Below are 461,373 nucleotides of genomic sequence, written 5' to 3'. Positions count from 1 at the left end.
GGCCGGTGGCATCAGCGCTATGAATAATGCGCCTGTGACTGTGCCCCCCCTCTTTAGTGAGGTGGTAGCCCTGCTCCTCGCGGGTGAAGTCCACACCCTGATCGATTAACCAGCTGATCGCAGCAGTGCTCTCCTCTACGGTAAAGCGCACTGAAGCGGGGTGGCAGAGTCCTGCACCCGCGTCTAATGTGTCTGCAATATGCGACTCAACCGAATCCATCTCATCCAGCACTGCAGCGATGCCTCCCTGGGCGAACCAGGTAGAGCCATCTTGCAATCTCTGTTTGGAGAGCAGGGCCACGCGATACTGGGAGGCGAGATGCAGGGCCAGTGTAAGGCCTGCTGCACCGCTTCCAATTACGAGAACGTCGTAGTTTGCCTGGGCATTCATAGATTTCAATTATGTTTAAGGGTCGCGTAGTATAGCGCCTCCTGATTATTCGTCGATTTGACGTGGAACTTATGTCCTATTGTCATTGTCATCAACACAGTAAAAGAAACGCCTGCGCCGGTGGCCCCGCAGTTAAATTTTGTGGCGCCCGCAGTGTGGCTGGATATGGGAGTTGGGGATGACAGCGCATCAGGCGTCAACGAGTGACCGTGAGCTGGTAGAACGGGTACAAAAAGGGGACAAACGCGCTTTTGATCTTCTTGTACTCAAGTACCAGCACAAAATTGTTGCTGTAGTGAGTCGGTTCATTAAGGACCACAGTGAAGTACAGGATGTAACCCAAGAAGCTTTTATTAAGGCTTATCGTGCTCTTGCCAATTTTCGCGGCGAGAGTGCTTTTTACACCTGGATGTATCGGATTGCGATCAATACCGCCAAGAATCACCTGGTTTCCCGCAGTCGTCGGCCGCCATCTTCCGATGTTGAACTGGAAGATGCTGAGTTTTACTCGGGCGCTGACCTGCTGCGTGACAACGAGACACCTGAAAGTCAGATGTTTCGCGACCAGTTGGAAGCGGCGGTGCATCGCGCTATTCGCGCACTGCCAGAGGATCTGCGCTCAGCGGTAACGCTGAGAGAGCTTGAGGGACTGAGCTACGAGGAAATCGCCGAGGTTATGGGATGCCCGGTGGGAACTGTGCGCTCTAGAATATTTCGCGCACGGGAGGCGATAGACCGGACAGTCCAGGCCGTGATGGCCGGCGAGCCGGAAACACTGGGTGACAGGGGTTAAAATTGCGGAAAATTTTCCCAGTCGGGGAAACCAACCGCTCAGACTCCGGTCATAACATGTAACCAAATATGGTGCTTGTGGGCACCGAATAAATGATTGCACAAGAGGGTTAACCCCTATGTCCCACGGGAATCATCAGGAACGTCTTAACGAGTCGCTCTCGGCGCTCATGGATGGCGAAGTCAGCGAACTGGAGCTGCAACGGCTTCTGAAGGCCAGCGCGGCCTCTGAAGAGTTCGGTGAGCGCTGGTCGCGTTACCAACTTGCGGCGAGTGTTATGCGCCGCGAACAGGTCGCGCCGGTCGACATCGGCCTTGCAGCGAGTATTTCTGCCGCCATCGATGAGGAAGAGCCTCTGTCGCAAAACGGCAATGGGGGATCTGCGGTTGCTGGCAATTTGGTCAACAATCGCTGGTGGCGTCCGCTGTCCCGTGGTGCTGTTGCTGCGACGGTGGCCTTTGCTGCCATTTTGGGTGTGCAGCAAATGACAGATTCTCCACAGAGCGCTATTCAGGGGGCAAACCAGCCGGTAGCTTCGGTAGAACGGGAGGCTCAGCCGGTCGTTCAGTCTGCACCACAGCCTTCCGGTTTCTATGTGCCCGCCCCTTCCACGCGCTCAGTGAGTACTGCGACTCCCCGCTTTGTGCCGGAACAACGCACCGGTGTTGTGGGGCAGGCCGTAATTCAGCAGGCCCCGACTCCCGAGTTGATGCGCCATCTGAATCGCGTAATGATTCAGCACTCAGAACAAGCCGCTCATGTGGGCAGTCAGGGCATGGTTCCCTTTGCTCGCGCCACTTACGGCGAACAGGTTGGAATGTAGTGTGACGAAAGTCGAAACCAGGGGGCGCCGAATTTTCAGCGGGATTCTCAAGGCCAACGGTCTACTGTTGGCCTCCTCGTTGTTGGCACCCATGTCATTTGCCCAGGTTGACACTGGGGTTGAACCCAGTGCCCCCACCACCATCAATCTCGATATGAGTACTGCTCCCGCAGCAGCCCCAGCTGTAGTGGAAGTTGCTATGACAGACGGGGGCTCGGCTGAGATGGAAAGTCCTGCCGCAGTACCGGCTGATCCAGCAACTGCAGCCCCGGAAGGCGCTGTTGGTTCCGTGCCGGCGCAAGAGGCGGTGACATCTGGTGTAGTTAATCTCAACCCTGCAGCGCAGAGCGGCCTGGTAAGCCCGGGTGTAGTGAGTAGCAACGAGGTTGAGCATTGGCTAGCCAAGCTGGCAAAAGCAGTAACTGAGCTTGAATACAGTGGTCTGGTGACCTTTGAGCATGCGGGCCTCCTGGAGACCTTGCAGGTGGTTCACGCGGTTCGAGAAGGTGAGCAGGTAGAGCGCGTGCGCTACCTCAGTGGTGAGCCTAGAGAGTTGATCAGCCACGGCAGTGCCGGAAATTGCGATGTCAGTGCTTCGCCAAGAAATCGTGCTACAGCATGGAACTCGGCGGGCCAACAACAGGCTCAGCGCGCCTACCAATTTATCTTGCGGGGTGAGGAGCGAATCGCGGATCGCGATGCTGTTGTGATTGAGGCGCGACCGAGGGATCGCTATCGCCTGGGCTTGGTAGTGAGTCTCGATAAACAGACTGGGCTGCCGTTGAAGACCATGCTGGTTAGCACCCAGGGCCGCGTACTGGAGCGTTACCAGTTTGTACAACTGGATCTCTCCCCTGTAGAGGATGCCGCACTACAGGCGGTCTCCAATAATGCCCGGCGCATCGATAATCGGAATGAGTGTACGGCTTCACAGAGCCGCTGGCAGGTGGGCTGGTTGCCCGATGGTTTCCGGGTAGTGTCCGTCAAGCCCTTATCTGATGGCGATATGATGGTGTTTAGCGACGGGCTGGGAGTGTTCTCTGTATTTGTCCAGCGCCTCGGTCCAGAACTTGAGGGTTTTAAAGGCCGCGCAATCCGCGGAGCCACAACAGCCTATATGGACCGCTTGGAAATTGAAGGTGTTGCTTACACTGTAACAGTGGTGGGTGAAATCCCCGAAACTACAGCGCGCCGTGTCGCCAGCTCAATTACCGCAAAGAGCTAAGTGAGCATATAGGTGCTTCAAGAGCGTGGTCGGGTGGTGGCCATAGAGTCCGATGCTATCTGGGTGGAGACCACCCAGAGTAGCGCCTGTAATGGCTGTTCTACCAAGTCCAGCTGTGGGACCGGATTGCTGGGCGATCTGTTTTCTTCTTCGACCCGCGTTAAAGTAGCTCTCAACGGTTTTTCTGCTGATAAAATCCACCTCGATGATGTGGCGGTAATTGGTATTACCGAGAATGCCCTGACCAGTAGTGCTTTGCTGGTTTACCTCGTCCCCTTGATGTCCCTGGTGCTAGTTGCACTGATTGGGGATTCGCTCTTCGCTGAGCCCGGTGCTGTAATCGGGGCCTTGATCGGTCTGGTCTTAGGTGCTTTGGGAGTTCGCTGGTACAGTAGGTCCCAGTCGCAAAACCCCACCTACACCCCAGTACTTCTGCAGATTGAGCCCTCCCAAAAGAAATAGCCCGCCGCCTCCGCCTTCGCCAGTTAGCCCTAGTCTCCCTGACCTAAACTGAGAGTTCCATTTATTGCCTGGAGGCTCTGCCAATGAGGGCTCGCTGTTTTGATGAGCGCTGGCCTCTACGTACTGCATTTGTCATCTCTCGTGGCGCGCGCACTGAGGCTCAGGTTGTGGTGGTGGAGCTTAGTGATGGTGAAGTCTCTGGCGTCGGTGAGTGCACGCCTTATGCTCGCTATGGAGAAAGTGCTGCCTCTGTTTTGCACCAGCTGCAGCCAATGCTCAAAGAGGTGAGCGATGGGTTGACCCGAGAGCAGTTACAGCTGCGTATGCCTGCCGGAGCGGCGCGAAATGCATTGGATTGTGCGCTGGCAGATTGGGAGGCTAGAAAAGCGGGGCGTCCACACCCGGCTCCGGATTTTCTCCCTACCGTACAGACATTAGTTGTTGATAGTCCCGAGGCAATGGCAAGTGCTGCGAAAATTGCTGTGACGGCGGGAGCTGATGTTCTCAAGTTGAAACTTGATGACCAATATGTGCAAGAAAGGGTGTCGGCAGTACGCTCTGCAGCACCGGATGCCAGGTTGGTGATTGATGCCAATGAGGCATGGCGAAAAGAGACCTTGTTACAGAGATGTCATGATTTAAGCGAGCTGGGGGTGGCGATGCTTGAGCAGCCACTTCCTGCGAGTGAAGATGAATTTTTGGAGAGCTTTGAGCACCCGCTGACGATTTGTGCGGACGAGAGTTGCCATACTCGGGAAGATCTGCCGAAGTTGCTCAAACGCTATGAGATGGTCAATATCAAGTTGGACAAAACTGGCGGGATTACCGAGGCCCTGGCACTGGCAGATGAAGCGACTGATCTCGGCCTGGAAATTATGTTGGGATGTATGCTTTGTACCTCTCGGGCTATCCGAGCAGCCTGGACCTTGGGAAGTCGAGCGAGCTTTCTGGACCTGGATGGGCCCACCTGGCTGGCCAGCGATGTGGAGCCCCCTCTGCTTTTCAAGGCGGGTAGAGTTTATTGGTCGTAAGTCAGCAGATCGATTAGCGCTTGCAGATAGTCTTCACTTGCCGCATCAGCTGATATTGGGGGGAATTCAAGGGTAATGCAGGGCAGTGTTTGTTCTGCGCACCAGGTGCCGAATGATCCTGGGGTCTGGTAACCCACATCTCCAACCAGAGGCAGCTTGAAATCACTGGCAAGCTGCATGCCCAGAGGGCTGTTGCTGGGGTCCTCGACACAGGCAAGGGGCTCGTGAATGGAAACGGTCCAGGTCGGTCCCAGCTTTGCAAACAGCTGGCAAAGTGCAGAGGTCTCGGGTTCAGAGGCGGCGCTATCACCTGTACTTAACCGAACATCGCGTTTTTCCGCAGCACTGTTCCACCGGTAGACATTGCCACTGCCATCCCAATTTGCAGTGGCAAAGTTGCGGTTGAGATCCACGCCGCGTGCGTTGGCCCTGGTGCCCAGCTGGCAGCCATCCGGATTGACAGCGAGGATTACGTGGTGTCTCAATGAATTGGCGGCGAGGGCCCGCAACGCGCAGGATAGAGCGACGACTGCGGCGACTTCATCTCCGTGGGTGCCGGCCATTATGAGGCCGTGGTGGGTGCCGGTTTGCGCGGGAAAATAGAGTAGAGGGGCGCCCAAAACACTTTGGCCGTAGAGCTCGGTGGGCAGGTGAAACTGACCGCGTTCTGGGCGCGGGCGCATTTCGGACATCGTTAACTCTTTACACAGTTTTACAGTCTGTTGTAGAACTTTGGTGACTAGATCGCCACTAAGTCGTTACTGAGAGTCCCTAAGGGGCTGGACAAGCCAAGGCTCGCCCTTGAAAGGACTCGAAAATCCAATGGTTTCATATTAGAAGGGATCACTAGGGGTAACAAACCTATGGTTAAACGTTGTACACAATATCTACTGGTTCTTTGTCTGTTGGTTTCCGGGGCTGCCAGTGCCCGCGGACTACCCGAGCTTACGGAGTTAATCGAAGATAACTCTCCGGCAGTCGTCAAAATCAACACGGTTGATCGCAACCGCACTAGTCGCAGCAGCCAGCCGCAGCTTCAACAGGAAATTCCCGATATCTTCCGCCACCTTTTCGAGCCGCGCCAGCGCCAGCAGCGCCCGGTAGCGAGTATGGGGTCCGGCTTTATCATCTCTGAAGATGGTTATATCGTAACCAATAATCACGTGGTCGATGGTGCAGACCAGGTAACCGTTACATTGACTGATCGTCGCGAGTACGAGGCGCAGGTTATTGGCAAGGATGTGCGCTCCGACCTGGCCCTGTTAAAGATCGACGCGGAAGACCTGTCGTCAGTACGCTGGGGGGATTCCGAAGAACTGCAGGTGGGAGAATGGGTTGTCGCTATTGGCTCTCCCTTCGGCTTGGACTACTCCGCAAGCGCCGGGATCGTCAGTGCGATGGGGCGCAGTATCCCCAATGAGAGCCGCGAGAATTACGTTCCTTTTATCCAGACAGATGTCGCAATTAACCCCGGAAATTCCGGAGGCCCGCTGTTTAACCTGGATGGCGAAGTAGTGGGTATCAACTCTCAGATCTATACCCGCAGTGGCGGTTCTATCGGACTCTCTTTCGCTATTCCCGCAAGCCTTGCCCAGGATGTGGTTGCCCAGTTAAAGGAAAAAGGGCGGGTGGATCGAGGATGGCTCGGAGTAGGAATCAGTAATGTCGACCGCAATATGGCGGAAGCCATGGGCCTTGGTAAGCCCGCCGGCGCCCTGATCGATCAGGTGAGCCCTGGGTCGCCCGCAGCTCAAGCGGGAATTATGCCCGGTGATATCATTTTGCGATTCCATGGTCAGAAGATAGGGGTTTTTGGCGACCTGCCGCACGTTGTAGGGCAGATTCGACCGGGTACACAGGCCCAGGTGGAGTTGATCCGCAATCGTAAACCCGAGCGTCTGAGTGTTACTGTCGGCACCCTGCCGGGTTCTGAAGATGAAGCGAGGCAAGTGGCAGCCAATCCCAGCTCTGGAGTGGGTGGGCGCCTGGGTGTCGTGGTTGAGGAAATTCCCGATATCCTGAAGCAGCGCTGGAATGTGGAAACTGGGGTGCTGGTGAAACAAGTGATTCCAGGCAAGCCCGGTGCCAAAGCAGGTTTGCGCAGTGGCGATATCATCGCGCAACTTGGTTTTGAAGAAGTTGGCGACATTAGTGACTACAAAACTGTCGTCAAGGATCTGCCGGAGGATGAGCTATTGCCGATTCGCTTCTTCCGGGCCGGGCAGTCCACTTTCCGTACAATTAAGATCGAAAGCTAGCCGCTTTCCAGCGATTGGTGGCCCATTGGGCCACCTAGCTCTCACCTCTGTCCATGAGTTCTGTTAGACTTGCGCCACACAGTTGGCACTATAGCCAGCTAATCATTTGATTTTGCAAGGGTTTTTATTCCGCAGTGGCCACAGATCTCTCTCATATCCGCAATTTCTCCATTATTGCCCATATCGACCACGGGAAATCTACCCTGGCTGACCGCTTTATCCAGGACTGTGGTGGCCTCTCCGATCGGGAGATGGCTGAACAGGTGCTGGACAGCATGGAGCTCGAGCGCGAGCGTGGGATTACCATCAAGGCGCAGAGTGTGACGCTCGACTATGAAGCGCGCGATGGTAAGACCTATCAACTGAACTTTATTGATACCCCCGGGCACGTGGATTTCTCCTATGAGGTGTCCCGTTCTCTGGCAGCTTGTGAAGGCGCGCTACTGGTGGTAGATGCCGCCCAGGGCGTTGAGGCCCAGTCGGTTGCCAACTGCTATACAGCCATTGAGCAGGGGTTGGAAGTTATCCCTGTCTTGAACAAGATGGACTTGCCCCAGGCAGACCCTGAAAAGGTTGCCGAAGAAATTGAAGATATTATCGGTATCGATGCCGCCGAAGCGACTCGTTGCAGTGCTAAGTCTGGCCTCGGTGTTGAGGATGTACTGGAAGATCTGGTGCGCTTGGTACCACCGCCGGAAGGCGATGTCGATGCTCCTCTACAGGCGCTGATTATCGACTCATGGTTTGACAGCTACCTGGGCGTTGTTTCCTTGGTGCGTGTTGTCCAGGGCACCCTGAAAACCAAAGAAAAGATTGTCACCAAATCTATCGGTCGTGCCCATGTTGTGGACAGCGTGGGAATCTTTACACCCAAGCGCCACGAAACCGGTGTACTTCGCGCAGGTGAAGTGGGCTTTGTGGTGGCAGGGATCAAGGATATTCATGGCGCTCCTGTGGGCGATACACTGACCCATGCTAAGGGCGCCGATGACATTGATATGCTGCCGGGCTTCCAGAAGGTTAAGCCCCAGGTTTATGCAGGCTTGTTCCCGGTTAGTTCAGATGATTATGAGGCTTTCCGGGATGCGCTGGAGAAGCTGTCGCTGAACGATGCCTCCCTGTTCTACGAGCCAGAAACATCCGATGCGCTGGGCTTTGGTTTCCGTTGTGGCTTCCTCGGCATGCTGCATATGGAAATTATCCAGGAGCGTCTGGAGCGGGAATACGACCTGGATCTGATTACCACAGCGCCGACCGTGGTTTATGAAGTAGAGCAGTCAGACGGTGAGATAGTGATGGTAGATAATCCATCGCGCTTACCCGATGTAGGCTCCATCGAAGAGATGAGGGAGCCGATTGCCGAGGTAAATATTCTTGTACCTCAGGAGTATTTGGGCAACGTCATCACTTTGTGTGTGGAAAAACGCGGTATTCAAAAGGACATGCAATACGTAGGTTCACAAGTGTCCCTGCGCTATGAACTGCCGATGAGCGAAGTGGTTATGGACTTCTTCGACCGCCTCAAATCCGTAAGCCGCGGCTTTGCCTCTTTGGATTACAGCTTTGTCCGTTTTGAAGCGGCTAAGTTGGTGCGGCTGGATATCCTGATTAATGGTGACCGAGTGGATGCTCTGGCGCTGATTGTCCACCGCGATAATGCGCAGCAGAAAGGCCGCGCAATGGCGGAAAAGATGAAAGAGCTGATTCCCCGTCAGATGTTTGATGTGGCAATCCAGGCGGCTATTGGTGGTCAGGTAGTTTCGAGAACCACGGTGAAGGCGCTGCGCAAAAACGTGACGGCCAAATGTTACGGTGGTGATGTTACTCGTAAGAAAAAGCTGCTGGAGAAGCAGAAAGCGGGTAAGCGCAGAATGAAGCAGTTGGGCCGTGTTGAAGTGCCGCAGGAGGCATTCCTGGCGGTATTGAAGGTGGATCAGTAGGGCTTCGGCCCTGCGCCACGACGAAAAATAAGGGATAGTAGAGAAAAGTAATGGATATAAATTTACCTCTGATTCTGCTGTGGTTGGTTGTGATTAGTGGCGGAATCTGGTTAGTTGACAGTCTGTTTTTCGCCCGTCAACGCAAGAAGAATGTCGGGGACCAGCAAGAAGATCCGATCGTTGTCGAGTACGCGAAGTCTTTCTTCCCGATTCTGGCGATCGTATTTGTTCTGCGCTCTTTTATTGTCGAGCCCTTCCAGATTCCTTCAGGTTCAATGATTCCAACATTGGAAGTCGGGGATTTTATTCTGGTCAACAAGTATGCCTACGGTGTGCGCTTGCCAGTGTCCCGAACCAAGGTAATGGATGTGGGTGAGCCCAAGCGCGGCGATGTCATGGTGTTCTTTCCGCCCCACAAAAACGATACTTACTACATCAAACGGGTGATTGGATTACCCGGTGACAAGATAGAGCTGAAGAACAATGTGCTTTATGTCAACGGTGAGATGGCTCGCCAAGAACTGATCCGGGCTATCCCGCCGAGTAACCCGCAAACAGAAGTTATGTGGGAAGATCTCGATGGCTATCGCCACGAAATGCAAAAAAGTGTCCGCCCTCGGCAGTACAGTAACTTTAGTGGCGTAGTGCCGGAAGGGCATTACTTTATGATGGGCGATAACCGCGATAACAGCCTCGATAGCCGGGAGTGGGGCTTTGTCCCAGAGAAGGATATCGTCGGCAAAGCTTTCGCCATTTGGATGCACTGGGACAAATTGCTCAGTTTGCCCAGCTTTAAGCGTGTAGGCTCAATCCAATAAAGAAACCAGCCGGGCGTTAGCCCGGTTATTTATAAAGGATAGAGGGCTAAATAATGAATAATCAGTACGATTCTTCCCTGCATCAACAGCGTGGTATGAGTTACTGGGGATTATTATTGGTTATTGCGATGGGTGGTTTTGTCTTAACCTGCATTTCCAAGATGGCACCGGCTTATATGGATGCTCGGTACGTTAGCGAGGGATTAAAATCCCTTGGTGATAATCCAAACCTGGAAACTATGACTGCTGGCCAAATCAAAAAAGAGCTGGACCGTTTTTTTATAGTCAACAATGTACGTGGAGAGCCTACCAAGTCGGTAAAGGTGGTTCGAGGGACAAAAGGTTCTGTGGTGAGTATCAACTACGAACTGCGCCAGCCATTGATATACAACGTTGATGTTGTAATGAAGTTTAATAAACAGTTGGATACTGCGAAACCTGAGCTTTGCTGTGATCCGCTAATCGATCTGGAGCAATTCCGCAAACGTGACTGATCTTTTATTGGAACGCCTTTGCAAGCGCCTCGGCCATGATTTTGATCAAGCCGAGCTGCTTGAGTTGGCTCTTACTCACCGATCCCACGGGAGTCGTAATAATGAGCGCCTGGAGTTTCTCGGCGACTCGATACTCGGGTTCACTATCGGCGCGGCACTTTACGAGCAGTTCCCCAACGGGCGCGAGGGGCAGTTGAGCCGCTTGAGGGCACAATTGGTTAGCGGTGAAACCCTGGCAAAACTTGCGCGGGAGTTGGAAATTGGCGATTGCCTGCGCCTCGGTGAAGGTGAAATGAAAAGTGGCGGCTTTCGTCGGGCATCGATTCTGGCCGATGCCGTAGAGGCTCTTATTGGGGCCATCTATCTGGATGCCGGTTTGGAGGCTGCGCGCGCCCGGGTACTTGAGTGGTTTGCATTGCGCTTGCAGGGCCTATCATTGGAGACTGTGAAGGATCCCAAAACTCGCTTGCAGGAGTGGCTGCAGGCTCGAAAAAAACCTCTGCCGGAATATAAAGTCGTAGATGTTTCTGGCGCTGAACACGCACAGCATTTTGTAGTGGAGTGCCGTGTCAGTGGCCTTACGCAGCCCGTAAAAGGCGAAGCCAGCAGTCGCCGTAATGCTGAAAAGACTGCGGCGGTGGAAGCTTATAAGCTCCTCACTGGGCAGGACTAACCTTACAATAGAAATGACGCGCCGGATCCATTTCCTGCATCGTAATGATAGCCCCTTTTATCACTGGGGGCGCTTCTGGCTCCGGGGCTTCCCGGAGACCTCAAACTCTTTCGGAGAAATTTCTTGAGCGAACAACCTTCTCGCTGTGGCTATGTCGCGATTGTCGGCCGCCCCAATGTGGGAAAATCCACACTGTTGAACCACCTGCTGGGGCAGAAACTCGCGATTACTTCGCGCAAGCCGCAGACCACCCGCCACAATATGCTCGGTATTAAAACCGAAGGTCCAAACCAGATTATTTTTGTCGATACACCGGGTCTGCACTCCGATCAAGAAAAAGCGATTAACCGCTATATGAATCGAGCTGCCGCCAGTGCTGCGCGGGATGTGGATGTAGTGGTGTTTGTTGTAGAGCGCACTCGTTGGAGTGAGGCAGACCAGTTGGTGGCAGATAAGCTGCGCGGTATTAAATGCCCATTAATTATCGCCGTGAACAAGGTGGATCAGCTCGAGGATAAAGCTGATCTACTGCCCCAGCTACAAGCCCTGGCTGAGGAGCATCCAAAAGCTGAAATTGTTCCCATATCAGCCTTGCGCAACGTAAATCTGGATACTTTGGAAGAGGTTATTCTGAAGCACTTGCCTGAGGGGCAGCATTTCTTCCCCGAAGATCAAGTGACTGACCGCAGCTCGCGCTTTCTCGCAGCAGAAATTGTTCGCGAAAAGATTATGCGTCAATTGGGTGCCGAGGTTCCCTACCAAGTTACTGTGGAGGTAGAGGAGTTTGCCCAAGAGGGTAAGGTCTTGCATATCAGCGCTGCTATTTTGGTTGAGCGGGCGGGCCAAAAACGTATCATCATTGGAAATAAGGGCGAGCGAATCAAACAGATTGGCAGCCAGGCTAGAGAAGATATGGAGCGCTTGTTTGATAGCAAGATAATGCTCAATTTGTGGGTGAAGGTGAAATCTGGCTGGTCTGATGATGAGCGGGCTCTGCGCAGTCTCGGTTACAGAGACGAGTAATCATCAGGGCAATTTCCCCTGGACCTATGAAAACGCCTCAACCGCCTCAACCCGCATATATCCTCCATTCGCGGCCCTATAAAGACTCCAGTTTGATCCTGGAGCTTTTCACTCCCGATTACGGCCGGCTGGGCTGTGTCGCCCGTGGGGCCCGCCGTGACAAGCAGCGCCGCCAACAAGCGTTGCAGCCTTTCACCCCGTTGCTTGTCACATTGATGGGAGCGGGTTCACTTAAAACGCTCGGTCCGGTCGAAAATGTTGGTGTACCACTATGGCTCAAGAGCCGAGCGGTTTATGCGGGCCTTTATGCCAATGAACTGATGGTAAGGCTCCTTCCCGAGGGCGAGGCGCATTACACGCTGTTTGCAGCTTATCAGAGCCTGCTGGAATCTCTGTCTCAGCTGGAGGGGCTCTCCAACCCTGAGCTGGAAGGTCCGCTTCGTCGCTTTGAGTTACAGCTGCTCCTGGAGCTCGGTACCTGCCCGTCCCTCAATATTTGCGGCCCGCAAGGAGACCCTGTAAGTGAAGATGGGGTTTATCGCCTGGATGATGAGTGGGGTCTAATTCCTGTACACCGCTCCAATGATGAGAGTCTGGGAGAGTGTTTTTTTTCAGGCGCCGAACTATCGGGGATGGACAGCGCTATGAATGGGGGTGGCTGGTCAGGTGAGGCTTTAGCACCTGCAAAGCGCCTTACACGATTATTGTTGAGGAAAGTATTGGGGGATAAGCCTTTGCAGAGCAGAGAGCTTTTTCGACAGGTTTACGGAAAAAAATGATTGTTAGTATTGGCACTGATATTTGTAACTACGGCCGTATCGAGGTGGCGTGGCAGCGCTTTGGTGATCGCTTTGTTGAGCGTGTTCTTAGCAGTGCGGAAAGGAAGGACTTTTATGCTATGGCTGAGCCCATCCGCGCTGCATATCTGTGCAAGCGATTTGCGGCGAAGGAGGCTGTAGCCAAGGCCTTGGGCACAGGGATTGGTGAAGGGGTTTCCTGGCAAGACATCGATGTCCGTCGCCGCAAGGGCGCTGCACCGCAGGTGGTACTGGCGGGCGCAGCTGAGGAGAGGGCCGAAAAACTTGGTGTGGACAGAATCCACCTCAGCCTGTCTGATGAAAAAGACTCGGCCCTGGCATTTGTCGTATTTGAATCCTGCTAGGCAACTACCTCCAGGCCAAAGAGTGCATCCAAGTCTTGTTCAGAAGCCCACTCGCGCAGGGCCCGGATCTCCCTGAGAACAGCATTGAGTTTGCGCTGGTCAAAGGCTTGGGCATCGGAGCCTTGGATAGTGCGCAATGCCTCTTGTAACACGCATGTTGATTCTCTCAAGCGTGAAACTCCGCAATAGCAGCAGCCACCATGCATGCGATGAGTGAGTTCGAACATGCCCTTGTAATCCCCAAGGTTGTACAACCTTTCCAGTTCTCTCTCATCTGAACTGAGGCCGTCGATCAACATGCGCAGCATGTCCCTGGCCAGCTTGGCATCGCCGTTGGCGAGGGTCAGGCATTCGCCAATGTCTACCAGGCGCATCTCCTCAATCTTCACTTTTTCTGCGGCCTGGGGAGTGATGATCTTAAGCCAGCGCTTGATCATATGGGAGAGCTGGGCCTCGCTAACAGGCTTGCTTAAGTAGTCGTCCAGTCCCGCAGACAGCAGGCGTGCTTTTTCTTCGGCGCCGGCGTGGGCGGTGAGGGCAATGATTGGAGTACGGCGGCCGGTCTCCTGCTCACGAATCAGGCGTGTAGCTTCGATACCATCCATTTCGGGCATTTGAATATCCATAAACACCAGGTCGAAAGCTCCCTGCTGCCAGAGTTGTAGAGCTTCTTCGCCGCTTGCTGCAATAACGACTTCTACATCTTGTGCTCGCAGAAGTTCGCCGACCAGTCGGCGGTTTGCCGCGTGGTCATCCACTGCCAGCACACGCGGAGGTGCAGGCCACGGTAGCGCCTGTACCCCGCCACTAACCCGCTGTTGCCCTTGCTGTGGTACTGCTCGTTTCAGGGATCGCAGCAAATTGTCTCTGGTGACGGGTTTGCTAAGGAAAGTGAGAGTGCGGGTGCGCAGTTGGTCGTAGCAGCGACGCAATTCAGCGGGTGGGCCCAGTACGATCACGCGGCACTGATAGGTATCAACCAGCGACTGCACTTTGCTACTGAAATTATCAAAATCACCTTTGGCAGTAGCTGTATCGATAATAACCGCATCCGGTAAGGCATCGTGCCGCCACATTTGCTCGATTGCCGGTTGCAGAGTATCGGTATCGCCGAGTTCTATGGGCTCCACTTGCCATTGGCTGAGTAGCTGAGCTACCTGGGTCCGTGTAACTGGGTTGGGGTCTGCAAGTAAAATTCGGCAGCCAGGATATTGAATACGCGGATACATGCCTCGATTGCGTTCAGCCTGGAGGGAAATTTGCACCCAACAGGTGCTGCCGTCATTGGCTGTTTCTTCAATACCTGTGCAGCCGCTCATCCTCTCAACTAGGCTGCGGGCTATAGACATCCCTAAACCATTTGCGCTGATTTGTTGGGTGAGCTGTGGGGACTTGCTGGTGAGGATGTTTTCAATTTCACGGCGACCAGCCTCGTCAAGACGGTTACCCAGGCCGGTAACCGAAATACGGAGTACAAGTTCTGAGTTATTAATGCTATGTACTGACAAGCGCACGGGGATATTGCCATTTGCCGAGCTGCGCACCGCGTTACCCACCAAGTTTGTAAGTATTTGCTTTATTCGCAACGGGTCTCCGATTAAAGTGGGAGGGAGTTGAGAATCGATCAAGGGCACCAGTTCCAGATGGTGCTCATAGGCGTTTGGGGCCAGTATTTGCAGGGTCTCTTCAAGTAGTAAGCCAAGGTCCATAGGGATATGGTCAAGGACCAGGTTGCCGGACTCAATGCGGGAAAAGTCCAGGATGTCGTTGATGGTAGTCAACAGGTTTTCCGATGAACGTAAAATAGTTTGCAGGTAATCCTGCTGTAGCTCATCAATTCCAGTTTTTAATAACAGGTTGGTAAAACCGATAATGCCATTTAAAGGTGTGCGAATCTCGTGACTGGTATTGGCTAGGAACGTCGATTTAATCCTGCTTGCTTCCTGCGCCCTTTTACGTGCTAAGTCCAGCTCAATATTTTGTTCTTCCATACTGTCCAGGGATTGGCGCAGGTCATCCATAGACTGGAGCAAGTTGGCTTTGTATTCCTGTTGGTAACTGGACAGGTTTTCAGCCATCTCGTTAATTTGGTTTCCCAGTTGAGCGAGTTCTCGATTCTCCGTTTCATGGGTGCGTCGATCAAACTCACCTCTGCCAATCGCCTCCAGAGTATGCCCCATTCTAATCAGGCTGTGAGCAAAGCGCTCAGACATGATGACCGACCAGGCCAGCGCGGCTAGGGTACAGAGAATCAACCCTACCAAGCCTACGAGTAAAACTTGGTAAGTTCCCACCAGGAAATAGGGGCGATGTAGCTCAATACTTATCCAGCAGGTGGTGATATCGCCTTTCAATGGTTGTAAAACCTGAAGGGTCTCATCATCTTCAAAAATAAAGGGTTCGCGCTTGTTAAGGGTGTCCCTGCTAATGGGGGTGCGTGGACGCGGCCCGACACTGGCCAGCAAGCTGAGTCCGGTGCTGGGGTTGAGGGCTAGCTTAGGGCTGGGTTCGGTGGAGTAGACATGAACAGATCTGACCATATCCTTTTCTAGCATAAGCGCCAGCAAACTTTTACGCAGCCATTCCATTCTAAGTTCAGCTGGATGGCCCCCGCTCATCTCAATTAGTTCAGCTAGCTGTTCGGCGCTGGCTCGACCGTGGCTTAATAGTAATTGGCGACGATCGTGCATTTGCTGCAGGGTGAAAACGAGAGCGAGGAGCAAGGACAGTATTAGTGCGGGTGCTACAGTAAGGCGAAATACCAGGGTTCGTAAGGATCGAGGTTGCTCTGGTTCCTCGATTGAGAGAATAGGGTTGCCTGGGGCCATGTTAAGAGGGGCCTTGTACGATTATTTTTCCCTTATTTTACCGTTATGTACATCTGAGCGCACTCATTCACTTATCAGAAAATGCTTCTTTTTTGTCACAACATGCGCGTTTTAGAGGCTTAAAGATTCACTTTGCCAAGATTAGATAGCGCGGCATAGCCATCTGAATGATCCTACCCACCAACAACGGACACACCACTAAGCGACTAGTTGTTCCTCAAACGCCTCAGGGCTGAGATAGCCATTGGCGCTGTGTAAGCGATTTCGATTGTAGTCTATTTCTATATACTCAAATACGGTTTCCCGCATGAGGCACCTTGTAGGAAAGCGGTTACCATGGATTACTTCTACCTTAAGTGAGTGGAAGAACGTTTCTGCGCAGGCGTTATCATAGCAGTTACCTTTGGCGCTCATGCTGCACCGCAGATCATAAGCTGTAATTAAAGATTGATAATCTGTAGAGCAATATTGGCTTCCCCTGTCAGTATGCACGATAACATTTGTAGGTTTCTTACGTCGCCATAAAGCCATTTGAAGGGCGTCACAGACCAATGTAGCTGTCATCGTTTCTGACATCGCCCAACCAATAACCAGCCGACTATATAGGTCTATCACTACAGCCAGATATAACCAACCCTCTTCTGTTCGTAGGTAGGTAATATCCCCGACCCATTTCTGATTCGGCGCTTCAGTATTGAAGTTCTGCTCGAGCAGATTTGGGGCCACTGGCAGACCATGTTTTGAGTAGGTTGTGGCTTTATATCTCTTGGCGGCTTTAGCCCGTAGGCCCTGTCGACGCATGCTGGCAGCAACTGTTTTTTGATTATATTTACTCCCCTCACTGGCCAATTCCCTCGTCAGGCGAGGGGCGCCACTACGTTCTTTACTGGCTATAAAGCGCTGCTGTACCAAACCATCAAGCTCCATTTGGTACTGCTGGCGCTTGGATTGATCGGCCGATCTTGACACCCAATCGTAAAACCCACTGCGAGATACGCTCAATACCTTAGCCATCGCTTTGATGCTGAACTTATGCCTGTGCTTTAGCATGAAGGCGTACCTCATTTCAGGCTCTTTGCAAAGTACGCTGCGGCCTTTTTTAAGATCGCCAGCTCCTCTGCCTGCTCAGCCAGCTGCCGCTTAAGGCGAGCATTCTCTGTGGCCAGCTCTCTCTCGGCATCCCCTCGGCTCTGATGTAACTTAGCCTTGCTTCGCCATCCGTAAATCTGGGAAGGATGTAACCCAAGCTGTTTAGCGGCAACGCTTACCCCTACCTTGACCGCCAGTGCTAGGGCATCTTTTCTATATTCCTCTGAGTATTTTTTACGAGTGGTTTTGGTTGATTTACTTGATCGTGTCATAGGGCACCTCTGCTGCGTAGTTTATCGCTTAAGAGAGTGTCCGTCTTTGGTGGGTAGGATCAGAATAATACCGCTTCAGGTATATCTCCCTTAATAACCTGGGTAGGGAGTAGACCAAAATAGACGGTATTTAGTGCATAGTACCGCTTACTGTACACTTGGACTCCGCGAGATTTTTCTGGAATTTATTGCATTATGGATTATCCAACAATTGCTGACTGCGTAGGCAATACCCCGCTGGTTAAACTACAGCGCCTGCCAGGTGATACCAGTAATACTGTTTTGCTCAAGCTGGAAGGCAATAACCCTGCGGGTTCGGTAAAAGACCGCCCGGCACTTTCAATGATCAACCATGCGGAAGCTGCAGGATATATTTCTCCAGGAGATACCCTGATTGAAGCGACCAGCGGTAATACGGGAATTGCCCTGGCAATGGCTGCAGCGATTAAGGGCTATCAAATGATATTGATTATGCCCGACAGTGCTACCGAGGAGCGCAAGGCTTCAATGACAGCTTATGGCGCTGAGTTGATATTGGTTAGCGCTGAAGAAGGTATGGAGGGTGCGCGGGACTTAGCTTTGCAAATGCAAGAGGATAAAAAAGGATTGGTACTGAACCAGTTTGCCAATAGCGATAATCCCCTGGCTCACTATGAGGGAACCGGTCCGGAGATTTGGCAGCAGACCTCTGGAACGGTGACTCACTTTGTCTCCTCAATGGGTACAACCGGTACCATTATGGGATGCGGGCGTTACTTGAAGGAGCAAAACCCCGATATTCAAATCGTTGGATTGCAGCCAACTGAAGGCTCCAGTATTCCGGGGATTCGCCGTTGGCCGGAGGCATACTTACCTAAGATTTTTGTTCCTGAGCAAGTGGATATGGTCATGGATATGGACCAGCGAGAAGCTGAGGATATGACTCGCAGGCTAGCGAAAGAAGAGGGTATTTTTTGTGGCGTTTCCTCTGGAGGGGCGGTAGCCGGTGCTTTAAGGCTGTCTGCGCAGCTAGAAAATGCGACGATTGTTGCAATTGTCTGTGATCGTGGAGATCGTTATTTATCTTCAGGACTTTTTGCCTCCCCAAAATAGTTCTTACTTTTATTCTCTAATTTATCTTATTTTATTGATCAATGCTGGAAATAAAGTGCTTTAACTCCAGCATTGTGCCTGATATCTACTAGCAAAAATTTTGTGAGATTCGCAGCTTTGTAAAGTGATTCGCCAATCAATTTACAATCATCTCTTTTGCCCCTTTTTTTGGGGGGAGCCTCTAATCCTCCTGCTATATGTGCATTGCCAGTTAAAAAAAGCAATAACTAAGCCGATAAATACAAAAAACTGATAGTTTGTAAAGTTCGGTAAAGCCTTGTTTTGTGTTCATGTAGAGGTGGAGAAATTCACTTTTAAGTAACAAATGCAACCTGTTCACTTCTCTCGATATTCCCCAATATCACAATTTTAGTTTTCTATAGGCATTGGTTTTGCAGGTTTGCTGTTGGTTAAAAGGTCAACAAGCTGGACAAGACTTATACCCTCCCACTCAAATTGGTACGAAAAACTGCTGAATTTCGCGCAGCTTATTGAAATGTATACAGAAAATCATGGACTTTGGTGAGTTCAAACCTATGATAGAGAAGCGCTTAATCCAGCATGAGCACTGAGTAAATGTGCTGCTAAGCCAGGTAACGACAAAATTATGCCAATAACACAAATGACTCTTGTTAAAAGATGGTTCAAGTAAGAAAGCATCATTCCTTTGGTGGAGAAGGTGAACTCGACCTTGAATCCTGGTTGCGCCATGTACAGAAGCTCGCGGGCCTGGATGGTTCTGCGATAGTAACTTTGCGGCGCGCAGCTGAGGTGAGTGCCGAAGCAGAACAGCGAGCAATTGAGGCGGAAAATATCTGGGCTGAGGGCGCTAGCAGTTTTGCCACAGGCCTTGAGATGGCTGAGATTCTCGCCGACTTACAAATAGACTCAGAAGCACTTGTCGCGGCGGTGCTGTACCGTGCCGTACGTGAAAAACGCCTGCCACTGCAAGCTGTGGAAAAAGAATTTGGTGAGCGAGTTGCCAAGTTGATTCGTGGTGTTTTGCGTATGGCTGCGATTCGCAGTCGCAGCGCAGATACCGGAGAAGAAAGCCCGAGTGGTGCGGTAGAGGAACATTCAGAGAATATCCGTCGTATGCTGGTAGCATTGGTCGACGACGTGCGAGTTGCTTTGATCAAACTCGCTGAGCGTACCTGTGCTATTCGTGCTGCAAAAAACTCAGAGCCGGCTAAACGCCAAAGAGTTGCTCGTGAAGTGGCCGATGTTTATGCACCCCTTGCCCACCGCCTGGGAATTGGTCATATCAAATGGGAATTAGAAGATCTATCTTTTCGCTATCTTGAGCCGGAAGATTACAAGCAGATTGCTCGCTTGCTGGATGAGAAAAGACTGGCTCGGCAGCAGTATATCGATGAGGTATTGGAGCTATTGCGCTCTGAACTCGAGCGCGCCCATATTGAAGGTGATGTCTACGGGCGGGCAAAGCATATCTATAGTATCTGGCGGAAAATGCGCCGGAAAAATATCGGCTTCTCCCAGGTTTATGATATTCGCGCAGTGCGTATTCTTGTCCCAACTGTAAGGGATTGCTATGCGGTTCTGGGTATAGTGCACAACCTCTGGCGCAACATACCGAATGAATTCGATGATTATATCGCCTCCCCCAAAGAAAACGGTTATCGCTCTCTGCACACGGCTGTAATTGGCCCCGAGCGAAAGGTGCTCGAGGTTCAGATCCGAACTTTTGCTATGCATGAAGAGGCGGAATACGGTGTTTGTGCTCACTGGCGTTACAAGGGCACTGATCTTAAGAGCGAGAGTAAAGATAGCTACGAGCAAAAAATATCCTGGTTGCGTCAGGTGCTCGACTGGCATGAAGAGGTGGGAGGTAACCCACTACAAGATGATTTGCGCTCCAGTGAGGCAGATTCACGTATTTATGTATTTACCCCCGGCGGTCATGTTGTAGACCTGCCTCGGGGTGCAACACCATTAGATTTTGCCTACAAGATCCATACAGAAATTGGTCATCGTTGCCGCGGGGCTAAAGTAGATGGCCGAATCGTGCCGCTCAACCACCGGTTGGAGACAGCCAATCAGGTTGAAATCCTCACAGGAAAACTCGAAGCTCCGAGTCGCGATTGGCTCTCTTCGGGCATGGCCTATATCACTACCTCCCGTGCGCGAGCCAAGATTATTCACTGGTTTAAGCAGCAGGCTCGGGATCAGAATATCGCCGATGGCCGCAGTATTCTCGACCGGGAATTTAAGCAGCTGGCGCTGAGTGATTTCGATTTCGATAAGTTGGCAGCCAAGCTCAACATGCATTCCCTAGAGGACCTCTATGCGGCAGTGGGTGCCGGTGATATAGGCGTGGGTCAGGTTCTCAACGCAGCCCAGCGAATGGTGAAGGTCGACAATGTGCCTCGGGTACCATCGCTGACGGCTCCAGTTGCCCGGGGAGAAGGCAAGGCAGATGTTTATATCGACGGAGTGGGTAATTTGCTCACCCACATTGCCGGCTGTTGTAACCCCGTTCCAGGCGATGAAATTATGGGATATATCACCCTTGGGCGCGGGGTTTCAATACATCGTAAAGACTGCGCAAATATGCTGCGTATGCAGGTTGAGGAGTCTGAAAGGGTACTCCAGGTAAGTTGGGCGGAAAAACCCCGCGAACTTTACGCCGTTGAAATTATGATCGAAGCCTACGATCGCCAGGGCCTGTTGCGGGATGTCACAGTGATGCTGGACAGTCAGAAAATTAATATTACCGCTATGCAAACCCGCTCTAATAAGAACAAGCATACGGTAGAAATGATCGTGACTGCTGAGATCCACAACTTTGAAGAGTTGAGCCAGGTTTTACATCGGATCAATCAACTGCCCAATGTGGCAGCGGCAAAGCGACGAATTCTGCGCTGAACGCTGAGTAAGGAATAACGTGGAAAATAATTATTCTGTGGAGGACCTCCTCCACTTGATGGCTCAGCTTCGCAGCCCTGAGGGCGGTTGCCCTTGGGACCTGAAACAGGACTTTGCCAGTATTGTCCCCTCTACCATTGAAGAGGCCTATGAGGTAGCAGAGGCTATTGAGCAGGAAGACTTTGAGCACCTGCACGAAGAGCTCGGAGATCTGCTCTTCCAAGTCATTTTTTATGCCCAGTTAGGGCGTGAGAAAGACCACTTTGATTTCCCCCAGATTGTTGACACTTTGGTAAGCAAACTAGTGCGCAGGCATCCCCATGTCTTTCCAAGTGGAACCCTCTACGGCGACCGCTCTGCCGAAGCTCTTGATGAAGCTGAAGTAAAGAGGAATTGGGAGGCGATTAAAGAGGCCGAACGCACTGCTAAAGGGGATGCAGGAACCCTGGCAGGAGTGGCTGTGGGGCTGCCGGCTTTGACGCGTGCGGCCAAATTACAGAAGCGCGCCTCCCGTGTCGGTTTTGACTGGCCCAATATTGATGGTGTCCTTGATAAGATTGAGGAAGAAGTTGCAGAGCTGCGAGAGGCTGTGACAAATGGGGATATGGAGCATGCAAAGGAGGAGCTGGGGGATCTGCTTTTCTCTTGTGTGAATGCATCCCGCCACCTGAAGGTTGATCCTGAGGCAGCTTTGCGGGGGTGTAGTAGGAAATTTGAGCGGCGTTTTGGTTATGTTGAGTCCAGTTTACACAGTGAAGGTCGGCAAGTATCAGAGGCAACGCTGGAGGAACTGGACAGACTTTGGGACAAGGCCAAAGTTCAGCGGGAGCCCGGTGCTGATAGCTAGGGATCTTAACAGGCTTACATAGAGCGGAGCTTTAAGCCCCTTTTAGTACTCTGTGGTTTGTATGGATTGTGGGGGTATCGGTAGCAATCTTGCCCAATCTGAGGTGTGAGTGTAAGGTAGCGCTCTTTTAGCGCGGCGGCTTTTGGTTCGTCGATAGTATTGGAGGCTTACTGAACATGCGAATTATTCTCTTGGGCGCGCCGGGAGCCGGCAAGGGCACTCAGGCTCAATTCATAACAGAGAAGTTCGGCATTCCGCAGATCTCCACCGGCGATATGCTTCGCGCTGCGGTGAAGGCGGGTACCCCTCTTGGCCTACAGGCCAAGGATGTTATGGACGCGGGAAAATTGGTTTCTGACGACCTGATCATTGCGTTAGTTAAAGAGCGCATTGCCCAGGAAGACTGCGCTAAAGGGTTCCTGTTCGATGGTTTCCCTCGCACCATTCCCCAGGCTGAAGCCCTTCTGGAAGCCGATGTACATATCGATCATGTTCTGGAGATCGCTGTTGACGATGAAGAAATCGTAAAGCGTCTCTCGGGCCGCCGGGTTCATGAAAACTCTGGTCGCGTCTATCACATCGTATACAACCCGCCCAAGGCTGAGGGTGTCGATGATGTGACTGGCGAGGCACTGATCCAGCGTACAGATGATACTGAAGAAACTGTTCGCAACCGTTTGGCGGTTTATCACGAGCAGACGGCACCACTGGTAGGCTTCTACCGCGAGCTGGAAGCACGCTCTCCTGAAGCGGCTCCCAAGTACAGCAAGGTAATGGGTGTTGGCGGTATGGATGAGATTCGCGAGAAAGTGTTGGAAGCGCTCAGCTGAGATCATCGCTAACATTTTTTAAAAGCCCCCACTTGGGGGCTTTTTTGTATCTCCAGAAGTGATATTGAGCGAGTTGATCACGGCGGTATTGGCCTGGCAGTATGCGCTCTTCCCTGCCTGATAACTGGCAGGATTTCTTGAAGGGATAAGATTTCTAACGGGGCGGTTTATGTCTACGGCAATAATTTTGATGAATTTGGGTACTCCAGCTGAGCCCACACCTACAGCAGTAAGAAGTTTTTTGCGGGAATTCCTTTCAGATCCGAGGGTTGTCGAGATACCGCGGCCAATCTGGCTGACCATATTGAACTGCTTGGTACTGCCTTTTCGTCCACAACGTATTGCTCCTGCCTATGCGGAAATATGGAATAGCAGTGCAGATGAAACAAAAGTGGAAGGATCGCCGCTTCTCTACTATACGCAGAAGCAAGCAGAGCTGTTGCAGCAGCGTTTAAAAGCAAAAGGTTGCGATGTCGCTGTTGAATATGCCATGACTTATGGTGAGCCCCGCCTCGACAACACCATAGAAACTCTGCGCGAGAAAGGTTTTGAGTCTTTTATAGTGCTTCCCCTATATCCCCAATATTCGGCTACCACAACTGCAGCAATTTATGATCAGGTGGCGCAAATTTTTCGCAATAGTCGCGATATTCCGGATATTTCTCTGATTCGAGATTATTACCAAAATCCGCTCTACATAAAATCCCTGGCCAATTCAGTAAAAGAACACTGGGAAAAAGCAGGGCCAGCGGAAAAATTGTTACTTTCATTTCACGGTATCCCAAAAGCCAATGTTGATAAGGGGGACCCCTATTATCGCCATTGCATGGAAACCGCACGGTTATTAGCGGATGAACTAGAAATCAGTGAGGATAAGTGGCAAGTCACATTTCAATCGCGCTTTGGTAAGGCAGAGTGGCTACAGCCATACACCGATAAGACCCTTATTGAATGGGGTAAAGCAGGAGTTAGTAGTGTCGATGTAATTTGCCCGGCTTTTTCTGCGGATTGCCTGGAAACATTGGAAGAAATTTCGGTAGAGAATCGCGCTAATTTTATTGATGCTGGGGGCAGTGACTACCGATATATTCCTGCATTAAATTTGCGTGAGGATCATATAGAGGCGCTTGCGGGAATTGTGCAAACTAAGCTCAATGGGACAAAATAATTTCTACCAAAGTGCTAAAACGGGACCCAAAAGTGAAAATTGATAAGAAAAATATACTTTTTTTATAAAAAGTTTCTCATTTTTCGCTTTTTTACTTGCAATGCCGGGTATTTTTATTAACTTTGATAAAGTTGTATCGAAATAGGCGGTGCGGCGCTCTGCATAAGTAATAAAAACGGCCGATTCCAGTTTTTATTCGATAGCTAAAAGGCAATGCTGCCGGCACACTTTTGGATGTACTTCTTCTTTCAGTGAGGAGACAAGGGATGGCAAGAGTAGTAAAAAAAGGTACACGCGCGAAACGAGCAACTAGTGCGACCGCAGCGTCGCCAGCGGTCGTGAAAGCGCAGAAGGCGGTAGATTCAGCGACCAAATCGCTGGATGCGCAAATGGACCGTGTTGCTAAGGCTAAGGCTCGAGCGCAGAAAAGTAATGCGGCAACAGCGAAAACTTCGCTGGCCAGTGCCAATAGTAAGGCAAAGGATTTGCGCGCCAAGCTGGCAGCGGCAAAGATGGATCTTGCCAAAGCTAAGGCTATGGATGCCGTACATATGGCTGAAGCTGCTGCAAAAGAAAAGGTGGAAAGTCTCTCTAAGAGCCTCTCCAGCAAAGCAGATAAAGAGTTAGCTGCCGCACTCAAGGCATTTGAAACACGCTGGGTAAAAACCAAAGAAAAGGCTCATGCCAAGAAATTGAAGGCTGCTGAGAAGAAGGCTGAAGCTAAGGTTAAAGCAGCTGCAAAGAAAGCTGCCGCTAAAGTTAAAGAGTTAGAGAAGAAGGCTAAAGCCAAATTAAAAGCCGAAACTCAAAAGGCCAAGAAGAAACCTGCAGCCAAGGCCACAGCAGCGAAAAAGCCCGGACGCCCCAAGAAGGCCGCTACAGCGACGGCGAAAAAAGCCGGCCGTCCAAAGAAGGCAACTTCAGCGGCTAAGCCAGCAAAAAGAGTCGGACGACCCAAGAAAGCGACTGCGACAGCAGCTGCTAAGAAGGCTCCAGCCCGTCGCGGCCGTCCACCGAAGGCTGGTGCTGCCCGTCGAGGCCGGCCACCGAAAAAGGCCGCCTAGGGTCATATATATGGGCTCAACGATGTGAACTTTGGCAGGCTCCTCATAAACCCCGGTTAGTCCGGGGTTTTTTAGTTGCGGGTTGCGATATTGGGCATGACTCCCCTCCGCTCCCGTGCCACAATTCCCTCCCTTTTTTATGACCAGGATTAAGAACGCTGTGAAAATACTTGCCCTGGATACAACGTCGGGCGCCTGTTCTGTTGCTCTCATATCTGATGGCCAGCTGATTGAGCGTTTTGTACAGGCAGAGCGCGATCACACTCGTCGCCTTTTGCCAATGGTGGATGACGTTCTCGCAGAAGCCGGCATAAAGCTGGCAGGCCTGGATGCTCTTGCTGTCAGCCGCGGGCCGGGGTCATTTACCGGTCTCCGTATAGCAATTAGTAGTGTGCAGGGGTTGGCTTATGCTGCAGATCTACCAGTGGTTCCGGTTTCCAGCCTCGCAGCCCTAGCACTTGGAGCTCGGCGATCGCACCCGGACTGGGGACAGTCACCGGTCGTGGCAATGCTGGATGCTCGCATGCAACAAGTATATTGGGGGGTTTACTCCAGTGACTCTCCCTGCGATAGCTTGATCCCGGAGGCGGTACAGAACCCGGAGGAGGTTCTGCTGTCTTTAGAGAAATCGGAGATTTGTACTCCGATCTATGGGGCGGGCCCGGGATTACATTATGAGGCTTTTGAAGGGGCGTTATTGGCTGCCGTTGATCAAGCCAGTCTCATTCACGCTCGGGATATAGCGCAGCTGGCAGTACCACTATGGGAGCAGGGTCATACAGTGACCGCTGAAGAGCTTGAGCCTGTTTATTTGCGCAATGAAGTGACTTGGAAGAAAAGACAAAAAATCCGATCTTAATAACACATGGAAACATTTCAGATTGTAATTTTGGCCCTGATACAGGGGCTGACAGAGTTTCTGCCCATCTCCAGTTCTGCGCACTTGATTTTACCTTCTGAGGTATTGGGTTGGCAGGACCAGGGGCTGGCCTTCGATGTCGCTGTTCATTTTGGCTCTTTACTGGCAGTAGTTTTCTATTTCCGCAAAGATATTTGGGTGCTGATTAGGGATGGTTTAGGAGGATTTACGGATAAACAATTTTCCGATGAGGGGCGGCTGGCCTGGTTAATTGTTCTCGCTACTATACCTGTGGGACTGATAGGCCTGGTATTCAAAGGGTTCATAGAAACTCACCTGCGTTCAGCCGGTGTTATCGCTGCTACGACTATTGGCTTTGGTATTTTACTCTGGTGGGCTGATGCAAAGGGGCGCAGGGTCGAATCTCTAGCCCAGTTAAATTGGAAAAAAGCACTTCTGATTGGCTTATCACAGGTGTTGGCCCTAATCCCTGGCACCTCCCGCTCTGGTATCACAATGACTGCTGGTTTGATGCTTGGCATGAAGAGAGAGGCTGCAGCGCGCTTTTCGTTCCTGATGTCTATTCCTGTTATTGCCCTCAGCGCTATTTTGCTAACGATTGAACTACTTGCGCTGGAAAGTGTTCCATGGAATGACTTGCTGCTTGGTACCGTTTTATCTTGTATTAGTGCTTATTTGTGTATTCATTTTTTCCTTCAATTTATTAGCCGCATTGGGATGGCTCCATTCGCGATTTATCGCTTGGTTCTCGGTGTAATACTTATTTGGATGGTATGGGGGTAGAGGAAATGGCAACAGTTGCATTTATTGGCTTGGGGGTGATGGGATATCCCATGGCGGGGCATCTTTCTAATGCTGGTCACATGGTGCGAATTTACAATCGCACTGTTAGTCGTGCGGATCAATGGCTACAAGAATATGATGGAGAGAGCTTTGCAACGCCCGCTGAAGCCGCAAAGGGCGCGGAGGTTGTTTTTGCCTGTGTAGGCAATGATAACGATCTCCGCCAAGTGGTGACAGGAGAGCAGGGGGCATTCACGAGTATGGATGACGGGGCTTTGTTTGTAGATCATACAACAGCCTCTGCCGATGTTGCTCGAGAATTGGCAGCTGCAGCTGGCGAAAAGGGAATTGGTTTTCTGGATGCACCTGTCTCTGGAGGCCAGGCCGGTGCTGAGAATGGTGCTTTAACGGTTATGTTTGGGGGAGATAAGGCAGACTTTGATAAGGTGCAACCTCTTATCGACTGTTATGCGCGGGCGAGCAACCTGATGGGGCCAGTAGGTAGCGGCCAGCTGTGTAAAATGGTCAATCAAATTTGTATCGCGGGTGTCGTTCAGGGGCTTGCTGAAGGTTTACATTTTGCCAAGGCAGCTGGCCTCGATGGAGAGCAGGTTGTTGATGTGATATCCAAGGGGGCGGCACAGAGCTGGCAAATGGAAAACCGCTCAAAAACTATGTTAGCAGGGGAGTATGACCACGGTTTTGCTGTGGATTGGATGCGTAAGGATTTGGCTATAGTCCTTCAAGAGGCACAACATAACGGAGCTTTACTGCCCGTAACTGCCCTGGTAGACCAGTTTTATAGTGAGGTACAAGCTATTGGTGGTGCTCGCTGGGATACTTCCAGCTTGTTTGCACGATTAATGAATGTGCGCTCTTTCGATTAATCCCTCCGATTAATAGCTACCGGGGTTGAGTTTGATCCCGGTGCCGCTTCTTCTTGTTACTATTTAATGAAAGTTTTATTACTCTCCGCTTATGATGCGGACAGTCACAAGCGTTGGCGTAAAGGGCTGGTAGCGGCATTTTCTGATTGGCAATGGACCGTACTAACCTTACCACCGCGATACTTTAGTTGGCGAATCCGCGGTAATAGCCTTTCCTGGGGCCGAGGGGAAACCGCGCAAATATTGAAGCAGCGTTGGGACCTTATTGTTACAACCTCAATGACCGATCTAAGTGCCTTGCGCGGTTTAGCTCCTGAAATCGTTAGGGTGCCTACAGTTGTATATTTTCATGAGAATCAATTTGCTTACCCAGTGAGCTCTGATGCGTTTCGATCGGTAGAACCCCAGTTGTTGAATATTTACACTGCCTTGTCCGGTGATCTGGTCTTGTTCAACTCTGAATACAACCGCAGTACCTTGTTAGGAGGAGTAAAGAAATTACTCAAGCGCTTTCCTGATTGTGTTCCTCCCGGAATTTGTGAGGAGATTGAGGAAAAGTCGAGAGTTCTTCCTGTGCCAATAGAAGACATCGTTTTTGATAGTGCGAAAACTGAAGAGGCCTTTTCCTGGAACTCCTGCGCAGAGAGCATTTATGGGGGCGAGATAGGTCAAGATACTTTGATTATCAGTTGGGCGGCCCGTTGGGAATATGACAAAGGCGCGGACCGATTGCTGGATATCCTTCGGGGCTTGAAAGCCAGAAATGTTAAGTTTCTTGTTAATCTAATGGGGCAGTCATTTCGTAATAGCCCTGCTGAGTTTGCTCAAATACAAGAAGAGTTTGCCGACCATTTATTGGTACTCGGGTATCTCGAAAGCGCTAAAGACTATCGTCAAGTACTGCGACATAGCCATATATTCCTTTCTACGGCTTACCATGAATTCCAAGGGTTGGCGGTGATGGAAGCAGCTATTCTCGGTGCGACTCCACTGGTGCCAGATGAACAGTGCTACCCAGAGTTCTATTCCGAAAACTTCTGTTATTCAGACTGTAATGATGCAGTAAAAAAGCTGGAATCAATGTTTTTGTCAATTCTATCGGGTTCAAAATTAAAAAAAATTGATTTAAGTAATTTCTCAGGGAAAGTGATTTGGGCAGAATATAGGAAGCAGTTCTTAAATCTGGTTCAGAGTTAGGCCGGCTTCTATAGAAGTCGGGTTTATAAAGGCTCCCAAAGTTATTGGTGAGTAAAAGCAGCGCCCTGAAAATTTCTAATCAGGGCCTGTTAAGCGAAATCCTAGCTAATTGGATACATGATCTATTGCTTTCAATAGCCCTTTATCTGGGATGTTACTGGGAAGAATACAAGAAGGAATATCTGAATGGCTAAGATTTTTACCATAAAGTAAGTTGCAAGCCATAATCTTGTGGCCCTCGGTTGTAGGGTGTACCGGGTCTCCAGTTGGGACAATATTTCCTTGGTCTGCTAAGAAAATATTTTTGGTATTGGAGGCCTCTGATAGTGACTTCCTGATTTTTTGATTATAAAAGTCCGTACAGTAATTTTTCGGATCTTGTCCGTCTAAATCACTTCGACGAGGGATAGTTGAAATTACGAATGCAATTTTCTCACTTGGAATATCTATGCTCTCAAAGTAATTTTGTATTCTATCTGTTATTGATATGCCTTGAATATTATTGGGTGATGATATTATCTTACTAACGATCATATTTAGCTTCTGGGCGGATTCACTATTTTCTTCTATAGGAAGGCTACAATCAATCGCATTATTCATGCTAAGGAAGGTGATGTCGTTAGTCCCGAGCTGTATAGGTATGACAACGCTATCCTCAGAGGTTATATCCCGCGTTAAATTGCAGGCTTGATTAGTGAGCCAGCCAGCACTAGTTTCGCCCTCCCTGCACATTTCGCTGAGAAATTGATTGAAGTTCTTGATGGAATTGAGGCAGTTGGTGAAATTGTAGCCAGGGGTGATTTGATGGCCTATCGGATCAAGGTAGCAAAGTAAATCGCTGGTTGTAGCTCCAGGTATCCCAGAGTGCCAGTAATTCTTGGTCTGTTGAGACATATCATCAGGGCCTGTTGGTCCAGTGATAGTGCCAATCGTTTCTAGTTGTTTTCCATTGTATTTTAGAATTAGCTGCTCACTGGTAGATTCTTGATCTATAGGAAAGATTGAGTTGCCATCGGCTGCTTTGGCAAGATAGTCCCAGATCTGGCTACGAAATCCGTTTGAATTATAAGGGAGTGTTGTCATGCCGTAAGTAATCGAATCACCAATAAACCATAGCTTAATACTGCTACTATCTGAATGTTCATTGGGCTGATTGGGGGGCTGATTAGGTTGTGAAGGTTCTGTTGTGAGTGTACCCGTGCAGTTGCCAATTATAATTGGTGGGGTGTTTTCTCCAGAGTAATTTGCATTAAACCCAAAAGCTCGGGCCTCTCCTGCCGGAATAGATGATTCACTAGTAACAGTTATAGTTCCGTTACTTTCTGCGACTTGTGCATTCCAGAAGTGTGTGATTGATTGGTTACCTTGCCAGTTCCACTGTAGCTGCCATTTATCGAGAGAAGTCTTTCCTTTATTATAAATAACCACATTTGCCATAAAGCCACTTCCCCAATCGTTTTGCACTGCATATTCCACATTACACTGGCCTGAAGGTTCACTGGGTTCTTCCGGTATAGTAGGGGGAGTGTCAGGTTTGGGCTGTTGTGGTGGGATTTTCGATGATTCAAACCATTTTAAGGCATAGGTTCGAAATTCACTTTCTGACGGAAGGGAGGAGTTTTCCATATAATAGTTATCTAAGAATGCTCTCGCGTCCTTATAGTACTCTTGGTGAGTCTTATAAATCTCCTTTTTATTACCATCCTTGTCAATCAGCCAGTAGCCAGCGAATTCATTGATCCAGCTATCATACTCATTGTCATACATTTGCCAGTACAAAATAAATGGAGCACCCCATTGGAGAGCCGTTTTTATTACATTGCGTGATAGCATATCCTGGGCTTCGCCAGAGCGGGCTCCCCAATCCTTAAACCAGGACTCTCCGTAACCATATTCGCCAATGAAAACCCGCTTTTCAAATGGCAGCCCAGATTTTTTGGGAAGATTTGAGTTGATAAATTCCAGAGCTGAGGTCAACTCACTATGTAGAGTGGCAAAATCTGAATGCTTTTCTTTGGTAGTGAGATCGTAAGCTGAATAAGACACCAAATCTACATTAGTATGGGGAAGTATGGCATTGGTTATTCGTTCTTTGCCCTGCATTGCAGATTCAACCCTATTGACCTCAATATAGTGATATAAGTTAACGTCAGAGTGGGTGATATTTGCTTTGGCATCGTCAATGGCTTCTTGTCGAATATTGACCCAGTCAATTAGACCCTGTAAACGCTTAGGAGGGATAGTTTCCTGACTGTCATCTCTAGTACCATCAGTTTTTTGAACCAGGTTCCAATCGCCTTCCCAGTGCCCAATCATAAATGTCTTACCGGAGCCGTTATATTCAGTTAGTAAATATTCAGCCAACGAATAAATTTTGTCATATTGCCACTTTAGCTCTTCTTCACTCATTCCTTTGTTATCCATCCAGGAACCGGAGTCCTCGACCCAAAACATGTAGATGGAGAAATCCATCCCCAAGACTTGCTGAAATTCTGGTATTTCTTCCAGCATTCGCTTGAATTGATAGTCGAGTCCAGAGTTACTTAGCTCGCTATATAGGCTCGGAGAAAGGGCAATCTTGAGTAAGTTAGAGCCCATTGAGTAAATGGCTTCAGCACTTTCAACAAGTGATCCCTTATCTGTAAATGTATACCTAGGGTTTATCGTTTGAGTGCCTAAAATTAAATTGTATTGTGAAAGGGGGTCTAACAGGTCTCGTGAAGGTGGGGTCGGATCTGGTTTATTGATGGTGTTGTTGCAACTAGCGTTAATATGAGCAGGCGTCTTTTCACCACCCGAGTAGCGAATATTAAAACCAAAAGATTGGGCTTGGCCAACGGGTACTCTTACATAGCCTTGTTTTCCAACTACAGAGATCAGGTTTTCATCCTGGGCTGAAGTAGCATTCCATATATGTGTGACTTCTTGGTCTGAGGGCCATTGCCATGAAAGTTCCCAATCACTTATTGGCTCGGTACCTGTATTACGTACAACCACTGAAGCCATATATCCGCCTTCCCATTCGCTCTGTATCGTCATTTGTACATCGCACTTTTGACCGGCCAGGGATGGTAGGGATAAGAAGGTCAATATAGAAAAAACTGAGAGGGTGAGAAGTTTAGCGTGCATTATTTATGTATCTATATGGATTACTGCAGAGGAGTCAGATATTGATAGCTACATAAAGTTCACATATTTATAGTCAGGGGCGTCAAATGCTAAAAGGGCCGATTATCAATGTTATTCAACTTCCACCTTATTTCCTGTCAAGACAACTTTGAATGTTAAGTACAGGTATTTGCCTAATTAATTGCTAATTTAATTGTTTTGTGAACAAGAGGTCAAACCATGGAATATAATTGGAAACTGATTGAGTGCTAATTTTGAATGGCGAAAGTTTTTTACATTTCCTCTCTAAACGTAATTCAAATCCCCTAATCTATCCTTTCTTTACACTCATTTTTAGATTGTACTTGCTTGATTTGTAAATATTTAGGTTTGCTGTAGTTCAGAAAACCTTCGCATATTTAAAATTATTTTACTTTCGACTCTAAATTAACGGATTTATGGCGGGTAATTACTCTGCGGGTACTACCAAATACAGCCAGTTAGGGTATTCTGAACATGCGTACTAGAGCTGTACTCTCAGTTCCAGTGTGCTGACAGCAGGGAGGTTATGGCTACTATGTGTATTTTTAAAATAATAAAGCCGCTTTTCAGGATGAGATAATAAAAGTCAAGATTACATTGGCTAACTATCTAGAGAGCCGCGTTCGAGTTGATCGGAAGTAGCTTATTCAGATATCAACTTTCAACGAAAAGGATACGCCTTCACTTCTGTGAACTGGCGAATATACTCCTGCGTGTATAGATTCTGGAGAAAAAATGAAAATAATTAATGGTTACGTCATTGCTTTAATAGTATTTATTGGAGCTTCTTCCACTGTTAAAGCATCTGACTGGCGTGTTGGTGTTGGTAAGTATGATATAACTGGCCCGGCAGCAGATGTTGGAATGGTAGGATATGGAGAAACGGGGCAGACAACCAAGGGAATTCATACCCGTTTATGGTCCCGCGCATTCATAATTTCTGATAGCTCTGAAAATGAGCGTTTGGTATTCGTATCAGCAGATTTGCAAGGTATTCCGCAGGGCGTGAAGCAGGGTGTCGTAGATAAATTAAAAAATCTCTATGGTAATAGTAAGTACACCGAAAAGAATGTAATGCTGACTGCTACACATACCCATGTAGGTCCCGGGGGGTATGATCATTATGTCATGTTGAATATGAGTGCTCTCGGGTATGCGGAAGATAACTATGACGCTATTGTTGATGGTATTTTTCAGTCAATCGTTGAGGCGGACAGTGGACTAACTACAGGTGACATCTTTATTGAGCAGGGGATCTTGCTTGATACCAGTATCAATCGAAACCCAGACCCTTATTCAGAAAATACTGATGCAAGCGACTATCAATACGATACCAATAAAACCATGACCCAACTCAAGTTGGTCGATGCCAACAACAAAGCACTGGGAGTTATTAATTGGTTTGCAGTACACAATGTCTCTTTAGGAACAGGGCAGCGGCAACTTAGCGGGGATAATAAGGGGGCGGCGAGTCAGTTGCTCGAGTCTTGGGCTGCCGAGCAGGGTGCTGCAAGTCAATTTATTGCGGCATTTGCTAATAGTAATTTAGGTGATGCGTCTCCGAATATTTGTGGCCCTAGGGATGGATGCGGAAATTCTGAGTATGAAAGTTTACTTTTAGCTGCTGAAAAGCAAGTTGCAAAAGCCCAGTCTCTTTACCAATCATCTACTGTGAAACTTGAAGGTGGATTAGATTATCGACATCAACATATCTATTTCCCTGGCTATACCGTAGCAGGTGAATTTACCGGTGAGGGGCAAATAGATATTTGTGAAGGTGCTGTCGGCTGGTCATTTACTGCAGGATCAAGTTGGGACGGTCCCAGCAACATTGATGGTATTTTTGAGGGAATGTCTGTTGAAAATGAGGGGGTGGATTGGGATAGAGATGTGGGACTATTCGAATCGGCGATTAATGGTTATCCACTTTTTGGCCTGATGAGTGCATTCTCTGCAGCCGCTGTATATGAGGATACTCAGGATGACCCCTGCCAGTACCCCAAACCTACATTTGTAGAGCGTGAGGTAATAGGCCAAGCACTTTATACCCCTTACCTACCTTTCCAAATGTTTCGCATAGGCTCACTTGCTTTGGTCGCCGCGCCGGGTGAAATGACGACCATGGCAGGCCGACGTCTTGAAGCTGAAGTCTTGTCAGCTTTTGAAGGAAGCGGTGTAAACACTGTGGTGATTGCCGGCTTGGCAAATGCTTATTCCGGTTACATAACTACCCCTGAAGAGTTTGATAGGCAGCACTATGAGGGAGCACATACCATATACGGCCCCAATACCCTTGCAGCCTATAGACAGATTTATACCGAAATGACACACGCTATGGTCAATGGCGTAGATATTACTGCAGGGCCTACTCCGAAAGATCTGTCTGATGACCAAATCATTAATGTAATTGGAGTTGTTTATGATGATAAACGCCTGTGGGAGTCTTTTGGTCAAGTCTGGGGTGATGTAGGTACCAGCTACAGTGCTGGCGATACTGTATCAGTCACTTTCCGTTCTGGCCATCCCCGAAATGACCTGAAGACTGAGAGTACATTCATTGAGGTACAGCGTAAAGTTAACGGTAGTTGGGAAACTTATCTTACCGATGATGATTTGGATACACGCTTTATTTGGACACGAGATACGGCTATTGATTGTATGGCCTGTTCATTTGCTGAAGGACAGTGGATCATCGGAGAGGATGCGCCATCAGGCACCTACCGAATAAAGCACTTTGGCAACTGGAAGAGTGGTTGGACTGGGAAAATTTCCAGCTATTCAGGTAAGTCGAGCAGTTTTACTGTTAGCAATTAGTGCTCATCACAAATCGGCTGGGTAATCTAGCCGATTTGTATGTCGATTCTTGTAATAGACGTGATATGTTCTACTGCTGGATAGTTATTGGGTGTTAATTATACATTTGAGCGAATACTATAAATTACGGCAACAATTTAATAGAATTCAAGTGTTCTATTTGAGATTAGTTTACCATCCATAACTTCGAACTATATTTAGTGCCGCTAAATGGTACTTTTTTGTCAGAATATGCTGCTATATATCGCTTAGCTACGTTTTTCTTTCTTTGACCCTAGTCAAATTTACTTGCGCTATATGCGGTGTACTCTCCTGTAATCGTTTTCTCCTTTCGCAACAATAAAAATTAAGTTAGCTTTCACCTAATTTCTAGCTACTCCAGAAGATGGTGGTATGTTAGGTATCTTGGAGGATTGGCTTAGTAACTATTAGATAGGGATTATAACTATTTAGTTTGGATCATTTGAGACGTCTTTAAATGTGAATGAATTATGGTATTCCTATTGGTATAGCTTTTGATGTTGCTATTTTGACTTTTAGTATTTTGCTTGTGATAGTGAAGACTTGAATGTGAATCGAGAGCTTATTGTTCCCGGCCTTGAAACACGCATCACTAAACTTCGCACTCATTGTCAAAATTTTAGACATAGAAACTGTTCTTAGTTCAGCCGATTTTTTAAATACCGATGTAAGAAGGCTGAAATGTGTTTCTTTGTCTTTTGAAAGAAAAATCGTCCCAGTAGAAATGGTTATGTCGAAGATGGGCACCTGGTTTAGGTGCCTCGAATGGATTCGTTTTTTGATGACCGTAGAATTGTCGGTCAGCGGTTGACAGGATTTAACTTTTGATACAGCTCTATATCGAAAACTCTCAGGGCTCTCGTTATGCGGTGAGGCCTGGATGGATATGCCAAACAGGTCCCTCTAGAAAGATTGATGCTGCTGAATTATTGAGGATGTTCGATACTAACACTCTTCAGTTAGTATATGACCAGTACCTTGGCTTATACACAACCTTTGCGCCAGGTATAGACCCTGAGCAAGAGCGTCCCCCATCTCAATCGCGATTAAGTAATGTGCCTGGCTATCTTAATGAGCGGGATAAAGCCATTTATCTGGCATTGACTCAGGATCAACTGATTATTGAAGAGGCCCCACTGCCATATTCGGCATTGGGGGATCTACAAACAGAGTTGGTTGCTAAGATTCGTATGGGCTTGCAGCAAATTATTACGCAGGAAGTTGCAGATAAGGCTTTTATTAGCCAGCAAACTGATTGGAGTTGGGTGAAGCGTGTAACAACTGTAAAAAAGAAAGTAAAAGAAACTGACAGCTCTGTGTGGCGCTTATCGATTTGGTCAAAGAGTGCTGTTGATGTTGAGAAGATAGTAAGTCCAGCACGTCAATCATTTGAGTTTAGCTCTGCAGCAATCAATTATGTCTTATATGAAGAAACTCCAGAAGAAGAAGCTGATGAATGTGTAACCTCCCTGTATCGAGGTGTGATTGATGTACTAGGCTTTAATCCCAGTTCTGTTTCAAAAAAGCAGCTCCGCTTGAGTTTCAACATAGCTGAGGTTATTTATAGTGACCCAACTCTTCGGGGGGCAGTTTTTCATTTTGCCCAGGACTACATCAAAACACAACATAGCTTGCAGCACACAAACATAGCTGCAAGTGGTACTTTTGAGATCATTTTGACTATAGCACTTGCGGCATTGACTGAGGGAGATGTAGCTACAACATCCTTAACTAAGAATAAGCGCTTAGTGAAAGCTTTACGTAATATTGGCGATTTAATGTTTGATTTTGCTAGGACAAAAAAGCAAAGGAAAATACTTGCTAAAAATTCAGGATATCGGACAGTAGGCAAAAGCACTGCTGTATCCGGAAAGAAAATCCCCAAAATAGCTGCACCCAGAAAAAATAGTCGAAATTTAGTGCAAATCAAAGTGGGTAACGAGTTGCGAGAAAATAAAAGGGGTAGTGAACAAGTTCTCACAGTGCCCCATGATGTAAAGTCTGAATTTTCTAAGATAAATTGTGTCAGGGATTATTCATATGATACTGATAACCACATTAGCGAAGTAGGTGAAAATTATAACTCCGATATATGTCAGAGCGATAATGTTACTGGTGAAGTAACTAGGTCTGTAAATCTAAAAACTGGAGAGGTTCAGTTTACTTTAGAAGATTTGGTATTGGAGGGGGCACTACCCTTATCGGTAACTCGTACCTATCGCAGTAGTAATTCAAGAAATTTTGGATTGGGTTGTGGCTGGACTCATACATTTAGCGAGCGCTTGGTTTGGCGTCCAGGCAAACCCATACTCTTCTTTGATTCTGAAGGTAGAATAATTAGCTTGCCAGTTCCCGGAAATAGCTCGCGCAGTCATAATATTTATGAGAGATTAACTCTCACGCGAGTAAACGATGAGCATTGGATCATTACGACATATGGAATTTCCAACGGAGTACAAAGACATTTTAAAGCTACTGGTGAAACTGGTGCGTTAAAGCTCGCTGAGATTCGGGATGATAACGATAATTTTTATTTATTCAACTACTCAGGGGAGTATTTAAGATCGGTCGAGAGTAGTTCCGGTGAAATTTTATACATTAGCTCGCTTGATGAATCTCCTGAAAGTCACCTTATAAATACTTTGACAAAAGAAAATAATTCGGGAAGTTCTGAAGTAGTAGCTCAATATGTCTTTGATAGTGAAAATAATCTGACTGAAGCTGTAGACAGCGTTGGCAATAATGAAAAGTATGTTTATCACAAAGGCCTTATTAAACAAAGAACTTTAAAAACTGGTTATAGTTTCTATTTTCAGTGGGATGCTGAGGGTAGTTCAGCGCACTGTATACGGCAGTGGGGGGACCCTATTGGCGAAAAAGCTGCTTACAGTTATCAATTTATCTGGGAGGAAAGTGGTCACGGAGCAACGATGTGTGACACGAGAGGGGGGCGGCAACGTTTTCACTTCAATAATCGCGGATTACTCATGTTCCATCAAGATGCCGAGGGTGGAGAAACGTGGTATGAATACAGCGATCTAGGTCACGTTACTAAAGTACGGCTACCCAGTACTGATGGCACTATACGTGAGGAGTTATTCCGATATGACAATCAGGGTCGCTTAACCGGGAAGATAGATGTGGCCGGAAATAATTATCAAATTGAATATAACAATGAAGGTCTCGCCACAAAGTACACTGACCCATCAGATAGCAGTTGGCAGTATAGTTACAATAAAAAAAGACAGCTGGTGGTAGCTGAAGACCCGCTCGGCAACCAATTGAAATATGACTATACCACTGCTGGCATGATTAATTCTATTAGTGACTCATTAGGTAATGTTACTAGCTATCTATGGGGAAGCAACAATAAGCTATTAAGAATAAGTTGCCCCTTCGGACGATCTATTAATTGTAGATATGATGTTGATAGTCACACGGAATTGTTAAAGCCTGCTGAGACGAAAGAGGGTTCTTACAAGAATGAGGATCAGGGTCGGATCAATGTTAAGGTTGCTCAAAAAGATACAGATATTCAGTGCAGATTTAACCAGCATGGATTAGTTTCAGAAATATTAGATAAGGATGGGAATTATACGCGTTATTCTTATAACGCACTCCATCAAATAAAGAGCAGGACTAGTTCCAGTGGCAGTCAATTAGAATATCATTATGATGGAGGGGGCAATCTAATTTGCCTTATAAATGAAAAGGGTGAGTGTTATCGGCTGAAATATGATCTCAATAACCGATTAATAGAAGAGGAGGATTTCTATGGTCATGTTACCCACTATGCATATAATGTCGCTGGCCACTTAGTAAATTCTACGGAAGTAATTGCTTCTCAATCAGGCATTGGTACCGATATCTACTTTGAACGTGATTTGCTGGGCCAGTTAATAAAAGAAACTACGCTAGAGGGCGTTAATAACTTTAGATATAATTGCCTAGGGCAACTGATCGAAGCTAAAAATAATTACTGTAGTCTGAAGTGGGAATATGATGCTAGTGGTCGTATTGTAGCGGAATGGCAAGATGATAGTAAGCTCAGTTATAAGTATGATATTTTAGGTAATCTTACGGCAACTTCACTATCCAGAAAAGAAGATGTTAAATTTATCTTTGATCATTCTGTGGAATCTGAGAATTCACCCTTCTCCTCAGTTAACGGAAATTTCAATTCTTTGTTGATAAAAACAACCGAAGGGTTGAAGCCTCTGGACAATTATGATCCTCAGGTTTATGTGCAAGGCTTTATTGTCAGTAAGTTTGAAAGGCCAATTGATACAGTTACAAATATTTTGAATTTATTGCCGAATAGTAGCTGTTCACTTACCAGAGTTAATCATTCCGGCAAGGTTAATAAAAATATCTTTAATGTTCATAACTTTTGTAAAAGTGATTCAGATCAGTTTCTTGCCTTCTTAATTTATGACCCCGCTGATAGTCTCCTAGGTAAGCTTAACTCGACGAGTAAGCTTGATAGTCAGATTCCTGGCAATGAAGTTATTGAGAATAGAATCGTTGATAATGGCAATATATCCCGTGGTTATACCTCTTCTACAGGTCGTGTTGAAGAAGTTGGAGGGGAGGGGTCACAGAGGATTCGATACCATTATAATAGTCAGCAAAAGTTGATAAAAATAGAAAATCTAAAAGTAGAAAAAGGTGTAGAGAAATTTCAGGATGTGATTCGGTATCAATACGATCCCTTGGGGCGATGTGTAAGAAAGGAAAATTATGACGGCTGTGTCAGATTCTTTTGGTCTGGTGAAACGCTTATTCAACAGCTTAAGAATGACGATCCAAGCAAATGAAGTATTATTTCGTAAAGGCTTATAAGTTGTCTGTGATATAGGGGGTTAACTCGAAAGCTTGAATATGTTGATTTGCGTAAGTTTTTACAGCAGTATTGCATTTTGAGATAAATCATATTCAGTGCTTCTTTACATGAAGACAAGTTGCTGTCCTTTTTAGCTTATATAATTCTATGCGGGTTAAATTGCTAGATAGGGCTTTTGGCAATATAAAGGGCAATAGCTTTAGTGTGTTATTTTTTATAATTAATGAAAGCTCACTTTCTGAAGTCTTGGCTATCCTGCCAAGGTTGTCGGTAGTCATTGCTTAACCACCCTGGAAGTAGCAGATTACCATGCATAGCCTGAAACCTATCTATATTTAATAACTCTCGAAAATCCTATCTATGGAGTTCAGTACCCAACCGACTGTAACAATATGTTAGAGAGCTTACTAAGCCTGAGGTTTTTTGAGTCAATAAGTTACTTAAATTTCTATGAGATTCTATTTATTGGATATAAAAATCTCGCTCCCTTTATGGTAGTTATAATTGGGCGGCAGGAGTATGCTTTAACAAAAAGTACATATAACTTGAATTGTTAGGAGATCAGCAATATTTTGATGCTCATATGAGCGAATAAGCAAGTGGTACGGCGGTGCGCTTCTTGTGGAGTTTTAGGTCGTTATACGATAGAGCGAAGGCTTTAGACGATAAATGTGAGTTTCTTTTGTTTCTTGCCTTGAATCAATTCATATTAGCTGAGATGAATAGGACTTTAGATATTTACAGCTCCTTTTATTAGGAATGATTATCTTTTTCCTTTAATGGCGTCAGGTCTTTGAGGTGCTCTTCTGTTGATATGGCTGGGTAGTGTTTCTTTGTTGTAATTATTGGCTGCAATCAAAGTTTATTTGGCAGGATGCAGGGCTGTTTCATATACGACTATATATTCCGAAAAAAAATATCGTTATTACTTTACAGAATAGAAAAAGCTGGTACCTTAGGGTCAGGATTGCTTAATTATACAGGATTAACAGTTTGTGATATTGGTTCTGAAGGTGCCTTATTAAATAGCATTTTTATGTATATGGATGATGAGAGTATGGATGATGAGAGTATGGATGATGAGAGTATGGATGATGGATAGTGTGTTTGCCTGTAGTCTCTAATTGGGGTAAGAATCATCGTGTGATCAATTCTCACTATTGGGTAGTAGCCACCTGGTATATTACTCAGATCAAGTGAAGAATTAACTTATTAGTAGTGTTTCCAGTTAATCTGGATTTTATTTAGTTTTATTCAGCTTCCGCTATGGCGTTTTTTCACCTTCCTCTGAGGTGGTTGGGCTACCCAAGATAGTATTCCTGAAGTTTCTTTTAATAAGTTAGTAATCCGCACAGTGATTTTTTAGTTTGGTATATAGTTTTACGCTTTTTCTGCAATTTAAAATGAACTGTAAAAAGAAAGTATCTATCGTATTTTACCCTGGGGCACACTCATTAGATGTAATGGGGCCCGCAGAAGTGTTTTCACTGGCAAATCAGCAGCTAAAGGATAGGGGCTTTAGTTGTGATGATCAGTATGAGGTTGAATTCTTAGCCGAAGATGGAGATACCAAGGAAGTCTCATCAGGTTTAAGGATATGCTCAGATAGATGTTTTACTGATTCAAGAGGAATTCATACTCTCCTTGTGAGCGGTAACCTTAATGCTGCTGATGATTTGAATATCAGTGAATGTTTGAGTAGATGGCTTTCTCTTCAGACTGGTTTAGTTAAGCGTATAGGCTCTATTGGCAATGGAGCTCTGATTCTCGCAAAAGTAGGCTTGCTAAATGGTCGGCGTGCCACTACCCATTGGAGATATATTGATCAGCTGAAGAGATTCCCAGAAGTGGATGTCGATTCAGAATCTGTATTTGTCAAAGATGATCATATATATACTTCTGCAGGTGTTAGTGCGGGGGTTGATATGGCTTTGGCAATGCTAGAGGATGATTTTGGTCGGGGTATTGCTTTAGCTGTTGCTCAATTAATGGTCTTATATCTCAAGAGAGATGGAGATCATAAACAGAGTAGCACTTATCTTATGAGCCAGTTAAAGAGTGATCGTTTTTTAGAGCTGGTGCAATGGATTCATAGTAACTTGGATAAAACTTTATGCGTTAATAGTCTCGCGGAAAAGACATCTATGAGTCCGAGAAACTTTGCTCGCTGCTTTACTCGGGATATGGGAGTAACTCCAGGTCGATTCGTTGAGAAAATTCGCATTGAAAAGGTTTGCCAGCTTTTAGCAACTCAAGCGTTAACTCAGGAGCGTATTGCTACTATCTGTGGTTTTAAGTCTCAAGAGCAGCTTAGAAGGGCATTTCGCCGAAATAAGGGTATGTTGCCGAGGGAATACCGTCGAAAGTTGTCGTGAGATAATTTATGGGACAGTCTATTCGGTGGGGCTGTCTCATTTTCAGAAAAGATATTTTTATCCTTAGTTACAATATATAGATAACATTTTTATTAGAAACTTCTGTTCTTCTTGCCTTGCCTTGCCTTGCCTTGCCTTGCCTTGCCTTGCCTTGCCTTGCCTTGCCTTGCCTTGCCTTGCCTTGCCTTGCCTTGCCTTGCCTTGCCTTGCCTTGTGCAGGTGCCTCCACTAGATTTGCATCTGAGTAAAAAATTTTTAGCTGGCTTTTATTCTTACATGATAATTTACACAGCTTGGTTCTCTCCATTATATATCCTTACTAGGGCTGACCGAGTCGGTCCCATGAATAGGAATTAAGGACCCTCTGATCAACGAAGCATTTTTCTAGAATTAAGCTGAACTGCTTGAAAAATTCACTTTATTACGCTCAAGCGCGTAATTTTCGCGTAATAGTCCGCTAATTTTTCATCTGAAACCCTAAATAGGCGGGTTTCAGGCGAACCACCCCTAGGTGGCCAAATATTTTCTCCCTATTAGTAAGTTGGTAAAGCCTGCTATCAAGCACAGCCGCTCAGTATTTTTTAACAGTCCCCGATAGCGGACCTTGTCATAACCAAATACCCGTTTAATGTAGTGAAAGGGGTGTTCAACCTTCGCTCTTATCTGTGCCTTGATCTTTTCCGCCTTACGGAGTGCATCACGCCCTGGAAGAGTTTTTAGCTTGCTCGGCTTCATTGCTATGTACCAATCCACCTCCCGCTCCTTCAACTCTTCACGCTTCTCCGCACCAATGTACCCAGAGTCACCCCAGACTCTTCCTTCCTCCCCATGGAGGACTCGCTCTGTGGCTGTGACATCATGCGAATTGGCTGCTGTTGTATCTACGCTATGTATTACTCCGAGCACATCATCAACCCCGATATGCATCTTCATTCCAAAGTGCCACTGATTGCCTTTCTTTGTTTGATGCATTTCTGGATCACGTTCTTTCTTTTTATTCTTAGTTGAAGTTGGCGCAGAGATAATAGTGGCATCTACAATCGTGCCTTCACGCAGTACCATGCCATTCTCAGCAAGATGCTTGTTGATTTCATCAAAAAGAGCTGCACCTAGCTGATTGAGCTCCAGTAAGTGGCGAAAGTTAAGAATCGTTGTTTCATCGGGAATTGGGCTACTCAAAGTCAATCCAGCAAAACTACGCATGGATTCAATTTCATACAGTGCATCCTCCATAGCGGGATCACTGAGATTGTAAAATAGCTGCATGCAATGAATACGGAGCATGACACTCAATGGATATGGCTGTCGGCCACGTTTGCCTTGTGGATAGCAAGGAGTGATCTGAGCTTCTAGTCGCTGCCATGGGATAAGGGCTTCCATTTGAGAAAGAAACTTCTCTCGGCGAGTTATACGGCGCTTTAGCTTATATTCTGCTTCGGCAAAGGTGACTTGGTGCATGATTCATCGTAGTCTTGATGGGTAGGTGAATATTACCAAATTGGCTCAGAATTATTCAGAGGTTCCCTAAATTTTTGTGTTAACTAGAAGCTCTAATCTTCGCGGGTAGAGTTTGAGCTTCTCGATCTCTATTAGGACCAGGCCGGTAGCAATTGGTAAGTGATATAGCCATAAAATTATATCCCGATATCTATATAGGTGTGACGAAAAAATAGTGATAGATTTGTGGCTAAATAAAATTAGACTCATGAAAAGGAGTCCTTTAGTGGTGTAGATATTCTGGGAGTCCAATATTGTTGGTGCGCTGTGGACTTGCCACGATACCCTTTGTAGTATTAAATTTCTGAAAAATGTTTAATACTCCTTTAATTATGGTGGACTTATTGTGATAATTATATGTATTAGTAATGGGTAAAGTAAGTGCCGCAGTGAGAAATATGGTCAGAATACAATCTAAGATTTTCTGGTCTGATAATTTTCGATATCTATTCTCCAATATTAATTGACATATAACTAAGTACTCAATCTAAATTTTTTTGTGAAAGATTGCATGGGTAAATTTTTTGAACATCAAAAACAATCTTTCAGGGTGCTAGTGGCGATTTTCATTAAGTATGTCTTTCAGCTTGCAGATATAGTTACTTTGACTGTTAATGGATATGCTCTTAAGGAATACTAGTTATTAGTTCTAGCCCTATGAGTCACTGTCGCTTATGAGCCAAACTTTCTCTGGGATATTTCTGCGCTTGGAATAGCCCATGTCAATAAAACTGATAGATCTGAGTATCCTGGACTACCGGAAGTTGATATATAGTGGCCTAAATAGCTTAAGACCGCCCATATAGAGTGGCGGTTCGATGTATAGGATGGAGAGGTAAGATGGACTATCAATCTTCTAAAAGCCCAGTACTTAATCTTTGGGGGCGATTTGGCGGCTCGGCATTGGGCCGCTGGCTGGTGTCTAAATTAGTGGCACTTAAGGCGCCGTATTTTCGTTCAATCAAGCCACGTTTCCTGGAATTATCACCGGGTAAGGTGGAGGTTTTACTGAATAAGCGTTGGAGCGTGACAAATCATATCGGTACTGTACATGCTATCGCTATGTGTAACGCCGCTGAATTAGCTGGCGGTGTTTGTTTGGATGTGTCTTTGGATCGACGCTTTCGCTGGATACCAGTAGGGATGGAAGTCAAGTACTTAAAGATGGCGAAGACTAATCTGCGAGCCGTTTGTGAATATCCAGGGTTTAAAACCATTGAGGCTGGCGATGTTGTTATGCCTGTGAGCGTTATTGATACTAATGGAGAGGAAGTATTTCATGCCGATATTACCATGCGTGTATCAGAGCGCCCCAACGCGAAGTAGTAGAGTTGTCATTTGAGGTCAACTCTTGGTGTATTTTCAAGGGGAATTGCTTTACTTTGAGCTTGAATATGGAGAAGAGTATGCAGGCTGGGAGGGGATGAAGTGTGCTCTACTCATAAATCTCGTAGAATATTTCTTTGTTCAGTCTTGATGTATTTGGAGGGTTTATGAGATTGGCTTGGCAGATAGAAAAGTCGACATGCCTCTTTGGTGGTGAAAATAAAGCTGCTACGGAGCATGAGTTACACCGATCGGAAAGTACTGTCTTGGCTACTGATGATATTTATCAGGACCTTTCCGAGGTATTACAGCTCGCAATTTCCAAGCTTGATGAAAATGTAAGTGATACTTCTCTGTACTTCCTGATTAGTTGGGAGTCTGTATCTGCTTCTATGACGGTATCTGTAGTTGATGATAGCCGAAGCAATGACTCTAAAGTAGTTGTGCACTGTCACTTTGCTGGACTGGCTTCCCAATATGATGCTGGGCCGAAGAGGCAGGAGGCTTTGGTTAAATGGTCGGATGAACTTAGGTTTTGGTGTAAAGAGTATCTATCTACTGATCAAGGTTTTTCACAGTTTTCTCTGGTTGCATTGTTCGCGGCAGGCTCCAGAGATACTGCTGTGATTCTTTAAAATGTAGCTGAAAACGATGCTTATATAGTGTGAGCAACTAGGGCGGGGAGACGAGGCTTAAAATGCCCTCCCTGTACAAATAACATAGGAAATGGAGATTTCTATGAATGTTTACTATTTGTGTATTGGGCTCTTAGCGGCATTATCCCTTTTGCTCGGCGCCTTGGTTACTGTTGGGCGGGGTAAGTATGAGGTTTTAGTTGGGCATTCTTTCGACCCCGATAATACCCTACACAAATGGGTAAGGGCCCATGCAAATACAGCAGAATATGCTCCCCTTTTGATGGTACTTATTTACTTAGTGAGCTTAGGGTAGTCTTCTACCTGGGTTTGGTGGTTTGTTATTCTGCTGACCGCCTGTCGATTTCTTTTTGTTGCAGGCATCTTATTTCCCTCCACTATGGCAAAGCCTAACCCAATGCGCTTCTTGGGTGCTGTAGGCACTTATATCTTTGGATTGGGGCTTTGCTTGGCACTGGTGCAGCAAGCCCTGAGGTTTTGAGTTGGTTACAAGCGCTATCAAACCTTATATTGGTTGGTGCTTAAACTGATCAAAATCGATTGGTCTATCGATAGCTTTCAACTTTTTGCCAGTCGGCAAAAGCTGCTTACGGTCCTGGCTGTATAAAAAATAACCTAACAAGTTTCCCTGTAGGGCGGTTGACCGAATGCGACACTTGTCGCACACTAGCCCTGACTGTCACATGGGAAGATAAAATGAAAAAGGTAAAACCGTCCCCATCAGAACTTGCGCTGTTGAAAGCCCTTTGGAGGCGAGAACCGCTGAGTGCCAGAGAGTTGCATGACCGGGTGGGACCTGAATTGGGTTGGTCATACTCCTCTACTCGAAAGACACTAGACCGGATGCGGGATAAATCATTTGTGACTCAATCTGAGATCCATGGAATCCATGTTTATAGCCCTGCGATTGAAAAGGTGGAAACTCTGGCGTCATATGCAAAAGATTTCGCTGAAAGAGTATTAGAGCTTGATGGCCCCCTTCCTGTGTCGATGTTTGCCGGCAGTAAGTTAATGAGTGATAAGGATATCGAGGAGCTTCAGGCAGTGCTCGATTCCTGGCCTGACTCTGAGCTGGTCAACAAGGATGGTGAATAGGCTATGGCCGAGATAGTCTCTACAGTTCTACCATTTGCACTGGATTTTCTAGCTACTTCTTTCTTCTCAATATTGTGGGCGGGGTTGGTTTTTATTGTTATTTGGCTGGCAACAGCTAGAAATAAAGACAGCTTTAATGCGATATACCATTGGCGAAGTTTCTGGTTGTGTTCAATGGTCGCTGCCGGTTCCCCATTTTTTCTTGCACAATTGAGCGACCAGTTAACGTTGGGTATTGCTCCGGATCTGAATTTTGAATTACCGCCAGCTTATGAGGCTACCTCTATACCACCAATTAACGTAGTTCTGCATGAGTATGTGTCTACCTCTTTGAGTTCTGTTGAATTACTGGCTTTTCTTTGGTTGCTTATATATCTGTGCGGGGTGTTTTTTACCTTATCTAAAGTGGTAGTGAGTCAGTTTTTCTATGGAAAGAAATTGAGCTTAATAGCAAATAATAAGCTTTCTGTTGTTAAATTTGACCAGTTCTTTACTTCATCTCAAAGTGATTTTCTAATCAGAAGTAAAACTCAGGTGTTTATAACGCACTCAACGATTACACCATTTGTGATGCAGCTATTCAGTCGTAAATTGGTGCTTCCCTCCTATATTTTATCAATGAATGAAACGGAGCGTCATCTAATCATTGAGCATGAGATTATGCACTTGAAAAGGCTTGACCCCTTGTTGATTCTGATTGTGCATATATTTACTTGCATCCTATGGTTCAATCCCTTCTTAGGTTGGATGAAGTCTCGATTCAGCTGGGCGATAGAGTTGGGGTGCGATCGCGAAGTTCTAAAGTCATGTAAGCGAGAATTGCACCGTGTTTATGCACAAGCAATGATTGACACTCTTCGACGGAACTCTTCAAAAAGAACAAGTGACTGGGTTGTAGCTTTCTCTTTCTCTGGTGGTACGAGTCAGGCTCCTTTTTTCCGACGCAGACTTTTGAATATTATGGAAGCCTCAAGGGCGGGGGCTAATAATGGCGAATTAGGTGTCTATTTACGCGCTATGTTGTTCTGCAGTTTTTCAACCATTTTAATACTCGGAGGGCTACTGTTAAAACCGGGATTAACAATGGCTTCAGTGGAGATTACCAAATTGACAGTCCCGGTTGAGAGTGCCCGTATTAGTAGCCCTTTTGGTGATTTCAGTAAAATTCGCAAAAAACCCCATGAAGGTACTGACTTTGCGGCACCGATTGGTACTCCGGTGGTTTCAGCTGAAAGTGGTGTTGTAATAGTCTCTACTGATGATTATAAGCATAAAAATTATGGGAAAATCATAATTATTGATCATGGTAATAATACGAAAACTCTGTACTCCCATTTAAATGAGCGGGAGGTTGAGGCAGGGCAGTCAGTACGTGCCGGCCAGGCGATAGGAACTGTGGGTATATCAGGGCGTGTAACAGGGCCACATCTTCACTTTGAACTTATCAAAGAAGGCAAGCGAATCAACCCAGACACTTTGCTTGCGAAGTAAGGGGGGAGTGTGATTTATTACTTAAGAAAAGTAGGGTTACCTGTGAGGCGATTAACTATTTTCTTTCTGATCGATATCTGGAGGATGGCTTTGTTGCTGGTTCTTTTGTCGATTCAATCACTGGCGATAGCAGGGCCGTTATTGGAAAACCATTCCAATGTTAAATCGGTGCAATATGATTTATCTTTTACATTGCCCCTACTCAATGATCTATCCTTGGTACATCAAGATGAAGGGATGCAGCGTAGGGAGGTGGCCCCTCCATATAGAATTGAGGAAGAATATCTAGAGCGCATAAAAAAAGTTCAACTAGCTAAAAACCAAGGGGTTTTATCACTATTGGTGGATAGTGGAGTCGATCGTGCAGAAGCGTATAAAATAATTCAGGCTTTGTCGGAACATGTCAATGTCAGCATCCTACCAGTTGGTAAGGAATTTAACTTAACAATAGATACCACTGGAAAGCTTAATAAGCTTACCTTGGTTATTGGCTTTGCAGAGAGTTTGGAGTTGGTTAGACATGGAGACTATTATAGAGCTAATCAATTTGAATCTCCTGTCGATGCCAGGAAATACTACGTTAAAGGTGAAATTTCGGGCAGTTTATACCAAAGTGGAAAAGAGTCTGGCCTATCTAATTCTGTGCTCACAAAACTAAATGAAATATTTAGTTATTCCGTAGATTTTCAACGGCAGATTCGAGCAGGTGATCAATTCTCTGTTTTCTATGATACCTTGTTCAATAGCCAAACTGGAAAGGAAAAACTAAATAGAATTTTATTTGCTGAGCTTATTCTTAGTGGAGAAAAGATAAGTTTATATCGGTTTTCTACTGAGGGACCTCAGGGGGTGGATTATTTTTACCCTGATGGCCAAGGCTCTAGAGGGTTTCTAATGCGTACTCCGTTAGAGAATGCAAGGTTGTCATCTTATTTTGGGCGCCGCAAGCACCCAGTCCTAGGGTATACCCGAGTACATAAAGGTTTGGACTTTGGAGCCCCTTTGGGCACGCCGATATTGGCTGCAGGTGATGGTATTATTGAGCGAGCTTCTTATTTTGGTAGCTTCGGCAACTATATTCGTATTCGCCATGGCTCCGGGATAAAGACTATTTATGCGCACCTTAAGGGGTACGCGAAAGGAATTATTAAAGGGGGAAGAGTAAAACAGGGGCAGGTAATCGGTTACCTTGGCGCTACAGGTCGTGTGCAGGGGCGTCACTTGCACTATGAGATTCATAAAAATGGTACGGCTGTTGATCCATTAAAGCTTGACCTCCCTATTAGTAAGGGGCTGGTAGGAGATTCTTTAAATCAATTTTCTCAACAGGTTCAAAAGATTCAAGATGAATTGATAAAGTACGCTCAACCAAATCAGTTTGATTCATAATTAAGCTTTTCTTTATCTTTTTTATTTCTCTCTCACCTTATTATATTCAGGGTTTAACTGACTTACATTTTGTTGGTGGCAAATTTTTTCTTAAAGCAATATTGAGTATAAAATTAAACTAGGTTAAATATGATTAGAGCTATTCTGCTGATAGCCATTCTGGTGCTGTCTAATTCACTAATTGCAAAGCCCCTTATTACCAAGGTTTCTGAATCTTTTGAGTTAAGTGGATCTAAAATATACACAGTTGACTCTGATATTCTCAAACGCAAATACGACTTGTACGTGAAGTTACCATCAGGTTACTCGAACGATGACAATAAAAATAAGACCTACCCGATAATTTACCTTAATGATGGGCCTCATACATTTAAGGTTGCCTCGGGTGTTACACACTTTAAGGATATGGATAAAGCCATCGTAGTTGCTATTTCATTCGCTCACGGAGAAAACGGGCAGTATAGTCGAGTTCGAGATCTCACGCCCGTAGTCGATAGTGGGTGGAAGCGTTATACAACTGGTGGAGCCAGTAAGTACTTACAGTTTATTGAAAAAGAAGTAATGCCCTTTATTGAGGGGAGCTTTAGGGGGGATCCCACACGTAGGATTCTTTCAGGTCATTCACTGGGTGGATCTTTTGGTGCTTGGGTATTACTTACCAATCCACAGTTGTTTTCCACTTATATCCTGACAAGTCCTTCTCTTTGGTTTAAGGGTGAAATGATCTTTGATTTGGAGAATAAATATGCAAGCCATAACAACACACTGCCTGTAAACGTCTATATTGCCACTGGCGCTTTGGAGACAATACAAAAGAGCCACATGCGTAATGATATGGTAGATGGGCATAAGAGATTTCTTGCTAAATTACAGTCGCGTAATTATCGTGGATTAAAGCTTAGTGGAGAGGTGGTGAGCGGTACGGACCACTATTCCACTTTCCCGGTGGGGTTGGCAAAAGGTTTAAGGTGGGTATATCAGGATTTGTGGGCAATATAATAATTCTCGCGGTAAAAGAAGAGCTATAGCTGCCCGTGACAAATGGTAGATCTGTTATGCTATTGGAATTATGCGCGTTTGCCACTTTGTCCGGTCATTACTGCCGCGCCAATCATATGGGCTAAACGTAGAGCTTCAGGGACATACCCAGTGTCAGTGGTTTGCTCTAACACCTGGGCGGCAATCTCCGGTTTACATCCCTGCACTTGAAAATGGAAGTTATTGTAGTTATGGATACTCCCAGCTTTCATCAGGGTTTCTTTACGCAGTAGATAGTCAGGAAAATTTTGCAGCGCTTTATCAATGGCTTGAATGTCTGGTGGTTTTCGCATTAACGCGATACAAGGGCGCTGTAAGATATCGGCCAGCTTGGGTAGATCAATAATATTGAAACCACCTACTGCTACTCCATCGGTCAATACGGCATTTACCTGGCTGTAGAATTTACTTTCTTTCAGCAGTGTGGCAAGTGTTTCTGTAGCTTCCATCCCATCTTTGCTTACCTGCCCCCAAAGCATTCCCTCAAAGCGAGTTTTGGTGCAGACAATACCGCTTACTTTTACCGGCGCGCCCCTTCGTTTTTCAAAAGGGGCGTCATCAAAACCGATAACTCGGATCTGCTTCCTTAATCGTAATAATTCTGCCAGAGGCTTCATTATTTCTTGTTGCCCTGAAGAAATAAGTAGGGAAATAACTTTAGTTTTTCCTCATGGCTTAATGATTCCATACGACGGATATTATTTTCTGGAATACTCTCTGGATCTGGATATAGATCAATCATTTTTTCCAGGTTTTCTTCTCTCAGCAGGTGTAAGATAGGATAGGGTGCGCGATTAGTTAGGTTTTCTGCATCGGCGGCTGCAGTGCCAGCAAATTGATAATCTGGGTGGAAGCTGGCTAATTGATAGGTGCCTACATAGTCGTTGCGTTCCAGTAACCACTCTGCTAAATCCAGGAACTGGTTGTAGTCGCTGAATTTCCCTAGGTGATTAGGGATAATCAATAAGGTGGTAAGCAATTCAGATTCCGAAGTGGTATCGAGCCGACGTAATTCCGACAATAGATCACTGAGTAGCGCCTCGTCTCCTGTGGCAGGACTCACCTTGAGTCGAATTTGCCCTGCACGCAGAGGTTTGCGTGCGAAAGGGCAGAGGTTGAGACCGACAACCACATCAGTAAGCCATTGTTCTACCGCCTGAGTAACAGCTTTTTCCATTTGACTGCTTACCACATAAGATCATCGGGGATCTGAAAGTCTGCATAGGGATCATCTTCATCTACCACTGCTGAACTTTCAGCAGGCCTGATTACGATATCGCTATTGCGCTCCGCAATTTTCTCGGCAATAACCCGTGGAACCAACTCAAATTGTTCTCCCTGGGCAACAATCATCAGGCGCCCCGCAATCAAGTGATCCCTTAATTCTTCGCTGACATAGATGGTTTTGATTTTTTTGTCGAAAGTGAAGTTATAAGTAATTTCACCAGAATAAGGTTGGCGATTTTTTTCCACCAATTGCTTGATTTGCGCGGCAATAGCTTTCTGCTGTGCAGCCGCATCGCGCTCAGCATTGAGGGCGCGATCACGAGCGGCTTTCTCTGCTTGAGCCTTTTGTGCTGCTAGCTTTGTTTCATCAATCTGGGGTTGTGAAGACTTCTTCGCAACTTTCTGTTGCTTCCGTTTATCTTTGCTGATTTGTTTGGCTTTCTTTTTATCGACAAGTCCTGCTTGGAGTAGTTGGTCTTGCAATGAGGCCATAGTCTCTTCCCCGTGAAAGTCTAAAGTTTCGGCAGCCTTTACAGGTATGCCTGATCAAATTTTCACCAACCATATGGGTTGATAGTTTGTGAGGGTATTTTACCTGAAGATGGTCCAACTACCGCTAAAGATTTTTATGGTGTCCAAGGCTTACCGGAGGTAGCAGTTGCGATGATTTCATCGGGTTCCTTGCCGTCACTCAGCATTTGAGCGCCCCCTGGAATTACCAGGGCTGAGCCAGTAGCAATAGCCACCCGCTTGCCACTGGGAGTATCAATGTTGCAAGAGGATACCCTCAGCTGCCGGCCGCGGTGGAGTACCTGCGCCTCCAGAATCAAGTCGCCACTGTTGAGCTTGGCTGGGCGAGCAAAGCGGATATGCATGTCCAGAGTAGCGAATATAGATCCTGCAGGCAGTGTGGAGTAGACCGCGCCTCCCATGGTGAAATCTGCGGCCCATGCCAAAAGTCCACCATATATAGAAAGGGTCCCATTGGAGAACCAGGGAGAGGAGGGCATAGTCGAGATACAGCGACCATTTTCAACCTCTATTGCGCGGTAACCTGTGAGCATCCAGATAGGGTGAGTTCGCCCCTCACTAATCGTGGTTCTCTGCAATTCGATAGGGACTTGCTCCGGTAAGTGTGCCATGTCGCAAAAGAACGTTTTTGGAGGAGGGCGAAGATAAGGGTCAGGTGTATCTGTTGGTCCTAGGTCGGGAATTGGAAGCTCCTGATCTGGGTTGACTGGAAAGTCGGCAATAAGACAGCGAGTGCTACCGAAAGCGAGGGTTCTCCCCTCCTGATCGTTAATCTGAATACTTGAGAGCCCCACCTGGTTGCCTGAATGAACGGTCGTAGCTCTACCAACAATATTTTGTGTACTGCTAGTGATGGGTCGAATAAAGCACATATTTAATTCTGATGTGCTCAAGACTTTACCAGCGGGTAAGGTTGTCCATATTGCGGAGGCCAAGGGGGCGTCTGCAAACATGGCATAGATCCCCCCCCAATAGATCCCGGTCCCATCAGCTAGCCACGGCGTAATAGGCATAGAATAGGTGGCCTTACCAAGGCCGGCCTCGGTGGGAGTCATACCCGTTAGTCGCCAAAAAGGGGGCCCGGGTAAGCTGCCGCGAATGTAACGTTTAAAGGTGTCGAGACCAGGTTGCTGCAACGCCCTGAGGTCACAGATGGCACCACGATGGACTTCGTCGGTGATATTGGTCATCCCCCAGCCTCCAGTTGCTTCTAGGACAAGGGTAATGTGAGGGTTTGTTGGATGCGAAAAAGGGAGAAAGCTGCGGAAGAGTCTTTTACCCTAACAGCGCAGCTATCGATCGGCGGATACTGGTTATGGAGCTAAGTTGGGTAGTTTGGCTACGATATGGGTATTCGGGATAGGCTGCCCTTCCATAAATAGGTTTATCGCATCCTGGACTTCAGGGGAAGCCATTAATAAATTATGCCCTGCATTTTCGACTGTTATTTTAGTGGCGTTTTTGAACCCTGAAATGGCTTCATATTGACCTTCCAGGTAAGTTCTTCCGTCCAAGGTCCCGCTAAATAGTAATACCGGAATATTGCTGACTGGCTTTTCCCGAAATTTATCCCCAAGATCCAACTCTGGCGCTAAATTATCGTAGTGCAGAGAGAAATTTAGGTAGTCTTTCAGTAGAGATTTTTGTGCCTGCTCTACAACCTGTGCTTTACGCTTCATATCAATTCCAGAGGCTATATCCATCGCCGTAGGCATCGGGCGCAGGGATATGGGTATGCCTGGTTGCAGAAATTCATCGGGGAAGTAACGTCTGGGCACCTTGTCGAAACTAAATGTAGCTCCTTGGTCCAAATCGCGATAAAACCTGAGTAGATGGCTGACACTTTTAGGGTCCGCAATGAATGCCGAGGCTAGTTGTTGCATATCCCTACGCTGTAGGAGGGATTCGACTTCCCTGCCATCCCGTTGAGGGATTTTAATTTTCAATGGTTGTGACTCAAGTTTTTTATGGACTCGGCTTATAAGTGCTTTAATATCTGGATAGGCTTTTTTTGCTGCGGGTTGCTGATTGATTGCCTGTTGTAGACGGTTTAGATAGTAATCTGTTCGGGCGGGCAGCTTGATGGTTTGGTCCAAACCCTCTGCACTGGATAAAATTAGCTTATCAATAGAACCTTCGATCTCCTTTACCGCTGCCAAAGAGAGATGGCTTCCATAAGATGTTCCCCACAATACTATTTTCTCTGCACCCAAATGGCTCCGTATGGCATCAAGATCTCGGGCATTTTCGAGAGTATTATAGGCATTTAGGTTTACACCAGTAAGCTCCCAAAAATGTAAGCACTCTTTTAGGGCTTTGCGGTGGTAGTTGATATACTGGGTATCGGTGATTGGTTCAAGGGAAGGTACAATTTGCTTGGATTCACAATTGGGAAGGTCATTGGAGCGGCCGCTACCACGTTGATCTAATGCGATAACATCACCAAATTGTCGCAACGCCATAAACATATCAAAGCGATAGTTAACGGCCGTAATTCCTGAGCCACCAGGGCCACCTGCCAGGTAGATTATTGGTGGGCCCACTTTCTTTCCTGTTGCAGGAAACCTTACATATTGGAGGGTGATATTACGGCTATCTTTCTTAGTGCGATCTTCTGGTACCTCAATAAAGCCTTGATAGCCCTCTGCAGTTTGTTTGCTCCATGTAGTAAAGGTGTGCGGTTTTTCATTGTTAATGGACTTTGCTGATCCGCTGACAGGGCTCAGTGATAGCATTATTATTAGCGGAGCGAAAAGATGTGCTTTTTTGGCATTATTTTTCATTGTTTCGATACTTCCTTATTGTCGAACTTAGGCGAATGTTATTGTTTTAGATTGGGCTCTTATTTTCAAGTGGATAAAAAGTTTATTCGAGAGCTCATGGGGCTTTTCTCGATATAGATACCCCGTGAATATCGGTAATATAAGCTATTAACCTCTCACTAGGGATTTCGGTTTAATTAGGCTGTCAGACAGAAGTCCGAAAAATAGTAGGTGGATGTTTAAACCCCAGTACTAATGGGTTTATGGGGCCCGTGCAAGGTTATAATTATTGATAGGCAACATTGCTACTCTATGAAAGCTAGCTTTCCTTAAATTCACTATATAGCAATTAAGCTCTTGCTCTAAAATAACTAAAAAATGGTTCTACGCCTGGGGTGGCAAGTGTTCAGGTATTATGGGTTGTTATATAAAATCATTATGCTCAGATTCATGGGGCGCCTCTGATGTAGATATTTTACCTGAAGTAGGGGGTCTGAGAGCGAATCGTATGGCGATTTGAAATTCATCATCCCTAGATAATAGCTTTGGTAAAGTGAGGTTATAGTGTCAATGAAAAAATGCCAGCTATAACAATAAAGATAGCCTTTTTATCTTTGGTTTGTTCATCACGCCTATGAGATTTTTATAAATTTTAGTGGTTGTATATCGTTGATATAAAAGACCTTTGTATTGATAAAACTGTCATCTAGTAGCTCATATTTTTATTGCTCTTACATTCTCGTTATGTATAGCAAGCCAAGTCCTAAATGGCAGTAGTTGGGAATGAAGTGCCATGATTTGCTTCTGGAATAATGAGCAGTCGGGAGCTTACCTCTAGCCTTCTTCAATGATTAATTTTCTTTAGGGCTGCCTCGCTCCCCTTACCATGTCGTTGCGAGTTTGGCTTTTTTCTGGAGATTCTATGGCACCAACTCCAATAAACACCTTTCGGTGATTAAAGCTGGGAGTAGCTTTCACATTAAGGATTCTTGCACGATCGTACCGCACTGATATCCTGCTGAGGATATAGTTATCAAAGCCGCTTAGCCTGGTAAGCAACATATATGTGCCAAATAGCCCGCCTAGAGAGTGCTCTATGAAGGTGTGTCCAATGTCAGATAGGCGATGTGATCTTGCTAGGAGGGGCAAAATGACGTCATGAATAAAAGTGGCATGCTCATAGGCCTTGCCAGTTAAATATTTCCAGTTTTTATCGCTGATGGGGGTAAAGTCCCGAATACGGCTGGCATGATTTTTGACCCTTTTGAGTAAGATAGTCCAACTAAAATGACTTCCTGCAGTTTGCCAAAATCCATCGGCACTTGAGTTGTACCTGAAGTGGCCTGAAAGGCTGAGTCTGCATCTGTCATAAGCACTAAAGGATATCGTTAGTCGAGGGTACTTTCGTAACTCTTAGGTAACTTAACGTAAAGTGAATAGGACCTAGTACTGATAGGATCTTTAACTCCAGGCTGCTGCTTCGAGGAATTTGGAACGGTGAGATGTCTGCGTTCACTGAAAGTGGAGGGGCTGAACAAAGGCTGAGGGTGCAAAACAAGGTTGCTTAGGACCCTATCAGGGCTTTAGCACGGATAAAACGCTTGTACTTTTTGTATAGTGGCTTGACAGGCGCCATAAACGAAAGTGCCATTTTCTTTCTCAGTTACGACCATATTGGCGCGAACAAAAAGTCAGGAAAGTACTCTATCATATAGAAAGGGTGGCATGTTGAAAACGGCTTGTATAAGTTTTATTCAAAAGATAGCAATTTTTTTTGCAATAAGATAAAGAGTATGAAGCTCTCAATGTTTCTGTGGAAGTGTAAAAATCTACTTTACTACTACAAAAATGGAAGAAGTAAGTAATTCTATTTTTATATTTCGTAATGTAGCTTTTTAATATTTGCAATTATTCAAGTACTTGTTCCATTTTCCCCTCTTTTATTTTCCCTCCTTTTGAAGGTTAATAGTCTACGATTTGATTAGCCTTTAGGCGCTGAAGTTCATAGTAATTTCTCTCTATGCTTCTAATTTAGGCGTTACTTTTTTCCAGTCACTGGAGGTGGTCGTTTATCGTATGTTTTTTGTCTACTCTCTATGTTTTTAGGGGGGTAACTTTAGTAAAGCTAAAGATTTATATCGATTTAGCTAGTTGATACTCGATTTTGAAAAGAAGGCTGGTTTTGTACTACAAAAATAATTTGACCAAAAAATAATTGATCGATGGTTTGTTTTGTTCATTGTCTCTAGAGAGCCTCTGTAAGTTGTACTAATTATTGCAAAATTCTCCAGAAGCTCAGGGAAACCGATCGGTCACACGAGATGGTTTACTAGAAAAATGGAAAACTTTTATCAGGATGATGTGACGCAGTGGGTTGGTGAGTATGGATTGGATTTGAAACGTTACTTTTCTTCCCGAGTTAATCTATCTGATGTTGATGATCTAGTCCAGGAGGTTTTTATTCAGTTATATATTCGTATCAAAAAGTATGGAGGGCAAATCGAAAACCCAAGAATTTACATCTATGCCATGGCAAGAAATCTTTTGATTAGTCATGGTAGGCGTCAAAAGTCTAGGTGTGGAGGGTTACATGACTCTATTGATCACAAAGTCGACATCCCTTACATGATTAGTCCGGAACGGACGGTGATGGGAATACAGGCTTATACCCGAGTGCTGGAAGCTATTTTAGGGTTGCCGCCAAGAGCTGGTACAGCTTTTCGCTATCATCGCTTTGAGGGAATGACTTATCAAGCAATTGCGGAGCAAATGGGAATCTCTAAGGATTCGGTTAAAGAGTTAATACAGCGTGCTTTGACCAAGGTTAGGCAGGTGGCAGAGGAAGCTCCTTGATGGCGCAAAATAGATCATATTGTACTGTAGGTTGTGACCTTTTTTCGAGTAGATGTCTAACGGAACAATAAGCTCAACTAGAAATTTTTTGGTGAGTGATTCTGCTGACGCTACGCCAGAGGTTTGGCTTTTTAGTTCTAACTGTCGCAGCTTTCGAAATATTTAGTTAATAATTCTGCTTTAGCCCCCAGAAAATCAAGTTTATTTTTTATCCCCCCTTTTTTTTAGCTCTCGCGTCTTAAATGTTGTTGAACCTGAAATAGGTTTATATCAGGTAAATAACCCAATAATACCGACAATAAAGAGAGACGTAGTGTGATGATGAAACCTGTCAAAAAGAAAACATTGATTGCACAAGCGATTTATCAATCTGGACATTCATGCCAAATTACTCCCTGGTACAGCTCCATTGTTGCCTCTTTGGCATTTGCAGTTGTTCCTACCATTTCCAGTGCCCAGGAGAGTGAAGAAGGTAAACACCCAAGACAGGTGATTGAGGAGATCACGGTTACTGCGCAGAAGATTGAAGAGAGTATTCAAGATGTGCCCATTGCAGTATCTGCACTCAGTGGTGACAGTATGGATGACCTTAAAATTGAGCGGGGGGAAGAGTTGCTACGAGCTGTCCCAAATGCCAATTTTTCTAAATCCAACTTCAGCACCTATAACTTCTCTATTCGCGGTATAGGCACTAAAGCTGTTTCTGCTGCTTCGGACCCGGCGGTTGCTGTGAGCTTCAACAATACTCCTTTAATTCGCAATCGATTATTTGAGCAAGAATTCTTTGATGTGCAACGGGTTGAAGTCTTGCGTGGCCCCCAAGGTACACTTTATGGCCGCAACGCGACAGCTGGCGTAGTTAATATGTTGCCAATTATGCCTGGAGATGAGTTTGCCTCTGAGATCAAGGCGGAGGTGGGCAGTTATAATACCAAGCGCGCCAGCGGAATGTTTAATATGCCATTGGGGGAGACCATGGCGTTGCGTTTCTCCGGGGCCATGACTAAGCGTGATGGTTTTGATTACAACACTTATACCGGTAACGATGTTAATGACCGCGATCTATATTCTACTCGTGCAATTTTTGAGTGGGAACCCAGTGAATCCTTTAGTGCCAATTTAATATGGCAGCACTTTGAAGAAGATGATCGGCGCTCACGCACGGGCAAGCAACTTTGTACAAAAGATCCAGGCCGAACACATATTGGTGATACTGAACTAACAGGCTTTACGCCAGTGTTTTTTAGTCAGGGTTGTCTGCCTAGCTCGATTTATAGTGATGACGCTTACAGCGCACCCAATGCTCAGGGTTTTGCGAGCGTTTTGGCTACCGGGTTAATTGTCACGAGCTATGGCCAGGTTATTGACTGGTTTACTGACCCTTATGCGAATTCAACGCAGTCACGTGATCTTCGTAAAATTGAAACCAGTTATGATCCGGTATTTCGCGCAGAGAATGACTTAGTGCAACTGAACTTCGAATGGGGCCTGACAGACTCTCTTACATTTTACTCTCAGTCGACTTATGCTAAGGACGATTACTATTCATCCCAAGATTATAATCGTTATGTTTCAGATCCCATCTTTAATGATGGGGGTAATTTAGAACCTACACCGGGGGGAGTTTTTACTGATCCACAGTTGGGACCCTCTGAAGGACTGTTGGCGGTTGATATTAGTCGATCAGATAATAAACAGTGGAGCCAGGAATTCCGATTGCAGACATCTTTCGATGGCCCTTGGAATTTTTCAGTGGGCACAAACTATTTAGACTTTAAAACCCAAGATGACTATTTTGTATTCAATAATATATTTAGTATGGTGGCGCAATATCTATATAATGCCGACCGCGATGAAAATTTCAACTTAGTATTTCAAAACTGTACTGATCCAGAAGTAAATGTTGGTTCAGATTGTATTTATGTTGACCCTAATTCGATAGAAAACATTGATGAGGAAGGACATAACTATTTCTTGAGTCGAAATTTGGTGGAAGTTAATTCTTGGGCATTATTTGGTGAAACTTATTGGCAAATTAATGATGATGTAAAGCTAACTACCGGCCTTCGCTATACAAATGATCGCAAGCGCTCTACTCCAGTACCCAGTCAGCTGTTGTTAGGTACTTTTTATGATCCGGTAACGGGGGAAGTCTCCTCCGGTGAAGTCTCCGGGGGGCTTATCCATCGAGGCTATCCGGAAGGTGATCCGGCTACTCAGAACTGGAAGGAGTACACCGGGCGTGCAGTTTTGGACTGGAGAACGGATCTGCCCTTTACGGATGAAACTATGCTCTATATGTCCTTTGCGCACGGCTATAAAGGTGGTGGTACTAACCCTCCCCGAGCCGAGGTTGATCCAGCAATAGTACAGTTTCAGCCCCTGGAAGATTCTTTTGAGCCGGAGTTTGTCAACGCAATTGAGTTTGGTAGTAAGAACATTCTTTTCGATGGTAGCTTATCGCTTAATGCTAGTGCCTTTTACTACGATTATACCGACTATCAAGTCTCTCAAATTGTTGACAGAATTTCTCTCAATGAGAATTTTGATGCGGAAACTATGGGGCTTGAGCTTGAGCTGGCTTGGCAGCTTACAGATGCAACACGAATAGATATGAATTTAGGGTACCTAAAAACCCGAATTGCAGACGGAGAGGAATCTGTTGACGTGATGGATCGTACTCAGGGCAATGAAGATTGGGTACTGGTTCGTCCTAGCATCCAGGTGCCGTCTAACTGTATTGCACCTGTGGATTTAGTTGAAACGGTTATGGCAGCGCCTAATATTTTCGCTATTTGGTCGCTTTGTGCGGGTTCCGCCCAGTATGGTTCATTCTCTCCAGAAATCGAGGTCTCGGATGCATTGCGCCATGATATCAATTATGGAGTTGATTCCTACAACCCGCTAACCGATGCACCTAATGGGGGGCGTGGTTTTGCTGCTGATTTAAGTGGAAATGAGTTACCCAACGCACCACGTTTCACCGTTAATTTCGGAGTGGAACATACGATTCCTATTGAGAATTGGGATTTAACTCTACGAGCAGATTACTACCGTCAGTCGGAAAGTTATGCTCGTGTATATAATACTGAGTATGATCGTTTGAAGGCTTGGAGTAATCTCAATGCTTCAGTTAGCCTCAGCAATCCTGACTCTGATCTATATATGCAGCTCTACGTGAAGAATATTTTTGATGATGCGCCTATCACTGATATGTTCACTAATAGTGATGATTCAGGTCTTACTACTAATGTGTTTACATTAGAGCCTCGTATTGTTGGCTTAAGTGTTAGTAAAGGGTTTTGATTAATCCGGCGAAATCTGTGATTCATTGTTTAGATTTGATTGAATGAATATGTAGGTTGGTGAGAGGATTTCTTGCCAACCTGTTTTTGCATTTTTATAGATGCCTTCTGAAGTCTAGCGGTCTTGGCTTTAGGGGCGCTGCCAGTTTTCGTACTGCATATGAGTTTTGGGTTAAAAAAATAGTCATTGATTATTGTTGGCAGGTATATAAATTAACTGTTTCCGTAATGCTAGTGTTGTTAGCATCTAGGGCTATTAATTAAGGCGGGATAGACTTAGAGGCTGTATAGGTGAAATGAGAGCTTGTTGAAATTACACTATTAATTTTCCTCTAGCTGTCTGAACCTGCGCTGGGAGTTTTGGCGCTGTTGAAGGTAGTTTTTCCATTTGGCTGATTCAATAATCTTATGAGGTCTCCAGCATATTCACCGGCTATCGTCTTAATAAGTCTATTTTTAATGAACATGGTATTGCTCATGCACTTATAGGATAAATCGTGAGGTTCCATCTTGCTGAAAAAAAACAATTTATTTTCATCATTTACTTCTTGCTTTCAGTAAGGTTAAGAGCTTTTATTTTGCGCTTTGCTGTAGTGAAGCGAATGTTGAAATTCCAGTATCGAGGTATCTGCGATAAATCCTGGAAGGCCAAATAATGGATTGATTGTATTTTATGGTTTATTTTATTGTTGGCTTTCATTTGTTAGTAAGCTCAGTTAAGTAGGGTGTCCAAGGTCATCCCTCTCAGTCAAATTTCCAAAGAATATGAGTTTTACTTTATTAAAATTCACATGCCTTGATTTAGTTAAAAATTCAATTTAATCGATAAAATGAATTTATAGGCAGATTAAGTAGTTGTGATGGAGGATTATGGGTTAGTAATGATAGTGCCACTTACGGTACATGGGGAAACCGGCTGCATTATCGTTAGGAAACTCAGCCTCATCGGAAGCGATTTCCCCAATTAGCGTATTGGGCGGATATGTCCTTGCTCTTACAGTTCGTTATCAGCTTTTCTTATAAAGCATCATAGACTTGAAATAACTTATGGAGCTCTGGTGTCGGGGCAATTGAATTGCCGGTTGGCACCAAAAGATAAGATGCGCCAGGTCGGGAGTATTTGCCCATAGCGGACCACCTGCTATCGGCTTCTACACCTTGTAGGCTGTATTTGCTGCCCTCTGAGCAATTTTGTTTGGTTTTTGCTCTCCCTGCTCCAGATTCATATTGCTATACTCCGCGCCCTTGAAAGCCCCCTGTCTTTATATGGAGAACTTGATGTCTGATTCACAGTGCGATATTGGCTTTATCGGCGCCGGTGTGATGGGTAAGAACCTGATCCTGAACCTGGCCGACAATGGCTATAGGGTCTGTGCCTTTGATTTGGATCACAACCGGCTGAATGCGCTGCTGGAGCAGGACAAGAAAGAGCGTGGAGACCTGCCTGCGCGTGTTGAAGCCTGCAACTCTTACACAGAGCTGTTGGCGAAGGTTAAAGCCCCGCACTTGATTATTCTCTCGGTTCCGGCTGGAGCCCCCGTTGATGACGTATGCAGCAAGCTGCTCGATGCGGGCTTGAAGGCTGACGACATCGTTGTTGATACTGGTAACAGCCTGTGGACCGACTCTGTAGAGCGGGCTAAACGGTATGAAGGCAAATTGATTTTCTTCACCACCGCAGTATCCGGTGGCGAAGTGGGTGCTCGTTTTGGGCCATCCCTCATGCCCAGCGGCGACCGTTATGCCTGGAGTCGTATTGAGCCAGTTTGGCATGCTATTGCCGCCAAAGTGGATAAAGCCAGCGGCCAGCCGATTGAGCGCTTTGAGCCTGGCAACCCGGTTCGCGAAGGTGAGCCCTGTGCGGCTTATATCGGCCCGATAGGCTCAGGCCACTATGTGAAGATGGTGCATAACGGTATTGAATATGCCGATATGCAGATGATCTGTGAGGCCTACCATGTGATGCGCACGGCGCTGGGTATGGCCCCAGAGGAAATTGCAGAAGTATTCCGCGAGTGGAACCGAGGCCCGCTGAACAGCTATCTGATCAATATCAGTGCGGAAGTGCTCTCTACCTTGGACTCCGTGACAGAACAACCGCTGGTAGACGTTATCCTCGACCGAGCAGGGCAAAAAGGCACTGGTCTCTGGACAGCCATGAGCAGCCTGGAAGTGGGCTGTCCGGCCCCGAGTATTGCCGAAGCGGTTTACGCCCGTTCATTATCTACCCGGAAGGTATTGCGTACCCGCGCAGCGAAGAAACTGCAAGGGCCTGAGTTGACACCAGTGGCTCCAGAGCAACGGGAAGAAGTGATTGCACAGCTGCACGACGCTCTCTACTGCGCAAAGATCTGTGTTTACGCTCAGGGCTTCGATTTGATGAAGCTGGCTGCGCGGGAGCAGGGATGGCAGTTGAACTTCTCTGAAATTGCCAGAATTTGGCGTGCAGGTTGCATCATTCGAGCAGTGTTCCTGCAATCTATCAGCGATGCTTACGATCGAGATTCCAAGCTTTCCAACTTGCTACTGGATGATTTCTTCACTCAGCAGATTGCCGATCACCAGGCCAACTGGCGCCAAGCGGTGGCGAGCGCCACTCTGAATGGTATTCCGGTACCGGCTCTGTCATCGGCGCTCAATTACTACGATGCCTTCCGCACTGAGTCGCTGCCGGCGAACCTGCTACAAGGACAGCGTGATTTCTTTGGAGCCCATACCTTTGCGCGTGTGGACCAGCCTGAGCAGCGCAAGTACCACGTTCAGTGGACCGAACCTGGCCGCCCAATGGTTGAGATCTGATTAATGGGGTAGGGGGGAGGTGATACGTGCTTTTCAGGTACGTATCACTATCTGAGCTCCCTAAAGAACGACCTCTTCTACCTCTTTGGCCAGGGCCTCCGCCTCTTGGCGGCTGGCTTTGGCCACCAGTTCCTCAACGCTAGCCGACTCGGTGTTGACGCCACCGAAGGCGGAGAGCAAGTCTTTGGTCAGGGCTGAGATCTCCAGAGTCATCACCGCAAAATCTGCATCAAATCGCTGGGCTGCACTTTCTGCATCGGCGCTATCGGCTTTCTCCAGAAGCTCGTCACTGAACTTGATACGCTTTAGGGACAGCTGATCATCTACCAGGAATTCAACGCCCCCACGCCAGGTCAGCCCCAGTTTGTGCACTTGTAGTCCGGCCACCAAGTGATTGTGAATTTCCTCGGCACAAAGGTCCTGGTTTTTACAGCGGATAACACTGCCGCTGTCTTTGGGATCGCGCAACTCGCATTCGTGGCCAAAATCGAATTGAAGCGGTGCTTCAGGGGCACTGAGCCAATGGGTCATCGTTTGCTGTGGCAGGTTCTTAGCGGAGAGTGGTACCACGGCAAGGCTACTGATAGCCTCGCGGAGGTTCTCCAGCAGTTCCTCGGCGGCGGAGGCAGAAGAGGCGTCAACCACTACCCAGCCATCCTGAGGTGCAATGTAGGCATATTGCAGACGGGACCGAGCGAATGCCTTGGGACGCATTTCAAGGAGAATCTCGTCTTTAAGGTTTTGCCGCTCCTTGCGACCTACCTGCCTGGCTTCTTTTTCAGAAATAGCTTGTGCCAGCTCTTCAACTTTCTCATTGACTACCGCAGCGGGAATCACTTTTTCTTGCTTCTTAGCACAGACCATTAGGTAGCCATTAGTTGCGTGCACCAACTGGCTGCCGTGGCGCCCTAGTGGAGGCACCCACCCATAGCGAGTGCTGTCCTGACTGCCACAGGGAACAAATGCATGGGGCTCCAGCAATTCGTTCAATTTTTCAGCATCCAGGGAAAATTCTTTCGTCAAACGATAAATACGGAGGTTTTTAAACCACATACATCAGGCCATCTGTTTTCAGTTGCGAGTGCGGCCTGCATTATGCGGAAACCGGCGCGGGGCAGCTAGAGCCTGTTAACACTTAATTGATGGGTGTAGTGGTCAACTCTTTTGACCGCTGAACTCCGAGCATTCCAATATTTTTCTTTAGCTACATTTGCTGGCAATCCATCATTGTTTTGGTGAAGGCGTATTTGGCTGTAATAGCTGATGATGTAGCTGGTGATTCCCTGTTGTGCCAAGGGGAATGGTTTGTAGCCGGTTTCCGGCATCCATTCTGTTTTTAAACTTCTGAAGAAGCACTCAGTCGGTGCGTTGTCCCAGCAATTTCCGCGACGACACAAGCTCTGTGTCATTCGATGGCGCCACAGTAACAGCCGGAACCCGAGGCTTGTGCACTGGCATCCATGGTCGGAGTGGAACATGCCCCCTCTGGTTGGCCTCGCGATTCGTAAGCTATCAAAAGTGCCTTTTTGAGCAGCACCGTGTTTGGAGATAACGATAATGCCCATCCAGCAGGTTTACGTGCAAAAAGGTCGATAACTAGTACAAGATACGCCCATCGGGCTCCCGTCCAGATGTACATTACATCACCGGCCCAAGCCTTGTTTGGTGTTGCTAGATCGAACTCTCGGTCTAAGTAATTTGGTACATTAATGTGCATCTCTTCGGCCCTCTTGTATTGATGACTCCGAAGCTGGGTACTCTCAAGTCCGAGCAGTTTCATTCGCCGTGCAGCGAGGTATCGACTAAGTTGTGTACCGCCCTGGGTTATTATCTTTGAGGTTCCTGGATACGCAATTGATTGGGCGTGATAGCAACGCCCTCTGGAGCTTTACCCACTCGCAGCATTCGAGCCCATGACTCCAAGGTGGATTTACTATCCCCCCCCAAGGCTTTACAAGCCTCTTTCAGCTTGTAATTCTGATCAACTACAAGTTGCGCCACCTCAAACAGGAACTTGGGGTCAAAATGTAACTTTGATGGCTTGGTTATTGTTTCACCTGATCTCATTGAGCGTGATAATATCACTCAAAGTCAGGTGGCCAAATTCAGTGTGCCACTACACTCCCTTATCAGTTGCACTTATTATCTGAAACCAAGAACTTTTTAGTGGCTAATTTATGAAGGTTAGACTTTTTGTTGTGTGGGAGCGGAAGTAAACGTGAGCTTCACTTTGGTATTCCTGGGTTAAGAGTTTTTGTGAATGTAATGTCGGAAACCTTTATGGCTTCTGTACTTGAGAAGGTTGATTTTACATGTTTAATTTGAGGGGCATTTCTATTTGTCAGTTTTTAAATGCTTCACTGAAACATATCTTGAGTGGTGGGGTTAATGCCGGTAAAGGCTTTGGCTCAGGAATGAAGGCTAATTACACTCTTTTAGAGTGGTAATTAATTTTCTGCGTAAGCATGATTTGTATGATCTGAAATTTAATTGATGAGGATCAGGGTGTTTAATTAACGAGTTTTTTCGTTGATTTTTATGAATGTTTTGGGTGGCTAAATAGAGCTTCTCAATCTGAACGATGGTTTCAATTGGAGTATAAAGACAGTTTGTGCATTTTAGTAAGGCGCATAATTTCCCTTTGAAAAGCTTATGCGATAGACTCCGCGACCTGTTTTTGAGGTGGAAACCTCGTGGTTAATTACATCGGAGTTCAGTGTGTCCAGGGATTGGAAGGCTATTTTTAGCATTTTTACATTTGTATTTTTTTACTTTTCTTTCTCTGGTCTTGCCTTGGCCGGAGTCATATCCGGAACAACCAATAGTTCCACGGGAACTGTCAAGCTTACTTACTCTAAGATTTCTCCTGCCTCAAAGGCTGAGTTTAGAATTTATAAGAGTGGTTCGCTCTATCGAACCTATAGCGTAAGTCCTAGCGGAGGAACAAAGACTTATAACTTAGGGACTGGAACTTATCGTTTTGATTTGTGGGCTGGGAATGAATGTCTACAATGGGGTCGCAATGGGCACTGCTATGAACCGGGTTTTTTCTTTAAAAGAGGTAGCCATACGGTCAAGGTTAGTATTGCTGGACCAGGCGCTGTTACTTTACCTAAAACTAGCAAAACTGGCGGGTTTAAGGTTAGTTGGGGTAAAGCATCAAAAACTCCAGGTAAGTACATATTGTGGGAGCGAAAGAACGGAGGAGCCTGGAGTGATATTTACTCCGGTGGGGGGCTTACAAAGACATTGGCTGGTCGATCAACGGGTAAATATGAATATAGAGTGCAAGCATGCTTTACTGCGTGTAGCAGCTATGTGTACTCACAGGCAATAACCGTTGCTAAAACACCGACCTCGGTTACTGTCCCCTCTAAAAGTACAAATGGGAGTGTTGCAATCTCATGGAATGCGGGTTCTGGTGCGTCAAAATATATACTGCAAGAGAAGAAAAACAGCGGCTCATGGGTCGAAGTATATAAGGGAAATCTCACTAAAAAGACGCTGACAGGTAGGGGAACCGGTATCTATAGCTATCGGGTTGCCGTGATTCAAGGGAGTTTGACAAGCTCGTATAAAACTTCATCAAATGTCACTGTTTCCCGGGCTCCAGGTATTCCGAAGAACCTTGTTGTTCCCGGTAATGATTCTAATGGAGTTTACAAGATCAGCTGGGACTCGGTGTCTGGCGCCTCTAGGTATAAAGTTGAACAGACGGGTGATGCTACAGGGAACTGGAGCCAAACAGGATTAAGTAAAACATTCACTAAAACAAAAAACGGTAGTTATTCCTATCGTGTGAGGGCATGTAAAACATATAATAAGGTTGAGTCCTGTAGTGGATGGACAAGCAAAAAGACAATTAATCTAAAGTTACCCAACATTGCATTGCAATCAGTATCCAAGTCTGGAAAGGTAACTTTAGTTTTTAACACTAATTGGCCAAGTGCCGAGCGTTGTGAGTTAAAGCGTGATAATGTTACTGTAAGTAGTGCTAAATTTAGTTCTGGGTCAATATTTTCTGAGATTTTGAGTGCTAGTGGGACCTACAGCTATCGATATTCATGCCAAACGTGTTTATTAGGTAGCTTTCCTAACTGCCCGGAGCCTGATTTTGCAGGCTATGCATCCGTTTCTGCTACGGTAGTCATTGTTCCCAATAAGGCTACTCTCTCGATAAAAAATAATAAATCTTACAATGGTAATGCCAGTTTAAAATCCCATAGTACTGGGCCGATCAGCTCCGTACGTTGGCAGAAGCGAAAAAAAGGCACTGCTTGGCCCTCTGATAGCTCTTACAGCACAGCTGGAGCAGTAGATTTTACTGCTACAGGTTTAACAGATGGAAGCTGGGAGTTCCGTAGTAAAAACTGTAACTCTTCAGGTTGCAGCGCTAGTTGGAGCGCAACAGCAGGCATTACTGTTTGGAATCAGCCTCTTCCGTCTGCCCCCGTTTTGGACTCTATAGTCAATAGCTCTAGCGGTAGTATAAGCTTGAATTGGAGTGATCGCTCCAATGAGTTTGTATATCAGTACAAAATTTATGAAGGCGGTAAATTTTTAAAAACTGTTTCTACTAGTTCCACTTCTCCATCCAAGGTTACAGGTACACAATTGAAGCGGAATGATGGTGTTTATAAATATCATCTTGTAGCTTGTAACTTGAGGGGGTGTTCGGGAACGGGTAACTCTAAGTCTGTTATTGTGGCTAAAAAGCCGGGTAAGCCTAGTGGTTTAAATTTATCTCCGCTTTTCTCCCGAACCGGAAGTGTTGACCTGAATTGGGGAAGTAGCAGTGGCAACTTGGTTCGTTATGAAATCTTTTCAGGTACAGCCACTTCTGTGGATGGAACTGTTTCTTGGAATAACTCTACAGTAATCAAACATACAAACCTGGATAATCTGTCTAAGTCTTTTAGTCTTGATGGTGGATTCTTTGCTTATAAAATCCGTGCTTGTAATCAGGTTTCCAGTTTTTCTAGTTGCTCTGCTACAGCAGTAACAGAAGTTGTGCAGGTAGAGCTTTCATCTCCTCCTGTTTCCGTAGATATACCACCACACAAGGCTACTGCCCTAGCGAATACTGATCCCGCAGTATTGGCCTCAGATCGTGTAGGTATATTGCCTGGAGAGTTTCGTGTCAGTGAGTCTGGTGCGGCCACCTATAGCCTACCGATTCCAGTTGGCCCCTCATCGGGCAGTAGTGTGCCCAGTGTTAGTGTTAGCTATAGTAGTTCTGGGGGGCATGGTCCATTGGGTGTTGGTTGGGGCATTAGTGGGCTCTCAGCAATAACCGCCTGTCGAAAATCTTTTGAAGAAGATGGAGTGAATGGCAGCCAGTTTGATCGATTCTGTCTCGATGGTCTGCGCCTAAAATTAGTCTCATCTGGCCAATACGGTGGTATTGGCACCCAATATAGAACATCCCTGGATTCTTTTCTCAGGGTCAAGGTGGTATCGACCGGCGTCGGTAGTAAAAAAGGCTTTGAGGTCTATCGTAAGGATGGGTCCATTTCTTACTATGGCCTAACAGATGATTCTCAGAGTACCAATGCCTGGTATATCAACAAGCAAGCAGACAGTGTCGGCAATCGAATTGAATACTCCTATCTTAAAGATAGTAATGTTGGCGAACACCTCATTGAGTACATAGATTATTCGGGTGGAAGTAATGATATTCTCGTTAATCGAATAGAGTTTAACTACGATACTAATCGTTCAGATAAACGCTATGGCTATCGTTTTGGACAAAAGTCCGCTTCGACGAGACGATTGACCTCAATTATCTCTACGGCGGAGTCCGAGGAAATACGGCGCTATAAGTTTTCCTATAAAAAGAGTGGGACAGGTCGATTATTGCTCGAAGAAGTAGAGGAATGTGTAAAGAGTAATTGTCGTAAACCAACGGTATTTACCTATTCAAAGTCTGATGGTGCTGGCCTGGTTAAAGGGCTTGCTAATCCCAATATTTTTCACTCTGGCTTTGAAGGGGGTAAATATGGCGATGTAAATGGTGATGGACTTACAGACTTTGTATTTATTCGCTACGACGGTAGTCATGGAAAACGCTATATTCGAGTTGCTTTAGGTACGAAGCAAGGGTCGCTTGCCATTCAGCCCGGGCAAATGCGAATTCGTTCCAATGAGCGTGAGGAATGGCACCTCTTAGACTACAACAACGATGGTAAAGATGATTTACTGCATGCGCCAATTTCTGACAGTTCTACATATTGGGAAGTCAATTACTCTAATGGATCTGGGTTTAGTGTAACTGATACTCCTACAGCAATTACTTTCCAAAAAGGTCAGTTGGGTAAAATGCATGATTTTAATGCAGATGGTTTGCCCGACTATATCTATTTTACTGGGGGTAACGCTGATCATTTCAGGAGTCAATCACCTAACCTTAAAATCAGGGAGCTGCAGCGCAGCAGCTCGGGTAAGTTATCATTCAAAAATAGTGAAGTAGTAAGAAGTTTGTCTCTTCCCAGTTCTACCCCGCCTGGGGGAAGAACTGGCTTATATATAAATCGAACTAATGTGAATGTGCGCGATAAAGATATCGTGGCTGATTTCAATGGTGACGGAATTGCAGACTTAACTGCGATTGTGTCAACTAACTGGCGTTGTACCGAGCCATCTATCGATTGTTATAATGATATTACTTCAAAAACCGATTATCATTTTGTTGTGTTGATGTCCAATGTTAATGGTGGGCATTCTACTGTCTTTTCACGTCAATTATTTAACAGTGGCGGGTCCACTGAGCACATGGTGAGTGATCTCAATGGTGATGGCTTACCTGATTTACTCTTTAGGGTCAGCAATAAAAGTGCCTGGAGTATTTATCACTTTAATGGGGTTAAATTTATAACCTCAAAAGCTCTACCAGCCATTGTAGATGACAATATTCAGTTATATGACTGGGATATGGATGGTCTGGTCGACATTCTTTACCCGAACGCTAACGATAAAATAAATAACGAATACCAGTATTTATATGTGCTCCCCAATAAATCAAATGGCTTTGGTACAGGAGTCAAGACTGGGTTAATACTTGGCGTAGATAAGAGTGACCACAGTCACTATATCATGGATGTGACTGGGGATGGTCGCCCTGAAATCGTTGAAAAGTGCGCTAACCGTGATGAAAAAGAAAACCACTGCGATGATATGCGCACCCGCTCAGGGTTCTTTAGTGGTTCTGGTTTTACAGATAAGTATGTGCGTATCCTCAAACCTAAGCATGGTAATAAACCAGTTGACATTCTTGAATCTGTTGAGAATGGTTTCGGCGTTAGAACAGAAATTCAATATGCACGCCTAAATGACGACAGTGCTAATATTTATAATCGCAAGAAGGGCTCCTTCAAGCTAAATTATGGGCGCGGCTCACCCGTGTTTGACTTGTATTCACCGATGTACGTGGTGAAGAAAGTGATTTCTGATGCGCCGGCGGCGAATGACAATAACAATACTGTAGAGGCTCATTACCACTATGCAGGTGCGCGTATGCAGAGTGGTGGGCGCGGTTTCCTCGGTTTTGAGTCGGTTACCACTTATGACCCTCAAAACAAGGTGAAGATAACAACCCGGTATCGCCAAGACTACCCTTACATAGGGATGCCTTCACAAACGGCTAAGGTAATAGAGCCCAATGTCAGCAATATCAAAACTCCGGCTTCCTGTAGTGAATCCAGCCTTAAGCTGATTAGCTGTTCTATTAATACGCTTAAATCAGTTGAGCCGGTATCCGGTAAAACAGTAATGCCCTATATCAGTCAAGCGCAGGATAAGTCTTATAGCTTGAATGGACATTATCTGGGTAAAGTGGTGACTACCACTAATTACACGGCTGCTGATGATATCAAGTATGGCAATGTCAGCTCTGTGGTGGTTAAAAATTATGATGCTTCAAATAACCTTGTTCAGAGCAAAACCACAAGTAACAAATATAATAATGTGGTTAGCAGCAGCCGCTGGCATTTGGCGCGACTGAGTGAGAGCAGCGTCACTACTCAGAGGCAAGGTAGCTTGGCTGCACCACAGATCAAGCGCACTGTACATTTTGGTTATGACGGCCAGACCGGCCTTTTAACTGATGAATGGGTAGCCAAAGGTAGCGTAGAAGAATTGCACACCCGTTACGAACACGATCGCTTTGGTAATCGTATTGCAGCTACTGTGACCGATGCGCTTGGTGAAAGCCGTACTAGTCATACGGGTTATGACAGCTATGGGCGCTTTCCGACCAGTAAGACTAATGCGCTTAGTCAAACGGTAGAGCAGTATTTGGGAATGGATGCCTTTGGCCAACCAGGTAAAGTATTTGATATTAGTGGGGTGGCCACCAATTATGCCTACTCTCAATTTGGTACTCGCTACTTTGAGCATCATGAGACAGGTAGTCATAGCACGACCCTGAGTACATTCTGCGCTGACAGTGGTGGCTGCCCTACGGTCGCTGGTGTACCGGCGCATTTTAAGGTGACTACTACCGGTATCGATAAAACAAAAACGGTAATGTACCACGATCGTCTGGGCCGGGAGATCCGCAAACAAACTCAGGACTTTCATGGTAAATCTGTATTTGTAGATACCCAGTACGATGTGCAGTCCCGTGTTAAAAAGATTTCCGATCCCTATAAAAGCGGGAGTTCTCCGCGTTGGACCTCTTACTCCTACGATATTCTAGGACGCACCACCAAAGTGGATGCACCCAGTGGCCAATGTGATAGCACCATTACCTACATTGGTCTGAGAGAAACTACTAAAAATTGTGCACAGCAAACTAAGGTTACCCAGAAAAATGTGCTCGGTGAACTGGCCCAAGTCACTGATAACATCGGAGGAAAACTTAAGTATGAATATTTTGCTGATGGCAACCTCCGACATGTTCGTGTATTGAATAGCGGAGGCGGCGAAACTTCAGTAACCAGTATTGAATACGATAATTTGGGTCGTAAGAAACGCTTGGTAGATCCGGATAAGGGCACATGGACTTACGGCTATAACGGTTTTGGCGAGTTGGCTTGGCAGAAGGATGCCAAGGGGCAGGGTACCACCATGACCTATGATGCCCTTGGCCGTATGGTGACTCGAGCCGATTACACTAGTTTCAATTCCAGTAGCCAAACAGGCAAGCTACAGAACTTTAGCCGTTGGTACTACGACCAGGATCCCGGCTGTAATTCCAAATACCGATTCGATGGCAAACTGGTGGCCGTGGCCCAAGCTTCCGTAGTTATTAACGGTAGCTGCAATACAAATATGGAGGACATTAGCTTCCTTAAGTTAATGCACTACGATATCTACGGTCGCCTGGGTGAAACTACGACGGTGCTGGGTGTACTTGATGGCGAAGGAGATTTTTATGAGAAGGTCACCTATGACAAATACAGCCGTGTCAAGCGTAGCTTTGACGCCAGTAATCAGCAGGTAGCTCGCCAACAAAATTACCTATATGGCATGGAAACTGTTTATAACAGCTATGGGTATAAGGTGGGTGTGCGGGATGTGAAGGCTCCTGCCGGGCAGGGTTACTACTACCGTGTGAAGCGCATGAACCTGCGCGGACAGGTAGAAGAAGTATTATTGGGTAATGGCCTCACAACCACTTATGAGTATCACCCACAGCACTATCGCCTCACCAGTATCCTCACAGATATTAATCCTGGGATAGGTCAAGTGCAGAATCTGCATTACGACTGGAATGCTATTGGCAACCTTTTGTCTAAAACCGATCTCAGTGGCGATGGTAGTTACAGCAAGGATCTACAGGAAAGCTTTGAGTACGATGGCCTGAACCGCCTGCGCTATGCACGGCTCTATCAGGCCGGCAGCCAAACTGCTACCCAGGAGGTTCGCTACGATGATGCTGGTAATATCACCTATAAAACAGGTGTTGGTAGTTATGAGTACAATGGCCCACGCCCTCATGCGGTAACCAAAGCCGGTAATACCAGCTATCACTACGACAACAACGGCAACATGAGTAGCGATTCGGGCAGCCGTACGCTGGACTACACCGTCTTTGATAAACCCAGCCTGGTCACTAAGGGCAGCCATGATACGCGCTTCACCTACGGCCCGGACCGCGGCCGCTTCAAGCGCGTGGACGATAATGGCAAAGGCACAGTGACCACCTTGCAGATCGGCAGCGTTGAGAAAGTGATTGAGCGCAGTGCCTCCGGTGCTCATATCAAGAGCTTCTATCGCCGCAATATCGCAGGCGTTGCTATTGAGCGTGTCGAGCTGAAGGCATCGGATGAAATCGTCAGTACCAACACCCAGTATTTACATAAAGACTTACAGGGTTCCCTGGATGTTATTACCGATAGCAAGGGTCAGGTTGCCAAAGATACTGCTGGCAACAAGCTGGTTTACAGTTTTGACGCTTGGGGCAAGCGCCGCAACGCCCTAAGCTGGGAAAAGATTGCCGGCGCGCCTGCGAATACGGTTAGCGCCCTCAATGTGGGAGCCTTTAATCACCTGAGTAGTAACCGCGGTTATACCGGCCATGAAATGCTGGATGAAGTGGGCCTGATCCATATGAATGGACGGGTCTACGATCCGACCCTGGCCCGTTTTGTCTCTGCGGATCCAATGATTGATGGGATCACCTCGGTCCAGGGCTACAACCGCTACGCCTATGTGCACAATAATCCGCTGACTTATACGGATCCATCTGGGTACAGTTCCTGGAATAAGTTTAGAGATGCTTTCATTAATAGCCGCGATATTCATCGCTATATGGGAGGTAAGCCATTTTTGAATGCAATTGCACAAGTTGCCATTTGTGTAGCCTCTAATGCTGGTTGTCCGGCGGCATTAGCCATGTACAACGCAAATCAAACCTATCAACTAACAGGAGATATAGGGTTAGCTTTCCGAAATGGTGTACTCGCTGCTGCTTCTGCGTCAGCCTTTTCCGCCATGCCTCGTGGGTGGAGTCCGACCAATATTGCAATCCGTGGGGTAACCGGAGGTATATTATCAAAACTGGGTGGTGGAAAATTTGCCCACGGTTTTGTCTCGGCGGGAGTTGGTGGTGGTTTTGGTAAAGGCACCCATGTAGCTGTTAAGATGGTGGTTTCAGGACTGGTTTCTGAAGCCACTGGTGGTAAGTTTATTAACGGAGCCGCGACTGCTGCTTTCATTCATTTTCTTACTTATTCCCGGAAGGATTTAAGTTTTATGGACTCGGAATTTGTTGATTGTGAACCAGGTGTGTGCAAGACACGAATAGATGGGGAAATTAATGATAGCGAAATATCGGGGAGGTTTTGGGCTGAACGTGATGCGGTCAAAGAAGCGAGAGAATTAGAAAAGGCATTAGCAGAAGCTCTTGCTCATGACTGTACAAAAATAGATTGCAGAACAAATTTCCAGAAAAGAAATGATGCGAGAGCTCAAGTTGAGAAAGATATTGCACGTAAAAAACAAGAATTGTTAGAAATTGCCACTCAAAAAACAAATGCCAAGTATAAAACTAACGAGGCCTCGTTAATTCGTATGAGGTACACTTCAGAAATCATTGCCGAGCATGGAGATACCATATTAAACGCCTTATTTGAAGCGCAAAATGTGGAATCCATATGGGATCTTTATCGACAGTCAGAATATGATCGAATTGATAAGATGTATCCCTTGGAAGATTAAGGTTGTGTCACCATGAGGAGTAAGTTAATTCACTTTTGCTATTTATTGCTAGCCTCTTGTGCTTCACGAGATGTAATGCCAGTCGGTGAAAGGCCGAATGTACAAATTCTGAATGGGGGAGTTGAGTGGAGTGTTCGAAGAACTATTTCACCGAAAATGCTTTACCCTAAAAGTGAGTTTGATAAAGGCCAAGAAGGTTGGGTGCTTGTCCGAGGGGATATAAGTAAGCAGGGAGATACGAGTAATCTCAAAGTGATAGATTTTAGTCCGAACGCTGCATTTAGTTCAGCTGCAATAAATTATCTAAGAGGCTCGAAGTTTGAACCCTACAAGCAAAAAGGTGAAATCATGCCCCTTAAAAACTATTACTTCCTAATAATTTTTGAGTTGGGGGAGAGGTATCCTAGTTATAAGGGATGAAAGGGTGGAGTAGATTAAGTGCTCGGCGCTAAATAAACCTTTATATTTGATGGGGGCAGCTGTTAAATAATTCCGGTAAAGTATTTGTCGGGGTTCTGCATTTAATGTGTGCTGCCCTTTTTGAATTTTTTGGTGGGTTTTGAGTTTTATGTAAGGTGAGAGTTAACGTGACAACCAATCCGGTGAGCGCTAAGTATGTTTGTCATCTTAAGGAAAGGAAAATGCTGTGGATGAGTAACTCAGGACACCCAAAGATTGGGTAGAAGCGCAAGCAATAACGCAGATGTTTTCCCTGGCGGCTATTTTTCTTGACTTGATGCTAGACAGTAATGAATGAGTCAAGAATTCAGCTTTGGATTCAAAAATTGTGATTTTAGGGAAAGCTGGGAGGAATGATGGTGCTGAGGGATGGAATTAGTAGGGTGTTACAGAAAGGTAGCGTTGACAGTCGCTTATGCCGTGTACCCAGTGTTTACCTAGCTGGCTGCAAGCGTGTCGTACGGCCTCTGCAGACCCTACTAACCCTTTAAGCCGGCTTTCAAAATTTCGGCTGAAATAGAGCCAGTGCTTTGGTGAGATTCCCAGTCGCTCGAGAATAGGAGGAATGTTGTCAGGAATGGCACCGCACTTTTTAGGATCTAAATGTCGACCACTCCAGTCCACTAATTCTAAATAGTGATCCAGCCGAAAGGGAAGACCTTTAGGCATATTCAGTCGCTCACCGCCTACAAGTGGCAGTAGCTCTTTGGGCTGCTCGCCTGAGATTGCAGCATAAATACGCTGTTGAATGGAGGTGTGATCAGAGTCTTCTGGGGTTTTTGCCATATTGGAGCGGATGGGGTTGAGATCGACATAGGCCATACAGGCAGCTAGGGCCTTTTCATCCAATAAAGCTTGGGATTTAAAGCGGCCTTCCCAGAAGCGGTCTGTACAATTGTCTTCCGCATTAGCCTGACGAGCAATAGATTCATTTAAGCAGCGCATAAACCAGCTGATATCCGTTAATCGTTCTCGCCATAGGCTGAGCAATTCTCTTAGTTTTTCCTTTTCACTGTGGTCAAGCGAGAGGCCCAGAATGAAACGCTGAGCGAGAATAGGGATTCTAAATAGCTCTTTCCAGCGGAAAATGACCTCGGAATCCGGCCAACTCAAAGCCGCCTCTTTATCGATAAAGAGTACGATGTGGTAGTGATTGCTCATTACTGCATAGGCAGCGATATCCCGCGCAAATATTCCAACCAGCTTATGCATCCGAGACTTAATCCACTCGCGGCGATACTCATAGTCAATACCAGATTTTATATCTCTACCGCACAGAAATGCCCTGCGTACACAGCGGGTGACACAATGGTTATAGGGTGTGGCATCCAGAGAAACCTGGGCTTTACGCGGTATGGTCATTGCTGGTTGTTGTCTGTATTTATATACAGTATTTGATATCGGTATCTTAATTGTGTCAATATCCTTGGCGTTTATTACTACGGCTTTTATGGGTGTCCAGAATATATCAGAGCCTGTTAACACTAAATTGATGGGTTCTTTAAGTTGTTATCAAGCTCCAGAATAATACTGGTCCAAGGCGGTGAAAATTTGTTCAGTCGAACTTGTCAGGCCTGGCTGAACAAAGGTTTATTTGAGAATACTGTCTATTGCTTTGCCACTATCCTGCGAGAACTCTTCTGACTTATGGCCGAGCAGTTGTAGTGCGGTTGCGGCTATCTGATCCTGAAAAATGGCTTCTCCCCTGGATACTTCTCCCAAGGCCTTAATGTCTGGGCCCAGTGCGGCAATCCAGATTTCATTGGAGCCGGGTATACCCGCTTTGTGGGGGTGGTCTTCTTTACCGAAGTATTGGGTCAGTGCAGGGCCACTGGCGTGGTGGGGCCAGGATTCAGCGGTGTTGCCACGCCCGTGGTCAACGGTAATGAGTAGGTTGGTATTGTCTCGGTATTGATCAAGAGATTGCAGTGTCTGCCAGAGTTTGGCGAGTATCATGTCGCTCCGATGTGCGGAGTGGAGATACTGGTGATATTCCTCATCGTGGGCAAAATCGTCAGTTTCACCCAGGGCAATGTACATTACCTTGGGCTTTTTGCTAATTAAGTACTCTTTTGCAAATCCATAGGTAAATGCATCGGGTCGCACGTTTTCCCAGAAAACCGGCAGTTGCCCCTGCAACTCATTGAGAAACCCTGCTCTTTGGCTCAATTCTGGCCAATCGGCAGCTTCCAGGCCCGCGTTAATGTAAATACCACTGCGATCACGATTAAGTATCGAGGAGAATACCCCCCAGCTACCGAATGCAGCGATTTGGCCTTTGTACTCAGATTTGCTGTTTAGCCACTCGAGAAAGGTAGTATTGGCATTGGGAGTTGGGTCATTACTATTGATTTTGGGGTCGGCGGAGCCGGTTAAAATCTCATTGTAACCGGGATAGGAAAACCACCAGCTATTGGTAACTTGTGCTTTAGACCCCTTGTCGCGATTGCCAATTAAAACCCCTTCTTTAGCCACTGTTTGCCAGATAAAAGGCAATAATTTTTGACGTTTTTCGATGAGTGAATCGCCGTGAAAGTGATTGATAAGGTCTTGTTTATTTTCAGTGAACTCTGTGTGGTTGAGAAGTTCAGGGTCATAACCGGAGAACACTTCCTGCCAGCGCAAGCCGTCGATAGTAACTAATACGAGGTTGTCTGCGGCAAGGGATTGAGTAGAAAGAAACAGGGTCAGGATTGCTGTAGTCAATCTGTTCATTGAAAGAGCTCTTTGCATATTTTTGGATTATTTATATTTGTCGCAAATAATCAAAATTATTTTTCGACTATATTTATTATTTATTGCACTTTATTTTTGAATCTACTGCTTGACTAAACATACGCACAATCGGCTGGCATTTCCAGCCGATTGTGCGGCTGCCAAAAAAATCTTAGAAATCAATAGTTGCAGAGAGTGAGGCTGTCCGTGGAGCACCTATCCAGGCACCGCCAGAAACGACAGTTCCTAAGTAATCCTCATCCAGTAAATTATTTATCACTAAATTTAGGTTGGCTCCCCGTAGTGCCGGGCTAAATTCTCCCAGATTCATGCCCAGGTAGGCATCGACAACTACATAGGAGTCAGCTGTCCAGCTATTGTCTAAGTCGACAAAGCGATCTCCGGTAAACTTACTGGAGATGCCACCGTAAAATATTTCAGAATTCCAATCCAGGCCAATCACATAGAATTGATCAGCTATTCCGACTACGTCATTCCCTGGCGTTATTCCTTGAGTTTCATCTACTGCTGAGTTTCCTGAGCCAATATAAGTAGTGTCCAGCAGGGTATAGGATGTATAGAGATTTAGAGTTTCTGATAAATCGTAGTCCAGGAAAAGTTCCAGACCATCAGATTCGATTCCGCCGGCATTAAAATAGGTCCCATTGGTACCTATCAAATAGCTATTACCTGCGGAAGTATTGTTATCCAGGAAAATGATCCGGTTTTCAAAATCATTTTGAAAGTAGGTGGCAGTTGCCGAGAAATTATCGGCGGTATAGCGAAGCCCTAGCTCTTTGGTCTCTGAGGTTTCCGGTTCGATATTGTCGAGATCTGAATCGGGCCGCTCTAATACGCTGTCTCCAATCGCCTTAAAGTTTTCAGCGTAGCCTGCGAACAGCTCTGCACCTTCCAGGGGTGTTTCCCAAATCAAACCGGCGGAGAGCAGGGTATCTGAATCAGAGTCAACACTTGCATCGGAAGACTCCTGAAACAGATCTTCCCTTTCAACATCGACAAAGAACTGCTTGGCGCCCAGTGTCAAAGTGAGAGTGTCGATGGTCAGGGAGTTCTGTAAATACCACTTTGTGCTGGTTGAAGGATAACTGCGGTCGTATTGCACCCAGTAGGGTGTTGAATTGAAACTGGCACCCTGAGCTGCATCAGTGATTTTGTGCCAATCGCGGTGTTCGTCACGGGTGGAGTCTTCATACCAGAGGCCGCCTCGTAGCTCATTGTCCAACCCGGCGATGGTGGTAGCGTATGTAAAGTCTAGAGTCAGTCCGGCACGCTCTTTCTCATAATGAGTGTGCCGATAAGACATCGCGGGTATGGCGCCCTCTGCATAGCAATCTGGATTGTAGGCCGGTCCTGAATCGCCATAGATATTGGTGACTGACGCTGTACATGTTTCATCGTAAGTAAGGGCATTGCCATTGGCGTCAACAAAATAAATGATGCCCGACTGGCTACCGCCATAGGCAGTTGAGCTGCCGAGGAACTCGGACTCGCCTTGTTCGCTGTCATCTGTAATATCAACCAGGTAAGGGGGCACCCAGTCCCCGCGGCCTTCGTTGCTGTGGTAATAGAGTCCGGCCTGTAGATTGAATGAATCTGTCAGGTCAAAATCGAACTGGGTGTAGGCCAGCAGGTTCTCACGCAAGGTAGACCAGCCACGGCGATAAAGTTGATCGATATAAGGAATACCGGACCAGTTGCCGGTAAGGAAATCGTTTTCAGGGTACTCTTCAAATTGGGCGTCCGAATAGACTCGTTGATAGTTATCTTCGTGGATATTGTCGTAAGATATGTAGGCCTTGATGGTACCAGCTTCCAGGTTGGTCACTAGTTTTGCTGCGATGTGCTCTCGTTCATTCTCAGCGGTTTCAGTAATCCAGTCGGTCGCTTCCTGGTTAGAGTATGAGATCCAGGCTTTGCTGTTCCCGGCAAAAATACCAGTGTCATAGCGAAAATAAACTCTCTGTGCATCAAACTCGCCTGCGGACAGTTCTATTCGACTGCGCTGTGTGTCCAAAGGATCATCAGTGCGATAATCAATAGTGCCTCCCAGGGCTTCGTGGGAACGTGAAGCGATATCTGAAGTACCCTGTGATACTTCTATTGAACCGATATTACCCGGATCAACAAAGCGGTTTGCTTTTGAGCCTCCACCGTAATTCGAACCGCCATTGGGAATACCATCGATGGTGGTGCCAATTTGCTGTTCATCTAAGCTGTTAGTAAATCCGCGAATACTGATATTGGTTGACCAGTCGTCAAAGCCGTAAGTATCTCCTTCATTGACTGAGACACCGGGGAGGTTATCGATCAATGCATTAACGCTGGTGATAGAGGACTGTTGCTTGCGCATTGCCTCAGATACTTCGCTGCTGTTAAAAGTGCTACCGGAGCCCAGAACCATTACTTCTTCAATTTGTGCGTTGCTGAGGTCTTCAGCGGTCACGGGACTGGCACTCATTATTGTGGCCACTGAAATGGCGGCTGCCAGGTAGGTCTTTTTAGTATTCATCGGGATACCCCAGTTTGTAGTGATTCAGCAAGTGTTAACCAGCCTGGTTAGTGGCTTGGGTTATTTGCGCGCGTACATTGACGCGTCTTGATGAATAATTCTTTACAGGGGGGTTAAACTCTTTTTACCCGTTGGTGAATGCTCAATAAATCCTGAGAGCCAGAAACATGAGCTGTTTCAGACTGACTGAATAGTGTCCTTAGTAGTGGGGGTGATCCGGTGAGTAATCTTGATTGAGTGTAGGGGGGAGGGCTGAGTTACCCCAGCCCAATTTAAACAGAAATCAGATAGCAGCTTTCAAGGAAATGCCGGTGCAAGCTTCAATTGTTCCCCAAAGAACTCCCAGAACTGCATTCCAGACTTTCTCAATGGTGACTAACAGGAGTCCACGTAAAGTGTTGGCGAAGTTCTTGGCCATATCCTCCAGGGAGTCGAGAAAGTAATCTTGCAGGTCGCCAGATATTTCATCAGATGCAATTGCTTTAGCAATCATTTTTGTTTGCTGAGCCATTGCGGATAACTGGCGCTCGGAAAATCCCCTGAGTTCAGAAATATCACTGTTGATTACCGCAGAAGCTGCCCCTTTGATATCGGCAACGAGTTGGTTAACGTCAATAGACATAGTAATTTCCTCAGCGATTCAGAAAAGACTCATAGGTGAGTGCTTGGTCCATGGAAACAACAATTTCATTTTTGAATAGAGAAACAGCGGTTGCGTTTAGGCCCTTATCTTCATCTACCGTGCGCATCATGTTCAAACTCTCTGAAATTTTCTCCAGTGACGCAACACTGGGGGGTTCCCGCTCAAAGCTAATATTCCTGCCAGAAGATTCCAAATAGTTGTTAATCTTTTTGAGTAGTTTACTTTCAGGCGCAGGGCGGGTTTTCGATTGCATAGCCAGCGCATCTACTTTGCCGATCAATGCATGGTATCTCTCATCTCTTTTTGAGTAAGAATCTTTGTTAGTTCCACTGGAAACTGAAGAGAAAAATTCCATTATCTCTACATTGACAGTGGTTAAATCTGAGTATAGCGCGGCATCATAGCGCGGCGCCATTTGTGAGCATCCGCTAACTAGAATGGTAAGAAAGGCTAAAACTGCAAAGATTGCTATTGGCTGCCTTATCATGACAACTCCCCCTTTAATTTTCATTTTAATAGTTCAATTCGGCTCTTTTCAGCCGCCTAAAGGGTGGCTGAGAGATATACAGTTCTTTCCAATTTTTTCGTCTGGGTACCCATTTATACCGGTTCCAAAATCTCATGCGAGGTCGGCGAAATACTGGGATCATTTTCCTTTTCAAAGTAAGTCAGCAGTAAGCGAACAGCCTCCTGATTATCGAAATATCGGGAGTGAACTCGAGCTGCCAGTTTGTCCGGAAAAGTACCGTAAGACCCGATAATTCTCTCATAACAGTGGTGACGTGCTGGGACCGCAGAACCACTGGCAAACCAGTCTGAGTGAGACTTGATATCAATCCACTCGATTAGATCTTTTCTTTGTGACAGTTGCTCTACTTCATTCTGCAGCCAAGGAGCTTGCTTACCCAGAACTTCGATTAGGGACCCCATTGTTAGGATACGGATTGGTTTACCGATTGGCGGAAGATCGGCAAAAAGGTCTACAGTAACGACACTGCCAAAACTATGTCCGACAATAGTTACGGAATCGTAGTCGTATAGTTTAATACTGTTTTCGAGCTGTTCTCTGACCCGTCGGATAATCTCAAAGCGGACTGCAGGCTTGCCCTTGGCCGCCGGCTCATTGGTGAGATAGCGCTTACAAAAGTCAGAAATATCTACTAGTAAGGCAACCGGCATAACGGCAACAACGGCAGTAGCAATCAGCCAGATCCGCCAGCCTCCTATATACTCAACACCTTGCTTGAGCTGTTGTACTGCGGGATAAAACGGACTGTCGCTGGAGGGCTCAACAGCTTCGACAAATAAGATAATGGTACCTATGTACCAAACAATAAAGGCTAATGCTGAAAGGGTTAGACCAAATGTCAGGTACTTTCGTTTAAGCACTCCTTTCCAAATATGGAGGTTGGCCAGCCAGAACCAGATTAGGGAGAAGCCTCGGGCTAAGCGGACTTTCAGGCTCTGCTGCGTGATACTGGGAACCAAGTCGTTCCAGTAAGCTTCAACCAGGTCAAGCTCCTGTTTATCGTTGACCCTCAGGCGGTTGATGCCGGCAGGGACGGTAGGATCAGAAATCTGAGTGAGAGGCATACGCTCACTGGCTGCGATCATTCCCTCGGTGAACTCTGACAGTTGGGCGGTGCTGGTGACTCGTGTCAATCCAGGCACCAGCATAATTAAGCTTCTTCTCATTGTTATTCCAATTGGCTCTATTCTGGAGATATAACCTTCTGCCAAGGTTTGCTCCTGCCTTTGTTTTTTCTGTGTGAAAATCGTTTCAGTAAGTGAGTATTTCCATATATAAGTACGCTAGCCAGTAGCTAGCTGCGGTGTATCTCAGTGGTGAAATTTTGTGCGATGGCCAGCTCTATACTAACCGAAGGACATTGGATATAGGTGCATGTCAACTGAATGTTACTCGATTTATATGTGATACAAAACGAGATGTAAATATAGAAAAGAAAAAGATTTATTGATTGGGAGAGCAAAAGCCGCTTCGTGGTTCTTTTCTTAAATTACTTGTCGGAAGTTATTTCATCGTGGTTAAGGGGGTAGACTAGCGAAGGTGAAGATCTGTTGCTGCTTACACCGCACTCTATGGGAGTATCAGAAGCGACAGGTTAAAATTTACTCTACGGTTTCTTTTTGTAGTTCAACTAAAATAAATTCGTTGCCGTAGAGATCTTCAAAGTGGGCAAACTCTGCACCCCCTTCAGAAGTAGGTGGCTTGCTGAAGTGAACGCCATTTTTTGCAAGTTTTTTATACTCTCTGTCAAAATTATCTGTATAAATAACGGCACAAGGCTGCCCTGCAGTTTGTGCTCCCACTTTCTTTTGCTGGTTTTCAGAAGTTGCCTGAAGAAGCCATATACCCATATCTTTTTGTGCCGGAAGTCGAATATGAACAAATCGATGCGGTGCTGCTTGAGAGTCAATAAATACTTCAAACCCCAATTTGTCACGATAAAAGGCAATAGCTTCTTCATAGTTGTTGACTAGGATTACCAGTCTGCCAATTGAGTTCATTAGGGGCTCCGTGATTGGCCTTATTGCTACTTCGATAAGAGGGATTATTTCTTTTTGGTTAATAGGTGTACAGTTTTCAAATAGTTTTTATTTGAGTAGCCTATACCAAAATGAATACTTTTAGCGTGAAGTTGGTTAGCTGTAAAAGTTTACTGAAGTTACAAGATATTTGAACTGTACTTGTTGAAAGCGGTGTCAGTTTCTGGACCTTTACGCCAAGGTTGCCAAGTATTGGAATGAAAGACAGTCTCACCATTGTTGGCCATCTATGATGGAAACCGGACTTTCTATTGTTTATAGCCGATTATAGTGACTGTAAACGATCAGTATATTAATTAATGATTTCGAGGGATGGTTGGCAAAGTGAAAAGGATTTCATTTTTTTCTAAAGCTATAAACTCCGTTATGGTTTTTGTTGTTGTAGTGCTGTGCCTACTCGAGCCCAGGTCTTCGATTGCTTGTACCCGAATACTCTATGAAACTGGTGATAAGACCTATATTACTGCCCGTAGCATGGACTGGAGTGATACCGATGCAGCTATGGCATTTTGGGTTTTCCCTCAGGGGATGGAGCGCAATGGTGGCTTGGGCCCAAAATCTATTACTTGGACTTCGAAGTTTGGCTCAATTGTTATCAGTATTTACGATGCGGCTACAACTGATGGGCTCAATGAAAAGGGCCTCGTAGGCAACCTTTTATACTTGGCTGAGGCAGATTATGGGAGTGCTGCCGATAGGGATAAGCCGACTATCTCTGTTGGGGCCTGGTTGCAATACATCTTGGATAACTACGCAACGGTTGATGCTGCGGTAAAGGGGTTAAAGAGTGACCCATTCACTGTGGTTGGCGCAGATCTTCCCAATGGGAGACCGGCAAGTACACATATTGCAATTTCAGACCCCAGTGGTGATTCCGCTATTTTTGAATATCTTGATGGTGTGCTAAAGATCCATCACGGTAAGCAGTTTACGGTAATGACTAATTCTCCTCCTTATGATCAGCAACTGGCAATCAATTCCTATTGGAATTCAATTGGAGGCCAAAACTTTCTACCGGGTACAATTAGTGCGGCGGACAGGTTTGTACGGGCGAGTTATGCTTTAAAAACATCACCAGAATATAAAAAGTATCGCGATGCATTAGCATCCGCATTCTCCCAAATTCGTGCTGTCAGCGTGCCGCTGGGAATGGATGATCCAGATAAACCCAATATAGCCTCAACATTGTGGCGGTCGGTTATTGATCAAAAAAGTAGCCGCTACTATTTCGACTCTGTTATTAATCCATCAGTAATTTGGCTGGATATGGATAGTGTTGCTATTGAGCCGGGATCTAAAGTAATGACAATGAAATTAGATACTCCAATGGATACTGGTGGGGAAGTGGCATCTAAGTTGAGTCCTTCAGAACCCTTTAAGTTCCTCGCTCCAGGTAGCTGAATAAATACGATAACGAGAAGAGTCTAAGTCAATGCATGAATCATTTACTGTTCGGGAGATGACACGTAAAGAAGTGGATTTACTGGTTGACTGGGCTGCACTTGAAGGCTGGAATCCGGGGTTGCACGATGCAGAAATTTTCTGGAAAACAGATCCAGAAGCTTACATTGCGGCGGAAGTTCGGGGTGACTTGATCGGAGGAGGGGCAATTACTGCGTACGGTGATGATTTCGGTTTTATGGGATTCTTTATCGTTAGGCCTGAATTCAGAGGTCATGGGTTTGGTAACAGGCTTTGGTATATCCGACGGGACCGCTTAAAAACCCGGTTGAGGCCTGATGCAAGCATCGGTATGGATGGAGTATTTGCGATGCAGGATTACTATGCCCGCGGCGGTTTTAACTTCTCCCATCGGAATCTCCGTTATCGAGTCGAACTTTCTGCTTTTGAGGGTGTGAGTGCTCAATGTCCTGATGAAATTATCCCGCTTAGTGAAGTTTCTTTGGATCAAATAATTGCTTACGACAGGACCTGCTTTCCCGCAAGTAGACGGGTATTTCTGAAAGCATGGATTTCCCAGCCAGAGGCTCTGAGTTTGGGCTATGTCCAATTTGGAAGTCTTTGTGGCTATGGTGTAATCAGGCGTTGCCGCAATGGATGTAAAGTCGGTCCTCTGTTTGCAAATAGCTATAAAGTGGCAGATACGTTGCTGAAGCGATTGGTCTCATTTGCAGATGATGGACCTATCTTTCTGGATGTGCCGGAAAATAATCCTGCGGCTATGTCGCTGGCCAAGCACTATGGAATGGAGGAGGTTTTTGGCTGCGCAAGAATGTACCTGGGACCAATGCCGGATATTGCGCGGGATCGAATTTTTGGTGTAACGACATTTGAGCTGGGTTGATGCACAAGAGAAATCTGGAGGGTTACGCTGGGCGTCCGCCTCATCCCCGCTGGCCTGATCAGGCCCGCATTGCAATTCAGTTTGTCTTGAATTTAGAGGAGGGGTCAGAATCTACCAAGCTAAACGGCGATACCCAATCTGAATCATACCTGCATGAACTTCCTGGCAGGCCCACACGGGTTGGGGGGCGGGATTTCAGTGTAGAGAGTATGTATGAGTATGGTTCGCGCGCTGGTGTCTGGCGGCTTCTCGATATCTTTAATACTTGCAGCGTGCCTTTAACAGTTTTTGCTACCGGTCAGGCGTTAGAGCTTAATCCGAATTTAGCGCTGGCCCTGGTCGAACTGGGGCATGAGATTGCTGGCCATGGATACCGGTGGATTGATTATAAAGATACTCCTAAGAGTCGAGAAAAACATGATATTCAGCTCACTGTTAAGATAATCGAGCAGTTAACTGCTAGGCCTCCGTTTGGGTGGTATACAGGTCGGGTAAGCTCCCATACTAGATCATTGGTACGGGAAATTGATGGATTACTGTATACGTCAGATTCCTACAGTGATGATTTACCATTTTGGGAACAGAAATCAGATTCATTGTTGGTGATTCCCTACACCTTGGTGAATAACGATATTCAGTACCTGCTGCCCAGCGGGTGCACGACTGCCGATGATTTCTTTTTATTGCTAAAAGGTGCTTTCGATCAGCTTTGGCGGGAAGGGAGCGTGAGTCCTAAGTTGATGAGTGTCGGACTGCATGGGCGAGTCAGCGGCCACCCTGCCAGGGCAGCTGGAGTTTATCGTTTCTTAAAATATATCCAGCGATTTGAACCCATTTGGCTTTGTCGCCGCAATGAGGTAGCACAGCATTGGATCTCCAATTTCTCTATCGCTAGATAACTTGGGCGGTACCTTTCCAGATTGCTTGTGTGCGGAAAATTTAGGCCTTCTGTATCCCCGTAAGTTTTCTTCTTTTATAGCAGCCGTTTCTGCTCTGAGGTTTTTGCAACTTCCCCCGACCACCTGCGGAGTTAAGAAATATTAAAATAGCCCAGTGGCTTTCTAACAATAGCTAGAAAGCAGTTTTTAGTGTGATTGATACGTTGGGTGTAGTAATTGGAGGGTGGAGAGGGAAGGCAAAGTGTGGGGCCTTGGAGCAACCCGAGGCCCGGTCGGGCGGTTAGTCGCGAGTGGGAATTGCCTGGACCACTTTAATAAAGTAATCCCAGAAATTGGCGACACTCTGGATATGAACCTTCTCTTCAGGAGAGTGAGCGCGGCGAATGGTTGGGCCAAAGGAAACCATATCCCAGTTGGGGTAGGGTTTGGCCAGCAATCCGCATTCCAGGCCGGCGTGAATGACTTTTACTTCAGCTTCCTCGCCAGTCATATCTTTATAGACATCCTTCATCATCGCCAGCAGCGGCGAATCGGGATTTGGTGTCCAGCCAGGGTAGTCGTTGTCCAGTGTTGTTTCTGCACCTGCCAGCTGGAAGGTGGCGGCGACATTGAGGCCGTGTTGGTCGCGGGCAGTATCAGAGAGGCTGCGTACAAGACATTGGATTTTTACTCGATGCTCACCGTTTTCCTCCATTGTTACAACACGGGCCAGATTGTTGGATGATTCAGCAATGCCTTCGAGAGCAGTGCTCATTCGCTCAACACCATTGGGACAGCAGCGGATTGCGCGAATAAGGGTCAATTGGCTATCTGCGTCTAGGGTGTTGGCTGGAGTTTCGGTAGCTTCCAGGGTGATGTCCAGTGCCGCTTCATTGTCCAGTTCACGGGCAATTTGAGCGCTTTCGCTTTTTACAATTTCCTGTACTTTATCGACCGCTACTGAAGGCACGACCAGGGTTGTGAAGGATTCGCGGGGAATCGCATTGCGCAGGCTGCCGCCATCCAGGTTGGCAATACGCAGCTCGGGGACCTGGGCTAGAACGGCGTGGATAATGCGGTTTGTGATCTTGTTGGCATTGCCTCGGCCTTTGTCGATATCCAAGCCTGAATGCCCGCCACGGAGGCCGCGAACAGAGAGTTTTACTGCTTCGGCACCGGGCAGGACCGCTTCTGGCGTATAGGGCAGGCTGACATTGACGTCGACACCGCCGGCACAGCCGATATACAGCTCGCCTTCATCTTCAGTATCCAGGTTGAGGAGCAGGTCAGCTTCAAAATAGCCAGGCTTAAGATTCTTGGCGCCGGTCATGCCCGCTTCTTCGTCAATTGTCAGCAGAGCTTCCAAGGCGGGGTGGGGGATATCAGTAGATTCCATCAGGGCCAGGATTGCGGCAACACCAATACCATTGTCTGCGCCGAGCGTGGTGCCTTCCGCAGTTACCCAGTCACCATCCACGTAGGGTTTGATTGAGTCGGTGAGAAAGTCATGCTCAGTGTCGGCATTCTTCTGCGGCACCATATCCACATGGCTCTGCAGGGCCAGTGTCTTACGGTTTTCCATACCTGGAGTGGCCGGCTTCTTGATAACAATATTGCCGATTTCATCCAGCTGAACGCCTAGGCCGCGTGCTTTAGCGAAGTTAACGATATGCTCCACTACGCGGTCTTCATGCTTGGATGGGCGTGGAATTTCACAGAGCTTGGAAAAGTGTGCCCACAGTGGAGTTGGGTTCAATTCAGCAATATTGCTCATGAGTGGCCTCGATTTATTCTATTGTTGCCGGAGCTATAAGCTAGCTGGCCGATCAAAGGCGGTGGGCTTTGGCCCCCGGCAGGAAAGCCCGGCGAGCGCCGGGCTTGGGTAAATGTGCAGGAGTTTATTTTTGAGCCGCGTCGGCAGCCTCAGATTTTTCAGCGTTCAGTTCAAAGGCGATGCGTCGTTTGTCTACATCGACAGACGCTACTTTAACTGAAACTTCCTGTTCTAGGTGGAAGCGTTTTTCATTGTGCGTAAGAACCAGGTGCTTGCCATCGAAGGCGGGCAGATTCTTCTTATCGCCATTCATGCGCACAAAGCCGTCAATACCAAAGTCGTCGAGTCGCACGCCGATGCCTGCGCCGTTTACCAGGGTAATTTTCCCTGTAAATTCCTGGCCAACTTTCTTCTCGATAAATTGAGCGTAGAGCCATTGCTCCAGGGCTCGGTTGGCCTGGCGACCGCGAATCAGGCTTTCCTGCAGGGATTCAATTTTATCATCGGCCAGTGTGGAGGCTTTCTCTCCCTGCGCAGCAGCGCGCAGAACGCGGTGGTTGTGCAGGTCGTTGTACTTGCGAATTGGAGAGGTGACGGTGGCGTAGGCCTCGAGGCCCAGTCCCAGGTGAGCCCCTACCTTGTTATCGAGCTGGCCCGGGCGCAGCATACGCTTGAGCACGGCGAGCAGGTTGTTCATCTGCGGCTCTTCATGGTTTTCCAGGTACTTAACCAGTGCAAGGTAATGCTCCAGTTGCCCCAGATCGGCCTCTGCATGCTCAGGCAGCAGTTCTTTCAGCAGGCTGCGAACTTCCCCCATGCGCTCTTCGCGGAAGCCCAAGTGAACAGAGAAGCAGCCCTGCTCAATCTCGGCGAGTTTGCCACCCATGCTGATATTGGTAGCGAGCATGGCTTCCTCGACCATTCGCTGAGCGATATTGCGTTCCTGTTTTTCGATACGCTCGATCTTGCGCTGATCGTTCAAGCGGATTTCATAGTCCGGGCGATCTTCCATTGCCAGTGAGTGGCTGGCACGGTATGCGGCCCGCGCTTCGTAGATCGTCGCCAAATTACGCAGACTGTCCTGTTGCTCCTGGGGCACGGCGGAGTCGTCACCCTCAATAAAGCGGCTGACTTGTTCATAGCTCAGTTTGTGCTGGGAGCGAATAGCGGCAAATTCATAGCGGCTATTGCCAATGGTGCCATCGCTATCGATATCGACATGGATAACCAGGGCGGGGCGCAGCTCGCCGGGAACCAGGGAGAACAGGTTCTCACACAGGTTGCGCGGCAACATGGGTAGGGTTTCGCCCGGTAAATACTGGCTGTGGGCCCGATTAAACGCCTCTTTATCCAGGGGGCTGTTCTCATCAATTAGGGATGATGGGTCTGCTATAGCAATGTGCAGGGTCCAGCCCCCGTCACGGCTGCTTACGGCCAGAGCGTCGTCCATATCGCGAGTGGTTTCTGCATCGATAGTTGCGAAGCCCAGCTCGGAAAGTTCGGTGCGCTCACCGGTAACTGTTGTCAGTTTCTCCGCAATTGTGTCCGCCTGCTTTTGTGCAGCGGCACCAAATTGCTCAGGCAGCTTGAATTGGGCGACAACATAGGCGTGTTCGATACCGGGCATATCGGGCTTGCCGATAACGGTCTCCACCTTGGCCTGGGCTCTGCCGTCTTTAAATGGATGGCGGTTTACTTTGCAGGCAATAAACTCTCCCGGCTGGGCCTTGCCGCGAGCCTTGGGAGGGAGAAAAATCCAGCGGGACAGGCCATTTTGCGTGGGCTGGATAAAGTGGCCCTGGCCGCGCTGTACATACTGGCCAACAAGGTAGTCGAGCTGGCTGTCGATCAATGCATCGAGTTCTGCTGCGAGTTTACCCTTGTTCTCTTCGGAGAGACTTACTCGAACCCGGTCACCGGGAAATACACGCTCCATTTCATTGGGAGGCAGGAAGGCTTCCCTCCCGTCATCCAACTCAACGAAGCCAAACTTGCCGTTACTGCCGCGAACCCGGCCTTCGGCAAACTCCTTACTGGAGCGAATATCTGTTTTCAGTTGCGAAAGTTGTTTTAGAGCGTCGGCATTCAGCATCGAGTTTATCTCTATGGGTCGATTTGGGCGCGGATTCTACCAGACCATGCGCAGAGGATGTAACGCGCTTAGGCGGTGGAAATGATCTTAGTTGTCAGTGTTGTGAGGTTTTCAAAAATTTTTGAAAAAGTGGGCATATTAAGGAAGGCTTCAAAAGGAGGTTCTTTGCCAGAAGATTTATACAGGAATCGTGTTCTCTTGAGGGGCAGTTATAGGAAATTTATAAGAGAGCCGCCAGCGGTAGGAGAGGGCCCGGTATTCAATGCCAATTAATGGAGAAATAAGAGCGTAGAGCTAGCCGCCTAGATTAATGACTGGGCGGCCCAAGTTATTCTGGGGCAAACGAATATCCTAAAAATGATATTTTGGTGTGATGTTTTAGCTATTCTAATGCTCATGTGTGCAAAATATGCAAACTTTGTCTGTGGGAGCTGGATATAATCTTATTCCAGATAAAAACAGATAAGGGCTGTGGTTGTTCCCCAGCTGTAGAACCGGCCTTCCGGAGAGGAACAGTTAATGAGTATTTTTTCCCATTCCGCCTACGATAAACACGAACAAGTGGCGTTTTACCAAGATGCAAAGAGTGGCTTGAAGGCCATTATCGCGGTACACAATACGAATTTGGGTCCCTCACTGGGTGGCTGCCGTATGTGGCCCTACGCCGACGATGGCGAGGCCCTGAATGATGTTCTCCGTCTTTCCCGGGGTATGACTTACAAGTCCGCAATGGCCGGCCTCAAGCTGGGCGGTGGCAAGTCCGTAATTATTGGTGACCCGCGCAAGGAAAAGACTCCTGAGTTACTGCGCGCTATGGGTGAATTTATTAATACCTTGGGCGGCCGTTATATCACTGCTGAAGATTCTGGCACTAGCGTGGCGGATATGAGTGTTATCGGTGAGACAACCGAGTTTGTCTCCGGCCTGTTCGCGGGCTCCGAGTATGGTGGTGATCCTTCCCCTTCGACTGCTTACGGTGTGTTTGTTGGCCTGAAAGCTGCGGTAGAACACCGCTGGGGCAAGACTGACCTGACCGGCTTAAAAGTCTCTATTCAAGGCGTGGGCAACGTCGGTTTCCGCCTGGGTAAACTATTGAAGGATGCCGGTGCGGAACTGTTTGTCACCGATATTTTCCAAGACAATATCGATCGTGCAGTTACAGAGCTTGGTGCCATAGCCGTAACTGCCGACGAAATCTTTGACCTGGACGTAGATCTGTTTGCCCCCTGTGCGATGGGTGCAATTCTCAACGATGACACCATCAGCCGTTTGAAGGTTCAGGCGATCGCTGGCGCGGCCAATAACCAGTTGGCGGAAGAGCGCCATGCTGAAGTGCTTCGCGAGAAAGGTATTTTGTACGCACCGGACTATGTCATTAATGCTGGCGGTATTATCGATGTTTATTACCAGCAGAAAGGCGATTACGACGCTGCAGAAGTGCGCGCTCATATCGAAGAGATTGGCAACACTATGAAAGAAGTGTTCGAGCGTGCCGATGAAACCGGCCAGACCACCGCTCACGTAGCGGACCGGGTTGCCGAGGAGCGCTTTGGTCACCATACGGTTGTAGGCGAGGCCGAAGACAAGTCTGGTACTGTGGCAGCGTAATGTTTTCAGCGCAGGAGTAGAGCTGGTGACCTGATTCCTTGGGCGATTGTCATCTCGCTTCTCTCTGTGATGTATTGATTTGGGCACTTCGGTGCCCATTTTTTTGCCTGGAATATTTGCTAAATTGCGGTTGGTAAAAGGTTTTGCTGACACTCTGGAGGAAAGCTGGCCTAAACTTGCCATCCTGAAATTGCGGTTTTTTAAAAGGGAGTGACAATATGGACTTGCGTCCGCTACTTATCAGCGTTGCCATCGCTATTACTGGCCTTACCGCTTGCGGAAAGTCTACCGATGATACGCCTCATGCGCTTTCGGTGGATAAGGAAGCAGCAGCCAGTAGTAAGGCTGCTGCATCCGATAAAGAGGCGTATGTCCCGCCACCCAAGTTGGAGATTCCTTTCCATAAGGAAGTATTGCCCAATGGCCTGACGGTGATTGTGCATGAAGACCACAAAGCCCCCGTTGTATCTACCAATCTTTGGTACAAAGTAGGCTCTAAGGACGAGCCGCCAGGTAAAACCGGATTTGCTCATTTATTTGAGCACTTGATGTTTAACGGTAGCGAAAACTTCCCAGGGGAATATTTCGAACCCTTCCAGCGCTCTGGGGCCACCGATATGAATGGCACCACCAGCAATGACCGCACCAATTATTTTGTCACCGTGCCCAAAGGCGCCCTGGATATGGCGCTGTGGATGGAGTCCGACCGAATGGGGCATTTTAAAGGTGCAATTACCCAGGAGGTTTTGGATGAGCAGCGCGGTGTTGTAAAAAATGAAAAGCGCCAGGGGGAGAATGCACCTTATGGCAAAGCGTTCGATATTATTGCCAAGAGCACCTTCCCCAAAGGACACCCCTATTCGTGGACGCCAATTGGCTCGATGGAGGACCTGGACAACGCCAGTCTTGAAGATGTCAAAAAATGGTTTGAGGACCATTATCAGCCCGCTAATGCAGTTTTGGTAATTGCGGGTGATGTTACGGTCAAAGATGCGATGGCCAAGGTGCGCAAATATTTTGGTGATATCCCGAGCACAGGGGTGCAACCGCGCATTAAGAATTGGGAACTACCTACCCAGGTGAAAAAGAGGGAGGTGGTTTACGACCAGGTGCCCCAAACGCGAATTTACAAGGTTTGGAATGTGCCCGCAGTGGGAAGCGAAGTGGAAGACGCGCTGGAATTAATGACTTCCCTTCTCGCCAATAGAAAAAACTCTCTTCTCTATCGTCGTTTGGTTCGTGATGAGCAAGTGGCTACCAGCGTCAGCGCTTTTTATTACGGTCGTCAGCTTGCAGGGCAGTTGATGATTATCGTCGACGTGAAACCGGGGCAGTCTGTAGAAAAAGTTGAAGACTTACTGAATAAAGAGTTAAAGCAATTCGCAAAAAATGGTGTGAATGCGGATGAGCTGCGCCGGGTTAAACAGAGTGAGTTTGCCGGGCTGGTAAAGGGGTTGGAAAAAACCGGTGGTTTTGGTGGTAAGAGTGACATCCTTGCCCAGTCGGAATTTTATTTTGGTGATCCCGGAGCCTTGATAGAAGGCGTGGAGGATTATGCAAAAGTATCCGCTCTCGAAGTTCAGGAAGTGGCTGAGCAGTGGTTGAAAGAGGACTCCTACACATTAATAATGGAGCCGAAGCAGAAGTATACGGCAGCGGCGGAAGGTGCTGACCGCAGCAAACTCCCCGAGGTGGATAAAAATGTAGAGCTGGAACTGCCAAAACAAAAAGAATTTACTCTCAAAAATGGATTAAAAGTTGTTCTGGCTGAACGCCATGACACTCCCGTGGTACTGATGAATCTGCAATTTCGCAGTGGCGCCTCCGCAGATAAAAATAAGCCGGGTCTGGCTTCAGTTGCGGCGCAAATGCTGAACGAAGGTGCGGGTGATCTGGATAGCCTGGAATTTAGCTCTCGCTCAGAAGAGCTTGGTGTAAATATTGGTGGTGGTAGCGGCCTTGATTATAACAATATCAGCATGAGTGCCCTTAAGACGCAGCTGGAGCCATCGCTTGAGCTATTTGAAAAGGTGGTTACTGAACCTCGTTTCCCCGAGTCCGACCTGGAGCGGGTTAAGTCCAATCGCCTGGATGCAATAGCCCAGGAAAAAGCCCAGCCTCAGGGCTTGGCTATGCGTGAACTGCCGCCGCTGCTATTTGGAGAAAACCACCCTTATGGCTCTCCCTTGACGGGATCGGGTACTCCCGAGGGAATTAAGTCCATAACCCGTGAGGATCTGGTTAATTTCCAAAAGACCTGGGTGCGTCCGGATAATGCAACCCTGACGATCGTGGGGGATGTTACTGAAAAAGAAATAGAGCCTCTGCTGAATGAAACACTCGGAAAGTGGACTGCTCCTAAATCAGAGCTTCCCAAAATTGAAGTTGCCAAGGTGCCCCGTCCGGAAAAGGCTCGAGTTTATTTGCTTGACCGCCCCGGCGCACAACAGAGTTATATCATGGCGGGTTTGCTGATGCCGCCTTGGCAGCCGCAGGGAGCTGAAGCTTTTGATGCGATGACGAATATTATTGCCGGAAAGTTCACTTCCCGGGTCAATATGAATCTTCGTGAGAACAAGCATTGGTCCTATGGTGCCCGCGCGGTTTCCCTCGATACAGAAGGTCAGCGTCCTTATATCCTCTTTGCTCCTGTGCAAACTGATAAAACAGCTCCAGCGATTAAGGAATTAGTAAAAGAGTATGAGGAATACTTAGGAGAGCGTCCTATTACTGCAAAAGAGCTTGAGGACTACCAAAATGACGAAGTCCTGAAGCAAAGTGCTCGATTCCAGACCAAAGGGCAATTACTTTCCAGTATTAATTGGCAGGTGGAGAAGGGGCTTCCAGAGGAATATATTGCCGAATATCCACAGCGGGTTTCAGCACTGAATAAGGAAAAAGTGGAGGCCTCCGCGAAGGAGTATCTTGCGCCAGATCAATTCACCTGGGTGATTGTTGGGGATCTGAGTAAGATTAAAGGCGAGGTTGAAGCCTTGGATATTGGCCCCGTTGAGGTGCTTCCTGCAAAGGACTGATTGGAATTATTTCCCCGCCCTGATTGGGCGGGGAAATAGGGTTTAAGCTTTAAAACTGGGGCGCTCTTTAAGTTGTTCACGCCACCTGATTAGGTGAGAGTGCTTGGACGGATCGGGTCGAAGGTTTTGCACTTTGCCAAAATCCAGTCCGCAAACCATGCTGATATCGGCCACTGAAAAATAGTCACCAACCAGGTATTCATGGTCTGAAAAGTGGTTGTCGAGGGTATCCATAAACTTCAAGGCTCGCTTGCCTGAATCCTCACCAAAATCGGGGTAAACATTCATCCGGTCCTTAAAGAAACCGGAAACGTGCTGGAAACACATCCCGACAGGAAACATAAGGTTAAAGTCGGCACGGCGATTCCACATTTCCACCAGTGCTTTTTCCTTGGGGGTGCGGCCGAAGAGTGGTGGCTCTGGGTGTAGCTCCTCAAAATAACGCTGAATGGCCACTGATTCCGCAATGTAAGTGCCGTCATCCAGCTCCATTACGGGTACTTTTTTATTGATATCTTTGCTTCGAAACTCTGAGCTAAGATTTTCCCCTTTTGTAATATCTATTCCGACATATTCTGCATCTAACCCCTTTTCTGCCATAAACATGCGAACACGTCGACAGTTTGGTGCTGCTGCGAACTCATAGATTTTCATAGAGGCTTCCTCTCGCCTGGGTAATTGCGTAGATTGTGCGATCTTGGTAAAGGACGTTAAGAATCTAAAAGAGATCTACTGGGGACGACAATGACAACAAAGACCAACCGAAGCTACTTTGTCAACCGCGCAGCCGCCGTGGCTTTGTCGGTATTTGCTGGGCTTTTTAGTTTACAGGCTGGGGCCGAGAGCATCGCAATTTACGCTGGCAAATTATTTGATAGCAGTAATGGAAAATTATTGGAAGACCGCACCATTCATATTGTCGATGGGCGAGTTGAGTCAGTACAGAAGGGGTTTGCCAAGCGCGATCGAGAGCGCTTGGTCGACTTGAGAGAATATACGGTATTGCCAGGTTTGATGGATATGCACAGCCATCTCACTTACGAGTTTGGGCCGCGTGCTTATATGGAGTCTTTCAGCTGGAATACTGCCGATTTTACCTTGCGCGGCGTGGATGCTGCTCATCGCACTCTACAGGCTGGATTTACCACGATTCGAAATCTTGGTGATCACGACAATGTGACTGTGAGTTTACGTAATGCAATCAACAAAGGCCTGGTGGAAGGTCCGCGTATTTATACGGCGGCAAAGACAATCGCAACTACCGGTGGGCACGCTGACCCCACCAATGGGCTCAGGCAGGACTTGATGGGGAACCCTGGCCCGGTGGATGGTGTTATTGATGGGCCTATCAGCGCGCGCAAAGCGATTCGTCAACGCTATAAGGACGGCGCTGACCTGATCAAGATCACCGCGACTGGTGGAGTCTTGAGTGTGGCAAAGAGCGGCCAGAACCCTCAATTTATGCAGGATGAGTTGGAGGCAATTGTTGAGGCTGCTAAGGACTATGGTTTCACAGTTGCAGTACATGCCCACGGTAAGGAGGGAATGATTCGCGCAATTCGTGCTGGGGTGGACTCCATTGAGCACGGCACCTATATGGATAATGAAGTGATGGACCTGATGCGCCGTAACAACACCTGGTTTGTGCCGACTCTAATGGCTGGCGAGTGGGTGACAGAAAAATCGGCGATTGAAGGTTTCCTGCCGGACCTGGTGCGCCCGAAAGCCGCGACTATGGGGCCTTTAATGCAGGATACTTTTAGCCGCGCTCACAAGCGTGGAGTAAAAATTGCATTTGGAACCGATACCGGTGTTACCCGTCACGGCGATAATGCTCGTGAATTTTTACTGATGGTGCAGGGTGGAATGAGCCCGGCCGATGCACTGCGTTCAGCGACTTGGAACGCGGCCCAACTACTGCAAGTACAGGATGAACTGGGCAGCATTAGCGAGGGCAAGATAGCCGATATTATCGCTGTGGCTGGAAATCCCCTGGAAGATATTTCGGAAATGCAACGGGTTCTGTTTGTGATGAAAGAAGGCGTTATTTACAAAGAATCCAGCGAGCTGCCAAGCGATGTGTTTCTTGAGCAAGATATCAGCGGTTAGCCGGTAGGGAAGAACGGCAGTGAAACAGCAAGGCGTTGGTGCTGTTTCACTGCTGACAAGACATTAGCTATTACGGGGCAGCAGGGAAGAATCGAAATGCAATATGAATATATTCAAGTTCCGAATGGCCCCAAGCGCCGTGTATCCTTCCTGCCTTCGTATGTGAGTAGCTATTGCTCCGTATTAGTCCTCGAGTTCGTATACCAGATCCAGATTGACGGTAAGTGTGGTTTCTCCCGGTGAAATGGGGGTGGAAGCACTGTCTTTCATGGCCGCCATTTCAGTGCGGTACATGGGGCGTGGCATACCGCCGTTGCCATTTTCTGAAATACTGACAATGCGACGTACTTTTGTACCCAGCGCTTTGGCGTACATTTCTGCACGTTCCTGGGCGTCTTCAAGGGCTTTTTCCCGGGCTTTGGCTTGAACTGGAGCAGGTTCACCAATTTCGAAGCTCGGACCGTTGATCTGGTTGGCGCCAGCGGCAGTAAGATTGTCCAAGACCTTGCCGAGTTCATCCAATTTGCGAACCTTCACGCTGACGGTATTTCGCGCGGTGTAACCAGTGATTCGGGGTTTTTTGTTTTGCTGGTACTGGTAGCGCGGAGACAGGTTAACGCCTGTGGTTTGAATATCTTTCTTGTTGATACCCGACTTTTTGATGGCGGCCATTAAAGACTCCATCTGATTGGCGTTATCGCGCATTGCCTGTTTGCTGTCCTCTGACTCGGTTACCACTCCGACAGAAATTTTTGCGATATCGGGAACCTGACTTGCCTCCCCCCGTGCAGCGATGGATACCATGGTCCCCCGGTCTTCTGGAGCCCGCTCGTTACCACAGGCGGTGGCGAGCAGGGCGAGAAGGGAAATTACTGAAATTTTTACTGCTTTCATAACGCTTCCTTATCCATTGAGTGCTGATTGTTGCGACGAAAATGGCGCCATTATTTTATAGATTGAATCCTGAACCGCAGCTGAGCGGGTGTGCCTTTTAGGTGTTAAATATGCTCTAGCGGCGGTGGTAAAAATCACTCTGTCCTCTTAGCTCTGAAGCTTTAAGAGTTAAAAACCTGCTGGTAAGTTTCATCCTTATCGTGATAGATGGCGAATCCCAGCCTGAGAAACTGTTGTCGGCGATCACACAGAACTGCTCGAGCCTTGAGTTCTTCCTGAACTCTCTGTGAAATTTCTGGTTGTGAGCAGTTAAATGTGAAAAAGTGGCCGTGACCTTCTTCCAGATCATGACAAATCAAGTTGTTGCGATTCAAGATGGGATGGTCTGAGTTATCCATGCTATTCAGGAATCGGGTTTGCGCATTGAGAACATAGCTGTGTATTTTCTCGATGGTAATGCCTTCGCGATGGAATAAATCGAAAATAGCCAGGGCTTTGTAGAGTGTTGAATAGTCCATGGTCGCCCCGGCAAAGCGCAGCCAATTGTCGCTATATCCGACTTCTCCCGAGCGATTCTCCAGCTCAGCCATTTCTGCGAACCAGCCGGTATTTACAGGGCGCAGTGTACAGTTCGCAGGAGTTGTCATAAAACACAGGCCTTCACCGGCGCCTAGGTACTTATATGATCCTGCCGTAAAGAAAACCTTGTCTGCAACGGTTGAAAGATCGATTGGGCGAGCAAAAAAACCGTGATATCCATCGATAACGAATTGTGTGTCATGCGGTTTCTGTGCCGCAACCTCCAGCAGCCGGGGAAACACCACACCGGAGTCAAAAAATACCAGGCTGGCATAGGCCAGATGGTATTCATTTTTATGTAGTTCGGTTTCAAATCTTTCCGCCAGGGTGGCGTAGGGTTCTTTGGCAACTCTCGTTACCTCTACTTGAGGAAGCTCTTCCAGACGTTGTAATTGGCGAGTAAAACTGTAGAACTCTCCGTCTGTAGTGAGAATGCGCAATGGTTTACTGGGATCGAATGAACTCAGTAGCCGATACACTAGTTCATGGGTATTTGGAGCTATAGCGATCAAGTCTGCCCTGGGTAGGTTGAGGGATTTTGCGATCGCCGCTTGCCATGAGGGTATCTTCTCCTCAAAAATTGGCCCCCATTTTTCATCGGCCAGAAGTGCTGAATCGCGCCAGTACTGCTGTACTGCATCAAGGGTAACATCGGGCCAGTAGTGGTGGGAGTGGCAAGCCATGTGCAGCATGGAAGAGGGGCTGCCACTGGGCGCCTGAAGGAACTCGCGATAGAATTTTTTATACATATGCGTTTAGCTTTAAAAAGCCGATTTATTTGTTATGGGCTGATTGTAGAGCTTGGCAACAAGAAGGAGTAGAGGGTGAAGTACTTACACACCATGGTTCGCGTAACCAATCTGGATGAATCTCTGGCGTTTTACTGTGAAAAGCTGGGCCTGCAGGTCGTTAGTCGAAATGATTATGATAAAGGGCGTTTCACGCTAGTGTATCTCGCAGCTCCCGAGGATCTTGAAGCGGCCAGGGAGAATAAGGCCCCGACATTGGAACTCACTTACAATTGGGACCCGGAAAGCTACACTGGCGGGCGGAATTTCGGACACCTGGCATATCGGGTAAATGATATTTACGGGGTGTGCCAACGCATGATGGATCAGGGGGTGGTCATCAATAGGCCTCCGAGAGACGGCCATATGGCATTTCTTCGCTCCCCAGATGGGATTTCCATTGAGTTGCTGCAAAGTGGAGAGCCCCTCCCACCCCAGGAGCCCTGGATGTCTATGGAAAATCAGGGTGAGTGGTAGTCCGGGATAGTTGAAACCTGAGATAAATTCTGACGGCCAAGAAAAAGAGAAAGTGAGTGAAAAATACCAGTTGTATTCTACTGGCCGGAGAGACGGCTGCGCGGCGCATATGTGAAGAGGGATTGTCCCAGAGGCAATTTTCGACGCTGGTCGGCGCTTCCGGCGGTCCCAAGTGGCTGGTGATTAGCCAGTTGGATCGGGTATTGATGGGGGAGTTCTTCAAGGAGCGGAGCGAGCCAATTGTCACCTTGGGATCATCTATCGGTAGTTTTCGCAACATGTGTTACGCAATGGCAGAGCCGCTATCAGCACTTGAACGATTAGAGCATCACTACATCTACCAAGCCTATTCTGACAAGCCCTCCCCTGAAGAGATTACTGCCGGCGGTCGCAAGATGCTGCAGGCAGTGTTGGGTGCTGAAGGTGCGCGCGAGGTAGTGGAAAATCCCATTTGGCACAGCCACTTTGTGGCGGTCAGGGGCAGGGGGCCACTGGCCAGTGAAAACAAGGCGCTGTTGGCGCCGGCATTACTCGCCTCGGCACTGGCAAATGCTGTATCTCGCAACAGCCTGAGCGCTTTTTGGGAGCGGGTGGTTTTTCATTCGCAAGAGTCGGCAGGCATCCACTTCCAGAACCTGAGCACCGAAAATATTCCGCTGACTGAGCAGAATACCTGTGCTGCTGTACTGGCCAGTGGCTGTATCCCTTTGGTAATGACAGGGGTGCAGACACCGGAGGGAGCTCCACAGGGTAATTATCGCGATGGCGGTATCACCGATTACCACTTTGATCTGCGCTTCCGCCACCCCCAGGGCCTAGTGCTCTACCCGCACTTTTTCCCCTATATGGTGCCCGGCTGGTTTGATAAAGGGCTCTCTTGGCGACGGGTTCGCGGAGATGCCATGCAATCCACTCTGGTTGTGGCTCCTTCGTCCAAATTTGTTGCCTCCTTGCCCTATGGAAAAATTCCAGACCGCAATGATTTCTACAAGCTCGACCGTGAAGACCGTTTGAAGTACTGGGGGCGGGTGGTTGATCTCAGTCGCCGGGTGGCAGATGATTTTTATGAAATTTGGCAAAGTGGCCGGGCGGCTGAACATTTAATTGAGGTGGGTGCGGAGGATGTCCCTCATATGTTGGAGCAGGTCAGGGCAGCATAGGTATGGTGCAGGAATTTAACAGTCCCCAGGAAGAGTACCGCACAACCCAGGAGAGGGTTTATTTTCAGGTGCGGGATGCCATTCTGCGGGGAAAGTTTTTGCCGGGTAGGGCGATTACTATCCGGGGTCTGGCCTCGGAGCTTAATTGCAGTCCAATGCCGGTTCGCGAAGCGTTGCGTCGCCTGACCTCGGAGCGGGCCTTGGAGCTGTCAGATACCCGCCGGGTCAGGGTGCCGACAATGACCCCGGAAAAACTGGCAGAGATTTGTGCCGCTCGTGTGGCCCTGGAGTGTCAGGCCGCTGAACAGGCCCTGCCATTGGTCGGGGATGCAGAATTAGCGCAACTTCGGGAGCTGGATGAGCGTGTAACAGAAGCTCTCGCTCAGAAAGACATCGAGCGCTATGTAACCACTAATCTGGAATTTCACTTTACCCTTTATCGCCTGGGGCAGCCCCATATCATCCTATCCCTTATCGAGAGCCTGTGGCTACAGACAGCTCCCCTCCAGCACTTGGTTTTCCAGCGCTTTGGCGTGCAGGAGTTGCCAGACCGGCATCAAGATCTGCTCGAAGCTATTGCCAGTAAAGATGAGTTGAAGGTGCGCAAAGCCATTCAGCAGGATATTGAAGAGGGGCTCGGCTCTATCTCTGCAGAGGAGCTGCTGTAGCGGCTCCTTCCCCCCCCCAGTTGACTATTTAGTTCCCTTTTTTCTCCTCGCACTGGCGCGATTCGACCTTATGTTTTCGGTAAGGGCAGATAGACCTTGCGCTTCTGTCGATGGCCCCACTAGAATGTGATCACAAATTAGTGGTAACGATTTGGCCTTTTGAGCCCGATTGGTGGGCGCTGAGCAAGGCCTGTGAAAGCCAGGAGAGAAATATGAACAAGACTGAGCTGCAGCAACACGACCGTGAGCACCTGCTACACCCATTTACTGACTTCCATGACTTGGGCCAGCAGGGGACCCGTGTGATTACCAGCGCCGAGGGCGCTTACATCACCGATATTGATGGCAACAAAATGCTTGATGGCATGTCAGGCCTCTGGTGTTGCAACCTCGGCTACAGCCGCAAAGAAATCAGCAATGCGATCTACGAGCAGCTGAATACCCTGCCTTTCTATAACAGCTTCTTCCAGTGCACTACGGTGCCCTCGATTGAACTGGCCGACGCCCTGGCTGAAGTGACCCCGGCGCATATGAACAATGTGTTCTTCACGGGTTCCGGTTCCGAGGCAAATGATACTAACCTGCGCCTGATCCGCCGTTTCTGGGATATCCAGGAAAAGCCGGAGAAGCGCATCGTTATTTCCCGTAAGAATGGCTATCACGGCTCTACCATTGCCGGTGCCAGCCTGGGTGGTATGAGTGGTATGCACAAGCAATTCCAGCCGCTCGACTACATTGAGTACGTACAGCAGCCCTACTGGTTTGGTGAGGGCGGCGATATGTCTCCAGAGGAGTTTGGTATCCAAGCGGCTCGCAGCTTGGATGAGAAAATCCAGGAGTTGGGCCCGGATAATGTTGCGGCGTTTATCGCTGAGCCAATCCAGGGTGCTGGCGGCGTAATTATCCCGCCGGAAACCTACTGGCCGGAAGTCAAGAAGGTGCTGGACCAGTACGACATCCTACTGGTGATGGATGAAGTGATTTTTGGTTTCGGTCGTACCGGTGAGTGGTTCGGTGCCGACTATTACGGCATGAAGCCCGACCTGATGACTTTCGCCAAAGCAGTAACCAATGGTTACTTCCCCCTGGGCGGTACCATGGTGAGTGATCGTGTCGCTGAGGTGATCAAAACCAAAGGTGGCGAGTTTACCCACGGTTACACCTACTCCGCGCATCCGGCTGCCTGTATGGCAGGTTTGGCAACTATCAATATTCTGCGCAACGAGAAGATTATCGAGAATGTCCGCGATGTAACCGGCCCCTACCTGTCCAAGCGTTGGGCTGAACTGGCGGAGCATCCGATCGTTGGCGAAACCCGCAGTTTGGGTATGGTCGGTGCCTTGGAGCTGGTAAAAGATAAGGCCAGCCGCGCTCGTTTTGATGATGACTGCACCGCTGGTGCGGTATGTCGTGACCTGAGTATCAAGCACGGTTTGGTGATGCGCGCCGTTGGCGATGCCATGGTTATCGCACCACCGCTGATTATGACCACTGAACAGGTCGATGAGCTGGTAGAAAAAGCGCACCGCGCCCTGGACGACACTGCTAAAGCACTGGCGTAACATAGCGGCAAGATACTCTGTTGCAGAGGCGGTCTGATACCCCGTTTTCCATAGTTTGAATGGAAAAGCGGTGTTGGGCCGCCTCTGCGTTTAGATTGGATCACCCCAGGCACCTTATGTCTCAAGAAAAAGAATTCACTGCCCAGCCCGATCTGCTGGAGCAGTCGCAAAAATTCCTGGCAGAGCACTCGGACCTAAAGTGGATCGAAGGCTTTATGTTCGATATCAATGGCGTGCCGCGAGGGAAGTGGTTGCCGGCAGAAGCTGCGGAGAAATTGCTCAAGGGCAGTCTGCAAATGCCGCGTAGCGCGGTCAGTCTCGATATCTGGGGGCGGGATATCGAAGACAGCCCGCTGGTATTTGCCAGTGGAGACAGCGATGGCGTTTGTCTGCCGGTTTCGCCTATTAGCCTGGCGCCCTGGCATCGCGAGTCCACTGCCCAGCTGCATATGCAGTTGCATGAGGCAGATGGCTCCTCTCTCTATGCCGATCCCCGCAGCCAGTTGCAACGCGTGGTAGAGCGTCTCGGCAAACTGGGTTATACCGCCGTGTGTGCGACCGAGCTGGAATTCTATCTGCTCCGCGATGAGGTGGATCATCTGGCGCGTCCGCGCCCGGTTAGCGATAACGACGCCGAGCTGGTGCCTTCCACCGACGTTTACGATCTGTCCGAGCTCAATGCACAGCGACACTTCTTTGCCGATGTGCGAGCTGCTTGCGAGGCGCAGGGTATTCCCGCAGATTCAGTATTGTCGGAGTGTGCGCCGGGACAGTTTGAAATCAACCTGTTGCACAGTGCCGATCCCGTTAAAGTAGCAGACCAAACATTACTGTTTAAGCGCTTGTTAAAAGGGGTGGCGCGCAGTCACGGCTTCCGCGTGAGTACCATGGCCAAGCCTTTCGGGGATCAGGCGGGTAACGGAATGCACGTGCATATGAGTTTGATCGACGCCAATGGAAAGAACGTTTTTGATGACGGTTCTGACACTGGCTCTGATTTACTGCGTTATGCCGCAGCAGGAATGCTGGCGACTGCCAACGATGCGATGGCGTTTTTCGCACCTCACAGCAACTCCTATCGTCGCTTCCAAGAGAGCTCTCACGCACCGCTGAATCTCTGCTGGGGCTACGATAATCGCACTACAACTTTGCGTGTGCCCGCCAGTGATCCTGTGGCGCGGCGTATCGAGCACCGTATTGCCGGGGCGGATGTAAACCCCTATCTGGTGTTAGCTGCGATTCTCACTGGTGTGTGTCATGGCATTGAGAACCAGATGGAAGCGCCTGCACCCGTGGAAGGCGATGCCTATCAGGTGGAGAGTGAGAAGTTGATCAATACCTGGAGTGGTGCACTGGAGCGCTTTGAGCAGAGCCCTTTGTGGCGCGAGTATCTTGATCCGCGCTTTGTGGAATTGTTCTCTCTGTTGAAAAGACAGGAGCAAGCAGAGATAGCTGCCCGCGTTACCGATGTTGAATACCAGAGTTATCTGCATCGGGTATAAACATTGGCGGTGTGCTTTAGCGCCGATTGCCGTTTTAGTGAACGGCTTTCACGACAGGAGAGTTAGTGGGGGTATTTCCTCTGCTATACCTAAATTTAAGTGCGTAATGTGCTTGAAACTCTCCTCCTGAAAGTGTGTTCGAGAAATCTGGCCCGCCTTTTGGCGGGCATTTTTTTTATTCTCGATTGACTTATTTCCACTTCCTGTTCGTATTAATCCCTTCTTTTAAAGTCGCCATGGCTTGAGTGTATCGAATGACACGGTGTGCGGTTGCTGGGCTTTTGTTGCTATTTTGGCTTGCGAGCACACATCCTTGGGCCAGGATACCAAGAGTGTGGACCGCTTCCGCCTAGCAGTCATTTCTCCGCCAGTGTATTCTTCCGCTTTACCAGCGAGACACCCCAGACGGTCGGCTCTTAGACGTTGGCATTCGCAGAATGTCTGTGCGAGAGCGGATAATGTTATGGGGTATAAGAATATTGCAGATGGGGAAACTATGACCGCCTTGGGAAATTGTGCAGACGGTCCAACGGCTAGCGAGACGCAGCCACTAAAAATATGCCTTTTGGGGTATCGCAGCAATCCACACAGTGGTGGTCAGGGCATCTACCTGCGCTACCTGAGTAAAGCACTGGTTGATGCTGGTCACTCCGTGGATGTTATTTCTGGCCAGCCCTACCCAGAACTCGATGAGCGTGTAAAACTCATCAAAATGCCAGGGTTGAACCTCTATGAAGTTGAGCGTCCAGCGCGGGCCTTGAAACCTCGCCACCTGCTCTCGTGGGCGGATTTTTTTGAATGGTGGAGTAAGCTTACCGGCGGTTTTGCCGAGCCTTATACCTTTGGCCGTCGGGTAAATAAATACCTGCGCAAGCACGGCAAACAATACGACATTGTTCACGATAACCAATCACTGTGTTACGGCTTGCTGGATATCGAGAAAAATGGATTGCCTGTTGTCGCGACAATTCATCACCCCATTACCCGGGATCGTCAACTGGCATTAGATGCCGCCCCCGATTGGCGTTTTCGTTTGCTGGTACGTCGCTGGCATAATTTTTTGAATATGCAGATTAAGGTATCGCGGAAGCTTCGCCATATCGTGACAGTTTCCAAGCAATCTGAGCGGGATATTATCGAGCAGTTTGGTGTAGCTCCCGAACAGATTCACCTGATTTACAACGGCATTGATACCGAATTATTCAGCCCAGGGGCAGAAAATAAGCGCCTGCCCCTACGAATTATGACCACCGCATCAGCAGACCAGCCGCTTAAAGGTCTGCGCTTTTTATTACAGGCGTTGGCGGAATTGCGCCAGGAATATGAAAACATAGAGTTGTTGGTGGTTGGCAAATTACGCGAAGGTGGCGCCACGGAACACTTGCTTCACGATCTGGACCTTCAGGATAGGGTTCAGTTTGTCTCCGGTATTTCTAACGAAGAACTGGTCGATAATTACCGTAAGGCTACAGCGGTAGTTTGCCCATCGCTCTACGAAGGATTTGGTTTACCTGCCGGAGAGGCAATGGCATGTGGTGCTCCGGTAGTATCCAGTGACGGGGGTGCTTTGCCTGAGGTGGTTGGGGGTGCAGGAATCGTGGTCCCTGCAGGAAATCACGAAGCTTTGGCCAATGCCCTGCGCCAGGTTTTATCCAGCGAAGCGCTGCAAAAAGAACTCAGTGAGAAAGGTTGCCAGCGCATTGAAAATAAATTTTCCTGGAAAATCGCTGCAGAGAGTTTGGTGAAATATTACCGGGAAATTCTCGGACATACATTGGCGGAACAACCCAGTAGTCATGAAATAGAAACTCCGAATATGCGCAGTGCGGAGGCGGCTTGATGATTACTGTAGATCCCCAGCATTTAAATCTTCGCCCTGGCCAAAAAGTCCTCGACTTGGGGTGCGGTGAAGGGCGCCATTCCATTCACTTGATGATCACCGATGAGGTTGATGTTTACGGCATTGACCTGTGTTTTGATGATGTGCGCACTGCCAGTGAGCGAGCGGAACCTTTTCGCTCTCCCGAGCATTCAAAGGGTCGCTTGCAGCTCGGAGTTGCCAATGGCTTGCAACTACCATTTGCCGATGGGAGTTTTGATGTGGTTATCTGCTCAGAGGTACTTGAGCATATCCCCGATTACAAGTCTGTCCTGGCTGAGATTAACCGGGTATTAAAACCCTCTGGTATTTTTGCCGCGACAGTACCGGCATTTTTTCCTGAGTGGGTGTGTTGGAAACTCAGCGATGAATACCACCAGGTTGAGGGTGGGCATATCCGAATATTCCGCGAGCGCGAGCTGCGAGAGGATATTGAAAAACTGGGACACCACTATTTTGCCCGGCATAAGGCCCATGCGTTACATGCACCTTATTGGTGGTTAAAGTGTTTGTTTTGGGACAAGCCCGATTCCCGTTTGGTCTCTGCCTATCACCGCCTGTTGGTGTGGGATCTGATGAAGAAACCAGCCTTTACCCGGATTCTCGAAAAACTATTGAACCCGCTGTTGGGGAAAAGTATCGCTCTCTATTTTGTGAAACCTGCTGGTTCGACACAACGAGTAGATACGCCTCTCTCCCTGCCTGAGGGAGCTGAAGCATGAGTAAAGTTTCTGTGCCGGCAAAAGCTTCTGGTCTTTTCCCTGAAGGATTTATCCAGGATAGCGCCGCCTATATTCTCTCCCAGCAGCTCCCCGATGGTTCAATTCCCTGGTTTAAAGGGGGCTATGCCGACCCCTGGGATCATGTTGAGGCCGCTATGGGGCTCGCCATTGCCGGAGAGTTCAGTGCTGCTGAAAACGCCTATTGCTGGTTGGCTGAGATTCAGCTGGAAGACGGCAGCTGGTGGGCCGCTTATAAAGATGGCGATATTGACAACCGTGAGCGCCGTGAAACCAATTTTGTTGCGTATGTGGCAACAGGAATTTGGCAATACTTTCTGATTAGTAGAGACGCACTGTTTTTACAGCGCTATTGGCCGATGGTGGAGCGTGCAATCGAGTTTGTATTGCGCTTGCAAACGGAATTTGGCGAAATTCATTGGGCGGTAGATTCAGAGGGCGCCCCTATGGAAGATGCCCTGATCACTGGTTGCTCCTCCATTTATAAAAGTCTGGAATGCGCAATTAATATTGCCCACCAGCTAGGGGTAGCTCGCCCCCAATGGTTACTTGCCCGGGAAGCTTTGGGCGATGCGCTGCGCAATAAACCGGAGCGCTTTGATCGCACCTGGGAAAGCAAGGCGCGCTTTTCAATGGACTGGTTTTATCCCGTATTAACCGGTGCCTTTTCTGGTGAGGCAGCGCAGTTGCGTCTTCAGCAGCGCTGGGATGAATTTGTCGTGGCTGGTTTGGGTTGTCGTTGCGTCAGCGATGAGCCCTGGGTGACGGTGGCTGAATCTTGCGAACTCACCATGTCCCTAATCGCTGCTGGCCAGCGTTCGCGGGCGGAAATTTTGTATCGCGGTTTGCACCGTTGGCAGGATAAAGATGGGGGCTACTGGACCGGTTATGTCTACCGGGATGAGGCCATCTGGCCGGAGGAAAAAACCACCTGGACTGTAGGGGCCATGCTTCTGGCTGCCGATGCGCTCGCCGGATTAACGCCAGCGAGCGAGCTGTTTACATCGGTGCGCCTGCCCCTAAATGCGGCGCAGGATTCCCAGGGTGTCGACAGTTTCGACGAGCTCGAATTGAGCGGAAGCCAGGGCTAGCTTATAAATATCGTAGGGCGCCTGGCCGCCATCGGCGGGGTCCGGGAAAATGTCGTGGATAGCCAGGTAGCCGCCGGGCACGATATGGCGGGACCAGCTGCGATAGTCGGTCATGGCCGCTTCCAGGGAGTGGCCGCCGTCAATAAATACGAGACCCAAAGGGGTATTCCAGCAGCGTGCAGCTGTTGCGGAGGGGGCGACGACGGGAACAACCCAGTCATCCAATTCAGCCGTGCGAATATTCGCGCGGAAAGTGCGAAAACTGTCCATTAAATTGGCCTGGCCATCAAACAGTTCGGGATCGTGATACTCCTCTCCGGGCTGGTGCTCTTCAGATCCTCGATGGTGGTCCACGGCGAACAGGACGTTATCGGTCAGCTTACAGGCACTGGCCAGGTAAATTGATGATTTGCCGCAGTAGCTGCCCACTTCAAGACAGGGACCCAGTGAGCTGACTTCAGCTGCCAGGTGGTAGAGAGCTTCCCCTTCATGGGCGGCAAGGAAACCTTTAATTGCTCGAATATCAATAGGTAGATTTAGGGACATGGGTAAACGCTTGCTATTTTTCGTGGCCGAAACACTAAACTGCCACTAATACAAAAGCAATTGGGTTTTTACTCAGGGCTCCGTAAATCCCATAAAATATAAGTAGAAATTAAAATATGCGTAAGGATCACAGGCCCTATTGGCTCAAGCGACTGCAGCTGCGTTGGCGAAAATGGCGAACAGAGTATTTCCTTCTGCCACAATTCGATGCGGTTGGGGTTGAGCCGGAAGTAATGGACCCGGGTTCTGTCCATGTTTTTGGCGGAAATGTTCGGCTCGGAAATTATCCTCACTTAATCTCCAACAACGAGAAGTGTATTCGCTTTACCACTTTTGGGCACAAGGGGGGAGAGGCATTTATTACTATTGGGGATTTCGTATTGATCTCTCCAGGGGTACGTATTTCTGCGGCTCAATCTATTGAGATTGGCGATGCCTGTATGATCGCAGCCAATGTGTATATTTCCGATTCTGATTGGCATGGGCTCTACAATCGCACGCGGCCCTTCCGTTGTACCTCCCCGGTGCGCCTGGGTAACAATGTTTGGATTGGAGATAGTGCAACCATCTGCAAAGGTGTCACCATCGGTGATAATTCTGTAGTGGGAGCCGGCAGTATCGTCACCAAGGATGTCCCCGCAAATACGGTTGTTGCAGGCAATCCGGCAAAACCCATTAAATCAATTAATCCCAGGCGGCGAATGATTACCCGCGAGGCATTATTTGCCGATGCCTTTCGCCAAGCGCATAATCTGGATGAATTGGATAAGATGATGTTGGGTGGGAACACCTTATTGGGCTGGTTGCGCTCGGTATTCTTTCCCCGCCGTAGCGATTGAATGTGCAAGTATTAATAAAATGAAAAAAAGAAAGAGTATTGTCCTGATTGGAATGCCCGGCGCCGGTAAAAGTACGCTGGGGGTGTTGTTGGCAAAGGAGTTAGCACTGGGGTTTACAGATACTGATGTTCTGATCCAGTCCAGAGAGGGCAAGACTTTGCAGCAAATTATGGCTGAAAGTGACTATCTTAATCTCCGTGCCATTGAAGGGGAGGTATTAGCTGAGGCCACCCTCCCCAGTGATGTTATTGCCACTGGAGGAAGCGCCGTCTACAGCGAAGAGGGCATGGCGAATCTACGCAGTCAGGGTGTGGTAGTGTTTCTTCAGTGTTCAGCTAAGGAGTTACGCCGGCGTATCCATAATTATGAAAGCCGTGGCATTGCGAAGGCGCCAGGGCAGTCTTTTGCGGACTTATTTGAAGAGCGACAGGCCCTTTACCGGCAATATGCAGAAATAACGGTGGATTGTGACAGAAAGTCACTGCAGGAAACGCTTGATCATTTACTTAATGCGCTGCGGGAGATGGCAGAGTAACCGAAATTTTCTCAGTAAGCCCCATGCGTTAAAACAAGGGGCTTTACTTTTCACACTTTTGGCTTAAAGTGGCAGCTGGGTAGTGTACTTCACCTGCTTTAGGGCAAAGGTGGAGTTGACTGAGGCCACGTTTGGCAGGTGTACCAGGGAGCGCTTCAGTAATTGCTCATAGTGCTCCACGCTATCTACTACAACACGCAGGACATAGTCTTTGTCTCCGCTGGTGGAGTAGCACTCGACCACCTCCTGGACATCCTGAACTGCTGATTCAAAGTTGTTCAGGGATTCCTCATCGTGATTGTGGATGGTAACGTAGCAGTATACGGTGACACCCAGATCCAGTTTGCGTGGGTCCAGCAGGGTAACACGGCCACGGATAATGCCTTCGGCTTCCAATCGCTTGATTCTGCGCCAGCAGGGGGTGTGCGAAAGGCCGACTTTATCGCCCAGCTCTGCCATGGAGTAATCTGCGTTCTCCTGCAGCGCTCGCAGAATCTTACGGTCAAAATCATCCAGGTCTGTCGAACGCTTCATAAAGACTCCTATCCTATAAAAATTATCTAAATCGAAACTTCTATCACAAATTTACGCATATTTGCGTGAATAAAGCAATGCTCTATTGCGCTTAACGAACTAGTATGACCTGACTAAACCGTTTCGGGATAGGTGCAGTGTGCCCTCAGCCGCTCTGGGACTTTGCGGCAAATATAAAAACAGGCGCATCTAACCACAGAAAACGGACTATTCGGAAGAATAATGACTAATAACTCGAACCGGGTTTCGAGAAGAATAATTAACCGGAAGTAGGTGTATGACTGATAAAGTAACCAGTCCTCAAAGTACGGCGGATTCCCAAGTAAAAAAACAGGTTTCATTGGACGACCGCTACACCATGCTCAAGGGCCGTGTGCTCCTTTCAGGTATTCAGGCCCTTGTGCGCTTACCCATAGACCAGATGCGAATGGACCGGGATCGCGACCTCAATACCGCGACTTTTATCTCCGGTTATCGGGGGTCGCCCTTAGGTGGCTACGACCTGCAGTTATCCAGGGCGAAAAAACTGCTGGGAGAGTACAACATCCGTTTCCAGCCTGGCGTCAATGAAGAGTTGGCGGCTACGGCAGTTTGGGGTTCCCAGCAGGTGGGCTTGTTCCAGGGTGCAGAAGTGGATGGCGTCTGCGGGATTTGGTATGGCAAGACACCGGGTGTTGACCGCTCCTGCGATGCATTTCGCCATGCCAACGCCGCTGGCTCCTCTCCCAAAGGTGGCGCACTGATCGTTGCCGGCGATGACCACGGCTGTAAGTCATCCTCCTATCCAGGGCAGTCTGAATTTGCCTTTGTGGATATGCATATTCCAGTACTTAACCCCGCCACCGTGCAGGAAGTGTTGGATTATGGTCACTACGGGCTGGAGCTGTCTCGCTTTAGCGGCTGCTGGGTGGCAATGATAACCCTGGCAGAAAATATGGATAGCTCTGCGACTGTGGAAGTGGACCCTGAGCGGGTTAAATTCCACTACCCGGATATTGAACGTCCCGAGGGCGGCCTGAATATTCGCAAGCAGGATAACCCTCTCGAGCAGGAAGAGCGCCTGTGGCGCTACAAGCGCCCTGCTGCGCTGGCTTTTGCTCGCGCCAATAAACTCAACAAGGTTGTATTGGAAAACCCAGAGGCGAGCCTCGGCATCGTCACCACCGGTAAGGCCCATCTGGACTTGATGCAGGCCTTCGAAGACATGGGTATCGATGAGCAGAAGGCCAAGCAGCTCGGTATTCGAATCCTTAAAGTGGGTATGACCTACCCGTTGGATGTGCCGGGCATCCAAGAGTTTGCCCGTGGCTTGGATACGCTGCTGGTGCTTGAGGAAAAACGCAGTTTAATGGAAGTACAGCTGAAAGAGGAGCTGTACAACGTCCACGTGAAGGACCCGAATTTCCCGCGTATTCTCGGTAAAGTGGACGATAGTGATCAGCCGCTGATGCCCGCTTATGGCGAGCTGTCGCCAGCGATTATTGCCCAGGTATTGGGTTTTGTTTTGGGTGAGGACAAGTTGGATGAAAGCGGCAAGCACCGCTTGATGCGCCTCAATGCCCTGGCTGAACGTATTTCCCAGCAGACGGGCTCAAGCGTGTCTCGCTTGCCTATGTTCTGTGCCGGCTGCCCCCACAACCGTTCCACCAAGGTGCCAGAAGGAAGCCGAGCCTTAGCAGGTATTGGTTGTCACTATATGGCCCAGTGGTTGGATAGGGAGACTTATACCTTCACCCAAATGGGTGCCGAAGGGGTCAACTGGGTAGGGCAGGCGCCGTTTACTACTGAAAAGCATGTCTTTGTAAACCTGGGTGATGGTACCTATTTCCACTCCGGTATTTTGGCGATTCGCGCTGCCGTGGCTGCCAAGGTCAATATCACTTACAAGATCCTGTTTAACGATGCAGTCGCCATGACAGGCGGCCAGCCCCACGATGGTGAGTTGGCTCCGGATATGATCTGTCGCCAAGTCTTGGCGGAAGGGGTGCAGAAAGTTGTTCTTGTGATGGATAACCCGGATAAATATAAGGGTGCGCTGTCCTTCCCCAGTGAAGTTGAAATTCATCACCGGGATTACTTGCCCGTTGTAATGGATGAGCTGCGTGAGGTTGAAGGTTGTACTGTTATTATTTACGACCAGACCTGTGCCACCGAACTGCGCCGCAAGCGCAAGCGCGGGCTACTTCCTAAAGCCGAGGGGCGCCCCTTCATCAACGAGCTGGTGTGTGAAGGCTGTGGGGACTGCGTCCAGCAGTCGAGCTGTATCGCTGTTGAGAAAGTGGAAACGGCGCTGGGTGATAAACGCAGGGTGAACCAAACCGGCTGCAACCAGGATATGTCCTGCGTTAACGGCTTTTGCCCCTCATTTGTCACGGTGAAAGGAGGCAATATTGCCAAGGGCGCCGGGGTAGGCGACGTTTTGCGAACTGAAGCGGCCAAGTTGCCCTCGCCGCAGCTTCCGGGCTTACAGCAGCCCTATAACTTCCTGGTTACCGGCGTTGGTGGTACGGGTGTGGTGACTATTGGTGCCTTGCTAGCGATGGCGGCACATATCGAGGACAAAGCGTGCAGCACCCTTGATCAGACGGGATTGGCTCAGAAGGGCGGAGCGGTTTACTCCCATATTCGCTTTGCGGCTGCGCCTGAGGCTTTGCAGGCGGTACGTATTTCTGACGGTCGTGCCGATGCCCTGATGGCCTGTGACCTGATTGCAGCCGGCAATGTGGCAGCTTGTTTGGTTAAACTGGATAAATCGCACAGTCGCGCGGTAGTGAATACCCACTTGAGCCCTACAGCGGCAACGGTTCTCGGGCGTGAGGATGTCCACTCACCGCAAGCGGTATTGGATACGGTGAGTGGCGCGGTTAATGAGCTCAGCTCTGTGGAAGCGCATCGCCTGACCAAAGCAGCTCTGGGTGATACGCTCGCCGCCAACATTTTCATGCTCGGCTACGCCTGGCAGAAAGGGTTGATTCCGCTAACTGAAGCCTCCCTGCTGGAAGCGATCCGCTTAAACGGTGTAGCTGTGGAAGGAAATCTGCAGGGATTTGCTGCAGGGCGGTTGGCGGCAGAAAATCGCAACGCTCTGGACAAACTGTTAACCCACGAAAAAGTTGCAGTAGAGGTACCACAAACTCTTGAGGCGATTGTAGCTCACCGGGTGGAGCACCTCACCGGTTATCAAAATGCAGACCTCGCCGAGCGTTACCGCAGTTTGGTCGATACGGTGAAATCTGCTGAGATTTTAAAAGTGCCCGGGAATGTCCAGTTGGCCGAGGTGGTTGCGCGCAATTACGCAAAATTGCTTGCCTATAAGGATGAGTACGAGGTGGCCCGCCTATACACCGATAGCCGCTTTACCGAATCGCTAAAAGAAAACTTCAGTGGTGACTTTACCCTGGAGTTCAATTTGGCTCCCCCATTACTGGCGCGCTTCGATAAAGGCTTGGGGCGTCCCCGCAAAATGAAATTTGGCGGTTGGATGTACAAGGCATTTGGTGTTTTGGCGAAGCTGAAATTCCTGCGCGGATCGGCGCTTGATATTTTTGGCTATACAGCTGAGCGAAAAATGGAGAGGGCACTGATTAGCGAATATGAAGAATTGGTTAAGAAAGTTCTGGGCCAATTAAATTCGCAGAATCACGCCGCTGCAGTTGAGCTACTTCAATATCCGGATATTATCCGGGGCTACGGCCCGGTGAAGGAGGCCAATATTGAGAAAGCGAAAGAACAGCGAAATATCGCATTAAATCGATTTGAAAACCCGGTTCGGGATATAAAACTATCAGCGGAGGTTGAGGTTTTTGACCCAGCTAAGGCACAGCAAGTAGGTTAATTGCCCGTTTGATAAAGTGGCTCTAGGACTGTCTTGAGCCACTTTATAATCCCCTACCAAACCCCTTGTAGTCGTATGGCGAATTGGTTGGTTTTGTCTCCAGTAAAATCGTTGTCGCCTAGGGTGATGTTCATCATTACCCGAACTTTGGGGTTGAAGTAATAGTTTACCCCTAACGTGAGATTACTTGCTCGCAGCTGGTGGAAATTGCGGTTTTCTATAGTTTGGTATCTTGCGGCAACTTCCCATGCGCCTTCTGGGGGGGATGGTTTAATTGACTTAAAAACCCCTTTCTTGTCGTCATATGGCTTGTGCTGCCCGGTAATTGCCCAGCTTCCCAAAATGTACCAGGAGTGGACATCCTGCCCGCCAATAAAGCACCCGGTTATAGGGTCACAGAAAAAATTCGGAGGCAAACCGAAAAAGTCTTCATAGACCAATTCTGAGAGATATATTTTTCCTGAAAAGTGCCCGTAGGCGTATTCCGCCTGACCAAATAAGGGACCGTAGGTTGCAGCCAGCTCGAAACCGGTAATATTGACCCGCCCCCCACCGTCGCCGAGAAAAAATTCATCGTCACCAAAATCGCCAAAAAAATTAACTGATCCACCAGGTGAGATGGCTATAAGTTGCTCTGGCCCCCGCCGGCCCGCATAGGCGACCTCAGCAATAATATCAGGTGTATCTTGGTTAGCTTTTTCGTAACTACGGGATACGCCCAGGTGAACGGTTGATATGGAGTCGCTGATTGGAGCCCAGGTTAATCGAGTTGCGGCGCCAAACCCCGAATTACGAGGGTCACCGGGGTTTCGCAAGTTGAACAGGGTAAAGCCGAAGGTATGGCAGCACCATTGTTTATCCCACTTGATCCCCTGTAAGTAGCCTCGTCCGTCGTAAATACCTGCAGAGCTGGTAAATGCTCGCTCCATAAGTACGAGGTCGTTTGAGCTGGTTAGTTGACTCATTGATCGACTGGGTTTGAAATTGCCAATAGTCAACTTTCCTGTATAGAACTTTGTACTTAAATAAACGTCACGCAACCCAGCGGTTCCACTGGTGGCAAAGTCTCTCTGAAGTTTGTATTCCCATTCCCAGATTTTGCCCCTCATTGTCAACCTAACCCGACGGAAGTCTGTTGTATTGACCGGATCTTCTAGGTCTTTGTCAAAAGTGTATGTATCGAAGTGAATCCTTCCGCCGAGTTGTGCGGAGAAATCCCCATCGTCAGAGACAATTTTCAGTCCGCCTTTTGTCTCGGCTTCATCAGCAATAGCCGGGAAGCTAAATAAAAGAATTGATATGGCACAGTATGCTCCCCAGCATTTCATCGGACGCCTCTAGTTGAGAGTTGTCATTGGTCACGGGAAAAGTGCTATTCGAGTTTAGCAATAGAAAAGACTTTGGACGGGGAGGGGGGATGGGACGGCGCAGAAAATCTGCGCCGAGGGTTACTGGACAGTTGATTAAAGGCGTTCTAATTTGTAACCAGTGTCGCCTAGAAACTCGATAACACTGCGTTCGCCCACCAAGTGGCCAGCGCCGACAATGACAAACAGAGACTGGTAATTTGGCCCTTTAAGGGCAATTTTCTCAGCCATCCTTTCATTGCGATTAAAAAAAAGTGTGTCATAGAGCGGCTTATATTCAGGGTTTTCAGTTAGGCCGTCGAGGATAATAAGGCGATTCAAAGCTTCTTCATCTCCTCGCTTCCATGCGCTGGTAAGTTTGGGTAAAAAGGTTGAAATATCCCCAATTTGCTCAAGGGTTTGCTGGAAGAGGAGCGCAGGGTTGTCCAGGTCATTTAACATCTTGAATTGTTGCAAGACACCTTCTAGCTCCAGAACGGATTTCCCATCCTTTTTTGCTTTTTGTAAAAAGTGCCTATCAATGCCTAGTTCTGGGTTGAGGCCGTGGGCCTGCATCTCAATCATACTCATAGAGATCATGGCTATGGCGGGACGCTGCCGGATAAACATAGCCTCGGGCATACTACGTTTTCGCATCCACGACTTCAGTTGGCTGTATATCGCGGGTGGAAGTTCGTCTTTTAAAGTTCGTTCACCTTGGTAGATAGACTCCATCATGATTCGCTGCTGTAACAGGCTGTCGCCTTCTGCAGCGAGAATGTCAGCCTCGACGGCAATGGCATCACTATTGGAGTAGGCCTGTTCAATTTTTGGTCTAAGAGGGTAAAAGTCCTCAGTTGCCAAGTGAACCGAGCCTAATAAGTAAACGGTTTTATCATTTTTAGTTGCTTTCCAGAAGATGCCTTTATCGCTCTCAGCGGCTGAAGCTCCTATTGTTAGTAGAAGCAGTGTAAAGGCGAGAAAGTAACTTATTTGTCGCTGAAGCATTGTCGGGTCCCTGAGTAATTTGCCTTTGCAAATACTATCACTAACACCTTCAGGTACCAGAGGGGCTTTTTGGCATCAAGTCACTGACTTGTAAATTAGTGATGATTTACTGGGAAATTATCTTATTGGAAGTCAAAATAGACCTTTTGGTCTGTTTCACGGAAGTCAAATTGAAAGTTGTACAGTTTTTGCCCAGTCTAGAGCCTGGGATCACAGCAACTCTTGCGCTTGAGTTTGCAAATGAACTGGTCAAAAAAGGCCACGAATCCCTGGTAATTTCTACTGGTGGACCATTGGAGGCGCGGTTTCGTTTGCACGGTAGTGACTTTATTAGCTTTCCAAAAATCAGTGAGTCAATTTGGTCTTTGCGGCACAAATCCCGCCTGCGTAAGATTCTCGCAAGGTTGCAACCGGATATTGTCCATACCTATGGTCGCTCAACGGCTTTTCTAGCTTGGCGCGCCTTAAAGAGTGAGTCAGCTACAAGTCGCCCTAAGCTGGTGCCCCTCGTGGATCAAGATTTCCCCGACAGTTATTTTAATAAAGGTATGCTGTCAGGAGATGGAATTATCGCAAGCTCCCGAGGGGTTGCAGAGAAACTTAAGAAGTCCTCCCCCAAAATTGCAGAAGACTCGATAGAGGTTATTTATCACGGTATCAATATTCGCGAGTTTGATCGTGAAAAACCGGTAGCGAGCCAGTGGCAACTGAAGCTTTTAAATAGCTATCCCCAGCTGGAAGGGAAAAACTGGTGGTTAATGCCTAGCGAAATCTCTGCAAATGGCGGGCAGGAAGAATTTCTACATATGTTGGCCCAGGCTGCGGTACAAAGAGATGATATTCACGGAGTGATTGTAGGAACTTTAGTCGAAAATGATTTGCGCTATCTGAAAAAGCTGGAAGGGCTCGCGCAAGAATTGGATCTCGGTGGCAAGGTAACTTTTCTCGGTGAACGCCGCGATATGCGTGAGTTATATGCAACTTCCCAGTTAGTTTTTCAGCTCGCCAGCGAGAAGGATGAGAATGCAAAGTATTCCAAGGAAGCAATGGCGATGGGGCGCCCGGTAGTCGCTTATTCTGGAGGCTGCACGGGTGAGGTTTTGCAGAATTATTTTCCTGAAGGATTGGTGGAGCGAGGTGATATTAAATCTTTAATAGAAACAAGTTTGAATTTGGCGAACAAGCCAAACAACTCGAACCCTCAAGAGTTTAGTTATGCAGCTTCAGCAGGAAAAACCATAGACTTTTTTCAGGGCCTGCTTAATTAAATTTAAAGCAATCTTACTCGTTAGCAATCTGGAAAGTATTGAAAGATTACACCTCTAAAAGTTAAGGTGCCCGTTCAAAGAGGCGAAATCAAAACCGGGGTTGGGTGTATTGGTTCTAGCGTTCGAAAAATGACTGTACCTTAAAGATAGGACATGGCCTCTGGAAAAACGGTACCCAAGAGCAAAGTGCAGGGCAAAATTTAGTTTGGTGCTCAATCCGATATCACCGAAGTTCTTTTGGCTTAAGTAGGATGCCCCTGCACCTGCCTCAGCAAATCCACCCTGCAAATCACTCCGGGGGTACCAGCGCAAAATAGGTTTAATTTCGAAAATATTTTGCTGCTGTTTCTCACTTTGATGCTCAATTCGCATATGGGAGTAACTGCCTTGTCCCCACCATTGAAGTGAATTATTGCCGAGACTAAATGAAAGCAGTAAATGGGAGTAGCTAAATCCAGCCATTTCTGAGGCTGAGATAGAGCGATACTGCATCAACTCATTCCCAAGTCCTTTACCTGCACTTGCAATGAATTCGGATTCTGCATGGGTGGGCGGAGTAAGGAAGAGTCCGCCGGCAAAAAAATAGGCACAGTATTTAAAAACACTGCACTTATCGTTAAAAACTACTGGTTTACGCATAGCTTCGCGGTACTAACTGATAGAGCTGTTTTAAAGACTAGTGGGAAAGAAGTCGATGGCAAGCTCTCTCGGGAGGCTTGCCATCGACTTCTTCCTTTCCTAGCGCCATTGCCGCTTTAATTGTCGAAGTGCGTCGGAGTGCAGTTGCCGGGCACGCTCTTGGCTAAGCCCCAATTGTTCGCCAATCACTCGAAAAGAGCAGTCTTTGTCAGAAATTAATCCATACCTCAGGTTGAGAACTGTCCTTTGTCGAGCAGGAAGGCGGGCAACAGCTTCGCGGAGACGTTGAGCCAACTCCTGACTGGTTACTAGCTCATCTGTATTGTAAAGTTCGTCAGCAGGCGCATAGTCTAGTCTTGTACTGCTCTGATCGTCAGCTACTGGGTCATCTAGAGATCCAGTCGGTCCCGGTAGTTTTAACAAACTCTGAATTCGCTCAATATCCAGTCCTGTATGGCGGGCTAGATTTTCATCGGATGCGGGTTGTCCTTGGGCGCGGACTTCACCAATGGCCCTGTAAATTGCCCTTAAATCGTCTTGCACGTTGGCAGGCTGCCGGACGAGATCTTCATTGCGCCTCAAGGCCAGCTGAATTTCCTGCTGGATCCACCAATAGGCATAGGTGGAAAAGCGGTATCCCATTTGCGGCTTGAACCGCTCAATAGCTTTCATTAATCCAACATTGCCTTCTTGAATTAAATCGATAAAGGGAACTGATGGATTGCGAAAGCGTTTTGCAATGGCAATAACTAGGCGCAGATTACATTGGATTAGTTTTTTCCGTTGTTTTTGAAAGCGCTGTAGTAGCCCGTTCAGTTTGCTGCGGCCGCGCCTGTCCAAGTACTCGCTGGCGAGAAGGATTTCGGTGTGGGCAATTATCAATCCGTGATCATAGGCTCCTGTGCTTCCTCGTTGCTCGACTCCCTCGCTACGCAGTTGGACCAATTGGGTGCCACTTTCCTGGAGGTTGGAAATGAGCTTTTCTTCCAGGTCGCGTAATAGACAGGTGGTACTGTGCTCTTCCTCCGGAGTTAATAGCTCAAGCCTGTAGAGGTGCTTGAGATAGCTTTGCATTGGGGTGGTGCCGCTCTCGGAGAGGGTATCACCCGCTGCATGAATCTCTTCCGCGTCAGGGTCTCGCTCGACTTGAGGGTCGGGCTCGCTGGCACCCTGACAGGAGTCAGAGAGTGGTTCGCCTGTATCCTTCAGCCATTCTTCATCCCTTGAGTAAAAATGTTCTCGGGACAAGTGCTTAAACCTTTGTTGGCTGTGTAAGTACTACACGCTGTTTAGTCTCTCAAGGCGCTTTTGGCGCCTATTCCTTTCTCACTATAGAAGAGTGTCTATGAAAGTGCCTAGGATGGTTGTAAATAAACTCTTGGCGGTGAGTGAAGATACCCACAGTGAGGTGCTCAAAATGTTATTTGACACGTTTGACGCGTAGTTTTCGCCCGCCATCGACAGGTTTCATAAAAAAGGAGCCGAGAAGGGCCCTCTCAACTATGACTTGATCGCCGACCTTCCAGCTCACTCCTTTTGAGTCATTTTGTTTCCACATTTGGCCATTATCTAGGGAAATAAGACGCTTCTCGTGGGCTGACATTTGGATGGCAATTATCTTTGCCTCAATTTGCTTGGGAGCATCATCATCTACTCCCCTTTTTTCTTGACCAAACTCCTTAACCGCATAGTCATCGAGAGAGTTGGCTATCTGGTCATAGCATATAAGTCGATTCTCCTGAGATTTTATCTCAGAACAAGATTTGACTTGGCTCTTTAGGGGGGCAGCGATTACTAGCGAAGGTGAAAGTACTAGCAGGGCAAAAATGGTAGGAGTTTTCATGATTCAGAGTATCGACTTATTTGCTAATTATGACTTTTATTCTGCCTGACATAGGCAGTATGAACAAACTGATTTGTGAATAAGTTCACACTTTTCAACTTGCCAACATGAAAGAATTTGAAAGGTAGTGCAGCTAGCTTGAGAGTCACGCTGAGCGGTCAAATTATTTAGGGGGTGCGAAAGGAGTGATGTTTGGGAGGTGAGCTATCAAGCTGCAGGCTTCAAGAGCTATATCTTAAGAAAAAATGATAAAACTTTACTATCTGCGAGGGGCGAAATAATGAAAGGGTTGTTAACACCTACAGCACTATTCGCTGTTGTAATTGGGTGTGTGTCTTTTGAGGGAGTAAATCTCACGGTGTCTGATCGATCTGTGGCCTTAGCTGGAGTTGTTACTCTTAGTGAGCGTGATGACCAGTCTGTTGATTACAGTCAATATTCGGGAGATGCTCAAGATATAGAGTTGTTTGATGACTCCAGCATGCTGGAATTTGAAGGTGATGTATTTGCCGATGCTCCAGAGCATATGCCCCCAGCGGGAGAGGGCTCAGGTGCTAAGGAAGGTGATAACAAAGGCTTTGGTGAATAGCTGTTATGGACAAGCCTCGAGCTTGAGACTCAGATTCTTGTCCATAGGCCAAACTTTCTATTTTTTCTGGGCGCTAAAACGCTTCCCACTAACTCCGTTACTATCTCTGCCCATTAAATAGAGGTAGGTGGGCATAATATCCTCTGCAGAGGTTACCGACTGAGGGTTTTCTGCTGGGTAGGCAGTTGCTCGCATTGTGGTACGGGTTGCCCCTGGGTTTAGGGAGTTGACCCGGGTATTGGAAACCCCTTCCAGTTCATCGGCGAGTACCTGCATCAATCCTTCAGTGGCAAACTTCGATACTGAATAGGCCCCCCAATAGGCTCTCCCTTTAACCCCAACGCTGGAGCTTGTAAAGACAACAGAGCCTGCTTCTGATTCCTCTAGCAGAGGCAGCATTGCTTTTGTTAGCCCAAACGCTGCATTAACATTCACCTGCATTACTTGTTGCCAAGTGTTGAAATTGTAATTGCCTATAGGGGTGCGTTGCCCGAGTAGGCCGGCATTGTGCAGGAGTCCATCCAGGCGGCCAAACTCGTTGCGAATAGCTTCTGCGAGGCTCTCGAAATCCTCTATTTTTGCCGCACCCAGGTCCATGGGGAAAATAGCCGGCTGTGGTCCGCCGGCAGTCTCGATTTCGTCATAGACCGCTTCTAGCTTGGGGGTTGTACGGCCTAGCAAAATTACTGTCGCCCCGTGAGCAGCAAAAGTCTTTGCTGCAGTTTTACCTATGCCATCTCCGGCACCGGTGATAAGAATAATTTTGCTCTTTAATAGGTCGGAGGGCGCTTGATAGTCGCCAACAAAGTCTGACATGAAATATCCCGATACTGTCACCGGGCTTGGGTGCCCGGTATTACTTCAAGTTTCAAAAATAGTGTTGTTCTAGAAGGGGCCAAATTTCATTGGCGGAATTTACCAGGTGGTCTGCCCCCCAATTGGCGGGGTTATCTGTAGAGTCAATATAACCATACCCGCAAGCGATAGTCGGCATACCAGCCTTTTGTCCGGCGATGATATCGCGCTTGTGGTCGCCGATATAAATTGCTTCAGCGGGCGCGCAACCAATCTGGCTGCAGGCTAAAAATAGGGGCTCGGGGTCCGGCTTGGATTTGCTGACGTGGTCAGGGCAAACAATTGCAGAGGCTGGCGGTAGATGGGTAAAGGCTTCCATCAGAGGAGTGGTGTAGGCCTCCGGTTTATTGGTGACAATCCCCCAGGGAAGGTTTTTTTCAACCAGGTTGTCGAGCAGGTTGTCGATACCGGGGAAAGTGGTCGTCTTCTCTGCAAGATGTGCCAGGTAGAGGTCCAGTAACCTTTGCAGTAATCCTGGGAAGGCGGGGTCACCTTCTTCTTTGTTAAACCCCAATGTGACCAGCGCCCTGGAACCATTGGATACAGTTCCCCGGATCGTCTCGTCAGGCAGTGGAGGTAACTGTTCCTGTTGGCGCAGTTGATTTAATACAACAATAAAATCTGGCGCTGTATCAAGCAGGGTACCATCCAGGTCAAATAAAACGGCTTTCATTTTGCAGTTCACTTATTCTGGTTTGCTGGCATACATCAAATAATTGACGTCGACATCCCGGGGGGTCAATTTGTAGCTTCGGGTAACCGGGTTATAAGTCATACCGGTTATATCGTGCGCTTCCAGGGACTCATCGCGCAGCCAGGCGCCCATTTCTGAGGGGCGGATAAACTTACTGTATTCATGAGTGCCCTTGGGCAGTAAGCGTAGGACATATTCTGCTCCGACTACGGCAAACAGCCACCCTTTGGGGGTGCGGTTGATCGTAGAGAAAAATAGCTTGCCGCCAGGTTTTACAAGTTTCGCGCAGGCGCGAATGACAGAGGACGGGTCTGGTACATGCTCAAGCATCTCCAGGCAGGTAACAATATCAAAGCTCTCGGGCGCTTCTTCTGCCAGTTCCTCTACTGCCACTTTGCGATAATTGACGCTGACGCCACTTTCTAGGGCGTGGAGTTTGGCGACATTGAGTGGGGCTTCCCCTAGATCGATACCAGTGACATCGGCTCCCCTCTGCGCCATGGCTTCAGCCAGGATGCCGCCACCGCAGCCCACATCGAGGAGCTTCTTACCGGCAACCGGAGCATACCCGTCAATGTAATTTGCACGCAGTGGATTGATTTCGTGTAGTGGTTTGAACTCGCCTTCCTTGTCCCACCAGCGGCTGGCAAGTTGCTCAAATTTGGCGATTTCTGAGGGATCTACATTGCTCATGAACTTCTCTGCAAACTCCGTCGCTCGTAACCGGCATTTTTCAGTGATTGGGCCGGAATCAGTTATCTAGCGTAAATTTCCGCTGATTCTATCACGCCATATTTGCGCCCGCTGGATAACCTCAGTTTCGTTTAAGGTTTGTAGCTGGCGCTCCTTTAAAAGTTGTCGCCCGGCGACCCAGACATCGCTGACATTGTGTCCTCCGTTGGCATAAATCAACTGGGACACTGGGTCATGCAAAGGCTGCTGTTCTAGACCGCCGAGATTGATAGCTGCAATGTCTGCGCTTTTACCTACCTCCAGGCTTCCGGTTATATCTTCAATTCCCAGTGCTTTGGCTCCGTTGATGGTCGCCATGCTCAGTGTCTGATGCGCGGGTAGGGCTGTTGCGTTCCCGCTAACAGCTTTTGCCAGTAGTGCGGCTGTGTTGGCTTCGGAGAACAGGTCTTGGGTGTTATTGCTCGCAGCGCCATCGGTGCCAAGGGATACGTTGATGCCGGCTTCCAGCATGTCATAGGCTGGGCAAAAGCCTGAGGCGAGCTTGAGATTAGATGATGGGCAGTGAGAAACATGGGCGCCACTTGAACTCACTAGCTCAATGTCTCGTTGATTAGTGGCCACCATATGTACACAAAGTGTCTGCGGCCCCAGCAGCCCAAGGCGGAATAGCCGTTCGGTGGGCCGCTCTCCATTAGCGTTCAGGGCGCTTTCAACTTCAGCGTGGGTCTCGTGGAGGTGCATCTGCATGGGGATCTGCGCTTCGGCAGAGCAGACTGCAATTTTCTCCAGTGTTTTATCCCCCACGGTGTAGGGGGCGTGGGGTGCAAATACCACCTCAATTCGATCGTGCGCACGGTAATCATCGCGTAACGCCAATCCTTTGTGTAGGGCCTCGTCGCTATTGCGGCTCCAGGGGGTTGGGGCATCCAGCACGGGGAAGGCGATATGGGCCCTGATTCCGCTCTCCCGCGCAGCAATGGCGACGGCTTCCGGGAAGAAGTACTGATCAGAAAAAGTAGTAGTACCTGAGCGCAGCATCTCGGCAATCGCTTGCCGGCTGCCGTCAGCTACAAATTGCGGACCGACCCAGCGTTGCTCTGTCGGCCAGATGTGCTGCTCCAGCCATTCTTTAAGGGGGCGGTCATCAGCGTAGCCGCGTAATAGCGTCATGGGCGCATGGTTGTGAGTATTAATTAACCCTGGAATTAGTGCGTGTTGCCCCAGGTCGACTTCATCTGTTGCCTGAAAACGAATTGAGGCCTCAGCTGTGGGTACCAGGGCAGAGATTTTGCCCTTTTCTATTGCGAGCGAACAATTTTCGTACACTTTTTTCTCGGGTACGACGGGTATGATCCAGCGTGCGTGGATCAGGGTATCGACAGCTTGTTGCATGAGGACTTATCTGGTGGCTGCTGTGGGGGTGTTTTACTGTAGCCGCAGTCAATGGGGGCGACAACTGTGGTTTGTGCCGCAGTTGGATATCTCCGAGTCCTGCGGCTCCAAACATCTCAAACTATGGTAGAATCGCCCGCTTATCCCGGGCACAGTACGTACGCCCGCGCTATAAAAGGAACGCCGTAAGCCATGGGCGAATTAGCCAAAGAAATCTCTCCGATTAATATCGAAGAAGAACTCAAGCAGTCTTATCTCGACTATGCCATGAGCGTGATTGTCGGGCGCGCACTGCCGGATGTACGCGATGGCCTCAAGCCGGTACACCGCCGCGTGCTTTACGCGATGAGCGAGCTTAAAAACGACTGGAATAAACCTTACAAGAAATCAGCGCGTGTCGTTGGTGATGTAATCGGTAAGTATCACCCGCACGGAGACACTGCGGTCTACGACACTATTGTGCGTATGGCGCAGCCGTTTTCTATGCGTTACACCTTGGTAGATGGCCAGGGTAACTTCGGTTCTATCGATGGTGACAGTCCAGCTGCCATGCGATACACCGAAATTCGTATGGATAAGTTGGCCCACGAGCTGCTGTCCGATCTCGATAAAGAAACTGTTAATTTTGTCGATAACTACGATGGTTCCGAGCAAATGCCGGAGGTGTTGCCTTCGCGTGTGCCGAACCTCTTGGTCAATGGTTCCTCCGGTATTGCGGTGGGCATGGCCACCAATATCCCTCCCCATAACCTGGGTGAGGTGATCAAGGCTTGTCTGGCTCTGATCAATAATTCCGAGTTGACCGTCGACGACCTGATGGAGTACATCCCCGGGCCGGACTTCCCCACGGGCGCCATCATCAATGGCCGCGCCGGTATTCTCCTTGCTTACCGCACTGGCCGTGGGCGCATTTATGTCCGTGCCAAAGCAGATGTGATCCGCGATGACAAGACCAATCGCGAAACCATCATCATTACTGAGATCCCCTTCCAGTTGAATAAAGCGCGCTTGATCGAGCGTATTGCCGAACTGGTGAAAGAGAAAAAGATCGAGGGTATCTCTGAGCTGCGCGACGAGTCCGACAAAGACGGCTTGCGCGTAGTGATTGAGCTTAAGCGGGGAGAGCTGGGTGATGTGGTTCTGAATAACCTCTATTCCCAGACCCAGCTGGAAAGCGTCTTCGGTATCAATATGGTGGCCCTGGTCGATGGCCAGCCCAAGGTATTGAACCTCAAAGAGCTGCTCGAGCACTTTATTCGCCACCGCCAGGAAGTCGTTACCCGCCGTACGGTCTACCTGTTGCGCAAAGCCCGCGAGCGCGGTCATATTCTGGAAGGTCTGGCGATTGCCATCGCCAATATCGATCCGGTAATCGAGCTGATCAAATCTTCCGCCACACCGGCAGATGCCCGCGAGGCGTTGCTGGCTAAAGGCTGGCCTGTGGGCAATGTACAGCAGTTCCTGGAGCGGGCTGGTGCTGATGCCTGCCGTCCAGATGATCTGCCGCAAGAATTTGGTTTGCGCGACGATTCTTACTACTTGTCCCCGGCCCAGGCTCAGGCAATTCTCGAATTGCGCCTGCACCGCCTGACGGGCATGGAGCACGACAAGCTGCTGGCAGAATACCAGGATCGACTGGAGCAGATTGCTGAATATCTGCATATCCTCGGCAGCTTCGAGCGTCTGATGGAAGTGATCCGTGAAGAGTTAGAGCAGCTGTCAAAGGACTTTAACGATGAGCGTCGTACCGATATCGTTGCGTCTCGCCAGGATCTGACTGTTGAAGACCTGATTACCCCGGAAGACAAGGTAGTAACTATCTCCCACGGCGGTTACGCCAAGAGCCAGCCTCTGACCGATTACCAGGCCCAGCGCCGTGGCGGTATGGGTAAATCCGCGACCCAGGTAAAAGACGAGGACTTCGTCGAGCATCTATTGATCGCCAACTCCCATGACACCCTTCTGTGCTTCTCCAATAAGGGCAAGGTGTACTGGCTGAAAGTCTACGAAGTGCCCACCGCTGGCCGAGCCTCCCGTGGTCGCCCAATGGTTAATATGCTGCCCCTGGAAGAGGGCGAGCGTATCAGTAGCATGATGCCGGTGTCCGAGTACGACGAAAATCACTTTATCTTCTTCACCACTGCCAATGGCACCGTGAAGAAAACCCCCCTCACCGCTTTTGCCCGCCCCCGCAGTGTTGGTTTGCGTGCAATTGAGCTGGAGGAGGGCGATCGCCTGGTAGCCACTGCGATTACCGATGGTGAGCGCGATGTAGCGCTGTTTACCAGCGCCGGTAAGGCAGCGCGCTTCTCCGAGTCCAATGTGCGCTCTATGGGCCGTGTTTCCCGTGGTGTTCGCGGTATTCGTATGCAGGAAGGTCAGCAGGTTATCGCTATGGTTATCCCTGAAGAGGGTGGCTCTGTGATGATGGCTACTGAGAATGGTTACGGTAAGCGCACAGCTATCAGCGAATTCCCCACCAAGGGACGCGGTACCCAGGGTGTTATTGCGATCGCGGAAAGTGAACGTAACGGTGCTTTGGTTGGGGCCTGTCAGGTGCACCCAGGTGAGGAGATGATGTTGATCTCCGACCAGGGCACTCTGGTGCGTACCCGTGTTGATGAAGTGTCTGTACTTGGGCGCAACACGCAGGGGGTGCGAGTGATTCGCCTGAAGACTGGCGAGAAGTTGGTTGGTCTCGGTCGCATTGAAGAGACCGAGGATGACGGTGAAGAAAACGGTGGGGAAGAGTGACCCACCGCTCCAGACGACTAAGAAAGGCTGCGTTTATCGCGGCCTTTCTTGCCTTTGGCTCCCACGAAAAACGCTAAAGGCGCGATATCTATCCCTATGAATGGCAATTTGTGCGTAGACACATCTAGTTGTATTTGAAACCTTTTTTGTATTGTGGAAATCAGCTCATGAGGAAGTTTAATTTCTGTGCAGGCCCTGCCGCTTTACCGCAGCCCGTACTGGAGCAGGCGCAAAGGGAGTTGCTCGATTGGCAAGGGCTCGGTTGCTCTGTAATGGAGGTCAGCCACCGCTCTCCAGAGTTTGTTGAGGTAGCTGAGCGGGCCGAACAGGACCTCCGCGATCTGCTCAGTGTGCCGAGCAACTACAAAGTGTTGTTTCTTCAGGGCGGGGCAACTGGGCAGTTCAGTGCTGTGCCCTGGAATCTTCTCGGTGCTGGCTCTACCAAAGCTGAATTCATTCATTCCGGTAGTTGGGCGGCCAAGGCGATCAAAGAAGCTCGTCGTTACGGTGAAGTAAATGTGGTCGCATCCAGTGAGGATCGAAACTTCAGCTATGCACCTGCAGCAGACAGCTGGCAGTCGAGTGGGGATGCGGCTTATTTCCACTATACCCCTAACGAGACGATTGGCGGTGTTGAGTTTGGCTATGTGCCGGAAGTGGAGTGCCCGCTAGTGGCGGATATGTCCTCAACTATTTTGTCTCAACCGATTGAGGTGGAAAAGTTCGGCGTTATCTATGCCGGTGCGCAGAAAAATATTGGCCCCTCAGGTATCGCTGTAGCTTTGATTCGAGATGATTTACTCGATCGCTCACTGGAAAATGTTCCTCGCAGTTTGAGCTGGAAGGTGGCGGCAGAAGCGGGCTCTATGGATAACACGCCACCTACTTTCGCTTGGTACTTATCTGGTCTTGTCTTCCAGTGGTTGAAAGATCAGGGGGGTGTTGATGCGATGGCTGAGCAGGCCGATGCTAAATCTAAAATGCTGTACGACTTCCTCGACAGCAGTGACTTTTTCTCCAGTCCGGTTGAGGAGGGAAGTCGCTCCCGCATGAATGTGCCCTTTGTGTTGGCTGACGACCGCTTGGATAAGCAGTTTTTGATTGAGTCAGAAGAAGCGGGTTTGTTGAGCTTAAAGGGGCACCGCTCTGTGGGTGGTATGCGGGCGTCGCTATATAACGCCGTTCCCATGGAGGCAGTGGAAGCGCTTGTGGCATTTATGGCGGATTTTGAAGCGCGTAAGGCTTAGGTGGTTAATTTAATCTTGATGATTTCTAGAGAAAGTAGATAAACGAATGGCAGAGGAAACTGTGAGTGGCGACCAGCGACTGCTGGAGCTGCGCAATCAGATCGACAGTATTGATGGAGAGATTGCTCGCTTAATTAGTGAGCGGGCTCGCTGCGCCCTGGAGGTTGCAGAGGTTAAGAAAGCTACTGGCGAGGATGCTCTCTATTATCGGCCGGAGCGTGAAGCACAAGTGCTGCGCAAGGCTATGGAGCGCAATAATGGTCCGCTGACTGATGAAGAGATGGCGCGACTGTTTCGCGAAATTATGTCGGCCTGCCTGGCCTTGGAAGAGCCTGTCAAGGTGGCCTACCTGGGCCCTGAGGGTACCTTTACCCAGCAGGCGGCATTAAAGCACTTCGGCAACTCTGCCCAGAGCCGGCCGCTGGCGGCAATTGATGAAGTTTTCCGTGAGGTAGAAGCAGGTGCCGTCAGTTACGGTGTAGTGCCGGTAGAAAACTCTACCGAAGGGGTGATCAATCACACCCTGGATAACTTTATGCACTCTAACCTGAGTATCTGCGGTGAGGTGGAGCTGCGTATCCATCATCACTTGATGATCTCAGATGTAACGCGCCCAGAGTCAATCACTCGTATTTATTCCCATGCGCAGAGTCTGGCGCAGTGCCGCAAATGGCTTGATGCTCATTATCCCAATGTGGAGCGTGTTGCAGTTGCCAGCAATGCGGATGCGGCCAAGCGCGTTAAGGGTGAGTGGAATGCTGCGGCGATAGCTGGCGATATGGCAGCGGAACTCTACGGGTTGAAGGTGCTGTCGGAGAAAATAGAAGATCGCCCGGATAATTCCACCCGCTTCTTGATTATTGGTACCCAGCAAGTGCCTGCGAGTGGGGATGATAAGACCTCATTGATGGTATCAATGCGCAATGAGCCAGGTGCTCTGCACGATCTCCTGGAGCCGTTTCGTCGCTACAGTGTCGATTTGACTCGGGTAGAGACCCGGCCATCGCAGTCTGGCAATTGGACCTATGTGTTCTTTATCGATTTTAGCGGCCACCGCGATACCCAGGGAATTGCCGAGGCGCTAAAAGAGGTTGGAGGCTGTGCCTCAGATCTGAAAGTGCTGGGTTCCTACCCTCGCGGAGTGCTGTGATGGCGCAAGCTCAAATTGGCCGACTGCTGGTTGTTGGGATCGGTTTAATTGGGGGGAGTTTTGCCCTTGCACTGAAAGCTGCCAGGGCTTGCCGAGAGGTTATCGGGGTCGCTCTGGAAGAGAGTGTCTGCGATGAAGCCAGGGCGCTTGGTATTGTTGATCGGGCCAGCACCAGTCTCGAGCTGGTATTGCCGCAGCTGGAGCCGGGCGATTTGGTGTTTGTGGCTGTGCCGACACTGGCGATTGAGTCTGTATTCGCGCAGCTGAAAGAACACCTGCCGGCGGGAGTCACCGTGACAGATGGTGCCAGCGTAAAAGGTAGCGTGGTGGCAGCGGCAGAAAAAGTGTGGGGGAGTGCTCCAGATTTTCTGGTGCCAGGACACCCAATTGCTGGTTCTGAAAAAAGTGGTGTTACCGCGGTGAGAGATGACCTCTATAGGGATCACCGCATTATCCTGACGCCGCTTGCGAATACAGGGGCTGCTCATTTGCAGCTTGTGGAGCGAGCATGGCAGGCCGTGGGAGCAGAGCCCCTGACAATGTCAGTGGAGGAGCACGACGAGGTTCTGGCTGCTACGAGCCATCTTCCCCACGTCATCGCTTTTAGCCTTGTGGACACTTTGGCCCACGATGCGGAAAACGAAAATATCTTCCGCTATGCGGCGGGTGGCTTCCGTGATTTCACTCGTATCGCTTCCAGTGACCCGGTTATGTGGCGAGATATTATGCTCGCCAATCGGGACGCCATCTTAAAGGCCATCGACCTATACAGTCTCAACCTTTCTTCCCTGCGCGACGCTATTGCCTCCGGTGATAGCGCTGCCCTGATGGGGGTTTTTACCCGCGCCAAAGCGGCACGGGATCACTTTACCAAAATGTTGGCAAAACAAGCGTATTCGGAACCTATGCAAGAACAAGAGATTACTTTTATCGTGCAGCCGGGCGAGGCTGTAAATGGCAAGCTCAGGGTGCCGGGGGACAAATCGATGTCGCACCGCTCAATTATGCTGGGCTCCCTGGCCGAGGGAGTTACAGAAGTTGAGGGCTTCTTGGAGGGTGAGGATGCACTGGCGACCCTGCAGGCTTTCCGCGATATGGGGGTCGTAATTGAGGGGCCGGACAATGGTCGGGTTGTAATTCATGGCGTAGGACTTAATGGCTTGCAGGCACCGCCCGGACCGCTATATCTCGGTAACTCCGGGACCTCCATGCGCCTGTTGGCTGGATTGCTTGCCGGGCAGGATTTCGACGTAACACTCACTGGCGATGAGTCCCTGTCAAAGCGCCCGATGAATCGCGTGGCTAACCCCCTGCGTGAGATGGGTGCAAATATTGAGACTGGCCCGGAAGGCCGTCCGCCGCTTTTAATTAAAGGTGGTAGTGCGTTGAAAGGGATCGATTACCCGCTGCCGATGGCCAGTGCCCAGGTGAAATCAGCGGTATTGCTGGCTGGGCTCTATAGTGAGGGTCAAACGTCTACCGTTGAGCCGGCGCCCACTAGAGACCATACCGAGCGTATGTTGCAGGGCTTTGGTTATAAGGTGGAGCGGGATGGTGCTCAGGCTAAGTTGGCGGGCGGCGGCTCACTGAAATCCTGTCGCATCGATGTGCCTGCCGATATTTCTTCAGCCGCATTCTTTATGGTTGCTGCCGCTATCTCTCCCGGTTCCGATATTGTGCTGGAGCATGTGGGGATCAATCCCACCCGCGATGGGGTTATCAATATCCTCCGTGCAATGGGTGGCAATGTTGAATTGCTGAATATGCGCGAAGTGGGCGGTGAGCCGGTGGCGGATATTCGTGTTCGCTATGCGCCCTTGAAGGGAATTCGCATCCCTGAGGATCAGGTGCCCCTGGCGATTGATGAGTTTCCCGCATTGTTTGTTGCGGCAGCTTGTGCAGAAGGTGAGACCGTCCTGACTGGTGCGGAGGAGTTGCGGGTCAAGGAAAGTGACCGGATTCAGGCGATGGCAAATGGCTTGATTGCACTTGGGGTAAAAGCTGAGCCAACACCGGACGGTATCATGATCCAGGGCTGCAAAGAGGGTGCGGTATTTTCTGGAGGCACCGTCGATAGCTTGGGGGATCACCGTATTGCTATGGCGTTTGCAGTGTCATCGCTGCGCGCAAAGGATACAATCCGCATCCTTCACTGCGCCAATGTGGCGACCTCATTCCCGAACTTTGCCGAACTGGCAACGGGCGCGGGTCTCAAGTTGCAGTTGGCGTGACACGGGTATTCAGGTTTGGGCGATTGTGGTTCGCTTGAGTGCATCCGCCAGAGATGTTGAGTTGTAAAGAAAATATGAGTGATACAAACGGGTTGCCACCAGTAGTTACCATTGATGGTCCCAGTGGTTCGGGCAAGGGGACCATTGCAAAGCTTTTGGCTGATCGCCTGAGCTTTTCCTTGTTGGACTCCGGGGCCCTTTATCGGGCTGCCGCTTTGGCCGCACTTAATAAGGAAGTTGATCTCTCCAATGACAAGCTGCTGACCGAATTGGCGAAAGACCTCGATGTGCGCTTTACCGTGAGTGCCGGTCAGTTGCAGGTGTGGCTGGAAGAGAGTGACGTCACCGCAGATATCCGTATGGAGCGGGTAAGCATGGCTGCTTCCAAGGTCGCGGCAATTCCCGGTGTGCGGGCAGCGCTACTGCAGCGCCAGCGGGACTTCCGCCAGCCCCCCGGCTTGGTTGCCGATGGTCGGGATATGGGCACTACCGTGTTTCCCGACGCGCCGGTCAAGGTTTACCTAACCGCCAGCGCTGAGGAGCGTGCTAACAGGCGTTTCGCTCAGTTGCATGAGAAGGGGGTTTCTGTTAGCCTCCGCGACCTGCTGGAGGACATCCGTGCCCGAGATGCACAGGATATGAACAGAAAAGCCTCCCCCCTGGCTCCCGCTGAGGATGCGGTTGAGCTGGATAGTACGGGGGTGAGTATCGATGAAGTCCTCCGAAAAGTGCTCGATTTGGTTCAGGACCGTATTTCACCCTGAAGTTCGGGCAGTAAATAGTTTTCTAACGACAGCGGCCGGGATCAGCCAGAATCGCCCGGCCGTTATCGTAATCCGACCCGCGTGCTGGCAGCGCGGTTGGGGTCGCGGCTGGCGGTTGACTAGACTTAACAGTTACCAACGGCTGGACCCAGCACTATAGGTAATGTAATGAGCGAGAGCTTTGCTGATCTATTTGAAGAGAGCCTGAAAAGCGTTGAAATGGCACCGGGCGCAATTGTTACTGGTGTTGTAATCGACGTAGATAAAGACTGGGTTACCGTTCACGCGGGCCTGAAGTCTGAAGGCGTTATCCCTGCTGCACAATTCGCCAACGATAAAGGTGAAGTTGAGCTGCAGGTGGGCGACGAAGTACAGGTTGCCCTGGAAGCTGTAGAAGACGGTTTCGGTGAAACCCGTCTGTCCCGCGAAAAAGCCAAGCGCGCTGAAGCCTGGAAAATCCTCGACGCAGCTCACGCAGCTGACGAAGTGGTTAAAGGTGTTATCAGCGGTAAGGTTAAAGGTGGCTTTACTGTTGATGTTGCCAATATCCGTGCGTTCCTGCCCGGCTCTCTGGTTGACGTTCGTCCGGTTCGCGACACTGCGCACCTGGAAGGTAAAGAGCTCGAGTTCAAAGTTATCAAGCTGGACTCCAAGCGCAACAACGTAGTTGTTTCCCGCCGCGCCGTTATGGAAGCTGCCACCTCCGAAGAGCGTGAAGCTCTGCTGGAAAGCCTGCAGGAAGGCATGAGCGTCAAGGGTATCGTGAAGAACCTGACCGACTACGGTGCTTTCGTAGACCTGGGCGGTATCGACGGCCTGCTGCACATCACCGATATGGCTTGGAAGCGCATCAAGCACCCGAGCGAGATCGTGAACGTTGGCGACGAGATCGAAGTAAAAGTACTGAAGTTCGACCGCGAGCGCAGCCGTGTATCCCTTGGCCTGAAGCAGTTGGGCGAAGATCCTTGGGTATCCATCAAGCAGCGTTACCCAGAGAACAGCCGCGTGAAGGCGGTTGTAACCAACCTGACCGACTACGGCTGCTTTGCCGAGCTGGAAGAAGGTGTGGAAGGTCTGGTACACGTTTCCGAAATGGATTGGACCAACAAGAACATTCACCCGTCCAAAGTTGTCCAGGTTGGCGACGAGGTAGAGGTGATGATCCTGGATATCGACGAAGAGCGTCGTCGTATCTCCCTGGGTATCAAGCAGTGCCAGGAAAATCCGTGGGATGCCTTCGCGCGTAAATTCGCTAAGGGCGACAAGATCTCCGGTAAGATCAAGTCCATCACTGACTTCGGTATCTTCATTGGTCTCGACGGCAGCATCGACGGTCTGGTCCACCTGTCCGACATCTCCTGGAACGAAGCTGGCGAAGAAGCTGTTCGCAAGTTCAAGAAAGGCGACGAAATCGAAACTGTTATCCTGGGCATCGATTCCGAGCGTGAGCGTATCTCCCTGGGCATCAAGCAGTTGGAGTCCGATCCGTTCTCCGACTACGTTACCACCAGCGATCGCGGCAGCATCGTTGTAGGTACTGTTAAGGAAGTTGACGCTAAGCAAGCAGTAATCACCCTGGCGGGCGAAGTAGAAGGCGTACTGCGCGCTTCTGAAATCAGCCGCGACAAGGTTGAAGATGCTCGCAACGTCTTGAAAGAAGGCGAAGAAGTAGAAGCTAAGATCACCAGCGTGGATCGCAAGAACCGCGTGATCAGCCTGTCTATCAAAGCCAAAGACCAGGACGACGAGAAGCAAGCTATCAAGGATCACAGCAAGAAGCAGTCTGAACAAGTTCAGCCCGCTACTATTGGTGACCTGATCAAGGCTCAAATGAATAACAAAGACTAATCGTCTTTGAGTGTTCATAGCTCCAAATGGATCATTTGGAGCGACCCGAAAGCCGGACTGGGGTTGCCCAGTCCGGCTTTCTATTAGATGATTGGTGCTCTACTCCAGAATAATCAATGACTTACAAAGGTTGCGGAGCGCATGACCAAGTCCGAACTGATCGAAAGGATTGCGTTGAGGTTGGATCAGCTGCCAGTTAAGGATGTAGAGCTGGCGGTAAAAGTGGTGCTCGACACCATGTCAGATGCCCTGTCCCAGGGTGAGCGTATAGAGATACGTGGCTTTGGTAGCTTTTCTCTTCACTATCGAGCCCCGCGTACGGGCCGGAATCCCAAAACTGGGGACGCGGTTGATCTCGCCGGGAAATATGTCCCGCATTTCAAGCCTGGCAAAGAGTTGCGCGACAGAGTGAATCGAAGTATGCACGATGAGGCGAGTATCGAAGTATGATTAGACTCCCTGGCAGCAGTGTGAATACTGCCATTAATCGGGGTGAGCTTCGTCGTTAATCGATAAAGTTTTTTGTGGAACGTGGAGGTTCCCTTGTCATTTTTGCGTTGGCTGACACGCATCGTCTATGGGGTCGTCGCCCTGCTTTGCATCGCTTTGGGGATTTATTTCGCAGTTGCCAATCCGGAGACTATCAAGCCAAATATTGTGGGCTATCAACTGCCGGCAGGAAGTGTAGGCTTTTGGTTGATTGGTTTCTTGTTGCTGGGATTGTTGCTGGGTTTTGTCGTTAGTCTGCAGCCTGTTTATGCCAAGCGTCGCCAAGTGCGGTCGCTCGAGAAGCAATTGAAGAAAATGGAGCGGGAATTACACACCGCCCACCGCAAGGCTTCTGGAGACTGATTTGCTCGATTTTACCTATTTCTTTTTCCTGCTTGCGGCAATCGCGATCGGCTGGGTGCTGGGGCGAGGTAGCGCCAAAAAGAAAGTGGCGGATTATAGTGAGCAAGAGCATGCGCTGGTGAGGTCTTACGCCCAGGGCTTAAACTATTTATTGAGTGAGCGCCACGACGATACCATCGATAAATTTATTGACTCTCTGGAAGTAAGTCAGGCTACTTTTGACACCCACCTGGCTCTTGGAAGTCTGTTGCGCCGAAGAGGGGAGTACGATCAGGCGATTCGAGTCCATCAAAATTTACTCGGGCGCCCGAGCTTGTCCAGGGTGAGTCAAAATAAGGCTCAACTTGAACTTGCCTGTGACTATATTTCTGCTGGCTGGCTGGATAGAGCTGAACGTCTGCTACAAGAGCTGGTTGAGACCTCTCAGGAGTTAAAGGCTGTTAGCCTGGAGCGTCTGATTGAAGTCTACCGGGATGAAAGGGAATGGGCTAAAGCGATCCATGCTGTAAACCTGTTGCATGGCCGGCGGTTCAAGCGCCTCTCGGCTGACTGGGCCCCGGTTCAGGCTCATTTTTGCTGCGAATTGGCAGAGGAGTCAATAGCGACAAAGGATTACCTAAGTGCAAGGAAGCATATCGATTCTGCCCTGAGTTATGAGCGCAGCTCAGTGCGGGCAAATTTGCTGTGGGGTCGCCTCGAATATCTGCTTGGCAAGCCGAGAGAGGCCATTAAGGTTTTACAGCGGATCCCCAAGCAGAGCCCGGACTATATTCCTGAAATCCTTGAGTTGTTGATTACTTGTTATGGGGATTTAGGGGATGGCAAGGGGTTGGATCGATATCTTGAATCCCTATTGAAAGAGCACCCCTCTAATAGCGTATTGATTGCCCTGACTGAGCGTATTCAGCTGCAGGATAGTGAGGCTGCAGCGGCTGCATTTATGGGGAAGCAGCTGGCGCTGCGCCCGTCTTTGAGGGGGTTGGGACGCTTTCTCGATCTGCATATAGATAGTACAGAGGGTAGGGCGAGAGAGAATCTTTCCCTACTCAAGACATTAATCGACCAGCTTATAGCGAGCCGCCCTCACTACCGGTGTAGCAATTGCGGGTTTTCGGGCAATCAGTTGCACTGGTTGTGTCCGAGCTGCAAGCACTGGGATTCAGTACGCTCCGTTAAGGGGATTGAGGGCGAGTAAAGTAATGACTGTCCTGTACATTGGGCTGACGGCCTGGTCGGGACGGCTTTTGAAATAAATGAGGTTTTTCTTGCAGTCTAAAGTTTCTTCTCCGGTTATCGTTGCTCTGGATTACGACAATGCTGAGTCTGCACTGGCAATGGCAGATCAGCTCGATCCGTCGCTGTGTCGGGTCAAGGTTGGTAAGGAGCTGTTTACTGCCGCTGGTCCAGACTTGGTGAAAACTCTGGTTGACCGGGGCTTCCAGGTATTTCTGGATCTTAAATTTCACGATATCCCCAATACTGTTGCGAAGGCCGTTAAAGCTGCCGCGAAATTGGGGGTATGGATGGTTAATGTTCACGCAAGTGGTGGTGAGCGGATGATGTTGGCTGCCGCCGAGACCCTGCGGGAATTTGGCGAAGATAAGCCTCTATTAATTGCGGTTACCGTACTTACCAGCACAACTGCAGAGGAACTGGCTGCAGTTGGTGTGGCTGCTCCGCTGGAAAAGCAGGTGTTGCACCTGGCCTCTCAAGCTAAATCCTGCGGTCTCGACGGTGTAGTCTGCTCCGCACGGGAGGCTCAACTGCTGCGCAGTGAATGTGGGGCCGATTTTTCACTAGTGACGCCGGGAATTCGTCCTGCGGGCTCTGATGCCGGGGATCAGCGGCGTACTTTGACGCCTGCTGAAGCTTTGGCGCAAGGTTCTGACTATTTGGTTGTAGGTCGTCCCATCACTGCCGCATCTGAGCCTTTAGTGGCCTTGAAGTCAATTCTGGCCGAACTGGCAGGTTAGCATGGTTGTCTTGCTTCGCAACTTGTAATGATGTGTAATTAGGCCTGAGCCGACAGAAAGTTGCCCGTTGATATCATGGTGTGGCTTGGGGGAGGTAATAGCAGTCCCAAAGTGAAACCGATAATTCACTGGGAGTTGACCATGAAATTGACCTACCAATTGTTTTCTGTTGTTTTTGCGCTAGCTTTTTCGCTTTTTTTGAGTCCATCTGCATTTGCGGGAGAGATGGGCAGCGTTGAAGCCAAAGAGGTTGTGCTGTCTGTCAATGTCAACAGTGCTTCAGCTGTTGAACTTGCTGAGAGGTTGAATGGCATTGGCGAAGCACGGGCACAATTAATCGTTGAGTATCGCGAGGTGCATGGCCCGTTTACCTCTGTGGAGCAGCTGTTGAATGTTAAGGGAATCGGCGCGGCAACCCTGAATAAAAACAGGGATTTGATTCGGCTCTAAAGGTTTATGGGTCCCGACTGGTGGTTTTTTGTGGTCTCCAGTTGGGGTTTTGAGTTGGTGAGCAAGAGAGCCTTAATAGATGACTCCCCCAGATGAATTTCAGTTGTTACTGTCGATAAAATGTAGCATTTATGTTGCGTCTGCCGCAGAGCTACACCATTCGTTGTGTTCTACCTCCTGTTCTCGTCCCCCTTTCATTGTTGGTAAATGTTCCCCGCCTGGATGACCTTTAGGTTTTTCTGTCGAGTTGTGAAAACATTTTTAATTCCTTTGCTGGGCATGGTGCTTCCCTGTCCTGTTTGTTGAATGTGGTCGGAAGGATTGGCTTGCTTGGAAGTGATAAGGGTTGGTTAGTTGATTAGTATCGCTTGGGAGTGGGTAATACCGCTATTGCTGGCTTTAGCAGCAAGCTATGGCGCTACATCGTTGTTTATCGTGAGGATGCGCAATTTTGCGCTCGATGTGCCCAATAATCGTTCAATGCACTCGGTGCCGGTACCTCGCACAGGTGGTTGGGCCTTTTTACTCGGTTGTCTGGTTGCGGTAGTCGCTAGCCCACTTGACCTGTCTCCGTTGGTGTTGGTTGCATTTACACTGTTGTTAGTGGTATCCGCACTGGATGATCTTGGGGATGTAGCCATACATCTTCGCTTTTCAGCTCATCTTCTAGCTGTGGTCTTTCTTCTGTTTGCACTGCCAGAAAGTTTGGAGTGGTGGTTGTACCCGGTCCTTATTTTGGCGGGGGCCTGGGTTGTCAACCTCTACAACTTTATGGATGGAATGGATGGTCTAGCGGGGTCAATGACGCTTGTTGGCTTTTCCTCCTTGGGGATTATTTGCACTTTAAATGGGGACTTGGAGTTAGCCTGGCTCTGTGCCCTGGTGGCTGTTTGTGCGCTCGTTTTTCTGGTCTTCAACTGGCCTGCGGCGAAGATTTTTTTGGGTGATGCTGGCTCTACGGGCGTAGGTTTGGGGGTGGTTGCTGTCAGCTTATTTGGCTGGCAGCGGGGAGCGTTTGAGCTTTGGATACCCGTGGTCATATTTATACCATTTTGGTTGGATGCTACATATACACTGCTAAAAAGGGCGTTGAGTGGTCAGCGTTGGTGGGAAGCTCATCGTGAGCATTTCTACCAGAGGTGCGCAATTAAGATTGGCGTTAAAAGGGCGCTCATTTTGCAGCTGGGCGCAATGATATCTTTTTCTTTAGTGGCGCTGGCAGCTGTTGTACTTGAGGGGAGGTGAATGTCTCTCATGCTGGATGTCGGTTTAAAGGTAAATAGATTTCGGGGAGTCTCGTGACAAGAGTTTGGCGCAACGTAAAGAAAGCCCATAAGCCAGTATTGATGTTGGCCTTTGATATGCTGATGCTAAGCATGGCCTTTTTGCTGGCAATGATGATTAGGCTTAATAGCGTCGCTCAATTTTTTGAGTGGCGAATGGTGGCCTGCCTGATATTAACACTAGTTGCTACTAGCTTTATTTTTCTCCGGCTCGGCTTGTACCGGACGATTATTCGGTACATGGGACAAAAAGCTATCATTGCGGTTCTGCAGGGGGTCACTCTTTCTGCAGTGATGTTGGCGCTCTTTTCTTATCTGACTACGGCAGGGGTTCCTCGCTCTGTCCCTGTTATCTACTGGTGCTTTGCATTTGTTGCGGTGGGCGGATCCCGCTGGTTGGTTCGCCTTTACTATCAGACTGCATTGGAAATTCATAAAACCCGGGTGGCTATTTATGGTGCTGGTACTGCGGGTTTGCAAATGTATAAGGCGCTAGTTCATGGGCAGCTCTATAAGCCCGTTGCTTTTTTTGATGATAACGCCTCTAAGCAAAAGACCTTCATCGATGGTCTGTTGGTGTATAACCCCGCAGATATGCTTGAAGTTGTCGCAGATAAGGATATTGCTGAGGTGGTCCTTGCGATGCCAGGAGTGCCGCGGCGGCGGCGCAGGGAGATAACCAAGGCGCTCAGAGAGCGAGGCCTGGTGGTAAAGGCGATTCCTGGAGTGGAGGAGCTGCTCGACGGTGTGGGGCGGGCAGAGGATGTTTCGCAGACCTATGAAAATATCCTGGGGCGCGCTCCTGTTGAGCCGCAAAAGGAGCTAGTTTCTGGCTCCATCAGTGGCAAGGTGGTTTTGGTTACTGGTGCTGGTGGGTCCATCGGGTCAGAATTGTGCAGGCAGATATCGCAATGGAAGCCTGCCAGGCTGGTTGTTGTTGAGTCCTCTGAATATGCTCTCTATCAGATAGAGCGCGAGCTGCGACAGCAGCATCAGGATGACGGGGTCCAGTTTGAAGTAACCGCGCTGCTTGGCGATGTGCGTAACACTGAGCGTATGGCGGAAATCATTCAGGGCTTCTCCGTGCATACAATTTACCATGCGGCCGCATACAAGCATGTGCCCTTGGTTGAGCAGAACGTTGTTATTGGTGCCGACAATAATGTTCTGGGCACTCTCTCTGTACTTGAGGCTGCGGAGCAGTGTGGGGTTGAGCAGTTTGTGCTTATCTCTACTGATAAGGCTGTCCGGCCAACCAATGTTATGGGGGCCACTAAAAGATTTGCTGAGCTGATTTGCCAGGATTTTGGTCGCCGCTTCAACAAGATGCGCGTGTGTATGGTCAGGTTTGGTAATGTTATCGGCTCTTCCGGCTCGGTAATTCCCTTGTTCACGGATCAGATCAATGCCGGTGGCCCGGTAACTGTGACCCACTCAAAAGTAACCCGTTACTTTATGACAATTCCCGAAGCGGCTCAGCTGGTATTGCAGGCTGGGAGTATGGGGCGCAACGGGGATGTATTTGTTCTCGATATGGGTGAACCGGTTCGCATCTACGATCTGGCTGAGCGCTTGATTCGTTTGATGGGGCACACGGTAAGGGATGAAGAAAACCCTGATGGTGATATTGAAATTCAGCTCACTGGACTGCGCCCTGGGGAGAAATTGTACGAAGAGCTGTTGTTGGGGGATAACGTGCTGGGCACGGACCATCCAATGATTATGCGCGCCGAAGAGGAGCGTCTCGATAGCGAGGCTTTGCAGCTCCTGGTTTCGGATCTTAGGGATGCGTGCGGCTCTCATGATTGCGAGCAGGTCCGCAGGATTCTATGTCGGGCGGTAAAAGGCTATTCACCCAAGCAGGGGCTGGTCGATGTTGTCTGGTCGAGGCAGGGGCAGGTGCGAAAACCAAGTGGAGGAGCGACGGTAGAGAGGTTGCCGTTAGCTGGAGAGGCTGGCTCCCGCTAGCTGGTTATTTTGAGCGGCTAACCAGTACGGCTGGCCGCTAGCTCTATGCAGATTAAAAAACATTTGAGCAGAAAAGAAAAAAGCCCGGATAGATGGAATCTATCCGGGCTTTTGTTTGGCTCCGCCTGCTGGGCTCGAACCAGCGACCCAATGATTAACAGTCATTTGCTCTACCAACTGAGCTAAGGCGGAATTTAATCTAATTTATAGAGCGCAAATTAAGCTGCGCTTTGAAATTTGGCTCCGCCTGCTGGGCTCGAACCAGCGACCCAATGATTAACAGTCATTTGCTCTACCAACTGAGCTAAGGCGGAATATCTTTTCGGCTGTGCCGTTGAGATGGCGCGTATATTATAGAGCACTTCCGAACAGGTCAACCCCTTTTTTCATCTTTAACTAATTGATTTGTCAGGAAATTATTTTTTGGGGTCATGCGCAAAATGCCGCAGGTCAGAGTTAGGAAGGGTAGGACGCTATTCTCTTGTAATTGTGGGTCGTATGACGACAGCCTACAATCCTGTGTTGCATGAATGATTAAGCGGTTGGGGGAAGTGTATGGAGTCGCGACCTTTTAAGGTGGAATCCAAGTATCAGCCAGCGGGCGATCAGCCTCTGGCGATAGAGCAGTTGTCAGAAGGGATTGATGATGGTCTGAGCCATCAAACGCTGCTGGGTGTTACCGGTTCGGGTAAGACCTTCACTATGGCGAATATTATTGAGCGCCTGCAGCGGCCCGCCATTGTGATGGCCCACAATAAGACGCTGGCGGCTCAGCTCTACGGGGAGTTTAAAGAGTTTTTCCCCAAGAATGCCGTGGAGTATTTTGTCTCTTACTACGACTACTACCAGCCGGAAGCTTACGTTCCCTCTTCGGACACCTTTATCGAAAAGGATGCATCCGTAAACGAGCATATCGAGCAGATGCGTCTCTCGGCCACCAAGGCACTTATTGAGCGGCGCGATGTGATTGTGGTCGCCACAGTTTCGGCAATTTACGGTTTGGGTGACCCCGACAAATATTTGAAGATGGTGCTGCATTTGGATCGTGGTGATCTCGTTGATCAGCGCACTATCCTCAGGCGCCTGGCAGAGCTGCAATACACTCGCAACGATGCAGATTTCCGTCGCGCCACTTACCGGGTGCGCGGCGATATTATCGATATTTACCCGGCAGACTCTGATTTGGAAGCGGTGCGCCTGTCTCTTTTTGATGAGGAGATCGAAGAGATCACTATATTTGACCCGCTCACTGGAGAGCAGCTCAAGAAGGTGCCTAGGGTTACTATTTTCCCCAAGAGTCACTATGTGACGCCGCGAGAGACGATCGTCAGCGCTATCGATGAAATCAAAGATGAGCTGCGAGGGCGCCTCGAGCAACTGCGTGGCAACAACAAGCTGGTCGAAGCGCAGCGGCTAGATCAGCGTACCCGCTACGATGTGGAGATGATGCAGGAGCTTGGCTACTGCAATGGCGTAGAGAACTATTCCCGCTACCTCTCCGGTCGCGGTATTGGTCAGCCACCGCCCACGCTTTTTGATTATCTGCCCAATGATGCACTGTTATTTATCGATGAGAGTCACGTGACAGTGCCGCAAATCGGCGGTATGTATCGTGGAGACCGGTCACGCAAGGAAACTTTGGTGGAGTATGGCTTTCGTCTGCCATCGGCCCTGGACAATCGTCCTCTCAAGTTTGAAGAGTGGGAGGGGTTGGCACCCCAGACGGTTTTTGTGTCCGCAACCCCAGGGGCCTATGAGCAAGAGAATGCGGGGCAGGTGGTCGAGCAGGTAGTTCGCCCGACAGGATTGGTGGACCCGGAAGTCGAAGTTCGCCCAGCATTGACCCAGGTAGATGATGCCCTGTCTGAAATTCACCGTTGTGTGGATGCCGATCAGCGAGTGCTGATTACCGTATTGACCAAGCGGATGGCGGAGGACTTGACTGAATATCTCTCAGAAAGCGGTGTTCGTGTCCGCTACTTACACTCCGATATTGATACTGTCGAGAGGGTGGAGATTATTCGGGACCTGCGTATTGGCGAGTTTGACGTGCTAGTTGGCATTAACTTGCTGCGAGAAGGCCTGGATATGCCGGAAGTTGCCCTGGTGGCAATTTTTGATGCCGATAAAGAGGGCTTCCTCCGTTCCGATCGCTCGCTGATCCAGACCATTGGGCGGGCTGCGCGAAACCTGGAGGGGAGGGCGATTCTCTACGCGGACAAAGTCACCGGTTCTATGGAGCGAGCACTCGAAGAGACTCGTCGTCGCCGCGAGAAGCAGTTGGCCTTTAACGAGGAGCACGGCATTACCCCCAAAGGTATCCGCAAGAGTGTGGCGGATATTCTGGAGGGGGCGGTGGCCCCCGGTGTGCCCAAGAAAGGGCGTCGCAAAGTTGCCGAGGGTAAAGGCGAATACAAGGTAGATGTTGAGGCCCTTACCGATAAGCAGCGCTGGGCCCGAATTGCCGAACTGGAAGAGCAAATGTACCAGCATGCGAAGAACCTGGAATTTGAAGCAGCGGCAAAATTGCGTGATGAGATTACCCACTTAAAAGGTGTGGAATAATCCTTGCTGAAGGGCGGGACTTGGATCTACATTTTGATAGTCCCGCACTGCCTTGTTGGTGCTTGGTCGCTCTTAAAAAATTTCACACAAAAGTTCAGTAAGTTGTTGAAAACACTGAAAAGCGGTGCTAAAGTTCGCGCTCTTCACAGCACAGGGTTCCCCCGCTGTAGAGCTTTAGACCCGTAGCTCAGTTGGTTAGAGCGCTGCCTTGACATGGCAGAGGTCGGCGGTTCAAATCCGCCCGGGTCTACCACCTTTCAAAAGGATGGATTGCCCATCCCGATCAAGAGTTCCATGAATAAATTCATGGATAGTTTCATGCGGTCTTTGGTAGGGATCGCCACTGAGAACAAAGGATAAACAATGCCCGTTGTTACTCTCCCCGATGGTTCCCGTCGAGAATTTTCTGCTCCGGTTTCCGTACACGATGTAGCCGCTGATATCGGCCCAGGTTTGGCAAAAGCCGCACTTGCTGGCGTTGTAGACGGCAAGGAAGTCGATACCAGTTACGTTATTGATACCGACGTAAATCTGGCAATTATTACTGATCGTCAGCCTGAAGGCCTGGAAGTGATCCGTCACTCCGCAGCGCACTTGCTGGCACAAGCAGTTAAACAGCTGTACCCGACAGCCCAGGTCACCATTGGCCCGGTTATCGATGATGGCTTCTACTACGATTTCGCCTACGAACGTCAGTTTACGCCAGAAGATCTCGAGAAGATCGAAGAGCGTATGGAAGTGCTGGCCAAAGAAGACATCACTGTCAGCCGCCGCCTGATGCCGCGCAAAGAAGCGGTGAAATATTTCCGCGAGATGGGCGAAGAGTACAAGGCTGAGATTATCGACAGCATCCCCAGTGATGAAGATATTTCTCTCTACCGCCAGGGCGACTTTGAAGACTTGTGTCGCGGTCCCCACGTACCTTCCACTGGCAGGTTGAAAGCGTTCAAACTGACCAAAGTGGCCGGTGCCTACTGGCGTGGCGATTCCAACAATGAAATGTTGACCCGTGTTTACGGCACTGCCTGGGCCAACAAAAAAGAATTGAAAGCTTACCTGCGTCGTATCGAAGAGGCAGAAAAGCGCGATCACCGCAAGTTGGCGAAGAAATTTGACCTTTTCCATATCCAGGAAGAGGCGCCCGGCATGGTGTTCTGGCACCCGAACGGCTGGACCATTTACAGCACTATCGAGCAGTACATGCGTCGCCGCCAGCGCGAATTCGGCTACAAAGAAATCAAGACTCCGCAGCTGGTAGATTTCAGCCTGTGGCGCAAGTCCGGTCACGCCGATAAGTTTGGCGATGACATGTTCACCCTGACCAGTGAAGAGCGTCAGTTCGCCATTAAACCGATGAACTGCCCTTGTCACGTACAGGTATTCAACCAGGGCCTGCGCAGCTACCGCGACCTGCCGTTGCGTCTGGCTGAGTTTGGCTCCTGTCACCGCAGCGAGCCCTCCGGTTCCCTGCACGGCCTGATGCGCGTGCGCGGCTTTGTGCAGGATGATGGCCATATCTTCTGTAGCGAAGATCAGATCCAGTCAGAAGTTTCTGACTTTATGGATCTGCTGCACTCCGTTTATAAGGATTTCGGCTTCCAGGACGTTATCTACCGTCTCTCCACTCGCCCGGAGAAGCGCGTAGGTTCCGATGAGAGCTGGGATAAGGCTGAGAAAGCCCTGGCCGACGCACTGGATGCCGCTGGCCTGCCGTGGGAAGAGCTGCCGGGCGAAGGCGCCTTCTACGGACCGAAGATCGAATTCTCCCTGAAAGACTGTCTCGGCCGCGTATGGCAGTGCGGTACTATTCAGGTGGATTTCTCCATGCCGGGCCGCCTGGATGCCCAGTTTGTAGCGGAAGATGGCTCGCGCCAGTCCCCGGTAATGCTGCACCGCGCAGCCCTGGGTTCCTTCGAGCGCTTTATCGGAATCCTGATCGAGCACTACGAAGGTGCGTTCCCCACCTGGCTCGCGCCGCAGCAGGTGGCGATCATGAATATCACCGATCGCCAGGCCGAATATTGTCGCAATTTGCAAGATCGTTTGGGTGAGCTGCAATACCGCGCCACAGCTGACTTGAGAAACGAGAAGATCGGCTTTAAAATCCGCGAGCACACGCTTCAGCGTGTTCCTTATCTATTGGTAATTGGCGATAAGGAAGTAGAAAGTCAAACCGTGGCAGTACGTACCCGTAGCGGTGAAGATCTTGGTACAATGACGTATGAGTCATTCCTCGAGATCCTCGAGCAAGACGTGAATCGTCGCGGTCGTTTGACAGAAGATAATGCATAACAACTTGGCAACTGGGAGACCATAGCTATTAAACGAGACACTAAGGGACGGTCCAAAAAGGCCCGCATAAACGATCAGATTGAAGCGTCAGAAATCCGCCTGATAGGCGCTGATGGCGAACAGGTAGGCATTGTCTCCCTGGATGAAGCGCTGGAAGCTGCACAGAAAGCTAGCTTGGATCTCGTTGAAATTGCCTCGGACTCCACGCCGATAGTCTGTAAGATCATGGACTACGGCAAGCACGTATTCGAAGCTAAAAAAGCTAAGAATGCCGCCAAGAAGAAGCAGAAGCAGCAGCAGATCAAGGAAATGAAATTCCGCCCGGGCACCGATGTCGGTGACTACCAGATCAAGCTGCGCAACCTGGCCCGCTTCCTGGAAGCGGGTGACAAGGCCAAAGTATCCCTGCGTTTCCGTGGCCGCGAAATGGCTCACCAAGAGCTGGGCATGGAAATGATGCAGCGCATCGAAAAGGACCTTGAAGAGCTGGGCACCGTAGAGCAGCGACCGAAAATGGAAGGTCGTCAAATGCTGATGGTGATTGCTCCGCTCAAAAAGAAAAAGTGAGGTCTGGGGAAGTCATTCCCGGGACCTCCTTTGAGAAGTGGTTGGGCGACGGCTGCCTCCCCACTCTCGCAGTGCCGGTAACTTCGGTTGTCGGCAGTTACTAAAGGTGCCTGTTTTACAGGCGAATATTAACTTTGGAGTACAAAATGCCGAAAGCAAAGACTCACAGTGGCGCTGCCAAGCGCTTCAAGAAGACGGCTGCGGGCTACAAGCACAAGCACGCTAACAAGAGCCACATCCTCACCAAGATGACCACCAAGCGCAAGCGTCAGCTGCGTGGCACCCAGACTATGAACAAGTCTGATGCTGGACTGGTCGATCGTATGCTGCGCGCCAAGTAATTGGCCCAAATCGCAAAGGTTTAAGAGGATAGAAGTATGGCCCGTGTAAAACGTGGTGTAGAGGCGCGTCGTCGTCACAAGAAGATTCTGAAGCAGGCTAAAGGTTACTACGGTGCGCGTTCACGCGTATTCCGCGTTGCCAAGCAGGCAGTAATTAAAGCTGGTCAGTACGCATACCGTGACCGTCGCGTTAAAAAGCGTAACTTCCGCGCTCTGTGGATTACTCGTATTAACGCCCAGTCCCGTGCTGAAGGCCTGAGCTACAGCCGCCTGATCGCAGGTCTGAAAAAAGCGGACATCGCACTGGATCGCCGTGTACTGGCTGATCTGGCTGTTTACGATAAAGTCGCTTTTGCTGCCGTAGTTGAAAAAGCTAAGGCAGCCCTGGCAGCGTAAGCTGTCATTTCAGTTGTAAAACTGAATACTCAAAATAGGGAAGGGCTGTAGTGGCCCTTCCCTATTTTTTTATGGAGTTTCCGCTATTTTTTACCGGTGGCGGTGCCTGGGGAAATTCCCTCCGGTACAGAAAGTACCGGCCGAACAAAGCAGAAAAAATTAATCGAAGTTGGATTCAAACGGGAACAGTTCGATGCAAGATTTGCAGTCCCTCACCGAGCAGGCTATGGAGCTGGTGGAGAAGGCCGATGGCCTCGCCGCACTGGATCAGGTGCGTGTTGATTACCTGGGCAAAAAGGGCCAGCTGACGGCACTGCTGAAAGGCCTTGGCAAGCTGTCGGCTGAGGAGCGTCCGGCGGCGGGTGCCAAGATCAACGAAGCCAAGCAGCAGGTTCAGGAAAAAATTAACGCGCGCCGCAATATGCTGGAGCAGGCCGCCATCAACGCGAAGTTGGCCGAAGAGACCATTGATGTCACTCTGCCGGGGCGCGGCGAAGAGCAGGGCAATGCCCACCCCATTACGCGCACCTTAAAGCGCGTGGAAGAATTCTTTGCGAGCATTGGCTTCTCCGTTGAAAACGGCCCGGAAGTCGAACAGGACTACTACAACTTCGAAGCGTTGAATATTCCCGCGCACCACCCCGCGCGCGCGATGCATGACACCTTCTACGTGGACCCCACCACCGTACTGAGAACCCACACCTCCTCAGTGCAGATCCGCACCATGGAGAAAAAATCTCCACCGCTGCGCATTATCTGCCCGGGCCGCGTATACCGCTGCGACTCCGATGTCACCCACTCGCCCATGTTCCACCAGGTAGAAGGCCTGGTAATCGGCGAGAACATCAGCTTCGCCCACCTGAAAGGCACCATCGACCAATTCCTGCGCGCCTTCTTCGAAGCGGAAGTACCGGTGCGTTTCCGTCCGTCTTACTTCCCGTTCACCGAGCCTTCCGCAGAAGCGGACATCCAGTGTACCGCCTGTTCCGGTGAAGGCTGCCGCGTATGTTCCGGCACCGGCTGGCTGGAGATTCTCGGCTGCGGCATGGTGCACCCGAACGTCTTCGCCGCCTGCGATATCGACAGCGAAAAATACTCCGGCTTTGCCTTCGGTATCGGTATCGAGCGCCTCGCCATGCTGCGCTACGGCGTCAACGACCTGCGCTTGTTCTTCGATAACGATCTGCGCTTCTTGAAACAGTTCTAAGCCAAGTGGCAGCGCGAATGGCAATGGCCCTTCGCAACAGCAGTCGAATTGTGGAGGCCTGGGAGGCGAAATAGCCCCAGGCGAAATGCGCACCAAGTTGCGCTGACGGAATACAGAAAGAGATCAACTATGAAAATCAGCAACTCCTGGTTGCGGGAATGGGTAAACCCGGAACTCACCACGCAGGAACTGGCCGACCAAATCACCATGGCCGGCCTGGAAGTGGACGGTATAGAAAAAGTTGCGGGCGATTTCTCCGGAGTGGTTGTCGGTGAGATTGTCGCCTGTGAACAGCACCCGGATGCGGACAAGCTGCGCGTGTGTAAAGTGGCAGGCCACCCCGACGGTGAAATGCAGGTTGTATGCGGTGCTCCCAATGCGCGCACCGGAATCAAAATTCCTTTTGCCCTGGTAGGCGCCAAGCTGCCGGGCGATTTTAAAATCAAGAAAGCCAAGCTCCGTGGTGTAGAGAGCTTCGGTATGCTCTGCGCACAGACCGAACTGGAACTGGGCGAAGACAATGACGGTATTTGGGAGCTGCCAGAAGACGCACCCACCGGTACCGATCTGCGCGAATACTTGCAGCTGGATGATGAGACCATCGAAGTGGATCTCACCCCGAACCGTTCCGACTGCCTCGGTGTTGCCGGTATTGCTCGCGAAGTGGGTGTATTGAACCGCTGCGCCGTTCAGGGCCCGGAAGTTGCTCCGGTACCCCAGCAGATCGACGAGAGCATGCCCGTATCCCTGCTGGCCGAAGCCGCCTGCCCGCGCTACGTAGGTCGTGTGATTCGCAATATCGATATCAAAGCGGTAACGCCTCTGTGGATGCAAGAGCGCCTGCGTCGCAGCGGCCTGCGCAGTATCGATCCGGTAGTGGACGTTACCAACTACGTACTACTGGAACTGGGCCAACCCATGCACGCCTTCGACCTGGAGAAACTCTCCGGCGGCATCAAAGTGCGTATGGCAGAAGCCGGTGAAGAGCTGACCCTGCTGGACGGCCAGGAAGTCAAACTGAAAGAGGGCACCCTGGTAATTGCCGATGAGGAAAAACCTCTGGCGATGGCCGGTATTATGGGTGGCCTGGATTCCTCCGTGACAGCGGGCACCCAGCATATCTTCCTGGAGAGCGCCTTCTTTAGCCCGCTGGCCATTGCCGGCAAGGCTCGCTCTTACGGCCTGCACACCGACTCCTCCCACCGTTTCGAACGCGGCGTGGACTACCACCTGCAAGAGAAAGCAGTGGAGCGCGCTACCCAGCTGCTGCTGGATATCGTTGGCGGTGAACCCGGCCCGGTACACGTGCGTGAGCTGACTGAAATTATGCCCGCCGAGCGCCACATTACCCTGCGCCGTGCGAAAGTAGAGTTAGGCCTGGGCATCAAACTGGCCGATGACGAAATCGTCGATATTCTCACCCGTCTGGGCCTGGAAAAAATCGACCAGAACGACGAAGGCTGGACCTTCCTCGCCCCCAGCTTCCGTTTCGATATCGCCATCGAAGCAGACCTGCTGGAAGAGCTGGCCCGTGTATACGGCTACAACCGTATCCCCAGCGAAAGCTTTACCGCCGAGCTGAAAATTGCCCCGCGCCCGGAGAGCACCATTGCCCAGGACAACCTGGAGCAAACCCTGCTGAGCCGTGGTTACTACGAAGCGATTACCTTCAGCTTTATCGATAGCGACAGCGCCGCGCTGTTTGATCCGGAAGCCGATCCGGTGGCCCTGCAAAACCCGATCAGCGCCGAGCTGGCGGTTATGCGCACCACCTTATTGCCGGGCCTGTGCAAAGCGTTGCAGTACAACCTGAATCGCCAGCAAAACCGCGTGCGCCTGTTTGAAACTGGGCTGCGCTTTGTGCCGGGTGCAGAATTGCACCAGGAGCAAATGATTGCCGGTCTCGCTTACGGCAGCCGTTACGCAGAAAACTGGACTGGCAGCAAAGACGCCGTGGACTTCTTCGATGTGAAAGCCGATGTAGAAGCCCTGTTGGCTCGCACCGGTGTAGCCGATGAGTTCCGCTTTGTTGCTGGCCAACACCCCGCGCTGCACCCCGGGCAAACCGCCAAGATTATGCGCGGCGACCGCGAAGTAGGGGTTATTGGAGCCCTGCACCCGCAGTTGCAGAAGAAGTTGGACCTGTCCAAGCCCGCGTTCGTATTTGAACTGAGCCTGGAAGCGATCGGCGAGGGTAAAACCCCCGCTTTCCGTCCGCTGTCCAAATTCCCGGAAGTACGCCGCGATCTGGCCCTGTTGATTGATGCAGAGGTTCCTGCCGCCAGTCTGGTGGAAACTGCTGTCGAAGTTGCAGGTGAAACCTTGACGGACCTCAAGATATTTGATGTCTACCAAGGCAAAGGTATTGATTTAAATAGAAAAAGTGTCGCTTTGGGGTTGACGTTTCAGCATTCGTCACGCACCCTTAATGACGACGAAATCAATGCCGCTATAGATGCGGTGGTCGGAAAACTAGAAGAAAAATATAACGCTAGTCTGCGCTAGTAGAGCATGATGCTCTCGGGTGCAGGCTGAATTGCACCCCGAGAGCGTCTGCTACCGGGTTGAAAGCCGCCGCGGTTTGGGCCGCTTCCGATCTGGAGTCGACGCCTCTGAATCAATTGGTAGGATCCAATGACAGAGGCACTGACCAAGGCCGGGCTCGCCGAGAAACTGTACGAAGAGCTGGGCTTTAACAAGCGCGAAGCGAAAGAGATCGTCGAATATTTCTTCGAGGAGATCCGCAATGCGTTGGAAACCAACGAGCAGGTCAAGCTCTCGGGCTTTGGCAATTTCGACCTGCGCGATAAAAGCCAGCGTCCCGGTCGCAACCCCAAGACCGGCGAAGAAATCCCTATCTCGGCCCGCAGAGTAGTTACCTTCAAACCTGGGCAAAAACTCAAGACACGAGTAGAAGAGCATGCTGGAACCGAGCAATAACGCTCAGCTACCTGCAATCCCCGGTAAGCGATATTTCACCATTGGTGAAGTGAGCGAACTATGCGCCGTTAAACCCCATGTCCTGCGTTATTGGGAGCAGGAATTCCCCCAGCTGAAACCCGTCAAGCGTCGCGGCAACCGCCGTTACTACCAGCACCAAGATGTCATCATGATCCGCCAGATCCGTGCGCTTCTGTACGAAGAGGGCTATACCATTGGTGGAGCCCGCCAGCAGATCGAAACTGGCAGCGAGAGGGCAGAGGTGGTACAGCTTCAACAAGTACTGCCCGAAGTGATCGCAGAACTAAAGGACGTGGTGGCCCTGCTGGAAGGGAAAAATAATTTATAAAAAACTGTAAACCTGGGCTTGCAATCCAGCCGCACTCAGGTATGATTCACGCCACATCGAGACACGATGTCTTTAAAAATCAATCACTTAGCGAAGTGAGCGATTTTTCAAAATCGGAGCGTAGCGCAGCCTGGTAGCGCACCACACTGGGGGTGTGGTGGTCGTCGGTTCAAATCCGGCCGCTCCGACCATATATATCGTTGCATAGCAACGGCCAAGAAACCCGCTTTTTAGCGGGTTTTTTTGTGGGTGCCCCATATGGGATCATTATGATCCAAGGTTCTCATGGTTAGTGTTGCAACTAGCAGTAAGAGTGAGCGATATTCGCGGGTTACAGAGGCTAATTAAGGGTTACAGGTTGAAAGATAGCGGGGTTTACCTTGGGTGCTTCCACGTAGTTTCTCTCATGCCCAGCTAGATAGAAATTGTCGGCAATTTACACGTCAGTGTGGCCGCAGATTTTAGCGATATCTTCATGGCCGTGGCCCGACTTATCTAACAGGTGAGAGGGTAGGGGTCGGATTTCATGGACGGTTGGGTGCACTTTGTTGGGCGGGTCGCTGCGAACTCCAGCCCTATCGTTCATCTCTCTGAATTGGTTGGAGAGTTGGTACCAATGTTCATCTTCCTTTGCTCTCGACTGGCGCTTCTTTGGAGTGTAGGAAATTGCAAAGGGGCATAGATAATTCTTGAGTGGAAACTCCCTGGCTCGATTGATTATCTGCCGCAGCCCTGGGTGCCTTGAGAAGGTGAGCCGCAAATAAACCGGGCGCTCCTCATTATTGCGCTGGTTGATAGGCTTTTCTACCCTCTTACAAATTCCCGCCTCGATGATGTGCTCATCGGGCAAAAGCCCACATATATCGCCATGGCGCATGGTTGTCATCAGGGTAGCTCCATCGCCAGCTGCAACCCCTCATCCCCCAGCTTTCCCGCCGTATCATGTGTTGGTCAGAGGCGGATGATGATGGTAGTGTGGTGCGATGGACTGAGCTGGCCGTGCAGATGCAGATATAGGGGCTTTCAGGCGCTGTAGCAGTTATCTCTAAGTTTTTGAAAAAATCTTTAAAATCAATAAGTTAACTTTAAATTTTCAATTTTGGGTGAGCGCTCCTCCCGTTTGTTATCTGACTCTATATGTTCATAGCGTGCTGATTTAATAGTAGAAATTAGTGCTTTAGCTTAGACCTATTTTATAAGTAGCAATCACAATAAGTACTTAATAGACATTACTCCTCACCGTGCTCAATTGTCATATTTTTGGTTGATTTTCACCCTCTCAATGTTGATAATGTCGGAAAGTTAACATATATGTTAACAGAGAGGATGCAGTGTCTAGTATTGAAGAAAGTTATAACGGGCGACGATTTAAGGTAATCCATTGTAGTGGAGCCATTCAGAGCTTCAAGGCGGCCCTTGCCCACCTCCCGAAAGCAAAAGCTAAGTCTTTTGAGAGAGCGATGATTCTTCAAATTAAAAGGCTTGCAAATGGTGAGCGTATGTCAAAGGAGAACTTTCGGCAGGAGGGTGAGTTACCCAGTAAAACTGGACACAAGATTTCGAAAAAGTTTTATGCGTTAAAGAGGATACCGATCAGAGGATACTGTTGGCTTTCTGAAAAGTATCCTCAAACATACTTTATTAGTCATTATGTATATAAGGACTACAAAAAACTTAAGGCTAGTGATACTAAGATAGTTGGGGATAAGTGGAAGGAAAAAGAGGGCAATTAAGATGAATCCTAAGGACATGTTTTTCGATCATGATGAGAGTTTAAGTAAAGCGGAAGAAAGAGCATTTTGTCGTGAAGAGCTTATTTACAATGTAACTGAAGACCTCCTTGTCATTATGGAAGATATGGGTGTAAGTAAAAAAGAACTTGCCCGAAGATTAGGAAAATCTCGTTCTTATGTTACTCAGATATTAAGCGGTTCAAGAAATATGACTTTGGGTTCTTTTTCTGATGTCTGTTATGTTCTTGGTTTTAAGCCTAAAATAAAAATGCCGGTTGAAGAATCTTTTGATGATATTAAAGGAAGTATAGATATTGAAAGCTGGGAGTCCCAATTTATTGATTTCTTAAAAGCAGATATTCAGTATATAACAGGCGATATTGATTTTGTTCAACCTAAATCTGAAGTAAGAGAAAGTTCAAATGTTATAGATTGCACAGATGAGCGGATTTGGAAAGGGGTAGCGTAAATGGCAGATTCTTTTGAAATAGCTAAAAGCTCGTTACGCATAGAGGCTGTGATTCAGCGTAGTTCTTTTGTGTCTTTGAATGAAAATAAAGAGCCATCAGAAGTTAAAGATATAAAATCTGAGATACAGAGTTTTAGGGGGGTTGACAAGGTAAAAGAGAGCTCTGTTAGTTCTGACGAAAAAACATGGTGGGAATATAATTTCTTTTATTCGGTTGGTGTTCGTTCTATTGAGGAAAATAAGGAAAATAAGGAAAATAAGGAAAATAAGGAAAATAAGGAAAATAAAGAGTCAGACCCAATTTTTGAGATAACTGCAACATATAATGCTATATATAAATCTGAAGTCAAACTTAGTAAGGCCAGTGTTCTGGCATTCTCGGAAGAAAATGTAGGCTATCATGTTTGGCCTTATTGGCGCGAGTTTGTTCAGTCTTCCTGTGCTCGTTTAAATATCCCGTTACTTCAAACCCCTTTATATTTCTGCAAACCTAAAACAGCCAGCCAGACGGAGGCTTAAATGCGCTGTTGGCAGTGTTAGCTACAGGGATATATTTATGTAATTCAGGACATCCAAAGATTAGAGAGCGGGGTCAGTTGCGCGATGGGTAGCCCATTGAGCACCCACAGATCAGCCCGCCAAGCAATCCAGGACACCCAAAGATTGGCCAAAGATTGGAGGGTAGTGTCAGTTACGTGGCAAGCACCAGCTCTGGTAGCTTTTTCTCTCTAATTTAGGAAAAAAAAGGGGGGGAATGCAGAGGGTCTGTGTTCAGGTTGTAGGTGGCAATAATCTAGGACACCCATGGCAATAATCTAGTCAATAATCTAGGACACCCATAAATAGCCAGTAATCCAGGACACCCAAAGATTGGCCCCCAAAGATTGGAGGGTAGTGTCATTTACGTGGCAAGCACCAGATCTGGTAGCTTTTTCTCTCTAATTTAGGAAAAAAGGGGGGGAATGCAGAGGGTCTGTGTTCAGTCTGTAGGTAGCCCAATTTTTGGATATAAAACCGGTAATCGTGCTATCGAATGTTTGGAGTAGCGGTATCTGTCAACGTAGTTGTCGCGTTTAAGGCATCAGCTATTTAACAATTTACCGCCTTTTCCGGATTCAGAGTTACTGATTCCGGCAAGCTGATGTTTCTGGTTTCTCCTGACCAGCGGCGAGGGTTCTTGGCCTTCGCGGCCTCAAGCACCGCTTTGCGCTGGATCAGTATCTCGTGAGCTTCGCCATTATGGCGCTGCTCAGGTGTCACGTAGTTCAAGCCACTGTGGCGATGTTCGGTGTTGTACCACCGTACAAACGTCAGTACCCAGTTCCGAGCTTCATCGATTGTTTTGAAGCCATTTACCGGGAAGCCCGGCCGAAACTTCAGCGTCTTGAACAATGACTCTGAGTAGGCATTGTCGTTACTCACCCGGGGACGGCTGTTCGAGGGCGTTATGCCAAGGTCGTACAGTTTCTCCAGGAAGGTCGCCGCCTTCATGGGGCTGCCATTATCAGAGTGCAGTACAAGTGGCTTCTTCTTGGTAGCCAGGTGCTCCCGCCAGTAGGCTTTCTCGATAAACTCACGAGCTAGCTCTCCTGTCTCACGCTCATACACTTCATGGCCGACGATTTTCCGGCTGTAAACATCCATGGCCAGGTAAAGGTAGTACCAGGTTCCGCATGCCGGCCCTGGCAGCCACGAGATATCCCAAGACCACAGGCAATTTGGTTCTGAGGCTTTGTGTGTGGTCGCTGCTCGCTTTTTCTCTGGTGCCTTCTGCCGGCCTCGGCGGTGAACCTGACCGTGCTCTCGTAAAACTCGATAAAGTGTCGATTCAGAAGCGAGGTAATGGCCCTGATCCAGCTGGTCGGCAACAATAAATGCTGGCGGGCAGCTTCGGTATTCAGGTTGGTTGAGCGAATCCAGGACACCCATAAATTGAAAGAATAGCCTTGAAGTCGTGTATTTCATCTTTTCTGGGCTTGCTAGCAGTCAAGAGGTAGGTATCAGGTTAGGTTTCGTCGCACCCTCCCCCTGGCTGATCACAATTTGATCATGCGAGGCGATAGCGGTATGGTTGGCTCAATGGAATCAGCACAGAAGGTACAATGGGCAAATTGACACACATGGTTTATCAGACATAGCCCAAGCAGACCGACAACGAATACTAGAGCGTACTAATGGGAGGCGACTTGAGGCTAAGGCTACAGACGTGAAAGTTGGTTGAAGGCCTGCTGTAGATAAAGATAAAGTGCGTGCTTTACATCGACAAGGATTAGGGGGTATAGCTATATCCTAGCGACTAAATATAGGCCGCTTTAAGGTTAATAAAGTGTTAAGCGTAGACTAGTAAATTTATGTTCTCAGGAACAGGGAAGGAAAATGAGTATTGAGCTTTACCTGAATACGCCATTGGCGAAGGCTGTATTAGAATTTTTTAATCGAGCAGAAAATGATTTTTCCAAAGGGAATATACCCCCAGGCAGTATTAAAGCTTATGTTTTTGGCGGTTGCGCAATGCACATTTTAACTAATTCTCGAGGAAGTGGTGATATAGATGTTGAATTTTCTGCGGCTCGTCATGTTAAGAAATCTGAATTGAAATTTAATATTTCTCCAGTCGTCTACAGCACTCAAGGAGCAAAACTTCGACTCTTTTATGATAATACATTTACCCCGACTCTTGGACCACTGCACGAGGACTATCAAGAGGATGCAATACAGTTGGCAACCAGAATGCGTCCTTCACCACTCTGGCTTTATGTTGTGACCCCCGCTGATTTAGCGGTATCAAAACTAGGGCGTTTTGGGGAGCAGGATATTGAAGACATCCTAACATTAATTAGGTTAAAAAAACTGTCAATAAACGAATTTTTGAAGCGTGCCAATGAAGCTGCTGACTATTATGTTGGCAATACAACAACAATCAAAGGAAGTATTGACTATATTCATCGGCGAGTTGAGCAGCTAAGACTATGGTAAATAAGCAACAAGTCTATCAAGCTTTGGATCGTGTGGCGAAAAGTGGCTTGATCAACTCTCGCCCTGAGGATATGGTTTTGATCGCCCTTGTATCTTGGCATGAGGGGTTTGTTCCGGAAGTGGCTTGGGCTAGAAAATTAGACCAGAAAAGCCAGCTCGTTGTAGGTTACCTCGCAGAGTTTTTTGCTGGCTTTAATGTCCTTTGTCATGAGGAGCGTGAAAAACTATTACAATTCTCAGAGAAGCTAAAACCTTCGATCCCTCAACTTGTTGAACCTGATGAATATCGAGACGAATTGGCGAGTGAGTGGGGGCTTGAATATGATATAACCCCATATTTTGAGCACCTATCCCATTACCAAACCCGTCATTACAAGCACAAATCCAATTATAAGCGCCCATCTCCTAACTTTACTTTGTAGCCTGGAGAGTCAGACAGTTAAGGATACCCAGTACGCCGAGCTAATTCGGTAAAAGATTCAGAATCTAGAGCAGAATCCAGGGAGCAGAATCCAGGACACCCATAAATTGAAAGAATAGCTTTGAAATCGTGTATTTCATCTTTTCTGGGCTTGCTAGTAGTCAAGAGGTAGGTATCAGATTAGGTTTAGGTGTACACCTCCCTGGCTGATCATAATTTGATCATGCGAGGCGATAGCGGTACGGTTAGCTCGATTGTTAGCGGTTTGTAATTGCTTTAGGTGCTGCTAGAGAGATAGATTTCACAGTCGTGCAGGCCATGTACCCAACGTTTATGTTGCTGGGTACAGGCTTCTCTGACTTTTTCAGCTACGCCGACTAGACGCTTGAAGTGGCTTTCAAAGTTGCGATTCAGGCAGAGCCAGTGTTTCGGTGAAATGCCCAGCCTTTGCAATACAGGTGGGGTATTGACAGCAATAGCGCCGCGTTTTCTCGGGTCCAGATGTCGTCCGCTCCAGTCGACCAACTCCAGATAGTGATCCAACAGAAAGGGCAGCATGCTTTGCGTTCACCCCCGAGCATCGGCAATAGATTGCCGGGCTGCATACCAGAAGCCACTGCGTTAACTCGCTGCCGGATCGAAGTGAAATTCGACTCCTCCGGAGTTTTGACTATTTTGGCTCGGATAGAATTTAAATCCACTCAGCCTGATAGAGTGCGCTTATCCACGAAAGCTTGAGATTTTAATGCCCACCTTCCAAAAGTGGCGACCTTACTTCTCCTCATAGCAGTTAGGTGGAAGTTTGTTATGAAGCTCTACTCACTATGGTATTTGTCATAGCCCTCTGACCACTCTTGCTGATAGCCTTGCTTTTTGAAGTAACCTCTAAATATATAAAGTGCTTTTTCTAGCCAAGACTGAATATCTGAAATACCCTCAATCATCTTGCAGTCTTTTTCGTCATCAACCGCTTGATCTGTCATTTCCCAGAAAAAGTAAGCCAAAGATTCTGCCTCCTCTTTACTATCTAAATTGGAGTTTCCAGAAACAACCGATTGAGCAATTTCAGAGCTTAGTTGTTTCGCGTAATGCAGAACTAAAGTCTTCACTGGTTGATTATATTCATTGAAATTCATCATGCTTTATGGGCCTCTAGTGGAAAGTCATTCATTATGGCCATTCTTTAAGCTCATGGAGCTTTTTTATTTCGCTAGAATCGAGAGTGTACCCATGAAGATAGCGTTGAGTTAGTACGGAAGTTCTTAAAAGCCCTCATCAGCGAGTAAGGCTCTTGGTATCAGGCCAAGTTTTGACGGCTTCTGCGCCGATATAGAGCAGAATACAGTAGTGGGTTCTCATTACAGCATAGGCTGCAATATCAAGCGCAAAGATGGCGACTAGCTTTTGCATTCTACCCTCAATACACTGATGCCGATGCTCAAAATCCTCTCCGGGTTGGGTATCTTTCCCACAAAGAAAGGCCCTGCGTATGTAACCAGAAGCGCAATGATTTACATTGGAGTCAAACTTACGAATGGAGATAGAAATACTCTTGAAATAGTTGTCAATATTACTAGCTATTATTGATGGATATCTATTAAGCACATTTATAAAGGAGATAACTGCCATGCCATACAAAGAACTTGGAATGCTAAAAGATAGCGGTTTAAGTAAAGATACTTATAGTGGAGTTGTTGTGCCCTATATGAGTGAAGCTGAACGAGAAGAATATCAGGTTACGATACAAGGTGGGCTTCTGTTTTGGCGCGGAGAGAGACTTAATACCAATCCTGGCGGATCTTGGGCATTCGTTATGGATAAGAATGGGCGTATCTTTTGTGGTAACAAAAATGGTGACATTCAGCACCATTCAGCATTTTTCTCGGGGCGACCAGTTGCTGCGGCTGGGCATATCTCGGTGGTAGGTGGAATAATAGAGCATATTAATAATTTCAGTGGCCACTACCAGCCCACTAGCGATTATATGGAGCAGTTTAAAGAAGAACTGGAAAAAAATAATGTTGACTTAAGTGAAACTGAAATGGATTTTGGGATTTCGTCAAAAACCTGTAAGTTGCGCTTAAAAAATTTTCAAGATCATAATTATAGAGGCAAATGGTATCAACGTTTTCGCGGTACTGTTGTTAAAGAGACTGTCGATGGGAGCGAGGATACTTATACCGGCCGTACACATATTCAAGGGCAAAGGTTAAGGCTTTATCCTGATGGCCCCAGATGGCAGTGGCTCTGATGTAAATAGCCATGAGAGCTTTCTGCAGACTCTCCATCTCTGACATAGAGGCAGGGGAAGTGGAGCACCAGAAATTGACGTTCAGGTTTTGGGGAAGGCTGATTTTGGGGGTAGGCCAGATTGTAAGGAACGCTGAGAGGAAGCTACTGGCAGTCACCTACAAACTTTAATCTGCTTTCAAAATATGGTTGCTACATAGCCAGTGGATAGGTGAGGTATCAAGTATCTCGGATAGGAGGGCTGATACAGCACATCCTACCTCGTTTTTAAGGATCTAAATACCGGTCACTCCAGTTACTGGCTCGAAATAGTGTTCCAACTGAAAGGGGAGTGCTTTAGCTTCCTTCAAGTGCTCACCACCAATAAAAAAGTAGAGCTTTGGGTTGCTCACTAGATACGACCGTGCGAATGCGCTGTTGAGTACAAGTGTAATCAGAGTCTTCAATGTCTTGGCAATACTGGTAAGGAGAGAGCTAAGCCTGGAATTTAAAATGACCTTACCAGCGGCTACTTGTACGGTTGGTTTTAGCCCAAAATAACCAAGCAATAGCACTAATGTCGGGAGGTGGCTTACAAGATGGTAACTCCATGCTAAACTCAATATTTATCCCTACAGAGAAATCCCGCTCTTTCAGTATTTAACAAAGGAGTGCGGATACGAGTATAAAACTAATGAACCAATTAAATCATTAGTGAAATTTCACACTCCCCGATTTTGCCTTTAGTTAGCTATGTAATTGAGAATGTTGCTCTTTAATCTTTTAAGAAAAGCATGAGGTGAATTTCAATGTGAATTGAGTTTTCCAATGGTTGATTGAGATTTCTTCAGCCAAAAACAAATAAAATATAGGCGCGAAAATAATCCTATTGGAATTTATTCAGTTTGTTTCGCTCTCAAAGATGCGTAAAATCGATAGATATTTTGGGTATTTTGGCCGTAATTGAGCGAGCCAATTAAAAACGCCTCAGAAGTTTGAATAGTTTTGAAAGCTTCGATAGAGCCGAGAATTTTCTAAAAGACCCATCCCCTCAAAGGAGAACGGTAGCGTGACGTAAGAGTAAGTAAAAGGCGCTGACCCAAGGTGCTAGGAACACCCGGGGCCAGCTGACCAAATTGATAATCGCACTATCAAAATGGCTATATGGATAATACGCTAGAAACCCGCTCGTCTTCAATAAAGTGGAGTACATTCAGCAGGTTGGGGCCTGTTCCCAAGCTCTGGATGCCTAGCGCCCGCCTTTTCCTCTTCTCTGCCTACCGCCCCCGCGCACCACCCCACATTTCCTCCAAACGTTAAGCCCAAGCTTCCCCACCCCGGAAGCGCCCAAACTTTGACCATCGAAGGAAATAAGTATGTTGATCTTAAAGCGACGGACAGGTGAACTTCTAAGGATTGGAGCAAATGTCCAAGTCACGGTGCTGGAGGTGAAAGGCAATCAAGTGAAGATAGGCATAAGCGCACCCAAATCACTCCCCATCCACCGTGAAGAAATCTATGTGCGGATCAAAAAGCAGCTGAGAGCAAAGACCTGAATATTCTAAAAAGGGTAGGGCGACTTGAGGCGCCCAATAATTGAAAGCGGGATTCCAAGAAGAATCATTGCGTCTCTGTTCGTAAGGCGATATGCGCGCTCTGAATCGAATGCCTCTAGGGTGCCAAAGGTGATTAGGTAGCGAACTCGGAGTGGCCGTGCTGACGTTTTGGAGGTGTTTAACAAGCAGACCCTCTTATCCGACAGGAAGAGAGGGTAGGCAAGCCTTGCCAGCGCCATAAGACGTGTACTCAATGCTTGGCTTGCTATACAAAGATCCTCCAGATGAATGTCGTCGAGCCCACCAGCTGCTTCAAGCAACCTCCGGGATTGCACTGAAGACAGAGACAAGGCTAAGTGAAGATGCCTAGCCTTTTGATGAAGGAGGAATATTCCCCTCAATGCTCCCTAGCTCTTGTGTACTGAGTCAGTGATCAATCAAGCTGCCAGCAATGGAGGTTCCACTTTTGACGGAATCTATGCTTTGGCTTTTCTGCTCCTCGCAGCTCATCCTTTCCTGAATGGAGCCTCAAGCGGCTCGCCTACCCTGCAAAGTACCACCCCACAACGCTAGATTTCAATTCAACACACTTTTTCGAACCTGTATAGCCAGCCCCGCAGAATCGTTATTGCCACTTACAAGGGTGGTAGTAACGGAAGCCCTGTTGACGCCAGGTGATAAAAATCCAGGAGATCAATAAGGTTGGGGGAGTGAGGTGAGTGAAGGTGCTGTATATCGACTTGTGTTTACAAGACAGTGAAGTATAGATTTGCAGCTTGGATGGGAGGCTATGCCTGATGATATGGAGCACACCGTGCGCAAAAGCCTATGAATGATCGAGTTGTTTAGAGGACACAAGTGGCTGGCTAGCCATAACCCCAGATTATCAGTTTTCGGCTATGTAAATTGGTTGTTTTTGATCGAAAAGTATACAGTTGTGCATTCAATAACAAAGACCACAGCAGCTGCCCCTACTTCTAGTTGAAACTCAGTAACTCATTGATACTTTAAGGGTTCCAAGGGTGATGTAAAGAAGAGAAAATACGGCGTTACAAAGAAGCTTCTTTTGAATTAACTGTTATGCAATCTTAGGAACTATGTCGTGATTACAATTAGTGCCGCAAATGCGAGAGTAAAACGCCAGAAAATTGCGGAGTTTGCAGGCGATTCATATGTAAGTCCAGATAATGTAGTTAAGCGAATCATGCACCTTAAATCTTTTAAAGATCAACAATTCTTGTTCGGCATCTATCAATCTGAAGCAGTTTGGGTGGCATTATCAGTGAGCGATCTTTTTACTGCCTACGACGGTAAAATAGAGGTCCTACGTTTAGATACAGAAACGGCTAAGGTACTTGATCATTATCGGAAAAATGATTTTTCGAGCGTGGCAGACTTAGTAGATGGGCGGCGTGTTTGGATGGGGTCTCCAACTCTCTGTCAACTCATATTAAATGTTATGTTAATGTTGCAGGATATTCCGCATGGAACAGTACTTGAGTAGCTGGTGAGTATGCGTAACAAGGCAATTAACTTCGCTCCAGTCGGTTACTGTAGGTGTTATGTATCTCAAGGGTAGAAATGAAGATTCCTGAAATAAAACTAGTAATGTGTCCAGAAACTGAAAAGGCCCAAGAGGCCATCGGTTTCGAGTACAATGATGAGGCAGGTGTTGCTCATAAAATTGGCGGGTATCCAGATTTCGTTCAGGGTGAAGATGATTGGCCAAAATGCTGCAATTCAAAAATGACATTCTATGCTCAAATAGATTCAGTAGGTGATGATTATTCACTTGGTGATTGTGGCATGGTGTACGTGTTTGTTTGTTTCAGTTGTTTTAATTCAGCTAGCTTTGTTCAGTCACAATAATATATTGGGGCAAGAACATAGCCAGCGCAGGCAGATTATGAGAATAAAACTAGAAAGTGGGCGGTACTGGGATTCAGGAATTGACCCATACAGTTATCAAGATGCCGCAGATAATAATAGAGAGCAAATTCTAAAAAGTGAAAGTTGTGGCTGCATTGGGTGTGGTGAGATTTATCCGCCGTTTGAAATTACAAAGTGGTGGGATAATGGAAGAACAGCATGTTGTCCTAAATGTGGCATGACTAGCGTTGTAGTAGGTTCGGCATCAGGCCTTGAGATCGATATTGAAATGTTAGAAATGGCTGGCGCCCATGTTGTTCGCTAATTCATTGATAGTTGGCAAATCTACAATTGGAAGCAGTCACGGTCATTTCGTGGCTTGCACCTCCGTTTCAGCGCTTCGCGCTTTTACCGAGGCTCCTGTACCAGGCGTTAACTGTCTGGGGTAGTCATGAACGAAGTCGCACAACCTAGGGGTAAAGCACTGGCTTTGTGTCTAATTCCATTTTTGATGTTGGCCTACTTTGTTGTCGGAGCACTATCAAATGGAATAGTTATTCCCGGCCGAGACGGTACGATAACTTTATTAAGGCAAGCCGCGTGGGTAGCTTGTCTTTTCCCATTGTTTTGGTTGTCGGGTGATATTATTCGCAACTATCCGGGCATAACATTATCTAGCACTAAACGTAAAGTCGTTGCCTCAGCGCTTACCGTCACAGGGATAGGGCTGTTTTTCTATGCAATCTATCCAGTGATCAGCAGTTAACAAGTACATCAATCTCGCCAGCAGAGTTGGCTGAACCACAACAAACTGCCGCGCCGTTTACGGCCGGTTATGTGAACGTTAGGTATACCATTAATGAATCCGTACAAAGCACCTGAATCAGATATTGAGCTAGAGAAACTAGCTACTCCTACAAGCATCAAGATGGTGTACCTCCTCATAGCCCTAAGCTTTCTAATTTTCTTGATTGAAGAGTTTATCTACGTGCTTAGCTCTGAAACAGGAATACTCGATCCCTTTAATTACATATTCATCCCTATATGGGGTGCCATTTTGCTCTGGGTCTCTGGCATGATCAGAAAAAGGACCGAGAATCCTAAAAGTACCTTCCTGATCTTGGCAATCGTAGTTGCCGGCATGAGCATTCTCACACCTCTGGGTGCTTACTCACTATATACGGGGATCGGCGAAGCTTCATGCTTTCTAGCGGTATACTATCTGCTAAACAAAAGAGCACCAGAACGCTGGTTTAAACCTGCCTAACAATCCAATGAAGTCTGACTCAGTAAGCGCCACTGGGTCGGCACGAGGCCGTCACTATTGTAGGGGCCTCACTGGACAGCTTATTGGGGCGTAACATTTACAAAGAGGTACAACCTTGAACTTACTCCTAATCATTGGCTTGTGCTTAGCATCTTTTGCTGTCTATGCCAGCATGAAGAAGACTGGTAAACCAACACATCCATTAAGTAGCTTGGTGTCATTAGCTTCTAAGTCTAGTGAGAAGGCAAGTAACGATATAAATCTGTATTTAAATTCACCTGAATCTTTCCTGAAAGAATATGAGTTCGAGCTCAGAGAAAGAGACATCGAATCAGTAGATGACATGTCTGATTCCGTCATTGTAGTGGAAATTTTAATGAAGAATAAATTTCTCGTATATGTAGATGGCGTTCATGAACCAGATGATACATTGTTACAATTAAACACCCTTTCTGAGGAAAAGCTACAGACAGCAGACTCATACAATGAGATCATGGATTTCTATAGATCAAGTAACTATGGTATTGCAACAATCCTACAGGATGATGAATGTCCCTCTTTGTTTAAATGCGCTAACGAAGCAGGTTTTAAGCTTCTTGCTATTGATGAAGATTCTGATTCCTTGCCATTAATTCTTGTGTCGCTTGAGAAATCCGAAGAGCTTCTAAAGGCGTTTAAAGAGGCAAACCTTAAGACTTATTTTTCAAGTAAATAGAGAACAAGGCCAAGGAGCATCGCCCCTCTGAGGCTGGGCCTCGCTACGATTGGCCGCTGTTGGCAGCGTTAGTGCGTCAAGCTAAGCTTGATGCTTCTTGCAGGGTGGAAGTCCCTGTCGGGTAAGGCCTAACCAGCCACCTGTATCGAGTGTTGCGCGTAGGGCGGAACAGAAGGGAAAGAAAATATAATTATCTTTTTTTTTTCAACTGTGAACAAACTATGTGAAGCGTACACAGAGAATTCTATAGGCCATAGGGATTATCGTGATCCTGAAGTGCTGGTATCGCTCCGATAATAAAGTGAGCTCCGATTGACGAGATGTGTAACGCCATCGAAGTCCAGGCAATGCAACCGTAATGGTAAGGTTGTTGCGGATCGGCGGGGTTATTAAGCCGTGGCATGTAGAAAGAGAAGTATTGAGAACTTGAGAGATCCGAGCAGGTTCCTGAAGGAGCAGGTAGAGACGTTAAGCCTAATGGCGAAACCAACGAAGACCACTCGGAAGTCGGATCAGCTCATAGTAGTCCGAGAGCGGGAAAGCCGCTTACATGGCGAAGGGGCTGACAGTAATATCGGTGTGCAACAGAAACATAGTCCGGACAAAGTAGGGCTGGAGACACTATGACAACCGCCTTGCACGCCATCGCATTTAAAGCACAGAGCCACCCCAGACACAGGTTTCAGAATTTATACGGACTGCTAAATTCCAACCTGCTGTATCAAAGCTGGGGCCAGCTCAATAAGCAGGCCCGCCCCGGTATCGACGGAGTAACTACCGAAGTTTACCGGCAAAGACTGCCGCAAAATATTCAATGCCTACATCAACGGCTGTGTGACAAACGCTACCGCACCCAGGCGATTAAGCGGGTATTGATTCCCAAAGGCAACGGCAAGCAGCGCCCACTGGGGCTGCCTACGGTGGAAGACAAACTGGTGCAGCAGAGCGTAGCGCAGCTACTGCAAAGTATCTGGGAGCAGGATTTTCTGCCCTTCAGCTACGGTTACCGTCCCAGGAAAAGCGCCCACCAAGCCGTACACAGTCTTGGCTTAAATCTGCAATTCAAAGGCTACGGCTACATCGTTGAAGCCGATATTAAAGGCTTCTTTGATCAGCTGGATCACGACTGGTTACTGCGGATGCTAGCCCTTCGTATCGACGACAAAGCCCTGCTGACACTGATTAAGCAGTGGCTGAAAGTACGCGTGCAAACTCCAGATGGTAAGTTCAGTAAAGCGGCAGCAGGCACCCCGCAAGGAGGTGTGGTCAGTCCGGTACTGGCGAACATCTATCTGCACTACGTCCTGGATTTGTGGTTCGAGAAGAAAGTTAAGCCGCGTATGCGTGGCAGAGCCATGCTAATCCGGTACGCCGATGATTATGTAGTGGCTTTCCAATTGAAAACGGATGCAGAGCGCTTTTACCGGGTACTACCGCAACGGCTGAACAAGTTTGGCCTGCAGTTAGCCCCCGAGAAAACGCACCTGAAGCGCTTTAGCCGCTTCCATCCGGGCCGAAAACGGCAGTTCCAGTTTCTGGGTTTTGAGTTCTACTGGAGCTTGGACGTCAACAAACGCCCCAGGCTCAGGCGCCGGACTGCCGCACAGAAACAGAAGGGCGCAATGGAAGCGCTCTACCACTGGATCAAAGCCAAGCGCAGTGAGCGTCTGAGAGAATGGCTGCCCACACTGAAGCGCAAGCTACAGGGGTTCCAGAACTACTTCGGTCTACCAGACAACAGTCGAAGCTTGTCCCGTTTGTACAGCTATGTTTTACACAGCATACACAAATGGCTCAACCGGCGGAGTCAGCGCAAGAGTTACAACTGGAATGGTCTAAAGGAAATGCTGGGATATTTTGGGCTAAAGCCACCGCGAGTATACAAACGCAGTATACTTGTGGACTGGTATTAGGGTTCGTGCTTTACACGAGCGAATATATTACTGAAGAGCCGGATGCGGTAGTTCCGCACGTCCGGATCTGCGTGGGGGCAGTTAGGGTAACCGGCTGTCCTACCACTACTGTTGTTTGAGGTAATATGGAACCCATAGAAGCATTTGCACTGTTTAAGCTCGGAAGGCTCAGTAGTGATGACATAAAGTCACTGGCTGATTCTTGGCTGTGTGATGGAGTTTTTACCGATGGTTTAAATGAGCTATGTGGAGCGAAAAACTTGGTAATGGCTGATTTAGCCTCCGTTTTCGAGCAAACGATGACAGAGCTAAACGTCCCAGATCTCTCAAAATTTGACGCGGCAAATGTAATAGTAAGAAAAAGGCTAGAAGAGATTACTTCAAATTCCTTAGATCCTGAGGAAGGCGCGTCGTTCCTCTATTGGCATGTTCATCATGAAATAACTGAAGAATATCCAGACAGAGAATATATGGGAGATAATTTAGGTCTAGAACGTATTTTTTGCTGGCTGAGAGAAATCTGGGATTGTAAAGATGGATCTATGATCTTGTATCATACAGATCTTCCACGAGATAAAGCTGAGATAAAGTTTAGAGAGCACTTAGTGGAAGAGGCAGAGAATTGGCTAGAAAATGCAATACAACAAGTTGCTGTAACGGATTAGTAAAACTGCCGCTTGTTTTGCAAAAAAAGCTGCAAAAAACTTCCATTTCCACAAACCTCTGAATAAGGCGTTAGGCTTTAGAGAGAACTGATGAAACTATTAGCTACATTTTTCGTGATTTTTTATAGTAGTGTAATTTTTGCTCAGGATTATTTTGACAAAAAAGTTCTAGATTCCATTACTAAGAATAAGCATTTAAATAAAGATATGTCACTTTGCCCAAAAGACCTTTTTGAGGGGCAAGAAATAGAGTATCAGGATTTAGTTGAAGAATGTAGAAGTGACCAAAGGTGGTGCCTAAGTAAATGCCTATCTAAAAGCGCGAATCACTGTATAGGCCTTGGTCATGTATATGTAGATATGGAAAACAGTCCTCAATACTCAAGGCGACTTTATGCTCAAGCATGCAAATTGGGTATAGTTAACTCATGCACAAACTATGCTGCTGGAATGCTCAGATTTGACGAAGGGTCGAATAGTAGGTGTTATGCAGAAACATTTAGATTTACTTGTTCCAAAAGTGATGAATGGGGCTGCATGATGTACGGCATGGTACTACATAAAGGCATTGGCATTGTACGAAATGATAGCAAAGCTATTCTAGCATTGAAGAAGAGCTGTCAAATTGATGAAGAAAATGAAGCTTGTGATTACTCAAAATCTCTAGCGTCAAAGATTAGTACTATCAATGAACTGCGAGCGAACGATGGGCAATAGCCTAACAAAAGTTGCAGTACATTCCGGCCTTCGCCCTCCACCAGACTCCGTCAACTATTTACAGAGTGTATGGAACAAATGAACAAAGAAAGAAATGCTGGCCCGTTGATTACTGCCCAGACTGGTTGGGAAGAAGCCTTTCTTATCGGTACTGAGAAAGAGCTTTTGGAGTTTGCGGAAAATATCATTCAGGCTGTTAAGAGCGCGGAAGATGAAGAATTTTTCGGCGAGCGTACTAAAGTATCCAAATTCCACGAAAAAACTGGCCAATACAGTGAAGTCCTTTTTGATTGGCTTGTCGTAACAAAGGATCGAGAACAGACAATTGAGCTCTCACGTAAGGTGCAGGGCTTGTAACAGGACAAGTAACTTTGCCCTAGACACTGCATGGCTTCCGGTGGGCTTTACGGGCGTTAGCGTCAACTATGAAATTTGAATTCTTGTTAGGAAAAAGAGCAATAGGAAGCGCCTATTCAAAAGATTACACCGAATGGGCTGAGTCCTTATTGTATGAAAATGTCGACTCTGAGAATGTCGCCATTCTTGCGAGTATGGGATATGAACGAGATCCTGATCCAGAGGAAATAGAGACGTATTTTCAAAAGTGCTTAAAGGATCTTGGGTTGGCTGTGCCCTTAGATAAAGATGCATTGAAAATCTACGCACAAGCTCTTTGTGAGCTGATTATTTCTGGTGAGCTAGAACCAGAGCAAGGTGTAGGCATGTTAGAAGGCTTTTTTAGGGCATCTGATTACGAAGCAATCTATAGTATTTGGGATGGACTCAGTGAAGATCTCTGGATGGTCAATGATAGAGAGATTTGTTACTTTAATTCTGGTCTAACCAGTGAAAATAAATCTAGTTACATCAAAGATGTTGCTGCACAGTTTATAATACTTCTCGATACAGAGCTTCCTGATCGTTTTTTCTTTTTAAGCTCATGTCCAGAATGTGGCTATATTGGAGAGAGCGGCCTCGAAGTTATAGAAAAACCTTTGATACCCAAACAACTTTTCAAGCTTATTTATGGTCGAGGGCAAAATCAAAGAGCTATTTGCTCCAAATGTAAAAGACCTTTTCCTAACAATATGAGTGACTATGAAGGTAGGAAACAGTATCTTAGCAAAAAGTGCTAATAAGCAGCAGCAACGGACTGTTAAACCTGTCACTCAAATTACTACGCAATTACGTGCCAGCTTGGCAGCCGCTGTGTTGGGCGTTAACCCTACTATGAATATCGAAAAGCTTCGCCGAATTCGGAACAAGAATACTGAACAACAAAATGAACTCTCGTTCCTTGAAATGAAAGAGTGCGTGGACAAATTTATAAATGATGAAAGTATGTACCCATGGTTGACCTTGCTGTTGTCCCAAAAGGGGATGTCCGCGAATGAGGGAATTCTGTTGAATTGTTCCGAAATCTTTGAGCAGTATGGAACTCAATGGATGGGCACATGGCTAACGAAGAAAAAAGAGTTCTACGAGTTTGATGTAATGACAGATCGAGCCAATAAAGAGTTATTGGAAATTGATTGTTGGTCTAGAGTTCACCATGAAGTGTCTGCTCATTCTAAAGGCATTGGGAAAACGCCTGCTTTTATAGCTCTGGAACTGTTATCGGAATATGGTCAAAGTTAACAAATACAAGCAGGTTGTTAAGGGGCTTTGGCCCTTCGCGGGACTGCCTACACTACGCAGCAGCCCCCGTTGTAGTTGTTATATATCTAGGTAGAGGTTGATAGAATTAATGTTCTTAGTGATTGGTATCATCCTACAGATAGTGTTTCTAGGTCCGTCATTACTGATCTCGGCTTTATGCAAGAAGTTCTGGCCAAATATCTTTTCTATCAATCCGTATCTTGCCACATTCATATGTTTAGTTTTGGCTGTCATTAGTGCATTTGCCCTAAACGTTGGATTTGAGGGTGGTTTAATAACAGGGGTAATAGTGTTTGGTATTTTCTCGTTTATTTACAGTGCTGCTCTCAGTGTAATAATATTTACCTACAAATCAATAAAGGCGCGTATAAATACATAATAGAGCACTGTTGTCACAGCCTTTGGCTACTGGGGCGGCTCACTGCGTGGCCCACCCCTAAGCTTAGTGTTATGTGTTCCAATGAAGAGATATGAATTTTGAGTAAGTGGCTTTATCTTTTAGTTATTTTTGTACTGGCCGGTCTTCTTTATCCGGTAATCTACCTCCTCGGCCTGGAAAGGTTAGGGGGCGGAGCTTTACTGAGGGTTCCGGAGTTCATCATATATAGCGTACTGATAGGATTCTTCTTGTATCCGTTCATAGAGGGCTATAGACGCTATAAGACAGGTAGTCGCTTATGGGCTGCTATTTTTTGCATTTTCGGAATAATTTTACCAGTTATAAGTGGCGCTTTTTTCATACTTTTATTTGAATCTATGCTGAAGTCTAGAATTCATGGATGACAAAGCTGCACATAATCAGGCCGGACAAGTTTGTCCAGCTATGTACATGTCATAGGCCTGCTGTTTTCATGTGTTTTATGGGTATGGTAGCTATTACCGCCTTTTGGTGGGCGATTCGGTACTATGCCTAACTAGTAAAAGCACCGGACGCACTGGCGCGCGCTCGGTACATTTACCCCTAATACTCTAAATAGTTGATAAGATAAATGAGAAAATCATCACCTGAAGCTTTACTTACAATCGGCACTATCATTCTGTTGACATTACTACCACTTCTGGTTGGATGGCTGCTGGTAAAAACCTACAGACTTATAAAACCAATTCAAGAGAAAGAGCTTACGGGCCTTGCAAGTATAGGGGCGCCAAGGCGGGATAGTTTTTTCAAATTTGCAGTTACAGGGTGGGCTGTTTGCGCTCCAATTTACTATTGGGTTTTCAGTTCTGGGATTCTTGCTTAGCTCTGTGTTTGACAATTACAATCCTTTCGCTGCTCCAATTCAGCTCCAAAACCAGTCGTCAAGGCTATCAAGTATCAGAGAGTTATGAAAAATTTAGTATCAGTTATATTTGTACTATTCATATCAATTAATACGCATGCTGGAGATTACTCTGTGGAGGTCGAAAAGTTTATTGAAGGGAGTATTGAAGGTTTAAGAATTGAAACTGATGCTCACGATAAGACATGGAGGCTGGGCTCTGCTAAAACATGGAATGTCGACCAAGACAAAGGCATTATATTTTGGTCGCTTGAGGATGGTCGGATCGCTGTAGCTCCTGTTCAAATAATAGGTACTTACAATCCGAAAGATAGAAGCTTTCTATGGGGGTGGGATCACCCTTCAGTGCTAAAACCTCTTCAGCAACATTCACGTTTAGTTAAAGAGTATGGTGAAAAGCACGGAGTAAAGCTCTTTACCTCAAAAAAGGTCCATGTTTCCGAAGATCAAGCATGGGAGTTTTCAGCCGTTGCCAGTCGTTTGGCTGAAGCAAATGGAGCTTACAGAGCTGATGCGGGTGGACCTCTTGTTTATATGACATTTGGTGAAATTGAGCTAAGAAATCAGCAGCCCTAACAATCGGATGCTGTCAGGTGTAAAAGTTCCAGCCAAAAGCGGCCTTCGCTTTTGGTTAACGCAGAGCCGAACATTATGCATAAACCTAGGTAGCGACATGAACATTTCCTTCAGCGAAGGCACGATAGAAGATGTCATAAAGATTAATTCTGAAATTCCAGAGTTCGACGCTAAAAATAGCAAAGATAAAATAGAGAAGAGGTTAAAGGGGCGCCTTTACCTATTACTGGTAGCTTCAGTTGGTAATAAGAAAGTAGGCTACAAAATTGGTTATAAAGTATCCGAAACAGAGTTTTATAGTTGGTCTGGTGCAGTCCTCCCAGATTACCGAGGCCGAGGCATAGGAAAATCTCTGCTTGAGCTTCAAGAGCAGTGGGTGATGAACAAAGGGTTTAAGTCTATTAGCGTTAAATCGATGAATAGATTTCCTTCAATGCTGCATCTTCTTATCTCTCACGAATATCAAGTGTGTGGGTATGAAAATAAAGGCAGCCCCCTGCAAAGTAAAATAATTTTTATAAAGAAAATAGCTGAAAATACATAACAAATTGTTGCACAATGTTTTGGACTTCGGCTTCCAGTGGATCCTGTCAAGCTTCGCTTTTCGTGGCCGTTGTACCTGATGCTATGGGTGGAATGAGTATTAATATACGAAAGTTTCCTGTAAGTGAAGTCTATAAAGAGAACATTGAAGAAATTCGTACATTGTACCCAGGCAAAAGTGAGTTTCGCGTGAGTCCGTACGAGTATGATGCCGGTAGCAAATTTTCAGGCTCTTCTGAAAATTGCATATGCTTTATTATATCCGGTAGCTGTGAATTAACATTTTCTAATACGGAGCCAGTGATTGTAAAACGCAGAGATGTGTTCGAATGGCCTCGTGGGCGGTATTGGGTTAAGGCTGGTGATCCTGCCGGGGTAAAATATGTCAATGTGTGGAACTTGAAAGAGATAATTAAGGGAAGAGCTAAAAATACATAATAGTTATCGCGCCTGATGTTTTGGTCTACGCTCCGTTTTGTCATGGCTGCGCCACCTTACGTTAAAGTTCTAATAGAACCAAAATACTGCTGACTAAGTCGTTATATGTATGAAGTTTGAAAGATTAGATAGTAAGTCAATATTAGTAGGCTGGGGAATGATAACGTCCTCATTAAACTAGAAGCATATCCAAAATGCCTAGAGGTAGGTGCCAATCTACAGGTTCGAGAAGGCTCAAGAGTAGTTGGTTATACTGAGATACAGGAAATATATAATGAGTAATTACGCACAGGCAGCTCACAATCACAGGCACGTTGCTACTTCCATTCGGATGGCCTAGGCTACCCTCTGGCTGCTCGTGTTGTGGCCTGGGATAAGTAATATCATCTCGGGAATATCTCGCTCGCGAGCGTAAACTATTCTTGTATTAAATGGATAAAGCTCTTGATATTTTTACAATTGAAAGGCTGCTTAAGTTGCATGGATATTAACCAGTAGTGCTCTGCAGCTCAAAATATTATTGATAATTTTATGGTTTCTGAGTTTTATTTCAATTGCATCTATTAGAAATTTTTTTCATAGTTGGTAAGTTTAAATTCTTCAATTAATTTCTTTGCACCCATGCTATGAGTTATCTCGCGCCGATATACCAGACATATTTCATCTTTAAAGCCTGGTTGGTCTTTACCTACCCATTCGAGCTGATTTCTTCCATGTGTCTGTGCAACTCGACCAGGAATAATACCAACCCCAAACCCCTCTAATGTCATTTTTGTGATTAGCTCGTGACTTGAAGACCTTATATATTGTTTATACCTATTGCTTTCAGATATGGTTTTTAGCAGCCAGTTCGTCTGCATCAATGCTGGATCATATATTAGTACGTCTCTAGATTGAATTTTCTTAGGATTATGCCAAAAACTAACCACATCGTGACAAAGGCGCTTGATTACTAAATCAGGATGAGATACAGGATTTACGACAATACCGATATCGATTTTCCAGCTGATCACGGCCTCTACAATTTCGCGAGAAAGTGCATGCTGGAAGCTCAATTCAATACCTGGGTTTTGTGCGATAAAAGCAGGAAGGCTATCAGGTAGCATATGTAGTGAAATCGAGCTGTGACATCCAATGGTGAAATGACCAACGGCCTCTTTATTTTCTCGCAGCGCAGAATACTTAACCTCATCCCAATCATCTAATAGCTGCTGAGCGCTCTTTAGCAGCCTAAGACCAGCACGTGAAAGCTGAACACCAGTTTTTTCTCGTATTATTATTTCAGTACCTAGCTGTCTTTCTAGCCTCTTGATAGCAGCGCTCAGACTCGGCTGCCTAATCCCCAATCTTTCTGCTGCCCTGGATATATTTTTTGTTTTTGCAACTTCAATAAAGTAATTAAGTTCATCAGCGTGTGGGAACATAGAGCCTAACTTATTTAGCGACTTAATTTAAAAGCAGCTATCGAGTCTACATCGACATACTCTTGGTTGCCATAGATATTGCCTATGGCAACCAGCGCCGACTTCTATTTTTCATGTTTTTATACTCATGTTAATTTCTTTACTCCCTATTTATTCAAAAAGTTTTGGAGTTAGAGTGTCTACGCCATCTCTCAGCTATCCCGTAGCAGCGAATAGTAATGCAGTATCCTCTGAAGCTAATTTTAGTTTAGCTTTAACTTTTCCTTTGCAGACTTGGTATGAGTGGGGATATCTACACAACCCAGTTCTCGCGAGTGACAAAGATATTTCCAGAGTTAAACGCTCCTATGCATTACTTCAAGATCAGATCGACGATACTGATAACCCCATTTATGGCCTACACACTAGCTATGGTGAGAATGAGCGAAATTCTTTAGATCCAAATCAATGGAAAAATACCCAAGTCAACCTATTGGAATATTTACAAGTTGGTATCGGTACTCCTCTGCCGAAGTCGGTCGTCAGACGCGCTTTGAAACTACAAGCTCGGAAAACGGCCCATGGTTTATCTGGCATCCATCCTTCCACTTATCAAGCACTTCTTAACCTGGCAAACAGTGAATCTCTTCCCAGAGTTCCCCGAAAAGGTAGCTTGGGAGCCAGCGGTGACTTAATTTCTATGGCCCATGCTATATCTCCTCTATTCGAGGATGGACCAAAGGGCCCCCGCGACGTAATTGGTCTAGTAAATACCAATGCCATGATGGCTTCATGGGCTATCGAACATGATTATCAATTAAGGAAGGTATTAAGGGACTGTTTTAAATCTGTTGCGCTTATGTCCCTGGCGATAGGCACAGGAGATGAACATTTCTCGGAAGGTTTGCATTATGGAGAGGTACACACCAGCTATGCTCGGGCAGGTAACCTGCTGACACAACTACGACGTGACTATTTAAAATCGCCGAAGATTGTCGAAGGCAAGAAAACTTTGTTACAAGCTCGTTATTCTGTTCGCTGTGCTCCTCAGATACTTGGACACTGCCTTGATTTATTGGATTACTCCGAAGCTAAAATTCGTTCCGAAGCTCTAGCCGTCGCTGACAACCCCCTAATTCTTGAGTCTGGTCCCTGGCATGGCGGACTCTTTTATGCGATTGGGCTGGCAGCTTCTGCTGAATTTATGCTGGAAATTATCCATCGTCTATCTGAAATGCTTGATCGACAAATATTGATTTTAATGGATCATCGCCTTAACGGAGGTTTGCCAGATAATTTAAGTGTTGAATCTTTCAATCACTGTAAAGGAATTCACCAGTTAACGTCGGCTTTGTTCCAGGAAATAAAGGCCAGGTCGACACCGGTGCGTCAGATGAGTTTCTCATGTGAAGGTAATAATCAGGACCTCGTGCCCTGTGGAATGGCTGCTCTTAACAATGTTAACGATCAGCTGGATACGTTAAAAGAAATTGTTCGCGCAGCAACTTTTTGTTCAGCTAGAGCCGCAATGATGCGCTCAACGGGTGGTTTACCCGAAGCATTAAAATTGTCGAACTGGTCACAATTCACAACAACTGAGATCGAGAGCATTTTATGAATTTTAACTATTTAACTGGTAATTTCGGGATTGAGATTCCAGCTAAAGAGCTGGCGGATTTGGATCAAAGTACAGGACTAACATTGCAAAACCTATGGCATGAGCATGAGCTATTGGTTATCAGGGATATGGACCTGGATACAAAAGCATTTGTCAATTTCTGCGGCTTATTTGGAGAACTTCAAAAAAATTATTTCTTCTTTCAAGGTCACTCTGAGGAGTACCCACAAGTTGCTAGGATTATCAAAGAGATCGGTGAAAAGAAAAATACTGGTGGGATCTGGCATCATGATCAGGGATATTATTCCAAGCCGGTAAAAGGTATAGCTTTGTATGGTATTGATATTCCCAACAGAGGAGGCGATACCCTTTTTACAAGTTCAACACTTGCTTACGAGAGCCTTTCAACTGCAATGCAGCAAGTAGTTAAATCCCTCAATGTGATACATACCACAGAGCTAATGCTCAAGAAACAACCATTATCAAAGTTAATGGAAAGTTCAGGTGAGAGTAGCTCTGGTATAGAGCGGGCACTAAAATTAATGCCACTGGAATCTGCAGTACACCCGGCAGTTTGTAGAAACCCTGTAACTGGTAAGCCTTTCCTCTACTTGAATCGGACTACCACCTCGCATTTTGATGGTATGACACTTGATGAAAGTTCGGGGCTGCTAAATTATCTATTTAAACACATCGAAAAACCTGAGTTTAATTGCCGAGTGCAATGGCGTCCCGGCACCCTAGTGCTTTGGAATAATCACCAAGTCTTACACTATGCAGTAAATGACTACAATCAACGACGGGAATTACACCGTGTGCATTTTTCTGCAGAACGACCAATTAAATATCTATAAATAGATTACCAGTGTATTTATGAACTATAGTGAACTACTGGCAGATTTTTTGCACCAAAATAGTCAGTCTAGAACTGAACAGCAGGCATTTAAAAATAATCAACTCAGGTGGCTGCTCAATGAGGCTTTTGCAAAGTCTAACTACTATCGTGAATTACTTGAACAAAACAAAGTTGATATAGAGGCAATTCAAAGCTATAAAGATTTACAACAACTGCCGATTATAAGCTCAGAAATATTTTTAAAGCCTATGCCGACAGTGAGTATGGCTTTTGACGATATCATACGCTACTGCCACACATCGGGTAGCACTGGTACTCCCAAACATGTACCTTATACCCGCAAAGATATTAATAATGCAATAATCTCACAAGCACGCAGTTTCCTATTTACAGGTGTCGAGCCGTCCCATAAGTGTTTGTGCGCAATGACTTATGGTCCCTGGCCCAGTGGTATGATTTGTCATGCTGCCGCTGAAATATTTGGCCTCACTATTCCTGCAGATTCATTTCTTGGGGTAGGCCATCAGCTCCAGAGCCTTCAAAGGTATCAGCTGGATTATATGGTCTGCCTTCCTTCCTTATTACCTAGGCTCGAACGCCACTGTCTGGAGAAGGATATATCTCTAGCGTCCTTAAACATACGCAATATATTTATGGTGGGTGAACTATTCTCTGAAGAATTTCGGAGCCACTATGAGATGCTATTCAACGCCAGGCTGATTAATATGTATGCAAACACTGAGCTTGGACTGATAGCAAGTGAATGCCAATATCATAATTTACATGTGTGGGAAGACTTCTTTCATGCAGAAGTTATTGACCTTGATACAGGAGAACCATGTGAAGATGGTGCTACTGGAGAATTAGTTATAACCGCTCTGCAACGTGAAGCCCTTCCACTGATTCGCTATAACACTCATGATCTGGTGGAGATGCACAAAGGCCCTTGCGAATGCGGCCATCCCGGGACCTATTTGGGCCCCATCAAGGGGCGTATTGATAATATGTTCACAATCAATGGTGGGAATGTCTATCCAATTGCGCTAGAAAAAGCTATCACTGCCGTCACGGGTCTTAGCTCATTTTACCACTGTATCATCGAAAAAGTTGATGGACACGATCATTTGGCATTTGAAATTGAAGCGAGAGAATCTGTCGATAATCGAGATAAAGATCATTTATCACGAAAGTGTTATAAGAATCTCACCAGTTCAGATGTAACCCTTCGTATGATTTTCCTTGGACTCGAAGCGGCCTCAAGAATCACTATAGAAATTTTGCAACCTGGGGAAATAAGTAACAAATCTGGTAAAGTAAAAAAAATTATTGATCGCAGATAGGTATTCCGACTACTGAGCGAGGCTTGTAGGTGGTTATGGCGATTCCTGTTAGTTTAACTGGTTGTGCTTGTGAGAGTTGTATTAATGTTTAGACTTTTATAGCTGGCCTATTGAGGGGTAAAAGGAATTCGTATCCCACTATGCCGATATTAAAAAATAGCATTACCTTGAATGATATTTGAATAGAATTAAATGGGAGATTTTAAAAGCATTAAAAGTCACTGTGAAAGAAGTGTAAGTTCAATTAAAAAGGATGATTATGAAACTTGATGCGATTTGCAGCCAACTTAAACTCCCAGAGGGCGCACTTGACTATGCAGCGCTTCGCTTGGGGATAAATAGGGAAAAACATATAACACGTTATGATCTTGACAGAATTTCCTCTTTCTTAGAGGTACATGGAGGTTATTCTAAGGCTGGTCTAGAGGCAATAAGATATTTCTTCAATATTGGAGATGTATTTTGGGATAGGGTTAATGAAGCTAAACAAACAGACAACAGTGAGATAAAAAGTATTCGTATCTCAACCTCTGGGTTCTCTTATCGAGTAGCTGGTGTGAAATATTTTAAAGCAACAACAAATGACGGAAAAAGATTTACTTTAGAAGGAAAAGATGATCAGTGCGATGAATACCGAATTGGGGTGTACTGGCTTCCTTACGAAGCTAATAAAGTCACGCATACAAATCGCAGAGTTTATGAGTCTTTACCGGATGTCAACTTTTTTTAACCATGGAGCTTTCCGGGTGCCGATTCACTATGACTGATCAATCTGTATGCCATGTTGCTTTCGATGCAGGAACGTCAATGTATCAAACTCCAACCTCTAGCACGCGAAATGTTGCAGAGAATTCTGTGTTAACAAATAATAGTGATAAAAAATTGAAAATACGCAGATTATCTATAGGAGGAGATGATAACAATTCATATGGTTACGCTTACTTTGGTTACGAAAGAAATAGAGCTACAGTGATTGGTGTACGGCAAAGTAATCAAAAATGGGTATACAAAGCCTTTATCTACCATCGCGATTCACATTTGACTCAAAATACTACTAAGGCCCTTGTGCACATTCTTGATAACGTAAAATATTCAAATAATAACTATTGTGCAGAAAACTTTTTATAAGGAATATTTAATTAAGCAGTTCCTGCTCATTACCAAATACAGATGCAGAGATGATTTAGAACAGCCAAAGACTGAAAGGAGAAGTTAGTTATGCGACAAAAATCATTTCTGTTGAATCTTTACTCTAATTTGGAATCAAGGAGTGTAAAATAATTGGAGTTTGTGCTCAGATTCTGGAAAACTTTGTTGTTGGATGGAAATAAGGCGATTGTGGCGTGAAGTGCTTGGAGTAGGGCTAGATTAGTGAGAGGAAGCGCCGAAAGTCGCCTTTGCTGTACACCCAAAATATACTAATTTGGAGCTTGTTAAGACCGAAAGTGTTTCGCCAAGACTATAGTTTACAGAGGCTTCTTTACGTCTATGAACTAAAATTCTCGGATGCTGGACGAGCCCAACTCAAAATTAGAATCTAGCACTATGGCAGCAGGCGATCCGCGTTCCAGATCGCCTGGAGAAATACAAAAGCCTATAGGTGTTAGGCTGATAGAGCTTTGAACACCCTTGCAGATGTCTACAGTAACCTTTAGCTAATAACTCTTAAGAAAAGGTCACTGCACGCTCATTCAAATCATAATACTTGGTATTAACCTTAATCTTGACAGAGCTGCCAGTAGCGTCAAACCAACCAAGGTACCCAGTAACTTCTAGGCTTTTATGGGTAGTGGCCATCGCCTCACGTAAACGCTGTGCCCAGGGCCTTAGCCTCTCACCGTCATAACCAGACCCGCAAGCACAGAGATGCAGGTCCACAAAACTACCAGGTAAACCTTCTTTAACCAAAGTAGCTGCTAGTTGCGTCGGGGTATAGGTTTTCCATTCTCCACCCTGCCACGACTCTACGCCTCTCTCGAAAACTTTGGTTTGTTTATTCTTACCGTTATTGCGTTGAGCACCAATTTGCTCACCATCACCAGCGCCAGTACCATGAGAAACAATATAAAGAGTATCACCAGATTTGAGGCTACTGAGACACTTATCTATCCAGCGGTACATAGACTTACCAATACCGGATGTCACCTTGTTGGCAAGAATATGATTCTTCGGAATACTCCATGCGCTCGCCATATTTTCCGCAAACTCTAGCATTTCTTCACTGTTTACGGGGAGGTAAATATACTTTGCCATTTTTAGACCTTGTTATTATCACAATACGAAAATTATAACACTAAGCGCCTTTCAGAAAGAATTATTAAGGACATCCAAAGATTTGAGTGAGGTATTAGCACTGGACAGGCATAAGTCATGAAGGCTGTCCATCTCCGATTTGGTTGTTAGGGCCATGAAATACCGGTAAGCGGCTCCACATTCGTTTCAAACTTTAAGGTCCAAGCTACCAGCACCAATGGTGTTCAAATTTTGATCATTTAAGAAAGCGAGCATGTTGGTTTTAAAGTGATGGGCAGGAGAAAACTTGAGAAGTGGTACTGAAGCCTCATCCGTAATGCTGAGGGTTAAGGAGAGCCAAGTTATGATAAGTTTAAGCGTACCCAATTCATTGTGTAGAACCTTATGCATGAGTCAAAAGTCACCGAAAGAGAAAGCCTTAATGTGCTGAGAGAGCGCAACAACTCTGAGCTTCGGTAGTAATAAGTCAGATTTTAAACAAGAGTATTTTTGCCCTTTTAAAATAGATGACTTTAGATAGAGGCGGCGCGTTAGCGAGATATGTAATCTTTTGCTGATCAGAAGGTCATTCAGAGATGTTGCATCAAGAGATGTCTGGGTGTTTCATGGTAGGTTTTTCGTCAATCATATTTATTTGCATAATTACCTAACATTCAGCAAGATTCTGATCCTTTGTCAATAGGACTGACGGCTTATACTTTATATTCATAGGTAACTGATGTCCTTAGCGCGTATTTAGTTAAAAGTAGAGTTGAATTATTAGGCAAAGCTTGCGAAGAAATATGCTTAGTTGTAGCCGTATGCGACAAATTGCATCGGTATAGCAGGCATATAGCTGGCCCGTCCGTTAAATACTTGCACCTTGTCTATATTACGAACTGCCTACCTGTTTATTTAGAAAGGATTAATAATTTTACGATCCACTTAATATGTAGCCGGGTGAGGAAATGGTATGGCTGAAGGCTGGTTGCAACACCGGCTATCTATCAAAGTTTCTATTTCACTGCTGGTAGATGACTGTGGAGGGTGCCAATGAGATTTTTGATTTTATGTCTGGCGACATTAGGTAAGTACGGACCAAAGGGTTTTCCCAATCTGTTTTTGAGAGTCATATTTTCACTTTGCTTAGCTGTGGGTGTCACATCAAACGCGCAGGAATCCAGTTCCTCAGAACTGGAGGGCGATAAGTTATCTACTGCTGACTATTTGAGGAAGGAGTTAAAAAGCAGCCAGAATTTAGTTTGGATCGGGCATAAAGTCCCCGATACTGATTCTGTTAGCGGGAGCTTACTAGCAGCCTTTATTTATGGTGGTAAGCCTGGGACGCCCAGTAAAGTTAATCCTGAAACTGGCTATGCAATTGATCAATGTGGTGCTGATGAGCCAAAAATAATCGAAGATTTTTCAGGAAAGACTGTTGGGTTAGTTGATTTTAATCAAAGCACACAATTGCCAACTGGAATTGACCCAGACTCGATTGTAGCAATAATCGACCATCATGCGATTGGTGGATCACCAATTAATATTCCGAATGTAATTAGTATAGAGATAAAGCCCTGGGGATCGACCGCCACGATTTTGACTGACCATGCACGCATGTTTGACATTGAACTGCCGATTTATCTGGCGTGTATGGGGTTGGCCGCAGTTCTTTCGGATACGGTTAACCTGACATCACCTACCACAACTGAATACGACAGAGCTTATGTTCAAATGCTGGCCAAGAGAGCTGGTATAGATGATATCGATAAATTCGCAGAGCGTATGTTGATGGCAAAATCTGATTTGGGTGGCTTTTCGGCTAAGGATATCATTTTACTCGACTATAAGGACTTTGAATTTGGGGGAAAAGAAGTTGGCATCGGTGTTGCTGAAACGCTGATAGCCCAGCCGTTGATTAATAGGAGATACGAGCTGCAATCTGCTATGGGCGAGATAAAGAAAGAGAAAGGTATCGATCATTTGATCTTCGCAATCGTTGACACTCGTGAAAATCGATCTTATCTGCTTTGGAGTGATGACCAAGATAAGGCTGTTGTTATCTCGGCATTTGGAGATCATGTAGTCGATGACATGGTTGTTGCTGAGGGGGTGATCTCACGGAAGCGCCAACTTGGTCCTGCGATTCAACGAGCCCTAGAGAAGTAAAAAGGGAGATCAGAGAAATGAGAGGGCTGGGCCTGTGTCAGTTGCGCGATTTCACTACAATCCCTCCTAAAAGAGCTATAGCAACCAGTAGGGACTATCACTTGACCGGACGATCTCGGGTTAGTGTTTCGAGCTGCATATGCTCTTATTGCTAGCTGAGGAGTAGATTTCTGTTTAAAGCTCATTATTCCTTGATTGGTGGAGCACTGCTATGGTCGGAAAAAACCTGAGCTAGAATAACAAAGAGGAAAGGTCGTTAGATTAATTTCGGTGTTTTGGAACTATAATTTGCTGTGGCGGGTTTTTACTATTAACACGAACCTATAAAAAATTATCATTCGCGCGTAGTTAAAGAGAAAACTAGCGAGATGAACTATATTTATTTGACAGGGACTTCAGCTTCTCGGCTGTCTCAAAATCGGAACTAAACCATATCTGTAATGGATAGGACTCAAGAATAACCACATCTTTTACCTTTCCTAATTCTTCCAGACGCTGTACTTCCTGTAAAACTGGATCAGGTGTTTTTAGGCTGCCTCTCACCATTATTCGCTGCCATTCGGGTTCATCATCTGCCATCATTCCACATGCACTTAGAAAAAATACTAAAGAAATTAGCGTTCTCATACTTTTAAAAAAGGCGCCCAAGGGCGCCTTATCCTAAATTTGGGTGAAGTAATTTTACTTTATGGGTAATTCTCAATCCAATCCTGCAAAGTGTTATAGACGGAGCTGGTTATACGCGTTCCACAGTTTTGCGAGGATGATCCAGTTGTGTGGATTCCGCGAACACTGTTGGACGTGTCTTTAATCCCACTGCCACTCTGACCGCCAGCTGTATCTAATGTGTAACACACTCTGTATGTACTTGAAGACGTGCTACCGGAATCTGTCCACATAGTAGCAAATGGCTTATCTCCTGGGTATCCAGTAACACTATGAGTGCCGCCAGAATAGACACCCCATCCGGAATATCCATTGTGTGGTGGTTCCGCTAACACAATAATTGCATAGTCATAGTTCGTATCTGAATTATTATGCCAAGCACTGGTAGTCACAGCATTTGTCCAGGATTCACTCCCCCAGGGCTCATAATTACCAGATTGAGCCACTGTAAAATCAAGAGAACTATACCAGTTGCCGGAGCCATCAGAAACACAATGTCCTGCTGTTAGCACATGCTTTGCGGTAATCAATGTACCGGTACAGCCTACATCAATGCGGCCATTGTACCAGTGAGGATTTTGCACGGTATTAGTAATTTGAACTCTGTCGTCGGTACCAATTACAACTGTGGGGAGCAGTTGTTCCTCACCACGAATCATGGTGGGCGCCTGTCCTTTTGATGAAAAAATCCTTGAATCCAAACCATGAGATTCAATAATTGCTATCGCTTGCTCCAATAGCGATAAGGATTCTTGATCTACTTCTGCAGTATATTGCCTACCGTCTGGAGTAACCGAAACAGCACTTAAAGAAGCGGTGCGTTCCATTAACGTATATTCTTTACTTACTGCGGCATCATTGACTACCGGTTGTTTTGCAACATTATGACCGCTTATAAAACTTGCGGTTTGGTCTATCTCAACAAAGTTATAAAGGGGGGCTGCATGGGATGCCCCTGAGAGCACTACCAATGAAAGAAAAATATGACTTCTGTTCATATCTGATCCCTCTAAATTAATAGGTTTTAAGTAGTGGTACAGCCATTTTTGTTTTCGCACTTAATTTATGTGCGGGCGCATAATATAGTACCGCCGTACATGTTTACAACTCGATGATAGTTAATTAGAAAATAACCGGCGCCAGTTTTTATGCTAGAAAAAGCAGAAAATATTTGCCTAAAAGATTATATTAATTGCTTTAGGTGTTTAGGGTTTTGTGGTTGCTAATATTTGTTAAAGTATTGAGTTAATAAGCTAAGATTTTTTAGTATGCGAACATTAAATTAATTGGTTCATAGTGAGGTCTATGTCATTTATCCAATGTTTCTCGCAGCTGAAGATTATCACTTGCTCAGCTTATGGCTGCATATAATCTTTAAATAGGAAGTGTTTATGTAAGAGATATAGAGATCGGAAGTGTAGGAACCAACAAGATAAATAAACTGTTATAGAAGTGCTATTTTCTAAATCAGCTGCGGCGGCAGATTCCCATTAAAGTCGTGAAGAACCTTGATGGCTATAAATGGAAGGGGGCTATAATCAAAATAAAGGTTTTTGTGGCGCTGGGCACTAGATATTCAATCATCCTCAAAGGAAATAACTGTTTGGCACTCAGATATTTTGTAGCGCCAGAGGGGTCTGTGAAGTGTTCGAAATAGGTGCTCCAACTATTTAAAATAGCAGACTCTTTAGAGCTACTAGTTGGAATCAAGACTAATTGGTAGTAAAGCGACAAAGGGCCCGCATACTGCAGGCCACTCTTATCTATCTCTGAGAATCTCCATAGCAGCATTATGCCCAGGTACTCCAGTAACTCCGCCTCCCGGGTGGCTACCCGAGCCACAGAGATACAGATCCTGTATCGGTGTGCGGTAATCTGCAAAGCCCATAAAGGGGCGATTACTCCACAGTTGGTCCAGTCCTAGGGCGCCATGGAATATATCACCTCCCATGAGGCCAAATTTGCGCTCTAAATCTAGCGGTGAGTGAATTTGTTGGGCGATTACCGCATCACGAAAATTGGGTGCATAGTGGGTGACGGTATCGATAATTGTTTTTGCAGCTTGGTCACGATAGTCGTCCCAGCTTTTTCCTTGCGGAAGTTCTGGAGCGAATTGCTGGCAAAATAGGCTGGCGACATGTTTGCCTTCTGGAGCAAGAGTAGGATCGATGGTGGAGGGGATCAATATTTCTACAATGGGGTGTGTTGACCAGCCGTATTGAGTTGCATCGACAAAGGCCTGCTCCAAGTAGGTCATTGTTGGACCAATGACTATCCCAGATTGATGATGCTGCTGTAGGTGAGTTCCAGGCTTACAGATGAAGTCTGGGAGTTCAGACAGCGCCACATTCATACGGAAAGTACCGGAACCCACCCTGAAGCCACGTACGCGGCGGCGGAACTCTGGCTCTAGGTGTTGTTCGTCAATCATCCGGGAGTAAAGCAGCTTGGGACCGACATTGGCGATTACTTTGTCAGCCGTAATAGTTTTTCCACTGCTAAGTCGTACGCCGTTGGCACGACTACGGTCTACCAGAACTTCTTTGACTTCCGCATCTGTACGAATATTGACCCCAAGGCGCTCAGCTTCTTTTCGCATGGCTTGAGTGATAGCGCCCATACCGCCCATAGCATGTCCCCAAGCGCCTTTCTCACCGTTAGCAGCCTCGCCAAATACATGGTGTAACAGCACGTAGGCAGAGCCAGGAGTGCTGGGAGCTGCATAATTTCCGACTATAGAGTCGAAAGCAAATGCAGCTTTGACATGGTCATTTTCAAACCAGGCATCCAATACACTTGAAGCACTCTTGGTGAACAGGTCAAGTGCATCGCGACGAGATGACATACTCAACTTTTTCGCTCTTAAGCCAAAGCCCCCAGCACGAACTAAATCCACAAAGCCACCGCCCACATTAGGGGGAGAGCGGAGTAATTCCTCGCGCAAAATATCTGCTACGGTTTCCAGCATGGCATAAAAGTCAGGTAAGGTAGCTGCGTCCTTTTCTGAGAAACGTGCAATCTCAGCTTGTGTATCCAAGATATTTTTATGGAAAGAGAGACTTTCACTATTTGAAAGTGGAAAGAAGTTAGCTTGTGGCCGTAACTTGATTTCCAAGCCATGTTCACGGAGATTGAGATCTTCGATGATTTTCGGGTTGAGTAAACTTACTGTGTAGCTTGCTACAGAATTTCTAAATCCCGGGTAGAACTCTTCAGTTACTGCTGCCCCTCCGACTATAGATCGGCGTTCAAGGATCGTTACTTTTTTCCCCGCTTTTGCTAAATAACAAGCGCAGACCAGGCCGTTATGACCGCCACCAATAATCACATAATCCTTCATTATTATTCTCTATATGGATAAGGACTAGTATGAATACTTACAGAAAACTATCAAAAGATAAAGAGTGTTTTTTGGGTTTCAGTTTTGGAGCGATAACTTTAGTCATTACTTATCTGTTTTAGGGTATTGGAGAAGCGGAATTTAAATGCCCTAACTCCAGGTAATATTGTCTGAGTAAGTGTAGAGTCACGGAAGTTGAAGAAAAAGTAATTCCTGAAGTTATTTAGATATAAATTAAAAAGACAGCTTAATTCTGGGTATTATTGTTGTGCCGGATGTTGAAGTTTCTCTAATCTTGATCGGATAAAGATATTGTCACAGGTTGCAGTCACGTAGCACTTTCGATTTTCGCCAACGACTACTTGTTTACGGATGGAGAATGATATCCCTTAAATTAAAAGTCTGTTTATGTGTGTTCTTGTAAAACCTTCTATATATCAATTATTGAGTAGAGTGTTAAAAGCTAACTAGTGCAGTTGACGGGTATTTTTTAATTGTCTGGGTTATATTTGAGTGATAAAGTCAATTAGTAAATGTCTTTATTTAGTATGTGAAGGTTAAAAGGATTTAAAAATATGTACACACGTATAAGTTTAAGCGCTGTACTTTCTTTATGTTTGGTATTTCCGGCTGAAAATTCAGTAGCGCATACGAGTGACTTGGATAGTCTTTTTGTAAATGCGGTTTCTGAGGAGTCTGTGCCTGGGATTAGCGTGGCTGTAGGGGAAAATGGGCATGTTCGATGGGCAAGAGGTTATGGTTTTGCTGACCTCGAATCTCATGTTTCAATGACTAGAAGAACCAAATTGAGAATCGCCAGTGTTTCGAAAGTTATCACTGCAGCTGCTCTCATGAGGTTGAAAGAACAGGGGATTATTGAGTTGGACACCTATGTCTCTTCGCTGGTAGAGGCTTGGCCTGATTCACACGCTGATATTAGCTTAAGACAGATAACAAATCATACTTCCGGGATTCGCCACTACCAATCTTTGGGGGAATTTCTTTACAATGTGGAGTATAGTTCCACAATAGATGCGTTAGACCTTTTTAAGAATGACGATCTGCTTTTCTATCCTGGGACAGACTCTGAATACTCGACCTATGCCTGGACATTGCTCGCTGCCGCAATGGAGTCTGCATCAGGAACTGAATTTAAGAAGTTAGTTCAAGAGGAAGTATTTGATCCTTTGAACCTCAAAAATAGTACTTTTGATGAAAACTCTCCCATAATTTCCCACAGGCAAAGAGCTTATTCTTACTGGGGAGGAAGTCTAATCAACTCTCCAGAAGTAAATAGTAGCTATAAATATGCTGGCGGAGGTATGCTCTCTACACCAAGTGACCTGGTTAGGTTTGCTATGTCACATCTTGATAGTGGCTATCTGAGTGATGAATCGCTTTCTGAGCTTTTTAGCCCAGGAACTCTAACAAGTGGTGAGGAAGTTAGCTACGGTATTGGTTGGATTGTTGACTTTATCAGTTTAAGCAATTGGTATGATCCGGAGGAGGATGCGGAGCTGATTAGAGTTATCGAGGAGCATCCAAATATTAAATTGATGAGCGGTGAAGGAGTTGGCGGAAGTACCATGCTAATGCTTTGCCCTGATCATGCCCGCTCTATAAGCGTTGTCAAGAATGTAGATAGTGATCAAACGGCTGACTTGATAGAGCTATCTCTGAAAACATTAGATATTTTCCATAATAAAAACTAATTAATTTAAGGTGTCAGAAAGCTAAAGTTGCTAATTTTAAGATTACCCTTCACTCGCTTAGAGCCATTTTCTGGTCTACAAGGAGGGGAAGGGTAATTAAATTCCTCCGCCGTCCTCAGGTAACTATTTAGCTGTTTCTTCGAAAATAATCGCGAGCACATTCCAGTGTCGCATGGGGTGAAAGCATATCAAAAGTAAAGTTCTTTGGAGTCTGATTTTGTTTTATGGTATTTGGCCAGTCCTGATTGGCCAGGGCCGTTTTACCAAGCGAGATAATATCTGCTTCATTGTTTTCTAGGACCTGAGCTGCGAGTTTTGGGTCTGTAATTCCGCCATTGGCAATAACCGGTAGAGTACTATATTTCCTTGCCAGACATGCTAATGAGTTACTGTTTTCAAAGGCGGGGGTGTCTATTTTTGGTTCGGTGGTATGAATATAGTCGGCACCACATTGCTTCATTAGCTCGAAAACTTCGGCAGCTCCAGCTTCACCTTCAGGCCAAATATAGTTGGTATCATTCACTTTTTTCTGAGAGAAACGAACGCCCACTACAAAATCCTTTCCGACCGCTGCCCTTACTGATTTAAGTGTTTCCTTGTAAATACGTAAACGGTTAGTGAGTACTCCTCCATAACAGTCTTTTCGTTTGTTGGTATAGGTGGTTAAAAATTGGTCTAACAAGTAGCCATTGGCACCGTGTATCTCAACACCGTCAAAGCCGGCAAGTTGTGCCAGGCGGGCAGCCTGAGCGAAGCCCTTAACAACCATTGCAATATCTCGCTGTGTCATGGCTTCCGGCATGGGATAGGGGCCTTCTCCATAGTAGAAGGGCATTTGCCTTCCCTGGGGACGAACCATAGAGGGGCCAGCATTTTGGTTGGTATAGGGGTTATATTGTGAAAGGGCGCCGGCATGCATCAGTTGGGCATATATCCGGGCTCCTTGCTTATGAACTCTTGAGATAATCGGCTTCCAGCTCTGTGCATGATCGTGATTGGCCATACCGGGTTGATACTTGTAACCCTGACTGTAAAGTCTATCTGTATATAATCCCTCGGTAATAATCAGCCCAAACCCTCCGTGGGCAAATCCCTCATAGTAATCCTTCATCAGTGGACCAATGCGACCATCTAGCCCGGCGCTGACCCGTGTCATAGGTGCGACTGCGAGCCTGTTAGGAATACGTAAGTTTCCGATTTCAACGGTGTTGAATAGATTGTGATATTTGGTAGCCATAAATATTTTTTACCTATTAAGATTTTTAATATTTTGACAATTAACGAATTGTTGTGTAAATCAGACATTAGGTAATTACAGTTTCAACTATTTATTGAATATGGCAGGAATTAATCAATTAGAGAGCTTGAGGGTTTTCAGTGCGGTCGTGGAGTGTGGAAGCTTTACTACTGCTGCAAATCGTTTAGGTGTATCTGCAGCTTGGGTTTCTAAGTCGGTAGAGAGGTTGGAGTCTCGCCTGGGAACCACGCTTTTGCGCCGCAGTACTCGGCATATGCAGGTGACTAGTTCCGGGGAACGGTGTTACATGCGGGCACTTGAAGTGCTCAGCAAGTGGGATGCTTTAGAGGATGACTTGTGTGAATCCAATGAAAGCCCTAGAGGAAAGTTACGGATTGGCGTCCCGATGTCTTGGGGGTTATCCAAGTTCGGTTCCATTTTGAATATGTTTATGGATCGGTACCCGGAAATCCTTCTAGATATTCAAATGGGAGATCATTATGTGAATGTGCTAGAAGAGAAGTTTGATCTTGTGCTACGGCTAACTAATGAGCTAGCTGATAGCGCCTTGTTATGCCGAAAAATTACCAGTTATCATCGAGTTGCCTGTGCGGCGCCTGAGTACCTTAAACAATATGGGGAGCCAGGCCACCCCCGTGAGTTAAGTGACCATCACTGTTTGGTATATACCCTACCGGGTAAACCCAGCGTGTGGCAGTTTAAAGATAAAGGTAAATGGCTCGATATTTATCTGGAACCTAGGTTGACTTCTAATAACAGTAAATTACTCCATTGTGCTTTGTTAGAGGGGAAGGGCATTGCACTGATCCCCCATTTTATCATTGAAGATGATCTTAGAGAGGGGCGATTAGTCCCGATTTTGACAAGCTTTCAAACTGCTGAATTAAACCTCTATTCTCTTAGGCCTGGGGACCGTATGTCCTCCTATCGATTAAAATTACTATACAATTTTATATGCGAGCAGCTTGGTGAGTAAGATTGGGGATGTATCAGAGGTAATATCTTTTACCTTGGGTGCATCCCCTATCAAGCTCTACCCTTTTATAGATTACCTATGATCGTGCGGATTAGTTCTAGTTAAGCATTAGGGTTTTACAAACTTATTTCTTGCACTCTCTATCTTAGATCGCGTGACACATCCCTCTAGATGGTCATTAATTAATCCCATTGCTTGCATAAAGGCATAGACAGTTGTAGGCCCTACAAATTTCCAGCCTAACTTTTTCAAATCTTTCGATAATATGATCGATTCATTTGAGGTAGACATGGACTGAGGCTTGCCAAGCATCTCTTTTTTAGGTTCGTATCTCCAGAGAAATGATGCAAGAGATCCTTCTTTCTTTACGATTTCCCTGGCACATTTGGCATTATTAATAACGGCTTCGATTTTACTACGGTGTCGGACTATTCCTTCATTTGATAGCAGTTTTTCCACATTTGTATTGGTAAAACGGGCTATTTTATTAAAGTTAAATCCATAAAAAGCTTCCCGAAAGTTTTCTCTTTTTGCAAGAATTGTACGCCAGCTTAAACCAGACTGAAAACCTTCCAGGCATAGCTTTTCAAATAGGCGAAAATCGTCACTAACTGGAAAGCCCCATTCTTTGTCATGGTACTCCAGGAAATCTGGTGCAGAAGCGCACCAGTTACAACGGTATTTACCATCATGGCTTTGAATAAGTTGCGCGGCCATACCAATTACCTAACCGTTTGCCTCGGGTCTTAATAAGAATTCAAGCTGCGGACTAGCTTTGGATGAATCAATTTCTATGACATCGGCACTAACCACTTTTTCAGATACGAAAGGGTCTTGTTCGACGCGTATTAGCAATTCTTCATAAGTGGTTTTAAATGCTAGGATACCTCCACCAATTCCAGGTTTTATACTTCCAGACAGTATAAAAACTCCATCATCGAAGCCTTTCTGTAACCACTCCTTATGGCCAGTCATATATTTTGCTGCTTGTGATTTTTTTTCTGAAAATTTTAACAAAATAATAAACATATACTCACAGTTCCTTGTAAATAGCGCTAAGCTTTTTCCTTGTATGTGTCAACCCAAGAGCACATTTTATTGACTTCGTACTCAACATAGTCCTTGTCCTGAAAAGCATTTGCTAAGGTTGCAACACCCTGGCTCCAAGAGAGAACCTGTAGAGCTAGTTTATCGGCATCAGTGTTGGGATTTAGTTGTGTAAATTGTGTTTTTAGCCATTCCCGAAACAGACTGAAAATTTTATTGGCATCCTCTCGCCCTACATGGTTCAACTTGGCAAGTTCATTGGAGAGAGTACCTACGGGACAGCCGAAATCTCTGATCTTATCCCAGTTGGTAATGACAATACAGATATAACATTTTATCCGTTGCTCAGATGTATTCCCTTGTGCTTCCCATTCTTCCAGCATTGCTTGGGTTTTTTGCAATCTTCTCTCTATAACACCAGATAGAATTTGATCTTTAGTCTTGAAATGGTGGTAGAAGTTTCCGCGAGAAATATTTAAAAGATTAGCGATATCCTTGAATGAGGTATGCTCAAAACCCTGTTGATAAAATAAGTCATCTGCTATTGCGATGATTCGGTCGCGGGTGTCTAGTTTTTCCATATCGATTACTTTACTGATTTTCTATTTGGGTAGAGGCAAATGGGTAGTCAGTGTAGCCTTTTTCATCTCCACCGTAAAAAGTTGAGTGATCGGCTTGATTGAGTGATATGCCTTGTTTTAGTCGGTAAACTAAATCAGGGTTGGCTAAAAATGGTGTTCCAAATGCAATTAGATCGGCATTATTACTTTTCAGGGATTTTTGGGCCAGTTCGAGATTATAGCCATTATTCGCGATATACACACCCTTAAAGCATTCGCGTAAAGCTGGATAATTTACGGTTCTCTCTTTTTTCATCATATCGCCTTCCAGAATATGAACGTAGGCAATATTCCGGTTACTTAGCTGCTCTAAAACATACTCGAAATTTTCTTGTGGGTTAGAGTCAGACATTGAGTTAAAACTATTCTCTGGTGTTAGACGCACGCCTATATGGTTTGAAGGCCAAGTTTCCATCACGGAATCAATTATTTCGTTTAAAAGACGCATGCGATTCTCTATATTTCCACCATAGAGGTCGTTGCGATGATTAGTCCCGTCACGCAGAAATTGATCAATCAGATACCCGTTAGCGCCGTGAACTTCAACTCCATCAAAGCCGGCCTCTTTAGCCATTTGTGCAGCAAAGCCAAATTGCTCCACGATTTTTGGAATCTCACTAGTTTCTAGTGCACGAGGAAGAGCAAAGTCCTTATGTCCCTCGTAGGTAACTGCTTGCCCAATTGGTTTAATTGCAGATGCGCTCACGGGAGCCTTTTTATCTGGTTGTAGGTCGGGATGGGAAATGCGCCCGCAATGTTGCAGCTGTATAAAAATTTTCCCACCAGCTTGATGTACTGCATGGGTTAACTTCCTCCAACCATCAACTTGATCAGCGGTGTATATACCTGGCGTGTAAGGGTATCCCACACCTTGCGTAGAGATAGGAGATGATTCAGCGATAATTAGGCCAGCGCTTGCCCGCTGTTGGTAGTGCGTAACCATCATGGGTGTTACGACTCCATTTTTGTCCGCTCGATTTCGCGTCATCGGCGCCATAACCATGCGGTTTGTAAGTCGAAGACCTGATAAATCGAAGGATTGAAATAGATTTGCCATGCTGTACTTCCTCTTTAACTAGCATTACAGGGTCTAGGACGCTTGACCTAGAATCAATAATGCTAGGTCAGGCGTCCTATACCTGTCAACCGTTTATCATTTGGGATGGGGGTGGAAGCTAAAAGTGGCGATAATTCATACAGGTGGAGTGCCTGGTTGTGGGGTTAAGTCTTTATGGCGACATTTGTTCTGGTACACGGTGCTTGGCAGGGAGGCTGGTGTTGGAGGCGGGTATCAGCGTTTCTTAGGCGGTACGGCCATGAGGTTTATAGCCCAACTCTGACGGGGCTTGGAGAAAGGGCGCACCTTTTAGATGGCACAGTCAACCTGGATACGCATATACAAGACATTCTGGGTGTTATCGCATGTGAAGAGTTAACGGATATTGTCTTGTGTGGCCACAGTTATGGTGGAGTGGTAATAACCGGTGTGGCTGATAAGGTGCACCAGCATATACGATCCCTTGTCTATCTTGATGCCTTAGTTCCAGAGGATGGACAAAACGTCTTAGATCTTTTGCCTGTAGAGGTCGGGTTGAGTTTTCAGGATATTGCCAGAACTCAGGGTGATGGATTTCGCGTAGCGCCAAGTCCTGCAATAGATTTCGGGGTTAACCTTCAAGATCAGGCGTGGGTGGATCGGCGTTGTGTCGACCATCCACTGGGGTCATTTGAGCAACCGATTCAACTACAGGGCTTATGGAAGCAAGTTGCTCGGCACCGGTACATCTATGCATCGGGCTGGGCACCAGGAATTGGTAGGCCGTTCTTTGAGAGAGCCCAGAGAGAACTTGGTTGGGAGACGATAAACCTTCCCTGTGGTCATGATGTGATGCTAGATATGCCTAAAGAGCTTACCCAAATTTTGATAGCTTCGATATAGCGATAGTTGTCACTTTAGCAACCTGTATGGGGCATTTCTTATGATCGCCCCAATGAGAGATGAGTCAAGTATGCCTCTGTATAATTTAAGTACGTGGCGATATAAAAAATAATTGATCTATTGAATCCAAGTTTTGCGTTGACTACGCCTAATTACATCGTGAAGAAATCAAAGAGAAAAAATATTTCCTCGATTGCAGGTGGGTGGCATAAATCTAGGGGAGCAAGATAAGCCATGGTTGGTACTGCATCACGGTGGCGTGACTGATGATGCGGCTACGGCTTACCTTTTAGTTGTTCCTGAATGTAAAGCCTCTATAGCTTTTGCGACTAACTATGTGCCAGAAAAATTCTGGCGGATGCGGGGGCGTATGGCGTCAATCTTGAAAGAATACCTTGATGTTGAAAGATGCAACCGCTGGGATTTCCTTCAGCCCTCTGTATAGTTGCGTTAACTTTCGTTGCTGCATATGTTGAACGTGCCTCCCGGCAGGCAGCCCTAAGCTTTTGGAAAGGCGAGTTGATGCTCATGTCAAATTTCTATAAGGCCTTTAAAGGCTTCTATACAATATCTCCATTTTTAATTTTGACTTATACCTGAAGTAGAAAGAGATAACTTACTGTTTTTGGTTGAAATGAACTGGGCTGGCTAAACTAAAGATACTAGTAGCAGGAGCTATCAGATTAAATAGAGAAGACGCCTGCATAACACTATAGAAAACGGTCGATATGGGTTGTGCCAAAGGCGGAAGAAAACGCGTTTCTCTGTTGAGTGCTACGCTGCTTAGTGCCACCTGTATGATAGGTTCGGGCTGGTTGTTTAGTGCGCAGCTTACGGCAAACTATGCAGGTAATTGGGCTTTTGGAGCCTGGATATTAGCGGCGCTTTTGGTCTTGATGGTTGGCTTGTGCCTAAGCCGTGTCGTTGCATTCTACCCAGTCCGAGGAGCCCTCGCTCAATCCAGTGCATTGTCGCACAATAGTATTTTTGGAATGCCATTTGCGTTTGCTAACTGGTTTGGCACATTAATGGTTGTTGCGACCGAGGCGCAGGCAACTACCCAATACCTCTCATCTGCTATAGATTCCTCTTTGTTAATTGACAACCACACCTTGACTCCGTGGGGGAAGGTTCTCGCGTTAAGTATTCTTTTTGTATATTTGCTGATTAACTATTATGGAATACGGTTTCTTGCCAAGATCAATAATGTTGTCACTGTTCTAAAGATATTTACTCCCACCTTTGCAATAGTTGTATTGCTTATAGTTGTATTTAGTAGTGATACAAGTGGGTCAAATTTTTCAATTGACTCTAATCAGGAGTTTGGGTTTGGAAGCGCTTTTTCCGCTGTTATTGGGGCAGGTCTAATATATTCGTTTAATGGCTTTCAGATCAGTGTTGCCTTTGCCAGTGAGATAAAACATCCCAAGCGTAATATTCCTTTGGCCGTTACTTTATCAATTACAATAATGACGCTTGTTTATCTTGCATTGCAATATGCTTTTATGGCCTCAGTGCCGAACGATCTTCTGGTGGGAAATGGTGGTTGGCAAGGGATTAATTTTGACTCGCCGCTTTTGGACTTGGCGACACTGCTTGGCTTGCACTTTCTTGCAATGATACTACTCGCAGACAGTGTGATAAGTCCCTCGGCATCTGGATATACTTATTTGGGGGCCTCGTCAAGAATTCTATTTGCAATGGCCTCTGTAGGGCAAATGCCGCGATGGTTAGCTGTTTTAGATCCTGTACATAATTTATCAAGGCGCTCGATGCTTACTAATTGGTTGATAGCAGCAGTTGTACTTGCTCATGCTGATAGTTGGGCAGCACTTATGGTGATCGTATCTGGCTATCATATAGTTGGATATATGGCCGCCCCCATTAGCATGGGAGCACTTGAACCTGGCACGAGATACTTTGGCGCTGCTGTTTTTGCTGTACTGGGGGTGCTCATGATTACCATAACTTCATCATCCCTTTTGTTGGTGTGCGCCTCTTTGTCAGTACTTATCTGTATTTATGCATCATTGCATATTGCCAGTATTGGGGTTAAGAAATTATCTGTGTTAGTTCTGCCGTTTATTATATATTTATGGATTTTATATTTTATTCAGTATACTTGGGCGGTAATTGTTTTTTCAGTTGCTTTTTATTTGTTAATATCTTCGAAGCCCTATGTTAAATTTTGCAGGGTATATAATAAGTTGTAGCTTGATGTATGGTTTTAAATGGTTGGTGTCTGTGATATTAGTAAAAGATTCCAGGGTGTTGGGTGGATCCAAGTACATGAGTGAACCCTTTTGCCAAGGCCAATTCTGACAGGGTCAGTTTAAGTTATTGAATGCCTGATAATAGCTATCATTTTATCCGCAAATATATTGGTAGATGGCAATAGGGGGTGTTCGAGCATAGCTCGCGCAGTAATATCAACTTGAGGAAGCCTATTAATTCTTGTTTGTCTAATAAGTTAGTACTTTTCTCCAAGAAACTACTACTAAAGTATTTAAGTCCGGGGTAGTGCCGGGTTTTAACTTTTACTACATAGCCCTCCTGGAGACTCACTTTTGGGGGGGAACATAGTTAGTAGGCTGATGTGATAAATTGCTCAATTGTCAGAGCTTAGAGAGCCGCCTTACAGCTTTCGCTCTCCACTCTTTGGATAAGGGTTGTAGTTGACTTGCAGCCTGGAGTACTTGCTTGGTATTGGGAAATTGCTTATCAAAAAAAGCTCTGAACATAGATCGTATGTCGATTGAGTTTGGAGCTTCAGCTATCTTACAAATCGAATCCCCTTCTTTAATATGCCCCTCCTTAACAACCCTAAAATATACACCGCAATTAAAGCTGCTAGTGAGAATCTTGGCTGCAGCGTCATTATCTAGGGCCATGCTTAGCTTAAAGCAGGGTATTCTGGGTTGACTTACCTCAAGGATGCAGCTGTCTATGCGGAATTGGTCTCCAACAAAGATATTTTCTTCTCGAAGCCCTTCTACCGTTAGATTCTCACCAAATGCGCCATACTTAAGTCCCTTTCTGCCTAATAGGTCTTCCCAGTATGGGTAGTGGTCATTAGAAAACGCATATATGGCCATATCTTTGCCGCCATGATTTTTTAAGTCTGCCTGCTCGTCTCCTTCCAAGTTATTCTTTCCAACAAAAACTTTTCCTTGGGCTGGTTTCTTGAAGATCCCCGTTGTTACAGTCTTACCCTTGTATTCATAATCTACTTTTTTGGATACATTTATAGAAAGGAGTTTCATATTTGCTTATTGGTAGATAATTTATGCAGGACCTGGATCTTAGCAAAATATACGCTTATTGCACAGCTATCCAATGTTGCCTTGATGTCCTATAGGACGGCTTACATATATCTGTTTATTGGTTAATGGTTGGAAGATTTATCTCGATACCAGCGCCAGCGATCTTCTTCGTATTCATAGCATATATTATCGCAGTGGATTTTCTTCTCTACGCACCAGTCTTGATTTTCATTATCTCTAATGCAGTCATAGTAGCTATTCTTGCAGGTTTTTATGCACCTGTTTCGAGCCTCGCGATCATGAAGTTCTCCAGCTTTAACATTCACAAAGAGGCAGGAAGTTAGTGTAATTAGAATTGTGATTAGATAGCGAAGCTTTGGCATGGTTAAACGCCGTTTGATTTTTCTCCTGAAGAGTAATGTCACTAGCGATAAATCAGTAAAATATTTGTTGGTTGGTTGGTTGGTTTGCTGGCAGGCGGGTGAGAGAATGGTAGGTGCTAAGCGTGTATTTTATGATAGAGTGAATGCCACTGTCCTTAGATTAGGCGGCAACCGTTTTGTTGAGTTGCCGCCTTACATTGTGATGAGATTTTTATCCGTTGGCAGTGGCCAATTGGTCAATTACCTGTTGTATTTTCTGTTTATTATTTTTAATGAGTCGATCTGAGTGAATCTTGAGTGAATCGATATTGTCATATTCAAATAGACCGACATGGGGTTCAGTTACCTCTACATTGAGATAGTCATATTTGATCTTTACATTGTTGGAGAGTAATGAAGCAATTTCCAGGGCGTGCAATTGCTGCTCATCCATTGATCTTTGAACACTTGAGATAGCATCTCGTGCCCACTGTAGTATGCCCCAGTTTTTCAGGTCTTTATATTTCACCTGCGAACTGGTTAGCGGGGAGGTGCCGGACCCAAGAATCAGCACATAGTAGTTCTTGTGAGGGAACTCTTTGATGATATCCAGGAGCGCAACACTTGCAGGGTTGTTGGCAGAAATACCTGCGTCGGCAAAGTATTTATGGCCCACTTCTTTGCTGTCAGCCATAAAGCCAACTGGGGGAAACAGTGAAACCCCACTAACTGCAGCTGTGACCAGTTGATATAGGCTGTTGGTAGGAAGCTCACTGGTATCTCCACCTCGGTTTTTGAAGAGGTGAAGTTCACCAGTATTTACACTGAGTGAGGGGATAATCACATAATTTTTCAAATCGGTGAAGTTAAGCTCTGGTGTATAGTGCTTCTCCATCACTTTGTGAAGGCGGCGACCCAAATATTTTGGAGAAAAAAGACCGGATGCCGTAAGCAGTTTATGATACCAAGGGGTTGAAAACAGATAATTACTTTTCGACTTGTATAAGTTAATAAGCAAGTCTGTTTTTGAATCGACATTGGCATAGTTTTTAGCCAGGTGAGATGAGCGGACATTCAACCCGGTAACAATGACAGCGCCCGTCGAGACACCACTAAACACATCGAAAAGCTCGTCAACTGGTTGTCCCAGTGCTTTTTCCAAGTGCTTAATGACATATAGTGGTATGAGTCCACGGATACCACCACCGTCAATGACAAGTATGTTGATCGTATCTTTATCATTGAGATGATTGCGTATCGCAGTCTCATCCTCTTGCACTGGTGAGCGATAAAATGTTGCGCTTGCTGTAAGGATGTAGTTGTACAGATAGGCGCAGGCAGTGAAAATCACGATGATCACTGTACATATAATAAGGATATAACTGAGTTCCATTTCTGCACCTATAAGGTATTTACGTCGCAAGGATATAGACACCGAATCTTTGATATTGACTAAATGGAGAGAGTGGGTTTTGTCGGGTAAGAAGGGGGGCGGAAAAAACGTATGATATTACTTTTTATGGGTTGAACGGTCCGTAGTTTTTTCTCGGTTGTAAGGGCTTTCGGTGAGAAAAAAGTGCGATTTATAGATCTGTGCGTCTTATTTTCAGTTTTCTGGTAATGATTATTTCGTATATCGATTTTTTCGAAATTATCGATATATCGACGATGACCGAATGGTTTAATATGAGCTGAAGATGACTATTTAGTTAAATATCAATAGTTTGATGCTGGATGGAGTGCTGTCCTAATTTGGGATATTAAACATTCCAAAAAATAAGTGTATTTCTGTATTAACCCATTAATTTTTCAGTACTTTTTGCTTGACTGAAAATTCCGTCTTTAGTGATTTTTTACGCATAGAATCTTGAGTGTCCACAGAGTCCAGCCTTATTGGCTGACTCCCAGCAGGATTGATATCAGCGTTTGGCGTACTGGTTGGTATCAGAGTTAGCCCTTGCCATGCAAATAGCCAAAAAGCTCTCGGTGGCTGAAAAGAGGGGCTCAGCAAGGGGAGGAATGCTTTTTAAAGGTATTGAGCAGGGTTTTGGCTTCTTTAAGGCTTAGCAAGTGTGCCCTGAATGAATTGGCTCCGGCATTTACTCCCAGAGAGATCAATTTCATCACTACATTGAACGCGAGTTCTGATTTTAGGTAGGGGGTAAATGCCAGAAAGGCATTAAATATAGACTGATGAACTCTGTTTAGTAACTCTTGTATATCTGGATTGCTAGTTGATATCTTCTCGGCCTTTTTCTCAAAGGCTTTTAGCTGATTGACATACTCTGAAAATAACCTGAGATTAAACACAACCGTTCTGTGCTCTTTATAGCCGGCAATGATAGTACTGAGTGCATCATTGATCTTGCGTAAGGCTATGTAATCATTTCTTGATAGGTCGGCATAAGAATCGGAGAGATAGCTGATCGTATCTCTCCGCAGCTGACAAAACTCAAATAAGTGTTGATCATGCTTCTTTACTTCCAGAAGCTGATACATTTTCGCGAAAATGAAGACAAGAGCAATTGCCGGCAATAGATAGAGCACTACTCAAACTCCTTTTCATTAATTGGCTTCTTGGGCGCGTTTTTCCTAGTGGGAGGCGAATAAGAGAAGGCGTTGTCCATCAACTTTAAAAACCTGTCCCTATATTCTTTATTATCTGCTGCAAGCCGGTCAATTTCAACTTGTCGGTCCTTCAGGCGCCCACTGTACATCCAGAAGAGGAGGTAATGCGCAAAGATGAAAAATATGACAAAGAGGCCATTCTTAAGCCCCACATTCTGTACGAACTGAAGTATATCTTTGAGGATATCAGTCATGTAGTCCCTTACTTCTGATTTTGACAGCTCCTCATGCATTTTTAACTATTGAGACTCTTGATTCAACTTGGTTTAACTTTGAACAGTAATTTTGGTACTTGAGTCTTATTTGCTTCTGTTTAAATCCCGGATATAGCCTTCGTGAGACTGGAGGTGTCCGGCTTTGCAGCGCAAGCCACTTCTCTAGTTTGGGCAGTTAGTCTAAGCATGTGGGGTCTGAAGTAGTGAACTGGTTTCCACTCCAATGATTTCTTTCATTGCAGTCGGGGTCAAAGGGATCTGCGAGGTCAAATTGCTGATTGCCGCTTAGGGTATTTCCGGTAATCCGGTTGTTTAAGCTGTTCGAGTCGGTAACGATAATACCGCCATTGCTTGGTAGTACCGAGAGCCCATTATTGGATACCGTGTTGCTTGCAATCGAATTGCTTGAGCCGCCACTTAGATTAATGCCCACCTGCCCATTATCCGCCACATTGTTACTTGCTATGTTGTTGAAATTACCGTTTATCAGGATTCCAGCTTCACCGTTATTCTCAATGATGCTGTTAGATACAAATGTGAAGTTGCCGTCAATCTCGAAGCCGTCCTCGCTAAACCCAGAAACGGTAGTAAAGGAGATATTGTTATAGTCTCCCAGGATTTCAATGCCTTCGTCTCCGCCTCCTAGTACCGTACTGCGACTAATGGTGTTGTAATCGCCAAAAACCTCAATACCATCAGAGATGGTTGAAGTAGCAGGACCTGTAATATCGACGTTGGTGATGGTATTGCCGTTGCCGAATAGCAAAATTGCATTTCTTACAGCGCTATTTATTTCCATATTGGAGATGGAGTGGAAGCCTGAGCTGGAGGTGATGACACCATTGGTGCAATTGGTTAGTTGGCCGTTGCTGAGATATGCTGCGGTGCCCTGGAGGTCTATTGCGTAGAAATCTGTTTGGGTTGGGTCCAACGATACGCAGCTAAGCTCAAACGCCGCCATATTCAGGCTCCCTGATGGGCCTACAATGGTGAGTGCTACAGGATTGGCGATACTCAACTCGCAATTCAGGTCCCGAGATAGAGTGGTGGGCTCAGATATAGTGTCGCCGCATTCAATGGCCAGTGCAGCCGTAGATAGGGTAAAGACTGCAGCTAACAAACCTAGCTGCTTAAGTACATTCAGAGTCGTGATATCCATGGCGCTAACCCCTGAAAACTTCTCCTTGTTTCCATAATCCAAAGCCTAGCTGTGCTTTGGTGTTGAGGTTGTCGCAATAAAAAAGGGGCTTACGTCAAAAAACGTAAGCCCCTTGAAAATGGCGCGCTCGGGAGGATTCGAACCTCCGACCGCCTGGTTCGTAGCCAGGTACTCTATCCAGCTGAGCTACGAGCGCGTCGAGGAGGCGCACAATATAGATTGGCGTAGGTAGAGTCAAGCATTTTTTTCATATGAAGCACTTTTTTGGTGTTTGGTGACCGTAAAACTTGTTTGTCTGTTTCTGCTTTCGCACAAAGGGATTTGGCTCAGGAGCCGTGGGTAGGGCTTTCTAGAGGTTATAAGAGGCTTTTGAGGCTCTACGGCGACTACTGACTGATCGTTCCGCTATTGCTTGTTTCCAGCTGGGTCACATTGGCAAGTTGTGAGGTTCCACTTTGGTTAGCTGTGAGGCTGTTCAGGGTCCCGTTTTGAAGGGATGTTAAAGTGTGGTTCATTCCGCTCTGAGTCGACATTACAGAGTTCTCCATGCCGCTTTGGGTGGTCCATGAGCTAATTTGTGAGCCTGTCTGAAACAGTGTTTGTGAATTTTGCATGCCTTGCTGGCTTATATTTAATTGGCTAAAGGAACTATTGGATTGATTGGCTGACACGGTATTTAGCTCACCAACTTGATCTCCAATAGCAAAATTATTACCGCCTGCACTCTGACCAAGGCTGAATATATTTCCAGTGCCAAATTGTGTAGAGCTGGCAAAATCAGAAATGCTTAAGCTGTGAGATATTCCACTCTCATTTTGATCCCCGATTTGTAAAATTTGAACGGTACCCAGTGAGCTTTCAATCTGTATAGATACTCCGACATTGTTAGTGCCATCCTGAGTCATATTCATGAAATTATCGGTGCTATCTATTTGGGTGAGCAAGGTAGTATTAGAATCGCCTTTTGGTGGTCTGTTAGCCTTGGCTAACGTGTGACTCTAGTGAATTGATATAACCCAAATATATGTCACGGTCACGCCTGCCTCCATTTGCATCGACTCCTGCCATAATGTCATTGATTAGATTGAATAGAGTTTCTGATAATGTCTCTGATGCTTCACTCACAGCTTCAAGTCGGACAGACTGGCTTATATGGGTGTAGAAGAAGTCCAATAGCCTTGTATCGTGGAGGTTTATCGTTGAGCAAGCCAGTTCTATTTGTCGGGCATATATTTTGTATTCCGTCATGACCATTGCTCTGAACTTGTAGTCATGAGGGAGGGCTTCCTTAAGGATATTTGCATTTCTATTATTGTTGTTCTCCAAATATTCTCTAAAACCCATCATGTCATAGGATGCTGGGGCTTGTTCTTTGTGGGTTATAGTGCTGATAGCCGCGGCACAAAAGTCGGCCATATGAACTCGAAAATAATGGTATGCATTTTTTAATTGTTCGACTCTTTTTTCTTGTCTTAATTTTTCTTGTCGGTTTGATTGGTATTTTGTAAATTCATTCAAAAGTAACCCAAATGTTGCAATTCCCGTCAGTGTTTCAATGGAGGTTAGTAGATAGCCGAGTTCATTGATAGGGTGAATTTCTCCATAGCCCAAAGTTGTAATTGTTACAATGCTGAAGTAGATGCTTTTTGTGAAGTCGAGATTTTCATTTATACAGGAGTCACATCTACTATATATGGCAGCAAAGATGAAGATTACTGAAAAATAGCCGACAAGTATTTTTTTCCATGTCAGAAAAGATAGGAAACGTGTCATGTTCTGTGTTCATTAACTATAAGCGATATAATTTATGCCTGCATCATTCCTTTTGGGGTAATTACGATCGCGCCTGCAAGTGTAAAAGGGGACTGCTTACAATCAGCCAGTATTAATTATGGTGACTGTTTTGATCTTACGTTTCTATTAGCATAGTAACGTTAGCTAAGTTGTGAATTATTGAGTCGATACTACAAGGTGTATTGCTTATCGGTTGGTGGTGATGTTGAGAGCATCATTTACATTCATGAGTTGATGTGGAAGAGGTGGGTTATATCATCGAGAAGCTCGCCCCACAATTTTTCTAACACCTAAAACTGCCTGTACACGAGGGGGTATAATTATTGCCCTTCCGAAGAGGGTCCATGCGTAATGTTAATGCATCTAATAATGGCTTCCCGTTGGCTATTTATCCACTGGGGTTCGCCCACTTAATTGTTGCTAGTGGAAACTCAGTTAAAATCTAGTACTTACCTAATCGCTGACTCTCTTCTTGGGAAAGAGAAACTGGCTCAGCCCCTGCTTGTATTAACTTATCTGCATCACCGGCAATTTATGCTTCTGGCAGTGAACTGCCAATTCCATCACTAGCGTCCAACAATGGGCTCAGAGTAAGGAATGCTTTTTAGAAGTTCCTGTTTCGCGGCCCGGCGGAAGACATCAGCTCTGATATTGACAACAGACCGCTAGTCTCTTACCGTAAAGACCATCGGTTCCTTATTTGAGGTCGGTCCATTGTATTTGAGCCAGCTAGGCGGGAGAGTAGTTATGGGTGGTTTAACCGGTGTTCCTAGAACAGATTTTCATTGGAAAGCTTCACCAGGCAAAAAAGAAGCACTTCTTGGTAAGCGAATTGCGATTATCGGTGGTACAAAGGGCATCGGACGCGCAGTGGCCCGACAGTTAGCGGCCTATGGTGCAGAGGTTACTGTCGTCGGCCGGACTTTTGCGGACCAGGATATTAAGCAGATAAGATTCATACCGGCAGACTTGTCGAGTCTCAAGAAATCCCTTGAAGTAGCTGATCAATTGCTAGAACAGCCGCCAGAGATTTGCTTGCTGACCACAGGTATTGTGGCAGCAAAAACTAGACAAGAAACTAGTGAGGGAATTGAGACTGATCTTGCTGTTAGCTACCTTTGCCGGTATGTGATAGTCAAGAGATTGGTAGAAAAGTACCCCTCTATTGAAAGGGAAATAAAACCTCGTTTTTTTATTATGGGTTTTCCTGGCGCTGATATGATGGGTAATGTTGATGACTTTAACTCAGAGTTGGCTTACAAGGGGATGCAGGCTCATTCCAACACGGTTGCTGGTAATGAAGCATTGGTTCTACATAGTGCAAAAAGCTATCCTCAAGCTGGATTTTATGGATTGAATCCAGGGCTTATAAAAACAACAATCCGCTCTCCGGTTCTTGGCGGTGGAATATTTTCCAAAATAGTTGAGGGTATAATTGGACTGCTATTTCCTAGTGCTGACCAATATGCAGAAAAATTGTTGGCATTATTGAATTCTCCTGTCTTGGAAAATTACTCTGGGGCAATATTTAATCGCCATCTAAATCCGATTCAGCCGAGTAAAAATCTGCAGGATGAGGAAAGTGTAGATAGGATAATATCAGAATCGGAAAAGCTATGTGAACCTATACTACGATTTACTTGAGTCTCCAAATGGGTGGCTCAGGTTATAGATGTCTAATCCTTTTGGATTGAATTTCATTATTTCTTTGCTGGCGGCTCGATTGGTTTCGTTTTAAAATCTGTATGACCAGACCGGATGTTATGAAGCATGAAATTCCAAAGAGCCAGAAGTGAAGCTCAAATAGAGCAGCGACAGCAAAATATCCTAAAAACTGCACGGGAACTGTGTATTGAGTTTGGTGTTTTGAAGTGGTCTCTTAACGAGCTTGGGCGTCGAAGTAGTGTTACTAAATCAAACCTCTACCGCTATTTTGGCAGTCGCGAAGAGGTGCTTATGCACCTGTTTGCTATTGAGTTGGAGAGTCTTACCTGTAGTCTGGAGCAGCTCATGGGAGAGGGGCGATCTAATGTTGAGTCAGTTAGTAAAGTAATAGCGGCTCAATATGGAGAGCGCCCTTTATTTTGCGAGTTGCTCAGTATTTCTGCTTCTATTCTTGAGCATAACATTGATGTTGAGTGTAATCGGCAATTTAAACAGTCGATGCAGAAAACGATACTTAGGCATGCCAATGCACTTAAGGTATCACTGGAATGGATTAGTGATGACAGGGCATTTTGGGTTGCCAGAGTAATTTTTACATTCACTGCGGGGCTCTGGCCGGTAGCTAATTCAATGTTGCCTTTGAGTCGGCCGCAAGAAACTTCACGCCTCGATAACGATTTCGAGAATCAATTGTATGAATTTGTCTCGTTGCTGCTTAGTGGTTGCAGAGCTGAGGCACGATAACTAGAGGAAGGTATTACAGGTTTCTTTTTAGTTGTTGTGGGAATTCAAGTGTTGTGTTTGGCTGGCTTTCACTTTAATGGAAAATAGCCTTTGCGGGGGGTGATAATTATGCAGAAATTCGATGGTGATTTAGTGTGGTGACTGTTGATGAGGGTGGCCTGTAAAGATGCTGGGCAAAGGTGAAGATGTCAGTTGCCTGGTATGGTAATGATGGGTGCTTGCCGACTCCGGGAGAATTGATGGCAGTCAGGCTGATTAAGATGTGAGCGTAGTGCCGGCGGAGGCTTAAACATGTGGGTTTTTCGGCGATATAATAAAAAAGGGCCTACGCCGTTAAGCATAAGCCCTTTGTTTGTATGGCGCGCTCGGGAGGATTCGAACCTCCGACCGCCTGGTTCGTAGCCAGGTACTCTATCCAGCTGAGCTACGAGCGCGTTACGGATGCGGATATTATAGATGCCCCTGGTGCAAGTCAACCTAAAGAATAAAAAAATCCTTAAAAATCATTATGTTGGCTAAAGATTAGGCATTTTGGGGGTATTTAGTGCAAGCCGAGATTTCTTGGTTGCCGATTGGCTCCCGGCTACCTCTAGGTGGCCCAGAGGCATTTGATTGTTTTTAACTTTAGTGAGCGAAGGGAGCTGCAGCTGCTTTCTCTGTAGCCCCTCCTGTTTGCAAGGTGGATTAGAAGCGGGCTTCCAGTGATAGGTCAAACCCGTTAACGGCTACAATGTCGTTATCGATTGTCTTCCACTGAAGCTTTCCTGAGAACTTATCGGTAAAGTCATAGGTAGCACCAAGGCCGTATGTTAGATCCACATCTTTTTCACTGTACCTCTCAATTGGAGATATGAGTGACCACCAAGTGGATACAGGTCTGAACTCACTGTCGACCCTGGTGTAGGAAATACCAAGATTCGCACTCAAGGTCAGTTTTTCGAGAACGGGGTAGTGAGCGACACCGCTCAACTGAAAACTGCTGATCTCAAGTGTTTCGTCATCCGCGATGTAGGCATGTTTGTACTCTCCTTCCCATTCGTCATAATAGTTAACCGAGGCGATATATTCGTCATAGGCACTGCCAAAATTGCTGTATGCAGCTTCTACAGAGAAGTGCGGGTTAAATTTATATCCGAGATAAATATTTAAAGAATTTGTTTGATCGCCAAAGCGCTGGCCATCAAGGTAATGATCAGACTGAGCCTTCTGGCCATCAAGGTAATGATCAGACTGAGCCTTCTGGCCATCAAGGTCATGGTAGCCTAGGCCAAACCCGATATAGAAAGGGTTCTCTTCTGCTAAAGAGGCATTAGAGATTGTTAGAGCTAAGGGGACTAATAATAGTTTAGAGATTTTCATACTGGTTATTTCCATTTCATGAAAAATGTTCGCGTGAATATTTAGTTGTGTCGCGTTTATATTTTTTCTGATAGAGCTGGTCAAGTGACTTTAAGTGATATAGATTTTTTAAATTTGAACTTTAGTATTATAGTAATAATTGCGGTTTGTATTGAGGTGCATTTTTAATGCTGTGAGGGGTAAGGTTTAGTGGAGTATTTTGATGATTTCAAATAAAGCCAAATCCAATCGGATAACTATGAAATCCATCAAAATCGCCCTTGCTAAGGGTTACACCGCAGTGGCGTGCAATTGCATATACCATGCTTATATGGAATAGTAAGTTTGGAAGTATATATTGATGGATATATTGATGGATATATTGAGGTTGTGGGAGATCTACGGTTGTAAAACCCGCTTTATCATTGATTCTTCTACTGCTGTCCAGATCGGTTACTTCGGGTAAAGAATCTAAATAGCTTAGTGTTTTCTGGATGGTTCTCAGAATACCCTCCTTTGTACTGCCATCTTCTTCAAATGCCACAGTTTTTTGGTCAACGAGCGGGCAGTATCCACGAAGAGAAAAATTGGCCGCAATTTTTGCATTCTCGGCTAAGCTGAACATATCTGGTGCCAGCTGCTTGTGAAATATTTCATGCGGAATTTTAGTCACAATTGAAAGCAGTTGGGAAAGATGATTATGAAGAAGGCTCTTGATAGATATTTGCATTAGGTAACCTGATAATAGCGGAGCGAATTATTTTTTTGGTACGCACGTTCCTAGGTGTTGCTACATCAGGTATTGTGACAAAATTTCCCAATCAAACCGTCGAGCTTTTCCATCGCTAAATAAAACCTCGATACGCTTGTCCTCCCATCCCAAAACCCTTCCATAGCCAAGTTTTCGATGCCGCAGCCCCTCTCCGGGTTCTGGTTTTCGCATTGGTGCCCTGGGTGCGCTGATATTGGGGTTGTAATCACAAGCTTCTAAATAGTGGAGCGCTTGGCGTGAAACCGGCACATCAGTGTCGATTTTTTCCGGGCGCTCCTTAAGGGAGTCTGCCATCAATTTACTTAAAGGAAGCTGCATTTCATTAATAAATAATGAAGGCTGCGAAGCCTCTGGATCATTCCTTTTGGAGTCTTCTGTAGGGGCTAACAAGAAGAGTCTTGACTTGGCGCGGGTCATCGCCACGTACATTAAGCGGCGTTCGCTCTCCAGTGACGCGGGTGTGCTGAAGTCCCGTTGGGGCTGATAGGGCATATTGTGCTGGGTGAGGGTGGGGATAATCACTTGTTCCCACTCCAAACCTTTAGCCTGGTGCATAGTCGTTATCTGTATGGCATCCGCTTCAGTTTGTTCACCCTCCCGGTGCTGGCGTTGAAGCTCTTGTAGATGTGCCAGGGCTTCAGCGGGCGGCTGCTTCAGTGTGTCCAGGTATTTGCAGAAAGCGAGGATGGTTTGCTGCCTCTCCTCCCCTTGTTGGCGGGTGAAGGCGTCATCTGCGATTCCGCTGAGAAGTTCCAGTTCACCGATATGGCGACGCAGTAGCTCTCCAGCGTGACCGCGCCAGCTCTCGATCTGGGTAAGCAGGTCTGCCCGTTGGCGCAAGCGTTTGGTCTGGGGCTTGCTCAGGTTTTCAGGTAGTAGGGCAATTAGCTTCTTGCCCCAGCCTTTGTCCAGCGCTGCCAGAGAAGAACAGATGGGCTCCAGGACTTTGCGCGGAATACGCACATGGGGAGAGGTCAGCCATTCGTAAAGTCCCTGCTGGCGACGCTTGGGTGGAAGTTCGGCGAATCGACCGGAGGCAATATTTAAACTCCAAAATAAGGGGCGGAGCTCTCGGCGCGAAAGAACAGTGTTGCGGCTTGCTGAACGGTAGGGAATATTATTGGCTAGCAGTGCCAGTTCAATAGGAGCGGCGATAGACCACAGCCGCACCAATACGGCGACATCCCTGAGTGACTGGCCTTGCTTTTGGCATCGGCGCAGGTGCTCCACAAGCCAGCGCCCCTCCTTATCGGTTTTTACCAACTCGATTTCTGTTTGCTGATCTTCATTGGCTGAAACACAGAATATATCGGCGCGATCGCGATTGTTCTCAATAAAGTGGTTGGCGGCCAGGGATAATTGGTGGCCATAACGGAAAGTGCGACTCAGGTGATAAATATTCGAGGGGGGAAAATCCCCATCGAAAAATGTGAGCAGGAAATCCGGTTTGGAGCCTCGCCATTCGTAAATTGTTTGGTCTGGGTCGCCAATCGCGATGACGTTGCCAGATTTTCCGTAGAGAACTCGCAATAAAAAGTGTTGTATCTCATTGATATCCTGGTATTCATCCACCAGGATATCTTCGTAATAACTACCGTACTGCTCGGCCATTTCCTCATCCATGCTGAGCAGCATGGCTGGGTCATAAATCAGATCGGCGTAGGTAACCGCATTTTGGCTGCGACGCCAAGCTTCAAAAGTGCGAAATACCTGTAAGAAATACATATATTCATCGCCGAGCTTCAGTTCCTGAAATGCGCTGAGATCTCCCGAGAGAATCGTTTTGGTGTAGTCGATAAAAAATTCAGCGGCCTCAATCTCAGATTGCTTCCGTGCTCTAATCTCTTCGAGTTCGTGGGTAGGCGCGCACTCTTCAATAGCCTTCCAGATTTGTAATTGGATTGTGGATTGAGGCAGGGGGGATAGGTTGGCGGCAGCGATATGGTCATTGGCGATCATGCGTTGGTATAAACGATATCCAACACTGTGAAAGGTATGTACCGCTGGTATCGAGCCTGCAGCCAACTGCCGTAAGCGACGGTCGAAGTCCTCCCGAGCACTGCGGTTGTACATTAATACCAGCAGTCGTTCGGGGGCGATACCTGCATCAAGTCGGTTCTTTATGTAGTGCAACAGAGCGGTGGTTTTGCCGGAGCCGGCAACGGCAATGATCTTAGCGTGACCACCGGCGTGATCTGCAATTGCCTGCTGTTCAGAGGTAAGGTTATTTCCGCCCATCGCGCTCTTTGCTCAAATACTGGATATTTTGCCAGTGTTTGATGCTGTCTTACAAGTCGCGCTATCTTATTCGGATGGTTTGCCGCTATCGGAGATTTGATGGTGGCGCAGGGCAAGCTCAGCGATGTAGGGGGAGAGGAATACGCGGCCGCTCAATTCCTGCAGTAGCTTGGAGTGGCCCAGGCGATCCAGTACAGCCCCCTTTACCTCAGCCAGATGCAGCTGGATATTCCGACTCTGTAAATCCCGGTTTACTTGTAACAGACGCTCTATCGCTGTGCTGTCGATCCGGTTAACAGACGATAAGATCAGCACCATATGGCGGGTATTGCGATGTCGCTTTATCTCTACAAAAAGTCGCTCCTCAATCGCATTGATGTTGCTAAAAAACAGGTTCTCATCAATACGCAGGAACAAAATCTCAGAGTCGGTTTTCACCGTATGGCGAAGTACATTGCGGAATTGCTCAGTACCCGGTACACGCCCCACGACAGCGATATGTGGCCGGCTGGCTCGCCAGATCAATGTGGCGAATGAGAGCCCGACGCCCAGGGCAATCCCGGTTTCCACGCCAAAAAACACTACCCCGAGAAATGTGCCGGCCATAGCCAGTCCATCGGTGCGATCGTAGCGCCAGTGGTGGGCCATTCCCTGGAAGTTGATCAGGTTTGCGGCTGCAACAATGATGGTGGCAGCTAGCACGCAGATTGGCAGTTCGGTAAAGACTTTGGTGGCATACAGAAGTAGCAGGGCTATTAGCACTGCGGCTATCACGCCGCTGAGAGGGGTTTTTGCTCCACTCTCATCGTTAACGGCCGTTCGTGCAAAGCTGCCGGTTACCGCAAACCCTCCTGAAAATGCGCTGAGTAGGTTGGAGGCGCCCAGCCCCCGCAGTTCCGCATTAGTGTTGAGCTTCTCGCCGCGCCGCTGGGCGATAGAGTGGGCAATAGATAAGCTTTCGACAAAGCCGAGCAGGGCAATAATCAGGGCGGGCAAAAGCAGTTTGTAAATCAGCCCCGGGTTAATAGAGGGGATACTTAGGTGCGGTAGGCCAGCGGGAATAACTCCCACAACGGGTAATTCTTTCTCCCAGTGAAAAATAGTGGTAAGCACAATGGCAATCACCACGATAAGCATGGGCGCCAACCGAGAAAGCAATTTGGATCGTGCTGGGCCGACCCCGATTTTCCTGAGCAGGAAGGGCAAACCTAGACGGGCGGCAATTAAGCTGGCCAGTGCAATGAGCCCCAGCAGAGCTGCTTCCCGATCGGTTTCGGGCAGGTGGTTAAAGGTGCTGATCAATATTTCGAGAACCGTATCGCCATTGCTTGATATTCCCAACAAAGGGGCAATCTGCCCGGCAATGATCAGCAGTGCCGCACCGGAGACAAAACCGTCGACAACCGGAAGGCTCAAGAGGTTGGCGAGGCTGCCGAGGCCAAGAAACCCCATTAATAGCAGGATTGCTCCACTCAAGAGTGCTAATAATATGGCGCCAGAAATGTACTCGGGACTTCCCGGTGAGGCTATGGGGGTGAGAGCTGAAGCGGTCATTAGGGCGAGCACGGCCACCGGGCCGACGGACAGCACTGAGCTGGAGCCAAACAGTGCGTATCCTATTAAAGGGAGCAGCCCAGCGTAGAGCCCTAGATAAGGGGGTAGGCCGGCAAGTGCGGCATAGGCGAGGGCCTGTGGGATCAGCATCATGCTGGCCAGGAGGGCGGCAACACTATCTCCCACCAGCCACTTGGGCTGGTAGCGTCGAAGCCATGGAGGGATTAGGTGGAGTAGCCGCATCCTTACACTTGTTTCCGCTCTCTTCCTGCCGCAATTGTGTGAACTGCTCAAACAAGATAGACGGCGGCTGCCTCACCGTTGTGCTTGGGCGCAAGTTACTCCACTGCGGCAGTGCGCTTGATCCCGAAGAGTTGGAATATCCCCATACCCGTGAGCATGGCGAGCGTAAAAATTACCGCTTTTAGCTCTCCCGCCCCGGTAGCGACAATCGCCGGTCCGGGACAAAATCCCGCCAATCCCCAGCCGGCGCCAAATAGAAGGCTGCCCAATACCAATCGGCGATCAACCCGGTTACTTGCCGGCAGGTGAAGCGGTTGCTTCCAGATAGACTGTCCCCGCCGCCTGATGAAATGGAATAGTGGCAGGCCCACAGCGATAGCGCCAAACATCACCAGTCCCAGAGAGGGGTCCCAGGTGCCGGCTAGATCGAGAAAGCCCAGGACTTTTTCCGGGTTGGCCATATCGGAGAGCAATAGTCCCAGGCCGAAAGTGAGCCCGGCCAAAAGTGCACTGATATTGGTTTTCATCATCATTGCCCCAGCTGGCTGATTAGGAGGTGTCGCATTAGAAACACTGTTGCGAAGCCCGCAGCCATAAATATCAGGGTGGCGGTTAGCGAGCGAGTGGAGAGTCGGGACAAGCCGCAAACACCATGGCCACTGGTACAACCGGAAGCCATCCGCGTGCCCAGGCCCACCAGTAATCCCGCTGCAATTAAGGTGGGATAACCTGCCTGGATATCAATGTCGGGCACTGTTGCAAAGATTTTCCAGGCAAGAGGGCTTATCAATAGCCCCCCGATAAAGGCCAGGCGCCACAGGGAACCTTGGATTTGGTCAAGCAGTCCGCCAATGATGCCGGAGATACCTGCGATACGACCGTTGAAGGCGAGTAAAGCGGCACTGGCGAGGCCAATCAGCAGCCCCCCGGCGAGTGCAGTGCCCGGGGTGAAAGCGGTCCAATCGATGGTCATGGGATTACTCCGCACAGTAGAGCTGGTAAAGGGTTTGCAGCAGGGCGAGTACTCGCGGGTCTGCAACCCGGTAGAAGACGTTTTTTCCTTCGCGGCGTGTTTCGACCAGGCCTTCGCGACGGAGGACACCCAGTTGTTGGGACAGGCTTGGCTGATGAATACCCAGGCGCTCTTCCAATTCGCCTACATTTAACTCTTCCTGGCTGAGCTGACATAGAAGTAGTAAGCGGTCCTGATTGGCCAGGGAGCGCAGCATCGCTGCCGCCTGGCCAGCGGAATCGCGCATTTTGTTGAGATCGAGATGTTCAGTATCAGGCATAGGAACTAAATCAATTTACACAATTACAATATATTGTTTTATATAATATCACATTGTATATTGTTGGTGTAGTGAATACGGGAGAGCAGAAGATGGCTCATGAAGAACACTGTGCCCGGGTACAGCCGTTCCTGGATCGGGATACAGAAACCTGGAGCTATGTGGTGTACGACAGGGAAGGGGGTTCCGCCGCTATTGTGGACTCTGTGCTGAATTTTGATTCAGCCTCGGGTCGCACCAGTAGCCGAGGTGCTGAGGAGCTGGTGTCATTTATTCAAGAGAAAGACCTGACTCTGGAGTGGATACTGGAGACTCATGCCCATGCTGACCACTTATCAGCGGCACCGTTTTTACGCCAGCAATTGGGTGGACGTATCGGGATCGGTGAACACATTTGCCAGGTGCAGAAAATCTTCCGCGATGTATTTAACCTTGAGCGGGAGTTCCTGGCAGATGGTAGTCAGTTTGATCATCTCTTTAAGGATGGTGAAACTTTCCAGGTTGGTAAGCTGACAGCGAAAGTGATTTACAGTCCCGGCCACACCCCCGCAGATATGGCCTGGCTAATCGGCGATGCGCTTTTTGTTGGCGATACCTTATTTATGCCGGATGTTGGCAGTGCGCGATGTGACTTCCCCGGCGGCGATGCGTCAGAGCTGTATCGCTCAGTGCGTAAGATCTTGTCCCTTCCCGACCAAACCCGCATGTTTATGTGTCACGACTACCCGCCTAAAGGTAAGCGGGGCTATCAGTGTGAGACCAGCGTGGGAGAGCAACGCAGGGAGAATATTCATTTGCGCGATGGGGTTGCCGAGGAGGATTTTGTCACGGTGCGCCGCAAGCGCGATGCCACTTTATCTGTGCCGCGGCTGATAGTACCGTCTGTGCAGGTGAATATTCGTGCGGGGCAAATGCCCCCGGCAGAATCGAATGGTACGGTTTATTTGAAAGTACCGCTTAATCAGCTTTAGACGAAATTATTGATCGATATATTTATTCAGTTGAATGCATAGAACTGAGGTGACAATGAATATTAAACAATTAGATGAACAGGTGAGCGTTTCTGAGCATATAGCCTGTGAAAGTATGGTGCCATTGGCTCAGAGTGGGGTACAAGTTGTAGTATGCAATTGCCCGGAAGGTGAGAGTGAAACTCACCCTTCCTATGTGGATATGGAGCAGGCCGCATTAGCGGTGGGCATTAAATTTGTGGCTATACCTTTTACTCGCGGACGTATGATGCGAAATCACTGCGAGGCATTTCGTGATGTTTTGCTGGAAGGAGACAAAGTGCACGCGTTTTGCCGGACGGGAAATCGTTCCAGCCAGGTATGGGCCGGTGCCAAGGTCCTGATGGGGGCAGATAAAAAGCAGCTCAATTCCCAGGCCCAGGCCGCAGGATTTGATATTGGCGCTGTGCTGATATCGATTGAACCCTAGCTCTAAAGTGCAGCACTTTCGGTGCTGCAATTCAAACCCTTCTTTTAAGGCGATAGAACTCAGGCCGTAAGGCCAGAGCGGAAAACAGATCATGGCGATGCAGCATCTCACCAGATGGTTTCCCATTCTGGCTACTATTCACTCCTATAATCGGCAGCTGCTAGCCCAGGACCTACTGGCGGCTTCAATTGTTACCGTGCTCCTTATTCCCCAGTCCCTTGCTTACGCTTTGCTTGCCGGATTGCCACCTGAGGTGGGCCTCTATGCGAGTATTGTTCCGCTGCTAGTCTATGGCCTGTTAGGCAGCAGTCGAACACTATCCGTAGGACCTGTAGCGGTAATCTCCTTAATGAGCGCCGCTGCTCTTGGAAAGGTAACAGCGAGCGGTGAGGTGGACTACCTCACTGCAGCAGCGATATTGGCGCTCTTATCTGGAGGAATTCTCACAGTATTAGGTATATTAAAGTTAGGTTTTCTCGCTAACTTTTTATCACACCCGGTAATCTCCGGCTTTATAACTGCCTCTGCATTATTAATTGCACTTAATCAGGTTACCCAATTGCTGGGGCTATCGGTCCATGGAGATACAATATTAGAGCTGTTGCCTGGCTTGTTTGAAAACTTGGGTGGCTATAATCAGTTGACCTTGTTAGTCGGTTTGGGGGTGGTGCTATTTCTATACCTATCTAGAGCTTGTGCGGCAAAACTATTGCAAAGATTAGGAATCACAGCTGATACCGCTAATCTTCTGTCTAAGCCATCCCCCGCAGTAGCAGTGCTGATAACCGTGTACTTCTCATATACTTTTAACCTTGAAGCATGGGGAGTAGCCCTTGTTGGCAGTGTTCCTTCGGGGCTGCCTCAATTTACCTTGCCAAAGCTGTCGGTTTCCCTATTTGAGTCACTTGCGTTACCTGCGCTAATGATTGCTATCATCGGCTATGTAGAATCTATATCCGTGGCAAAGACTTTAGCCGCAAAACGTAGACAAAGAATTGATTCCAACCAAGAACTGGTGGCTTTGGGGTTGGCGAATGTTGGGGCAGGTTTTTCTGGTGGGTTTCCGGTAAGTGGTGGCTTCTCACGCTCAGTTGTAAATGCTGACGCGGGAGCACAAACACAGTTTGCCAGCCTATTTACCGCAATAGGTATTGGATTCACGGCTCTTTTTCTAACGTCACCACTATATTTTCTTCCGAAAGCTACTCTCGCTGCCACTATTATTGTTGCAGTACTTTCACTGGTAGATTTTTCTATCTTGCGTAAAACTTGGCAATTTTCAAAGGCGGATTTTCTTGCTGTAGCGGTGACAATCTTCGTTACTCTATTATTTGGCGTTGAGTCGGGCGTGCTCTGTGGAGTGGGTGCATCGCTATTATTATTCATTTGGCGCGCATCAAAGCCTCATATTGCAGAGGTAGGATTAATCGAAGGCACTGAGCATTTCCGCAATATAGATCGACACCCAGTTAAAACTGCTTCTGAGATTCTTACTTTTAGAGTAGATGGCCGTCTGATGTTCTCTAATATAAGTACATTGGAAGAGCGTATTTATACCCGTCTAGCAAGTAATTCCAAGGTCAAGAATATTATATTGATGTGTAGTGCCGTTAATGAAATTGATTGGAGTGCCTTGGAAGTACTGGAAAGTATAAACAGTATCTTACTTAATAGAGGTGTTCGACTTCATCTTTCTGAAGTTAAAGGTCCGGTGATGGATCGTTTGGAGAAAAGTAGCTTTTTACAAAAGCTCTCTGGCGAAGTATTTTTAAGCCAGTACCAGGCATTTGTAAATATACAGGTGAGTCAAGGAGGTAACACATAGATGCCTGGAAACCTTCTAGGTTTCCCCATGTTGATTTAAGAGTCACCTGTCAAGACTTATCACTTGAATTTTTAATGCTCTCACTTTTTAAATGGTCGACGATTAGATCGATTTGGGCCTGATTGTCTTTGATTAGTTGGTCTGAATAGTCCTTTAACTTTGGGAGCTTCTTATGCTCAAATATGCCGATAAAAGGCTCTCGAATTTCGATATTTAGATAGTCGTATTCTATCCTCCCTTCTTCAGATAAAGACTTTGCAATTTCCAGTGTATGGAGCTGGTGTGTATCCATTGAGCGCTGCATATTTGTTAATGCATCTCGAAACCAGTTTATTTGTCCCCAGTTTTTCAATGTGTCGTAGTTTGTTGTTGAGCTAAGGAGTCGAGGGCTGCCAGCACCTAATACCAGGATGTAATAATTTTTATCGGGAAATTCGTTGATAACATCTCGAAGAATCATACTGGCCGGGTTGTTCATAGCTATAGCTGCATCTGCAAACACACATTGGGATTCGTTTTCCGACTCTGCAAATTCAGGCTCACAATGCTGGATACTTTCATCTTCTGAATAATTGAATACGACAGGCGGAAAAGCAGTTTCAGCACTTACCGCAGCTGTCATTAATTGATAAAGCCGATCGGTGGGGAGATAATTAACCGTCTCACCTTTGTTCTTGAAAAGATGTATCTGTCCGTCCTTTAAGTTTAAAGAAGGAATGATTACGTAGTTCTCAAGTTCAGTAAAGTTAAGGTCTTTAGTATAATGTTTTTCCATTACCTCATGTAATCGGCTGCCAAAATAAGAGGGTGAAAACAGACCGCCTGCGGTTAGGAGCTTGTGATACCAAGGGGGAGAGAAAAGGTAGTTTACTTCGTTCTCATAGATATCAACCAGATAGTCGAGATGGGATAGCTTTTGCCCGTTTCTGCTGGGAATAGCTTCATCGGGAATATTGAGGCCTGTTGCGATAATTGCTCCAGTGGAAACCCCTGAAAAAACGTCGAATACCTGATCAAGGGGTTTTCCCAATTTATCTTCAATGTACTGCAATACATGTAGAGGAATTAAGCCTCTGACTCCTCCGCCTGCTACGACGAGGATATTAATCGTGTCTTTTTGCTGGAGATAATCGGTATTGTGAGTAAGATCATAGGTGACCGACTCTCGGGGGAATGTGGTTGTTTGCGTAAAAAAATTGTTATAAACGTAGGCGAAAAAAGCATAACCAACAGCAATATACACAAGTGCAATAATAGTCTTTTTGAAAGAGGCGTTGAACTTACTTGCCATGTTGTACCCAAAACCATCTATTCCTTATGGGTTTTGCCTTTTAAAAGACAAACCCCCAAAAGTATATTAACTTTTATTTTATATCTTCAAAGACTGAATGGTAATAAATCAAAATCTATAAGCAATATAGTAAGGAGTTTACGCGGAGCTTAAGTAGAAAGTGTAATTGTTCTAGATGGTAGTGGTGACTTGTCTCGAAATCCGACGCTGGTAAGCTCCGCCTTTCTATTGATATAGCATATGCAATGATATCTAGCGGAAGTAATGCAGCTAGATTATGTATCTTGGTTTTTGAAATTAATGTGTTTGGGTTGTAACAACTTATTCATGCGGTCTTGCCGCAAATGAAACAGCGTGGTAGTGGAGCTATTGTCCAGATATCAAGTGTTTTGGGGGAATTCGTATTACCCTTTCTTGGCTCATATAATACTACCAAGCACGCAATAGAGGGAATCGGAGAAAACTACCGCGTGGAGCTGGCTCAATTTGGCATTCAGTCTCTGATTGTTCAGCCTGGTAAGCATTCATTTAGAACAACTGTTGATGGCACAGGCTTAAATCCAACTATTGAGAGAATTAACAAAGCCACAGAAGAGCCGATGCAAGAAATTTATTCAGCTTATGGGATGAGCAATATGTTCTAGATTAAGTAGCTTTGCCAAAATAAATAGTTGCTTGGCACCTCAAAGACAAGTTGATTTTTAGCGGGTTTGTGAGGTGCTTAGTTGTATGAGAGTTTAGCTTTTTTGATAGTTATTTTCAGGGTTTCCTTTTTAGGGCTGTTTGCTTAAAGTATTTTATCGCATGGAATACTAATCTGAAATAAGGCTATTTAATATACGCATATATTCATTAACAAATAAATCAATACTATGTCTGCTAATCAATGGTTCACAATATCCAAAAACAAAGACCGAATTACGGTAAGTGGTAAAGGTTGCAGCCATTAATGGATTAATTCCGTTGGTTAGAGTAATCATCGGCATTTGAATTTCAAAGTACTCCATTTCATCAGCTAAAAAGGGTATGCTGCCTCCATTGGAAACAATAATCCCTGCGGGAAATGATTTTTGCTGTGCTGTGATTTCAGTAGCCATATGGGTTATATCGCTCATCTTATAGTCTGAGCTGAGATTTTTACTCATAGGCCTTTGCTTGAGCAATACCGAAATGATTTGATTTTGTAGCATTTTGGCGACATCAACAACATTGGCAGATTCTATATTTGGGGGAAGCTTCAAGCTAGCAGTTTCGGAAAAGGCTCCAATATGTCCTAAGGGAATGTTAGGGGAGCATAGCCCCCTGGCATCCATCGATAAAGTGACTTCTGTTAATTTTTTGTCAACCGGTACTGCTCGCGCGGCAATAGATGCAATGGCACAGTAAATTGCAGTAATTTTTATGCCGTTACTCTTGCCCCAATTGACGAGTTTTTGAGTTCTTTCTGGCGGCATAACATATGAAACAGCACAGGACTTGCGCTCATTGGGAGCAGCTTGCTTTTCTACTGGCCAAGTGAAATCGTCAGTGTTCTTATGTTCAACTTCTTTTTCTCCATAGTATCCAGCTGACTCTAGCTGGCTTGCAATACTCTCTTGTAGTGGTAGTGACTTGGTCTGTTCAAGTGTTTCGTTAGACCGCAGAAATTTGTCTAAATCTGAAAATATAGTCATTACTGATCTGCCATCAAATGCCGCATGAATATTGATGACGGAAATCCACTCTACGAGACCTCCTTTGTTGAGGTAGAGCTTTATGCTGTATACATATTTTTCACTGTCCAGGCAGTTTATGCCGTGATCTCTAAACTCATCCTCTAAATTGAGGGTATCACCAACTTGGCATATATTTAACGGGATATCATTGAAGTCAACGTCGCAAATCCAGCGAAGTTTTTCCCCTCTTTGGATTCGAGCGCGTAGAAGAGGGTGGCGTCTGTGTAGGTACTCTAACCCTGTGCGTAAAGTGTCAACACTTAATGATTTGCAGACTCTAATGAAAGAAACAAATTGTAAGCCACCATAGGACAGCCTTGTCATCTCTATAAACAAGGCTTCTTGGGGACCAAGTTCTCGAGATGGAGTTTCTAAACTCATAAAAGGCACCGATCGAAATATCGAGGATCTTGATTGTTTGTATTCAGGGCAGCATGAATGCCGTATTCTGGAATGTATCCTGAATTGCTGTCAAGAATAGTGTTACTCCGCAACTGACTACTTCAGTGCACCAAGCTGCTTTAGGAATCCATATTTGTCCCAAGTGACCCAAGCTTCGACTATTTTTCCGTCCTGAATTTTGGAGAATTCCACGGCATCCCAGGTGATTGTTTTTTTGGTTGGAGTTTCCCCCATAAACGAGCCGACATGATTAGCGCTGACTGTAACATGGGTTGCGACTAAATCTCCTTCAGCTACTTGCTTGGTACTGACCGCCTTGATGTCTTTGAAAGCTTTGTGAAACTTAGCCACCTCTTCTTCAAATTGTTTGAGGTTACGCTTTTGTGGGCCTGCGCTATCCGTTGTCGAAGAATCCAGGTTGTTTATATAGTTAGGAGATAAAATTGTCTTAGGATCTATCTTATTTCCGCTTAGCCACAACCCTACAGCTTGCATTGCGAGTTTTTTATTCTCTTCTAAATTATTTGGCTGTGCCGCCACCAAATTGGTGATACTGAATAAAAGGGCTGTTAAAACCAAACAGGAAGCTCGTTTGAACATTTGATAGATTCCTTTCTACATAAATTAGGGTGTGTTTCAGGACGTCTTGTAAACGACATTGAAAATGAGTAAAGAATTGTGTCATCTCCTATTATGGACACATATTCAATAAGGTGAATCGATATTCAGGTAGTTTGGCAAGCTGTCCATCTTTAGACTTTGCTGGATTAAAATTCCGCCGCTAAAGTTGATGTTTCAGGTTAGCGGCTTAGTATTTATGCGAGGCGAGTAATAGGGGTGCTGCTGCCGGCATTATGCCTGGCAGCAGGTTGCACGGCTGAACTACAAACTTAGCATCTCCCGTAAGCGAGTAGCGGGGCGTCTTGCAGCCTCTATTTCTTTTCCATCGGTCATTGTTATTAGTAGTCCACTATTGACCCATGGTTGAATATCCTGAATAAAATTCAGGTTTATGATTTGCTGGCGGTTAGCGCGAAAGAAAACCTCAGGATCTAAACGCTGTTCAATTTTGGATAATGATTTATAAATAAACGGCTTGTTGTTATCAAAGAATACTTGGGCATGATTTCCGCAGTTTTCAAAATAACGGATATTCCCTATTTCTATTAGCCAGCAACGCTCTCCGTCCTTGATAAAGATCTTGTTGTTGGTGTCTAGGTAGTTCGATGAGTGATTATCATCCTGTAAGGAAGAATCACTTAGTGTTTTGTTAAGGGCTCGCTTTAATTTTTCCGGGTTGATCGGCTTGAGGAGATAGTCTAATGCGTTGACTTCGAATGCTTGTATGGCGTATTCGTCATAAGCTGTTGTGAAAATAACTTGGGGTGCAGTTTCAAGCTGTTCTAGTATATCGAAGCCTGTCCCATCTGGTAGATTAATGTCTAAAAAAAGTAAGTCTGGTTGTTCTTTTGAAATCAGAGAAACTGCCTGCTCACAATCTTTTGCCTCTGCAACTAAGTTAATATTTTTGTGAGGCTTTAACAGCTCTCTCAATTCATTGCGAGCGAGTCTGGAATCTTCAATAATAATGGCTTTCACTTATTATACCGCCAATTGTAAAGATGAAGTAGGAATATGGCATTGGGCAATAACTTGCTGCCCTTGTTGCTTTATCTGGAAGGATGTGTTGTTACCATATTGAAGAGTCAATCGTTTTTGTATATTTGCTAGTCCCAACCCGGTATTTTCATTTTTCTTTTTGCTGGGCTTTGTTTCTATAGGTGCGTTTAGTTCTAAGGTCCCTGGGTTAGCTACCGTGATAACTAGGTGTTCCTCTTCATGGGATACTCTTATGGTTACTTCACCGCCATACTTGGACTTTTCAATTCCGTGGCGTATCGCATTTTCTGTGAGCAGTTGGATAATAAGAGGAGGGATTCGTTCTCCCATCAACTCTGGATCAGTTATCAAGTTGAAAGTCAAACGATCTTCATATTGTATTTTGAGGAGGTCGATATATTGACAAACAATTTCCAGCTCATCTCTAAGTGGCACGGTTTTCTGTTTATGTGCCATCAATGTATATCTCAGTAGATCAGAGAGGTTTGTCAGCATCGTTCTTGATTTAGTAGCATCCTCAAGAATTAAGGCCCGAATATTGTTTAGTCCATTGAATAGAAAGTGTGGGTTAAGCTGCCCCATAAGTGCTGCCATTTTAACCTCATTGAGCTGTAGGTTAAGTTGAATGGCTTCCTGTTCAGCTTTGAGTAAACGGTCTTGATTAACCGCTGTAACATAAATTAGGGTCCAGCTTACTAATAAAATAGTCATGATAAGCCAGTTGCCAAGCACGTTGTGCCAAATTGAGTCGGGAGTGGTATATCCCATTAAATTATAATATGAGAATAGAAAAATAACTGAAATATAGGCACAGGTAAATGCAAGTGAGATTGAGGATAGAAAGAAGTAGGGCCACTGATGCCTCCAGTTTTTATCTAAGAGGTCAAAGCGATAAATCATTTCCCGAATGATTAGTGTTAAAGCTCCGCAGGTTAATATCAGAGTGAGTGCATGTATGGCGAGCTGCTCGAAATTTTCATCGGTAAGTAAGCCGCGAGAAATGGAGTTCACTAGGGCGAATATTAGCCAGCCGCCAAAATGATACGCTAAGAACTTTGTCGTAGGTGCGGGGGACTTCAGTAACTTCATAAATTAATACATGTTAATAAAATGGCCCCTTGTTCTGGGGCCACAGAATTTAGTTAAAATCAGAATCTCTCATTCAGCCAGATTGACATCGTCTCAAGTGCAATAGGGGAAAAGGTTTCCTCTATTTCCGCATACTCAGCATAGCTACCTGTTTCGGCTGTTTGAAAGAGATGATTCATTTTATCGAGTTCAATAATTTCATAATCCTTATGATTGGATTTACCCAACACCTTTTCTATATTGCCTAAGTTCATTTCCGCATCAACTTGAAAATCCAGTGAGCCGTTAAGAGCCAAAATAGGACATTTTGTACCCTCTAAATAGGGCTCAGGGTTGAAGCTCAATGCATAACGAAACCAAGGGGTGGAATACTGTTTTTTAAGTACCTCAACTTGAGCTTCCAGTTTGCCTCCTTCCAAGCCTTCGAGTTCAACAGTCTTATAGAGATATTGGTGCAACTCATCACTGATAGTTTCCCCAATGGGAAGATGAGCAAATTGTTCAAAAATAATTTTATCAAGCTTGCGTAACTCTTGTAGGTTTTTCTCAGTCACACCGCTGTGCTTTCTATCCCTGTGCCACTGGTCGAAAAAGAGCTCTTGTAGTTTAACCCCTGGGCCGCCGAGAAGAATTGTAAACGCAATATCATCACGATTGCTGGCTACCATGGGGGCAATCATCCCCCCCTCGCTGTGCCCAATCAAGCCCGTTTTACCCTTGGGGAGATCGTTACGACTGTTCAGATAATCCACAATTGCACTGGTATCATTGGCAAAATCTTCGGTAGTTGCCGTGGAGAAACTCCCGGTAGAGTCACCAATTCCTCGTTCATCATAACGCAATACCGCGTACCCTTGCCGAGTTAAATAGTCGGCAATTACCGCAAATGCCTTATGGCCGAATGCGGTTTCATCCCGGTCTTGCGGCCCCGAACCACTAATCAGGATCGCGGTGGCTTTTATCCTTGAGTTTGGTTTGGTTAGTGTCCCAGAGATTATATTATTTGTGATTGTACTTTTAAAACTTACCTCTTCAATAGTATAGGGGTAGGGGCCTGTTGGTGTCTGTGGACGATTCTCCGGCTGAACAGTACTTATCTTTCTGAAGTTAAGAGACAGTGACTTCCCTTGAGTAAATGAACCGAACATAAGTTCAACTACTGGGTTGTACGCCCCCTCGTAACTGAGTCCTAAGTCCTCAATTTCGAAGGATATATTGTTGCCGATAACTTCCAGTGATGACATCTCTATTCCATAGGTCTTTTGTGAGGGGCTATCCAGTACCCCCGTCCATTTGCCGTTGTCCTGATCAATATGGAGGACAATCGGAAGCACCTTGTCACTCTCTGTTTGAATAGTGGCCTTCCATTCCCCATCGATGCCACTAGCACTTGCTGTAGTAGAAAACAGGCCGGCGGCTACGAAGAGCGCCTTTAACTTTGCGTTGGTCTTTGAATATCTAGTTTGAATATATCGCATAACTATTCTCTCTGTGTTCACCTGCTGAATGCTTGCCATCTTAGAGCTATCTTTTTCTTCTGGATAAAAATTAGGATAAGTGGCGAATAGGGCTGCTGAACGGCTAGGATAAGTGGCGAATAGGGCTGCTGAACGGCGAGGAAGTCTTGGCTATCCTTTGTCTAGTTAGGCGTGGGGGTACGTTATAAGATAGAGGCGACTTATCCTGATAGATGGGACGGAGAGACTAACTAACGGTGCGGATTGTACCTATGACGAACACGAAATCGCCTATATAAGTTGGTAAAGAACTTGGGTTATTGCTAGGTATGTGGATGTAAGGGAAGAGTTATTTCGGAAATAACTCTTTGGAAGATGGTCTTTCGGTGCTAATGAGTCCATGGGTGCTGCCCATTTATGGGCAGCACTGCGAGATGAAGCGTTTACTGTAGAATCACACCTACGTTTGCGTTTCCGGTTTGATTGGCAAAAGCAGATTGCGCATCGCCAATTTGTGTTGTTGTCTGGGCGTTACCCACACCATTTTGGTAAGTTTGAGCGGAAGAACCAATACCTGTTGCCGTAATATTGGCAAAGTTGGAAGTTCCGAGCTGCTCAGTCAGTGCGTAGTGATCTGAACCCGTCTGGTTATGAATGGCAACATTGTTGTCGCCAATTTGCCAGAGACTGCTCTCGTGATCATCGTTGGTTTGAATCACATTAAGGGTATTGGTAGTACCGTCCTGATATGAGGAGGAGTAGTTGGAGTCTCCATTGACTTGATTGTGGGTCGCCAGGTTGGAGTCGCCGAGCTGATCTACATAGACTTCACTGTTTGACGTCAGTGACTGGGTAACAAATGCGGTTTGGTTTACTCCAGCTTGAGTCACCACAATAACATCATCGGTACTATTAGTTTGATTTAAGGTTGCACTGTGACCATCTCCATCTTGGGTAATGGACATGGTGCTACCGTCAACAAATGACTGGAGAGTGAAGACGTATTGATTGTTGTCTCCCTGATTGATTTCGATATAGGCGCCTACAGAGTTATCCTGATAGGACTCGGCTGTATTCATATCGCCAGTTTGATTATGAATAATCGTGCCACCATCACTGTTAGCGGATTGCTCCGCATAGCTGGTGTTGTTATCACCGATCTGAGTTTGATCGATGGTATTGTTTGTGGCGGTTGGATCACTTTGATCTGCTGTTGCAGTGTTCCCAAGACCTTCTTGGTAAACCGTTGCAGTATTGGTGTCGGCGATAGCGCCCTGGCTAATGATTGCTAGGGCAATACTGGCGGCTAGAGGTGCAATATTCTTCATCAGAAACTCCTTTAGTGATGAGACTGTACGACCAATGTCGTTTTCCATTGCATTTTCAAGGTTGAGGTCGTATCAATCACCGTTCACTAGCCTGATCATCGGAATTTGGCCGACAATCTGGCACGTACTCCTTGTGAATGGGGTTGATACAAGTATGAGTTTGATAGATGGCCCAGGTAGGCGCTATGAGAGGTAAGTGCTGATTTAGTGGGACATTAGTTTAATGGGAGGTTTTACTTATTTTTGTTAAACAACTGATAAATAAATAGTGGTGCTGTTGATAAAGGCGTAGCATTCCAATTCAATGTAAATCCTAAAGTTGCGTTGGTAATTATGTAAGAAGACGATATGGAGCTTTATTATCGTCTTCAAACTAAACCTTCGATTGAGTAATCTTTTCGCTTAATTCAGGCATGAAGGGTCGCTGGTAACAAAAGTATTACCTAACCAAGTATTGGCGGTGCAGCTTGGATCATCGGGGGAGTAAAGATCAAAACTCCCATTGTTTAGCGATGAGTTGGATAAAATGTTATTGCCACTAGCATTTGCATCCTCAATATATATTCCATAATCCGTATTATCGCTAACGCTATTTATAGTGACTGTATTGCTATCTGCATTATCAATTGCGATGCCGGTTAGACTGTTTGTTACTACATTTTGAGATATAAGGTTTGAATCTGATTCAAATGTTAAAATGCCTTCACCTGCACTCTGATCGATAATGTTTGATGTAACTATGTTGGAGCTGCCAGGGGGTTCAATAGATATACCAACACCAGAGCCATTAGTGTCAGAGGTGTTGGTGATTATATTGCCAGAAACACTATTTGAAGACCCCTCTATTTGCACGCCAACGTTATCCATACCATCAACAGTATTTCCGAAAACCTGGTTGAAATCATTGTCTTCAATTCGTATACCAAAGTTAGAGTCGGGGACGTTCGACTGTATATGAACACCGGAGATAAAGTTGTGATCGCTTCTAACAAATAATGCAGTAGAGGTAGGGTTAACAATATCAATGTCTATAACCTGGTGGGAGCCATCTCCTGATAATAAAATGCTATTATTACAGTTTTCGACAGTCCCTGAGGATATTCTCGCAAAAAAACCACTAATCGCTATACCATTATTTGCTGTGAGGGGGCATGTAACGGTATAGCCATTCATATTAAGGCTGCCTGATGGACCCACAATACTGAATGCAACATTTGTAGTGCAATTTAAATCTTCAGTTAGCGTCTCCGCTGTAGTGATAATGCCTCCACAGGTAACGGCATAGCTATTAAGAGAGGTTGATATTGCGGCGGTTGTTAAAAGGATGTAACAAAGGGCTACTGTTAGTTTTTTCATAGGGTTTTTACCATGTCAGTAATTATTGCGGATACCTTAGATAGGCAGTTTTTTAGTCTGGGTGAATTTCGTGAGGATATATCAGTGTTCCCCCTGCAATATTTAGTTGTTTTAATGATTTTTAATAATACTTAATTTAAATGATAGAGGAAGGCTTAAGGGCTATTTCTAATAATGAATCTATTATTACGCCTTTAAGTGGGCTGTTTGTCTGTTCTAGGGCGCTATTTATTGTTGGGGTTGTTTAGGTATAGACAGGCAGGATGGTTGAAGTTTTTATCTCTTGACATACAAAGCGATTCACACTTCGCGTTGCGACTTCTTGAAAGGTCTAGACATCCCTACGCAACAACGCCTTGATTGTGAACCGCTCTGTATCCCAGAGGCATCACGGAGCTATTCAGAGGCTCCCTGGTTATTTATGCTATTTGTTAGCCAGCGATATACTACTCAGCTATTGCTTGTATATTAGGGAGTGTGAATGTAATCGAGTGAATATTTAGTCCAGACAGTTGGGATCGTTGGTTGTAGAGATGTTGCCAATCCAGTTGTTCGAAGATGTGCAGTTCGGATCATCAGGGGAGTAAAGATCGAATATACCATTGTCATTGGCTGTATTAGATAAAATGTTATTGAATTCAGCGCTAGTTCCCTCGATCACTATGCCATAGTCAATGTTATTGTCAGCTTCATTACTGCTTACGGTATTGCTGTCACTATTGTTGATTCTGATTCCAGTGGTGCTGTTCGATATACTATTTTGAGAAATGAGATTTGAATCTGAACTTACAGATATTCCCACATCTCCATCGCCATTGAGAGTGTTGAATATTCTCGCTTTACTGTCACTGGTTATAGTGTTAAGTAGGATTAAGTTGTTCCCTCCATCGGAATCAAGAGCTATGCCAAAATCACCAGGGTTAAGAATTTCATTTCCGGTGACTGTATTGCTTCGCCCCTCTATATATATTCCTGAAAATCCCGGGAACTCTAGAAAATTTCCAGTGATCTGATTGAGGCTTGCGGGATTAGCTGTTTCTATGCCTATTGCATATTGCGTACCATTAAAAGGTATCACGATGCCGGTAACAAAATTACTGTTACTTTCAATACGTACGCCCACACCTACAAGATTATTAATCTCAATATCACTGACAAAATGAACACCATCTTCCGTAAGTGCTATTGAGTCATTGCAATTGTCTATTACACCATTAAATAGGCTTGCAGCTAGGCCTGTTAGATAGATGCCCTCATGTAATGGTTCTATACAGGTAACAGTAAACCCATTTAAGTTCAGCCCGCCACCGGGGCCATCAATTGTGAGGGCTGGATTGGTTTCGCAAGAGAGATCTTCTGTGAGGGATTCCTGGGTAGTAATCGTGTCGCCACAGCTCACAGCAAAACTGTTTGAGGCTAAAGGTAATCCAAGGGCAGATAATAGACTGAGAAATAGCGCTAAATTTGGCTTCTTCATGGGGGCTCCCAGGTCGATAAACTAAATTTTCATAGTGGGCACATGTTCGGGGGTGGGAATGAATGAGTTATTCCGGTTGATATTCTATCGAATTTATCGGCTTTGTTTTCTGTTTGTTAATAATATATATAAATCAAAGGAAGAGGTTTAGTTTCTGTTGTAAATATGGGGCTAAAGTGGCATGTGAAATCACGCCTTCCATTGCTGTTTCTGTATGCGAAGTTGGGCGTCTTATATAGGTGCTGGCCAGAATTTTGGAACCAGATCGGTTTGATGCGGGTAAAATTTTTTTTATTTCTAGGAGGAATTTTCCCTTTGGTATTTAACAAACTTGGCAATGAGTGTAGGTGCTTTGTTGGCGAGCCCGATTGACGCAAGAAAGGTTATAGAAAGTGCAATGAGAAGAATGGAATCTAAAAAGATATCGTTGGGGAATCCGTCTTGAAGAATTAGATAAAAAAGGAATAAAGGTATTGACCAGACAAAGCCGTGAATCATTAGCGAAAAAGCGTAAAATTTAAACCCTATAGTTTTACTTTTCCGTGTGAGAAAGCTGATTAGATCAAAAATTACAGTTAGCTCGACAAAATAGAGAGCAGGAAATATTGCAAGATAATAATCTTGGTATATGAATATCATCCCAAGAATAATGTAGTAGATATGATGTATTTGATTAAATCGACTTATCTGTAAGAAGATTATCTCAAACGCATACATTGATACGCCATACAGCAATGCAAGTCGAAAAAATCTGGTTGCGCCAATTTTGCCGATACTTTCGTATTCTTGATATAGTGCGATAGCGCCAAATATGACTAAAATAGTGTACAAAATTAGCTGGCATACTTTATCGATGTTGTCCTTTGAGCTGCTCTTAATAACTATGTGAAGAGATTTATGAATGAGAAAAAAAGTAATGATGAATGCGGAAAAACCAAAGATGACGGTGAAGCTGTTAATCATCGCCTAATTCTTCAAGACTCTTTTAGAAAGGTGTAACAGCTATTTAAGTTGGGCATCTACATGATCTATATGGAAGTTAATCTGCCAGCTTTACCTATCTTACTTAGATGGCTTTCTTTAATGAGTGGGATTAGTCGCCAGCGAATAGAGGGTATACCTTTGAAAAGTAGTTGAAAATCAAAGTATAGGGCAATTCAGGTGTTGGAGAGCCTATCTCTGAAGTTAATTGGGGGGGGTAGAGTCAGTGTTTAAACATTGAGTTACTTTTGGAAGTACCCTGAATCCTAGATTGGGGCCTGTGAAAGTTTATTGTGCACTTATTTTTTTAGACATTGGCCGGCAAAGGGCCGGCCAATGTTTGCTTAAGGGTTATTCAACCGAAGATCGAATCAAGTAGTCAAATGCGCCCAGTGCCGCAGTTGCACCTGCACCCATAGAGATCACTATCTGTTTGTAGGGGACAGTAGTCGCATCGCCGGCGGCGTAAACGCCGGGGACTGAAGTTGCGCCGCGCTCGTCGATCACAATTTCGCCCATGCGATTCATCTGCACATCGGTTTCTTTAAGGAATTCCGTATTGGGTACCAGGCCAATCTGTACGAAAATACCAGCCAGGTCGACCTGCTTATTTTCACCACTCTCTCGATCGGTATAGGCCAGGCCGTTCACTTTGTTACCATCGCCGAGGACTTCAGTGGTTTGGGCATTGACGATAATATCGATGTTGTCCATTAACTGAGCCTTGCGTACCAGTACCTCGTCTGCACGTAGTTTGTCGGCGAACTCCAGTACGGTGACGTGCTCGACGATTCCGGCGAGGTCGATCGCTGCTTCGATGCCCGAGTTGCCGCCACCGATAACGGCTACGCGCTTACCTTTAAAGAAGGGGCCGTCGCAATGGGGGCAGTAGGCTACACCCTTGGTGCGGTACTCGGCTTCGCCGGGAACCCCCAGTTCCCTCCAGCGGGCACCGGTAGCCAATACTACTGAGCGGCTGGATAGGGTCGCACCGCTTTGTAGTTTGATATCTACCATTTCGTTGCGTCGCAAGTTGGCTGCGCGTTGATCGGTAATGATATCGACACCATACTCTTTTACGTGTTGCTCAAGGCTGGCTGCGAGCTTGGGGCCCTCGGTATAAGGTACAGAGATAAAGTTCTCGATGCCTACGGTATCCATTACCTGGCCGCCGAAGCGTTCTGCCACTATGCCAGTGCGAATGCCTTTGCGAGCGGCATAAATAGCAGCCGCTGCGCCAGCTGGGCCACCCCCTACCACTAAAAGATCGTAGGGTGCTTTTTCATTCAGTTCTTCAGCTTTACGCTCGGCTGCGTCGGTATCCAGTTTTCCAACAATCTCTTCGAGGGACATCCTGCCTTGGCCGAAGTGTTCACCATTGAGGTAAACCGCAGGTACAGCCATAACATTGCGCTTTTCAACTTCCTCCTGGAACAGGCCACCGTCGATCATTTCGTGGGTGATGTTTGGGTTGAGGGTTGTCATCAGGTTCAGTGCTTGGACGACATCCGGGCAGTTTTGGCAAGAGAGGGAGATATAGGTTTCAAAGTGGAATTCACCCTTCAGGTTTCGTACCTGCTCCAGTAGCTCCGGGTCTGCTTTTGAGGGATGGCCCCCCGCTTGCAATAGTGCCAGTACGAGTGAGGTAAATTCATGTCCCAGGGGAATACCGGCAAAGCTAACCCGGGGTTCCTCTCCGGCAGGGGCGATGGCCATACTCGGCGTGCGCTTGGCTTGACTCTGCTGTGCAGTAATTTTGTTGGAGAGTCCGGAGATTTCATCTACCAGCGCTTCCAGCTCTTTGGATTTTTCACTGTTATCTGTGGACACACGAATCTCGATCGGCTTGACGATATTCTGCAGGTAAGTGTCCAGTTGTTTTTTCAGGTTTGCGTCCAACATCGGTGTGTCCTTTCTCTAACAATTTAAGGCTGGGTTGTGGCCCACCTTTTGATGGGCCGGGTCAGAGGTATTTGGGTTAAATCTTTCCTACCAGATCTAGGGAGGGGGCTAAGGTCTCTTCGCCTTCTTTCCACTTGGCCGGGCAGACTTCACCGGGGTGAGCGGCGATGTACTGGGCAGCTTTGATCTTGCGCAACAGCTCGCTGGCATCGCGGCCGATTCCGCCGGCAGTGATCTCGACAATTTGGATACGGCCTTCGGGGTCGATTACAAAGGTGCCGCGATCGGCGATGCCTTCTTCCTCGATCATCACACCGAAGTTGCGGGTGATGGTGCCGGTGGGGTCGCCGATCATCGGGTATTGGATTTTGCCGATGGTGTCGGAAGAGTCGTGCCAGGCTTTGTGGGTGAAGTGGGTATCGGTAGATACGGAGTAGATCTCAACGCCCAACTTCTTGAACTCTTCATAGTTGTCCGCCAGATCGCCCAGCTCAGTGGGGCAGACGAAGGTGAAGTCTGCGGGGTAGAAGAAGAATACGGTCCACTTGCCTTTAACGTCGGCGTCGCTGATATCGAAGAAGTCGCCGTTTTGATAAGCCTTGGCGCTAAAGGGTTTCAGCTGGGATTCGATGTAACGTGACATGGATAGCTCCTTATTCATCACTGTCTTGTCGGTCGTTGTTTGGAAGTGGGATCTATACTATCGGTCTATGCTATTTGATAAAAATTATTAATGTAAATGTGTGTGATAGCTTTTGGCAATCGTTGTTGGCTATTTGATTGATTGGGTGTTTAGCCGCTATTTAATGGCTTTGGCAAAGCGACAGCCGTTAGGTGAAACCTTATCGGCGCATCCTGATGTCTATTGAGCCGCAAAGACGACATATAGAAGTGTTGATCGCGGTCTATACCCTCAGGCATCAAAAAAGAGTTGAGTCGTAAATCAGCGCACATTAGCAATAAGTTAGAAGTGCGAGCCCGGTTCTGACGATCTGGGTAGTGCCAGCGGATGTGAGGTTAAATGTTGCCGCTATGAATCAGAATGTGGTGCATGTCACGGTGGTTGGTGTCGGTCTGCCTGGGGAGTCAATCGGATGGCTGCATTTGTCTCAGCTAATGAATATGCGAAATGTAGTGGTAGATGCGATTGTTGAAGAGTATTGGCTTTCCAGGGATGCCGAGTCATCTAAAAAAGGGATGGTTTTCCGAAATGAGATGGCAAGGCTAAAAGCTCAGTATGGCGATTTCAAAACTTGTTCCTCGGTGGAGCAAATACCTGATGCGCATCCCTCCTTAAAAAATTTGGTTGTTATCTCGGTGAGGACTCCACACGCGAAGGGGGTTTTTGAATCGGTAATTAGTAAAGGATATAGGAATATATACCTAGAAAAACCTGGTGCAGACTCGCTGGAAAAGCTGCGTGAAATGGAAAGGATCGCCGACAGAAACAATGTAAATGTTGTTGTTGGCTATCAAAAGCATATCGCAAATTACGTGGATAGAGCCGAGAGGCTTAACGAGCAATGGAAGTTGAAGTCCAGGAGTGTCGGATTCATTCATCACAACCCGCATCCGGAAGCCAACCTGGAAAGCATCTTTAGGCAAAATTCCGAAGGTATGCTGCTCAACCAGTGTTGCCATGAACTTGAACTCTGTATAGCAAAGTGGAACCTTGCTCCTCACAACATTACTGATGTAGTAGTGAATCGAGATGAAACCGTGCAGAAGCGCTTCGGTGATATCGAGGACTTCAAAAAGCTGTCTTTTACGCTAAAAACTAATCTGGGAGTGAGTTTCTCTTTTCTGGCTACCCGTTGTGAAGGTGTCGAAAATTGCATAGCGATGCGAAAAGGCCTTCGCGGTGACCCTGTTTTTATTCGGCAGGCCATGGAAGATGTCCTTGATCGGGCACTTGAGCTTACTAGAAAAGAAAAGGGAGGGATGTGGTATTGCTACTTGTTTGAGCGAGATTATTACAATCTGAAAAGGCTGTTTATTGAATCCATTCTAGATAGCGATGATGAGAAATACTTGAACCTGCCGCGACTGCTTCATGCATGTGGTGTTCTTGAATTGGCCGCAGCGATAGAGCCCTCTATTAAGGCTCAATTAAGAGAAGATGAAAGCCATCATTCTATCGTACAAATTTCAGATACTATTTGTCAGGCTCCAACAAACCAAAGAATCTGGTACCACCATGGACTCTTTAAACCTGGTAATAAATTCCTTATAGAAATCCTAAGGCCGCCGCAGAACAGAATTATTTGTTGTGTTGATGACAAGGTATGGGAACTCTATGGGAAGGGTATTACCGAGTGGCAAAAGTCCATGGGGGTTGAGTTCATCCCGATAGTTATGAAGGGTGGCGAACAGTCAAAAAATATTAATAGTCTTATCAGTATGATTGATGAAATATGGAAGGCAAATCCTCTTCGTTACAGGGAGCCAATCTTAGCTATGGGTGGAGGGGCGGTAACCGATACGATTGGGTTTGTCAGTGCGGTGTGGCGACGGAATACACCCTGGATACGTATTCCAACGACTCTAATGGGAATGATTGACTCCTCTATCGGCATTAAAGTCAGTGTGAACCACAATATTAAGAATGGGATTGGTGCTTTCCATTGTCCCTTGCATACCATTATTGATCCCTCCTTCTTGAAAACTAATCCACAGCGGGTATTAAAAAGTGCGATTGGTGAAATGATTAAGGTTGGAGTGGTATTCAATAAGGATGTGCTCGATACCTTGTCAGCTCAGGGTGCCACTCTGTTGGAAAATAGTTTTTTAGAACCTGATGGCCTGCCGGGAGATGCATCCTATAAACTGCTGATAAATTGTATTGATGCCATGCTGGATAGTATTGCGGGAGACTTAAAAGAAGAGAACTTATCCAGACCAATGGACTTTGGACATACGTTATCCCGCTGGTTGGAGCGTGATGAGGCTTTTAGGTTGATGCATGGTGAAGCTGTGGGCATTGACTGCCTGTTTACTTCGCTGGTAGCTGAAAAAATGGGATTGATATCCAAGGCAGACATTGAGTTACTGTTTGGAATTTACGTGCAGCTGGGACTTGCAGCTAGTGTCAAAGGGCTGAGCCTGGATGTATACAAGACGGCAATAAAACAGATCTCGATTCATCGCTCCGGTACTTTGCGAGCGCCTCTCCCAGCCCCTCTAGGAAACTGTATTTGGGTCAATAAGATAGAGGCGAACCACCTGGAAAGCGCTTGGTATGACCTGCAAGAAAGGCTTACTCGTCATCCAGAGCTCATATTGGATCCTGATGAAATAGCAGAGGAGGAATATTTACCTAAGCAATTGGACTTGACCAGTCATCAAGGCGCAAAAAAACTACCTTTGAGAAGGCTGCGCTGGGGATTTATAGGCTGTGGAAGAATAGCAAATGATTTTGCATTAGTCCTCAACTACCTGGATTCCTCAGAAGTGTTTGCTGTAGCTTCCAGGGATTTTAATAGAGCGAGAGAGTTTGCGAATAGTTATGGAGCAAGTAGGGCTTATGGCAGTTACCTGGAACTTGTTTCTGATCCTGATATTGACATTGTCTATATTGCAACTATCCCTGAGCTACACCGACAACATGCTGAATTAGCATTAATGGCAGGTAAGCCTGTTCTTATTGAAAAACCTCTGGCGTTAACAGTTGAGGATGCTGTAAGGATTAAAGAGCTTGCCAATAAAAAACAGCTGTTTTGCATGGAAGGGATGTGGATGAGGTTCTTCCCTGCTATTAAATACTGTAGAGATATTATTAGTCTTGGAAATATAGGTAAGGTAAGCCAGCTTCGTGCAGATTTGAGCTTTGACCTGCGTAAGGATGAAGGGTTGCAGTCTCCAAAATGGAAGGTGGGAGCTGGTATGGATGCCGGTGTGTATCCTGTCCACACGGCGCTGATGGTATTGGGTAGGGGGATATCAGACCTGGAGTTCTCTGGGGTGCTGGATAACTACGGTTTCCAGGAGGATGGTGCCGGACTCATTTATGCGCACTTCGATAGTGGATCAACAGCTGTAGTTTCCTGGAGTCATCTGGTTGAGGGTGCGGAAGAGTTGGAAATCTATGGCACAGAAGGGCGGATAAAAGTGTTTGCCCCGGCACATTGTCCAACTAGGGTGTCAGTGACGCGGATCACTGGTGATCGAAGGACAGATAATGAGACTAAGTTGTACGAATTCCCATTACCGAGAATAAGAGGCAGGTTTAATTATCCAAATTCTGAAGGGCTTTATTATGAGGTACAGGCTGTTCAGTTATGTATTGAGAAAAACTTAATTGAATCACCGGATCTTCCTCTTGCCGACTCTATACAAGCAATCCGAATGATTGAAGAGTGTGATCAATATATCAAAAGAAGGGCTGCGTGAAACGCAACATCTATTGGTTTGGATTGCTGTCATGCTATGGGGCTCTATTTTTACTGGGCTTTGTGGAGGTCTATAAAGCTCCAATTTATCCAAAAATTTTAGATTTTTTTTCTGTTTCCCCAACAAAGGGCTCCACCTTTTTCTTCCTGTCCACTTTTTCTGCCTTACTTATGACTTTGTCAGGGGCTCTCTGGGTAAAAAAAATCAGAGTGATCTCTGGATTAGCATTATTCGTAGTTTTTATGGGGGTAGGGTCGGTACTTTCAGGTATTTCTGGATATCTGTACTCGTTTACCCTGCTTATTCTGGGCAGCTTCCTCTTTGGTTTGGGTGCCGGAGGGAGCATGGTTTTGATTAATGTGGCAATTCCTCTTTTTGTTCCTGAAAACTTAACTCGTCAAGGTTATTGTGGATTACATAGTACCTATGGGGTGGCCTCTATATTGTCTCCTTTGTTGCCCGGATTGTTGTATAAATTTCACTTTGGATGGGAGGGTGGTTTCTATTTGTTTGGGGGGATAGCAGCAAGCATATTATTTTTTATCTTGTCTGGATTAATAAGAAGAAAAGGAAAACTGAGGAAAAATGGGAGTTCTTTTAACCCTGGCGCCTTTAAAGAGGCAAGCCAACGAGATAAAGAACCGAAAGAGTGGTGGATCGCAATTGGTGGTGGGTTTATTGTTTCTGCCTACAACGGCGCTGAACATATATTGGCGAGTAGGATGGTGCTGTTTCTTGAAGCTAGGGGAGGGCACTGGGCCGTTGAGGCGGATATTTTGCTTTCAATCTTTTTCGGATTGCTTTGTTTAGGGAGAGTGGCCTTCACTTTTATCCTGCTGAAGGGAAGTGCTTTTTTCTGGTTAATAGTCTCCTTTTTATCGACAGCAGCCGTATTTTCTCTGGGCTACTGGGTGAGTCCACTATGGTTTCCAGTATGTGGATTGACACTATCCTACTTGTTTCCTTATGCCATGGAATGGTTGACACATTGTAGTAAGAATCCCCCTTTTACAGTTTCATTCTCCTTAGGTATGGGGGGAATTTTCTTGATTCTGGCCCATGCTTTGGTGGGATGGTTAGACGAAAGTTACGGAATACAAACCGCAATCTTTGTAGTTCCTGTGTTCCTCTTGGGAGGAGTTGTATGTTGCTTGCTTTTGTCACTTATTGCGAAGCAAAGAAGCCATTAACACGGATTAGCAATATTTGATTAACGACAATGCCCGCCAAAAGGGCGGGCAAGGCCAGTTCCAATCCTGTGAGGGCTTGGGAAGACTTAAATTTTGCCTACCAGATCAAGAGAGGGGGCCAGGGTTTCCTCACCTTCCTTCCATTTTGCTGGGCAAACTTCACCGGGGTGAGCAGCGATGTACTGGGCAGCTTTGATCTTGCGCAGCAGCTCACTGGCATCGCGGCCGATACCGCCAGCAGTAATTTCCACAATTTGAACACGACCTTCCGGGTCGATTACGAAAGTACCGCGGTCGGCAATGCCTTCTTCCTCAATCATTACACCGAAGTTGCGGGTGATGGTACCGGTAGGATCACCGATCATCGGGTACTGGATCTTACCGATGGTGTCAGAGGAATCGTGCCAGGCCTTGTGGGTGAAGTGAGTGTCTGTGGAGACTGAGTAGATCTCTACACCCAGCTTCTTAAACTCCTCATAGTTGTCTGCCAGATCGCCTAATTCAGTGGGGCATACAAAGGTGAAGTCGGCGGGGTAAAAGAAGAATACGGCCCATTTACCTTTGACGTCAGAGTCACTTACATCGTGAAATTCGCCATTTTGGTAGGCTTTGGCGTTAAACGGCTTGAGTTCGGATTCGATATAGCGGGACATGGTTAGCTCCTTATTGGGTGCCTGGCTCTTAACTTTGATGCTGCTTATGCTATTGGCTGATCATCAATAATAGAAATTAACAATTTAAATATCTGAGATAGTTTTCTGCTATCTAGGTAGCTTGGCGATAATTTAGTCTGCAATCCGTACCAATTTGAGGTCGCTGGTTACATCGGGGATACTCGGGACCAAAGTATTAATACCCATTCATCGGGTATGGGTAATTTTTCACAAGGCGCATCTATGCGATTGATTCGGTTGCTTAAGCATGACCTGGCCCGCGAGGCTGGAGATTGGGTTGAAGACGGTGTGATCAGTGAAGCTCAGGCTGAGCAGATCTGTGCCCGCTATGAAGTGGATTACCACCGGGCGCAAGAAAGAACACTTGGATATCGCATTTTGATCGGGCTGGCCTATCTCTTTATCGGGCTGGCGGTGATTACGCTGATTGGGGCCAATTGGGAGGAAATCCCCAGAGCGCTGCGAATGGGGGGACTGATCACTTTGACCTTGGTGACCCAGGGAGTGGCGTTTAAGGTTTACCTATCTGGAGACAGAAAAGCCGGAGAGGGCTTGTTCTTGTTGGGCAACCTGTTTTTTGGTGCGGCGATTATCTTGATCGCGCAGGTATACCATTTGGGCGAGCATATGCCAGATGGTATTTTCTGGTGGGCACTGGGTAGTTTGCCATTTGCTTTAATTACCCGCAGCCCGTGGATTGCAGAGCAGTCCTTGCTCCTAGCTTTGCTTTGGTTCTTCCTAGAGTCGAGTTTAGGCTTTTACCCCGCCCTGTTCCCAATTTTCTTGCTGGGGGCCCTCTATATCCTGTTAAGTGGTCGTGCGAGCGTGATTCTCTTGCTGACCTTTATCTTTGGCTTAGGTTTTTGGCTGGAATTTTCCCTGTCAGAATTTTGGCGTTTGCAGGATGGGAAATTTAGTGCGGATATTTATCCGGAGAACCTTGCTGTTGCAGTCTCGCTCTTTATCCTGATGTATTGCTTTGCCCATTGGTTGGCAACTCGCCCGTCGGCGGTAGCCAAGGACTACGCAGCAGTAATCTCTATTTGGTGCCTTCGGTTTACTTTAATTGGCTTACTGATTTTTAGCTTTGAATATCCCTGGGAGGAGATGATAGAAGCCCCCTGGAGTCACCTACCTTCTATGTGGGCGGTAGTGGGGACTATGTCTGCTGTGTCGATAGTGTTGGCGCTGCTGTCTCAGAGGTTGCTATTCGGGCTGGGGTTGTGCGGTGTTTTTGCGGCAGTACTTGCGTTCGTAACAAATGCCAGCTCCAGTGACTACGCAGTTTGGTTACAAATTTTTACAAACTTCGCCCTGATTGCCTGTGGAATCTGGTTGATCTTCAGGGGTATTCACGATGGTATCTCACACTACTTCTTCCTCGGAGTTATGGCGGTCCTGTTGACGGCTCTGCTGCGCTATATTGACTTGATTGGCGACTATATAGGTGCTGCTCTCCTGTTTATTCTCTTCGCAGTTTTATTGCTGGCAGCAGCCAAGTATTGGAAATATCACCAGGCGGGGGGAAGTTTGCGATGAAACGTAGAGTTGTGATTGGCCTGGTTGCCGCCATTGGCGTGCAGTTTTTTATACTGTTAGGAATGTATATTAAGGCTCAAATGCCGCTGTGGACGGGCCAGCCTGTCTCAGTGAAAACTGTTCCTGTAGACCCGCGCTCATTATTTCGGGGTAACTATGCCCAGTTGAGTTACCCCTTTTCCACTTTAGATAAAGCCTTGTTTAAAGGGCAGGGACGGTTGCGTCAGGGAGAGGTGGTTTATGTGGGCTTAGAAAAAGGGCCATCCGGATTGTATGAACGCGCCTCTGTCAGCCTTGAAAAACCACAGGGCGGAGTCTTTGTTCGAGGGCGGGTAGCAGGCCAGAATTTTTGGAATTCATCAGATAGCTACCGGATTCGCTACGGTATTGAAGCCTACTTTGCTCCGAAGGAAAAAGCCCTGGACCTGGAAAAACAACTGCGGGACGGAGGAGTGGCTGAATTGATGATTTCTGCGGATGGGCGAGCGAGCTTGAAGGTTGTCAGAGGCTCAGGAAATCAATAGGCAAAGGGAAAAATCAGGAATGGAAGCGATTGGTCCGGCACGGCGCAGCCTGCCGGTTTTCTTTTTTTTAATGGATATTCAACTGGGCTGTCTATTGCTTGCGGCTCTGGGTCTCTACCTTGTGCCAATGGAAGTTTCATTTATTGGTGATACGGTTTGGCTGCAACTGCTGTTGGGATTGTTAGGCGCTATTGTCACATTTGCGGTAGTACTGACATTGGCTCGTTCTGAGACGCTATTTGGGAAAATGCTGCGGCTCCACTGTACTCAATTGACTCCGCTATTTTCCAAGTTGTCCCCACCACAGATGGTATGGGTTGCTTTAGCTGCGGGTGTTTGTGAGGAGCTGTTGTTTCGCGGTTTTCTACAGTCTTGGCTCTCCCAGCTCAGTACGCCATTCCTCGGTTTATTGGGTGCATCACTGATATTCGCATTACTGCACTGTGTTTCCTGGGTGTACTTCTTCCTTACCTTTATGATTGGGCTTATTTTAGGCATTTTCTACCAAATGTCCGGGGGCTTGGTGGGGGCGATTGTTTGGCATGCGGTATACGACCTTTTGGCAATTTTCGCCATAGTGCACTTTCCCCATTTGCTCGGATTAAAAAATCAAGTCTTAAAGCGAGGGTAAGTAGCCAGCTTTGGTCTGGAGACCTGCAGAGATATTACGGAGTTACTCGCGGGCTCCTAGATCACGGCAACGATCACCACTAGTACCAGGGAGGCCGTTAGGATAAAAGCAATAAGCGCTAAGAGTCCGTCTCGAGCTGCCAGCGATAGCCCAAAAATGGTGAGAGCGAGACCAGCAGTTGAGGCAGAGAAGGGGATTACTTCCATTATTGGCAGGGTCAATGCAATAAAAATGCAGGTTCCAGCAATAGCGTAGGTGCCATATCGGCGCACGATAAAATCCATCCGTGGCTGAATCCAGCGGTCGGCAAATCGGGCGGGCTTTTCCATCCAGTGCAGGGCATCCATCAGCTTCTCGCTAGATATGGAGCGGTTGATTAACCACTGTGGAAGCCAGATATAGTTGCGCTTCATCAGCAGTTGTAGGGCAAACAGTAGTAGCAATACGCCCATCGCGGTAGACATTCCGGGAATACCGCTCAGAGGGGAAAACAGGATCAACCCGATAAGGATAAGGAATGGGGCAAAGGATCGAAGCCCCACAGCCTCAATAACATGCTGGATGGAGATTTTCTCCTGCCCCTGACTTTTCTCCTCAATATCCTTCAGCAGCTGGCCCAGTCCTATGATTTCTTGTGTCATGGTTGGAATTAGTTGCTGTGTAGTTTCTTTGCAAGACAATCTACTGATAAGAGGGCTGGAAACCGGGTAGTCTCTACGAGCTATCCGGTTCCAGAGATATTGTCGAGCATAGCACTGTGACTGGCTTTTCGGCTAAAGTCAGGCAGTTTTTCAAAGGGGATAAGCTGTCTGGCGTCAAACTAAACGGATAGAGATAAGCTGTTGGCGGAGGATTATGCCTGTCATCATTTTCTGTTAGATTATTGCCGATGGCGGGTTTGCTTATTTCGGCTGATTGAATTTCGATGTGGTTTCTAGTTGGAACGGAATCCTAAGGCAGTCTATTTAGGTACTGAGCCACTCGACTACCTCGATAAACTACTAATAAAAAGGACGGTCACAAATGGATGCTGTTGACCAAACAAAAGGGAATCCACCAGTTTTTCTTTTATTAATTGGCACTCAGGTTGTTTGCTTGTTGCTGGCCCTTCTGGGCTTTTATCTGACTTCACTCAAGGTAGTGATCATTGGTGAAAGTGTAGGGTTGCAAGTAATAATTGGCATCATTGGTGCTATGGCTACCTACGGTGTGATGTTGTCGTTAACTCGCTCAGAAACGACCCTTGGCAAGTCAATGCGGCGTCAATCGATCGCCCTGATTCCGCTATTTTCACGATTGTCTTTCTTTCAACTGCTGTTGATTTCTATTGTAGTCGGAATTTGTGAAGAGCTTTTGTTTCGGGGTTTTTTACAGTCCTGGTTGTCAGAACTTAGTTCGCCATTGTTGGGGTTACTAATTTCCGCAATTGCATTTGCGCTACTTCATTTCTCATCGTGGACCAATTTCTTTCTGACTTTGGGAATTGGTGTGGTTTTAGGAGTGGTTTACCAAGTGTCCGGAAGTTTATTGGGAGTAATAATTTGGCACGCAGTCTACGATGCAATTGTCCTTATTGTTTTGACTCAATACCCGCACTGGTTAGGGATTAAGATAAAAGAATAACCGCAATTTTCGGGAGCGATTTACTTGTTTTAAGCTCCCGAATTTAACCTTTGGGGTTTAAGGAGCCTCCCAGACCCGCAGGGACATTGTAGAATTACTCGGAGGCTCCTTAAGCATTGAATAGCTCATCCAAACGCAGGGTCTCAATCCCTGTTCGTTCTTGTCGACTTAAATAAACCATTTTTTTGGCTACTTCACGCCCCTCAATGGGTCTATAACGTCTCAGCCCCGGCAGCATACAAATTACTGGTAGGAGGGTGCCTCCGATTTTCTCACCGGGGCGGGCATTTGCACGATCTCCGAGAAGTAGGGAGGGTTGCAGAATACTGATGCGCTTAAATGGAAGTTTCTTGATTTTCTCTTCCAGCTCACCCTTCATACGTAAGTAAGCACTGGCGCTATTGGCATTGGCCCCGCTGGATGAAACCAGTACGTAATGGCTGACCCCCGCCTCCGCTGCCAATTGGGCCGCTTTGTATTGATATTCAACGTCAACCTTGTACTGGGCGGCTAGGCTGCCGGCTTGCTTGCGAGTGGTTCCCAGGCAGGAAAATAGAGTATTTCCCTGAAAAAGAGGGGCAGCCTCCTCCAATCGATCAAAATCGACAATATGATTATGTATTCTTTGACTTGCAGTGGCTTTGGGGCGTCGAGTGAGGGTAAGTACTTCATCAAAGACTTCTTCACCAGCCAGTTGCTCTGTGAGATGGCCACCGATAAGGCCCGTAGCTCCGAGGATAATGGCTCTTTTGCTCATTGGAGGTTGATTTCCATTGGGTAGATGTTCGCAAGGCTAATAGCGTACTTTAGCGCAAAGATGTCTATGTTTGTTAAAAGTTGCCAGCTGGAAAGGGTGTCTGGTGAGCAAAGAAGGCCGAAGCGTAATTAACTGAGGGAAATCTAACTCTGGGATTCCTCAGTAATACTGGAGGATACAAAAATTCTCTATCAGATTGTGGATGTTCAATAATTGTTCACTGTGCAGATCCTTGCTGCATCTCATTGCGTCGCATGGGCATGCTGTCGATACGTTGAAAAATTTCGACGGCTGAGAATTTATCGGCTTTATACTTTACTTCCCCATCCTTCCCTATAAGAAGTACTTGCATTGCTGGTCCTTGCAGATATTTTTCCCGTACATTTTTAGCAAAATTGTCTGTGACTTTACCGGGAAAGTTAGTCTCAAGGGTGTCGTTAGAGAATAGGAACCATATCAAGTTTCTCTCTGCAAACTGCGGCGCTAACTTGAGTAATTCATTGATTGTGCTATTGGGATCTTCCGGGATATTCAGTAATAGAATGCGGTTTTTCCACTGGAAATCTTTTAGGTCGTTCACCGTAGATCCCTGGGCGAATGTAGAAGAAGTCAGCAGAACCAAGACAAGCACAATGAACTTATGCATTTACTAATCTCATCTATTAGCGTGATCTTAGGGGGCTCAGTAGGCTATCCAATCACTAATTCAATTTTCCGGTGCTTGGATGTCCTTTAAGCATAAGATATGAGCTGCCAGTTACAAGGCAGATGATGATCCGTATCCACAGTGAAAACTGACTAGTCAAAAGGCGTGTAAATGAGCGAGTGGTCTAGGCTCTAGGCGGGAGTATTAAAAATATATCGCAAGCTAATTAGGTTCTGAAGGATTACCTGAGCGGCTCGGGTGTCGAGTGAATTACGCAGTATGGCTAAACAGAGCGGCAAAATTACACGAGATCAGTACTTGGGGTTGGCTGCATTAGTTCTCGCGGCCTTCCTTATTAGTAATGACTATACCGCTTTTGCCCCCGCACTACCTGCCATCGAAAGAGAATTCAATGCAGACATAACTAGCTCCCAGTGGATCATTAACGGATACGCCTTGGTTTTTGGTGTTTTCATCATAACCGGTGGCCGCTTGGCGGATATCTATGGCCGCCGCAGAGTATTTATGATTGGAGCGGGAATATTCGTTTTCTTTGCCGTGCTGGGTGGCTTGGCAATGGATATGTGGATGTTATTGATATCCCGCGCATTGATGGGAGTGGGTGCGGCATTGATGTGGCCGTCCACTTTGGCAATGACTTTTAACTTGTTGACCTATGAAAGGTCAGGGTTGGCGGGTGGTATCCTGATGGCCACCTGTGGGTTAGCGAATGCAGCTGGACCAGTTTTGGGTGGGGTGCTCGCAGATTTTTTCAGTTGGCGATGGATTTTCTTCGTTAATATTCTCCTTACTCTGGCAACAATGCTGGCTTGTTGGTGGGCAGTGCCCCCCGATAAACCTCGTGACACCGAGGAAAAAATAGACTTCTTCGGTGTGCTACTACTGTGCACCTCGCTATTTTGTTTGCTTTTTGCACTGGATGTCTCCGCAGAAATTGGTTTCAAGCATCCTGTGGTTATCAGCCTGATCGTTGTGTTCCTGGTGTTGCTCTGCCTGTTTACCATCGTGGAGTATCGAGTTGGTAAAGATGCCCTGATTCCCCCTGATATTGCACAGAACCGAAAGTTCCTAGCGGTAGGCGTTACGACACTCCTAATCTCCGTAGTATTCCTGTCGGCGATTCTCTATGTCCCCCAGTTTTTGGCGAATTTTCGTGGCTACTCAGCATTTCAGGCCGGTTTATCTTTAGTCCCTTTAATGGTTGTATCGGGGCTGGTTGCTATTATCTCCGGTCGTTTCTATGAGGTAGCCGGGCCAAAATTACTCGTCTCATTAGGTATTTTGGGGATGAGTGTTGGAATGTTCATGCTCTCGAACCTGACTTCGGACACGGGTTTTCTGGATATGTGTCCGGGCTTGGTCGTGTTGGGAGTCGGTATTGGGCTGTTCAATCCATCCAGTACGACTGCGGGTATTACGGTGGTGGAACCTCACCGTGCCAGCTTGGCAGGCGCAATCCTCTATATGTTTAAAATTGGTGGGGGTGCGGTTGGTTTGGGTATGAATGCTACAATTATCGCCTTCGCTCCAGATATACCTTCGGGTATAGATAGAGCTTTTACAGTAAATGCCTACCTAGCCTTGGTTGGTTTGATTGTCTGTATGTTTTTTGTGATCGGTAGGCCAGAGAGCCAAAGCGGAGAGCTTTCTTAATCGAAAGTGAATTGTGTCTCACTTCTTTTGTGTTGTAGATCTCTTTTATTTGCTGGAAGTGCTTTTTTCAAAATTTATCCATTCTTTGAGTTTTTGTGAGATTTGAATTTCCTCACATCTGATTAGCCCTCTATTCAATACAATGCCGCAGCTCAAGGCCCTGTTGTGCCTGGGTTTATTGTGGTCCTGTTCCAGGTTCTCTGGCAGGAATTGATAGTTTAGGGTTGGGTCGGAGGTAGGCCACATGTTCAGAATTCTTCAGATTGTACTTTTCTTTCTGTTGGCCAGTACTGGGCATGCTCAGACTATTGATAGAGATGATATCCGTGGCCTGGATGAGCAGATCCAGGATGTTAAGAAAGATGTAATTGATCTCACTGCTGAATTGTCACAGCTGGAGGAAAAGCTCTTATTCCCCTCTAATACGCAGGTAGCTCTTTTTGTCTCGGTGGCTGATGAAAAGCCCTTCGAGCTGGAGTCGGTTGAGGTCACACTGAATGGCAAATTAGTTGCCCATCATCTCTATACCTACCGGGAAATTGAGTCCCTGCAAAAGGGTGGGGTACAAAAAATATACACTGGCAATGTGCAAGTGGGTGGGCATCCATTAGAGGTTAGTTTTCTCGGTAAAACCCCATCAGGAAAAGAGTATCGGGCTACAGCTTCCTACACCGTGGAGAAAGCAGTGGGTCCTAAATTTGTCGAGATTAAGGTTCTGGGAACCGAGTCCACGATAAACTTCAAGGACTGGTAATCATGCTCAGGTCCCTGGTAAATGTGTTGTCCTGTCAAACCAGGATGGCACTTGGTGCTCTATCCCTTTGTTCTTTGGCTGCTCTCCCCGCTGCAGCGGCGACTGAACCGCAGGAAGAACTTAAAGACCTGTTTTTCGGTGCGGCAATGTTTCATGCCCATCAGGAAAGTTATTTTGATGCGATTGTGGCACTGGACACAGAACTTGCTCAGTATCACCGCTTAGATCAGCCCGAACTCGATCCTTTCAGTGCGCACTTGGGGCAAGCTGAGTTTTCGGTGGGTGACTTGGAGTTGTCCTACCGAATGCACAGGGAGGCCGGGCGGGCTATTGAGGCTGTACTGCAGGGAAATGTTTCCCAGCCGGTGCGCAATGAAGCCGCGTATCGACTGGCAAAAATTCACTATCACAAACAACAGCCACGCAACGCCTTACACGCCCTGGAAATGATTGACGGGCGGGTTCCCGAGAGGGTCCGTGCAGATGAGCAGTTTTTGCGTGCTCGAGTCTATATGCAGCTCGGTCGATTTGAGGAGGCCGTAGAACTGCTGCAAGACCTGAAGGGTGAAGAGTCGCTAGAGGGCTTTGTTTCCTTCAATTTGGGTATTGCCCAACTGAAGGCGGGAGAAGAGGAGCGCGGTGTTCTGGAGTTGACTGCACTGGGAAGAAAGCGCAGTTCAGAGGCGGCCCTGCAGGCCCTTTACGATAAAACCAACCTCTTATTGGGCTCCCATTTAATGGAGCTGGGCAAGCTGGATATGGCGCGCCCCTATTTTGATCGTGTAAACCTCGATGGCCCTTTCTCAAATAGGGCGCTGCTGGGTGCTGGCTGGGTAGAGGCCCGCGCGGGTAGCTATGATCGGGCACTGGTGCCCTGGAAGCTGTTGCAAGACCGCAAAGGCACCAGTGAGCCAGTGCAAGAGGTCATGTTGGCGGTGCCCTATGCCTACGGCAAACTGGATGTCCACAGTACCGCTGCAATTAATTACGGCCGCGCGTTAGACGCTTTCGGGCGTGAGATCGATACCCTCACTCAGTCTATTCACAGTATTCGCAAAGGTAAGTTCCTTGAGGCGCTGCGTCGTAAAGAGGCCACCCAGGTACAGAACTGGGTAGTGGCCTTGCGCAATTTACCGGAAGCCCCCGAGACCCATTACTTACTCGACCTGATGGCATCCAATGACTACCAGGAGTTTCTGCGCAACTATCGCGACCTCAACGATTTATATGAGCGCAATGAAGAGTGGCTAAAAAGCCTGACAGCCTACGAAGATATTATTCGTATTCGCCGCAACTATTACGAACCCCTGTTGCCGGAGCTGGACAGGCAATTCCGTGAACTCGATGCCCGTATCCAACTGCGGATGGAGCAGCGCGATCAGTTTGCCAATCGTATAGAGCAGATGCTGATCTCCCGCCGACCAGAATACCTGGCAACGGCCGAAGAGCAGGAAGCGCGATTGAAGCTCCTGGAACTTAGCGGAAAAATTGCTGAGCATCCCCAGGGCTTTACTGGAACTACTTTGGAGCGGGTACAGCGGCTCAAAGGTGTTTTGGACCTGCGTCTTTCCTTTGAGTACGACCAGCGTTTGACCGAGGCCTACAAACACCTGGCGGAATTAAGCCAGGAGATCGAAAGTCTAAAGTCTGTTTACGATTCCTTTGTGCGCAGTCGCCAGGCGGCAACTCACAGCTATACCGGTTACGACCGCGATATTACTCGTTTGCGCGTGCGTATCCAGCAAACCCAGCGGCGACTGAAAACCCTGATGGCGCGCCAGGGCACCATGCTTGAGGCCTTGGCAATTGCTGAGTTGGAACGCCGTCGCGCACAGTTGGAAAGTTATCAAATTAAAGCCCGCTTCGCCCTGGCAGACAGCTACGACCGCGCTAATGAGCTTCAGGAGCAGCGTGAAGATGAATTTAAAGTAGAGCAGCACAAGGCGCTGTTGGAAGAGCAAATCCCTGAGGAGAATCCAGCGGAGATGGAGCCGGTGGAGGAAGAATCAGCAGAGGGAGGTGATTCGTGAGTAAGTTGCTCAAATCTAAATCTCGAGCTGGTATATCTCCCAATCGTGCCGTCGGTCTTCTCTCTGCACTTATAGTGCTAGGGGGTTGTGCGGGAAATAGCGGCAAGACCATCGGCAGTCTTCAAAATGTCGAAGTAGAAATTAAGGAAGAACATATTGATGGGAGCCTGGAGAAGGCACTGGCCAGCTACCAGAAGTACTTGCAGGAAACCCCTGAATCCAAGCTGACTCCCGAGGCGATGCGCAGGATTGCCGACCTGAAAATCAAGCAGGCACACCGCGCTGAAGATGCAGAATTCGATAACCTTGCTGGAGTAGCTGCTGGAGGCGGGGCGGTGATCTCTGTCGATGCGTCAGAAGCTATGGCTGAAAATACCCTGGATGCTCCAGAGACGTCAGCGCCGGTGGCGAAGGTAGAGCCGGTAGTGACTGAGGCGCAGGCCCCTGGGGTTGTCGAGTCCGACGAGGAGTTTGAAACCCGGGCTAGTGGCAGCATAGAAATAGCTGCAGATGAAACCCCGCTTGAAGCGCCGGGCGTTGATTCTGAAGAGATGATGTCAGCCAATGCCCGCGAGGCCATCGATCTCTATATTAAATTGCTGCAAAAGTACCCCCTGTATCACCGCAACGACCAGGTGATGTATCAGTTATCCCGGGCTTATGAAGAGGCGGGAGAGATTGATGCAGCGGTGGATGTATTGCGCCAGCTGGTGGCCAACTATCCGGACTCGCGACATATCGATGAATCCTGGTTCCGGTTGGGCGAATACTATTTTACCCGCAAGAAGTTTCTCGATGCGGAAGAGTCCTACGGAAAAGTTATCGATATTGGTGTGATATCCAGTTTTTACGAGCTTGCCCTGTATAAACGCGGTTGGGCGCTGTTTAAGCAGGATATGTATGAAATGGCTCTGGATGACTATATCGCCATGCTGGATTACAAAGTCTCCCAGGGATATGACTTCGACCAGCAAAACAATAAGGGCGAGCGCAAGCATATTGACGATACTTTCCGTGTGGTCAGCTTGAGCTTTTCTTACCTGGAAGGCCCTGATTCGGTTGTCGATTACTTCTCCCGCAAGGGTAATAGAGATTACGAATTCCGGGTATACAGCCAGCTGGGTGAATATTATTTGGAGAAGCGTCGCTACCAGGATGCGGCAAAATCCTATATTGCGTTTGTTGATCGAAACCAGTTACACAGAGTATCTGCGGATTTCTCAATTCGTGTTATTGAGATCTACAGTAAAGGCGGCTTCCCCAAACTGGTGCTGGAAGCGAAGAAGGATTTCGCCACTACTTATGCACTTAATGCCGATTACTGGACTGTCTTCGATATTAATGAATACGGAGAGGTGGTTGCCTTCCTGCAGACCAACCTGGTCGACCTCGCCGGGCACTACCATGCGGCTTACCAGAATAAGAAGTTAAAAGACAAGAAGGCCGAGAATTATCGCGAGGCGATTCACTGGTATCGAAGCTATCTCGATTCCTTCCGGGAAACTGAGCGCGCACCGGAAATCAATTATCAGCTTGCCGGATTGATGTTGGAAAACCGGGATTTTCATGGTGCAGCTCTGGAGTATGAGCGCACGGCCTATGAATATCCTGCGCACAAGGATTCCAGCGAAGCAGGCTACGCAGCGGTTTACGCTTATCGCGAACATCTGGCCAATAACTTAAAAGATGCAACGGATGAGCAGCGTGCACCACTATTGCGGGAAATTATCCGTTCATCGCTGACATTTGCAGCCACATTCCCTGAGCATGCCAAAGCCCCTCAGATCATGCTCGGCGCGGTGGAGGATCTTTACGGGTTAAAAGACTATGCCCCGACGATCGCCAATGGCCGTTCACTGTTGGAGCAGTTCCCCACTGCGGAGCAGGAGATTAGACGTTCTGCCTGGCTGCTGGTGGCTCACGCTTCTTTCGATACTGCGGCCTTTGCGGATGCAGAAATCGCTTACGGTGAAACTTTGATGCTGACTGCCCAGGATGCAAAGGATAGGGCGGGACTGGTAGATAACCTGGCTGCTTCTATCTACCAGCAGGGTGATATGGCCCGTAAGCAGGAGGATCATGCAACCGCAGCGAGCCATTTCCTGCGTATTCGAGGCGCTGCACCCGGTGCGACCATTTTGGCTACGGCGGAGTACGATGCTGCCGCATCATTGATCGTGCTTAAGGATTGGGTACAAGCGGCAACGGTATTAAATAACTTCCGCAGTCACTTCCCGGAGCATGAGCTGGCAAAAGATGTCACCAAGAAGTTGGCAGTGGTTTACCAGGAGAGCGGTGAGCTGTTGTTGGCAGCTGCGGAATTTGAGCGTATTGAGCGGGAATCCGAGGACGATGAAATACGCCGTGAGGCCTTAACCCAGGCGGCAGATCTTTACGCAGCGGCAGAAGATAGCGCTAAAGCGCTGTCTGTTTTGCGTCGCTACGTCGATTATTTCCCCGAACCCATGGAGCCGGCGCTGGAGACCCGCCAGAAAATTGCCGATATCTACAAAGTGTCCGGGAATCAAAAGCTTTATATGGCAGAGCTTCGTGAACTGGTGAAAGTTGAGTCCCGCGGTGGTTCCCAGCGCAGCGACCGCACTCGTTATCTCGCAGGTAATGCGGCCCTGCTATTGGCTGAACCCAGTTTTGAGGCTTTCACCCAGGTGGATTTGGTTGCGCCTATCGAGAAAAGCCTCAACCTCAAGCGCAAGCGTATGAAAGCAGCCACCCGTGCATTTACTGACCTGATTGATTATCAGGTGGCCGATGTGACCGCTGCGGCAACCTTTTACCTGGCTGAAATTTATCTCCACTTTAGCGTGGCCCTGAAGGACTCTGAACGTCCAACCAACCTGAATGCCCTGGAGCTGGAAGAGTATGAGTTGGCATTGGAGGAGCAGATTTATCCCTTCGAGGAAAAAGCCATTTCTGTTCACCAGAAGAATGTCGAGTTGCTGGGCGTCGGTATTTATAACCCCTGGATTGATAAAAGTATTGGCAAGCTTGCTAATTTAATGCCCGCTCGCTATGCACGGGCGGAAGAGGCTGGTGAGTATCTCCAGACTATTGTACCCCTGCCGCCAGAGCCGGAATTGCCCTCAGCGGGATCAGCAGTTTCGGGTCAGTAATAACAGGCATTTGCCTTTTGGAGTGGAAAGTTATGCAAAAACAAATGCGTTTGTTTTTTCTGGTGGGCTTAGCCTTGTTGTTAGCAGCTTGCGCCAGCACCCAAACCAAGTCTGGAAAAATCTCTGATTATTCTTCGGTGCGGGTATCGGGCAGTGTGAGTCGGGACTTTGAGCGATCCCTGGAATATCTTGCCGAGCAGGATTATGCGAGTGCTATTGAACTTCTGCAGTCAGTGGTGGAGCGCGAGCAGCGCCTTCCGGCACCCTATATTAATCTGGGTATTGCCCACTACAAAAGTGGCAATGAGGCAAAAGCGGAAGAGGCTTTTTTAAAGGCATTGGCGCTGGACGAAAAGCATCCGGTGGCAACTAATGAACTGGCCGTTCTCTACCGAAAGCAAGGGCGCTTTGCCGAGGCGCGAAAAATATATGTGAATGCTTTGGCAGAAAATCCAGAATATCTACCTTTGATAAAAAATCTGGGCATATTGTGTGATCTGTATCTGCAAGATCTCCAGTGTGCTCTGGCACAATTCGAACAATATGTTCAATTGGAACCAGAGGACCGGGATGTCACTATCTGGTTAGCTGATATTCAACGGAGGGCTGGTAAATGATTAAACTTCGTTGGGCTTTGCCATTCGTGGCCAGCTTTATGGTTTTCCCTTATGCCTTGGCTCAGTCTGAGGGAGAGGAGAAAAAAGAATCCACCGATAAAAAGGTGGATTCAAAAATTAAGGAGTTGTCGGGTATTTCTATTATCGGTAACAAGGAAGCCCCTAAGTCTCTCTATATTGTCCCCTGGAAAAGTTCCGAAGTGGGTGTCGAAAGCGACCTTGTCTCCAGCTTGATGGACGACAAACTCAAACCGCTCGACAAGGAAGTTTTCATGCGTGAGTTGGAGTTCTACCAACTCAGCCTGTCCGGCGATTAACGCCATATAGACTCCGGCTATCGCCGGAGTAGCACCAAGTTTTAGCTGTATTTCTCAAGAGGGTTTGTAATGGGCTTTTTCAATAACGTCATCGAGTTTTTCCAGACGGGCGGTACTTTTATGTACCCGATTCTCGTGGTTGCCGCACTGGGTGGTGCTGTGGCTATCGAGCGCTTTATCCGCCTGCATTTGGAGCGCCGCAGCAACCGCAATATGTGGGATAAGCTGCAGCCGGTATTAGCTTCAGGAGACTTCGATCGCGCTCGCAACCTGGTAAAACAGGACGAGTCCAGTGTGAGTAAATTACTGTCTATGGGGCTGGCCCGGCAGGGGGCCGTTCGCCGTCGTGAAGATATCGAAATCGCGATGGAAGAGAGCATGATGGAGATCACTCCACAGCTGGAAAAGCGCACCCCTTACGTAGCTTTGTTTTCAAATATCGCAACTTTGCTCGGGCTTCTGGGAACCATTATGGGTCTGATCGAAGCCTTTACGGCGGTAGCCAATGCCAACCCGGCAGAAAAAGCGGACCTGCTCTCCGCCAGTATTTCCGTGGCGATGAACACCACCGCCTTCGGTCTGATGACTGGTATTCCACTGTTGATCGTTCACGCACTGCTGAACTCACTTACCGGTGAAATTATCGACAGCCTGGAAATGGTTTCTGTAAAAGCATCCAACCTGATTGATGGTGCAACTCGTCGCCGCTTTGAAGTGGAGCCCGCAAAATCCAAGCCGTCTAGTGAAAAAACTACACCAGCTAAAACCAATCCAGTAGCACAGCAAGCGGAAACTGCGTAATGAGAAGGCGGCGCCACGGGCGGGATAAAGAAGCTCCTGAGCTGGATATCACTGCTTTCTTGAATTTGATGGTGGTATTGGTGCCTTTTCTATTGGTATCGGCGGTATTTTCGCGGGTGACAATTCTCGAACTGAATATGCCGAGTGGTGCCGGTGGTGGAGCACCGGATGATCCCACGGTTACGGTGGAGGTGGTTGTGCGAGAGCAAGCCCTGGAAATCAGTGATGGTGAAAAGGTTATCGCACGTTTCCCCAACCTGAATATTGATGGCGAGGGTGAAAATGCTCCTATTGAGGCTCCCGTTGGAGCAGATGCTGAACAGACTGAGATTCTTGCTGTGCTCCCCACAGCAGAGGTGTATGACCTAAAGAAGCTCACGCAGTTTTTGTTGGAAGTTAAGGCCAGTTATCCGGAAAAAACTGATTCCATCATCCTGATGGAGCCCACAATCGCCTATGAGCATTTGGTGGGCATTATGGATACTGTGCGCGGAGCTGAAGTACGGATTGAGGGGAGTGATCCCAGTGATCTGGATGCGGTGGAAAAGGTGGTTTTATTTCCTGATATTTCCATAGGAGATGCGCCATGAGAAATGAAAGCCGACGCATGAAGCGTATGGCGCGAAGCCATAAGCGCAAGAAAACCTCGGGCATGAACCTGACTTCCCTGATGGATGTTTTTACGATCCTGGTGTTTTTCCTGCTGACTAATACCTCCAGCAATGAAGCCCTGGAGCCCCCCAAGGTGATTACCTTGCCGGACTCAGTGGTGGAGACCAAGCCCCGGGAAACGGTGACCCTGATGGTGACCAATGATGAAATCCTGGTGGAGTCCAACTCGGTAATTGCCACCTCCGAAGTGTTGGAAAGTGAGGAAACCATTATTGCGGCCATTAAGGAAGCGATGGTTGCGGAGCTGGCCAAGGCAATTGGTGTTGCCCAGGCCTCGGAAGATTCAGGTGAGGGTGATGTCGAGGGGGGGCAGGATCCAGAACCACCGGAGGTCAATATTCTCGCGGACAGAGGCATTCCGTTCAGTTTGCTGAAAAAGGTGATGTCCAGCTGTACAGACGCTGGCTATACCAAAGTTTCACTGGCGGTTATTCAGAAAGCATCTCAGGGTTAATGGAAGTTTGTGAGTAATTTTCTTCAACAACAGCGGGCGGTAGGTGAGGCGCTTGAGGCGGTTCACCATCGCATGCAGCTGCTCGAGGATGAGCGGCACCAGATCGAAGAGAAGCTGGCTGAATTACAGGACCAGGGGTCCAAGTACCAGTTGCTCGACGAAATTTCCGAACGCCTGCGCAAGCTTGAAGAAGCGGGCGCGGGAGAAATGTTCTGGGCGGAAGATTATCGGGAGAATGCTTCTGCGCAGGTTATCGAGCGGATCGGGCAGTCGACGCGCAGTTTCAATCAGAGCCTGGAGCAGCTGCGCGATGAGCGCAGTGCTTTGCAGAACAGCATAAGCGAGTGCCAGGAAGAGGTATTTACGCTGGATGAGCGCGCGGATGAGCTGCGCCGCGAGGAGGAAGAGTCAAAGTTCGAGTTCGAGATAACACGGGAATTCGAGCAGCCCAAGTTCCGCCCTATGGTGATGCCATGGCACAAGCAAGGCGAGGACGAAAAGCGTTTTCGCCGCTGTGTCTTTGCCTCACTGTTTATCGCCGCCTTGCTGGGCTACCTGATTCCCCTGTATACGGTGCCCCAGCCCGAGTCTCAAATAGTGGAAATTCCCGAGCGCCTGGCCAAGCTGGTTATTGAGAAGAAAACCAAGCCCAAGCCACCGCCGGAGCCAGAAAAAGCCAAGCCTAAGAAAGAGGAGAAAAAACCGGAGAAGAAGCCTGAGCAGAAGGTAGCCAAGCAGGACCCGAAACCCTCCAAGGCGGAGAAAAAGCAGGCGCGTAAAAAAGCTGAGCGATCCGGTGTTCTCGCCTTTAAGGATAACTTCCAGGACCTGATACAAGATGATCTGGATAACCGCCTCGGCCAGCAAACCCAGCTGAGCACAGCCGGTAAAAAAGAGAACCGCAGTCAGCGCTCACTGATCATCGCAGCATCTACCGCGGGAAGTGGTGGTATCAATACGGCAGAGTTGAGTCGCAATGTGGGTGGATCTGGTTCGGACTTGGGTGGCGTTGCCTTTGCACGAGTGGAAAGTTCTATCGGTACTGAAGGTGACTTTGCCGGCGAGGACCGTCCTCTCAGTGATGGTGCTGGACCGTCGCGGACAGATGAGGAAATCCAGATTGTTTTCGATCGCTACAAAGCCACCTTGTATCGTATCTACAATCGTGAGCTTCGTAATAATCCCGCGCTGCAAGGTAAGATGGTGTTGAAGATTACTATTGAACCCAGCGGATCGGTTTCTGCCGTGAGTGTAGATTCTAGTGATGTGGATTCGCCGTCGCTCAATGCAAAAATTGTGGCTAGGGTCAAACGATTTAACTTTGGTGAAAAGGCCGGAGTGCCGACCATTACCATTCTTTATCCGATTGACTTCTTCCCACCAACCTAGGCTGATAATTGGCCGGAGCCCACTGAATAGTGGGTTCCGGTCGTTTCAAACTGATGAAATTTTCGTCATACCTATTCAGTTATTATTTGTCCGTTCTGAACTAAATTTTCCCTCACAGAGGGCCCGCCTGAGAACCACTTGGCAATCCCTACAAAAGTTCCACTTGCTAGCTGGCTAATTATGACTTGTTTCACGGCTACCTAAGTGGGTTGTAATTAAAGTTCGCCCACCGTGGAGTGTCTGGTGTAAATGCCAGATTTATCTCCAAATATCTGTATTAGAAAGTGGCGGCCGTTAAGTGATAATAAAGTCGGAATTTGTTGAGCAAAAATCCTGCAAGTCTGTGATTGTTGGATTTTTATTGGTCTGTGCGGCGATCCTATTAGCTGCACCGCAGGCATTTGCTCAATCTAGCTGTCCTTCTATTACCGATGATCCTGCAGGGTTCAATATTCTCAGTCACCGCTCCGGCCAAAGTTGGTGCGTTTTATGTGGTGATGGACAGGTAACCATCGAAGTTGATGTGCCCAGTATTTTCAGTGGCCTATCAGGTACTCAGTCCATTCAGAATATCGTTATTAGGGAGAACCTCGGGTCCTCCGGTCTCGAGTATGTGACTGGCTCTACTTCAGTGAGTTCTGGGTTTGTTCTGGGTGAACCCACTATTAGTGGTACCACAATAACTTGGGATCAAAATGACCTGTCGGCACTCGCTGAGCGCGACGAAAATACTACCTTGACGATTACCTTTAATGTGCGCAGTCAGGATGACGAAGAGGAAGAGCTGGTTCTTAAGAATCGCACCTTAAATGCTACCGCAACTTTTGATTACTGCAGTTACCCCACCACTACAGATACTCACAGCATGGAGTTGGCGATCCGTGAGCCGGAACCCTCCATGGACAAGCGGGGCCGTAATATTGATGCGGCGCAAACGAACTACACCAATAATGTCTATGGCAATATTGAAGATGATGTGATCTGGCGTATTCGTATCTCAAATGATGGTGACGCGGATATGCAGGATGCGCGTTTTGATGATTTGATGTCCAACCCCAACATGGATATCAATTACGCTTGTCCGAGTGAAAGTGCCGCTGAAGCTGTTGCCAATAATAATGGTGTTGCGCCCGGTGGCAGTAGCTGTGTTTCCGCAAGTAATTCTATTAATAACTTTGAGCTGGATGGTAACTTTTCCAGTGGCTCAGGGCGCACTGACGTTCCGTCTGGTGGCAACCTGGATATTTATTTAGTAGGTAAAGTAAATACTTCCTGTAGCAATGGCACTAATACAGTGTCAGATTTACAGTGGGGTTGTGAGATTGATGGTGATACGGGTGTGGGCGGTATTTCAAGCCCTGCAGAAGCCTCAGATCCAGGCTCTGATACTTCGGAAATGCGTGTTGAGGTTTTAACTGATCTCACTATTACCCAGGAGATTACCGGTACCAACTTGAATCAACCTCTCGGTGCTTCCGGTTACGTTACTTTAACCGTAAATAACCGGACGGGTGGCTCGGTAAGAGATATCCAGTTTGTCAGCGATCTGCCCGATGAGTATGTGGTTGATACCACCTTTACACCGGAAATTACCCGAGAGCGCCGCGGTATTGATAGCCATAGCGCTAACTACGGCTCAGACTATGACGGCAAAGTTGATACTCTGGAATGGCGTGTGGGCTCTAACTGGAATCAATGGGATACGGATCCACTTAATAACAACCAACCGGAATTCCGCTTGTTGAGTAGTACAGTTCACTCGGTATACTCAGACCAAGAGCACATGATGCGACATGGAGATGAAATTCAAATTCGTTTCCGCATCGTTACGATTGAGCCCGACTTCTATGACCTGGATGCGGACCTGGATGTAGAGGAAGAGTCTTCCACCACCAGTACTGATCCTAATAGTAATATCGCTCTGGCAAACAATGTTCTCACTATTGATTACGAGGACTTTTGTTCTTCAACCAGCCCTGCTACTCAGGTAGATACGGAATCGGTTACGCCCGATCCCGAAGACCTGGATGTTAGTACTGTTCACCCCCTCTATATTGTTCGCGATAGTGGCACTTCAGAACTAACAGTGGATATCACCAATAATGGTGGCCACGATGCGAATGATTATTCAGTGTATGTCACCTTCGGTGAGGCGATGAGGGTATTGTCTAACGACCGCAGCTGTACGGCGTTGGGCAATCCGAATGTAGGCACTGTACCTCAGCACCCTGTATGGAACCAGCCGGATTACTTGCCAGATTCCTCAACAGTGTATCGCTGTGACAGTGGTGATCTTGGTGGTGAAATTGGACCCGGTGATACAGAGCGGGTGATTTTTGTGGTTGAAAAGAATCACTCGGCCACCGATGACGACCTGACTTTCCGCGCGGATGTGGTCGGTGAGATCACTTTGAATGATGGTACACCTCTGTACTTTCCGAGCCCTGCCGTAATTCCCGAGACAACACCAAGCTTGCAGCTGGCCAACAACTACACCCTTGATGGTATGCGCGCGCGGGTAATGGGTTTTAACCTGGTCAAGGACCGTTCCGATGAATGTACCGAGCTGACCAGTGAAACTGCTTTCCCAAATAGCAGTGTATTGATTGGTGAAGAGTGTAGTTTTGAAATTCAAGCCGGTGGTTGGTTTGGATTTGATACACCGGGATTTACTTTGATTGAAGTGAAGGACATTGATGTTATCGATGACCTTCCCGACGGCCAGGGCTATATTGCGGACTCACCGCTAAATTGTTCAGACGTCAGCCTTCCTGATCCCACCTCTCAGGCAAATTGTGTGGTTATTTCGAGCAGTGATATTGTCGAAGGCGGTGGTCTAAATAACTCTCTGAGTGAGACAGATTTACAGTGGGATATTACTACCAATATTACAGCGAAAGATCGCTGGTTCCTTGCGGATATGACAACCCGCTTGTTGAATGATCCAGTGGATACAGAAAACACTGATCCGAATCAACACGCAAATGACAGTATCGATTACGCTCGCGCCCAGTTTACTGCGGTTTTTGATACTGAAACGATTATCGTAGATAACTACAATACCAGTGGAACCCTGACCAATATTGATGGTGTTCCAACCACGGTCCCCGGTTTCCCAGATATTACTGAATGGTCGGAATCTGTCACTGTTACTGAACCCTCGATAGAAGTCGATAAAAAAGTCTGTAATGAAAATCTCTACGGCACTGGAACAAGCTGTAGCAATTTTGTGGATTTTACTGACGAAGGGCACCGGGACCAGACTTATATCTTCCGTCTCACGGTGACCAACCGGGCTGCGGATAGCGGTGTTGATCGCGCTCCTGCATACGATGTTGTAGTAACTGATACCCTGGATTCTTCCGGCCAGATGTGTGTGCAGGCAATGGATTCCGATAGCCTGGATAACGATGCTGATGGCAGTTCGGAAACTGTCAGTGGCGATGATGGCTTGGTGGGAATTACCTCCGGTGCAAATAACTATTCAGAAGCTACCCACTGTAGTGATAGTGGTACTCCGGCTATTATTACTTTTTCCTATGAGCATTCCACTGCCCTTGAGCGAATTAACCCGGGTGACTCCGTAACCCTGTATTACCGTGTGAAACCACACCAGTCAGTGGCACCACTACAGCTATTTACCAATACTTTCTTTGCTCGCTATGACAGCTTGGAAGGCGATTTTGGTAATCAGACTTCCCCGCACATTGACAGTGACACGGACAATGATGGTGTCGGTGATGGCGCTCCCGAAGCAGGACGGGCGCGTCACTACCAGTCTGGCAATGCCGAAGCGCAGATGCAGATTATTGAGGTGAAGGCGGAGCCGAAGAAAGCCCTTGAGTTTTCCAACGGCACTGCTAGTGGAACCAGCAGTGATACAGCGGTTGTCGGTGAAGAGGTACGTTACGAACTGATAGCACAGATTCCGGCTGCGAAACTGCGAGACTTTGTGATTCGTGATGAGTTGCCGGCAGGTATGCGCTGTATCGAAGGGGAGACCATCGATTTAAGTGCCTCCCCTTATGATGCCGCTGGCTTTGTACCGGGAGGTACTTTTAATGCTACCTGTACCAGCACGGGTACCGCAGATTACGTTGAGTGGGATTTTGGTGATCAGGAACTCACCACCGTATCCGGTAGCCTGTTTGATTTTCCGGTAGAGTTTATTGCCCGTATTGAAAACAGCAGTAACACCAATGACGGTGATGTTTTGGGTAATGGCGGCAGCTATACCTCTGCGCAAGTTACCTATGTGGATGAGTCCGGTGCGGCGGTGGCGGTGCCATTTGATGCCCATGAAATAACAGTACTCGAGCCACAAATACAGCTGACCAAATCCTTTGCTGTTACCAATAGTGATGCTGACGATATTTTGACAGTCACGGTTATAGCAGAAAATATTGGCAGTGCCGATGCCTACAACTTGCAGGTGCTCGACGATCTCACCGGTAGCAATCTTATTTACCTGGGCAATGTGGGCGGCAACGATCCCCCCAATAATGTCGATGTCACTACGGTGGGCACCAATGCCCCCATATTTAGCTGGAATCGCAGCAATAGCGATTACACCATTGCGGTTGGCGATACAAAAATATTCACTTTTGAAGTCCAGGTAGAGCAGGGCGTTGAGCCCCATGAAATCCTGGACAACACCATTGAGGCCCGCTGGCAATCCCTACCTGGTATAGATGTTGCCCTTAATAGTAGCAACTCTATTGGCATTGATGGTGCCGCTGACGGCATGCGTATTGGTGTTTTGCCTAATGTAGGCGATCCCATCAACGATTATGAAACCACTGCCAGCGCCCAGACCGAAGTGCTGTCTTTGGCGTTGACTAAAACGGATTTGGACACCTCGGTAGTCCCCACCATCGGTGCCCATAAACAATTCCAACTGGAGATTAGTTTACCGGAAGGTATCAGTGAAAATGTAGTTATCACTGATCAGCTGGGTAGCCCCGAGGGTTATGTGCTCTCTCACAATGCTGACTACGATATCACTTACGATTTTGTCGGTATTGAAACTATTAATGGCAGCGCGCCGTCTGAATCGGCCTTTAACAGTTTTCCGGGGGATAATACTTCCGGAAATGCTACCTGGGATATCGGCACCGTCGATACCAGCAGTGAAAATGACACGGCCGGAAGCACAATTGCTCCGCTGATTCGAATTACCTATTTTGCCCGCATCGAAAATGATCTCGCCACTAATGATGGTGACAATCGCCAAAATAATGCCGCGCTTACTTACAGCAATGGGGAAAGTGGCAGCACAGAAAATATCAACGACAGCACAAATAGTGTAACGGTAGTAGAGCCGTTACTCGAGATTAGCAAGACAGTGACTAATGCCACCAATCCCGGCAATCTGCCGGTGGGTGGTGACGTGCTGGAATATGTTATTACTGTGGAGCACGATGCGGGCTCCAGTGCTGCAGCTTATGAGCTGAATTTAGTCGATACGCTGCCTTCAGAGTTGACCTTTGACAGCAGCTTTACACCCACCGCAGAAATAGGCGGTACCGCAGTATCCGGCTTTGTCGCCACACCAGCGGCAGCTCCAGCAGGTCCACTCGTATGGGGTCGTGACAATGGCGATAACAGTCTGGATTTAGCGCTGGGTCAAACTCTGGTGCTCACCTACCGAACCCAGGTTACAGGCGTTTTTGGTTCGCCTATCAGCAACAGTGTGATGCTGGACTGGACCTCCCTGGACGATGGCAGTATCAATGACCAGGCCTATGAGCGCGACGGTGCTGGATGCCCCAGTATTTCCGCACCTGATGATTACTGTGTTGGTCCTGCAGAAGCCAGTATCAATACGGTAGACAATACCAGTATTATAAAAACAGTAATTGCCGATACAGATACCACTACTGCTGTGGGCACCCTGCGTGTTGGCGATACTGTCACTTACCAGCTCACCCTGAATTTACAGGCGGGAACAACACCAGCGGTAACTATTGATGATGCGCTGCCCAGTGGTTTGGAATTTGACACTGTTGTCAGCGTGAATGGGGATACCACTGCTCCCTACGACGATAGCCTGAATGATTTTACCTATTTAGCGATTTCGGTTCCCACTGCCGGCGATACCGGTACAGTTTCCTGGGATCTAGGGGATATCACCAGTAATTTCGGTAATACCAATAACTTTGTTATTGAGTACACCGCTAAAGTAGTGGCGGGTTCGGGAATCACCGCGCCTACAACAACCCTGACCAATACGGCCCAGCTAAATTACACCGGTGCAGCCAGTACCTTGCAGGACAGCGCCGATATTACTGTACTGCAACCGGTGATCGACAATCTCACCAAGGCCGATGCTACCTGGCCCAGCTCCCATATGAATGTGGACCCGGCCAACGATACTATGCAGTTTACCCTGCAGGCCTGTAACTCGGGTCTTGCCCCCGCCTACAACCTATCGCTAACTGACGATTTAGCAACGCAAATGGATGAGAGTTCCATTGCCAATCTCCAGGTGAGCCTCGACGGTACTGTACTGACACAGGGAACAGACTACACCTATAGTGCGCCGGCAACACGGGGTGATGATATGGGCTTCGATTTCCTGGTGCCGGTTGAAGCGGGCACCTGTTTGGAAATCAGTTACCAGATCGGTTTCTATACAGATATTAGTGGCGGTGAAAGCTGGGTTAACACTTTTACCGTCGATGAATTCTGGTCGCTGGAAGCTAGTAATGGCGAACAGTACTCTGCAGTTACTTTGGGCACTCCCTATCCGATGGGCACTGTTGCGACCAGTGTGACTGCTCCACAAAAAACACTGCAAACAGCGACTACTGCAGCTGTTGGTGACGAGGTTGTATACCAGATACAGGTCCCCGGTAGCGGCACCACCTCGGCCATTCACGATATTGAAATTTCCGATGTATTAGACCCCAGCTTAGAGCTGGTGCAATTGCAGGAAATTAATGGGCTTACCTACACCGATAATACCAGTGGCAATAATATCGATCTGGCAATCGATATTATCCCAGCCGGTACCGTGGCAATTTTTGAAGTTCGCGCCCGGGTTGCCAACAATGCTACAGCCCAGGCTGGTCACAGCTTTGAAAATGTGGTGACTTATTTTTATGCCGCGACTGATGGCGGCACTTCTCAGTCCGGAGGCACCGGCACTGCAGCGACACTCACCATCGTCGAGCCAGAGATAAGTGCAATTGCCTCTGTCGTAAATCAAACCAATCCCGGTAACGATCCGGATGCGGGCGATGTACTGCGTTTTACCTTGGACCTTAGTGCTGCGGGTGATGCGGAAAATTCTGCAGCTTACGATCTTTCGGTTAATGAGTTGTTATCCCTGGGGCTTGAGTTTGTACCGGGCACCGTGACTTTTGCCGGAGCGTCCCAGGCAGATCCCACCGTAACTGGTGACGGAATTATTACTGCGCAAAACCTGGTTTGGGATCGGGCCAATAGTGATCTGGATATTGCCGCTGGTGATAACAGTGAACTGGTCTTCGATGTGGTTGTACTCGACAGTGTACAGCCGGCGGCGGCGCTGTCCGCAACTGCCAACGTGGAATGGACCAGTCTCGATGAAGATAACAGTAGTATTTATGAACGTAACGGTACTGATGGCAGCGGCGGCCTGAATGATTACTTGCTGGAAAATATTGCTGCTCAGCTAGATGCTGCCAATGACAGCACAATTAGCAAAATCCGTTCAGATGACAGCTATGGTAGCGCTGACGAGCAATTGCGAGTGGGTGATTTGGTTGAATACCAGATTACCCTCTCCCTACCAGAGGGCACGGCCTCCAATGGGCTTATTGTCGATACTTTGCCCCAGGGAATGGTGTTTGTAAGTACACTTTCAATTAATGGCCAGACTTCTGCACCATATACTGCTGCGGCGCCCTTTACCCACACCGATATCGCAGAACCAGTGCAGTCTGGTGACCCTTCTACTGGTGCCACTACGGTTACCTGGAGCATTCCCGACCTGGTCAACACGGGTGATAACGATACCAGCAACGATGAATTTGTTGTGCGTTACCTTGTCCGGGTTCTCAATGAGGATTCCCACCCCTGGCCGGCAATGAACACCGCGCTGATCAATACCGCAGAGTTTGGTTTTGATGCCGCCACAGGAGCCGAAACCCGCAGTGATAGCGAAACACTGGATCTGTTACAGCCGGACCTCGCCGTAGCCATAAGCTCAACTCCTGCGGATGGCAGCACGCTTTCCGCCGGCGATACCATTGAATATACCGTTACGATAACCAACAACGGTTCTTCACCAGCCTATGATCCGGTATTCCGCGATGTGATTCCTTTAGGTCTGCGCCAAGGGGGAGTCAGTGTCCAGTCCCTCACGGTAAATGGTGCCGCAGCAACAGTGGTTGCGCCTACTTTCGATAGTAGTAATGGCGAAGCCGTTTGGGATTTTGCCGCAGGTACGGGTTACGGAATCAACGCTGGTGAGTCCATGGAAATGGTATATCGCGTTGAAGCGGATTCTAATTTGGGGGCTGGACTTAGTCTGCAAAATGCGGCCTATGTTGAAGTTTATTATTCGCTTGATGATAACGATTTGCCGTCTCTGAATTCCGTGGCGGTCACTGACGATTTACGTGAGGAGTATGGCCCGACTTCTCCGGTGAGTGTCCAATTTAATACTCCCAATGCCGCGCCACTATTGATTGAAGTTACCCAATTAACAGCTTCCATTGGCGAGCCGTTTAACTATCGCATTACCATCCCGGAAACGGTGCAGACCACGGCGCTTCACGATGTCACTGTGCTGATGGATCTGACTACGTCTGCTGCGGATCTGGAATTTGTCAGTGCCAGTAAAGTATCTGGCAGTGCATCTTTCACTCCGGAAAATAACGGCAGCTCCACCAGTCTCAGTATTGCAGATAGCACTAGCGGAATTGATGTGCCCGCCGGCGAGCAAGTCATTATTGATGTAACCCTGCGACTGCTGGATATGGACCCGCCGAATGTGGACGGTTTGAATTTTGCCACCACTGCCAGCTACAGCTACAACTACGATAATGATAATGCCTCTGCGGGGCAGGGTGCGGGTAGCGGCAATACTACGGCGGACATGACAGTAGTAGAGCCCACGGCTATTACCCTGACTAAAACTGGCCCCACCAGTGTCCAGTCCGGTGTAGGCGGTACCTTTACTTTAGATTTGCACAATACCGGTACGGGCCCGGCCTGGGATATTAGTGTTACCGATATTTTGCCGGATAATAATCCCGGTGGAATGTGTGAAACGGCCCCGGCCAATTTCACCGCGCAAATTACTGACAGCGCCGGCACCACGACGGCCACCCTGACAGAGGGTTCCGACTTTAGCGCGGTATTCGATAACGATAGCTGCACCCTCACAATTACCTCCATCGGCCCAGCGGCAATGCTGGATGCGGATTACCATCTGCTGATTGGTTACGATGCCTATTTGGATGCCGACACCGTGGATGGGGATACGCTGACGAATATTGCTGGTGTTACTCAGTGGCACAGCTGGGATAGCAGCCTCACTGAAGTTCGCCAGTACACCCGTGCGGCGCCCACCGATGGCACTCCCGGTGTGCTGGATCATGAGGATGCTTATTCGGTTAGCGCCTCCGTACCGACAGTGACTTTCTACAAAGCAGTGGAAAATATCAGCCGTGGAGAAAACCCGGCCACTGCCGCCAGCCCCACGGAAGTTTTACGTTACACATTGACTCTGACCAATACGAGTGGTGTTGATGTGAGCGGAGTCGAGATTACCGATGACCTGGGTCGATTAAATAATTCTGCACTGTTTGAATCGGGCACTTTACAGTTGGTAAGTGCTCCAACTGGCAGTGACAGCAGTGCTATCGATGCTTCTGCCGGTACCTGGAATAGTGGCTATCTGGAAGTCAGTAATCTGGATCTTACGGCGAGCGGTACCACGGGAGATTCTATCCAGATTGTTTATGAAGTTACCCTGGCAGCAGTTATTGATAGTGGGACCCAAGTCTTCAACCAGGCCCAGGCTCAGCTTCCGGGGCAATTACTGCAAGACAGTGATGATCCCAACATCAATGGCACCGATGATCCGGATACGGCGGGTGATGAAGATCCTACAGAAGTACTGATTGAGTCAGAGCCATTACTGGTGGTAGAAAAAACGTCGGCAGATATGACTAATGATGCTGATCTGCTGATGGTTGGGGATACCTTGCGATATACCATTACCGTGGAAAATGCCGGCAATGAGAATGCGATCAACGCCCTGATAATGGACCAGGTTCCGGCAAATACAACCTATGTCAGTGGTTCTACCACCCTCAATGGCTCCACAGTGTCTGATGTCAGCGGCACCTCTCCTCTGGCTGCAGGTATGAGCATTAATACCGATGGTGAAGCCGATGGTTTTATCGGCGCAGCGGCCAATGGCGCACCTGCAGTGGTCATCACCTTTGATGTCACCATTAATGACGTTAATGATGGCACCGTTATTTCAAACCAAGCGTTTGTAAATGGTGAAGGTGCGGGTAGCGGTACTTTTGATGAAGTGCCCTCCGATGATCCGAATACCGATGCTCCCAATGATCCCACGATCGATATTGTTGGTGATGTACCCCTGTTAATTGCCCACAAGACTGTGGAGATTGCCGAAGACTATATTTCCGCAGGGATTGTCGATCCGGGTGATGTACTTCGCTATACCATCGCAATCACCAATATGGGTGGTGTAGATGCTCTCGAAGTAGCGCTTACCGATCAGGTACCAAATGACACTACTTATGTTGCTGGCACCACCACTTTAAATGGTGAAGTGGTCGCGGATAACGGTGGTGGTAATTCACAGTTGGATTCTGCCCTACCGGTTTCATCCGATGACCTGACTCCGCCGCTACCGGGAGCCAATGAAGGCATTATTACCTCGGGTCAAACTGCCACTGTCACATTTGAGGTAATGGTGAATGCTGGCACTCCGACAGGCACAGTTATCAGTAACCAGGGTAGTGTCGAAGCAGATGAGTTGGCACTTACCCTGACCGATGCAGATGGCAACCCAGCCAATGGTGCACAGCCAACTGACGTTGTCGTGGGTGATGCCCAGTTGCTCTCCATTGTGAAAGAAGTTGCGGTTGTCGGTGGCGGTGCCGCAGAAGCGGGTGCGGTATTGGAATACCTGGTAACCGTCGAAAATATCAGCGGTGTCCCAGCAACTTATATTGAGATCACCGATGACCTGGCGATAGCCGGAGATGGAGTTCTTACCTATATCGCTGATTCGGCCATGCTCAACGGGCAGACCGACGGAATAACGGTTGTCGACACGCTAATCACTGCAGACTACGCCACAACTTACGGTGATTTGGAACCGGGAGAGATGGTTACTCTGCGTTTCCAGGCGCAGATGTCAGAAAACCTGGATTATGGTTTTACTGTAGTGAATACCGCAGAAGTACAGTGGAATGATCCGGCCTCCAGCGCTCAGGCTAGTGTTGCCATTGACGTTGGCGGTACCCCGGGCATTGCCAACCTGGCTGGTTATCTGTGGCACGATGTGAATTTCAATGATGCCTTGGATACGGATGAGAGCCTGCTGCTTAATTGGGCGGTAGACCTGTATTTCAATGACGAATTGATGGAAACAGTTCAGTCTGATGAAAATGGTTACTTCCAGTTCCAGGGGCTCGTACCGAACAGCTATGGTGGCCTTAGCTATGAAATGCGTTACACCGCACCAGATGCTACTGAAAGTACAGCTTCATTGGGTAACTCTGTTTCTGATTTCACCAACGGCCCGCAGTCCATTAGTGAAATTTATGTAGATTCGGGAGCGAACCCACAGGACTTGAATTTGCCTCTAACACCCAATGGCGTGGTTTACGATTCAGTAACCCGCTCCGCCATTGAGGGTGCCACCCTCACTATGTTGAGGGTGAGTTCCGGTCAGGAATTGCCTGCGCGTTGTTTTGATGATGAGAAACAACAAGGGCAGGTAACCCAGTCTGGGGGTTACTACAAGTTTGATATCAACTTCAGCGATGCAGCCTGTCCATCCAACGCGGACTACCTGATTCAGGTGGATATCGCGGATGAGGATTATGTGGGTGGTGAATCACTGGTAATTCCTTCTCAGACAAACAGCGAAACTGCCGGTTTTGATGTGGCCGGTTGCCTGGGCAGCAACGCCGATATGGTTCCTGCGACCGCAAATCACTGTGAGGTGCAGGAATTGTTCTCTCACCCCTCTCTTGATGTCGAGGCGCGGGATGCGGCAACGGACTACTACCTGCGAATGACTTTGGATGATGGTCAGATTCCAGGGGAAAGCCAGCTGTTCAACAACCATGTCGCCATGGACCCGGAGTTGGAGGGAGCGCTTTCTATCACCAAAACTGCGGCCATGCTCAACGTAACCCGCAGTCAGTTGGTTCCTTACACCATTACTTTTGGCAATACGCTGCCAATTCCACTGACAGATCTACAGCTAGTAGATTACTTCCCCGCAGGCTTCAAATATGTTGCGGGCTCGGCGCGCCTTGATGGAGAAGCGGTTGAGCCTGAAAGCGAAGGTCTGCAATTGAGGTGGTCAGGCCTGCGCGTGGAAGCGGAAGAAACCCGTGTATTGAAATTGCTATTGGTTGTGGGTTCCGGTGTGGGCGAGGGCAAATATGTGAACCGCGCCCGTATGTTTAATCAGCTCTCTGGACAGGCAGCCTCTGGTGAGGCCTCAGCCACTGTGCGCGTGGTGCCCGATCCCACCTTCGACTGTACCGATGTTATCGGCAAAGTGTTTGACGATAAAAATATGAATGGCTACCAGGATGAAGGCGAGGGTGGTTTGCCGGGTGCTCGAGTGGTGACTGCTACCGGCCTGAATGCTACTGCGGATTCCCACGGTCGATTCCATATTACCTGCGCAGTGGTGCCGAATGGGGATCGAGGTTCCAATTTTGTGCTCAAGCTCGACGATCGCAGCTTGCCAAGCGGGTATCGTCTCACCACTGAAAACCCGCGTGTGCTGCGAGCCACCCGAGGCAAGATGCTGAAGTTCAACTTTGGAGCCAGCTTGCACCGGGTAGTGCGCCTGGATATTGCCGAAGCGGTATTTGAACCGGGCACAACAGAATTGCGCCCGCAATGGCATTCCCGAATGGATTTATTGTTGGAAAAACTCAGTGAAGCTCCCTCTGTTTTACGCCTTGCCTATCTTGGGGAGAATGAAGATCCGGATCTGGTGGACGAGCGTCTGCAGGCAATTAAAGATCAGGTCGCCCAGGACTGGGAGAGCCGTGAAGGTGACTACGATTTGACCATAGAAACTGAAGTTTTCTGGCGCCGCGGAGCGCCTCCTGGTAAAGGAGGTTTGAAGTGATGTCCTTTGCAAAACGGAATCGTGACCGGCGAGCTTGCTCGATAAATACTGCCGCGAAGACGACCCGCTTTTTCCCCCGGCGGGACTGCCGTCTCGCCACTGCGATCGCGTTAGCATTGACACTTCCAGCGCAGGCCCAGGAAGCGAGAGCGCAAGTAGATGAGCCTAGTTGGTGGCAGGTTTGGCAAAATATTCCGAGCCTGAGTTCCGAAGAAAGTGAAACCCAATCTGAACTCGAAGAGCAGTCGATCGGCAGTAATACAGAAGGTATGCTGCTGCGCGCACCTACAAATCAATGGTTGCAGGATGCGACTCAATTTGTTGCGCCGCTGGACCCGATTGTGGTGGAAGATTTTATCGATCCAATCCTGTTCTATGGCGTTGAGGATGAAATTCCTCTGGAGACAGTGGAGTTACTGAGCCAGACCTTGAATGACTTGGGTGAGACGCCCAATTTTAAGCTGCACTTTATTGGCCATACAGATTCCGATCCCCTTACCGGGGAACAGGTAGCAGACTTTGCCAGCAAAGAAGAATTTACTTTGGCGCGGGCCCAGTTCGTGGCGGACTTCCTTCAAGAGGCCCTTGAACTACCTGAGCAAATGATTGTTGTTGAAGGGCGGGGGGATATAGAACCCACAGCGGATAATATTACTACCGCAGGTCGAGAAGAGAATCGTCGAGTACAGGTAAAAGTAACCTACGACGCCCTGGATGAAAAAGCCATGGCGGACCGTGCCCGTGCGGAGGCATTGTTGCTCAACCGGGTTAAAGTATGTCGCCAGGAAACGGTGTGCAGACTTACATATGCCGCAGGAAGTGAACAGCGGGCACGACTCAGAAACCTGGTGGCGCCACTTAGGATGGAGTCCGGGCAAACAGAATTACCGGAAGCCTTCATTCGCCGTATCCGCGAGGTTCGATCCAACCTTGCCGATAAAAATAATCTGGTTATTCACTTAATTGGTCATACCGACGCCCGCCCCCTGGATGTAAGTGAAAATCCGGAAGCCCAACAGAGAGCTTATCAGGAGCGATCCTATGGCGAAGCCCGCCGTGTCGCTCAGGCTCTGGGTTCTGCACTGAATTTGCCTGCGGCTATGGTCACCAGCAGTGGCAAGGGGGCAAGTCAACCAATAGCGGCCAATGATACGTCGAAAGGCCGAGCCCTCAACCGTCGGGTAGAAGTGGAATTTTGGTATGACGACCCATTGGAAGTCGCTACAGATTCTGTTCAGGCCTGTCCGGAAGCTGCCGCTGCGGAAACTCTCACCATTGCCTACGAGTCTGCCGGTGGAAAACTGTCGCCGATTCGTTTTGATAATGGCGATCCGATTATCAGTCAGGCACAGCTGACAAAAATACGTGCGGCCATGGCTGAAATTTCCAATAAAGCGAATGTTCGTCTGAGCTTTATTGGCTACAGTGATAACCAGCGTATGGATCGCCGCGAAGCGATGGTTTACAGCGATGACCAGGGATTGTCCGGTGCCCGCGCTCAGCGCGCTATGACACAGGTACAGGAATTACTGAATCTCGAAGACACCCAGGTGGAGTTTGAGGGGCGCGGCTACGTCCAATCTGCGGATGTAGTGAGCAATGGCTTTGAGCAGCGGGATGGCGCCAGGGTTGAGGTCGAAATCCTGTACGATGAACTGGCAATTCTTACTGAAAGTGATCGCTTGGAAATCGAGCGCATTAATCGTGAAGCCATAGCCAATAATCCCTACGCACTTAACTTAATGCGTATCACTGTCGATGGCAGCCCGGAATACGACCCCTATAAAAACTCGGCGGACTTACAGCGCTGTACTGATGTGGCGTTGCAAGAAGCGAATATTCAATTTCGCTTCGACAATAAAAAAATGCAACCGCGCCTGAATGTGACAGCGTGGCCCAATACTATCCGTTACGCAGATAACCCGGATACCGACCTGGCAGAGAACCGGGTATTTTTCAGTAGCTATACCAACTATCCCTCTTTTATTAAAAGTACCGAAGTGCGATTGTTTGAAGAGGGACAGTCTCTGCGCGATACACCTCTGGCAATTGTACCGCTGGATCACTTTGGCAAAGGGGAATGGCATGCAGAATTTTCTGAATTCCAGGCGCCTCTAAAAAAATTACACTACGTACTGCGTGCCTATGACAACAAGGGCCGCTATGACGAGACTACGGAACAGACCCTGTGGTTGGTAGATCAAATTGAAGAGTCTGCAGAAAATGAAGATATCGGTAGGGAATTATTAGTAGGCTACGGCGAGAACCGCTTAGCACAGCGGAACATCCCTCTGGATGGTAACAGTGTATTGGTTAATGGCACTCAGGTGCCGTCCGGGCACACCGTATGGTTAGCGGGCAATCCGGTACCGGTCGATAGTCAAGGCCAGTTTATCGCCGAGCAAATTTTTGAGCCGGGCATGCATACGGTTGAAGTGGCGATACTCGATGATGAGGGTAATGGTGAACTTTTCCTGCGGGATTTGGATTTTGCCAAAAACGACTGGTTTACTGTAGGTATTGCCGACCTTACCGTGGGCTACGATAAAACCAATGGCCCAGCAGCCCTGGTTACCGGTGATGAAACTCACTATGACAATTCAGTAAGCTACGATGGCCGTCTGGCGTTTTACACCAACGGCGGTTTCGGGGAAGGCTGGCGCCTGTCGGCCAGTGCCGATACAGAAGAGGGCCCGGTAGTGGATCTGTTTTCCAACTTTATGGAAAAGTCTCCCGATGCCTTGTTCCGCCGCCTGGATAGTGATTTGTATTACCCGACGTTTGGCGATGACTCCACCGTAGTTGAAGACGCCCCCACGTCAGGCAAGTTTTATGTGAAATTGTCCAAGTACGATGACTACGGTCTCTGGGGTAATTTCAAAGCCAACTACGCCGATAATGAGCTCGCTCAAATTGACCGAACGCTCTACGGCGGTAGCGGTCACTTTGAAACCGATGCGATGACCAGCTTTGGTGAGAAGCGCTTTCAAATAGATGCCTTTGGAGCAGAGCCGGGAACCATTGCCGGGCGCGATGAGTATCGTGGAACCGGTGGTTCCCTGTATTACCTCCGTCACCAGGACATTTCCAGCGGCTCGGAAAGTTTACGAGTAGAAGTTCGGGATAAAGATTCCGGGCTGGTGCTCGCAGTTAAGACCCTTACCGCAGTAGTTGATTACGACATCGACTATATCCAAGGGCGTATCCTGCTTAACAGCCCCTTATCTTCTCTGGCAAATGATGAACTGCTCATTGAAGATGGCGCTTACAACGGTAATCCCCAATACCTGGTAGCACGCTACGAATACACACCAGGTTTTGAAGAAATGGACACCCTGGCTGTCGGTGGGCGTGCCCACTACTGGTTGGGCGATCACGTCAAATTGGGCCTCAGCAGTATTCAGCAGGACGAAGATGAAAATGAAAGTTCCTTGCAGGGTATTGACCTGACTTTGCGTAAAAGCGCCAGTAGTTGGGTAAAAATTGAAGTGGCCGACAGCGAGGGCAGTAATCTCGATAGCGTCAGTTCACTCGATGGCGGCTATACCTTTGATGACGAAAGCCTGGATTCCACGGTTGCTGCCAGTGCAACTAAAGTGGAAGGCGTTTTACAGCTGGGAGATTTCTTCGAGAGTTTGCGTGGCTCTGGTAATTTCTACCATCAAGAGCGTGAAGCGGGTTTTTCCGGTCCAGGCCAATTTGTGGATGGCGATACCATTCAATATGGCGGTGGCGTTAACCTGCCGATCGGCGAAAGTTTTGATGTAAGAATCAAAGCCGACACCAAAGAGGAAGAGCAGGGGTTGCAAACCAATGCCATGGACTTGATGCTCGGCTACCGCATCAATGATCACTGGCGACTCACCTCCGCAGTTCGCAATGATAGCCGTGAGGATGAATCCGAAGTTGTCGCTGCTACCCAGACCGAAGGGGATCGCACAGATGTTGCTGTCGAGGCGAGCTACGATTCCGGTGAGAGTTGGAGCGCCTTCGGTTTTGTTCAGAATACGATGGAAGTGACCGGTACCCGCGAAGAGAATAATCGCATCGGCCTTGGTGGCGCTTATCGGGTAAGTGACCGTTTGACAATGGACAGTGAAGTTTCCGGTGGTGATACTGGCACAGCTGCCCGACTCGGTACGGACTTTCTGGTGACTGACAGAACCAGCCTCTATATGAATTATGCGCTGGATAATGAGCGCAGCGATACCGGTGTGCGTGCACGCAAGGGCAATATGAGTACCGGCTTCCGCAGTCGCTATTCTGATACGCTAAATATTTACGGTGAGGAGCGCTATAGTCACGGTGATGTTTCCACTGGCCTGACCCACGCCCTGGGTATGGATCTGGCCCCCAATGACCGTTGGACCTATGGCACTACCCTGGAGGCGGGCACACTCGAAGACCCGGATACAGGAGCCAAGACCGAGCGCAATGCCATGGGCTTTAATCTGGGCTATGGTTTGGATGCTATACGCATCGCATCCGCGCTGGAATACCGTACGGATATATCGGAAACGGTATCGGGCGAAAATACTGTATCGGAAACTGAGCGTAATACCTGGCTATTAAAAAATACCTTTAACTACCAGTTCACTCCGGACTGGCGCTTGGTAGGTAAGCTCAATTATTCAGACAGCAAAAGTTCGGAAGGTGAATTCTACGATGGTAAATTCACCGAAGCGGTAATGGGTTATGCCTACCGCCCGGTAAACAATGACCGGCTGAATACCCTGATGAAGTACACCTATTTCTATAATGTGCCGACTCAGGATCAGGTTACTGTTGAAAATACCTCCACTGAATTTATCCAGAAGAGTCATATCTTTTCGATAGATGCCAGTTACGATCTCAATCGACAGTGGACTTTGGGTGGCAAGTACGCCTATCGTCTAGGCCAGTTGAGCATGGATACGGAAGACCCAGAGTTTTTCGATAGCCGTGCGAGTCTCTATGTACTGCGTGCCGATTGGCATTTTATCAAGCGCTGGGACCTCCTCTTGGAAGCACGTCTGCTCGATTTACCCGATGCCCAGGATAGCAAGAGCGGCGCCTTAATCGGCTTGTATCGCCATGTTGGCGACCACCTTAAGTTGGGGGTGGGCTACAACTTTACCGACTTCTCTGATGACCTCACCCAGCTGGACTATGACAGTCATGGGGTGTTTATTAATATTATTGGCAAGTTGTGATTCTAGGGCCCGGTACAAGCTGGGCCTTAATTCTTATCCCTTTCGTTTGAGCTTCAAACAATAATGTGGAGTTATTAAAACGCAAAAGAGTCGGGTTTTTTAATCCCACTATTTAACTCCACTTTTAAGTAAAGAGTAAATGACGTTATTAGCCGTCACTAGACGGATTCAGCCAGTAAGCCTCCCAATCTACTTGTCTACGTATCAACCGTCGCCAGATGCAATATATGGAGCTATACAAGCTATGAGACTCTTCCTCTGACCCCATGGACTAGAGTGTCACTAAGTAGGGCCTTAGAGAGCTTGTATCGAAAAATGACAAAAATGAAGAGTATCTCAGAGGGGCAAATCTGGGGACTGTTTGTTCTCTTTTTATCAGTATTTTTGATCGCCAGCGATTTCACCGCCTTTTCACCAGCTCTCCCCGCTATCGCCAAAGACTTTTCTGTCCGCATCTCATTTGTGCACTGGGTAGTGAATGCCTATGCCTTGGCCTATGGAGTCATTATTGTGACCAGTGGGCGTTTGGCGGATATCTATGGGCGTGAAACTGTTTTCTTAATTGGTGTTGGTATATTTTCTTGCTCATCGCTATTGGGAGGGTTTGCGAGTGAGGTAGGGGTGCTGTTAATCGCCAGGGTATTGATGGGGTTGGGAGGTGCATTAGCCTGGTCGGCAATGCTGGGAATGGCTTACACACTGTTGCCATCTGATCGCGCAGGATTTGTTGGGGGCTTTGTTTTGGCTGCATTAGGTGTGGCTACTGCTTGCGGGCCTGTTATTGGAGGAGTGCTGTCAGATTTTTTGAGCTGGCGCTGGATTTTATTTTTGAATATCCCTATTGCTATCTTTGTGGTCGTTTTTTACGTATTGAAGTACCCGTCAGAGCGCTTTGAGAAAAAAGACGAACGAATTGATTACTTGGGCGTGTTAACTCTCTCCGTATCCCTTTTCCTGTTTTTGTTGGCTCTTGATTTAATGACTCAGACAGGTATTTCTCGACTCTTGGTTTTCTGTCTTCTGGCAATATCTTTATTGGCTGCGATAACTTTTGCTTTTGTTGAAGCTAGAATGGCAGATGATGCTCTTATTCCAGCGAGCTTGGTGAGAAATCGTGTGTTTATGGCATCAGGAGTTAGTGTGTTTTTTGTCGCTATCGCCTTCTTTGCAACCCTTGTCTATATCCCTTTACTTTTTATTAGCGTGCATCATTATTCTGCATTTCAGGCCGGATTGGCTTTGTTGCCAGCTATGGTCTCTTCTGGCGTTTTTGCATTTGTATCTGGAGCAATTCATGAGCGGTTTGGCCCCAAATTACTGCTCTGTTCAGGCGCCCTGGTGATGAGTCTGGGGCTTTTTATGCTTTCGGTTCACGGTCATCATATTGTCTACCCAGTCTTTGTGCCGGGCATGTTATTGATTGGCATTGGGTTAGGTATATTTAGCCCTGCCGCTGTGACTGCCGCAATAACTTCTGTGGAGGCCAGTAAATCCAGTTTATCTGGTGCTGTTGTCTATATGTTCCGTTTTTTAGGTGGTGCTGTGGGTTTGGGGATCAATTCAGCCATATTGGCGTCAGCGCCGGATATTGCCACCGGTGTGAACCGGGCACTACTGGTAGATGGATTTATTGTCCTTATAGGGTTCTTGATTGCAATTTTCTTCTTTCAGGAGCCCCAGAGAAGGTAATTAACGCGCTGCTTAGATTCCTCTTAGGCAATACGGTTTCTTATCGGTCTTTAGGAGCGTGTTTCCTATTTTCATTCTCTCTAAATGTTGACTGCAAGGGATAGGGCGAGTGGTCGGGGCTATCCTTCAACAAGTATTAGCGATGTTAACTCGTATGGGTTGTTAGCCGTTTAATATTGGCGGCTCAGGAAGGGCTGAGTTCTTAGAGATTGCTAATAGTAAATTTATACGAAATGGATCTCGGATATGAAATTGTCTTGGTTGCGGTTCTTGGCTGATAATTCTTTTGTTGTATCTCTTGCTGTAATCTTGATGGTGTCAGGCCCCATTGCTCTGGCAGAGAATTTACGGGGAAGTACTACGGGGCCAACTTCTGCACCAGGATACAGCCATCCGGATCAATTTTTGCATTTAAAGCCTGTAAAGCTGGCTGACAATATGTATCCCGTAATCCAGCATCCGCAAGAGGAAAAGCAAGCTAGACAGAAGCTGGCTCTTTTGGAGGAGAAGTTTGGAAAAAAGCCTAACATATTGATTTTCTTACTTGATGATGTGGGCTGGATGGATGTTGGTTTTAACGGAGGAGGAATTGCTGTCGGCAATGCTACACCCACCATGGATAAGTTGGCGAATGAGGGGCTTATCTTAACCTCTGCCTATTCAACACCTTCATGCTCGCCAACACGGGCTACGATTCATACCGGCCAAAATCCGCTACACCATGGAATCCTACGCCCCCCTATGTACGGTGAGGCTGGTGGCTTGGACGGAGCGGTAACTATGCCGGCGGTACTCAAAAAGTTAGGCTACGTGACCCAGGGGGTCGGTAAATGGCATATGGGAGAGAATAAGGGCTCACTACCGCAGAATATTGGTTATGACGATTACCGAGGGTTTCTCGGTGTATCAGATATGTATACGGAATGGCGGGACGTTTATTTCAATCCAGAAGTGGCGCTGTCTCCAGAGCGCTTTGCCATGATGCAGAAGGAGCCATTTAGTCATAGTGAGGTTCATTGCACGCCGCAGGACACGGAACGGTGTGAAGATCTCCATCTGATTGACCTGGACACTATCAAGGTGCTCGATGACCAGTGGATGGATTACAGTGTAAATTTCATTAGGCAAATGAAAAGCTCTGAAAAGCCATTCTTTTTGTATCACGCCCCCCGAGGTTGCCACTTTGATAATTATCCATCTGATAAGTGGGCAGGGAAATCGCGAGCTCGTACAGTATATAGCGACTGTATGGTACATATGGATTATGTACTTGCACAGCTATTTAGTGCTTTGCAGGAAACAAACCAGCTGGATAACACTCTGATTTTCTTCACCTCGGATAATGGCCCCGAGTGCGAGGTTCCCCCTTATGGCCGAACCCCTTTCCGGGGTTGTAAAGGTACGAGCTGGGAGGGTGGAGTAAGAGTGCCGACATTTGCCTATTGGAAGGGGATGATAGAGCCGCGCCGAACTGAAGGGTTGTTTGATCTGGCTGATCTCTTTAACACAGCAATTTCAATAGCGGGCAAGCCCGGTAGGGAGGTGGCAAGTTTTGTTAGTGAAGATCGATATATCGATGGTATCGATCAAACGGGAATGCTGTTGGCGGATAATGGCCAGTCTGCACGCCGTAGTCGGCCCTATACGATGAATCAGTATTTTTCTGCCATGCGTATTGATGAGTTCAAATATGTATGGACGGCAGAAATCGAAAATGGTGTCGTACAGAGGGGAAACTGGGGCGGGTTCAGTGGTCCCATTTTTGTTGAGAGTGGTGGGGCAATATTATTTAACCTTTATTCCAATCCTCAGGAAGATGTCAGTATCGGTGTACGTCATTTGCCAATGCTTGTACCGGTGATGACAACAGCAGGGGACTACATGAAAGAACTCATTAAGTATCCCCCACAATTCAAGATCGGTTTTATATCCAACAATCCGCCAATCTATGACCTTTTACCTCAAGCCAAAGAGAAGTTAGAGCAGTTTGAGAAAGAGGGTACTGGTAAGTATCCCTGGCCTTAGAGTTGAACCCTGAAATGTAGCTTTAACTCTACGAGTGGATTTATGCTTGAGCCGTTTAAGTATGTAATATTTTGACGGCTATTAAACAGGGTGGCGGGAGCCATTCTCTTGAGATACAGGCCTCGATAGATCAAACAAAATGGCCGGCCTCGCTCGTGATTCTGGAGGCCGGCCTGTGGATTATTGTAAGATTGTGCCGGTGTTGCTAGTGCCCACTTGCGTAGCGGTTGCAGAGTTCCCAGATGTTGCCTGGGTGGTATCATGGGTGTTTGTTGTGCCCATTTGCATAATGTTGGCGGTATTCATCGTCATTGATTGGTTAATCGTAACCGTATTAGAATCTCCAATCTGTTCCACATCGGCAACCAGTAAATCTCCAATCTGGAATAGCGTAGAGGAATTACTTAAGCCATCCTGTTCGATCTCAGCATCGTTACTGTCACCAAATTGAATGGCAAAAACCATATTGGTTGTACCCAGTTGTTCGGCAAAAAGGTTATTACCGAGGCCGTCCTGCTGTCCAAGATCAGCATCGTTTGAATCGCCATCCTGTATTAGCTCGGCAGTACCACCGGTAGATGTAAATTGTGTTATGAGAGAGGTATTACCTGTCCCTAACTGGATTGTACTCTGAATATTCCCCGATCCGTTGGCGACCTGAAAAAAGGTAGCCATATTTGATGTGCCATCCTGAAATATGGTGGCGGTGCTAGAAGTTTCACTTGACTGGGTACCGCCTACGTCATTAGTCGTTCCCAGTTGGATGACAACAAGTCCATTCCCCGAAGAGTTTGATTGAATAATAGATCCAGTGTTTGAATCACCATTCTGGGTGATTGTGGCAGTATCGAGGGAGGAATTGAGTTGTGTTGTGGTGAATTGGTTGGAAGTGCCAATTTGTGTGGTTGTCGAAGTTACCGATGTGGTATTGGTTTGAGTGGCATCGAATAAATTAGTTTGACCGTTTTGCAGTACAGTAATTGTCGATGTGATCGCATTATCTTGCTCAATCGTCGAAACGGTATTGTTGTCGCCAATTTGGGTACTGTTGATAACACTATTTGTAGAGTTGGTTATCTGTGATGTGGTTGATGAATTGTTGTCGCCGGTTTGAGTGAATATCGCGAAGTTGCCCGACGTGGTGGGGTCAGCTTGGTTGGCTGTTGCTGTATTCCCGGTGCCATTTTGATTGACAATCGTGGTATTGGCGACAGCATGCGCGCTGATTGCTAAAGCAAGTGCCGAAGCAATATAGGTGTAAGTTTTCATATCTACTTCCTTACAAATCAACATATTAATCTTTATCAAGCGGATTACCGCCTGCTTGTCGATTTGGGACTCTGCGGAATATCTGGTTAGGCAAAGACGGCTCTCAAATCCCTGGGTAATTACTTGAATTGTTCCCATCCAAAGTTACTGCTGACACCCAAGATACTACCGTTAAAATGATATTGGGTGATGGTGTAGGATGACCTAACGATTTTCGGTCAGGTGAGCAGTATTTTCCTTGGGATTTAACTATCAATCTACTGAGAAGAAATCCCTAAAGAGATAGTTGCAGGCCTATATTGCAGCTTGTCTTGTGTAAAAAAGAAGTGACTAATTACGTTAGTCATTTCTTTTATACATTTAAAATAGGGGCGGGGAAAAACCTGGGGGCTTTAATTGTTGAAAGATTTACTATAGCAAAGTAAATATCACTATATCATCAGGTATGGCCGGCTCCAGCTTGAGTCTCACAGGAGCCGGCCGATAAATTACTGCAAGATGGTACCTGTATTACTGGTACCTAGCTGGGTAGCAGTTGCTGAGTTTCCACTTGTTGCCTGGGTGGTGTCATGGGTGTTGGCGAAACCCATCTGCATAGTACTGGCATTATTGTTGGTTGATGTTTGGGTAATTGTTGCAGTATTCGAAGTCTGGATTTGTTCTATATAGGCTACGAGCAAGTCGCCATCCTGTGATAGATCTGCTGAGTTACTTAATCCATCCTGGAGAATTTCACCATCGTTACCCGCACCAGTTTGAAAGGTCATGACCGTATTGGTGGTGCCTAGTTGTTCAGCGTAGAGACTATTGCCCGCGCCTAAATCTTGTTCAATATCTGCATCGTTTGAATCACCTTCCTGTATTAATTCAGCAGAATCTCCGACACTGGTAAATTGAAGAACTAATGAGGTGTTACTCGTTCCCACCTGGGTTGTACTTTGAGTATTCCCTGTTCCGAGAGATTGTGTACTTCCCGACATATTTGATGTGCCATCTTGAAGTACCGTGATGGTGCCGGAAGTCTCAGTTGATTGAGCTGCTCCTGCGGTATTAGTTGTTCCAAGCTGGGTAATAAAAAGCCCATTCCCAGAGGAGGATGACTGAACCATGGAACCCATGTTGGAGTCACCATTCTGGGTGATTACGGTGTTATCCAAAGATGAGTTAGTTTGTACGGTGGTATATTGATTGGAGGTGCCAGTTTGTGTCGTTGTTGAAGTGCTTGAAGTAGTGCTAATTTGAAGCGCATTAAACAAATTGGTTTGGCCATTTTGCAGTACGGTAACAGTTGATGTAGTAGCGTCGCTTTGATCAATCGATGAAACAGTGTTGTTGTCGCCAAGTTGAGTGCTGTTAATAACACTATTCGTAGTGTTGACTACCTGAGATGTGGTCGATGAGTTGTTGTCACCGATTTGTGTGAATATCGCAAAGTTACCTGACGTGGATGGGTCAACCTGGTTGGACAGGGCTGAATTCCCGACGCCATTTTGATTGACAATGGTAGTATTGGCGGCAGCGTGCCCACTGATGGCTATAGCGACTGCCGCAGCAATGGAGGCGTAAGTTTTCATATCTATTTCCTTACAAATCAACATATTAAGTTCTATCAAGCGGATTACTGCCTGTTTGTCGATTTGGGACTCTGCTGAATAGCTGGTTAGGCAAAGACGGCTCTCAAATCCCTGGGTAATTACTTGAATTATTTTCACCCAAAGCTACCACTGACATCCAAAGCACTATCGTTAAAATGATATTGGATGACGTTATAGGATGACCCTCCGATTTTTGATTATGGGCCGGGTGTTTTCCCTGGGAATTAACTATCAATATTCTGAGAAGAAACTCCCAAGCGTGAACTTAGGCTTTTATTTCTTTTCTTGAGAGAGGGTGAGGTGGCAGATTTTTAGTTGCTTTCTATGCCTTCATCAGATTTTCTAACAAAGTAATGGCATAAAAATGCAATGGGAATTGAATATAAAGCGATAAGAAGTGCAGAAGCAAAGAAACCTGATTCTGAAGTCGCAACTCCAGCACATGAAAGGAGAATACTTGGAAGAGCACCACCCAACATCATAGAAATTCGGTTATATCTCTGCATCTTTAATAGGAAATACTCTACAAGTTTCCCGTAGGTTAGGGTGGCGATTAAAGATATCAGGGTGGTCATCAGATAGAATGTCAGCATCGGAACTGTGCCATTAAGAATCTGAATTCCGGAAGCACCTGGCAAGGAAAAAACCGCAATAATAGTTGGCAATACGACGCAGGTTAGCGCAGTAGCTTTAAGGGCAATAAGGAAGGATATAGTTTTGGGCGCAGAAGTGGTTTTACTTTCCAGGTTGGCTTTAGGCGCTTTGTAATAATTTGTAGGCATGTACTTATTGATGAAGCTCGTTTAAATCTGTTTTTTCAAGTGGAATGTAGCTTAATTAATGGTAATCATTAGCTGTTGTCATGTAAATGTGATAGTGGCTCGAATTATATTGATTTTTGATTACGAATTGAGGCTTTGCTGGGGTGGGTGTTGGAACAAATACACCATACTTGATATAAAGTACCTGTAGATTTAATCGATGGCATCCAATGAAAGCTCTTTAACTCCCACTCACTACTGGGGGCTCTTTGCCCTGCTACTGGCGGCATTTCTTCTTGCCAATGATTATACGGCATTTTCGCCGGCACTCCCGGCAATTCAAAAGACATTCAATGTCGATATCACCACCATTCATTGGGTCGTTAACGCCTATACCCTGGTGTATGGTGTTTTGATTGTGTCTACGGGCAGGATGGCTGATATCTATGGTCGTCGGCGAATGTTTATTACCGGCATCTATATCTTTACTGCATCTTCCCTTGTAGGTGGATTTGCGGGAAATATAGGAACGCTATTATTCGCCCGTGCATGGATGGGTTTGGGGGGAGCCTTGGCCTGGGTTGCCATCCTGGGTATGGTTTTCTCCCTCTTGCCCAGGGATAAGGCCGGGCTGGCCGGAGGATTGATTCTCACTACAACGGGGTTGGCCAATGCCAGTGGCCCAGTGATTGGTGGTCTGTTGGCTGATTTTGCCAGCTGGCGCTGGATATTATTTATTAATATTCCCATTGCTTTGCTGGTTATTCTTCTGTGTTGGAGCAAATATCCTCCAGCTAGTACGCAGAGAAGCAATAAGAAAATTGACTATTGGGGTGTTATTACCCTCTGTGGGTCTTTATTTAGTTTCCTCCTTGCTATGGATCTGGTGGTTCAGTATGGCTTGTCCCACTTCTATGTGTGGGGCCTATTGGTACTGTCCATATTTCTCATGATATTTTTTGCTGTTGTTGAAACTGTTGATCCTAATAACGCGCTAATTCCAGGTGAATTGATAAAGAACAGAGGCTTTATCGCCGCTGGACTCAGTATGTTCTTTGTTGCTATCGCATTTTTTGCGACCCTGGTTTATATCCCGCAGCTATTTATCAAGGTGAAGGGCTTTTCTGCCTTTGGGGCTGGGTTGGCGTTGTTACCATTAATGGTCAGCTCTGGTGTTGTAGCCTATATTTCTGGCGCTTTATACGAGCGGTTGGGCGCCAAGATTTTGATTTGTGCTGGTGCTTTGGGTATGTGTGTAGGGCTGTTTCTACTGTCGGCTGTTGAGCCCCAGGCATCTTATATTCGCTTCCTTCCCGGGCTTTTGATAGTTGGCAGCAGTATTGGCATATATAGTCCTACGATTGTTACAGCGGCAATTAGCGTAGTTGGGCCCAGTGATTCCAGTTTGGCAGGGTCGATTATCTATATGTTTAAATTTGTGGGCGGGGCCCTTGGGTTGGGAGTTAATGCGACTTTACTGGCTATGGCTCCCAACATCGCTGTTGGGATTGAGCGGGCCTTTGTGGTTGATGCTTTTCTGGCACTACTTGGGTTCTTGATTTCCATGATTTTCTTTTCTGGTCTTTCTACAAAAACGATTCGTTAATGGCAGCTATTTTCACTGAGAACTAGCCGAGTTTTTAGGTATGGTTGATAAAAAGGCCTCGGTGAAAAGTAATCTATATCTTGGTCTAGGCGCGCTGTCCCTGGCCATCTTTCTTGTGGCCAATGATTTCACTGCATTTTCGCCGGCATTGCCTGTGGTTGAACAAGAGTTCCAGTCAGATCTTACTACGAGTCAATGGGTAATTAGTGCTTACGCATTGGTTTGCGGTGTGTTGATAGTTTCAGGAGGTCGTCTGGCTGATATGTATGGTAGGAGGCGAACATTTATTGTCGGGTTATTAATTTTCATGTTTTTCTCGTTTTTGGGCGGAATTGCTGGAAGTATGGGAATGCTATTGGTTTCCCGTGCATTTATGGGGGCGGGGAGTGCGCTGATTTGGCCGTCTGTTTTGGGGATGATGTACAGTCTGATGACACCGAAGAATGCAGGGTTGGCCGGTGGACTGATTATTACGATATGCGGTATAGCAAATTCTGTAGGGCCATTAGTGGGAGGTTTCCTGGCTGACTATATCAGCTGGAGATGGATTCTATTTATTAATTTACCACTTTCTCTAGTGGTTCTTTATCTTTGCTTCAGAGTGATTCCACCAGATTCGTTAAATGTGCCTAAAGATAAGTTAGATTATCGAGGAGTTGCTCTACTGTCATCGGCACTATTCTCTCTTCTGCTTGCTTTCGACTTTGTAATCGATGTGGGGTTTAAAAACTATCTGGTGTTTGGACTGTTTATGGCTTTTTTTCTCTTGTTTTGCCTCTTTATATTGGTTGAGGGGAGAGCAGCTGAGGGGGCATTAATCCCTCCAGATGTAGCAGGAAACAAGTCTTTTGTCACTGCAGCCTGTGTCGCTTTGTTAATTGCCCAGTTCTTCTATGCGGGGTTCTTTTTTATCCCGCAATATTTAAGTAAAGTCCATGGAGCTTCTGCAACAATAGCAGGTCTGGGATTGGTTCCACTTATGTTGGCATTTAGTGTATTTGGTTTTGTTGCTGGTAATGTCTATAAGGTGCTGGGAACCAAGCTAATTGTCTCCATAGCAACACTATTAATGGCTTTAGGTTTATATATGCTGTCTCATATCTATCAGGACGGTCAATATATTCGCTTGGTTCCCGGGTTGTTAATTTTGGGGGCGGGTATTGGCTTATTCAATTCTACTATAATCACGTTTGCAATATCGGTTGTTGATCCGCGCCGAGCAAGTTTGGCCGGAGCAATAATCTTTATGATTCAAATAGCGGGTGGTGCAGTGGGGTTGGGCCTGAATACCACAATAGTCGCAATGGCTGGTGATATATCTTATGGGATTAGTCAGGCATTTACATTAAACGCATACTTGGCGATGTTATCTTTTATTATTTGCGTTTTATTTATAGGGTCTAAGGAAGAAAAAGCTTAACGTCATTTTGTATGTCAATTGGTTTATGTATATGTAAGTACAGGTTTACGCAATGGAAAGACAAGAGGGTCTCTTAGATAAGAATTTATACCTTGGAATGTTGGCTCTGTCTCTTGCCATTTTCCTTGTCGCCAATGATTTTACGGCCTTTTCTCCCGCGCTGCCGGCAATGGAGCACGAGTTCCACTCTGACCTTACAACGACCCAGTGGGTCATTAATGGTTACGCCTTAGTCTTTGGAGTACTGATTATTTCAGGTGGTCGCCTTGCCGATATGTATGGCAGGAGTAGGGTATTCTTTATTGGAACCCTGCTATTTATGGCGTTCTCACTTATCGGTGGGATTGCAGTTAATATGGGAATGTTATTGATATCCCGGGCACTGATGGGGATTGGAGGGGCTATGATGTGGCCGTCGATCCTGGGTATGACCTATGGCCTGATGACTGAAAAGCGAGCGGGTTTGGCTGGAGGGCTGGTGATTACTGTTTGCGGTATTGCCAATTCAGTTGGACCACTGTTGGGTGGTGCGCTGGCAGATTATGCCAGTTGGAGATGGATTTTCTTTATTAACCTGCCGGTATCAGCAGTTGCCTTATATGTTTGCTGGAGAGTGATTCCTGATGACTCTCCAGAAGCTTGTGATGAACGTATTGACTATGCCGGAATCACTTCGCTGTCGATGGCTCTATTTGCCTTGCTGTTGGCGTTTGATCTTGTGGTTGATGTCGGTTTCAAAAGCCCATTGGTCCTCGGCCTTATCGCTGCCTTTTTCTTACTTATATGCTTGTTTAGTCTCGTTGAGAAGCGAGTTGGGGCTCAGGCGTTGATTCCACCGGATGTGGCTGGGAATAAACGGTTTGTTTTCGCCTCTATTGCTACGTTATTGATTTCAGCACTTTTCTTTGCGGGATTGTTTTTTATTCCCCAATTCTTAACCCATGTTCGAGGTACCTCGGCGATGAAGGCGGGGATGGGGTTGATCCCTATGATGCTCTCCTTTAGCGTTTTCGGCTTTCTGGCAGGGAAGCTATATGATGTGATTGGAGCAAAGAAGATAGTATCGGCAGCTACTTTATTGATGACGCTGGGAATGTATCTTCTATCTCATATCCACAAGGATACTCAATATATGTCTTTGGTTCCTGGCCTGGTGATATTGGGTGCTGGTATTGGTTTGTTCAATTCCACCATTACCACTGTGGCTATAACGGTTGTTGATAATAGTAGAGCGAGTTTGGCGGGTGCAATCATTTTTATGTTTCAAATAGCGGGTGGTGCCGTAGGATTAGGGTTGAATACTACGATAGTGGCGATGGCCACTGATATGCCATCGGGTATTGAATATGCATTTACTGTAAATGCCTATCTGGCCATGTTTGCTTTTATTATTTGCATTTTATTTGTCGAGGATAAAAAGCCTGAAGTTTGACTTTGATAATCTATCCATTATCTATCTTTCCGCTTCAGTTGTTAATTGATCGGCAGCCTTTAAAGGTGAAGTTTGTGCTTCTTTGCCGAGGTTCCAAAATGGGAAAATTCCCGTTTCGATTGGGAAAACAGGTTTGCATTGGCTGATTGGTACGGCATTAAGTTTTATTTTTAGCTCTCCATAATGTTGTCTATAGGCATAGACTATTGGGATCAGTCTCTGCCGGTCGAAATGCTTGGGGCCCTTGTGGTTTTCGAACGCTTGTAGAAAATTATCTATTCCCTGCTGGATGCCAGCCCCATTTCTTGCTGTGAAGTTCCAGAGGTTTTCATCAATTGTTTCTGCGAGACTGGCAAGATAAATCCATGATTGAAAATTGAGGCATTTATAATGAACACTATTTTTACTCTTGGTTTTCGATACTTGGTTATCTGAGTGATCAAACTGCTCTAATATTCGGAAACGGGAGTCCCTAAGAGTTTTTCTGGCAGTTTGTATTTGATTGAGATAGAGCGCTAAAGCTACAACTTGTAAATCATACTGTGTGCCAAGATGCCCAAGTTTTGGACGCATTGATTGCCCGCGATGACTATCTATCAACCAGCTAAGGTATTGCTCCAGATGGTAGTCTAATCGCTCAACTCCTATCAGGCGAATCTGCTGTTCTTGTTTAAGTTCTCTTAAAGTGCAGAGGGTGTGGACCAGTAGGTTGGGATTTACAGATTGTAATTGTTTGCTGTATTTCGTTTCATGTTTGTTGGGGAATAGCTTGATGAGGCTATTGTCGATAAATTGAATGAATTCCGGCTTCGAGCAGTGGGATTGGGCAAGGGCGACAATGGTCAAATCCTGAAGCAAGCTGTTAATCGAACGGGGCCGCGACCTCTGTTTTGCTTTTACCGACCTTTGCCTGGCCTCTCTTAATAGCATTAGATAGGGAAGGCCGCACCTGTCTGCTGCGGCCAACTTGCTGCCAGGGGCGCTTGTATCGGCGGAAAAGCTGGAATCATCGAGTTGATCCAGCATGGCAAGGATAGCTTCAGAGCGAGTTGTTCCTCGATCCCGGCTGGACTGCTGATCTGTTCGCTCCAGGTGCGGCTTTCCGGAAAATAGTCTGGCTACCCAGCCTCCCTGGGTATAGTGACCTGCGGCTTCCGAGTAATCGGGGCAGGGTAGATCCCATGGGAAAATCGCCCACTCATCCCATTTCCCCGATACGCCTAGCCGCCATAAAAGTTCTACCTTGGGGCGCCTGCCGTAGCAGTAGCGGTTATCAAAAACCTCTGTACTATCAGATCGAAATACTATTTGTGGTTCTTCAGTGGGAGTTGGTTTGAAGTTCTCACATAGAATGGATTGGTTATCCAGCAGTCTTGTCATTGGAATAACATGGTAGGGGTAAGCGTTGTTGTTGAGTACTTGTTGCTTTATTGCTCGCCAGGCTTTTGGTGTTACGAAGCAATTGCCATCCCAAGGTAAAATCCAGTCGGCTTTTGATTTACCGTCCTGGAGGGCGAGATTTCTGGCCCCATTATTGTTCATTACATAATTGTTTTTATGGCGGTAAAGGCTCAGCTCTGCCTGAGTCGCTAAGTCCTGACGTAATCGTAGCCCTTTTAATTTATAGGGGGCATAGATGATGGGGTGTTCGAGAATGTTCCACTCTATTTTTCGATAGTCGTCCCAACTAAAGGGGATTCTGATGAAGGTTTGTTGATGGTCGTCGAGCAGTTTAATGATGGCTGCTTCTTCATTAGGGTCGACTATTCGATTGAGGATAAATACTTTTTTGCAGTTGTCGAGTACCGACTCATGCTTCAAAATAAATTCCAGATTCTTGCGGGACTGTCCCACACTATGCCGGGGAGCTAAGTCGTTGCCGATGATTCTGTAGAGGATAAAGGTCTGGATATTATTTGATGTGTTTAGGTAGGTATTGATTGGTGTGGTTTTAGGGTAGGGTGGGCGGTTGTAAGGAAAGTAAAAGGTTGGGAAGAAACGATTTCTGTGAATGATGATACGGATTATAGTTCTGGAGAATTTTAGTGTTTTTCTTTTGAGTTTACGAGTGAAAAATATCCAGCGATTCTGCCACTGTACCCAAAAGGTCTCCTTGTGGGCGGCTATTATCCTTTGTTTAGGCTTGGTGGGCTTCTGCATATATAGATATGTCTTTTGGTTCAGTTCGAGGGCTCTTAATGGTTATTGGCAGGTATGATAAATGTCTTTGATATCAATTTAGTCGTGTGATTATGGGCTTAATATAGCAGGTTTGATTTTTGATTGGGATTTCGGCGCTATAAAATACGCCAATTAACGGTTAAACCGTAAATTAAGATATCTCCAATTGACTAAGGTGTGGACGTTAACGTATTGAACTCTAACCTGAGTCAGGCTTCCACTTAAACCTTCTCTTCTTTAGTGAAGTACAATTCTCTTTGCGGTGGGTAGGGTGGTTAGTTTATGTTTATTAATTGAGGCGAGAAGCTGATTGGGTTTACTGGGGTTAGGCCAAGGTGGGCGGGATTTGTATTTTTTTGACTAAGTCGATTTTACTCCCGCTCTTGCTCTTTTGTTTTCTACTGACGATTTTCTTTTGCTGAAAATATTGCCCCATGCTTTTCTGTAAATCGTTCGAATATTTCTATGTCGTATTTGCAGATGTCTTCGATCTTTTTAATGGTGTTGAGGTCGGATTTTATTTCTTGGGCCAGTTTATTGTTGGGGTTCTTGTTAATTTCAGGGATGTTCAACTGTATATCAAAATCCTCTTCGATCTGCTGTGTTAGTAGGTCAAGGTGGCCAGTTGTGCCTACAATGGAAAACTGTTGGAGGTTATCCAGGGCCTCTGCAATATGTTCTGATGGATTTCGATTATTAAAGTTAGAAAAATATTGAAGATACTCTTGTCCAGCGTTAATCCCAGTTTTGGAGTCTAAGTATTCATTTAGAGAGAGTGTATTTTTATCCCACTGACTTTTCTTGTAAGTATTGTAGGTATAGAGAGATATCCATCTATCAACAGGATTCCTCAGTACCGTCAAAAAGTTCCACTCGCCGGAGAAACTTTTGACGACATTTGGGCGGCAATATGAATGACCTCGGCCGTAATAGTTCGATTTTATTGATAAGTTGTGGACCATTACGATTTCTCGTACCGACATCATTGGGATATCTAATATGTCTGCTGTACGTTTGCTTACTGCTCGCTTGATACCAAAAGTGTCTAGTTTGTTGGGCTCATAGTATTGAGAGCTAATGGCAGAGTTGAGGGAGGAGCCGGCACATTTTGGTACGTGACAAAAGAAAATTTTAGGTGGGGAGGTTAATTTTATAGGGAGTCTAGCAAGTGATGGGCGAACCAACTTTTTTAACATTCTTTTCATTTGATGAAGTACTGCTAAGTTTTTGAAAGGCTTGGTCTGAAGTAATGGAAGGGTAAGTTTAATATATTGTACGGAAATTAAAAAACCCGCCTTTAGGCGGGTTTTTTAAAGGCTCGTCCGTACTTAAACGGTAACTTCCTGGATCTGAGTCGCTGCGATGCGCTTGCCTTCTTCGGCAGACTTCTGGAAGTCTTCAATCTGATCGAAGTTCAGGTAGCGGTAGATCTCACTGGACATGGAGTCCAGGTTCTGTGCGTATTCCTGGTACTCAGCCGGAGTCGGCAGTTTACCCAGGATGGCGCCTACAGAAGCCAGCTCAGCGGAGGTCAGGTACACGTTGGCACCATCGCCCAGACGGTTGGGGAAGTTACGGGTAGAGGTAGACAGTACGGTAGCATTCGGTGCCACACGCGCCTGGTTACCCATACACAGGGAACATCCGGGCATTTCGGTGCGGGCACCGGCAGAGCCGTAGATGTTGTAGTAACCCTCTTCCATCAACTGGTGCTCGTCCATCTTGGTGGGCGGAGAGATCCACATGCGAGTGGAGATACCACCTTTGTGTTCTTGCAGCAGTTTACCGGCAGCGCGGAAGTGACCGATGTTGGTCATACAGGAGCCGATAAACACTTCATCTACCTTGTCGCCAGCAACGTCGGACAGCAGGCGAGCGTCGTCAGGATCGTTCGGAGCACATACGATCGGCTCTTTGATCTCGGCCAGGTCGATCTCGATTACTTCCAGGTACTCAGCGTCGGCGTCCGCTTCCATCAGTTTCGGGTTGGCCAGCCACTCTTCCATGGCGCGCGCGCGGCGCTCCAGGGTACGCTTGGAGCCGTAACCTTCAGCGATCATCCAGCGCAACAGGGTTACGTTGGAGCGCAGGTACTCAGACATGGTGTCTTCGGACAGCTTGATGGTACAGCCAGCAGCGGAGCGCTCGGCGGAGGCGTCGGACAGCTCGAATGCCTGCTCTACAGTCAGGTCTTCCAGGCCTTCGATCTCGAGGATGCGGCCGGAGAAGATGTTCTTCTTGCCTTTCTTCTCAACGGTCAGCAGGCCCTGCTTGATGGCGTAGAGAGGAATGGAGTGCACCAGGTCGCGCAGGGTGATGCCGGGCTGCATTTTGCCCTTGAAGCGCACCAGTACGGACTCAGGCATATCCAGCGGCATAACACCGGTAGCGGCGGCGAAAGCTACCAGACCAGAACCTGCCGGGAAGGAGATACCCATGGGGAAGCGGGTGTGGGAGTCACCACCGGTACCTACGGTGTCCGGCAGCAGCATGCGGTTCAGCCAGCTGTGGATGATGCCGTCTGCCGGGCGCAGGGAAACACCGCCACGGTTCATGATGAAGTCCGGCAGGGTGTGCTGGGTGCTGATATCAACGGGCTTGGGGTAGGCCGCAGTGTGACAGAAAGACTGCATTACCAGGTCGGCGGAGAAGCCGAGGCAGGCCAGGTCTTTCAGTTCGTCGCGGGTCATGGGGCCAGTGGTGTCCTGGGAGCCCACAGTGGTCATTTTCGGCTCGCAGTAGGTGCCCGGACGGATACCTTCAACGCCACAAGCTTTACCAACCATCTTCTGCGCCAGAGTGTAACCTTTGCCGGTGTCGGCAGGTTGCTCAGGCTTGCGGAACAGCTCGGAAGGTGCCAGGCCCAGGGCTTCACGGGCTTTGCCGGTCAGGCCGCGACCGATGATCAGGTTGATACGACCGCCAGCCTGAACTTCGTCCAGCAGTACGTCGGACTTCAGTTGGAATTCAGACAGGACTTTGCCGTCTTCGGCCAGGATCTTGCCGTCGTAAGGGCGGATCTCGATAACGTCGCCCATGCCCAGTTCGTCAACGGGGGCTTCGAATACCAGTGCGCCGGCATCTTCCATGGTGTTGTAGAAGATCGGGGCAACTTTACCGCCGATACAAATACCGCCACCTTTCTTGTTGGGTACGCCAGGCATTTCTTCACCGAAGTACCACAGCACGGAGTTGGTGGCGGACTTACGGGAAGAACCGGTACCTACTACGTCGCCAACGAAAGCAACGGGCAGGCCTTTGGCTTTAACTTCTTCGATCTGCTTCAGCGGACCGGTAACGCCTGCTTCTTCTGGCTCCAGGCCGTCGCGCTTCATTTTGTACATGGCCAGCGCGTGCAGGGGAATGTCCGGACGGGACCAGGCATCCGGTGCCGGAGACAGGTCGTCAGTGTTGGTTTCGCCAGTTACCTTGAATACGGCAACTTTGATGCTCTCGGGTACTTTGTTGCGCTTGGTGAACCACTCGGCATCCGCCCAGGATTGGATAACGGCTTTGGCGAATTCATTGCCGGCTTTGGCTTTCTCTTCCACATCGTGGAAGGCGTCAAACATCAGCAGGGTGCCTTTCAGCTGTTCGGCAGCCAGTCCGGCCAGATCTTTGTCGTCGAGCATCTCGACCAGGGTGGAGATATTGTATCCGCCCAGCATTTGGCCCAGCAGTTCTACAGCGTGTTTGCGATCGATCAGGGGGGATTCTGCTTCACCTTTAATAATGGCGGACAGGAAACCAGCTTTTACATAAGCGGCTTCGTCAACGCCCGGCGGAACGCGTTGGGTGAGCAGGTCAACCAGTTCCTGTTCTTCGCCTTTAGGCGGGTTTTTCAGCAATTCAACCAGGCCGGCGACTTGCTCGGCATCCAATGGCTTTGGTGGAATGCCTTGTTCGGCGCGTTCGGCGACGTGTTTGCGATAGGCTTCAAGCACTGATAAGTCCCTCTTGGTGTGTGGGGTGGCACCTACAGCGGGTGGAATTCCCGGTCTATTAACTGTCAGCCGGGATTTTTTTTCGAGGCCGCTGATGGCGGGGGGCGAATACTACAGGAAAGCCCTACAGCTGTTAAGTTTATCGAAAAATCAATAATTTAAGTGAATTATGACTATTTGCTGGGTGAATTTTAGTGGTTTGGCAGCTGGTACTTCCCCCCTTTTCTTGGCGGCGGAAACAAAATAGGCTACGCGCAATTTGAAGGCCGCGCGGGCGGCATAAATAGGTTGGTCGGATAGTTAATGTATAAGAAGGTTCGCACGCCCTGTATCGGCGTTTGCTCCACGGGAATTGGCGATGATGTTTGCCGTGGCTGCAAGCGCTTTGCACACGAGGTGATTGATTGGAATGCCTACAGTGAAGAACAGCGCCGGATAATTGCCGAGCGCCGTGAAGGGTATTTGGTGAACGCAGTGCGCAGCCAGTTGGAGATCGTGGATCACGAGCTGCTATTGGAGCAGCTTCATCACCAGCGGGTCCGCTTTGATGAAAGTCAAAATCCCTACTGTTGGGTGTTCGAACTATTGCGGGCAGGGGCCAGCCAAATAGGTGACTTGATAGCGTTTGGGTTGCAGACCACTGCGCAGGCGCGCGGTGTCTCTCTGGTGGAAATTCGCCGCCTTATAGATGAGGAGTTTTACGCACTGTCTGTCGCCTATTACCAGCGCTATGTGGTGCCTGGTATTACCTAAGAAGGTTCAAAAATTGATGGCAGCCTCATTTGGGGGGCTTGGATTTAGCGCTGCTGGCGCAAAAATACTCTGAGCGCCGGTAGAAAGGGTTCACTGGCGATTGCCAGATCCCGCCGCTGGCGCCGTCGACTCAAGCTCGGTTGGTGGTCAACTCGGGTGAATTCAGGCAGCTGCCCGGCCTCGTTGGCTTCTACCAGGATCGGCATGGAGGAATAGCCGACCTGATGATATTCCTCTTCTTCACCTAGCTCATGCCCGTAGAAGATTTCCGCTACCTGGAGATTGGGGCGACTCTGCACTTGCACCTGGCGCAAATCCTCCTGCTGGCTTTTGTGTAGCCCGGCGAGCAACTGGCGCTGGTATTGGATACCGGGATCGGACCCCTGAGGGTCCAGCTGCACCAACTTCTTTTCACACCATTTCACCGTGACCTTGCGAATAGATTTACGCGCCTTAATCCATGAAAGGGTGATGGCATCGGGCCGCTTCGGGCACATCAACACCAGGCGGTAGCATTGGCGTAGATGTGCGCGGGGGTATCCGGCATCCGCAAGGGTTTCCCGCACAGTGCGATCCTGCTCTGCTACTGGCCGCTCCGCCAGGGCGCTGCGAAGTTCGGCGATAGCCTTGGCAAAGATCTCTTTGTGGTTATTGAGTTGTTGAGCAAACTCAAGGGCTTTGGTCGGCACCGCCAATAAACCCGGTACCTGTAAAGTAGCGCGGGCATCTCCTCCGGCGCTAATGGGCTCCAGGTAGTCGAGTTGAGAGTATAGAGCGCCTGATAGTGAATAGGGGCGTTCAAAGCTCTGATTGAGACTGAGTGCGGCATCCTGTGCGAAAGGGGGCTGAAGTAGATAGTGCTGCCAGGGTTTCTCGGCATTTTGCAGCAACTCCAGGGATTCTCTAAGGGCTTGGGCGGCGCCATGGACGTTTTCCAATAGCGGCGGGATAGCTTTTGCCTGGGTTCTGTAGTCATTCATCAGATATGCCGGATAAAAAGTGACTTTTATATTAATGCACTTAATAAATCGTTATCAAGTTGAGTGTATTTATCACTAGGGACCTTCCTGGATAATTGCAGCCCCGGTTTGTCAGTCGGGGGAGTAGTGCCCGCTGGTGGTTTAAAAGCGGGCGTTTGTGGCTTGGGGCCGCTATAATCCCGCGCCAAGTTATTTTGCTTCGGTTAAGTTTGTTCGTCCTATGAATGCTCAAGTCCCAGATCTGTCCGCTATCAATGAATTCCTGCTGTGTCCCACGCCCGATGCCTGGGTGGAGGCGGCATTGAAGGAGCCGGAAATGATGCTGATCGATCATGCCAACTGCGAGAAAAAAGCGGCGGGTACTGCCCTGAACCTGATGTTTCGTTACCTGAATGACTTTGAGCTGCTGAACAAAATGTCGCGTCTGGCTCGCGAAGAGCTGCGTCACTTTGAGCAGGTGCTGGCGATTATGGAGAAGCGCGGTATCGCCTATCCTCACGTTAGTGCCTCTCGCTACGCGGCGGGCCTTCGTGCCGAAGTCCGCAGCGCAGAGCCGGGGCGACTGATCGACACGCTGATTTGTGGCGCTATTATCGAGGCGCGCTCCTGCGAGCGCTTTGCACGGATTGCGCCTCAGTTAGATGATGAGTTGCAGAAGTTTTATCTCTCCCTGCTTAAATCTGAGGCGCGTCACTTCCGCGATTACCTACATCTTGCCCAGAAGGCTTCCGATGAAGATATTCAATCTAGGGTTCAGGTACTGCTGGAGAAAGAAAAGGAATTAGTGGAAGGCAGTGATGGACAGTTCCGCTTTCACAGTGGTGTGCCGGAGAGTGCAGGGCAGTAATTTTCGCTTGGCCTGCTAAGGTGGCTCAGATTTTCAGGAAGCTTTCGAATTGATGTTTATTAGCTACAAGCTTCCTGATTCTTTAGTGATAACACCAGAATTCTTGCTGCCTAAGCTCACTATATGGGGTCATACCGGCAGTAGCGCTAATCGTTGGTTATGGAATTATCGTAGGGCTGCTTGGTAGTTCTGTTACCTTTACCCGACCCGACCCGACCCGACCCGACCCGACCCGACCCGACCCGACCCGACCCGACCTGACCTGACTCTACGTTTGTGCCCTAAAAATCAGCACAGGTCTCTTTGGGATCTCGCCGGTACAAGACGATATCAACTGATCAAACGCTATAAGTAAGCTGGGTGAGCGGTAGTAAACTAATACTAAAGGGTATTTGTAAGCTGTATTATCGTAAGCTCGCTAGAAGGTCAAACTCGTACACTAGGGGCTGTTCATCAATACCCTGTTGGCCACAATCTTGAAAAAGATATGTACTGCACAGTGATTTCTACTGACCATCCTTCCGTAAAAATTATAATTTAGAGCCAATGTGTGGAAGTACAGTTTTTGAGTGCCGTCTTTTGAAGGTTTAAGTGCCGTTTCTTAATTAGCTTTTATTTTCAAACAGTTATTCTGTAATCAGAAAGCATAAGTGGTTTATGGGCATCTTTGTCTGAGTGATTCAAGGAAGACGAAAGTGGCTCGTTGGATGCTTTTTTGTAGTGCATTAAGGGCTAATGAAACTGCTTAAAGACATATTAAGAGAGGGATACTAGGCAACGGGCTAATTTCAGGAAGTTTTTAGGCTACCTGAGAAATGCACCAAAACGGGAAAGCCTGGGGCGGTAAACATATTGGTGTTACTGCAGGGGCCGCATTCGACGATCTTGGAGTACTGAAGATTGAGGAGCGTAATGATCAGTCAGGATGATTGTTATGGTGAGTTTGTACCAGGTAGCCCGGTATTTCTTCCCTCCTCCCCCAGAAAATGTAAGTAATGGAAAAACTATCTTTCATTTCCAAGAAATATACAGATGCTGAGAGAAGCACAGAGGCAAGGCTGTCCCGTGCTTTACTCAATAATTTTGCACAAGATCTCATAAAGCAAAACGGTATTCACAGTGGGGTTGATCACTTAGACGCCGTAGTATTTTAGTTTGCAGAAAATATAAAGATCTTGGGACGCTCTCCAGTAGATATGATCATGATTTACATTTATCCTTGGCGAGAAGGTTGTATCAATAAAGCCATTGAAGAGTTCTGTTAGGGTGTGAGGCTATTTGGCCTTCCTCGAGAAGGACTGAAAAAAAGACATGGCAAGCTTCCAACTTTACTCTGGCGAAAAAGGTTATATTTTGCTGTTTGAACATCAATATAGCTAACTCTGAATCAGTATTGGTGCTCAAGATGATCTTTTGTGTGACCAATGATGTTGCTAGGAGCAAGCTATTTCAAAGCTGTAATTGTTTATTGGCTCCTGAGGGTGTTAAAAAATATTTGCATGCAATGAAATGTAAAGGTTGATATTAAAGGGAGGCTGGGGAGATGGTGTTATTTGGGACTGGTGTTTGACGAAATATCTGGTTATGGATACCCAGATATTGGATTTTTTAAACACAATTCCACCATGTTGGCGGGTGGTGGTCCTATGCTTTTAGACTTGGTAGAAAAGTACTAGGCGCGTATCCCAGTGATAGCTCTGAATCTTTTGGAGGTGTTGATGCCTTTTAGGTTTTAGGGAGTTTGAATATGATTCAGAGGATATTGGCAGCCGCAGGTTTAATCTAATAGGTTTGAAGGCTGTTCAAATATGCATTAATGTGGATACTCCAAAAATAGGGAGGTTTTTGGAGGGTGGGACGATAGGAAGATGGATAACTTGATCAATTAGGAAGAATATTAATGAAAGTTATATATAAATTGTTTTTTATGGTTTTAACCGTCGGCGTATGTTTTGCTGGGTCAATACATGAGGATGTGATTCACTCTCAGGTATCTGAAGAAGGGAAAACCTTTTCAGTAGATATGTTAACGGCTGAAAGTGATGTGTCTGGTGCAGTGACAGATAATGTTGCTAATATTCTTGGGGCAATAATTAAAATTCTACTGGGAGAGGTTTAACATTTAGCCCAGCGGACTTTGGGTGAAATGATGGGGTAATGTTTCGCTGGGCTTCAAAACTCTGTGCCAGCTGTATAAGTCCATAAGATGATCAATTTATCTGGAAGATAACTGCGGTAGTATTAGGCTGTAATTTTAAACCGGATGCGTTTGGTTTTTTAAGTTTGGTGGCGGATAGTGTCTCCATTCGTGCTTGCGGTGTTCTTTTAGTGAATATCGAAGAGTTACTCTCAACGTGTCTCATTTCGGTGTTTAAAATTTATCTCTGCTTGAGGTTCCAAGGCTCTTTTCTCTTATCCTGAATCAAGCTTTTTCAATAGCCGAATAAACTCTTCAAGCTCTTTACTGCTGGTGGAATCCACAGAAAATTTATTGTGAAAAAATATGGTGAGTTTCACTTTGGGGGAATTGATAAAAACCGTATAGCCGTCAAAGTCAGTGCTGACTGCCAGCCCCTGGTAATGCCATTCGTTACCTTCCTTGCGCCCCTCCTTTGTCGCCCTATCAAACACCCGCAGCGCCTGTTTGACGTCAATTTTCTGTTCGGCATCCATTGCTGCTTGCTCCTGCCGCTAAGCTTGTTGTTTGAGACGAAACTGTCTTTGACTTGGAAGCTTAGACGACATGGACACTGACATCCATCACTACCCACCAGTAAATACGCGACTGTTTGACTGGCTGGCTTACCTTGGTTTGATTCCATTTGTCGCAGGAATCATTATGCAGTGGTTAGGGTTTTCTCTTTGGGGAGTGACTCCTCGCCTACTGTTCACCGCCTACAGCGCCGTGATTCTGAGTTTTCTCTGCGGTGTTTGGTGGGGCGCTGCACTCAATCAAGTGGGGCATCCGCACAGGATGATTTTAGCGCTACTGAGTAACCTGGTGACGTTGGTGGGGTGGGTGGCGCTGCTGATGTTTCGCACCACTTGGGCGCTACCGGTATTACTAGTTGCTTTCGGTTTTGTTGTCTGGGCCGAGGCCCGGTTGAATCCCAATCTGCCCGGGCGGGATCAGTATTTCCGTACCCGCAGCATCGTGACCTACCTAGTGATGGCCTGCCATCTTCTTATGATTCTGCTGCTCCTTTGAAATGTCTGGCGCAAACTAAACTGTTACCAGCGAAGTTATTTTGGGGTAGCTCTTATGCAACCTGTTTCCTCTGAGGTGCTCGACCAGCTATTCAACAAGGCCCGAACCCATAGTCATTGGCAGGATAAGCCGGTTTCAAAAGAGGTTTTGAAACAGCTTTACGACTTGGTCAAAATCGGACCCACCAGTGCTAATTGTTGCCCTATGCGATTGGTGTTTGTTGTAAGTAAGGAGGCTAAGGAGCGGCTCAAGCCAGCGCTTAATGAGGGAAATATTGAAAAAACTATGCGGGCTCCGGTGACTGCCATTGTTGCTTACGATGTGCACTTTTATGAACACCTTCCGAGGCTCTACCCCCAGACTCCTGCGAGGGAATGGTTTGCCGATAGCCCCGAATACGCCGAGGTTACAGCATTTCGCAATGGTTCCTTGCAAGGAGGCTACTTTATTTTAGCGGCGAGGGCCCTGGGGCTCGATTGCGGCCCAATGTCGGGGTTTGATAACGCATTGGTTGATGAGGCATTCTTCAGTGACAAATGCTCAGCACCGGCTTTTCTGCCGGAGCACTTCCCTGATTGTCATATTAAGTCCAATTTCTTGTGCAATCTTGGCTATGGCGAAACCGACAAATTATATCCGCGCAACCCTCGGTTGGATTTCGATGAAGTGTGCAGAACTCTGTAAATTGTTGTGTTTAACATAATTCGTATTTTTTAATGCGGGTTAATGGCAGTGAATCAAGAATTTAGGTGTGATTAAGTGGTTCTTAAACGATCTCAGCGGTTGATTGACCCGGAAGAATATTTTTTACCTCGGCAAGAGGACGCGCTTTATGAGTTGTTTGGCCGGGACATTAGCCGGGCTGTGGTTGAGCGATTTTTGTCGATGCAAGATGAGGAATACTTCCGCTGTGTCAGTTCGGGAAATTTCGGTATCTATGCCGCAGACCAACTATTGATAGATTGCTATGCAAAAAAAATTAATGAGCAGGCAATCCTCGATGAAAAGTTGTTGTTTAGTCGAGAAGAGCTGGAGCCGATTATTCAGGCATATAGAGCGGAAACACTTTATATGAACCTGGCAATGGACAACGCAGCGCTGCCACACGATGTAATTACCACCGAGGAATTTGTCTTACATCTACAGGCGACCATTCTTAAGGCGTTGGAGAAAAAGCGGGATGCTGATGATTTTATCGTGGTTATCCCGACCACCAGCTACAAAGGGGAGCTCATTCCCAAGGCCATTTGCAGTAAAGCCAAGTTGAATGATGAAACCTTTGAGCGTCAATTCCAGTTGGGGCTTGTTCGCAATCAGCACCTGCAATATGTCTTAAGTAAATCCTATTTGTGGACCCTGGCGCATGCCTGGCCCTTTATAACGGGTTCGGAAGTGGGGGAGGGGTTGTTCAAAGGGGTGGTATTTCGGCAGTTTGATCTCGGTTTTGGCACTATAGCTTCGGATCTAGACAGTGATACCAATGTATTTGTGATTACAGATGCAAGTTGTACCGGTGGTGAGGCAGAGCATATTCGCAGCCGTCTGTTGAGAATGGACCGGCATGAACGCTCGGCGATTATTGTTCCGCTATGTAAGAAAGAAGCGATACATCGTTTGGATAAAAGTGCGGAAGGTAATGCAGAAATTGTGTCTGGCGTAGTCCTGGATGACTTCAAGCGGCAATGGAAAGATGTTGGCCATCGAGCGAGCTATAAGACTCTTAGGGGGGCGAGGAGGTAAGGGCCAGGCATAAGTTCCTTATAGTACTGGTTTGGATACCATCAGATAGACAATGGCAACGGTCATGGGAAATGCGATAGCCCCGAGCAGGCACCAAGCCATCATTAGCTTGCGCATTTTGTCTATATTACCGTCTTCTTTGGCATGTTTACGCAGCTGGTACTGAAGGTAAACAACCGGCAGCCACAACAAGAACACGGTTGCGCTGAGCCCGGCGGCTAATTGCAGCCAGGCTTGTAGCATCCAGCTTGGATTAATCAGTAGCATACCCACCGCACTACCGAATAGACCAATTACCGCCGATCCGGTAAATATCCAGTCTGCCTGTACCGTTTCCCGGCTAACCCACTGCATAACTTGGGCATTTCCGGACAGCCAGCCCCTCAGGGTGTACCAAGCGATGCCGGTCCCTGTGCCGAGTACGATTATGGCGCAGAGGATATGCAGTGTTTTCAGTATCAGATAGTAATTCACAGCGCTGCCGGCCAGACTAAAGTTGGAGATAAATTAGTGGCTGCGGTCGTTAATTTCAATGCCAATTATCGCTGCCTTGATATCTGCTAGCTCGAGCTAGTAGGACGATAAACGATATGGGGGAGAAAAGTGATCTTCCGACCGGAGAAAATTATCAGTGGTGGTCAGACAGGGGCGGATACCGGCGGCTTGCTAGCGGGGCAGCGCCTGGGAATTGCCACCGGTGGCACAGCACCGAAGGGTTACTGGACTGAGATCGGTGATCGGCCGGATTTCCTGAAAGGGCTTGGGCTGGTTGAAAACACGTCCCCGGATCTGGAAGAGCGTACTCGTGAGAATATCCGCAACTCTGATGCCACTGTTATCTTCACAACCAATCCCAGTAGTGATGGCACCCTGTTTACTATTGAGTTCTGCCAGGCATCGGGGAAACCACACTTGGTAGTCAATCCGACTGATGCCGATCGAGTACAACTGGTGCGCGACTTTATCCTCAAGAATCGTCCGCAGACGCTCAATGTGGCGGGTAACCGTGAATCCAACTCCCAAGGGATTACAGAAATTACCGCGGAAACCATCGAGAGGGCGCTAACCCGCTGAGTCTAGGGTTCAATGTGCCTCTCAAGATGATGACCCGAGGGGTTGGGTGCGCGCAGGCGCAATTCCAAGTCCGGGTATTGCCCTACGGAAAACCAGAAGAACAGGCACAGGGCAGCAATTGTGGCAAAGAGAGTGAAGTAGTGAACCCAGGCTGGTTCTGGCCCACCGGGTAGAAAGTGCTTTTCTTCAACGCTGCGACGGCGATTTAAAATTAGCGCATAAAAAATGACTGTCGCAATCACAAAGATCAGGGACCAGCGGGTTTGTTGCCCGTCAGATCCCACCAGGGCCACAAGGCAGTACACCGCTGCAATCAGCAAAATCACAGTAAACAGTCCGTACTGCTGAGGCGGCATTTTGCCGTAAGCCAAAACCCGCAAAGCTACCGCTGAATAGATATAGGGCATTAGCGTCATAATCACAGCGACAGAGGCAATTTTGCCAAACTGCTGGCTGGCCGTTGGCGATATAGTGGTAAGTATCAATACAGACATCAGCACGGCTACCAGGGTTAATCCGCCGGTAGGCACGCCTTTGTTATTGGTGCGGGCAAATAGTGCTGCAAACAGGCCATCATCTGCCGCCGCCTTGGCAGACTGCCCCACCAACAGTATCCAGCCGCCCAATGAACCGATACAGCCAATAGCGGCACACAGGGCTACGACATTGGCCGCAGTATTTCCCAGTGCCAGGCGAGCAGCATCGGCAAAGGGAGCGGAGGAGCTGATTAATTCCTGGTTCGGCAGCATCCCCATAATGACCGATGAGCTGAGTACATAGGCAATAGAAGCCAGGATAACTCCCCCAACCGTTGCGATTGGGACGTTCTTGGTGGGGTCTTTTACCACTGCGGCGGATACAGAGGCGGTTTCCACCCCAATAAAGGCCCAGAGCGTGAAGGTAAGGCTGGCCATAATGGCACTGGGGTCGCTTTTGCCTGAGACATTCCAGCTGCTGGTAAAGTTTTGCTGGTCGAACCAGAACCAGCCAAAAATAGCGGTGCCGAGGATTGGAAGCAAAACCAGGCCGGTGGTGAGGGATTGAATGCGACCGACGGTGCGCGGGCCCAGTACATTGGCGTAAGTCAGCAGCCAGACCATAGCAACCTGGGCCATGGCAAAAGTCAGTGGGTCTTTTAACGGTGGAAAAAAATGGGTCAGATAGCCCAGGCCTGCAGTAATCAGCGCAACATTACCGATTACATTGGCCAGCCAGTAAACCAGGTTGGTTTGGTAGCCAATGTAATCGCCAAAAGCGCGGCGGGCATAGGCGTAGGGGCCGCCGGCCGCGGGATAGATAGCGGCGAGCTTGGCAAATACCAGGGCCAGGGAGATAGCGCCGACGATGGTTATCAACCAGCCGATCAAAGAAATACTGCCGACTGCAGCGAGATTGGCGGGGAGCATAAAAACCCCGGAGCCCATCATATTGCCTGCAACCATCAGGGTTGTGGGGACCAGGCCTATTTTATGCTCCTCTTTGATAGGCGAGCCTATGGCGAGTCTCCCCGCAGGGCGTAAATATGATAGTGGCCGTCCCGCACCTCTACTCCGTGGTTATCGTGGGTAAAGCCTGGAAATTGTTGGTCGAAGGCTTCCAGGGTTCTCAAGTAAATCAATGCCGGACTGTCTTCATCGCCAAAATTTTCGCCGGGCATTAGCAGAGGAATACCTGGAGGGTAGGGTACAACGCCTGTGGCTGCGGTACGTCCCGGTAACTTGCTTAGCGGAAGCATTTCCACATCGCCGCGAACCAGGGTTTCATAAGCTTGTACCGGACTACAGTCAGCTCTAGGTAAGGCTGAAAACCCTGCAGACATTTGCACTGTGGTCTGTAATTTTTTCATGGAAGCAAACATATTGTCTGCAAGGTCGCGCAGCCCGATATTGCGATAGGCTGGGGACTTTTTTATAAGGTTTGGCAGGCATTCACTTAAGGGCCGGTTGGCATCGAAGTCGCGCTTAAAGGCCAGTAAAGCATTTATGAGAGTGCCCCACTTACCCTTGGTAATACCGATAGAAAACAGGAACAAAATCGTAAAATCGGTAGTTTTCTCCACGATAATGCCGAGGTTGTCCAGGTATTTACTGACGATGTTGGCAGGTATTCCAGATGCAGACAGTTTGCCATCAGGGTTTATCCCCGGGGTGGTAATCGATACTTTAATCGGGTCCAACATGCAGTAATCTGGCTCAATATCACCAAATCCATGCCATGACTCGCCGGGGTCTAATAACCAACAGCTGGGCTCATGACACAGGAGTTCTGCTGGGGCGCTGTGAAAGGCGTAGTTGTGCCCGTTACTGGGGTCGGTGACATGCTCAGGCTGCCAACCTCCGAAGAACCACTCTTCTTTATCTCGATACTCCTGTTGCAAACGGGCCAATACTTGTCGGAACGCTACGGCCTCAGCAATTGACTCCTCTGTTAATGCTTTTCCACCCGGTCCATCCATCATTGCTGCGCTCACATCATTGGAGGCCATGATGGAATAAAGTGGGGAGGTTGAGGCATGCATCATAAAGGCTTCATTAAAGCGCCCATGCTCAATGGGTTTACGCCCATCGCGAATGTGAATCATCGATGCCTGGGACAATGCAGCAAGTAATTTATGCGTTGACTGAGTGGCAAATTTACTCGGGCCATTTTTCGCGTCGGCTTCTCCCAAATCGTACATTGCGAAGCGATCTCGATAGATAGGATTAAATCGAGCGTATGAGTACCAGGCTTCGTCAAAGTGCAGGCGATCAACGGACTCGCCGAGAAGTTCTTCCACTCTGCGCACGTTGTAACAGAGACCGTCGTAGGTGGAATTAGTAATGACTGCGTGAACGGCACGGGAATTTTTGGCGTGCTTGGACAAAGGGTTTTGCCGAATAGCATTGGCAACAGAGCTGGCCGTCAACTGTTGGGGAGGGACAGGGCCTATAAGGCCGTAGTTGTTGCGTAGGGGAATCAGGTAGGTTGGAACTGCACCTGACATGGTGATCGCGTGTTCAACGGATTTATGGCAGTTTCGATCGCACAGAGCCAGTTGCCCCCGGGTAACCGATGCCATCAATATCACTCTATTCGATGTCGAAGAGCCATTGGTTACATAGTAAGTGCGATCCGCACCAAATACTTTTGCTGCATATTGCTCTCCCTTGGCAATGGGGCCCGAGTGATCCAAAAGCGATCCCAGCTCTGTTACAGAAACAGACAGGTCCGAGCGCAACATATTTTCCCCAAAGAAATCGTAAAAAGCGCGACCGGCAGGGGATTTGAGAAAAGCTGTTCCCCCAGTGTGGCCGGGTGTGTGCCATGAATATTCATGGACCCGGGCAAAGTGGGTCAGGGCGCGAAACATGGGGGGAAGAATGGCGTGGCGGTATCTTTCAATCGCACTCTGGATGCGACCGCCGATAAAGGTCGGAGTATCTTCCAGCATCCAGATAAAATCGTTGGCTAATTCCAGGGCCCGTCGCGGCATGGTGCTGACAGTCTGCTGATCTGCCAGAAGGAATACCGGCATTTGGGGATTGCGGGCGCGAAGCTCTTCCAATACAACCAGGGCGGGGCATTTCGCTTCACCGGGCAGGGTCCAATTAATCAGCAGGCATTGGATCGCGGTGTTAGTACTCAGTATGGCGCAGGCATCACTACCGCTGGTGGTTGTTATTACGTCAATTTTTCGCTCTGATAACTCTGCCCGTAGCCTTATGGCGGCGCGGCCGGGAGCGCTGTTGTCGTCGACTTCACTGCTGGCGATCAGGGCCAGCATGCTGTTATGGCGTTGCTGTCCGAAATGATGCATGAGTGCCGCACAAACCTTTTGTTGTGGCCTGCTAAAAAGTCTCAGCGCAGGAAATTGTCTCGCAAAAGATCTACCACCTCATCTGCGCGGCCGTTGAGTATTGCCTTGAGTCCGAACAGTGCGGTGGAGGTGACTTGCTGCGCTGTAACTTCCGGCGGCATCACCAGTTCCACCCGGTTCGTCGGTACGCTGAGTAGTGCCGGCCCGTCAGTAGCGAGCCAGCGCTTCATGCTGTCCTCAAGCTGATCCGCACTCTCGATACTGGCACCGCTGATGCCACAAGCTTCGGCAACGCGGCCGAAGTCCGGGTTATGTAAGTCGGTATAGCTGTCGAGTAGCCCCTCAATGCGCTGTTCCATCTCTACGAAGCCGAGGGAGTTATTGTTAAATACCAGGACTTTTAATGGGATTTTTTCTTGCACCAGTGTCAGCAAGTCTCCCATTAACATGGTCATACCACCGTCGCCGCACATAGCGATGACCTGGCGCCCGGGATAGGCTTTGGCCATGCCCAGGGCTTGGGGGTAGGCGTTGGCCATGGTGCCGTGGGAAAGGCTGGTGAGAAATGAGCGTTTGCCGTTGGCAGTGAGGTCGCGGAGCATCCATACCATACAAGCGCCGCCATCGGCGGTGAATACGGCATCCTCATCGGCCAGCTTGTTGAGCGTCTGGGCGACAAATTGAGGATGAATCAGGCTGGGGTCTTTTTCTTTGCCGCGGCTTTTCATCTCTTCCCGATCTTTTTTGTATCGTTCGAGAAGGTCATCGAGGAAGGTACTGTCGGTGCGGGCCTTTAATCGGGGCAAGAGGGCTTCAATGGTTGGACCCACATGCCCTACCAGGCCCATATCCACAGGAGCGCGTCGCCCCAGGTGCGGCGCTTCCGCATCAATTTGAATAATGGTGGCTTTTTCCGGGTAGAACTGGGTGTAGGCAAAATCGGTGCCCAGGCACAGTAACAGGTCACAAGTCTCCATGGCCCGGTAGCCTGCGGGATTGCCGAGAATCCCGGTCATGCCCACATGGCAGGGGTTGTCGTATTCGAGAAACTCTTTCGACTTGGTGGTGTGGGCAATAGGAGCGGCCAGGTGTTGTCCCAGTTTTACTACTTCATCGTGAGCGTGACGGCAGCCGATACCGCCGTAAATAGTGATATTTTTTGCGGCGTTGATTTTCTTTGCCAGGGCGTCGAGCTCAGAGTCAGACGGACGCGCTAGCCATTCAGGGCGATGTACCGACCAGGGCAGACTGTCTTTGCTTTTCTCCTTGAACAAGTCGCCGCTAATTTGCACCACCGCGACTCCACCGCGAGTAAGCGCAGTTTGTGCAGCCTGCACAATCATTCGACGGGCTTGTTCTGGGTGGGTCATGGTTTCACAGAAGACCGAACACTGTTCGTAGAGCTTTTGCTGGTCCACTTCCTGTGGATAGCCGAATCCCTGTTCCGCACGGTCGATTCGAGAGGCAATCAGTACCACCGGGGCGCCATTGCGATGGCTTTCAAAAATGCCATTGATAAAGTGCAGGCTGCCGGGTCCAGCAGTTCCGGCGCAGACGCTCAGCTCACCGGTAAGGTAAGACTCACCCCCAGCGGCGAAAGCGCCCACTTCCTCATGGCGCACATGTATCCACTCCAAATCGGAAGTGCGCACCGCTGAGGTGAAGTGATTGATGGTATCGCCGACAATGCCGTAACACCGTTTGGCGCCGGCCTTGACCAGTGTATCGACAATAATTTCTGAAACAGTCTGCATAGCAGTCTCCACAGATTGGGTGGGGCTAGCGGTTAATAGCGCGGCGGATTGACGCGTACTTGCCTTCTTCGAGCTTGATCGCAGGCTGAAAACTGTCTGCCTGTGCGGCCAGCCACCAGTGCCAGTAGGGCGTATCTTCCGGTGCGTCGATTAGGGAGTTGGTGTCGAGAAAATGCCAGATACGATCTATCGGCCTGGATTCTGCGCCATTAATTCGGTGAACCAGGTGATAGGGTTTCAGGTCCCGGGGATCGGTAAGCCCTGCGCCGGCCACTATATCCCCCAGTGCTTCGAGAGTTTTTGCCTGGAAAGCAGCTGCCCTTTTACTCTGCACATCCACCACCAGCCCGCGTTGGCGCCGAGGATCCTGGGTGGTAACACCAGTTGGGCAGGTATCCGTATGGCAGCGCTGGGACTGGATGCAGCCCACGGAAAACATAAATGCCCGCGCCGCATTGCACCAGTCAGCGCCAATGGCCAGGCATTGTGCCAGGCCGGACGCGGAATAAACCTTGCCGCTGGCAGCCAACTTCACTTTGTCTTTCAGGCCCGCCCCTACCAGGGCATTGCGCACGATAATCAACCCTTCCAGCAGCGGCATGCCCACGTGGTTGGACAGCTCCAGCGGCGCTGCGCCTGTGCCGCCTTCGGCGCCGTCCACAACAATAAAGTCCACCAGTTTCCCGGTCTCGTGCATGGCCTTCATAATGGCCATCACTTCGTAGATATGCCCTACGCAGAGTTTTATTCCAACCGGTTTGCCGCCGGAGAGTTCGCGCATTTGCTCGGCGAATTCAAGCATTTCAATGGGGGTGGAGAACATGGAGTGCGCGCGAGGGGAGACGCAGTTCTGCCCGGGTGTAACCTTGCGGGTGGAAGCGATCTCCTGGGTAACTTTGGCGCCGGGTAAAACCCCTCCGTGCCCGGGTTTGGCGCCTTGGCTCAATTTAATTTCCGTCATTTTGACCTGGTCGTTGCAGGCCTCGCGGAATAGATCCGGGTTGAAGCTGCCGTCATCGTTGCGGGCACCGAAATAACCGGTACCCAATTCCCACACTAGGTCGCCGCCATGCTTGCGGTGATAGGGGCTGATGCCTCCCTCACCGGTATCGTGATAGAAGCCGCCAATTGAGGCTCCCTTATTCAAGGCCTCTACTGCAGCGGCGGACAGAGCGCCAAAGCTCATGGCGGAGATATTTAACAGGGCGGCAGAGTAGGGCTGCTTGCAGCGGCCCGTGCCCACTTCAGTACGGCAGGAAGTGTCTGCATTTTTCTCGGGCTTCACTGAGTGAGTGAGCCAGGTATATTCCTCACTCTGCACATCTTTTTCAGTGCCGAACGGATGCATATCCGAAAAACCTTCGGAGCGGGCATAAACCAGTCGCCGGGCTTCAATGCTGTAAGGGCGCCCCTCCTCATCACCCTCGACCATATAGGCGCGGAAATAGGGACGCAGATTCAGGAATATCCAGCGAATGCGGCCGGCAACCGGGAAGTTCCGTGTAATGCTCCAGTGGGGTTGGAGCATATCGTAGATTCCCAGTAGTACCAGTGAAACGCTAATCAGTAGAGCCACCAGCCACCAGGCGCTGTCTGTAAACGTGAGCACCAAGAAGAATGGGGTCAGGATAAGAGCGGTAATGGGGATAATTGCGCGCTTTATACCATTCCGGCCGGAATAGGCGCACCAGGGGTTGGAGCTACTCATAAAATCAGGTTCAGCATCGTTACATAAAGTTCCGATACTGAACCTAGATCATTTGTAAGGGTTCTGCCTTGATAAGGTCAACTAAAGGGCTTTTTCCCCTAGCTCGCCGCCAACGCAGGCAGTGAATTTTGCTCTGCAGGTAAAAACTCGATGGCAGTGACGATGGAGTAATCCTTCAGTTCATCCAGAATTTCATCCAGCTTCAATAGTTGCCAGCAGGCGCGCGCGCCACTATCTGAAATTTCACCGCGAAGGAATTTTCTCGCCAAGGCCACTGCGGGTGCTGCAGGAATCCAGACGCTATCGCCATCCATTCCAAGTATTTGCCATTGCCTACCAGCTGTCCTACCGCCAGCATCTTCACCCAGTGCGCGGACAATCATGCCGCCGTGAGAGCTGCCACCAGGCCAGCGGGCACTCAATTTATGGGCAATCTGTGCGATGCGGGAACTCGTGGCGGGCAAATTTAGGCGCGAGAGTTGGGCGCACAAAGACAGGCCGGCCTGGAGAATCAGGGGCTCTGTCCCCGTGGAAAATAGTGCTGTGTTTAAATCTGGCAGGTATCTTGGGCACAACTCCAGGTCGGGCACTTCAAAGTCGCACAGCCAGCGTTTTCCCACAGGGTGGGCAAGACTTACCGAGCGCAGGTGATTTCCGGCAAATGATTCTCTCCAGCGCCCATCCCGCAATTGGGGGAAGCTCTCCCCCAGCGCTTCAAAGCCAGAGCGCACGGTGGCGAGGCCGCGCTCTACCTTGTGTGCCGGAGCAATTGCCGCCTGCACGGAGCGAATGACCGGCAGCTCTTTCTGGATCTCAGCTATGGCTGCTGAGCTGAGGCCGGGCAGGCTGCTGGCACCGGATACCATGGCGATACCGGCGGCCTCGGCAGCCGGGGAGAGACGGTGAAAATCACATACAAAGCGGCGCGCATCTGAAATATCGATGTAGGGTGTGCGGGCTTCAATGCAGGCTTTGGCCACCCGGTAATCGGTTTCTCTCTGGTAGGGGCCAGCGCAGTGGATTAATAAATCCAGGTGCAAGGCTTTCAGTTGCGCAGTCAAGTTGATGGAGTCCCGCTCCAATCGTAACCCCTCGGCGAGGCCACCGAGTGATTGGGCGCAGCGGTCTGCCCGTGTCTTGTTATGGCCGGCAATAATCAGCTGGATATTGGGCTCAGAACTCAGCATTTGTGCAATACGTGCACCGAAATTGCCGTAGCCGCCGAGAATCAATACGCGTTTATTCAGGTTATTGATCACCTGGGTGGAACTCCTGCCCCTTATAGTTTGTAGAGATCATGCATCGTGCCGGCGACTTAAATCAAGAGAATCTTGTCTGCGCCTTCAGCATACCGCCGTTGTCATTTCACTGTTTTGTATATTCTAAAAGTAACGTTCCCGATGATCTTGTGCAGTTTTATCAGACTCATTAGTGATCTTGTGTCGGGCAAATGATTTTTGGAGGCCAGAATGGCCGGTTGGAGTTTATCGACTCAGGTCCCCCTATCGATCACTGAGCAGCGTATTTATGATTTGCATCACCGCAAGGATCTGGTCGACCTGATTACCCGCGCCATGGTTTTCAAAGGAGAATTCGATGTTGAACTGTTTAAGAAGTCTATTTCAGAGGTGGTAAATACCTATCCGATTTTTCGCTGTCGTTATAGCGGGGAGCCGGCTGTTCGCTCCTTTGTAGATATTGAACTGGACTATATCGACATCCGCCACTTAAGTGATGCTCACTTCGAGAGCTTTTTGCGTCAATTTGGCAGCTCGCCAATGGATTTGACGCAGGACCAATTGTTGGGGCTCAGTGTTCTTCGCAGTGGAGAGGATGAATACATTTTCTTGACCAAGTGTCACCACATAATTGCCGATGGGATTAGCTTGTCACTCCTCTGGTCTGAATCCTTGACTCACTATTTGGATAGTGTGAAGGGTAAGGATTATCAACCTAGGGTGGAAACTGCAGACTTTGCTGATTATGTGAATTATGAAAATACCTATCTGAGATCGCCGAGGGGGGATAAGGCGCGAAATCTTTGGCAGCAAAAGTTGCAATCCCAAAAAGATGAGATAGAGCAGTTGCCCCAACCGGAAGAGACCTCGGTTATTTGTAGTGAAGTAATCCAGCACATAGATGAGATTGAGCTGGAGCAGATAAAGGCATTGGCCAGCTCGGAGAATGTGAGTCTCTTCGCCTATCTGACAGCCGCATTTCAGCAGGTTTTATGTGAATTCATACCTCACTCTTTTTGGATGAATGGCAATTTATCCCTTCGGCTTAAGAGGGAGTATCGGGAAGTGTTTGGCCCTATGTGCCGGTATGTCAACCTGATGGTTTGTAGGGATGAATCCTGGCAGGAGAAGCTCACGCGCCTGTCTGCGGAGATAAAGTATGCCATGCGCACGGTTTATGCTGCTGATGCAATTGGGCCCCACGGCCTGATTGGCCATCACCTCGATGCATCCCATTGCTACTTGGTGACTTTCCTGCAAACAGAGGAGCATCGGGAAGGTTTTTTTGCGGTTTATACCGGTGAAACTTCTGACTGGGTCAAATTGGATGACCACTTGAAGATTCGCATTGTCCCTCTGGCGACGCGCTTAACGCCATATGGCATCTATCTATCTATTACCGTCTTTGGGAAGCAGTTGCGCTCGAGCTTTATCTACAATGAAAATTGCTTTGAACAAAAACAAGTAGAAGCAATGGTAAGTCGCTGGTGTGACAGATTATTGTGCGGACCTGAAGATATTCTACCGCCGCTGTAAATAACGCTGTATAGGGACTGTAGAGCCAATTGTTATGTCAAGATGTGCCTTTGTGACCCTGGTTAATAGTCCTGATTATGTGATAGGTGCGCAGGCACTGAAACACTCATTGGATCGTACGGCCAGTGCCTATCCGTTAATTTGTATGGTGCCACCGAACAGTTGTAATCCAGCGCCATTGGAAGCGGCGGGCTGCAAGATAAAAGAAGTTTATACGCCTCGTTTTTCCGATGAGTTTATCCGCCGCCATAAACGCGATTCTTTGCACCGGCGCGCGCCCTTTGACAAGGGTAGTAAGCCCGCTTTCCATGACCCACTGAATAACTTTTGCAAATTGGCACTGTGGCAATTGACCCAATTCGATAAGCTTGTTTTCCTGGATGCGGACACCCTGGTATTGCGCAATATTGACCACTTGATGAATTACCCGGAATTTTGCGCAGCTCCCAATCTTTACGAAGACTTGGATGGATTTCATCGTATGAATTCGGGATTGTTTACTGCGGTACCGAGTGAAGCGACTTACCAAAAAATGCTTGAGCAACTGGATCGACCAGGGGTTTTCTGGCGACGCACAGACCAGACATTTTTGCAGTCCTTTTTTCCTCGTTGGCACGGCCTGCCTTATATCTATAACGCCTTGCAATACCTCTACCTGAATTTACCGCAGCTGTGGCAGTGGGACAGTATTCATGTCATTCACTACCAATATGAAAAACCCTGGCAAAAACAGCACTCAAAAGTTGAAAAGCTCAAGCCCCTGATCGACTTGTGGTGGGCGGTTTACGAAGGGCGAGATATCGCCGTTGATCTGGATGAGTTAGCCCGTGCTTAGAAAATAAAATCGAGAGAGGGAATTGTGAGAATAGGGATAACTGGTGCGAGTGGCTATGTGGGGCAATTTCTAGTCAGGCATTTTTTACGGCAGGGCTGTGAAGTGCGAGCATTACTGCGCAGGGAGGAAAGTGCAGCTCTTTTTCGCAGTATTGCTTCACCCAGATTGGCGTGGAGCGTCGGGGATATTACTTCTGATACAACACTACAGACATTCGCCAGCAATCTGGATGTGGTGGTGCATGCGGCTTTCGAGCATCTTCCCGGGCGCTATCGAAATGGGGAAGGGGAAGATCTTGAGGGTTTTTTACATGTAAACCTCAATCAAACCCTGGCATTAATCCGATTCGCCTATGCAGCGAAGGTAAAAAAATTTGTGTTTATTTCCAGTCGTGCCGTTTATGCCACTGGAAAGTTGAGCGGCTCTTTACGCGAGGAGCAGGTTGTTCAGCCGGATACTTTCTACGGCGGCTATAAAGCGGCTGTGGAAGCCATGCTGTCTGCTTGGGCGTATCAGCGTGGCTGGCATGCGGTTTCATTGCGCTTAACTGGAGTTTACGGGCTGGTGAGTCCGTTAAGTCGTAGCAAGTGGTATGACATCGCTCGAGCAGTGATATCTGGGGAAGCCTATTTAAATTCCCGGCTTTCAACGGAAGTGCACGGAGAAGATGTGGCGCGGGCGGTAGAGCTTTTACTGGACCACGAAGATGCCCGGGGGCGGGCAGTAAACTGTAGTGATTGCCTGGTTAGCAGTCGCGAGTTGGTGAAGATTCTAAGATCGATATCCGGACAGCAGGGACCGCTACCTCCCCAGCCACAAGTGAAACCGCCGGCAGTGATGGATTGCGCTTATTTACAGGGGAAAGGTTTTCAATTTGGGGGTGTGCAGCGTCTGCGGGAGACGCTTGGGGAATTGGTAGAGGCTGTGCAGCAACAGCAGAGCCTCATCCAAAACGCCGGCTCCTAGCCGATCGGCCAGTGAATCAACTCCAGTGAGTCTTTGTCCGCTTTCAGGCACCAGGCATTCTTATCCCAGTCTCCCAGCACAATACGCTCCGCCGGTTCACCGTTGATCGTCAACGTGTGGCGGGCGGGCCGGTGGGTGTGGCCGTGGATCAGTCGAAGCACATTGTGCTCAAGCATCACCCGCTCCACTTCTTCCTGGGTTACATCCATTATGTCTTCGGCCTTGCGGCTGTTCATACTCTTGGATGCCATACGAATCTGCGCGGCAATAGCGCGGCGCTCCTGTAGGGACTTGGCCAATAGCTCTTGTTGCCACTTGGGGTCCCGGGCCTGGCGGCGGAACGCCATATACTCTTTGTCGAGGGTGCAAAGGCTGTCGCCGTGCATAAGCAACACGCGCTCATTACCGAGGGACAACGCAGTTGGGTCCTGAAGTAAAGTGGCTCCCGCGCGCTGGGCGAAGTCGGTACCCAGCAGGAAATCTCGATTGCCGTGCATCAGGTACAGCTCTACGCCGGTACCGCTATAGCGGCTTAACTCGCCAATCACTTCGCGGACCAGCGGGGCATCGTCGTCGTCGCCAATCCACGCCTCAAAAAAGTCGCCGAGAATATATAGCGCCTCAGCACCGGCAGCTCGCCCGTGCAGGAAATCAAAAAACGCCCGGGTAATATCCGGGCGTTTTTCGTCGAGGTGCAAGTCAGAAATAAAATAAGTAGACAATGTCCCCGCCTTAGAGTCGGTACTGACCCGTGGAATTACTTATCGGCGTAGGCGTCAGAGATGCTGATACCGGTGATTTCGATAGTCTCCAGGGGTACGTCCTGGTGGAAGCCTTTGCTGCCGGTTTTAACGTCTTTAATTTTGTTGACCACGTCCATGCCGTCGACAACCTTACCAAATACGCAGTAACCCCAACCCTGAGAATCTTCGCTGCGGAAGTTCAGGAAATCGTTGTCCTTAACATTGATAAAGAACTGGGAGCTGGCGGAATGCGGGTCCATAGTGCGGGCCATGGCCAGGGTGCCAGTGTCGTTCTTCAAGCCATTGTTGGCTTCGTTTTCGATGGAGTCGCGGGTTTCCTTCTGTTGCATGTCCGGAGTCATGCCGCCACCTTGGATCATAAAGTTGTTGATCACCCGGTGGAAGACAGTGCCGGTATAGAAATCGTCACGGCAGTACTGCAAAAAGTTGGCAGCAGTCTTGGGTGCCTTTTCGAAATCCAATTCGATGGCTATATCTCCATGGGTTGTGTGAAGGGTGATCATAAAATGTCCTATGAGGGTTGATTTGGGGCGGCATGATACCTTGTAGTCTGTAGCTGTAAAATGCTGTGTCGGAATATCTGTGTCAATTGCACAAAAATCAAACGCTTGCAGTGAATTTCTATGAAAAGCGTTCCTTCAAATTCGATATTCTGTCTCTCAAGTAGGTTATAATTCGCCGTTTACGTTCGCACAGCTGTAAATTAAGAGAATCCTATGACATCCGAGAGCAAGCCAGCTCACTTTTTACAGAACCTTATCCGTGAAGATCTGACTGAGGGCCGGGTTACGCAGATTGCGACCCGCTTCCCGCCGGAGCCCAACGGCTACCTGCATATTGGCCACGCCAAGTCCATCTGTCTGAATTTTGGTCTGGCGCAGGAATTCGGTGGCACCTGTAATTTACGCTTTGACGACACCAACCCGGCCAAGGAAGAGGAAGAGTTTGTCGATGCGATAAAGCGCGATGTCTCCTGGCTCGGTTTTGAGTGGAATGGCGAGGCGAAGTACTCCTCGGATAATTTTGATCAATTGTACGAGTGGGCGCTGCACCTGATTAAAGATGGCAAGGCCTACGTCTGCGACCTGTCCGCAGAAGAAGCGCGTCACTATCGTGGCACGCTGAAAGAGCCGGGCAAAAACAGCCCCTTCCGCGATCGCTCTGTCGAGGAAAACCTGGCGCTGTTTGAAAAGATGCGCAACGGTGAAATGGAAGAGGGCCAGTGCAGCTTGCGCGCCAAGATCGATATGGCCGCGCCGAATATTAACCTGCGCGACCCGATCATCTACCGCATCAAAAAGATGGCCCACCACCAGACTGGTGATAAGTGGTGTATTTACCCCAGCTATGATTTCGCTCACGGACAGTGTGATGCGATTGAGGGTATCAGCCACTCCATCTGTACCCTGGAGTTTGAAGATCACAAGCCGCTGTACGATTGGCTGATTGAGAACCTGCCGGTGCCTTCGCGCCCGCGTCAGTACGAATTTGCACGCCTGCACCTCAACTACACCGTGGTGTCCAAGCGCAAGCTCAAGCAGCTGGTAGACGAAGGCCATGTAGACGGCTGGGATGATCCCCGCATGCCGACCCTGTCCGGTATGCGCCGTCGCGGCTTTACCCCGGCTTCCATTCGCAACTTCTGCGAGATGATCGGTGTAACCCGCTCCGACTCAGTTGTCGATGTGGGCATGCTGGAATACAGCATTCGCGACGATCTGGATAAAAATGCACCGCGCGCCATGTGCGTGATGGAGCCTTTGAAGATTACCCTGAAAAATTACCCGGAAGGCCAGGAAGAGATGCTGTCAGCACCCGGCCACCCGGTGCGCGATGATCTGCCGGCCCGTGAACTTCCTTTTGGCCGCACTCTCTATATTGAGAAAGAGGATTTCCGCGAAGAGGCCAACAAGAAGTACAAGCGTCTGGTGCTGGGCAAAAAAGTTCGCCTGCGCAACGCCTATGTGATCTTTGCTGAAGAAGTCGTGAAGAACGATGCCGGTGAAATTATTGAAGTGATCTGCTCGGTTGATCTGGACACCCTGGGCAAAGACCCGGCCGACGGCGTTAAGCCAAAGGGCGTGATTCACTGGGTATCTGCGGACAACAATGTCGATTGCGAAGTGCGCCTCTACGATCGCCTGTTCAATGATGCGGCGCCGGATGCCGGCGGTAAGAACTTCCTCGACTGCGTAAACCCGGACAACCTGCAAGTCCTCAAAGGCTGTAAGGCCGAGATTGGCCTGGCCAAGGCGGAGCCGGAGCAGGGCTACCAGTTCGAGCGCAACGGCTACTTCTGTCGCGACAGTAAGTACGGCAGCGCAGAAGCGCCGGTGTTTAACCGCACCATTGGTCTGCGCGACAGCTGGGCCAAAGAGCAAAACAAATAGCAAAGCGGAGAGCTGCCCGAGCGGCAGTTTTCGCGGCTGGGTCAATGACTGGCCCAGCCACACAGCAAAAAGAATTCGAGAGAAAAGATGTCTCTACAGGTCTACAACACGTTTTCCGGGAAGAAAGAACCCTTCGTACCACTGGTGGAAGATCAGGTGCGCATGTATGTGTGTGGCCCCACTGTGTACAACCGCGTGCATATTGGCAATGCCCGCCCTGTGGTGGTGTTTGACACCCTGTACCGGGTACTCAAAAGAAATTTCAGCGATGTGATTTACGCGCGCAATATCACCGATATTGACGACAAAATCATGAAGACCGCGCGGGATAACGGAGAGGAAATCGGCGTGCTGTCGGCGCGCTATGCCCAGGCCTACTACGAGGATATGGCCGCGCTCAATAACCTGGAGCCGGATATCGTCCCCTACGCCACCCAGCACTTGCCGGAAATGATCGCGATGATCGAAAGCCTGCTGGAGAAAGGTCACGCCTACGCCGCTGAGGGCCATGTGCTGTTCGCCGTGGAATCCATGCAGGAGTACGGCCAGCTGTCCAAGCGCTCCCTCGACGATATGCTCGCCGGTGCGCGGGTGGAAGTGGCGCCTTACAAAAAGTACGCCGGTGACTTCGTATTGTGGAAGCCGTCCGCCGATGATGAGCCCGGCTGGGACAGCCCATGGGGCCGTGGGCGCCCGGGTTGGCACTTGGAGTGCTCGGCCATGATCAAGAAGCACCTGGGTGACACTATCGATATCCATGGCGGCGGTCGCGACCTGACCTTCCCCCACCACGAAAACGAGCGCGCCCAGAGCTGTTGCGCCAATGGTGTGGATTTTGTGCGCTACTGGATGCACAACGGCTATGTAAATATCAATGGCGAAAAGATGTCCAAATCCCTGGGCAACTTCCGCATGGTCAAAGACCTGCTGAGCCAATACCCCGGTGAAGTGCTGCGTTTCGCACTGCTGTCTGCCCACTATCGCTCTGAGCTGAATTTCAGTGCTGATTTGCTGGATCAGGCATGGCGCACCCTGGATACTCTCTATGGCGCACTGCGTGAAACGGAAGCGGTTGAGGCTGAAGCGGCAGATCTTAATGACACCGCCTTTATCAGGGCGTTGGAAGACGATCTGAATACGCCGATCGCCATCAGCGAATTGCACCAGATTGCCCGCGATTTGAACAAAGCCGATGAGGTGGATAAAGCGCGCCTGAAAGGCTTGCTACTGGCCGCTGCAGATATGCTGGGCATTCTCCAGCAAGACCCGGAAGCCTGGTTCAAACAGGCCCGTGGTGGAGATGAAGGTATTTCTGCCGAAGAAGTTGAAGCACTGATCGAAGAGCGCGCACAAAGCAAGAAGAACCGTGACTTTGCCCGCGCCGATGAGATTCGCGAAGAGTTAAAATCCAAAGGTGTGGTGCTTGAGGATAGCCGCGAAGGGACCAAGTGGCGCCGCGAATAGCGCGGTCCCACCCCGAGACACGGATAGACTTGAGACACCGATAGATTTTCCCCGGTTTGGCACATTGCGGCCGCCGGGGAAGTGAAATTCGAATTTCATTTGTAGAAGCGAACCATGAAAAAAGTATTTGTCCTGACCAGCGCTGTGATCGCCCTTATCGCACTGACCGGCTGTGAGCCCAAACGGGGTTCCGATGCCTGGTGCGAGAAAATGGATGGCATTCCCAAAGGGCAGTGGACTTTTGACGATACCCGCGACTACACAAAATATTGTGTCTTCAACCAAAAGCCGGAAGAGGAATAAGCGGGCCTATAGTCGTTGTTCTTCGTCGATTCCTACCAACACTTCTTCCGCCCGCTGACCGGTAAATACCGCGAACAGGTGGTTGAGTGCTTGCGTCTTTTGTATGAGCGTCTGTACACCGCCAAGGCTGACTACGGTGAGTCTTTGCTGCGGGAGCAGATTCTGGAAATTTTTGCCGAGGCCCTGACCCGCGCGCCGCAGCTCGATAGCGAGGATGGAGTGCAGGACCCCGAGGGCCGCTTCCGCAACCTGCGCGATCAGGCCGTCTGGGTACTGAACAGCCTGGTGGAGTTCGGTTGGCTGGAGAAGCAGGTAGACAGCGCCACGCTCACCGCCACCTATCCGTTTAGCCGCCGGGGCCGCCTTTTCACTCAGCCGCTAGTGGAAGTGAATGGCACCCGCGTGCGCACCCGCCACCGCAATACCCGCAACACCTTAAATGCCCTGGAAGCCTTTGCCAGCCGAGGTGAAATACACGACTTGATCGATGCCTGGGAATACTCCGAGCGTATCGTGGCGGATTTCACTGATATGATCGCCGAGCTGGAAGAGCGCAAGCGGGAAATGGTGCGGGAAGTGGAGGCTCAATTGTTGGTGCAGCAGGCCACCGATGAGTTTTTCTCCTTTATGGAGAGCCGCTTCCAACCGGACCTGGCTATCCGTCTGTCTGCGGACAGCGTAGAAAAACATCGCGATTCCATCAACCGGGTGATTGACTGCATTCGCCGCAAGGAGGATATGCAGAAAGCGGAGTGGGAGAAGCGCCTGCGCCAACTGCTGCCGGAGTTGATGCAACCGGGCCACTCCCTGCTGTGGCTGATGCTCGATACCATCGAAGACCGCATGCGCCGCGCCTGTGAGGTGAAGTTGCCCGCTTTGCGCCGCGCACTACAGGGCTTTACCAAGCGTGCGGATATTATTATCCGCCAGCTCAGCTACCTGCACAGCCAGGCCGAAGGTGAATTTGCCGACCTGTGCCAGCGCCTCGGTGAAAGCCAGCAAAAAACACAAATTCTCGAGCAGCTGGGTGAACAGTTAGGTGGCTTCCAGCTGCGCCTGTTTGACCCCAAACAAACCCAGCTGTGGCAGCGCAATCGCCGCCAACCGGTAAATACCCGGGTCGAAGATGAAACTCCCATCGGTGAAGAGAACCGCCGCGAGATCGAGCTGCAACAGCTGCTCGACCAGGCGTTTAATTTCAACAACAGTAACCTGCGCGATTATCTGAGTGATGCCCTCGGCACCGGCCGCCAGATCAACAGCCGCAACCTGCCATTGCGCGATGCGCGTGACCTGCTCGCTATGAGCCATGTGATCGAAGCGGCGGCGGTGAACCAGAGCGGAGCCGCCGACCTGCAGGTGAAATTTACCGGTGAAATCGCCAGCAATGACTATTTCACCGAATTTGACGAATATATTCTGGAGCTGAAAAACAGTGATTGAACAGGCTTTGGAAGAGGCCCTGGCACAGTGTCGCCTGAACCGCAGCGAATTTTCCGAGCTGCTGGTGCGCCTGTTGGATTACGGCGTTATCTGCCGGGATGAAAGCGTAATTGAAACCACCCTTTACGATCGGTTTCAGCGCTGTGAGCAGCTGGTGCGCGAGTGGTTGGCCCCGCTGGGGTTGCGTTTGCAGCACGACAGCCGTTTCCAGTTTATTCGCGTGTATCCACCCGGCGCCGAAGTGCCGGGTCTGCCGGATCAGGAAGAGCCGCACCACGGCGGCTTCCGCGCCCGCCTCAGCCAACAGGAAGTGGCAGCGATTCTCGCCCTGCGCGTGGAATACGATAAAGCGCTGCGGGAAGGGCAGGTGGATGAGAGCGGCTGTGCCGCGCTATCGATGGAAGCCCTGGAACTGGGCATGCGCAACCTGCTGAAAATGTCCCTGCCAGATAAGCACGCCGAGCGTAAAAACCTGCTGAAGAAATTGCGCCAGCTGCGTTTGGTGCAGTTCAGCAGTGAAGAAGTGGAGACCAGTGCGGAAGTCTGGCTGCGCGTGCGCCCGACCATCGCTCACTTTGTCAGCGAGTCGGTATTGCACCAGCTGATCGACAGCGAAGTCCCGCCCGCAGTGGAGAGCGGGACCACTCAAGCTGATGAAATTGATCAGGCTGAAGAAGCAGAAGAAGAGCAAGCGCTCGAACGCATCACTCCAGAAGTCGAAGATAACAGCCTGTTCGAGAGTGAAGCCGCTTCCTAGTTGAAAATAGAGGCCGCACTAGCGGCTATAAAAAATCGAAAACATTCGACCGCCCGGGTTTGCGTAAATCGCGCCCGGGAGCCTCGGAGAAGGGTGTCGGCTTCCCGCCTGCAAAAAAGACCCTGCTTTTGAAAAGACCGTTTTTTTGAAAAGACTATGTTCCTAAAAAAACTGATCCTGATTAACTGGGGCAATATCCCGCAGTTGGAATATGATTTCGGCCCGATCAACCTGTTTTCCGGTGGCAACGGTTCCGGTAAAACCACGGCGGCCGATGCTATCCAGACATTGATGACAGCCGCCCACGACACCCTGTTTACTTTTAACCCGGGGCAGGATGAAACCACCCAGCGCGGGCGCGGTGGCAAGCAGGTGCGGACGCTAGCTTCCTATGTACTGGGTTGTGACGACGGTAGTTATGCCCGTGTCGAGCCCACCGACTGTTACATCGCCGGTATTTTCCATCCCACCAGCGGTGAAGACGATGCTGAGCCTTTTACCGCAGTGATGGGGATTCGCGCGCACCTGGATAACAGCAGTAAACCCGCCCAGGCCCGCCAAAGTGATTTGCGCTTTTTCGTATTCCCCGGCGAACAGTTGGTGATGGGGGATTTTGTCCGGGATTACACCGATGGCAAACACCTGCTGCCGCTGGATAAATTCAATCAGGTCCTGAGCAAGCAGTTCGAAAAAGTCGAGCAATACGACAAGAAAAAGGCCTACCTGCGCCGCCTTTACGGTGCCCTGCGCGGACGCCGCGATGCGGTCTCCGATCGCGAGGCCATGCACGCAGCGCGCACTTTTGCCAATTTTATGGCCTATAAGCCGGTAAAAAGCATCAACGATTTTGTCGCCCAGGAAGTGTTGGAAAAACGCGATCTGGGTGATGCCATCCGCTCCGTATCCGAGCTGATGAAAACCATTCACAGCATGGAGCAGGAAGCCCGCCAGATTGTGGAGCGGGTCAGTTCCCTGGAGGTCATCGCCCAGTCGGTAGGGCTCTACCGGGAGCAGTGGTTGCAGTTGCGGGTGCAGGAATATTTGTGCGCACGCCACCGCCAGCAGCGGGTACAAAAGAGTTATCTGAGCGGCAAGAACGACCAGAAAAAACTGCGCAGTGATCTGGATAACAACGAGCGCGAAGTGCGTGTCGCCTCCGAACGCGTCGAGCAACTCAATGGTCAGCTGGTAGAGCTTCAAGCCCAGCGCCTGGGTATCGATGCGCTGCGCAATAAGGACGAACTGGAACAGCGCATTAACAATGCCCTGAGCCTACTGTCCCAGCAGCACACCCCCATGTCTGCCGAAGAGGCCCGCTGGCGCGAGAACCGTGAGGCCGCCGAAGAATTATTAAACCTGCTCAACTCCACCTCCGCCGAGCTGGAAATTCCCGCCTTCGCCGATAAGGCACTGGTGCAGGCGATCAAGCAGGTAGCCCGCGAGGAAGACCTGCCGGATTTGCACAAGTTGCTGGGCAAGGACTGGATCGATCTGGCCGCACTGGAGCCACTGCGCGAGCGTGCCGCCAGCAGTGAGGCCCTACAGAACCGCCTCTTCGACCTGCTGGATAGCAGTGGTAAAGCTGGCGCCAGTGATGAGGTTTCCCCCAAAGAGCAGATTGCCCAGCAGGCCTCCCGCTGGGAGCAAAAAGTGCAGCAACTGCAAAAGCAGCTGCGCACCCAAGAGAGTCGCATTCAGCATCTCCAGGCCAATCGCGTGCGCTACCCCCAATCGGTAGAAGTGGCCCTGGCCGCAATTCGCGAGCAGTGCCCGGAGGCGGAGCCCCGCGTCCTGTGTGATTATGTGGAAGTGCTGGATGAGCGCTGGCAGATGGCGATTGAAGGCTATCTGGGCGGCGCGCGCTTCTCAATTATCGTGGAGCCGGAACACGAGGCCCGCGCGATTCGTATCGTGCGAGGCCTGCCCGGGCGCAACAACCGCGCCCGTGTGATCCAGGGGGACAAAGCCCGCCGCGATGCGGAGCGCCTGGATACGCCGTCGGGCTCCATTATCGAACTGATGGAGTTCACCCATAAAACTGCCGAGCACTATTTGCGCGCCTCTTACGGTGCCGTGGTTCAGGTGGAGGATGAACACGAGCTGCGGGGCACCCGCCGGGGCCTGACTGCCGACGGTATGGCCAGTGGCAACTACAGCATGTGGCGCTGCGATATGGACGATGCCGAGCTGGTATTCGGCCAGGGCGCCCGTGCTCGCGCACTGGCGGCGCAGCAGCGCGCTATGGAGCAGTTGCTGGAAGAGGCCGCCCACGTCAACGAGCGCCACCAGCTCTACCGTCGCGTTACCAACGCGGTGCGCGGACTGGCGAATATCAAACTGTTGTCCATTGTGGATACCGCCCTGGCGGCCCAGCGAGAATGGCGCAGTGCCGAGCGCGCCCTGGAAAACCTGGACCTGAAGGACTTCGAGCAGTTCGAGCAGCAGGTCGATGAACTCAAGGCCCAGCTCAAAGATCAGCAAAAGCAGCTGTCGGACCTCCAGCGCAAGCATGGCTCTCTGGAGACCAAGCTAAGAAGCAACGAAAAACTCTTATACGCGCTGTCTGGCGAGCTGGAATCCCTGGACGATGCCGCCAGTGACAGCGAGGAAATGGTAAGGCGTATTACCGCCATCGATCCGACTTTTGATGCCGAGCAAGTGCTGGTTACTGCCGACGAGCAGGTAGAGCGCGCAGCAGACAACTTCGACTTCTCAGCGGATATCGAAAGTTGGCAGGGACAGCTGGAGAAATACAGTCGCCAGTTGGATCGCGCGGTGATGGAGTACAACGCCACCTGTGCCAGCGTCGATACCCTGGTATTTGAGCCAGACTTGAGTGGCGGCCATAAAGACAACCTGTTCAAGTTGATCAGCGGTCTCGGCGATCAGGTAGAGACCCTGCGCAACCGCCTGAAGAACAACCTGCTGGTGGAGCGCCACGATCAATTGCTGGGATTGAAAAAATCCTTTAACACCACTTTTGTAACCCACTTGTGCCACGCTATTTACCAGTCCATTAACGATGGTAAGCGCGTGTTGGATGATCTGAACAAAGAGCTGGAACACCACCGCTTTGGCGCCGACCGCGAGCGCTTCCGTTTTGACTACCAGTGGGTGGCGGAATTCAAGGAGTACTGGAGCTTCTTTAAGGCGGTAATTGAACTGCCGAATCTGGGTGAAGAGCAGAGCCTGTTCGACACGGACTTGGCGCCCAAGCACCGCAAGGTGCGGGATCGCCTGTTGAGTATGCTGCTGAGTGAAGACGAGCAGGTAGCGCGGCGCGAGCTGGATCGGATCAGCGACTATCGCAACTACCGCAGCTATGAGATCTATAAGGAACCGGAAGGCAAGGAGCCGATTGCGCTCAGCCAGTACGGCACCGGTTCCGGCGGTCAGCTGGAAACGCCGGCTTATATTATCCGCTCCGCAGCGGTCACTTCGGCCTTCCGCTTTGGTGAAAGCGGAAGCCATTTGCAAATGGTGCTGGTGGATGAGGCCTTCTCCAAAATGGATGAGTCCCGCTCCAAGGAAGTGATCCGTTACCTGACTGAAACCCTGGGGCTACAGCTGCTGTTTATTATGCCCAGCAGTAAATCCGGGCCTTTTATGGACCTGATCTCGAATCAGTTTGTATTCAGCAAGTGCCCCAGTGCCAAGCCCATCGGCCAGCTGAATACCCGAGTGTATGTTGATCGCAAGGTGTGCAACCAGGAGCGTATCGCCGAACTCTGGGCCAACCACCGCCGCACGATTCGCCAACAGGCATCGCTGGATTTTATGGACCTGGTAGAAGTAGAGGGATAGGTATTTTCGGGGGAAACCCCTCCATTGGCAGGGAGGCAACCGATGGAAAAGACATTGCCCTATTGGGTAGAGGAAAACCCGCTGTTAATCGGCATCCTGAATTTTATTCTGGATCGGCGGGACAGCCAGCTGGAACGCGGCAAGGAAGCCCGCATTAGTTTCAGGCTGGATTTGCGCGCTGGCAGTAAGCGCTGGCTGGAAGTGTTGGAGCCCCTCAGGGACCCCGATCAAGACGAGCAGGAGCTGTGGAATGAATTGCAGCACTTTGCGCGGGAATATCAGTGTTTTACGGTAAAACCGAATCCGAAAAGGCGGCCGGGTATTGCCGAGTGGCAAGGGGCCCAATTGATTTTTCGGGATGCCAGCGAGGAACAGCTGCGCCTGTGGCTCAATCGCCCATCCCCCACCGTTCGCCAATCCGCCTGGACCAGCCTGCTGGAGCCCTATGTCGATCGCTTTGAAAATCCCTCTGCTTTTCCCCTCGAAGGCTTGGAGCTCCAACCGGGGTTTGATTCCGTCGAAGAAATTATCGCTTGCTGGGTGTCCGTCGGCAAAGAGCTGATCTTTGCCGATGAAATTTCCTGGCGACAATTAGCCGCGCGCTGCTTTAAAGGGGATTCCAAATACCTGGAATTACCCAGCCGTCAATCTCTGGTGCGCAATCTCTATCCTGACCTGAGCCGTAAAATTCAGGAGCGCCAGCTTTTACTTCACGCCTACCTGCCCAGGCAATTTGAGCAGGTCATTTTTATCGAAAACCAGGACACTTTTATTAGCCTGGCGGAGCTGCAACCCAGTCGTGCAGCACTGGTTTATAGCGAGGGCTACCAGGGAGGCGCAGAAAGGATTCGCAATGGGGAGAGGGTTCGCTTCAGCACTATTAATGTGGTTAGTGAAAATATCCGGCAGCAATTCCTAAGCTGGTGGCACGATGGGGAGTCCCGAACGGTTCCAACATTTTTCTGGGGGGATCTGGACTATGAAGGATTGCGGATTGCCGCAGCGCTGAGAAAGAGCTTTCCCGACTTGCAGTGCTGGCGCCCGGGCTACGATCTGTTACTGCATTTTCTGCGCACGGGAAAAGCCCATGCTCCAGAGCAGGCGGAAAAGGTGGGGCAAAAGCTGGTGCAAGCGATTGGTTGCCAATATGCAGATAGCACTCTGCTGCCAGCAATTTCAGACAGCAATCGCTATGTGGATCAGGAGGCGGTTGAGATTGGGGAGCTGGCTGGGACATTAGTGTGAATATGTCGCTATCCGATAAATTTTAATTGTTCGTTTTTATGGAATGGTGACTATCAAGGCGTCGGCGGGCGTTTGAACTTGTTTTTTATGCGCAATTTCTCGGAAGATAGAAAAAATATGCTGTAAAAATGCCCCTCAGAATAACAAGTGCAGTTTCCGGAGTTTGCTATGCGTCAGTTTTCCATCCTGGTCATTTTTGCGTTGGCCTTTGGCGGCGCCGCTGTGATGTACGAAAAGGAAAGCCGTAAAGTAAAAGGCGTGTTGACCCAGATTACTGAACTTCAAGCGCAGATGGGTGATTTACAGGCGGAGATCAACCGCCTGAATAGTGAATTGGAAGCCGTGAAGCTTGCGGAGCGCCGCCGCCCTAATCTCAGTGCTATGGCCAACCGCATTCGCCGCGAAGGTAGCGGCAACTCCGCACAAGTTGCGCCCAAGCCAAAAGTGGAAGACCGCTTTGAAAAGTCGCGCAACCTGATGCAGTCAGACGTTACCAGCGCGCCGCCAGCTATCCAATCGAACACTCGTAGCAACAATGATGAAAGCGAGTGGTCTCGCCCAACTGTAGATGCCGATGAGTATCGCGGTGAGACCGGTGAAGAACCTGCAGTAGTCGACCCCTACCAGTAATTTTGCACGCAGCATATTGATTCCCTCGCCAAAGCCCGCAAAATACCTGCCTCCCGCAGGATACTGTTTTGCGGGTTTGCCAGTTTTAGCTGACACGATTTGAAATTATAAGTGGGCAAGGGGCGTTAGGTATGTCGCTGAACAAGTTTTACACCACCTTAAATGGGCAGTTGGAAGGATTGCTTTCTGCGGAGCGCGACTGGCTGGCCAACACCGCCAATGCCAGTGCGCTGTTGTTTATGGAGCTGGAGGATATCAACTGGGCCGGCTTCTATTTCCTCTACGGTGATGAATTGCGTTTGGGGCCCTTCCAGGGCAAGCCCGCCTGTACCCGGATTCCTGTGGGCGCTGGTGTTTGCGGCACTGCTGTTTCGACCGGTGAATCCCAATTGGTAGACGATGTGCATCAGTTCCCCGGCCACATCGCTTGCGATGCCGTGTCGGCCTCAGAGGTGGTGGTGCCACTGTATGATGACGCGGGTCGTTGCCTGGGAGTGCTGGATATCGATAGCCCCAGTGTGGCGCGCTTTAGCGCGGAAGACCTGGCGGGCCTACAGGAATTTGCCCGGGTATTGCTCAAGTCCTCAGACCTCCCGGCGAGCTGATGGCGCTGCTTTGGCAAAAGCAGGTTGACGACACCTGTTACCAGGTGCGCAACCATGGCGCCAGTGTGCGCCTCTACAGCAACGGGGTTTTCCACTCTCAGTGGAATCCCCGCGATCCGCTCAAAGGCTCCCTTTGGGAGTTATTGCTGCTACCGGCATTTTTCCTCCCTGAAGAGCGCTTGAATTCGGTATTGGTACTCGGCGTCGGTGGTGGTGCCCTGATTCGCCTTTTGCAGGCGTTCACCTCCGCTAAGCGTATTGTCGGCGTAGATTTGGACCCGGTGCACCTGGATATTGCCCGTCGCTTCTTTGGCGTGCGTGATGTCGAGCTGGTGTGTGCTGATGCCTGTGACTTTGTACGCGACCACTTGAAGCGACCCTCTCACAGCACTTTCGACCTGGTGATCGACGACTTATTTGGGCACTGCGACGGCGTAGCGCAGCGAGCGGTACCCGCTGATAAATTCTGGTGCTCCAGCCTGATGCGCCTGCTTCATAAAGATGGCGTGCTGGTCAGCAACTTTGGGGATAGGCCCGAGCTACAGAACAGCGCTTGGCGCGACAAAGCTATGCGCGATCGACTCGGCGGTGCCTGGATGGCCTATATGCCCCAGTACGAGAATCATATCCTGGCAGTGAGCAGAAGAACTCTGCGCAAAGGTGAGCTGGCGGCCAGGGCCCCAGAAAAGATCAATCCCGCCAACCCCAATCGGCGCCTGGATTTCCGCATGAGCCAGCTTCGCTGATCCCGACAACCCCCACAGAGGCTGGCCCCTAAAATCCCTGTCACTTTAATAGTGATATTCATTGGCGCCCTTTGTCACCTCGTGACTATACTCAAGGTGAGCGAAGTGTTCTGCCGGGATCGATTGATGCGGTACAAAACTGTTGAGGAAGTGATTCAGGAAGGAAGGGATTTTCATGCCAAGTTGGCGCTGCAGTACGAAGAGTATGAGCAGCTTGCCACCAATGAACGGGTCGAGTTGCTGCTGGATCAGCTGCGACGACGGGAAGATTCCATGAAGCACTCACTGGAAAATTTCCATGCAGACCTGCCCCCTGGAGCCCTGCATACCTGGGTGCAGTTTGCCCCGGAAGGGCGAGAGAAAGAATTTTTGCAGCGCTTGCGCGGCATTGATATTGAAGACTTGGAACAGATTGCCAAGTTGGCCATGGATATCGAGATCTACCTGGCCGATCAATATCGGGATCTTGCCCAGGGCGCTGAAACCCCATCGGCACGGGATGCATTCGAACGATTGCGACAACTCGAAGAGTTGGAAGAGCATACGCTGTCGATGAACTTATTTAATTTGCGTGATTACTAGCCTTTAATCCTGTTTCCAGGCGACTGCTGCCGGTCTGCGCCCCCAGCTCTTAGGGGCGCAGTCGGTATACGCAAAATCCTTGCTCTTTGGTGATCAAATCCACCTGGGAAAAATAGCGGGGCCCTTTTTTCGCCAGGGGAATAAATTCATTCACCACAAAAATCGCAGCGCCGGAATCTCGGAGAATCCGTGCACTCTGTTGCAGAAAGCGATCGGTCAAATCCCCCTCCACCTGAAAGCCCTGGTGGAAAGGTGGGTTGCACAGCACCAGATCGGCGATTTCACTCTCCAGCTCAGAGCCAGCATCAGAGGGCACAACGATGCCTTCGACTCCCTGTTCGGTAAAATTCTTGCGGCAGGCCAATAGAGCAGCGGCGTTATTATCCGTAGCGGTAAAATGATATTTACCCAGAGCGGCTAATTGCATACTCAGGTAGCCATAACCACAACCGAGATCAACAATACGAGAACCGTCCTGTGGCAACTCCGTCGTTAATTGCTGGGCGAGTAGGGCACTGCCTTTATCGATTTTGTTCCAGCCGAACAATCCCGGCTTGGAGTAGAGGTCGCCAAGCTCGAGCAGCTTTTGTAACTGGGCATACTGAAGCTCACCGATTGGATTGCCGGTGTCCTCGTGAGCGACAACATTACTGCTCAGGTAGTCGTTGCCGTTTTTTTGCAAGTGCTTGGCAGTGCCCAGGCGCTCGGCTACTTTCGCAGCGTAGCTTTTGATTCCGCTTTGCTTTTCACCCAGCAGAACCAACTCGCCACCTTCACCGAGGAAGTGGGGTGCACAATCAATAATATGGTGAACTACGGCCTTCTCTTTCGAAACGGTGTAAACAATACGGCGGTATTTGCGGTCCAGTTCTTCAAAGTGGAAATCGTTGAAGAAGCTCCGCTTCACCGTATTTTCGGCGAGTTCGGCAATATCCCAGCGGTTACTGATTAAATCTCCGGCAAAATGAAACCCCTCCTGGTGTAAGAGGGGTTTGCTGTTTTCATCGGCGATCCACAGTGTTTCCTCTGGGGCCTGGATAAGTTCCTGATGTAGAAGGGCTGACATATCTTTTTTTAATTGATAGAGGCAATTTCTTCAGGGGTCAGGAGGCGGTAATCACCTTCCTGAAGTTCTTCATCCAAGATGATTTCGCCGATCTTTTCCCGGTGCAACTCCAATACCTTGTTGCCCAGGGCCGCAAACATACGCTTCACCTGATGATAGCGCCCCTCACCGATGGTGATGCGCACTTCGTTGGCAAAGAGGATCTCCAGCTTGGCAGGCTTGGTTCTCTTCTTTTCATTATTGAGCCAGACACCCTTGGCAAGCTTGGCCACGGCATCTTCCTCAATTTTCTCGGCCAACAGAGCGTAGTAGGTCTTGTCGCAATGGTGGTTGGGGGAGGTCACCTTGTGGGACCACTGGCCGTCATCGGTAAGCAGCACCAGGCCGGTGGTATCAATATCCAGACGCCCGGCAATATGCAGCTTTTCCTTGTTAGGCTCATCAATCAGGTCCAGCACCGTAGGGTGCTCGCCATCTTTGGTGGCACTGACATAGCCCAGGGGCTTGTTCAACATAATGTAGCGGGGCCCCGGCTCGTGCAGGGGCTCATCATCCAGGCACAACTCATCACTGACTTGTATTTTGGTGGCCGCATTGGTGACCACCTCACCATTGACGGTAATGCGCCCCGCCCAGGCGGCGCGCTTTACATCAGTGCGGGAGAGGTCGGTGACCTGGCTGACCGCTTTATCCAGACGAATCAGGTTAGCCAATTTTACGTTCACCGGAATCGACAGATTGATAGATCAGGGTATTGATGGTCATGGGACCAACGCCACCGGGTACCGGGGTGTAAGCTGCAGCGCGTTCGGTCAGTGGGCCCAGCTCGATATCGCCGACACCGCCGGGGTGGTAACCGGCATCCACAACCACAGCGCCATCCTTAATCCACTCGGCCTTGATAAACTCAGGCTTGCCCACGGCGCCCACTACGATATCGGCGCGGCGGATATGCTCGGCCAGGTCTTGGGTGCGGGAGTGGCAGATAGTCACGGTGGCATTGGCATTCAACAACATGGCCGCCATCGGCTTACCCAAAATGGGGCTGCGACCCACAACCACAGCGTGCTTGCCTTCCAATTCAATATTGTAGGCCTCCAACAGGCGCATAATTCCTTTAGGAGTCGCGCAGCCGTAAGCCTCTTCTCCCATTGCCATACGGCCAAAGCCCAGGCAGGTTACACCGTCTACATCTTTTTCCAGGCTGATCGCATCAAAACAAGCGCGCTCATCGATCTGCGCCGGTACCGGGTGCTGGAGTAAAATGCCGTGGACGTTGGGGTTGGAGTTGAGTTCTTCGATCTTGGCGAGCAGCTGCTCAGTGGTGGTGGAGGAGGGCAGTTCCACCTGGAGGGAGTCCATGCCAATTCGGCGGCAGGCATTGCCCTTCATCTTTACGTAAGTGGCGGAGGCGGGGTCATCACCTACCAGAATGGTCGCCAGGATTGGCGTTTGGCCACCACTCTTTTCCTTTAGTACGGCTACCCGAGCCGAGAGTTCCTCTTCAGTTTTCTGTGCCAGGGCCTTGCCGTCCAGAACCAGTGCAGACATAGATACTATCTCTAACAGTAAAAAATCGATGGCTAATAGACCGGAATCTGCTTCAGCACCTACTTTATATAGAAGGGCGGAAGCAGGCGATTTTTAAAAACGCTTACTTTTTATCCGGTCGGATTCGCGAAGTGCGCCATTTTCGCACAGGTTGGAAATAATTTCGCCACTTCTGGGCCCAGATAGGCAAAAGGATAAACTTCTTTAAAAATAATAGCTTAGAAGCGTTGACATGGGCCGGGGGTATCATTACTATGCACGCACTTCGCAGCTACAGCGACTTACACAACCACCTACGGGGCGGTTAACAGGGTCAAAGAGGTGCGAATGATTGGAAAAACGGGGCATAGCGCAGTCTGGTAGCGCGCCTGCTTTGGGAGCAGGATGTCGGGGGTTCGAATCCCTCTGCCCCGACCAATTTTCCGGGTTCACCTTGCGCCCGTAGCTCAGCTGGATAGAGCATCCGCCTTCTAAGCGGATGGTCGCAGGTTCGAGTCCTGCCGGGCGTGCCATCTTCACAAGATGGTGCTGGTTTGGCAAAAAGGACTTAGTCTGAAGCCAGATTGGCTGCAAGAGGTATCCGGCAATCAGTACTGCCACAAGGTGCTGAAGTATATCACTTTTATGGTGGCCGTAGCTCAGTTGGTAGAGCACAGGATTGTGGCTCCTGAGGTCGCGGGTTCGATCCCCGTCGGCCACCCCAGATTCTTCCTTGTTTATCAAGGACTTAAAACCCCGCCGAGTGCGGGGTTTTTTAGTTTTGGGCCTTTGAGGGGTAATTCGAAGGGGTAATTTTTACCACAATCGATTTTTTCAGCTTGCCTGTTTGGATATATATCCAGTGTCTTTGTGTCTGACTCTGTTCTCCAGTGTATCTTTTCGCTTGTTTGTGATGGGGGCTTTGTAAGTAGAAAATGCCGCCGTTACTAGGAGTAATGCTTCTGGCGACTGAAAAAACTCTGTGATGGAGTCCTGAATGAAAGATCAAGAAATATATTCTGAGATTGCGAAATTGCTGTATTGCGAAGCGCCAGATGTTTCGAGCGAAATCCATGCTCTTGCTTTGCATGTTGAAAACTCTTCCTTTATCTCTGCGTGGACTGGAGAGTTGAAATCTTTTGATGGATCGTTCAGTTTATCGGTGGAAGCGCTTAGAAAGATTACTAGCAGCGTGAATGAGCTAAAAGAATATTATCTAGAGGAAAATATGGGAGGCTGGAATATTGCACATTTTATTGCGCTGCCTTCCAGTAAAAGATTTGAGCTTGAGTTTGACTATTGCGAAGAGCTGGAAAAGGATGAAATATCTTTCTCGGAGTATGCCGGAAGGCTTAAAAAGTCTTCAAGAATTCACCCAAAATAGTTTTTGAACGGTCAAATCCATTCTTTTGTGTGGAGCAGGGCTTCACACACCTTTCAGCTAAGATTTCTATCTGGTGTCTGTTGATGAGTCTTGTTTGCCCTTAATCCTCGCCTTGTTAAGAGAAACAACTTTATCAGCGGTGTGGTTGTAGCGCTCCATCATGCTGCGAGTCTTGTGTCCGCTGAATTCCTGTTTGTCGCCTTCGAAATCTGAGATGCCTTTAATCTTTAAATCATGAAACCGGAAGCGGGCGGGTAGGGCACCGGCCTCATTGGCAGCTCTTTGCTCTCTGCTCCAGGTAGTGTTGAATCCATCTCGGGTGAAGCGCTGACCAGTTCGGCCGCGAATCAGATACATGCTTTGTGACCTGGAGGTGGTGTTGCTTTTAAGTGCCAGCTCAACTGCGTCATGTAGTCGGTCCGTCCAGAGCTTCAATTGCTTCTTGCCGGTCTTTTGTTGGCAAATCAATAAACCTTCTTCGGTGATATCTTGCCGCTTCAATGCGAGAACATCTTGCTGGCGAGCGGCGCAAAGATAGGCAATCTCCATTGCGGCCGCGTGGGCAGTATGTCCCTTGGACTCTAGCCAGTTATAGAAAGCTAAATATTCGGAATCTTCGACATAGCGCCCGGCCTGCTTTTCCTTGATTGGCTTGACCGCCCTGGCTGGGTCTTCGATTGATACGAACCCGCGAGCCTTTCCCCAGCGAAAAATAATACTGAGAAATGTGCGCTCTCTGTTTGCTGCGGTAGGGTATTGCTGCCCGCGTGCATCCATATGCATTTGAATCACAGGTGATGTGATGGAGTCCGGAACTGCTTGACCAAAGACGGCCTCAATCATTTTGCTCAATGCTGCCGAAGTACTCTCTGATGCGCGCCTCAATGGTCATATTTTCTTCAGTTACAAAACCAATCTAGGGAAAGAGAATGGCTACTAATCTTGTGTGAGACGGGCGCATGCTGGATTACACCAACAGCACCAGTGCGAAGATTACCTCTGGTCAGGTTGTGCCAGTCGGTACGGTGCTGGGTGTGGCGATGGGTGATATCGCCGTGGGTGAGTCCGGTGTAGTTGGTGTTGATGGTGTATTTGCTGTGCCCAGCGTATCTGCCGCAGAGATTAATCAGGGTGAAACTCTCACTTGGGTGGTTGCTTCCAGATCGTTTGATAACAACGCAGCCACGGGAGATGTCGCCGGCGCAACGGCCTTTGCCGCTGAGGCTGCCGGCGCAGGCGCCGCCAACCTTGAGGGTAAATTCACCGGCGTACCGGGCACCGATAAATCCTAGGTGGACCATGGATCTGGACCAGAGAGTCGCAGAGCGCGCGTTCCGTAAATTGGGCAGAGCCGCTACCTACGATGAGTGTAGCGGGGGTGAGCCTATTGATTGCCGCGTGATCTTTGATAGGGGATTGATGACTTCGATGATGAGGAACGCGTGCGGGTGCCGCGTATTGAGTTGAGTCTGCTGGTGAGTGAGCTGGGGGCCTACAATTCAGAGTCGGTGATTACGCTTAGTGGGGTCGAGTATAAGGTGCGCAAGCGTTTGGGTGATGATGGGGTTGTTTGGCGGGCGTTGGTTTGGTGGATGGGTAGCTACAACCGGTAGATCTTCTGTTTTGAGCCATTCAAGAAATACTGGTTGTGCATGAGAAATGTACAGCTGTGCATTTGATGATAGGGGCTAATAACAGCTTCCCCTATTATTTTGTAGAATTAGTAGCTCATTGATATTTAAAAGGGTTTCCAAAGTGATAATAAACAGTGAAAATACTGAATTATAAAGAAACTTCTTTGAGTCAACTTTATTGTTTTGAATTTTAAGTATTTTTATGTTGGGGAGGAGAGAGTGGGTCGCTTCATTAAAACAGTCATGATTATGTTTTCGTTATTCGCAGTTATTGGTTGTAGTGTCCAACCAAAACAAATGTACTCAGGTGAAAGGCTTCCAGTACAAGAAGAGGTGGTTCTTGAAGGATGGTATTTGCCTTTTAACTCAGAACGAAAATATACCACGTCTGTACAAATCCTATCAGTTGATGGCAAGTCTACTTTTGATAATCTTAATTCTATGATGACAGTAGATACAACATATCCTATTAAGGTTTATTTGAAACCAGGAAAGCATAATGTAACTGTAAGATACTCAACAGGAATGGCATATAGTATTGCACATCTCTGGTTTGAAGGAGAAAAAGGCGGACATTACCGGATTGATGCTAGATCAGAAGGCTATTCAGCGAGCATAAGAATTGTAGATACAAAAAACAATAAGACTGTTGGAGGTGTACAGTGATATTTCAAAGTAAAAAGGAGTTATATTTGTGATGATTAGTTTTTTTAAGAGATTGTTTTTAGGGTTGTCTTTTTTATTTTTCTCCTTCGCATCACTTGCTTCTACGTTGTCTGAGATTCCCAAGCAAGTGTTTAGTAGTAGTAAAGTTACCAAAGAGCAGCATGACATTTTTTGGGCTGAACTCAATAAGGTATCAAAGAAGGATTCTGAGTTTTTTCTTCATTCTCTTAAGAAAACGATGATATTTGGCCAGGAGGTTCAGATTGCCACTTGGAAAGCGGTATCAAATGCCTATAAAAATAGGGACTCTAATGTTCCTGAAGAGTTGAAGATCTTAAATGGCGAATTGTTAGGTAGATTTAAAAGTGACCTTAAATGGCCAGAGGGATCGCCTGATTATAATTCAGCAGTAGAAAGGTTTGAACGTGGTGTACGACAAAGCATGGAAAGTACCAAACAGCTGCTGCTAGCAAGTGCAAATCATGGTTCTCTCAGTCGTCCTGATGGAACTGAGATTGAAATGACGCAAGAATTGATTGATCAAACCTTGTCTAGCTTAGAAGAAAGGTTCATAGCTGTGAATAAACTATTAGATTCTAGCTGGAAAGACTAGCTTTGTATTTTTAGTTTTTTATTCCTTGAGGTTAAATAAGTATCGTATGCAGTAAAGTATTGCTGAGTTATGGCGGTCATTAGCGTTGAATACAGCGCAGTAAGGAAATAGTACTCGCTATTGCTTACTCTCCTTTGGGTGTTTAGTGGCTGCGGCCTTTTTAAAGGGCTATAAGGTGATATAAAGAATTTTATTTTGGATTAATTGTTAGCTCGCTAGATTATTAAGTAAGTTTTTATGAAAAAGACATTTTTTACAGTATTATTAGTATCCTTATCATTCAATTCATACTCAAGTGATGAAAGTGTAATGGTTCGTGATAAGGCTATTAGAAACGCAATGTTTCAGAATGCTAAGATTCTTCTTTGCGAGAATAGCCAGTATTCCTCCTGTTATGGTGTCACCTCAAGTGAGTGTAAAAGAGAAGTGGAAGCTGTGCAGGAGATCTGCTTTCATAAAGCAAAAAATGTAGTCGGTATTATCGATTCTTCTGATAAGGCAAGACAGTTTGGTGAATTTCTTGGAGGCTGTATCCAAAAAGAGCAGATATTAAAACATCATTTTGATGATGCTTCCAAAGTAGCTGTTTGTTTAAATGGCGTGCAATTTTGATTTTGTTTTAATGGTCAATAAAAAATTGACACTAAAATTTTTGCATTTTTCATTATTCTTTGGGTGTTCAGTCGCTGCTGCCTTTTAAAGGCTTTTCAATGTTGTGAGGATTAGAGGAAATACTGAGCTATGTAAACATAGCTTGGATTAATTACTTTATTTTTGGGGGCTTGATGAAATATATAGTATTAGTTGTCTTTTCAGTTTTTTTAGCTTCCTGTGCGCATCCGCCATTGCAGGAAAATGTCCCGGGCGGGGCTCAGGTGCTTTTTCGAAACGCTTCAGTAGGTTATATGAACGCTATGACTTACGATGATGCCAGTAACTGTGAGAACCCAAGAACTATTGGGAAGATTTTTGAACCGGGTGATTCTCGTAAGCACGCTTTGCCTTCCGAAGAGGTGGTAACTATCTCTGTAGGAGCTTGGGGTTTGCCCGCTAAAGGAGGGCACGTAGCTTGGTGCGACGCTCTTTTCTTCTCTGTTAAATTAGAGGCAGAGGAGGAATATACCGTAGAATTTAGGCAAGATTCGCAAAATCGCTGTGGATTACTTGTTACACAAAATGCAACAGGGAAGCCGCAAGAAATGGTTTTAAGGTCTGGTGAGGGGGCACTATTTCCGGGAGTGGCCGCAGAAAAGATATCATGTACTGTAGATCCGAGAATTTATTCTCTGTAAAGCCGGTATCCAAAAAAATTGCGAAATAGTACTTCTCATTTGAACTTCAGGAGGTCAACAAAAACATAGTTTGTACAAAACTTGCTACCGTCGATAGATATCTAAAACCCGCACCAGCGGGTTTTTTATGCTTAAAATTCCTGGAGCAATCCCCAATGACCCAACGCATCACAATCCGCGATGCCGTACAAAGTAAGCTACAGACCCTATCTAGCTACACATTCCCACCTCCAGATACCACAGAAGAAATTGACTCCAAGAAACTGCCAGCGATTGTTGTGGGCTTTGCAGTTGAGAACACCGAACACGAAATGTATGGCGGTACCGAGCGGCAGCTTGATCTGACGGTTACTGCGGTGGTGAAAACTAGCGGCGATGTGTATGCGGCGTTAGACCAATCAAGCAGCGGTGGATATTGAAAGCGTCTTGCAGGATGCTTCTCTGGAGGGCATCTGTGATTTGTTCCTGCTTAGCAAAACTGAGTTTGCGCTGGACCAGGATCACCCATTAGGTGAGGTATGTTTGACGTATAGCGCCGAGTATTCCACTGAACCCACAGACTTTTAACGAAACAATCCGATGAGGTTATGACTATGGCACAAGGTTATAAAACTAAGGTTTATTGCAGTGATGATGGCAGTTTTTATTCTCAAGTAGCGGGCATGTTGGATCTTGAGCCCGGTGAAGAGTCTCGTGGTTCTGTTGATATGACTCCTATTGATGGCACCAGTGGCTATATAGACTATGACCCTTCGGGCTTGCGTGATGCCTGAGAGGTCTCTATTACCTTGATCTGGAAAGAGAGCGACAGCGGCCAAAAGGCTCTGCGCTCAAATTACGAGTCTCATAACCAAGTCCGCCCACCTCGTGGAAATCGTTTTCGCGAATACGGTGGATACCTAGTTCTGGATAAACCAGGGCCACATAAATTACCTGGGCACCTATCACCGCGATAATTTGCATGCGGCCGAAAGGCGTTTTCAGGATTACTACGAGAGTATGCCGAAGGCTGCTTGATGGGTGTGTGATTGGTTTTTGGTTGCTTGAAAATTGCTTGGGGGGCATGACATGAAATTCGAAAGTGCTAGACAAGCGTGGCACGACGCCTTTGATAGCTCCACCGCTGCATTTGATTATGAGGCCATGGGCGGTAGAAGTACGGTTACCTCATCTGGGAGAGGGCGAAAAGTTGTAATTCGCGGAGAGGTGCAGGGCAGGGCCAACCAAGTCATTTGCCGGGTTGCAGCCCCAATACTAGTTGCGAAAGAAACCCCCGGAGCCAAGGACAGCGGCAACCGAATCATGGATGCCTGTGAAAAAGGATTAATCCAAGATGCAGTCGCAAAGTTGAGAGAGTGTGATCGGTTGGCATACTGCTGGGGCATGGCTGCCTACGCCCCGCCAGCCTCAAGAGTCAAAGAGCGAGCGGCCCTATTGCGGTACTTGATGAGAGAGTTCGACAAATGGCAGGAACCGCACCCGCGAGAAAAGGTTAGCCAGCTGGCGCTATTTTGTATTAATGCGTGTGCACTGCGCGATGTAAATGGCCGATTAATAGACCTGGGCCAAGCGCGGATAATTTTAGGGTGTGACAAAAAGCGGTGGGATAGGGAGTGGGTAAAAATATGGAAACGTTTGCAACGGCGTTTGGACCCTCTACCCGCAAGAGCTTTAGGGCCTGTTTCTGAGTTGGTGCAAGAGTACCGCATTAGATTTAAAAAGGCTTGTTGACAGCTTTATCCTGAGTAGGTATAAATTCCCCAGTATGCGGTTTTTCCGCTTTGCAGAATAAAACCGGTCTCTGAGCCGGTTTTTTATTTCTATAGCCAGAGTGATGATTTCTATTTGATTTATTTTGATGGACGTCGGTAGGCTATTGAGTGCTGGGTAGAAATTTCTGTAGAAGTAGATCAAATCAATTCTTAAGATGAATACTATGCTTGCTAAGTGACATCTAAGTGATTGGAAAAATAATTTATTGGATGAATAAAAAATTATTATGAAATATATAGTCTTAATGTTCACCATTTTGTTGGCAGCAGGCTGTACAGTATCAAATAATAAGACGTCGTTAAAAGATGAACCCTCCTCGAGATTATCTTTACCTTCCAAGACGGTGGTTGTTGAGGTCCGACTTGCAAGAGGTAATCCAATGGCTCCTGAAGAGAGTTCAGAAGTTTCAGAGATTGCAGAAGATATCTCGGAGAACCCTGAAGAAAGCTCAGAAATTCCAGAAAATATCTCTAAAGTTAATGGGGAGCTAGAAGAGTGTATGAGCTTGCTTGTAAATAGGGTGGAAAAGTTTGCCGTAGATCTTGATAGTGTGAGCATGAGTGACCTCGTCTATGGATTAAGAGATGGCGAATCCCCTGGAGTAGCGAGTATTCTCAGAAGATTTTTCAAAGAGGGTATTGAAGAAGTGGTGTACGTAAGCTTGGATGATTTTGGTGCAATGCACTCCAATGGCCTTGTTCCAATACCCAACGTAGAAAATCAGTTAGTAGCAACGCACTTTATTGGAGTTAGAACTGCGAGAGGAAATTTTCAAGGTATTCAATACCTTCCTGCCGGCCAATCATCTGAGGGTTGTTATATTTTTAACCCGGTTCTATAGGTAAGTAATTTTTGTGGCCGCAAATATCTTCTCTAAATGTGATTTGTATATTGGGTTTTAGGCGGAGTGGTAGGACTTTTTATAACTTGCTGACTTTAATTCTTTAGCTCAACATAATTTTTATATGATGCAGTTGCTAAGCTGAGATAAAGTGATCCGTTGACTTACTGCTGAGGCATGGCCGCCTACGCCCTGCCAGTCTCAAGAGTCAAAGAGCGAGCAATACTACTGAAATACTTGATGAGTGAATTCGACAAATGGCAGGAACCGCACCCGCGAGAAAAGGTTAGCCAGCTGGCGCTATTTTGTATTAATGTGTGTGCACTGCGCGATGTGAATGGTCGATTAATAGATCTGGGTCAAGCGCGGACAATTTTAGGGTGTGATAAAAAGCGTTGGGACAGGTAGTGGGTGAAGATTTGGAAACGTTTGCAACGGCGTTTGGGCCCTCTACCCGCAAGAGCTTTAGGGCCTACTTCTGAGATTGTGCAGGAGTACAGAGGTCGGTTTAAAGCCGCTTGTTGACAGCTTTGTCCTGAGGGGGTATAAATTTCCTAGCATGCAATTTTTCTGCTTTGCAGAATAAAGCCGGCCTCTGAGCCGGTTTTTTTGTGCCTGAGCGTACGTATGTTCTATCTGTGAGGTTTATGCCGAGACGAGCCAGCTTGGTTTTGCCTCTTCTAAATTTAGTTATTTTAATCGTAGAAAGGTAAGCGTTTTTATTTGAAAACGTCAAATGAAGTATAAAATGGAATTCCAGCTATGTACCGCCATCTAAAATATAAAAAATGGATTGAAATACTCTCTCTTATTCTATTCTTCACTGGGATTCAGGGGTGTGTATCTGTTGGAGAAATGGAGAAGAAAGCTTTCGAGCAGGCATTATCTGCAAAAACAAGAGTGGAAAGCTCCTCAAGTCCAAAGTTAACCTTTAAAGACTTAGAGTATAGAACTCTATCTAATGGCAGACTAAAGGTTGAGTTAGCTCCAAACTTATCTCCTATTGTCAGTTTTCCAACAGGAAACAGCTACACTCTTCCAATAAAGCTTCCAGATAGGCCCCAAGAAGAAAGTTTGATTGTGCGGTCAGAAATGTCCAATGCGGGTCGGAACAGAATACCTACAGTATTTGTCCCTTACATACAATTTCTAGATAAAGATAAAAACCCAGTCGAAGGTAGTGTAGAGATCCCTCTCTGTTTTTATCGCGGAGATACTGCACAGGATGTTGGTTATTTTGGTCGGATAGAAGCTTTTCCAAGGAGTGCAAAATATGCCGTCATATTTACTGATGTTAGTAAAGTTGGTGAGACGGTATCTTACGGAAGCTCTGCAACAACGACATCAGGGGCTTCTATGCTTCCTGTGACTATGAGTGTTACTTATAATTTCCCTCAAAGTCCGGAGGGGCATCTGGACGTTTGGTTTATGAATAAAGAAAATACAAAGCGTCAACAATATACAAGTTTAATGAGATGTAAAGCAGCTTATTAATATTTTTTGCAAGTGTTGTTATGAAAAATGTAATTTATGAAAAGCTCTTCATTCTGGTTTATTTTGTTCTTTTGTCAGGTTGCTCCATACCAGCTTATAAGCCTAATCCGGGGACTCCAATAGCTACTTTGGAGTTGATGTCTGGGTCAAGATCTGTAGGCGTTTATGCTTTTTCCAATACTGATTGTGATAAATTAGACCGGGGTTCTTTACTTGCGAACATTTCAGCAAGGCCTTTTACAAGTCCCGATATAGAAAAGGTTAAAATTGAAGCAGGGAAAGAGTTTGTTTTTTCCTTCAGTGAGTTACTTGATCATGGAATATCAGTGACAAGATGCACCGTTACTGTTCAGTTCTCCCCCTTAGAAGGAGAGCGCTATCATGCTGCTTTTGCTGGATGGCCTGTTGAACCGTGCGTGGTGGAAATGTATACAGTCCATGTGGATGATGATGGTTCAGATTATTATGAGGTAATGAATGACTTCACTATAAGAGATAAATCGTGCCCTGCTCCACTTCCTTGGTAGTACTCAATTGTATTGATTGGCTTGTCTATATTTTCTATTTGAGTTGAGTATATGTTTTTTTTGCGACTCCAATGAGCTGTTGACAGTTTTGTCCTGAGTAGGTATAAATTTCCCAGCATGCGGTTTTTCCGCTTTGCAATAAGCCCGGCTCCTCCAGCCGGGTTTTTTCGTTTCTGACTTTCTATTTTTCATTGCTCCATTATCTGTACTTGGCGGCGTTTTTGTGGGCGCCATTTTTTTGCTTAAATCTTGAGGATTTATGTTTCATAACGACTATTTCACAGAGTTGGAGTTGGCCTGTCGTTGTTGTGGTAAAAATCATTTTAAAGATGAAACGCTAATGCGCTTGATTAGAGTCAGAGAGCGATTTGGCAAGCCAATGATTATCAATTCCGGTTATCGTTGCCTAGCACATAATACTCAGTTAAATGCCACTATGACCCACGCCACTGGACAAGCTGTTGATGTTCAGGTAGCTGTAGGGCGAGCCTATCGGTTAATCCAAGTTGCTCAGGAGTTAGGGTTTACTGGTATAGGAGTAAAGCAAAAAGGCCCAATAGGAAAGCGATTCCTTCATCTGGATGACCTTGAGTCAATACCCGGCGAGCGCACCCGCCCCACCGTCTGGAGCTATTAACTGATCAAGATCCGAAAAATGGGTATTAAGTGGGAGGTGAAAAAGTAACCGCCAAGATTGAGGGAGTGTCGTGAGGGGGCAGTCAATGTAGGAAAGCCTAAGGCAATTAGTACGGTTGGGTAGAAAATGTGACTAAAAACGGACTCTATAATGTTTAGCGGCTTTCATTACTAGAAGTATTCGCATAACTCGTTGATATTATTTGCAATCTTAGGTAGCTTCGCGCACGTTAAGTGTGCTGGTAGTGGTCATGGGGCCGCTATATAAACTTCAGTCTAAATCTTGGGGATCTCAACAGGTGCAACCATCTCAATCAGTAATAATTCTTCTCCTAGTGGCAAATTTAGTTGCAACCGTATGGTTTGGCCTCAATGAGAGGACGGCTCCAGTACAAACTCAAGCAGAAAAAATAGCAGAGCACGAGCTACCATTGTTTATAGACTCTAAGGTCCGAGTGCATATATATAATGAATTCGTCAAAGCATTTAATGCTGGTGATAATGATGCCTTATATGACATGTTCGGCCCTGCAGCAAAAGCCCAATTTACAAGAGAGAGTGCAGAAACTGAGTTCCAGAGATTAACCAAAATTTTCAATTCTGTTGAGAGTGGTGCTTTCACCCACTCTCAACTAGCCGGAACAGAGGGGAATACAAGTTTCTACGTTTTGCATTATGCAGTTAAGTTTCCTGAAGAGAGTGAGTTTGGTACATCAGGGACACTGAAAGTGACTATTGCCATTCAGGGAAGTGAGTACCAAATATATGGCATCATGATTAATGCAGGTAGTGCTTAAATAAGCCAGCCAGATACTCAATCATATAAACCGGCCGCTGAGCCGGTTTTTTTGTACCTAAAAAAACCTTAATCAGGAGCTACTTGTGATTTCAGCGATATCCAACCTGCTTGGTAAGGTCATCGATAAAGCTCTCCCAGACAAGACGGAAGCCAACCGCCTAAAAGCTCAGGTTGATTCACAGCTGATTTCAATGGACTTGGAAGAGCTAAAGGCAGCAACCAAGGTAATCACGGTAGAAGCCTCGGGGGAGTCATGGCTACAGAGAAACTGGCGGCCAGTAACAATGCTCACATTTGTCGGGCTGATTGTATTTCACTGGCTGGGATGGACAGCTCCAAACTTAAGCGAGGATCAAACTCTAGCACTGCTGGAAATAGTAAAAATCGGCCTCGGTGGTTACGTCGTGGGGCGCAGCGCTGAAAAAGCGATGAAGGCTTGGAAGCAGTCATGACACTTCACGATACCCTAAGAGAATTAGCAGATAAGGCTGGCTATATGACTGCCATTGGTGCTGGAACTCTCGCTGGTTGGCTCGCGGATAACTGGTTAGGCTTTGCTGGAGTGCTGATAGCTGCGGCGGGCTTGATGGTTAATTGGTATTACAACCACAAGCGCTTGAAGCTGCAAGAGCAGCAGGGCGGGGACGATGGACGTTAGTGTAAAACTCGATACCTCAAAGTTTGATCGAGCAGCTGCTGAACTGAAGAAGCAATTACCTTATGCCAGTTCGGTTACCCTAAATAACGTGGCTTTTCGTATACGTGGAGAAGAGCGCGCAGCAATTGGGCGCATCTTTGCAAATCCAGCGAAGCTGACACTGAACTCTGTACTGGTGAAGAAAGCTACTAAGCGCTCAGGTGTTGCGAAGATCTTTATCCGTGATCAAGCAACCAACGGCACAGCACCGAGTAAATATTTGGCACCGTCGATTATCGATGTAAAGCGCAACGACAAGAGATTTGAACGTGCCCTGCGGCATTTAGGTGTACTGCCTGCGGGTATGTATGCCGTGCATGGAAAAGCGGCAAGGCTAAACCGGCATGGGAATATCTCGGTCGCTACCTATAAAAAGATTCTGGCAGAACTCCGTGCTGGTTCAGGTATCAAGAAGGGCGGGGCAAATAGTACTCAAGGGCTTACAGGCAAGCACTTTGTAGGAAAGGTAAACGGAGTGTTGGGTGTCTGGAAAAGGGCCGGGGGTAAGCGACGTCCTACAGTAAAGCCCATTCTTATTTTCCTAAAGGGAAAACCAGACTACCGCAAGCGCTTTCCTTTCTTTCGGATTGCTGACGGCATAGCACGTAGGCATTTGCCGTTAGAACTCGATAAGGCCATGGACCATGCGATTGCGACCGCAAAGAGGCGCTGAATGGGTCCTCCTGAGTGGGGGTAGCACACGGGTAATTCGGACCGTGTTTTTTTAACAGATATCTGAAATTTCCTAGGGGGTTATACCTTGGCTGACAACCTATCACTTGATGATCAGGCAACTCAGTCTGGTTTTGCTCGCCTGGTTGGTGCTACTCAACCTGCTATTGCCAAACACTTCAAGGCTGAGGTTTTTACCGTAGGCGCCAGTTACGAAGTTTGGCTTCATGAATATTGCGAGCGACTGCGAACCGAGGCCGCAGGCCGCCAGGCGAATGAGGCCCGAAATCGTCGCGATATGGCCCAGGCGATTGAGTCTGAAGTTAATGCAAAACTAAAAATGCGCGAACTGTATCGAGAGGATCAATTAATCCTTGATGTCGAGTCAACGCGCAAGGCGATGGTGGAGTGGTCCACCGTTGGAAAGAATGAATTTATAGGAGCGGTAGAGAGCATCATTATTGCTATCGAAAGTCAGTATGCCATTACCGTCGACCGAGAACCCCTACAGCCAAACATTGAAGCTGCCCTCAGAACTATTGGCGGTTACGAGATTGAATTTACAGAGGCTGGTGAAGGAGGTACGCCAGACCTGGATACCGCAGCCTAAAATTCCGCTGATTGAGTGGTTGCCAGAAAATATCAAACTGCCCTCTGAAGATAGTGATAACGCAGGATATTACAGAGTAGATTTTGTGCCCTATTTCTGGGGCGTAATGTACGCGCTCGATAGCCAAGTCTCCTGGATGGTGGTAATGCAAAAAGCGGCGCAGATTGGCTGGACGGTACTGCTAGCGGCAGATATCTGTAAGGTGGCGGTGACTGATCCCGCGCGGGTTTTGATGCTCTTTCCTAAGGATTCAAAAGGCCAGAACTTCATGGACGAAAAGTTCGTGAAGATTGTTGAGGGTTCGCCGAATGTAGCGCGTGTGATCGATGTCTCCACCAGTCGCAAGCTAGGCAACAGATCTACCAGAAAAGTATTCCCTGGTGGGGAAGTGCGTACAGTCGGTTCTAACTCCGTCTCCAATGTTAAATCCACCACCGCCAAGCGCGGCTATGTGGAGGAACCGGACGATACTAATAAAGACGTTGGTGATCAGGGCGATTCCATTCGCCACCTGCGCGAACGCCTTAAGCGGATGCGCAATAAGAAATTAATTATCGGCGGCACCCCTGCCGTTGCTGATCTTTCCCAGGTAGAGCACTACACCAAGCTCGGCACTATGCGCGTACTGCCGATTACCTGCCATGACTGCGAAGAGTCTCATGTACTGGATTGGGAAAACGTCAGTTGGTTAGAGAAAGAGGGAGGCACACCGCACCCGGTATTCGGCTTGAATCAGCCAGAAACCGCAATTTACGGTTGCCCCAAGTGTGGCAGTGAATGGGATGACTACCGCCGCCAAGCCAACATATTGCAGACCTGTAAAACAGCGCGTGAAAACGGTGATGAATTTGCCGGCTGGGTTAAAACCCAATGTGGCGAAGACTATGAGCAGGATGAGATAGAACCGATAGAGACGTTTATGGAGCTATCGGAGCTTTATGTGTGTATCCCTGGCACAGGATTGGCGGAGGTCGTTAGGGATTTCTTAGAGGCTGAGCACGAAGCCAAAAGCGGCGATGAATCTGCACGCATCGTATTCCAAAACAACAAGTTAGGCAGACCTTATAAATATGCTGCCAATCGGTTACTGGACCGCGAGAAACTGGAAGAAGCTGCTGAAGACTACCCAGAACTGTTTTGTCCTGCTGGCGGTTTGCTGGTGACTGCCGGTGTCGATGTCCAGCACGATCGACTCGCAATCACCATCCGCGCATTTGGTCGCAATGAAGAAAGTTGGCAAATGTACTGGGGCGAAATTGATGGCGACACGGTAGATAAGCGTGATAGCTGCTGGGATGCCCTGGATAAGTTAGTTTTTCAAAGCTTTAAGCACGAGCGCTTTGGTGAGATTTACGCATCTGCGGTGAGCATCGATTCCTCTGATGGAACTACCAGCGGCGCAGTGTATGAGTGGGTAAGAACCAGAAAAAGAAAATATCGGCGCGTTCTTGTGATGGCGATTAAAGGCGATAGCAGAGACTTTGGTAGTAAAGAAATATTTTCGCACCCAAGGAAAGCAGAAGTTAGCAACCCTACGCGCACTACTAAAGCCGATCGCCACGAAGTGAAGGTGTATATGGTAGGCACCCACAAGGCTAAGGATCTGATTGCCCGGCGACTGCTAGGCACCAGTGCCTATATGCACAGCTGTAAGCATGTGCGACAGGATTACTGGGAGCAGGTAACTGCTGAAGTAAAAGCACCGAGCAAAAAGTATAGAGGCAGAGAAACCTGGCAAAAGCGTCCGGGTAGACCCAACGAAGGAATGGATACTGAAGTCTATGCCCTACACGCAGCCTATGCGATGAACCTGTACAAGAACAACGAAAAAAAATGGTCCATTATCGAATCCCGCCTGGGCCAGCGTACCTTGTTTAGTGAATCAGAATCTCCTCAAACACCTAGACAACCCAAACCAGCCCCGAAAAAACCAAGGCAGCCCGCGCAGCCAGCCGGCTCTCTACTGGATAGTTAAATGTCTAAAACCGCACAAGAGATGGTCGACCTCTATATCGAGGCCGAGATAGACGTGCTCGCCGGAAAAACCACGGTCATTAACGGCCGCCAATTTACCGCCGAGAACCTGCAGGAAATCCGCGCGGGCCGCCAGGAGTGGGAGCGCCGCGCAACCGCAGAAACCTTAAAGGCCGCCGGCAAACGCCCCGGGCCCGCCTACGCGAATTTTTGCTAATGAATAAACTGGATTCTGTCATCGGTTTTTTTGCACCCGAGGCTGCCCTGCGCCGCGTACAAGCCCGGCGCGCCCTGGAGATTGCCGCCGCCTATGAAGCCGCGCGCCCCAGTCGCCTGCGCAAAAACCCCGGCGATAACCGCAGCGGCGACCTGGTGCTGGAAGGCAGTGTGGAAACCCTGCGCGGCCAAGCCCGGCACCTGGAGCAAAACCACGATTTTGCCTTTGGCATTCTTACCACCCTGGTAAATAACATTGTCGGCCCGCGCGGTATCGATGTGGAATTCCAGCCCAAAACCTGGGATGGCGATATCCATGACGGCCTCGCCAGCCAAATGAATGACGCCCACAAGGAATGGGCACGGCGCCCGGAATGCACCCGGCAATTTAGCTGGGGCAAAGCCCAGCGGCTTTTGTGCAATACCTGGCTGCGCGATGGTGAAACTTTAATGCGGCATCTGCAGGGCACGGTGCCCGGCTTAAAGCACCGCACCCCCGTGCCTTACACCATCGAATGCCTGGAACCGGATTTCCTGCCGGTGGATTACAACGACCCCAGCAAGCGCATTGTGCAAGGTATTCAAAAATCTGCCTGGGGCGAGCCTTCGGGCTTTTGGTTGTACGACGAACACCCCGGAGCCTCATTTAACTGGCGCATGAAGCGCAGGCTTCACAGTGCGGAAAATATCGAGCACCTGAAATTTGTACGCAGGCTGCACCAAACCCGTGGGGTATCCATTTTTGCAGCGGTGATGAATCGCCTTACCGATATTAAAGACTATGAAGAAAACGAGCGTGTTGCCGCCAAGATTGCCTCAGCCATGGTCGGCTTTATTCAAAAGGGCAGCCCTGATACTTATGAGCATGATTCTTCTTGGGATGATGAAGGAAACCGCACTCTCAATATCCGCGCCGGTGCCATCTATGACGATCTCCGCCCTGGGGAATCAGTTGGAACCATTCAAAGTAATCGCCCCAGCGGCCTGCTAACGCCATTTTTAGAAACCATGCACCGCATGACTGCCGCCGGCACCATGGCCAGCTTTAGCAGCATCAGCAAAAACTACAACGGTACTTATAGCGCGCAACGCCAGGAACTGGTGGAGCAGTGGGGAAACTACGAAACCCTCAGCCTGGAATTTTGTGAGGAAATTGTAGAGCCGTCCACCCGCCGCTGGGTGCAAATGGCTTTACTGGCGGATGCCTTCAAAGTGCCGAGTGATGTCGATCCATCCACATTAATGCATGTCGATTTTATTACCCCGGTGATGCCCTGGATTAATCCGGTCCATGAAGCCAGCGCCGATGAAACCCTACTGGAAAATGTACTGGCCAGCCCACAGCAGACCATCCGCCGCCGTGGCAAAAAGCCGGACGATGTAATTAAGCAAACTGCTGCCTGGCAGCGAAAGCTCAAACAAAACGACATTACTACCCCAACCAAACGCGAAGCCGTACCCGCGCAAGAAACTGAAACTGAATCTGAATAGGAGGCAGCCATGCCGAATGAATCCTGGTACAGCATGACCGCTGCCGCCAATACCAGTGAAGCTGATATTTATTTGTATGACTACATCGGCTACTGGGATATGACGGCAAAAGACTTTGCCCGCGATCTCAAAGCCCTCGGGGATGTCAGCAAGATCAATCTGCATATCAATTGCCCCGGCGGTGATGTGTTCGACGGTACCGCCATCTACAACCTGCTCAAAGATCACAAAGCCGAAGTGGAAACCTGGATTGAAGGCATCGCAGCCAGTATGGGCAGCGTGATCGCCCTCGCCGGGGATACTGTCCATATCGCTGAGAACGCCTATTACATGGTGCACAACCCCAGTGCCGGTGTTCGCGGTGATGAGCGCGCTCTGGAAAAAACCAAGAGCCTGCTGGCCAAAGTTAAAGCCACCATGAAAAGCCTGTATTCCTCACGCACCGGAATGTCGGATGAGGACATCAGCCAAGTGATGGATGACGAGACTTGGTATACCGGCACCGAAGCGGTAGAGGCCGGCTTCGCCACCGATACCACCGCAGCCATCGAGATGGCTGCCAGCTTCAGTGCCGATCACTTAAACCAATTTAAAAACACCCCTCAAGCTATTAGTGCATTGGTAATGCAGGAGCCCACTGAATTTAGATTCCCGTCTGCGGTTGCAGACAACCCAACCCAAACCAAGGAGGCGCAAGCCATGCCGAAAACTACCTCCACCACGCCAGCTGCAACCGCTGCGCCCGAGGTTACTCCAGAAATGAAAGCGCAAATTGAAGCCAATGCCAAAGCGCAATTTGCCGCCGATGAGAAAAAGCGCAAAGACGATATCACGGCCGTATTTAAAGGCTTCGAAGCGCACAGTGTTGTGATGCAGGAATGTCTCAATGATATGGACTGCAGCGCCGAAAAAGCCAAAGACAAACTGCTCACAGCCCTCGGCAGCCAAACCCCAACCCCCGTGCAAAGCTACAGTGTGGTAGTGCAGGAAGGTGAAGGCATCAAGCGCATGAAAGCCGATGCCGAGAATGCGATTGCTGTACGTGCCCTCGGTGAAAAGCGCACAGAGGGCAATGAACTCAGTGGCTACACCATGATGGAGATTGCCCGCATCCTCATGCAGGCCCACGGCCAAAGCTTGTCCGGACTCGACAGAATGGGTGTGGTCGCTGCAGCCTTTACCCATAGCTCGGGTGACTTCGCAACGGTGCTCGGCAATATCGCCAATAAATCCATGCTGAAGGGCTATGAAGAAGCGCAGGAAATCTTCCCGCGCTTTACCAGTGTCGGCAACCTCAGTGACTTTAAACTCACCACCCGCACGGATCTGGGCAGCTTCCCCTCACTGCGCCAAGTAGCACCCGGGGCAGAATTTAAATATGTGAGTATCGGCGAACGGGCCGAGACTGCCGCACTGGCGACTTACGGGGAACTCTTCTCTATTAACCGCCAGGCGATTATTAATGACGACCTGGGGGCCTTTACCCGAATCCCGCAGAAGATGGGCCTCGCCGCCGTGCGCACCGTGGGGGATCTGGTATTCAGCATCCTGCTCAACAATCCCAAAATGGCAGATGGAAAAGCCCTGTTCCATGCAGATCATGGCAACCTAGCCAGCGCCGCTCTAATCAATACCGCCAGCATTGATGCTGCACGGGTGAAGATGGGCAAGCAAAAGGACGGCAGCGCAGTGCTTAATATCCGGCCCAAATTCCTGCTCTGTGATATTGCCGACGAGGGCAGCGCAAAGGTTGCTCTGGAATCCGAATTCGAAGTGGGCGAATCCACCAAAAACAACACCACACCGAACAGCGTGCGCAACATTGCCGAAGTGCTCTCTGATGCGCGCCTTAGCGGACACAATGGCTGGTACCTCAATGCCGACCCGGTAGTGCACGACACCATCGAAGTGCTCTATCTGGATGGTCAGCAGGCCCCGGTGTTAGAGGAGCAAAATGGTTGGAGTGTTGATGGGGTCGAATTCAAAGTCCGCCTGGATGCCGCAGCCAAAGCCTGGGATGCAAAAGGCATGGTGAAAACACCCAAAACCTAATCCCAATCCCAACTGAAACTAAACCGGAAAGGGCCGCACTACGCGGCCTTTTTTATTTCTACTGCTTTATCCACTGAGAGAAAGAATATGGCTACGAATTTTGTACAAGCCGGGCGCATGCTCGATTTCACCAACAACACCAGCGCAGCGATTAGCTCCGGCCAGGTGGTAATCGCAGGTGCGGTCCTGGGCGTGGCGATGGATGATATCGCCGTGGGCGCATCCGGCGTGATTGCCATTGATGGCGTATTCACCGTGCCCAAGGTATCCGCCGCAGAGATCAATCAGGGCGAAACCCTCACCTGGGTGGTCGCCTCCAGCTCATTCGATGATAACGCCACCACCACAGCCACTGGCGATATCACCGGCGCGACCGCCTTCGCCGCAGAGGCTGCCGGGAATGGCGTAACCAGTTTTGCCGTGAAGTTTACCGGCGTACCGGGCACTGTTAAGGCCTAGGTGATCCATGGACCTGGACCAAAGAGCCGCAGAGCGCGCGTTTCGCAAATGGGGCAAAGCCGCTACCTATACCGATGGTAGCGGCGCTGAGCCTATTGATTGCCGAGTGATAAAAGATCAGGAGATTGATGACTTCGATGATGAGGAGCGCGTGCGGGTACCGCGTGTTGAGTTGAGCCTGCTGGTGAGTGAGGTTGGGTCTTACAACTCAGAGGCGGTGATTACGCTAAATGGTGTGGCATATTCAGTGCGCAAATGGCTGTCGGATGATGGGGTTGTTTGGCGAGTGCTGGTGGATGTGTAGCCTTAGTGGGTAGGTCAGCACAGGATTTATGATCATTGTGATTGTTATTTTTTTGAGTTGCTCAAACATACAGGAAAATGCTTTAAAATCATTGACTTAAAAGATTGGTTAAAAATGGGGATAGTGGTCAAATTGATCATTTTTCTAGGTGGGCCGATAGTGCCAAGTGATCGTAATCTATTGATTTAGTGGAAGAAGATGGCGTGTTGGCGTAAATTGGTATCAGAAATAGTAGTCAAGATAATAGTGGTCATGATGATCACTATATAAATGTTATACTTCCCCGGCATGAGCTGGCTTAATACATGAGAAGACATGACGAAGTAGATCGACAAAAATCACAAGACTTTGACATTCTGCTGGACGCAGTTTTGAATGAGCCGCACAAAGTAAATGATATCGTTACGGGCAATCGAGAATGTTTACGAGCTGTAAATTACTCTGGCGAAAATGTATTGCATTGGCTAGCAGTAGAAAATCATACTGAGGGAGTTCAGCTCTTAAGAAGTTTAGGTTCACCAATACCTGAGTTCGCTTTAATTCATGCACTGGAGGCTGGCCACACCGAAATGGTAATTCTGCTATTAGAGTTAGGGGCTGACCCTAATATTGAAGCGTGCAAAAGATCACTCAATAACTCCCTTTGGGTGTTAAGTGATAAGACTAAGCGCCTTATACGTAGCTACTTTAAGCAGTATGGTCATGAAATATAACAAGCATAGGCACAATCGCCCGCAAAAGGCGCGGGCTGGACTCGCTTCACTGCGTTTCGCTCGCCTGTGCTATGGGCATTATGTGTAATCCATGAAAAAGATCTCTAAGTGGTGTGTATGGTTTGGTTGGATATTTATTGCATATCCAGGGTTGGCTTTTATGATCAATTTCTTGCCGGTAGATTTTTGGATAACAATAAGTAATTTCTTTACCGGCGAGGACAGTCACACTTACTATAAAGTTGTGGCTACAGAGGGTGGCCAAAACTATGTATTGTCTACATTAATTTTAGGGACTGGCTTAGTTGTTTTAGGTAAGGTTATTGCCGCTAAATCAAACACATAACAAGCAGTAGCACGAACGCCCGGCAAAAAAGGCCGGGCTGGACGGCCTACACGCCGCTTCGCTCTGTTTCGGCCGCCCGTGTGCTGGGCGTTAGCCATATGATCATGAAAAATATATCTAGACAAGAATTTGTAAGAGGAAGTGGCGGGCTCATAATACTGGCCATCTTTTCCTACGTTACTTTTCTATTTTTGCGGGGGATTTTCAATATCTCTGTAGAGGGGTGGGTGTTCCTTGGATATATCGCCATTATATTTTTAGGTTTCTACACAACATCGCTTTTAATCAATCGTCTGGTAGAAAGATACCAATCTGCACATGGTGACAAAGCGAAGAAAACTATAGCAGCCTTATCGCTCACCATTGATGCAGTCATGGTCGGTATTTGTTCTGCCATGGCAGTAAGGGCGCTCTACGAAGATCGCTTTGATAACATCGTTATGTGGTTTTGTATGGTCGCATATAGCATTTACTATATGTATAAGCATTCGAAGGAAAAATTGGAAAATGGCTAACAAGGTTAGGCATTGGGGGGAAGTTTGGCGGAAATTCTCATAGTTTATTTAGTTGGCCTGCTTATATATCCTGTAGCTATTGGTGCGTACGCAATACAGTCTGGGTTGTATGTTTTGTACTGTATTTGGTTGATTTTAGGGTATGTATTTTGGTGGGGGTTAGGTAGACGAAACCATAACCGACTTCGAGTGTTTCTAGTTGCAGTTTGGTTTTTGCCGAGCACTTTAATTTGTGGTGCCGCTGCCGTTATTCCCTGGCCTATCGCAATGCTTTGGTATCTAGGTGGGGCGTCTGGTTGTATAACTGTCTCTAGTCTGGCAGTAACGCTCGCTTTAAACGTGATGTTTGCAGTGGGCGGATTAAAGTTATGGCAACTGTTTCGGATGAAGCGAGCGAATGCCTAACAAGCGCAAGCAGTTTGCTACGGCCCTTCGGGCCTCCGCGGGACGCCCAACGCCATGCACATTTTGTGCGGGTCGCTGCGCTTCCGGTTTCGCACAAAACGTGCATGGCGTTGGGCGCCCCTGTTGCGGGCGTTAAAGGTACACAAGATTTATGCAAAGGTACGCTGCAAAATTGCTTTTCCAATATCGTGTGCACATTGATGGCGAGGATAATAAGCGGCGCACTTGCGAGGAGCGTATTATCAATATCGGCGCTGAAGACCCAGAGGTCGCACTCAAAAAGGTGAAGTCTTATGGGAAATCAGAGCAGCACAATTACCGAAATTCAGACGGCAATAAGGTTTATTTCGAGTTCGTTGGCGTAATGGATATGATGCATCTTGGCAATGAAGCTGAAAAAGAAGAAGTGTGGTATGAAATTAAGGAATATCTCACACCGAAAGAAAGGAAGGAGAAATTACTACCAAAGGAGAAAGACCTTCATGCCTTTCGTGAATTCAACCTTTAACAAGGCGCTCAACTACACTACGGCCGCAAGCGGCCTCCGTCGGACAGCCAAAAGCGTGCTTCGCACTGGCTGCCGGTTAGCTTAGCGTTATGGATACTAGATGAAGTCGGCCCTAGCAATATTGTTTCTTCTGCCAGGAATAGCTTTCTCAGAAAGCATTTCTTGTGCGAGAGAAGGGTTTCCAAGGCTTGTTGAGAAGCCTGGCCTATTAACAATTGATCAGAGTGGGCCAGACAAGCTCATTATTGCATTGATTCCACGTAAGCATGAGGGAGAAAAGTTGGTGAAAGCATATACGATAATTGGAGATCCAGGGAGCATCTCAATTCCGCTTGCTTTGCACGAATCGAGCGTTAAAGACTACAAAGGTTTTCTTGTGGCGTACATACAAACGGAACAAAACAACCAGAGCATTACTGTGCAGGCAACGTATGGACATATATGTACAACCATATTGCATCGCACCGAAAATCCATAACAAAGCGGTCAATGGCGCCTGCGGCTGGACCTCCTTACGCTGCGCTCCAGTCGGCCCATTACTTAGGCGTTATGAGCTATTTAACTTAAGGAGGCAGAGCTTCAATGAAAGCTTTATTTATAGTCCTTTTACTTTTTATTGTTGGCGGGTGTAATAGCTCCAACATTAATGCGAATACACCGGTTAAACAGGGTTGGCAGGCTGTATACAGACACGACGAAAACGGTAGTCCTATCGCTGGAAGTATGGACGCACTAATCGATGGAATACGGAGTGGGTATTCAGTACGCGTAGGCTGGGGTTGGGAAAAGAACGTCGAGGGTTCGTTGATCAGACTTGAACATATGGCGGAGCCACTGTTTTTGACAATTATCCAGGAGGAATTTGTTTCCGCCGTGATTGCCCCCCATCCTCTACTGGATAGCTATATCGATAGACAGACGTTTGGAGAGGGGGGACACATCTGGCAATGTGTATTGACCAGCAAAGGGACGTTTAATGCAAAAGTATATAACCGAGCCAGTGACGAGCTGATCAGGGATTTGCCTCAGCGACAAATCATGACCTGGTTCCTTGAGTATCCGGCACATTTTGCTGGTTCCCCTGTTAAGCCACTATATTAATGAATTGAAGATTATAGTGAATGGTGAACAAACTAGATCCAAGCGACCGCTTATAGCGACGCTTGAGAGTTACCGTTTTACACCACCGCAAGGAGATTAGATGATTAGGATGGCTCTTATTTCATTTGTGTTTTTTATTTTGGGCGGAATGGCTGCATTAATATTAATCTCAGTCTTAGTTAGCTTTGATGATGAAAATAATTATGAATTTCCTTTGAACTCAGTCGCGTTTCTAAATACGGATGCGTGTCCGAATTCAAACCCTAATGATTTGGTCGGAAAGTGGGAGGGTAAAAAAGAACTCGGTAATGGTAGGCATCAAATTTGGAGTGTAGATAGAGCTAGTGACGGTACTTTTATTATTCATGCTCAATTTGTAGATAGCACCGGTGAATATCGAGTGCGTGAATCCGGTTTATGGTCATATTCCCACTGCCTTTATTCGACAATAATAAACAACATAGATGGAGAGCCAGCACTCTATCAAGAAGTTTATCGTGTGAAGAAGGTAACGCTTGATGAAATGTCCTATACGAACTTTCGTACGGGCAGGTCTTTTAATCTAGAGCGTTCGAGTAATTAGTTTGTGTATAACAAACTGTTTAAGAGTAATTCGCAATGCGTGGCATTTGTACTATGCGTTGCATTTAGTATTTAAGGTGGTATGCGGCGGCTTTTGTATTGCGCTGCTCACAGCTTAACAGGGCGTTAGATCCATAAAATTGTACTTTTTGACGTGCTATTTAAACTGTAAATGAATACCCAAACCCGCATCAGCGGGTTTTTTTATGCCCCAAATTTCTGGAACACTACCCAATGACCCAACGCATAACAATTCGCGATGCCGTGCTAAACAAACTGAAAACTCTATCGGGCTATACATTTCCTCCTCCTGGCACCACAGAAGAAATTGAATCAAAAAAACTGCCAGCGATTGTGGTGGGCTTTGCAACTGAGAACACTAAACACGAAATGCATGGCGGTACCGAGCGGCAACTGGATCTGACGGTTGCTGCAGTGGTGAAAACTAGCGGTGATGTATATGCCGCGTTAGACCAGGCAGCGGCAGATATTGAAAGCGTCTTGCAGGATGCTTCTCTGGAGGACGCCTGTGATTTGTTCCTGCTCAGCCAAACCGAGTTTGCGCTGGACCAGGATCACCCATTAGGTGAAGTACGCCTGACGTATAGCGCTAAGTATTCCACTGAACCCACAGACTTTTAACGAAACAACCCGATGAGGTTATAACTATGGCACAAGGTTATAAAACCAAGTTTTATCGCAGTGATGATGGCACTTCCTATTCTCAGGTGGCGGGCATGTTGGATCTTGAGCCCGGTGAAGAGTCTCGTGGTTCGGTTGATATGACTCCCATTGATGGCACCAGTGGCTATATGGACTATGACCCTTCGGGCTTACGTGATCCCGGTGAAGTCTCTATTACCTTGATCTGGAAAGAGACTGATAGTGGCCAGCAGGCTCTGCGTGCAGATTACGACTCCGATACCAACAAGCACTACAAGGTCGAATACCCTGAGGGCACTACCGTTGAGTTTCTTGGACATATTACCGCCTGGGGTAAGGCGGTACCCAAGGATGACAAGATCACTCGCACGGTTAAATTCAAGATCTCTGGTAAACCCTCTGTAACTGCAGGTAGCTAATCATGAATTTAGTTCCAGCCCCTATTTTAAAATCTGAAATAGTGCTTTTTGGTGAGCAAGAAGTAGAGCTATTTGAGCTGAGTGCTTATCACCGCTGTGAATACCTGCAGAAAACTACCGAGGACATCCCCCTACCGCAAGGAGAGGACGTTCCAAAAACTGAACTGGAATCCTTTGGCCAGCTCTGGGCTTTTCGTGCCGGGGAGGTGAGCAATAAATTATTGCTGATTGCCTACGCAATTTGGATGAAGCCGGACTGTCAGGAATCCGTGGAGCAGATTCATCAGGGACTTATCCGCAGTATCACTCCTGAATTGATCGATGTGCTCTATGTGCCTGCGGCAAAGCTATCCGGCCTTTTTGTAGAGATACCCGATGAGGGTGAGGGTAGCGATACGGAAGGTGAGGACAACGAAAAAAAGGCTAGTGCCGGGTTTCTACTTTGCCCGGCAGCTCGCGCGGGATTTTAATCGTCCCGACTATTTCAACATGTTGCGCTCCATGAGTTCTACCGAGTTTGACCACTGGTATGAATTCCACTCCGAGCGTCCCTTACAGACCGAAGTCCAGCAGTGGCAACTCGCCCATATCGCTGCCGGCACCCTGGGAGGCAAAGTCTCTCAATACCTACCTCAAACGCACAAACCAAAAACCGTACAGCAGCAGATCGCAATCTGGAACTCCATGAGTTGAGCAATGGCTAAACAAACATCCATGGCCACGATAGTGGCCAACTTGGAGCTGCGCTCCACTCAGTATAAGCGGGAGATGGACCAAGCTACTGCACGCAATAAAAAGTTAACCCGAGAGCTGAAGTCCACCAGTGCAGCGGGGGATATGTTCGGCCGCTCCATGCGTGGTGCCGCTCAAGGGGTCGCCGCTATCGATGGTCCCTTGGGCGGTGTTTCCGGTCGAGTCGGTGCGCTTAATGGGTTGCTGACTAGTGGGAATTTGGCGTGGGCGTCCTTTGGTGTCGCGATCGCTGGTGTCACAGCCGTGATGTACAAAAGTATCCGCGCTGGTGAAGAAATGGAGCGGGGTCAGCTCAAGATAGAGGCACTACTGAAGGCGACCGGTAGTGCCAGTGGTCGAACCGCAGAGCAGCTGGATGAACAAGCCCGCTCAGTGGCCCGCGCAACCCTGGCTAGTGTTACTGGTATCCGTGAAGCCCAGGGCATATTGCTCACCTTTAAAGGTGTTCAAGGCCCGGTATTCGATGATGCTATTCGCCTCAGCCAGGATATGGCAGCGGTGATGGGAGGCGATGCAAAGAATGCGGCACTTCAGTTAGGTAAAGCGTTAGAGGAACCCTCAACCGGGATCACCGCACTGAAGCGTGCCGGTGTCAGTTTCACGGCTGCAGAAAAGGAGCAGATCAAGACTCTGGAGCAATCGGGGCGTGTTGCCGAAGCCCAGCGCATGATTCTGTTAAAGCTTGAGCAGCAGGTGGGCGGTGCTGGTGCTGCTGAAGCAGGTGGTCTCACCGGTGCAACCGATTCCCTGGCGCAGTCCTGGCAGGAGTTTCTTGAGGGGCTCAGTGAAACTGCGGGCTCCACCGGTATTGCGACATCCGGTATTAATAAGTTAACCAGTGCCGTGGATACCCTGCGGCGTGGACTTGCGCCTACCGATGAAGAAAAGCAGCGCACACAATTTGCTGAACTTCATAACCAGTATGTTTGGCATCAGCAGATGCTGGCTAAGGCGGAAGCTGAAGGCGTTCAGGTTCAGGTCGAAATCCATCGCAATAGATCAGAAATGATACGCGGCCAACTTGCTGAGCTACAGAGTGAACAAATAGCCGCGCAAAAAAAGCGGCAGGATGAAGAGAGGAGAGCTGAAGAAGCCGCAGTAGCCGCGAGGGAGCAATCTGAGCGTGATCGTATAGCCCAACAACGCGCAATAGCAGAGGAGGCGGGCACTGCTCAATTAATACAGCTGGATCAGTTCCTAGCCAATCAACAAGGCAAAATAAAGCTGGATCATGAACAGCGACTCCAGCAAATCGCTGGGCTGCAAATTGCCGAGGAAGAGCTTACCAGGCGAGGCTTTGAATCCATTGAGGCACTTCGTACTGAATACGCTGAGCGTGAGAAAGAGCGCTTCCAAATGGCCCTGGCTGAAGAGCAGGCACGCACAGCCAATGGTGAAGGCGAAGAGGGCCAGATCGGTGAGGATGGCCTAACGGAAGCGGAACGTCAGCGCTTGATTGCTCGACTGGAAACATTGCAGCTTTCCTGGCTTACCGAAATGGAACAGCTGCAGGTACAACAAGATGAAGAAATGGCCCTGCTGGATCAAGCCTTTGCCAGCAAGTTAATTGCGCACGATACCTATGAGCGCAGGCTCACCCTTCTAGAAAACAAACATCGAAAACAACGCGAGAAGCTCGAACAGGCCTCCAATAAAAGCAGACTTCAACTGTTTGTTACTGGAGCCAACCAAGTGCTATCGGCAGCAGCGGCCTATAACCAAAAAGCTGCGAAAGCGGAGATGGCAATGGCTGTTTTTTCTACCGGGGTTTCCCTTGTAAAAAATATCGCAAAAGCTTCTGAAATTGGATACCCGCAAAATATTCCTATGATCGCCGGGGCTATTGGCCAGGGTATTCAAATCGCTGGGATGCTGTCTGATTTGCAGGCGCCCAGCGGCGTTTCAGGCGGTGCAGCCGCCCCCAGTATTAGCACAACGGGTTCAGCTGTGGAGAGCCCCGGCGTGTCTGGTATTGATGAGGTAGTCGAAGGGGAAGCGCAGCAGCCAGTCTCACAAGTGATTTTCCAGTTTATGGGAGATGTTGTTGGCGACAGCAGTGAACGAATTATCGAAGAAATTCAAACCAAGATGAGCGAAGGAGAACTGGTGCTGTTCGATAAGAGCAGCCGCCAAGCTCTTGAGCTTAATGGTTAAAGGGGTAGCTCATGCTGATTCAATACACCCCAATTCGCTCACTAGTCGGTGATGGCAGTGATTTCCAGATTGAAGCGAAGTTGAAGCGCTATGACAGCAGTGACCGGCTCGAAGGCAAAGAGCACAAGGCGCTCAGCGGACAAAGCGAGTACACGGTCTATCGCCTCGAAGAGGAATACGTTTGCCAGACAGTGCCGCTCAAGCTTACCAGTACAGAGCTCGCACGCTGGCGTGAATTTAAAAGAAGCTGCGCCTTTGGTGAGTTCTTTACTTTTGATGCCTACGGTACGACAGCGCTTGCTGATGATCCCCAACAAGTGCAACTCAAATTTAAATCCTTCAAAGAAAAGCGCCAAAAGGATGGTCGCTTTATTTTCTCATTTACCACAGTCCAAGTGATTGCTTAATTATGCGCAACAATTCTGAAACCTTTGATGTTTACAACCAAGCACCGCAACGGCAATTGCGATTGGTGATTGAAATCGACTATGACCTACCGCTCTATATTAGTAGTCACAATGATATTCCGGGGCTGCCTGCTAATGCGATTCTCGGAATCTTAAAAAAGTGCAGTGCAACTAGCCAAAAAATTATCCCTGAGCAAGGACTGGCAGAAATAGGAGCGATCTCATTTGAGGTTGTGGATATCGCCGGACAGTTTTCCTATGTGTTGCGCGATGAGTTAGAGCAAGGACGTGGTATTAAAGGGCGAACCGTTCGCCTTTACCAAGGCTTTGCTGGTCTCGACTGGGAGGGTTTCCGGCTGGAGCAAACCCAGATTGCTGAGGAATCTATTTCCTATGCGAGCGGTATCTATCGTGTGCGCTGTCGAGATATCCAGCGGGCAATGCGCAGTGATATTTTTGTATTAAATAGCACGCGACTATCTGCAGATTTCCTGAAAACGGCAGACACCTTGCAGGTATATGATGCGAGTCAGTTTGAAGCCAATCCGCACACTTCTGCCTATGGTGATGCAACTAGCCAATCTGTGTATTACCTTAAAATTAAGTATCAGGATGGCTTTGAGATATTGCGAGCTACCGGTAAAACCGATAGTAGTTTTACCGGTTGTACGCGAGGCTTATTCGGCACCTATGCCCGCGACCATATCCTGCCAGAAGATAGCGATGCTGAAAGTGGTATTGAAGTTGAAGAGTATGTTTATCTAGAGGGCCCCGGCCCCCAGCTAGCTTATGCATTGCTTACAGGCGCTATCTTGGGCACTAATGATGTATTGCCCAGTAATTGGCACTTAGGAATTGATCCCAATTATGTGGTTCTCGATCAATTCGAAAATATAGGTTCAGATTGGTACAAGCCCAGCGACCACAGCAAAGGCAAGATTCTGCGTTTCGATGGCCTCGAAGAAACGGATGGCAAGAAGTTTATCGAGACTGAAATCAACCTGCTGTTGGGGGCGTTTATGCCGGTAAATGCGGCGGGCCAGTTGGGATTTCGTCGTATGGCCGGCGTACTTGCCGACTCTGGCAGTGTATCGACTATCGGTCCTGACGATGTCAGCAGCCTCGGCGAGCTGAAATACAATTTAGCGGGTATACGTAATGTATTTTCCGTTGAATGGAGTTGGTTTGAACAGCCTGGATTTGACGGCAAGTATCTGCGTACAAACCATGTACTTGATGCTGATTCAATCGCTGTACACGGCGAAGCCAAACAGCACACGCTGGAGTTTCGCGGGCTCCATAATTCACGCCACACCTACACTACGATTAAAAACACTTTTGATGCGCTTAGGGATCGCTTTGCTGGTCCGCCGCTGAGTCTGCGCTTGGGATTACTCCCCAGTAAAAACGACCTGGAAGTAGGGGATATAGTGCGGGTGAGTTTACCGCAGCTGCGCGATCACTCGATTCGTGGTGATAGGCCCTACGATTTTAATTTCGCTAGTGATAACGAGGGCTGGGTACCCCTTGACGGCGTAACGGAATCCAGTGTGACTAATGGAGTATTGTCGGTTAAAGTTGTTGGCGAAAATCACTGGATTAAGCGTAATTTCTCACCCACTTTTCTTGGGGCTGATCTGCCCTATATAAAAATGCGCGTTCGTCGTACCAGTGATGAACCGATTGCTGCAGGCATTGGCAGTAAGCTGTTTTTTAAACACACCGAGAGCAGCTATTATTTTTCTGCGGGCGCGGATGAAATGCTCGACCTTATCGAGCGTATGAACAGTGCTAAAGATGAGTGGCAAGAATTTGTATTAGATCTTACCCAGGAGGATGACTGGACCGGTGGTGATATCGAGCTAATCCGTATCGATATTGGCCATGATCACACAGCAGACTATAGCTACGAGCTGGACTATATCCGTCTATTGCCTACTTTGGGTTTAGATGAATACAGCCTAGATCGCGCTATGGAAGTGCAGCGCATTAGCGTCGATCAAGTTAGCGGCTCAGTGACGGTTGATTTATTTGGCAGCTATCAACCCGCCGGCATGATTGTCGATCAAGCGGAAAGCACCAGTGCCGAATTGCCAGACGAATGGTATGAAAGCGAAGGCACTGCAATGGCGGCGGCCGGCCTCGCAATTGATGCGGACGGTTTCTTAACCGCAGATGGCGCACTTTCCGGCAACACCGACAGCCGCGCAATCTATTACCACCCCGGTGACCTCACAATACCCGCAGGTTGCACTCTATCGGTGAGCGACAATGTTGAGCTGCGTGTTCGTGGTGTGCTGCAAGTTGATGGTGAACTCAAAGGCCTCCCAAGCAATAGCGGCGTAGGCTTTTTGGGGTCCTGTTATGGCGGTGCCGGCCAGCTAAAAGATGCTCAAACGGTAGTGAGTCGGGGAACAGCTAGGGGGACCTTGGGGCAAACGGTTATTGGCCGCAATGCAGTTATGCCTCCCCTCGATATTGAGAATAATGGCGGAGACCTTCAAGGCATTCCCGATGATCTGCGAGGCTCGGGTGGCGCACGCGGTGGTCACTCTTCTTTCTATGCCTGGGATGGGAGTTACGAGCCCAGCGGCCGCGGTGGTGTAGGTGGCGACGGGGGTGCCGGACTCGTTGTGATTGCGCGAGGTATCGCCATTGGAGTCAGTGGCAGAGTAGAAAACTCTGGAGAGGATGGCAGCCCCGGCAGCACCGGTGAGGAAAATTTGATAGCGGTCCCCGGAGGTAGCGGTGGCGGAGGTGCACCCGGTGGTATTGTTTTGTTAGTCGACGGCACCTCAAATCCCATGCCGGTCTTAAGCAATAACAAAATAATCGCCTGTTACGGTAACAGCCCCAATAGTCCGGGTAATGCCGGTCAGGGAAGTATTTGCTTGGGGACTAACGCCGTACGCCTGTTGTTTGTTCCCAAGTCCCGCACCCCTTATCCAGACCATGAAGACCCCACGCTAGACCCAGATATACAAGCGGCAATGGATGCGGCGGCAAAAGCTCAAAAAGCCGCAGAAGATGCCCAGGCCGACGCGACGGCAGCCTTGGAAGATCTCGATGATATTGCCGTAGATGGCAAGTTGCACCCCTCGGAAAAGCTCCAAGTGATTAGGGAGTATTTGCAACTTACTGAAGAGCAGAGCGGTATCAATTCCGAGGCCGATAAATATGGAGTTTTATTGGAGCGGGGCAACTACGATAGCGCACTGGAAGCACTCGACAGTTATCTGGAGGGACTTAGCCCTAACTGGGATGACTCTAACCAGGCTACGCCGATCAGCCGCACTATTTGGAATGCCAACTGGACTGCTGTGTACAGCGCCCGCCAGGCATTGCTGAATAGGATTGCCGGGGTTGCCCGCGAAGCCAGTCAAGGGGCACGTTTTCTCTATGGGAAGGATTTAAGAAGCAGCCCAGAGGACTGGCCGCAAAATAGTGATTATGACGGCAGCAATAAATATAAATTTTCTGCAGTCAATAATGAGACCGGTAGCGGCTACTTGCATGTGCTGCTATTCGATGCAGAGGGCGTACAGCTGGCATTTAATGGCAGTAGCCTGGGTTCGGTGGTTGGACCCAATAACGCGCTGCGCTGGTATGGTTTCCCGGTGGACATTGTTGCGGGAGACAATGAGGTCGCTGTTTGGGCAGCAAATAGTGATGGTGGTAGTGTCCGTGCTGTGGTGGTCACCCAGGGTGGCGCAGGCGATCCGGAAACCATGCTGGATGCACATGCGGCAAGAGAGCAGGCCGATAGTGCCAAAACAGCGGCCGAGGATGCCCAGAGCGATGCAACGACAGCGCTTGCTGATCTGGGTAATATTGCCGCAGACAGCAAGCTCCACCCGTCAGAAAAGGTGCAAGTAAACCGGGAATATAATGACCTCATCAGCCAGCAAGCGGGCATTGAATCCCAAGCCAGCGCGCTCGGCATATCCACGGAGAAAATCAACTACAGCAGCGCAATTTCTGCGCTTACTAGCTATCTACAGGGCTTAAGCCCTACCTGGAATGCCACCAATAGCACTACCAGCATTGTGCGCAGTACCTGGAATGGAAAATGGCAGGACGTTTACGCCTACCGCCAGGTGCTTCTAAATGCAGTTTCCGCCCTTTTAAAGTCGCGTGCGGACAACGCGCAGAGCGCTGCGGAGACTGCGGATAGTAAAGCGGTGGCGGCCCAGAATGCCGTTTATAGTGCGCAGGCTGATGCCACGGCGGCTTTGCAGGATCTGGATGACATTGCCGCAGATGGCAAGCTGCATCCTACTGAGAAAAAACAGGCGGTATTGGAGTACCAGAGCTTTCTCGACGAGCAAAATGGCATCGCCGCAAATGCGAGCCAGTACAGCGAGCTGGATACTCTGCGCTCCGACTATACCGCGGCCATCACAGCGCTGACCAATTATTTGCTAGGCCTGACCCCTACCTGGAATGACACCAGTCAGGTGACCCCCATAAGTCGCAGCATCTGGAATACCAACTGGGCGTATGTTTACGAAAAGCGTCAGACGCTTCTGCTCGCAATTAACGACTCGGCAAGTACCCGCGCAACTTGGGACGGTGTCAGCGGTCCTGATAAACCGGAAGCCAATGCGACCAAAACTGTTATCGGCTACAGCGAATCTACTGGAGAATTCACCAATAACGGCATATTGCTGGGCTCAATGCAGAGCGCCCGCCGGGCAGAGCTGCGGGCACTGCAGGCCTCGGCTTCAGTTTTTATAGACGCATTCACTGATACCCTGGCCACAGCTGACTGGCCAATTGTCGCCGGCAATAGTGAAGACAATGTCTATTACGTGAAAACTGGCTATGCCGGTGCCCAAGTTGGTGGCAAAGTATTGCGCATCGGCGGCAACGATAGTGGTACTTATGCGGACGACGGTGAGGCTTGGATTGAATTCAAGGAGCGCTTTCCGTTTGATCCCGACGAGCTCTACCGTATTAAAGCGCGCGTCTGGGTAGGCAATGAGGGGGATACCGATAGAAAATTGTATGTTGGGGTCAGTGGGTTTCGTGATGATGGAACCCGGTGCAATACCTCGGGCAATGACGAGTACAGCAGCCAGCACTACGTGGCTTGTTCGGGAGTTGCCGCGGCGGGAGAGGATTGGCAGGAATACACGGGATACTTCCAAGGCAATGCCAGCGCCAACGCAGAAATTAATCCAACTGGAGAAAACACTATTGCGCAGCCGGCAAAATTGCAGGCGGATGTGCGCTACTTTTCCCCGTATGTCGTTGCCAATTATGGCGGCGATAAAGTGGGGCGTACACAGCTGGATTACGTCCGCATTGATAAGGTTGAGCCCACGGGCAATGGTCTTTATCTAAAGATCAATACCAATGCAGGACTCGGAGATAATGCCAGCCCAGGAGAGGCGCAACTGTGCGGATTTGATGCCAATGGCAATCCCGATGGCAATCTGCCGGGTTGGTTTCTTTGGGGTGATCAGCGGGTTTCGATTGCATCTGTTCAGCTAAACCCAAGCCTTTCGGGGCAGTTTTATATTGTCACCGATACGGATGGGGCCTGGGATTCCAGTCACTCGGCAGTGGCGGTATCTATCGAACGCGGGCAATACCGTTACCACTACCTTGATGGGTCGACAACTAAGCGCGAATATTTCACGCCCTCGGACAAAATGCTAATTATTGGAGAGATTTATCTATCCGGAAATGAAGTCATAGCCGGCGGTGGTATTTACCAAAACCCGCGCCCGTTAATTGGTTTCGCCCAGTATATGAGCGGCCTCAATGAAAATGGCCAAATAGCGGATCAACGCAGCCTGCAGCAAAATATCGGCAGCATTGCCAGCCTGCCCACCAGCAGTACGGTGTTGTCTGCTTCTGATGATGGCTCCACGGCAAAAATCACTATTGCTGCGCACTCTGTGCAGTATTCATTCGGTACTGTTTCCCACAACAGTGGCTCTATCACAGGGCTTTCTTTTTCTACCACTTACTACGTGTATGTAGACGATCCCGACTATAGCGGGGGTGGGGTAACTTACTACGCAACCACGCAAGTTTGGCAATTGGCTGCGGGTTTTGGGCGGCGCGCCGTAGGAACTATTAAAACCCCTGCCAATGGTGGAGGGTCAACCGTACCAACAGACCCGTGGTGCGTAGCTGAAGGTTCATGGCTACGCGAAGGCCTGCTTGTAGATGATTGCGAGCCAGGTGAGCTTATCGACTGCTGGGAAGCTGGAAATACCGACACTCACCAATCACAAGTTGTGCGTATAGAAAAAGAGCCAAGCATGCTCTGTGTACTGCTCACCTTGGAAAGTGGTGCACAGGTTATATGCAGTCGGGAAACTCCTGTCACCGACAGAGAGGGCCGCGTGTATTGGGCTCAGGACTGTCAGAGTGTTGAACTGGGGGTTTTACACGAGGACGAGCCTTTAACTTGGGAGACTGTTGAGCGAGTGGAGTGTGCAGGGTTGCGTACTGTTCACAAGCTTTCTGTCGGTGGCAAGAGTTACGCTGCAGGCCTTGACCCTCAGCACCGAGTTATTACGCATAACGGCGTCTACAAGTCTGACTAATAAAGGGGATAGATAATGCCTGGTTTTACACCGACCACTGTACCGGACCTAGCGGCCTGGCAGTTTGCTTATACCATCGACGACGGCCACAGTGCCGGTACGATTGTGCGAGCTGCAATTACGCAAAAGACCGAGCCCGCAAGCGCAGAAGCCCAAGCGGTAGCCGTGCTTAAGTGTGTGATTGCCGTGATTGATGATCAGAACAACGTGCAGACCGATGCCGCCGGAGATCCGATGGATAGAGTCTACGTAACAACGAAAACACTCACTACCGATGCGGGGCAGCCGGTCAATGTGGTTGATGAGGCAGCTGGCCTTGTTTCTGACTGTATTGGTGAAGTGGCCAACCGCCTGGCTGTGCATAGTTCGATTGCGGCGATGGCGATTCCGAGCGGTTGATACTAGTCGTTGTTTTCAGTACTGGAATGGGCGTACCGCCGGTGTGAAGTCCCGAATTATAGAGCCATGGCTTACATCTGCAGAAAGTTTCCCCCTAACTTATTGATTTAATTGCAGGTAAAATGTATTCAAGAGCGGGAAGTTGAGCCAGACGACTTGAGCCAGTGGCTCACTATATCTGGTTGCTATTTAGACAGCAGTTTATAACCTGCCGTAAATAAAGACTTTTTTGTGGAGCTTGAAGGCTCCATCCCAGAAATAGTGGCCAAATTGATAGCGAGCCACTGGCTCTTTAATAAACTGTTATGGTCACTAAGATGAGATCACTTGCTATCCTGATGGCTTTATATTGTTTTAGTTCATCGCTCTATGCAGAGGTATTTAACTGTCGTGGTGATAGCTCTAACGAAAGAAAGCTGGGTGACTTCGGGTCCATTGAATATGGTGAGCCAATTACCTTTGAAGCAATGCTCCAGTCTTCCCTAAAGAATTTGTCCAGAGAAGCTGAGCTGCTGTCTAGGGTTAAGCCTCTTCCCAACGAAGAAGAATCATATATTCATGATGCAATTGGTCTTCTCGAAGGCACGAATACGGTATATTCCTGCTTTGCACAGAAGCTTAAGCCCAAAGATATAATTCTAAACTTTAAAGAAAGCGGAGGCTCTGAAACCAGAGAGGGCTTCGTAATAATGCGTTCCAATAAACCAGTGGCCTATTTCTATGACACAGTTGTTAATATCTAGGCCGCCAACCATAACAAGGCCAGCCACAATCGCCCCTTCGGGGCTGGACCTCCGCACTGCGTGCTCCGGCCTGTGCTGGCGGCGTTAGTGCGTCAAGCTAAGCTTGATGCTTCTTGCAGGGTGGAAGTCCCTGTCGGGTAAGGCCTAACCAGCCACCTGTATCGAGTGTTGCGCGTAGGGCGGAACAGAAGGGAAAGAAAATATAATTATCTTTTTTTTTCAACTGTGAACAAACTATGTGAAGCGTACACAGAGAATTCTATAGGCCATAGGGATTATCGTGATCCTGAAGTGCTGGTATCGCTCCGATAATAAAGTGAGCTCCGATTGACGAGATGTGTAACGCCATCGAAGTCCAGGCAATGCAACCGTAATGGTAAGGTTGTTGCGGATCGGCGGGGTTATTAAGCCGTGGCATGTAGAAAGAGAAGTATTGAGAACTTGAGAGATCCGAGCAGGTTCCTGAAGGAGCAGGTAGAGACATTAAGCCTAATGGCGAAACCAACGAAGACCACTCGGAAGTCGGATCAGCTCATAGTAGTCCGAGAGCGGGAAAGCCGCTTACATGGCGAAGGGGCTGACAGTAATATCGGTGTGCAACAGAAACATAGTCCGGACAAAGTAGGGCTGGAGACACTATGACAACCGCCTTGCACGCCATCGCATTTAAAGCACAGAGCCACCCCAGACACAGGTTTCAGAATTTATACGGACTGCTAAATTCCAACCTGCTGTATCAAAGCTGGGGCCAGCTCAATAAGCAGGCCCGCCCCGGTATCGACGGAGTAACTACCGAAGTTTACCGGCAAAGACTGCCGCAAAATATTCAATGCCTACATCAACGGCTGTGTGACAAACGCTACCGCACCCAGGCGATTAAGCGGGTATTGATTCCCAAAGGCAACGGCAAGCAGCGCCCACTGGGGCTGCCTACGGTGGAAGACAAACTGGTGCAGCAGAGCGTAGCGCAGCTACTGCAAAGTATCTGGGAGCAGGATTTTCTGCCCTTCAGCTACGGTTACCGTCCCAGGAAAAGCGCCCACCAAGCCGTACACAGTCTTGGCTTAAATCTGCAATTCAAAGGCTACGGCTACATCGTTGAAGCCGATATTAAAGGCTTCTTTGATCAGCTGGATCACGACTGGTTACTGCGGATGCTAGCCCTTCGTATCGACGACAAAGCCCTGCTGACACTGATTAAGCAGTGGCTGAAAGTACGCGTGCAAACTCCAGATGGTAAGTTCAGTAAAGCGGCAGCAGGCACCCCGCAAGGAGGTGTGGTCAGTCCGGTACTGGCGAACATCTATCTGCACTACGTCCTGGATTTGTGGTTCGAGAAGAAAGTTAAGCCGCGTATGCGTGGCAGAGCCATGCTAATCCGGTACGCCGATGATTATGTAGTGGCTTTCCAATTGAAAACGGATGCAGAGCGCTTTTACCGGGTACTACCGCAACGGCTGAACAAGTTTGGCCTGCAGTTAGCCCCCGAGAAAACGCACCTGAAGCGCTTTAGCCGCTTCCATCCGGGCCGAAAACGGCAGTTCCAGTTTCTGGGTTTTGAGTTCTACTGGAGCTTGGACGTCAACAAACGCCCCAGGCTCAGGCGCCGGACTGCCGCACAGAAACAGAAGGGCGCAATGGAAGCGCTCTACCACTGGATCAAAGCCAAGCGCAGTGAGCGTCTGAGAGAATGGCTGCCCACACTGAAGCGCAAGCTACAGGGATTCCAGAACTACTTCGGTCTACCAGACAACAGTCGAAGCTTGTCCCGTTTGTACAGCTATGTTTTACACAGCATACACAAATGGCTCAACCGGCGGAGTCAGCGCAAGAGTTACAACTGGAATGGTCTAAAGCCACCGCGAGTATACAAACGCAGTATACTTGTGGACTGGTATTAGGGTTCGTGCTTTACACGAGCGAATATATTACTGAAGAGCCGGATGCGGTAGTTCCGCACGTCCGGATCTGCGTGGGGGCAGTTAGGGTAACCGGCTGTCCTACCACTACTGTGATAGAGCTATGAAGCGAGAAAAATCGATAATTGTAGCAGTGGTACTTCTACCGCTAATCTTAGTTCTTTTTCTATGTATCAAAAGCTCTGAAAATTGGAATGCATTTTCAGCTAATGGTGAGATTCAGAACTCGTATGTTACTTGGGCATCCGAAATTCAGTCGGGGAAATACACAAACGCGCAGATTGCGGAGAAATTTAAATCGCTTGCGGAAGCTGAGAAGAAAATATCAATTGGGGCTGAGTTGATTCAGTCAAGTTACTATTTCTGGAGTTTCGTGTTTGTGGGAATTGCAGTCCTTCAGCTCTTGGTCCTCTTTCGAGCGTTGGGCGCACATAACAATCACGGGCAGTGATGCTCCGGCCCTTAGGGCCTCCGCGGGGCGTTAGTACTTAGTGTTGCCCCAAATATATTAACCAAAACTTAGATGTAACATATGATTAATAAAATCCTAAATTTGATCGCTCTCGTTTCTATTACGGGCCTACTGTTCGCATGCGACGGCGGCGGCAGTAGCAGCAGTAACGGCGAAGACGCTCCTGATACAGTAGAGAAACCCCCTGAAATAGAAAGCTTTACCTCCTCCGAAATACTTTCAATTGCCCCCCCTTCTTTTGAGGTCGTTGTGCGATTCGCAAATAACGTGTCACGAGAAGACGCCGACAATATCAGAGTAAATGTTGTAGTGGCTACAGATGGAAGTGGTGATGTTATGGGGCAGGACTTTTCGCTCGTTTATAGTACGGGCTGTCGGCTTGTGATTGACTCTGAAATTTGCGGCCAAACAGAGTACTTCTTCAGGTATAGCTATGGGGATATTGTGGGTTGGTGTTGTACTATTGAAGGACGCGATCTTTCGTATGAGTTCACCAATGTGGAAGGGTATTTACAGTTGACTATGCTTTATCATGGAAGTTTCACCAAGAATACATATGATAACTTGGTGCGCGGCAATGTCTTAACAAATGTAGAGGCGGTTCTTTTTTCTGGGCGCGATAAGGAAACTGTTTTATCAAGGGATTACTACCCACAGGTGAATGAGTTTACTGATCAACTTGGGGAGCTGAATGATAATCTCCGTGACTATGATGGTTCTTCAGATTTGGTTGATATTCAAAGTATTACTATCACAAATTATTTGGCCCCTTAGCCCGTCAAAGGTACTAACAATCAGCGGCAGAGTGACAGCCAACGCTACGCACCTTTTGTGTTACTCGCTGGCGCTCAAGCATTAACACAAAAGGCGCTCCGCGCTGGCTGCGCCTGCGCTGGGCGTTACGTTTCAGAGATAAAAAATAGACTTATTTGGAGTTTTAGCTTGAGAGTTGTTTTATTTTACATATTGTTGACGTTAGTTTCAGGGTGCTCATCTACACTTTCGAACTTGAAAACATCATCAAAGCAAAGTCACTTCACGCTGCAAGAAGACCTCTATTACACTGAAACAAGAGGCCTTCTAGAGTACAAATGGCTTTTTGGGCTTAGGTCCGGGACATACTCTTTGGTAGCTGAGGATGATGATGGCTATTACTATATCGGCATCGGAGATACAGTATTAATTCTTTCCGAAGAGCGTGTAGAAGCTTATCTTGAGTCAGGCGAGGTGCCTTCATATGCTAAACGCTACGGCCCTCAATTCTCATCAGCAGGTGGTGAGGGCGGTTTATGGGTGCCAAAGAACGGACCTTTAGAAAAAGCTAAGATATTTTGGGTGCTTTATACTGATATGGATGATGCGGTAACTGTAGGTATGGGTGCTGGTGCTGCGTCCTCTGGTGGAGCAAGCGGAGTCCCTACAGTGGATGGGATGGTGGTTGGCATCGTAGTGACATCTGTAATTTCTTCAATGGCTAATGGAGCCCTCCAGTTTATAGAGCTACCTGACCAATCGTTAGATTTACAGAAGATAAATATCGTAGATACTCCGGCCTCACTAAAAACGTAACAAGGTGGTCAATTTCACTCCGGCCCTGGGGGCCTGCGCGGGACGGCTTGACAGCCGCCCCTTACCTCAGCGTTAAGAGTCATAATTGAAGGATCAATTTATGGGTGAGTTTATTAAAATAATGAATGTGTTTCATGCTCAGAAATTTGCGTGGCTCCCATTTACATTTCTTTGCCCGAGGCAGGGGAGCAGGTTTGGTGTTTCGCGCTTTATTGGTACAGTCATCCTAAATACTTCGTTCTTTGCTGCACTTTTAGTATTTTTGTTGTATTCCAGATTTGGCGATAGTGCTATGGATCACATGGGGTTTACAATTATGTGGATATACGCCTTGTTTGGTAGCTACTACTTATTTTTTTGCTTTTGTTGGGATAAGGAACATGGAGCCAATAACTCTTAACAATCCCAGGCTCACTACTATGGCCCTTCGGGCCTCCGCGGGACAGCCTACGCTGCGTGTGCTGTGGGCGTTAGGATTTTTTATGCCTAAAAAGATACAGAGAATAGGACTAAGGCACTATGGGGCTAAGACGGTTGAGTTAAATGATTCCGTAGATTGGGAGTCAGTGGTAACCGAAATTTTCATCGGTTTTCTGCTTGGAGTCTTCGCTTATATGGGGTATGTAGGTGGAATTCTATTGCTCTTTGTCCCGTGCTTCATCGGATCAGTTATATGCTTTTACGCAGTGCTAAGAAGTGCTGTGTTGTGTTTCAGTAAAAAATCGAAAAAGAAGCGTGCTGATGGCCCAAAACCATAACAAGCGGTTCAAGTACGCAGGCTGCGCCTGCCGGATTCGCTGTTGAGCAGCTCGCCGCTTAGCCGGCCGTTAAATACATTATGAAATGTCCAAGAGATAATAACATTCTAACTTCAAAGCAAGGCTTTCATGGTTGTAATTCATGCCATGGAATATTTGTACCTATTGATAGTATACCTACTCTTAAAGAAGCAAAAATTGAAAAAATAACAAAGCTTCCGCTCTCAAATTTCAACTGTTTAAAATGCCAATCACAAATACACATTCTTATGCACAAAGGAATGGAGATAGACATATGTTCTTCATGTAAGTCCATTTGGCTAGACAGAGATGAAAAAGACTTACTTAAAGAAGAATCATCGTGGTGGGATATTGATCCTATTTCAGGATTCATAGACTTTTTACCAAGTAACAAATCTACTTCAAGTTGCGATACAGGCGGCGGCCTAGAGATTCTTGGTGAAATTATAGGTAGTCTATTAGATGGTCTGTAGGTCTTTAACAAGTCAATCAACTTCGCTCCAGCCCTACGGGCTTCCGCAGGACTGCCTACACTTTGCGCCATTTTATTACAAAAGTCACAAAGTCCATTCAGCCTGTTATTGAGGCGTTAGTGCGTCAAGCTAAGCTTGATGCTTCTTGCAGGGTGGAAGTCCCTGTCGGGTAAGGCCTAACCAGCCACCTGTATCGAGTGTTGCGCGTAGGGCGGAACAGAAGGGAAAGAAAATATAATTATCTTTTTTTTTTCAACTGTGAACAAACTATGTGAAGCGTACACAGAGAATTCTATAGGCCATAGGGATTATCGTGATCCTGAAGTGCTGGTATCGCTCCGATAATAAAGTGAGCTCCGATTGACGAGATGTGTAACGCCATCGAAGTCCAGGCAATGCAACCGTAATGGTAAGGTTGTTGCGGATCGGCGGGGTTATTAAGCCGTGGCATGTAGAAAGAGAAGTATTGAGAACTTGAGAGATCCGAGCAGGTTCCTGAAGGAGCAGGTAGAGACGTTAAGCCTAATGGCGAAACCAACGAAGACCACTCGGAAGTCGGATCAGCTCATAGTAGTCCGAGAGCGGGAAAGCCGCTTACATGGCGAAGGGGCTGACAGTAATATCGGTGTGCAACAGAAACATAGTCCGGACAAAGTAGGGCTGGAGACACTATGACAACCGCCTTGCACGCCATCGCATTTAAAGCACAGAGCCACCCCAGACACAGGTTTCAGAATTTATACGGACTGCTAAATTCCAACCTGCTGTATCAAAGCTGGGGCCAGCTCAATAAGCAGGCCCGCCCCGGTATCGACGGAGTAACTACCGAAGTTTACCGGCAAAGACTGCCGCAAAATATTCAATGCCTACATCAACGGCTGTGTGACAAACGCTACCGCACCCAGGCGATTAAGCGGGTATTGATTCCCAAAGGCAACGGCAAGCAGCGCCCACTGGGGCTGCCTACGGTGGAAGACAAACTGGTGCAGCAGAGCGTAGCGCAGCTACTGCAAAGTATCTGGGAGCAGGATTTTCTGCCCTTCAGCTACGGTTACCGTCCCAGGAAAAGCGCCCACCAAGCCGTACACAGTCTTGGCTTAAATCTGCAATTCAAAGGCTACGGCTACATCGTTGAAGCCGATATTAAAGGCTTCTTTGATCAGCTGGATCACGACTGGTTACTGCGGATGCTAGCCCTTCGTATCGACGACAAAGCCCTGCTGACACTGATTAAGCAGTGGCTGAAAGTACGCGTGCAAACTCCAGATGGTAAGTTCAGTAAAGCGGCAGCAGGCACCCCGCAAGGAGGTGTGGTCAGTCCGGTACTGGCGAACATCTATCTGCACTACGTCCTGGATTTGTGGTTCGAGAAGAAAGTTAAGCCGCGTATGCGTGGCAGAGCCATGCTAATCCGGTACGCCGATGATTATGTAGTGGCTTTCCAATTGAAAACGGATGCAGAGCGCTTTTACCGGGTACTACCGCAACGGCTGAACAAGTTTGGCCTGCAGTTAGCCCCCGAGAAAACGCACCTGAAGCGCTTTAGCCGCTTCCATCCGGGCCGAAAACGGCAGTTCCAGTTTCTGGGTTTTGAGTTCTACTGGAGCTTGGACGTCAACAAACGCCCCAGGCTCAGGCGCCGGACTGCCGCACAGAAACAGAAGGGCGCAATGGAAGCGCTCTACCACTGGATCAAAGCCAAGCGCAGTGAGCGTCTGAGAGAATGGCTGCCCACACTGAAGCGCAAGCTACAGGGGTTCCAGAACTACTTCGGTCTACCAGACAACAGTCGAAGCTTGTCCCGTTTGTACAGCTATGTTTTACACAGCATACACAAATGGCTCAACCGGCGGAGTCAGCGCAAGAGTTACAACTGGAATGGTCTAAAGGAAATGCTGGGATATTTTGGGCTAAAGCCACCGCGAGTATACAAACGCAGTATACTTGTGGACTGGTATTAGGGTTCGTGCTTTACACGAGCGAATATATTACTGAAGAGCCGGATGCGGTAGTTCCGCACGTCCGGATCTGCGTGGGGGCAGTTAGGGTAACCGGCTGTCCTACCACTACTGCGCCGTAAAAGTATATACGAGCAGTAATGAGCAAAATCTATATCTACGTACTCACAACAGAAACGTTTCCTGATAAGCAAGCGTACTTTGATGCATCTTCAGAGACTGAATATTTCTATGTAGGTAGAACGGAGAACCCTGAGCGTAGAAAAATGCAGCATGAAGGGGAAGCTAGAAGAGGATCTAGCTATCCATATCATGAAAAAATAAGAAATCTCAAGGAAGGATGGGATTTAGAAGTATTGGAGGTTGTTGATAAACAGTTAGCTTCTGATCATGAGGAGTACCACATGATAAGGCTTACTTGTGAAGGCCACCCATTGCTAAATATAAAACGTGGTGATCGAATAAAAAGGGCGTCAGTAGATATATTCGAGAGTTTCAAGCGAAGCGGCATAGAAAATTCAACCGACTACTCCAATGTAATGTCTATTGCCAGAGAGAATAGGATACGTCTTCGCGAGTCCAGACAAATAATGAAGCGCCTAAAACACGTAAAGTATGATTCTGAGACAGAAACTCATCACTATGTCCTCGATGGAGTAGTACATACTACCGGAAAATATGTATCGAAAAAAGAACTCATAGAATCACTATGTCCAAGTATTGATAAAAAATTTCAAGATCTTCTTAAAAGAGTAGAGTCGTTTCAAAAAGAACGTAAAGCAGACTAGGTATGAAATGTATGAAAAAGTGCGGCAGGCTGACGTCCTACTCTATGCAGATTTTATGTGGTTGTTACGCTCCTATTTTTGCACAAAAACTTCACAGGGTAGACCGCAATAGCGAACGGCTTTCGGACTGTTGAAAAACTAATGTATGTATTTGCCCTCTCAAATAAGATCGAATATCAACCATAAATGATGATTTTACGTGAATTCTGGTTTAGCTTTCACTCATGAGTGGGCTGCTTTTCACGTAGAAGCACAATACGAAAGAGGGATGAGCTTTTTTACCCCCTCGTTAGGTGCATTTATGTTAAAGGCAACTAAGGTGTTTTACGCTATCAGCTTCGCTCTGAGTTTGCTGGTTACGGTATTTTTCTCAGTTATTTGGTGGAAGTGGCATCAAATGCCATACAACGAAACCGGTAGATATTGGGATGGGTTCGTTGTTTGGCATGAACAAGCGGTGGGAGTCTATGCAGGTTGCGCGATAGTTTCATTGGTTGTTACTGTTGCTATGGCAATTATCTATCGTAAGGTAGGGCGCAGTGAAAATACCTAACTAAACAAAGGTTGCGAAGGCAGCAAGTGTCGCAGCGCTGCTTTGGACGTTATCGCAAGCCCTTCTGGAGTTGGTAGCTACTCTCAATCACTCGGTGAATAAGTCGGCGAAACTCCTGTGGCAATTTTGTATATAGTCGGGCTGTTAGCAATGGAAAGGGAACCTACGCAAAGTGGTATAGGTTCTCAATCTCACACACTTCCGCCAAAGTAACCCTCACTAGCTCACACCATAATGGCAGTAAGTCCGTAGGCATTCGTTGCAAATCCGTTTCCATTTTCGATATTTGAGATGTCACAAGCCCCATGTCCAACGGATGACATACGGCTAATAGTGCAGCTGGCAAGGCGTGTGATTTCAGAATTGTTTCAGCAGGGGCGAAAATTCCTGAAAGCCGGGGTAGGGCTGATAGAGCTTACCCTCGCTCGTTGGGGCAAGGTGATATATTAGCCGCTGGCCAGCCAATACGATCAGACGAGACCATGTAGGCCATCGATAAGATTAATCAGAAATTTGGTCGAGATATCTTGTTCTAGGTGCTGAAAGTATCAACAAGATGCGGTAATAGCATTGCTCTTTAGCTTATACAACACAGCGGGATCAGTCGCCAGAGATTGCAGTCTAGGTTCTGTGTAAATATACAGTTTGTGAGTGTGGCAAAAATTGAGAGGCTGAGTGATTTCGGGGTTTATGAGAGGTGCGAGCCGCCGTACCAATTACACATGGATGATTGTAACTATATGATTATTATAAGGTTATACATTTGATTGTGGCTCCTGAGGTCGCGGGTTCGATCCCCGTCGGCCACCCCAGGTTCCTCCTTGTTTATTAAGGGCTTACAAACTTACCTATGCGATTTTTTTCGTTTCTGTTTCGGTGTGGCAATTTGGGCCTTAATCTATATTAAAGCTTTGTTTCTCGGTGTCCCGTTAAAAAGATTCAAATATTAGTTAGGTGGGTGTACTGGAGCCGATCATAGAGCTTTTGGGTACGGTGGTAGGCAGTGAAGAGTAGCAGATAGAATTTGTTGTCAAGAGAGAGGCTGGGAAGAAGCTCAACTGATCCTACTCCCTTTTGTCATACGATATGAAGACTTTTATGAGTAGCTTGGAAGCAAGCTGGTTATCCAACTTCAGAAAGAAATTTCTAATCGCTGTTCCTATACTACTTTCGCGCCAAGACCTGAACTTGTGGCTCGGTGAGGGTGAGTCCCTTCTCCATCTTAGCTCCAAGCTCTTTAATCTCAGTTTGAAATCTTTTAGTCTGATCTTACCCAAATGCTTCGAACGCCACGAGGACACACAAGTGAACAGCGTTTACGCAGTTCACTGATGACTGGAATCTGTCGATGGGTAGGCTCCTAGAGGAGGGCATAAGTCAAGGCTGTTTTTTAACGGCTGTGTCAATATGGTTCTTACGGTTGGATACCCATCGATTATTCTCAAGATGGGCGTCTACGTCGCGAATTGAAACGGTCTCCAAGGTGTCTCTCGATACATTCTGAATCATATCAGCTTTGGATATATTGCCCAGTTCTTTTACTGGATTGAGCTTCATATTTTTTGTTTGATAATGCGATTATTAGTATGGATCATCGGGCTTATCTTTGGTTTTAGGTCTAGGTTCTTGCAGCTAAACTGGTAAACACCTCCTTTTCATAGGGTGTTTCAGATTAAGATTGAGCTAGTCCATTTAAGTGGTTTTTTTATGGAATTTCCGTTTCGCAGAGATACACCTATGGCCTGTATAATTTTACTACTAGCGCTATAAATTTTGTAGGTTGGGATACTCTTGTGTCGAAGCTACCCTTCAGGAGCATATAAGTAGCTTTAAGAATAGAGTAATTTCTTCTTTATACTTGCTGCTATTGGTAATTGATACCCGTAGAGTTGATAGTGCCCAGGCATTGTTGGAAAGTAAGAATCTCTCTATTTACTGAATAGCCACATAGGTGTCTGCTATTCGGTACTGCTAATAAATGTGTGAGGCTTGCGAGCCTGCTTTACGCGGGCTCACAAGCTGGCTGAATACTATTTAACAAAACTCAGTTACAGCCTTCACCATTGATTTAGCAGATTGCTTTGGGCAGTCATTGATTTTATTCTCAACCACATTTTCATCGATAATATTAAAAATTCTTGCCTTATTAGTTCTCTTGTCGAATATCTGTGCCCAGTGAGTAAATGGGTCAGTTTTGGCAATTTGTTCTATCTCTTTATAGGCGTCCTCCTCATTGTGAAATGATCGCTTGAAATCCTTTATTCCACCCATAAGTAGGTTATAAGTACCGGTAAATAATGCGTATCTTTCCATGGGATTCTCCAAATTTATAAATCTGGGCTCCGAGTCGGTAGCCTTGGGCAGTTGCTGTCGGCTAAATACGCCGAAGCGCGGTTGGCTAATTTCCCGGCTAGAAGTATGTTTTATCTTTTATAAAACCTACATACTAACCATGCACTCTAATTTAACCCTTTTGTTTATGTATAGAAGCTTAACCAGTACATGCATTTGCATTTTGAGGAGAGTTTTTGTCGTGATCTGCAACATGTTTGCGCAAGAATAATAGGTCTAAATTGCTCTAGGCTTTATATTGTTCGATATAATTTTATTTTTGCTTGCCTCAATAGATGAAGGGGGAGGATTTTCAGGTCCTCTCGACCGCTCTTAACCTTCCTGGCTTGATCTAAATGTTTTTTTTAGCTTAAAGGATAGAATTTCCAACTCAGAAGCTTGATCGATATGTCCTTAATTGATAATGGAGGCTTTGTTTAATTAATGAATTTGGTGGCGATATTTTATAGATTTGTGCATTAGTACTTAATATTTTAATGTATGATATTGCTTAAAATAGATGGGTGCATTTAGAGTGGGTTATCAATCAGATTTAAGTACTTTAATGGTTGATTCTTTGGTTGGGTATACGTGAACAAAAAGAGCCTTGAAGGCTGTAAGAGTTACTTTTGTATCTCTTATATAGTTTATATAGTTTATATAGTTTAAATAGGTTAAATGAGTCAATTCGTGCTTTGTATCTTAGGGAAATAGTATGCCTAATACTATTTCTCTGTAGTATCTATTTTGGATTGGCTTTTGTTTGTGTCTGAGCAATAGTTCTTCTCTTAAAACATAGGAAACTTCTAAATGAACAACGCGCTCAAGATCGTTACTTGTCTGGTTTTATCAATGATGGCTTATAATAGGGTTTTGGCTATTGATATCCTTGCTCACAGAGGAGCTTCTGGTGAGTATCCTCAAAGTACCATCCTGGCTTTTGATATGGCATTGGAGCAGGGGGCTGATATTCTAGAGTTGGACATACATTTGTCGAAAGATCAGTTCATTATTATCAATCACGATGCAGATCTTAAAAAAATGTAGGTGTCTCGGATAAAATAGAAGATTTGACTTTGGTGGAAATAAAAGCATTGGATGCTGGGCATGAGTTTACCCTAGATAATGGCGACAGTTACCCATTCCGAAACCAAGGGCTCGTCCTCTTAACATTAAATGAGCTATTTGAGAGCTACCCTAATGCCATATTTAACATTGAAATTAAACCAAATGATAAGGTCTTATCAGAAATACTGTGGCAAGTAATTGTTGACTACAGAATGGAGCGGCAAGTTACTGTGGCGAGCCAGCACAGTAAAGCCATGGGACATTTTCGTGATATCAGTGGGGGAGAGGTTAGAACAAGCGCAACAATCGGTGAACTTATAGAGGCCAGTCTAGCCTGGAGTTCGGGCTTTGGATGGGCTTTCAAGCCGGACTTTGAAGTTGCCCAACTGCCATACAGTATTACGACTAAGCCCTATGTTCACTTTTTTCAGAGTAAAGGCGTGGCCGTCGACCTCTGGACAGTTAACGATATAGATGACATTGAGCGCAGTATATCCCTAGGCGTAGATGGGATTATTGGTGATTTCCCTGGGCGAGTTTATCAACTACTTGAGAGTGCTGGGGAACGGTAATTTTTCTCGATGCGGGTCAGAATTGCCGAGTACAAAAATTTTCTTGTAAAAGAATAATGAAGTTAGTGTTAACTTGATAATTTCAGCCTTAAAAAGTCAGTGCTTTATTGGCTTTTTAAGGTTCTAGGAGACGGTGATATCGATCTTTAATGGGCAAAAGTAGTATACAAAGAGTTTGTGTTTAGCCTGGAGGCAAAAATCTACATACTTCATTGAGCCTTCCGAAGCTTCAGGTTCAATAATTAGAGAGGGTTGGGAAAGGCCTAGCTGCAATCTATTCTGGCTTACAGAAAAGAGCTGTTGGGTGGTGTGCTCTGGTACCTACAGGCCCCCACTTTCTGATACTTTCATTGCTAGTCGATAATTCGGTATTGGGTTTTCTATATGCAATCCGTAGGTGAGACTGTAATTGTTCCACCTTTAGAAGCTAGCGTTCCCTACGGGCTGCTGTGTCAATTCCTAGAGTTAGCCCACTGACGATAACATTGTTTCTAGCAGTAATATGGCTGGCTATTTTTTGGTCTAATTCCATTTTTGTCGTATCTATGGATCCAATTATTGCAATGCCAAGCTACTTAAGTAAGCCAATATTACTGCGCGCATAAACAGTTAAGAGGGGATTTGGGAGTATCTTCTAGTCCATAGGGATATTTGTAATTACCTTGTTGAATCTTTGCTACTTCCATTCTGCAGACTAAAAGAACCCTTTTACTTTCTAGTATGTCAAATTAAGTCGGAGACAGTTTACAAAGAGTTATAGCCGTTACACATGAGGCTTTCATATCAGGTTTCTTTCGGCCTTTGAGTGATACGGCGCTTTGTAATGCAAATCCTGTTGGAGAAACAATTGGCTTCTGAAATGAAGCTTTGTTTGGGTGCAGGGCTGGGAATGTAATGTCATAGTTTCCTTAAGTTATACAATCAGCTCTAGGGGCGAGACTTGTTGAAAGCGATGAGTTGACAGTTTGAAAATAACAGAAAGCCCTGTAATTGATGTCTTCTGGTAATGGATTCTTTGTGAGATAGGTTTGTGCCAAAATAGAAGAGAGCTAGGGCTGTAAATGAGATGTTATTAGGTATACATTTTTCTGAAGTTGAAAGTTCTTCTATTGATATCATCTGCGTGGCTAAAGGTGTCCATCGTATAGTAATAAATTTTTGCTTGCGACGCAGATGTGTCCTATCCGTTTGTTGCTTATATCTTCTCGGTCTTTAATTTTTTTAGAACTTGCAGGAAGTTTAGTCAAGAAAATGATAACTTCTGGCCTCCTATGGTTGTTTGAGAGTTGTGCCGTAATCGAGGCTTTAGTCCGTTCGGGTTGAATAGATGACAGGTGGTATTAGGTTGATTTTTTAATTTTTCCTCTTTGTGCTTCGAACTCTTTTCATTTAAGCTGTGGTGGAATCGGTGCTCGATAAATTCAGTTGTTATTAGCCAAATATACTGGAGGGGAATATGTACAATACTATCCTTTGCGCTATAGAAGCGTCTCAAGAAGGGAGGTATGTGTTGTCTAAAGCGGTAGAATTATCTAAGAAATTTGATAGCAAGCTAGTAGTTTTGAATGTACTCCCTTATAGCTTCCTGCCCAAGGATTATCAAAAAGAGCTGAAAGAGAGTGCAATTCCGAAGTTTGAGGAGATTACGGAAGACTTTGGGGTTAGCAAGAGAAATCGGGCCCTTAAAGTGGGAAAGCCTTATGAGGTTATCTGTAAGGAAGCTGAAAAAAGGAAGGTGGATCTGATAGTTCTGGGAACTCACTCCAAGAAAGGTTTGAGCTCCCTGATTGGTTCTACCGCTAATAGCATAGTGAACTATGCACATTGTGATGTAACTTTGGTTCGAATCTAAGTTATAGGGACATAGTCGACTCAAAGTTTGCCTTCTATTCGTTCATTATTTGTGATGACGCTTTTTGTAGGCCGGGCAACCGGAGTTTGCCCTGCCTACTTTGATTGTTGCTGTTTAATTGGAAGTAGCTTGGGCTGGGTAATCTGGTTCCTCGCCCTTGACTTCATTGTCTTCTGAGGCAGGAGCGTTACGCAGCACCAAAAAGCCAGCTGTCCCAGCGATAACCGATGCTAACAGAATGCCGGCCTTCGCCTGAATAAGCAGTTCATTTTGTGAGCTAAATGCTAGTTCGGCAATAAAAATGGACATGGTGAACCCAATACCTGCGAGCAATGCTACACCGACAATATGTTGGAAATTCGCCGCTTTGGGTAATTGGCCCCAACCTAGCTTCCAACCTACCCAAGTGGCCCCTACAATCCCAAGCAACTTACCGACCACCAAGCCAAAGATTACTCCGAGAGTGACCGGGTTGAGTACCGCTTCGGAGCTGCTGAAGCTGTCGACCGGAATTCCCGCGTTAGCTAGTGCAAAGATAGGTATCACTACAAACCCGACCGGAATATGCAGGCGAGTCTCCATGCGTTGTAGTGGAGATTGGGCCAAATTCACGCCATTACCCAAGCCCATTACGCGAGCTCGTAAATCGTCGTTAGCGATAATCTTGTCACCTGGGCGGAAGCAGCGGTCAAAACTGCGAATGATATCTTTTACGAAGGTGCTAAATGCTACAGGATCGTATTTTGGCTTGGCAGGTAATGCCATAGCGGTAATGACACCAGCGAGAGTAGCGTGGACACCGGCTGAATGAAGTCCGTACCACAATAGACCTCCAACAAAGACATAGGCTGCGGATCGGCGAATACCCGCAGCATTGAGCAGCCCGAGCACAACAACCAGGCCACCTGATGCGATGAGCGCTGTCATGTTTACTTGCTCTGTGTACCAGATGGCAATAACGAGAATTGCCCCTAAGTCATCTACGATCGCCAGTGCGACCAAAAAGGTCACTACTGCTCGTGGTACACGGTTGCCTAGTAGTGCAATACAGCCTACCGCAAAGGCAATGTCTGTTGCCATCGGGATACCCCAGCCTGGACCGCCTTCGGTACCTAAATTAAGGGAGCTGTATAGTAGGGCTGGCACTACCATGCCGCCGATAGCGGCCATCACAGGTAGTACTGCCTGACGGAGATCTGAGAGTTCTCCCACAAGAAACTCTCGTTTTAATTCCAAGCCGACTAGAAAGAAAAAGATGGCCATTAGGCCGTCATTGATCCAGTGATGTAGGGAAAGGGAAAATGTCCAGTCTCCTGCACCTACCGCAATAGGCATATGAAGTAGATGCTTGTAAGCCTCTTGTAGAGGAGAGTTAGCAACAATCAGAGCGATAAGCGCAGAGAGCATTAGCAATATACCACTGCTGCTTTGGCGATGAATAAATTCTTCAAAAGGAGTAACCAGGCGACCAAATGCCTCTTCTAGCGGGGCTTCAAAAATTTTTCCTTTGCGAATTTTAAATCTATTTAAAACCCCTTTACTCATCGTTGAGCATCCTCCTTTACTGGCTATAGACCCTAAGAAATATAGGGCTGTTTTTTCTCGATTCAGGCCCACAGATTACCATGGAACTTGTATTTTTAACTAGATTAAAGCGCGTCACTCGGTAGCCGGCCACAAATATGATGAATGAGAAAACCTGCGCAGTTGTCGGGGGTTTATTCGCGTCGTGTGAAAAATTTGAGGGTGTCGATGACTTGAAATTAAATGATGCTTTTTATCGGCAGGTGACAAGTTTAATCTCATACAATTTTATTGTATTCGGGTTGTAAGGAATAATAGTTTTTTGTGTTAACTGTAATAACCAATTGTCTATGGATTTGAATGGTCTACTTTAGTTTGCCTAGCTAGTCCAAATGGGTAGTGATGCTCCTAAGTTTCTTTGCTTGAGGTTAAGGAGGGTAGCATTGCAAAGGAGCCTCCTTGCCAAGTTTTCCTACCTGTTTTTGGCTCCTCAACTGATGATGATTCAACGGCATATTGTTCATTGGAGCGAGTAAAAGGAGCTTACATCTCCGGTGAGAATTTATAGGTTTACAAAATATGTAGATGGGTATTGGTTGCGAGCGTTTGTGACTAGTGATACTTCTTACTCCATTCTTTATCTCACTCAATAGCTAATAGTAGTACCTAGTTATAGATGGATTAGTGTAACAATCTGGTGTCCCACTCAGCCTTCGCGTAACGAAGGGATGGTAGTGGCAGAATGGTTTAAATGATACTGCCTGCAGTAGTACCACTGGAGCAGATTCCAAGCAAAAAAGTCCTGGCTATAGGGTTATTTTGCCCATTCGGCCCCACTATTAGAACAATGCCACTTTGCTGCTTATGCACTCAAGACTTTGAGTTGAATTGACACGTTATAACAGAGGGCTTTACGCTTACCGCCCAAATACTCGATAATTAGCGCCCATATCACAGGCAGGTATTGGCACAGAGTGCAGTGAAATGCTTGATACCTGTGACACTAGGATTGTATTCAAGACTTGGAGTAATCAGTGACAGCTACAGTTGAGCAAAAAGCGACCAATGTCCATTGGCATGAGGGTGATGTGACCCGAGAAAACCGGGCGAGCCTCCTTGGCCACAAAGGCGTGACTCTTTGGTTCACCGGCCTTTCGGGCTCTGGTAAGAGTACTGTGGCTGTTGCTGTAGAGAAGGCTCTCGCTGCTCGTGGCGTGCTCAGCTACCGTCTGGATGGCGATAACATTCGTTTGGGCATCAATTCAAACCTCGGTTTCTCTGCAGAGGACCGCCAGGAAAATATCCGACGTGTAGGCGAAATTTCAAAGTTGTTTGCGGATACTGGCGTGGTTGTCTTATCCAGTTTTATCAGTCCCTACCGTGAAGATCGCGATTTAGTAAGAAAGATGCATGAAGCAGGTGATCTTCCGTATATGGAAGTGTTCGTAGACTGCCCGCTAAAAGAGGCTGAGGCACGCGACCCCAAAGGCTTGTATAAGAAAGCTCGCGCAGGTGAGATCAAAGGTTTTACTGGTATTGATGATCCCTATGAGGCACCTGTTTCACCAGAATTGCACCTGAATACTGCTGAAATGACTCTTGAAGAGGAAGTAGAAGTGATTCTCTCCACTCTTCAGGAAAAAGGCATTATCGCTAAAGACTAGGCGGTACTGCTTTCGAAAGGGGGATCACTAGATCCCCTTTTTTTGTTTTTGTCCCAAAGATATTTGCGCTTCTGCGCACCGCTCTACAAGTCCTGCCTCTCTTTAAGTCTTCCTTGGCGCCAACTGCCAGTAGCCTGGGACATCCGTTCATATACTCAAGCTGTACAGAAAGTGATGTTTCCTGTGGAGGCGCTTATGTCCGTTAGGAGAGGCTGGATACTCTCTATTTTGCTCTTGGTGCTAGTGGGCCTGGGGGCAGCAGCTTGGTATGGGTATAACCAGCTGCCAAAAGTCCACGGGAGCGTAGATGCTCCGGTGTTGAAGGTTCCTGAAGGGGTGTTGGACTATCAACCTGCGCCAGCTTATTCCGGCCCTCACCCCCGTATGATGTCCCGCCCGCCTGAATATTTCCCATTTCCTATTGGCTTGGGAGAAGTAGGGCCTGTAGAGACTCTATTCAGTGGCCCAGCCAGGTACCCTCTTTATTGCGGGAAAAACAATATTACAAATAAGCAGCCCCTGGTAGACAACCAGGATGGTGAAGGGGTGCCTATCTTTGCTCTAAATGATAAGGGCAGGAAGACAAATGAGGTTATTGGGTATAGCCGGGATTGCAGTCACGCTACAGAGGTTACCTATTTTTACCGTAGCACCACTGATGGCCAGTTTCACTATATGCATGAGGCCAGAAATGATATCGATAAGGTGACGGTAAACGGGAAGCAGGTAGATTTTATTGTTCGCGTAGAGACAGGCACAATCAACCGTCACTTTTATGCAATAGCAGTATTAAGGGGAGAGGGTGAGTCTGCAGGTAGGCCAAGTGGTAGTAACTGGAATAAGCGGCTGATCTATCAGTTTCGTGGTGGCGTAGGCATTGGAGGGCGCCAGGGAAAAATCAACAAAGGAGATATCACCACGCGCAGAATGGATGAGCTTGCGCGCGGTTATGCGATTGTCTATTCGACCGCCAATCAGACTAGAAACCACTACAACATGTGGCTGGCAGAAGACACTGCTCGTAGGGTGAAAAAGCAATTTGTATCGTTATATGGGGAGCCAATGTACACCGTTGGCATTGGGGGGTCAGGTGGAGCGATCCAGCAGTATCTATTTGCGCAGAATGCACCGGGCCTCTTAGATGCCGCTATCCCCTTGTATTCCTACCCAGATATGGTGTCCCAAACAATCTATGCCTTCGACTGTGAGCCACTGGAGTACTTCTTTGACATTGTGGATAGGCAGAATCAACGCTGGAAAAAAGCAGAGGAGCGCACGGTTATCCAGGGGTTAGCTGCCAGTGAGAATGGTTCAAGTAAATTTGGAGTGTTGAGCTTTTTTGCTGGGATTTTTGATAGTCGCTACCGAGATAGGATGCAGGGAACCACTGAATGCGTCGAAGGGTGGCGAGGCTTAGTACCGTTGGTTAATAACCCTAACTTTGTTCACTTTGCTAAGAGTTTCGCTGCTGAGGTTGTCCCAAAAGTGCATTGGACGCACTGGGAGGACCTTCGCGAGTTTTATGGTGCAAACGCATCAGGGTACGCAAATAGTTCTTGGGACAATGAGGGGGTGCAGTACGGCCTGAAAGCCCTGGTGAACGGCGAAATCAATATAGATACATTTTTACGTGTCAATGCTGCTGTAGGTGGCTGGAAAGCGCCAGAAGACCAGAGCCAAGAGCAGTTGTGGTTTATGAATGGGAATATGTTTCCGGTTCGCTTGTCCCTTTGGAGCGAGCAAAACCTCAATATGGGAACACTCCAAAAGCCGGCGAAGCGCAGCCGCGCAAGTCTGGAGGCTATTAATGGAATATATCGTTCCGGGCACGTATTCCTGGGGGATGTAGAGATCCCCATTATTGATTTGCGGCACTACCTCGATAAAGAGCCTGATATGCACCACAGCTCAGCCTCTTTTTCCGCACGTGAGCGTATTCGGCGTGCCCGTGGACATGCGGAGAATCAACTGATTTGGATGAGTGACAAAGGCTACAACCCGCTGCATGAGGCGCTGGATTTAGTCGACCGTTGGATGCGGAGCATCATAGAAAACCCAGGTAAAGGTGTCGTGGAAAACCGCCCGGATGATGCCAATGACCGATGCTTCGACAAGGAGGGAAATTTACTTGCGTCTGGAGATAAGGTTTGGGATGGCCCCTGGAATAGCCAAGCTCCCGGGAAGTGTATGAGGGTATACCCGATCCATAGTACGTCAAGGCAAGTGGCGGGAGCGCCGGTGACTGATGATGTCTTTAAGTGCGCACTGCAGCCGGTTGAGCGGGCGCTGGCGAAGGGGATCTACGGTCCATTCACCGAGGAAATTTCCAGTCGTGTGGCAGATCTAAAGAGAATATTTCCTACCGGTGTTTGTAATTACAACGAGCAAGACTTGGCCCGCCCAAAAGAGCAGCTGATACCGAGGGGGATACCTGTGAAGATAGCTGGGCATCTGCTAGACCCAGACTATCGGCAGGGTAAGGTCTTGCAGGGAGCAAGTACTGAAGAGGCTGAAATGAGGGGGGTTCCTGTCTCTTTACCAGACGAATCGGATGGAAATTAATCGGACGTGATTATTTGGCGTGAAAATTGTTGACAGGAATCTACAGTCGGGTAATATGCGCCTCGCTCAAGGGGGCACGGCCCCTAAAGCAAAGAGCACCGGGTGGTTAGCTCAGTTGGGAGAGCGACGGCCTTACAAGCCGTAGGTCACAGGTTCGACCCCTGTACCACCCACCAACTTCCATAGAGGAAGTTTACTACCGAGGACCGGTAGTTCAGTTGGTTAGAATGCCGGCCTGTCACGCCGGAGGTCGCGGGTTCGAGTCCCGTCCGGTCCGCCAGATACGAAAAAGGCCCCCTCGAAAGAGGGGGCCTTTTTTTTTAAAGGTGTTATTTTTAGAGTGAAATTTGATGCTTAAGTTTGGCGCCACTGAATTTGGAAGATTTGGCTAGGGTGAGCGGGGGGAGCATCGCCGGGTTTATTGCGGGCACTATATAATACCTCGTGTAATGCATTTATCGTATTTTGTTCCGATTTATTACCTGCTCGGGCAATTGATTACTATCGGTCGAAGTAATATCCATAGCAGATCTAAATCCCAACATTAATAGTTTGGCGTAAGTTATTGGGAGCTTTTCAGTATTAGTCTATACGGCACTCAAAAGAAGTAAGCATTGCGAAATTCCTCTTCGGCTGTTGTGTGTTCCAATTTTAAAACGTTTACCCGTAATTGGATGCTGCAAAAGTTAGTCGAAGCGATTGCAAGGATATTGATCAGAACTATTGCGTTTGCGATGATTGTTTTGCGTAAGGCCAAGCCTAGCAATGCAATTTATCTTGGTGGCGCCTTTCGGTATTTGTTGAAGGTTCAGTGGTTAATTAAGGCGTGCTGCCGGTTTATTGCACACATCATGCTTAACTGAGATGTTTCAAATCCAAGGTTGACCTTTTGCCTGCGCCGTACCCCTTTGCTTGGAATGTAATACCCAATTGTTGTTAATTATGATGAGTTCCGTTGAGTCTCCGCCTTTGATCAATCCCTGAAAATTAACTTCTTAAGGAAAAATGTGAAAGTACGCTACTTAACCAGTCTTAACCTGGAAAATATTGTCGATGCCGCACGAGCAGTTCCCTACCAAAGAGTTAATAGTGATCAGTTTCCGGGGGTTGAGGTATGGATTCGCCGTGACGATCTATTGGACCCGCTAATTTCAGGTAATAAGGCTTACAAGCTCTTGTACAACCTAGTTGAGGCGAGACAGCGGGGTATCAACACCTTGATCACTTGTGGTGGAGCCTGGTCAAATCATTTACATGCAACGGCGGCAGCGGGGGCCCGTTTTGGGTTTCGTACGGTAGGTATCATTCGTGGTGAGCGCCCACCTGTAATGAGTGAAATGCTCAAAGATGCGGAGCGGCTTGGAATGGAGTTTAACTTCGTATCTCGACAGGAGTACCGGTGGCGCCACCTGCCAGATTTCTTGAGTCTAACTGGGTTCAAAGCAAGCAGTAGTCTCTATATTCCTGAAGGTGGGGCAAACCTTGCTGGGGCAAGAGGGGTGGCTCTGCTTGGTGAGGTTATTGAGGAAACGGCTCCTGTGGAATTCGATCAGCTCTGGTTGGCTTGCGGTACGGGGCTGACGTTCGCGGGCCTGAGTTCATCGGTAAAGAGCTTCTCTGTGTGCGGTGTAGAAGTTCTGAGGGCGGGAGGGGCAATTGGTCGGAACGCCTGGTATTGGCTGGCAGCGTTGTCAGAAAATAAAATTGGTTGGAAAGAGGAGTTTGCTGAGAATGAGCTTGACTTGACCGATCAGTATCATTGTGGAGGTTACAGCAAGTACCCCGGTCAATTGCAAGACTTTCAGCGGGCTTTCGAGTCCCAGTCCAGAATCCCCTTAGACCCTGTCTATACGGCGAAGCTGATGTATGCACTTTCACAGGAGGCCAATGCGGGCCGCTTCAGGGACAATGCTAAATTACTGGCCCTGCATTCTGGTGGGCTTCAAGGGCGCCGAGGCTTCCAGTAATTTGATAGAGCAGACAATACCCAATGTAAAGCTGGCTCTTCGGTCTTAATTCGACTCATGTACCAAGTTAGGGCATAATTCAATGTCGCGTTAAGATAAGCTATTTTCAGCTGGCATGCATGATTTAGCTGGACTCTCAGGGGAGAAATGTTGTCGGAATTTAAAAACATTGGCTTGATTGGTCGTACAGAAAGTGTTAATGCCGTTACATCGCTTACCCGCCTAATGAAATTTCTTGAGCGGGAGGGTTATTCTGTCGTCTTAGAAGAGGAGATAGCGGGTGCGGTAAGGCATAGTGCGCGGGTTTCAGCAAAAGAAAAGTTAGGCGAACTTTGTGATCTAGTTATTGTCGTTGGCGGTGACGGCAGTTTGCTAGCTGCTGCTCGGGCATTAGCCAAGTTCAGTGTGCCGCTACTTGGTATTAATCGAGGCCGACTCGGCTTTCTTACTGATATAACGCCTGATGAAGTAGAGCAAAAAGTAGGTGATGTGCTAGCAGGCAAGTATATGGCCGAAAGCCGCTTTCTGCTTGACATGTCCGTAACACGAAGTGGAAAGCCGGTCGGTAAAGGGACTGCACTGAATGATGTTGTTTTACATCCGGGTGAATTTATCCGCATGATTGAATTTGATCTCTATATAGATGGTCAATTTGTTTATACTCAGCGTTCTGACGGGCTCATTATTTCTACCCCAACGGGTTCAACAGCATATGCGTTATCCGGCGGTGGCCCTATTATGCATCCAAAACTTGATGCCATTGTCTTAGTCCCCCTAAATCCACATACGCTTAGTAGTCGACCAATAGTTGTAGAGGGGAGTAGTGAATTCAAAATCATTGTAGGTGAATATAATACAACCAAACCCTATGTAACTTGTGATGGTCATGAGCAAATAATTACCAAGCCTGGAGATGTAATCCGTATTCACAAAAAGCCGCACCGATTAACCTTAGTGCACCCCTTGGAACACAATTTCTACGAGATTTGTAGGTCGAAACTAGGTTGGGCTGAATGACTCGTTCAGTTTTAAAATATATGCGACAGTGAGAGGTATCAGTGAGAATTATTACGTTTGGAACATTTGATGTATTTCATATCGGGCATGTAAATATACTTGAGAGAGCGAAGGAGTTAGGTGCATATTTAATTGTCGGAGTCTCTTCCGATGCGTTAAATATTAGCAAGAAGGGACGCCCGCCAATTTATAGTCAAGCTGATAGAATGAAAATAGTCGATTCACTGCATTGTGTAGACAAGGTGTTCCTTGAGGAATCATTAGAATTGAAGGGCGAATATATTAAGAAATTTAATGCAGATGTACTAGTAATGGGAAATGACTGGGAGGGAAAATTTGACTGCTTTTCTAGTCTTTGCCGGGTGAAATATTTCCCTCGAACTGAGGGTATATCCACTACACAAGTGATTAATATGGTTCGGGAGCTAGCTTGACGGCAAGCGAATGTGAAGTGGACATCTATATGGTGTATTCTTGTATAAAAAAATACCTCAATAGCCTCTTTCTTATTTTTTTGGGGGGGGTTAATAAATTAACTACTCTTAGGGAGCTTTTACATAACCTAGAACGTTTACCATCCGTTATTTATAAAAGACTTATGGTCCCATTCTTTAAGGTGGAGTCCACATGGGTACTTTATGAGAGTTTCTTGGGGAGAGGATATTCAGATAATCCAAAGTATATATTTGAATACCTTGAGGCAAAGTATCCGGGAAAATTCGTTCATATTTGGTCTTTCTCGCAGCCTGGTAAAATGTTGCCAGCAAGAATAATTCAGGTGAAGAGAGGCGGATTGCGGCAATTATTTTATTTGGCGAAATCTCGATATATAGTAACCAATATGCGCCAGCCCTCGTGGTTCATCAAGAAAGATGGCCAAATATTTTTAGAAACTTGGCATGGTACACCTCTTAAGAAGTTGGTTTTCGATGTAGAAGATAACGAATATTCCAATAGTGAATACAAAGCTGAGTTTTGCCGGCAGGCGCAGCAGTGGGACTTTTTAATATCGCCAAATGAATATTCGACAGCGATCTTTAGGCGAGCATTTAGGTATAGTAATAATATCATCGAGTCTGGTTATCCAAGAAATGACTTACTTTACTCACCTGGAAAGAAGTTAAAAATTGCCGATAAAGTGCGTAAAGAGTTAGCTTTACCGCAAGATAAAAAGATAATTCTTTATGCTCCAACGTGGAGAGAAGATGAATTTAGTGCAGCAGGAGAGAGGAATACAAATCCTCCCCTAAATATCAATCTCTTGAAGCAGCGACTCGGTTCAGAATACGTCCTATTAGTAAGGACACATTATTTAATTAAAGAGCAGCTTAAGCTTGAATTGCATCGGGATTTTGTTATTGATGTATCATCTTATGATGATATAGCTGAAATTTACTTGGCAGCTGACGTATTGGTTACCGATTACTCTTCAGTTATTTTTGATTTTATCAATCTAAAAAAAACAATAATCTTTTATATGTATGATTATGATAAATACAGAAATGAGCTTAGAGGGTTTTATCTAAACCCCGAAACCGAACTTCCTGGACCAGTTGTCACTAAAACTGATCAGCTGGCTGATAAATTGTCCCGCTTAGATGATGTTTATTTAATTTATAAAGAAAGAATAGAAGAGTTTTACAATAGGTTTTGCGGTTGGGAAGTTGGAAGGTCTTCGGAAAAAGTCTGTAAGATAGTCTTTGATGTGTAGAAAGTGCGAAGTATCTTGGTGGTTGCGATTTGTTGGAAATTATTAATTTTGAAGTATTCAGTTATAAATGTTTATGTTACATAAGTTATCCGATCTCTATTGTAGGGTTCGGATGAAATTTATATTTAAATCTTGGTTGTTGCGTTTGTTTGGTCGGGCGCTTAGGTCTAACGAAGTTGTATTCATTGACGTTCCAGGATTTAATGATTTAGAGCGAACTTTCTCAGATAGCTTCTCTAGTGAATGTTTTATGGAGAATGTTAAATATGATCTACGTCGTGAGTTTCGTATAGCTCGCGCGAAAGTTATCGTGTCTGCTTGTGGCGCTGTAAAAAAGGAAGTTAACTGGGGGGCAAAGAGAGTTGAGGTGTGGCATGCAACTGGTGCGATTAAGTCAATTAGAAATTGGTCGTATAATAACGTAAAAAATAATTATGTAATCTGCAGTCCATCTACATACATGTGCGAGTTATATGCCTATTGTTTTGGCGCTAGTCGAGATCAAGTAAAATCGATAGGTGTTCCTAAGACTGACCTTCTTTTGAATAAACAAAGGATGATGGCAAATAAAGAGAGTTTTTATTCTAATTTTGAGAGCCTCAGACGAAAAAGAATATATTTATTCACTCCGACCTTTAGAGGGAATCCGAATAGCTCTGTTTCATATAGGCCTATACTGAATTTTAATAAAATTTCGGATCTTTTAAGGGAGGATGAAGTTGTATTAGTGAAACTGCACCCACTTCTCCTTAGTGAGAGAGGGATACATAATGTTAATTTTGTAGATGAAAGAATAGTCAATGTGAGTAACATTGAATTAGAACTATTACTGAGTGTTGCGAGCGTAATTGTTTCCGACTACTCATCTGTAATATATGATTCAGTATTACTTAATATCCCGGTGGTTGCTTACGCCGAAGATATAGATGCGTATGCTAAAGATTGGGGCTTTTCTTTAAATTACAAGATGGAATTACCGTTCGACATACTGGAGGAAGCGAACGAAACTATCCTAGTTGAAATGCTTCGCGCCGCAAGTATAAATCGAGACAAATATGAAAGATTTAAGAAAAAATATTTAGATGCATGTGATGGGAAGTCTACGCAAAGAGTTATTGAGTTAATAGAAAAGCTACGTAATAGTTAGGCATCATAACCTTCCACTTTCATGGGTAAAAGCAATATGTTCTCGAAGAAAAAGATAACAATTCCGAAATGGCCGAAAGTCAATAAATAATAAAGCAATCGTGATTTATTATGGGTGAAAATGTGAAGAATAAAGACTCTCTGCCTTCTGGCGCGAAATATTTAAATAGCATGTCAGGCGCGAAGTTTCTTCTGAATAACTATAAGAGCCAAAGAATAGGCTGTTTTATTGAAGACTCACCAGGTGAACAGGAAAATTTGGGGTTTCAATATGATCGAATGTATTTATGGGTATACCACTGTTTAATGTCTAATTTAAATAGCTTAATATTGCGTTTTGCCGTACGCTAATTTTTTTTGCAACCAAATTAATCCTTTAGGAAGAAAGAGGGAGCTGTACTGTTTTCAGATTAGGTAACGGTAGGCAAGTGATCGAAGCATCCCTGTATTCCAGTTAGTATAGATTTAAATCTATTTATTTTTAATGATGTTGTGAGGTGGTTTATGAAGATAGATAAGCGGAGAGTGCTAAAGATATTGCACGGTTTTCTTCGAATATACAAGCCAGTGGATGCAAAGTTAAATAGTATACGGGGGTACCGTATGTTATCAAAATTAGGTAGAAAAGCATATCACCAAGCAGCTATACGACTCAGCTCCAGTCATAGATTCTATTTAGAGAACTTTGATAAGCTTGGAGTAGAAAAAAATCTTATCCTTTTTGAGAGTCACTGGGGTAAAAATATAAGTTGCCATCCATATGCTATTTATCAGGCACTGGCTAACCAGCAAATGTTAAGTGATTTTCAGATCATTTGGGTTATTAATAGTTCCGAACGTGTCCCGAAAGATATTGCAGTAAGTAATAATGTAAAGTTCGTCGTTCGAGATACAATTCCTTACTCTAAGGCACTTTTGAAAGCAGAGTATTTGTTTAATAACTTGACATTCCCCCCTTACTTTATTCGAAAATCCGATCAATTCTATATAAACACTTGGCACGGAATACCAATCAAGACCCTCGGTCTTGATACGAGGGATAAGTTGATTTCTTTTGCAAATGGACAGAGAAATTTTATTCAGGCGACACACATTCCTTTAGCCGGGGCCTATGCAAGAAAGACAACAGTCACTTCCTATGGAGCAGGAAATCTTAACTCAGACAAGGTGATTGAAATTGGTTCGCCACGCATTGATTTAACTTTGAGCACTAGCCGAGAGAGTGTTTTAAGTCAACTAGGGATAAATTCCAGTAAAAAAGTTGTTCTTTTTGCTCCAACTTGGCGAGGTAGTATCGGGAATGCATCAGCAGATTTTAGTTTCGCCACGAAGGCCCTCAATCACCTATTGGAACATTTGAGCGATGAGTATCATTTAATTGTGTCCCTTCATGGCTTAGTTAAAGAGAGACTTAATGGGGCATTAGAGGGAGTATATAATTTTGTACCGGACAACATGGACATTAATGTAGTTCTTGCAGGAACTGACATTCTGATTAGTGACTACTCCAGTATTATACTAGACTTCCTCGTACTTGACCGACCGATAGTACTATATGTTCCAGATCGCTCTCATTATGAAAGTGAAAGAGGTTTATATGTTAATCTGGAGGAGATCCCGGCAGCAGTTACGAGCAATTTATTTGAACTTTCTAATGCAATTCTCAGCTCGACAAAGCCATCCTCATATCGGAACTATTCTAAGGCGTTAGAAAAATTTGTTCCAAACGAAGACGGTAAAGCAAGTGAAAGAGTTGTAGATATTCTATTTGGTTCAGTTCAGGCCCGAGAAACCAAAATAAATAATAGGAAAAGAATTCTAGTACACCCGGGAGGCTTGCTTGCTAATGGTATCAGCAATTCTTTTGTCAATCTTGTCGATAACATAGATCATAGTAGGTACGAAGTTACACTTATTATCGATGCAAAAGTTACAGATTCTTCCGCTATTAGAAGAGAGTATTTTGAAAAACTTACTAAAAAATGCCAAGTAATTTTACTGTATCCAGGCATAGGTTTAACGTTTAATGAAGCCAAGGTATACTCTAAAATTAGAGATAAAGACGTAGTTCCCTCTATTAATGATGAGTCCTCAGTTAAAGCGGTATTTAGAAGAGAGGCCAGGAGAGTCTTTGGAGATCATTCATTTGATATAGCTATTTATTTTTCAGGCTATACTTTCTACTGGGCTCAATTGTTTGCACATCTTAATGCTGACAGAAGGGTGATTTATCAGCATTGTGATATGCATGCTGAGGCGAATAATTCGGATCCAAATAGAAGTCTTCCACAGCTTAACTCAGTTTTTAATAGTTATAAACACTATGATACTTTTGTATCTGTTTCGGATAGTGTTCGGAATGAGAATGAGAGAAAACTGCAGTCATTTTATCCGAGTAAATATTCGACAGTTACAGTTGAAAACTCTATTTCTCCTTCAGAGATTAAGCGGAAATCTAAAATACCACTTTCCTTGATATCTGCGCAGTGCGCGACAATTATCAATTCCACTGATCATATGAAGTTTGTGGTCGTGGGTAGACTTTCTCCGGAGAAAAATCATAAACGTTTATTTGCGGCTTTTTCCATATTAATTAGGAAGGAAAAGAAAAAGGCTATATTATTTATTGTGGGCGATGGTCCGCTGAGGGAGTCTCTGAAGTTAGAGGCAAGGCAGCTAGGAATTTCTGAGTATGTAGTATTTACAGGAAGATTAGAGAACCCTTATCCTTTGGTAAAAGCTAGTGATTGCATGGTATTGTCCTCTAACTATGAGGGCCAGGGACTTGTACTTTTAGAAGCGTTAACCTTAGGTGTGCCATGCATTGGTACAGATGTGCCTGGAATTAGATGCGTGCTAAAAAATGGTGTGGGAATTTTAGCGCCAGCGTCAGTAAACTCCCTTGCTTCTGCGTTGTTATCATTTGCTAACAATCAAAAGAAAGGGGCTCCTAACTTTTCCGCAGAGAGGTATGTGGGTTCGACAATGAGATCATTTTATCGTTACGTTTGTGATGAGAATTTTAGCAAAGAGCTTAATACAGATACGCGAAATTTTGAGGAAGAGAATATTTAGACTTGAATTTAGATCTAGCGCCGGCTCATATGGCCGGCCTGTGAAAGAAGTTTAATCATTTAAAAATGGCGTATTTGGAATTTCTTAATTTGAGTTGGTATATGAGCTTAGTAATTTTAATTGATTTATATTTGGTCTTATAGATGGAGGCGCTCAAAATGTATATCTTTCAAATTAAAAAACTATTTTTTTGATAAATTTATGTTCAATCTTAAAATTTTTAGAAACTCCAAAAGAAAAATCAAATTAAATAACGCTGATATTGACAAGCCCATAAACATTGATTTTTCCCAAGTGTCAACGATCGATATCGATCGCTCAGAGGTGGGCTGTGAATCTGAGAGACTCCACAATCTTTATGGGTTTGCACGTCGTAATCAGAATGTAAAAAATCTTGTCGTTAACTTGACCAATAATGGATTTTATTTGACTGGAAGTAAAGATGGAGTTTCCACATTTAATAAATTTGTAGATGCAAGTTCTTTTTCTACCTTTATTAATAGGGAAAACCTTAAATACCATAGATCCGTATTTTATACACTGGAAGAGCCACTAATAAAAAGCAATCGCTCAAGGATGTTGATTGTTTTTTCTTCTGTTGCAGATAAAGCATATAATTCAGACATTGCTACAAGGAATTTTTTTCTAAACTATAAGTCCATTCAAAAATATCTGCCCTCAAATACATATATACTAAGAATTGCTGATGTTGGTGGGGTTGTGGGTAGTTTTTACTTGAATAATAACTTCAACAATCAAGTAGAAAATGATATCCAATCTTTAATTGCAGAGGTTTTGGACAATTACAATGTTTATAAAGAGGATGTTGTACTGTATGGGGCCTCTAAAGGGGGGACAGGTAGCCTTTACCACGCGATGTTAGGTCAGTTCAAATGCGTTTCTGTTGACCCAATTATTACAGGTGCATATCATTTTAATCAGCACAGAGATTCTCACTTTGTGTCTGGAGTTTTTCCTGAAAAGAAAGTTGATAAATTTTTATCCCAGCTAGAAGCCGGTAAGCTAAGTCAAAATCTAAATATTATCTATTCCGACCACTCGCCAATTTTTGAGGAGGTGGAGAGTGTGTTTCATAGGTATAAAAGCACAGCAAATTTTTTCAACTACTCCCACCCTAAAATAAAATCTCACGCTGATGTAAGCCGCTATAGCATGAACTTGTTGATGCTTTTGATAAATAACCTTTTCTATGATATTGGAAAGACTTCATCTAAGAAAATTGGGCATTAGTAATGAGTTAAAAACGTTTGGAAATGTTTATGCTATGATCGAGTTCTTTGATGTTAGGGTGGGGCCTTGTAAGCAATGTAGCATGATTTAATTACTAAATTCTAGATTTGTAGGGCCTCAGAAATTGCGCGACTTGTAGATTAACTTAATTAGTTAATGATATTTAAAGCCGTCCAAATTACATTGGCCCACTGACTTATGCAGGAATTTAATAGCGTGAAAGTCTCATGCATAGGTTTTGAGCGGGGCGTTTATCAGAATAATGAGTAGAAGAAGCTCACCCCTATTTATTAGACGACTACTTTAAATGGCATAGGAAAAACACCTAAAAGATTGAAAAACACACTGGTGAATATTCAATATAATTTAAACCAGAGTAGCTGCTCCTTCCGAGCAGTTTGAAGTAGATGTAGTTACTTTTGCCTCAATCGTGGGTATAGATACTGTTATGGGTTTGAGGTGATGACATGAAAGTAGATAAGGTGAGTTTATCGAAGTGCCAAACTATAGGGAGAACATACTGAAACCACAGAGCTCTATCCCTCAACCTGGTGATAACGAGACAATAAATTTAAAGAAATAGGTTGTGAGGCCTCAAAAGTAGAGTGACCTTCTAGAAAGCGAGAAGAGCACCTGAGTAAATATAGGCCAAGACTTCGGGTTAATAGTGTATAATTGGTAAGGTTTTTTTTCAGCTACTTATGTAAGTATTTTTAGGTTTAACCGTGAAGAAAGTGAGAGGTGTGGAAGCCACAATAGTTTTGTGGAGCTGAGAGCAAGAGGTGAACGTGCAAACCAATACTGTGATAGAAACTGGATTAGTTGGTAAAGCTGGGGGAAGATCCATCGACAACACTCTTTCACTAAGAATCCTTGCATCAAAGTCGTAAACTTGTAGAGAGAGTATAAGTGCCTACTAAGTTAGAGCTTCAATGGTTATTGGAGCTCATCTAAAGATAAGCGACCTTGGTTTCGGATAATAAGCGCCTTTCTCTTGGCCGGAAGAGGTGCCGACTCTACAAGCTGAGCCCTCTTTACCAATTGCAATTATTATCCGAAACTAAGAAATCGCAAAGTTTACTATAGATGATTTAGATTTATGGCACGATTTCTGTGTTATCCTATCATATCTGAGATCATTATTGATAATAAATTTCGACCGAATTTAGTGATATTCCTAAGATAAACATGTTTATCCTTTAACCTTAATTTAATCCGGATTTTGTCTTTCTAGTAGTAGATTAGAGCTATTCGATGTTCTGTGAAGGCTGTTTATTGGTTATTAGTGTCGGACTGTCACCAGTTGAGTGAAGCAATTGGTAGTGGGGCGTGGAAGATACACCTTAAATAAAGGGTATACTACTCGATAACTGATAGCATTGAATCCAGAGGTCAAGTTAACGGCTAAAAAATAATAAAGGTTGGATCTTCAGTAGGACAAATCGCATTATGTTGATAAAACAATTGTGTCAATGGAGGTGTGCAATTGGTTTTCAATTAAATATAGATTCAAAATTTGGAGGATGGCGGACCTAGAATACGATTCCTTTTTAGGGTTGTTTTTAATTTCGTGCTTAATCACAGCCAAGTGGGCATTCATATAACTGTAAATGTACGAAATAATTGTGGCGTAATAACACATATGGCTTAATACGTGGATCAAGATATATTGAAAATTGTTTCGCTCCAGGTAAGTGTAGTGTATTTCGCTTGTTATAATGCAATAGACCTTAGGCGGGGGGCAAAGAAGGTTAACAGTGTTTTATTTTTCTAGATCAAGATGGTCAGTACACGAACTAAAAAATGTTGGCCGAGGCCATATGAAAGCAAGATGAATTAATATCTAATTATGAATGTAAAAACCCCAATATGTTAAAAGGGTAGAGGTCTGTGCTCACAAAAGTGGAATGGAGTTGCTGCCTGTAAGCGATTTATCATCAAGTATTTCTTAAGGTTAAATAACATTTTATATGGTTTTCGAAGAATTTTTTCTTGTACCTAGCATGCGATATACTCCGGAAATAAGCGCCACTCCATTTTTGGGGCCTATTATTTTCCAAATTAGGCTCTTTATTGCCTTCTTAATTTTAAGTTTAGTGTAAAAGCTTTGGGTTGCTGCGATTTTTTTTGGGTTTCGAGGGATATCTATCTGAGAAAATTTCACCCCGAGCAGGTAAGATTTCGCTGAAAATAAAGGGTGCTTTCTAGAGTTGAACTCCTTTTTAATATTTTGACCAAGAATGCGAATATTTTTGAACTTAACTTTATTAGTTATAGTGAGTTTAGCTCCATTCCTAATGGTCGTACTAGTTGAAAAATGTCCGAATGAATAGAATTCATTGATAAGGTAGTTAAGAAATTTGTAAACTTTAGCTTTATCAGGTTTCCAGTCTCTGGAAATAAGCTTGCTAGCCTCTTCGGGAGATTCGGCCTTGTTACATAATCCTTTGTGATGGTAGAACGCGTCACCTACTAAAACAACATTTTTAAACCCTAGTATGGATAATAGTCCAACCCCAGAGTTGAGTAAAAAAATAGAGTCAGCCACATCTATTAAATCATCGATATTTTCCTGATCGCAATTCAAAACATTCTGACAATTGTCAAATGGATAGGTTATTCTATTTTCAAGTGGGTGCGTTTTCACCATAAACACCCAATCTTTAAGCGATCTGGAAATAGAATTCACCCAAGCATAGAATTCAGTGTAATCATGTAAAGGCCCTTTAAAATACTTACAAACTGTGTCTGTTGGCCTTTGAAGGGGGATGAAGCATATTTTTCTTCCATTTATTCGGTATTTATTTTTAATATATATTCCTCCCATTTTTTGAGGTTGATTTTCAAGATAAGTTCCGCCCCGTATTTTATTTTCACAAAACTCAGATACTGATAAGATTTCTTTATTAGTTAGTTCTTTATTCCAATTTCTTTCATGATATGAGGCGCTGTCGGAATTGAATCCATTACTGTCAAAAAAAACTGATCCAGGAAGTGCCCCTCTTTCATAAATAAGATAGGGTATCTTATGATTCCTACAATACTTATATATATTTAATCTTTCTTTGTTTGCATATGGATTATGAAAAAATATTTGATCTATATTATTTTTTGATATGTAATCTGCTATAAATTCCTCCGTTTTAAAAAAAGATTCACACTGATAAATAACATGTCCCAGCGAAGGAATAACCTCCCTTATACTTTCAGTAAAATTGCTACCTTCAACACCCAAAAAAAGAGTCCTGTTCTTACTGTAGGGAATGGGGGGCAGCCAACAATTATTGTTGGTGTCAAATTCTACCATGCATTCTTTTAGTAGATTTTTGTTTGCTATGGATTTTTTAATATAGCTGTCTGAACTTTTTTCGCGCTCATGCCATATATGAGCGATAAATATCCCATTTAATGCTGATTCATCGCCATATTTTCTATACCACGATCTGAAGCCGGTATAAGATCGAGATTCCCAGTTTCCATCATCAATATACATGCTGGCAGGCTCTGGGAATCGTGTATTGTTTCTGTACGCCCTGTAGAACAATTCAAAATCCTCACATCCATGCCCCTGAAATCTTGGGTCATGTCCGCCAAGGGTACAATAGTAGTATCGATCAAAGATGGCTACTGATGAACTCGCACCATAAAATTCAATTTTGTCATCGCCTGTCCTTAAGCAGTCGAGCAGGTATTCTTTCCTAAATTTAGAGTCAATACTACTATATTCCCGAGATGCGGCATTGGACAGGTAGATACATGGGATATTGATTACTTCGTCCGCTCCTGTCTTAAAGCGATCTTTAATTAATTTTTTAATGTCTATGTAGAATGATTGGTAGGGTAGAAGATCTATGTCCTGAAGAAGAATATACTTTGCTGTAGATATGGCTACCCCATGATCCCGAGCTTTGCCAATTGAAAAAACTTCATCCTGAGTTTTTAGATGGGTGTAAAGTGCATTGTATTTGTCGCAAATATTATTTACTATTTCTGATGCGAATTTTTCGCTGCCTGAATCCACAAGAATAAAACGAACATCTTGCTTGGAAAATTCACTCAGAACTAACTTCAAATTGTTAATGCAGTCTTTTCTCAGTGAGCTATATCTGAATGGAATTATTACATCAAGGAAAATATCTTGGCTCATGCTAACCCCTACTTTATATTACTTAAAGTTAACGGCATTATATTTCAGATGTATGTTGTTAATTCTAATACAGTATGAAGATTATATCAAAGTCGTGTAAATTGAAAATTTTAACCAAGTATATTTTAGTAACTGTTGATCTCTAGAGTGAGCCGATTTTTATATGAAGTTTTTGATTTGGTCTTCTAGCATACACTTGTACTTGTTAGTGATGTAAGTACAGGGGGCTAATTTGATTTATGGCTATATGTTTAGAGGTTCTATTTGTTAGAGTGGTAGCTTGCAAAGGTTCATGTATGCAAGCCGCCCACAATCTGTTTAAGAGGTTTATTGTTGCAGTTGATAAATGCAACTGTCAAGGATGGGCGACAGGTTAACTCCCTGCTGCGCTAAACAAATAGCAATCACTTCTGCGTCAATCGAAAGAGGAAAATAACGCCAGATTTACAATGCAAACAATTTGGGTTATAGCGAGGCCAGTAGCTTAGAAAGAAATTGTGAAATGTATAATATTAGCTATTTTCTTGAGCTTGGCATGCCCACAGTTGTGCCCCACTGCCTGCACTGTTAGTAGGCGTCATTTTCTTTTTCAACATTTTTGCCGTAAGGATCTGTTAAATTACTGGTACCTCCTAGCTACTTAAAGTACAGCAATTTTTTCAAGTTTATTTTAATTTTACTTAATAACTGTAAGCCCTTGTTGAATTTTGTGTTGGTTACATTTAAATGAGGTTGATTTATTTTTTTTTGTGTAAATGTAGGGATATGATGTTGTTTGGATATCAGTAGGTGGAGCAGGGCCTCCTGCCTAGCTATCATTGAAGCAGGAGTTGAAGAAGTGAGTGGAATTTTTTCATCCTCTCTTTGTAGGAAAATGGCTCCACTACTTTGGAAAAGCCCTTTACCTAGGGCAAATACTGTTTTTTCGTATACTAAACTCTCTAGGAGAACAGTGCTGTTAATTCCTATGACGGCTTTACAGCTTGCAATTAAAGAGTTTAGAGGAGTCTCTGTATTAACTACAACTCTATTTGACATAGCTGCTAATTTTTCCTTGCAGGTTTTGTCTAAAGGGTGAGGGCGAACAACGATCTGTACTTCATTGTTGGTGTTTTTGATGATCCAGCTCACAAATTTCTCCATTGTTGGAAATGGAGAGAAGTATTTTATATTTGAGTCGCTCTCAAGTTGCAACGGAACAAAATAGTAATCTTTATCGCAAGCTTGAAAATTTCCATTTGCTTTAATTTTATCTTTTTTCCAGGCTTTGATTTTTTTCGTTTCTTCAGGCGTTAAACTATTCGGGGTTGTTTGGGCGATATGGCTTTTTGCATTTACCCCCAAAGTGTCTTCATAGTAAGTTCCTTTTTGAGGGAACCATCCTGCCTCAAGGAAGTAATATTTTTGGTGTGGGTTGATTTTCTGAGAGCATCGAATAAAAGCTTGCTGATAATCCATAAGGCCATTCCAGATATAAATAGCATCCGGTTGGAATTCCTCTAGAATTTTTCTGTAAAATTTAGATTTGTAGTCTTCAATCTTCGCTAGCGCTTTATTTGTGGCCTTTCTTAGAAATAATTTCCTTAATTTTTTATTTCTGGGTACTGAAAAAAAAGGGATGTGAGTTGCTGGAAATCTTGATCGTATGATATTAATGCAGTTGATCACGTGTGGGGCGGTAATATCATTCCTATTTAACAAGAATGTCTCTTCGTCAAGCAATAAAAATACAGTGTGCCCTTCAGATATATATTTCCCTGCAAGTCCTAAGACGATTTCTGCCCGTCCGATATCAGGCATTGCTTCATAAACTAATATTTTCATTTTTCTAAGTTAAGTTGCTTAGAGCTTTCAGTTGCTTAACGCTTATTGCCAGTGTTAAGCCGTCGTCTGCCTAAAAATAGGGGTGAATTTAATGCAGGCTCTAATGGGTTTGAATTCATTCAAAAAGCATTTTCTTTCTCTTTAAAAAATATTCTGCATGTATACATCACAGATTTGATTTGCCATCGTTCGAGCAGATATCCCCTTCTTTGGGGTTCCTAGTTTTTGAATATCCACTTTGGCTATTTTTAACAGTGCTGAGAGTTTGTCAGCGCTGTTCACCGGAAAAGTGGATTGTTCGGGGAGTAGTTCTGCGCACCCAGGGGTATCTGATGCTATAACTGGAACACCTCTTGCGGCAGCTTCTAAAAGTACTTGAGGTTGGTTTTCAGGGGAGTTGCTAGGTATGACTAGCAAGTCAATTGAATCCATAAAGTGAATAGATTCTGTTTCTGCAAGCTCTCCTAGATATGTTGTCTGTTTGTATCTGGTGAGGGTTTCCTCTGTATATTTCGTCTGATCTTTTTTTCCCGCAATAAACAACTCAATCGTAGGGTCAGAGACTTTAGTTAAGGCCTCAACTAATGTATGTAGTCCTTTATGTGGGGCAATTGCTCCTAAAAATCCAACTCTCAAATTGTTATGAAGTGGTTTCTTAATGGGGGGATGATCAAACCAATGCTGTGCAATGCCCGCTGGGATGTACTTACTATTATCGAGTTTGAAGTATTTCTCGAAAAAATAGAGTGAAGTTTTGGATAAGAAAAAAACTTGTTTTGCAGTTTCAAGTAACTTCTGCAAATCGGACTTTCGATGCTCCCATTGCTTCGTTGCTTTGTCAAAATTGAGCTTTGCCTCTAGTACCTTTGCTACAGGCTTGACCATAAAAGGAAGCCTTGCTATTGATCTGACTCGCTTGTTAGGATGTGTTTGTGCGATGCATGTCAAGCAAGTTTGAGTGTCTCGAAATCCATGGCAGAACTCTTCGTTGGGGAGCGTGAGTGTGTGCTTGGGGCAAAGCCACCAAAAGTCAGTCACAGATATAAAATAGGGTATGCTGCGCACTTTAGCTGCTTTTAATATATTAATACCGATGTGGGCGGGGTTTACCATATGGATTAGATCTGGCTGAATCCGATCGATAATATTAAGGTAGTAGTTAATCGCATGTCCTGAGACCGTACCCCAGCCATTTGTTGGTATGATCTGATGTGTGGTGGGTTTGCTTGCCCGCCCCTCGGTTAATTTCTTTTCTGGGTCGCCAGCAGCAATAATAGCTACGTGACCTTGGGCTCTGAGTTCGCTACTAAGGTTTTGAACATACCGCTCAGTCCCTTGAGTGTAACCATGACCAAATTGCATCGTGCAAATCAATACCTTCACGCTCACCTCCTGATAGTCATATACCGATATGGGATTAAGCTCATGTGTGGTTACTATTTAGAGCTTTGAGATGGCTTGTATTTCTTAATCAAGTAGTTGGCAACCAAGTTTTCAGCTTCGTTGATTAATGTCGACAAGTTAGGCTGCTTGCCGGACTTGGGCGTAGCTTCTCTTGAAAAGGTTATAGAGTGAGATCTTAAAGCATATAAATTGTACACTTGAGCGAGATATCTGGCGAAAGCTCTTTTTGTGCGTCGCAAAACTGGCCCGTTCTTATACTGGTGCTGTTCAGATTTAAATGTTTCTGAGAATGCATTTCGTAAACCGGGAGTTTTGCTTCTACTCAAAATTGATATTGCGTAAATTGCTGTGATGTTAGGAGTGACATTGCGCTTTGAATCTGAAAGTTGAATTGACGTGAGTCTGTTTTCGAGACCTAAACTTCCTAAAGCGTCAATTATTAGGTCTCCACCCTCCCACTGCGAGGGGTTATAAGCTCGCGCAGAGACCATGCCGGGATAATGCTTTTCCCACTTTTTAATAAATCTTGCTTTTAGTACAGCGGCGAAGACGTAGGTGTCAAATATAGCTGGCATATATTGCAAATAGCAGTATTGCCTGACGAATTTTTTCAGAGAGGGTGCACTTTTCAGTCTCTGTAGCATGCCGGACTCAAGATACTCATCTGCTCTGCGAATATATGCCACTATCGATACACTTGAGCAGTTTAGCCAGTGCTTAAAGGTTTCAATCTGTTTGGAGCTTAAGGTGCAGAAAGACTCTGCACTTAAAACAATTTGTTTTGGGCTATCCTTAATTAGTTGATTTAGAGTGTTCCAGGCAGGGCCCTGTTTTCCAGATTTCAGTTCTCTGACAAGAATATCATGATTAATTCTTGAATTAATGAGTTTTGGGTAATATATACCCTGGTCTTGTAGGATTGATCTGTTTTCGCTTAAGGCCGATTGTATCGCCGTGGATCCAGCTTTATCCGACCCAATATGCACGTAAATTCTCATCTCAACTGGGTTCTGAGTTGTAGCGTTCAATTATATCCTTGGTGTCCCCGATAGCCTTGATTGATCCTGACTTGATCCAGAGCACTCTGTCACAAAGTTCATTTAAAGTTGTCAATGAATGAGAAACCAATATAACAGTTTGATCAGACCGAACCCTCTTCTTTAAGGTATAAGACGATTTTTTTTGAAACTCTTTATCGCCAACACCAAGAATTTCATCAAGCAATAGCACATCTGGCGTAGCATGAATTGCTGTTGAAAATCCAAGACGAGCTTTTTGGCCGGCGGAATATGTACCTACGGGGTATTCAATTATATGCTCTAGTTCAGCAAACTTTGCAACCTGCGATACTAAACTTTTCGCTTCACGAATAGTTTTCCCTTGTGTGACAAGAGCCATTAATGTGTTATCCACTCCGCTTAAGCTTTTGTTGAAACCTAACCCTATCGAAAGTAGCTGTGACTTTGTGCCCGATAACCGAGTTATTTGTCCTTTTGTTGGAGAAATTATGTCAGCTAAGAGCTTGAGTAGAGTCGACTTGCCTGCGCCATTGCGACCTATCACGCCAAGAGTTTCGCCTGGATATAGATCAAACGAGATATCTCGTAAAACCCAGTTAGGCTTTGAAAATAAGTTAAGCTTGCGACGATAAGCTAACCCAACATTACTAAATGATAAAATAGGAGTGTTCACACTAGTACCCGTGGGTATGTACGATCAAGCTTCTTTAAAATCAAAAGGCTGATTGCCAGCAGAAATATGCCAAACATAAATGGATAAAATAAAGTTGCAGCAGATATAGATTGACTGTGTAGCAATGCAGATCTATAGCTATCAAATAGAACGCTAAACGGGTTAAGCCATAATATCGTTTGGATACTCTCAGGGCGGGTATTGATATCGAAAAATACGCCAGATGTAAAGAGGATTCCGGTTGTGGCAATTGGAATTAAGTGCCTTAAATCAGGGATGAGTGGTACGGTTGCGGCAGCCAAAAAGCTAATACCTAGATTGAGTATTAGCTGAGACAAAATAATTGGAATGATATTAATCCAGACTAATGTTGCTGAGTATCCTGACCATAGTAGCGCTCCAAATAATATTGGTAAAACCATGATAAATCGAATTGTCATGGAGAGATTTACAGCGCTAGGGAATATCCATTTAGGTAGGTAAAACTGCCCTAGAATTCCTTTGTTATTTACTATTGAGTCTGAGGATGTGGTTAAGCATGATGCAGTCCACTTATATGGAAGCATTGCGCATAAAAGGAATGTGAGGAAACCCCCTTCGTGCCCTTGGCCCCTTAATCCTGTAGAAAAAGCCAGATAAAATAGAGCCGTTAAAAGTAGTGGCTCAAGCAACCACCAGACAGTTCCTAGGTAAGATTTTTCAATATCAGCTTTAAGAGCGTTAACGCCCCTAAGCCAAACAATATTCAGATGATTCTTCAGCATCAAAATGTTAAGGTAAGCTGCAACTTTACTGGGTGATTTAAAGAATCCAATATACCTCAAAAGCTTTAGAAACAACAGCTTAGCTGTTGTACACTGGTTCAAATTTTTCGTGAAGGCCTCATATTTTGCTTCGTAAGTTGAAAGTTGTTCACTGCTACAGAACTTTTATTCCTGAGACACATGGTGGCTTAGAGCAGGCTATCTTTCAAATGACAAAAGAGGGGGGGGAAGTCCTATCCCTGTCATCGAAACCTGGAAACTATGTACTTGATGGCAGGGTCGCCGTTAAAACTAGACGCCGTTGGTTTACTTTTAAGTCTGTTTGCTTTGGGCCTGGATTGTTACTGGATATGTGGGGTAAAAAGGCAGAAGCTTTACATTTTCATTTCCCATGGCCATTCGGAGACTTAGTTTACTTGCTTGCAGGTAGGCGGCGGCCTTTAATTGTGACTTACCATTCAGATGTGGTGAGACAGAAGTGGCTGCTTAAGCTTTATACCCCTCTTATGAATCGTTTCTTTGCCAAAGCGGATCGTATCGTAGCTACTTCAGAGCAGTATGTGGCAACGAGCCCTGTTTTGCAGCGTTGGAAGCATAAGGTCTCTGTGATTCCCTTGGGGGTTGATGAGGATACCTTGCCGTCCCCGTGTGAAGACGACTTGAAGCGTATTGAGGGAACCTATGGCCAGGGTTTCATGCTTTTTGTTGGTGTTCTTCGTTATTATAAAGGCCTTGAATACCTGGTTCGTGCAGCTGAGGGGGCTGGCTGCCGCATATTGATTGCGGGGGCGGGACCGGAAGAAGGGGGTATGCACGCTCTTGTTTCTAAGCTAGGCCTGAATAACGTTGAATTTCTGGGGTTTGTATCCGATGAAGAAAAGGCCGCATTGTATAGACTGTGTGGTGCTGTAGTTTTTCCTTCCCATCTCCGTTCTGAAGCCTTCGGGGTCACTTTGATTGAAGGGCTTATGGCCGGTAAGCCGCTAATAAGTTGTGATATAGGCACCGGTACAAGCTTTGTAAATGAGAATGGTGTAACTGGCCACGTGATACCTCCAGCGGATAGCTCCGCGCTCCGGGCGGCTATGAATGACCTCAGCTCCAACCCCGAAAGAGCCAAGATAATGGGGGCTGCAGCCCGCCAGCGTTATGAAACCCTGTTCACGGGCGAGAAGATGCGAGAATCGTATCAAGAGCTTTATCGGGAAGTTCTGGGGGCTGATGGTGGTGAGGTGATTGACTCCGACCGGAGCTCCTGTGCTTAGGATTGGTGTTGATGCCAGGCCATTGTCAGTTGTCACTACAGGTATTGGCCGTTATACGGAAGCCCTCATTGAGCGTATGGTAAAAAGTAGGCATGAATGGTTCCTTTATAGTGATGCGCCGCTCCCTGAGAGGTTCTGTGAGGCAGCTAATGTGGTCGTACGTACAGGGAAGTTTGGGCGTAAATCATTGGGTACTCTTTTTGCTCAAGCCCGCTTCCCATCTTGGGCTAAGCATGATGATTTGCAGGTATTCTGGTCCCCTAGGCATCATTTACCACTGATGATGCCGTCTTCGGTAAGCCGGGTTGTGACGATTCACGACGTGGTTTGGGCGCGCTTTCCTGAAACTATGTCTGTATTTGGTAAATATCTCGAACGGGGGTTGATGCCCCGGTCTGTGAGTTCGGCGCAAACGGTGATAGCGGTATCAGCATTTACTGCCGATGAGCTCACAGAACTAATGCCAAAGTCTGTGGGTAAGACCGTTGTTATTCCTGAAGCACCTTTCTTGGAAAATACTGACGACCGCATTGATGGGGAGTATTTCCTTTTCGTCGGTACCCTGGAGCCCCGGAAAAATTTGGAGCGCCTGCTGTCCGCATATCGAGCTTACTTGGATATGGCTACTCAAGGAGCATTGCCGCTTTATATTTGCGGTGGGCAAGGCTGGGGGCTGCCTCGATTAAGTGAAGTTATTGAGGGGTTGGGTTTAGGAGAAATGGTAAAGGTGCGGGGTTATGTGCCTGATCACGAGTTAAGTGGCTTGTATCATAATGCCAGAGCTTTGCTTATCCCTTCGATTTATGAGGGGTTTGGGCTGCCTATTGTTGAGGCATTTTCGCAGAATACGCCGGTTTTGACCTCTAATACTGGAGCTATGCGGGAGGTGGCTGGAGGTGGAGCTATTTTAGTCGACCCTCTTTCGGTTTCTAGCATGGCTAATGGTATCCATCAGCTGCATTCAGATTTGGATTTGGTCCATAACCTTCAGGAATCTGCATGCGCTCGGGTAAAAGAGTTTTCTTGGGATCGAGCAGCGGAAGCCACCTTGAAGGTGTTGGAGGAGGCTGCTATCAACGGGTAGCTGGCTTTTTGGTTCATCTTTTTATAGCGCTAGCTTCTACATCATTCTCTTTTCGGTCGGGTCTCTGGCTATTCCCTGAAGTATGTTTGTGTTCTGCGGTTTCAAGGTTGTGGGGCTTTAAGACTTATCCAAATTTATTTTGTCATTGATTGTTTCGGTCTTCCCTTAAGGTTGTCAGGTTCTAACTACCCTGGCTGCTGTCGAAATTCTCATCTATCTCTCTCCTGATCCAGTTGTTGAAATCCCCGCCCATCCTGTTTGTTGGCCAATGTTGTAGGTTGCTAATTCCAAGTGTTGTGCTAATCGTTTAGTCAGTGCGTGATGATTCAAATGTCTAACAATATCTGCAATTGGTGCTGCTATGCGGGCTAAATTTTCCGTGATTGTTCCGGTCTATCAGCAGTGGCACTTCATTGAGGAGTTGGTTTGTTGCTTGGAGTCTCAGGTCATTTCAAAAGACCTTTTTGAGCTTGTACTGATATCAAACGACGGGAATTCTCCATCCTTTTTAGGGGGGGGAAGCTTCCAGGTTAAGAGGGGAAAGTGCAAAAAGCCTGGATCTTATGCGGCAAGAAACAGAGGGGCAGAGATCGCTGAAGGAGATTGGCTTATATTTACGGATGCTGATTGCCTGCCGGATTCAAAGTGGATAGCCGGAATTGATAGGGCGGTTGGGTGTTGGGGAGGGAGTGTAAAGTTATTTGCCGGTGATGTGCGAAGTCAAAAGCAATATGGATTTTCCAATATCTATGAAGTCTATGACTTTATGAGAGGGATACCACAAGAGGTTTACGTATCAGCAGGAGTTGCGGCTACAGCAAATATGGTAGTTGATCGGTTTTTGTTCCTGAAGTTTGGCGGCTTTAGTGAGAATTCCTTTTCGAGTGGTGATTTTGAGTTTTGCAGAAGATTGAGGGCGAGAGGGTACCAAGTCTTATTTCTGAAATCTGCTTTTGTTCATCATCGAGTTAGATGCTCCTGGCAATCTGTAGCGACAAAAGCAAGGCGGATAAAGGGAGGGCAGTTTTTCCTCTCTCAAGGGGCAGGGAGGTTTAAACTGATCCTATATACCCTTCTTCCGCCGGTAAGGTCGGTCGTATTTTTTTGGCGGAAAAGGGAAATTTATATTGGTTATAGATTGTTGGCAACTTTCGTTCAGATAAGGTTGTGGGGGGTTGAAATACGGGAGATGGCTCGCTTGATGTTAGGGGCGAAACCTGAGCGACATTGATCTTTGTAAATGTTTGGGCGGTATTGATTGTGAGGAGGTGAGCTTGTATACCAATAATTCTAACAGGCTGAGATATGAAAAAAGCATTAATAACCGGTGTAACAGGCCAGGATGGCTCTTACTTAGCTGAATTTTTATTGGCGAAAGGGTACGAGGTTCATGGAGTTAAAAGAAGGTCCTCTTCATTTAATACGAGCCGCATAGATCACTTGTACCAAGGGCCGCAAGATGATAGTAGAAGGTTTTTTCTTCACTATGGAGACCTTACCGATACGAGCAATTTGACTCGAATTCTTCAGGAGGTGCGGCCTGATGAAATCTATAATTTGGGTGCTCAGTCACATGTTGCGGTCAGTTTTGAATGCCCTGAATATACTGCAAATGTGAACGGGCTTGGAACCCTCAGAATACTAGAGGGGATGCGCCTTCTGGGATTGGATAAAACTAGATTTTACCAAGCCTCAACGTCAGAGCTTTATGGTGCTGCCAAAGCTTCCCCTCAGAATGAAAGTACCCCTTTTTACCCTCGCTCTCCATACTCAATTGCAAAATTGTTTGCTTATTGGACTGTTGTCAATTTCCGCGAGGCCTATGGCTTATATGCATGCAATGGGATCTTATTTAATCACGAGTCATCACGGCGTGGTGAAACTTTTGTTACCCGAAAAATAACCCGGGGTTTGGCAAATGTTGCCCAAGGTTTAGAGCGTTGCCTGTATTTGGGGGAACTGAATGCACTAAGGGACTGGGGCCATGCTAGGGACTATGTTGAAATGCAATGGTTGATGTTGCAGCAAGAAAGTCCTAGGGATTTTATCATCTCTACAGGGCTGCAATACTCCGTTCGGGATTTTGTTCGTAATTGTGCTCAGGAGCTGGGGATCGCGATAGAGTTTTATGGAGAGGGGCAGAAAGAGGTAGGTGTTGTTACTTCAATTGTGGGAGAAGATGCTCCAGCAGTTAAGTGTGGAGATGTAATTGTTAAAGTGGACTCTCGTTATCTTCGCCCGACAGAGGTGGTGTCACTAGTAGGTGATGCCTCATTGGCTCGGCAAGAGCTGGGGTGGGCACCTAAAACAACCTTGAAAGATTTAGTTGGGGAGATGGTTAAGTATGATTTGAGGGAAGCGAAGCGGAATTTGTTGTTGGCTGGGAATGGTTATCGCACTGAGCCTATTTTTGAGGAGTAGTTAGTGAAATACTCCCAGAGAGTTTTTGTCGCAGGTCATCAGGGCATGGTTGGTTCGGCATTAATTCAGAGGTTGAGACCGGTAAAAAACTGTGAAGTCATTACTTGCCCTCGAGGTTCGCTGGACTTGACAGATGCTGATGCTGTTTCTGATTTTTTTAATTCGGAGTCGATTGATACTGTTTATTTGGCTGCGGCAAAAGTGGGGGGCATATTGGCGAATAGCAAGCTCCCAGCTGATTTTATTTACCAGAATCTGATGATTCAGTGCAATGTAATCCATCAGGCTCACAAGGCCGATATCCAAAATTTGCTGTTTATTGGGTCGTCTTGTATTTATCCAAGGGATTCCCCCCAACCGATACGGGAGCAGGACCTGCTTGGGGGCAGGTTGGAGACGACTAACGAGCCTTACGCTATTGCTAAGATTGCCGGAATTAAGTTGTGCGAGTCGTACTCAAGGCAGTATGGACGTAACTATCGCAGTGTTATGCCGACAAACCTTTATGGTCCACATGACAACTTTGACTCTGCAAATTCACACGTTATCCCTGCATTAATATATCGTTTTCATAAGGCCAAAAATGAAGGGCTGCAGAATGTCAGGATTTGGGGGAGTGGTGATGTTCGACGAGAATTTCTGTATGTAGAGGATATGGTTGATGCGTTGGTGTTTGTAATGGGTTTGGAAGATCGAGTATATCGATCCGTGACAGAGCCTATGTGCTCCCACCTAAATGTGGGTACTGGGGTGGATTGCACTGTTAAGGCGCTGGCTTATTTAATCGCCGAGATCATTGGGTTTGAGGGAAATATTACATTTGACAGGTCAATGCCTGATGGTGTGCCGCGGAAGTTGCTAGACACCTCAAAGCTATCGAAGTTGGGGTGGGATTCCCAGACTTCCTTGGTGGTAGGGTTAAAGAAAACATACGACTGGTATAGAAGTATTTTACGTTGATCGAATGTCAGATATTGTAATTTGTACTAGAGTTCTCAAGAGAGGTTTTACTTTTCACGAAACGACAACTTGAGACTTTTTGTGATAAAAATAAGCCTGATAACAGTTTGTCTAAATAGTGCTGACACCATTCGCGACACAATACTATCCGTGTTGGCTCAAGATTATACAAATATTGAGCATATAATTATTGATGGTGGCTCTACTGATGGAACGCTAGAGATAATATCTGAGTTTAAAGACCAAGTCGCGGCAGTTGTGTCTGAAAAGGACTCAGGTATTTATGATGCTATGAATAAAGGCATATGCCTGGCGTCTGGTGATATAGTCGGCACAATTAACTCTGATGATGTCTATTCTGATAGTCGTGTAATTTCAAATGTTGTTAATGAATTTTTAGTTTCGGGAGCCCAGTCTATCTATGCAGACCTGGAGATTGTGGCTCGCAATAACTTAAGCCAAAGAGTGCGTTTTTATGGCTCCAGTAAATTTAGGGTGTCTAAATTTCGCTGGGGCTGGATGCCACCCCACCCTACATTTTTTGTACGGCGTGACTGTTATAAAAAGCTAGGTTTATATAAAACCAACTACCGTGTTGCAGCGGATTTTGAATTGCTAGCTCGTTTTCTTCATCGGGATAAAATCAGCTTCAGGCGTTTGCCAAAATGTATTGTGAAAATGCGTGAAGGGGGTGTTAGTTCCCAGGGCGTTTGGGGGCGGATTCATCAAAATCTGGAAATTGTTAGGGCCTGCAAAGAAAATCATATCTACACAAACTTTTTTCTGATTCTATTTAAAGTACCTCTTAAACTGCTCGAATACACAGGAATTGGCCTTACCCATAGGCGGTGAAGGCCAACCTTTCCCTGTTTGATTTGAAGTGGCTCCTGTTAAGAGAACAGTGAGGGCAGGGCGCTATCCGTTTCACGGGGTTCACTTTCAGGTTTCGCGTTCAGTAGTAAGTCGACTATTGCTTTCACCTTATTGATGTCCAAAGGACTAGCCGGTGACTTGTAAATAGCGGCGTCCAGAACTGCTTGGAGCTGATCCAGCTCGGGGATGTTCAGTTGCCTCGCGGTCTCAGCCAAGCTCTTCCCATTTACTTGCGGCCACTTTGCAGCAAGCCACTTTAAAGTGGCTTGCTGGATATGGATGGGGTTCTCACTCTCCAGAGCTTTTTTAAGGGTACGGGTTTCACGTTGTAAATCGGGGGCCTGGGTGTGGTTGCTCGGTATTTGCTGGGCGGGTTTGCGCCTCTGAAAGAAAAAGTACAGCACCCACAGTAAGTGAGAGGCAATCGCGATAATAGCCAGGTTGCGCCAAAAATGGCTCACAGTACCGACTTGTTCGGTGGGTGTAGCTGACTGAGGTACTTTAGCACTGGTTTCATTGTCGCTGGTTACTGCAGCAGCAGTACCGGAAACTGAGAAGCGGAATGCCGGTAGTTGAGTGGTGCGTTGTCGTTGGCTTTTTGTATCCCACCAGGTCACAGTGACGGGAGGGAGCTCGTAGTCCCCGGGTTGTGTAGCCACAATCGCGGTTGTCTCAATGCGGCTTCCGGTAACGCCGTTGGGCCCAACCTGGTCTTCTTGTTGCGGTTGATCGGGGTAAGTTTTAAGGCCATCCACGTTGAGTTTGGGAAGTGGGGGCAACTGTGCGGCCCTGAGCCCTTCGGCACGTACGGTAAGAATTCGGGTAATAGGTTCGCCTACGGCAAAGGTGTCCGGGTCCTGGCTCCAGCTTTGAACAATGCCGAGACTGGCAGCGGGCAGCCATTGGCTGCCAGAGTAGTCAGCGGGTTTTGGCAGCACTTCGATAGACTTCTCTTGGGAGCGAAGTCGAAGCCTTTGGCTGTTGCGATTAAACAGGGAGAAGGGGTCCCTGCGCCCAGCGATGGCCACGTAGGTTAGTGCGGGAATGCTGAGCTTGCCTGAGCTATCTGGGAAAACGGCGTAGGTAACTTCGTAAACCGCATGGCTCACATCATTGAGCTTGCGCTCATATCGCTGCTCATCGACTTTTTCTGCATGAGCGCCGGCAACCTTGAGAGGCTCTGTTGCGATATCGTGTAAGCCGATAGTGGTGTACAGGCGAATTTTTACCAGCAGTTGCTCTTGGACATAGACCTTTTCCTTGTCGAGTGTTACTTCCAGAAAAGCCTGCTTTTCACCGCCGTTAGGTCCACTTTGCGCCTCGGTGACTGTGACGGGAACCGCATCGGAAACCTCTCCTTGATAGTTAAAAGAGGGGATAAACAGTTTGCCTTCCCGTTTGGGGGCTAGCGCCAGTACCCACTCGACAAAACTCTCTGCACGGCCATTGATAACGCGATACTGGTTGGACTGTTGGCGTGAGAGAATATCGAAATCCTGTTCCAACAAGTCAAAGTCCGGTTGTCCACCACTTTTGTCTCCTGAATAGCGCACACGTAAATTGACTGTCTCATCAATTCCAATCTTATCTCTATCGACCGTTGCGCTGAGATCGCTTGCTAAAACCGGTGTCGACAGACAAAGTGCTATTGCAATAAGTAGCAAAGCGAAGGCGTGGCTGAGTGGGAGGCTCCAAAGTTTTATTCGGTTGTTAATGATTGCGTCCATAGGCATTTTTGAAATCAGTGTCCTTGAATCCAGCGACATTGCTCTACTGTTCTTTACCATCTTTGTGTCGCCCCATTTTCCGGTGGCTCCCACTCTCCGCTGCGATAGGCACGGCGCCTTTGCAGGCTCTCGTATTTGAACTTCTCGCGCATCAGACCGGCTGGATCATCGGGAATTTGACGGAGCCATTGGTCCAGGGCTTGTTGGGTTTCCTGGTCGAGTGGGCTTTCTTCAGCGCCAGTAGGTTGCGATTCCCCTTGCTGCGGCTGTTCTTCACCCTGTTGTTCGCCTTGCTGTTGTTGTTCGCTCTCCTGCTCTTCCTGGCCCTTTTCTTGGGAGCCCTGTTGCTCCTCACCTTGAGGCTGTTGCTCAGAGGACTCTGGTGAACCAGAGGGCTGTTGATTATTGCCCTGTTGTTGCTGCTCGCTGGACTGCTGTTCGTTGTTCTTAGCTTGCTGCTCTTGGTTTTGCTGTTGTTCCTGGCTCTGCTGCTGGCCCTGCTGGTTCTGTTCCTGCTCGCTTTGCTGCTGTTCACCGGACTGCTGTTGGGATTGCTGCTGTTTTTCTTGCAACTCTTTCAGCTTTTCAGCAATTTCCCGATTGTGCTCGGCATCGGCAAACTCGGGCTGCTTTTGCAGGGCTTCATCGTAAGCTTCGATAGCTTTATCGTAGTCCCCCTGTTGCACCAGGCTGTTGCCAAGATTGTACAAGCTCTGTGAATTATTACGTTGGGCGAAATTTTCCTGGGCCTCTGCGTAATTGCCTGCGCGATAGTTGGCAGTGCCTTTCCATTCGGGGTTGTGAAATTCTTGCGCGGCCTCTGACGGCTGTCCCTCTTCTAGTAGGCGCTGGCCCTGCTGGTCTTTGCGTTGCCATAAATCCTGCCACTCAATAGCCTGGCTTTCACTTGAAATTCCAGTTAGCAGTAGTAAGGGCAGTGCGCATGCCAGAGCTCCCCGACGGAAGAGTAGAGCTGCAAAAGGTAGTATTAAAAGGAGTAATAGCGGCCCTTCATCCCGCCATTGGTCGAACTCTCTTTCAGTGAGCTGCGCTTGTTGCGGGCTGTCAGTTTGAGGCAGTAAATAGTCGATATCGCTGTCATTTACCGTAATTTTGGCAAAACGCCCTCCGCTGGACTGGGCGAGCTGGCGAAGCTCACTGGCATCGAAATTGGAGATGACGATGGCCCCTTTACTATCAGTCACAAATCCGCCGGTATTCCCCCGTGGGATGGGGCTGCCCTCGCCGCTGCCCACGGCGAGTATGCTCATCTCAACTTTTGCGTTGGACAGAGCTTTGGTGACCTCATCGGCGGCCATTGAGTCTATGCCGTCGGTAACGGCAAGTAATTGTCCGCGTCCTGCGGCTCCATCCTTTAACAGGCGAATCCCGGTATCGACGGCCATTTCGATATTGCTGCCGGGGACTGGCATGATTGAGGGCGATAACGCGGGTACCAGATTGGCGATAGTAGCCGTGTCCTCGGTAAGAGGGGTGACGACATGGGCTTCTCCAGCATAGGCGACGAGTGCGGTGAGGCCGTCTTTTCTCTGGCGCAAAATATCCAAAATTTTAAGGCGGGCGCGGGTTAGTCGATTGGGTGATAGATCTGTCGCCATCATGGACGGTGACAAGTCTAGCAGTATGACCAGGGCATCCTGGTTGCTGTACACTGGGGTTGGCAGCTTGCGCCAGGCAGGGCCGGCCAGAGCGATAATCATCGCGACCAGCAGCGCAAATATTAATGCGAATAACCAGGGTCTTTTACTGCCACCGCGCAGTAGAAGGTGGGGCAGCAGATCTGGGTCTATGACCTTTTGCAATTGAGCGCTGTTGAGCACCATCTTTGCCAATCCCCAACAGAGTAGTGCTGCGGGAATTAGCAGCCACAGAACCCCAGGGCGCAGGAAGTGGAAGGATTGGATTAGGTCGAGCATATTCACTGGGCTTGACCTCCATTGTTACGACTTATCTCTTCTCGTCTGGCAGGGAGCTGAAAATTGCTCGCCAGGGGAATCAAGGCCCAAATTCCAGCCAGTAGTAGGGCGATACTAAGGGGCCAGGTGAACAGGGACTTCATGGGGCGGTAACTTTCCGCTTCTTGTTCGACAGGCTCTAACTTATCCAGTTCGGCATAGATTTCTGCCAGCTCCTGCGGGTTGTGGGCGCGGAAATAGCGGCCCCCGGTTTTATCGGCGATTTCCTTGAGTGTCTTGCTGTCGAGGTCTCGCGAAGGGTTAATTCTGCGGCTGCCAAAACGGCTCCCCAGAAGACCGGGTTGAACCATTTCGTCGGCACCTACACCGATGGTGTAAACCGTAATACCCGCTTGTTGTGCCAGTTCGGCAGCTTTGAGAGGGGAGACTTCCCCCGCAGTGTTGGCGCCATCGGTGAGGAGTATCAGCACGCGTTGCTCTGCGGGGCGTTGGGTCAGGCGTTTGACCGATAGCCCAATGGCATCGCCGATGGCAGTTCCTTGTCCAGCAAAGCCGATCTGGGCCTCTTTTAGTAGAGTTTCTACCGTCTCCCTATCGTAAGTGAGTGGGGCTTGCAGGTAGGCGCGAGTCCCAAACAGTACCAACCCCAAACGGTCACCTTTACGCCGTTCAACAAAGTCACCAACCACCTGTTTTACTGCATTGATACGCATCGCCGGTCGGCCATTAATTACCATATCGGGCGTTTCCATGCTGCCTGAAATATCTACGGCAATAAGGAGATCCCTTGCGCTGCTGGGTTGAGATATCGGCTCCCCATACCACCGGGGACGGGCTGCGGCGCTGATTAAAAGCAGCCAGATCAGAATCAGCAAAAAGAGATTGAGCAGATTGCTTTGTTCACCGCCGCCACGTTGGGATAGCTCCGAATAAAATGGCACCTTCAGGGCGCTGCTCATGGGTTTGGAGCGGGGTAGCAGCCAGCGAGCGAGTAGCGGGAGTGGGGCTAAAAAGAAAACCCATGGCCAGGCGAATTCAAACATGCGCGGCCTCCCCGCCCTGGTGTTGTGGGCTGTTTTTGGTGGGTTGTCCGTGCTGCTTCACCCATAAAATGGCATATTCCTGTAGCACTCGGTTTTTGTCTGGGTTACAGCTGCCGCGATAGAGGTTTTCAATGAGTGCTTGTTGCGCATCAGAGGGGCACTCGAGTGGGGCTGACTTTTTCAGGAATTCGACCCATGCTGTGCCGATAAGATTGCCGCACTCTGTACGGCTATAGGTTGTAACTGCCACTCGCTTAAGTATTTCATTAATTTCTGGTACTGCATCCGCCTCCTCAGTATTTACTGCAGCGAGCAGTGAAGCTGCTTCGACACGATAGCGATTGCGTTCAATTTTTTTGCGCCGCTGCCGCCACCATAGGGCAGCGGCGGCCACACAGACAAGAATTAATACGGCCAACATCCACCAGCCTGGAGCGGGTGGCCACCAATTAACCGCATTGGGCTCTTGTATATCGCGGAGTTGCGATAACAATTCCTGGGCCTCGGGCGAAGGCGCTTGCGGTGTTGGGGATTGCATTTGTTTTGCCAGAAGACTTCCTTTTATCACGACTGGCCCTCAATTAAATTGCCAGTGCGTTTTGCCTTCGCTCCTTGGTTCGCCAAAACATTGGCGACTAGCTTTTTCTGCACTTTCAAACTCATTACTACTTGGGCCTTCTCGTATTTTGCCAGCCATTATTTCTTTGCCGCGAGCCGTAGACGGACATCAGTGCTGGAATAAGCGGTTGGGTGTTATCAAAGTCCAGCAACGGCAGCCGATAACGTCGGCACAGTTGTTCAACCTCGGCGCGGGCTCGGGCTTGCTTTTCGGCAAAATGTTCGTGAACCGGCCGATTGCCGGCATGAAGGAATGTGCGCTGGCGACCGTCAGATATAGTGAGGGATTGGCCGGGCAGATGTTGCTCCAGCGGGTCCGATACCCTCAGCACCTGCAGGTCGGCATGACGGGATAAAAGGTAGAGTGGCTGCGAGCAGCTCTCGTCGAGATCATGGCAATCACTGATTAAAAAGAGCGCACTTCCAGGGCGTGCGATTCTTCGCGCTTCCTCCAGCAATGTTTTTAGTGTTTGGCTGCCCTGTTCGGGGACGGGGCTGCTCAGTTCCGCAGCGCGGGCAACCGTACTGTGAATCATCGAAAGTACGGCGTGGTGGCTGCGGCGCGGACGCACTGTGTCTATTTCCCGGTCGGAGAAAAGCAATGCCCCGATCCGATCGCTGTGCTGTAAACCAGCCCAACCCAGCGCTGCCGCAATGCCGCTGGCCGTCACCGATTTAAATGCCCTTTGGCTGCCAAAAAACATCGGCGAACGCAAATCCAACAGGATAACTACCGGGCGTTCGCGCTCCTCTTGGTAAAGTTTGGTGTGGGTTTGGCCGGTTCGAGCTGTTACGCGCCAGTCAATGGAGCGTACATCATCGCCGGCCTGGTAGTTCCGCACTTCCTCAAAATTCATGCCGCGGCCGCGGTAGCGAGTGAGCAGGCTGCCGGCCTGATCACTGCGGGCCAGGCGCGGTTTGAATAATTGCAACTGCCGTGCGGCGTAGCGCATTTGTACCAACGGCGTTACTTCGGGATAAGCCCCGCGCAGTTCGAGCTCAGTTGGGGATGCTTCAGCGGACATCAGATCGCAGGCACCTGTTGAAGTAATCGCTCAATTACCTGGTCGGTAGTAATTCCCGCCGCTTCCGCCTCAAAACTCAACAGGAGTCGGTGGCGTAAAATATCGGGAGCGACATTCATTACATCATCTGGGGTGACGTAGTCGCGCCCAGCGAGCCAGGCGTGAGCGCGCGCGCAGCGATCCAATGCAATTGTTGCTCTCGGACTTGCACCAAAATCTAGCCATGACGCCAGCTCGCTGTCATACTTCGCCGGCTCGCGAGTAGCAATGACAAGTTGGACAGTATAGGTTTCCACGGCCTCAACCATCTGCATTTCCAGAATTTGGTTGCGCGCCTGAAGAATGGTTTCTTGGCTGATAATTTCAGTGGGGCGATTTTCGCCAAGGCTAGCCTCGGATCTGGCCAGGCGCAGGATTTTTGCTTCCGCCTCCGCATTGGGATAGGCAAGATTTACCTGCATTAGGAATCTATCTAATTGTGCCTCTGGCAGAGGATAAGTCCCTTCCTGCTCAATAGGGTTTTGGGTAGCCATTACCAAAAATAACTGGGGAAGGGGATAAGTTTTTCGGCCGACACTGATCTGCCGTTCTGCCATAGCTTCGAGCAGCGCCGACTGAACTTTGGCTGGCGCGCGGTTAATCTCATCGGCCAGTATCAGGTTGTGAAACACTGGACCTGGTTGAAAATGGAACTCTCCGGTTTCCGGCCGGTAAATGTCGGTGCCGGTAATATCCGCCGGAAGCAGATCTGGCGTAAATTGAACGCGATGGAAGTCACCCTCAATAGCTTCGCCCAGTGTTTTAATGGCCTTGGTTTTGGCCAGGCCTGGCGCTCCCTCCACCAAAAGGTGGCCATCGGCCAGCATGGCGATCAGCAATCGGTTAACCAATCTCTCTTGACCGATAATCTGCTCTTCCAACCAATCGCCCAAAGCGGCGATATGATCCCTAATAGTCTGGTTTGCTTCCATAGTATCTCTTCTTCTGAGAATTTAGCCGCCGCACGGACCTGGCTGGCTTTCTACCATCTATATATAGTCGCCGCCGAGAAGGTGGCGACTGATGATTTTAGCGGCACCAAATGAAGAGGCAACTCTTGGGATGTAGGCCTCTGCCGAGCCGACTAGATTCTGAGGTGGAATGGACTTCTCCTCACTGTCTGACTGAAAGTGTAATTTTTAGGACTCGACCCTGCAGCTGCGTATGGGCTGAGATGATGACCTTTTCGGATCTACAGTGTTTGGATTCGATGTGACAAAAATGAGATTGGGAGGTTCCCCGTGAATATGGCGACGGTTATTACCGACAGCCGTGAAGAATTAGTTGCGCAGATTTGCGAGCTGATTCGTGACAAGCTGACCAGCGAAGCCGAACCCGTTGTGGCTTTTGCCCAGCAGTTCCTCAATCAGTACCCCTTAGAGGATCTGGCCGGTCGTCGCCTTGTTGACGTCTATGGCTGCATATACACCTGGTGGAACTTTATTCAACAGCGCCCGGGCGGCCTACCCAAGGTGAAGGTTTTTAACCCCCGCCTTGAAGACGATGGTTGGGAGTGCTCGCATACGGTCATTGGTGTGCTGCAGCGGGATATGCCATTCCTGGTGGACTCCATTCGCATGGAGATCAATCGCCGAAATACAGTGACTCATTCGATAAAGAGTACGGTAGTTCGAGTCGAACGCGATGCCAAGGGGAAACTGACTCGCCTGTTGCCGCCAGAGGAAGAGTTGCTGGGTGAAAAGCCGCAGGCAAAAGGGAAGCGCATTACGAACGAAGCGATGATTTATGTCGAGATTAATCACGACACTTCATCTGAGTTCGCTTCAGGCATGATGACTGGCTTAAAAGACGTACTCGGCGATGTGGAGCTGGTAGTGGACGACTATGTCCCGATGCTGGAAACCTGCAGCGCAATGGAGGGGCAGTTACAGGCGGGACTTCCAGACGAAGACACCAACCTATTGGAAGCCAGTGCATTTTTACAATGGATGCGCGACGGTAACTTCACCTTCCTGGGGTATCGCGAATACGAGTTCAGTGTTGTCGGGGATAAAAAAATCCTCAATGAAGTTGAAGACCGCAGGCTCGGTATTTTCAAAAAGCTGGAAGAAGCCGCGCCGATGCTGGAAACCTCTTTTAGTGAGGGCAAGCAGCGTTTCTACCAAGGGCCCAATTACCTGACATTTGCCAAGTCCTCCGTTAAGTCCCGGGTGCACCGCACGGCCTATTCGGACTACGTGATGATTAAGCGCTACAACACCGATGGTGAGGTGATTGGTGAAGCGGCGTTTATGGGGCTTTATACCTCGCCGGTTTACACCGAGAGCCCGGCGAAAATCCCGATTATTCGCCGCAAGATGGCCTCGATCATCGAGTCTAGCGGTCTCTCCGGACAGGGGCACGATGGCAAAGCCCTGCGCCGGATTCTCGATACCTTCCCAAGGGATGAACTTTTCCAGGGCAGCACCAAAGAGCTGTTTGACGTAGTAATGGGTGTGCTGCAGTTAAATGAGCGGGCTCACCTTCGTCTGTTTATGCGTCGCGATCCCTTTGGTAAATTCGTTACTGCCACGGTATATGTTCCCCGTGAGCTGTTTAATAGTGATGTGCGCGAGGTGATTTGCGCGCATATTGCCAAAGCGATTAATGCGAAGGACTCGGACTTCACCACTTTCTTCTCCGAATCCATTCTCGCGCGGGTCCATTTTGTTTTCCGCGTGTCCCCCGATGAGCCTGTTGATTTTGATGTCGCGCTGCTGGAGGCGCAAATTGTGGATATTACCCGCTCCTGGGAAGATGTTTTCCAAAGATCACTAATTGAAAATAGCGGGGAAGAAGAGGGCAGTCGTCTCTATCGTACTTTTGGCCGCGCCTTCCCGGCAGGGTACCGTGAAGACTTTGAGCCTCGTATTGCGGTGCAGGATGTAGCAGCCGTTCAGAGCCTCAGTGAAGACAACCGGGTGGCAATGAGTTTCTACCAGCCGGTGGGGGCCGCTCAGGGCAGTCTGCGGTTCAAGGTATTCAACTGGGGCAGCGGCCTGACGCTCTCCGACGTGATTCCCGTGCTGGAAAATTTGGGCTTGCGGGTTATTGGTGAATTCCCCTATACGATTCGCCCCCGTGGCTATACCGATGTGTGGATGCACGAATTCCATCTGGAATTTGGTCTGCCCACCAAAATTGATGCGCAGGCATCCCGTGGCCTGTTCCAGGATGCGTTCGCGGCGATCTGGAATCACACGGCGGAAAGCGATGCCTTCAATCGCCTGGTGCTGGCCGCCCGCCTAAACTGGCGCGAAGTATCCATGCTTCGTGCCTACGCCCGTTACCTGAAGCAAACCAAGTCCGGTGCCAGCCAGAGCTATATTGCCGCTACCCTGGCCAGCCACGTGGATATCACCCGCAACCTGGTAGCCTTGTTTAGGGCGATGTTCGATCCCCGTTTAAGCACCGGCAAGCAGGAGCAGCCCCGTGTCGAGCGCTTGATCGCTAAAATTCACGATGGTTTGGATACGGTTGATAACCTGAATGAAGATTTGGTTCTGCGCCGTTATTTGGAATTAATCCTGGCGACCCTGCGCACTAACTTCTTCCAGGTGGATGATGAAGGGCAGCCCAAGGATTATATTTCGATCAAATTCAGTCCCCGGGATATTCCCGGCATTCCCGAACCCCGCCCGGAGTTTGAGATTTTTGTTTACTCCCCTCGCGTGGAAGGTGTGCACTTGCGCGGCAGTAAAGTCGCTCGCGGCGGCCTGCGTTGGTCTGACCGACTGGAAGATTTCCGCACAGAAGTTCTGGGCCTGGTAAAAGCCCAAGCGGTGAAAAATGCAGTTATTGTCCCCAGTGGTGCAAAAGGTGGATTTGTCGTTCGACGTCCGCCTACCGATGGCAGCCGCGAAGCCATGATGGAAGAGGGAATCTCCTGTTACAAAACCTTTATTCGCGGCCTTTTGGATATCACTGACAATCTAAAAGATGGCGAAGTTGTACCGCCCAAATATGTTGTTCGTCGGGATGAGGATGACCCCTACCTGGTAGTAGCTGCGGATAAAGGGACGGCGACTTTCTCAGATATTGCCAACGGCATTGCCGGGGAGTATGGCTTCTGGATGGGCGACGCTTTCGCCTCCGGTGGCAGCCAGGGATACGACCATAAGAAAATGGGTATTACAGCCCGTGGAGCCTGGGTATCGGTGCAGCGCCACTTCCGTGAGATGGGGGTGGATGTCCAGAAAGAAAACTTCTCTGTTGTCGGCATTGGCGATATGGGTGGAGATGTTTTTGGTAACGGCATGTTGCTGTCTGAGCATATCTGCCTGAAAGCGGCCTTTAACCACCTGCATATTTTTGTGGACCCCAATCCGGATGCAGAATCCAGCTTTAAAGAGCGCCAGCGTTTGTTCGCGTTGCCCCGGTCGAGCTGGAGAGATTACGAGCGCAAATTAATTTCCAAAGGTGGTGGTATCTTCGAGCGTCGCGCCAAGGCCATTGCTATTACGCCCGAAATGAAAGAAGCGTTTGATATCAAACAGGATCAACTGAACCCCAACGAGCTGATTAGTGCCTTGCTCAGAGCGCCGGTGGATCTGATCTGGAATGGCGGTATTGGCACTTATGTTAAGGCTACTACCGAGACGGACTCCGAAGTTGGTGACAAGTCCAATGATCACTTGCGCGTTGATGGTCGGGAGTTGCGTGCCAAAGTCTTTGGCGAGGGCGGCAACCTGGGTATGACCCAGCGTGGACGTATTGAGTTTGCTCTCAATGGCGGGCGTTGTAACACCGACTTTATCGATAATGCGGCCGGTGTGGATTGTTCTGACCACGAGGTAAATATCAAGATCCTTCTGGATAAAGTCGTTGCTCAGGGTGATTTGACTGAAAAGCAGCGCAATGAGCTACTGGATGGGATGACCGATGCTGTCGGTGAATTGGTGCTGCACAATAACTATGAGCAGACTTTTGCCCTCAGTGTGGCGGAATATCAGGTTGCCAAGCGCCTGGACGAGTACCGCAGAACTATCAACACTTTGGAAGACGACGGCCGATTGAATCGCGCGCTGGAGTTTATTCCTGACAACGAGCAGATTTCTGAGCGCGAGCACAAAGGGCAGTCCCTGACCCGCCCCGAATTATCGGTTCTAATTTCATACGTTAAGGTCAAGTTGAAAGAAGAGCTGCAAAATGCACAAATCACCGACAATGAGCGGGTGCGTTTTGCGGTTGAGTCTGCATTCCCGGAAAAATTGGTCGAGCGTTATCGCGACCAAGTCTATGACCATCCGTTGTTGCGCCAGATCGTGGCTACCCAGGTCGCCAATGAGATGGTTAACAGTATGGGTATCACCTTCTACAACCGTATCGGTACAGCCACTGGCGCCGATGTGAACGATGTAACTGCCGCTTATGTCAGCGCTCGTGATGTGTACGAGATGCACGACTTCCAGGAGCAGCTGGCTGCGCTGGACTACAAGGTGCCAGCGGAGCTGCAAACAGAACTGCTGAACTCGATGATAGGTCGTGTGCGCCGGGCAACCCGGTGGTTCCTGCGCAATCGCCGCAATGAGTTGGAGCCAGCTACCAACTGCGAGCTGTTCCAGGAGCCGGTACAGCGGGTTATTACAGCGTTGCCGCAGGTCTTGAGTGGCGAGCCCCTTAACGAATGGGAGCAGCGCTACCAGAAACTCTTGGAAGCAGGGGTACCAGAGGCCCTGGCCCTGCTGTCGGCGTCGCCCACCTACCTCTACTCGGCACTGGGTATTTCCGAGTCGGCGCGAGCTAGCGATACGCCCGTAGAGGAAGTTGCCACGGTTTACTTCAGGCTGTCGGATGAGTTGAACCTGCATTGGTTTGGCAATCTGATCGTCGACTTGCCGGTAGACAGCTTCTGGCAGGCGCAGGCCCGGGAGACCAGTATGGATGACCTGGACAGCCAGTTGTCGACACTGGCGGTGAACATTCTCCGCTTAGGCAAGGCTGAAAATCTTGATGTAGAGGGTGCAATGTCCCGCTGGAGCGCTATCATGGCGCCCGCAATTCAACGCTGGCACAATATGATTGCCGAGTTGAAGTCTACTTCTGTCGGTGACTTTGCGATGTTCACTGTGGCTTTGCGCGAGCTAATGTATCTCGCCCACGCCACTGCGGACCGGGAAACTCTGGCAGAACAGTAGCGGAATAGAGCCCAGGGGCCGCTCAAAGGCCCCTGTAGTATCGTCATCACAAGATAGAGCCCTTCGTTTTTCTGAAGGGTTCGCCTCCCCACGTAAGGAAAGGTATGTATTCAACACTGCGTAAAGCCTTGTTTGCGCTTGACCCTGAGCGGGCCCACCATTTGTCGATTGATGCCATTGGCGCTGCAGAGCGCCTCGGCTTGATGTCCCTGTACAAAAAGTCGGTCCCGGATGATCCGGTCGAGTTGATGGGGCTCACTCTACCCAACCCGGTTGGTTTGGCCGCTGGTCTGGATAAGAATGCGCAGGCCTTTAATGGTTTCGGAGCCCTGGGATTTGGGTTTGTTGAAGTGGGCACCGTGACACCGCGTCCCCAACCCGGCAATCCGCTGCCAAGGCTGTTTAGGGTGGAAGAGGCCGATGCGATTATTAACCGTATGGGTTTTAACAACCTCGGTGTTGACTACCTGATTGAAAGAGTGAAAAAGCGCCGTTATAGCGGTGTTTTGGGGATCAATGTGGGTAAGAACTTTGATACTCCAGTGGAAAAGGCCGCCGATGACTACTGCCTGTGTATGGAGAAGGTGTACCGCTACGCCGACTACATCACTGCCAACGTTTCTTCTCCCAATACCAAAGGGCTACGTGACCTCCAGTTTGGTGACAGTCTCAATCGCTTGCTGGGCAGCATCAAAGACAAGCAGATGGAGCTGGCTCAAAAGAGTGATCGCTACGTCCCTGTTGCCGTCAAGATTGCCCCGGATATGGAAGGCGATGCGGTGGCGCAGATAGCCGAGGCGCTGTGTGAGTACGATATCGATGGCGTGATCGCTACCAATACGACGATCGATAAGTCTTCAGTCGCCAAGCTGCCCCATGGTAGCGAAGAGGGCGGTTTGAGCGGAAAACCCCTGAGAGCGCAATCCACCAAGGTCATCGAGCTGTTATCGAAAGAGTTGAGCAAGCAGATCCCGATTATTGGGGTTGGCGGTATTTTTGATGGTGACAGTGCGGCTGAAAAGATTCGTGCTGGGGCGACTGCCGTACAGATGTATACCGGTTTCATCTATCGGGGGCCTGAATTGATTCGTGAGGCGGCAGAGGCAATTGCTTTGGAGCGCCGCCGAACAGAGCAAGGGTAAGCTGTATTAGTTGCTGACTGCTAGGAAAAGGGGGGCTTTTGACGATAAGCCCCACTTGCCATCGCTAAATGGTGCTCCACCCGTCAGGGTATTGGATGTCGGTAGAAACGGCGCCATAAATCTCCAGTTTTTGCGCCTTGGTCACTCTGTCGAAGCCATTCCAGTAATCTTCCCGCCCCTCACGCCAACCATTGATCCACTCCTGATGAGGATCCTCTTCGACAAATGGGCAGCTATCCATAGACTTGTTGTTCAGGGCTGCCAAATAGCCCTTGTAAAATGCCCTGTCGGCGTGATTTCGTTTTTGGCGTTTCATCGTATACGGCACCTCTACTTTGTCGGTCTGTGGACAGTTTGTCGGCAGGTTCGCAAACGGCTCTATTTGGGGGTGTCTCTCAATGAATTTTAGTGAAGGAAATAAGTCTTTGAACGGACCGACCCAATCCACCTTATTAGTAAGAGTAAAGTGGCTGCGTAGGAATCGGAAAATATCTCTAGATGACAGTATGACTTATGGGGCAGGTAGTAATTAATGGCAGGGCGTATTCTCTTCTGCCACAAAATGGGATAATCGTCCTCTTTTGGGCATGGCGATAATGCTCAATTTCCCTAGTTGGGGGCGGTAAAGGTTTTGCCCCAGGTTTTATTTGTGCGTACTGGCGGCGCAGACGTTAAGTGGGCGGTCATTATTGGCGCACAAAACTTCCTCCACAGGAGGAGCTTAATGAGTAAGTATTTTGACAGATTTACAAACCGAAGAATTTGAGTTTACGGCTACGTGTCCCAAGGGAATAGAGGGGCTGCTCGCTAATGAATTACGCGACCTGGGTGCAGGGTCTGTAAGGGAGCAGCCGGCGGCAGTGTATTTTTCCGGCTCCCTGAAGTTGGCTTACCGCTGCTGTCTGTGGAGTCGCTTGGCAAACCGCATTATGTTGCGTTTGGCGCAGGTGCATGTAGCCACAGCTGAGGACCTGTACCAAGCAGTTGCTGAGCAACCCTGGGAGCTCCACATTCGCCCCTCGGGCAAATTGTGGATGCAATTCTCTGGGACCAATCGAGAGATCCGCAATAGTCAGTTCGGTGCTCAAAAAGCAAAAGATGCCATTGTCGACCGCCTTCGCCGCCAGTCGGGAGCCCGTCCAAGTATTGATAAACATCATCCAGATTTGACTGTTGCCCTGCGCTTGCATCGGGATAAGTTGGATATCGCCATCGATCTAAGCGGTGACAGCTTGCATCGCCGTGGCTACCGAACCCATATCGGTGCAGCCCCACTGAAAGAGAACCTTGCGGCAGCACTGTTGCTGCGAGCCGGCTGGCCAAAGATTGCCGAGCAGGGTGGAGCATTGCTCGACCCGATGTGTGGCTCGGGCACTATTCTGGTGGAGGCGGCGATGATCGCTGCTGATATAGCACCGGGATTAATGCGGGATAGCTTTGGTTTTGAGCGCTGGCTGAACCATCAAAGCGATATCTGGAATGAGCTTCGCGAGGAGGCATTGCAGCGTCAAGGCGTTGGCCTGGCTCGCGAACTGCCAGAGATTCGCGGTTACGATGCTGATGCGAAAGTCTTGTTTGCGGCTGAGGCTAATATTGCCCGGGCCGGTCTGGAGCGCCAGGTGCGAGTGAGTTGCCGCCCAGTAGCAGGGTTTAGGGTACCGAGCCATAGAGAAGTCAAAGCGGGATTGGTTTTGACAAACCCGCCCTACGGTGAGCGCTTGGGTGAGCAGGAAGCTCTGCGGGAGACCTATTTTGAACTGGGGCGGCAGTTAAAGGCGGAGTTCCCGGGCTGGTTAGTCGGTGTGTTTACCGGCAATCCGGAACTGGGTTATGCCACCGGTTTACGCTCTCACAAGCAGTACCAGCTATACAATGGCAGTATCCCCAGTCAGTTGTTGATGTTTGAGGTTCGTGCGCAAAGTGGGGCGGCGGCGAGTGAAGCCACTGGGCCGAAGTTGTCACCCCAGGCGGAGATGGTAGCAAATCGCTTGCGCAAAAATCTGCGCACTACGGGTAAATGGGCCGCGAGGAGTGGCGTGGATTGTTACCGCCTCTACGATGCGGACTTGCCTGAGTATGCTGCGGCGATCGATATCTATAAAACCCTGGATGGCGCCGTGTACGCGCATTTGCAGGAGTATCGTCCGCCGGCCACTATCGAGGAAGAGAAAGCTCGGGGGCGCTTGCGCGATTTGTTAAGGGCCCTTCAGTCCGTGCTCGAATTGCCTCGCGCGAATATCAGTATTAAAGAACGCCGTCGCCACAGCCACAAGGGCGGAGGTAAGGGTGGAAGTCAGTACCAGAAGCAGACGGAATCCAGGAAGGAACTCTGGGTTGGGGAGTATGGTGCTGAGTTGGCGGTAGATCTGTGGAGCTACCTGGATACAGGGCTTTTCCTGGATCATCGCCCGGTGCGCAAATACCTGCGAGAGATTTCTGCCGGTAAAACATTCCTAAACCTTTTCTGCTATACCGCCAGTGCGACAGTCCAAGCGGCTCTGGGTGGTTGCAAGCAGAGCACTAGTGTCGATATGTCGCGAACCTATCAAAACTGGGCGGGACAAAATTTCCGTGCTAATAACATGGATCCTTATCGCCATCAGTTGGTAGAGGCCGATTGTTTGCAGTGGCTTGAATCTGCTCAACAGAACAGGAAAGGCCATTACGATTTGATATTCATGGACCCCCCGAGTTTCTCCAATTCCGCCAAGATGAGCGGGGTATTAGATATTCAGAGGGACCACGGGAAATTGATTCGTCAGTGTATGTCCCTGTTGTCGCCTCAGGGTCGCTTGGTGTTTTCCAACAACTTGCGCAGCTTTAAGATGGATGAAGACGTTTCCAGTGAATACTCAGTAGAGAAGCTGAACCTTCTGGATAAGGATTTTCAGCGCAATCCGAAAATTCACAATGTTTGGGAGCTACGGCTGAAGTAGGGTGGTACTAACGCTTTAGTGATTTGTGGCCGGCTTGATTTAATAGCCGGCCTAAAATACCTAAGGTCTAATAGGTTTTGACCATTGAAATTGAGGGGTTTTACAAGCTGGAGGTAAATCGCCGTCCAGTGTCAATTTACTTGTAATTCAATTCTAGGTTAATTTGGGTCAGCGGCTTTCAGCTAAAACTTTGCATAAATAAAAAGATAGCGAAAGTTGACGGTACAACCACAGAAACCCGATTCGCTGTGAGCTCGGATCTATTCATTCAGATCCATTACAACCCGTATCCCCACATCCTTTGAGCGCGCGGTTTCATTGAGGCCTTTTCGGTAGTCAGAAGAAATCTTACTAGAGGTATCACGCATTGAGCCGCCCCTTACAGAATGAAGTTGGCAGCCGTTAATCTTTATAGGTGCTGAAGTAGTTTTTGTTGGGTTGTATCCAGCTTGGTAGCAGTCTTCCACCCACTCAGCCACGTTCCCTGCAGTGTCAAAAAGGCCAAAAGGATTCGCCTGGTAATGCCCTACGGGAGCTGTACTGATGCTGAACAGCTTTGTAAATTCGCTAGAGCAACCCCTGCGGCAATTCGCTTTTCCCCGGACGTCGCTGGAAGCCCACCAGTATTGGTGGGTACTGCCTCCCCGGGCTGCGTACTCCCACTCGGCTTCACTGGCCAGCCGATACTGCTTGCCAGACTCCTTTGATAGCCACTTCACATACCTTTGTGCGTCCCGCCAGGTCACATTAATTACCGGTCTATCGCCTCGCCCCCAGCCTGCATCGCTGGGTTTAGCACTACCGGTGGCCTCGGCGAAACGATCGTATTCGGCAAAGGTGACCTCATAGATGGATATAGCAAAGTCCTGCTCTACATTTACCCTGTGCGCAGGGCTGGCCAATCGCCGCTGGTTATTGCCCATGGTAAAGCTGCCTGCTCCCACTGCGACCATTTTCGGGCCCAAGCCACCGGAGGATAATTCAGATTGAAATCGCTTGCCGATAAAGTAGGCAGGTTCCAGCTCGATCGCCACTTCGAGGTTTTGTTCTTCCAGCAAGACCCACTGGCGAACTTTACTGAAGCCCCGTTTACTCACTTCCACATCATATTTGCCTGGGCTCAATTCAAGCCCCGGCTGGTAGCGGGGGGCTATGTTCATAATCCGCACACGGGCATCAGACGGCTTTGTGTTAATCGTTAGGCTGTACAGCTTGGGTTGGTTCTCTGCTCTTGGCTCTGCAGGCTCAGGCGTGAGTACTTTTGGGGGCTCAATATTACTCCTGGCAATCAGTGCCTGATTACCACTGAGGGGTAGTTGTGCATCTGCATTGAGCGAGGAAGGTAGATTTAGCGGGGTAACTTGTACCTGTGTGTCTAGGGCATCTGCTGCTGATTCAGTTGGCGCAGACTCTGTATTTGAATTTGGAGCAATATTGGCAGGCTGCTCCGCGGTACCTAGTAGGGTGGCAGCTGTAAAATCGGCAGCGCCGTCCAATGTAGGTAGTCCAAGTTGCCAGCCGGCCTTGTGATCAACGATGCTATACAGGCCCCAGGTTGAGGTAAGGCCAACAGCGATAAAGCTGCTCATAAGCCAGGAGCGTTTGTGTTTTGTTGGCTCAGCGAGGAACTGCCGCAGGCGTACAACAGTATCCTGCTCCTTACGCTCTGGTTTCTCGGGCGTTTCCTTCCGTTTCCAACTGGAAGCAACTCTCCCGAGTTGGTTTGCCACACTGCCGTAAATGGTCAGTACAAGTGCTTTTGCCAAGCTGGAAGTTTTTAAAGTTGAATTGTTGAGCTGGCTGATTTGGTTGGCCGGCTTTCCGGCGAGGGCTGCAACCAAATCATCTGCGGCATCGGCGATATCCAGGCCCCGTTGAAATCGCTTATCCGGATCTTTGGCCAGGAAGTGATCAAGTAGAGCCTGATAAAGTGCGTAGCGGGCTGGCAGTCGCGGAATTGGGTCGGTGAGGTGCTTTATTGCAATGGCGACGGCTTCGTCTGCCTGATAGGGCACGGCTCCTGTGAGCATTTCATAGAAAACAACTCCCAGGCTATACAGGTCGGCACGACCGTCAACCGCTGCTCCGCGAGCTTGTTCCGGGCTCATATAGTGAGGGGTTCCCACAACCATCCCGCTGTTAGTCATACGGGTGGTTCTCGCGATAGCCCGGGCAACCCCAAAATCACTGAGTACGGCCGATCCGTCTTCGCGAAACAGGATATTCTCCGGTTTCAGGTCTCGGTGTACATAGCCCTTGCTGTGGGAGTGGTCTAGGGCCATGGCTATCTGGCGCACAACATTAAGCGCCTCAAGAGGCTCAAGCCCACCTTTGCTTAAACGCTCTGCAACCGAGCCCCCAGGCATGTAGTCCATGGCGATATAGTTCAGGCTGCGGTAGCGGCCAATATCGTGAATACCGACGATATTTGGGTGTGACAGCTGCCCAACGATATTTGCTTCCCGCTGGAACCGCTCACTGAAGATTGGATCAGCGTTCAGTACTGGCGACATAACTTTGAGTGCCACTTGCCGGCCCACACTGCGCTGTATAGCCAGGTAGACTGAGGACATTCCCCCCTGATTGATCTTCTTGAGGATGCGGTAGCCCGGTATCTGCAGTGAAGAGGTGCCGCTATTGACGACTTCCATGAAGTGCTTTCCCTATCTTAAAGCAGAGTTGAAAGTCCGTAGGCAACTGCGGTGGCTAAGGCGACTGTGAAGAGGAGAATGAAGGGGCGATACTTTTTGAGTGTGGAGCCGGGCAGGGTGGGCTCGCTAATTGGGTTGAGGGATGCGGTAGAAGAAGGTTGCGCTGTGGATGGGGCATCTATGACCTGAACAGTGACATTATCTTTGCCTCCTGCATCCAATGCTGCAGCGATTAGAAGCTCTGTTGCTCTGTGGGTATCACTGTTTTCCGTCAATATCTGGTTGATTGAATTTGCTGGTACTTCCGAACTAAGTCCATCACTGCAGATGAGTAGTCTCTGTCCTGCTGCCCAGCGATAGGAGACTCGGTCCACTTCGAGTTTGGGGTTGGTACTACCGCCGATACATCGGGTAATTACATGCCGGTTGGGGTGAATTGCGGCTTCTTCGGAGTTGATAGCGCCTGAATCCATCAGCATCTGTACGTAGGAGTGGTCGCTGGTTAGTTGGGTGAGTTTCCCTGTTGTGCCTTCGGGAGCCCAGAGGTAAGCGCGGCTGTCTCCAACCCAGTAGATATGAAAGTAGTCACCCTCTTCAGCAACAACGACCGCAGTAGAGCCCATATTGGCTGTGGTTTGTTCATCGCCCAGTAAAAGGGCGTGCGCTTTTTGCAAGGCACGCTCGTAGTGCTTGTCAGTTTCCGCTGACTTTTGGATTTCTTCAACAACAGTTTTGCTCGCGAGTTCACCAGCGTGGTGACCGCCAAGGCCATCGGCTACAACCCAGATACCTTTGTCTTCCGCAGCCCAATAGGCATCTTCGTTCTGTTCACGCTTATAGCCGGTATGGGTTGCGCCGGCACTGCGTGTAGCGTCTTTGCTATGCTGAACTATCCCGCTGTGCCGTGATACTTCGCGTACTTTGGCTTCACTCACTGGCGTGCAACTACCTGTAATTTATTTAATCTTTCTAACGGTGATAACCCTCCGGTAATCACACGCCTCTTCCCTGTTGTGCTCTCGGCTTATTCAAGTTGCCGATCACTTTGTAGGTCATCGCTGAATCTGTTAAATACTAGACCTTTGGGCCATTTTAAGCTGCAAACCGAATCACACGCTAATGATATCGCCCATGATAAACTCAACTTTATCAATAAAAGTGAGTGTTTCGGCTGCTTTTTAACATTAGTTAAGCTCACTGTCTTCAATAATTGGCCAATTTCACACGGCCATTTTGGCTTTAGGAGCGATTTCGATGCTCAAACTTTGTGATGTCAATGATCTCAGCCAGAGCGTATGGCTGGTATCGCCGGGAGTAACTGTGGGGCGGGCGCAGAGTAGTGACTTGTGTATTGCCGATGATTCCGTAGCGAAGTCGCACCTTAAAATTGCAGTTAATGGCGATGTTCTGACTTTGCACAATTTGTCGGGCGCGGCCCGTGTTTTGCTTAATGGTCAGCCAACTGGTACACCGTGCCAGTTAAAAATAAACGATCAGGTCAAAGTGGGCAGCCGTTTACTCCAGGTAATCGACCCGAAGGTAACTAAGCTCAAGTCTGGCCCCCCTAAGGCTGCTTCGAATCAGGGCGTTGCCTGGGCGCTAAGAGCCAATCACCGGGCTATTGCAGGAAAGGTGTTCCCTGTGAAAGAGAGTGCGGTAATTGGGCGCTCCGATGAGTGTGATATAACTTTTTCGCTTTCTCATCTTTCGCGTAGGCACGCTCGTCTCGAAGTAAGGGAGGGCTTACTGTTCGTTATTGACTTAGGTTCGGCAAATGGGACTTTTGTCAATAATAGAAAGGTTAGTGAGAGTCGGGTGCGCAGGGGCGATGAGCTCCGACTCGACACTTTAAGTTTTTCAATTGTCGGCCCAGCTGACGATAACAACCGCACGGCTGTACGCCCGGCTTTGCCGGAGTTCGAATTGCCCGGTTCACCCTCTGTCTCTGGAGAAGCCGATACAGTCCCCTATGCGGTGCAACCCAGTCTGTCCGAGGAGGTACCTGAGGAAGTCGATAAGCCAAAGGCTAAAAGTAAAACGTGGCTTTTAATAGTGGGGCTTGCGCTAAGTGTTGCGGGATATCTCTGGGGCAGCAGCCAGGGGGTTTTTGGATGAGCGATATAAAAGAGCTTTTGCTCTACACCACTTTGGGTTGCGGCCTGTGCGAAAAAGCCAAAATTGAAATTTGGCCTGCCCTGGAAAAATTCAACTTGCGTCTTCGCGAAGTGGATATCGCCGAGGATGAAGCGTTAATGGAGCGCTTTTCTATCCGCATTCCGGTGGTTGGCCTTGGAGACCCCGACGATGTTTGCGGTTGGCCGTTTGACCAGGTGCAATTGCAAGATTGGCTGAAGGAGCGGCTTTAAATTACAGCCGGCTCGCAGCTTCACTCTCCCTTAATAGTTGCAGCTTGGTGCCGCTTCGGTAGGCGTAAATTACCGAATAGGCGAGTACATTTTGCACATAATTACGCGTTTCCCGGAATGGAATGGTTTCAATCCACACATCATAGGGCAGCTGTTTTCGGGTCTCTTTTAGCCATCCCGCTACGCGGGTTGGCCCGGCATTATAGGCGGCGGCTGCCAGAAAGCGGTTATTGTCAAAGCGGTTAAGTAAGCTACTTAAGTAAAAGCTGCCCAGCGCAATGTTAGTATTGGGGCTCAAAAGGTCCCAGCTGCGTCGATAGCGCACCCCCGCTCTGCGTGCAGTAGCTTTTGCCGTGGATGGGAGCAATTGCATAAGTCCCAGGGCCCCAGAGCTGGATTTTGCATCGTGGCTAAAGTGGCTCTCTTGTCGTGCCACAGCGTAAATCAGATATGGCTCTAGTGCCGAGCTCTGGGCGCCGACCTGTTTGCTCACATCGTGAACAATATCGGAAAAAGCGAGTGGGAATCGCAGTTCCAAGTCGTCGAGGTAGTCAGCCGCAAGCACTGACTGGATTGATTTATGGTACCAACCCCAGGCGCTAGCTACTTTGCCAGCCGCAAGTAATTCCTGGTGGTCCATAGCTCTTGTGGCATAGCTCCATTCCCTTCGGGCATGGAAGAGTTCGCCTATCGCTTGTAATTCTCGGGCCCTCAGCAGTTCGGGGCGCTTTGCCATCTCCTGCACTTGAATGGGGGTGATTGGTGCCGGCCGGTGCTCAAAGCTGTACTGTTGCCCCAAGGTATCAGCGGCAAGGAAACCGTAGTAACTGCGATTGCGGGCGGCTTTGCGGTAAAGGTGGGAGGAAGCTTCGGAACTTCCTGTGCCATAAAGTTCTTCCAGTGAGCGGGCTTTCCAATATATCCACCGGTCGAGTTGTTGTTTCTCCTCTGGCAGGCGGTCAATCCAGAACGCGACCTGTTGCCAATTTAATTCACGTAGGGATTGTCTGGCTAGCCACTCGATGGTGCGGCTATCGGTCACTGTGTGATGTTCAGCCAGCTGTTGCAAGCGCTGCATATTATCCTGGCGAGCAAATTGACGCGCCAAGTGCTTGAACATGGCTTCTTGTTGGGCATCGGAAAACAAGTAGCTGGCCTGATAGCGGTGCCACGCAGTTTCAGCTTTGATCGCGTCTTTTTTCGCCAATTGGTGCAATCCGTGCAACACGATATCGCGATATTCCAGTGGGTTGTAGGCGAACTTGGTGTCAGTGAGAAGCTTCTGTGGGTTGCGATGGACCGAGCGTAAAAGTTTGGCTTTCTCTGCTTGGGCTGGCGTCATTTTTTTGGCGATATAACGTGCCAAATCGAGATTGCCTTCTTCGACTGCCAGCAGGTGCCGCTTCCAGGCGAGTTCCTGCGTCAAGCCGCCGTTTTTCATCCAGCGGGCAAAAACGGGGTCGCACTCCTCGACTTGGGACCGCCCAACAAGCCAGAGTTCTGATATCAACTGCTGTGTTTCTGCCTGATAGCCGTCTCGGCGCGATAGGGCATCGGCGTAATAGCAGCGGAGGGAGGTGCGACTGTGTTGCGAAGGTTGATAATAGCGCAGGTAAGTCGAGAACTTTTTTTGACTACCGAGTTGGCGCAACAACCTGACCATCATCCAGTCGCCAATAGCCGTGCCTCTGTTGCTCTCCAGGAATTGATCAACTTCTTTTAAGGGCAGTTGGTGCAGTTTTTCACTGAGCGCCCAATAGTCAATATAAGCAGCGAGGGGATAATCTTTGAGCTCAGCTTTAAGTGCTCGAAGTTGCCGTCGATCCTTGTATTTTATCGCCTGCCGGGCCTGGCGCAGCTTTTCTCTCTGCGCCGCACGATTATCTTCGGATACTTCCGGTGCGATAGTGGTTGCCTGAACAGATTGTGCATTAGTGGGCACGGCTGTGCAGAGACAGGTGATGATTAGGGCAGAAAGAAGCGCGATTCCTTTTGCGTCAGCTGACATCTCAATTACCTCAGTTGGACGTGTGTTTCCAGCTATGACTGACTATACGGTAAAAACGCGTAAAATAGCTGATTTTTCACAGAACCCGAAAGAGCCGACTTCGCTTCTTTCATCAGCGGGATTGAGGTTCGGGTTTGATAATTGTAGTGCCTATTTATGTTGCTTCTATTGGATGGGGTCAGTCTTCGTTACGGGACCCAGGTACTGGCAGACAATGTCAGCGCAAAAGTTGAGCGTGGAGATCGTATATGCCTTGTGGGGCGTAATGGGGAGGGGAAATCCAGCCTGTTGCGCTTGATCGCGGGGCAAGTTGACGCGGATAGCGGCGAGATTGTTCGTGCCAGCGGTATGGTTCAAGCGGTGTTGGAGCAGGAGTTACCTGCCGATTGCCCCGATTCTGTCTACGGGTATGTGGCTATGGGATTGGGCGAAATAGGCGCTGTTTTGTCGGGGTACAGGGACTCCCCCACAGCAGAGCTACAAGCCAAAATCGAAGCGGCTCACGGTTGGGAGCTGCTGCCGAAAGTGGACAGTGTATTAGATCGTTTGGGGCTCGATGCAGACGAAAAGGTTGCCGACCTTTCCGGTGGCTGGCAGCGCCGTGCTGCTCTGGCTCGCGCTTTGGTGGTGGAGCCTGATCTGCTGATACTGGATGAACCAACCAACCACCTGGATATTGCTGCAGTCGAATGGCTTGAGAATTTCCTCGCCAGCTATCGTGGCGCTCTTTTGTTTGTGAGCCATGATCGTGCATTGGCACAACGTTTGGCCACCAGCGTATGGGATTTGGATCGTGGACACCTGCGGACATTTCGCTGCAAGTTCGACCGTTACCAGGAAGAAAAAGAGAAGCTTCTTGAAGAAGAGGCAAAAAATGAAGCTCTTTTCGACAAGAAGTTGGCACAGGAAGAGGCTTGGATTCGCCAGGGCATCAAGGCTCGCCGAACCCGTAATGAGGGGCGGGTAAGAGCGCTTCAAGCACTGCGTCGCCAACGGGAAGCGCGCCGGTCCCAGCAGGGTATAGCCAAGATGGCCCTGGATAGCGGTGAGATGTCCGGCAAATTGGTCGCTGAGTTGAAGGACGTCACTTTTGCTTATCCCGATGAGCAAGCGTTGATTAGGGATTTATCATTCACGCTGATGCGCGGAGACCGCGTTGGCCTAATAGGCCCCAATGGTGTCGGCAAAAGTACCCTGATCAAACTGCTGCTGGGAGAGCTAAAGTCCCAGGGGGGGAGTGTGCGTCTGGGTACCAAGCAGCAAGTGGCCTACTTCGATCAGCGTCGGGATCAGCTGAATCCCGATTTGACTGTGCTCGATAATGTCGCCGAAGGGCGCGACTCAGTGACTATTGGTGGTAAAAGCCGCCACGTAATGTCTTATTTGGCCGATTTTCTTTTTAGTGGTGTTAAAGCCCGTACTAAAGTCAGCGCCTTGAGTGGTGGAGAGCGAAATCGCGCCTTGCTGGCAAAATTGTTTAGCCAGCCCGCCAATATTTTGGTGCTCGACGAGCCCACCAATGACCTGGATGTAGAAACCCTGGAGCTGCTTGAACAGTTACTCCTGGACTTTGGCGGAACGGTTCTGCTGGTGAGCCATGACCGTGCTTTCCTGGATAATGTGGTGGGCTCATGCCTCGCATTTGAGGGGGATGGCCGCATCCGTGAATACGTGGGTGGTTATGGAGATTTTGTGCGCCAAGGTGGCAGCTTTGTCGCTGAGCTGAAAGAATTTAAGCCAGCTGCTAGTAAACCAAAGGAAAAGCCCCAGTCCCAGGAGGCGGCTCCAGCGAAGAAAAAGAAACTGAGCTATAAGCTTCAAAGAGAACTGGATAGCCTGCCCGCCTTGATTGAGTCTTTGGAAGAAGAGATAGGGGCTATTGAGCAAGAGGTTGCCGACCCCAGTTTTTATCAGCAGGAGCAGGCGTTGGTGCAGGCTAAGCTGAACACCCTGACGGAAAGACAAGCCCAGCTCGAAGAGGCATTTGAACGCTGGTCAGAGCTGGAGGGGGGAGACGACTAAGTTGAAGGGGAAGCTGCAATTATTGCTGCTTCCCCATCCCCAATTTTGAAGGATTATTCGTCTTCCATATGTACCCGAATCGCCAGAACATCGCATTTGGCGCCATGGAGAACGCCGTTGGCGGTAGAGCCGAGTAGTAGTGCTAAGCCGTGACGACCGTGGCTGCCAATAATGATTAGGTCAGCTTCGATATCTTTGGCTAAGCGATGAATCTCAGTAGATGGCTGGCCGAGTATTACGTGTTGGCGATCTGCGGGGATATCCAGCCGATCGGCGGCTTTTTGCAATTGCTCCTTGGCCTGGGATTGTAGTTGGTCCTGTACCTCGGAGAGGTCCATTGGGATGTCGCCGCCATAGGCAAAAGTCAGGGGCTCAATGGCGTGAAGTAAGCTTAGCTCTGCACCAAATGCTTCAGCCATATCAGCGGCCCTATCAAGCACCTGAGAAGATTCTTTTGACAGGTCCAAGCCCACGAGGATGTGTCGGTATTTCGCCATAATTTACCTGCTCCTATCCCTTTTATTGACTGTGAAAAACACCCTTGTGACACCTATTTTGAGTCTACCGCAAAAAAAACCGATTGACATAGATCACGCGGAACACCGCACAATAGTCACTTTTTTCCACTGATGAGGAGTGGTTATGTCTGATTGGTTGCCGGTGATTATCGTCGGATTTGCCATCGCTTTGGTGCTGGGGCCGGTGATGTGGCTCAAGCCCAATGCCCGTGACAGCCGTCTTGCAGATTTGCGTAGCCGGGCGGCCCAGGCTGGCATTACCGTACAAATCCAAGCGCTGCCTGCGGCTTTGGGTGATGGGACTGCGGCTGTCTATTATCACCGCTGGCAGAACCGCAAAGGCCTGAGTGTGGGGTGGGTTTTGGATAAACAACGGATTGAGCACGAACTGAATTTTTCCGGTGTTTGGGATTGGGCTGATGGCCAGCCAGCTCCGCAAGGGGCATGGAAATATTTGCGCGAGCTACTGGAGAGAATCCCTCGGGACGCCTGTGCGATTACTGCAACACCAGTGGGGCTCGGTATTCAGTGGCCGGAGTCAGGAGGCAATCAAGCCTTCCAGAAACTGATGGCGTCGCTCGATGAGTACACCCCCTTAATAGAAGAAGCTATTCGAAAAGTGAGTTCACGCGCGGCGACTGAGGGGCTGTCTTGATTGCCGTATTAGCGGTGTAAAAGAGCGTCTACTGAGTCGCATTTAGGCGGACTGCCCAGTGCCAAATTTGGTGACTGTGAGTGGAAAATTGTCAGCTTTGCTTGACCGCGCTTGAAGTGAGGCTTATATATTCGCGCAGCACAAGCCCGATAAGAGGGCTTGAAAGACTTGCAATAGCAGTAAATTTTCATTTGAAATCAAAGGCTTATGGGTAAATCACTGGTCATCGTCGAATCACCGGCCAAAGCGAAAACCATCAATAAATATCTCGGCAAGGACTTTGTTGTGAAGTCCAGTGTCGGCCATATTCGCGATTTGCCCACAGGTGGGGGCAATAAACAACCGGTTGACGCAAAGGAGCGCGCCCGTCGTGCAGCGGAAACACGCAAGCTTTCCCCCGAGGCGAAAGAGGCTTACAAGCGGAAGAAAAACCGCGATCAGCTGATTAAGCGTATGGGGATCGACCCGGATCACGAGTGGCAAGCCCACTACGAGATACTGCCGGGTAAAGAGAAAGTGGTGAGTGAGTTACAAAAACTCGCCGAAGGCGCCGATCATATCTATCTCGCAACGGACTTGGATCGCGAGGGAGAGGCAATTGCCTGGCATTTGCGTGAAGCAATTGGTGGCGATAACGATCGCTACCGCCGGGTAGTGTTTAATGAAATTACCAAGTCTGCGATTCAGGAGGCCTTTAAAGATCCCGGCCGTCTGAATATTAATCGGGTAAACGCCCAGCAAGCACGCCGTTTCCTCGATCGAATCGTTGGCTATATGGTATCCCCTCTACTGTGGGAAAAAGTGGCCAGAGGCTTGTCTGCGGGGCGTGTGCAATCTGTTGCGGTCCGCCTCGTAGTTGAGCGGGAGCGGGAGATTCGCGCGTTTATCCCGGAAGAGTACTGGACTCTGTTTGCCGATACGGCGACGGCAAAGGCTTCCAAGCTGCGCCTCGAGGTGAAAAAGCAGGCTGGTGAGGCTTTCCGTCCTACCAACGAAGAGCTGGCAATGAGTGCTGCCAAGCAGCTTCAGTCCAGTGAGTTTGTTGTTTCCGCCCGTGACGATAAGCCAACCAGCTCCAAGCCCAGCGCACCATTTATTACTTCCACCTTGCAGCAGGCGGCCAGTAACCGCCTCGGCTTCAGTGTGAAGAAGACCATGACCCTGGCCCAGCGCTTGTATGAAGCCGGTCATATCACCTACATGCGTACAGATTCCACCAATCTCAGTAAAGAGGCTGTGGAATCTGCACGGGATTATATTGCCGAGAATTACGGCGATAAGTATCTTCCAGAAAGCCCCAATAGCTACAGCAGTAAAGAGGGCGCTCAAGAGGCGCACGAAGCGATTCGCCCATCCGATGTTCGTATCGCCCCAAATATGTTGTCCGGTGTTGAGCGGGATGCGGAGAGGTTATACAACCTGATTTGGCAGCAGTTCGTGGCCTGCCAGATGACGCCTGCCCAATTTACCTCCTCTTCAATCGTGGTCAGCGCAGGTGACTTTGAATTGCGTGCGCGGGGTCGAGTAATTCGTTTCGATGGTTTCCTGAAAGTTGCGCCACCGAGCGGCAAAAAAGATGAAGATCTGGTGCTTCCAGATGTGAAGGTAGGCGAAAAGCTATCCCTGCAACAGCTGGATCCCAAGCAGCACTTTACCAAGCCGCCTGCGCGGTTTAGTGAAGCGGCCCTGGTTAAGGAACTGGAGAAGCGCGGTATCGGACGCCCCTCCACCTATGCTTCCATTATTTCCACGATCCAGGATCGTGGTTATGTCCGCTTGGAAAACCGTCGTTTTTACGCTGAGAAAATGGGGGATATTGTTACCGACCGTCTCAGCGAAAGTTTCAAGAACCTGATGGACTACGGATTTACCGCAAACCTGGAGGAATCCCTGGATGCGGTTGCCGACGGCGATAAGGGTTGGAAGCAACTGCTCGATGAGTTTTATCAGGACTTTTCCGGGCGCCTGGAAAAAGCCCAGTCTGCCGATGCAGGTATGCGTCGCAATACGCCGACAGACACGGATATCGAGTGCACCAAATGTGGCCGCCATATGCAGATCCGCACTGGCTCCACCGGTGTATTTCTGGGGTGCTCTGGATATGCACTGCCGCCAAAAGAGCGTTGTACCAATACCATGAACCTGGTTTCTGGTGATGAGGCGGTCGATGCGGATAAGGACGAGGAAGCTGAATCCAGGTTGCTGCGGGAGAAGCGCCGCTGCGGCAAGTGCGGCACGGCTATGGATAGCTACCTGTTAGATGAGCAGCGTAAATTGCATATCTGTGGCAATAACCCGGATTGCAATGGCTACGAGATTGAGCAGGGCACTTTTAAAATTAAAGGCTATGACGGCCCCATTATTGAGTGCGATAAGTGTGGCAGTGATATGCAGTTGAAGTCTGGTCGCTTTGGCAAGTACTTCGGCTGTACCAATGAAGACTGTAAAAACACCCGCAAGCTGCTGAAAAATGGGCAGCCGGCGCCACCGAAAATGGATCCGGTTCCCATGCCGGAATTGGCCTGTATCAAAGTGGAGGATCACTATATCCTACGCGATGGTGCCTCGGGTCTATTCCTGGCTGCCAGCCAGTTCCCGAAAAACCGTGAGACCCGTGCGCCCCTGGTTAAAGAGCTGCTGCCTCACCAGAGTGAGATCGATCCAAAATACAGCTTCCTATTCTCTGCACCGACTCAAGATGACAGTGGGCGGGATACCGTAGTTCGATTTAGCCGCAAAACCCAGGAGCAATATGTTCAATCTGAGGAAGAGGGCAAGGCGACCGGTTGGCGTGCTTTTTATCGCGATGGTGGTTGGAAAGTAGAGGCCTCCACCAAGAGCACTGCTGCCAAGCGCAAGAAACCGGCAGCTAAAAAGACAGCGGCAAAGAAGTAGGTAATGAGTAACTCTTACACGATTCATGTCACTTCGGCTCTACGCAAGAGCCAGCTGTTGCTGCAACAGCCGTGGGACTTGCCTCTCCAGCGCGATGCGCTGGAAGAGGCAGCGTTGATGCAGTTGTGCAAGGCCTATCGGGCTTTTCTTGCAGAGCAGGCCGCCCAGCTTCAGCTGGGATTTGAACCGGAGTCTCCGCAGTTGATCATTGATGCGCTGGGCGTTCAGGGTAGGGCTAGTGCGGAGGCCAATGAGCTGTCCGGCCTGGTCGGCGATCCGCAGAGTTGGTTATCCCATATGCTTTACGCCTGGGAAGAGCAGCAGAAAATATCTGTGGGTGCTGATGAAAAACAGCAACAGGTTAATTTAATCCCGCTACACAACGAAGTTGCCAAGCCCGAGTTTGCACCTTTGTCCAAAGAGTTATTGCTTCAGTGGCATCGTTCTCTGAGTGAGTTGGTGGTGAGGCAGCGCGCTCACTTGGATGAGTGTTAACTAATACGCTTACTCGACCTCGGTGAACTTCTGAATAGATTCGTAATATTCCTGCGAATTTTGAAGGTTGTTGATATCAGGCGCACCTCTGCGGGAAAGTCCGCTGTCCTTTGAGTGAGTCACAATAGAGTAGTTGTGGCCCACTCGACATAACCCGCAACCGGTGCAACGTGCAAAGCAATTCACTTTTCTCTTGTGATCTCTTGAGTGGTTTAGGTAATTCTTTGATATAGCGTACTGGTAATAGACTGCCTCGAAAGTCAGGAGCCAGAAGCCCTCAAATTGGATGAATGAAACTTATCGCAAGCCTGTGGTACACTGGGCGCAAACTGTTGTGCCGTGAAGGAAAAGCGAATGTCCTCCGAAACTTTTGAAATAATCGAGCTGGCTAATGGCGATGTAGCTTTGCGTCGTGCTGGCCATAAAGAGGACCCTTTGGTAAGCATTTCTTTTTCTGCAGAAAGCCTTCAGTTTCTGCGCAAGAACAAGGTTGCTGTGGCAAGGGCTATGTTGGAAGCGGGCATTGAAGCCGTACAAAATCTAGACGATCTTGAGGCTGGTTACTTCGAGGAAGAAGACGATTTAATGCCGGTAAATCATACTATTCACTAACATCAGCGTTAGTTCGAGTCTTATCAACAGCGGCCAATGGCCGCTGTTGTCGTTTTTAGGGGCTTAAGGCGTTTGGCGAATAACCCCTACGGCTAATCCCTCAATCACAAAGTTCTTATCTCTCATATCGACTTGAATTAACTCAAAGTCATCATTTTCAGGTAGCAACTGAACGGTTGCCTGATTTCCCTTGCGGCGAAAGCGCTTCACAGTGACTTCATCATCGATACGGGCAACCACGATTTGGCCATTGCGCACCTGCTCGGTCTTTTGCACTGCCAGCAAGTCTCCATCGAGAATGCCCGCATCTCGCATACTCATACCATGCACCCTCAACAAATAATCTGCGGGAGGATGGAAGAAGCTCGCGGGCAAGTCGCAATAATCTTCAATATGTTCGCTGGCGAGTATGGGATTCCCTGCAGCTACTCTACCCACAATCGGCAAGCCGGATTGGTGATCCGGAATTCGAATGCCTCGGGAAGCGCCGGCAACCATCTCAATGGCGCCTTTTCTGGCGAGCGCTTTCAGGTGTTCCTCGGCGGCATTGGGTGAGCGGAAGCCGAGCTCCTGGGCAATTTCTGCCCGCGTTGGCGGGTAGCCTGTTTCATCCAGGTAGGACTTGATCAGGTCGAGAACCTGGGACTGACGAGCGGTGAGATTGGTCATAGATTTACCTAGTTTTCTGTATTTATATACAGTTGCTGGAATTATATACAGATTTATTGTTCGCGCAATCCTCAGGTTTTAGTCTTTGTGAGCTGCTACATTGATGGAGAAAGCAAGGAGAGAAGAAAGCGTTGAAGGAACTGACAAAGAGGGAAAAATAATGTTGGATGCAAAAATGCCGGAAGCCTGGAGAGTGCTTCGTATTCAGTCTGAATTGGTAGATGGGATAGAGCGGCTGATAGCGTTAGGTGGTGCAGTGACAGTGTTTGGAGGGGCGAGATTTACAGAGGACAGTCCTGAATATCAGCAGGGGGTAAAGTTGGGAGAGTTGCTCGCGGCTGAAGGGATCCCCGTGATTACCGGTGGTGGGCCGGGGCTGATGGAGGCTTGTAACCGAGGGGCTTTCGGGCAGCCCGGCGCATCAATTGGGTTAAACATAGAGCTGCCTTTTGAACAGGCGGCAAATCCATATCAGGACATCAGTTTGAACTTCCGATACTTTTTTGTACGGAAATTTATGTTTGTAAAACACGCACTTGGATTCGTTGGACTTCCCGGTGGCTACGGCACGTTGGATGAGTTGTTTGAAGCTCTTACCTTGGTGCAAACGCAGAAAGTGCGGCGTTTCCCAATTGTGTTGGTAGGTAAGCGTTACTGGAGTGGGCTGTACGATTGGTTGGTAGATACAGTGTTAGAGCGCGATTGTATCGATGCCAGTGATCTAGACCTTTTTCATATCGTTGATAGTGTGGAGGAGGCTGCGGCCCTGATTATGAAATATATGCAGGTGAAAGAATAATTAATCGGGTGATCTTAAAATACCGAAAAAATTTTCAAAGTTATTTTTGTTAAAGCTACCCCCCGGACTAAAAGGCTATGCCGGCTGGTGGGGTGGCGTACTTGCACAAGTTGGCGGGAGATCAACTCCTGCAGTATTGATCTTACCGCCTGACATACATTTCCCTGTTATTTTTACTCTTGTACCTTGCTGAGTGGAGAGCTTAGCTGGCGGGCTCTAGATCAGTGAGAATATGCTACTCTGGCGTCGATTAAACGTATGTTTTAAATGGTGGTTTGATACTTATGAGCCAGATAGATACGGTCAGCCGGATACTCGATGCAGCGGAAGTGCTGTTTGCTGAACGGGGTTTTCCTGAAACCTCATTGAGAACAATTACGAGCACGGCCGGGGTTAATCTGGCGGCAGTTAACTACCATTTCGGCTCCAAGAAAGAATTGATACAGGCGGTATTTGAACGCTTTCTAACGCCTTTCACTAACGCTCTGGAAGAAGAGCTTGATCGCCGTATTGCCCTGGGGCAGCCCCTGGGGGTGGAGGAGCTGATCGAATGCCTGTATCGAGTTGGGTTGGGAAGCCTCGGGTTGGAGGGAAAGGATCCACAGCGATTTATGCGTCTTTTAGGATTGGCCTATACCCAGTTCCAGGGGCATTTGCGTCGATTTATCGTATCTCGATACGGGGATACTTACCGTCGTTTTGCAGGATTGCTGGCTGAAGCGTTACCGGGCTTGGACCCAGAAACTTTCTATTGGCGCCTCTACTTTATGCTGGGAGCGACCATTTTCACACTGTCGAGCCACGATGCGATTGAGGCTATCCTGCGGGAGGATTTCGGTTCTGACAGTACCCTGACCCAGACTCTTGAGCGATTGGTACCCGCTGCTTCGGCCATGTTGAAGGTAGATAATTAGTGGGCGCACTCTTAAATCGATAAGGAACTTAATATGTCTTTACCACCCGGACCGGTCATGGTGGATATCGAGGGGCTTGAACTCACCGAGGAAGACTGTGAGTTACTTCGGCATCCGATGGTGGGCGGGCTGATCTTTTTTGCGAGAAACTATCGGGATCGCAAGCAGCTTATCCAATTGGTTAACTCCATCCGTGCGGTGCGACCAGAGATCCTGCTAGCGGTAGATCAGGAGGGTGGTAGGGTTCAGCGGTTTCGCGATGACTTTACGCGAATACCCTCAATGCAGGCCCTCAGTGCTGTCGCCAGTAACGAGCAGTTGCAGGATGTGGGGTGGCTGCTGGCCGCAGAGTTGCTGGCTGTAGGAGTGGATTTTAGCTTTGCGCCGGTTTTGGATGCGGATGACAGTCACAGCAGGGTGATCGGCGATCGGAGTTTTTGCCCCGACCCCGCCCAGTTAACCGCACTGGCTCGCCCCTTTATCCAAGGGATGCGCGAAGCGGGAATGGCCACGACAGGCAAGCATTTTCCGGGGCATGGCCACGTGCTGGAAGACAGTCATGTGGAGTTGCCAGAGGATAAGCGCTCGTTGGATCAGGTCATGGCAACCGATGCACTTCCGTTTATCGATTGTATTGGAACCCAGGAACTTACCGCGGTGATGCCGGCCCATATCCGCTTCATCAACATTGATAGCCAGCCGGTGGGATTCTCCCGCTATTGGCTGCAGGATGTATTGCGGCGACAGCTGGGATTCAATGGAGTGATTTTTAGTGATGATCTGTCTATGGAAGGGGCGGGTGCGGCCGGAGGCTATGGCGATAGGATTCGCGCAGCCCTGGAAGCCGGTTGTGATATGGGTATCGTATGCAACAATCGTGTCGGCGCTTTTGAGGCGCTGGCGGCACTGGATACCTTTGTGCCCAAACCGGAGTCCACTCATCGGTTGTCGGCTATGGGTGGCAGGCCGGTGATCGGCTCCTGGGAGGAGCTTGAGAAGAGTGCGCGGTGGCACAGAACCAGGGAGTGGTTAGCTTCCATAATGCGCTGAAATAAGTTGTTGAGATCCGTCGTCTATTGAGAAGGCGTTGTACGGATATTACTGATTGTTGGTTAAAGCGGAGGGGTTCGAGTGGAGTCCGTTGAGAGCGTGCTGTTGTCCTGGCTTGGTGAGAACCGGGTCTGGATAGTTTCTGTTTTCCTCATAGTACTTGCGTCTGGGGTGTTGGCCTGGTTATTTGGCCGGTTTGTGCAGCGCATGGCCATTAAGGCGGAAAAGACGGTTAACCCCTGGGATGATGCCTTGGTTGGGGCGCTCTCCCCTCCCGGGCAGGTATTGGTATGGCTGTTGGGCTTGACTGTCGCTGCCCAGCGAGCGGGGGACGCCACTGGTGCCGAGATATTCTCCCTGGCTGCACCGACGCGGGAAATAGGCTTGATCCTGGTGATGGCTTGGTTTGCCTGGCGATTCTCACACAGCGTGGAACATAACCTGTGCGATCCGCGCTATATGGGCAAGCCGATGGATGCCACTACGGTACGTGCGATCGGCAAACTGGTCAGGGCCTCAATCGTGATCACGGCGGGAATTGTGGTCATGCAGTTCCTGGGTTACAGCGTCAGCGGTGTTTTGGCATTTGGTGGTATTGGCGGACTGGCTGTCGGTTTTGCGGCCAAGGACCTGCTGGCAAACTTTTTCGGTGGCCTGATGATCTATCTGGATCGGCCCTTTGCGGTGGGCGACTGGATTCGCTCCCCCGATAAGGAGATTGAGGGGACCGTGGAAGATATCGGTTGGCGCCTGACCAGAATCCGCACTTTTGATATGCGACCCGTCTATGTTCCCAATGGTATCTTCACCCAGATTGCGGTAGAAAATCCTTCCCGTATGTTAAATCGTAGGATTTTTGAAACGATTGGTATTCGTTATGAAGATGCCCACCATATGGCGGCCATCGTGGCGGATGTTAAAAATATGTTACAGGAACATCCGGAAATTGATTCTAATCGTACGCTTATTGTTAATTTTAATAGTTTTGCTTCCTCCTCTTTGGATTTCTTTATATATACGTTTACCCGCACTACCGATTGGGTTCGTTATCATGAAGTAAAACAGGATGTTCTATTAACGATTCTTAAAATAATTGAGGGATATGGGGCATCCTGTGCATTCCCAACCTCAACATTACATATTGCCGATATACCTTCATTAACGCGAGAGGCCGCGTTAGACAGTTGAGGAATGGGAGTGCAATAAGGTACAAATGATTAGTTTCTAATTGAGCACTATTGAAGATTTTGACGGTTAATTACGCATATTGGGAAAAACGTAGTATTTATTTCACATAGAAAACTAGACACTGGCGCTGTTTTATCTAAGAATCAGGGTACGTCCTTTGAGTATATGCTCATCGGATTAAGCAAGATAGCATTCTGCATGGAGCAGTTTGTTAACAATGGGGTGGCGTTTGCCCCTCTTGCCGAATTGAGCAGTGAGGTAAAAGAGGTAGGCGCAATAACAATAATGAGGTTTTCTCAATGAGTGATCGCGTTACAGGTACAGTGAAGTGGTTTAATAACGCACGGGGTTATGGCTTCATCACCTGTGGAGAAGGAACTGAAGATATTTTCGTTCACTATCGCAGCATTCGCGGCGAGGGCTACAAAACCCTTAATGAGGGGCAGGCGGTAGAGTTCGAAATGCAACAAGGTGACAAAGGACTGCTGGCGGAAGATGTTGTTCCCTGTGAGTGATTTATAGATCACTCGTTGAAAGAACTGTTGTCGTGTAGGGTCCTGCGGCTCGATTGACGCCGGCCCTGTCAGCGCCTCTGAAAAGCGGATCTTTATGATCCGCTTTTTTGTTTGCTACTTTGCAGTGGATATAGGCTTTTCTTCTTTAAGTTGCATTTGTGTCCCTCTTTGTAGATTTGGTCATATCCCACCCCACCTAAAGTCCCCAATGTAATTGTGTGTATATGAGTGAGTTTATTGTGCTCAATACCGCTGTGCTAATTATTATTTTAATACTTCCGGAATATTGGCCCACTGATTGCAATTTTATGTTGTTGTGGGGTGGCGGTATTTGCTTGTTTGCTGGCAGTATTTTGATTAAAGATAAATTGATTAAATATCGGCTGGGTGGGGTGTGCTTGCAGTGATGGTGAAATTAATTCGTTTGAGGTGAAGAGTTTTAAAGGTATATTTAAAATAATCGCCCCTGCAAGATTTGCAGGGGCGATTGGCGAAAGTCGATTATTTAAATAAATTAACTTTCTGTGCGGTTATCTTTTTCTTGGTCGGAATTAAGTATATTCATATTTTGCGAGTCTTCTTTGGGTTTGGCTACAGTGCGCACTTCAATAAGAATGCCAAATGCAGGGTGGTCGATATAATGAAGTTGTCCGCTACGCAAACGTCTCTCGTGTTGCAGTCTTGCAGCATGGGCTACATATAATGGCTCTTCTTTTATAAATTCCGGCTCGCCCAGTGTGAGTGGCTCAGTTGTGTTAATTGCGCCCTGACTATTTTCGATATCAAACCCGTTATTTTGTGAATATGAATTTTCAATATCACTGTAATTGCCGGTTAGGATTTGTAGTGGCTTTTCGATTTTATTTTGTGGGCGCTGAGGAAGAAGAATGCTGTGTTCCCCGGGTTGCGTATAAAAATCGCTGAGCCACAAATTAGTACTGATATGTAAATAGCGAGCGACACTCAGGGTGATAGATCCCTCAAGCTGGCTGTGGCCGCTGAGCTGGCTGCCGCCATCAATCAGAATGGCCGGGGAGTTTCTCTTGGTTTTTAAAACCTGGCGCCAGGCCTTGTGAAACAGGACCCTGTCACCAGCCCTGGAAATTGCGGCGGCTTTGTTGTCCAGCAGCCTGGGTACTGGTCTTAGCAGCAAGTTTCTTGGTGCTTGCTCAGAGTTCTGCAAACTAGTAGATGCGTCGCCCTCAAGTTCCGATGATTCAATATCGGCTGGGCCGCTCGTATCTGGGCTCGAGATGATGTCTTCAAGCGATAACACCTCATCCTCTGTTGGCTGAGTTGGGGTGCGCAGGGTGTCAAAGTCGATCCACTTTGATGGATACTGAAGACGGGGTGCCGTCGGCCAGGTCTCTGCGGTTCTTTCCATCCCCTGGGGGCGCTCGAATACGATCATTTCTATTTCGAAAGTATTGCCAGCGTAGTTGACGGCCTGGGCACTGGTTGCTGCCAGCGTGAGCGCCAGGGTTGAGCAGAGGCTAATTATCCTTTTCATGGGTTTACCACTTAAACAATTCTATTTGGGTGCAGAGGGTGTCATTGCCGACAGGCCGTTTAAGCGGGAGTAGGAGACTCATTAGTTTTGCCGCCAGCTCCCGCTGCTGCCTGCCGGATGGTATCACTGTGCAAGCTTTTCCAGAACTTCGTTAATTTCCTGGAGCTTGCGATCAGTACCCTCCTCATCGAGACTGAAATTCAGTTGGTTTGCGCCGGCCAGCTGGTAGCGTCCCGGCTGGGTTTGCACCATCTTAACCAAAGTGAGCGGATCTACACGGGTATTCTCCGCAAATTCGATACGCCCTCTTGCCGCAGAGGCCTCAAGTTTGCGGATGCCCATATTCTCGGCCTTTAACTTGATCTCCGTGGTGCGGAACAAGTGTTTTACCGATTCCGGCAGTAGCCCGAAACGGTCGATCATCTCTACCTGAAGTTCTTTCAGTTGCTGCCCGTCAGTGGCATTGGCAATGCGTTTGTACATGATCAGTCGGCCGTGGACATCGGGCAGGTAGTCCTCGGGAATCAGCGCAGCAACCCGCAGATTGACGTCCACCGCAGGGGATTCGAGGGGTTCGTCAATATTCGGTGTGCGGCCCTCGCGAATGGCCTTCACTGCCTTGTCGAGCATCTCCATATACAAGTTGAAACCGACACTCTGAATCTGCCCGCTTTGTTCCTCACCTAGCAGTTCGCCTGCACCGCGAATTTCCAGGTCGTGGGTAGCCAGGGTAAAGCCTGCACCTAAATCCTGGGCCTCGCTAATCGCTTCCAGGCGCTTCACGGCGTCATTGGTCATGGAGCGTTTGTTGGGAGTCAGTAGGTAGGCGTAGGCCTGGTGGTGCGAGCGTCCCACGCGACCGCGCAACTGGTGAAGCTGGGCCAGGCCGAACTTGTCTGCGCGCTCGATCAGTATCGTGTTGGCTGTGGGGACGTCGATACCGGTTTCGATAATGGTGGTACAGACCAGGACATTAAAGCGCTTGTGATAGAAGTCACTCATTACCTGTTCCAGCTCCCGTTCGCGCATCTGGCCGTGGCCTATGCCGATACGGGCCTCGGGAATCATCTCCTGTAGCTCCCGCGCGATTCGCTCAATGCTTTTGACTTCGTTGTGCAGGAAATACACCTGACCGCCGCGCAATATCTCCCGCAGGATAGCCTCTTTTACCAGGGCATCATCGCGCTCGCGCACGAAGGTTTTCACGGAGAGACGTCGTGCTGGTGGGGTGGCGATCACCGATAGATCGCGAATACCGGCCATGGCCATATTCAGGGTGCGGGGAATAGGGGTGGCGGTAAGGTTGAGGATATCCACCTCGGAGCGCAGGCTCTTCAGACGCTCCTTCTGCCGGACGCCAAAGCGGTGCTCTTCGTCGATAATCAGCAGGCCGAGATTTTTAAAGTCCAGATCGCTTTGCAACAGCTTGTGGGTGCCAACCAGGATGTCCACCTTGCCACTGGCAACCTTCTCTTTCACGCTGTCCACTTCCTTGCCGGACCGGAAGCGGGAGATCACCTCGATATTGATCGGCCAATCGGCAAAGCGATCCTGGAAGGATTGATAGTGTTGCTGGGCCAACAGGGTGGTGGGAACCAGCATGGCCACTTGCATACCTGCGTGGGCCGAGACAAATGCAGCTCGCATGGCCACTTCTGTCTTGCCGAATCCCACGTCGCCGCAAACCAGTCGGTCCATCGGCTTATCTGAGAGCATATCCCCCAGAACTGCCTCGATGGCTTGTTGTTGATCTGGAGTTTCCTCGAAGGGGAAACCTGCGGAAAATTCTCGGTAGGCCAATTGAGGGTTATCGAAGGCATGGCCAATACGGGCTTCGCGGCGGGCGTAGATATCCAGCAGCTCTGCAGCTGCATCGCGGACTTTCTCGGCGGCTTTGCGTTTGGCTTTTTGCCACTGTTCACTGCCCATTCTGTGCAGTGGGGCCAGGGCTTCATCGGCACCGGAGTAGCGGCTGATCAAGTGCAGGCTGGCTACCGGTACGTAGAGCTTGGCATCGTCGGCATATTCAAGGGTCAGGAATTCTGCCGGTTGCCCGTCGATCTCCAGGTGCTGTAGGCCGCGATAACGACCTACGCCGTGATCAATGTGAACGACGGGAGTGCCCATGCGCAGTTCAGCCAGGTTTTTAACCGCGTTGTCCGCTTCATCTTTGGCTTTTTTACGGCGGCGTTGCTGCAGTACCCGCTCACCAAATAACTGCGGTTCCGCGATCAAGTTGATTTGCGGGTCCTTAAGCAGCAGCCCTTGATCGATGGGGGCTACGGTAATGCCGATAGTGTCCTTTGCTGCGAGGAAGTCCTGCCAACTTTGGAAGCTGGGAGGGCTGAGCCGTATGCCCTTTAATAGCTCCAGCAGCGCTTCGCGACGCCCGCTACTTTCAGCACAAAATAGCACCCGACCGGAGTATTCCATCAGGTAGCTTTCCAGTGCAGCCAGGGGTTGTTCGGACTTGCCATCTACTGGCAGTGAGGGGGGGACGGAAGTGTCAAAACTACAGTTGCCCTGGGCTTCCGGAAGACTCTCCGCAGAGAAGATTGCCCGGGGCATGGACTTCAGGGCACCGTTAAGCTCATCAATTTCCAGTAAAATCTGGCGCGGTGGCAATATGGGACGGGTCAGGTCGCCGCGACGACTTTCATAGCGGTTGCTGACTTCGCGCCAGAAATTGTCCAGCGGCTGTTGGATATCTCCCTGTAAAAATGCCTGGCTGCCCTCGGGCAGATAGTCGAACAGGCTTGAGCAGTTGCCATCGAAGAACAGGGGCAGGTAGTACTCAATGCCCGCCGGGGCAATTCCTGCACTGATATCCTGGTAAATTGGCACTTGGCTGGGATCGCTATCGAATTCACCGTGCCAATTTTGCAGAAACCCTGACAGGGCAGCCTTGTGCAAAGGGAATTCCCGTGCAGGTAAAAGGTGAATGGTTTTCACCTTGTCGATGGTGCGTTGGGTTTCCGGGTCAAAGGTGCGCAGGGATTCAATTTCATCGTCGAACAGATCGATGCGGTAGGGCAGGGGGCTGCCCATTGGGAAAATATCCATCAGTGAGCCGCGCACAGCGAATTCGCCGTGTTCGTAGACGGTGTCTACGCAGTGGTAGCCGGCCTGCTCCAGCAGTCTCCGCTGGATATCGATATCAAACTGCTGCCCCTCCTCCAATATCAGCGCATTGCCGGCAATATAATTGCAGGGTGGTAGCCGGTGCATCAGGGTGCTGACTGGGATTATGACGATCCCAGTCCCCATTTTCGGCAGCTGGTAGAGGGTGGCGAGGCGATCCGAGATGATGTCCTGGTGGGGAGAGAAGGTGTCGTAGGGGAGAATTTCCCAGTCGGGAAAATGGAAAATTTCCAGTTCTCCGTTTTCCCCCTTATCTCGCCGCACTTTGTTAAAAAATTTCAATTGCACCTCTAAACGGTGCGCTTCGAGACTGTCCTTTGTGATTAACAGGGTGGGCGCTTTGTTATTGCGTGCCGCGTTGAGGATGGCGAGCGCGGCAGCTGCGCCATGCAGTTGTCCCCAAAATTGTCGGTCACTGGAGGAGCGAAACTTCGGTGGGGTCAGGGGCTGTATTTCTGTCATCTTTCCTTATATATCCGCGCATTCATTCGAGATGTCTTCGAGGTCGGCTATTGTAGCCGCGAACAGTTTTGCTTGCAGGGAATGTTAACCCTGCCTGTGTTTCCAGTCGGGAACAACTACGCTTTTTTATGGATTGCGCAATGTCGCTCGGGTGGACTACAAAAAGGTAGTTTTACTACATTTTTTTGGCTCTTTTTTGCTCAGTTGCGCAGTGTAAAGCGAACACTATAATGCGCAGCCATGCGGTCCTGAGTGGTTTCAAGGCCGTATTTCTTGCCTACTAAATACATTGCAGAGGTGTCCGATAGTGACTCAGAAGCGACCGAAGCCCGCGGACTTTTTCAAGGACTGGAAACAGCGTGAAGCACTGGCTGAATCCATGATTCCGATGATTGGAAAGCTCAACCGTGAGAGCAACGTCGGTATTTATATGTACGGCCGCAACCTGGTTAATCGCTCAGTGCTGAGCATTATGAAAGCGCACCGTTTCGTGCGTCAGGTTGAGGAAAATGAACTCTCCGAGTTTGAAACCTTCCCTGTATTGGAAGCCATCTGCAAGATGGAGCTGGGTCCCGTACATATCGACCTGGGAACCATGACCAACAAGTACATGCGCGACGATCGCGGCTTGTCTGTGGACGAGTTTGTACGTGAAGAGCTGTCCGACGCAGCGGGTGCCGGCAAGCCTCTGCCCGAATCCAAAGATGTTGTGATCTACGGTTTTGGTCGCATCGGCCGTCTGGTTGCCCGCCTGCTGATCGACAAGGCTGGTAGTGGTGATGTTCTGCGTCTGCGCGCTATCGTACTGCGCAAGGGCAAGGCCCCCAACGACTTGGTGAAGCGCGCTTCTCTGCTGCGTCGCGACTCCGTACATGGCGCCTTCCAGGGCACTATCCGTGTGGACGAGGAGACCAACTCCCTGATCTGTAACGGTAACGAAATCAAGATCATCTACGCCAACTCCCCTCAGGAAGTGGATTACACCCAGCACGGTATCGACGATGCGATTATCGTTGACAGCACCGGTGTATGGCGCGATGAAGAAGGTCTGAGCCAGCACCTGCAGAGCCCAGGCGCTTCCAAGGTGCTGCTGACCGCACCGGGCAAGGGCGATATCAAGAATATCGTTTACGGTATCAACAGCAGCGACATCAAGCCGGAAGACAAGGTACTGTCCGCCGCTTCCTGTACCACTAACGCCATCGTGCCTGTCCTGAAAGCGATGATGGATGGCTACGGCGTTGAGCACGGCCACGTAGAAACTGTACACGCCTACACCAACGACCAGAACCTGATCGACAACTACCACAAAGGTGAGCGTCGCGGTCGCGCAGCAGCGCTGAATATGGTTCTGACTGAAACCGGTGCTGCCAAGGCGGTTGCCAAAGCGCTGCCCGAGCTGAAAGGTAAGCTCACCGGCAACGCAATTCGCGTTCCGACTCCTAATGTTTCCATGGCGATCCTTAACCTGAACCTGGGTAAAGAGACCACCAAGGAAGAGCTGAACGAATATATGCGCGATGTGGCACTGCACTCGCCGCTGCGTCAGCAGATCGATTTCACCAACTCCCCGGAAGTGGTGTCCAGCGATTTTGTTGGCTCCCGCGTTGCCTGCGTATTCGATTCCACTGCGACTATCGTGGATGGCAAGAACGCTGTGCTCTACTGCTGGTATGACAACGAGTTTGGTTATAGCTGTCAGGTAGTTCGCTGCCTGGAAGATATGGCTGGCGTTCGTTATAAGCAGTTCCCCAAAGAAGACTAAGGCGTCAAGCCTCCTCGCCGCAGTCGGTACCCAGAGCCGACTGCGGGGTTCCGGCGACTGTCCCAGTCGCCGCGCCATGCCTCCCCAAATCCCTGTTTTTTCAACAGAAATTTCCGATCTTAGTGCCACTTAACGACTTTCCAGGCTGGTAATGACTCTGGCCCGTCTTTATAATGCGCGCGATTTTGCGGGGCGGCCGTGCGCCGAGAAGTTAGCGCGCACAACCAATTAGTCAGCTTCCTTCCTCCCGGTTCACGGGTGATACGGCATAAGCCCTCGCAGCACGGAATTCCACAATAGGACCCGTCATCCCAGGCATGGGACGGTGGGTCCTATTGCAATTTTTTTAAACTAGAAACTTAGGCATAGGCGTATGAGAAAGATCCGTCGGGGATTGGACTTACCCATATCCGGCGCGCCCGAGCAGGTCATTCAAAAAGGACCTGCGATCAAGACCGTTGCTGTTCTCGGCCCCGATTATCACGGGATGAAGCCGACAATGGCAGTGGCTGTAGGGGATCGCGTCAATCTTGGTCAGCTGTTGTTTAGCGACAAAAAAACTGAAGGCGTGCGCTACACAGCGCCTGCTGCCGGTCGTGTTGTTGCGATTAACCGTGGCGCTCGTCGTGTTCTGCAATCCGTCGTGATTGGCATAGACGGCGATGCAGCGGAACAGTTCCAAAGCTACAGCGCAGATAAACTGTCTGGTCTGACTCGCGAACAGGTCGTTGAAAACCTGGTTGAGTCCGGCATGTGGACCGCACTGCGCACCCGCCCGTTCAGCCGCGTTCCCGCCCTGGATGCTGAGCCGGTAGCGGTGTTTATCAATGCGATGGACACCAGCCCTCTGGCAGCCAATCCAGAAGTAGTGATTGCTGAGAATCCCAAAGCCTTCTCCCAGGGCGTTGAGATTCTTTCCAAGCTGGCAGAAACCACTTACGTCTGTACTGCTCCAGATGCGGATATTCCAGTACCGAGCGCAGCGAATATTCGCCGCGAAACCTTTGCTGGCCCCCATCCGGCAGGCCTGTCCGGTACCCACATCCACTACTTGAAGCCAGTTTCTGGCAACCGCAGTGTATTTACCATTAATTACCAGGATGTGATCGCTGTAGGCAAACTGTTTACCACCGGTAAGCTGTTTACCGATCGCGTCGTTTCTCTGGCAGGCCCTCAGGTCAAGCAGCCGCGTCTGCTGCGCACCCGCCTCGGTGCCAGTCTGGAAACCCTGACTTCTGATGAGCTGAAAGGCGATAACGATCGCATCATCTCCGGCTCTGTATTTGGTGGCCGCACCGCTGCTGGCCCGATGGCTTACCTGGGTCGCTACCACAACCAGATTTCTGTACTGGAAGAGGGCGATGAGCGTCCGTTCCTGCACTATCTGCGTGCGGGTAATAAGCGTTTCTCTGTATTCCCGATTTATCTGTCGCGCCTGGTGAAGAACAAGCTGTTCAACTTCACCACCAGCACCAACGGTTCTGAGCGTGCCATGGTACCCGTCGGTAGTTATGAGAAAGTCATGCCGCTGGATGTACTACCCACTCAGTTGCTGCGCTCCCTGATCGTTGGCGATACTGCAATGGCTCAGAAGCTGGGCGCACTGGAGCTGGACGAAGAAGATCTGGCGTTGTGCACCTTTGTGTGTCCGGGCAAGTACGAGTACGGCCCCATTTTGCGGGACAACCTGACCCGTATTGAGAAGGAGGGGTAAGTATGTTGCGTAAATTCCTCGATTCGATCGAACCCAAGTTTCACAAAGGCGGTAAGTTCGAAAAGTTCTACGCCCTGTTTGAAGCGATTGACACCGGTCTGTTCCAGCCGGCAGACAAGACCAAAACCACTGCTCACGTGCGCGACGGTATCGACCTGAAGCGTATTATGATCACCGTTTGGGCTTGTGCCATGATCCCGGCGTTCTACGGTATGTGGAATATCGGTTTCCAGTCCAACACCATTCTGGAAGGTATGACCAACCCGGATCTGTCCGGCTGGCGTCACGCCATTATCGGCGCTCTGACTTCCTACAACCCAGCTAGCCTGTGGGACAACTTTGTCTACGGCGCTATGTACTTCCTGCCTATTTATGCGGTCACTTTTATTGTGGGCGGTATCTGGGAAGTCCTGTTTGCTGCGGTGCGCGGTCACGAAGTCAACGAAGGCTTCTTTGTAACCTCCATCCTGTTCGCCTTGACCTGTCCGCCGGATCTGCCTTTGTGGATGGTGGCTATGGGCATCAGCTTCGGTGTGGTTATCGGCAAGGAAGTATTCGGTGGTACCGGCAAGAACTTCCTAAACCCGGCACTTACCGGCCGCGCCTTCGTATTCTTTGCCTACCCGGCAGCGATGTCCGGCGATGCGGTTTGGACTGCGGTTGACGGTTACACCGGTGCTACCGCGCTGTCTGTTATGGCAAGCGAAGGCATCCAGAACGGTATCGTCAATGCTGCTGTTGGCCAGGTAACCTGGTTCGACGCCTTCTTCGGCCAGATCCATGGCTCCATTGGTGAAACCTCTACCCTGGCTATCCTGATTGCCGGCGTAATCCTGATGGGCATGAAGATCGCCAGCTGGCGCATCGTAGCTGGCACCCTGCTGGGTATGATGGCCACTGCTTTCATGTTCAATATGATCGGCTCCGAGACCAACCCGATGTTCCAGGTTCCCTGGTACTGGCACCTGGTAGTGGGCGGTTTTGCCTTCGGTCTGATCTTTATGACTACGGACCCTGTATCCGCTGCGATGACCAACACCGGTCGCTGGTGGTACGGCATCCTGATCGGGGTGATGGTTGTCCTGATTCGTGTGGTGAACCCGGCCTTCCCGGAAGGCATGATGCTGGCGATTCTGTTCGCCAACCTGTTCGCTCCGCTGTTTGACCACTTTGTGGTGCAGTCCAATATCAAACGGAGGTTGGCACGTGGCTAATAAAGATTCCGTAACCGGTACTCTGATTGTCGCGCTGGTAATGTGCCTGGTGTGCTCCGTAGTGGTATCCACCGCTGCGGTAATGCTGAAGCCTGCCCAGCAGGCGAATGCCGAGCTGGACATGAAGCGCAACGTACTGATGGCTGGCGGCCTGTTGAAAGACTCTCACGCTGATAAAGCGGAAGTCGAAAAGGCCTTCGCCGACGTAAAAATCAAATACGTCGACCTGAATACCGGTAAGTTTACCGATCAGGCTCCGGCTGGTGGCAGTGGTCGCGCTGCTGCCAAGATCCCGTCTGACAGTGAAAAACTGCCGGCTGACGAGGACACTGCCAAAATTATCCGCCGGGAAAATACCAAAGAGGTATACCTGGTAGAGAAAGACGGCAAGCTGGACAAGATCATTCTGCCGATTCGCGGTTATGGCCTGTGGGGCACCCTGTACGGCTTCCTCGCTCTGGAGAGCAACCTCGACACCGTAGCGGGCCTCGGCTTCTACGAGCACAAGGAAACTCCGGGACTGGGTGGTGAAGTTGACAACCCCAACTGGAAAGCCCAGTGGATTGGTAAGAAAGTCTTCAACAACCAGGGCGACGTGGATATCGCAGTGATCAAGGGTCAGGTTAACCCCAACAGCCCAGACGCGATTCACGAAGTAGATGGTCTGTCTGGTGCAACTCTGACCAGTAAGGGCGTTAGCAACCTGGTGAACTTCTGGTTGGGTAACCAGGGTTATGGTCCCTTCCTGAAAAACCTGAAAGCAGGGGAGGCATAAGCATGAAAATTAAAGATACTCTGCTAGAGCCGATTTTTAACAACAACCCGATCGCGCTGCAGATCCTGGGTATCTGTTCTGCACTGGCTGTTACCAGCTCGCTGCAGGTTACCCTGGTAATGTGTATCGCACTGACCTCGGTTGTGGCCTGTTCCAACGTTGCGGTATCCCTGATCCGCAAACAGATCCCGAACAGCATCCGTATCATTGTACAGATGACCGTGATTGCCTCTTTGGTAATCCTGGTCGACCAGCTGATCAAGGCCCTGGCTTACGACATCTCCAAGCAGCTGTCTGTATTCGTTGGTCTGATCATTACCAACTGTATCGTAATGGGCCGTGCGGAAGCCTTCGCTATGAAGAACCCGCCGCTGCCCAGCTTCTTCGACGGTCTTGGTAACGGTCTGGGATACAGTGTGATCCTGATCGGTCTCGCGGTGGTTCGTGAACTCTTCGGTGCCGGCAAACTGTTCGGTGTAGATATCCTGACTACCGTGAGCAACGGCGGTTGGTATATCCCCAACGGCCTGCTGCTGTTGCCGCCGAGTGCATTCTTCCTGATCGGCCTGTTCATCTGGGCGATCCGTGCCTGGAAACCGGCACAGGTGGAAGAAGATGAGTTCAAGATTGCGCCTAATTCCCAAGCGCAGGAGGCCTAATCCGTGGAACATTATATTTCTTTGATTATCCGCGCCGTTTTCGTTGAAAACATGGCGCTGGCCTTCTTCCTCGGTATGTGTACCTTCC

Annotated in this window: 375 protein-coding genes, 11 tRNA genes and 2 pseudogenes (2 of these 388 only partly in view); 258 read left to right on the top strand and 130 right to left on the bottom strand. The window is 47.9% G+C overall.

The features are described 5' to 3' along the window. Positions 1-391, bottom strand: the beginning of a protein-coding gene (gene nadB, locus ACJJI4_RS13600) for an L-aspartate oxidase (RefSeq protein ID WP_444925503.1). The gene continues 1,217 nt to the left of window position 1, outside the view; 391 of the gene's 1,608 nt are visible here — the first part of the coding sequence; its start codon is at positions 389-391; its stop codon lies beyond the left edge, outside the window. A 178-nt stretch (positions 392-569) separates the two neighbouring features. Between nadB and rpoE the strand changes: the two genes are divergently transcribed. The 5 genes from rpoE (at position 570) to ycjG (ending at position 4,725) form a co-directional block, all read left to right on the top strand. Then, positions 570-1,184: an RNA polymerase sigma factor RpoE gene (rpoE, locus tag ACJJI4_RS13595; protein ID WP_282931954.1), complete on the top strand. Its 615-nt coding sequence runs from the start codon at positions 570-572 to the stop codon at positions 1,182-1,184. A 118-nt stretch (positions 1,185-1,302) separates the two neighbouring features. Then, complete coding sequence (locus ACJJI4_RS13590) at positions 1,303-2,007, top strand: sigma-E factor negative regulatory protein (protein WP_444925502.1); 705 nt, start codon at positions 1,303-1,305, stop codon at positions 2,005-2,007. A 1-nt stretch (position 2,008) separates the two neighbouring features. Beyond that, complete coding sequence (locus tag ACJJI4_RS13585; protein WP_444925501.1) at positions 2,009-3,232, top strand: MucB/RseB family sigma factor regulatory protein; 1,224 nt, start codon at positions 2,009-2,011, stop codon at positions 3,230-3,232. Between the two features lie 12 nt (positions 3,233-3,244). Further along, a complete protein-coding gene (locus ACJJI4_RS13580) occupies positions 3,245-3,694 on the top strand; it encodes a SoxR reducing system RseC family protein (RefSeq protein WP_444925500.1) in 450 nt (149 codons plus the stop codon). Between the two features lie 83 nt (positions 3,695-3,777). Continuing rightward, entirely contained in the window at positions 3,778-4,725 is a 948-nt protein-coding gene (gene ycjG / locus ACJJI4_RS13575; RefSeq protein WP_444925499.1) for an L-Ala-D/L-Glu epimerase, read from the top strand. On the opposite strand, the gene mpaA is transcribed toward ycjG, so the two are convergent. Then, the gene (gene mpaA, locus ACJJI4_RS13570; protein WP_444925498.1) at positions 4,713-5,417 is read right to left on the bottom strand and encodes a murein tripeptide amidase MpaA; all 705 of its coding nucleotides are present in this window, start codon (positions 5,415-5,417) and stop codon (positions 4,713-4,715) included. The two genes, ycjG and mpaA, sit on opposite strands and share 13 nt — an antisense overlap. Positions 5,418-5,588: 171 nt before the next feature. On the opposite strand from mpaA, the gene ACJJI4_RS13565 reads away from it, so the two are divergent. The 8 genes from ACJJI4_RS13565 (at position 5,589) to acpS (ending at position 13,093) form a co-directional block, all read left to right on the top strand. Continuing rightward, on the top strand, positions 5,589-6,983 hold the full coding sequence (locus ACJJI4_RS13565) for a Do family serine endopeptidase (protein ID WP_413662747.1): 1,395 nt from the start codon (positions 5,589-5,591) through the stop codon (positions 6,981-6,983). Positions 6,984-7,117: 134 nt separating this feature from the next. Then, on the top strand, positions 7,118-8,923 hold the full coding sequence (gene lepA, locus ACJJI4_RS13560) for a translation elongation factor 4 (RefSeq protein ID WP_413662746.1): 1,806 nt from the start codon (positions 7,118-7,120) through the stop codon (positions 8,921-8,923). Positions 8,924-8,973: 50 nt separating this feature from the next. Further along, on the top strand, positions 8,974-9,741 hold the full coding sequence (gene lepB / locus ACJJI4_RS13555) for a signal peptidase I (protein ID WP_444925497.1): 768 nt from the start codon (positions 8,974-8,976) through the stop codon (positions 9,739-9,741). 53 nt (positions 9,742-9,794) lie between these two features. After that, positions 9,795-10,235: a DUF4845 domain-containing protein gene (locus ACJJI4_RS13550; RefSeq protein ID WP_444925496.1), complete on the top strand. Its 441-nt coding sequence runs from the start codon at positions 9,795-9,797 to the stop codon at positions 10,233-10,235. Continuing rightward, on the top strand, positions 10,228-10,908 hold the full coding sequence (gene rnc / locus ACJJI4_RS13545) for a ribonuclease III (protein WP_282931964.1): 681 nt from the start codon (positions 10,228-10,230) through the stop codon (positions 10,906-10,908). Before ACJJI4_RS13550 ends, rnc begins: the two co-directional genes overlap by 8 nt. Positions 10,909-11,031: 123 nt before the next feature. Then, positions 11,032-11,931: a GTPase Era gene (gene era / locus ACJJI4_RS13540; RefSeq protein WP_282931965.1), complete on the top strand. Its 900-nt coding sequence runs from the start codon at positions 11,032-11,034 to the stop codon at positions 11,929-11,931. A gap of 92 nt (positions 11,932-12,023) precedes the next feature. Continuing rightward, complete coding sequence (gene recO / locus ACJJI4_RS13535) at positions 12,024-12,710, top strand: DNA repair protein RecO (protein ID WP_444925495.1); 687 nt, start codon at positions 12,024-12,026, stop codon at positions 12,708-12,710. Continuing rightward, positions 12,707-13,093 carry a holo-ACP synthase gene (gene acpS, locus ACJJI4_RS13530; protein ID WP_444925494.1) on the top strand — a complete coding sequence of 129 codons (387 nt, stop codon included), beginning with the start codon at positions 12,707-12,709 and terminating at the stop codon, positions 13,091-13,093. Before recO ends, acpS begins: the two co-directional genes overlap by 4 nt. Here the strand turns inward: acpS and ACJJI4_RS13525 are convergent. Beyond that, entirely contained in the window at positions 13,090-15,921 is a 2,832-nt protein-coding gene (locus ACJJI4_RS13525; RefSeq protein WP_444925493.1) for a response regulator, read from the bottom strand. The genes acpS and ACJJI4_RS13525 overlap by 4 nt on opposite strands. 198 nt (positions 15,922-16,119) lie before the next feature. Next, positions 16,120-17,282, bottom strand: a protein-coding gene (locus ACJJI4_RS13520; protein ID WP_444925492.1) for an IS3 family transposase whose coding sequence is annotated in 2 segments (ribosomal slippage) — positions 16,120-17,024 and positions 17,024-17,282 — 1,164 coding nt in all. Because the reading frame shifts where the segments join, the coding sequence is not laid out codon by codon here. Positions 17,283-17,477: 195 nt separating this feature from the next. Between ACJJI4_RS13520 and cysM the strand changes: the two genes are divergently transcribed. From cysM to ACJJI4_RS13470, 10 genes are all read left to right on the top strand, one after another. Beyond that, complete coding sequence (cysM, locus tag ACJJI4_RS13515; RefSeq protein ID WP_413662739.1) at positions 17,478-18,374, top strand: cysteine synthase CysM; 897 nt, start codon at positions 17,478-17,480, stop codon at positions 18,372-18,374. Positions 18,375-19,013: 639 nt separating this feature from the next. Further along, entirely contained in the window at positions 19,014-21,260 is a 2,247-nt protein-coding gene (gene relA, locus ACJJI4_RS13510) for a GTP diphosphokinase (RefSeq protein WP_444911202.1), read from the top strand. A gap of 19 nt (positions 21,261-21,279) precedes the next feature. Beyond that, positions 21,280-22,107 (top strand): nucleoside triphosphate pyrophosphohydrolase, encoded by an 828-nt coding sequence (mazG, locus tag ACJJI4_RS13505; RefSeq protein WP_444925491.1) that lies wholly within the window; start codon positions 21,280-21,282, stop codon positions 22,105-22,107. Between the two features lie 176 nt (positions 22,108-22,283). Next, positions 22,284-22,937, top strand: a complete 654-nt coding sequence (adk, locus tag ACJJI4_RS13500; RefSeq protein ID WP_282931972.1) for an adenylate kinase — start codon at positions 22,284-22,286, stop codon at positions 22,935-22,937. A gap of 169 nt (positions 22,938-23,106) precedes the next feature. Continuing rightward, the gene (gene hemH, locus ACJJI4_RS13495) at positions 23,107-24,105 is read left to right on the top strand and encodes a ferrochelatase (protein WP_444925490.1); all 999 of its coding nucleotides are present in this window, start codon (positions 23,107-23,109) and stop codon (positions 24,103-24,105) included. 266 nt (positions 24,106-24,371) lie between these two features. Then, positions 24,372-25,169 (top strand): hypothetical protein, encoded by a 798-nt coding sequence (locus tag ACJJI4_RS13490; protein WP_444897997.1) that lies wholly within the window; start codon positions 24,372-24,374, stop codon positions 25,167-25,169. A gap of 160 nt (positions 25,170-25,329) precedes the next feature. Next, entirely contained in the window at positions 25,330-26,028 is a 699-nt protein-coding gene (gene tsaB, locus ACJJI4_RS13485) for a tRNA (adenosine(37)-N6)-threonylcarbamoyltransferase complex dimerization subunit type 1 TsaB (protein ID WP_444897996.1), read from the top strand. Positions 26,029-26,034: 6 nt separating this feature from the next. Next, on the top strand, positions 26,035-26,832 hold the full coding sequence (locus tag ACJJI4_RS13480; RefSeq protein ID WP_444925489.1) for an undecaprenyl-diphosphate phosphatase: 798 nt from the start codon (positions 26,035-26,037) through the stop codon (positions 26,830-26,832). Positions 26,833-26,837: 5 nt separating this feature from the next. Continuing rightward, the gene (locus tag ACJJI4_RS13475; RefSeq protein WP_444925488.1) at positions 26,838-27,719 is read left to right on the top strand and encodes an NAD(P)-dependent oxidoreductase; all 882 of its coding nucleotides are present in this window, start codon (positions 26,838-26,840) and stop codon (positions 27,717-27,719) included. 66 nt (positions 27,720-27,785) lie between these two features. Continuing rightward, a complete protein-coding gene (locus ACJJI4_RS13470) occupies positions 27,786-28,916 on the top strand; it encodes a tRNA-queuosine alpha-mannosyltransferase domain-containing protein (protein ID WP_444925487.1) in 1,131 nt (376 codons plus the stop codon). Between the two features lie 105 nt (positions 28,917-29,021). Here the strand turns inward: ACJJI4_RS13470 and ACJJI4_RS13465 are convergent, their stop codons facing one another. After that, positions 29,022-32,045, bottom strand: coding sequence for a cellulose binding domain-containing protein (locus tag ACJJI4_RS13465; RefSeq protein WP_444925486.1), 3,024 nt, complete (start codon positions 32,043-32,045; stop codon positions 29,022-29,024). Between the two features lie 756 nt (positions 32,046-32,801). Here ACJJI4_RS13465 and ACJJI4_RS13460 point away from each other — a divergent pair. The 4 genes from ACJJI4_RS13460 (at position 32,802) to ACJJI4_RS13445 (ending at position 42,119) form a co-directional block, all read left to right on the top strand. Then, complete coding sequence (locus ACJJI4_RS13460) at positions 32,802-34,880, top strand: neutral/alkaline ceramidase (RefSeq protein ID WP_444925485.1); 2,079 nt, start codon at positions 32,802-32,804, stop codon at positions 34,878-34,880. A gap of 845 nt (positions 34,881-35,725) precedes the next feature. Then, entirely contained in the window at positions 35,726-39,718 is a 3,993-nt protein-coding gene (locus ACJJI4_RS13455) for a DUF6531 domain-containing protein (protein ID WP_444925484.1), read from the top strand. 993 nt (positions 39,719-40,711) lie between these two features. Further along, positions 40,712-40,846 carry a hypothetical protein gene (locus ACJJI4_RS13450; RefSeq protein WP_444925483.1) on the top strand — a complete coding sequence of 45 codons (135 nt, stop codon included), beginning with the start codon at positions 40,712-40,714 and terminating at the stop codon, positions 40,844-40,846. 301 nt (positions 40,847-41,147) lie between these two features. Then, a complete protein-coding gene (locus ACJJI4_RS13445) occupies positions 41,148-42,119 on the top strand; it encodes a GlxA family transcriptional regulator (RefSeq protein ID WP_444925482.1) in 972 nt (323 codons plus the stop codon). 67 nt (positions 42,120-42,186) lie between these two features. On the opposite strand, the gene ACJJI4_RS13440 is transcribed toward ACJJI4_RS13445, so the two are convergent. Together ACJJI4_RS13440 and ACJJI4_RS13435 are read right to left on the bottom strand one after the other, a co-directional pair. Then, positions 42,187-42,426: a hypothetical protein gene (locus tag ACJJI4_RS13440; RefSeq protein WP_444925481.1), complete on the bottom strand. Its 240-nt coding sequence runs from the start codon at positions 42,424-42,426 to the stop codon at positions 42,187-42,189. Between the two features lie 200 nt (positions 42,427-42,626). Next, complete coding sequence (locus tag ACJJI4_RS13435) at positions 42,627-43,577, bottom strand: IS5 family transposase (protein WP_444925480.1); 951 nt, start codon at positions 43,575-43,577, stop codon at positions 42,627-42,629. A gap of 879 nt (positions 43,578-44,456) precedes the next feature. Here ACJJI4_RS13435 and ACJJI4_RS13430 point away from each other — a divergent pair. From ACJJI4_RS13430 to ACJJI4_RS13400, 7 genes are all read left to right on the top strand, one after another. Next, positions 44,457-44,942 carry a hotdog fold domain-containing protein gene (locus ACJJI4_RS13430; protein ID WP_444925479.1) on the top strand — a complete coding sequence of 162 codons (486 nt, stop codon included), beginning with the start codon at positions 44,457-44,459 and terminating at the stop codon, positions 44,940-44,942. A 167-nt stretch (positions 44,943-45,109) separates the two neighbouring features. Then, positions 45,110-45,577 carry a hypothetical protein gene (locus ACJJI4_RS13425; RefSeq protein WP_444925478.1) on the top strand — a complete coding sequence of 156 codons (468 nt, stop codon included), beginning with the start codon at positions 45,110-45,112 and terminating at the stop codon, positions 45,575-45,577. A gap of 91 nt (positions 45,578-45,668) precedes the next feature. Further along, complete coding sequence (locus tag ACJJI4_RS13420) at positions 45,669-45,893, top strand: MAPEG family protein (protein ID WP_444925477.1); 225 nt, start codon at positions 45,669-45,671, stop codon at positions 45,891-45,893. A 401-nt stretch (positions 45,894-46,294) separates the two neighbouring features. Beyond that, positions 46,295-46,693, top strand: coding sequence for a BlaI/MecI/CopY family transcriptional regulator (locus ACJJI4_RS13415; protein WP_444925476.1), 399 nt, complete (start codon positions 46,295-46,297; stop codon positions 46,691-46,693). Between the two features lie 3 nt (positions 46,694-46,696). Beyond that, positions 46,697-48,184 (top strand): M56 family metallopeptidase, encoded by a 1,488-nt coding sequence (locus ACJJI4_RS13410; RefSeq protein ID WP_444925475.1) that lies wholly within the window; start codon positions 46,697-46,699, stop codon positions 48,182-48,184. 9 nt (positions 48,185-48,193) lie between these two features. After that, positions 48,194-49,573 (top strand): M23 family metallopeptidase, encoded by a 1,380-nt coding sequence (locus ACJJI4_RS13405; RefSeq protein ID WP_444925474.1) that lies wholly within the window; start codon positions 48,194-48,196, stop codon positions 49,571-49,573. Between the two features lie 129 nt (positions 49,574-49,702). Further along, positions 49,703-50,572, top strand: a complete 870-nt coding sequence (locus ACJJI4_RS13400; RefSeq protein ID WP_444917762.1) for an alpha/beta hydrolase — start codon at positions 49,703-49,705, stop codon at positions 50,570-50,572. Positions 50,573-50,640: 68 nt separating this feature from the next. Here ACJJI4_RS13400 and ACJJI4_RS13395 read toward each other — a convergent pair whose 3' ends face one another. The 5 genes from ACJJI4_RS13395 to ACJJI4_RS13375 all read right to left on the bottom strand — a co-directional run bounded on the left by ACJJI4_RS13395 (position 50,641) and on the right by ACJJI4_RS13375 (position 55,152). After that, positions 50,641-51,228: an endonuclease dU gene (locus ACJJI4_RS13395; RefSeq protein ID WP_444917761.1), complete on the bottom strand. Its 588-nt coding sequence runs from the start codon at positions 51,226-51,228 to the stop codon at positions 50,641-50,643. After that, positions 51,228-51,788: a DUF1415 domain-containing protein gene (locus tag ACJJI4_RS13390; protein WP_413662718.1), complete on the bottom strand. Its 561-nt coding sequence runs from the start codon at positions 51,786-51,788 to the stop codon at positions 51,228-51,230. Before ACJJI4_RS13390 ends, ACJJI4_RS13395 begins: the two co-directional genes overlap by 1 nt. 8 nt (positions 51,789-51,796) lie before the next feature. Beyond that, positions 51,797-52,330, bottom strand: coding sequence for a DUF2058 domain-containing protein (locus ACJJI4_RS13385; RefSeq protein WP_444917760.1), 534 nt, complete (start codon positions 52,328-52,330; stop codon positions 51,797-51,799). 134 nt (positions 52,331-52,464) lie between these two features. Then, positions 52,465-53,559 (bottom strand): PaaI family thioesterase, encoded by a 1,095-nt coding sequence (locus tag ACJJI4_RS13380; protein WP_413662716.1) that lies wholly within the window; start codon positions 53,557-53,559, stop codon positions 52,465-52,467. 123 nt (positions 53,560-53,682) lie between these two features. Beyond that, a complete protein-coding gene (locus tag ACJJI4_RS13375) occupies positions 53,683-55,152 on the bottom strand; it encodes an alpha/beta fold hydrolase (RefSeq protein ID WP_444925473.1) in 1,470 nt (489 codons plus the stop codon). Between the two features lie 2,316 nt (positions 55,153-57,468). On the opposite strand from ACJJI4_RS13375, the gene ACJJI4_RS13370 reads away from it, so the two are divergent. From ACJJI4_RS13370 to gnd, 3 genes are all read left to right on the top strand, one after another. Continuing rightward, a complete protein-coding gene (locus tag ACJJI4_RS13370; protein ID WP_444907717.1) occupies positions 57,469-57,984 on the top strand; it encodes an RNA polymerase sigma factor in 516 nt (171 codons plus the stop codon). Positions 57,985-58,302: 318 nt separating this feature from the next. After that, positions 58,303-61,290, top strand: coding sequence for a TonB-dependent receptor (locus ACJJI4_RS13365; protein WP_444925472.1), 2,988 nt, complete (start codon positions 58,303-58,305; stop codon positions 61,288-61,290). Positions 61,291-62,567: 1,277 nt separating this feature from the next. After that, on the top strand, positions 62,568-64,088 hold the full coding sequence (gene gnd, locus ACJJI4_RS13360) for an NADP-dependent phosphogluconate dehydrogenase (protein ID WP_282932002.1): 1,521 nt from the start codon (positions 62,568-62,570) through the stop codon (positions 64,086-64,088). 60 nt (positions 64,089-64,148) lie between these two features. Here gnd and rdgC read toward each other — a convergent pair whose 3' ends face one another. After that, complete coding sequence (gene rdgC / locus ACJJI4_RS13355) at positions 64,149-65,141, bottom strand: recombination-associated protein RdgC (RefSeq protein WP_444925471.1); 993 nt, start codon at positions 65,139-65,141, stop codon at positions 64,149-64,151. Between the two features lie 65 nt (positions 65,142-65,206). Further along, a pseudogene (locus ACJJI4_RS13350) lies at positions 65,207-66,155 on the bottom strand (IS3 family transposase). Positions 66,156-68,792: 2,637 nt separating this feature from the next. Here ACJJI4_RS13350 and ACJJI4_RS13345 point away from each other — a divergent pair. Together ACJJI4_RS13345 and ACJJI4_RS13340 are read left to right on the top strand one after the other, a co-directional pair. Then, positions 68,793-75,749 (top strand): RHS repeat-associated core domain-containing protein, encoded by a 6,957-nt coding sequence (locus ACJJI4_RS13345; RefSeq protein WP_444925470.1) that lies wholly within the window; start codon positions 68,793-68,795, stop codon positions 75,747-75,749. Positions 75,750-75,761: 12 nt separating this feature from the next. Continuing rightward, on the top strand, positions 75,762-76,169 hold the full coding sequence (locus ACJJI4_RS13340) for a TonB family protein (RefSeq protein ID WP_444925469.1): 408 nt from the start codon (positions 75,762-75,764) through the stop codon (positions 76,167-76,169). A gap of 414 nt (positions 76,170-76,583) precedes the next feature. Here the strand turns inward: ACJJI4_RS13340 and ACJJI4_RS13335 are convergent, their stop codons facing one another. The 7 genes from ACJJI4_RS13335 to ACJJI4_RS13305 form a co-directional block, all read right to left on the bottom strand. Then, positions 76,584-77,570 (bottom strand): transposase, encoded by a 987-nt coding sequence (locus ACJJI4_RS13335; RefSeq protein ID WP_444925468.1) that lies wholly within the window; start codon positions 77,568-77,570, stop codon positions 76,584-76,586. A gap of 228 nt (positions 77,571-77,798) precedes the next feature. Then, positions 77,799-78,923 carry an alkaline phosphatase family protein gene (locus ACJJI4_RS13330; RefSeq protein WP_444925467.1) on the bottom strand — a complete coding sequence of 375 codons (1,125 nt, stop codon included), beginning with the start codon at positions 78,921-78,923 and terminating at the stop codon, positions 77,799-77,801. 172 nt (positions 78,924-79,095) lie between these two features. After that, entirely contained in the window at positions 79,096-81,453 is a 2,358-nt protein-coding gene (locus ACJJI4_RS13325) for a TonB-dependent receptor domain-containing protein (RefSeq protein ID WP_444925466.1), read from the bottom strand. 283 nt (positions 81,454-81,736) lie between these two features. Further along, entirely contained in the window at positions 81,737-82,075 is a 339-nt protein-coding gene (locus ACJJI4_RS13320; protein WP_413662708.1) for a hypothetical protein, read from the bottom strand. A 10-nt stretch (positions 82,076-82,085) separates the two neighbouring features. Beyond that, a complete protein-coding gene (locus tag ACJJI4_RS13315) occupies positions 82,086-82,607 on the bottom strand; it encodes a hypothetical protein (protein WP_413662707.1) in 522 nt (173 codons plus the stop codon). 89 nt (positions 82,608-82,696) lie between these two features. After that, a complete protein-coding gene (locus ACJJI4_RS13310; protein ID WP_444925465.1) occupies positions 82,697-83,791 on the bottom strand; it encodes an alpha/beta hydrolase family protein in 1,095 nt (364 codons plus the stop codon). Positions 83,792-84,226: 435 nt separating this feature from the next. Further along, positions 84,227-84,625 (bottom strand): VOC family protein, encoded by a 399-nt coding sequence (locus tag ACJJI4_RS13305; protein ID WP_444925464.1) that lies wholly within the window; start codon positions 84,623-84,625, stop codon positions 84,227-84,229. Positions 84,626-84,988: 363 nt separating this feature from the next. Here ACJJI4_RS13305 and ACJJI4_RS13300 point away from each other — a divergent pair, with 363 nt between their 5' ends. From ACJJI4_RS13300 to ACJJI4_RS13290, 3 genes are read left to right on the top strand one after another with little or no spacing between them, the layout of a single operon-like run. Further along, positions 84,989-86,065 (top strand): bile salt hydrolase, encoded by a 1,077-nt coding sequence (locus tag ACJJI4_RS13300; RefSeq protein ID WP_444925463.1) that lies wholly within the window; start codon positions 84,989-84,991, stop codon positions 86,063-86,065. 31 nt (positions 86,066-86,096) lie between these two features. Beyond that, positions 86,097-86,969: a GNAT family N-acetyltransferase gene (locus tag ACJJI4_RS13295; protein ID WP_444925462.1), complete on the top strand. Its 873-nt coding sequence runs from the start codon at positions 86,097-86,099 to the stop codon at positions 86,967-86,969. Further along, positions 86,969-87,868: a polysaccharide deacetylase family protein gene (locus ACJJI4_RS13290; RefSeq protein WP_444925461.1), complete on the top strand. Its 900-nt coding sequence runs from the start codon at positions 86,969-86,971 to the stop codon at positions 87,866-87,868. The genes ACJJI4_RS13295 and ACJJI4_RS13290 overlap by 1 nt, the downstream gene beginning before the upstream one ends. Before the next feature lie 280 nt (positions 87,869-88,148). Here the strand turns inward: ACJJI4_RS13290 and ACJJI4_RS13285 are convergent, their stop codons facing one another. Both ACJJI4_RS13285 and ACJJI4_RS13280 read right to left on the bottom strand, forming a co-directional pair. Beyond that, on the bottom strand, positions 88,149-89,621 hold the full coding sequence (locus ACJJI4_RS13285) for an aminoacyl-histidine dipeptidase (protein WP_444925460.1): 1,473 nt from the start codon (positions 89,619-89,621) through the stop codon (positions 88,149-88,151). Between the two features lie 124 nt (positions 89,622-89,745). After that, the gene (locus ACJJI4_RS13280) at positions 89,746-91,713 is read right to left on the bottom strand and encodes a VacB/RNase II family 3'-5' exoribonuclease (protein ID WP_444925459.1); all 1,968 of its coding nucleotides are present in this window, start codon (positions 91,711-91,713) and stop codon (positions 89,746-89,748) included. Between the two features lie 81 nt (positions 91,714-91,794). On the opposite strand from ACJJI4_RS13280, the gene ACJJI4_RS13275 reads away from it, so the two are divergent. The 3 genes from ACJJI4_RS13275 to ACJJI4_RS13265 all read left to right on the top strand — a co-directional run bounded on the left by ACJJI4_RS13275 (position 91,795) and on the right by ACJJI4_RS13265 (position 96,356). Continuing rightward, a complete protein-coding gene (locus tag ACJJI4_RS13275; RefSeq protein ID WP_444925458.1) occupies positions 91,795-91,986 on the top strand; it encodes a hypothetical protein in 192 nt (63 codons plus the stop codon). A 246-nt stretch (positions 91,987-92,232) separates the two neighbouring features. Continuing rightward, positions 92,233-93,321: a Glu/Leu/Phe/Val dehydrogenase dimerization domain-containing protein gene (locus ACJJI4_RS13270; protein WP_413662699.1), complete on the top strand. Its 1,089-nt coding sequence runs from the start codon at positions 92,233-92,235 to the stop codon at positions 93,319-93,321. Positions 93,322-93,539: 218 nt separating this feature from the next. After that, a complete protein-coding gene (locus ACJJI4_RS13265; RefSeq protein WP_413662698.1) occupies positions 93,540-96,356 on the top strand; it encodes a M16 family metallopeptidase in 2,817 nt (938 codons plus the stop codon). A gap of 42 nt (positions 96,357-96,398) precedes the next feature. Here ACJJI4_RS13265 and ACJJI4_RS13260 read toward each other — a convergent pair whose 3' ends face one another. After that, positions 96,399-97,010, bottom strand: coding sequence for a glutathione S-transferase family protein (locus tag ACJJI4_RS13260; protein ID WP_444897963.1), 612 nt, complete (start codon positions 97,008-97,010; stop codon positions 96,399-96,401). Between the two features lie 90 nt (positions 97,011-97,100). Here ACJJI4_RS13260 and ACJJI4_RS13255 point away from each other — a divergent pair, with 90 nt between their 5' ends. After that, complete coding sequence (locus tag ACJJI4_RS13255) at positions 97,101-98,465, top strand: metal-dependent hydrolase family protein (RefSeq protein ID WP_282932018.1); 1,365 nt, start codon at positions 97,101-97,103, stop codon at positions 98,463-98,465. Positions 98,466-98,648: 183 nt separating this feature from the next. On the opposite strand, the gene ACJJI4_RS13250 is transcribed toward ACJJI4_RS13255, so the two are convergent. Together ACJJI4_RS13250 and ACJJI4_RS13245 are read right to left on the bottom strand one after the other, a co-directional pair. Next, on the bottom strand, positions 98,649-99,359 hold the full coding sequence (locus ACJJI4_RS13250) for an SIMPL domain-containing protein (RefSeq protein WP_444893270.1): 711 nt from the start codon (positions 99,357-99,359) through the stop codon (positions 98,649-98,651). A gap of 161 nt (positions 99,360-99,520) precedes the next feature. Continuing rightward, a complete protein-coding gene (locus tag ACJJI4_RS13245; RefSeq protein WP_444925457.1) occupies positions 99,521-100,687 on the bottom strand; it encodes an aminotransferase class V-fold PLP-dependent enzyme in 1,167 nt (388 codons plus the stop codon). Positions 100,688-100,762: 75 nt separating this feature from the next. Here ACJJI4_RS13245 and ACJJI4_RS13240 point away from each other — a divergent pair, with 75 nt between their 5' ends. The 8 genes from ACJJI4_RS13240 (at position 100,763) to ACJJI4_RS13205 (ending at position 109,805) form a co-directional block, all read left to right on the top strand. Beyond that, positions 100,763-101,203: a VOC family protein gene (locus ACJJI4_RS13240; protein ID WP_444893272.1), complete on the top strand. Its 441-nt coding sequence runs from the start codon at positions 100,763-100,765 to the stop codon at positions 101,201-101,203. A 56-nt stretch (positions 101,204-101,259) separates the two neighbouring features. Beyond that, positions 101,260-102,363 (top strand): hypothetical protein, encoded by a 1,104-nt coding sequence (locus tag ACJJI4_RS13235; protein WP_444925456.1) that lies wholly within the window; start codon positions 101,260-101,262, stop codon positions 102,361-102,363. 2 nt (positions 102,364-102,365) lie between these two features. Beyond that, the gene (locus ACJJI4_RS13230; RefSeq protein ID WP_282932023.1) at positions 102,366-103,031 is read left to right on the top strand and encodes a GntR family transcriptional regulator; all 666 of its coding nucleotides are present in this window, start codon (positions 102,366-102,368) and stop codon (positions 103,029-103,031) included. A gap of 212 nt (positions 103,032-103,243) precedes the next feature. Beyond that, complete coding sequence (locus tag ACJJI4_RS13225) at positions 103,244-104,593, top strand: aspartate aminotransferase family protein (protein WP_282932024.1); 1,350 nt, start codon at positions 103,244-103,246, stop codon at positions 104,591-104,593. Positions 104,594-104,709: 116 nt separating this feature from the next. After that, positions 104,710-106,095 (top strand): glutamine synthetase family protein, encoded by a 1,386-nt coding sequence (locus ACJJI4_RS13220; protein ID WP_413662690.1) that lies wholly within the window; start codon positions 104,710-104,712, stop codon positions 106,093-106,095. Between the two features lie 463 nt (positions 106,096-106,558). Beyond that, entirely contained in the window at positions 106,559-107,935 is a 1,377-nt protein-coding gene (locus ACJJI4_RS13215; protein ID WP_444925455.1) for a glycosyltransferase family 4 protein, read from the top strand. Then, positions 107,935-108,696: a class I SAM-dependent methyltransferase gene (locus tag ACJJI4_RS13210; RefSeq protein WP_444925454.1), complete on the top strand. Its 762-nt coding sequence runs from the start codon at positions 107,935-107,937 to the stop codon at positions 108,694-108,696. The genes ACJJI4_RS13215 and ACJJI4_RS13210 overlap by 1 nt, the downstream gene beginning before the upstream one ends. Next, positions 108,693-109,805, top strand: a complete 1,113-nt coding sequence (locus tag ACJJI4_RS13205) for a prenyltransferase/squalene oxidase repeat-containing protein (RefSeq protein ID WP_444925453.1) — start codon at positions 108,693-108,695, stop codon at positions 109,803-109,805. Before ACJJI4_RS13210 ends, ACJJI4_RS13205 begins: the two co-directional genes overlap by 4 nt. Here the strand turns inward: ACJJI4_RS13205 and ACJJI4_RS13200 are convergent. Beyond that, positions 109,734-110,351 (bottom strand): class I SAM-dependent methyltransferase, encoded by a 618-nt coding sequence (locus tag ACJJI4_RS13200; RefSeq protein ID WP_444925452.1) that lies wholly within the window; start codon positions 110,349-110,351, stop codon positions 109,734-109,736. The two genes, ACJJI4_RS13205 and ACJJI4_RS13200, sit on opposite strands and share 72 nt — an antisense overlap. 116 nt (positions 110,352-110,467) lie before the next feature. Between ACJJI4_RS13200 and ACJJI4_RS13195 the strand changes: the two genes are divergently transcribed. Both ACJJI4_RS13195 and ACJJI4_RS13190 read left to right on the top strand, forming a co-directional pair. Continuing rightward, positions 110,468-111,190 (top strand): acyltransferase, encoded by a 723-nt coding sequence (locus ACJJI4_RS13195; RefSeq protein WP_444925451.1) that lies wholly within the window; start codon positions 110,468-110,470, stop codon positions 111,188-111,190. Between the two features lie 19 nt (positions 111,191-111,209). Next, positions 111,210-111,725 (top strand): shikimate kinase, encoded by a 516-nt coding sequence (locus tag ACJJI4_RS13190; protein WP_444925450.1) that lies wholly within the window; start codon positions 111,210-111,212, stop codon positions 111,723-111,725. Between the two features lie 63 nt (positions 111,726-111,788). Here the strand turns inward: ACJJI4_RS13190 and ACJJI4_RS13185 are convergent, their stop codons facing one another. Further along, on the bottom strand, positions 111,789-112,259 hold the full coding sequence (locus ACJJI4_RS13185; protein WP_020413378.1) for an Lrp/AsnC family transcriptional regulator: 471 nt from the start codon (positions 112,257-112,259) through the stop codon (positions 111,789-111,791). A gap of 277 nt (positions 112,260-112,536) precedes the next feature. Here ACJJI4_RS13185 and ACJJI4_RS13180 point away from each other — a divergent pair, with 277 nt between their 5' ends. Next, positions 112,537-116,094: an indolepyruvate ferredoxin oxidoreductase family protein gene (locus tag ACJJI4_RS13180; protein WP_444925449.1), complete on the top strand. Its 3,558-nt coding sequence runs from the start codon at positions 112,537-112,539 to the stop codon at positions 116,092-116,094. A 53-nt stretch (positions 116,095-116,147) separates the two neighbouring features. Here the strand turns inward: ACJJI4_RS13180 and ACJJI4_RS13175 are convergent, their stop codons facing one another. Both ACJJI4_RS13175 and ACJJI4_RS13170 read right to left on the bottom strand, forming a co-directional pair. Next, positions 116,148-117,422, bottom strand: a complete 1,275-nt coding sequence (locus ACJJI4_RS13175) for an OprO/OprP family phosphate-selective porin (protein ID WP_444925448.1) — start codon at positions 117,420-117,422, stop codon at positions 116,148-116,150. A 135-nt stretch (positions 117,423-117,557) separates the two neighbouring features. Continuing rightward, positions 117,558-118,448, bottom strand: coding sequence for a TraB/GumN family protein (locus ACJJI4_RS13170; protein ID WP_444925447.1), 891 nt, complete (start codon positions 118,446-118,448; stop codon positions 117,558-117,560). A 170-nt stretch (positions 118,449-118,618) separates the two neighbouring features. On the opposite strand from ACJJI4_RS13170, the gene ACJJI4_RS13165 reads away from it, so the two are divergent. Then, entirely contained in the window at positions 118,619-119,716 is a 1,098-nt protein-coding gene (locus ACJJI4_RS13165) for a glycosyltransferase (protein ID WP_444925446.1), read from the top strand. A 54-nt stretch (positions 119,717-119,770) separates the two neighbouring features. Here ACJJI4_RS13165 and ACJJI4_RS13160 read toward each other — a convergent pair whose 3' ends face one another. The 3 genes from ACJJI4_RS13160 to ACJJI4_RS13150 form a co-directional block, all read right to left on the bottom strand. Then, positions 119,771-120,355 (bottom strand): acyloxyacyl hydrolase, encoded by a 585-nt coding sequence (locus ACJJI4_RS13160; protein ID WP_444917733.1) that lies wholly within the window; start codon positions 120,353-120,355, stop codon positions 119,771-119,773. A 99-nt stretch (positions 120,356-120,454) separates the two neighbouring features. Then, positions 120,455-121,603: a sigma-70 family RNA polymerase sigma factor gene (locus ACJJI4_RS13155; protein ID WP_444925445.1), complete on the bottom strand. Its 1,149-nt coding sequence runs from the start codon at positions 121,601-121,603 to the stop codon at positions 120,455-120,457. 172 nt (positions 121,604-121,775) lie between these two features. Next, the gene (locus tag ACJJI4_RS13150; protein WP_444925444.1) at positions 121,776-122,198 is read right to left on the bottom strand and encodes a hypothetical protein; all 423 of its coding nucleotides are present in this window, start codon (positions 122,196-122,198) and stop codon (positions 121,776-121,778) included. Between the two features lie 280 nt (positions 122,199-122,478). Here ACJJI4_RS13150 and ACJJI4_RS13145 point away from each other — a divergent pair, with 280 nt between their 5' ends. Continuing rightward, positions 122,479-122,787, top strand: coding sequence for a hypothetical protein (locus tag ACJJI4_RS13145; RefSeq protein ID WP_444925443.1), 309 nt, complete (start codon positions 122,479-122,481; stop codon positions 122,785-122,787). Between the two features lie 57 nt (positions 122,788-122,844). On the opposite strand, the gene ACJJI4_RS13140 is transcribed toward ACJJI4_RS13145, so the two are convergent. The 4 genes from ACJJI4_RS13140 to ACJJI4_RS13125 all read right to left on the bottom strand — a co-directional run bounded on the left by ACJJI4_RS13140 (position 122,845) and on the right by ACJJI4_RS13125 (position 126,421). Beyond that, positions 122,845-123,603, bottom strand: a complete 759-nt coding sequence (locus tag ACJJI4_RS13140; protein WP_444925442.1) for a YciK family oxidoreductase — start codon at positions 123,601-123,603, stop codon at positions 122,845-122,847. 52 nt (positions 123,604-123,655) lie between these two features. Beyond that, positions 123,656-124,315 (bottom strand): HAD family hydrolase, encoded by a 660-nt coding sequence (locus tag ACJJI4_RS13135; RefSeq protein WP_413662676.1) that lies wholly within the window; start codon positions 124,313-124,315, stop codon positions 123,656-123,658. 12 nt (positions 124,316-124,327) lie between these two features. Beyond that, complete coding sequence (gene ubiG / locus ACJJI4_RS13130) at positions 124,328-125,029, bottom strand: bifunctional 2-polyprenyl-6-hydroxyphenol methylase/3-demethylubiquinol 3-O-methyltransferase UbiG (protein ID WP_444917728.1); 702 nt, start codon at positions 125,027-125,029, stop codon at positions 124,328-124,330. Positions 125,030-125,095: 66 nt separating this feature from the next. Further along, complete coding sequence (locus ACJJI4_RS13125) at positions 125,096-126,421, bottom strand: TRZ/ATZ family hydrolase (protein ID WP_444917727.1); 1,326 nt, start codon at positions 126,419-126,421, stop codon at positions 125,096-125,098. A gap of 192 nt (positions 126,422-126,613) precedes the next feature. Here ACJJI4_RS13125 and gyrA point away from each other — a divergent pair, with 192 nt between their 5' ends. From gyrA to ACJJI4_RS13060, 13 genes are all read left to right on the top strand, one after another. Next, the gene (gene gyrA / locus ACJJI4_RS13120; RefSeq protein WP_108733855.1) at positions 126,614-129,175 is read left to right on the top strand and encodes a DNA gyrase subunit A; all 2,562 of its coding nucleotides are present in this window, start codon (positions 126,614-126,616) and stop codon (positions 129,173-129,175) included. 167 nt (positions 129,176-129,342) lie between these two features. After that, positions 129,343-130,422, top strand: coding sequence for a 3-phosphoserine/phosphohydroxythreonine transaminase (serC, locus tag ACJJI4_RS13115; RefSeq protein ID WP_444917726.1), 1,080 nt, complete (start codon positions 129,343-129,345; stop codon positions 130,420-130,422). Positions 130,423-130,468: 46 nt separating this feature from the next. Next, complete coding sequence (gene pheA / locus ACJJI4_RS13110) at positions 130,469-131,572, top strand: prephenate dehydratase (RefSeq protein ID WP_282932042.1); 1,104 nt, start codon at positions 130,469-130,471, stop codon at positions 131,570-131,572. Then, on the top strand, positions 131,572-133,803 hold the full coding sequence (locus ACJJI4_RS13105; RefSeq protein ID WP_444925441.1) for a bifunctional prephenate dehydrogenase/3-phosphoshikimate 1-carboxyvinyltransferase: 2,232 nt from the start codon (positions 131,572-131,574) through the stop codon (positions 133,801-133,803). Before pheA ends, ACJJI4_RS13105 begins: the two co-directional genes overlap by 1 nt. Positions 133,804-133,877: 74 nt before the next feature. Further along, positions 133,878-134,567, top strand: a complete 690-nt coding sequence (gene cmk, locus ACJJI4_RS13100; RefSeq protein ID WP_444925440.1) for a (d)CMP kinase — start codon at positions 133,878-133,880, stop codon at positions 134,565-134,567. Positions 134,568-134,735: 168 nt separating this feature from the next. Further along, positions 134,736-136,415: a 30S ribosomal protein S1 gene (rpsA, locus tag ACJJI4_RS13095; protein ID WP_444917724.1), complete on the top strand. Its 1,680-nt coding sequence runs from the start codon at positions 134,736-134,738 to the stop codon at positions 136,413-136,415. Between the two features lie 141 nt (positions 136,416-136,556). Next, complete coding sequence (ihfB, locus tag ACJJI4_RS13090) at positions 136,557-136,865, top strand: integration host factor subunit beta (protein WP_282932044.1); 309 nt, start codon at positions 136,557-136,559, stop codon at positions 136,863-136,865. A 93-nt stretch (positions 136,866-136,958) separates the two neighbouring features. Next, positions 136,959-137,267: a lipopolysaccharide assembly protein LapA domain-containing protein gene (locus ACJJI4_RS13085; RefSeq protein ID WP_413662669.1), complete on the top strand. Its 309-nt coding sequence runs from the start codon at positions 136,959-136,961 to the stop codon at positions 137,265-137,267. Between the two features lies 1 nt (position 137,268). Further along, the gene (lapB, locus tag ACJJI4_RS13080; RefSeq protein WP_444925439.1) at positions 137,269-138,462 is read left to right on the top strand and encodes a lipopolysaccharide assembly protein LapB; all 1,194 of its coding nucleotides are present in this window, start codon (positions 137,269-137,271) and stop codon (positions 138,460-138,462) included. A 70-nt stretch (positions 138,463-138,532) separates the two neighbouring features. Then, positions 138,533-139,240: an orotidine-5'-phosphate decarboxylase gene (pyrF, locus tag ACJJI4_RS13075; protein ID WP_444925438.1), complete on the top strand. Its 708-nt coding sequence runs from the start codon at positions 138,533-138,535 to the stop codon at positions 139,238-139,240. A gap of 141 nt (positions 139,241-139,381) precedes the next feature. Next, on the top strand, positions 139,382-139,690 hold the full coding sequence (locus ACJJI4_RS13070; RefSeq protein WP_444925437.1) for a ComEA family DNA-binding protein: 309 nt from the start codon (positions 139,382-139,384) through the stop codon (positions 139,688-139,690). Between the two features lie 354 nt (positions 139,691-140,044). Further along, on the top strand, positions 140,045-140,935 hold the full coding sequence (locus ACJJI4_RS13065; protein WP_444925436.1) for an MraY family glycosyltransferase: 891 nt from the start codon (positions 140,045-140,047) through the stop codon (positions 140,933-140,935). Between the two features lie 53 nt (positions 140,936-140,988). Next, positions 140,989-142,941, top strand: coding sequence for a polysaccharide biosynthesis protein (locus ACJJI4_RS13060; RefSeq protein ID WP_444925435.1), 1,953 nt, complete (start codon positions 140,989-140,991; stop codon positions 142,939-142,941). Between the two features lie 116 nt (positions 142,942-143,057). On the opposite strand, the gene ACJJI4_RS13055 is transcribed toward ACJJI4_RS13060, so the two are convergent. Next, positions 143,058-143,133 (bottom strand) — tRNA-Asn (locus ACJJI4_RS13055). 46 nt (positions 143,134-143,179) lie between these two features. Beyond that, positions 143,180-143,255, bottom strand: a tRNA-Asn gene (locus ACJJI4_RS13050). Between the two features lie 241 nt (positions 143,256-143,496). On the opposite strand from ACJJI4_RS13050, the gene uvrB reads away from it, so the two are divergent. From uvrB to ACJJI4_RS12995, 11 genes are all read left to right on the top strand, one after another. After that, positions 143,497-145,506: an excinuclease ABC subunit UvrB gene (gene uvrB / locus ACJJI4_RS13045; protein WP_444925434.1), complete on the top strand. Its 2,010-nt coding sequence runs from the start codon at positions 143,497-143,499 to the stop codon at positions 145,504-145,506. 176 nt (positions 145,507-145,682) lie between these two features. Beyond that, a tRNA-Val gene (locus tag ACJJI4_RS13040) sits at positions 145,683-145,759 on the top strand. A 110-nt stretch (positions 145,760-145,869) separates the two neighbouring features. Beyond that, positions 145,870-147,798 (top strand): threonine--tRNA ligase, encoded by a 1,929-nt coding sequence (gene thrS, locus ACJJI4_RS13035; RefSeq protein WP_444925433.1) that lies wholly within the window; start codon positions 145,870-145,872, stop codon positions 147,796-147,798. 21 nt (positions 147,799-147,819) lie between these two features. Next, positions 147,820-148,365 carry a translation initiation factor IF-3 gene (infC, locus tag ACJJI4_RS13030; protein ID WP_444898242.1) on the top strand — a complete coding sequence of 182 codons (546 nt, stop codon included), beginning with the start codon at positions 147,820-147,822 and terminating at the stop codon, positions 148,363-148,365. Between the two features lie 146 nt (positions 148,366-148,511). Beyond that, positions 148,512-148,706 carry a 50S ribosomal protein L35 gene (gene rpmI / locus ACJJI4_RS13025; RefSeq protein ID WP_020413351.1) on the top strand — a complete coding sequence of 65 codons (195 nt, stop codon included), beginning with the start codon at positions 148,512-148,514 and terminating at the stop codon, positions 148,704-148,706. A gap of 36 nt (positions 148,707-148,742) precedes the next feature. After that, on the top strand, positions 148,743-149,102 hold the full coding sequence (rplT, locus tag ACJJI4_RS13020; RefSeq protein ID WP_108733840.1) for a 50S ribosomal protein L20: 360 nt from the start codon (positions 148,743-148,745) through the stop codon (positions 149,100-149,102). A gap of 193 nt (positions 149,103-149,295) precedes the next feature. Beyond that, positions 149,296-150,309 carry a phenylalanine--tRNA ligase subunit alpha gene (gene pheS / locus ACJJI4_RS13015; RefSeq protein WP_108733839.1) on the top strand — a complete coding sequence of 338 codons (1,014 nt, stop codon included), beginning with the start codon at positions 149,296-149,298 and terminating at the stop codon, positions 150,307-150,309. Positions 150,310-150,438: 129 nt separating this feature from the next. Then, entirely contained in the window at positions 150,439-152,814 is a 2,376-nt protein-coding gene (gene pheT / locus ACJJI4_RS13010) for a phenylalanine--tRNA ligase subunit beta (protein ID WP_444925432.1), read from the top strand. 129 nt (positions 152,815-152,943) lie between these two features. Then, a complete protein-coding gene (gene ihfA / locus ACJJI4_RS13005) occupies positions 152,944-153,249 on the top strand; it encodes an integration host factor subunit alpha (protein ID WP_226648095.1) in 306 nt (101 codons plus the stop codon). Continuing rightward, positions 153,230-153,598, top strand: a complete 369-nt coding sequence (locus tag ACJJI4_RS13000; protein WP_108733836.1) for a MerR family transcriptional regulator — start codon at positions 153,230-153,232, stop codon at positions 153,596-153,598. The genes ihfA and ACJJI4_RS13000 overlap by 20 nt, the downstream gene beginning before the upstream one ends. A gap of 114 nt (positions 153,599-153,712) precedes the next feature. Further along, positions 153,713-153,789 (top strand) — tRNA-Pro (locus tag ACJJI4_RS12995). Positions 153,790-154,034: 245 nt separating this feature from the next. On the opposite strand, the gene ACJJI4_RS12990 is transcribed toward ACJJI4_RS12995, so the two are convergent. Continuing rightward, positions 154,035-154,484 (bottom strand): hypothetical protein, encoded by a 450-nt coding sequence (locus ACJJI4_RS12990; RefSeq protein ID WP_444925431.1) that lies wholly within the window; start codon positions 154,482-154,484, stop codon positions 154,035-154,037. 445 nt (positions 154,485-154,929) lie between these two features. On the opposite strand from ACJJI4_RS12990, the gene ACJJI4_RS12985 reads away from it, so the two are divergent. From ACJJI4_RS12985 to ACJJI4_RS12975, 3 genes are read left to right on the top strand one after another with little or no spacing between them, the layout of a single operon-like run. Next, positions 154,930-155,331, top strand: coding sequence for a hypothetical protein (locus ACJJI4_RS12985; protein ID WP_444925430.1), 402 nt, complete (start codon positions 154,930-154,932; stop codon positions 155,329-155,331). 1 nt (position 155,332) lies between these two features. Beyond that, positions 155,333-155,800 carry a helix-turn-helix transcriptional regulator gene (locus ACJJI4_RS12980; protein WP_444925429.1) on the top strand — a complete coding sequence of 156 codons (468 nt, stop codon included), beginning with the start codon at positions 155,333-155,335 and terminating at the stop codon, positions 155,798-155,800. Then, complete coding sequence (locus ACJJI4_RS12975; RefSeq protein ID WP_444925428.1) at positions 155,801-156,319, top strand: hypothetical protein; 519 nt, start codon at positions 155,801-155,803, stop codon at positions 156,317-156,319. A gap of 570 nt (positions 156,320-156,889) precedes the next feature. Here the strand turns inward: ACJJI4_RS12975 and ACJJI4_RS12970 are convergent. After that, positions 156,890-157,765 (bottom strand): IS3 family transposase, encoded by an 876-nt coding sequence (locus ACJJI4_RS12970; protein ID WP_444925427.1) that lies wholly within the window; start codon positions 157,763-157,765, stop codon positions 156,890-156,892. 411 nt (positions 157,766-158,176) lie between these two features. Between ACJJI4_RS12970 and ACJJI4_RS12965 the strand changes: the two genes are divergently transcribed. After that, positions 158,177-158,776 carry a DUF6036 family nucleotidyltransferase gene (locus ACJJI4_RS12965; RefSeq protein WP_444925426.1) on the top strand — a complete coding sequence of 200 codons (600 nt, stop codon included), beginning with the start codon at positions 158,177-158,179 and terminating at the stop codon, positions 158,774-158,776. Further along, the gene (locus tag ACJJI4_RS12960; RefSeq protein WP_444925425.1) at positions 158,770-159,198 is read left to right on the top strand and encodes a hypothetical protein; all 429 of its coding nucleotides are present in this window, start codon (positions 158,770-158,772) and stop codon (positions 159,196-159,198) included. Before ACJJI4_RS12965 ends, ACJJI4_RS12960 begins: the two co-directional genes overlap by 7 nt. A 275-nt stretch (positions 159,199-159,473) precedes the next feature. Here the strand turns inward: ACJJI4_RS12960 and ACJJI4_RS12955 are convergent, their stop codons facing one another. The 3 genes from ACJJI4_RS12955 to ACJJI4_RS12945 all read right to left on the bottom strand — a co-directional run bounded on the left by ACJJI4_RS12955 (position 159,474) and on the right by ACJJI4_RS12945 (position 160,607). Beyond that, on the bottom strand, positions 159,474-159,755 hold the full coding sequence (locus tag ACJJI4_RS12955; protein ID WP_444925424.1) for a hypothetical protein: 282 nt from the start codon (positions 159,753-159,755) through the stop codon (positions 159,474-159,476). Positions 159,756-160,012: 257 nt separating this feature from the next. After that, the gene (locus ACJJI4_RS12950) at positions 160,013-160,336 is read right to left on the bottom strand and encodes a hypothetical protein (RefSeq protein ID WP_444925423.1); all 324 of its coding nucleotides are present in this window, start codon (positions 160,334-160,336) and stop codon (positions 160,013-160,015) included. Between the two features lie 136 nt (positions 160,337-160,472). Continuing rightward, positions 160,473-160,607, bottom strand: coding sequence for a hypothetical protein (locus ACJJI4_RS12945; protein ID WP_444925422.1), 135 nt, complete (start codon positions 160,605-160,607; stop codon positions 160,473-160,475). A 217-nt stretch (positions 160,608-160,824) separates the two neighbouring features. Between ACJJI4_RS12945 and ACJJI4_RS12940 the strand changes: the two genes are divergently transcribed. The 17 genes from ACJJI4_RS12940 to ACJJI4_RS12860 all read left to right on the top strand — a co-directional run bounded on the left by ACJJI4_RS12940 (position 160,825) and on the right by ACJJI4_RS12860 (position 174,624). Beyond that, complete coding sequence (locus ACJJI4_RS12940) at positions 160,825-161,448, top strand: IQM protein middle domain-containing protein (protein WP_444925421.1); 624 nt, start codon at positions 160,825-160,827, stop codon at positions 161,446-161,448. Positions 161,449-162,802: 1,354 nt separating this feature from the next. Next, positions 162,803-162,982 carry a carbon storage regulator CsrA gene (gene csrA, locus ACJJI4_RS12935; RefSeq protein WP_444925420.1) on the top strand — a complete coding sequence of 60 codons (180 nt, stop codon included), beginning with the start codon at positions 162,803-162,805 and terminating at the stop codon, positions 162,980-162,982. Between the two features lie 1,102 nt (positions 162,983-164,084). Then, positions 164,085-164,486, top strand: coding sequence for a hypothetical protein (locus ACJJI4_RS12930; RefSeq protein ID WP_444925419.1), 402 nt, complete (start codon positions 164,085-164,087; stop codon positions 164,484-164,486). Positions 164,487-164,563: 77 nt separating this feature from the next. Beyond that, positions 164,564-164,851: a DUF1963 domain-containing protein gene (locus ACJJI4_RS12925; protein WP_444925418.1), complete on the top strand. Its 288-nt coding sequence runs from the start codon at positions 164,564-164,566 to the stop codon at positions 164,849-164,851. Then, positions 164,802-165,176 carry a hypothetical protein gene (locus ACJJI4_RS12920; RefSeq protein ID WP_444925417.1) on the top strand — a complete coding sequence of 125 codons (375 nt, stop codon included), beginning with the start codon at positions 164,802-164,804 and terminating at the stop codon, positions 165,174-165,176. Before ACJJI4_RS12925 ends, ACJJI4_RS12920 begins: the two co-directional genes overlap by 50 nt. 126 nt (positions 165,177-165,302) lie before the next feature. After that, positions 165,303-165,617: a hypothetical protein gene (locus ACJJI4_RS12915; RefSeq protein WP_444925416.1), complete on the top strand. Its 315-nt coding sequence runs from the start codon at positions 165,303-165,305 to the stop codon at positions 165,615-165,617. A 93-nt stretch (positions 165,618-165,710) separates the two neighbouring features. After that, complete coding sequence (locus ACJJI4_RS12910; protein WP_444925415.1) at positions 165,711-166,118, top strand: hypothetical protein; 408 nt, start codon at positions 165,711-165,713, stop codon at positions 166,116-166,118. A 115-nt stretch (positions 166,119-166,233) separates the two neighbouring features. Beyond that, the gene (locus ACJJI4_RS12905) at positions 166,234-166,833 is read left to right on the top strand and encodes a DUF6630 family protein (RefSeq protein ID WP_444925414.1); all 600 of its coding nucleotides are present in this window, start codon (positions 166,234-166,236) and stop codon (positions 166,831-166,833) included. Between the two features lie 623 nt (positions 166,834-167,456). Further along, a complete protein-coding gene (gene ltrA, locus ACJJI4_RS12900; protein ID WP_444925282.1) occupies positions 167,457-168,746 on the top strand; it encodes a group II intron reverse transcriptase/maturase in 1,290 nt (429 codons plus the stop codon). A 125-nt stretch (positions 168,747-168,871) separates the two neighbouring features. Beyond that, positions 168,872-169,411: a hypothetical protein gene (locus ACJJI4_RS12895; protein WP_444925413.1), complete on the top strand. Its 540-nt coding sequence runs from the start codon at positions 168,872-168,874 to the stop codon at positions 169,409-169,411. 90 nt (positions 169,412-169,501) lie between these two features. Then, on the top strand, positions 169,502-170,128 hold the full coding sequence (locus ACJJI4_RS12890) for an SEL1-like repeat protein (RefSeq protein ID WP_444925412.1): 627 nt from the start codon (positions 169,502-169,504) through the stop codon (positions 170,126-170,128). A 69-nt stretch (positions 170,129-170,197) separates the two neighbouring features. After that, on the top strand, positions 170,198-170,485 hold the full coding sequence (locus ACJJI4_RS12885; protein WP_444925411.1) for a hypothetical protein: 288 nt from the start codon (positions 170,198-170,200) through the stop codon (positions 170,483-170,485). Between the two features lie 68 nt (positions 170,486-170,553). Continuing rightward, on the top strand, positions 170,554-171,264 hold the full coding sequence (locus tag ACJJI4_RS12880; protein ID WP_444925410.1) for a hypothetical protein: 711 nt from the start codon (positions 170,554-170,556) through the stop codon (positions 171,262-171,264). Then, positions 171,227-171,766, top strand: coding sequence for a hypothetical protein (locus ACJJI4_RS12875; RefSeq protein ID WP_444925409.1), 540 nt, complete (start codon positions 171,227-171,229; stop codon positions 171,764-171,766). Before ACJJI4_RS12880 ends, ACJJI4_RS12875 begins: the two co-directional genes overlap by 38 nt. A 1,346-nt stretch (positions 171,767-173,112) precedes the next feature. Next, positions 173,113-173,643 carry a DUF6882 domain-containing protein gene (locus tag ACJJI4_RS12870; RefSeq protein ID WP_444925408.1) on the top strand — a complete coding sequence of 177 codons (531 nt, stop codon included), beginning with the start codon at positions 173,113-173,115 and terminating at the stop codon, positions 173,641-173,643. Between the two features lie 97 nt (positions 173,644-173,740). Further along, positions 173,741-174,187 carry a GNAT family N-acetyltransferase gene (locus ACJJI4_RS12865; RefSeq protein ID WP_444925407.1) on the top strand — a complete coding sequence of 149 codons (447 nt, stop codon included), beginning with the start codon at positions 173,741-173,743 and terminating at the stop codon, positions 174,185-174,187. A 62-nt stretch (positions 174,188-174,249) separates the two neighbouring features. Beyond that, positions 174,250-174,624: a hypothetical protein gene (locus tag ACJJI4_RS12860; RefSeq protein WP_444925406.1), complete on the top strand. Its 375-nt coding sequence runs from the start codon at positions 174,250-174,252 to the stop codon at positions 174,622-174,624. Positions 174,625-175,187: 563 nt separating this feature from the next. Here the strand turns inward: ACJJI4_RS12860 and ACJJI4_RS12855 are convergent. Beyond that, positions 175,188-176,048 (bottom strand): LysR family transcriptional regulator, encoded by an 861-nt coding sequence (locus ACJJI4_RS12855; RefSeq protein ID WP_444925405.1) that lies wholly within the window; start codon positions 176,046-176,048, stop codon positions 175,188-175,190. 175 nt (positions 176,049-176,223) lie between these two features. Here ACJJI4_RS12855 and ACJJI4_RS12850 point away from each other — a divergent pair, with 175 nt between their 5' ends. From ACJJI4_RS12850 to ACJJI4_RS12830, 5 genes are all read left to right on the top strand, one after another. Next, on the top strand, positions 176,224-177,645 hold the full coding sequence (locus ACJJI4_RS12850; RefSeq protein ID WP_444925404.1) for an aromatic amino acid lyase: 1,422 nt from the start codon (positions 176,224-176,226) through the stop codon (positions 177,643-177,645). Beyond that, a complete protein-coding gene (locus tag ACJJI4_RS12845) occupies positions 177,642-178,499 on the top strand; it encodes a TauD/TfdA dioxygenase family protein (RefSeq protein ID WP_444925403.1) in 858 nt (285 codons plus the stop codon). Before ACJJI4_RS12850 ends, ACJJI4_RS12845 begins: the two co-directional genes overlap by 4 nt. A gap of 19 nt (positions 178,500-178,518) precedes the next feature. Beyond that, on the top strand, positions 178,519-179,841 hold the full coding sequence (locus ACJJI4_RS12840; RefSeq protein WP_444925402.1) for a phenylacetate--CoA ligase family protein: 1,323 nt from the start codon (positions 178,519-178,521) through the stop codon (positions 179,839-179,841). A 259-nt stretch (positions 179,842-180,100) separates the two neighbouring features. Next, positions 180,101-180,571, top strand: coding sequence for a hypothetical protein (locus ACJJI4_RS12835; RefSeq protein ID WP_444925401.1), 471 nt, complete (start codon positions 180,101-180,103; stop codon positions 180,569-180,571). A gap of 29 nt (positions 180,572-180,600) precedes the next feature. After that, on the top strand, positions 180,601-180,969 hold the full coding sequence (locus tag ACJJI4_RS12830; protein WP_444925400.1) for a hypothetical protein: 369 nt from the start codon (positions 180,601-180,603) through the stop codon (positions 180,967-180,969). Between the two features lie 537 nt (positions 180,970-181,506). On the opposite strand, the gene ACJJI4_RS12825 is transcribed toward ACJJI4_RS12830, so the two are convergent. Then, on the bottom strand, positions 181,507-182,094 hold the full coding sequence (locus ACJJI4_RS12825) for a hypothetical protein (protein WP_413662643.1): 588 nt from the start codon (positions 182,092-182,094) through the stop codon (positions 181,507-181,509). A gap of 1,032 nt (positions 182,095-183,126) precedes the next feature. On the opposite strand from ACJJI4_RS12825, the gene ACJJI4_RS12820 reads away from it, so the two are divergent. After that, positions 183,127-184,242 (top strand): manganese-dependent inorganic pyrophosphatase, encoded by a 1,116-nt coding sequence (locus ACJJI4_RS12820; RefSeq protein WP_444925399.1) that lies wholly within the window; start codon positions 183,127-183,129, stop codon positions 184,240-184,242. A gap of 360 nt (positions 184,243-184,602) precedes the next feature. Here ACJJI4_RS12820 and ACJJI4_RS12815 read toward each other — a convergent pair whose 3' ends face one another. The 3 genes from ACJJI4_RS12815 to ACJJI4_RS12805 all read right to left on the bottom strand — a co-directional run bounded on the left by ACJJI4_RS12815 (position 184,603) and on the right by ACJJI4_RS12805 (position 188,248). Beyond that, complete coding sequence (locus tag ACJJI4_RS12815; RefSeq protein ID WP_444911163.1) at positions 184,603-184,824, bottom strand: hypothetical protein; 222 nt, start codon at positions 184,822-184,824, stop codon at positions 184,603-184,605. A 104-nt stretch (positions 184,825-184,928) separates the two neighbouring features. Then, positions 184,929-185,906, bottom strand: coding sequence for a trypsin-like serine peptidase (locus ACJJI4_RS12810; protein WP_444925398.1), 978 nt, complete (start codon positions 185,904-185,906; stop codon positions 184,929-184,931). 761 nt (positions 185,907-186,667) lie between these two features. Further along, positions 186,668-188,248 carry a phytoene desaturase family protein gene (locus tag ACJJI4_RS12805; protein WP_444925397.1) on the bottom strand — a complete coding sequence of 527 codons (1,581 nt, stop codon included), beginning with the start codon at positions 188,246-188,248 and terminating at the stop codon, positions 186,668-186,670. Between the two features lie 575 nt (positions 188,249-188,823). On the opposite strand from ACJJI4_RS12805, the gene ACJJI4_RS12800 reads away from it, so the two are divergent. After that, complete coding sequence (locus ACJJI4_RS12800; RefSeq protein ID WP_444925396.1) at positions 188,824-189,960, top strand: serine hydrolase domain-containing protein; 1,137 nt, start codon at positions 188,824-188,826, stop codon at positions 189,958-189,960. Between the two features lie 127 nt (positions 189,961-190,087). Here the strand turns inward: ACJJI4_RS12800 and ACJJI4_RS12795 are convergent, their stop codons facing one another. Further along, positions 190,088-191,197: an NADH:flavin oxidoreductase gene (locus ACJJI4_RS12795; protein ID WP_444925395.1), complete on the bottom strand. Its 1,110-nt coding sequence runs from the start codon at positions 191,195-191,197 to the stop codon at positions 190,088-190,090. Positions 191,198-191,297: 100 nt separating this feature from the next. Here ACJJI4_RS12795 and ACJJI4_RS12790 point away from each other — a divergent pair, with 100 nt between their 5' ends. Then, positions 191,298-192,194, top strand: coding sequence for a LysR family transcriptional regulator (locus tag ACJJI4_RS12790; RefSeq protein ID WP_444925394.1), 897 nt, complete (start codon positions 191,298-191,300; stop codon positions 192,192-192,194). A 108-nt stretch (positions 192,195-192,302) separates the two neighbouring features. Here the strand turns inward: ACJJI4_RS12790 and ACJJI4_RS12785 are convergent, their stop codons facing one another. Genes ACJJI4_RS12785 through ACJJI4_RS12770 form a run of 4 tightly spaced genes read right to left on the bottom strand, consistent with a single transcriptional unit; the run spans position 192,303 to position 194,918 of the window. Further along, a complete protein-coding gene (locus ACJJI4_RS12785) occupies positions 192,303-192,911 on the bottom strand; it encodes a DNA-3-methyladenine glycosylase I (RefSeq protein ID WP_444925393.1) in 609 nt (202 codons plus the stop codon). A gap of 9 nt (positions 192,912-192,920) precedes the next feature. Next, positions 192,921-193,223, bottom strand: coding sequence for a YciI family protein (locus ACJJI4_RS12780; RefSeq protein WP_444925392.1), 303 nt, complete (start codon positions 193,221-193,223; stop codon positions 192,921-192,923). Between the two features lie 26 nt (positions 193,224-193,249). Further along, positions 193,250-193,822, bottom strand: a complete 573-nt coding sequence (locus ACJJI4_RS12775) for a TetR/AcrR family transcriptional regulator (RefSeq protein ID WP_444925391.1) — start codon at positions 193,820-193,822, stop codon at positions 193,250-193,252. A 10-nt stretch (positions 193,823-193,832) separates the two neighbouring features. Then, a complete protein-coding gene (locus ACJJI4_RS12770; RefSeq protein ID WP_444907785.1) occupies positions 193,833-194,918 on the bottom strand; it encodes an alkene reductase in 1,086 nt (361 codons plus the stop codon). Between the two features lie 174 nt (positions 194,919-195,092). On the opposite strand from ACJJI4_RS12770, the gene ACJJI4_RS12765 reads away from it, so the two are divergent. Further along, on the top strand, positions 195,093-195,800 hold the full coding sequence (locus ACJJI4_RS12765; protein WP_444925390.1) for an alpha/beta hydrolase: 708 nt from the start codon (positions 195,093-195,095) through the stop codon (positions 195,798-195,800). Positions 195,801-196,528: 728 nt separating this feature from the next. Then, complete coding sequence (locus tag ACJJI4_RS12760; protein WP_444925389.1) at positions 196,529-198,013, top strand: APC family permease; 1,485 nt, start codon at positions 196,529-196,531, stop codon at positions 198,011-198,013. 402 nt (positions 198,014-198,415) lie between these two features. Here ACJJI4_RS12760 and ACJJI4_RS12755 read toward each other — a convergent pair whose 3' ends face one another. The 8 genes from ACJJI4_RS12755 to ACJJI4_RS12720 all read right to left on the bottom strand — a co-directional run bounded on the left by ACJJI4_RS12755 (position 198,416) and on the right by ACJJI4_RS12720 (position 205,200). Continuing rightward, positions 198,416-199,063: an MOSC domain-containing protein gene (locus ACJJI4_RS12755; protein WP_444925388.1), complete on the bottom strand. Its 648-nt coding sequence runs from the start codon at positions 199,061-199,063 to the stop codon at positions 198,416-198,418. A gap of 594 nt (positions 199,064-199,657) precedes the next feature. Next, positions 199,658-200,818 carry a patatin-like phospholipase family protein gene (locus ACJJI4_RS12750; RefSeq protein ID WP_444897855.1) on the bottom strand — a complete coding sequence of 387 codons (1,161 nt, stop codon included), beginning with the start codon at positions 200,816-200,818 and terminating at the stop codon, positions 199,658-199,660. A 611-nt stretch (positions 200,819-201,429) separates the two neighbouring features. Further along, entirely contained in the window at positions 201,430-201,960 is a 531-nt protein-coding gene (locus ACJJI4_RS12745; RefSeq protein WP_444925387.1) for a hypothetical protein, read from the bottom strand. Positions 201,961-201,971: 11 nt separating this feature from the next. After that, positions 201,972-202,286, bottom strand: coding sequence for a hypothetical protein (locus ACJJI4_RS12740; RefSeq protein WP_413662626.1), 315 nt, complete (start codon positions 202,284-202,286; stop codon positions 201,972-201,974). A 157-nt stretch (positions 202,287-202,443) separates the two neighbouring features. Next, the gene (locus ACJJI4_RS12735; RefSeq protein WP_444925386.1) at positions 202,444-203,427 is read right to left on the bottom strand and encodes a right-handed parallel beta-helix repeat-containing protein; all 984 of its coding nucleotides are present in this window, start codon (positions 203,425-203,427) and stop codon (positions 202,444-202,446) included. Positions 203,428-203,546: 119 nt separating this feature from the next. Next, positions 203,547-203,623: transfer RNA gene (locus tag ACJJI4_RS12730), tRNA-Arg, on the bottom strand. A gap of 190 nt (positions 203,624-203,813) precedes the next feature. Beyond that, positions 203,814-204,338 (bottom strand): hypothetical protein, encoded by a 525-nt coding sequence (locus ACJJI4_RS12725; protein ID WP_444925385.1) that lies wholly within the window; start codon positions 204,336-204,338, stop codon positions 203,814-203,816. Positions 204,339-204,402: 64 nt separating this feature from the next. Then, the gene (locus tag ACJJI4_RS12720) at positions 204,403-205,200 is read right to left on the bottom strand and encodes a potassium channel family protein (RefSeq protein ID WP_444925384.1); all 798 of its coding nucleotides are present in this window, start codon (positions 205,198-205,200) and stop codon (positions 204,403-204,405) included. 768 nt (positions 205,201-205,968) lie between these two features. Here ACJJI4_RS12720 and ACJJI4_RS12715 point away from each other — a divergent pair. Together ACJJI4_RS12715 and ACJJI4_RS12710 are read left to right on the top strand one after the other, a co-directional pair. Continuing rightward, complete coding sequence (locus tag ACJJI4_RS12715) at positions 205,969-206,865, top strand: SDR family NAD(P)-dependent oxidoreductase (protein WP_444925383.1); 897 nt, start codon at positions 205,969-205,971, stop codon at positions 206,863-206,865. 126 nt (positions 206,866-206,991) lie between these two features. Continuing rightward, positions 206,992-207,630, top strand: coding sequence for a TetR/AcrR family transcriptional regulator (locus ACJJI4_RS12710; protein ID WP_444925382.1), 639 nt, complete (start codon positions 206,992-206,994; stop codon positions 207,628-207,630). Positions 207,631-207,987: 357 nt separating this feature from the next. On the opposite strand, the gene ACJJI4_RS12705 is transcribed toward ACJJI4_RS12710, so the two are convergent. From ACJJI4_RS12705 to ACJJI4_RS12670, 8 genes are all read right to left on the bottom strand, one after another. Continuing rightward, a tRNA-Arg gene (locus ACJJI4_RS12705) sits at positions 207,988-208,064 on the bottom strand. Positions 208,065-208,314: 250 nt separating this feature from the next. After that, a complete protein-coding gene (locus ACJJI4_RS12700) occupies positions 208,315-208,989 on the bottom strand; it encodes an outer membrane beta-barrel protein (protein WP_444925381.1) in 675 nt (224 codons plus the stop codon). A gap of 208 nt (positions 208,990-209,197) precedes the next feature. Beyond that, a complete protein-coding gene (locus ACJJI4_RS12695; protein WP_444925380.1) occupies positions 209,198-209,698 on the bottom strand; it encodes a DUF1993 family protein in 501 nt (166 codons plus the stop codon). A 60-nt stretch (positions 209,699-209,758) separates the two neighbouring features. Continuing rightward, a complete protein-coding gene (locus ACJJI4_RS12690; RefSeq protein WP_444925379.1) occupies positions 209,759-211,978 on the bottom strand; it encodes an ATP-dependent helicase in 2,220 nt (739 codons plus the stop codon). 66 nt (positions 211,979-212,044) lie between these two features. Beyond that, entirely contained in the window at positions 212,045-213,775 is a 1,731-nt protein-coding gene (locus ACJJI4_RS12685; protein WP_444925378.1) for a SulP family inorganic anion transporter, read from the bottom strand. 95 nt (positions 213,776-213,870) lie between these two features. Then, on the bottom strand, positions 213,871-214,308 hold the full coding sequence (locus tag ACJJI4_RS12680) for a DUF6691 family protein (protein WP_444925377.1): 438 nt from the start codon (positions 214,306-214,308) through the stop codon (positions 213,871-213,873). Next, complete coding sequence (locus tag ACJJI4_RS12675; protein ID WP_444925376.1) at positions 214,305-214,748, bottom strand: YeeE/YedE family protein; 444 nt, start codon at positions 214,746-214,748, stop codon at positions 214,305-214,307. The genes ACJJI4_RS12680 and ACJJI4_RS12675 overlap by 4 nt, the downstream gene beginning before the upstream one ends. Positions 214,749-214,752: 4 nt before the next feature. Next, entirely contained in the window at positions 214,753-215,067 is a 315-nt protein-coding gene (locus tag ACJJI4_RS12670) for an ArsR/SmtB family transcription factor (RefSeq protein ID WP_282932131.1), read from the bottom strand. A gap of 92 nt (positions 215,068-215,159) precedes the next feature. Here ACJJI4_RS12670 and ACJJI4_RS12665 point away from each other — a divergent pair, with 92 nt between their 5' ends. The 3 genes from ACJJI4_RS12665 (at position 215,160) to ACJJI4_RS12655 (ending at position 218,332) form a co-directional block, all read left to right on the top strand. After that, positions 215,160-216,038, top strand: a complete 879-nt coding sequence (locus ACJJI4_RS12665; protein WP_444925375.1) for an MBL fold metallo-hydrolase — start codon at positions 215,160-215,162, stop codon at positions 216,036-216,038. A gap of 55 nt (positions 216,039-216,093) precedes the next feature. Then, on the top strand, positions 216,094-216,507 hold the full coding sequence (locus ACJJI4_RS12660) for a protein tyrosine phosphatase family protein (protein WP_444925374.1): 414 nt from the start codon (positions 216,094-216,096) through the stop codon (positions 216,505-216,507). Positions 216,508-216,598: 91 nt separating this feature from the next. Further along, positions 216,599-218,332, top strand: a complete 1,734-nt coding sequence (locus ACJJI4_RS12655; protein WP_444925373.1) for a SulP family inorganic anion transporter — start codon at positions 216,599-216,601, stop codon at positions 218,330-218,332. 49 nt (positions 218,333-218,381) lie between these two features. Here ACJJI4_RS12655 and ACJJI4_RS12650 read toward each other — a convergent pair whose 3' ends face one another. Beyond that, the gene (locus ACJJI4_RS12650; RefSeq protein WP_444925372.1) at positions 218,382-219,623 is read right to left on the bottom strand and encodes a patatin-like phospholipase family protein; all 1,242 of its coding nucleotides are present in this window, start codon (positions 219,621-219,623) and stop codon (positions 218,382-218,384) included. 323 nt (positions 219,624-219,946) lie between these two features. Between ACJJI4_RS12650 and ACJJI4_RS12645 the strand changes: the two genes are divergently transcribed. Further along, on the top strand, positions 219,947-220,267 hold the full coding sequence (locus ACJJI4_RS12645; RefSeq protein WP_444928232.1) for an SDR family NAD(P)-dependent oxidoreductase: 321 nt from the start codon (positions 219,947-219,949) through the stop codon (positions 220,265-220,267). A gap of 168 nt (positions 220,268-220,435) precedes the next feature. Here ACJJI4_RS12645 and ACJJI4_RS12640 read toward each other — a convergent pair whose 3' ends face one another. From ACJJI4_RS12640 to ahpC (ACJJI4_RS12595), 10 genes are all read right to left on the bottom strand, one after another. Next, on the bottom strand, positions 220,436-221,719 hold the full coding sequence (locus tag ACJJI4_RS12640) for a condensation domain-containing protein (protein ID WP_444925371.1): 1,284 nt from the start codon (positions 221,717-221,719) through the stop codon (positions 220,436-220,438). Between the two features lie 117 nt (positions 221,720-221,836). Beyond that, positions 221,837-222,340 carry an ester cyclase gene (locus ACJJI4_RS12635; protein WP_444925370.1) on the bottom strand — a complete coding sequence of 168 codons (504 nt, stop codon included), beginning with the start codon at positions 222,338-222,340 and terminating at the stop codon, positions 221,837-221,839. Positions 222,341-222,622: 282 nt separating this feature from the next. Beyond that, positions 222,623-223,339 carry a LytR/AlgR family response regulator transcription factor gene (locus ACJJI4_RS12630; RefSeq protein ID WP_444925369.1) on the bottom strand — a complete coding sequence of 239 codons (717 nt, stop codon included), beginning with the start codon at positions 223,337-223,339 and terminating at the stop codon, positions 222,623-222,625. A gap of 3 nt (positions 223,340-223,342) precedes the next feature. Beyond that, positions 223,343-224,449, bottom strand: coding sequence for a sensor histidine kinase (locus ACJJI4_RS12625; protein WP_444925368.1), 1,107 nt, complete (start codon positions 224,447-224,449; stop codon positions 223,343-223,345). A gap of 59 nt (positions 224,450-224,508) precedes the next feature. Next, positions 224,509-225,927, bottom strand: coding sequence for an alpha/beta hydrolase family protein (locus tag ACJJI4_RS12620; RefSeq protein WP_444925367.1), 1,419 nt, complete (start codon positions 225,925-225,927; stop codon positions 224,509-224,511). Positions 225,928-226,349: 422 nt separating this feature from the next. Next, complete coding sequence (locus tag ACJJI4_RS12615; RefSeq protein ID WP_444925366.1) at positions 226,350-227,234, bottom strand: hypothetical protein; 885 nt, start codon at positions 227,232-227,234, stop codon at positions 226,350-226,352. 402 nt (positions 227,235-227,636) lie between these two features. After that, complete coding sequence (locus tag ACJJI4_RS12610; protein ID WP_444925365.1) at positions 227,637-228,590, bottom strand: NosD domain-containing protein; 954 nt, start codon at positions 228,588-228,590, stop codon at positions 227,637-227,639. A 499-nt stretch (positions 228,591-229,089) separates the two neighbouring features. Then, the gene (locus ACJJI4_RS12605) at positions 229,090-230,067 is read right to left on the bottom strand and encodes a right-handed parallel beta-helix repeat-containing protein (protein WP_444925364.1); all 978 of its coding nucleotides are present in this window, start codon (positions 230,065-230,067) and stop codon (positions 229,090-229,092) included. 1,332 nt (positions 230,068-231,399) lie between these two features. Further along, positions 231,400-232,950 (bottom strand): alkyl hydroperoxide reductase subunit F, encoded by a 1,551-nt coding sequence (ahpF, locus tag ACJJI4_RS12600; RefSeq protein ID WP_444925363.1) that lies wholly within the window; start codon positions 232,948-232,950, stop codon positions 231,400-231,402. A 76-nt stretch (positions 232,951-233,026) separates the two neighbouring features. After that, positions 233,027-233,593: an alkyl hydroperoxide reductase subunit C gene (gene ahpC, locus ACJJI4_RS12595; RefSeq protein WP_444925362.1), complete on the bottom strand. Its 567-nt coding sequence runs from the start codon at positions 233,591-233,593 to the stop codon at positions 233,027-233,029. A 389-nt stretch (positions 233,594-233,982) separates the two neighbouring features. Between ahpC (ACJJI4_RS12595) and ACJJI4_RS12590 the strand changes: the two genes are divergently transcribed. Further along, a complete protein-coding gene (locus ACJJI4_RS12590) occupies positions 233,983-237,339 on the top strand; it encodes a Gfo/Idh/MocA family oxidoreductase (protein WP_444925361.1) in 3,357 nt (1,118 codons plus the stop codon). Beyond that, positions 237,336-238,529, top strand: a complete 1,194-nt coding sequence (locus ACJJI4_RS12585; protein ID WP_444916746.1) for an MFS transporter — start codon at positions 237,336-237,338, stop codon at positions 238,527-238,529. The genes ACJJI4_RS12590 and ACJJI4_RS12585 overlap by 4 nt, the downstream gene beginning before the upstream one ends. 86 nt (positions 238,530-238,615) lie before the next feature. On the opposite strand, the gene ahpC (ACJJI4_RS12580) is transcribed toward ACJJI4_RS12585, so the two are convergent. Continuing rightward, the gene (gene ahpC / locus ACJJI4_RS12580; protein ID WP_413662577.1) at positions 238,616-239,182 is read right to left on the bottom strand and encodes an alkyl hydroperoxide reductase subunit C; all 567 of its coding nucleotides are present in this window, start codon (positions 239,180-239,182) and stop codon (positions 238,616-238,618) included. A 243-nt stretch (positions 239,183-239,425) separates the two neighbouring features. On the opposite strand from ahpC (ACJJI4_RS12580), the gene ACJJI4_RS12575 reads away from it, so the two are divergent. From ACJJI4_RS12575 to ACJJI4_RS12565, 3 genes are read left to right on the top strand one after another with little or no spacing between them, the layout of a single operon-like run. Continuing rightward, the gene (locus ACJJI4_RS12575) at positions 239,426-240,742 is read left to right on the top strand and encodes a DUF2157 domain-containing protein (RefSeq protein ID WP_413662576.1); all 1,317 of its coding nucleotides are present in this window, start codon (positions 239,426-239,428) and stop codon (positions 240,740-240,742) included. Continuing rightward, positions 240,739-241,266 (top strand): GDYXXLXY domain-containing protein, encoded by a 528-nt coding sequence (locus tag ACJJI4_RS12570; RefSeq protein ID WP_444911126.1) that lies wholly within the window; start codon positions 240,739-240,741, stop codon positions 241,264-241,266. The genes ACJJI4_RS12575 and ACJJI4_RS12570 overlap by 4 nt, the downstream gene beginning before the upstream one ends. A gap of 19 nt (positions 241,267-241,285) precedes the next feature. Further along, positions 241,286-241,897, top strand: coding sequence for a CPBP family intramembrane glutamic endopeptidase (locus tag ACJJI4_RS12565; RefSeq protein ID WP_413662574.1), 612 nt, complete (start codon positions 241,286-241,288; stop codon positions 241,895-241,897). Between the two features lie 56 nt (positions 241,898-241,953). Here the strand turns inward: ACJJI4_RS12565 and ACJJI4_RS12560 are convergent, their stop codons facing one another. Then, positions 241,954-242,538 carry an exopolysaccharide biosynthesis protein gene (locus ACJJI4_RS12560; RefSeq protein ID WP_282932146.1) on the bottom strand — a complete coding sequence of 195 codons (585 nt, stop codon included), beginning with the start codon at positions 242,536-242,538 and terminating at the stop codon, positions 241,954-241,956. A 382-nt stretch (positions 242,539-242,920) separates the two neighbouring features. Between ACJJI4_RS12560 and ACJJI4_RS12555 the strand changes: the two genes are divergently transcribed. Further along, the gene (locus tag ACJJI4_RS12555) at positions 242,921-243,520 is read left to right on the top strand and encodes a CPBP family intramembrane glutamic endopeptidase (RefSeq protein ID WP_413662573.1); all 600 of its coding nucleotides are present in this window, start codon (positions 242,921-242,923) and stop codon (positions 243,518-243,520) included. Positions 243,521-243,629: 109 nt separating this feature from the next. On the opposite strand, the gene ACJJI4_RS12550 is transcribed toward ACJJI4_RS12555, so the two are convergent. Further along, the gene (locus ACJJI4_RS12550; RefSeq protein ID WP_444911125.1) at positions 243,630-244,277 is read right to left on the bottom strand and encodes an NAD-dependent epimerase/dehydratase family protein; all 648 of its coding nucleotides are present in this window, start codon (positions 244,275-244,277) and stop codon (positions 243,630-243,632) included. A gap of 217 nt (positions 244,278-244,494) precedes the next feature. Next, positions 244,495-244,923 carry a DUF4174 domain-containing protein gene (locus tag ACJJI4_RS12545; protein ID WP_444911124.1) on the bottom strand — a complete coding sequence of 143 codons (429 nt, stop codon included), beginning with the start codon at positions 244,921-244,923 and terminating at the stop codon, positions 244,495-244,497. Positions 244,924-245,181: 258 nt separating this feature from the next. Here ACJJI4_RS12545 and ACJJI4_RS12540 point away from each other — a divergent pair, with 258 nt between their 5' ends. From ACJJI4_RS12540 to ACJJI4_RS12475, 14 genes are all read left to right on the top strand, one after another. Beyond that, positions 245,182-246,597 carry an MFS transporter gene (locus tag ACJJI4_RS12540; protein WP_444925360.1) on the top strand — a complete coding sequence of 472 codons (1,416 nt, stop codon included), beginning with the start codon at positions 245,182-245,184 and terminating at the stop codon, positions 246,595-246,597. Positions 246,598-246,841: 244 nt separating this feature from the next. After that, positions 246,842-247,351 carry a hypothetical protein gene (locus ACJJI4_RS12535; protein WP_282932151.1) on the top strand — a complete coding sequence of 170 codons (510 nt, stop codon included), beginning with the start codon at positions 246,842-246,844 and terminating at the stop codon, positions 247,349-247,351. Between the two features lie 2 nt (positions 247,352-247,353). Beyond that, positions 247,354-249,381 carry a tetratricopeptide repeat protein gene (locus ACJJI4_RS12530; protein ID WP_444925359.1) on the top strand — a complete coding sequence of 676 codons (2,028 nt, stop codon included), beginning with the start codon at positions 247,354-247,356 and terminating at the stop codon, positions 249,379-249,381. Next, positions 249,378-252,512: a tetratricopeptide repeat protein gene (locus ACJJI4_RS12525; protein WP_444925358.1), complete on the top strand. Its 3,135-nt coding sequence runs from the start codon at positions 249,378-249,380 to the stop codon at positions 252,510-252,512. Before ACJJI4_RS12530 ends, ACJJI4_RS12525 begins: the two co-directional genes overlap by 4 nt. A 32-nt stretch (positions 252,513-252,544) precedes the next feature. After that, positions 252,545-253,129, top strand: a complete 585-nt coding sequence (locus tag ACJJI4_RS12520) for a tetratricopeptide repeat protein (protein ID WP_413662567.1) — start codon at positions 252,545-252,547, stop codon at positions 253,127-253,129. Then, positions 253,126-253,446, top strand: coding sequence for a hypothetical protein (locus ACJJI4_RS12515; protein ID WP_238152012.1), 321 nt, complete (start codon positions 253,126-253,128; stop codon positions 253,444-253,446). Before ACJJI4_RS12520 ends, ACJJI4_RS12515 begins: the two co-directional genes overlap by 4 nt. A 69-nt stretch (positions 253,447-253,515) precedes the next feature. Then, positions 253,516-254,247 (top strand): MotA/TolQ/ExbB proton channel family protein, encoded by a 732-nt coding sequence (locus ACJJI4_RS12510; protein WP_444907817.1) that lies wholly within the window; start codon positions 253,516-253,518, stop codon positions 254,245-254,247. After that, a complete protein-coding gene (locus ACJJI4_RS12505; RefSeq protein WP_444907818.1) occupies positions 254,247-254,837 on the top strand; it encodes an ExbD/TolR family protein in 591 nt (196 codons plus the stop codon). Before ACJJI4_RS12510 ends, ACJJI4_RS12505 begins: the two co-directional genes overlap by 1 nt. Continuing rightward, positions 254,834-255,373 carry an ExbD/TolR family protein gene (locus tag ACJJI4_RS12500; RefSeq protein ID WP_444925357.1) on the top strand — a complete coding sequence of 180 codons (540 nt, stop codon included), beginning with the start codon at positions 254,834-254,836 and terminating at the stop codon, positions 255,371-255,373. Before ACJJI4_RS12505 ends, ACJJI4_RS12500 begins: the two co-directional genes overlap by 4 nt. A gap of 9 nt (positions 255,374-255,382) precedes the next feature. Then, entirely contained in the window at positions 255,383-256,762 is a 1,380-nt protein-coding gene (locus ACJJI4_RS12495; RefSeq protein ID WP_444925356.1) for an AgmX/PglI C-terminal domain-containing protein, read from the top strand. A gap of 298 nt (positions 256,763-257,060) precedes the next feature. Continuing rightward, positions 257,061-270,116, top strand: a complete 13,056-nt coding sequence (locus ACJJI4_RS12490) for an isopeptide-forming domain-containing fimbrial protein (protein WP_444925355.1) — start codon at positions 257,061-257,063, stop codon at positions 270,114-270,116. Then, entirely contained in the window at positions 270,116-275,308 is a 5,193-nt protein-coding gene (locus ACJJI4_RS12485; RefSeq protein ID WP_444925354.1) for an OmpA family protein, read from the top strand. The genes ACJJI4_RS12490 and ACJJI4_RS12485 overlap by 1 nt, the downstream gene beginning before the upstream one ends. A gap of 315 nt (positions 275,309-275,623) precedes the next feature. Further along, positions 275,624-276,997, top strand: a complete 1,374-nt coding sequence (locus tag ACJJI4_RS12480) for an MFS transporter (RefSeq protein WP_444925353.1) — start codon at positions 275,624-275,626, stop codon at positions 276,995-276,997. Between the two features lie 246 nt (positions 276,998-277,243). Then, entirely contained in the window at positions 277,244-279,022 is a 1,779-nt protein-coding gene (locus ACJJI4_RS12475; RefSeq protein WP_444925352.1) for a sulfatase-like hydrolase/transferase, read from the top strand. Between the two features lie 180 nt (positions 279,023-279,202). Here the strand turns inward: ACJJI4_RS12475 and ACJJI4_RS12470 are convergent, their stop codons facing one another. The 3 genes from ACJJI4_RS12470 to ACJJI4_RS12460 all read right to left on the bottom strand — a co-directional run bounded on the left by ACJJI4_RS12470 (position 279,203) and on the right by ACJJI4_RS12460 (position 282,668). Beyond that, on the bottom strand, positions 279,203-280,429 hold the full coding sequence (locus tag ACJJI4_RS12470; protein ID WP_413662556.1) for a hypothetical protein: 1,227 nt from the start codon (positions 280,427-280,429) through the stop codon (positions 279,203-279,205). A gap of 350 nt (positions 280,430-280,779) precedes the next feature. After that, positions 280,780-282,003 (bottom strand): hypothetical protein, encoded by a 1,224-nt coding sequence (locus tag ACJJI4_RS12465; RefSeq protein ID WP_444897801.1) that lies wholly within the window; start codon positions 282,001-282,003, stop codon positions 280,780-280,782. Between the two features lie 194 nt (positions 282,004-282,197). Beyond that, the gene (locus ACJJI4_RS12460) at positions 282,198-282,668 is read right to left on the bottom strand and encodes a hypothetical protein (protein WP_444911108.1); all 471 of its coding nucleotides are present in this window, start codon (positions 282,666-282,668) and stop codon (positions 282,198-282,200) included. Positions 282,669-282,867: 199 nt separating this feature from the next. On the opposite strand from ACJJI4_RS12460, the gene ACJJI4_RS12455 reads away from it, so the two are divergent. From ACJJI4_RS12455 to ACJJI4_RS12445, 3 genes are read left to right on the top strand one after another with little or no spacing between them, the layout of a single operon-like run. Next, positions 282,868-284,253, top strand: a complete 1,386-nt coding sequence (locus tag ACJJI4_RS12455; RefSeq protein WP_444925351.1) for an MFS transporter — start codon at positions 282,868-282,870, stop codon at positions 284,251-284,253. A gap of 40 nt (positions 284,254-284,293) precedes the next feature. After that, complete coding sequence (locus ACJJI4_RS12450; RefSeq protein ID WP_444925350.1) at positions 284,294-285,673, top strand: MFS transporter; 1,380 nt, start codon at positions 284,294-284,296, stop codon at positions 285,671-285,673. A 52-nt stretch (positions 285,674-285,725) separates the two neighbouring features. After that, entirely contained in the window at positions 285,726-287,105 is a 1,380-nt protein-coding gene (locus tag ACJJI4_RS12445) for an MFS transporter (protein ID WP_444925349.1), read from the top strand. 21 nt (positions 287,106-287,126) lie between these two features. Here the strand turns inward: ACJJI4_RS12445 and ACJJI4_RS12440 are convergent, their stop codons facing one another. The 3 genes from ACJJI4_RS12440 to acnB form a co-directional block, all read right to left on the bottom strand. Continuing rightward, entirely contained in the window at positions 287,127-288,926 is a 1,800-nt protein-coding gene (locus tag ACJJI4_RS12440; protein ID WP_444925348.1) for an alginate lyase family protein, read from the bottom strand. Between the two features lie 758 nt (positions 288,927-289,684). Further along, positions 289,685-290,491: a sulfotransferase family 2 domain-containing protein gene (locus ACJJI4_RS12435; RefSeq protein WP_444925347.1), complete on the bottom strand. Its 807-nt coding sequence runs from the start codon at positions 290,489-290,491 to the stop codon at positions 289,685-289,687. 123 nt (positions 290,492-290,614) lie between these two features. Beyond that, positions 290,615-293,230 carry a bifunctional aconitate hydratase 2/2-methylisocitrate dehydratase gene (acnB, locus tag ACJJI4_RS12430; RefSeq protein WP_444925346.1) on the bottom strand — a complete coding sequence of 872 codons (2,616 nt, stop codon included), beginning with the start codon at positions 293,228-293,230 and terminating at the stop codon, positions 290,615-290,617. 303 nt (positions 293,231-293,533) lie between these two features. On the opposite strand from acnB, the gene ACJJI4_RS12425 reads away from it, so the two are divergent. Further along, the gene (locus tag ACJJI4_RS12425) at positions 293,534-293,983 is read left to right on the top strand and encodes a DUF1289 domain-containing protein (RefSeq protein WP_444925345.1); all 450 of its coding nucleotides are present in this window, start codon (positions 293,534-293,536) and stop codon (positions 293,981-293,983) included. Between the two features lie 44 nt (positions 293,984-294,027). Here ACJJI4_RS12425 and ACJJI4_RS12420 read toward each other — a convergent pair whose 3' ends face one another. Further along, positions 294,028-294,963, bottom strand: coding sequence for a hypothetical protein (locus ACJJI4_RS12420; RefSeq protein WP_444925344.1), 936 nt, complete (start codon positions 294,961-294,963; stop codon positions 294,028-294,030). A 220-nt stretch (positions 294,964-295,183) separates the two neighbouring features. On the opposite strand from ACJJI4_RS12420, the gene ACJJI4_RS12415 reads away from it, so the two are divergent. Both ACJJI4_RS12415 and ACJJI4_RS12410 read left to right on the top strand, forming a co-directional pair. Beyond that, entirely contained in the window at positions 295,184-295,810 is a 627-nt protein-coding gene (locus tag ACJJI4_RS12415) for a MiaE family protein (RefSeq protein ID WP_444925343.1), read from the top strand. A 1,900-nt stretch (positions 295,811-297,710) separates the two neighbouring features. Next, positions 297,711-297,929 (top strand): hypothetical protein, encoded by a 219-nt coding sequence (locus ACJJI4_RS12410; RefSeq protein WP_444925342.1) that lies wholly within the window; start codon positions 297,711-297,713, stop codon positions 297,927-297,929. A gap of 293 nt (positions 297,930-298,222) precedes the next feature. Here ACJJI4_RS12410 and ACJJI4_RS12405 read toward each other — a convergent pair whose 3' ends face one another. Next, positions 298,223-298,483 (bottom strand): DUF3081 family protein, encoded by a 261-nt coding sequence (locus ACJJI4_RS12405; RefSeq protein ID WP_413662543.1) that lies wholly within the window; start codon positions 298,481-298,483, stop codon positions 298,223-298,225. 70 nt (positions 298,484-298,553) lie between these two features. Between ACJJI4_RS12405 and ACJJI4_RS12400 the strand changes: the two genes are divergently transcribed. The 3 genes from ACJJI4_RS12400 (at position 298,554) to ACJJI4_RS12390 (ending at position 300,758) form a co-directional block, all read left to right on the top strand. Next, positions 298,554-299,018 (top strand): DUF3429 domain-containing protein, encoded by a 465-nt coding sequence (locus ACJJI4_RS12400; RefSeq protein WP_444925341.1) that lies wholly within the window; start codon positions 298,554-298,556, stop codon positions 299,016-299,018. Between the two features lie 54 nt (positions 299,019-299,072). Beyond that, positions 299,073-299,702 carry a malonic semialdehyde reductase gene (locus tag ACJJI4_RS12395; RefSeq protein ID WP_444925340.1) on the top strand — a complete coding sequence of 210 codons (630 nt, stop codon included), beginning with the start codon at positions 299,073-299,075 and terminating at the stop codon, positions 299,700-299,702. Positions 299,703-299,777: 75 nt separating this feature from the next. After that, positions 299,778-300,758: a hypothetical protein gene (locus ACJJI4_RS12390; RefSeq protein ID WP_444925339.1), complete on the top strand. Its 981-nt coding sequence runs from the start codon at positions 299,778-299,780 to the stop codon at positions 300,756-300,758. 18 nt (positions 300,759-300,776) lie between these two features. Here ACJJI4_RS12390 and ACJJI4_RS12385 read toward each other — a convergent pair whose 3' ends face one another. Then, positions 300,777-301,232: a DUF2269 family protein gene (locus ACJJI4_RS12385; RefSeq protein ID WP_444925338.1), complete on the bottom strand. Its 456-nt coding sequence runs from the start codon at positions 301,230-301,232 to the stop codon at positions 300,777-300,779. A gap of 129 nt (positions 301,233-301,361) precedes the next feature. Here ACJJI4_RS12385 and ACJJI4_RS12380 point away from each other — a divergent pair, with 129 nt between their 5' ends. Continuing rightward, the gene (locus tag ACJJI4_RS12380) at positions 301,362-301,832 is read left to right on the top strand and encodes a YpsA SLOG family protein (RefSeq protein WP_444925337.1); all 471 of its coding nucleotides are present in this window, start codon (positions 301,362-301,364) and stop codon (positions 301,830-301,832) included. A gap of 2 nt (positions 301,833-301,834) precedes the next feature. Here ACJJI4_RS12380 and adiC read toward each other — a convergent pair whose 3' ends face one another. From adiC to ACJJI4_RS12355, 5 genes are all read right to left on the bottom strand, one after another. After that, positions 301,835-303,316: an arginine/agmatine antiporter gene (gene adiC, locus ACJJI4_RS12375; RefSeq protein WP_444928231.1), complete on the bottom strand. Its 1,482-nt coding sequence runs from the start codon at positions 303,314-303,316 to the stop codon at positions 301,835-301,837. 8 nt (positions 303,317-303,324) lie between these two features. Further along, positions 303,325-305,628, bottom strand: a complete 2,304-nt coding sequence (locus ACJJI4_RS12370) for an Orn/Lys/Arg family decarboxylase (RefSeq protein WP_444925336.1) — start codon at positions 305,626-305,628, stop codon at positions 303,325-303,327. 41 nt (positions 305,629-305,669) lie between these two features. Beyond that, complete coding sequence (locus tag ACJJI4_RS12365; RefSeq protein WP_444911097.1) at positions 305,670-307,382, bottom strand: thiamine pyrophosphate-dependent enzyme; 1,713 nt, start codon at positions 307,380-307,382, stop codon at positions 305,670-305,672. Between the two features lie 25 nt (positions 307,383-307,407). Further along, positions 307,408-309,090, bottom strand: a complete 1,683-nt coding sequence (locus tag ACJJI4_RS12360; RefSeq protein WP_282932184.1) for an FMN-binding glutamate synthase family protein — start codon at positions 309,088-309,090, stop codon at positions 307,408-307,410. A 98-nt stretch (positions 309,091-309,188) separates the two neighbouring features. Next, positions 309,189-310,349, bottom strand: a complete 1,161-nt coding sequence (locus tag ACJJI4_RS12355; protein ID WP_444925335.1) for a saccharopine dehydrogenase family protein — start codon at positions 310,347-310,349, stop codon at positions 309,189-309,191. Between the two features lie 210 nt (positions 310,350-310,559). Between ACJJI4_RS12355 and ACJJI4_RS12350 the strand changes: the two genes are divergently transcribed. The 3 genes from ACJJI4_RS12350 to ACJJI4_RS12340 are packed head-to-tail and all read left to right on the top strand — an operon-like array spanning position 310,560 to position 313,665. After that, positions 310,560-311,864, top strand: coding sequence for a condensation domain-containing protein (locus ACJJI4_RS12350; protein WP_444925334.1), 1,305 nt, complete (start codon positions 310,560-310,562; stop codon positions 311,862-311,864). Between the two features lie 34 nt (positions 311,865-311,898). After that, positions 311,899-312,699: a glycosyltransferase gene (locus ACJJI4_RS12345; protein ID WP_444925333.1), complete on the top strand. Its 801-nt coding sequence runs from the start codon at positions 311,899-311,901 to the stop codon at positions 312,697-312,699. Positions 312,700-312,723: 24 nt separating this feature from the next. Next, positions 312,724-313,665, top strand: coding sequence for an NAD-dependent epimerase/dehydratase family protein (locus tag ACJJI4_RS12340; RefSeq protein WP_444925332.1), 942 nt, complete (start codon positions 312,724-312,726; stop codon positions 313,663-313,665). Here ACJJI4_RS12340 and ACJJI4_RS12335 read toward each other — a convergent pair. Together ACJJI4_RS12335 and ACJJI4_RS12330 are read right to left on the bottom strand one after the other, a co-directional pair. After that, a complete protein-coding gene (locus tag ACJJI4_RS12335; protein ID WP_444925331.1) occupies positions 313,662-314,387 on the bottom strand; it encodes a UDP-2,3-diacylglucosamine diphosphatase in 726 nt (241 codons plus the stop codon). The two genes, ACJJI4_RS12340 and ACJJI4_RS12335, sit on opposite strands and share 4 nt — an antisense overlap. 35 nt (positions 314,388-314,422) lie before the next feature. Continuing rightward, positions 314,423-314,932 carry a peptidylprolyl isomerase gene (locus ACJJI4_RS12330; protein ID WP_108733726.1) on the bottom strand — a complete coding sequence of 170 codons (510 nt, stop codon included), beginning with the start codon at positions 314,930-314,932 and terminating at the stop codon, positions 314,423-314,425. A 213-nt stretch (positions 314,933-315,145) separates the two neighbouring features. Here ACJJI4_RS12330 and ACJJI4_RS12325 point away from each other — a divergent pair, with 213 nt between their 5' ends. From ACJJI4_RS12325 to ACJJI4_RS12275, 11 genes are all read left to right on the top strand, one after another. After that, positions 315,146-316,819, top strand: coding sequence for a glutamine--tRNA ligase/YqeY domain fusion protein (locus ACJJI4_RS12325; RefSeq protein WP_413662529.1), 1,674 nt, complete (start codon positions 315,146-315,148; stop codon positions 316,817-316,819). Between the two features lie 87 nt (positions 316,820-316,906). Then, the gene (gene cysS / locus ACJJI4_RS12320) at positions 316,907-318,283 is read left to right on the top strand and encodes a cysteine--tRNA ligase (RefSeq protein WP_444911090.1); all 1,377 of its coding nucleotides are present in this window, start codon (positions 316,907-316,909) and stop codon (positions 318,281-318,283) included. Positions 318,284-318,397: 114 nt separating this feature from the next. Next, a complete protein-coding gene (locus ACJJI4_RS12315; protein ID WP_108733723.1) occupies positions 318,398-318,586 on the top strand; it encodes a DUF3012 domain-containing protein in 189 nt (62 codons plus the stop codon). A gap of 15 nt (positions 318,587-318,601) precedes the next feature. After that, the gene (locus tag ACJJI4_RS12310; RefSeq protein ID WP_444925330.1) at positions 318,602-320,029 is read left to right on the top strand and encodes a Wadjet anti-phage system protein JetA family protein; all 1,428 of its coding nucleotides are present in this window, start codon (positions 318,602-318,604) and stop codon (positions 320,027-320,029) included. Next, positions 320,022-320,786 (top strand): DUF4194 domain-containing protein, encoded by a 765-nt coding sequence (locus ACJJI4_RS12305; RefSeq protein ID WP_444925329.1) that lies wholly within the window; start codon positions 320,022-320,024, stop codon positions 320,784-320,786. The genes ACJJI4_RS12310 and ACJJI4_RS12305 overlap by 8 nt, the downstream gene beginning before the upstream one ends. A 156-nt stretch (positions 320,787-320,942) precedes the next feature. Further along, the gene (locus tag ACJJI4_RS12300) at positions 320,943-324,590 is read left to right on the top strand and encodes an ATP-binding protein (RefSeq protein WP_444925328.1); all 3,648 of its coding nucleotides are present in this window, start codon (positions 320,943-320,945) and stop codon (positions 324,588-324,590) included. Positions 324,591-324,632: 42 nt separating this feature from the next. Beyond that, the gene (locus tag ACJJI4_RS12295) at positions 324,633-325,835 is read left to right on the top strand and encodes a Wadjet anti-phage system protein JetD domain-containing protein (RefSeq protein ID WP_282932195.1); all 1,203 of its coding nucleotides are present in this window, start codon (positions 324,633-324,635) and stop codon (positions 325,833-325,835) included. 168 nt (positions 325,836-326,003) lie between these two features. Continuing rightward, on the top strand, positions 326,004-326,465 hold the full coding sequence (locus ACJJI4_RS12290; protein ID WP_108735279.1) for a hypothetical protein: 462 nt from the start codon (positions 326,004-326,006) through the stop codon (positions 326,463-326,465). Between the two features lie 131 nt (positions 326,466-326,596). Then, the gene (gene msrC, locus ACJJI4_RS12285) at positions 326,597-327,070 is read left to right on the top strand and encodes a free L-methionine (R)-S-oxide reductase MsrC (RefSeq protein WP_444925327.1); all 474 of its coding nucleotides are present in this window, start codon (positions 326,597-326,599) and stop codon (positions 327,068-327,070) included. Beyond that, a complete protein-coding gene (locus ACJJI4_RS12280) occupies positions 327,070-327,816 on the top strand; it encodes a spermidine synthase (protein ID WP_444925326.1) in 747 nt (248 codons plus the stop codon). The genes msrC and ACJJI4_RS12280 overlap by 1 nt, the downstream gene beginning before the upstream one ends. 126 nt (positions 327,817-327,942) lie before the next feature. Next, positions 327,943-328,398: a hypothetical protein gene (locus tag ACJJI4_RS12275; protein ID WP_282932198.1), complete on the top strand. Its 456-nt coding sequence runs from the start codon at positions 327,943-327,945 to the stop codon at positions 328,396-328,398. A 49-nt stretch (positions 328,399-328,447) separates the two neighbouring features. On the opposite strand, the gene ACJJI4_RS12270 is transcribed toward ACJJI4_RS12275, so the two are convergent. From ACJJI4_RS12270 to folD, 3 genes are read right to left on the bottom strand one after another with little or no spacing between them, the layout of a single operon-like run. Next, positions 328,448-329,464, bottom strand: a complete 1,017-nt coding sequence (locus ACJJI4_RS12270; protein WP_444925325.1) for a class I SAM-dependent methyltransferase — start codon at positions 329,462-329,464, stop codon at positions 328,448-328,450. 8 nt (positions 329,465-329,472) lie between these two features. Beyond that, positions 329,473-330,189, bottom strand: a complete 717-nt coding sequence (gene rsuA, locus ACJJI4_RS12265; protein WP_444911082.1) for a 16S rRNA pseudouridine(516) synthase RsuA — start codon at positions 330,187-330,189, stop codon at positions 329,473-329,475. Continuing rightward, positions 330,170-331,015, bottom strand: coding sequence for a bifunctional methylenetetrahydrofolate dehydrogenase/methenyltetrahydrofolate cyclohydrolase FolD (gene folD / locus ACJJI4_RS12260; protein ID WP_282932201.1), 846 nt, complete (start codon positions 331,013-331,015; stop codon positions 330,170-330,172). The genes rsuA and folD overlap by 20 nt, the downstream gene beginning before the upstream one ends. A gap of 340 nt (positions 331,016-331,355) precedes the next feature. Between folD and ACJJI4_RS12255 the strand changes: the two genes are divergently transcribed. The 4 genes from ACJJI4_RS12255 to ACJJI4_RS12240 all read left to right on the top strand — a co-directional run bounded on the left by ACJJI4_RS12255 (position 331,356) and on the right by ACJJI4_RS12240 (position 332,378). Further along, positions 331,356-331,432 (top strand) — tRNA-Pro (locus ACJJI4_RS12255). A gap of 18 nt (positions 331,433-331,450) precedes the next feature. Next, a tRNA-Arg gene (locus ACJJI4_RS12250) sits at positions 331,451-331,527 on the top strand. A gap of 115 nt (positions 331,528-331,642) precedes the next feature. Beyond that, positions 331,643-331,718: transfer RNA gene (locus tag ACJJI4_RS12245), tRNA-His, on the top strand. Positions 331,719-331,991: 273 nt separating this feature from the next. Further along, a complete protein-coding gene (locus tag ACJJI4_RS12240) occupies positions 331,992-332,378 on the top strand; it encodes a hypothetical protein (protein ID WP_444925324.1) in 387 nt (128 codons plus the stop codon). Positions 332,379-332,444: 66 nt separating this feature from the next. On the opposite strand, the gene ACJJI4_RS12235 is transcribed toward ACJJI4_RS12240, so the two are convergent. Continuing rightward, on the bottom strand, positions 332,445-333,221 hold the full coding sequence (locus ACJJI4_RS12235) for a tyrosine-type recombinase/integrase (protein WP_444925323.1): 777 nt from the start codon (positions 333,219-333,221) through the stop codon (positions 332,445-332,447). Between the two features lie 116 nt (positions 333,222-333,337). On the opposite strand from ACJJI4_RS12235, the gene ACJJI4_RS12230 reads away from it, so the two are divergent. From ACJJI4_RS12230 to ACJJI4_RS12195, 8 genes are all read left to right on the top strand, one after another. Continuing rightward, positions 333,338-333,670 carry a DUF2190 family protein gene (locus ACJJI4_RS12230; RefSeq protein WP_444925322.1) on the top strand — a complete coding sequence of 111 codons (333 nt, stop codon included), beginning with the start codon at positions 333,338-333,340 and terminating at the stop codon, positions 333,668-333,670. A gap of 156 nt (positions 333,671-333,826) precedes the next feature. Then, positions 333,827-333,991, top strand: coding sequence for a hypothetical protein (locus ACJJI4_RS12225; RefSeq protein ID WP_444925321.1), 165 nt, complete (start codon positions 333,827-333,829; stop codon positions 333,989-333,991). Between the two features lie 240 nt (positions 333,992-334,231). Continuing rightward, positions 334,232-334,678, top strand: coding sequence for a hypothetical protein (locus tag ACJJI4_RS12220; RefSeq protein ID WP_444925320.1), 447 nt, complete (start codon positions 334,232-334,234; stop codon positions 334,676-334,678). Between the two features lie 28 nt (positions 334,679-334,706). Beyond that, the gene (locus ACJJI4_RS12215; protein ID WP_444925319.1) at positions 334,707-335,291 is read left to right on the top strand and encodes a hypothetical protein; all 585 of its coding nucleotides are present in this window, start codon (positions 334,707-334,709) and stop codon (positions 335,289-335,291) included. A 237-nt stretch (positions 335,292-335,528) separates the two neighbouring features. Beyond that, entirely contained in the window at positions 335,529-335,903 is a 375-nt protein-coding gene (locus ACJJI4_RS12210) for a hypothetical protein (RefSeq protein WP_444925318.1), read from the top strand. Positions 335,904-336,076: 173 nt separating this feature from the next. Next, a complete protein-coding gene (locus ACJJI4_RS12205) occupies positions 336,077-336,583 on the top strand; it encodes a hypothetical protein (protein WP_444925317.1) in 507 nt (168 codons plus the stop codon). A gap of 155 nt (positions 336,584-336,738) precedes the next feature. Then, on the top strand, positions 336,739-337,002 hold the full coding sequence (locus ACJJI4_RS12200) for a hypothetical protein (RefSeq protein ID WP_444925316.1): 264 nt from the start codon (positions 336,739-336,741) through the stop codon (positions 337,000-337,002). 174 nt (positions 337,003-337,176) lie between these two features. Then, the gene (locus tag ACJJI4_RS12195; RefSeq protein ID WP_444925315.1) at positions 337,177-337,356 is read left to right on the top strand and encodes a hypothetical protein; all 180 of its coding nucleotides are present in this window, start codon (positions 337,177-337,179) and stop codon (positions 337,354-337,356) included. A gap of 10 nt (positions 337,357-337,366) precedes the next feature. Here the strand turns inward: ACJJI4_RS12195 and ACJJI4_RS12190 are convergent, their stop codons facing one another. Beyond that, on the bottom strand, positions 337,367-337,546 hold the full coding sequence (locus ACJJI4_RS12190) for a hypothetical protein (RefSeq protein WP_444925314.1): 180 nt from the start codon (positions 337,544-337,546) through the stop codon (positions 337,367-337,369). Positions 337,547-337,651: 105 nt separating this feature from the next. Between ACJJI4_RS12190 and ACJJI4_RS12185 the strand changes: the two genes are divergently transcribed. The 40 genes from ACJJI4_RS12185 to ACJJI4_RS11990 all read left to right on the top strand — a co-directional run bounded on the left by ACJJI4_RS12185 (position 337,652) and on the right by ACJJI4_RS11990 (position 375,910). Next, positions 337,652-338,314 carry a hypothetical protein gene (locus tag ACJJI4_RS12185; protein ID WP_444925313.1) on the top strand — a complete coding sequence of 221 codons (663 nt, stop codon included), beginning with the start codon at positions 337,652-337,654 and terminating at the stop codon, positions 338,312-338,314. 268 nt (positions 338,315-338,582) lie between these two features. Continuing rightward, positions 338,583-339,197, top strand: coding sequence for a hypothetical protein (locus ACJJI4_RS12180; protein WP_444925312.1), 615 nt, complete (start codon positions 338,583-338,585; stop codon positions 339,195-339,197). A 240-nt stretch (positions 339,198-339,437) separates the two neighbouring features. Then, complete coding sequence (locus ACJJI4_RS12175) at positions 339,438-339,605, top strand: hypothetical protein (protein ID WP_444925311.1); 168 nt, start codon at positions 339,438-339,440, stop codon at positions 339,603-339,605. Between the two features lie 354 nt (positions 339,606-339,959). Then, complete coding sequence (locus tag ACJJI4_RS12170; RefSeq protein WP_444925310.1) at positions 339,960-340,691, top strand: hypothetical protein; 732 nt, start codon at positions 339,960-339,962, stop codon at positions 340,689-340,691. A gap of 20 nt (positions 340,692-340,711) precedes the next feature. Further along, positions 340,712-341,218, top strand: a complete 507-nt coding sequence (locus ACJJI4_RS12165; protein WP_444925309.1) for a hypothetical protein — start codon at positions 340,712-340,714, stop codon at positions 341,216-341,218. Between the two features lie 259 nt (positions 341,219-341,477). Beyond that, positions 341,478-341,855, top strand: coding sequence for a D-Ala-D-Ala carboxypeptidase family metallohydrolase (locus tag ACJJI4_RS12160; protein WP_413662502.1), 378 nt, complete (start codon positions 341,478-341,480; stop codon positions 341,853-341,855). Between the two features lie 298 nt (positions 341,856-342,153). Then, on the top strand, positions 342,154-342,651 hold the full coding sequence (locus ACJJI4_RS12155; protein ID WP_444925308.1) for a hypothetical protein: 498 nt from the start codon (positions 342,154-342,156) through the stop codon (positions 342,649-342,651). A gap of 85 nt (positions 342,652-342,736) precedes the next feature. Next, complete coding sequence (locus ACJJI4_RS12150) at positions 342,737-343,105, top strand: 3TM-type holin (protein WP_444911063.1); 369 nt, start codon at positions 342,737-342,739, stop codon at positions 343,103-343,105. After that, positions 343,102-343,311: an HP1 family phage holin gene (locus ACJJI4_RS12145; RefSeq protein ID WP_444925307.1), complete on the top strand. Its 210-nt coding sequence runs from the start codon at positions 343,102-343,104 to the stop codon at positions 343,309-343,311. The genes ACJJI4_RS12150 and ACJJI4_RS12145 overlap by 4 nt, the downstream gene beginning before the upstream one ends. After that, complete coding sequence (locus tag ACJJI4_RS12140; RefSeq protein WP_444925306.1) at positions 343,301-344,023, top strand: hypothetical protein; 723 nt, start codon at positions 343,301-343,303, stop codon at positions 344,021-344,023. The genes ACJJI4_RS12145 and ACJJI4_RS12140 overlap by 11 nt, the downstream gene beginning before the upstream one ends. Positions 344,024-344,110: 87 nt before the next feature. Then, on the top strand, positions 344,111-344,632 hold the full coding sequence (locus ACJJI4_RS12135; protein ID WP_413662497.1) for a hypothetical protein: 522 nt from the start codon (positions 344,111-344,113) through the stop codon (positions 344,630-344,632). After that, positions 344,595-346,607: a terminase gpA endonuclease subunit gene (locus ACJJI4_RS12130; protein ID WP_444925305.1), complete on the top strand. Its 2,013-nt coding sequence runs from the start codon at positions 344,595-344,597 to the stop codon at positions 346,605-346,607. The genes ACJJI4_RS12135 and ACJJI4_RS12130 overlap by 38 nt, the downstream gene beginning before the upstream one ends. Continuing rightward, positions 346,608-346,823, top strand: a complete 216-nt coding sequence (locus ACJJI4_RS12125; protein ID WP_444900499.1) for a DUF6148 family protein — start codon at positions 346,608-346,610, stop codon at positions 346,821-346,823. After that, complete coding sequence (locus ACJJI4_RS12120) at positions 346,823-348,313, top strand: phage portal protein (protein ID WP_444925304.1); 1,491 nt, start codon at positions 346,823-346,825, stop codon at positions 348,311-348,313. Before ACJJI4_RS12125 ends, ACJJI4_RS12120 begins: the two co-directional genes overlap by 1 nt. 9 nt (positions 348,314-348,322) lie before the next feature. Beyond that, positions 348,323-350,365 (top strand): ClpP-like prohead protease/major capsid protein fusion protein, encoded by a 2,043-nt coding sequence (locus ACJJI4_RS12115; protein ID WP_444925303.1) that lies wholly within the window; start codon positions 348,323-348,325, stop codon positions 350,363-350,365. Between the two features lie 87 nt (positions 350,366-350,452). Beyond that, a complete protein-coding gene (locus tag ACJJI4_RS12110) occupies positions 350,453-350,824 on the top strand; it encodes a capsid cement protein (RefSeq protein ID WP_444925302.1) in 372 nt (123 codons plus the stop codon). A 7-nt stretch (positions 350,825-350,831) separates the two neighbouring features. Beyond that, the gene (locus ACJJI4_RS12105; RefSeq protein ID WP_444925301.1) at positions 350,832-351,128 is read left to right on the top strand and encodes a head-tail joining protein; all 297 of its coding nucleotides are present in this window, start codon (positions 350,832-350,834) and stop codon (positions 351,126-351,128) included. Positions 351,129-351,433: 305 nt separating this feature from the next. Further along, complete coding sequence (locus ACJJI4_RS12100) at positions 351,434-351,841, top strand: ankyrin repeat domain-containing protein (protein WP_444925300.1); 408 nt, start codon at positions 351,434-351,436, stop codon at positions 351,839-351,841. Between the two features lie 91 nt (positions 351,842-351,932). Then, the gene (locus ACJJI4_RS12095) at positions 351,933-352,187 is read left to right on the top strand and encodes a hypothetical protein (RefSeq protein WP_444896930.1); all 255 of its coding nucleotides are present in this window, start codon (positions 351,933-351,935) and stop codon (positions 352,185-352,187) included. Positions 352,188-352,285: 98 nt separating this feature from the next. Beyond that, complete coding sequence (locus tag ACJJI4_RS12090) at positions 352,286-352,702, top strand: hypothetical protein (protein WP_444925299.1); 417 nt, start codon at positions 352,286-352,288, stop codon at positions 352,700-352,702. 556 nt (positions 352,703-353,258) lie between these two features. After that, positions 353,259-353,615 carry a DUF4288 domain-containing protein gene (locus ACJJI4_RS12085; protein WP_444925298.1) on the top strand — a complete coding sequence of 119 codons (357 nt, stop codon included), beginning with the start codon at positions 353,259-353,261 and terminating at the stop codon, positions 353,613-353,615. 100 nt (positions 353,616-353,715) lie between these two features. After that, positions 353,716-354,093 carry a hypothetical protein gene (locus ACJJI4_RS12080; RefSeq protein ID WP_444925297.1) on the top strand — a complete coding sequence of 126 codons (378 nt, stop codon included), beginning with the start codon at positions 353,716-353,718 and terminating at the stop codon, positions 354,091-354,093. Between the two features lie 104 nt (positions 354,094-354,197). Next, positions 354,198-354,716 carry a hypothetical protein gene (locus ACJJI4_RS12075; protein WP_444925296.1) on the top strand — a complete coding sequence of 173 codons (519 nt, stop codon included), beginning with the start codon at positions 354,198-354,200 and terminating at the stop codon, positions 354,714-354,716. A gap of 100 nt (positions 354,717-354,816) precedes the next feature. Further along, positions 354,817-355,299, top strand: a complete 483-nt coding sequence (locus tag ACJJI4_RS12070) for a hypothetical protein (protein ID WP_444925295.1) — start codon at positions 354,817-354,819, stop codon at positions 355,297-355,299. 233 nt (positions 355,300-355,532) lie between these two features. Further along, complete coding sequence (gene gpU / locus ACJJI4_RS12065; RefSeq protein WP_444925294.1) at positions 355,533-355,940, top strand: phage tail terminator protein; 408 nt, start codon at positions 355,533-355,535, stop codon at positions 355,938-355,940. Positions 355,941-355,966: 26 nt separating this feature from the next. Further along, entirely contained in the window at positions 355,967-356,380 is a 414-nt protein-coding gene (locus ACJJI4_RS12060; protein ID WP_444925293.1) for a phage tail tube protein, read from the top strand. Positions 356,381-356,382: 2 nt separating this feature from the next. Further along, complete coding sequence (locus ACJJI4_RS12055) at positions 356,383-356,850, top strand: phage minor tail protein domain-containing protein (RefSeq protein ID WP_444925292.1); 468 nt, start codon at positions 356,383-356,385, stop codon at positions 356,848-356,850. After that, entirely contained in the window at positions 356,807-357,073 is a 267-nt protein-coding gene (locus ACJJI4_RS12050) for a hypothetical protein (protein ID WP_444907878.1), read from the top strand. The genes ACJJI4_RS12055 and ACJJI4_RS12050 overlap by 44 nt, the downstream gene beginning before the upstream one ends. Before the next feature lie 3 nt (positions 357,074-357,076). Continuing rightward, complete coding sequence (locus ACJJI4_RS12045) at positions 357,077-359,287, top strand: phage tail length tape measure family protein (RefSeq protein ID WP_444925291.1); 2,211 nt, start codon at positions 357,077-357,079, stop codon at positions 359,285-359,287. 11 nt (positions 359,288-359,298) lie between these two features. Then, positions 359,299-359,694 carry a hypothetical protein gene (locus ACJJI4_RS12040; RefSeq protein ID WP_444925290.1) on the top strand — a complete coding sequence of 132 codons (396 nt, stop codon included), beginning with the start codon at positions 359,299-359,301 and terminating at the stop codon, positions 359,692-359,694. A gap of 2 nt (positions 359,695-359,696) precedes the next feature. After that, positions 359,697-366,257, top strand: coding sequence for a hypothetical protein (locus ACJJI4_RS12035; protein WP_444925289.1), 6,561 nt, complete (start codon positions 359,697-359,699; stop codon positions 366,255-366,257). A 15-nt stretch (positions 366,258-366,272) separates the two neighbouring features. Beyond that, positions 366,273-366,656: a hypothetical protein gene (locus tag ACJJI4_RS12030; protein WP_444925288.1), complete on the top strand. Its 384-nt coding sequence runs from the start codon at positions 366,273-366,275 to the stop codon at positions 366,654-366,656. A gap of 317 nt (positions 366,657-366,973) precedes the next feature. Then, on the top strand, positions 366,974-367,399 hold the full coding sequence (locus tag ACJJI4_RS12025; RefSeq protein ID WP_444925287.1) for a hypothetical protein: 426 nt from the start codon (positions 366,974-366,976) through the stop codon (positions 367,397-367,399). A 638-nt stretch (positions 367,400-368,037) separates the two neighbouring features. After that, positions 368,038-369,300 (top strand): group II intron reverse transcriptase/maturase, encoded by a 1,263-nt coding sequence (gene ltrA, locus ACJJI4_RS12020; protein ID WP_444925286.1) that lies wholly within the window; start codon positions 368,038-368,040, stop codon positions 369,298-369,300. Between the two features lie 550 nt (positions 369,301-369,850). Continuing rightward, on the top strand, positions 369,851-370,564 hold the full coding sequence (locus ACJJI4_RS12015) for a hypothetical protein (protein ID WP_444925285.1): 714 nt from the start codon (positions 369,851-369,853) through the stop codon (positions 370,562-370,564). A 168-nt stretch (positions 370,565-370,732) separates the two neighbouring features. Next, on the top strand, positions 370,733-371,359 hold the full coding sequence (locus ACJJI4_RS12010) for a hypothetical protein (RefSeq protein ID WP_444925284.1): 627 nt from the start codon (positions 370,733-370,735) through the stop codon (positions 371,357-371,359). An 838-nt stretch (positions 371,360-372,197) separates the two neighbouring features. Beyond that, positions 372,198-372,611 (top strand): zf-TFIIB domain-containing protein, encoded by a 414-nt coding sequence (locus ACJJI4_RS12005; protein ID WP_444925283.1) that lies wholly within the window; start codon positions 372,198-372,200, stop codon positions 372,609-372,611. Between the two features lie 671 nt (positions 372,612-373,282). Next, positions 373,283-374,572 carry a group II intron reverse transcriptase/maturase gene (gene ltrA / locus ACJJI4_RS12000; protein ID WP_444925282.1) on the top strand — a complete coding sequence of 430 codons (1,290 nt, stop codon included), beginning with the start codon at positions 373,283-373,285 and terminating at the stop codon, positions 374,570-374,572. 137 nt (positions 374,573-374,709) lie between these two features. Then, complete coding sequence (locus tag ACJJI4_RS11995; protein ID WP_444925281.1) at positions 374,710-375,357, top strand: GIY-YIG nuclease family protein; 648 nt, start codon at positions 374,710-374,712, stop codon at positions 375,355-375,357. Between the two features lie 301 nt (positions 375,358-375,658). After that, positions 375,659-375,910 carry a hypothetical protein gene (locus ACJJI4_RS11990; RefSeq protein ID WP_444925280.1) on the top strand — a complete coding sequence of 84 codons (252 nt, stop codon included), beginning with the start codon at positions 375,659-375,661 and terminating at the stop codon, positions 375,908-375,910. 1,377 nt (positions 375,911-377,287) lie between these two features. Here ACJJI4_RS11990 and ACJJI4_RS11985 read toward each other — a convergent pair. Both ACJJI4_RS11985 and ACJJI4_RS11980 read right to left on the bottom strand, forming a co-directional pair. Continuing rightward, positions 377,288-377,467: a hypothetical protein gene (locus ACJJI4_RS11985; protein WP_444925279.1), complete on the bottom strand. Its 180-nt coding sequence runs from the start codon at positions 377,465-377,467 to the stop codon at positions 377,288-377,290. Between the two features lie 477 nt (positions 377,468-377,944). Continuing rightward, a complete protein-coding gene (locus tag ACJJI4_RS11980) occupies positions 377,945-378,223 on the bottom strand; it encodes a hypothetical protein (protein ID WP_444925278.1) in 279 nt (92 codons plus the stop codon). Positions 378,224-379,051: 828 nt separating this feature from the next. Between ACJJI4_RS11980 and ACJJI4_RS11975 the strand changes: the two genes are divergently transcribed. Together ACJJI4_RS11975 and ACJJI4_RS11970 are read left to right on the top strand one after the other, a co-directional pair. Further along, positions 379,052-379,288, top strand: coding sequence for a glycerophosphodiester phosphodiesterase family protein (locus tag ACJJI4_RS11975; RefSeq protein ID WP_444925277.1), 237 nt, complete (start codon positions 379,052-379,054; stop codon positions 379,286-379,288). A gap of 11 nt (positions 379,289-379,299) precedes the next feature. Beyond that, positions 379,300-379,881 (top strand): annotated as a pseudogene (locus ACJJI4_RS11970) (glycerophosphodiester phosphodiesterase family protein); the annotation flags it as partial. Positions 379,882-380,308: 427 nt separating this feature from the next. Here ACJJI4_RS11970 and ACJJI4_RS24105 read toward each other — a convergent pair. Then, positions 380,309-380,437, bottom strand: coding sequence for a hypothetical protein (locus tag ACJJI4_RS24105; protein ID WP_507019041.1), 129 nt, complete (start codon positions 380,435-380,437; stop codon positions 380,309-380,311). Between the two features lie 900 nt (positions 380,438-381,337). On the opposite strand from ACJJI4_RS24105, the gene ACJJI4_RS11965 reads away from it, so the two are divergent. After that, on the top strand, positions 381,338-381,733 hold the full coding sequence (locus tag ACJJI4_RS11965) for a universal stress protein (protein ID WP_413662467.1): 396 nt from the start codon (positions 381,338-381,340) through the stop codon (positions 381,731-381,733). A gap of 114 nt (positions 381,734-381,847) precedes the next feature. Here ACJJI4_RS11965 and nhaA read toward each other — a convergent pair whose 3' ends face one another. Beyond that, positions 381,848-383,278, bottom strand: a complete 1,431-nt coding sequence (gene nhaA / locus ACJJI4_RS11960) for a Na+/H+ antiporter NhaA (RefSeq protein ID WP_444914153.1) — start codon at positions 383,276-383,278, stop codon at positions 381,848-381,850. A gap of 1,013 nt (positions 383,279-384,291) precedes the next feature. On the opposite strand from nhaA, the gene cysC reads away from it, so the two are divergent. The 11 genes from cysC (at position 384,292) to ACJJI4_RS11905 (ending at position 397,650) form a co-directional block, all read left to right on the top strand. Further along, positions 384,292-384,921: an adenylyl-sulfate kinase gene (gene cysC / locus ACJJI4_RS11955; protein ID WP_444914152.1), complete on the top strand. Its 630-nt coding sequence runs from the start codon at positions 384,292-384,294 to the stop codon at positions 384,919-384,921. A gap of 195 nt (positions 384,922-385,116) precedes the next feature. Beyond that, complete coding sequence (locus ACJJI4_RS11950; protein WP_444925276.1) at positions 385,117-387,483, top strand: DUF6351 family protein; 2,367 nt, start codon at positions 385,117-385,119, stop codon at positions 387,481-387,483. 100 nt (positions 387,484-387,583) lie between these two features. Continuing rightward, a tRNA-Val gene (locus tag ACJJI4_RS11945) sits at positions 387,584-387,659 on the top strand. A 27-nt stretch (positions 387,660-387,686) separates the two neighbouring features. Then, positions 387,687-387,763: transfer RNA gene (locus ACJJI4_RS11940), tRNA-Asp, on the top strand. Positions 387,764-388,490: 727 nt separating this feature from the next. Beyond that, the gene (locus tag ACJJI4_RS11935) at positions 388,491-389,450 is read left to right on the top strand and encodes a 1-aminocyclopropane-1-carboxylate deaminase/D-cysteine desulfhydrase (protein WP_444925275.1); all 960 of its coding nucleotides are present in this window, start codon (positions 388,491-388,493) and stop codon (positions 389,448-389,450) included. 150 nt (positions 389,451-389,600) lie between these two features. After that, positions 389,601-390,467, top strand: a complete 867-nt coding sequence (locus ACJJI4_RS11930) for an NAD(+) kinase (protein ID WP_444928230.1) — start codon at positions 389,601-389,603, stop codon at positions 390,465-390,467. 41 nt (positions 390,468-390,508) lie between these two features. Beyond that, on the top strand, positions 390,509-390,901 hold the full coding sequence (locus ACJJI4_RS11925) for an FAD synthase family protein (protein WP_444925274.1): 393 nt from the start codon (positions 390,509-390,511) through the stop codon (positions 390,899-390,901). Further along, on the top strand, positions 390,898-392,178 hold the full coding sequence (locus tag ACJJI4_RS11920) for a CDP-glycerol glycerophosphotransferase family protein (protein WP_444925273.1): 1,281 nt from the start codon (positions 390,898-390,900) through the stop codon (positions 392,176-392,178). The genes ACJJI4_RS11925 and ACJJI4_RS11920 overlap by 4 nt, the downstream gene beginning before the upstream one ends. A 112-nt stretch (positions 392,179-392,290) precedes the next feature. After that, positions 392,291-393,325, top strand: a complete 1,035-nt coding sequence (locus ACJJI4_RS11915; RefSeq protein ID WP_444925272.1) for a CDP-glycerol glycerophosphotransferase family protein — start codon at positions 392,291-392,293, stop codon at positions 393,323-393,325. Positions 393,326-393,927: 602 nt separating this feature from the next. Then, a complete protein-coding gene (locus tag ACJJI4_RS11910) occupies positions 393,928-396,399 on the top strand; it encodes a CDP-glycerol glycerophosphotransferase family protein (protein ID WP_444925271.1) in 2,472 nt (823 codons plus the stop codon). A gap of 201 nt (positions 396,400-396,600) precedes the next feature. Next, the gene (locus ACJJI4_RS11905) at positions 396,601-397,650 is read left to right on the top strand and encodes an XcbB/CpsF family capsular polysaccharide biosynthesis protein (RefSeq protein ID WP_444925270.1); all 1,050 of its coding nucleotides are present in this window, start codon (positions 396,601-396,603) and stop codon (positions 397,648-397,650) included. A 1,966-nt stretch (positions 397,651-399,616) separates the two neighbouring features. Here the strand turns inward: ACJJI4_RS11905 and ACJJI4_RS11900 are convergent. The 6 genes from ACJJI4_RS11900 to ACJJI4_RS11875 form a co-directional block, all read right to left on the bottom strand. Next, positions 399,617-401,797 (bottom strand): glycosyltransferase, encoded by a 2,181-nt coding sequence (locus ACJJI4_RS11900; protein WP_444925269.1) that lies wholly within the window; start codon positions 401,795-401,797, stop codon positions 399,617-399,619. Positions 401,798-402,433: 636 nt separating this feature from the next. Further along, positions 402,434-403,621, bottom strand: coding sequence for a capsular polysaccharide export protein, LipB/KpsS family (locus ACJJI4_RS11895; RefSeq protein ID WP_444925268.1), 1,188 nt, complete (start codon positions 403,619-403,621; stop codon positions 402,434-402,436). Positions 403,622-403,762: 141 nt separating this feature from the next. Next, positions 403,763-405,004 (bottom strand): glycosyltransferase, encoded by a 1,242-nt coding sequence (locus ACJJI4_RS11890; protein WP_444925267.1) that lies wholly within the window; start codon positions 405,002-405,004, stop codon positions 403,763-403,765. Positions 405,005-405,057: 53 nt separating this feature from the next. After that, positions 405,058-406,053 (bottom strand): hypothetical protein, encoded by a 996-nt coding sequence (locus ACJJI4_RS11885; RefSeq protein ID WP_444925266.1) that lies wholly within the window; start codon positions 406,051-406,053, stop codon positions 405,058-405,060. Next, positions 406,025-406,717 carry an ABC transporter ATP-binding protein gene (locus tag ACJJI4_RS11880; protein WP_444925265.1) on the bottom strand — a complete coding sequence of 231 codons (693 nt, stop codon included), beginning with the start codon at positions 406,715-406,717 and terminating at the stop codon, positions 406,025-406,027. The genes ACJJI4_RS11885 and ACJJI4_RS11880 overlap by 29 nt, the downstream gene beginning before the upstream one ends. Further along, on the bottom strand, positions 406,714-407,556 hold the full coding sequence (locus tag ACJJI4_RS11875) for an ABC transporter permease (protein ID WP_444925264.1): 843 nt from the start codon (positions 407,554-407,556) through the stop codon (positions 406,714-406,716). The genes ACJJI4_RS11880 and ACJJI4_RS11875 overlap by 4 nt, the downstream gene beginning before the upstream one ends. A gap of 134 nt (positions 407,557-407,690) precedes the next feature. Here ACJJI4_RS11875 and ACJJI4_RS11870 point away from each other — a divergent pair, with 134 nt between their 5' ends. The 6 genes from ACJJI4_RS11870 (at position 407,691) to ACJJI4_RS11845 (ending at position 414,063) form a co-directional block, all read left to right on the top strand. Next, on the top strand, positions 407,691-408,746 hold the full coding sequence (locus ACJJI4_RS11870) for a glycosyltransferase (protein ID WP_444925263.1): 1,056 nt from the start codon (positions 407,691-407,693) through the stop codon (positions 408,744-408,746). Further along, on the top strand, positions 408,739-409,830 hold the full coding sequence (locus tag ACJJI4_RS11865; protein WP_444925262.1) for a glycosyltransferase family 4 protein: 1,092 nt from the start codon (positions 408,739-408,741) through the stop codon (positions 409,828-409,830). The genes ACJJI4_RS11870 and ACJJI4_RS11865 overlap by 8 nt, the downstream gene beginning before the upstream one ends. A 361-nt stretch (positions 409,831-410,191) precedes the next feature. Continuing rightward, positions 410,192-411,061, top strand: coding sequence for a glycosyltransferase family 2 protein (locus ACJJI4_RS11860; protein ID WP_444925261.1), 870 nt, complete (start codon positions 410,192-410,194; stop codon positions 411,059-411,061). Positions 411,062-411,135: 74 nt separating this feature from the next. After that, positions 411,136-412,251, top strand: a complete 1,116-nt coding sequence (gene gmd / locus ACJJI4_RS11855; RefSeq protein ID WP_444928197.1) for a GDP-mannose 4,6-dehydratase — start codon at positions 411,136-411,138, stop codon at positions 412,249-412,251. Between the two features lie 3 nt (positions 412,252-412,254). Continuing rightward, positions 412,255-413,211, top strand: a complete 957-nt coding sequence (locus ACJJI4_RS11850; protein ID WP_444928196.1) for a GDP-L-fucose synthase family protein — start codon at positions 412,255-412,257, stop codon at positions 413,209-413,211. An 81-nt stretch (positions 413,212-413,292) separates the two neighbouring features. Beyond that, the gene (locus tag ACJJI4_RS11845) at positions 413,293-414,063 is read left to right on the top strand and encodes a glycosyltransferase family 2 protein (RefSeq protein ID WP_444928195.1); all 771 of its coding nucleotides are present in this window, start codon (positions 413,293-413,295) and stop codon (positions 414,061-414,063) included. Positions 414,064-414,101: 38 nt separating this feature from the next. On the opposite strand, the gene ACJJI4_RS11840 is transcribed toward ACJJI4_RS11845, so the two are convergent. The 6 genes from ACJJI4_RS11840 to ACJJI4_RS11815 form a co-directional block, all read right to left on the bottom strand. Further along, positions 414,102-415,871: a BatD family protein gene (locus ACJJI4_RS11840; RefSeq protein WP_444928194.1), complete on the bottom strand. Its 1,770-nt coding sequence runs from the start codon at positions 415,869-415,871 to the stop codon at positions 414,102-414,104. Then, entirely contained in the window at positions 415,865-417,748 is a 1,884-nt protein-coding gene (locus ACJJI4_RS11835) for a VWA domain-containing protein (protein WP_444913393.1), read from the bottom strand. Before ACJJI4_RS11835 ends, ACJJI4_RS11840 begins: the two co-directional genes overlap by 7 nt. A 2-nt stretch (positions 417,749-417,750) precedes the next feature. After that, the gene (locus ACJJI4_RS11830; RefSeq protein WP_282932302.1) at positions 417,751-418,791 is read right to left on the bottom strand and encodes a vWA domain-containing protein; all 1,041 of its coding nucleotides are present in this window, start codon (positions 418,789-418,791) and stop codon (positions 417,751-417,753) included. Continuing rightward, a complete protein-coding gene (locus tag ACJJI4_RS11825; protein WP_444928193.1) occupies positions 418,784-419,329 on the bottom strand; it encodes a DUF4381 domain-containing protein in 546 nt (181 codons plus the stop codon). The genes ACJJI4_RS11830 and ACJJI4_RS11825 overlap by 8 nt, the downstream gene beginning before the upstream one ends. A 127-nt stretch (positions 419,330-419,456) precedes the next feature. After that, positions 419,457-420,434, bottom strand: a complete 978-nt coding sequence (locus ACJJI4_RS11820; protein WP_444907919.1) for a DUF58 domain-containing protein — start codon at positions 420,432-420,434, stop codon at positions 419,457-419,459. Continuing rightward, complete coding sequence (locus ACJJI4_RS11815; protein WP_282932305.1) at positions 420,434-421,405, bottom strand: AAA family ATPase; 972 nt, start codon at positions 421,403-421,405, stop codon at positions 420,434-420,436. The genes ACJJI4_RS11820 and ACJJI4_RS11815 overlap by 1 nt, the downstream gene beginning before the upstream one ends. 315 nt (positions 421,406-421,720) lie before the next feature. Between ACJJI4_RS11815 and ACJJI4_RS11810 the strand changes: the two genes are divergently transcribed. Both ACJJI4_RS11810 and ACJJI4_RS11805 read left to right on the top strand, forming a co-directional pair. After that, positions 421,721-426,610, top strand: a complete 4,890-nt coding sequence (locus tag ACJJI4_RS11810) for an NAD-glutamate dehydrogenase (RefSeq protein WP_444928229.1) — start codon at positions 421,721-421,723, stop codon at positions 426,608-426,610. Between the two features lie 104 nt (positions 426,611-426,714). After that, a complete protein-coding gene (locus tag ACJJI4_RS11805) occupies positions 426,715-427,752 on the top strand; it encodes a quinone-dependent dihydroorotate dehydrogenase (protein ID WP_413662444.1) in 1,038 nt (345 codons plus the stop codon). 64 nt (positions 427,753-427,816) lie between these two features. On the opposite strand, the gene rmf is transcribed toward ACJJI4_RS11805, so the two are convergent. Then, the gene (gene rmf / locus ACJJI4_RS11800; protein ID WP_108733677.1) at positions 427,817-428,068 is read right to left on the bottom strand and encodes a ribosome modulation factor; all 252 of its coding nucleotides are present in this window, start codon (positions 428,066-428,068) and stop codon (positions 427,817-427,819) included. Positions 428,069-428,489: 421 nt separating this feature from the next. Here rmf and rlmKL point away from each other — a divergent pair, with 421 nt between their 5' ends. Continuing rightward, positions 428,490-430,688 (top strand): bifunctional 23S rRNA (guanine(2069)-N(7))-methyltransferase RlmK/23S rRNA (guanine(2445)-N(2))-methyltransferase RlmL, encoded by a 2,199-nt coding sequence (gene rlmKL / locus ACJJI4_RS11795; protein ID WP_444928192.1) that lies wholly within the window; start codon positions 428,490-428,492, stop codon positions 430,686-430,688. A gap of 260 nt (positions 430,689-430,948) precedes the next feature. Here rlmKL and ACJJI4_RS11790 read toward each other — a convergent pair whose 3' ends face one another. Next, on the bottom strand, positions 430,949-433,339 hold the full coding sequence (locus ACJJI4_RS11790) for a bifunctional serine/threonine-protein kinase/formylglycine-generating enzyme family protein (protein ID WP_444928191.1): 2,391 nt from the start codon (positions 433,337-433,339) through the stop codon (positions 430,949-430,951). 17 nt (positions 433,340-433,356) lie between these two features. After that, a complete protein-coding gene (locus tag ACJJI4_RS11785) occupies positions 433,357-434,274 on the bottom strand; it encodes a PP2C family protein-serine/threonine phosphatase (RefSeq protein ID WP_444928190.1) in 918 nt (305 codons plus the stop codon). A 319-nt stretch (positions 434,275-434,593) separates the two neighbouring features. Here ACJJI4_RS11785 and ACJJI4_RS11780 point away from each other — a divergent pair, with 319 nt between their 5' ends. Continuing rightward, positions 434,594-435,454 (top strand): FHA domain-containing protein, encoded by an 861-nt coding sequence (locus ACJJI4_RS11780; RefSeq protein ID WP_444928189.1) that lies wholly within the window; start codon positions 434,594-434,596, stop codon positions 435,452-435,454. Beyond that, entirely contained in the window at positions 435,451-435,705 is a 255-nt protein-coding gene (locus ACJJI4_RS11775; RefSeq protein WP_413662439.1) for a glutaredoxin family protein, read from the top strand. Before ACJJI4_RS11780 ends, ACJJI4_RS11775 begins: the two co-directional genes overlap by 4 nt. Before the next feature lies 1 nt (position 435,706). Here ACJJI4_RS11775 and ACJJI4_RS11770 read toward each other — a convergent pair whose 3' ends face one another. Further along, positions 435,707-437,713, bottom strand: coding sequence for a transglycosylase SLT domain-containing protein (locus tag ACJJI4_RS11770; protein WP_444928188.1), 2,007 nt, complete (start codon positions 437,711-437,713; stop codon positions 435,707-435,709). 156 nt (positions 437,714-437,869) lie between these two features. Here ACJJI4_RS11770 and ACJJI4_RS11765 point away from each other — a divergent pair, with 156 nt between their 5' ends. Next, positions 437,870-439,735: an ATP-binding cassette domain-containing protein gene (locus ACJJI4_RS11765; RefSeq protein ID WP_444928187.1), complete on the top strand. Its 1,866-nt coding sequence runs from the start codon at positions 437,870-437,872 to the stop codon at positions 439,733-439,735. 53 nt (positions 439,736-439,788) lie between these two features. Here ACJJI4_RS11765 and ACJJI4_RS11760 read toward each other — a convergent pair whose 3' ends face one another. After that, the gene (locus ACJJI4_RS11760; RefSeq protein WP_282932316.1) at positions 439,789-440,232 is read right to left on the bottom strand and encodes a universal stress protein; all 444 of its coding nucleotides are present in this window, start codon (positions 440,230-440,232) and stop codon (positions 439,789-439,791) included. 145 nt (positions 440,233-440,377) lie between these two features. Between ACJJI4_RS11760 and ACJJI4_RS11755 the strand changes: the two genes are divergently transcribed. From ACJJI4_RS11755 to ACJJI4_RS11740, 4 genes are all read left to right on the top strand, one after another. Beyond that, a complete protein-coding gene (locus ACJJI4_RS11755; RefSeq protein ID WP_444907928.1) occupies positions 440,378-440,908 on the top strand; it encodes a hypothetical protein in 531 nt (176 codons plus the stop codon). A 207-nt stretch (positions 440,909-441,115) separates the two neighbouring features. After that, positions 441,116-443,803 carry a type I DNA topoisomerase gene (gene topA, locus ACJJI4_RS11750; RefSeq protein WP_282932318.1) on the top strand — a complete coding sequence of 896 codons (2,688 nt, stop codon included), beginning with the start codon at positions 441,116-441,118 and terminating at the stop codon, positions 443,801-443,803. A 3-nt stretch (positions 443,804-443,806) separates the two neighbouring features. Next, positions 443,807-444,298: a DUF6586 family protein gene (locus tag ACJJI4_RS11745; RefSeq protein WP_444911030.1), complete on the top strand. Its 492-nt coding sequence runs from the start codon at positions 443,807-443,809 to the stop codon at positions 444,296-444,298. A 354-nt stretch (positions 444,299-444,652) separates the two neighbouring features. Continuing rightward, positions 444,653-444,910, top strand: a complete 258-nt coding sequence (locus ACJJI4_RS11740) for a hypothetical protein (protein ID WP_282932320.1) — start codon at positions 444,653-444,655, stop codon at positions 444,908-444,910. A gap of 63 nt (positions 444,911-444,973) precedes the next feature. Here ACJJI4_RS11740 and lexA read toward each other — a convergent pair whose 3' ends face one another. Then, positions 444,974-445,579, bottom strand: a complete 606-nt coding sequence (lexA, locus tag ACJJI4_RS11735) for a transcriptional repressor LexA (protein WP_444893501.1) — start codon at positions 445,577-445,579, stop codon at positions 444,974-444,976. Positions 445,580-445,739: 160 nt separating this feature from the next. Here lexA and ACJJI4_RS11730 point away from each other — a divergent pair, with 160 nt between their 5' ends. The 5 genes from ACJJI4_RS11730 to ACJJI4_RS11710 all read left to right on the top strand — a co-directional run bounded on the left by ACJJI4_RS11730 (position 445,740) and on the right by ACJJI4_RS11710 (position 450,045). Continuing rightward, positions 445,740-446,378 carry an LOG family protein gene (locus ACJJI4_RS11730; protein ID WP_282932322.1) on the top strand — a complete coding sequence of 213 codons (639 nt, stop codon included), beginning with the start codon at positions 445,740-445,742 and terminating at the stop codon, positions 446,376-446,378. Between the two features lie 284 nt (positions 446,379-446,662). Then, on the top strand, positions 446,663-447,292 hold the full coding sequence (locus tag ACJJI4_RS11725) for a TetR/AcrR family transcriptional regulator (protein WP_282932323.1): 630 nt from the start codon (positions 446,663-446,665) through the stop codon (positions 447,290-447,292). A 33-nt stretch (positions 447,293-447,325) separates the two neighbouring features. Next, the gene (nagZ, locus tag ACJJI4_RS11720; RefSeq protein WP_413662433.1) at positions 447,326-448,342 is read left to right on the top strand and encodes a beta-N-acetylhexosaminidase; all 1,017 of its coding nucleotides are present in this window, start codon (positions 447,326-447,328) and stop codon (positions 448,340-448,342) included. Positions 448,343-448,423: 81 nt separating this feature from the next. Then, positions 448,424-449,530 (top strand): mechanosensitive ion channel family protein, encoded by a 1,107-nt coding sequence (locus ACJJI4_RS11715; protein WP_413662432.1) that lies wholly within the window; start codon positions 448,424-448,426, stop codon positions 449,528-449,530. Between the two features lie 299 nt (positions 449,531-449,829). Continuing rightward, complete coding sequence (locus ACJJI4_RS11710) at positions 449,830-450,045, top strand: cold-shock protein (RefSeq protein WP_020413094.1); 216 nt, start codon at positions 449,830-449,832, stop codon at positions 450,043-450,045. 514 nt (positions 450,046-450,559) lie between these two features. Here ACJJI4_RS11710 and ACJJI4_RS11705 read toward each other — a convergent pair. Then, complete coding sequence (locus tag ACJJI4_RS11705; RefSeq protein ID WP_413662431.1) at positions 450,560-451,555, bottom strand: CsiV family protein; 996 nt, start codon at positions 451,553-451,555, stop codon at positions 450,560-450,562. A gap of 123 nt (positions 451,556-451,678) precedes the next feature. Next, positions 451,679-455,158 (bottom strand): transcription-repair coupling factor, encoded by a 3,480-nt coding sequence (mfd, locus tag ACJJI4_RS11700; protein WP_444928186.1) that lies wholly within the window; start codon positions 455,156-455,158, stop codon positions 451,679-451,681. 304 nt (positions 455,159-455,462) lie between these two features. On the opposite strand from mfd, the gene ACJJI4_RS11695 reads away from it, so the two are divergent. The 6 genes from ACJJI4_RS11695 to nqrE form a co-directional block, all read left to right on the top strand. Next, a complete protein-coding gene (locus tag ACJJI4_RS11695; protein WP_444916215.1) occupies positions 455,463-456,923 on the top strand; it encodes a glyceraldehyde-3-phosphate dehydrogenase in 1,461 nt (486 codons plus the stop codon). Between the two features lie 373 nt (positions 456,924-457,296). Next, entirely contained in the window at positions 457,297-458,637 is a 1,341-nt protein-coding gene (locus ACJJI4_RS11690) for a Na(+)-translocating NADH-quinone reductase subunit A (protein WP_444928185.1), read from the top strand. Positions 458,638-458,639: 2 nt separating this feature from the next. Further along, positions 458,640-459,851, top strand: coding sequence for an NADH:ubiquinone reductase (Na(+)-transporting) subunit B (locus ACJJI4_RS11685; protein ID WP_444917559.1), 1,212 nt, complete (start codon positions 458,640-458,642; stop codon positions 459,849-459,851). Continuing rightward, complete coding sequence (locus ACJJI4_RS11680; protein ID WP_282932330.1) at positions 459,844-460,626, top strand: Na(+)-translocating NADH-quinone reductase subunit C; 783 nt, start codon at positions 459,844-459,846, stop codon at positions 460,624-460,626. Before ACJJI4_RS11685 ends, ACJJI4_RS11680 begins: the two co-directional genes overlap by 8 nt. Before the next feature lie 2 nt (positions 460,627-460,628). After that, positions 460,629-461,285 carry an NADH:ubiquinone reductase (Na(+)-transporting) subunit D gene (locus ACJJI4_RS11675; protein ID WP_282932331.1) on the top strand — a complete coding sequence of 219 codons (657 nt, stop codon included), beginning with the start codon at positions 460,629-460,631 and terminating at the stop codon, positions 461,283-461,285. A 3-nt stretch (positions 461,286-461,288) separates the two neighbouring features. Beyond that, positions 461,289-461,373, top strand: partial view of an NADH:ubiquinone reductase (Na(+)-transporting) subunit E gene (gene nqrE / locus ACJJI4_RS11670; RefSeq protein WP_020413086.1) — the 5' end (the start) only. It continues 524 nt past the right edge of the window; 85 of the gene's 609 nt are visible here — the first part of the coding sequence; the start codon lies at positions 461,289-461,291; its stop codon lies beyond the right edge, outside the window.

Source organism: Microbulbifer maximicatervae (SeqCode), from assembly GCF_052467305.1.
Note: the sequence above shows the minus strand (reverse complement) of the source record. Positions and strands in the feature narration are given on the sequence as shown.

Excerpts from the sequence above, each read along its gene's own strand:
- ACJJI4_RS12640 (WP_444925371.1), bottom strand. The coding sequence starts at position 221,719 with ATGAGTTTAGAAACTCCATCTCGAGAACTTGGTCCCCAAGAAGCCTTG.
- ACJJI4_RS12865 (WP_444925407.1), top strand. The coding sequence starts at position 173,741 with ATGAACATTTCCTTCAGCGAAGGCACGATAGAAGATGTCATAAAGATT.
- ACJJI4_RS12450 (WP_444925350.1), top strand. The coding sequence starts at position 284,294 with ATGGTTGATAAAAAGGCCTCGGTGAAAAGTAATCTATATCTTGGTCTA.
- ACJJI4_RS12885 (WP_444925411.1), top strand. The coding sequence starts at position 170,198 with ATGGAACAAATGAACAAAGAAAGAAATGCTGGCCCGTTGATTACTGCC.
- ACJJI4_RS12045 (WP_444925291.1), top strand. The coding sequence starts at position 357,077 with ATGGCTAAACAAACATCCATGGCCACGATAGTGGCCAACTTGGAGCTG.
- ACJJI4_RS12690 (WP_444925379.1), bottom strand. The coding sequence starts at position 211,978 with ATGGGCGGAAATAACCTTACCTCTGAACAGCAGGCAATTGCAGATCAC.
- ACJJI4_RS11675 (WP_282932331.1), top strand. The coding sequence starts at position 460,629 with ATGAAAATTAAAGATACTCTGCTAGAGCCGATTTTTAACAACAACCCG.
- ACJJI4_RS12365 (WP_444911097.1), bottom strand. The coding sequence starts at position 307,382 with ATGCAGACTGTTTCAGAAATTATTGTCGATACACTGGTCAAGGCCGGC.
- ACJJI4_RS12420 (WP_444925344.1), bottom strand. The coding sequence starts at position 294,963 with ATGAATGACTACAGAACCCAGGCAAAAGCTATCCCGCCGCTATTGGAA.
- ACJJI4_RS12635 (WP_444925370.1), bottom strand. The coding sequence starts at position 222,340 with ATGTTCAAACGAGCTTCCTGTTTGGTTTTAACAGCCCTTTTATTCAGT.
- ACJJI4_RS12480 (WP_444925353.1), top strand. The coding sequence starts at position 275,624 with ATGACAAAAATGAAGAGTATCTCAGAGGGGCAAATCTGGGGACTGTTT.
- ACJJI4_RS12510 (WP_444907817.1), top strand. The coding sequence starts at position 253,516 with ATGGGCTTTTTCAATAACGTCATCGAGTTTTTCCAGACGGGCGGTACT.
- acpS (WP_444925494.1), top strand. The coding sequence starts at position 12,707 with ATGATTGTTAGTATTGGCACTGATATTTGTAACTACGGCCGTATCGAG.
- ACJJI4_RS13210 (WP_444925454.1), top strand. The coding sequence starts at position 107,935 with ATGATTACTGTAGATCCCCAGCATTTAAATCTTCGCCCTGGCCAAAAA.
- ACJJI4_RS12405 (WP_413662543.1), bottom strand. The coding sequence starts at position 298,483 with ATGGATGCCGAACAGAAAATTGACGTCAAACAGGCGCTGCGGGTGTTT.
- ACJJI4_RS12955 (WP_444925424.1), bottom strand. The coding sequence starts at position 159,755 with ATGCTGCCCTTTCTGTTGGATCACTATCTGGAGTTGGTCGACTGGAGC.
- ACJJI4_RS12970 (WP_444925427.1), bottom strand. The coding sequence starts at position 157,765 with ATGAAATACACGACTTCAAGGCTATTCTTTCAATTTATGGGTGTCCTG.
- ACJJI4_RS11900 (WP_444925269.1), bottom strand. The coding sequence starts at position 401,797 with ATGAGCCAAGATATTTTCCTTGATGTAATAATTCCATTCAGATATAGC.
- ACJJI4_RS13445 (WP_444925482.1), top strand. The coding sequence starts at position 41,148 with ATGAACTGTAAAAAGAAAGTATCTATCGTATTTTACCCTGGGGCACAC.
- ACJJI4_RS12660 (WP_444925374.1), top strand. The coding sequence starts at position 216,094 with ATGAATATTAAACAATTAGATGAACAGGTGAGCGTTTCTGAGCATATA.
- ACJJI4_RS11815 (WP_282932305.1), bottom strand. The coding sequence starts at position 421,405 with ATGGAAGCAAACCAGACTATTAGGGATCATATCGCCGCTTTGGGCGAT.
- ACJJI4_RS13465 (WP_444925486.1), bottom strand. The coding sequence starts at position 32,045 with ATGCACGCTAAACTTCTCACCCTCTCAGTTTTTTCTATATTGACCTTC.
- rplT (WP_108733840.1), top strand. The coding sequence starts at position 148,743 with ATGGCCCGTGTAAAACGTGGTGTAGAGGCGCGTCGTCGTCACAAGAAG.
- pheA (WP_282932042.1), top strand. The coding sequence starts at position 130,469 with ATGGCAGAGGAAACTGTGAGTGGCGACCAGCGACTGCTGGAGCTGCGC.
- ACJJI4_RS12910 (WP_444925415.1), top strand. The coding sequence starts at position 165,711 with ATGAATCCGTACAAAGCACCTGAATCAGATATTGAGCTAGAGAAACTA.
- ACJJI4_RS12520 (WP_413662567.1), top strand. The coding sequence starts at position 252,545 with ATGCAAAAACAAATGCGTTTGTTTTTTCTGGTGGGCTTAGCCTTGTTG.
- ACJJI4_RS12140 (WP_444925306.1), top strand. The coding sequence starts at position 343,301 with ATGGACGTTAGTGTAAAACTCGATACCTCAAAGTTTGATCGAGCAGCT.
- ACJJI4_RS13160 (WP_444917733.1), bottom strand. The coding sequence starts at position 120,355 with ATGCGTAAACCAGTAGTTTTTAACGATAAGTGCAGTGTTTTTAAATAC.
- ACJJI4_RS11730 (WP_282932322.1), top strand. The coding sequence starts at position 445,740 with ATGTTGGATGCAAAAATGCCGGAAGCCTGGAGAGTGCTTCGTATTCAG.
- ACJJI4_RS12200 (WP_444925316.1), top strand. The coding sequence starts at position 336,739 with ATGACCCAACGCATCACAATCCGCGATGCCGTACAAAGTAAGCTACAG.
- ACJJI4_RS11835 (WP_444913393.1), bottom strand. The coding sequence starts at position 417,748 with ATGCTCGACCTAATCCAATCCTTCCACTTCCTGCGCCCTGGGGTTCTG.
- ACJJI4_RS13280 (WP_444925459.1), bottom strand. The coding sequence starts at position 91,713 with ATGCTGAATGCCGACGCTCTAAAACAACTTTCGCAACTGAAAACAGAT.
- ACJJI4_RS11980 (WP_444925278.1), bottom strand. The coding sequence starts at position 378,223 with ATGGAAAGATACGCATTATTTACCGGTACTTATAACCTACTTATGGGT.
- ACJJI4_RS13410 (WP_444925475.1), top strand. The coding sequence starts at position 46,697 with ATGGCCGAGATAGTCTCTACAGTTCTACCATTTGCACTGGATTTTCTA.
- mfd (WP_444928186.1), bottom strand. The coding sequence starts at position 455,158 with ATGACAGAAATACAGCCCCTGACCCCACCGAAGTTTCGCTCCTCCAGT.
- ACJJI4_RS12295 (WP_282932195.1), top strand. The coding sequence starts at position 324,633 with ATGGAAAAGACATTGCCCTATTGGGTAGAGGAAAACCCGCTGTTAATC.
- ACJJI4_RS13275 (WP_444925458.1), top strand. The coding sequence starts at position 91,795 with ATGATCTTAGTTGTCAGTGTTGTGAGGTTTTCAAAAATTTTTGAAAAA.
- ACJJI4_RS11740 (WP_282932320.1), top strand. The coding sequence starts at position 444,653 with ATGTCCTCCGAAACTTTTGAAATAATCGAGCTGGCTAATGGCGATGTA.
- ACJJI4_RS11805 (WP_413662444.1), top strand. The coding sequence starts at position 426,715 with ATGTATTCAACACTGCGTAAAGCCTTGTTTGCGCTTGACCCTGAGCGG.
- ACJJI4_RS12555 (WP_413662573.1), top strand. The coding sequence starts at position 242,921 with ATGGATGCTGTTGACCAAACAAAAGGGAATCCACCAGTTTTTCTTTTA.
- ACJJI4_RS13230 (WP_282932023.1), top strand. The coding sequence starts at position 102,366 with ATGGTGCAGGAATTTAACAGTCCCCAGGAAGAGTACCGCACAACCCAG.
- ACJJI4_RS12890 (WP_444925412.1), top strand. The coding sequence starts at position 169,502 with ATGAAACTATTAGCTACATTTTTCGTGATTTTTTATAGTAGTGTAATT.
- ACJJI4_RS12875 (WP_444925409.1), top strand. The coding sequence starts at position 171,227 with ATGAAGGTAGGAAACAGTATCTTAGCAAAAAGTGCTAATAAGCAGCAG.
- ACJJI4_RS13415 (WP_444925476.1), top strand. The coding sequence starts at position 46,295 with ATGAAAAAGGTAAAACCGTCCCCATCAGAACTTGCGCTGTTGAAAGCC.
- ACJJI4_RS12880 (WP_444925410.1), top strand. The coding sequence starts at position 170,554 with ATGAAATTTGAATTCTTGTTAGGAAAAAGAGCAATAGGAAGCGCCTAT.
- ACJJI4_RS12070 (WP_444925295.1), top strand. The coding sequence starts at position 354,817 with ATGATTAGGATGGCTCTTATTTCATTTGTGTTTTTTATTTTGGGCGGA.
- ACJJI4_RS13000 (WP_108733836.1), top strand. The coding sequence starts at position 153,230 with ATGCTGGAACCGAGCAATAACGCTCAGCTACCTGCAATCCCCGGTAAG.
- ACJJI4_RS12815 (WP_444911163.1), bottom strand. The coding sequence starts at position 184,824 with ATGATGGCAGATGATGAACCCGAATGGCAGCGAATAATGGTGAGAGGC.
- gyrA (WP_108733855.1), top strand. The coding sequence starts at position 126,614 with ATGGGCGAATTAGCCAAAGAAATCTCTCCGATTAATATCGAAGAAGAA.
- ACJJI4_RS12205 (WP_444925317.1), top strand. The coding sequence starts at position 336,077 with ATGAAATATATAGTATTAGTTGTCTTTTCAGTTTTTTTAGCTTCCTGT.
- cysS (WP_444911090.1), top strand. The coding sequence starts at position 316,907 with ATGTCTCTACAGGTCTACAACACGTTTTCCGGGAAGAAAGAACCCTTC.
- ACJJI4_RS12675 (WP_444925376.1), bottom strand. The coding sequence starts at position 214,748 with ATGACCATCGATTGGACCGCTTTCACCCCGGGCACTGCACTCGCCGGG.
- ACJJI4_RS12780 (WP_444925392.1), bottom strand. The coding sequence starts at position 193,223 with ATGTTTATTATTTTGTTAAAATTTTCAGAAAAAAAATCACAAGCAGCA.
- ACJJI4_RS13225 (WP_282932024.1), top strand. The coding sequence starts at position 103,244 with ATGAACAAGACTGAGCTGCAGCAACACGACCGTGAGCACCTGCTACAC.
- ACJJI4_RS13270 (WP_413662699.1), top strand. The coding sequence starts at position 92,233 with ATGAGTATTTTTTCCCATTCCGCCTACGATAAACACGAACAAGTGGCG.
- ACJJI4_RS12100 (WP_444925300.1), top strand. The coding sequence starts at position 351,434 with ATGAGAAGACATGACGAAGTAGATCGACAAAAATCACAAGACTTTGAC.
- ACJJI4_RS12230 (WP_444925322.1), top strand. The coding sequence starts at position 333,338 with ATGCTGGATTACACCAACAGCACCAGTGCGAAGATTACCTCTGGTCAG.
- ubiG (WP_444917728.1), bottom strand. The coding sequence starts at position 125,029 with ATGAGCAATGTAGATCCCTCAGAAATCGCCAAATTTGAGCAACTTGCC.
- ACJJI4_RS11915 (WP_444925272.1), top strand. The coding sequence starts at position 392,291 with ATGAAATTTATATTTAAATCTTGGTTGTTGCGTTTGTTTGGTCGGGCG.
- ACJJI4_RS11995 (WP_444925281.1), top strand. The coding sequence starts at position 374,710 with ATGAGCAAAATCTATATCTACGTACTCACAACAGAAACGTTTCCTGAT.
- ACJJI4_RS12775 (WP_444925391.1), bottom strand. The coding sequence starts at position 193,822 with ATGGAAAAACTAGACACCCGCGACCGAATCATCGCAATAGCAGATGAC.
- ACJJI4_RS11755 (WP_444907928.1), top strand. The coding sequence starts at position 440,378 with ATGTCTGATTGGTTGCCGGTGATTATCGTCGGATTTGCCATCGCTTTG.
- ACJJI4_RS11690 (WP_444928185.1), top strand. The coding sequence starts at position 457,297 with ATGAGAAAGATCCGTCGGGGATTGGACTTACCCATATCCGGCGCGCCC.
- ACJJI4_RS12610 (WP_444925365.1), bottom strand. The coding sequence starts at position 228,590 with ATGAAAAAACTAACAGTAGCCCTTTGTTACATCCTTTTAACAACCGCC.
- cysM (WP_413662739.1), top strand. The coding sequence starts at position 17,478 with ATGGATTATCCAACAATTGCTGACTGCGTAGGCAATACCCCGCTGGTT.
- ACJJI4_RS12025 (WP_444925287.1), top strand. The coding sequence starts at position 366,974 with ATGAGATCACTTGCTATCCTGATGGCTTTATATTGTTTTAGTTCATCG.
- ACJJI4_RS12940 (WP_444925421.1), top strand. The coding sequence starts at position 160,825 with ATGCCATACAAAGAACTTGGAATGCTAAAAGATAGCGGTTTAAGTAAA.
- ACJJI4_RS12810 (WP_444925398.1), bottom strand. The coding sequence starts at position 185,906 with ATGAACAGAAGTCATATTTTTCTTTCATTGGTAGTGCTCTCAGGGGCA.
- ACJJI4_RS12345 (WP_444925333.1), top strand. The coding sequence starts at position 311,899 with ATGTCAAGATGTGCCTTTGTGACCCTGGTTAATAGTCCTGATTATGTG.
- ahpC (WP_413662577.1), bottom strand. The coding sequence starts at position 239,182 with ATGTCCCGCTATATCGAATCCGAACTCAAGCCGTTTAACGCCAAAGCC.
- ACJJI4_RS13150 (WP_444925444.1), bottom strand. The coding sequence starts at position 122,198 with ATGAAAACTCCTACCATTTTTGCCCTGCTAGTACTTTCACCTTCGCTA.
- ACJJI4_RS13420 (WP_444925477.1), top strand. The coding sequence starts at position 45,669 with ATGGAGATTTCTATGAATGTTTACTATTTGTGTATTGGGCTCTTAGCG.
- ACJJI4_RS13590 (WP_444925502.1), top strand. The coding sequence starts at position 1,303 with ATGTCCCACGGGAATCATCAGGAACGTCTTAACGAGTCGCTCTCGGCG.
- ACJJI4_RS13325 (WP_444925466.1), bottom strand. The coding sequence starts at position 81,453 with ATGAATACTAAAAAGACCTACCTGGCAGCCGCCATTTCAGTGGCCACA.
- ACJJI4_RS13305 (WP_444925464.1), bottom strand. The coding sequence starts at position 84,625 with ATGAACTCAATTGGCAGACTGGTAATCCTAGTCAACAACTATGAAGAA.
- folD (WP_282932201.1), bottom strand. The coding sequence starts at position 331,015 with ATGTCTGCACTGGTTCTGGACGGCAAGGCCCTGGCACAGAAAACTGAA.
- ACJJI4_RS12030 (WP_444925288.1), top strand. The coding sequence starts at position 366,273 with ATGCCTGGTTTTACACCGACCACTGTACCGGACCTAGCGGCCTGGCAG.
- serC (WP_444917726.1), top strand. The coding sequence starts at position 129,343 with ATGAGGAAGTTTAATTTCTGTGCAGGCCCTGCCGCTTTACCGCAGCCC.
- nagZ (WP_413662433.1), top strand. The coding sequence starts at position 447,326 with ATGTCTTTACCACCCGGACCGGTCATGGTGGATATCGAGGGGCTTGAA.
- ACJJI4_RS13330 (WP_444925467.1), bottom strand. The coding sequence starts at position 78,923 with ATGAACAGATTGACTACAGCAATCCTGACCCTGTTTCTTTCTACTCAA.
- ACJJI4_RS12040 (WP_444925290.1), top strand. The coding sequence starts at position 359,299 with ATGCTGATTCAATACACCCCAATTCGCTCACTAGTCGGTGATGGCAGT.
- ACJJI4_RS12965 (WP_444925426.1), top strand. The coding sequence starts at position 158,177 with ATGAGTATTGAGCTTTACCTGAATACGCCATTGGCGAAGGCTGTATTA.
- ACJJI4_RS11810 (WP_444928229.1), top strand. The coding sequence starts at position 421,721 with ATGGCGACGGTTATTACCGACAGCCGTGAAGAATTAGTTGCGCAGATT.
- rpmI (WP_020413351.1), top strand. The coding sequence starts at position 148,512 with ATGCCGAAAGCAAAGACTCACAGTGGCGCTGCCAAGCGCTTCAAGAAG.
- ACJJI4_RS12765 (WP_444925390.1), top strand. The coding sequence starts at position 195,093 with ATGGCGACATTTGTTCTGGTACACGGTGCTTGGCAGGGAGGCTGGTGT.
- ACJJI4_RS13365 (WP_444925472.1), top strand. The coding sequence starts at position 58,303 with ATGATGAAACCTGTCAAAAAGAAAACATTGATTGCACAAGCGATTTAT.
- ACJJI4_RS12350 (WP_444925334.1), top strand. The coding sequence starts at position 310,560 with ATGGCCGGTTGGAGTTTATCGACTCAGGTCCCCCTATCGATCACTGAG.
- ACJJI4_RS12560 (WP_282932146.1), bottom strand. The coding sequence starts at position 242,538 with ATGACACAAGAAATCATAGGACTGGGCCAGCTGCTGAAGGATATTGAG.
- ACJJI4_RS13430 (WP_444925479.1), top strand. The coding sequence starts at position 44,457 with ATGGACTATCAATCTTCTAAAAGCCCAGTACTTAATCTTTGGGGGCGA.
- ACJJI4_RS12515 (WP_238152012.1), top strand. The coding sequence starts at position 253,126 with ATGATTAAACTTCGTTGGGCTTTGCCATTCGTGGCCAGCTTTATGGTT.
- csrA (WP_444925420.1), top strand. The coding sequence starts at position 162,803 with ATGTTGATCTTAAAGCGACGGACAGGTGAACTTCTAAGGATTGGAGCA.
- ACJJI4_RS13390 (WP_413662718.1), bottom strand. The coding sequence starts at position 51,788 with ATGGAAAAAGCTGTTACTCAGGCGGTAGAACAATGGCTTACTGATGTG.
- ACJJI4_RS12550 (WP_444911125.1), bottom strand. The coding sequence starts at position 244,277 with ATGAGCAAAAGAGCCATTATCCTCGGAGCTACGGGCCTTATCGGTGGC.
- ACJJI4_RS13525 (WP_444925493.1), bottom strand. The coding sequence starts at position 15,921 with ATGGCCCCAGGCAACCCTATTCTCTCAATCGAGGAACCAGAGCAACCT.
- ACJJI4_RS12290 (WP_108735279.1), top strand. The coding sequence starts at position 326,004 with ATGCGTCAGTTTTCCATCCTGGTCATTTTTGCGTTGGCCTTTGGCGGC.
- ACJJI4_RS13290 (WP_444925461.1), top strand. The coding sequence starts at position 86,969 with ATGCACAAGAGAAATCTGGAGGGTTACGCTGGGCGTCCGCCTCATCCC.
- lexA (WP_444893501.1), bottom strand. The coding sequence starts at position 445,579 with ATGACCAATCTCACCGCTCGTCAGTCCCAGGTTCTCGACCTGATCAAG.
- ACJJI4_RS12870 (WP_444925408.1), top strand. The coding sequence starts at position 173,113 with ATGAAAAATTTAGTATCAGTTATATTTGTACTATTCATATCAATTAAT.
- ACJJI4_RS13135 (WP_413662676.1), bottom strand. The coding sequence starts at position 124,315 with ATGAAAGCCGTTTTATTTGACCTGGATGGTACCCTGCTTGATACAGCG.
- ACJJI4_RS13215 (WP_444925455.1), top strand. The coding sequence starts at position 106,559 with ATGGGGTATAAGAATATTGCAGATGGGGAAACTATGACCGCCTTGGGA.
- ACJJI4_RS12300 (WP_444925328.1), top strand. The coding sequence starts at position 320,943 with ATGTTCCTAAAAAAACTGATCCTGATTAACTGGGGCAATATCCCGCAG.
- ACJJI4_RS12695 (WP_444925380.1), bottom strand. The coding sequence starts at position 209,698 with ATGCAAATATCTATCAAGAGCCTTCTTCATAATCATCTTTCCCAACTG.
- ACJJI4_RS12475 (WP_444925352.1), top strand. The coding sequence starts at position 277,244 with ATGAAATTGTCTTGGTTGCGGTTCTTGGCTGATAATTCTTTTGTTGTA.
- lepB (WP_444925497.1), top strand. The coding sequence starts at position 8,974 with ATGGATATAAATTTACCTCTGATTCTGCTGTGGTTGGTTGTGATTAGT.
- ACJJI4_RS13260 (WP_444897963.1), bottom strand. The coding sequence starts at position 97,010 with ATGAAAATCTATGAGTTCGCAGCAGCACCAAACTGTCGACGTGTTCGC.
- ACJJI4_RS12800 (WP_444925396.1), top strand. The coding sequence starts at position 188,824 with ATGTACACACGTATAAGTTTAAGCGCTGTACTTTCTTTATGTTTGGTA.
- ACJJI4_RS13400 (WP_444917762.1), top strand. The coding sequence starts at position 49,703 with ATGATTAGAGCTATTCTGCTGATAGCCATTCTGGTGCTGTCTAATTCA.
- ACJJI4_RS13220 (WP_413662690.1), top strand. The coding sequence starts at position 104,710 with ATGTCTCAAGAAAAAGAATTCACTGCCCAGCCCGATCTGCTGGAGCAG.
- ltrA (WP_444925282.1), top strand. The coding sequence starts at position 167,457 with ATGACAACCGCCTTGCACGCCATCGCATTTAAAGCACAGAGCCACCCC.
- ACJJI4_RS12145 (WP_444925307.1), top strand. The coding sequence starts at position 343,102 with ATGACACTTCACGATACCCTAAGAGAATTAGCAGATAAGGCTGGCTAT.
- ACJJI4_RS12770 (WP_444907785.1), bottom strand. The coding sequence starts at position 194,918 with ATGGCAAATCTATTTCAATCCTTCGATTTATCAGGTCTTCGACTTACA.
- ACJJI4_RS12175 (WP_444925311.1), top strand. The coding sequence starts at position 339,438 with ATGAGTGAATTCGACAAATGGCAGGAACCGCACCCGCGAGAAAAGGTT.
- ACJJI4_RS12075 (WP_444925296.1), top strand. The coding sequence starts at position 354,198 with ATGAAAGCTTTATTTATAGTCCTTTTACTTTTTATTGTTGGCGGGTGT.
- ACJJI4_RS12280 (WP_444925326.1), top strand. The coding sequence starts at position 327,070 with ATGGCGCTGCTTTGGCAAAAGCAGGTTGACGACACCTGTTACCAGGTG.
- ACJJI4_RS12530 (WP_444925359.1), top strand. The coding sequence starts at position 247,354 with ATGCTCAGGTCCCTGGTAAATGTGTTGTCCTGTCAAACCAGGATGGCA.
- ACJJI4_RS12545 (WP_444911124.1), bottom strand. The coding sequence starts at position 244,923 with ATGCATAAGTTCATTGTGCTTGTCTTGGTTCTGCTGACTTCTTCTACA.
- ACJJI4_RS12120 (WP_444925304.1), top strand. The coding sequence starts at position 346,823 with ATGAATAAACTGGATTCTGTCATCGGTTTTTTTGCACCCGAGGCTGCC.
- ACJJI4_RS12095 (WP_444896930.1), top strand. The coding sequence starts at position 351,933 with ATGAAAAAGATCTCTAAGTGGTGTGTATGGTTTGGTTGGATATTTATT.
- ACJJI4_RS12195 (WP_444925315.1), top strand. The coding sequence starts at position 337,177 with ATGGCACAAGGTTATAAAACTAAGGTTTATTGCAGTGATGATGGCAGT.
- hemH (WP_444925490.1), top strand. The coding sequence starts at position 23,107 with ATGTCTACGGCAATAATTTTGATGAATTTGGGTACTCCAGCTGAGCCC.
- ACJJI4_RS13375 (WP_444925473.1), bottom strand. The coding sequence starts at position 55,152 with ATGAAAAATAATGCCAAAAAAGCACATCTTTTCGCTCCGCTAATAATA.
- ACJJI4_RS11780 (WP_444928189.1), top strand. The coding sequence starts at position 434,594 with ATGCTCAAACTTTGTGATGTCAATGATCTCAGCCAGAGCGTATGGCTG.
- ACJJI4_RS11775 (WP_413662439.1), top strand. The coding sequence starts at position 435,451 with ATGAGCGATATAAAAGAGCTTTTGCTCTACACCACTTTGGGTTGCGGC.
- ACJJI4_RS12710 (WP_444925382.1), top strand. The coding sequence starts at position 206,992 with ATGAAATTCCAAAGAGCCAGAAGTGAAGCTCAAATAGAGCAGCGACAG.
- ACJJI4_RS13470 (WP_444925487.1), top strand. The coding sequence starts at position 27,786 with ATGAAAGTTTTATTACTCTCCGCTTATGATGCGGACAGTCACAAGCGT.
- ACJJI4_RS12855 (WP_444925405.1), bottom strand. The coding sequence starts at position 176,048 with ATGTTCCCACACGCTGATGAACTTAATTACTTTATTGAAGTTGCAAAA.
- ACJJI4_RS11985 (WP_444925279.1), bottom strand. The coding sequence starts at position 377,467 with ATGAAGCTCAATCCAGTAAAAGAACTGGGCAATATATCCAAAGCTGAT.
- adk (WP_282931972.1), top strand. The coding sequence starts at position 22,284 with ATGCGAATTATTCTCTTGGGCGCGCCGGGAGCCGGCAAGGGCACTCAG.
- mpaA (WP_444925498.1), bottom strand. The coding sequence starts at position 5,417 with ATGTCCGAAATGCGCCCGCGCCCAGAACGCGGTCAGTTTCACCTGCCC.
- ACJJI4_RS12990 (WP_444925431.1), bottom strand. The coding sequence starts at position 154,484 with ATGACAACCATGCGCCATGGCGATATATGTGGGCTTTTGCCCGATGAG.
- ACJJI4_RS12165 (WP_444925309.1), top strand. The coding sequence starts at position 340,712 with ATGAAAAATGTAATTTATGAAAAGCTCTTCATTCTGGTTTATTTTGTT.
- ACJJI4_RS12485 (WP_444925354.1), top strand. The coding sequence starts at position 270,116 with ATGTCCTTTGCAAAACGGAATCGTGACCGGCGAGCTTGCTCGATAAAT.
- ACJJI4_RS12620 (WP_444925367.1), bottom strand. The coding sequence starts at position 225,927 with ATGCGATATATTCAAACTAGATATTCAAAGACCAACGCAAAGTTAAAG.
- ACJJI4_RS12055 (WP_444925292.1), top strand. The coding sequence starts at position 356,383 with ATGAATTTAGTTCCAGCCCCTATTTTAAAATCTGAAATAGTGCTTTTT.
- ACJJI4_RS12085 (WP_444925298.1), top strand. The coding sequence starts at position 353,259 with ATGCAAAGGTACGCTGCAAAATTGCTTTTCCAATATCGTGTGCACATT.
- gpU (WP_444925294.1), top strand. The coding sequence starts at position 355,533 with ATGACCCAACGCATAACAATTCGCGATGCCGTGCTAAACAAACTGAAA.
- ACJJI4_RS13435 (WP_444925480.1), bottom strand. The coding sequence starts at position 43,577 with ATGCACCAAGTCACCTTTGCCGAAGCAGAATATAAGCTAAAGCGCCGT.
- ACJJI4_RS12315 (WP_108733723.1), top strand. The coding sequence starts at position 318,398 with ATGAAAAAAGTATTTGTCCTGACCAGCGCTGTGATCGCCCTTATCGCA.
- msrC (WP_444925327.1), top strand. The coding sequence starts at position 326,597 with ATGTCGCTGAACAAGTTTTACACCACCTTAAATGGGCAGTTGGAAGGA.
- ACJJI4_RS13440 (WP_444925481.1), bottom strand. The coding sequence starts at position 42,426 with ATGGAGAGAACCAAGCTGTGTAAATTATCATGTAAGAATAAAAGCCAG.
- ACJJI4_RS13385 (WP_444917760.1), bottom strand. The coding sequence starts at position 52,330 with ATGGCCTCATTGCAAGACCAACTACTCCAAGCAGGACTTGTCGATAAA.
- cmk (WP_444925440.1), top strand. The coding sequence starts at position 133,878 with ATGAGTGATACAAACGGGTTGCCACCAGTAGTTACCATTGATGGTCCC.
- ACJJI4_RS12110 (WP_444925302.1), top strand. The coding sequence starts at position 350,453 with ATGGCTACGAATTTTGTACAAGCCGGGCGCATGCTCGATTTCACCAAC.
- ACJJI4_RS11705 (WP_413662431.1), bottom strand. The coding sequence starts at position 451,555 with ATGAAAAGGATAATTAGCCTCTGCTCAACCCTGGCGCTCACGCTGGCA.
- ACJJI4_RS12535 (WP_282932151.1), top strand. The coding sequence starts at position 246,842 with ATGTTCAGAATTCTTCAGATTGTACTTTTCTTTCTGTTGGCCAGTACT.
- ACJJI4_RS12650 (WP_444925372.1), bottom strand. The coding sequence starts at position 219,623 with ATGGCAAGTAAGTTCAACGCCTCTTTCAAAAAGACTATTATTGCACTT.
- ACJJI4_RS11975 (WP_444925277.1), top strand. The coding sequence starts at position 379,052 with ATGAACAACGCGCTCAAGATCGTTACTTGTCTGGTTTTATCAATGATG.
- ACJJI4_RS12915 (WP_444925416.1), top strand. The coding sequence starts at position 165,303 with ATGAACGAAGTCGCACAACCTAGGGGTAAAGCACTGGCTTTGTGTCTA.
- ACJJI4_RS13315 (WP_413662707.1), bottom strand. The coding sequence starts at position 82,607 with ATGAAAATTAAAGGGGGAGTTGTCATGATAAGGCAGCCAATAGCAATC.
- ACJJI4_RS12370 (WP_444925336.1), bottom strand. The coding sequence starts at position 305,628 with ATGCATCATTTCGGACAGCAACGCCATAACAGCATGCTGGCCCTGATC.
- rpoE (WP_282931954.1), top strand. The coding sequence starts at position 570 with ATGACAGCGCATCAGGCGTCAACGAGTGACCGTGAGCTGGTAGAACGG.
- ACJJI4_RS12445 (WP_444925349.1), top strand. The coding sequence starts at position 285,726 with ATGGAAAGACAAGAGGGTCTCTTAGATAAGAATTTATACCTTGGAATG.
- ACJJI4_RS11765 (WP_444928187.1), top strand. The coding sequence starts at position 437,870 with ATGTTGCTTCTATTGGATGGGGTCAGTCTTCGTTACGGGACCCAGGTA.
- ACJJI4_RS11745 (WP_444911030.1), top strand. The coding sequence starts at position 443,807 with ATGAGTAACTCTTACACGATTCATGTCACTTCGGCTCTACGCAAGAGC.
- ACJJI4_RS12895 (WP_444925413.1), top strand. The coding sequence starts at position 168,872 with ATGGAACCCATAGAAGCATTTGCACTGTTTAAGCTCGGAAGGCTCAGT.
- ACJJI4_RS12700 (WP_444925381.1), bottom strand. The coding sequence starts at position 208,989 with ATGAAAATCTCTAAACTATTATTAGTCCCCTTAGCTCTAACAATCTCT.
- ACJJI4_RS13425 (WP_444925478.1), top strand. The coding sequence starts at position 45,110 with ATGAGATTGGCTTGGCAGATAGAAAAGTCGACATGCCTCTTTGGTGGT.
- ACJJI4_RS13200 (WP_444925452.1), bottom strand. The coding sequence starts at position 110,351 with ATGTCCCTAAATCTACCTATTGATATTCGAGCAATTAAAGGTTTCCTT.
- ACJJI4_RS12180 (WP_444925312.1), top strand. The coding sequence starts at position 338,583 with ATGAAATATATAGTCTTAATGTTCACCATTTTGTTGGCAGCAGGCTGT.
- ACJJI4_RS13205 (WP_444925453.1), top strand. The coding sequence starts at position 108,693 with ATGAGTAAAGTTTCTGTGCCGGCAAAAGCTTCTGGTCTTTTCCCTGAA.
- topA (WP_282932318.1), top strand. The coding sequence starts at position 441,116 with ATGGGTAAATCACTGGTCATCGTCGAATCACCGGCCAAAGCGAAAACC.
- ACJJI4_RS13285 (WP_444925460.1), bottom strand. The coding sequence starts at position 89,621 with ATGAGCAATATTGCTGAATTGAACCCAACTCCACTGTGGGCACACTTT.
- ACJJI4_RS12330 (WP_108733726.1), bottom strand. The coding sequence starts at position 314,932 with ATGATCACCCTTCACACAACCCATGGAGATATAGCCATCGAATTGGAT.
- ACJJI4_RS12685 (WP_444925378.1), bottom strand. The coding sequence starts at position 213,775 with ATGCGGCTACTCCACCTAATCCCTCCATGGCTTCGACGCTACCAGCCC.
- ACJJI4_RS12325 (WP_413662529.1), top strand. The coding sequence starts at position 315,146 with ATGACATCCGAGAGCAAGCCAGCTCACTTTTTACAGAACCTTATCCGT.
- ACJJI4_RS12605 (WP_444925364.1), bottom strand. The coding sequence starts at position 230,067 with ATGAAGAAGCCAAATTTAGCGCTATTTCTCAGTCTATTATCTGCCCTT.
- ACJJI4_RS13190 (WP_444925450.1), top strand. The coding sequence starts at position 111,210 with ATGAAAAAAAGAAAGAGTATTGTCCTGATTGGAATGCCCGGCGCCGGT.
- ACJJI4_RS12190 (WP_444925314.1), bottom strand. The coding sequence starts at position 337,546 with ATGCAAATTATCGCGGTGATAGGTGCCCAGGTAATTTATGTGGCCCTG.
- ACJJI4_RS12505 (WP_444907818.1), top strand. The coding sequence starts at position 254,247 with ATGAGAAGGCGGCGCCACGGGCGGGATAAAGAAGCTCCTGAGCTGGAT.
- ACJJI4_RS12680 (WP_444925377.1), bottom strand. The coding sequence starts at position 214,308 with ATGATGATGAAAACCAATATCAGTGCACTTTTGGCCGGGCTCACTTTC.
- ACJJI4_RS13170 (WP_444925447.1), bottom strand. The coding sequence starts at position 118,448 with ATGCTTCAGCGACAAATAAGTTACTTTCTCGCCTTTACACTGCTTCTA.
- ACJJI4_RS11790 (WP_444928191.1), bottom strand. The coding sequence starts at position 433,339 with ATGGAAGTCGTCAATAGCGGCACCTCTTCACTGCAGATACCGGGCTAC.
- ACJJI4_RS12410 (WP_444925342.1), top strand. The coding sequence starts at position 297,711 with ATGAAAGTTATATATAAATTGTTTTTTATGGTTTTAACCGTCGGCGTA.
- ACJJI4_RS11840 (WP_444928194.1), bottom strand. The coding sequence starts at position 415,871 with ATGGTAAAGAACAGTAGAGCAATGTCGCTGGATTCAAGGACACTGATT.
- ahpF (WP_444925363.1), bottom strand. The coding sequence starts at position 232,950 with ATGTTGGACGCAAACCTGAAAAAACAACTGGACACTTACCTGCAGAAT.
- ACJJI4_RS12750 (WP_444897855.1), bottom strand. The coding sequence starts at position 200,818 with ATGGAACTCAGTTATATCCTTATTATATGTACAGTGATCATCGTGATT.
- ACJJI4_RS12360 (WP_282932184.1), bottom strand. The coding sequence starts at position 309,090 with ATGAGTAGCTCCAACCCCTGGTGCGCCTATTCCGGCCGGAATGGTATA.
- ACJJI4_RS13340 (WP_444925469.1), top strand. The coding sequence starts at position 75,762 with ATGAGGAGTAAGTTAATTCACTTTTGCTATTTATTGCTAGCCTCTTGT.
- ACJJI4_RS11725 (WP_282932323.1), top strand. The coding sequence starts at position 446,663 with ATGAGCCAGATAGATACGGTCAGCCGGATACTCGATGCAGCGGAAGTG.
- ACJJI4_RS12740 (WP_413662626.1), bottom strand. The coding sequence starts at position 202,286 with ATGCATGAGGAGCTGTCAAAATCAGAAGTAAGGGACTACATGACTGAT.
- ACJJI4_RS13380 (WP_413662716.1), bottom strand. The coding sequence starts at position 53,559 with ATGACCAATATCACCGACGAAGTCCATCGTGGTGCCATCTGTGACCTC.
- ACJJI4_RS12425 (WP_444925345.1), top strand. The coding sequence starts at position 293,534 with ATGTATAAGAAGGTTCGCACGCCCTGTATCGGCGTTTGCTCCACGGGA.
- ACJJI4_RS12105 (WP_444925301.1), top strand. The coding sequence starts at position 350,832 with ATGGACCTGGACCAAAGAGCCGCAGAGCGCGCGTTTCGCAAATGGGGC.
- ACJJI4_RS12240 (WP_444925324.1), top strand. The coding sequence starts at position 331,992 with ATGAAAGATCAAGAAATATATTCTGAGATTGCGAAATTGCTGTATTGC.
- ACJJI4_RS12715 (WP_444925383.1), top strand. The coding sequence starts at position 205,969 with ATGGGTGGTTTAACCGGTGTTCCTAGAACAGATTTTCATTGGAAAGCT.
- ACJJI4_RS12270 (WP_444925325.1), bottom strand. The coding sequence starts at position 329,464 with ATGTCAGCCCTTCTACATCAGGAACTTATCCAGGCCCCAGAGGAAACA.
- ACJJI4_RS12185 (WP_444925313.1), top strand. The coding sequence starts at position 337,652 with ATGAAATTCGAAAGTGCTAGACAAGCGTGGCACGACGCCTTTGATAGC.
- ACJJI4_RS13105 (WP_444925441.1), top strand. The coding sequence starts at position 131,572 with ATGGCGCAAGCTCAAATTGGCCGACTGCTGGTTGTTGGGATCGGTTTA.
- ahpC (WP_444925362.1), bottom strand. The coding sequence starts at position 233,593 with ATGTCACGTTACATCGAATCCCAGCTGAAACCCTTTAGCGCCAAGGCT.
- ACJJI4_RS13565 (WP_413662747.1), top strand. The coding sequence starts at position 5,589 with ATGGTTAAACGTTGTACACAATATCTACTGGTTCTTTGTCTGTTGGTT.
- ACJJI4_RS11860 (WP_444925261.1), top strand. The coding sequence starts at position 410,192 with ATGCGGGCTAAATTTTCCGTGATTGTTCCGGTCTATCAGCAGTGGCAC.
- ACJJI4_RS13490 (WP_444897997.1), top strand. The coding sequence starts at position 24,372 with ATGGCAAGAGTAGTAAAAAAAGGTACACGCGCGAAACGAGCAACTAGT.
- ACJJI4_RS12570 (WP_444911126.1), top strand. The coding sequence starts at position 240,739 with ATGAAACGTAGAGTTGTGATTGGCCTGGTTGCCGCCATTGGCGTGCAG.
- ACJJI4_RS12470 (WP_413662556.1), bottom strand. The coding sequence starts at position 280,429 with ATGGGAACAATTCAAGTAATTACCCAGGGATTTGAGAGCCGTCTTTGC.
- rmf (WP_108733677.1), bottom strand. The coding sequence starts at position 428,068 with ATGAAACGCCAAAAACGAAATCACGCCGACAGGGCATTTTACAAGGGC.
- ACJJI4_RS12755 (WP_444925388.1), bottom strand. The coding sequence starts at position 199,063 with ATGAAACTCCTTTCTATAAATGTATCCAAAAAAGTAGATTATGAATAC.
- gnd (WP_282932002.1), top strand. The coding sequence starts at position 62,568 with ATGTCTGATTCACAGTGCGATATTGGCTTTATCGGCGCCGGTGTGATG.
- relA (WP_444911202.1), top strand. The coding sequence starts at position 19,014 with ATGGTTCAAGTAAGAAAGCATCATTCCTTTGGTGGAGAAGGTGAACTC.
- ACJJI4_RS12960 (WP_444925425.1), top strand. The coding sequence starts at position 158,770 with ATGGTAAATAAGCAACAAGTCTATCAAGCTTTGGATCGTGTGGCGAAA.
- pheT (WP_444925432.1), top strand. The coding sequence starts at position 150,439 with ATGAAAATCAGCAACTCCTGGTTGCGGGAATGGGTAAACCCGGAACTC.
- ACJJI4_RS12160 (WP_413662502.1), top strand. The coding sequence starts at position 341,478 with ATGTTTCATAACGACTATTTCACAGAGTTGGAGTTGGCCTGTCGTTGT.
- ACJJI4_RS12950 (WP_444925423.1), bottom strand. The coding sequence starts at position 160,336 with ATGATGAATTTCAATGAATATAATCAACCAGTGAAGACTTTAGTTCTG.
- ycjG (WP_444925499.1), top strand. The coding sequence starts at position 3,778 with ATGAGGGCTCGCTGTTTTGATGAGCGCTGGCCTCTACGTACTGCATTT.
- ACJJI4_RS12665 (WP_444925375.1), top strand. The coding sequence starts at position 215,160 with ATGGCTCATGAAGAACACTGTGCCCGGGTACAGCCGTTCCTGGATCGG.
- ACJJI4_RS13295 (WP_444925462.1), top strand. The coding sequence starts at position 86,097 with ATGCATGAATCATTTACTGTTCGGGAGATGACACGTAAAGAAGTGGAT.
- ACJJI4_RS13370 (WP_444907717.1), top strand. The coding sequence starts at position 57,469 with ATGGAAAACTTTTATCAGGATGATGTGACGCAGTGGGTTGGTGAGTAT.
- ACJJI4_RS12980 (WP_444925429.1), top strand. The coding sequence starts at position 155,333 with ATGAATCCTAAGGACATGTTTTTCGATCATGATGAGAGTTTAAGTAAA.
- ACJJI4_RS12575 (WP_413662576.1), top strand. The coding sequence starts at position 239,426 with ATGCGATTGATTCGGTTGCTTAAGCATGACCTGGCCCGCGAGGCTGGA.
- ACJJI4_RS12395 (WP_444925340.1), top strand. The coding sequence starts at position 299,073 with ATGCAACCTGTTTCCTCTGAGGTGCTCGACCAGCTATTCAACAAGGCC.
- rpsA (WP_444917724.1), top strand. The coding sequence starts at position 134,736 with ATGAGCGAGAGCTTTGCTGATCTATTTGAAGAGAGCCTGAAAAGCGTT.
- ACJJI4_RS12005 (WP_444925283.1), top strand. The coding sequence starts at position 372,198 with ATGAAATGTCCAAGAGATAATAACATTCTAACTTCAAAGCAAGGCTTT.
- ACJJI4_RS11965 (WP_413662467.1), top strand. The coding sequence starts at position 381,338 with ATGTACAATACTATCCTTTGCGCTATAGAAGCGTCTCAAGAAGGGAGG.
- ACJJI4_RS12975 (WP_444925428.1), top strand. The coding sequence starts at position 155,801 with ATGGCAGATTCTTTTGAAATAGCTAAAAGCTCGTTACGCATAGAGGCT.
- ACJJI4_RS13265 (WP_413662698.1), top strand. The coding sequence starts at position 93,540 with ATGGACTTGCGTCCGCTACTTATCAGCGTTGCCATCGCTATTACTGGC.
- ACJJI4_RS11770 (WP_444928188.1), bottom strand. The coding sequence starts at position 437,713 with ATGTCAGCTGACGCAAAAGGAATCGCGCTTCTTTCTGCCCTAATCATC.
- ACJJI4_RS11895 (WP_444925268.1), bottom strand. The coding sequence starts at position 403,621 with ATGAAAATATTAGTTTATGAAGCAATGCCTGATATCGGACGGGCAGAA.
- ACJJI4_RS12035 (WP_444925289.1), top strand. The coding sequence starts at position 359,697 with ATGCGCAACAATTCTGAAACCTTTGATGTTTACAACCAAGCACCGCAA.
- ACJJI4_RS12275 (WP_282932198.1), top strand. The coding sequence starts at position 327,943 with ATGCGGTACAAAACTGTTGAGGAAGTGATTCAGGAAGGAAGGGATTTT.
- ihfB (WP_282932044.1), top strand. The coding sequence starts at position 136,557 with ATGACCAAGTCCGAACTGATCGAAAGGATTGCGTTGAGGTTGGATCAG.
- ltrA (WP_444925286.1), top strand. The coding sequence starts at position 368,038 with ATGACAACCGCCTTGCACGCCATCGCATTTAAAGCACAGAGCCACCCC.
- ACJJI4_RS13550 (WP_444925496.1), top strand. The coding sequence starts at position 9,795 with ATGAATAATCAGTACGATTCTTCCCTGCATCAACAGCGTGGTATGAGT.
- ACJJI4_RS12725 (WP_444925385.1), bottom strand. The coding sequence starts at position 204,338 with ATGAATATGACTCAGGATGGCACTAACAATGTCGGAGTATCTATACAG.
- ACJJI4_RS12735 (WP_444925386.1), bottom strand. The coding sequence starts at position 203,427 with ATGGATATCACGACTCTGAATGTACTTAAGCAGCTAGGTTTGTTAGCT.
- ACJJI4_RS13480 (WP_444925489.1), top strand. The coding sequence starts at position 26,035 with ATGGAAACATTTCAGATTGTAATTTTGGCCCTGATACAGGGGCTGACA.
- ACJJI4_RS13320 (WP_413662708.1), bottom strand. The coding sequence starts at position 82,075 with ATGTCTATTGACGTTAACCAACTCGTTGCCGATATCAAAGGGGCAGCT.
- ACJJI4_RS11910 (WP_444925271.1), top strand. The coding sequence starts at position 393,928 with ATGTTATCAAAATTAGGTAGAAAAGCATATCACCAAGCAGCTATACGA.
- ACJJI4_RS12760 (WP_444925389.1), top strand. The coding sequence starts at position 196,529 with ATGGGTTGTGCCAAAGGCGGAAGAAAACGCGTTTCTCTGTTGAGTGCT.
- ACJJI4_RS11820 (WP_444907919.1), bottom strand. The coding sequence starts at position 420,434 with ATGTCCGCTGAAGCATCCCCAACTGAGCTCGAACTGCGCGGGGCTTAT.
- ACJJI4_RS13475 (WP_444925488.1), top strand. The coding sequence starts at position 26,838 with ATGGCAACAGTTGCATTTATTGGCTTGGGGGTGATGGGATATCCCATG.
- ACJJI4_RS12945 (WP_444925422.1), bottom strand. The coding sequence starts at position 160,607 with ATGCAAAAGCTAGTCGCCATCTTTGCGCTTGATATTGCAGCCTATGCT.
- ACJJI4_RS12625 (WP_444925368.1), bottom strand. The coding sequence starts at position 224,449 with ATGAAGTTACTGAAGTCCCCCGCACCTACGACAAAGTTCTTAGCGTAT.
- ACJJI4_RS12845 (WP_444925403.1), top strand. The coding sequence starts at position 177,642 with ATGAATTTTAACTATTTAACTGGTAATTTCGGGATTGAGATTCCAGCT.
- ACJJI4_RS13125 (WP_444917727.1), bottom strand. The coding sequence starts at position 126,421 with ATGCAACAAGCTGTCGATACCCTGATCCACGCACGCTGGATCATACCC.
- ACJJI4_RS13070 (WP_444925437.1), top strand. The coding sequence starts at position 139,382 with ATGAAATTGACCTACCAATTGTTTTCTGTTGTTTTTGCGCTAGCTTTT.
- ACJJI4_RS12790 (WP_444925394.1), top strand. The coding sequence starts at position 191,298 with ATGGCAGGAATTAATCAATTAGAGAGCTTGAGGGTTTTCAGTGCGGTC.
- ACJJI4_RS12805 (WP_444925397.1), bottom strand. The coding sequence starts at position 188,248 with ATGAAGGATTATGTGATTATTGGTGGCGGTCATAACGGCCTGGTCTGC.
- ACJJI4_RS12210 (WP_444925318.1), top strand. The coding sequence starts at position 335,529 with ATGAAAAAGACATTTTTTACAGTATTATTAGTATCCTTATCATTCAAT.
- ACJJI4_RS13255 (WP_282932018.1), top strand. The coding sequence starts at position 97,101 with ATGACAACAAAGACCAACCGAAGCTACTTTGTCAACCGCGCAGCCGCC.
- ACJJI4_RS12455 (WP_444925351.1), top strand. The coding sequence starts at position 282,868 with ATGGCATCCAATGAAAGCTCTTTAACTCCCACTCACTACTGGGGGCTC.
- ACJJI4_RS12090 (WP_444925299.1), top strand. The coding sequence starts at position 352,286 with ATGATCATGAAAAATATATCTAGACAAGAATTTGTAAGAGGAAGTGGC.
- ACJJI4_RS12015 (WP_444925285.1), top strand. The coding sequence starts at position 369,851 with ATGATTAATAAAATCCTAAATTTGATCGCTCTCGTTTCTATTACGGGC.
- ACJJI4_RS13145 (WP_444925443.1), top strand. The coding sequence starts at position 122,479 with ATGAAAGGGTTGTTAACACCTACAGCACTATTCGCTGTTGTAATTGGG.
- ACJJI4_RS12170 (WP_444925310.1), top strand. The coding sequence starts at position 339,960 with ATGTACCGCCATCTAAAATATAAAAAATGGATTGAAATACTCTCTCTT.
- ACJJI4_RS13395 (WP_444917761.1), bottom strand. The coding sequence starts at position 51,228 with ATGAAGCCTCTGGCAGAATTATTACGATTAAGGAAGCAGATCCGAGTT.
- ACJJI4_RS11870 (WP_444925263.1), top strand. The coding sequence starts at position 407,691 with ATGACAAAAGAGGGGGGGGAAGTCCTATCCCTGTCATCGAAACCTGGA.
- ACJJI4_RS12080 (WP_444925297.1), top strand. The coding sequence starts at position 353,716 with ATGAAGTCGGCCCTAGCAATATTGTTTCTTCTGCCAGGAATAGCTTTC.
- ltrA (WP_444925282.1), top strand. The coding sequence starts at position 373,283 with ATGACAACCGCCTTGCACGCCATCGCATTTAAAGCACAGAGCCACCCC.
- ACJJI4_RS12830 (WP_444925400.1), top strand. The coding sequence starts at position 180,601 with ATGACTGATCAATCTGTATGCCATGTTGCTTTCGATGCAGGAACGTCA.
- ACJJI4_RS13245 (WP_444925457.1), bottom strand. The coding sequence starts at position 100,687 with ATGTATAAAAAATTCTATCGCGAGTTCCTTCAGGCGCCCAGTGGCAGC.
- ACJJI4_RS12565 (WP_413662574.1), top strand. The coding sequence starts at position 241,286 with ATGGAAGCGATTGGTCCGGCACGGCGCAGCCTGCCGGTTTTCTTTTTT.
- uvrB (WP_444925434.1), top strand. The coding sequence starts at position 143,497 with ATGGAGTCGCGACCTTTTAAGGTGGAATCCAAGTATCAGCCAGCGGGC.
- ACJJI4_RS12825 (WP_413662643.1), bottom strand. The coding sequence starts at position 182,094 with ATGGCAAAGTATATTTACCTCCCCGTAAACAGTGAAGAAATGCTAGAG.
- ACJJI4_RS12460 (WP_444911108.1), bottom strand. The coding sequence starts at position 282,668 with ATGCCTACAAATTATTACAAAGCGCCTAAAGCCAACCTGGAAAGTAAA.
- ACJJI4_RS12415 (WP_444925343.1), top strand. The coding sequence starts at position 295,184 with ATGAATGCTCAAGTCCCAGATCTGTCCGCTATCAATGAATTCCTGCTG.
- ACJJI4_RS12235 (WP_444925323.1), bottom strand. The coding sequence starts at position 333,221 with ATGATTGAGGCCGTCTTTGGTCAAGCAGTTCCGGACTCCATCACATCA.
- ACJJI4_RS11685 (WP_444917559.1), top strand. The coding sequence starts at position 458,640 with ATGTTGCGTAAATTCCTCGATTCGATCGAACCCAAGTTTCACAAAGGC.
- ACJJI4_RS13195 (WP_444925451.1), top strand. The coding sequence starts at position 110,468 with ATGCGTAAGGATCACAGGCCCTATTGGCTCAAGCGACTGCAGCTGCGT.
- ACJJI4_RS12435 (WP_444925347.1), bottom strand. The coding sequence starts at position 290,491 with ATGAAAAGAATGTTAAAAAAGTTGGTTCGCCCATCACTTGCTAGACTC.
- ACJJI4_RS13310 (WP_444925465.1), bottom strand. The coding sequence starts at position 83,791 with ATGAGAAGAAGCTTAATTATGCTGGTGCCTGGATTGACACGAGTCACC.
- ACJJI4_RS12615 (WP_444925366.1), bottom strand. The coding sequence starts at position 227,234 with ATGAAGAATATTGCACCTCTAGCCGCCAGTATTGCCCTAGCAATCATT.
- ACJJI4_RS11825 (WP_444928193.1), bottom strand. The coding sequence starts at position 419,329 with ATGCAATCCCCAACACCGCAAGCGCCTTCGCCCGAGGCCCAGGAATTG.
- ACJJI4_RS13250 (WP_444893270.1), bottom strand. The coding sequence starts at position 99,359 with ATGAAAGCAGTAAAAATTTCAGTAATTTCCCTTCTCGCCCTGCTCGCC.
- ACJJI4_RS11760 (WP_282932316.1), bottom strand. The coding sequence starts at position 440,232 with ATGGCGAAATACCGACACATCCTCGTGGGCTTGGACCTGTCAAAAGAA.
- rdgC (WP_444925471.1), bottom strand. The coding sequence starts at position 65,141 with ATGTGGTTTAAAAACCTCCGTATTTATCGTTTGACGAAAGAATTTTCC.
- ACJJI4_RS12835 (WP_444925401.1), top strand. The coding sequence starts at position 180,101 with ATGAAACTTGATGCGATTTGCAGCCAACTTAAACTCCCAGAGGGCGCA.
- ACJJI4_RS12590 (WP_444925361.1), top strand. The coding sequence starts at position 233,983 with ATGAATCAGAATGTGGTGCATGTCACGGTGGTTGGTGTCGGTCTGCCT.
- ACJJI4_RS12400 (WP_444925341.1), top strand. The coding sequence starts at position 298,554 with ATGGACACTGACATCCATCACTACCCACCAGTAAATACGCGACTGTTT.
- ACJJI4_RS12840 (WP_444925402.1), top strand. The coding sequence starts at position 178,519 with ATGAACTATAGTGAACTACTGGCAGATTTTTTGCACCAAAATAGTCAG.
- nhaA (WP_444914153.1), bottom strand. The coding sequence starts at position 383,278 with ATGAGTAAAGGGGTTTTAAATAGATTTAAAATTCGCAAAGGAAAAATT.
- ACJJI4_RS12795 (WP_444925395.1), bottom strand. The coding sequence starts at position 191,197 with ATGGCTACCAAATATCACAATCTATTCAACACCGTTGAAATCGGAAAC.
- ACJJI4_RS13335 (WP_444925468.1), bottom strand. The coding sequence starts at position 77,570 with ATGACCATACCGCGTAAAGCCCAGGTTTCTCTGGATGCCACACCCTAT.
- ACJJI4_RS13460 (WP_444925485.1), top strand. The coding sequence starts at position 32,802 with ATGAAAATAATTAATGGTTACGTCATTGCTTTAATAGTATTTATTGGA.
- ACJJI4_RS11990 (WP_444925280.1), top strand. The coding sequence starts at position 375,659 with ATGTTAAAGGCAACTAAGGTGTTTTACGCTATCAGCTTCGCTCTGAGT.
- ACJJI4_RS11905 (WP_444925270.1), top strand. The coding sequence starts at position 396,601 with ATGTTCAATCTTAAAATTTTTAGAAACTCCAAAAGAAAAATCAAATTA.
- gmd (WP_444928197.1), top strand. The coding sequence starts at position 411,136 with ATGAAAAAAGCATTAATAACCGGTGTAACAGGCCAGGATGGCTCTTAC.
- ACJJI4_RS11830 (WP_282932302.1), bottom strand. The coding sequence starts at position 418,791 with ATGTTTGAATTCGCCTGGCCATGGGTTTTCTTTTTAGCCCCACTCCCG.
- ACJJI4_RS12670 (WP_282932131.1), bottom strand. The coding sequence starts at position 215,067 with ATGCCTGATACTGAACATCTCGATCTCAACAAAATGCGCGATTCCGCT.
- ACJJI4_RS13140 (WP_444925442.1), bottom strand. The coding sequence starts at position 123,603 with ATGTCAGACTTTGTTGGCGACTATCAAGCGCCCTCCGACCTATTAAAG.
- ACJJI4_RS12785 (WP_444925393.1), bottom strand. The coding sequence starts at position 192,911 with ATGGCCGCGCAACTTATTCAAAGCCATGATGGTAAATACCGTTGTAAC.
- ACJJI4_RS12720 (WP_444925384.1), bottom strand. The coding sequence starts at position 205,200 with ATGACACGTTTCCTATCTTTTCTGACATGGAAAAAAATACTTGTCGGC.
- ACJJI4_RS13175 (WP_444925448.1), bottom strand. The coding sequence starts at position 117,422 with ATGAAATGCTGGGGAGCATACTGTGCCATATCAATTCTTTTATTTAGC.
- ACJJI4_RS12125 (WP_444900499.1), top strand. The coding sequence starts at position 346,608 with ATGTCTAAAACCGCACAAGAGATGGTCGACCTCTATATCGAGGCCGAG.
- ACJJI4_RS13185 (WP_020413378.1), bottom strand. The coding sequence starts at position 112,259 with ATGAAGCGTTCGACAGACCTGGATGATTTTGACCGTAAGATTCTGCGA.
- ACJJI4_RS12115 (WP_444925303.1), top strand. The coding sequence starts at position 348,323 with ATGCCGAATGAATCCTGGTACAGCATGACCGCTGCCGCCAATACCAGT.
- ACJJI4_RS12060 (WP_444925293.1), top strand. The coding sequence starts at position 355,967 with ATGGCACAAGGTTATAAAACCAAGTTTTATCGCAGTGATGATGGCACT.
- ACJJI4_RS12820 (WP_444925399.1), top strand. The coding sequence starts at position 183,127 with ATGAGATTTTTGATTTTATGTCTGGCGACATTAGGTAAGTACGGACCA.
- pheS (WP_108733839.1), top strand. The coding sequence starts at position 149,296 with ATGCAAGATTTGCAGTCCCTCACCGAGCAGGCTATGGAGCTGGTGGAG.
- thrS (WP_444925433.1), top strand. The coding sequence starts at position 145,870 with ATGCCCGTTGTTACTCTCCCCGATGGTTCCCGTCGAGAATTTTCTGCT.
- ACJJI4_RS11950 (WP_444925276.1), top strand. The coding sequence starts at position 385,117 with ATGTCCGTTAGGAGAGGCTGGATACTCTCTATTTTGCTCTTGGTGCTA.
- ACJJI4_RS12925 (WP_444925418.1), top strand. The coding sequence starts at position 164,564 with ATGAAGATTCCTGAAATAAAACTAGTAATGTGTCCAGAAACTGAAAAG.
- ACJJI4_RS11710 (WP_020413094.1), top strand. The coding sequence starts at position 449,830 with ATGAGTGATCGCGTTACAGGTACAGTGAAGTGGTTTAATAACGCACGG.
- ihfA (WP_226648095.1), top strand. The coding sequence starts at position 152,944 with ATGACAGAGGCACTGACCAAGGCCGGGCTCGCCGAGAAACTGTACGAA.
- ACJJI4_RS13180 (WP_444925449.1), top strand. The coding sequence starts at position 112,537 with ATGACTGATAAAGTAACCAGTCCTCAAAGTACGGCGGATTCCCAAGTA.
- ACJJI4_RS12500 (WP_444925357.1), top strand. The coding sequence starts at position 254,834 with ATGAGAAATGAAAGCCGACGCATGAAGCGTATGGCGCGAAGCCATAAG.
- ACJJI4_RS12655 (WP_444925373.1), top strand. The coding sequence starts at position 216,599 with ATGGCGATGCAGCATCTCACCAGATGGTTTCCCATTCTGGCTACTATT.